Genomic DNA, 461373 nt, shown 5'->3' with positions numbered 1-461373 from the left:
TAAAATATCAATCAGCCGATTAAATCTTTGGCTATCTAACTGATCATTTGCAGCAACACAGACTAAAGTATTTAGTTTCTGCCCGTTTAAATCTAAGGGATGACGTGGTTTTACAATACTAATAGCTGGTTGTTGAACAAAATGATTACTAGAAACAGACCAGATCTGGTCTTGCAATTGAATGACTTGCTCTGGATCTAGAGAACTTAAGAAACCGCATTTTACGAAATTCTGTTTTTTAAGGACTTGAGTTGCTGCCCAAAACAAATCTTCAATATCCTGAGCTTCAATTTCAGTTTGAATTAAATTTTCATGTAGTGTTAAAGATAATGGTTGAGCTTGTAATAGTTCAATAATTTGCTCAGGTTTTGATGCATTTTTTACTTGTTCACTTACATCGTGCATTAACGCTCTAGTTAATATTTGTAATACTTGTAAATGTTCATCGGATTTTGCTGCAATAACAACAGCTAAATAAATCGTATTTTCCCCATCCCATATTATTCCTTCTGGAAAATGGGCTAAACGAATACCAGTTTTTAAAATAAATTCTCGTGACTGAGGAGTCCCATGAGGGATTGCAATTCCCTGACCTAAATAGGTCGCACTTTGCTGTTCACGGTTGATAAGTCCTGTTATATAGTCAGGAGTAACCAACCCATCTTTCACTAATATATCTACTAGACACTGTAATGCATGTTGTTTATCAACAGCATGTTGATTCATATGAATATGTTGAGGCTCTAGTGCTAGCATAATTATCCTTGAACAATTTCTTTGGCTTTAGCTAAAACAGAAAAAAAGAAGCTGTTTGTATTAAAATAGGTTAGTTTAACCGTTTTTAAACAACAGCTTCAGATAAATTACCATAGCAGAACTTTAAAGCTATATCGACGTATTTACGTAAAAAAATGCTCGTTTTTAATACAAAGAAGTGAATGTCGAACATATTTTACTTTCTTGTGATAACTATAAATTTAATAAGATTATTTTATAAAAGAGAAGGGCGTTTTAATAATAAAAAAAACCTCTAAACCGGATTACTGGTATAGAGGCAAAAAGTAAATGATGAATTGAAAATTAGTATTGAATTTCTTGCTCTAAAAGAGGCCAGATCTTTTGATGTGATTTTTTAAACATTAACATGTGTCCGATTGATTTATATCCGAGTTTTAGAGGGTTTAGTTCTAGCATTTTAGTAGATGCATTAGGATATAAACTTAATAACTCTTCAACGTTCTGTTGAGTGGCAATTTCATCGTCACTTGCCCAAATCGAAGTAATCGGGCAGACAATCTCAGTATGAAAGTCATGAAAGACAGTTTTACCAATGGCATTTTTTACATAGCCTGGGTTGCTACAAAATTCTCTCCATTGTTGAGCAACTTTTTTAGGCAAGTTTTCACCCATCCCAATAAATTGAGTAGCGCCATAACCTTTTAAAGTACTAGAAATTGGAAAGATAACCTTAAACATGACAGGTGCCAGAAACTTGGTTTTACCTTTTAGGCCTTTTACGTTGCCAGTAGAACCTGCTATCGCAACAACTTTTGCTACTTTGCGAAAATTAGGCACAATTCCTAACAGTTGCCCACCAGCACTATGGCCAAGAAGAGTAACTTGTTCTGCTTGTGTTTTTTCTAATAAAGCATCAATTGCACAAGGAATATCAAGCGTTCCCCAATCATTAATACTTGCATCACTTTGCTTTAAAGGTCCATGCAATGAGTCTCCAATTCCACGGAAATCAAAACTTAATACTTCATAACCTTGTTGGCTTAACCATGTAGCAAAAGCATGATAAAAATTTTTGGTAATACCCGTAGCTGGGCAAATCAAAACAGGATTTGCCGATTTTTTTGATTGAGCTGGATAAAATTGTGCAGCAAGTTGATAACCATCTTCGCAGGTTATCCAAAATGATTCAAAAGTGTTATCCATAATATTACGTAATGATTAGCTTGTTGATGACTTTAATTTACATGAGTTCTAAAATGATACTTGATTAAAATGTGACTATAAAGTCAGGATTTATGCTATACAGCTCATTAAATTTTAATAAAACGAATAATTGGGAAAAAGATGGATTTACCGAAAGCTGTACAGTTAGCGATTGTGTTTAGTGGCATATTTTTATGGATAGGAATGTTAACAGGGGTATGGAAATATTGGCAAATACGCCGTTCGGAATTGAGTCGTGCACATTATTATGTGGATATTGCTCATCGAAGCAGCTTACTTTACGCAGCTGCTAGCTTAATTCTTGCTGTGCTAAGTTATTTTACTGTTTTAAGCGAAAATATTACTTTGTGGTGTGTGTTAGCAAATCTCTTGTTTTTTAGTTTTTCAATTTTGGTTTATATCGTACATGGGTACTTACAGGATACGACAAATCAATTTAAACAACCCCATCGGTTAGGCCGTTTTAACCTACCTTCATGGTTAATGTCTTTAATGATGATTGCATTGATTATTGCTGAATTATTAGCTACAGCTATTTTAGTTATGGGAACAATTTTTTTATTTTTAGGTATATAAAAATGGATGATTACTCATCCATTTTTTTAATCTTACAATTATTGTTGACTAAGACGTCGTTTAGCTAATTTTCGCATCTTATGATCGACAAAGGCCCACAGACAAAATATGAAAGAAACAACCATCGCATACATAAAGTATTCAGGTTTTAAATTTCCTTTGATCATACCTTGAAACAGTAAAGTCAGCATAAGAGCAAGCGGCGTTACTCCATACACAACTGAATCTTTGCTGTTCAGAGTGTTAATGAAGACTTGTTTGTTGAAATGTAATGATAACATCTCCATCCCTCCTTGTGGTGGTACTAAAACCTAATGTTTTAGTCAAGAATTTGTTTTAAGTTTAATGTTGTACTTCTATTTTTCATACAATTCAATAGCGAATAGCAATTTTTTTGAGCAGTTTTATAAAAACCTCTATATTTATAAAAGCTTAAGGTATTAAAAAAGTAAATATTAAATATTTTTGTATGAAATACTTATTTTTTAGGAAAGAGAAATTATTTAAGTGAAAAGTGTATTAATTTCTCTTTCCTATCATTTTATTTTAGCTATTTTGCTTTTTAAAGAAGGTGTCAATTGCGTGTTGAGCAATTTCTGCATCTTCAAAAGATTGAACACCAGATACACCAATAGCACCTAAAATTTCACCTTCATAAATAATCGGTTTTCCACCTTCTAGCATCCCTTGAGCGCTGGGCATACTTAAAAAACCAAGACGTCCACTTTGCAGAAGTTCTTCGTAAAACTTTGAGGGTCTACCTGATATTGAAGAGCATTTCGCTTTTTCTAAGCATAGATGTGAACTTAAAGGAGAGGCGCCATCTAAACGTTTCATGAGTAATAGAGAGCTTGTTTCATCAACAATCGCAATGCTGACTTTAAAGTTATGTTCAATTGCATATTTTTGAGCTTCTTCCATTAAAAACTCTGCATCTGCTAATGTTAAGTAATATTTAGTTTTCATTGTTGCTCTTCTTTCCTGAGTAAGCTAAAAATTATTTTAGTGTAATTTTACAGTAAAAATCCGTTGAATCTAGAGTGTATTTGTTATTGAAAATTAGTGTGGAAATAAAATGCTGGCTGGGTAAACACAGCATTCTATTCAATATATAAAATCATGTTTGGATAAAACTCGATTTCAAAAAAGCCACTAAATTAAATGTTTTTGAATTTAACTTTGTCGATAATTACGGTAATTACAAGAACAACTAAAGATGGGATCAACCAAGCTAGGTTCTGTTCATTTAATGGTAAATGTTGAAGAAATTCAGGTAAATAATTACTGAAACCTGCCACTTTAAGACCATCAATAATACCGAAAATTAAAGCAACACTCGTTACTGAACCGACAATAAAAGAAGGTTTGTGCCAAAATTTCCAAAAGAAGCTCAGCATAATCACCACAATTGCAGGTGGATAGATTGCACTTAAGACAGGTACTGATATAGCAATTAGTTTAGTTAAGCCTAGGTTCGAAATAATGAAAGAGAAACCAACTAAAATAAATACTAAAAGCTTATATGGTAATTTCGTTAACTGAGCAAAGTACTCACCACACGCACAAGTTAAGCCAATTGCTGTAACCATACATGCTAAAAAGATGAGGCCAGTTAAGAATAATGAACCCATATTTCCAAAAGCATGTTGTACATATGCATGTAAAATTACTGCGCCATTTGCTGCATTTGGTGCTACTTCATGGCTACCTAAACCTAATTTGAATAAGCTTAAATAAACTAAAGTAAGACCAACACCTGAAATGAGACTGGCAATAATTGCATATTTGGTGACTAACTTTTTATCAGTTACACCGCGAGAGTAAATCGCTTGGATAATAACGATACCAAATACAAGTGCACCTAAGGTATCCATGGTGAGATAGCCATTTACGAAACCCTCGGAAACTGGAGATGTGACGTAATGGTTAATCGGAGCAGGTACATAACCCGCAGGAATCATCACTGCTGCAATGCCTAAAATTGCTAAAGCAATAATTTTTAGCGGGGCAAGTACATGTCCTACTGTATCCAAAAGCTTGTTTGGATAGAGTGAAACTACAGTGACAAATGAAAAATAGATTGCACTATAGATTAGAAGACTGCTACTTGAGGTTCCAAAATAAGAGGAAAAACCAATTTCATAAGAAACAGTAGCTGTACGTGGGGTAGCAAATAGAGGTCCAACTGATAAATAACAAACAACAGTTAAAATCAGGCTTGCTACTCGACCTAAGGGAGAACTAATAATTTCAATGGATCCCTGCATGCGAGAGAGTGCCATAATGGTAATTACAGGTAAGCCGACAGCCGTAATCAAAAAGCCTAGAGCAGCTAACCAGACATGTTCACCAGCTTCTTGAGCGACGATGGGAGGAAAGATAATATTGCCAGCACCAATAAAAAGGGCAAAGGTCATAAAACCTAAGGCAATAATATCTCCAGTGCGAAGATGTTGCATAAATTAAAAGTGAATAAAAAAGAAGGAATTTTAGAGCAAAAGCAATCATGTTCAAGCGCTAATTTATGTGAAAAAGCTTTTTTTCGGGTGGTTAAAACGATATATGGTGTTATACGCGATTGTTTGGTTAAAGTATGTGCTTGAAAAGGCATTAAAAGGGCAAAAGAACTTCTTTTTAAGTTCTGACTTTTTATAAAAAATATGTAAGAATAAAAAGATAAATTTTTACTGTGAATGCTGGATATTTGAGCATTTTAGGCTTTTGGTCTGACTTATATTCATCCTAAAATATTTTGAATTACCTTAGGTTTTGTAGGGACGGGCATGTTTCTTGTCTGCGAGGATAGAATTGAATGAGAGCTTCTACTGTTACCATTAAAACTGAACAAGATCTGGAAAAATTAAGAATTTCTGGACGCTTGGCTGCGCAAGTTTTAGAAATGATAGAGGCCTATATTAAACCGGGCGTATCTACTGAGTATTTAGATAACCTCTGTAATGACTATATTGTAAATAATTTAAAAGTTATTCCTGCTAATGTGGGATATCACGGTTTTACAAAAACGATATGCACTTCAGTCAATGAAGTTGTTTGCCATGGAATACCATCGCCGAATAAAATCTTAAAAGATGGCGATATTATTAATATTGATGTCGCAATAATTAAAGATGGTTATTTTGGTGATACGAGCCGCATGTATTTTGTGGGTAATGTAAACCCACAAGCAAAAAAACTTGTTGATACAACTTATGAAGCGATGGTTGCAGGTATTCATACTGTTAAGCCAGGAGCTACATTAGGTGATATTGGTTATGCTATTCAATCGGTTGCTCACCGAGAAGGCTATAGTATTGTTCGAGAATACTGTGGGCATGGGATTGGTAAGGTTTATCATGAACAACCTAATGTTTTGCATTATGGGCAGCGCGGGCAAGGTTTAGTCTTAAAGAAAGGAATGGTTTTTACCATTGAGCCAATGGTGAATGCGGGTAGACCGCAAGTGAAAGAGTTAAATGATGGCTGGACAGTCATTACTCAAGATCTTTCGTTATCTGCTCAATGGGAACATATGGTTGCAGTAACAGATACTGGCTTTGAACTATTAACACCATGGCCCGAAGGTGTGGGAAATTATCCTGCAATTTAAAAAATATAAAAAAAGTTCGATAATTTATCGAACTTTTTTATTTTAAGTAATTTTAACGTTCAGAAAGATGTTCTACTAAATAATCAATAAACACTCTGACAGCAGGCAGCAACCCTCGGCGTGATGGATAAACTGCATGAAATATGCCATGTGGTGCTTTCCATTCTGGTAAGATTGGTAGGAGTTGTCCAGACTTTACGAAATCTTCTGCTGCGCTCTCTGGTAATAAAGCGATGCCACAGTTTTGACTAGCCAATTGCGCTAACATGTGAATATTTGTACCCATTACAGTAGGACTGACTTTGACTTTCTTTTGTTGATTGTCAGGGCCATGCAAAATGAATTGTTGATCAAGATGCTCTTCAGATAAACTTAAAATGCGATGTTCACTAAGTTGTTCTGGATTTTTTATATCACCAAACTCATTTAGATATGCCTGACTTGCGAATAGGCTTTGTTGTATAAGGGCAAACTGTCTAAGAACTAAACTCGGATCATCATCTAGTTTTGAGCGAATACGTAAAGCGATATCAATCCCTTCATTAATGACATCCACTCGACGGTTGCTGACCATAAGTTGCAAACGAATTTCTGGATATTTTTTTAAGAAAGCAGGTAGGATTTTAGGAAGTTGATTTTGAGCAATATCAACAGGCACACTAACCTTTACCACACCTCTAGGTTGAATACTTAAATGATCAACCAAATCATGAGCAGCTTGTGCAGCATTCATCATGACTTGAGCATGTCTATAAATATCCATTCCAATATCTGTAACGGCAAAATGACGAGAGCTACGTTGGATTAAGCGAACGCCTAAGTTTTCTTCTAAGCTGTACACACGACGACTTAATTTTGATTTTGGTATATCCGTTACACGCTCAGCAGCACTAAAGCCACCATGCTCAACAACGAGAGCAAAACAATAAAAATCATCAAGATCAGTGAGCATTAAAATATCCTATTTCTGCAACAACCATGATTTTACATCATTATTTTTGCAACGATAATTCTTATACTAAATTTTTTGTAAGCAGGAGATAAATTCATTATCTAATTGCAGGAGATAAATTTGAAATTATAATGTAATTACGTTGTAATTTTAATGTGTGTGTTTTAATTGGGTTTATGGGTTGTCTATAGAACTATTAAGCAATTTCTTCTACACTATAATTTTTCTCTACTTTTCAAATCTAATGCCTTATCAATTGATAGAACTTAACGATGCCTCTACGAATATTGAGTGCCCATTTTGCAAACAAGCGATAATTGACTGGGCACAAGAACAATACGTTCAGCCCTGTGAACATACTTTATTTATTGCTATGGATTTGGGATTCGAATTTGTTGCAGATCGATTTGAAGAGTGTATGAATCAGAGTGTGGATGAGTTACACGAAGATCCAAATATGAATATTTTTGAAGCTCTAACTACGACACCTTATGAGAATCTGATTGTTTTAAAATCTGATTTAGGTGTGGAGGGTTTATTTCGCTATGTTGGAGTGAGCGATTTTTAAAGTTGAGAGCATAAAAAAGCCAATCTATTGATTGGCTTTTTTATTATTTACGCTTCTGGCGCTGCGCTATATTGTTCAACTAATGGTTTTAATTCACCATTTTGGAACATTTCAAGCATGATATCGCTACCGCCAATAAGTTCGCCATTTACCCAAAGTTGCGGGAATGTAGGCCAATTCGCAATTGCTGGTAAGATTGCACGAATATCCGGATTTTCCAAAATATTTACATATGCAAATGGACGACCAATTTGACTGAGCGCCTCTACAGCACGTGCAGAGAAACCACATTGTGGAAACTGTGGAGTGCCTTTCATGTAAAGTAAAACGGGATGCTTCGCAATTTGATCGCGGATTAACGCTTCAGTATCACGTGCTTGTTCAGTCATAAATAGATCCTCAACTAATCTAGCAGCATTATAGGGGGTGTTTACATCGCTTTGCAAACCACCTGATTACTTAAAGTTGCATTGAATCTTCAATATTTTATTGTATAAACCGAAGTGATAGCGAAAAGCGGACGAAATTTTAGATAAATGATTGATGAGACTTTTCATCAGAGCCAGTTTTTGCTTATATAAACCCTTCTTAAAACCTCATACAGACAGAGTTCGTTATGACTGATATTACCCTAGCTCCAATACAACCTGATCAACCATCACACTTAATGGCTACTTACGGTCGCCAAGCGATCAGTTTTGTACGAGGCCGAGGGGCATATCTATATACTGAAGATGGTACAGAATATCTAGATGCCTTAACTGGTATTGCGGTATGTGGTTTAGGTCATGCGCACCCAGTTATTGCAGAAGCAATTGCTGAACAAGCTGCAACACTTGTGCACACAAGTAATTTATTTGAAATCCCTTGGCAAACTGCCGCTGCTCAGAAGCTTGCTGAGGTTTCTGGCATGGAAGAGATCTTCTTTTCAAACAGTGGTGCTGAGTCAAATGAAGGTGCGATTAAGATTGCTCGTAAATTTGGTACCCAACAAGGTGTACGTTTGCCAAAGATTATCGTGGCAGAGCAATCATTTCATGGTCGTACTTTGGCAACACTTTCAGCAACGGGTAATAAAAAAGTACAAGATGGATTTGCTCCCTTGGTGAATGATTTTATTCGTGTGCCATTTGGTGATGTGGAAGCAATTCAGGAAGCCGCTTTGCAGCATCCAGATATTGTTGCAATTTTGATTGAGCCAATTCAAGGTGAGGGTGGTATTAATACCGCTCCTCAAGGCTTTAGCTATCTTGAGGAAGTTCGCAATATTTGTAATCAGCATAACTGGCTTATGATGCTAGATGAAATTCAAACAGGTAATGGGCGTACTGGTAAATATTTTGCATATCAGCACACCAACATTGTGCCTGATGTCCTTACGACTGCGAAAGGACTCGGAAATGGCTTTCCTGTAGGTGCTGTAATGACACAAGGTAAAGCTGTTGGTTTATTGGGACCTGGTAGTCATGGTTCTACCTATGGCGGTACTGTACTAGGTTCTCGTGTGGTTTACACGGTCATTGATACAATTCAAAAAGAGAATGCTGTAGAAAATGCAGCGGTAGTAGGACACTATATTGTTGATCAACTTCGTGCAAAGTTAGCTGATAAGAATGTTCAAGTGCGTGGTTTTGGTATGATGATTGGTATTCAATTACCTAAAGACTGTGCTGAACTGGTTGCTATTGCTCGTGATCAACATAAGCTTATTATCAACGTTACAGCAGGTTCGGTAGTTCGTCTATTACCGCCTATTAATATGACTCAAGCGCAGGCCGATGACTTGTTAGAGCGTTTAGTTACTTTGATTAATAGCTATCTTTAAGTTTTAGTATAAAAAATGGGCACTTAATGTGCCCATTTTTTATTTCAAAGCATTACCCAGAGATATACTGCTTTAACTGTTCAATTAAGTTTTTCTGATCTTCCATTGCTGCTTTTACCAAGTCACCGATAGAGATAAAACCAACTAATTTTTCATTGTCCAATACTGGTAAATGACGTAAGTGGCGATCTGTCATTAACTGTAAACACTCTTCAACTGTATTGTTTAGACTTACAGTAAGTACTTTAGACGTCATAATTTCAGCGACTGTAGTGCTATATGAAGAACGTTCCATAAGCGTCACTTTTCGCGTGTAGTCACGTTCAGATAAAATTCCGACAACTTTTTCACCTTCAGCTACGACTAATGCACCAATTCCTTTATCAGCCATGATTTTAATGGCTTCAAGGACAGTGGCTTCTGGAGAAATTGTAAAAATATCTTGCTCTGATTTGTTTTTGATTACTTGTGCAACGATTGTCATTTCTTCTATCCCGTGTTTTATCATTTTGTTTTAAATTAGCTTGATTTTATAAAAATGCAAAGACTTGATAGTCATTCAAATACAAGTTTTACATTCAAGCGTTCAAAAAGCATTCTATATAGTGGTTAAGAACCTAAAGAAAACTTTAGGCTTCTTGCCAGTGCGGATGTTTAAAAAAGAAATGATGCATTTGCTGAGTAGATAATTTCAACTTCCTGTGAGAAGAATTAAACAAAGCAGGTGTAACGTTGAGTCGGGTTAATGTTGGCAATAAAGATTCATGAAAATCTTTGGGGGTAATTCTTCTTGGTTTGTAATGTGGCCAATGTTCTTTGGCGTAGCGGTGAGCTTGCAATCCATTGAGCCAGAAAGGAAAAATAAAATCTTCCTGATCTGATTTAATTGCCCAACCTTGATGAAATAATCCCCAAAGAACTCCGCAGTACATCATGGTTCTTAAAATATAAATCTTAATCATCAAGTCTTTTGAAACCGGTTGTAGATTGCTTAAACTATTCATTGTCAATTTAATGGTTCTTAACTTGTCTTGCTTATTATAGAAAAAATAGATGACATTTCAGTTTAAACAGGTATCAAATCGTAAACAAATATTCACAGCTAAAGAAAAGACCACCTGAGCAAAACAAAGCGATTAAGCTTTGGTGAAGCGCAAGAAGAGATAAGGGATGAATTGGTTTATATCGAATTTTTACAGACATAAAAAAACGCCACCTGAGCCATGACTAAAGTGGCGAAGTAAGGCTTTAGATAAATTGACAATTTTAGGTTCTTATAGATATAAAAAAAACGCCACCTAAGTGACGTTTCTTTATGCTTGCATTGTGGCTAACTTTTGCCAATATTGTGCTTTAAGTGAGTCACGTTCAACACGGAAACCTTGATAATACAATTCTGCTAAGAATAGGGCAGCTTTACCGTGCCCAGCGCGAGCAACTTCTTCTAACTGTGTAACTGCATCTTGAAAGTTCATTTGAGAATGAATTGTGTTTACTGCAGTTGCATATACATGTTCTAAATCATGATGAGAGATACGTTGAATCATAGAAAACTCCTTATTGTAATTATGATTACTTTTTTCTAAAGGCCACTGCCTTTAAATTAATTTAACTTAGAATTATTAAACTAATATTACAAATTGATGGATTTGTCAACTATTAGTGCATATCGCTTAGTTCACTATTAGGATACATGATTAAACATTATTCACAAATAATTTTGATTAAAATCAATATGAGAATAAAAGACAAGGAGAATAAAATATGACAAATACAATCGATGGCTTTGTTTTTGATACTCCGCCTAAAGAGGAACAAATCATAGAACTGGCCCATTATCACCGTAAATTATTAGATGAAGCTATTTTCCATGAGGAAATCCATTTAGGGGATTATTGTCTTGCACAGCGCAAAAGGGTATTTGATTTTGCAGGACATTTAGAACCCACCCAAAAAAACTGGTTTTATCAAGTCTATGATGGGGAGCTTCGAAAAATTGCCGATGAAGACGAGTTGCATCCAGCAGATGCAGAAGAAGGGTTAAGTATTTTTGCCATGTTTTTAGTCTTGGTTATTATTGCGGCAATTTTATACTTTTCTGTCATTCGTTCACTAATAAGTTAAGCATACTATCCAGTAAGGTACGATTATTAACCTTACTGGATGTTTGATCTTGTGCTTATGTGCATTGAACCCTACACTACACTAATTCGAGGTAGGTCATGCTCATATTCAAACAAAATTTTCTTAAATTAAAGTCTGAGTTAAAAGTTGATCAATGTTTTAACCTGTTTGTGGTTATTGTCATTGGCTGTATTTTTGTGCTGTCATATTTAGCATTACTTCGGCCTATTAGTCCGGATCAATATCAACGAATTGTACAACTTTCTCATCAGGCGACTTATCCAAGAACTCAAGACATGGCTGAGTTACTTATAGCTCAGTTAGCTCAGTCAGAAATTCATCGAGCTGAGTATTTAAAGTTAATGCATGCTTACCAATTTGAGGGTGCTCATATTAAGCAATATCCGGCACTCGCTCAGGAAGATACGCAGTAATTGGGTTAATCAGGCTAAATCTTGGTTTCCAAAGCTTTTTGAGCACTATTGTGGCAGGCAAAATTTTGAATTTATGCTAAACTTTCTCTTTTTAAACACGCTGTTTTTCAAGGAATCCGCATGGAGCAACAATCGAATATGCAAAATAAATTCTTGATAGATGCTGAGATCGGTGATGACGATGTCACATTACCTAATTTACCTGCTATCGATGTTCCCATCGTTGAATCTCCTGTTAAATCACAAGAAAACATTGAAGTAGCCAAAGTTGAATCGGCTTCAACAGAAACAGCGGTTGAACAACCAAAATCTGGTTTTTTTGGCCGGATGAAAGAAGGTTTAACCAAAACTCGTCGTAATTTCGCTGATGGAATGGTCAATATCCTGATCGGTGGAAAGGAAATTGACGATGAATTACTCGAAGAAGTCGAAGAGCAATTATTGGTTGCAGACATTGGTGTTGAGGCAACTAAAACGATCATTACCAATTTAACAGAGCGTACTGCTCGTGGTGATTTGATCTATTCCCACTCTCTTTATAAAGCTTTACAAGAAGAGTTGGTTGCTTTGTTAGCTCCACGTGTTAAGCCTTTGCATATTGACCCGAACAAATCACCCTATGTGATTTTAATGGTTGGGGTAAATGGTGTTGGTAAAACCACAACTATTGGTAAATTAGCGAAACGTTTGCAAGGTGAAGGTAAAAAAGTGATGTTGGCTGCTGGTGATACATTCCGTGCCGCAGCGACAGAGCAATTACAAATCTGGGGTGAACGTAATGATATCGCAGTTGTAGCCCAAGGTCACGGAGCTGATAGTGCCTCTGTTATTTTTGATGCCTTTGAGAGTGCTCGTGCTAAAGGAATTGATGTATTAATCGCAGATACAGCAGGTCGTTTACATAATAAAAGCAACCTGATGGAAGAACTTAAAAAAGTTAAGCGCGTTATGCAAAAAATTGATGCGACTGCACCTCATGAAATTATGTTAGTCGTAGATGCGGGTACAGGGCAAAACGCGATTAACCAAGTGCAAGAGTTTGACCAGACTGTGGGTTTAACTGGTATTACAATTACCAAGTTAGATGGAACCGCGAAAGGGGGCGTGCTCTTTAATATTGCAAGCCGTACACATGTGCCAATTCGTTTCATTGGCGTCGGTGAAAAAATTGATGATTTAAGACCATTCTCAGCTAAATCATTTGTCGCTGCGCTGTTTGAAACTGATAAATAATTGGTTGTTAGCAATAAAAAGCTTCACTAAATGGTGAAGCTTTTTTATATCTATATCTTTTTTTATTGTTGCGAAAATAAAACGAACTGTCATATTTTTAATGCTGATTATAGAAAATGAGTTCAATACACTGTATTCATTCCCAAACAACGGCCCATGGTCAATCAAATAGGTAGGAAATAACAAAATGTCTACTTTCTTAGATAAAATTAAAAACCGTCGTACTATTTATGCAATTGGTAAAAATGTTGCATTAGATCGCACTAAAATTGAAGAGACAATTCGTGAGGCGGTTAAACATAGCCCTTCAGCTTTTAACTCGCAATCTTCACGTGTGGTGACATTATATGGTGAATCTCATGCTAAATTCTGGAATTTAGTTCGTGAAGCATTACGTAAAATTGTTCCTGCAGAAGCTTTTGCTGGTACAAACACAAAAATTGATAGCTTTGTAGCGGGTGCTGGTACGGTTTTATTTTATGAAGACCAAGCTGTTGTTAAAAATTTACAAGAGCAATTCGAATTATATGCAGATAACTTCCCAGTATGGTCTGAACATTCAAGCGCGATTGCTCAATTTGCAACTTGGACTGCGCTTTCAGAGCTTGGTTTAGGTGCATCTTTACAGCACTATAACCCAATTGTTGATGCTGAAGCAGCTGAAGCGTTTGATGTTCCTGCAACTTGGAAACTACGTGCTCAATTAGTATTTGGTTCAGTTGAAGCGCCAGCAGGCGAAAAAGCATTTATTAATGATGCTGATCGTTTCAAAACTTTCAATTAATTGAAATTTAAAAAAGAGCACCTATTTGGGTGCTCTTTTTTTATGTTTTGAGAATTAATGCAAGGACTAAATAAAACGGAAACTGATGAAATTCAAATATATATTTTAAAAATAATAAATCTGAAAATTAGCCAATAACTGCACTGTCATAAAATAGTCACAATCATATTGCATATTGCTCATGATTTAATAGCTTATCAAATACAGAGAAAGAAACAGATGACTTTAAGATTAGGTGTTGCTGCAATTGGTTTATTACTCAGTGGTTCAGTATTTTCAGCAGTTACAATTACAGCGCCAGAGGAAATTGTAATCCTTGCGGTAAATGGTCAAGAAGTCAATTCTGGGTTATTTCGTTCATCTAAAAATAACTATAAAGTCGATGCGGGTGAGACTAGCTTAAGCGTGCGTTACCAAGAATATTTTGAACATTTAAATGGCGAGCATGACATTGTTAAATCTGGTGTAGTCACAATTCAAACACCTGCATTGCAAGATGGGAAAACTTACAAGCTTTCGATGGTAGATGTCCCTAAAGACTTTGAAAATGCGAAAAAATATGCTGAACAACCAACAGTTGCTTTGTACAGTGCAAATAATGAATTAATTGTGAAACAAACGGGCGCAAACAATGAAGCAAAACCATGGTTTGCAACTGGCTTGTTGGGTAAAGTAACTGACTTTACGACTAAATCATCTAAACCACAGCCTGAAGCAGTGTATGCATCGGCTAAACCTACTTCCGCTCAAGTTATTGTGCCAACTCCAACGTCTATGCCAGTAACAGGGGTAGCACAAACGAATGATCAACGGTTAGTTGAAACTTGGCAGAAAGCCTCAAAAGCTGAGCGTCAAAAATTTATGGCTTGGCTAGCTGAACAATCAAATTAATTTACTATTAATATCTATTAAATTAATTGAAATGAAAAAAGACCTCAAATGAGGTCTTTTTTGTTTAGGTTAGAAACCAGATGTAATAGCCTAAAAGCATGAGAGGCCATGCTATCCATGGACTAAATAACCATTTCCATAACCAGAAGTTGGGTACAAAACCCACTCCATAAATAAAGCCACCAGAAATACCGATCATCACCAACATGAGTTGGCTATGATTGTAGTGTCCGTTAGCATCTAACATGAGTGAAGGGTAAACCAGCAAAATTGCAGCAAGAGGCAATGCCAACAGAAATGAAAGGGCCATTGCGAATGCTTGAACTTTTCGATGATTTGATGCTGTCATTGCTTTTGCCATGATTTATTCCTCATCTAAGTTCTGATGGTGCTCGATATAAAGTGCACTGAGTACACCTGCAAAACATGCCATCAAAATGCCAAGGATCCATGCGAAATACCACATTTGCTTCTCCTTAATACAAGCTATGCGAGTTTGACTCGATGTGTTTGTTGGTAATGACTCCCCACATTTTGTAATAAGACCAACTGGTATAGATCAAAATGAGTGGTACAAAAATGCCAGCAGCTACAGTCATAACGCCTAAAGTAAGGTGGCTTGAGACAGCATCCCACATCGTCAAGCTAGAATTGGGATTAATGCTAGATGGCAATAAGAACGGAAATAGTGCAAAACCTGCGGTTAAAATTGCTCCTACAATCATTAAACTTGTACCAGTGAAACTTAAACCTGCTTTTGCTTTTGAGGATGCAAAAATTGCAATGATTGCGCCTAAGATTGCAAGAACTGGAGCAACTTTAGTAATTGGATAGGTACTGTAATTGTTCATCCAACCAGGGTTGCTATTGGTAACTACCTCTTTTGCTAAAGGGTTGAGTGCAGCATTTGGATCAATTGCTACTGAATAGCTATAACCGGGTATTTGACCAAAATACAACCATGCTCCAATAACAAGAAAACAAGCTAAAAATAGCATTGCCATAATCTGGGTTGCTTTTGCAGAGCGTTGCTTTAAAGCATCGTCTGTACGCAACATGAGCCATGCACCGCCATGGGCACAGAGCATTGAAAGACTGACAATACCGCAAACTAATGCAAACGGATTTAAAAGAGCAAAAAAGCTGCCAGTATATTCAGAGCGTAAAGTGTCATCTAGACCAAAAGGTAAGCCTAGAAACAAATTACCAAAGGCTACACCGAACACAAGCGCTGGTACAGCGCCTCCAATGCATAGGCCCCAATCCCATGAATTACGCCATTTGGTGTTTTCAAGTTTTGAACGATAATCAAAGCCGACTGGTCGTAAGAAAAGGGCGAATAAAACCAGTAATAATGCCCAATACATACCAGAGAAAGCCACAGCATATACCATTGGCCATGCAGCAAATAATGCACCACCTGCTGTAATAAACCAGACCTGATTCCCATCCCAGTGTGGTGCAATCGTGTTGATTGCAGCACGGCGTTCGCTATCGGTTTTTCCAACGAAAGGCATGAGAGCCATAGAACCCATATCGAAGCCATCAGTCAGAGCGAAGCCGATCAGAAGTACGCCAACTAACACCCACCAAATGATTTTTAATAATTCATATTCAATCATGATAAGGCCTCCCCATTAACAGCTGTTTTCGGTTCATGCTTTTCAAAATGATATTTGCCAGTGTGCAGAGAACTTGGCCCTAAACGAGAAAATTTGATCATTAAATACATTTCGATAATTAAAAGCGCTGTATAGAACGCTGCTAAGGCAAGAATCGACCCCCATACATCACCAGTACTTAAACTAGAAGTAGATAGGTGGGTTGGTAAGATTTCACCAATTGACCATGGTTGACGGCCACCTTCAGCTACATACCAACCAGTTTGTGCAGCAATCCAAGGAAGTGGCAGTGCAAACAATGCGTATTTAAGTAACCAAGGTTTGTTTTCAGCATTTCTTTTTGCTACAGCCCAAGTCGCTAAAATGAAAAGTAATAGCATCAAGAAACCAGAGGCAACCATTGCTCGGAAAGAGAAAAATAGTGCTGTAACATTTGGAACAGTATCTTTTACAGCAGCTTTAATATTTTGCTCATTTGCATCAACTACATTTGGTGCATATTTCTTAAGAAGTAGGCCATAACCTAAATCTTTTTGATTTTTTTCAAACGAAGCTAATAACTCTGGTGAGCGATCACCCGCACGTAGTTTTTCAAGTTCAGCATAGGCAAGCATACCGTTGCGAATACGAACTTCGTGCTGCTGCATGAGATCTTTTAGACCAGTAACTTCTTTGGTTGTTGAACGGGTTGCAATTAAACCTAATGCATATGGAATTTTAACTGCATAATCTGTCCGCATTTCTTCATGGTTCGGTATACCAAATAAAGTAAATGGAGCTGGAGCAGGGTGAGTATCCCATTCAGCTTCAATTGCAGCCAGTTTAGTTTTTTGAACATCCCCTAATTCATAGCCAGATTCATCACCGAGTAAAATCACTGAAAGTGTAGATGCAAGACCGAAAATCGCAGCAATTGCAAATGAACGACGAGCGAAAGGAAGATCACGTTTTTTAAGCAAGTAGTAACTTGAGATAGCTAGTACGAAAATCGCACCAGTTACATAGCCTGCTGATACAGTGTGTACAAATTTAACTTGAGCCACAGGGTTAAAGATAAGTGCGCCGAAATCGACTAGTTCCATACGCATCGTTTCAAAGTTGAATGCAGCACCTACAGGGTTTTGCATCCAGCCATTTGCCACTAAAATCCAGAGCGCTGACATGTTAGAACCGAGCGCAACTAACCATGTTACACCTAGATGCTGAACCTTAGTTAAACGGTCCCATCCAAAGAAGAACAAACCAATAAATGTCGACTCAAGGAAGAATGCCATAAGGCCTTCAATTGCTAATGGCGCACCAAAAATATCACCTACATAATGTGAGTAATAAGCCCAGTTCGTTCCAAACTGGAACTCCATGGTTAAGCCAGTTGTTACCCCTAAAGCAAAGTTAATACCAAATAATTTTCCCCAAAATTTAGTCATATCCTTGTAAATTTCTTTACCGGAAATGACATAGGTGGTTTCCATGATGGCAAGGATAAATGCCAAACCTAAAGTTAAAGGGACGAAAAGAAAGTGATACATTGCGGTCATTGCAAATTGAAACCGCGAAAGATCAACCACGCTTTCAGAAATCATCAACGTGTCTCCTTAATGTTGGAAATGTTATCGCCAGCAATATGCTCGGCGACCTGATTGTCAAAATTTTTGGGGATGGTGGGAGCATCAAACCAAATATGTTTAATCGTTAAAAGAAGCACTATTTTTATTATTAAAATAATGGTGATTTCTTTAATTAAACGACTATTAAGATTTTGAAAATTAAGGCTCATTAATTAAACCTCATTTGATATTAATTTTATTATTAATCAAAATATAATAAAAATAAACAATAAATATATTTTAAATGGATATTTAAATAATTAATTTATAAAAAACAAATAGTTAATATTTGAAAAATAATACCATACTAAAATAGTTTGAATTGATTATTAATTCCTACTAAAACACTTGTAAATAAAATTATTAAGTTGATTAAAATGGTTTGTTTTAAATTTAATTCCGACTGAAATGGTTGTATATAATATTTGCTAATTTTATTTCTAACTAAAATGGTCGGGATAATAAATAATTAATTAAAAAAGAAAATAATAAAATAAGGCCGTAATAAAGCCTGAAAAAAAGCAATAATAGATGAGAAGAATTATTAAGAATTAATCGGGTGCGAAAAGATCGTTTGAGATAGAGATTTTTTTGGCTACATAATGGCTTTTATGCACTTTGACAAGAATGACTTGGGAATATAATTCGAGTTCACCATATTCTGGTTCTACTTGAACATAGTGAAGTTGACCAAATTCATCACGTACGCGTGCTTGAGCAGAAAAACCTGGTCTGGCATTACCACTGGAAATAGTCGCTAATCGCCCTAAAAGGTTATAGTTGGTATGTGTAAGCTTCGGCTTAATCACTTGGTCAAGGCAGTGAATCATGAACACAGTAAAAAAGATTGCGATCACAAGTGCTGGGACGATTAAATAAAATGGTGAAATAAAATAATGCTGTATTGCGAAGAAAGAGAGTTGTAAAAAGTAACCTGCATAACTGAAATTGATGAGTAAAAAAACGAAAATTAGAGCTTTAGAAAATTTAACATTAAGTAGTGGTGAGTTAGAAAGCCAATCCGGTGCAATTTTTTTAAGTAACTGACTTGGACGGAGTCCAATATACATACCAATGGTTTCTACCACGCTGAGCAATATCAAAGCCACTACACTTAAGTGAAATGGCATAAGATAATAATTGAAAAAGAAATCAGCCATGGCAGAAACTCTAATGTTTATAGCTTCAGTCTACGATATAGATACCGCCATCTGAATGTACTTTAAGCTCAACTTTATTTAAAAAATCACCTAAACATGGCCCTGAAATACATTCGCCTGTTTCCACAGTAAATAAAGCACCATGAGTAGAGCACTGGATGTATTCTTGGTCTTGATCGAGAAATTGATTTTCTAAATATTCAAGCTCAGTTTGCAAATGAGGGCATAAATTCTGATAAGCATAGAATGCGCCGTCACGTTGCGTAACGAAAATAGTAGTTCCTTGTAAAGTGTCAAAAGCTCTAGCTTCGCGCTCAGGAACTTCTTCCGTCATACAGATCCTTTCCATTTTAAGCACATTCCTTCTGAAAATTTTCAAGAAGTTTAGCATAATCATTTACAGCTAAACGTGGTCCGAATTGAGAGACTACTTCACTCGAAATTAAGATGGCTAACTGAGCCGCAGCATTCAAATCTTGGTGATGGTTTAGGGCATAAAGGAACGCGCCTGCAAATGCATCGCCTGCACCATTTGTATCTACTGCTTCAACATGACGTCCCGCAACATGGAAGTGCTGAGTTGGGTTAGAAACTAATGCACCTTTGGCACTTTGTGTAATGACTACGGTATGATTTTTAAAACGTAATTGAGCAAGAGCATCTTCTACAGATGTTGTATTTGTATACATTAAGGCTTCTTGTTCATTACAAAATAGTAAATCTACGCCATCATCCATAAGTTCTTCCAAGCCTTCACGAGCGTATTGCACCATGGCAGGATCTGAAAGAGAGAGGGCAATTTTTACGCCATTTGCTTTTGCAATTTCTCTTGCTTGTTTTACAGCTTTACGAGCCGTTTCACTTGTAGAAAGATAACCTTCAATATAAAGCCACTTTGCTGTTTTTAATGGTTCAAAGTCGATTTGATCTTGAGAAAGTTCAGCAGTAATACCCAAATAGGTGTGCATCGTGCGTTCAGAGTCAGGGCTAATTAACACCATACATGTGCCAGTTACGCCTTCACTGATCGATTTTGGTGTGGTCTTAATGCCAGCTTCATTTAGACCTTGTAGGTAGATCGCACCTAAATCGTCATGACCAACACGGCAACCATAAAAAGCGCTTCCACCTAATGCACTAAAAGCTACAGTCGTATTTGCTGCAGAACCGCCACTTGCTTGACCTTTGTAGTCTTGATGCTGTTTTAACTCTGCATATAGAGCAGACTGAGTGTCACCATCGGACAACTGCATTGTGCCTTTTTGCAGGCCTTGTTGATTAAGAAAATCATCAGACACTTTAAATTCTTGGTCGATTAATGCATTACCAATTGCAAAAAGATCTACAGTTGCCATATGTGTTGTCACAAATAAAAAAATCAGGTAGCTAAGTTTACACCATTGCTTGGATTTGCTGTAGTTTGTTGAATAAAATTCAGTTAATTCAGAAAGTGACGTTTTTATGTGCACTCTCATTATCGCCATCAGTGAGTTGGAGGGGGTATTCGATGCAGCCATTACTTTATTAAGAAATAGGGTATAGCTAAATAAATAGGCCGCATGGTAATTTTCTAAAAAAATAAGATGATTTTTTAACTCAGGTCTGATTTAACAAGGCCATTGAATTCATATTTTTAATAAATATTATCAATTAATAATGATTCTTGCTAATATTTACAAATACACTGTATTTAATTGAAACTTCGCATGAAATTTTTCGTAGCGAACTTACATGAAGCGTTCTATTTTATTTATTTCATCAGTTGGGGTGATGACAAGCCATGTATATGCCGTAGAGGCAGAGCAACAGGCTGTAACCAACCTTCCAACAATTTCAGTAAAAGCTGAGAAGGAAAAAAGCTTAAAACAAGAAGTGGGACAAGCATCGAGCGCAACTAAAGGACTTATGCAATTAAAAGATGTTCCTCAAATCGTAAATGTGGTGCCTAAACAAGTTTTAAGAGAGCAAACTGTCACCTCAATGCAAGGTGCCTTGCAAAACGTTGCTGGTTTGAGCTTTAGTGTGGGTGATGGGCAGCGTGATCAGGTCATGATTCGTGGTTTTTCTGCTATTACAGATAACTATGTAGATGGTATTCGTGACGATGCCTTGTATTTTCGCGACATGTCGAATGTTGAGCGTATTGAAGTATTAAAAGGGCCTGCTTCTGTATTATATGGACGTGGTTCTGCGGGTGGATTAGTCAATAAAATTAATAAAAAACCAATGGACGAATCTTTGCGTGAGCTGAGTCTTATTGGTGGCACAACAGGTCAACGCCGTGCAGAAGTCGATGTGAATGAAAAAGTAGCAGAGAATGTTAAGGTTCGTTTAACTGGCGCAGTTGAAGATTCAGATGGTTATCGTGATCAGGCCTTTTTAAAACGCCAAGCGGTTGCTCCATCTTTACAATGGGATATTTCAGACAAGACGAAGCTTTTAATTCAGGCTGACTATTTGCATGATGACCGTTTAGCAGATCAAGGTTTTCCGACAGATCCAATTACAGGTAAACCAGTTAAAACAAATCCTAAAACTTTTTATGGTGCATTAAACGGTAAAGAAGTTGGTGATGTTGATACTGAAATCTCAAGCCAAACCATAAGCTTAGACCATGAGTTTAATGATAATTTAAAATATCATGGGGCAGTTCGACACTATAACTATTCATTAGATCGTCAATACAGTGTTGATTCACATCAAAACTTACCAGCTGATAAGATTCAATTGACTCAAAACAAACGCTTACGTAATGAAGATGGCGTGTATGTTCAGCAAGAATTGAGCGCTTTATTTAATACAGGTTTTTTAAAGCACAATACTTTGATTGGTGTCGAGTATAGTAAGCAGCATAAAGATGAAATACTTTGGCAAGGGGCTAAAACAACTACTGATTTGTATAACCCTGAATTAGAGTATTGGGCACCCATCAATACGGGCACAAAAGATGCACGTAATAACAATAGTAACACCTTTGAAAACTATGGCATCTATTTGCAAGACTTAATGACAGTTACAGATCAGCTTAAAGTTTTAGTTGGTTTGCGTTACGACAATTTGTCACAAGATCGTAATGATAAAGTGAAATCTCAAATATTAAATAGAACTGATAACACCTATTCTCCACGAATCGGGGTGGTTTATCAGCCAGTAAGCAATATTTCCCTTTATACTTCTTATAACCGATCTTTCCAGCCATTAGCTGATTCATTTGTTTTATATCAAAATAGTGATGATTTGAGCCCAACAAAAACTGAAAATATTGAGGTCGGTGCAAAATGGGATGTAAATGATCAATTAAATGTGACATTGGCTTTATTTGAAATGAGCCAAACGAATATTCAAAACCAAGATCCAGCAAATCCAAATCAAGCATTGTTAGCAGGTGAGCAAAAAACCAAGGGTGTTGAGCTTTCTTTAACAGGTCAATTGACTGATCAATTGTCAGTATTAGCTGGTTATTCTTATATGGATGGGAAAATTGAAAAATCGGCTATTGGACTGACAGGCAATCATTCTGCGCTTACCCCAAATAACACTGCAAACTTATGGTTGAAATATCAAATTAATGATCATTGGTATGCGGCTGTTGGTGGACGTGGTGAATCTTCACGTTTTAGTGCTCCAGATAACAAGAATGTTTTACCAGGTTATGCTGTTGTAAATGCAGCAGTAGGTTATCAAAGTGAACGTTATGATGTGAACCTGAACTTAAATAATCTATTTGATCGCGATTACTTTGTTTCAGGTCATAGTAACGCAAATGATTCAAACATGATGGGTGATCCATTAAATGCTCAAATTGCGCTTCGTTATCGTTTTTAAGTAAAAGTTTTTTATAAAAGCTCATCAACTTGATGGGCTTTTTTATTTATTGGGTAATATATAAATAGAATTAAAAGCTTTTGTTCTGTTAGGATAAAACATTCATGGCTATGTGCTTGATATCAAAGCCGTGCCAATGAAAACTAATACTCAACAAAAACATAGTATTTTACTTGGCTTTTGTTCGCCAATCTCAAGCTGACTCAGGCTATAATGAGACTTATTCACTTATCCGATATGTTAGGAGATCACATGACTGTAGATGTCACTGAAACCATTTCTCAAACTGTTCACCCTGCGTTTCAGTTGCTACGTCAGCACCATGTAGAAGCATTAGATATTTTAGTGTCTGAATATAAGCATAAAGTTACAGGTGCTGTGCATTATCACTTGGCAACTGACTATGATGAAAATGTATTTCTTGTTGCTTTTAGAACACAACCTATGGACTCTAAAGGCACGGCACATATTTTAGAACATACCGCTTTGTGTGGATCTGAAAAGTTTCCGGTGCGTGATCCGTTCTTTTTAATGATTCGCCGTTCTTTAAATACGTTCATGAACGCATTTACAGCAGCAGATTGGACAGCATATCCATTTGCTACTCAAAACAAAAAAGATTTCCAAAACTTACTTTCTGTTTATCTTGATGCGGCGTTTGCCGCTAATTTGAATCCACTTGATTTTGCTCAAGAAGGTATTCGTATTGAACTTGAAAATGGACAACCTGTTTATAAAGGTGTGGTCTTTAATGAAATGAAGGGTGCCATGAGTGCGCCATCTGACCAACTTTATCACCAGTTGGCTCATCATTTATTTCCTGAAACGACCTACCATTACAATTCAGGTGGCGACCCGAAAGATATTCCTGATTTAACGTATGAGCAGTTAGTTGAGTTTTATAAGACTCATTACCATCCAAGTAATGCTGTATTTATGACTTTCGGGAATCAAACAGCTTATGAGTTACAAGAGCAATTTGAAAAACTAGCTCTAAATAAGTTTTCTGCGGGTACAACTTTATATTCTAAGCCTGAAAAACGTTTAGCTGCGCCAATTGAAGTAACAGAAAATTATGGCGTTGATAGTGATGATTTAAAAGATAAAACTTATCATGTCTTATCTTGGTTATTACCTGAAGCAAACGATGTTAAATTGCGCTTGGGAATGCGTTTAGTTGAAGGAATTTTATTAGAAAATTCAGCTTCACCATTGCGCCATTACCTAGAAACGTGTGGATATGCTCAATCAACCGGTCCATTAATGGGTGTAGACGATAGTAACTTTGAAATGACTTTCTATTGTGGTGTGCAAGGTTCAAATCCTGAACATGCTGAAAGCTTTAGAGATGGTGTTTTAAATATTTTAAGTGATGTCGCTGCCAAACCAATTGATAGCGATTTAGTCGATGCAATTTTACATCAAATTGAATTGCATCAACGTGAAATCAATGGTGATGGTACACCATATGGTTTAAGTCTAATTTTAAATGGCTTAAGCGGTGCGATTCACCACAATGACCCAATTCAAATTTGGGACGTTGACAGCGCAATTGCACAAGTTAAAGAAGAGTTGAAAGACCCAATGTGGTTATCAAATCTGATTCAAACGCATTTGCTAGACAACCCACATCGCGTACAGATGACTCTAGTTCCAGACCCAACTAAGTCTGTAAAAGAGCAAGAGGCAGAAAAAGCACGTTTAGCTGCTATTGGTGAAAAATTAACAGATGCTGATAAGGCTGAAATTATCGCTAATACCAAGGCTTTAGAGGAGCGTCAGGATACTCCAGATAACCTTGAACTATTACCAAAAGTAGGCTTGGAAGATGTACCTGCTGACTTGCATATTGTGCAGGGTCAATTGCGCGAGATTCTTTGCAATCGCATGGATACGCCATTGAATTTGTATCATGCTGGTACGAATGGTATTTACTATCAACAAGTCCTCATCCAAATTCCTGAAGATATTGTAATGTCACCTTATTTCAATTTGCTTTCTATCTTGATGGGCGAAGTGGGCGCAGGTGAATATGATTATCTTGAGCTGCAAAACTTACAAACAGCTGTAAGTGGTGGTTTGGGAATGGGCGCTTCTTTACGTAGTAAAGTCGATGATAAAGATAAAATTAGTGCTTGGTTAACGTTAACAACTAAATCTTTAACTCAAAAAAATGATGCAATTCATTTATTAAAGTTAGCATTTGAACAGCTTCGTTTTGATGAGAAAGAGCGCATTATTGAGTTATTGCAACAACGTAAAACACGTTGGCAGTCTCGTTTGTCTGGCGCAGGTCATAGTTATGCAATGCAAATTGCATCACGTAATATGAGTGCCTTGGCTCAACGTGATTATCAAAACACTGGTTTAGGTGCATTAAATTGGTTGAGTGAGCTTGTTACTAAGATTACTCAAGATGATGCAGCTTATGATGAGCTAATTTCAGAATTAAAGCGTATTCATCGTAAATTATTGCAAGCGCCTAAACAGTTCTTGCTTGTATGTGAAGAACATCAGTCTGAACGTTTGGTTGAAGAAATCCAAAATGTTTGGGATAAATTAAACGTTGATGCAACTGCAACAGAGTTAACTCACGTAGAACAAGCAAATGATAATAAACATGAAGCATGGTTAATTCAGGCAAATGTTCAGTTCTGTGCTTCTGCTTATCAGGCTGTCGATGTATCGCATCCAGATGCGGCTCCCTTAATGGTATTGGCAGCTTATTTACGTAATGGGTTCTTACACAGTGCCATTCGTGAAAAAGGCGGTGCTTATGGTGGCGGAGCAAGTTATGATGGGAATGCATGTTCATTCCGTTTCTATAGTTACCGTGACCCACGTTTAGCAGAAACATTTAAAGACTTTGAAGCGAGTGTGCAATGGTTATTAAATGCGGAACAACAGCCTCATCAGCTTGAAGAAGCGATTCTTGGACTCGTTGCAAGTATGGATAAACCAGGTTCACCAGCGGGTGAGGCGATTACAGCATGTTATGCATTGTTGCATGCAAGAACACCAACTTTCCGCCGTACCTTACGTGAACGCTTGCTGCATGTAACATTAGAGGATTTACAACGTGTTGCTCGTCAATATTTGGTTGAGCAAACTCCTGTAAAATCTGTAGTTGCGCCATTTGCAAAACGCGATGAATTGCAGCAATTAGGTTTTACCATTCAACAAGTTAATTAAAATAAAAATTGGAGATGAACATGGCGTTCAGACAATTTGAACGCACATCTTTACAGCTAAGCATGGGAATCGTGCTTAGCTGTTTATGTGCGTCTGTGACATATGCTGACACCTTGGCACCCGTAACCCCTGCGACAGTAGATGCATGTGTTGCTCTTGCTTCGAATGCCGATCGTCTGGCTTGTTATGACTCTGTATTTAAACCAGCAGCTTTACCAGTTATTCAAGCTGCGGCTGTACCAGAACCTGTTAAAAAAATTGATGCACCTGCTGTTCCACCTGAAACCTTTAAAGAGAAGGTGGTAGATACAGTGAGTAATATCAAAATAATTGGTAAAGCACCAAAACTTGAACCTACTACTTCTTTATTAGATCAACGTTGGGAGTTGTCTGAAAAAAGTAAACTAGGGGTTTGGAATATTCGTGCTTATCAACCGGTCTATTTGCTACCTGTATTCTGGACCAGTGATAAAAATGAGTTCCCACACAGCCCAAACCCCAATAATACGGTGACAGAAGATCAAAATCTGAAATCAACAGAAAGTAAATTCCAACTTTCTCTAAAGACCAAAGCTTGGGAAAATATTTTTGGCAATAATGGTGATTTGTGGGTAGGTTATACACAATCTTCACGTTGGCAGACATTTAATGCTGAAGAGTCTCGTCCTTTCCGCGAAACGAATTATGAACCTGAAGCTAGTTTAATGTTTAGAACCAACTATGAATTACTTGGTCTAGATGGTCGTTTGCTTGGGGTTACTTTAAATCACCAATCAAATGGTCGTTCAGATCCATTATCTCGTAGCTGGAACCGCGTAATCTTTAATGTGGGATTAGAGCGCGGTAACTTTGCTTTAATGCTTCGTCCGTGGGTGCGTATTGAAGAAGACAGCAAAGACGATAATAACCCTGATATGGAAAATTACATCGGTCGTGGTGATTTAACAGCATTTTATAAGTGGAAGGAAAATGACTTCTCTTTAATGTTGCGTCACTCTTTAAAAGGTGGTGATGACTCTCATGGTGCTGTTCAATTTGATTGGGCTTTTCCAATCAGTGGCAAATTGCGTGGACACTTCCAGTTGTTTAATGGTTATGGTGAAAGTTTAATTGACTATAACCATCGAGCAACTTACGCGGGCTTGGGTGTTTCACTCATGAATTGGTACTAAGTTTTTACTTGTAAAAATGCCGCTTTTATAGCGGCATTTTTATTATCCAATTTGAATATTGGCTTGAGGGTGCTTGAGTCGACTTTTTTTCGGAGTGGCAATTAAATAAGCCAGTGTTAATGGGCCGAGTCGCCCAGCAAACATCAGTAAACTTAAAATGAATAAACTACCATTATGTAGCTCCGGCGTGATTCCGCGAGAAAGCCCCACAGTACACGCTGCGGAAACAACCTCAAACAACAAGTTCATAAAGTCTGCTTTAGGCTCTAAAAGCAAAATAATAAAGAATCCCATGAAAATGAGTATGCTCGTAATTGCAGTAACAGCTAAAGCCTTATAGGTCGTTTCGTGTGCGACTGAATGATTAAATATTCGAATTTCATCTGTGCGCCGTAAAAATGAAATAACACTGAGCACTAAAATTACAAAGGTTCCAACTTTGATTCCACCTGCGGTACTAAGCGAGCCACCACCAATAAACATAAGTAACATCATGAGTAAGGAGCTACTGTTGGTCATTGCTCCTGTATCAATGGTATTAAATCCTGACGAGCGTGGAACAGTGGCTTGGAACCAAGCATTTAATGCTTGATCACCGATACTGAGCATTCCTAGGGTATGAGGGTTTTGAGCTTCTAAAGCCCAAATTAAAATAAAGGCAATAATATTAATCACTGTAATAGTGGTAAGAATTAGCTTGCTATTCGGCGTGAGTTTTTTCCATTTTTTATTTTGCTTAATGTCCATGAGAACCAAAAAGCCCAGCCCGCCTAAGGTATAAAGTATGCTAATGGTTATACAAATCAGGTAGTTACTTTGGAAATTTATTAAGCTATTGGAAAATAATGAAAAACCAGCATTGTTAAATGAAGAAATACTATAAAAAACTGCATAATATAGTCCACGTGCAAAGCCGTAACTCGGTGTAAAAGCAGTGGTGAGAATAATTGTGCCGATGAGCTCAAAAATAAGAGTATAAGTCACAACCCCTTTAGCTACAAAAGTAACCTTTGACAGACTTGTTTGTCCGAGACTATCTTGCGCCATCATTTGCTGCTTAAGGCCAACTTTAGGTGACAAACTTAGTGCCGCCAATATGGCAAAAGTCATGAAACCTAAACCACCAGATTGAATGAGCAACAAAATGATAGTTTGCCCGAACAGGGTAAAAGACTCATGAATATTTAAAACAGATAGGCCGGTAATTGTTACTGCCGAGGTTGCGGTAAATAGCGCATCCATCCAGCTCACATGACCCGTATTGGCAAACGGAAGTTTTAGTAATAAAGTGCCAAAAATAATAAAGCCCAGAAACCCCAGCGCTAAGAGTGAAGGAGGGCTTAAATTTAATGTTTTATGGGGCTTGGGATATATAGACATATTCTAGATTTCGTTTCTTATATGAAGCAATTAGAAAGTTTCTTTAACTGCGGTAAATGACCTTCTAAAATAAGAATATCATGAGTTTGCAAGGTGAAATTTTCTTCCGTCTCAAACAAAATTTGCTGCTGTCTTTTTACGAGCAATGTTTTGACCTGTGGTGCTTGCTGCATAATGCCATATAAGTTAATGCCATTAAGTTTTTCAGGAATTTCAATTTTAATAATGTAGTGATCATCGTCTAAGGACATATAACGACTCACCATTGGATAGTTCAGGGCTTGAGCAACGCGTACCCCCATATCTTCTTCAGGATGAATAATTTTATTGATATTGAGATGCGACAAAATGGTGTGATGTGCTTTGGTTTTTGCTTTTACCCAAATCTTGTCCATCCCTAAATTTTTTAAATTCAGGACACATAGGATACTTGCTTCAATATCTTCACCAATTGCGACCACAACTGCATCACAATTTTGAATATTAAGTTCATCGAGTACATGTTCGTCGGTTGCATCGGCAATGACGGCATGAGTTAAAACGTTGGCAAGATTTTCAACATTCTTTTTTACCGTATCAATGCCAATAACATCATGATTTAATTTTGTGAGCTCTTGAGCAACAGTTGCTCCGAAACTCCCTAAGCCAATGACTGCAAACTGTGCCATGTTGGTCCTTGTTTCCTGATTAGATGTTTATTTTTAAGGATATTTTCTTTGAGATAAAGAGAGGCAATGTAAATATGATGGGAATATTAAAATAATTATATGAATAAGCCGACAAATTTGTCGGCTTATTCATCAAAATCCAAGATTATTTCAAGAAACGTTTGTAGCCAACATTATTCGTAATTTCTGCATACGGATAGCTAATCTGCTCAAGAGTTTCAATTAACCCATCAGGATTTTGTTTCGCATCGGTTGCTTGTAAACCGACTAATACACGTCCTTCTGCTGCACCATGATTACGATAATGGAATAGCGTAATATTATGGGTTGGGCCTAAGCGAGTTAAGAAGGTTAAGAGGGCGCCTGGACGTTCAGGAAACTCAACGCGGAACAATCTTTCATCGTCCAGATTTGCATGACCGCCAATTAAATAACGAATGTGTAATTTGGCAACTTCATCATCAGATAGATCATCTACTACATAATTTTGTTGCTTCAATTGTTCTAAAATTTCATGGCGCTCAGCGTCACCACCTTTTAAGCTAATACCAACAAAGACTTGCGCTTCTTCTGTGTTGTTTGCTCGGTAGTTAAACTCGGTAATATTACGACCTTGTAAAGCGCGACAGAAGCCTAAGAATGCACCTTTTTCTTCTGGTAGTGTTACCGCATAAATGGCTTCACGCTGTTCGCCTAACTCGGTACGTTCAGCAATATAACGTAGACGGTCAAAGTTCATGTTGGCACCACATACAATCGACACAATATTTTTATTGCTGATTTTATGTTCGGTAATATATTTTTTGATACCAGCAAGGGCCATCGCACCTGAAGGCTCAACAATGCTGCGATTTTCGTCAAAGGTATCTTTAATTGCCGCACAGATTTCATCTGTATTTACAGTCACAATCGCTGGGTCAACAATAGGACCAGAATTATCAGACTTGCGTAGACGAATAATATCAAATGGCAAAGCACCGATTTGTGCAACAGCTGTACCATCTGCAAACAAGCCTACATGCGGCAAGATTACACGTTCATTTGCTTCTAAGGCTGCTTTTAAGCACGCAGATTCTTCATATTCAACGCCAATAATTTTTACGTGAGGTGCAACTTCACCAAGGTAAGCTGCTACGCCTGAAATAAGGCCACCACCACCTACAGCAACAAACACATATTCTACATCACGCCATTGACGTAATATTTCATTTGCAATGGTACCTTGACCAGCAATGACAAGTTCGTCGTCATAAGGTGGAATAAATACAAGGCCTTCAACTTCGGCACGTTGTTGAGCATATTTATTTGCTATATCAAAACTATCGCCATGTAACACAACTTGACCACCCAAGCGTTTAACTGCTTGAACTTTAATGTCCGGAGTTGTGCTTGGCATAACAATAATCGCTGGAATTCCTAAACGTTGACCTGATAATGCTACGCCTTGAGCATGGTTACCAGCAGATGCACAAATTACCCCGCGTTCGAGTTGTTCTTTAGGTAATTGGCTAATACGGTTATAGGCACCGCGTAATTTAAAAGAAAAAACAGGCTGTAAATCTTCACGTTTAAAACGAATAATATTATTTAATTTTTGACTAATTCGTGGAGCTGCTTCGAGAGGTGTTTCAATTGCAACATCATAAACCGTTGCTTGTAAAATTTGTCGTACCACACGAGACAGCATGTTCATCTTCCCTATAACAGTTTAAAATAGGAAGTTATTGTAGCAAACCCCTGTGCATTTGCGCCGATTATTGGTGCATAAATGTCAAAAAATAGTTGAGTGATGTCATGAGTCTATACGGAACCCAAGATGAAAAGAAACAAGCTGCTGCGAAAGCTGCTTTAAAACACTTACCCAAAGGTGGCATTTTGGGGGTTGGGACTGGAAGTACAGTAAACTTTCTAATTGATTTATTGCCTGAATTGCAATTAGAAGCTGCTGTGGCAAGTTCTCAAGCAACTGCTGATCGCCTTAAAAAATTAGGCATTGAAGTTGTAGATATGAACCATGTAGGTGGTTTAGATGCCTATGTTGATGGTGCAGATGAGATTGACCGTCATATGCATATGATTAAAGGCGGTGGTGCTGCATTAACACGTGAAAAAATTGTAGCTTCAATTGCTAAGAAATTTGTTTGTATTGTTGATGATTCAAAGTGGGTTGATCAACTTGGCCGTGATTTTCCACTCCCAGTAGAAGTTATTCCAATGGCCCGTTCGGCAGTTGCTCGTAAACTAGTGGCTTTAGGTGGTGATCCGGTTTATCGCGAAGGCGTCGTAACAGATAACGGTAATGTGATTTTAGATGTATTTAATCTTAATATTTTAAATGCGATTGATGTAGAAAAAACCATTAATAACATTCCAGGTGTTGTGACTAATGGTATTTTCGCTTTAAACCCAGCAACGATTGCAATTGTTGCAACAAATAACGGTATTGAAGAGCGTACAGCACAGTAATGTCTGTGGAAATGCCAGAAATTAAAATCGTTCGACACGTAAGAGCAAGAAAATTGCGCTTACGTGTCGAGCCTGCTTCAATCCGTCTTACGGTTCCTTTGTTTTGTAGTAAGAAACAAATTCAGCAGTTTTTGGCTCAATCTCAACAATGGTTGACTGAGACGTGGAATAAGCAACAAAATGTTCAATCGGCATCTATTGAAATTCCTTCTGAGATTTATTTTTTTAATAAAGAGCAACCATTTCAGGTCATTGTTCAAAAGCAGCATCGAGTTTTTCAATTCGATTGGGAAAATAACTGTCTATTTATTAAAGACACGCAGCCATATTTGGCATTACAAAGTGCAGTGATTGCATTTGCAAAACAAGAGTTACCCGAGCTTTTAAACGATTTAAGTGAACAAACTCGTCTAAATTACAGCGAATGTTCAATCCGCCGTCCCAAAACTCGTTGGGGAAGTTGCAGTAGTCAGCATAATATTATGCTGCATGCAGGTTTGGTGCTCATGTCACACGAGATTGCTCGCTATGTCGCTATTCATGAGTTAGCGCATACTAAACATTTTGATCATAGCCCTGCATTTTGGGCAGAAGTTGAAAAATACGATCCATATTTTCAAAAACACCGCAGACAACTTAAATCAAATCCATTGCCTGCGTGGTGGTATGTCTCAAATTAACTAAAACTACATTCTAATTGTGGTGTTTGTAAGTTATCTGGTGCTTTTCGGCTATCTAGACCTGCTTTGGCACTCACGATTTTATTTGCTTTAATCGATAATTGTATAAAGTTGTATTGTTGCGTTGAGTTGTTTGGTTCGGCTGAACTTGAGTTGAGTAAATAACTTGAGCTTGCAGCATCTGTTTGCAATAAATTATCTGTACTATCCGCACTTAAAGCAGAGCGATAAGTCTGTGATCCTTTAATAAGTTCGATTTGACCATTCGCACGGAAATTAAGTTGGCAACCTGTTGCAGTGTCTTCATAGTGACCTACTAAATAGTCTGTAGCTGGTAGTTTGGGGTCGGACAGATTAATGCTGGTCAAACCTTGTTTACAAGGATATATAGAACCGTTACAGGTTGCTGTAATACCACTAAAACCTACAGCACGACGATAATCACCAGCCCCATCTATACGGAAAAAGTCAGTTGTATTTCCGATAGGTACGACCCCTGAATATTGTTTCTTATCCAGTAGATTATAACTCGTCTGATCTAAACTCTGGCTATTTGCCAATTTTAAAGTAGCGGCTTTTAAATGGGTTGCAAAATTATCGCGTGTAGCTTTTTGATTAGCTGCGATATCTAACAGTGTATTTTTGACTGGATCAATATTATCTGGAGCAGAATTGAAAATAGGGGAGAAGGATGTTGGATCGCCATGAAGTTTTTTCCCATCTAAAAAACCATCTTTCAAATCGGTTGCTAAACTTTTAACAAGTTCTTGGTATGTGGTTGCTCCGCTATGAATTGTTGACCAATATTGTAAGTAGCCAAAGCTAAGATAGCTATCCACATATGTACTAGGTTTTTTGGTTGAGTACTGCAATGAAGTTAAAGTAGTGACGAGGGAGTTGGCTGGACTTAAACTAGGAATGTCGGCATCTTTGAACGCATTAAGAAGAGATCTATAAACGTCTTGAGAAGCTAAGTCCACATGCAATTGCTCAATGCTGGTTGGGTTAATCGTATCTTGAGGGAGTTGTCCCGAGCGTATAACAGCGCGTTGGTAAATCGCTTCACTGCTTGGACTTATGAATAGAGTTCTGCCACTTACACTGTTCGGTGTAATAAACGCATGATAAATACCAGAGAAATTTTGGTATGTTGAAGTAATTGGATCAAATACTTGAGATGAATTTTGAGTCGTAATTTCTACACGATATAAACGATTCAATTTAGCAGTAGGAATTTTGACATTAAAGCTGTTTAAACTTGCAATTGAAGTATCTAATAAAACAGAGTTCGTGGTGTTGTCATATACTTTTAGTTGGATATTACGCATTTCTACAGGAGATTTAAGAGTAACATCAGTCGTTGCCTCTGGAGTAGGATCAACAGGTGTTGGAGTGCTTGGTGAGTTGCCACTACTACTGCCTCCACCTCCGCAACCTACAAGTAGGGCACTTAAAATTAATGTGCTCAAGCCAAGGTAAGTGTGTAATTTTGTTTCTTTTGATTGATGAAGCATCCTAGCTCTCCGAAATTAAATCTCGTATTTATTTGCTGATATTTGTTTAGTTATGACAGTTCAATAAGTTCTATCTAATTGTCGCTAAAATTAAAAAAATTAAAATTACCAAGCATGAAATGGTTTTGTAAGCTTGGACATCCTGTCATACTACGGCACAAGTATAGATTCAAAAATTGAGGTAATGCACGTGATTTCTGTCGGAATTGTTGGTGGAACGGGTTATACAGGCGTTGAACTATTACGTATTTTATTACGACATCCTAAAGCGCAGGTTCGAGTTCTTACTTCACGTACAGAAGCGGGCAAACCAGTTGCAGATATGTTCCCTAATTTACGTGGACATACTGATCTTCAATTTTCTGATTTAAATATTGATGATTTAAAAAAGTGTGATGTTGTGTTTTTTGCAACTCCTCACGGTGTTGCTATGCAACATGCAAAAGAATTGATTGCGGCTGGCACTAAAGTTATTGATTTGGCTGCTGATTTTCGTTTACAAAATCTTGAGCAGTTTGAGAAATGGTATGGCATGGAACATGCTTGCCCAGACGTTCTGGAAAACTCAGTATATGGTTTAGCTGAACTAAACCGCGAAAAAATTAAACAGGCGCAAGTGATTGGTAACCCTGGTTGCTATCCGACTACCGTTCAATTGGGTTTGGCTCCACTTTTGAAATCAGCGCAAGCATTGATTGAAACAAAAAATATTATTATTGATGCGAAGTCAGGCGTTTCAGGAGCAGGCCGTAAAGCAAGCTTAGGCATGATCTATAGTGAAAATGCTGATAACTTCAAGGCCTATGGGGTTGCGGGTCACCGTCACCACCCAGAAATTGTTGAAGCATTAGAAAATATTGCGGGGCAAAAAGGTGGTTTTGAAGGGCTCTTGTTTGTTCCTCATTTAGTTCCAATGATTCGCGGTATGCTCAGCACAATTTATGTTGATTTGACAGAAGCTGGAAAACAAACGGATATTCAGGCATTGTATGAGCACTTTTATGCAAATGAAAAATTTGTTGATGTGATGCCTGCTAATAGTTCGCCTGAAACACGTAGTGTGCGCGGTGCGAATGAGCTTCGTATTGCTTTATATAAGCCGCAGCCGAATAAGCTTATTATTCTTGCGGTACAAGATAACCTTGTGAAGGGTGCATCTGGTCAAGCTGTACAAAATATGAACCTTATGTTCGGCTTTGATGAAGATGAAGGCTTACAAGGGATTGGTTTATTACCATAAAAAACTCTTTTTTGCTTCACACACATTTAAATTTCGATTTAAATGTGTGTCTTGACTCTGATCTTAAACACTGAGATGACGATGCAAAACTCTGGACAGACGACTTCGGCAGAAAGTTCGTTGCAAAAGAAAAAATTTTTAAATACCAATAAACCTTTGTTTATTGGTGCGGCTATTTTAATGAGTGGTTGTCTTGCGCTCGGCTATACAATTGGGCACCGTCAAGGTCTAACTGTTGTAGGTTACGATGCAGATGCAGAGCAATTGGTTGAAGTGGTGCAAAAGCAAAAAACAGCTTTAGATGCAGTTAATAAAAGCCTGAACGCTGCAGTACAAGAGCGTGATGTTGCTGTAACAAATGCAAATGATCTGTTTGAAGCCCTTAACCAAGCCAATGCTGATAAAACGCAGCAAGAAGGTATGAGTAATATCTACCGTGATATCTTGAGGCAGCGCGGTGGTCTAAGCTTGACGATTCAAAATTTGGCGATTAAACCTCTGCCTGAAAATGCTTATGAATATCAGTTGGATTTAGTACAGGTGAGCCCAAGCAAGCGCCGTGCTTCAGGATCGATTGAGATAAGACTCATTAAAGATACAGAAGTTTTGGTTGTACCACTTGAAGCTAAAAACTTTAACTTTACTGATTTTGAGCGTTTAACAGGTCGTTGGACTATGCCTAAAGGTTTTACACCTCAATTTATTGAGGTACGTTTAACAGGCGGTTCTGATACACCAGTTATTAAACGTTTTAGTTGGCAGCGCGGTAAACCTGTCGAAACATCTTCTGCTTTTGTGGCAGAAATTCCTCAAGCTGAAGCAAATTCACAATAGTAACATCCTATGCGAACAAATAAGCGTCAAACAAACTTAAAAGATATCAAGGCTTCTTTTCAGCAGTCTGGTTATGTCGATTGGCACTTCCATCCACGCTTAAGTGATTCGCAAAACGAAGATCATGATGGAGAGGTTGTTGTACAAACAGCACCTCCTGAACTCAAGCGTCCGCCGTTATATGCAGTCGTCTTAATGAATGACGATTACACGCCAATGGACTTTGTAATTGAAATTTTACAACAATACTTTGCAATGAATCTTGACCAAGCAACTCAAGTAATGCTAACAGTACACTATGAAGGTAAAGGTATTGCTGGGGTATATCCAAGAGACATCGCGGAAACCAAAGCAAACCTTGTTAATAATTACGCTCGATCGCAAGGTCATCCATTACTTTGCCAGATTGAGCCTAAAGCATAAGGGGGTTACATGCTCAGTCGTCAATTAGAAGTATCATTACGTTTGGCTGTTAGCATGGCTCGTCAAAAGAGACATGAGTTTCTTACAGTTGAACACTTATTATTAGCACTACTCGACAACGATTCGGCCGTGAATGCATTAAAAGCATGTGGGGCTGATATAGTTTCTTTACGTAAAGAATTAGAAGAATATGTAGAACAACATACTCCTAAGCTTGGCGAAAATAGCGAGCAGGCGCCTCATCCAACAGAAAGTTTCGACCGCATTTTGCAACGTGCTATTTTCCATGTGCAATCAAGTGGCGGCGATCGTACTGTTGAAGGTGCGGATGTTTTGGTCGCAATGTATTCAGAGCGTGATTCTTTTGCTGTGTATTTGCTTAAACGTCATCAAATCAATCGATTGACATTGACTCAATACTTGTCTCATGGGACACGTAAAGATGAAGTGCAAGTTGAAGAAGAAGTTGAAGATATTGAGGGTGAAACGAGTACGGGCAATGCAGGGCCATTAGAGCTTTATACGCTGAACTTAAATGTTGAAGCGCAAAAAGGCAAAACTGATCCACTTATTGGTCGTGAAAAAGAAATTGAGCGTACAGCGCAAATTCTGTGCCGCCGTCGCAAAAATAATCCATTACTGGTAGGTGATCCGGGCGTTGGTAAAACCTCGATTGCTGAAGGTTTGGCATGGTTAATTGTGAATGGTAAGGCGCCTAAACCTTTGAGTCAGGCTGAAGTTTATAGTTTAGATATTGGTGCATTAGTTGCTGGGACCAAATATCGCGGTGACTTTGAAAAACGTTTAAAACAATTGCTTAATGCTTTGAAGAAAAATCCAAATGCGATTTTATTCATTGATGAAATTCATATGATCATTGGCGCGGGCTCAAGTATGGGCAGCACAATGGATGCTTCGAATCTCATCAAGCCAGCTTTGGCAAATGGTACTTTGCGTTGTATCGGTTCAACGACGTTCCAAGAATATCGTCAGGTTTTTGAAAAAGACCATGCGTTATCACGTCGTTTCCAGAAAATTGATGTCAATGAGCCAAGTATTTCTGAAACAATTGATATTTTACGTGGCTTAAAATCTAAATTTGAAGATTTTCACCACGTACAATATGACGATAAAGCATTGGTATCAGCTGTAGAGCTTTCTGCTAAATTCATTAATGATCGTTTCTTGCCAGATAAGGCAATTGATGTCATTGATGAAGCAGGTGCTCAGCGCCGTTTGAAAGCTGAAAGTGATGATAGCTTGATTACTGTAGAGAATATCGAAGATATCGTTTCTAAGATCGCTCGTATTCCACCAAAAACTGTTTCTAAAGATGATAAGTCAGTGCTTGAAAATCTTGAGCGTGATTTAAAACGTGTTGTGTTTGGTCAGGATGAAGCGATTACAGCGTTAGGCTCGGCAATCAAGTTATCTCGTGCTGGATTGAAATCACCAGATAAGCCAGTAGGTAGTTTTGTTTTTGCTGGCCCAACAGGTGTGGGTAAAACTGAAGTCACTAAACAGCTGGCGAAGTTGTTAGGTGTGGAGCTGGTGCGTTTCGATATGTCTGAATATATGGAACGTCATGCAGTTTCACGTTTGATTGGTGCACCTCCGGGTTATGTGGGTTATGACCAAGGTGGGCTGTTAACTGATGCGATCCATAAGAACCCGCACTGTGTTTTGTTGCTAGATGAAATTGAGAAAGCACATCCTGATGTGTTCAATCTCTTGCTGCAAATCATGGATCATGGTGCTTTAACGGATAACAACGGACGTAAGTCAGACTTTAGAAATGTCATTATTGTCCTGACTACGAATGTGGGAGCAGAAAGTATTTCTCGCGCGAGTATTGGTTTTACTGAACAAGATCATAGTTCTGATAACCAAGAAGCAATGAAACGTGCTTTCTCACCAGAGTTCCGTAACCGTCTAGATAGTGTTATTCAATTCAAGTCATTACCAACAACTGTTATTGAGTCTGTAGTTGATAAATTCTTGACAGAGTTACAAGCGCAACTAGATGACAAACAAGTTGTACTTGATGTCGATCAAAGTGCTCGTGATTGGTTGGCAACAAACGGTTATGACCGCTTGATGGGTGCGCGTCCAATGCAACGCCTCATTCAAGAACACTTGAAGAAACCATTAGCTGAAATGATTTTGTTTGGTGAACTGGCAGATCATGGTGGTAATGTGGCTGTATCAGTGAAAAATGAAGATGGCAAAGCTGTTGGCTTAAAACTTGAAGTGTTTGAAGATCATCATACGGCAGAACCAGCATAACTCATGTTAATTGATAGTCTTGCTATAACCCGAATACTGAGTGTATTCGGGTTATTTATTATTACAGCAATTGCTGAAATTCTGGGTTGTTATTTCCCTTATCTGATTTTAAGAGAAGGTAAGTCGGCTTGGCTGTGGTTACCTACAGTTTTAAGCTTGGCTGTCTTTGTATGGCTACTGACCCTACATCCAGCGGCTTCAGGGCGCATTTATGCTGCATATGGCGGTATTTATATTTTTACTGCGTTAATGTGGCTGCGCTTTGTTGATCAGGTCGGATTAACAAGATGGGATATATTAGGTGGTCTAATAGTGCTTTGTGGAGCTGGCTTAATTATATTACAACCTCAAGGGCTGATTCGTTAAGACAATGAGTGAATCAAATCTTAAGCGTGAAAATAAGAAGTTTTTTTCAAAAAAAAGACTTGTCAAAGCCCTCAACAATGCGTATTTTAGATTTAAGGAACATTTTTTTATATTTGAGATAAAGATGTTAAATCTATCTGTGAACACTAACGCATATTATTATTTTTGGCAATTTAGATAGTTGCCTGAGCGTATTCGGGCATGAGAAAGTTGCCCATCACAGTTAATACCTGATCGGCAACCCCGATCAGGTTTTTTTATGCTTTATCTTTTTTGAATCGAGGAACTTAAAATGAACAACATGACTTATTCATACTTTAGCAACTTTTATTGGTTTTACTTTTGCTTGCCTTTACCAACGAATAGATCCAAAACGCTCAAATAAATGATCGGACTGAATAGATTGCAGTCCCAAGGAAAAACCAATGAATGCCCTAAATACTTTATTGACACAAAGCAATACAAAAGAAACTCCAGTTAGTTTACCTGTCCAGTTAAAAGCAAAATATCCGCTTGCACACTCTTTCGTGCGTCAAATTGCCGAACATCGTCAAACTATTCAAAATATTCTTATCGGCAAAGATCATCGGTTAATGGTAATTACAGGGCCTTGTTCCATTCATGATCCGGTTGCAGTACTTGAATACGCTGAAAGATTGCAAAAATTACAAGAAAAAGTAAAAGATCAAATTTTTATCGTGATGCGTGCATACATTGAAAAACCACGTACAACTGTGGGTTGGAAGGGTTTCATGTATGATCCAAATTTAGATGGTTCATCAAATTTACAACTTGGCTTAGAAAAGTCTCGCGAACTTTACTTACAAATTATTGAAAAGGGTTTGCCAATTGCGAGTGAAATTTTAAGTCCAATGGCAACTGGTTATTTTGATGATTTATTGGCTTGGGGTGCAATTGGCGCTCGTACAAGTGAGTCTCAAATTCATCGTGAAATTTCAAGCCACATGCCATACAGTATTGGTTTCAAGAATGGTACGGATGGTTCAATTCAGATTGCCTTAGATGCGATTCAGTCAGCACAAAATGAACATCAATTTTTAGGAATGAATCAACAAGGCTTACCTTCAGTGATTCAGAGTGCTGGTAATCCCTTACCACACTTGATTTTGCGCGGAGCGAATCATGGGCCAAATTATGATTTAGTTTCAATTCAGGCGATACGAGAAAAACACAAACAAAATCTTCCTGCATTAGTGATTGACTGTAGTCATGGTAATAGCAGTAAAGATCCGTTACGTCAGCCAGAAGTTTTACAGCAAATCGTTGCTGAACGTTTAAAAACACAAGTAAAGGGTGTCATGATTGAAAGTCATTTGGTTGATGGTAGCCAAAAGATTTCTTGTGATATGACTTATGGGCAGTCAGTAACTGATGGTTGCTTGGGATGGGAAAAAACAGAGCGACTTTTGTTAAGTGTTTCAGAGCAATTAAAAGCAAAAGAGTTAGCTCATTCAGCTTAATGACTTACACATTTAAAAAGGGATCTGCGAACAGATCCCTTTATTTTTTAAGAAGCATGTTTTAATTCTGATAAAAATGTTGTGATTTCATAGCCAAATTTTTTCGGCTCGGTCAATAATGGTGTGTGGCCTGAGCGCTCAAAATATATTGCTTTTGCATGCTCGACACTCTGTGCAATAAGTGTCTGCCCAGTTTCTGGATAAAGCGTCGAATTACGACCAATAAAGAAAGTGGTTGGGCACTCTAATTGCTGGATAGCTTCACGATAATCTTCATTGTGATAAAGATAATTTTCCACATACCAAAATAAATAATCTAAACGCTGAATAGGTAATAAATATTTTTGTAGAAACGGTTGTTTTAGCGCTGTTTTAAAAACTAAAGGACTAAATGGATTGCTACTTTGCAAATCAATAAAATCTACCCAAAGGCGAACCAATTCTTGTCGATCTGGAAGTGATAATTCATAAAGATATTTGGCATTTTTGTGCTTTGATAATAATTGATAGATATCATTTAGTAATTGTTTGAACTGAGTATGATGAGAACCAAATAAACCATATTCCCATGTTGAATCTACAGATATTTTGGGTGTTTGGTCGATATGTAAATAAGCTTTTAGTTGCTGTGCGAGATGAGCATGTTTCATACCGTGCATGGCCGTCGTGGCGCCCATCGAATAACCCATCAAGATAAAATTATCGAGTTTTAATTGTTCTATTAAATGAGCGACGTCTTGCCAATGACTTGATATTGCATCTTGCTCAGGGATTGCACAATTTTTTGAACCGCCAAACCCACGCCAATCTGGAATAATAAACTCATAATCTTTACGGTTTGTATAAATAAAAGGTAGCCATTGCCAACTTTGCATACCAAGACCAGATAAAACCAAAACTGGTTCACCACGACCAACACGACGTACAAATAAATTTTCCCGATCGGGCATGGTGTAATATGGCATGGCTATTCTCCGGATACGCTATGTTGGGCAAAGCGTTTTAATTGAGGGATGATTTGTTCCAACCATTTGATCCATTCACTTTCCATCGTAATTCCAAGTTCTAAGATCATTTTATGGATGTATAACACACGGTCATTTAGATCATTGCTGTCTTTAAAATCTTTGTCATAAATACTTTGATAAAGTTTCAGCTTTTCCTGATGTAGACCAAGGTGTCGTAACAGCTCAGGTAATATCTGATTATTGCTCAATTGTGCTTCAGCACGCAATCTAACCATCAAGTCATCACGAAGCTGAGCAGGTTCACTTTGTTGCGTCATCCATGAAGCTAGCTCAATACGTCCTAGTTGTTCAACTTGATAGGTCTTTTTTCGACTATTTTCCATTTCATTTTCTAACGTTGAAACCCAACCTTTTTTGAACATGTTGTTGAGTTCACGATAAATTTGCTGGTGTGTGGCATTCCAGAAAAAGCCCATTGAACGGTCAAAGCGGCGGGCAAGTTCGAACCCTGTGCTTGGTCGTTCAAGCAAGCTGGTCAATAAAACATGAGGAAGTGACATGGCAATCCGTTTGTAAGCAAAAGTAAAGTGTGACTGATGAGATTATGCAACATGTTGCATAAAAGTCAAAATTTGATTATAAATTAATGCAACAAGTTGCATTAGCAAGCTAATTGCTAGCCAAAGGAGAAAATATGTCAGCTTATCCACATTTATTGAAGCCACTTGATTTAGGCTTTACTACTTTAAAAAACCGTGTGCTTATGGGGTCTATGCATATTGGGTTAGAAGAAGCACCGCAGGGATATGAGCGTATGGCAGCATTTTATGCTGAGCGCGCAAAAGGTGATGTTGGATTGATCGTAACTGGCGGTGTTTCTCCAAATGATGATGGTGTTGTATTTAGCCACGGTACCAAGCTCGATACAGTTGAAGAAGCTGAGAAACATAAAGTGATTACCCAAGCTGTGCATGAAGCTGGCGGTAAAATCGCTATGCAGATTTTACATACTGGGCGTTATTCTTATCAGGCAAATAACGTTGCACCTTCAGCAATTCAAGCACCAATTAACCCGATTAAGCCTAAAGCTTTAAGTTCTGCCGAAGTACAACAGACCATTGATGACTTTGCAAACTGCGCCAAACTTGCTCAGTATGCAGGTTATGATGGTGTGGAAATCATGGGCTCTGAAGGTTATTTAATTAATGAGTTTATTGCTGCTCGTACTAACCACCGTGATGATGAATGGGGCGGTAGTTACGAAAACCGTATTCGTTTTCCCATCGAGATTGTAAAACGTACGCGTGCTTTGGTTGGTGAAAATTTTATTATTATTTATCGTCTATCGATGCTTGATTTAGTGGAAGGTGGTTCAAGTTTTGATGAAGTAATTCAGCTTGCAAAAGAAATTGAAAAAGCAGGCGCAACTATTATTAATACAGGCATTGGTTGGCATGAAGCACGTATTCCAACCATTGCAACGAAAGTACCTCGTGCTGCATTTACGTGGGTCACTGAAAAACTCAAAGGTGAAGTATCTATTCCTTTGATTACTTCCAACCGAATTAATACCCCAGAAATGGCTGAGCACGTGTTGGCTTCAGGTCATGCCGATATGGTGTCCATGGCGCGTCCAATGTTAGCTGATGCTGAGTTTGTTTTAAAAGCAAGCCAAGGTCGTAGCGATGAAATTAATACATGTATTGGGTGTAACCAAGCGTGTTTAGATCATATTTTTTCAATGAAAATCGCAACGTGTTTAGTGAATCCTCGCGCATGTTATGAAACTGAACTTATCTTTAAAGAAGCACAGGTTCAAAAGAATATTGCTGTTATTGGTGCGGGTCCGGCAGGTTTAAGTTTTGCAGTATATGCGGCTGATCGCGGGCATAAAGTCAAAGTTTTTGAGGCAAGTCATCAAATTGGTGGTCAGTTTAATATTGCAAAGACTGTTCCTGGAAAAGAAGAGTTTTACGAAACCTTACGCTACTTTGGCCGTCAAATTGAATTGCGACCTAATATTGAGCTTGTATTAAATCATAAAGCAACTTATGAAGAATTGAGCCAAGCAAATTTTGATGAAATTGTGATTGCAACAGGTGTAACTCCTCGTCAATTACAATTTGATGGAATTGATCATCCTAAAGTATTGAGCTACTTACAAGTTCTAAGAGAACGTGTGCCTGTGGGGCAGCGTGTAGCGATTATTGGGGCGGGTGGTATTGGTTTTGATACGGCGGAATATCTTACTCATGAAGGTGAAAGTGGTAGCTTAAACCCAGAAAAGTTCTATGCTGAATGGGGAATTGATACTCAATATGAGCATGTTGGCGGGTTAAAACAGCCAAAAGTTGAAGATTCGGAACGAGAAATTTATTTACTGCAACGTAAAGCTGCTGCTGTAGGGGCTGGTTTAGGTAAAACTACTGGCTGGATTCACCGTACAGGTCTGAAAAATCGTCAAGTCAAAATGCTTGCCGGGGTTCAATACGACAAAGTTGATGATCAAGGTCTTCATATAACAGTAGATGGAAAACCGAGTGTACTTGAAGTTGATCATGTGGTGATTTGTGCGGGCCAAGAATCTTTCACTGCAATGTATGAGCAATTAAAAGAAGACGGAAAAAATGTTCATTTAATTGGTGGAGCTAAAGAAGCCGGAGAGCTAGATGCAAAACGCGCTATACGACAAGGTGCTGAGCTAGCAGCGACACTATAAATCTATATGGGCATTTCTTTGAAAAGGAAATGCCCATAATTTCATTAAGTAAATTAAAGGAAAAATAATAATGGCACTTGAAACAACAAAACAGTCTTTAGAAAAATGGCATCACATGATTCAGGCAGGTAACTTGTCCAATCTAAATGATTTGCTGGCAGATGAAGTCGTTTTCCGTTCTCCTGTTGCCCATAAACCTTATGAAGGAAGGCAAGTCGTTTTCTTCATTCTGAGCAATGTTATTCAGGTATTCCAAGACTTTACTTATCATCGTGAGTTTTATACGGAAGATGGCGAAAATGTGGTACTCGAGTTCAGTGCAAATGTAAGCGGCAAGTCATTAAAAGGTATTGATATGATACGTTTTAATGAGCAAGGCAAAATTATTGATTTTGAGGTAATGATTCGTCCAATGAGTGGGTTAGCTGCACTAGCTGAACAAATGGGTGAAAGAATCACCAAGTTTCAACCGCAATAATTTCAGCAAATAGCCTAAGTAATATTATTGAGGTCATTAGAATGTGGTTAAAACTTTCAACATTAGTCTTATTGCCTGTATTATTTATACAAGGGGCAAAGGTTCGTAAGAATACACCACGTCTATTAGAGGCCATTGGCGAGCGTGAAGGTCTGTGCGGACACGGAAGACCTTTGTCATTGCTTATTTTAGGTGATTCTGCAGCGGCAGGTGTTGGAGTTGAAACACAAAAAGATGCTTTATCTGGCGCAATTATTTCTGAGTTGCAAGATGAGTATTCTTTATGCTGGAAACTTCATGCAAAAACAGGCGATACAACCAAGCAGGTTTTTCAAGCTCTACAGCATTTAGAGCAGCAAAATTATGATGTTGTAGTCACATCTATTGGTGTTAATGATGTGACAAAACTAACCTCAGCAAATCTATGGTTAAAACAACAAAAGCAATTATTTCAGCAAATACAGACGCGTTTTCAACCTAAACTCATTATCGTATCTGGTGTGCCGCCAATGCAACATTTTCCAGCTTTGCCGAATCCATTGGCTTGGTTATTTGGAAAATATGCGGAGCAAATGAATCAGGCATTATATAAATGGTTAGAATCACAAAACCAATTTAGATTCATTCAATATGATATTGAAAGTTTTCAAGCGATGAACTTACCTATGGCAAGTGATGGTTTTCATCCAAGCAAAGAAATTTATGCAATTTGGGGGCAGCAGGTTGCAGCATTAGTGCGGCAATCATTTAACTCATAATCAGAGGTCGTGATTGGATATGGGCATATCTACTTTAAATAAAATTAAAGCTTTCGGTTCAGAATTTTTTGATTCGGTACTAGGTGCTGAACAGCCAAAAGTCTATTATGACCCGCAAGGGAAAATTAAAGATGTTTTGGATAAATTGCCCCAACTTAAGCAAAAATATCGTCCTACGCCATGGTTAAGTAACAATCATGTTCATCTTTTATATTTCGATATTATTAGAAAAAAAACCATCAAGCTTGAATATGACCGTATTGATCAGCTCACCATGAAAGATGGTGGTGTAACTGCGATCGCATGGTATGGCTATAATCTTCCAAAATCTACTCCTACAGTTGTCATCATGCATACCATTACAGGTACACCTGAAAGTATGCGTGAACTGGTGAAAGATTTACATCACTATACGGGGTGGAGAATAGCACTATGCTTACGCCGTGGGCATGCTGGTTTACCAATGCCTGTACCACAGATTTCTCTTTTCGGATCAACAAGTGATCTTAAAGAGCAGCTTACGCATATTCAAAATTTGTTTCCTGAATCAGATTTGTATGCAGTGGGTTCTTCGGCAGGCACAGGATTGCTGGTTCGTTATTTGGGAGAGCAAGGCACTGACACACCATTTAAAGCTGCTTTTGCAATGTGTCCCGGCTATAACACTGAGATTGGCTTTAAAAATGTTCATCCGTTCTATAGCAAAATGATGACCAAAAAGTTATTCAAATATTTTATTCACCCTTATCAAAGTACTTGGAACCAGATTTCTTCTTTAGAAAAAGTTCTTGCAACGACTAGTCTCGAAGAGTTTGAAAAAGAATACTTTGAAATGGCTGGCTTTCAGGATTATCAAAGTTATTGTCAGGCAATTAATCCAATTTATGTATTTGAAAATGTCAAAATTCCATTAATGATTCTTAATGCTGAAGATGATCCAGTATGTTCTATTAAAAATTTAGAACCTTACAAAGAAACGATCCAGCAAATGAGTAATATTGCAGTTGTAACCACTAAAAAGGGAAGTCATTGTGGCTTTTACGAAGGTTGGAAAAGTACCTCTTGGGCTGCGAAATTAATGTCGAATTATTTTATGGTTAATCATAAACAATGACGGTGTTGCTGTAATAAATTAAATAAAGCCCATCTATTGAATGGGCTTTATGATTTTATCAGCTCAAGATAAAAGCAATTTTGGATCTTTCAATCCAATTTTGATTTTGGTACTAGCAACGAGGTCTTTTTCATCTGTTTGGTTAGGGTGGAAATTAAAGCGATAATACTCAAAAAATTTAGGGATTAATGCTCTATATTGTTTATTAGCAAAACTAAAGAAATTACGCCAAGAGTTAAAGTTTAGAAGTTGGCGATCTCGTTTCATAAGAACGAATTGATAAATTGTTGAGAAGCCTGTAATTAAAAATAGACTTAAAGTAAAGACAGTAATGCGAGGGAGATAGGCGCTCAGCCCACTTCCATATAAGTGTTCATAAAGATCAAAGGCGACAGCTTTATGTTCGGTTTCTTCAATGCTGTGCCATAACCATAAATTACGGATCGTTGAGTCTGTCATCAGTTCATTAACAGATTGCATCATGCTCACTACAAGTACCGCGGTATAGTGTTCTAAGCCAACTGTTACGAGCAAATTCCATTTTTTACTAAAAACTTTTTCAATACTTTTTAAAACGATACCAGTTGCTTTTTCTAAAGATTCTGGATCTAAACCATGTTGTTGTGCACTTACATGAAAAGCATGATGCTCTTTAGAATGCATTGCTTCTTGACCAATAAAAGCACTAATTTCGCGATCTAGCATTTCATTTGATTTTGCTTTGGCACGTAACGCTCGAACTGAACGAACAAAATATGATTCACCCTCAGGGAACAATGTAGATAAGCCTGTAAAATAATGGGTAAGAGAGGGTTCATTATTACACCAGTAACGAGGTGTATTTTCAAAATTATAGTCCATACGACGGACTGGAAATGAGGCGGGTACGCGATTTGATACAGTAGTCATTTTAAGCTCCAATCTTCTTTTAATTAAGGTTCCAAAAAGGAACTTGTTAAAAAGCTACATCTCAGCGTGAGTAACGTCAATGCTTTTTCAGGGGGAATAAGTAGATTGTCCTAAATTGATATCTAGGAAAACTTTAAAGACAAATTAGAAAGAGAAAGGTAGAACTGATTATTGAATTGATAATTTTAATAATATTTAAAAAGCCCAAATCAACTGTTCAATTTGGGCATATTCATACGGGAACTTAGTTTTTAAGCGCTGGTGTAGCAGCAGCAATCGCAGCGGCAACAGCATCATCTTCAGTTTGAGATGGCTCAGCTGGTTTGGCTGGTTTTGATTGAACTTTCTCAGGCTTAGGCTCTGGTTTTGGCTCAGGCTTAGGTTCCGGTTTTGGTTTCGGTTGCTCAGAAGCTGTTGTTTGTGAACTTTGATCAGATTGGGCAGGACGAGTTTCACGGCGAATTTCAGTTGTGGTATTCGCTGTTTCTTCGTGATGAACTTCAACTTGCGTTGGTTCCTGCGTTTGAGCTTCTTCAGTTTTAACGCTTTCTAAAGACTCAAATTTTGCAGGTTCAGCAGGCTTAGGTTCTGAAACAGCAGTTTCAACCTTTTCTTGCTCTTCTTCTGGTGTTTCTTTTTTGACACATGCGGTTAACAATAGTCCAGCTGCAATTGCAGCACAGATTAAAAGTTTTTTATTTGCCATTGTCCTAAACAACATTTAATTGAGGAGCTGGCATTATAACAGCAAAAGAGAATGAAAAAATCATGTGAGATGGACCTAATTTTTTATTAAAAATGCTGATAGAATAACCAGTTGTTTAATGATCTTTGAATTGATGCGGTTTGACTTTGCTTTATAGGGGCAGAGTAAAGTAAAATTGCCCAACATTGTAGGCCGATTTCGGCTTGATTGTACGAGAAACTTAATGACCCATTTTATTTTTGTTACTGGTGGTGTGGTTTCATCGCTAGGTAAAGGTATTTCTGCTGCTTCAGTTGCTGCACTTTTGGAAGCCCGTGGCTTAAAAGTCACAATGGTTAAAATGGATCCTTACATTAATGTCGATCCGGGGACAATGAGCCCTTTCCAACATGGTGAAGTTTTTGTCACAGAGGATGGTGCCGAAACTGATCTAGACTTGGGTTATTACGAACGTTTCTTACGTCGTGCGAAAATGACCAAACTGAATAACTTTACCAGTGGCCGTGTATATCAAGATGTTCTAAATAAAGAACGTCGTGGTGACTACTTAGGTGGTACGGTTCAAGTTATTCCACACATTACAGACAACATTAAAGAACGTGTACTTCGCGCAGGTGAAGGTTACGACGTTGCAATTGTTGAGATTGGTGGTACGGTTGGTGATATTGAATCACTTCCATTTATGGAATCAGTCCGTCAGTTAATGGTTGAGCTTGGTCATAAACGTACCATGCTGATGCATTTAACTTTGTTGCCATATATCAAATCTGCGGCTGAGTTAAAAACCAAACCAACTCAACATTCAGTGAAAGAATTACTTTCAATTGGTATTCAGCCAGATATCTTAATCTGCCGTACTGAATATGATGTAGATGTTGATACTAAACGTAAAATTGCATTGTTCACTAACGTGGAAGCGCGTGCCGTTGTGGTATGTAAAGATGCGAAAACGATTTATCAAATTCCACGTACATTTTATGAACAAAACGTTGATGACCTCATTTGTGAACGTTTTGGGTTTAATGATCTTCCAGAAGCAAATCTAGAAGATTGGGACAATGTAGTCGAAGCATTACTTAACCCAGAATACACTTTACGTGTAGCTATGGTTGGTAAATATGTTGAATTACCAGATGCTTATAAATCTGTGAATGAAGCATTGTTACATGCAGGCATCAAAAATCGTGTGAAAGTACAGATTGACTATGTCAATGCTGAAGAACTTGAAAGCCAAGACGTTTCTATTTTGCAAACAGCTGACGCAATCTTAGTCCCAGGTGGCTTTGGTGAGCGTGGTACTGAAGGCAAAATGAAAGCTATTCAATATGCACGTGAAAACAAAATTCCATTCTTGGGCATTTGTTTGGGTATGCAATTGGCTGTAATTGAATATGCACGTCATGTTGCAGCTATGCCAGAAGCATCTTCTACAGAGTTTAACCGTTCTACAAAGTATCCATTGATTGGTTTGATTACCGAATGGTTAGATGAACGCGGCGAGTTACAACAACGCAGCGTAGAGTCTGACTTAGGTGGAACTATGCGTTTAGGTGCACAAAAATCTGAATTGGTTGAAGGCACAAAAACACGTGAAGTCTACGGTAAAGCAGAAATCACTGAACGTCATCGTCACCGTTATGAAATGAATAACCGTTTCATTGAGTCGATTGAACAAGCTGGTATGAAGATTTCAGGCTATTCTTCGGCACAACATTTGGTTGAAACAGTAGAAATTCCTGAACATCCTTGGTTTATTGCTGTACAATTCCACCCGGAATTTACAAGTTCACCACGTGATGGACATCCATTATTTGCTAGTTTTATTGACGCTGCGAAAACACAGCATCAAAAAAGTAAATAATGCGATTTTAAATAAACTGGGAAAGTTTAAATGTCACAATTAAAACCACAAGAAGTTGTACGTTTAGGCGATATACAAATGGCAAATCATTTGCCATTTGTATTATTTGGCGGAATGAACGTACTTGAATCAAAAGATTTAGCTTTCGAAATTGCAGAAACTTATGTTGATATTTGCAAACGCTTAGATATTCCTTATGTATTTAAAGCGAGTTTCGATAAAGCAAATCGTTCTAGTCTGCATTCGTTCCGCGGTCCTGGACTTGAAAAAGGTATTGAATGGTTAGGCGATATTAAAAAACATTTTAATGTGCCTATCATTACCGATGTTCATGAGCCACACCAAGCTGAAGCAGTTGCAGAAGTAGCCGATATTATTCAGTTACCGGCTTTCTTAAGTCGCCAAACTGATCTTGTTGAAGCGATGGCAAAAACACAAGCTATTATTAACATTAAGAAAGCTCAGTTTTTGGCACCTCATGAAATGCGTCATATCCTGAATAAATGTTTAGAAGCAGGAAACGATAAACTTATTCTTTGTGAACGTGGTTCAGCATTTGGCTATAACAATCTTGTTGTAGACATGCTTGGCTTTGACATCATGAAAGAAATGAATGTTCCTGTTTTCTTCGATGTAACACATGCGTTGCAAACTCCTGGCGGTCGTGCTGACTCGGCAGGTGGTCGTCGTGCTCAAATTACAACTTTAGCACGCGCTGGAATGGCAACAGGTTTGGCAGGGCTGTTCTTGGAAGGTCACCCAGACCCAGAACATGCAAAATGCGATGGACCTTGTGCATTACGCATGTCGCAGCTTGAGCCATTCTTGGCACAAATAAAAGAATTGGATACTTTGGTTAAAGGATTCAAAAAGTTAGACACCCATTGAGTTTTTACTCATTTACGCTGCTTTAATCGCAGCTCATATTCATTCAACAGAGGAATTGTTCATGAGCCAAATCGTTGACATCCGTGCACGTGAAATTTTGGACTCTCGTGGTAACCCAACCATCGAAGCAGACGTAATTTTAGAATCTGGGGTTGTTGGTCGTGCATGTGCACCATCTGGTGCTTCAACTGGTTCTCGTGAAGCTTTAGAACTACGTGACGGTGATAAATCACGTTACTTAGGTAAAGGTGTTAAAACTGCGGTTAACAACGTAAACACGATTATCCGTGATGCTTTAGTGGGCAAATCAGTATTTGAACAAAAAGACATCGATAATACGATGATCGAACTTGATGGTACTGAAAACAAAGAAAAGTTGGGTGCAAATGCAACTTTGGCTGTGTCATTAGCTGCTGCACGCGCTGCTGCTGATGAAAAGAAAATTCCTCTTTTCCAATACATCGCTGACTTACGTGGTCAAACGATTTTGACTATGCCTGTACCAATGATGAACATCATCAATGGTGGTTCGCATGCAGACAACAACGTTGATATTCAAGAGTTTATGATTGAGCCTGTAGGCTTTACTTCATTTGCTGAAGCATTACGTGCAGGTGCTGAAATCTTCCACTCTCTAAAATCAGTTTTAAACAAAAAAGGTTTAAATACTGCTGTGGGTGATGAAGGTGGTTTTGCACCAAACTTGCGTTCAAACGAAGAAGCAATCACAGTTATTCTTGAAGCTATTGGTCAAACTGGTTACAAAGCCGGTTCTGATATTATGTTGGCGCTTGACTGTGCATCTTCAGAATTCTACAAAAATGGTCAATATGTTCTTGCGGGTGAAGGCAATAAAGCATTCACAAGCAACCAGTTCTCTGACTATTTAGCAGGCCTTGTAAACCAATATCCAATTATCTCAATTGAAGATGGTTTAGATGAATCAGATTGGGAAGGTTGGTCTTACTTGACATCTATCCTTGGTGACAAAATCCAATTGGTTGGTGATGACCTGTTCGTTACAAACCCTAAGATTTTACAACGTGGTATTAATGAGAAAGTAGGTAACTCTATCTTAATCAAATACAACCAAATTGGTACGTTGACTGAAACTCTAGATGCAATTTACCTTGCTAAAGAAAATGGTTATACAACTGTAATTTCTCACCGTTCTGGCGAAACTGAAGATTCAACTATTGCTGACTTAGCAGTAGGTACAGCGGCTGGTCAAATTAAGACTGGTTCACTTTGCCGTTCTGACCGTGTTTCTAAGTACAACCAATTACTTCGTATTGAAGAGTTGACTAAAGCTGCTTACCGCGGTAAAGCTGAGTTTAAAGGTTTAAACTAATCTTTAAATAAAAAGTTAAAATTAGTTTTTTAACATTTTAAGGCGCTATTTCTCTATTTTTAATAGGAAATAGCACCTTTTTTAATGCTTAAAAGATGAGTTACTTTTTCATTTTCTAGTGATTCTTTTATTACACCTCAAAAAATGCAAAAAACAGGTAACTACAGCATTTTCAAAAACTTCATGTCAGACATTTATAATACTCAATTTTTTTACTATCCTAGGCGACGGGTTTTTAAAGACTTAGCCCAACTATGGTGTTTGCAACGAGAACACTCTTGATCGAGTGTATTTAGAATTTTAGTTTCACCGCATTTCATACATGAATAAAAGCTATCGATTTTAAGTACGTCAGCTTTGCAATAAGCATCAGGGAATAGGGGAAGTCCCCATTTTACTTCTTCATCTTCATAGTACAGTAAGCTAAGGATACCGTCGGACTCCAGTAAAGCGGTTCTCACTTGACCTAAATGTTCAACATTTTGTTGGCGCATCTCTGAGAAAAACTCATCATGTGAATATGATTGTTTCTGGAAGTCTTTGTAGACTAAAAGTCCATCTTTGACCACGCAAAGTGCTTTTCCTTCTAATAGATCTTCAATTTTCTTATGCTTCACCATGGCCCAAGTTACTAGGCGATAGAGAAAAAGAATAACGATAAATACGATAAAAGCATGGGCAATAGGTAAGTCCTTGGTAAACATTGGATCACCAGCAGCCGAGCCTAAACATAAAATAATTGCGAGTTCAAAAAGAGAAAGTTGGCGAACACCACGCTTACCTGATAGTCTTAAAAAACTAATAATAATGATAAACATGAGGAAGCATCGAACCAAAATTTCCAAAATAAAGGTCCATGTGGTGTCACCTATGAAAATATTAAAAAAATCCATTTTTTCTCCTTTTAATAGGTGGATGAAGTCTTTATAAAATTCTTAGCAAATTAAAAATAGAAAAAATATACTTTTTAAGTAGTTATTGGTTAAAAATTCGAACTCTCTGTGATTCTGTATAAATTTCATTTTCAAACTATGTATTAGAATAAACATATAGCGTGGGTTTTAATTGTAGATAAATAGCAAGACAGAATGATTGTTGACGTTGTCAAATAGGATGAAAGTATATTTATTAGAATTTTAGTTTTAAATGTCTTTTTCTTTATTGGCTAGGAATTACGGCACTTTATTCTTCCAATATCTAATATTAATAGATATATGATATGTTTTAATATTTTTTGGATTCTATGAGGAATTTTATATCATGAGAAAGCAATATCATTTTAGAAAAATTGAAAATGATACTTATATTTGGGATGTGGATAATTTAGTAGAGTTAACTAGAGATTTTAAAGTAAAAGAAATTTTACTTTCAGAAATAAAAGAATTAAATGAACCATATTGGTATCCAGATTCTCATCCTACTACTCAAGATATTATTAATCATATGCTACTAATTCAAGAAGCAGATTTGTCTTATCCAATAATAATATGTTCACAGGGTAGAATAATGGATGGTATGCATAGGGTGGGGAAAGCAAAAATTTTAGGTAAGGATAAAATATGTGCTGTACAATTTGATAAAGATCCCCAGCCAGATTATATCAATGTGGATGAAAATGATCTTATCTATGATGATTAATTATTTAGTCTCCATAAATTTTATATTTAGAAATATAAAATTTATTAGAAAGTTTTTCTTTGTTTAGAGTTAATTGTGAAAAATTTATTTAGCTACGAATGATACAGAAGATTTTGCTTATGCTGTTTTATTTTTGATCTAAATTATTTAGGTTCTATTACGAGCGCCAAAATTTTGAGGAGCATGGTGGCTTAAACATCCATTAATATACTTTACTGACAATTCGGGCTATACGGAATGGCATCTAAACGTTTTTGAAAAGCACTGGCATTCAGTATATTTTCATACATTTGTTGATATGTTTTTTTGTGATCTTCAATGTTGTGATAATCAATAATTTCTTGAAGTTTATCTCTATATTCTATATGGCCGGCATGGAACATTGCTGCATAATGTCCCCACAATACATATTGATATCGTACAGCTGCCTTCGGAATTAAATTTATTTCGTTTAAATAGCTATGGGCCGTTTTTTCATAACATTCTTTTATTTCATGAGCATCTTTTTTCATTTTTCTTAAGAAAATGCATTGCATCTCTTGTAGTTGTGAACTATCTGTTTTATTTAGAATTTTTTCGGTAACTATATATGCTCCTTTAAGGCAACCTAAGTGAATAAGTACCTTGCGTTTGGTTTTTAAAATATCTAAATTATTATCGCTAGAGGGAATTTTTTTTAATAAGTTTTTAAATTTTAAATGGGCAGTATCTGGATCTTGTCCAGCTTTTAGTGTGTACACAATATCATTATATTCAAATATATAAGGGGTGGCTGATGTATGTTGTGTCTGATTACTCTCCATATTAAGTATTTTTGAAGGTCTATCATCAGTAGGATTATTACAGGCACTTAAACCTAAGCTTGCTAAAGAAAATGCTAAAATTTTATGCACTACAGTTTATACCTTTATTCTCTTTTATGAGATTTATGAAGAATAATAAAATATAAAAGAAAATACTGTGTAGTTTTTTATTTCTCATGTTCTTGAGCAGTTCCATAGTCAATTTGAATTTGAAAATTGGTTTATATATTTTTGAATCAATAATATAAAGCCCATGGCTGCAGCACCATGACTCAACAAGATGAGTATTCAATCCGTTAGACATCCAAATTTTGATGTGTGGATAGCGATTCTGTGATTTATGCAATATTGATTAGTAAATCATATTAAACAAATAAGAATAATTATTAACTTAAAGTTGATAACAATTATCATTCGTGTTAATTTTTGTGCCGAACTTTTACTACTGTGTAACAAGGAACAAGGTAGTGGAAGGCTAAAAATATGGTTCAGCACATTAGTTATTATGGAATTTTCTTATGTACAATCAGCCCTTTAGAAAAGCATTTAAAGTTCACCCTTTAGTACTTTCTATGGCTTTAACGGTACCTTCATTTGTTTATGCAGAACAACCAACCGAAACAGCCACTTTAGCAACGATAAAAGTACAAGCAGAACAAGAAAATCCGGCTGTTACTGAAGGCTCGGGCAGCTATACAGCAAAAAGTTCAAATACTTCTACAAAACTAAATTTATCTCTTCGTGAAACTCCTCAATCGGTCAAAGTTTTAACCCGTGAATATTTAGATGATCGAAAAATCGATTCCTTTCAAGATTTAATGAATAATATTACGGGTGTTTCAACCTCACGTACTGATGAGCGTCAAAGAGTTTATGCACGTGGTTTTGAGGTGGATTATTACTTAATTGATGGAATACCTAGTACTACAAACTTAGGCACTGGTGATTTAGATTTAGATATTTATGATCGTATCGAAGTAGTAAAGGGTGCCAATGGCCTAACCACAGGTGCTGGAAACCCATCGATGGCACTGAACATGATTCGAAAACATGCAAACTCAAAAGAACTCGCTGGTAATGTCAGCACATCTTTAGGCTCATGGAATTCTTGGAATAGCTCGGCAGATGTTTCCACACCGCTTAATGCAGATGGATCATTGCGTGGCCGTATGTTTGTGAAGCATTCTGATGAAAAATCATTTATGGATTTCTATGAGAAAGAACGGAATGTATTTTATGGTGCAGTTGATTATGACTTGAGTGACAAAACAAGCATGTCACTTGGTGCTACTTATCAAGAGTTACATCGTGATGGTATTCGCTGGGGCGGGACACCGGCTTTTTATACTGATGGGACTCGGACCAATTTTTCTAGGAACTTAACTGTAAGTGCACCTTGGACTTATTGGGATGTAAATACAACGGCAGTATTTGCGAACTTAAAGCAGAATTTATTTAATGACGTTAATTTAAATATTGCTTATACCTTCCGTAAAGAAGATACAGCTTCTATGTTGTTGTATACAGCTGGAAAAGTAGACAAGGCAACCAATACAAGTCCATTAGAAAATCCAAATGATAATCAGAAGAATAAACCTGATTATGTTTCTGTATATGGTGCAAAAGCTGCAAATGAAGAAAATAATATTGATGTTTTTATCAATGCGCCATTTACGCTTTTTAATCGCCCACAAGAAATCATTATTGGTGGATCTTGGAATAAGAATGAGAAAACAAAGGATATTTTTGGTGGATCTAACACAGACCAAGACATTGAAAAATATTTAGGTGGACCACTTAACTATAATGATATGGCTCAAGAGTTGCTTCAACCAGTAGTATTAAATGGTAAAAATGCACTCAATGAAACTACACAAACTGCTGCTTATGTTGCCGGAAAATTTCAAATTCTTGATCCTTTAAAAGTTATTGCTGGGGCACGTTTATCTAACTGGGAATATAAATCTGAAAATGATAAAGGTAACCGTGAATTTAATAATGAATTAGCACCATATGTTGGGGCTATTTATGATTTTGCCCAAGATCATTCTGTCTATGCGAGTTATACAGAAATTTTTAAACCTCAAGAACGTAAAGATATAAATGATCAATATATAGATCCGATTACAGGTAAGAGTTATGAGGCTGGCTTAAAGAGTGAATGGTTTGGAGGGCGTTTAAATACAGCATTATCAGTATTCCGGATCGAGCAGTCTAATTTTGCTGAACTCATACCTGACAGGTTCATTATTCGCAATGGTATACAAACTACAGAGCAGGCCTATCAAGCTGTGGATGGGGTTGAAAGTAAAGGTTTTGAGTTTGAAGCTGATGGCGAGATTAACGACAACTGGGGTATTAACTTTGGTATTGCTAATTTTGAAGCAAAAGATGCAAAAGGCACAAAGGTTAATACGACAAATTCTCGAACAACCTCGAATCTATTTGTTAAGTACAAACTTGATCAATGGAGTGCAGGACTTGGCTTAAATTATAAGAGTAAATACTATACAGGTAGCGGAAGCTCCCGTATTGAGCAGGATGCTTATGTTTTAGCAAGTGCGATGCTTGGCTATCAAGTAGATAAAAATATCAAACTTCAATTTAATATCGATAATATTTTTGATGAGAAATATTATGAGGGTATTGGTGCTAACTCAATGAATTGGGGAACACCACGAAATGCAACGTTGAGTGTTCGTTATAATTTCTGATTTAGACTCTCATAAGCAGTCGATTTATAAGAGCCCTTTAATGAGGGCTTTTCTATATTTACTCAGCATACTTTCATCATAGTTAGACTGGTGTTTAGGTGCATAGATTGATTTATAAGCAATTGTACTTATAAATATTATTTCCCTTTCAAATTTCATTCATTTTTGACAAAATGAAACATGTCACAATGGTCAATTAAAGTAATATGCCCATTAATAATTTTGCTTAAATTTTTGCAGGAATTGCGCATGTTGTTTGTTAATTACTATACAATACAAACTCTTAACGAAAGTTTTTAATTAAAAATCTTAATGATATGTTAGAAGTATTTCGATCCACTTCAAGCAAACTGATATTGCTACTTGTTATTGTTTTAGTAGCTATACTGCAATATCAATTTTGGTTAGGTGAGGGTGGCTATATCCCTCATCAAGCTCTCATGCAACAAATTCAGCAACAAGCTGAGGTAAATGAAGAGCTTAAAGAACGAAACCGTATTTTGGCAGCAGAGGTTTTTGACCTGAAAAATGGTACAGAAGCAATAGAAGAACATGCTCGCCTTGATCTTGGTTTGGTTAAACCTCACGAGACATTTGTTCAAATGAGTACAATCAGTACCCATTACAAGCCTATTTATATTGACCCGAACGCTAAAGTTGATTTGGAAACGAATGAGACACCTGCATCCCCAGATATCCCAGACTAAATTATGGGCAGTTATACCTGCTGCAGGATCAGGAAGTCGATTTTCTAAAACTGAATTGAAGCAGTATCAATATATTCAGGATAGAACTGTTTTAGAACACACTATTCGGCGTATAAGTCAACTTCCGTTAAATGGTTATGTTTTGGCTATTGGTACACAAGATACCTTTGCTCAGACTCTTGCATTTCAAAATATAGATAAGGCGCATTTTTGCACTGGTGGAGCTGAGCGAGTTCATTCAGTATTAAATGCATTAAATCATCTTTTAAATTTTGCCGATGAAAATGATTGGGTCCTTGTACATGATGCAGCTCGACCTTGTGTAACAATTGATTGTTTAAATGCACTTGTGGCAAAGGCAATTGAATCAAATGATAGTGCTATTTTAGCAATTCCTGTTCGTGATACTTTAAAGCAAGTTAAGACAGGCGATCATATTGATAAAACAGTAAGCCGAGACTCATTATGGCAAGCTCAAACCCCTCAAATTACTAAAATTGGTAAACTCAAAAAAGCAATTGAACATGCTTTAGAAAATAACGTCACTATTACAGATGAAGCAAGTGCACTTGAATATATGGGTGAAACTGTACGGGTCGTGATGGGGCGTTCTGATAATATAAAAATTACCTATCCCGATGATTTAGAACTTGCGCGTTTGATTCTCCAATCTCAATCTTAATTCTATTATTTTTTAAATTGCTTGGATGATTAAATCGTCTAAGCAATTTTTTCTACATATCTATTTATAACAACTCATATTCTTTTACATTTATAAGTTTTACGATTTATTCGGATTATACAACTATCTTAGATAATGTTCGATCATCGAACAAAATTCACTTATACCGAACAAAACCATAGTGGGATAACTAGATCAAATTATAAAAATTATCAAGAATGTTTAAAAGGGAAATCTAAGGGAAACACTCGGGATTGAGTGAAATATTTATCTATTCTTCTCGCCTCAGTGTGCCTAACTCTCTTACCTATCTCTTCTTCAATGAGCACAATGGAGTTGTCTAATGATTGACAAAAGTAAGTCCTCACTTAGCGAGGTTCTATCGCAGATTAAAGATGGTGCCACCATCCTGATTGGTGGTTTTGGTACCGCAGGACAACCCGCTGAACTCATTGACGGTCTTATTGAACTCGGTGTTAAAGGCCTAACCATTGTCAGCAACAATGCCGGTAATGGCGATTACGGTCTGGCTAAACTGCTCAAAGCCGGTTCAGTTAAAAAAGTGATTTGTTCTTTCCCACGTCAGTCAGACTCTTATGTGTTTGATGAACTGTATCGTGCTGGAAAAGTAGAGCTTGAAGTGGTACCACAAGGTAATCTGGCTTGCCGTATTCAGGCAGCTGGTATGGGACTTGGGGCTGTGTTTACCCCAACAGGCTTTGGAACACTTTTAGCGGAAGGCAAAGAAACCCGCCAGATCGATGGTAAAGATTACGTACTCGAATATCCAATCAAGGCTGACTTTGCCTTGATTAAAGCCTACAAGGGCGACCGCTGGGGCAATCTGGTTTACCGTAAATCTGCACGTAACTTTGGCCCGATCATGGCCATGGCCGCGGATGTCACCATTGTTCAAGTCTCTGAGGTGGTTGAGCTAGGTGGATTAGATCCAGAGCACATCATCACCCCAGGTATTTTTGTACAGCACGTTGTACAAGTACAGCCCGCACAATAAGCAATAAGGAGAAATAACATGAGCTACCAAAAACTCAGCCGTGACCAGATTGCAAAACGTGTGGCACAGGACATTCCAGATGGTGCATATGTGAATCTAGGTATTGGCTTGCCAACCAAGATTGCGAGCTATTTACCTAACGACAAAGATATTTTCCTTCATTCTGAAAATGGCCTATTGGCATTTGGTCCACCACCAGCGGAAGGTGAAGAAGACCCTGAACTGATCAATGCGGGTAAAGAATTTGTGACCATGCTTGAAGGTGGCAGCTTTTTCCATCATGGCGACTCATTTGCCATGATGCGTGGTGGTCACCTTGATATTGCTGTGCTTGGTGCCTTTCAGGTTGCAGCCAATGGTGACTTGGCGAACTGGCACACTGGTGCGCCAAATGCGATTCCTGCCGTTGGTGGCGCAATGGATTTAGCGGTTGGTGCTAAAAAAGTATTTATCACCACAGATCATGTGACCAAGCAAGGTGAGCCGAAGATTGTGGCTGAGCTCACTTATCCGGTTACGGGTAAGCACTGTGTGGATCGTATTTACACCGACCTGTGTGTGATTGATGTGACCAAAGATGGTTTGAAAGTGATTGAGAAAGTAGAAGGTCTTAGCTTTGAAGAGTTACAGGCTTTGACTGGTGCCACTTTGATTGATGCGACACAAGGGTAAGGAAGTAGGAAATGACATTAAAAAACGCTTATATCATCGATGCCATCCGTACTCCATTCGGTCGTTATGCCGGTGGCCTTGCTCCTGTTCGTACCGATAACCTTGGCGCTGTGCCGATTAAAGCACTCATGCAGCGTAACCCGAATGTAGATTGGGAACAGGTCGATGATGTGATCTATGGCTGTGCTAACCAAGCCGGTGAAGATAACCGCAATGTTGGCCGCATGTCAGCACTGCTTGCAGGTTTACCGTATCAAGTACCAGCAAATACCATTAACCGTTTATGCGGTTCTTCACTCGATGCCATTGCTATTGCTGCCCGTGCCATTAAGGCGGGTGAAGCAAGCTTGGTGATTGCAGGTGGTGTAGAAAGTATGAGCCGTGCACCCTATGTGATGGGTAAGTCAGATAGTGCTTTTGGTCGTAGCCAGAAGATTGAAGACACCACCATGGGCTGGCGTTTCATTAACCCTAAACTTAAAGAATTGTATGGTGTAGACACCATGCCCCAGACTGCCGAGAACGTCGCTGAACAGTTCAACGTAAATCGTGCAGATCAGGACCAGTTTGCCTTGGCGAGCCAACAACGCACCGCAAGCGCGCAAGCCAAAGGCTTTTTTTCTAAAGAAATCGTGGCAGTTGAAATCCCTCAGCGTAAAGGTGATGCTGTTGTGATTGATACCGATGAACAACCACGTGCTTCAACCCTTGAAGGTTTAAGCAAGCTTAAACCAGTTGTTAAAGCAGATGGTAGTGTGACTGCGGGTAATGCTTCGGGCATTAACGATGGTGCAGCCGCATTGCTTATTGCTTCTGATGAGGCAGTTCAAGCTTATAACCTAAAACCGCGTGCCAAGATCATTGCTTCAACAGCAGTGGGTGTGGAACCGCGCATTATGGGTTTTGCTCCTGCACCAGCCATTAAAAAACTACTTAAACAAGCCAACCTAACTTTAGAGCAGATGGATGTGATTGAGCTGAATGAAGCTTTTGCTGCACAGGCTTTGGCAGTGACTCGTGATTTAGGCTTACCTGATGATTCTGACAAGGTCAATCCAAACGGGGGAGCAATTGCTTTGGGTCATCCGTTAGGTGCGTCAGGCGCACGCCTAGTGACCACAGCCTTAAACCAGCTTGAGCAAACAGGCGGACGTTATGCCTTATGTTCAATGTGTATTGGTGTAGGCCAAGGTATCGCTTTGATTATTGAGAGAGTCTAATCATGAGCCAGTTATATGCCAGCTTGTTTTATCAAAAAGACGTCACTGACATCTTTAGTGACTCATCTTTAATCACATATATGATTCAGGTTGAAGTTGCGTTAGCTCAAGCACAGGCAAAAGTTGGCGTGATTCCTCAAAATGCGGCTCATACCATTGCCCAAGTAGCTGAGCAGGCAATAGAAAAGTTTGATTTTCCAGCGTTGGCTGTAGCAACTGGCTTAGCAGGAAATATCGCAATTCCATTTGTAAAGCAACTTACAGCAATTGTTAAAGATGTAGATGAAGATGCTTCACGTTATGTGCATTGGGGCGCAACAAGTCAGGATATTTTAGACACAGCTTGTATTTTGCAATGCCGCGATGCGTTAAACATTGTGGAAGCACAACTTCAACAGTGCTACACCACTGCATTACAACAAGCTAAGCAATATCGCCATCAGGTCATGATTGGGCGTACATGGTTACAGCAAGCTTTGCCAATTACTTTAGGACATAAGCTTGCACGTTGGGCTTCTGCATTTAAACGTGATTTGGATCGTATACAAGCAATCAAACCACGTGTACTCACTGCTCAGTTAGGTGGTGCTGTGGGTTCATTAGCTTCTTTGCAAGATCAAGGTTCACTTGTGGTAAATGCATTTGCTAAGCAGTTGAATCTGACTGTACCCACAAGCACATGGCATGGTGAGCGTGACCGTATTGTAGAAATCGCAAGTGTGCTCGGCATGATTGTTGGTAACACAGGCAAGATGGCTCGTGATTGGTCACTCATGATGCAAACAGAAATTGCTGAATTGTTTGAGCCAACTGCAAAAGGTCGTGGTGGTTCATCGACCATGCCTCATAAGCGTAATCCAGTGGCAGCAGCTTCAGTACTTGCAGCAGCGAATCGTGTACCAGCACTTATGTCTAGCATCTATCAAAGTATGGTGCAGGAACATGAGCGTAGTTTAGGCGCATGGCATGCAGAATGGTTAGCAATCCCTGAAATTTTTCAGCTTTGTGCTGGAGCATTAACTCGTACTGGTGAAGTTTTACAAGGTTTCGAAGTTAATGTTGAGCATATGCAGCAGAACCTTGATTGTACCAACGGGTTGATTATGGCCGAAGCTGTGATGATGGCACTGGCTCCAAGAATTGGACGTTTAAATGCACATCATGTTGTTGAAGCAGCTTGTAAAACAGCCGTGGCTCAAAAGCAGCATTTATCTGAGGTGGTTAGTCAGTTAGATGAAGTAAAAGAACATTTTAGTCAAACAGAAATTTTGGAAATATTTAAAGCAGAAAACTATTTGGGCAACATTCAAGCTCAAATTGATGCTGTTCTGCAAGAAGCACAAGGAGGAGACATAAAGTGAAACAGCTTATAACCAATCGACAAGGTAAACAGCTCGCTGTATATACCGATGGATTAAAAGATGCTCCAGCACTTGTGTTATCTAACTCGTTAGGAACAGATCATGGAATGTGGCAGCCACAAGTAGATGAGCTTAAAAGTCATTTTAATGTCATTACATATGATACACGTGGCCATGGTGAAAGTGATGTAATTAGCGACACCACATTGCAAAACTTAGCAGAAGATGTTGTTGATATTTTAGATGCCTTAAATATTGAAAAAGCTCATTTTTGTGGCATTTCAATGGGTGGAATTACAGGGCTTTGGTTAGGTATTCATTATCCAGAGCGCTTTCACAGCATTACTGTAGCGAACTCGGCAGCTAAAATTGGACAGGCTGATGCTTGGTTGAGTCGTGCAGAATCTGTAGAACAAAATGGTTTAGCTGAATTGGTTAAAACCACGCATACCCGCTGGTTTAGTGAAAAATTCGACTATCAACATAATGTGGTTGCACAAACGACAATTCAAAGTCTCGCAAACACACCCGCACAAGGTTATGCCAATGCATGTCGTGCTTTAGCACATGCTGATTTAAGAGATGAAATTGCACAAATCCAGATTCCGGTATTGCTGGTTGCAGGGACATATGATCCGGTAACTACAGTAGCAGATGCTGAGTTTATGCAGAATGCTATTAAGAACAGCGAAATTGCTAAATTGGAAGCATCTCATCTTTCTAATATTGAACAACCACAAAGATTTACTCAGGAATTGACTAGGTTTATTCAGCAAATCTAATAGCTTAGTGATTTAAAAGGAATTGGCCTTAAGGAGGCAAATATGGCGTCTCAGGATTACGCTGCACCAAACAAAAGTATCGATGCTCAAGCACTGATTAATGATGCTCCACTCAGTAAGTATCAATGGATGATTGCAATCATCTGTTTCTTAATTATTTTTACTGATGGTATCGATACTGCTGCAATGGGTTTTATCGCTCCAGCTTTGGCTCAGGACTGGGGCGTTGACCGTTCTCAGTTAGGCCCAGTGATGAGTGCTGCACTTGGTGGAATGATTATTGGAGCTTTGGTTTCTGGCCCGACAGCTGACCGTTTTGGTCGCAAAATCGTTTTGGCAGTATCAATGCTGATTTTTGGTGGTTTTACCTTGGCATCTGCCTATGCCACAAATCTGGATAGCCTTGTTGTATTGCGCTTTTTGACAGGTATTGGGCTGGGTGCAGCTATGCCAAATGCCACCACATTATTTTCTGAATACTGTCCAACACGCATTCGTTCACTACTGGTGACATGTATGTTCTGTGGCTACAACTTAGGTATGGCAACAGGTGGCTTTATTAGTAGCTGGCTCATTCCGACTTACGGTTGGCACAGTCTATTTTTGCTAGGTGGCTGGTCACCTCTGATCTTAATGATTTTAGTGATTTTCGTTTTACCTGAGTCTTACCGTTTTTTAATTGTTAAAGGTAAAGACCCAGAGAAAGTACGCAAAATTTTAAATCATATTGCGCCAACTCAAGTTAAAGACGTAAGCACTTTTTATGTTCCAGAAGAGAAAACTGAAACGGCTCAAAAGAAAAATGTTTTTGGAATTATGTTTTCTAAACCATATGCGAAAGGAACACTTTTGCTTTGGTTGACCTATTTCATGGGATTGGTTGTTGTTTACTTGCTTACAAGCTGGTTACCAACACTCATGCGTGAAACAGGTGCTTCAATGGAGCGTGCTGCATTTATCGGTGGATTGTTCCAGTTCGGTGGTGTGGTGAGTGCATTATTCATTGGTTGGGCGATGGACAAATTCAACCCGAACCGAGTGATTGCTATTTTCTACTTTGCCGCAGGTCTATTTGCGATTGCTGTGGGTCAAAGCTTAGGAAATTCAACTTTACTTGCTGTATTGGTGCTTTGTGCTGGTATCGCGATTAACGGTGCGCAATCTTCAATGCCAGCTTTAAGTGCACGTTTCTATCCAACCCAATGCCGTGCAACGGGTGTGTCTTGGATGACAGGTATTGGACGTTTCGGTGCAGTATTTGGTGCTTGGATTGGTGCCGTATTACTCGGTAATGATTGGTCGTTTACTGCCATTCTCAGTTTATTACTGATTCCAGCGACTGCTGCGGCTGTTGCTGTATTTGTTAAATCACTTGTTGCGCATACCGATGCAACTTAATGGAGGTCTATCACAATGAATGATGAAGAACGCTATAAACAAGGCATTGAAGTGCGGACTGAAGTTTTAGGTGAAAAACATGTTGGTCGGTCTTTGCAGAACTTAAATGACTTTAACCAAGATTTTCAAAATTTTATTAGCCGTTACGCATGGGGTGAGGTGTGGTCTCGTCCAGGCTTACCACGTCACACACGTAGTTTAGTGACTATCGCAATTTTATTGGCGCTTGGTCGTGAAGATGAACTACGCATGCATTTACGTGCTTGCTTCAACAATGGTGTAACCAAAGAAGATTTAAAAGAGTTGATCTTACATAGCTCACTCTATGCAGGTTTACCTGCTGCAAATGCTGCAATGCATATGGCTGAAGAAGTCTTTAAAGAATTGGGGATAGAAGTAAGCCCAGTTGCAGCGAAAGAACAGGATTAAGGAGATAAAGATGTCACAACATAGCTGGGGTGCTTACGCCCAACGTAATACAGATGATCATCCACCAGCGTATACGCCAGGTTATAAAACAAGTGTATTACGTTCGCCAAAAAATGCATTGATCTCTATTAACGAGACTTTAACTGAAGTCACTGCACCGCATTTTTCTTCAAATCTGTTTGGCCCAAAAGATAACGATTTGATTTTGAACTATGCCAAAGATGGTTTGCCAATTGGTGAGCGTGTCATTGTTCATGGCTATGTTCGTGATCAGTTTGGTCGTCCTGTAAAAAATGCGCTTTTAGAAGTATGGCAAGCCAATGCTTCTGGTCGTTATCGCCATCCAAATGATAAATTTATTGGCGCCATGGACCCTAACTTTGGTGGTTGTGGTCGTACATTAACTGATGAAAATGGTTTTTATATTTTCCGTACCATTAAACCGGGTCCGTACCCATGGCGTAACCGTATTAATGAATGGCGTCCGGCTCATATTCATTTCTCTTTAATTGCTGATGGTTGGGCTCAGCGCCTAATTTCACAGTTTTATTTTGAAGGTGATACGTTAATCGACTCATGTCCGATTTTAAAAACCATTCCTTCTGAAGATCAACGTCGTGCACTAATTGCACTAGAAGATAAAAACAACTTTATCGAAGCTGATAGCCGTTGTTACCGTTTTGACATCACTTTACGTGGACGTCGAGCGACTTACTTCGAAAACGAATTGACTTAATCAGGAGCCTTAGCATGAATAACTGGAATTTTCAGGAATTAAAAGAAACAGCATCTCAAACGGGTGGTCCTTACGTTCACATTGGTTTGTTACCACAACAAGCAAATATCGAAGTTTTTGAAAACAACTTCAATAACCAGCTTGTACAAGACCAGACCCAAGGCCAGCGTATCCGTCTTGAAGGGCAAGTGTTTGACGGGTTGGGTTTACCTCTACGCGATGTGCTTATCGAAATTTGGCAGGCCGATGCAAATGGTATTTACCCAAGTCAGGCTGATACACGTGAGCAAAAAGCTGACCCAGCTTTTCAAGGTTGGGGCCGTACTGGTGCAGACTTTGAAACGGGTATCTGGAGTTTCAATACAATTAAACCGGGCGCTACAGCAGGGCGTAAAGGTTCAACTCAGGCACCTCATATTGCTTTAGTGATTTTCGCTCGTGGTATTAATTTAGGTCTTAATACGCGTGTTTATTTTGAAGATGAAGCAGAAGCAAATGCCAATGACCCGATTTTAAATAGCATTGAATGGGCACCACGTCGTCAAACACTTATTGCAAAGCGTTTTGAAGAAAACGGTGAAGTTGTTTACCGCTTTGATATTCGTATTCAAGGCGATGACGAAACTGTATTTTTTGATATTTAAGAAACACCCAAGGCTACACATGCTCGTCTATGGATGCGTGTAGCCTTTTTAAGGATGAATGATATGAACATGAAAACATTATTAAGCTTAAGTTTGCTTGCACTCCCATTTTTTACAGCACAGGTGAATGCTGAACCTGTCGCTTTGGCTACCCAGACTCAGGCTGCTACTACAGCTGTTAAAACGATTGTTCCGATTACAGCAAAAACAAAAGAACAAGCTTTAGCGCAAGCTCAAGTTATTGCAAATACGGCAGATGCTGATTTGGCAGAGTTTCGTATTGATTTACTCAGTTTTGCTAGTGATACAAAACAAGTCATTGCGTTAGGTCATGAATTGAAAAAGATTTTAGGCAATAAGCCAATGATTGCCACAATTCGTACTAAAAACGAAGGTGGTCAACTTGAAATTAGTGATGTGGATTATGGTAAGACCTATCAGGCTTATTTAAAAAATCCGTTCATGGACTGGTTAGACGTTGAAATGTTCCGTGATCAAAAAGTAGTTTCAGAAATTGTTCAAAAAGCACATCAAAAGAAAGTGTTGGTTGTGATGTCTAATCACGACTTCCAGAAAACACCAAGCCAAGATGAAATTGAAAAACGCTTGTTAAAACAAGATCAGATGGGCGCAGATGTTCTCAAAATTGCAGTAATGCCAAAATCTAAACAAGACGTTTTCACTCTAATGAACGCGACTTTAAAAGTGAGTCAGCAAACCACTAAACCTTTATTGACCATGTCAATGGGGCAGTTAGGGACGATCTCTCGTGTTGCGACAGCCAATATGGGGGGAAGTTATAGCTTTGGCATGATTGGTGAGGCTTCTGCACCAGGGCAAATTGATGTGACCAAGCTCAAACAGATTTTAAAAACCGTTCAACCAACAAACCCATAAATCATAAGGACATGATGAAATGAATACATTACGTTTAACTACTCTTGCATTAGGTTTGATGGTTTCAGGTGTAGCCGCGGCGCAAACTTATGTTGTTGACCGTTATCAGGACGACAGCAACAAAGGTTCTTTACGTTGGGCAATTGAGCAAGCCAATGCGAATTCGACTGAAGCTAGCGACATCTTGATTCAGGCAGTGGGCAAAGCACCTTATGCGATCAAATTAAACAGCGCGCTTCCTGAGATTAAAGCACCGGTCAAAATCATTGGTACCCAGTGGGATAAAACTGGTGAATATATCGCGATTGATGGTTCAAATTATATTAAAGGCGAAGGTGCGAAAGCTTGCCCAGGCGCAAACCCTGAACAGTATGGGACCAATGTGCGTACGATGACTTTACCGGGCTTAGTACTACGCGATGTAAATAACGTCACGTTAAAAGGTCTAGATATTCATCGTTTCTGTATTGGTGTATTGGTTAACCGTTCAAGCAATAACCTTATTCAACATAACCGTATTAGTAATAACTACGGTGGTGCTGGTGTCATGCTTACTGGTGATGATGGGCAAGGTAACCCAACGGCAACCACGACCAATAACAATAAAGTTTTAGACAACATCTTCCAAGACAATGGCGATGGTTTAGAACTAACCCGCGGTGCTGCTTTTAACCTGATTGCAAATAACCATTTTGTTTCAACTAAAGCAAACCCAGAGCCATCACAAGGTATTGAAATTTTGTGGGGTAATGACAATGCCGTAGTCGGTAATAAATTCGAAAACTATTCGGATGGCTTACAGATTAACTGGGGTAAGCGTAACTATATTGCCTACAATGAAATGACCAATAACTCGATTGGTTTTAACATGACTGGCGATGGCAACATTCTCGATAGCAACAGAGTGCATGGTAACCGTATTGGTGTCGCGATTCGTTCGGAAAAAGATGCAAATGCAAAAATTACATTGACTAAAAACCTGATTTGGGACAATGGTAAAGATATTAAGCGCTGTGAAGCAGGTGGTTCATGTGTACCGAATCAGCGTTTAGGTGCAATTGTATTTGCTGTACCTGCACTTGAGCACGAAGGATTTGTAGGTTCTCGTGGTGGTGGTGTAGTTGTTGATCCATCTAAACAACAAAAAACATGTACTCAACCAAATGAACAAGGCTGTAATGCTCAACCTAATCAGGGTATTAAAGCTCCTAAATTAACTGCGAATAAGGGTTCAGTTGCGCTAGAAGTTAATGGTTTACCAAATCAACGTTACCAAGTTGAATTTTTTGGTAATCAAAATGCGGCATCAAAAGAAGCTGAGCAATATTTAGGGGCAATAACAGTTGCTACAGATGCACAAGGAATCGCAAAAGCAAATTGGAAGCCAACTGTAAAAGTTGCCTCAATTACAGCAAATATCACTGATCGTTTTGGTGCAACTTCTGAGCTTGGTTTTACAAGTGTTAAATAACAATAAGGAAAGCGCCTCAAACTGAGGCGCAGCATAGAAATATAGAAATGATAAAAGGGACTTAAAATGCCGAATTTAATGAAACTGAGTGTATTAACAATCGCTGTATTAGGCAGCCAATTTGCGCTTGCGAATGAGCCGTGGTCGCAAGACCGTCAATGGTTACTTGGCGACTGGAATGGTGAACGTCAGCAACTAGAGCAACAAGGTTATAAATTTACAGCTTCTATTATGAGCCAAGCTGCCACAAATTTAGATGGTGGTTACAACGACAGCAATACTTTTGAAAATGCTGCACAACTTTCTTTAGGTGCAAACTTCGACTTAGAAAAAATTGCTGGATGGAAAGATACAACAGCGAGCCTAGTCGTGACTAAACGTGACGGGAATGCATTAACTCTCGAGCGTATTAAAGACCCGCGTTCTAGCCAATTGGGCAATGCCCAAGAGATTTATGGTCGCGGTAAAATCTGGCGTCTGTCTCAGGCATGGGTCAAAAAAGGTTTTGTTGATAACACAGTACAGGTCAAAGTGGGCCGTATGGGTATGTCAGAGGACTTTAATAGTTCTCAATGTGAGTTTCAGAACTTATTGCTTTGCGGTGGGCAGTTAGGAAAATCAATCGGTTCAATTTGGTACAACTCACCAGTCGGTGTTTGGGCTACAAATGTTAAATATCAGTTTGCGCCTGAGTGGACATTGGGATTGGGTGTTTATGAGGTAAATCCAGACAACATTAAAACCGAATCAAATAGTGATGGCTTTAATCTGGATATGAACAACGTGAAGGGTGCAACCATACCGGTTGAGCTTGCATGGAAACCAAAACTTGCTGCTTTTAATGGCTTACCGGGTGAATATAAAGTAGGGGCGTTGTACTCAACCGCAGAAGCGAATGACATTAAAACTGCCGGCAAAGTTCATGATGGGAAACAAAGTTTCTGGATTAATGCTCAGCAACAACTTACCCATAAAGGTGAAGACCCTAAACGTGGTTTATACGTAAGCTTGAACGGTGTTGTAAATGATAAAGCAACCACCTTTGTTCAAAGTACACAACAACTTGCACTTTGGTATAAAGGGCCGTTTGATAGCCGCCCAAATGATTCGATTGGTTTTGGTATTGCCAATTATGTGGTCAATGATCGTGCTAAAGATAAGCAGATCGCAACGAACGAAAGTCGTGGATATTATAGCTATGATGCGATTGCATCTGACTATATTCCAATTCAAGACGACGAACTAAATGTCGAGTTGAACTATACCTATCAATGGTCTCCGGCCGTTATGTTACGTCCAAACATTCAATATATCCATCAACCTGCCGGTGTAAAAGCGGTCGATGATGCTTGGGTAGCTGGTCTTAGCGTGAAAGTCAATTTTTAACAATGTTGATGGCTGGTTAGACATAGTTTAACTGGCCCAAATGCTTGAACTATTGTGTTCAGTATATGTGGAGTAGGATCTATGTCTGAGTCAGATTCTAAGTTTCATATCTTATTCAAAATATGGTGTTTTCTATTAGGCCTAGTTTTATTGGCTACTGGTGTTTTTTACATCGTAGGCGGTGGAAAGCTAGTGTCATTAGGTGGATCTTGGTATTTCCTAGTCGCAGGGCTGTTTATTACCATTTCTGCATTTAGTATTTTTCGTAAAAAGGCACTTGGTGTCTGGATATTCGCGGCCGTTTTTGTTGGCACCGTAATTTGGTCATTTGTTGATGCGGGATGGGAATTTTGGCCGTTATTCTCGCGGTTAATGTTTCCTGCTGGTCTTTTTGCCGCATTGTTATTTACCTTGCCTTCAATTCGACGTTACCAATTTCAAACTAGCTTGGCATCTTCATCTTATGCAGTTGGTGGGTTAGTTGTTGTCGGTATGTTGATTGCACTCTACCAAATGTTCCAACCACATCCAACAGTAGCAAGTTCAGGTGAAAAGCTACCTTTAGTACCAGTTGATCCTGCTAAAAAACAGGTGAATTGGGAAAATTATGGAAATGATGCAGGTGGTAGTCGCTTTGTTGCTCTCGATCAAATTAACCGAGATAACGTTCATAAACTAAAAGAAGCTTGGCGTTTTAGAACAGGCGATTTTACCACGGGTAGTGGTAATGGTGCGGAAGACCAAATGACCCCACTACAAGTTGGGAATAAAGTCTTTTTATGTACACCGCATAATAATATTTTTGCGATCGATGCTGATTCAGGCAAACAGCTCTGGAAAGCTGAGGTGAACTCTAAAGCCGATGCTTGGGAGCGCTGCCGTGGCGTTGCATACTTTGATTCGACTAAGCCACTTGTACAACCAACTTTGGCTGGTGCAAATGCAGTAACCACAGTTGCAACCAATACGGCATGTCCACGCCGTTTATATACAAATACACCTGATGGTCGTTTAATTGCAGTCAATGCAGATAACGGTCAGCGCTGTGCTGATTTTGGTGTAAATGGAACGGTTGATCTGTTAGAAGGTCTAGGAGCTGGAACTAAAGCTCCACGTTTTGAAGTCACTTCTGCACCGACTATTGCGGGTACAACCATTGTAGTGGGTAGCCGTATTGCCGATAACGTAGCAGCAGATATGCCGGGTGGTGTTATCCGCGGTTATGATGTGATTACGGGTAAACTTCGCTGGGCATTTGACGCACGTAATCCAGATCCTAACTATGTTCTTAAACCAGGTGAAACTTATAAACGTAGTTCGGCAAACTCATGGGCTGCAATGTCTTATGATCCGCAAATGAATACGGTGTTCTTACCTATGGGTAGTTCATCTGTCGACATTTGGGGTGGTAACCGTAATCCGTTAGATCATAAGTACAACACTTCTGTTTTGGCACTTGATGCGACAACAGGTAAAGAAAAGTGGGTATATCAAACTGTTCATAATGATTTATGGGACTTTGACTTGCCAATGCAACCGAGCCTAGTCGACTTCCCATTAAAAGATGGTACGACTAAACCTGCTGTTGTCATTGGAACCAAATCAGGCCAATTCTTTGTGCTTGACCGTGTAACTGGTAAACCATTAACTAAAGTGATTGAACAGCCAGTTAAGCCTGCCAATATTCCGGGTGAGCAATACAGTGCAACTCAACCGCGTTCTGTTGAAATGCCTCAAATTGGTAATCAGACTTTAACTGAATCAGATATGTGGGGTGCAACGCCGTTTGATCAGCTCATGTGTCGTATTAACTTTAAGTCAATGCGTTACGAAGGTCTATTTACTGCACCAGGTACTGACGTTTCATTAAGCTTCCCAGGTTCTTTGGGTGGCATGAACTGGGGTAGCATTGCTTTTGATCCGACACATCGCTATATGTTCGTAAACGATATGCGTCTTGGGTTATGGATTCAGTTAATGGAACAGACCCCTGAAGATATTAAGATTCAGGCGAGTGGTGGAGAGAAAGTAAATACGGGTATGGGCGCTGTGCCAATGAAAGGTACACCATATAAAGTGAATAAAAACCGCTTTATGTCGGCTCTTAGCATTCCGTGTCAAAAACCACCATTTGGTACCATGACTGCGATTGATTTAAAAACTCGTCAGATTGCATGGCAAGTACCGCTTGGTACAGTACAGGATACTGGACCTATGGGTATCAAAATGGGCTTAAAAGCACCAATTGGTATGCCAACTATTGGTGGACCAATGGCAACACAAGGCGGATTGGTCTTCTTTGCTGCAACGCAAGATTACTATTTACGTGCTTTTGATTCATCTACAGGTAAAGAACTGTGGAAATCACGTATGCCAGTAGGTAGCCAAGGAACCCCAATCAGCTATGTTTCACCGAAAACAGGTAAACAATATGTGGTTGTTACGGCAGGCGGTGCTCGTCAGTCTCCTGATCATGGTGATTATGTAGTCGCTTATAGTTTGGAACAGTAATTAAATAAGGCAAAAGAGAGCATTTCTCTTTTGCCTTTAACTTTAATATATTTTTTGTATTAAAGCCTGAGGGGAAGTTCTATTATTTTAACTAGATAGCTTTACCAAATAGTAAAAAATTACTTTAACTTATTGCAAAACCTAAAATATTCCTAAGATTGATAATGCTTGAATCCTAGATGTAGCCGAACTGTTAGATATTTTTTCACAATGTTTTACCTATAAATAAATCTTATTTGTTTGTTAAGTTTTGTTTAACTTAAGATGGTGAATTTTAATTAGAAATAAACATTATTAACTTATTACACTTAAAAATCAGGTTTTTTTTGTTGAAAAAATAAGCGTAAATATATATTTATATTATATTTATATAATTTATAGCATTACGTTAGAATGGTGTTGCAGGTTATTACTACCCAGTAATAATTTGTATTTCAGGATTTTAAGCTTTTATTGGCTTAAGGCTCATCGCAAGATGGGCCTTTTTTTATGCGATTTAGATTATGATATTTGATCATCATGAAAATAGCCTAAGTATTATAATGGTATGTGAATTAATGAAAACAATCACAAAAAATAGTCTTTAATGACAAGAAGTGTATGATTTGATAAATTAAAGCCACTTGATAATAATAGGTGATACGATGAGATTTTTGGTTCTTGCAACTTTATCTGGTTTAGCTTTGATGGGTTGTGCTTCTGTTCAGCAAGCACCGAATACACAAGAGACAATTCGTTATGCTTCTAGTCCATGCTTTGGCGCATGCCCAATCTATTCTGTAGAAGTAACACCTACGGGTTTAATTCGCTTTGAAGGCAAGCAATATACTAAAGCTATAGGTGTTAAAGAAATTCAAGGCAGTGTAAAAGACTATCAAAAACTTGCAGATGATTTAAAAACTTATCGCCCACAAACAGGCACACAATCAAAAACTGCGGGTTGTCAGCAAACTGCAACTGATATGTCTAGCTATTACATTTCATGGATTCAACCAAATGGCACGGAAACAAAATTGAGCCATTACACAGGTTGTATGTCTCCTGCGAATAATAGACTGAATAAAGTCATGGAAAAGTTACCTGAACAATTAGGCATTAAAGATCTAATTTAATGATAAAGCCCCAAAATCTTGGGGCTTTTTTTGTTAAGAAGAATTATATACTTGAGAGTTTTGTTTTAAGTATTTCTAAAAGAATCAGCGTATAATACAGATTATAAAAACATATATTGTTTGGGTAAACCTATGTTAAATATTATCCATGCCTTTTTGGGCGGCTTGCTACTAGGCATCGCAACAGTTGGATATTTATATATAAATGGTCGTATAGCTGGAATTAGTGGATTGCTTGCTCAAATCATAAATCCCACTAAAGACACCTTTAAAAGTTCTGCATTCTGGTTCATTGCGGGATTGGTAATTACACCTTTCATATATGGTTATTTTTATCAGGCAGAAATTGAAATTAAAGCCAATACGTTTGCACTTATTTTAGCAGGCGTACTTGTGGGCTTTGGAACACGGTTAGGGGCAGGTTGTACAAGCGGTCATGGTATTTGTGGTATGAGCAGGTTATCAAAACGCTCGATGATAGCGACAGCAGTTTTTATGTTTGCAGGCATGTTAACTGTTTATATCATTCGTCATGTGTTGGGGTAATCCTATGAAAAATATCTTTGCTTTTATATTTGGTAGCTTGTTTTCATTGGGTTTAATGATCTCTGGCATGTCTAATCCTGAAAAAGTTTTAAGTTTTCTAGATATATTTGGACAGTGGGATATCAGCTTAATGTTTGTAATGTTAGGCGCTATTGCTGTGGCATTTATTCCGTTTCAAAAGGCGATCAAAAATCCAAAAACACTTTTTAATGAACAAATTCAATTACCAATGAATACACAGATTGACCAAAGGTTAATTGTTGGTGCTTTTATTTTTGGTATAGGCTGGGGAGTAGCTGGCATATGTCCAGCGCCCGCTTTAACACTTATCGGATTAGGGCATTTTGAAGCACTTTATTTTATTGGCGCAATGTTATTAGGAATGTTGATTTACCGAGTCTTAAATAAAGGAAATTAAACCTATGCAACAACCTCTAGTAAAAGATTTTTTTGATGAAAATACCAATACTTTTAGCTATGTTGTTGCGGATTTGGTTACGCGTCAATGCGCCATTATTGACAGTGTACTTGACTACGATGCAGCTTCGGCGACTACAAAAACGACTAATGCCGATTTAATTATCGATTATGTCTTGGCTCAAAACTTTAAAGTGCAATGGATTTTAGAAACCCACGTACACGCAGACCATATGACCGCGGCCCAATATTTAAAATCTAAATTGGGTGGCACAATTGCCATTAGTCAAAAAATCTCAGTAGTACAAGAAAATTTTTCTACTATCTATAATTTTGACGTTAAAAAATTTAATGAAAATCAGCCTTTTGATTATTTATTTGAAGATCATGAGCATTTTAAAATAGGGGATATAGATGCTTATAACATTCCTACACCTGGGCATACACCTGCTTGCTTAAGCTATGTAATTGCTGATGCTGTTTTTGTGGGTGATACTTTATTTATGCCTGATTATGGTTCGGCTAGATGTGACTTTCCTAAAGGAAGTGCTGCCGCGCTCTATGACTCGGTGCAACAGCTTTATACTCTTCCTGATGAGATGCGTATGTTTTTGTGCCATGACTATAAGCCAGAAGGTCGAGATGAATACATCTGTCAAACAGATATAAAAACTCAAAAGCAAAGCAATATTCATCTAAACCGACAAGTTTCTAAAGAGTCATTCATAAAAATGCGTCAAGAAAGAGATGCAACTTTGGCAATGCCAAAATTAATTCTGCCTTCAATACAAATTAATATGAATGCAGGAAATTTTCCGGAACCTGAAGCGAATGGCATCCTTTATTTAAAAATACCATTTAATTATTTTTAGAAATAGCCTAAGCATATCCATCCAGTCATTACCACTCAACAAAATAGCCTAAGCAAATAATAAAATTTACCCCATAGAAATAGCCTAAGTAAGATTTAAAGAACTTGTCTCAAATCCCGTGAAGTCTCTTGCAATAAAGGCAAAATATGTTGAATTAAATATTCTTCAGTTGTTTTCATGGTTGGAGAAACAATGTTTAAAGCAGCAACGACTTTAAAGTCTTGCCCATAAATAGGTACGGCGAGTGCATGAACGCCTAATTCATGTTCTTCACGTGAATAACACCAATCTTGTTCTCGAATCTCTTGTAGTAACTCTAAAAATTTATCGTTTTCAATATGCGTATATTTGGTTAAACGCTGTAGTGGGTATTTTTGAAGCCAGTCCAATTGTTCTTCTTGGCTTAAATGTGCTAGTAAAATTTTACCCGCCGAGGTCGCATGAGCAGGTAAGCGATTACCCAAGTGTAGGCCGTATGGATTTACACGGTCGGTTTGTTGGTGCGCTGCACTACGCGCAATGGTAATGGCTTCATAACCGTCAAGTACCATCACTGAATAAATAAGAGAGGTTTGGTTAGTTAATAGGTTTAATAAAGGCTGCGATACTTTTGGAAGTTGAGCTGCACCCAAATATGCTCCCGAAAATTTAAGAACTTTTGGAGTTAAATAGTAATAGTGGCCATCTGACTCAAGATAACCTAGATATTCTAAAGTTAATAAATGGCGTCTTGCTGCCGCTCGGGTAAGTCCAGTTTTTTCAGCAGCCATAGAAATGTTTAGACGATGTTGATTGCTACTAAAACTATCTAAAATTGCCATGCCTTTACCGATGCCAGCAATGTAATCTTCATGACGAATAGTTTTCTTGTTGTCCTGATTCTGGATTATTCGTTCATCTTTACTCATGACAGGTCCTTGTACGATGTAGGCGTTAGTAGATCAATTTGCTTTATTGAAAAAGTTTAATAATTTCATGTCGCAAAAATTGATGCCTTAAATTATCCCTTAAATCTTCATGCCAAAACATCCCCATTTTGATATTGGTCATCTCAAATGGGAGTGAATGCAAACGAATTTCCGAACTATAGGATAAATGCTGCAAAATCATTCGAGGCATAGTCAATATTGCATTAGATTGTGCACCTAGCACTTGTAACGCCGTTGAGTAGTTTTGACAGCGCATGAATACATTTCTTGAAATTTTTTGATGTTGGTTTAAATAAATATCTTCAAGTAAAGCACCCGTACGGCGTGACGAAACACCGATGTGTCTACCATTGATATAACTAGATAAATCAATTTCTTTAAGTTGACTGCAAATGACAAATTCGTCTGTTACCAGATGGTCAAAGGTAATTTTTGGAGATAAGTATTGTTCCAAATCAATCACGAAGTCGAGCTGCTGCGTCGCCAAGTCTGTCATAATATGTTTTCGATCTAGCTTCATACTCACAAACTGCAAATCTAAATTAAGATTTTGAAAATGTTGAGCAAGTCTTGGAAGAATAATAGGCTCAATTTCATCGTGCACGGCGATTTTTAAGTTTTTTAAACTGGTTGGGTCAAAGACATGTTTCTGCTGGCTAATATTTTGAATGGTTAAAAGCACTTGCTTCACAGTTGGGTAAATCTGTTCTGCAAAAGGCGTTGCAGACATTCTATTACCTACTCGTATAAATACATCATCTTCAAGTTGCTGGCGTAACCGCTGTAAAGCATGGCTTGCTGCCGATTGCGTAATATTGAGACTGCTTGCAGCATTGGAAATACTTTTTTGCTCATAAATCGCAATAAAAAGCGGATATAAATTGATATCTATTCGATGGAAAAAGCTTAAGTCGAGCCCATGCAGATTATGAATATTATTCATGATGTGTTATTTAATAAAATCATTTCATTCATATTAAGTTTCAAGTTATGGTGATGTAAAGACAAGATAATGATGTAAAGGAAAAAATAATGTTTGAACTTTCAAAAACAGCTCAAGATTTTGTCGAGCGAACAAGAAAATTTATTCAAGAAGAAATAGAACCTGTTGAAGTAAAATTTTGGGAAGAAGTTCATGAGCTAAATCCGGATGGAAACTGGAAAAAATGGCAGTGGCCAGCACTTCTAGAAACGCTGAAATCTAAAGCGAAACAAGCTGGCCTTTGGAATATGTTTTTACCAGATGACAAACTCGGTGCAGGGTTATCAGTTCAAGAATATGCACACATAGCCGAATTGACTGGTCGTAGTTTATTGGCACCCACCGTTTTTAACTGTAATGCACCAGATACGGGAAATATGGAATTGTTATGGCGCTATGGTAGTGAACAGCAAAAACAGCAATGGTTACAGCCGTTATTAGATGGAAAAATTCGCTCGGTTTTTTGTATGACTGAACCAGACGTTGCTTCAAGTGATGCAACAAATATGCAAGCAACTGCACTCATAGAAGGGAATGAAATTGTTTTAAATGGCAAAAAATGGTGGTCTTCTGGTTTAGGTGACCCAAATGCCAAAGTCATTATTTTTATGGCGCATACCCCAGATGAAAGCAAAGACCGTCATCATCAACATTCCATGGTTTTAGTGCCTATTGATACGGCGGGTGTTGAAATTCAGCGTATGTTACCAGTGTTTGGTGAATACGATGCGCCACATGGACATGGTGAAGTTCATTTTAATAATGTTCGAGTGCCTCTTGATAACTTTATTGGTGGTGCAGGTCAAGGTTTTGAAATTGCTCAAGGCCGTTTAGGACCCGGGCGTATTCACCATTGCATGCGCTGTATTGGAGCTGCTGAAAAAGCTTTAGAACTGATGATTGACCGTGGTATGTCTAGAACTGCGTTTGGCAAAGAAATTTTAAAACTCGGTGGGAACCTCGAACGGGTAGCTGATGCACGGGTAGCGATAGATCAAGCTCGGCTTTTAACCTTGTATGCAGCCTATAAAATGGATACTTTAGGGAATATGGCCGCTTTAACAGAAATATCTGCAATTAAAGTGGTCGCTCCAAGTGTTTTAGAAAAAGTAGTCGACATGGCGATTCAGCTACATGGTGGCGCGGGCGTTTCAAGAGATACACCATTAACAGGTTTCTTTGCTCAAGCGCGTAGTTTACGTTTAGCTGATGGTCCAGATGAAGTACATAAAGGCATGATTGCCAAATTAGAGTTAGCAAAACGTGGTTATGGTCGTCATAAGAAAGTATAAGTTTAAAGGAAATTAGAATGTCGGTAATTGATATAGGCGGTGAAGTACGTGAAGGTGAAGAACTTGATATTGGAGCAGTTGAAAGTTGGTTAAAGAACCAAGGTGTTGAGTTGGTTGGCCCAGCAATCGTGACCCAATATACAGGTGGTGCTTCAAATTGGACTTATCGTTTAAAGTATGAAAATACCGATTTAATTTTACGACGTCCTCCAAAAGGAACAAAAGCGAAGTCAGCCCACGATATGGCCCGTGAATATATGGTGCAAAAAAATCTTGCGCCTTATTATCCAGTGCTTCCTAAAATGGTGGCACTTTGTCAGGATGAAACCGTTATTGGCTGTGATTTTTATGTCATGGAACGCATTGAAGGAATTATTCCTCGTGCAAAATTGCCGCCCGAGCTTAGATTTAATGAAGAAGATGTTCATGAGCTTTGTGTAAATGTGCTTGATAAGCTAATCGAGTTACACCAAGTTCCTTATGAAAACACGCCCTTAGCAGAGTTGGGCAAAGGTACAGGATATTGCCGTAGACAAGTTGAAGGTTGGGATAAACGCTATGAAAAAGTCCGCACAATCAACGTTCCTTCATTTAAATATGTTCGAAAATGGCTAAACGATAATATTCCTCAAGATTCCACGACTTGCATTATTCATAACGATTGGCGATTTGATAATGTGATTTTAGATCCAGAACATCCAACTGAAGTGATTGGCGTGTTGGATTGGGAAATGGCAACGCTGGGTGATCCATTAATGGATTTAGGCAGTGCTTTGGCCTATTGGGTTGAGCCCACGGATAATATGATTTTCAGATCGACACGCCGTCAACCTACCCATTTAAAGGGGATGTTCTCTCGTAAAGAAGTTGTTGATTATTACCTGCAAAAAACAGGTCTGAACCCTCAAAATTGGGCTTTTTACGAGGTATTTGGCGTATTCCGTTTAGCAGTGATTGCTCAGCAAATTTACTACCGCTATTACCATAAACAAACCCGAAACCCAGCGTTTAAAGACTTCTGGATCGTCATTCATGCGTTACATATCAGAGCTTTAAAACTTATTGGGCAACAAAAAATTCAAGAATCGGAATTTGCTCAGCAATCTCTACAGAAAATACAGGGTATTTTAAGAAAATGACCACAATTTATCTGGTAAGACATGGACAGGCATCATTTGGGAAAAGTAATTATGATGAGTTGTCTGAAAATGGTGAGGCTCAAGCGACTTTATTAGGTCGTTATTTTAAACAAATATTGAAAGAGCAACCTTATGTTGTGGCCGGAACCATGCAGCGCCACGAGCAAACTGCACAACTCGCATTAAATGAATGCTTTCCAGATGCTGTGATTGATCACAATAGTCTATGGAACGAGTTTAATCATCAGCAGGTTTTTGCACGCTATGAACCACGTTTTGAACAACCGGAATTGTTAAAAGCTGACGTAGCACAAGAACAGAACCCGCGTGCCTATCTTGCCAAAATATTTGAAGGCGCAATTGGACGATGGACTGATGGCGATTTTCATCATGAATATGATGAGTCATGGCCGCATTTTAAAGACAGAGTTGAAACGGCACTACAACAACTTTGTGATGAATTGGCAAAAACCAAACCTCGTTATGCAGTTGTTTTTACCTCTGGTGGTGTGATTTCTGTAGCAATTGGCAAATTACTTGAACTGAGTCCCAATCGAACTTTTGCCTTGAACTGGGCAATTACCAATACAAGTCTCACCACTTTACGTTTAGTTGGAAATGAAGCTCAGGTTTTAAGTTTAAATGAACATCATTTTATAAAAGCTGAGCGTCCAGATTTGCTGACATGGATTTAAAAATAAGGATAAAAGCATGGCAAAGACAATTTTAATTACAGGTGCAAGTTCTGGGTTGGGTGCGGGTATGGCTCATGAATTTGCAGCGAAAGGCTATAACTTGGCGATTTGCGCACGCCGTTTAGACCGATTAGAGGCTTTAAAAACTGAACTTGAAAATGAATATGGCATTCAGGTGATTGCAAAAAGTCTAGATGTCACTCATTACGATCAGGTTTTCGAAGTTTTTCGTGCATTTAAGCAAGAGTTTGGTTATTTGGACCGAATTATTGTTAATGCTGGAGTTGGAAATGGCCGTCGTATTGGTAAAGGCAATTTTGAAATTAACAAAGCCACCGCTGAAACCAACTTTATTTCTGCTTTAGCACAGTGTGAAGCGGCGGTTGAAATTTTTAGAGCGCAAAACGCAGGCCATTTGGTGGTAATGTCATCCATGAGTGCCATGCGTGGATTACCAAAACATTTGTCAACCTATGCAGCAAGTAAAGCTGCGGTTGCTCACTTGGCTGAAGGTATTCGTGCTGAATTACTGGATACGCCAATTAAAGTTTCTACAATTTTCCCGGGTTACATTCGCACTGAAATGAATGAAGGTGCTAAACATTTGCCATTTGAAGTCGATGCTAAAACAGGGTGCAAAGCACTCGTCAAAGCTATCGAAAAACAACCCGTGAAAGCTTATGTACCGCAGTGGCCATGGTTGCCAATGAGTATTGCAATGAAGGTTTTGCCTTTAAGATTGGTCAATAAATTAGGATAAAAAATTACCCCCTAAATTTTAGGGGGTAATTTTTTATTTTTAGAACTTCTTGGTGTAATTGACGAAGAAACGATCTTCACCAAAGTCATTGCCGTATTTTACGTTGTAATCAATCCGAATATATTGAAGGGCAACGCCTTTTAAGAACGGCTGCTGAAACGCATAGTTCAAAATCACATTCGACTCAGTTTCATGATTTTTCTCGCCATTGGCTGCCTTGAAGTCATGGCCATAAACATATTTCACCATCGCATTTAAGCCTGGAACGTAATCTTTAAAGTCGTAGCCATACATCACATGGTAAGACTTTTCGTCTTCTTTAAAGAATCCGGTTGCGTTCCAGTTAATAAAATAGGTTTCAGGTAAGAAGCCATCTGGTAGTGGATAAGCTGATTCACCAATAATTTGTTGATAACCTAAACCAAAGGTATGGTTTTTCACTTTTACAGTTTCAAGTAGGCCGATGTTCTGCGCATCAATATCAAAAGTATTGCCATCATCTTTCGCATTGAAGTATTTAAACTTGGAGGTAAGTGCAAAAGTTGGCTGCTTCCATGTATGCTCAAGTCCGACATAATGCTTGTTATACAGATCTTCTAAATTACCAAAATAGTATTCACCCTTGAGTGATGGCGTAAATTGATAACGCAGGTCAATATAATTTAAGCCATCAGATTCTTTGGTAATTCCATTTGCCGTAAAAGAAAACTTTTTAAAGTCCTCTTCATTTCGTGGCGATACTTTTTCAACTCGACCAATTTCGGCATAAAGCTGATCCGAAAGTTGCGACTTTAAATTGGTTCCCCAATACGAAGTGAGTAACTGACGACTGGCATCGACAGCCGTTACGGGTAAATCCAACCAAAGCTCACCTACACTTAAAAGTGTTTTGTCATAGCCCAGCTTTAAGGTCGCGCCGTATTTTAGATAGTCCGATGCTTGAGATTGCGTTTCTTTATTAAAAGGCAAAACTGTATCGGCGACATGTTTGTCTGAACTTAAACGTACTGCATATTGAACAGAAGCGTCTGCACCAATGGTGATTGGCTTGTCTGCTATTACTAGTGGGGTGTCATGCATTTTCGATTTATAAAATAACGACGCTGCTTGCGACCAGCTACCTGTGTCTTTGAGTACATCGTTATCAAAATTACGATTAATGTAGGCATTTTTTAAAGTGAGTTTCCATTCATCTTCAGTTTGCTGATTCGGGTTTGCAGCCCATGAATTGCCACACATCAATACTAAAGTTGCTATAGCTAAAGTCTGGGGTTTAAAGCAATGTAATAATTCCATAATCCATTTCCAAAATAGATGCGCCAGTCCTAGGCATTACGTATTGTGAAATATTTGTGTAGTACTCCCTAAGTTCTTAAAGGGAGTACTGTTAAATAGCAGGTGATTGCTTCAATTAATTTAATTTTTCAAGCTTCATACTTTCACTAAAGAATTTGCAGCCTTTGAAAAGTAAAATTAAAGCCAGCACACAAGAGAACCCACCGACAATAGATAAAGATGAGCCAACCATTAAAGGATTAGCAAAAACTTTATCTGTAATGATTGCGACCAATGTTGTGCCAATACCAAGCCCAATTAAGTTACTGATCAAAAGGAAGAGAGCTGAAAGGCGTGCTCTAAATTGATTTGGCGCTAACATTTGTAAGGCTGTTGCGGAAATCACCAGAGGGAACGATGCAAAGAACATTGCTGGAATCAATAAGCTAACCGACAACCAAAGCTGATCTGTTTGAGTAAAAAATGAAATTGGAATAATCAGACCAACAATACCAATCACACCTGTAATCATCGGAGCATCTTGGCGTCCTTTTTTGATAAACCAATCATTTAACCAACCTGCACAAAACACCCCTAATGTATTTGCAATTAACAGGATGGTACCGAGCATGTAACCTGTTTCTGTTGGAGCGAGTTGAAACTTTCGGATATAAAATGCGGGTGTCCAACTAGTAAGACTGTAGAGCGCCATAGCATAGAAGGTAAAACCTAAATAGTGACAGGCAAAGGTTTTTAAATGCTTTTTAATAAACTGAAGACATTGTTTAAATTTGACTTGATCAACTTGTCCGTTTTGGTTGAGCTGCTGACCTTTACGTGCTGGGTCTTTAACCGTCAGAATAAATAACAAACCAATAATGATGCCGGGTAAACCTACCACTAAAAAAGCGATTTGCCATGCCTTAAGTGCGCCTAATAAAGGAACTTGAATTAAAGTCACGCCTTTAAGTAAATTAATGACATAACCGCCGACTAAAAAGGCAATACCGCCACCTAAAAATGCTCCAACAGAATAGATACCAACAGCGCGACCGAGTTTGTCCTTACTAAACATGTCGCTAAACATCGAGTAAGCGGCTGGAGATAAAGCAGCTTCGCCTACACCAACAGCCATACGACTTAAGAATAGTTGAACAAAGTTTTTACTTAAACCACAAGTGGCTGTAGCCAAACTCCAGACAATAATGCCGATTGAGATAAGCTTTGGGCGTGAAAAACGGTCGGCAATATAGGCTAAAGGTAAACCCATGACGGCGTAAAACAGTGAAAAGGCAAGGCCATGTAATAGACTAAACTGGGTATCTGAAAGTTGAAGATCGGCTTTGATCGGCTCGATCATAAGTGCCAGAATTTGGCGATCAATGAATGAAAATATATAGGCCAACATACAAAGTATGACCACGTACCATGCATATGCATTGGTTTTCTTTTGTGTCCTTTCAACAGCAATATTACTTTGGTTCATACACTTAATCCTTATGTATAAAACTCTTTTAGAGAAGTTGAATCTCGGCTATCTATGTTTCCTAAAAGATAGTTTGGTGTCCCCCCAATAACTTTTGAAAAATAAATAACCTGTTTGATTGAAGAATTGCCTTACATACAAACTGCATATACAGACAAAGATAGTTAAAGAAGAGGGTTAGAATTCCTATATGATGGAAATATTATTTTCTTTTTATATGTAAAATTCCATTACTTATTAAGTATGTTTGGATACCTAATAGGTATTTAAACAGTCTGAAAATTTAGAAATTATTATGATTTGTAGGAAGAAAATGATGTTCTATGATTTTAAGCTTTTGATAAATATTAATAATTTTTAAAAAAATAAGCAGAAGATCATATCGGTTTTCTGCTTACTCTTTCATGTTTAAAACAAGATGAATAAGAGACCTCAGTTAGCTTGAAGGCATCAGATCAAATAATTTCTTCAACTGGTTATTTAGATTGTGGAGCTCATCTTCTGAAAAAGCATTCAAAATACCAGCCAAGGTCACAACACTAATCTGATTAATCTGTTCAACCAGCTCAACACCTTTAGCCGTCAATTTCACCATTGAGATCCGTTCATCTGAAGTAGAAGAGTAGACTTCAACAATTTCATCTTCAACTAATCGATATACAGCCTTGGTTGCAGTGGTTAATTTTAACGTCGAAAGATTAGCAATATCGGTAATACTTGCTTCTCCAAGGGCATTGGTACTTAAAATAATTTTACGGCGTGTATTGTCGATACCTAGTTTTTTTATTGATTTTTCAATAAGTTGTGAATACTTTCCATTAACTTGGGAAATCCAAAAAAAAGGGAAATTTTGAATACTCGACGGTTCTTTATTAGGAAGAAATTGTTCTAAATGATCAAGCATAGCTAAGCAATAACTTAGGAAAAAAGGGTAATCCTATTATAAACAAAATTTTGTATATTTCCTTGAGTACAAATTATAAAAAATACTTGACAATTCCATTAAATTTTCCCATATTTTAATCAATGGATAAAAATACATGGAAAAGTGAATGAATATTATTAGCCAAAGCGTGCATAAAGGAAATGGCAAGCTCAAGGTGATGGTGAAAGATACAATTGATATTCAGGGTCTAAAAACAATTGCTGGCAGTCGAGCTTTATTAAATGTTGAACCAGCTCAAGATGATGCTGAGGTCGTTAAAAACATCTTAAAAGCAGATTGTGAAATTATTGCAAAAACAAATTTGCACGAATTGGCTTTTGGCATTACTGGCATTAATCACGCTTTTGGTACACCCATTAATCCAAAATATCCTGAACTTATTCCTGGTGGGTCTTCAAGTGGTTCGGCTGCAGCAGTTGCTGCTAAACAAGCTGACTTTACTCTAGGCACTGACACAGGTGGTTCTATTCGTATGCCTGCTGCGTGCTGCGGTGTTTATGGTTTAAAACCGACTTTTGGTTGCGTGAGTAGAAAAGGCGTATATCCGCCGTCAAGTTCTTTAGATTGCGTTGGTCCTTTTGCAAATTCAGTCGAGATGATTGAAAAAGCCATGCAAATTATTGACCCAACTTTCAAGCCTATTGAATGTACTAGCGCACCAAAACTTGCTGTTTTAGATGTAAAAGCAGATGACGTTATTTGGAACTGTATTCATCAAGCGCTTCAAAAAGCGAATCTACAGACCACTTTAGAAAAAGTTGAACATTTTGACGCGGCTTATGACGCAGGCATGCAGATTATTAATTATGAAAATTGGCAAGCTTTTGGTGAGTTAACCAAAACAGGTTTAATTGGTCCTGATGTAAATAATCGCCTGTTAAAAGCTGCTGAAACTACCTTAGAGCAAGTAAAGCAAGCCGAAGTTGTGAAGCAGCAGCTGACTCAAGAACTTGATGCTTTATTAGAAAAATATGATGCATTGATCTTACCGACACTTCCGCAAATTCCACCAAAAGTTGCTGAAGCTGAAAATACAGTCGCTTTTTTGAATCTGACGGCTTTAGTTCGTCCCTTTAATTTATCAGGACATCCCGCCATTTCAGTGCCACTTGAAACCAGTGAAGGTTTACCTGTGGGCTTACAGATCGTATCAAAGCATCAAAAAGATGAGCAATTATGCGCAATAGCTAAATTTTGTGTTGATGCAATGCAATAAATTACAAGGAGTTAGATGATGAATAAGTTATCTAAAATGGAGTTTGCTTCTCAAGACAAAGCAATTGACTTAGATGCTTTGTGTCAAGAAATTCGTGAGCGTGCTTGTACAGGCGAATTCGATAATCAGGCGTATGTGAGCCAAGACATTATCGAAAAACTTAAACAGATTGGTGTTTACCGTGCATTAGTTCCTAAACGTTTTGGCGGTGAAGAATGGTCACCACGACAGTTTTGTGAATTGATCGAAAATTTATCTAAAGCTGATGGTTCAGTGGGCTGGGTGGCAAGTTTCGGTATGAGTCCTGCGTATTTGGGAAGTTTGCCTGAAGATACACTTAAAGAATTGTACCAAAACGGCCCAGATGTGGTGTTTGCCGGAGGTATTTTTCCACCACAACCTGCTGAAATTACCGATGAAGGTGTCGTGGTTCGTGGACGTTGGAAATTTTCAAGCGGCTGTATGGGAGCTGACATTGTTGGGGTAGGAATTTCACCGCTTAAAAACAATGAAATGCAAGGTTTACCACGTATGGCAGTGATGCCTGCAAAAAAAGCCAAAATTGAAATGACATGGGACACCGTTGGCCTAAAAGGTACGGGAAGCCACGATTTGGTAGTCGAAGATGTATTGGTCGAAAAGAAATGGACCTTTGTACGTGGTGAACCTTCAAAACTGAGTGAGCCATTTTTTAAATATCCATCCCTCTCTTTAGCCACTCAAGTGTTAACGGTGGTGGGTATTGGTGTTGCAGCTGCTGCATTAGAAGAATTTGAAAAATTGGCACCCGGTAAAGCATCTATTACAGGTGGGTCAGAAATTGCAAACCGCCCAGTGACTCAATATGAATTTGCTCAGGCAGATGCAGAGTTTCAAGCTGCAAAGTCTTGGTTTTATCAAACCATGGACATTGTCTGGAATGAAATTATTGCTGGACGTGAAGCAACTGCTGAACAAATTAGTGATATGCGTCTGGCATGTACTCATGCAGCGCGAGTTTGCGCCAAAGTCACCCGAAAAATGCAAATGCTCGCGGGCATGACAGCGATTTATACCAATAATCCATTTAGCCGTTTTGTAAACGACACCAACGTGGTGACACAGCATGCCTTTATGGGTGATGCGACTTTACAAAATGCAGGATCAATCAGTTTTGGGTTAAAGCCAACCCCAGGTTATTTATAAGTTTAATTTTTTAAAAGGATATTGAGATGGAAGCTAAAAAATCATTACGTGTTTTGTTTTGCATGGGTATTAACCAAAATTTTTTTGATGCGGAACCTGCTGAAGCAAAAGCGGTTTGGGCAGCGTTTGGTGAAATGTGGAATGGCATTCATGACTTACCGGGTGTGCATGTTTTTGGAAATCTTGATGACGATCAAAGTATGGTGGGCCCAAGTGCTGGCTGGCCTTGGACAACATATTTGCTTGCAGATGTTCCGGATATTGAAACCGTACATGCCGCTTGTAACTTGTTTAGAACTACGGTGGTGGGTGAAGGTCCATACAAACTTTGGAAATATTGCAAAGTTGAAGCTCGTGTTGGGCGTGAATTGATTATCCAACGTTAAGGCGACCACAATGACTGACAAAGTGAATATTGCAGAAATCATAGAGCGGCTAGAACAGTTAGAAGCCCATAACGCTATTCGTAACTGCCTGAACCGTTATATGGAAATCTGTGATGAGCTCAATGCAAATACAGATCTTGATGAGTTAATGAATCTTTTTGATCAAGAGTGTATTTGGGAAGGTATCGGTGAGAAATATGCCAAATCTTTTGGTCGATATGATTCTTGGCAGTCGATTTACGACATGTTTAAAAGCTATACCCAAAAAGAGTCTCACTTTGTCATGAATGCGCACTTTGTAAATTCAGAACAAATTTATGTAAATCAAAACCATGCAAATGCTTCATGGCTTATGTTGCAAACTTCAACGTTTAAAGATGGCCGTAGTCATCTGAATGCAGCAAAGCTCAACGTGAAGTTTCAAAAGCAAGCAGATGGAATATGGAAGATTAAACATTTCCAGACACAGAATATTTTCAGTCGTCCCGTATCGCATTGGCACAGTGAAGCCGAACTGCCAGTACCTTCCCAGGAATGACCCAGGACATATTTAAAAGGACTATTGATATGAACAGTATTATCCCAACGCATAACATTGGCACTGATTACGAAACTTTAGTTAAAAGTGACCGTGCCCATACTTCTCTTTATAAAGATGAACGCATTTTTGATGAAGAAATGGAAAAAATCTTTTATAGCACTTGGGTGTGGGTTGCACATGCCAGTGAAATTCCGGAAGGTGGAAGCTATAAAACCATTAACATCGGTAAACAACCTGTTGTTGCGGTACGTGACCGTAAAAAGAAAGTACATGTGCTTTTAAACCGTTGCCGTCACCGTGCAGCAACCGTATGCGAACATAAAAAAGGAAAAACCAATAGCTTTGTATGTCCGTACCACGGTTGGAGTTATGCACTAGATGGTAGTTTACGCGGTGTACCATCTCCAGAAAGCTACGGTGATTGTTTAGATAAGTCTGAGTTACCACTAGTTAGTCTGCGTGTAGAAGAATATAACGGCATGATCTTCGCTTCATTTAAAGAAGACATTCAACCGCTTGAAGAGTTCCTTGGACCTGCAAAAAAATGGATTGACCTGTTTATGAAACAAGGTGCGGGTTATCCAATTAAAGTGTTGGGTGAACACCGTTTCCGCTTCCCGGGTAACTGGAAAATTCAGCTTGAAAATACCACTGATGCATATCACTTCCCGTTGGTACACAAGTCATTCTTAAGTTCTGTAGATGAAAAAACTGAAGAACTCTTTAACTTCGAAAACCAGCCGGGTTTTGTTGAAGATTTAGGAAATGGTCACAGTGTGATGGTGATGATTCCTGAACTGGTTGATTTAGACGAAGAGCTCATGGAGCGTCCAATTCAAGAACGTTTTGAAGACTTGGCTCAAGCTTTGCGTGAAGAAGGTCATGAAGAATTAGAAGTACGCCGTATTGTGCGTGCAGTTGGCGGTTCTGGCTTTAACTTAAATTTATTCCCAAACATTGCATGTTCAATGGCGTTCTTCCGCGTGTTGCAGCCAATTTCAGTTGCTGAAACAGAAATTCATCACTCGGTGATTACGATGGACGGCGGTCCACAAATTGCCAACCAATATCGCTTACGTTTGCATGAACATTTCCAAGGTCCATTTGGTTTTGGTACACCAGATGACTCTGAAGCTTGGGAACGCGTACAACACGGCGCCAATGCAGGCAATGATTTATGGATCATGTTGAACCGCGGTTTACCGGGTGAAGTCAAAACTGAAGATGGTTTAAAAAGTGATGTCAGTGCTGAAACCGGTATGCGCGCAGCCTATCAGCAGTGGAAAAAGATGATGACGGCTTAAGGAGAGAGCAATGAATATGAATCTGCAATTATTAAATGAAGTCACTGCTTTCATCTGGGCTGAAGCAGACATGTTAGACCACAGTGAATATCGTGAATGGCTCAATTTATGGAATGAAAAAGGCGTTTATATCATTCCGATTGACCCAAACTTAACCGACTACGAAAACAATCTAAATTATGCCTATGACGATAACCATATGCGTACTTTACGTGTAGAGCGTCTTGAAAATGGTGAAGCGATTTCTACAGCGCCGAAAGCAAATACGGTACGTAGTGTTTCTCGTGTACGAGTTATTCAAGACCAAGATAATGAAATAGTTTTACGCTGTGCTCAAAACTTACGTGAGTTCCGTAAAGAAAACCTCAAGCATTACACCGCAGATATTACTTACCATCTAACTCGTGATGCGGCTACAGGTTTTAAGATTAACCGTAAAATCATTAACTTGGTTAACTCAACCGATACCTTAGCCGGTATTAGCTACATTCTTTAGGAGCAGTAACATGAAACAGGTTGTTTTAGTGACAGGGGCTGCTTCAGGACTCGGTAATGTTATTGCTGAATATTTTGCGAGCCAAGGCCATCAAGTGATTTTGTCAGCCAGTACGCTTGAAAAAGCCGAAAACGCTAAGGCACAAAGTCAATATGCACAAAATATGGTTCCCTTGAAATTAGATATTTCTGTCGAAGCAGATTTTCATGCTGCCGTGAAATGGATTGAAGAGAAATTTTCTAAACTTGATGTGTTAATTAACAATGCCACCGTCACCAAAGCAACGCCAGTATTAGAAATTACCGCAGCCGATTTTGATTGGGTGACCCAAGTCAACCAACGCGGTACCTTCCAAGCTTGCCAAATTATTGGTCAATATATGGCTAAAAAGGGTTATGGACGCATCATAAATATGGCGTCTCTAGCAGGACAAAATGGCGGTACTGCAACAGGTGCACACTATGCGGCAACCAAAGGTGCGATTGTGACGTTAACCAAAATCTTTGCTAAAGAGTTTGCGGCAAAAGGCGTTACGGTTAATGCGGTTGCACCGGGACCGATGGAATCACCAATCGTTCATAGCGTGGTGCCAGACGAAAAAATGGAGCAGTTCATCCAGAATATTCCGGTTAAAGCCTTAGGAAGTATGCATTTTATTGCTGAAACTTGTGGCTTGCTTGCGAGTCCAAATGCGGGGTTTGTGACTGGTGCAACATGGGATATTAACGGTGGTTTATTCATGCGTTAAGCCAATAGGCTACGCATGAAAAGGGAGTTGAATCATGACTACACTTTATGATGTTGTCGTTAAAAATCGCCATGTGGAAGGTGGAAATATTGCAGTCATGGAATTTGAATCTGCAACTTCTGCAACATTGCCAAAAGTTGAAGCAGGTGCGCATATTGATGTGCACTTACCGAATGGCATGGTGCGCCAATATTCACTTTGCCAAAATCCAAATGATGAAGGTAAGTTTCGCCTTGGAATTTTACGTGACCCTGAATCACGTGGTGGCTCAATATCCGCTTTTGATGAAATTAAAGATGGCATGCAAATTCAGGTCAGTGAGCCGAAAAATTTATTTCCACTTTTAAAAGCCAAACACAGTGTATTGATTGGTGGTGGAATCGGAATTACACCATTAATCACGATGGCCTATCAACTTGCACACGAAGGCACATCCTTTGAGCTTCACTACTGTGGTGCTAGCCCTGAAAACTGTGCTTTTGTTGATGAAATTAAAAATGGTGAGTTAGCAAAATACACAACCTTCCATTTTAAATCCGAAGGTGCAAGCCACAGAGCGTTTTTTGAATCTGCCATTAAAGATATTGATCTTGAAAGCCATATTTACACCTGTGGTCCAGTCGGTTTTATGGACTGGGTGATTAACCTCGCCACGACTCATGATTTCCCTGAGCAGCAAATCCACAAAGAATATTTCCAAGTTGAAACTGATACTTCAGGAGATTCATTTGAGGTGGTGGCTGAGCGTAGCGGAAAAATCATTATGGTTGAAGCTGGCGAAACCATTTTGCAGGCTTTGGCTAAAGAAGGCATCGACATTGAAATGTCTTGCGAGCAAGGCGTATGCGGAACCTGCATGTGTGATGTGATTGAGGGCGAACCTGACCATCGAGATGTTTATTTTACTGATGAAGAAAAAGCCAGCAATGAGCAAATATTGGTGTGCTGTTCGCGCTCTAAAACACCGAGGTTAGTTTTAGATATCTAATGCTCTCGCGATTTATATGGATGTAAGAGAAGGTTTAGGAGAAAGATGATGAATGTATTACAACAAATAGATGAGTTTACGGTCGATCCACTACAGTTCCGACGAGCATTAGGAAATTTTGCAACAGGCGTTACTATTATTACTGCACAAAATGCACAAGGCGAGAAAGTTGGGGTCACCGCAAATAGTTTTAACTCGGTGTCACTCGATCCACCACTTATTTTGTGGAGTATTGATAAAAAGTCTTCAAGTTTTTCGGTATTTGAAGAAGCGACACATTTTGCCGTCAATATTTTATCGGGTACCCAAATTGAACTGTCTAATAAGTTTTCGAGACGTAATATTGATAAATTTGCAGACACGAACTTTCAACTTGGTGTCGGACGCGCACCAATTTTAGAAAATTGTTCTGCGGTGTTTGAGTGCGAACGTTATCAGGTTATTGAAGGTGGTGACCACTGGATTATTGTTGGTAAAGTGGTTCGATTCCATGATCAAGGCAGAAGTCCGCTGGTTTACCACCAAGGCGCATACTCTTGTGTCATGCCGCATCCAAGCCTTCAAGTGAAACAAACTGAAGAGAATGGCGTAGACCAAACACATTATGGGCACTTATATAATAATGTCTGCTACTTGATGAGTCGTGCTTTTAAAGCTTATCAGACTGACTATATTCCTAAACAAATGGCTTCTGGGTTCCGTACCAGTGAATCACGGCTCTTGCTGGTTTTGGCAAGTGGTACTGCTTCAAGTAAAGAAGATTTACCACGAGATATTGCTATGCCAATGCAAGAGGTAGAAAGATCGGCTGAAATTTTAAAATTTGAAGGATTACTGGTTGATCACGATAATTTATATGCACTGACCGAGAAAGGTAAACAAACGGCACAGTATTTATTTGATATTGCCGATAGCCACCAAAATGAAGTGTTTAAAAAATATTCTGAGGAACAAAAGGATATTTTTATTACCATGCTGCGAGACTTTGCAGGAGTAGCATAAGCCTCATTAAGCTGATAAATTGAATTGATTTATCAGCTTCTTTACATCTAGCTGACTATAATCAAAAGAATTCCAAGGATAAGGAATTTTTGGCACACAATTTGTTTATCAATAAAACATGATTGCAAATAAGCCAAGACAGTGAACTACAGCGAAAGAAAATGTTTCGCGGTGGCACGTGTATAGAGAGGTAAGGGATGAACCAATATGTAAGTGATGCATTGTTGAATTGGACACACCATATCAAGAATGTTTGCGGAAATTTTGAAACAGATTTTGACGGCACCCGTAATTTATTCATTGGGGAAGTTCAATGCTTTTTATTGGGCGATACCGAAATTGCGTTCATTAGAAATAATGCAAATAAGATTGTCCGAAAAGCCGATGAAATCGATCGAGTGAATAATCGTTTTTGTTTTTTGATTTTGCAGTATTCGGGAAAAATGCTGCTCGAGTATAAAAATGAAACGCTAAGCCTGAATGAAGGCGATATTGTGTTGGTAGATCCGGTCGAAACCATTTCGATGTATCCGCAAGGCTTGGTTAGCCAGATTTCAGTGCACTTGTCGCGTGAAAAATTACTTAAAGAAAATATTAGTACTGAATATTTTGGAAAACTGATTACGCAAAATATGAGTGGTTTTTTACTCAAGAATATTTTGAAAAATATGTCTGCTGAGAACATCAAACTTTGGTATGCAACCGAAGATGGTAATGCTTTTGAAGATGCTCTAATTGCTTTAATCAAACCTACAATTAATTATAAAAATATTAATAGCTCAAATAATCTGATGGAAAAAGCTGAGCGCTATATTATAGAAAACTTAGCAAAACCAGATTTAACACCTAAATTAATTGCAGAACATATTGGGGTATCGCTACGTCATCTCTACCGTTTATTTCTTCAAGAAAATTTATCTATTAACAAATATATACAGCTCAAACGCTTAGAAAAAGTCAAAGCAGATTTACTCGATAAAAGAAATAAACAAAGCTCGATTACCCAAATTGCTTTGAAATGGGGCTTTTGGGATGGCGCGCACTTCTCAAAAATATTTAAGAAGACTTATGGTATCTCTCCTAAAGAATTTAGAGAGGGTGTGTCGGCTTAAACCTTTCATCTCTCAATGTCATTTTTAGACAAGTTCTGGGTCATTCCTGAACAAGCTAGCCCTATGTAACTGTGTTGAAATTAAATTCATTAGAGCAGGCTAGATAAGCTTAATAAACATAAAATTATTAAGCTGGTCTAATGAATTTCACTCACAGGAAAGTGCATTTTAACTGTCTGATTCAGATAGTTCAGGGATAGATGAAAAGGATGAAACCAATGCGTAAACAACGATTATTGAATGACATACAAAAAATATTGGCACTTAACTTATCAATAGCTGCTAGCTTTTGGGGATTAAATACTCAAGCTTATGCTCATGGTGGAAAGGCCGAAATGGTGTCACTTTATCAAAACATGAGTGAGCAAGGCGCCAAAGTTGTCAAAGATGATTTTACCAATACCTATATGATTACCAAGGGTTCTATGGTGGTTCGAGCCAAACCCAATTCAGATCAGGTTTTGGTGAATGGCAAACCTTTCAAGCTCAGTGTGCCTTTACTAATTAAAGATGGTAAACCTGTTATTGGAAAAGACTTTTTTAATGAAGTATTCCAGTCTGGTTTAGATCAAACTTTTAAAATTGAAAATACGTTTCATCCTCTTAATAGCTTAAATTCTGACGAAATTAAAAAGACATTTGATGTCATTCACAGCTCGAAATACGCCTATAAAAATATGCGTTTTGCCGAGTTAAAGCTTAAAGAGCCTGAAAAAGCAAAAGTTTGGGATTACTTTATTAATCACAAAGAATTTAAAGACGCTCGAATTGCATCTTTCATTTTATTAAAAGGCAATCAAGCGATTGAAGGTGAAGTTAACCTTAACACTCAGCAAGTCACAAAATGGAATGTACTTAAAGACACTCATGGAATGGTGCTGCTCGATAATTTTGAAGCCGTACAGCGTGTAATTGAGACGAGTAAAGAATATCAAGACGCGTTACGCAAACGTGGCATTAGTGATGTGAAGAAAGTGATTGCTACACCACTAACTGTTGGATATTTTGGCGGTAAAGATGGACTTGATAAACAACTCAATATATTAAAAGTTGTCGCTTACCTAGACACTGGAGATGGTAACTACTGGGCACATCCTATTGAGAACCTAGTTGCTGTAGTCGATTTAGATAAAGAAAAAATTATTAAGATTGAAGAAGGTGCGATCATTCCTGTGCCAATGGCAAATCGACCTTATATGTCGAATAAGCCGGTAGCAAGTAAGCTAAAACCACTCAATATTACTGAACCAGAGGGTAAGAACTTTAGCATTACAGGTCAAACCATACATTGGGGGAACTGGTGTTTACATGTGGCGTTAGATTCTCGTGTTGGCTTACAGCTTTCAACCGTGACCTACAAAGATAAGGGCGTAAAGCGTAAAGTCATGTATGAAGGCAACTTGGGTGGAATGGTGGTTCCATATGGCGACCCTGATATTGGTTGGTATTTCAAATCCTATTTAGACTCTGGCGAATATGGTATGGGAACACTTACCTCATCTATTCTTCCTGGAACAGATGCACCCGACAACGCTGTTTTACTTGATGCTGTGATCGCAGACTATAAAGGCCAGCCACAAGTAATTCCAAATGCCATTGCTGTATTTGAACGTTATGCTGGACCTGAATATAAACATCACGAAATTTTTGGTAATCAAGATGCCAGTGAAGCCCGCCGTGAACTTGTTGTGCGCTGGATTAGTACAGTGGGTAACTACGATTACATGTTTGATTGGGTATTTGCCCAAAATGGTGTAATTGGAATTAATGCGGGTGCAACAGGTATTGAAGCCGTGAAAGGTGTTAAATCACGCACTATGCATGACAGTACTGCAAAAGAAGACACCAAATATGGAACTTTAATTGACCATAATATTGTGGGTACAACGCATCAACACATCTATAACTTCCGTTTAGATATGGATGTAGACGGGGAAAACAACAGCTTTATGCATATGGATCCTGTGGTGAAAGCCAATGACAAAGGCGGTGTTCGTACAAGCTCAATGCAAATTGATAGTAAAGTGATTAGTAATGAGCAAAATGCGGCTGAAAAATTTGATCCATCAACTATTCGCTTACTCACAAACTTCAACAAGGAAAATAAATTAGGTAATCCAGTTTCTTACCAACTTATTCCGTTTGCGGGTGGAACACACCCTGTTGCGAAAGGTGCTAATTTCTCTAAAGATGAATGGTTATTTAAACGTTTGAACTTTATGGATAAGCAAATTTGGGTGACTCAGTACAATCCAGACGAGCGCTATCCTGAAGGTAAATATTCAAACCGTTCGACTCACGATACGGGTTTAGGTCAATTCATTGGCAACAACGAAAATATTGAAAATAAAGACCTCGTGGTTTGGATGACAACTGGTACAACGCATGTGGCACGTGCGGAAGAATGGCCAATCATGCCTACAGAGTGGGTCAATACACTCATCAAACCTTGGAACTTCTTTGACAACACCCCGACTTTAAACTTGGGTGAAGAAGAGCAAAACACGCAGCACGACCATCACTAAAAATGTGCATGAGCCAGAATGGGTAACGAATAAGTTACCCATTCCTGAGCGCTGGTAAGCCGTTCGCAAAAAGGAATTCTGTATGAAAACTCTACTTTCTCAAGTGATGAGAGGGACTCTCTTTGTCTCATTTTTTTCAACTGTTCATGCTGGTGAGCTTGAAATTAAACCGACTTTTGAAGCAACTTTTGGGGCTTTTAGCAGCGGTAAAAGTTACAACGGTGAAAACCTAGATGATGAAAGAATCAATTGGCAAGAAGGCCATCTTAAATATGGTGCGAAAGGACAATACACATTTAAAAACAATCAGCTCTATGCAAGTTTGAGCGGTATAAGCTCAGCAACATTTGGCGATGGTGACGCAGGCCAAAATAGTAATGGCAAAGAGCGCAAAACAGATGTAAATGAATGGATCATTGGCTTTAAAGACGGTACCAATAAAGATGAGTTGACTACTTATGATTTAAGTATTGGTCGACAAAATATCATGATTGGTGATGGTTTTTTCATTGCGGGTGATGCATTAAATCTCGGCAAACCTCCAGCAGATGGCGCCTTAGACCGAGGCGGGGCATATTATCTGGCAGCGCGTCGAAGTTTTGATTTTACCAGTCTGCTTCAATACAAACCGCAAGAGAGTACAACGCTAAAACTGGCTTATTTAAAATCGAATAATAAAGCACAATTTTCACCTGAACTCTTTGTGACTGATCTGATGTATCAGCTTAAAGATAAGGGCGTTGGGTTCACTTACTTAAATGTATTAGACCTTGAAGATACTGAACACGTTTCAGGACGAGAAGACCTTAAAAATTATGCTTTGCGGTTAAATTATCAACCTTTACCAGAGCTACAAGTTAAGTCTGAGTTTGTTATTCAAGATAAAAAAGATAGTCAAGAAAATGCAGGTTACGTAGGGCTGAACTATAACTTTTTATCTTCAAAATATACGCCCTCATTAGGTTACCGTTTTAGCCATTTTTCAGACCAATACGATCCAATGTTTTATGGGAATACGGTCGGTTTTGGCACGTGGTTTCAGGGAGAAGTTGCTGGAAATTATGCTGGCCCATTTAATAAAAATGCAGATATCCATCAAGTCTCTTACATGATGAACTTAAAAGAAAATTTCATGTTAGGTGCTTTGGCCTATAAGTTCAAAACAGTAAATAAGTCTTTAAGTAATGTGGATGGACATGAGCTGGATGTGTTCTCGGTTTGGTCCGTCAATAAAAAACTTAACGTTATTCCGTTGGTTGGATTCTATAAGCCTAAACAGGATAGCCAGAGTGGCGGCACTCAAAACTACGATGACAAAACCAATGTGTATGCACAGTTGATTCTGCAATACATCTATTAATAGATCCTTTTAAATGAATTGAGAGAAATAAAAATGAGTGAAGTTCAGATTTTAGCAAGCGTACAGCAATTTATGGCGCGTCAACATGGACATTTTATTGATGGAAAATTAGTTGCTGCTGAGCATTTAGATAAAGTAGATATTGTAAATCCATCGACTGAACAAGTGGTTGCTCAAATTAGTATTGGTAGTCAACACGATGTTGAAAGTGCCGTGAAAAGTGCTGAACATGCTTTTCAAAATGCTTGGGCTGAAACTACGCCGTATGAACGTGGCGTTAAACTAAACAAGTTGGCAGATTTAATTGAACAATATGGTGAAGAACTTGCTCAGCTTGAGACTTTATCTACTGGAAAACTCATCAATATTTCCCGCCATCTTGAAGTGGCACAATCTGTTATTTTCTTAAGATATTTTGCAGGGTGGGCAACCAAAATTAATGGCCAAACCATGCAACCTTCTATTCCATCAATGCAAGGTGAAAAATATACGGCCTTTACTTTAAGACAGCCGATTGGTGTAGTCGCAGGTATTGTGCCTTGGAATTTTTCACTCATGATCGGTGTTTGGAAAATTGGTTCAGCATTAACAACTGGCTGTACTATTGTGCTTAAACCAAGTGAGTTTGCCAGCTTATCTTTATTACGTTTAGCTGAACTTGCTATTGAGGCAGGTATTCCTGCTGGTGTAATTAATGTGGTTACAGGTAAGGGGGAGACGGGACAATATTTAATTGAGTCACCACTCGTTAAGAAAGTCTCGTTTACAGGTTCAGTACCAACGGGCATTGCGATTGGTAAGCTCGCGATGAGCAGTGATTTAACCCGTGTCAGTCTAGAGTTAGGTGGTAAAAATGCCATAGCCGTTTTGGCTGATGCGAATATCGATGAGATTTTACCAACTTTGTTGCAAGCAACTTTTGTGCATCAAGGTCAAGTTTGCGCATCTCCAGAGCGTTTTTTTGTACACCACACAAAATATGATGAACTGGTCGAAAAGCTATCCAAAGCACTTTCTGGGTTCAAAATTGGGTCAGCGATGGATGAGGGAAGTATGTTTGGGCCACTGTCTAATCAGCCACATTTTCATAAAGTGAAACATTATTTAGATATGGCAAAAGCCAACAACCAGATTATTGCAGGTGGTGAGGTTTTAGATCAGACAGGATATTTTGTACAGCCGACTTTAATTTCCTTTAAAAATACCGATGATCCTTTATTTTCAGAGGAAACTTTTGGACCAGTGGTTGGGGTAATGCCATTCGAAACTGATGAAGAGCTTATTCAATTCATGAATCAGTCGCGTTTTGGTTTAACTGCAAGTATTTGGACAAATGATCTGTCTAAAGCCTTACGTTTAATTCCTAAGATTGAAGCAGGGACCTTGTGGGTGAATATGCATACTTTCTTAGATCCGTCAGTTCCATTTGGCGGGGTGAAAGCTTCAGGAATTGGCAGAGAGTTTTCAGATGCATTTATTGAAGATTACACTGAATTAAAATCGGTCATGATTCGGTATTAAGTTCAAAGATTCTACCAGATATAAAAAAATGGCCGTTATAGGCCATTTTTTTGAATCATTAAATTAACCTAATAAAAAATCTTTTAGGATTTTATTAAAAGCTTCTGGTTGTTCTACATTAGAAATATGAGAAGCATCTATTTCTGCAAGTTTTGATTGCGGAATCTGTTGCTGCATAAATTCACCATCTGCAACTGTAGTTACAGGGTCTTGAGTTCCAGCAATCACTAATACTGGAACTTTGATGTCTTTTAACTGCTCACGGACATCCGCTTTAGCCAAAGCCTCACAACAATTGGCATAACCCATTGCGCTGCCAGCACTTAAGTCGTTACACAGGTTGTTGACGATTGAAGGATGACTTTGGATAAAGGGATCTGTAAACCATCGCGAAGCTGCTGTGGCTGCGATCGATTGTAAACCTTGCTCACGTACTAATTTTGCACGGTCAAGCCATGCCTGTTCTTGTCCAATTTTAGCGGCAGTATTTGCCACAACCACATGACTAAAACGGTCAGGGTAGTGAATTGCCAGCCATTGCCCGGTTAAACCGCCCATTGAAATACCACAAAAAGTAGCTTTAGTAATATTTAGATGATCAAGTAAATGAACAACATCTTGACCTAATTGCTCTACAGTGTATGGGCCGTTAGGCGTAGATGATGAACCGTGACCACGTGTGTCATAGCAGATCACAAAAAATTGATCTTTTAACTCGTTAAACTGTTTTTGCCACATGCCATAATTGGTGCCTAAAGAATTGGAAAACACCAAAGCAGGGGAAGACGGCTTGCCAAAGGTTTGATAATTAATTTGTGCATCGGCAGATTTAAAAGATGGCATTTGTTTCTCCTTAATGTGCTTCAACACGTTCAATAATCAAAGCGATCCCTTGGCCTACACCAATACACATTGAACATAAGGCATAACGACCACCTGTTTTTTCAAGCTGGTTTAAGGCTGTGGTGACTAGGCGTGCACCTGACGCACCTAACGGATGACCCAAAGCAATTGCACCACCATTTGGATTTACCTTGTTGCTATCATCTGGCAAACCTAAATCACGGGTCACTGCCAAAGCTTGTGCAGCAAAAGCTTCGTTAAGCTCAATCACATCCATCTGCTCTAAAGTCAGGTTGGCTTGTTTAAGTAATTTTTTAATGGCTGGCGCCGGAGCAAAACCCATAATACGTGGTTCTACACCCACTGCTGTTGAAGCAATGATCTTGGCACGTGGTTTTAAGTTGTAAGCTTGAACTGCCTCATCAGATGCGATCAGTAATGCTGCTGCACCATCGTTAATGCCCGAAGCATTACCCGCAGTGACTGTGCCATCAGCCTTTACAACTGGTTTAAGCTTGCTTAAACCTTCAAGGGTTGAAGCACGTGGTTGTTCATCGGTATTAATCACAACAGCATCACCCTTACGCTGAGGGATTTCAACTGCCACGATTTCTTTAGAAAAAAAGCCTTTGGCTTGCGCGCTTGCGGTGCGTTGTTGGCTCGCCAAGGCAAACTGGTCCTGATCTGCACGATTCACGTTGAACTGTTCAGCTACGTTCTCGGCAGTCTGGGGCATGGTGTCTACACCATACAATTCTTTAAGTTTAGGGTTAATGAAACGCCAGCCCATGGTGGTGTCTTCAATCTTCTGGCTACGGCCAAAAGCACTGTCAGACTTACCCATCACATAAGGTGCACGGCTCATGCTTTCCACGCCACCTGCAATCACCAAGTTTGCTTCACCTGCTTTAATAGCACGGGCAGCAATGGCAATCGCATCGAGTGAAGAACCACACAAACGGTTAATAGTCGTTGCTGGAACCTGATACGGTAAACCTGCAAGCAGTGCTGACATACGGCCGACATTACGGTTGTCTTCACCGGCTTGGTTAGCACAGCCATAAATCACATCATCGACCTGCTCCCAATCTACATTTGGGTTACGCTGCATGAGTGCTTTAATCGGCAAAGCACCAAGGTCATCGGTACGAACAGGAGCAAGGCCACCGGCATAACGGCCGAATGGAGTACGGATGGCATCGATGATATAAGCGTTTTTCATTCTAACTTTTGTCCTTTACTTCAGGCCTTTTTAGCCATTCTCCGTAAGTATTTCGCGGTGGCGACATGGATGTCGCCTCGTTGCTCAGCACAACAGGGATGTTGTGTCTGAGTAACAAAGGTTTTTGGTTACTTTTTTAAAAAAGTGACACGAATTAGCTGGTGGCATCTGGCTTAAACAGATAAGACTCCATTGAGATGCTTTATAAATTTTCATATCAACGAATACCATCACGGCTGTAATTTACTGTGATATCCGTAAGTCTGTTGTATAAGCGATACCTTACTTTTGAAAGGTCAAAAGTAACAAAAATCTTTGTTGAACAGAGGAGGCTTCCTTGCCTCCCTGTCCAACGGGCGACATCCATGTCGCCTGTCACGATAGTGAATGCTCTGTAATAGATTTTTGCTATGCAAACCTTACCTTTGAGTCGCATCAATCAAAGTTGCACCCGTTAAAGCCTGTAATTCATCAAAGCTAAGACCTTCCACTTTCTCAATCACTTTCAAACCATCTTTGGTCACATCAATCACACAAAGATCGGTGTAAATACGGTCAACACAGTGCTTACCCGTTACTGGATAGCTCAGCTCAGCAACAATCTTAGGCTCACCTTGTTTGGTCACGTGGTCTGTGGTGATAAATACTTTTTTAGCACCCACAGCTAAATCCATCGCACCACCTACCGCAGGAATCGCATTTGGTGCACCAGTGTGCCAGTTCGCCAAGTCACCATTGGCTGCAACCTGAAATGCACCGAGTACCGCAATATCAAGGTGACCACCACGCATCATCGCAAATGAGTCGCCATGGTGGAAAAAGCTGCCACCTTCAAGCATGGTCACAAACTCTTTACCTGCATTAATCAGTTCAGGGTCTTCTTCACCTGCCGCTGGTGGTGGGCCAAAAGCCAATAAACCATTTTCAGAATGAAGGAAAATATCTTTGTCATTAGGTAAATAGCTTGCGATCTTGGTGGGTAAGCCAATACCTAAGTTCACATAGGCACCATCTGGAATGTCTTGTGCCACACGTTTTGCAATCTGGTCACGGCTGAGTTTCTGGTAGCTCATGTTATTTCTCCTTATTGCTTATTGTGCGGGCTGCACTTGAACAACGTGTTGTACAAAAATACCTGGGGTGATGATGTGCTCTGGATCTAATCCACCTAGCTCAACCACCTCAGAGACTTGAACAATGGTGACATCAGCAGCCATAGCCATGATCGGGCCAAAGTTACGTGCAGATTTACGGTAAATCAGATTGCCCCAGCGGTCGCCCTTGTAGGCTTTAATCAAGGCAAAGTCAGCCTTGATTGGATATTCAAGTACGTAGTCTTTACCATCGATCTGGCGGGTTTCTTTACCTTCAGCTAAAAGTGTTCCAAAGCCTGTTGGGGTAAATACAGCGCCAAGTCCCATACCAGCTGCCTGAATACGGCAAGCCAAGTTACCTTGCGGTACGACTTCAAGCTCTACTTTTCCAGCACGGTACAGCTCATCAAACACATAAGAGTCTGACTGACGCGGAAAAGAACAGATGACTTTTTTAACTGAACCAGCCTTAAGCAATTTAGCCAGACCATAATCACCATTACCGGCATTGTTGCTGACAATAGTCAGGTCTTTAACACCGAGTTCAATCAGTCCATCAATGAGTTCAGCGGGTTGTCCTGCGGTACCAAAACCACCAATCAGGATGGTGGCACCATCTTTAATCTGCGATAGAACCTCGCTAAGTGAGGACTTACTTTTGTCAATCATGTGAGAAACCTTAGAGCATGAGGTAACGTGATGTTATTACTACCGCTAAAAATTTATTTAAATTCTTAATGGTAGTAATAAATGGAATAAATTTTGTGAGTCAAAAGCGAACTTTTAACTCACATACACTTTCAATTAAGCGCTAGCGCGACGACGTTCAACTTCAGTTGAAGGAGCAGCAGCGGCATCATTCACAAGTTCGATGTTAAATGTGATGTGTTTGAAAGCGTGATCTAAACCACGGCGTTGAATTTCAGCAGGGTCAGTTACATCAACTGCTGTTGCAACTAAACCGTCACGAGTAGCGAAGGCAAAGTCGTCCCATAAGTACTCATCACCCTCAATGTTGAATTGAGTTGTAAGCTTGCGGAAACCTGGTGCAGAAACGAAATAATGAACGTGAGATGGACGGTTACCATGACGGCCTAACTTGTTAAGAAGGGCCTGAGTTGTACCTTCTGGAGGGCAACCATAACCCACTGGCATTGTGGTTAATGCAACATATTTACCATCAGCATCAGTCAAAATACTACGGCGTAAGTTGAAGTCAGATTGAGACTTATCAAAGAATGAGTAATTACCCAAGCTGTTAGCATGCCATACTTCAACTTTAGCATTTTCAATGATATTGCCATCAGTATCAGTCACAGTACCTTCAATAATTAAGGTATCGATTTTGCCAGATTCAGTTCCGTCATCCATACGCGCAAAACCAACGGTTTCAGGCGCACCAGCTACATAAAGTGGGCCTTCAATGGTACGAGGTGTGCCACCAGTAACGCCTGCTTTTGCATCAGCTTCATCTGCACGTAAGTCAAGGTAGTGCTCTAAACCTAAGCCAGCTGCTAAAAGTCCAAGTTCGTTTGCTTGACCTGCATCGGTAAAATATTCCAGACCTTTCCATACTTCTGAAGGTTGGATGTCTAAATCTTCGATGGCTTGAAATAAATCCCCGAGAAGGCGCACTACAATTTGCTGAACACGTGCATCGACTTCGCCTTTTGCAGTGTCGACATTCATTTGTTTTACAAGCGCATCAATTTGTTGACGGTTCATACTAAAACTCCTTAAGTATGCAATACGGTTTTAGGTGGCAGTGGTGCTGGCATTTTGTTTTGCTAGCAAATTGTTGCTGCCACGTTCCTTGTTACCTTCTGAATAAATATATTTAGTTTTTAAATGTGCTTCAGACTACACACTCAAACTATTTTCTTAAATTACGAATCATCATCACGAACAGATGAAGGGTGACGATTAAGTGCCATCACTTCGATGTTCATGTAAGGATAAAGAGGTAATCCTTGTAAAATGTTGTGCAACTCTTCATTGCTCTCGACATCAAAAATACTGATGTTTGAGTACTGGCCTGTAACTCGCCAGATGTGACGCCATTTACCTTGGCGTTGTAAATCTTGCGAATAAGCTTTTTCAACGGCCTTAATTTCATTTGCTTTGTCGGCTGGCATATCAAGTGGGATATGCACATCCATACGTACATGAAATAACATGGGAAACTCCTTATCCTGTTGCCTTAACGACGTAACTTCTCGACTTTATCTTCATCAATTTCAATGCCTAAGCCGGGAGCCGTTGGCAAGTGCAATTCAAAGTTTTCGTAACGTAGCGGTTCCTTCAAAATTTCTTCGGTAAGTAATAACGGACCAAATAATTCAGTACCGAATGCTAATGTTTCAAAGGTTGCAAATGCATGAGCAGAAGCAATGCTACCTACAGGGCCTTCAAGCATGGTACCGCCATAAAGATCAATTCCAGCCAAACCTGCAACCTTGGCCACTTCACATGCTTCGATCAGACCACCAGATTGTTCAATTTTTACCGCAAATACATCAGCCCCATGGCGTTTTGCAATACGGTATGCGCTGTCTGGCCCAGTTAAAGCTTCATCCGCCATGATTGCGACATCAAAGCGATGTGTTAAACGAGCAAGTGCTTCAGTATTTTGAATAGCACAGGGCTGTTCAATTAAATCAATTCCGCCATCTTGCAGCTGTTGAATACCTTGAATACATTCCAGCTCTGACCATGCACGATTTACATCAACACGTACACTAATATCTGCGCCTAGTGCTTTTTTAATTGCAATCACATGATCAACATCGTGTTGCAAAGGACGAGCACCAATTTTGAGTTTGAACGTGTTATGACGTTTCAACTCAATCATTTTTCGAGCTTCAGCAATATCTTTTTCTGTGTCACCAGACGCGAGCGTCCAAAGTACAGGTAAACTATTACGCAGACGGCCACCTAAAACTTCACTTAACGGCACGCCTAAACGTTTTGCCTGAATATCAAGTAGGGCAGTCTGAATGGCACATTTCGCGAAACGGTTACCATTAATATTTTTACGAATCAGTTTTAGTGTTTGAGCCACATTTAAATCTTTAACTGATGCGAGTAATGGTGCAAAGTAAGTATCAATATTGGCTTTGACACTTTCAGGACTTTCTTCACCATAGTTCAGTCCACCAATGGTGGTCGCTTCACCCCAACCTACAATACCATCCATGGTCGTAATTTTAACGAGCACCAAAGTCTGAGTACGCATTGTAGTCACAGACAGCTGATGAGGACGGATAGTTGGAATATCCACAAGTATGGTTTCTATGGTTCTATACATGAAGTTTCAACTATTTCAAACTTGTTTACATACCATAGAAGAATGTAATAGCCTAAAATAGATATAGAACGGTATTTTAAGATACTAAAAAGGTATATTAATGGAATTAAGACATCTACGTTATTTTGTTACCGTTGTTGAAGAACAAAGTCTGACTAAAGCCGCAGAAAAGCTTTTTATTGCCCAGCCACCTTTAACACGTCAAATCAAAAAACTAGAGGAAGAGTTAGGGATTGATTTGTTTGTGAAGGGCTCTCGTCCATTAAAAGCGACAGAAGCAGGCCTGTTTTTTTACCAACATGCTGTGCAGATTTTAACGCATACTGCTCAAGCGGCTTCTATGGCTAAAAAAATGAAGTTGGTCGATAACATTGTCAAAGTGGGCTATGTCAGCTCACTGCTTTACGGTCGGTTACCGCAGGTCATTTATCTATTTAGACAAAAAAATCCAGATATCCATGTTGAATTGATTGAATGTGGCACACGAGATCAGGTCGAGGCTTTAAAGTTAGGCAAAATCGATTTAGGTTTTGGTCGATTACCTATTAGTGATCCTGCCATTAAGAGACTTTTACTCAGAAAAGAAAAATTAAAATTAGCGATTCATAAAAAGCATCCATTAAGTGAATTTCAAGATTCAGGAATTTACTTATCTCAAATCATTAATGAGACGATTTTTTCTTATCCCACTACACCTAAGCCAAATTTTTCGACCACCATTCAAGCTTTATTTACCAAGTTGGGTTTAATTCCAGCCAAACTGACCGAAGTCCGAGAAATTCATATGGCGCTTGGTTTGGTGGCATCGGGCGAGGGCATTTGTATTATTCCAGAAAGTGCCTGCGACATTGGAATGAAGAATCTAACTTATTTAAATATATTAGACTTAGAAGCCTATAGTCCGATTTCTCTATCCATGCGTAACATGGACCAAAGTTCCTATATTCCTAAAATTCTAGATTGTATTGAAGAGATCTATAGCCAAGAAGAAGTGTCCAGAAATTTGAATTTATAAATTTTTAATACGATTAAAATTGAATTTTCATGTTATTTTAAAACTTTAAACCTATAGGTAATATGTAAAAGGAATTATTGAATGAGAAAAATTTTAGGACTAGCTTCTCTCATTATGTCTACTGGTGTTGTACATGCTGAACAATTAAATGAACAAGAACAAATTTCTCCATACAGTGCAAATGTAACCTTCGCGAGTCAATATATATCACGTGGTTTCCAGCAAACATGGGGTAAGCCAGCTTTACAGATTGGTTTAGATTATGCAAATCCAAATGGATTATTTGTGGGTACTTGGGCATCGAATGTAAGTTCTAACTATCTTAGAGATGCTTCAGTTGAGTGGGATTTTTATGCAGGTTATATAAAAACTTTTGATAAGTTTTCGGCTGGAATGACGGTTTTTTATTACTATTATCCGGGAGCTGAAAGCACGCCTGAAACGGGTAGTACCAGTTATAACTATGGCGAAATTGTGCCTCAAATTGGTTATGGACCTTTAACACTTAAATATTTCATTACCTACACCCCAGATTACGCGGGTTATAACTCCAAGACGATGGGCGGCCCTGAGGGTAAACGTTCAAGAGGAACAACATATCTGGATTTAACTTTTACACAGCCAATAAATGAAACTTGGACTTTTGGTGCTCATTATGGCTATGAAAGAATTAAAAATTTCTCGGAAGCTAATTTTCAGGATGTTAAGGTTGAGCTTATCAAGGATTTAGGCGATGGTTGGAATACAGGATTAGCTTACACCAAAGCTTGGGATAAAAATGGGTTCTATAAGAAGTATAGTAATGGTGAGCCAGATGCACCTATTTCAAATCCGATTGACTCAACATTTACAGTGTCTGTAAAAAAAGTTTTCTAAGTTAAACTTATCAATAATGGTCTGATTAACTACGCTTGAAATGTATCTGTAAACTTTCAAACGTAGTTAAAAACGATTTTCTATTTATTTTTTTTAAATTAATTTAAGGTAGGTAAATGAAGAACTACCTGAGTATCATTAATAATGTCTAAACGTGAAATTATCTAGAGTAATATATATAATTGAAAAACTAAAATATTAGTATTTTTCTAATCTCTAAAAAAATATTGATTAATAAAATTATTATGGATACTTAATATTAATATTCAAAGGCATTTGTGGGCTGATTATAAATAAAAACTATTATATGAAACAAAATAAGTATTGGCATTTAGACGGGGATTTTTCCATTCTTAAACTGTTTTATGTACACGTTCCAGTAGGTAGCTGTCTCGGAAAATACAAGGGATTTGTTGTGTCTAACTTTGCCTGAACTTCGTATTCCGTTTTTATACCTTCAGTAACGCAGTATACGTTCAATTTTGCAGTTTAAGGAAATATTGATGTCGAATTCTGCTGTTGTTGATTCAGTTGCTTTTGCCTTAAGACAAGCTGAACTATCACAAACTGCGATTATTCCTATTCGTACTGAGCTCGGTGGTGAACAGGCAAATGTGGATATCGCTTATGCAGTACAGGAAATCAATACTGTACGTGCACTCTCGGAAGGGCGCCGTTTAGTAGGTCGAAAAATTGGCCTCACTTCTAAAGTGGTACAAGCCCAACTTGGCGTAGATCAACCTGACTTTGGGATGTTATTTGCTGATATGGCATATGGCGATGGTGAACTCATTCCAGCGGGTAAGTTGATTCAGCCAAAAGTTGAAGCTGAAATTGCGCTCGTACTCAAAAAGGATTTAACCCAAGCCCGACATACATATGCAGACATTATTAGTGCAACTGACTATGCCTTACCAGCTATTGAAATAGTCGATAGTCGCATTGAGAACTGGAAAATCTCATTGATTGACACGGTTGCTGACAATGCATCAAGTGCAGCTTTTGTGTTGGGTTCACGTCCAGTACAGCTTAATCAACTTGATTTAGTTAACTGCAAAATGATTATGACTCGTGGTGATGAGGTCGTTTCACAAGGTGTTGGTAAAGCTTGTTTAGCTAATCCATTGAATGCAGCAGTTTGGTTAGCTGATGAAATGGTACGACGCGGACGTCCATTACAAGCAGGAGATATTGTCCTGACTGGGGCATTGGGTCCAATGGTGGTGGCTCATCCTGGGGATGAGTTTAAAGTTGAAATTGAAGGCTTCAATTCAGTTGTTGCATGCTTTGCTGCTGAATAAAGGATAAGGAAATGAAAAAGATAAAATGTGCCTTAATTGGTCCAGGAAATATTGGAACAGATTTGCTGTATAAATTGCAGCGTAGTGAAGTTTTGGAGCCAGTATGGATGGTTGGAATTGATCCTACTTCTGAAGGCTTAGCTCGTGCTGCAACAATGGGTTTAAAAACCACGGCTGAAGGCGTTGATGGTTTATTACCTCATGTACTTGAAGATGATATCAAAATTGCTTTTGATGCAACTTCAGCATATGTACATGCAGAGAACAGTCGCAAGCTCAATGAGCTTGGGGTGTTAATGATTGATTTGACTCCTGCGGCAATTGGTCCATTTTGTGTGCCGCCAGTGAATTTGGAAGCTTTATTAGATGCAGGTGAAGTACCCAATGTAAATATGGTGACCTGTGGTGGGCAAGCAACTATTCCAATGGTCGCGGCAATTTCACGGGTACAAACGGTTAGCTATGCTGAAATCATTGCAACGGTTTCGACTAAATCGGTTGGCCCAGGTACGCGTAAAAATATTGATGAATTTACCCGTACAACTGCTGGAGCAATTGAAAAAGTTGGCGGTGCCAAACAAGGTAAAGCCATCATTATTATTAACCCGGCTGAACCACCACTAATGATGCGTGACACTGTTCATTGTTTAGTTGAAGGAGAGCCTGACCAAGTTGCAATTACGGAATCAGTCAATGCCATGATCAAAGAGGTACAAAAGTACGTACCCGGCTACAAACTGGTGAATGGACCTGTATTTGATGGCAATCGTGTTTCTATGTTTCTTGAAGTAGAAGGCCTAGGCGATTATTTACCGAAATATGCAGGTAATCTTGACATTATGACTGCGGCAGCTGCGCGTACTGCAGAAATGTTTGCAGAACGCGTTTTATCTAATCAAAAAGCTGAAGTTGTTTAAGGAGAAACCGTATGTCTAAGATTATTGTGCATGATATGACGTTACGTGATGGTATGCATCCACAACGTCATCAAACTACAGTTGAGCAAATGATTGCCATTTCAACCGCGTTAGACGAAGCGGGTGTGCCATTAATTGAAGTGACTCATGGTGATGGCTTAGGTGGGAGTTCCGTTAATTACGGTTTCGCTGCTGCAACAGATGAAGAGTATTTATCTGCTGTTGTGCCACGCATGAAAAATGCCAAAGTGTCAGCGTTGTTATTGCCTGGCATTGGAACAGTTGACCATTTAAAAATGGCACATGAGATTGGTGTTTCAACCATTCGTGTTGCAACACACTGTACAGAAGCAGACGTGTCTGAACAGCATATTACTGCTGCACGAAAATTGGGAATGGACACAGTTGGCTTTCTAATGTTGGCACATATGGCATCGCCACAACATTTGCTAGAAGAAGCAAAAAAAATGGTGTCTTACGGCGCTAACTGTATTTATGTCACTGACTCTGCTGGGTACATGTTGCCACAAGATGTTACCGATCGGGTTGGGTTGCTTCGTCAAGAACTTGATAGCAGTATTGAGTTAGGTTTCCATGGTCATCATAACTTGGGTATGGGCGTTGCCAATACCGTTGCTGCGGTTGAAGCTGGTGCAATTCGGGTCGACTTGGCGGCAGCTGGTCTAGGAGCTGGAGCAGGCAATACGCCGCTTGAGTTATTTATTGCAGTTGCAAATCGTATGCAAATAGAAACAGGCGTAGACTTGTTTAAAGTACAGGATATTGCAGAAGATCTTGTGATTCCAATGATGCTAAACCCAATTCGTGCCGATCGTGATGCAGCAACGTTAGGTTATGCAGGTGTATATTCATCTTTCTTGTTGTTTGCAAAACGTGCCGAAGCTAAATATGGCGTCTCTGCACGTGAAATTTTATTAGAGCTTGGTCGCCGTGGTACGGTTGGGGGACAGGAGGATATGATTGAAGATCTTGCCTTGACCATGTCAAAAGCGAAAGTAATGAGCGCATAAGTTTTTTTTAAAATGAAAAAGAGCACTCTACGAGAGTGCTTTTTTACATCTACTGATTTGATCTAGATGAAATAACTTGGATATAAGCGTTATTTTCTATAAATGGATAGACATCATTTTTGATTGGATGAGTTTCTATTTAAATAAAAAAACGATTAGAAAATTAAAAATAGCGAATTAAAATAAAGCTATTTTAATAAAAAATAGATATATAACAAATACTTATTATGGTTTTTAGGAGGTGATTAATCGTTTTTAGTGATCTGTTAAAAATCCTCATTACTGGAAAAGTAACATTTTTTTAAAGCATTGAGTTTAAAAAGAAAAATATCTTAATACTCTAGTCGAATTTTTCATAAAAATAGAGTTGAGCATGATAGGGCTTGGTTTCATGGATTGATTGAAAGGAAGTACGCAATGCGTCGTCAAACGTTATGGATCGCAATGGCTTGCGCAATAGCAACAATAGGGGCTACTGGCACATATGCTGGCTTTGTTGAAGATAGTCAGGTTCAGCTTAAATTTAAAAACTTCTATTTAGATCGTCAGTATGATGACACCCCAGCAAAAAACTGGGGGAGTTGGTCGCAAGCTGTGACACTGGATGCAAAATCGGGCTATGCAGAGTTTGGGGCGTTACAACTCGGTGTTGATGTGTTAGCACAGTACGCTGTGCGTCTGGATGGCCGTGACCGTAATGCCGATTGGGTTCTGCCGTACAGTGGGATTTCTGGTACAGGCACAGGAAAACAAGAGCGCCAGTTTGGAAAAATAGGAGCAACTCTTAAAGCGAAAATCAGCCAAACTGAATTACGAATTGGTGAAATTTTACCTGTAACACCAGTAATTCATTTTGATCCATCACGTCAATTATTGACCACTTATAATGGGGTATGGCTAGAATCAAAAGATATTAAAAACACCAAATTAACGTTAGGTTATTTGGATAGTATCAATGCCCGTTATGAAAATCAGCCAATGGATTTTGGTCTATGGCCTAAAGCATTAAATAATGATGTTAAAACTGATGGGATGTATGTTGCGGGTATAGATTACCAATTAAATAACAACTGGTCTGCAAGTTATTTTTATGGCGATGTGACGAATATCTATCGTCAAAATTACTTGGGTGTGAACTATAAAAACAATTATGACAAGTTAAAAGTCGATTCACACATACGTTTTTTCGACAATGCAGAGTCGGGAGATGCCTTTTATGGTGATATTGATAATCAGGCATTGTCTATAGGCTCAACCTTAACTTATGGCTCACACAGCGTAGGTTTATCTTATCAGCAAATGTTTGGTGACCATGGTAGCAACCCGAGTGCAGCAACTGGCGCACCATATTTCCCATCCCTCGCAGGTTGGGTACCTCAGCCTTATTTGGATAACTGGTCAGTTGCGAGCTTTATCCGTAAAGATGAGAAATCGGTGGGTGTAGCTTATAGCTATGATTTTAGTGATCTTGGCATTAAAGGTTTAAAAACCACTGCAAAATATTGGCATGGCTGGGGCATTGATTCAGCTTATGAATTAAGTGCATTAACAGGCAAAGGCAAAGAAGATGAATTCAACTTTATTCTGAATTACGTAGTGCCAGAAGGGAAGTTAAAAGGCTTGGGTTTTCAGTGGATGTATATCGATGTGAACTTCGACAATATTGCAGGCCAAGCAAGCGATTTGCAGGAACATCGTATTGCAACGACATACACCTATAAATTTTAAATACTTTTAAATATTTATTTAAATAACAAATGGTTATTAATATTTTTTTTGTATCACCTCATCGTAAACAAGTATCAGTTTAGGCGCTGTGAACAGGTAAGATGGGTGAGTAAAACATTTAAAATTTGGCCTACTAAAAGCAGCTTAATCTTGAGTTGAGCTGTATAAATTGTAAGAGGAATGACATGGGCACAGTACAAATCCCCGAATATAAAACAGATCCATTTTTTGGTTTGGAAGACAAATGGATTGAAACAGCAGCAGGCGAGCTTACTCATTATCATGAGCTTGGAGAAGGTACTCCAATTTTATTTTTACATGGTTCGGGTACTGGTGTTTCAGCAGCAGCAAACTGGTGGTTGAACTTACCACAAATTGCTGAGCAGGCACGCTGTATTGCTATTGATTCGATTGGTTATGGACAAACTGTTGTTGCAGAAGGGACTGCTTACGGTATCCGTGCATGGGTAGATCATGCAGTCCGTGTATTAGATGCTTTAGGAATTGAAAAAACCTGGTTAGTAGGTAATTCTTTAGGTGGTTGGTTAGCATTCCAGTTTATATTGGATTACCCAGAGCGTGTACTGGGTATTGTATCAATGGGAACGGGTGGTGCTAAGCAGACGGCAGCACTTAAAGCACATGCTAATCCTGAATTGACAGAAGCTGGTATCCGTAAAACTTTAGAAATGTTTGTGGTCGATAAGTCTTTAGTCACAGATGAATTGGTTAAAGTTCGTTTTGACTCAGCAAAAAATGACTACGCATCAGATCGATTGATGGATGTTGTTGGTGCACGAGACCGTGACCGCTTTGAATTCCCGCTTGATTTTGAAAAGATGAAAGAGATTCAAGTTCCTGTACTACTCATTCATGGTGTGCAAGATGTAGTTATTCCTGTATCTCGTACATGGGATATTTTGAATATTGTACCTTATGCTGATGCTCATATTTTTAGTCAATGTGGTCATTGGTCACAAGTTGAAAGAGCACAAGAATTTAACCAGATTATTAAACAATATTTAGCAGTACACGATGTTAAATAAAATATAAAAAATACAGGAAGGATAAATTATTATTCTTCCTGTATTTAAATTAAAAATTTTGTTTTTTTGCTGAGCCTCGTCATTTTATCTTAGACTTTTGTATTAAATAAGATAAGTTAGATCTGGTTAATATTTAAGTAAAAAACTTTACTTAATAAATCCATGAATTCTTTAACTCCAGAAGATTCTGCGTCTTTGCGATAGCTTACAAATAAATCTAAAAAAGGTAGATCGACATCAAGGGGTCTAGTGACAATATTATTTAAAGTAAGCGGCTCTATATAGCTAGGCAAGATCCCACAACCTAATCCCATTCCTATTGAATTAATATTAAATAAAATATTATGAGCAGTTTGCACAATATTAAATTTAATTTTATGAAGTTCAGCAAAATTAAGAATTGTATTATGTAAAATCGATGACTGTTCTGACGATGGGATAATAAAATCAATATTATTTAAAAGCTTCACTGGAATACGCTCGTACTGAGCAAGTGGGTGATCTCGGGGAAGCAATAGCATTAGAGGTTCACGTAATACAAACTGACTCTGAATCTCATCGTTATTTAAGTTATCTCTCATAAAGGCGATGTCAATTTCACCTTTCTTTAAGGCTTCCATTTGTTCGGTATTATTCATGCTCCGTAATTCAATTTTTAAGTTTGGATTTTGTATGCGTAAACTCGGAAGAACACACGGGAAAACTTTCATTTCTACTACTGGAACAAAACCAATGGTCAGTTGTTGTTTTTTAAATTTTGAAACTTGACGAGCCATTGCAATTGCTTTGTCCGCCTGAGCTAAAGTCAGACGGGCTTGTTCAAGAAATACACTACCTTCTTCAGTGAGTTCAACCTTACGTTTAGTGCGATGTAGTAATGTAACGCCAACCTCATCCTCAAGGTCTTTAATTTGTTGACTTAATGATGGTTGAGCTGTGTAGAGGCGAAGTGCAGCTTTACTAAAGTTGAGTTCTTCAGCCACCATTACAAAGTAGCGTAAATGACGTAATTCCATATCAGTTGTGATCCCAAAATCCTATTATTAACGTTGGATAGTTAATAAAATATGCTAAATGCTTGAAAACCATAAATCCGTTTATAAAACCACTGATCAGTATCAGTCGAACTTAATTTTAATATTTAAAATCTATAATGAATAATTCATAAAAAGTCTAATTTGAAACAAATAAAATATTTCACTTAAAACAGTTAAAAAATCATTATCCATTCAAATTGAATTTTATGTTGTGCGTTTTTGGCGGCAGCAGGAGTGCTTCTCATGAATGGAAAAATTGAAGTGTGTGAAATCGATGCTTTAGTCGATGCACAAAATGGACGTATCTCGCCAACTATCTATACAGATCCACAATTATACGAACTAGAGTTAGAGCGTGTTTTTGGACGTTGTTGGTTATTTCTTTGTCACGAAAGCCAGATTCCAAAATCAGGCGACTTTTTCAATACGTATATGGGTGAGGACCCAATTATTGTTACGCGTCAAAAAGACGGTTCTATTAAAGCATTATTAAATCAATGTCGTCACCGTTCTATGCGGGTTAGCTATGCTGACTGTGGTAATACGCGTGCGTTTACCTGCCCATATCATGGCTGGTCCTATGGTATTGACGGTTCTCTTAAAGATATTCCATTGGAAGGTATCGCTTTTCCACATGGGGCTTGTAAAGAACAATGGGGGTTGCAAGAGGTTCCTCGTGTTGCAAGCTATAAAGGTTTGGTCTTTGGTTGTTGGGCAGATGACACACCCGAATTACTTGATTATATGGGTGATATTGCTTGGTATCTCGATGCAATGATTGACCGCCGTGAAGGTGGTTCGGAAGTCATTGGTGGCATTCATAAATGGGAAATTAACTGCAACTGGAAATTTGCAGCAGAACAGTTTGCTTCTGATCAATACCACGCGCCGTACTCGCATGCCTCTGCAGTACAAGTTTTAGGTGGTAAACCAAATGATGATGCTTCTAAAGCATTAGGAACAGCACAAACGGCACGTCCAGTTTGGGAAACAGCAGAAAGCTGTGTGCAATATGGTCAACGTGGCCATGGTTCAGGTTTCTTTCTGACCGAAAAACCAGATGCTAATTTCTGGGTTGATGGTCAAGTAGCAGATTACTTCCGTGAAACCTATGAAGAAACAAAAGAGCGTTTAGGTGACACTCGTGCTTTACGCTTGGCTGGACATAACACCATGTTCCCAACTTTGTCTTGGCTGAATGGTATGACGACGATGCGCATCTGGCATCCACGTGGACCAGATAAAACCGAAGTTTGGGCTTTCTGTATCACGGACAAAGCAGCGCCGCAGCACATCAAAGAAGCGATGGAGTTGAATGCTTGCCGAGCATTTGGCCCAGCTGGTTTTGCTGAAGCAGATGATGGTGAAAACTGGATTGAGATCCAGAAAGTGTTACGTGGTTATAAAGCGCGAAAAAGCAAACTCATTATGGAAATGGGCCTTGGCAATGAAAAATACCGTGAAGATGGTATTCCAGGTATTACTAACCATGTTTTTTCTGAAACAGCTGCACGTGGCATGTATCGTCATTGGGCAAACCTGTTGATGCATGAAAAATGGGAAGACGTACAACGGGCAGATGAGGCTTATGAGCAAGAGCTTTTGAAAAAAGCGGCTAAAAAGGATGAGAAGGAGCTTGTGAAATGAACCAGATCATTGACTCATTAAAACCACAGCCAGTATGGCGTTCTATTGGATTGGAACTTCACCACGACATTAGTCAGTTTCTATATGCAGAAGCACAGTTGTTAGATGATTGGAAATTCCGAGATTGGTTGGACATCTTAAGCGAAGATATTTTATATACGCTAAAAACGACGACAAATGCGCAAACACGTGATCGTCGTAAATGTATTGCACCACCATCAACATGGATTTATCACGATGACAAATTTGTACTAGAGCGTCGCGTAGCAAAATTAGAAACAGGAATGTCGTGGTCCGAAGAACCGCCATCACGTACTCGTCACTTGATTACTAATATTCGGGTCGAAGCAACTGCGCAAGCAAATGAATATCAAGTTTTTAGTAATTATTTGCTTTATCGCTCGCAAAAAGAAAAAGACGTATTGACCTATGTTGGTAAACGAGTTGATCTGATCCGAAAAGATGATAGCAGTAGTTTAGGTTGGAAAATTGCTAAACGCGATATCACCCTCGATCAAGCGACTTTGATTTCTCACAATATTACGGTGTTTTTCTAATGAATAAGATTTTCGTTTGTCAGATTGATGAGTTGGATGAAGGCGAAGCGCTGAAAGTAGATTGTAATGTAGGTGATATTGCTGCACTTGCAGTGTTCAATTTCAATGGTGAGTTTTTTGCCATGAATGATAAATGCAGTCATGGTAATGCTTCTATGTCAGAAGGTTACTTGGAAGATGATGGCACGGTTGAATGTCCACTTCATGCATCACGTTTTTGTTTGAAAACTGGCGTACCACAATGTGTACCAGCGACTGATCCGATTCAGACATTCTCAGTCGTGATTGAAGATGGTGCACTTTATGTCGAAATGGCAGGAGCGTAATGATGGGATGGTTAGAGGGTGAAGTTGCGCTGATTACTGGTGGTGGTTCGGGACTAGGGCTTGCGTTGGTTGAGCGCTTTTTACAAGAGGGTGCACATGTTGGTGTATTGCAACGTTCACAGTCAAAAGTAGATGAATTGATTGCACGCTATGGTGACAAAATTGTGGCGATTAATGGAGATGTGGCTAATTTTCCGGATAACGTTCGTGCTGTGCAGGCTACAGTAGAACGTTTTGGAAAACTGGACTGTTTTATTGGTAACGCTGGTATTTGGGATCATTATGCCGACATTGTTAACATGAGTGGCGAACAGTTAGATAAAGCCTTTGATGAAATCATGAGTATTAACACGAAAGGTTATTTACTTGGTGCAAAAGCAGCTTTAGATGAGTTACTCAAAACTGAAGGCTCGATGATTTTTACCTTATCTAACTCAGCGTTTTATTCATCTGGTGGTGGTCCAATTTATACCGCATCAAAACATGCTGGTGTGGGTTTGGTGCGTGAACTGGCCTATGAGCTGGCACCGAAAGTGCGTGTGAATGCAGTTGCTCCATCAGGCATGAATGTCAATGTGAAAGGTGCCGCATCCCTTGGGCAGGAAAATCTAGGATTACTTGATGCACGCGATCCCCAAAAAATTGGGCAAGGTATGCCATTGAGATTCTTACCAGAACCAGAAGACATGACTGGTTCTTATGTATTGCTTGCATCACGTCAAAATAACCGTCCATTATCTGGCGTTTTTATAAATGCTGACTGTGGTTTGGGTATTCGTGGCTTACGCCAAGCGAACGCTGGTTTTTTTGATGCTTAATTTTAATCCGATATTAATGGACTAATAAGACAGCTAAAAACTGTCTTATTTCGGAGCTAATCATGACTGTTAAACTTATTTGTGCTTCTCATAGCCCGCTAATGGAATTTGCGTCTCCGGCAGAAAAACAACAAGAACAAACGGTGCGTCATACTTTTGAAAAACTGGCAGCCGAGGTCAAAGCATACGACCCAACTTTAATTATTGCTTTTGGGCCAGATCATTTTAACGGCTTCTTTTATGACCTGATGCCGAGTTTCTGCGTGGGGGTACGTGCGACGGCGGCAGGTGATTGGAATTATGGTCCGGGGGAACTCAATGTGCCAGAAAATACAGCATTGGGTTTAATTCGACGTGTACTTGATGAAGGTGTGGATGTTGCATATTCATATCGTATGCAAGCGGATCATGGCGTAACCCAACCGCTGCATTTTTTATGTGATGGTCAACTTAATCGTTATCCAACCATTCCAATATTTATTAATGGTGCTGCTGCGCCAATGCCTACGACAAAACGAACGATTGCTTTAGGACGAGCGGTTGGGGCTTTCATCAACTCAATTAATCTAGAAAATGAACGTATATTGATTTTGGGTACAGGTGGACTTTCACACGATCCACCAACCCCTCAAATGGGCTCTGCACCCCCAGAAGTTGAAGAGTTTCTCATTGCTGGGCGTAACCCAACTATTGAAGCTCGTAATACACGTCAGGCCAAAATCATTTCAGTGGGACAGCGTTTGGCAGCAGGTGACAAGAGCGTATCTGTTCCACTTAATCCAGAGTGGGACGAACAGTTATTGGAAAAATTCAAAAATGCAGACTTTGCTGCGCTTGAAAATATGACTGAAGATGAAATTCGCCGTGAAGGTGGACGTGGTGGGCAAGAAGTTCGTACATGGATGGCTGCTTTTGCGGCATTAGAAGCTGTTGGCGATTATGAGATGACCTTACATTGCTATGAACCTATCAGTGAATGGATTGCTGGTTTTGGCATTGTATCTGCCGAGCTGAAATAAAGGATAAAACGATGAATATTCAAACTATTGTCATCATCGGTGCTGGACAGGCAGGTGCAAGTGCTATTCTGGAACTACGTAATAATAAATACGACGGTAAAATCATTTTGATTGGAGATGAATCACATCTGCCTTATGAGCGTCCTCCTTTATCTAAAGATATGATTTTAAGGCCTGAACAGACCAAAATTGAAATTTTGTCACAACAAAAATTGAAAGATTTAGGTGTCGAAGCTATTCAAGGCAATGCGGTTGTACGCATTGAGCCTGAACAATATCAAGTGATTTTGAAAAATGGTGAAAGTATTCACTATGACAAGTTATTACTCGCGACAGGTGGGGCTCCTCGTCGTCTTCCAATTTTAGATGCAGTCGGTAAACATGTTTATACCCTGCGAAATTTGGAGGATTCACAAGCCTTGGTTCCAGTCTTTCAAGCAGGGAAGCGCATTTTGCTTGTAGGCGGTGGAGTTATTGGTCTTGAATTAGCATCAAGTGCTCGTTTTAAAGATTGTCAGGTAACCTTAATTGAACAAAGCCCAATGATTATGGGACGTTCACCAGCAATTATTAGCCAATTTTTACTTGATGAACACCGCAATCGAGGGGTAGATATTCACTTAAATGTGCAAATTGCCAATGTCACCTTACGTGGGGAAGAAATAGTCGTAATATTGGAAAGTGGTGAAGAGCTGATTGCCGACGCTGTTGTTTATGGCATTGGGATTGTACCGAATGCTCAATTGGCCATAGATGCTGGTTTAGACGTCGACTTTGCCATTAAAGTGAATGAAAACTGCCAAACTTCGAATCCAGATATTTATGCTGCTGGTGATGTAGCAACTCAGTTGCGTGCAGATGGTAATTATGCCCGTATTGAAACTTGGGAAAATGCCAATAATCAAGCAGGCACTTTTGCTCGTCATGTCATGGGATTAGCGCAACCTAAAGCTAATCCATCATGGTTCTGGACAGATCAATATGATATTAATTTTCAATTCGTTGGCGATATGTCTGCAAAAGAATGGCATATACGAGGCAATATGAATCCGCAAGAAGACAAAAATGTTGGATTTACCTTATTTGGGTTAGACCAAGGTATCGTTGTAGCGGGTATTGCAGTCAATCAGGCGCGTGATGTTAGGCATTTAAAAAAATTGGTTTCTAGTTCTAGCACCTTTGATAAAGAAAAGTTGCTAGATGTGTCTATTGAATTACGCAAATTAATTTAATTAGGATTGTTATACTAAAAGCTTATTTAATATTGAAAATAAAAACCGTCATGATTATATGGCGGTTTTTTTTATGGTTAATCATAAATATTTTTCATGAGTGGATATTATTAATACTTAATTTGAACTTCATTATAATTTTTAGCTATTAATAGATTTTATTTTTGTTGAGTGATTAATATGTTTTTTGGATTTTAAATTTCATTACCAATATGTAAATAATTGAAATATATGTTTATTTTAATTTTATTATAGGTTGTTTCTATAAGACTAAAGTATTTGATTGAAATGTAGTAAATGTTTTTTAATTTTTTTATGAAACTATAGAACTTAAGGCTAATTTAGAAATAAAAGCAGTTAAGAAATGATGGTGAATGATTTTTTAAACTAGTAGAAAAGGATTTTTCTATGGACCGTGCAGGAAATAAGCACTCTATTATTACGATCGTCATTTGTTTTTTAATTGCTGTGATTGAAGGGATTGATATTCAGGCAGCAGGTATCGCTGCTGTAGGTATTCGAGAATCTTTTGGTCTGGATAGCTCTCAACTCGGTATTTTTTTTAGTGTCGGAATATTGGGGTTATTACCCGGTGCATTAATTGGTGGACGTTATGCAGACCGCATTGGCCGTAAGATGGTGTTAATCGGGGCTGTCGCTATTTTTGCAGTATTTACCCTTTGTACCGTTTGGGTGAATAGTTTCTATATGTTGCTGTTAGTACGTTTTTTAGCAGGAGCTGGATTAGGGGCTGCAATGCCAAATTTAATTGCTCTAGTTTCAGAAGCTGTTTCTAGCGAAAATCGTGGGCGTGCTGTCGGTTTGATGTATTGTGGTATGCCAATAGGAGCCATATTGGTGTCATTACTGGCAGCCTACGATGTAAGTGGACATTGGCAAACAATTTTTTATGTTGGTGGAATCGTTCCTCTTCTTGTACTTCCACTTATGATCAAATTTTTACCAGAGTCACGGGAGTTTTTACAAACTAGATTTCAGGATAAATCTATTACACGCATAGAAAGCTCTTTTAAAAATCTATTTAGAAATAACTATGCAGGGCAGACACTATTACTTTGGGCAAGCTATTTTTTTACCTTGATGGTTGTATACATCATGTTGAGTTGGTTGCCATCTCTCTTTATGGAGTTGGGATTCTCTCGTCAACAGGGTAGTTTAGCTCAAGTCTTTTTCCAAATGGGCGCTGCACTAGGCACGGTTGTTTTGGGTATTTTGATTGATCGATGGAATAAAGCTTATGTCATTATATTGATGTACATAGGTATTTTAGCTGGTTTATTTAGTTTAAATGGAGCCGGTAGTCTTACTGCAATGTATGCAGCCGCAGCATTAATGGGAACATTTACAATTGGTGGGCAAGGCGTTTTATATGCATTCGGTAGCATTGTATATCCAACAGAGATTCGGGCAACGGGTGTAGGCAGTGCTGCAGCGGTTGGGCGTATTGGTGCAATGTTAGGACCTGCGATTGCTGGACAATTACTCGCAATGGGAAGCGGTGCTACAGGCGTAATTTCTGCTGCCATCCCTGGAATTATCATTTCAGCATTACTGATGCTTTTGGTGATTCGCAAATTACATCAGGCACAATAATCTGAATACCACAATGAAAAAAGCTCATATTTAGGAGCTTTTTTCATATTTGGCATTATTTGAGTGAAATTTCAAATTTGATCATCCGAATGTTTTAGTAAGTTCATAACTATATCGAGCATATGAGTCGAATTACGGTTTTACTAATCATCTATATTGAGTAAGAAAAATGTATTCAGTTACCAAGGAAAAGCTTTGGAATCGTTCATTTATTCTGTGTGTATTGAACAATCTTTTTTTATTCATTTATTACTATGCATTACTCACAATATTGCCACTATATATTTTAAAAGAATTATCCGGTTCAGTCAGTCAGGCTGGTTTGGCGTTAACCTTATTTTTGGTTTCATCTATTATCACTCGTCCTTTTTCTGGCTTAATTATTGATCGGTTAGGTAAAAAATATGCCTTACGAGGTTCGGCATTATTATTTGCACTTCTGGCATTAAGTTATCTATGGGCAAATCAGTTATGGCTTTTATTGCTTATTCGTTGTGTGCATGGGATCTGGTTTAGCATTTTGACGACAGTAATAGTGCCTATAGTGAATGATTTTATACCTGAGCATAGAAAGGGCGAGGGTATGGGATATTTCGTAATGTCTACGAATCTGGCTATTGTTTTTGGGCCAATGATTGCATTAGCTACGATACGGTACACCAGTTTTTATAATTTATTTGCCTTTTTAGCATTCATTGTTTGTTTAGGTTTAATTTTTTGTTTTCTTATTCCCGTTTCTTCCTTAAAAGATAAGGAGATCATCTCTGCAAAGCGGAGTATTACATTTGACGATATCTTTGAAAAAAGGGTGATGTCTATCGGCGTTATTGCTTTATTTACTGCAATGTCTTATTCAAGCATTATGAGCTTTATTAGTGTCTATAGTGAAACAAAAGGCTTATTAGCGGCGACCAGCATATTTTTTATTATATTTGCCATATCAATGATTATAGTGCGCCCTTGGGTAGGTTATTCTTATGATAAAAGAGGGGCTAATTCCGTGGTTTACCCTTCATTTATCCTTTTTTCAATAGGCTTATTTTTAATTAGTTGGATGCAAACACAGTGGGGCTATTGGTTGGCGGCAGTACTCATAGGAATGGGATACGGATCCCTTTTCCCTATTTTTCAAACCATGGCAATACAATCGGTTGAGAAAAAGAGAATAGGGCATGCTGTTTCAACCTTTTTTACTTTATTTGATTTCGGAATGGCGATTGGTTCAGTTTTGGTAGGATTAATTATTGCCCAAATAGGCTATGAGAAAACTTATCAGTTGTGTGCATTCCTTACGATAATGACTTTAGTTTTATATCGTTGGATATGTAATAAAGATGGAAAGACAATAATTAGGATATGACATGGAATTACGTCACTTACGCTATTTTGTTGCGGTTGCTGAAGAGCTGAATTTTACTAAGGCAGCAATGCGTATGCATACGGTGCAACCTTCTCTTAGTCAGCAGATTAAAGATTTAGAAGAAGAGGTAGGAGTTCAGCTTTTTATACGAAGTAAGCGAAAAGTTGAACTGACCAAAGCAGGAGAAGTCTTTTTTAAAGAAGCTCTAATCATTTTAGAACATACAGAGAAAGCAATTAGTTTGGCTCAACAAACTGCTAAAGTTGAACAAGAACAATTAAATATTGGTTTTGTTCCAGCGGCAGAAATGAAAATCTTCCCCTATATCATGCCCAATATAAGAGCACATTTCCCAGAATTAACAATTGATTTTCATAGCCTTACGGATGATGAACAACTAGTAGCGCTTAGAAAAGGCGAAATAGATATCGCTTTTACTCGCTATGGAACTGATTCAGATGAACTGGTTTCGATTCAGGTATTTCAAGAGCCACTTACCTTAATTATTCCCAAAAATTCGCCAGAGGCTCAGCAGGAACGCATTAGTATAAAAAGTTTTGAACAACATGATTTTGTAATTTGCAATGAAGAGTCGTCGCCAGAACTTTATCGAATTATTCATAACTTCTTTAAAAAAACTAAGCTTAACGTCGCTGTTGTACAGCACTCAACTAATATCTTACTTAACGTTAATTTAGTCGGAATGGAAATTGGTTGGAGCTTGGTACCACAGTATGTGATTCCTCTATTAGGAGATAAAATTATAGTTAAAAAGACGATAGAACCATTACCGATGATAGGTTTATATGTTTCTTATCGAAAAGATCACGTTAATAAAGCTATAGATTTGATTTTAGATGTACTTAAAAAACAATTTTATCTGGACTTTAGTTAATATAAAAAAGCCATTCAAAAGAATGGCTTAAAAAACTTTAGTTAATTAAATGCATTTTTTCAAAAAGTTCTTCACTTATACTATTCACTGTTTGGGGAATAGCAAGACCTGCTATAAAACGGTCAGGTCGTAATATCACCATAGATTGATTTGTTTGACCAAACCAAGTGCGGATTTCACTATCTGCATCACCGATTGTAATGAAATCTGCATTAGAAGTTTGATTGGGTGCATCTAATTGCACGTTAGGGACGACTTGAATAAATTTAATGCCTAATTTAATCCATTTTTTCATAATATTGGGTGAGATGCCCCAAGTTGGATTGACTCCCCAAGCGAGAATGGCAAAGTTATTTCCAATGACATCATCTAATAAAATTTTGTCTTTATTTCCAAACTGGACATGAGGCTGTATGAACATCTTTCCAACTGGTGTATTTTTTCCTGAAAATGGTGCCAATATTCCCTCATTATATTTTGGCATTGGCTTGAAACGCATTTCTAGTAAATAGCGTTTTATGGGTTGTATGTAGTTCAATGCATAAGAAATACTATCGCGAACAACACCTTGCCATTTTTTCGGTGGGGCAAGTACATGACCCGCTAGAACGGATAAATTAATCATTGCTTGCGCGTGGTCTTTCCTTTCTAGTTGATAGCTATCAAGAATTTCAGGGCTTGCCACTTTTTTAATGACCAAAGCCATTTTCCAAGCAAGATTAAATGCATCACGCATACCACTATTGTAACCTTGGCCCTGCCACACAGGCATAATATGTGCAGCATCGCCTGCCAATAAAATACGGTCTACGCGGAAACGATCTGCAATACGTGCATTATGTGTATATACACGTTGGCGTATGACTTCAATATTATCGGTATGAGGTAAAACTTTTCCTAATAGACGATTAATGTTCTCAGGTTTACTCAATTCTTCTTGGGTCTCTCCCGGCATTACCATAAATTCAAAACGTCGGATGCCATGTGGTAAAGCTGCTGATACGTAAGGACGAACTGGATCACAACATAAATATACATGAGGGGTAGCTAATGGATCGTTTGCAAGATCAATAACAATCCATTGGTTAGGTGCTGTTTTTCCTTCAAAATTAATGTTCAGATTACGACGTACAAATGAATTTCCGCCGTCACAAGCAATAAGGTACTGTGCTTGAATAATTTCTTGTTTTTTGTCTTTTGTAGTGAGGTTTAAAGTTACATGTTCTTTGTCTTGAGTAAAACTATTTAAGTGGCGCGAAAAAAATACCTGTGTTGTTGGGTATAAAGTTAAACCTTCGAGTAAAACACGGTCAACTTGAGGTTGGATAAATGCATTACGACGTGGCCAACCAAATTCGCGAGTCATGGGTTGGATATCTGCAAAGCAACGTCCTTTAGGAGTTAAAAAGCGCATTGCATGATTTGGGGTGGTATGGGGTAAAACTTGTTTAATTAATCCTAAAGATTGGATTGTTCTTAATGATTCATCATCAATACCAATGGCTCTTGGATAATCAATAAGCTGATCTAATTGTTCAATAACAGTAACTTGTACACCTTGCTTACTTAAGTAATTTGCAATTGTTAATCCAACAGGTCCTGCCCCTAAAATTGCAACTTCCGTGGTGTGATGTTGAGTTTGATTCACAGTAAATATCCCTTACTATCAAGTTTTCTTATTAATATCAAACTTGAAAGAAGGTTGAATTTAATCAATAGTTTAATAATTGAATTTTAAAAAGCAGGATGTATATTTAATTTTTTTTAATATATTGTATTTAAAAGAGTTTTTATATTCTTGCAATAGTTTTTTTAAATCCAATCATTGTTTTAAATTATAATTGAAGGATGTCGCTTTTAGAGCTAAAAATTTATTCATTATAAAAATAATAAAACTTTTATTATCAATGGTTTGTCTTACTAAAATACAAATATTATAAAATTTTATAATGAGTAACAGTTATACAGTGCCAAATAAGTTGCCATGATGGAAAATAGTATTTCTGTCACAAATCACTCTAAATGGCAGACATAATCAATCACTTCATTTGTCATAATTTTAAATTTACTATTTTCAGGAACTTTAAAAGATTCACCGCTAGAATAAATTGTAGCTTCTGGTTCATCGCCAATTTGAACAGTGCATTTCCCAGAAATAATTTCGATGCGCTCTGGCACATGAGTTTTAAATGTTAAAGCCTTATCTGATGGAAGAATAACTCCTAGAGTCTTTTTTGTTCCATCAGCTAGTTCAATTACATGACTAATAGAATGCCCCTCATAGTAGACATTCGCTTTTTTTGTTATAGAAACAGAATCAAATTGATTTGGCATTTTTTGTATCTCTTTATTGTACTAAATATTATTAAGATAATAATAAAAGTTCCTCTGAATCTTCAAGCTATAAAATTACATTTTAGGTAAGCAATAAAAGTAACTTTTCTCTCAAGTAGATCACTAACGAGAAATTAGTAAATATCAATTAAATGATTCAAAAATAAAAAGCCCAAGGTGAGGGCTTTCTAATCTATGAAATACCTTTAGGGTCTTGAGCAAAAGGTAATCTAAATAAGGCAATTGCACGCAAAATAAACTGATGACTAAAGTCTGGTTGGTAGATTTACTACCTGAGCATCTTCAACGACATCTAGTCGAGGCACCTAGTTCATTTAGCAACTTTGTTAAAGGTCCATCGTTTTTTTAGTTGAACTTTTTTAGAAACTATAAGGTTGAAGTTAACTTGAAATTCAAGGCTTTAATTTTGGTATGTAAAATCTTTGAAATTAAAAAGAAATAAAATAAAAACAATTAAAGATTAAAAAGATACAAAGTTAATTAGAGTCTTCATATAAATTTTATTTTTAAAAGACGATTAAGATGATTGGCCTTAAAGTTAACTTTAAGCTTGATATAAATATTCAAACCTTAATAACTAATCTATAAGCAGATTTTCAGCAGGAGAACAAAGATGGGATATGTAACCACAAAAGATGGCGTAGACATTTTCTATAAAGATTGGGGACCACAAGATGCCCAAGTTTTATTTTTTCATCACGGTTGGCCTTTAAGTTCAGATGATTGGGACACACAACTACTTTTCTTTTTGGGACACGGTTATCGTGTTGTAGCTCATGATAGACGGGGACATGGTCGTTCTAGTCAGGTGTGGGATGGTCATGATATGGACCACTATGCAGACGATGTTGCAGAGGTGGTTAAACATCTCAACATTAAAAATGCAATTCATATTGGTCACTCAACAGGCGGCGGCGAAGTGGTTCACTATATCGCTCGTCATGGTGAAGGAAATGTTGCAAAAGCTGTGCTTGTCAGCGCAGTACCACCATTGATGGTTCAAACTGAAAATAATCCCGAAGGTTTACCAAAAGAAGTTTTTGATGACTTACAAAATCAGGTTCTCACAAACCGTGCGCAATTTTTCCGTGACCTTCCATCTGGGCCGTTCTATGGTTTTAACCGACCAGATGCGAAACCATCTGATGGGATAATTTCCAACTGGTGGCGTCAGGGTATGACAGGCAGTGCAAAAGCGCATTACGATGGTATTGTGGCGTTCTCGCAGACTGACTTTACCGAAGATTTAAAGAAAATCACCATTCCTGTTTTAGTCTTGCATGGTGATGATGACCAGATTGTGCCTTATAAAACCTCTGGGGTGAAATCGGCAGAGTTGCTTCAAAATAGCCAACTTAAAATCTACCCAGGTTTTTCGCATGGCATGTTAACGGTGAACCATGAAATTATTAATGCCGATTTATTAGCCTTTATCCGTGAATAATTAAAAATAAAGACATCAGATTTTGAAAAGAGGCATGGTGAATGCCTCTTTTTTAGTTCATAACTTTACTAAGCACACACTTTCAGTAACAGGTTTCTATGCTTTGATAAATCAATGAACAGAATTATAAATATCAAAAATGAGGTGAAAAGATGTCTAAACGCATATTACATGTCGTGACCAATGTTTCACGTTATAAAGATGTAGATGAACCCACAGGTCTATGGTTAGGTGAACTTACCCACGCCTATGATGAGTTTGAAAAGCAAGGGTATATTCAGGATATTGTGAGCCCGAATGGCGGAAAAACACCTATTGAACCAAAGTCATTGGGTGCGTTGGTTGCCGATAAATCGGTAAAAGCGAGAGAAGATGATCAGGCATTTATGACCTTGCTGGCCAATACACATAAACCGTCAGATATTCAATGGCAAGATTATGACGTGATCTATTACACGGGTGGTCATGGGGTAATGTGGGACTTTTTAGATAATCCTGAACTTCAAGAAATCACCAAAAATATTTATGAAAAAGGCGGTATTGTATCGAGTGTTTGCCATGGCTACTGTGGCTTACTTAATGTAAGGCTTTCCAATGGTAAACGGCTTATAGAAGGGAAGAAGTTAACTGGCTTTGCATGGAGTGAAGAAATTTTAGCAGGGGTAGCAAAAAAGGTGCCTTACAATGCCGAAGAGTTAGCAAAAGAGTATGGCGCAGACTATGAAAAGGCTTTAATTCCATTTGCACCACATGTGGTTCAAGACGGAAATTTAATTACAGGCCAAAATCCATTTTCTGCTAAAAAAACTGCTTTAGAAATTATAGAAGCTTTAGAAAAGACTTAAGTTTTATATATTAAAAATAATCCCCAAAAGAGAAGTCAATCATGACTTACAACTTTTGGGGATTGATCTATTTTGAAAAGCTAACTTTAAGGAACAATAACAAAATCAGGATTTGCTATCGCAAACACAGCATCACGGTCTGCCGCAGGTGGATAAATCCAGACAGTATTAATTTCCTGCTTAATTTTTTTGGCTTCTTCACGAATAAATTGAACCTGACGGTCCCAACCTTCGCTATAAAGAGCGCCCCAAGGGCCTAAATCAACACAAGTCACATACTTCGGTTGACTATATGCATGAAGTGGTAAATCAACCAATTCTGCCGCAGCATTGTAACCCGCCACACGGCCTAGGCTCATGGCATGTTGGCAAGACATCACGTTAAAATTACCTAAATCATCGGTTGGAACTTTTACAGTATCGCCAGTCACAAAAACATTTTTTGCTTCAGGTGCATGTAAATAAGCATCCCCAATCAAACGGCCTAAATTGTCTTTTTCACCTGTTATTTGAGAGGTAAGCGAGTTAGCACGCATGCCAGCAGTCCAAATGACGGTTTCTGTTTCAATTTTTTCGCCATTAGAAAGTGTTACCCCTGATTCATCGAGTGCTGTAACTCGTAGGCCAGCTTTACCTTCAACACCCAGCTCGCTAAGAGCTTCACGAATAACAGCAGCAGCTTGGTCACCCATTGCCGCACCAATTTCTGTAGATGAATCTACTAAAACTACTCGCACATCAGTTTCACCTAAAATACTACGTAGACGTTCAGGCATTTCGGTCACAGTTTCTAGCCCAGTTAAACCTCCACCTGCAACTACAACAGTATTACGTGCTGCATTTGCAGGTTTATTGGCTAAGTTTTTAAGATGTTGATCTAGTTTTTCAGCATCTTCTAGGGTACTTACGCTAAAGCCATATTCTGTAAGGCCCGGTATAGGAGGCATAAAAGTGGTACTTCCGGTTGCCAGAATAAAACGGTCATAGTTTAAGGATTGTTTGTTGCCATCGGTGGTTGAAACTTCGATGCTCTGTTGGTCGACATCAATTTGATTTACCCAACCTGCCAGAAATTTAACCCCAACCACACTTAATAACTCTGAAATATCAGGATTCATGTTTTCTAGTACAGCTTCATAAAGACGAGGGCGAATACCAACATTCGGGCTAGGGGAAACCATCACTACTTCAATATTTTGTTCTTGCGAAGCTAGGTGAATTGCTCTTTGTGCAGCAAGTGCAGCCCATAAACCAGCAAAGCCAGAACCTGCAATAATAATACGCTTACTCATTTGATTATCCTTTTGATCGATTTTTCGGACAACAAATTCCAGCTCATCACAAAATTTAGGGTGAGCGAATCCTTTCTCTGATTGTCCGAAAAATCTGAGAAGGCGTTTAAAACGATTAGGGGAGTTTTAGCTTAGGGTTTGAAGCCCTATCAGTTCATTAGTCGGGGGTATCCCGCGATATTTTGTTTTTCCGCATTTTTGCTGTTCTTCCTTCGATGCGTTCATTGATCCAGCCATTTACATCACTAAAAAATACGTCGGGTGCATAACGGCCAAAACGGTCTGCAATATCACCAAGTGTATGAGCACCTAGCGCATCTCGCATGGCTTTTTCGGCCTGTAGCATGACGGCATGCACTGCACACACACCACTAGTTGCCCAATCTGGCGGGGCATGATTAAAGACCGCACATTTCCCACGGACTTCTTGGCACTCAAAAAGCGGTTTTTCACCTTCGATTGCATTCACGATATCTAAAAAACTGATTTCATGAGCCGGTTTGGCCAGTAAATATCCACCGCGAACACCTTCTTGTGCAACAACAAGGCCTGCCTTTTCAAGTTTAGGAAAAATCTTAGCCATAAAACTCGGAGAGACTCCTTGTAATTCGGCCAGATCCTTACTACTCAAAGGTTTATCTTCATTGTTCACAAGAAAAAGAAGACAGTGAATCGCATACTCGACGCTACTAGTGATATAAGCCATTTAATTTCATAATTGATCAATTACAAACACAGACTAATGTAGTCTGTGTTTTAAGTCAATAATAAAACTAAGACAAAGTTAGTCCTAGTTTTTAATAGGCTCTGTTAAAGTGTGAATTATGAATTTATCTATTTGAATAATTTAAGTTTTAATAAATAAAAAGATTTTAATAATTTATAAAAAAATTTATTTAATTCTCTTGAGCGTAGGAATGTCTAATAGATGTTTAATGAGTTGGTTCACAACTTATAAGTAAGATAGAGGCAAGGGGATAGGCATTTATCATTTATTTATGGAGTCTTTTAAATTATATTTATGTATATTGTTTCAATTAAAATATTGAATAGCTTTATCTGAATAAAAATATTTTTTTACATAGCATGATGAATGAATAAGAGAGTTGTTTTGAAAACTGAATTTATTATTAGATGTATTTATGCACTTTGTCTTATCGGTGCAGGGTTCAACCATTTACAAACAGTTCTAATGCACGGTTTGTTTTGGGACTATAACAATGCACCACTATTTACCTGTATTTATTGGACATCTTTAACGTTTATTGATCCACTTGCAGCAATTCTTCTATTTTATAAACCTCGTATCGGCTTAATTCTAACTTTTCTCATTATATTTAGTGATGTCATTCACAACACTTGGATTACATTAAAAGTGGGCCGAGACTTGCTCAACTATATGTATATTTCCCAATTTTTATTTCTGGTTTTTGTTTTGTGCACAATTAAGTTTCCTTGGAAGGCACATAAGACAAGTTAAAATTTAAAGATTGGAGAGCAAAAGCATTCTTTTACTCTCCAAATAATTTCTTCAAACCTACGAACGCCACCAATAATTTTCGACATTTGGCTCATTCAGATTTAGGATTTCACCCATTTGTGGTGTGCTAATGCCTAAATCTTTTTGCTTAGCCAAACCGATAATACGTTCAAATGGGTCGTCCCACGCATGAAGCGCTAAATCAAAAGTACCGTTATGCACAGGCAACAAATGACGTCCTCTTAAATCGAGATGCGCTTGCAAAGTTTGCTCTGGTTGCATGTGAACATCGGGCCATTCATGATCATAAGCGCCAGTTTCAAGCATTGTAAGATCGAAGGGGCCATATCGATGTCCGATTTCTTTAAAGCCATCAAAATATCCCGTGTCACCGCTAAAAAATACACGTAGATCATTATCAATAATTACCCACGATGCCCACAACGTTGCATTACTGTCACTCAAGCTTCGGCCTGAGAAATGATGTGCAGGGGTGGCAACCAGTTCTAAACCATCAATATGTGTGGTGTCCCACCAGTCGAGTTGTTGAACCTTTTCTGCTCGAACTCCCCATTTAATTAAGGCATCACCCACACCAAGCGGTGTTATGAAATGCTCAACTTTGTCTTTAAGTTGCATGACTGCATGGTAGTCCAAGTGGTCATAGTGGTTATGCGACAAAATCACGCCTTTAATTGGCGGTAGTTCGGCAATGCTGATTGGCGGTTGGTGAAAACGTTTTGGCCCAATCCATTGAAAAGGTGATGCACGCTCCGAAAAAACAGGGTCGGTTAGCCAAAACTCATCGCGCAATTTTAACAATATGGTCGAGTGCCCCAGACGAAAGAGAGAACGGTCAGGCGCACTAAGAAGTTGTTCCTTCGACAAACTTAAAACTGGAATTTGTTTATTTGGAACTGTGTCTTTCGGTTTGTTAAATAGAAACTTCCACATCAACTGAAGCGATTTTCCAAAAGAAGGCTTGTGCTGGTTCGGACGTGTATTTCTAAATTTGCCATCATGCTGTTGTGACGGCATTAAGGGAGAAGGCAAGTCTGTTGTGTTTGAAATAGTCATCTTGTTTTTCCTTTAGTGGAATAAACCTATATGTGCAAATAAGAACTTTAAGAGTACTTATTAATATCTATATAAATGAGTATTTACTCACTCATTAATTGGTTCAAAAATAAGGACGCCGTAGGTCCTTATCTTTTATTTATATTGAAACTGCATGCCAAAATGCTTCAAAACCTGATTTGCGATAACGCTCGGTTTGAGAAGGGTCTTGGGCAATAAAATTCAGTGTGACTTCGGCAAGCGCCCCCAAAATTGAAGCAATAAATAACGGTGGGTAATCACGTAGTGTTCCACTATTAATATGTTCTTGAATATTTTGGGTCAGATCGCAAAAGGTTTGCATACCAATTTGTTTGCTTTGCTCGGTAATTTGCTCAGAGGTTGAAAGCTGTGCCATTACTTTGCGTTTGAGTGGAGCTTCTAAACTCCAGTCCAAATAGCTTTGCCAAATATGGGACATTTGTGTTTGCAAATCGGAGTGATCAGGGTAATTGAGTATCATGACCTGACGTAGTTCAGCCTTTAGGGAAAGATAGAGCTGATTAAGCAACTCTTCTTTGCTACTAAAATAGGTAAATAAAGTGCCTTCTGCCACGCCAGCGACTTTGGCAATTTTTGAGGTAGACGCACGTTCGCCAAGCTCTGCCAATGTTTCTATAGCAGCACTTAAAATTGCATTACGTTTATCTTCACTACGAGGACGAGCCATACACAAATATATTAATTGAGTGATTACTCAATCATACATAAAAATAGCTAGAGTGCAAGAAATGTTTTGTAGAGGAGGTGAAATTTACGAACACATCAATAAGCTCAGAATTTTAAAAAGATTATAGATTTATTTTATATTGTTAAGCTTACATTTAAGGATATTCTTAATTATGTAATTAAATGAAAAACAATAATTAATTAAATATTTTCTAGCCAATTTCACATTGACACCTTAAATATTGCAGATTACCATTTGCGGGCTGGCCTACATTGCCAGTCGGTTTTGACGGACCGATATTTGAACCACATCAGGACTATTTCTTCTGAGGAACAGTCTTGTGTGCACACCTCGTTCCCTCCCGTAGCGGTAGGACGGGAGTGGGACACTTTCGAGTGTGCTGGAGTTCAAACCAGTCCGTCAACCTGCTTCCGTTCTGCCACCATAATTTATAATGTTTCGGCAGAACTCCATACTTAAAGGAGTTGGCTTTGCACATTCATTATTTCTTGGCAGCCTTTGCCAAAAGCTATATCGACACCACTTAACCCATCTTTAAATGGTTTGATGGCCTTTAGGCTTGTCGAACTTTAAATCATTTCGTTTAAAAACTTAGCAACAATAAAACTTGAGATGTGCCAAGCACAGTCTTTATGGCTTTGCTATGCCTTTTTTACCCTTAAAAGGGTCAAGGCTTTTTTATATCTCATTTATATACAACAAAAATTTATTTTATAACGGTAAAACTATGCCACATTCAGATCTTCCATTTCGTGCTTTAAGCGTGCTTCATTCTGCAAGATATCTTTTTAATAAACATGGCTTTCACAATGTCGGGGTAGACCGAATTATTGAAGCAGCAAAAATCCCGAAAGCCACGTTTTATAATTATTTTCACTCAAAAGAACGTCTCATTGAAATGAGCCTGACCTTTCAAAAAGATGGTTTAAAAGAAGAAGTACTTTCAATTATTTATATTCAAAAAGACTTAAGGCTAGTTGAAAAGCTTCGCAAAATATACTTTTTACATGCCGATTTAGAAGGGCTATATCATTTGCCGTTTAAAGCTATTTTTGAAATTGCGAAAACACATCCAAAGGCGTATCAGGTCGTAATTGACTATCGAAACTGGTTGATCAAGGAAATTTATAATCTGCTTTTAACAACCAACGCAAATGCTTCAAAACAAGATGCGCACATGTTTTTGTTTGTGATAGATGGCGCGATGGTTCAGCTTTTAGACCCGAGCAAACCAGATGAACGGGAGAGATTGCTTGAGTATTTTTTGTTGGGGTTGGGGTGAGAGAAAAGCATTTTAATCTATGAATCTAAAATAAAATTTGTTTTCTCAAGTAGTCAATGTAATTTATATTTTTAGAAAATTTAAATAAATGCATCTTTATTAGTCATATATTTTTATCTTCAATCATAAAATTTACAATGAAAGAAAATGTCACATGAAGTAGGTAGCCTTATAATGATAAGTATGTAAATGTAAAAATGAATCATATTAAAGAATGGACAATTAATATGGCTAATCAAAAAAGTGATCTACACCGGCAACAAGAGAGTGATCAAGATCGCCAAAATAAACTGCAAGATCAACAATTCGAGCAAAACCAACAGGATCAACAACAGCAACAAAAACACCAATACCAACACCATATACCAAATCAACAGCGACAACAAAACGTGAAAGATCAGAAAGATATACAGCGGCAAAAAGATCAGCAAAACTGATAAAACTATCGCAAATGTATAAAAAAACCTCAATATCTCATTGAGGTCTTTTTATACGTATTTAAGCCGATTTCTTGTAGCAGAAAGCATCCTATAAATATCATGATTTTTTATTTAAGGAATATTCTTGTCCTCATTGGCATAGTCATTTAAGAATACCAATGAAGAAATAGACTAGAAATTACTTTTGATTTTATAAAGCTACTACGAATGGTCGGGTAATTAAGATCTTTAATGATTTGACCATTCGTAGTGTTTTTTATTTAAATAAATGCTCAAAGTTCAGCAATATTATTTAAAACAACTTTCCCTTTTGCTCGGCCCGTATTTACATATTGGAGCGCTTCTTTAATTTGAATAAAGTCATAGATTTGGTCAACTACGGGTTTAATTTTTCCAGCTTCGACCAATTCGGAAATTTTTGAGAGCTGCTGACCATTTGGCTGCATAAATAGAAATGAATAGGTAACGCCACGTTTTTTTGCTTTATGTCGGATTGACCAGCTTAGAAGCGGGATAACACATTTTAGAAAACGGTTCAGATTAAATGCTTCTGTAGTAGCTTGATCGGGTGGACCTGCAAGACTGATAAGTCGCCCATCACGTTTAAGTACATTGAGTGATTTCTCTAAGGCTTTTCCACCTTGCGTATCTAAAACCACGTCATAGTCTTTAAGTTCTTGCTCAAAATCTGTCGTTTTATAGTCAACAATGATGTCGGCGCCTAGCTCTCTAACCCAACGAGCATTTTTACCACTTGTTGTAGTTGCAACAATAGCCCCTAACGATTTGGCAAGTTGAATTGCGATTGAGCCAACACCACCTGAACCTGCATGAATCAGTACTTTTTGTCCTGGCTGAACTTTTGCCATTTCAACCAGAGCTTGCCATGCTGTTAATGTAACTAAAGGTAAAGAGGCCGCCTGCTCCATAGAAAGATTTTGAGGTTTAAGTGCAAGTGAAGACTGTTGAACCACAGTATATTCAGCAAAAGCACCGTTTAAATCTGTCTTGGCATAGACTTCATCTCCAGCTTTAAACTGAGTAACGTTCGATCCAACTTCTACGACTGTACCTGCAAAATCATTGCCTAATATGAAAGGAAACTTCAGTGGCAGAATTGCTTTAAGTTCACCCTCTAAAACTTTTAAGTCGAGAGGGTTAATACTTGCAGCATGAACTTTAACAAGCACAGCGTCTGCTGTTAGTGGTGGTTGAGATTGTTCATTGAGCTGTACGTCATCAATGTTGCCATAACGGCTAATGTAGGCTGCTTTCATTTGAAACCTCTATTTCTCGAAATTATTTTTAAAGTTTTATAGGCTTGGGTTAGTTCTAAACTTTCAAGCTGCGGTGAATTAATTTGTCAAAGATCTTTGCAGGTGCAAATCGTCTTAACGCTTTTAAGCTTTTTGCAGTTTTTCCTGCTGTGTAGCGTGCTACGACCTGTTGGCTTTGAATGACGGTTAAAATTGTATTGGCAACCACACTTGGGTCATCTGACTTATTAATTGAATTAATCATTTGTTTATGTAGCTTTTCACGCGTTTGATCGTAAAAAGAAATTTTATTGTCTGCTTCGAGTAAGTTTACTCCCAAAGACGTATTGGTGTAAGCAGGTTCAATAAGTGACACACGAATGCCTTGAGATCTTAATTCGTGATCTAAAGATTCAGAGTAACCTTCAAGTGCATGTTTTGATGCAGAGTAAAGTGCGCCAAAAGGCAGAGGTAAAAGCCCAAGAATTGAACTGATATTTAAGATCAATCCTGATTTTTTTTGACGCATATGGGGAATCACTGCACGAGTCATTCGAACCGCACCAAAAAAGTTGGTATCAAAAATAGCCTGTGCTTGTTGCATTGAGCTTTCTTCGGCACCAGCAGGCGCTATTGCAAACCCAGCATTATTAATTAAGACATCAATTTTTCCTTCGGTTGCGATTACTTTCTCAACGGCTTGGGCAACTGAATTGTCTTGATTTACGTCTAACTCAATAAGATGGAATTTGTATTTTGATGAATCTTTTGCTTGTCGGCTTGTGCCATAAACAATAAATCCAGCCTCATGTAAAAGGTTTGCTGTTGCTAAACCAATACCAGAAGATGCGCCTGTAATTAGAACTACTTTGCTGGTCATATCATGTTCCTTACTTAAATTTTGTAGTCAATTAACAAATGAATTTCGACTTGATTTTTTAATCATAATCTAAAAATAAAATAGTTACTACTAAAAAGATAGTGACAATATTTTTTTACATGCGTATAGTGGGTATTAAATCGATACTTACTCTGTTTTTATCTTTTCTCCCTTTGGAAGATCACTCATAAAAAACAGATGAATCAGATCAATGAATTAAATTTGAGGATCAGAGAAATGAATTTTTTATTAAATACAGTTGCTATGAGTTTGACGGCGATATCTATTTTTAGTGCTCCCTTAACTCAGGCAGAGGTTGTGCCATCGGTTTCTTTTAATGAACCATCAATTCAGGCACATAAAGTGTCATCAAGTGCTGTTAGCAATCCGCAAGCAGGGCAACACGCCGAGCAAGATACAAATTGGAAGAATGTACCAACTCAATTTATTAGTGCAGGTGGCGTTAACTTCGCTTACCGAGAATATGGTCAACAAAACGGTGGAACGCCTGTCATTTTCTTAAACCATTTAGCTGCTGTACTAGATAACTGGGATCCACGAATTATTGATGGAATTGCGGCTAAACATCATGTTGTTGTGTTTGATAATCGCGGCGTTGGTGCCTCGACTGGTGAACCAGCAAAGTCAATTGAACAAATGGCAGATGATGCGATTACTTTCATTCAAGCAAAAGGCTTTAAGCAGGTTGATTTATTCGGCTTCTCGATGGGCGGCATGATTTCACAAGAGATTGTGCTAAAACAGCCGAATTTGGTTCGAAAAATGATTTTATCGGGAACTGGCCCTGCGGGTGGTACTGGAATCAGTACAGTCGGGCGAGTTTCTAATTGGGATTTAATTCGTGGAATGGTGACTGGTCAAGACCCTAAGGTTTATCTTTTCTTCACTCGTACAGAAAATGGTAAAGCTTCTGCAAAAGCCTTTATTCAACGTATTAATGAACGTACTGAAAACCGTGATAAAGAAATCACCATTTCTGCCTATCGTGCCCAGCTCAAAGCATTAAAAAAATGGGGAAGTAAAAAACCTGCTGACCTTTCTGTGATTCAACAACCTGTTCTTGTTGCCAACGGTGATCATGACCGAATGGTGCCAACAGTAAATACTTATGATTTAGCAAAGCGTTTACCGAATAGTTCACTTGTAATCTATCCAGATGCAGGTCATGGGGGAATATTTCAGTTTAATGAAGATTTTGTAAAACAATCACTTACATTCTTAGCTAAATAAGAACTTAAATTTAGGACTATGACCATGACAACAATTACACACCAAACAGCCGAGACCCAATTCATTGAAGTAGATGGAGCAAATTTTGCCTATCGTCGATGGGGTAACTCAAATGCAGGGCAACCACCGCTATTTTTTCTTCAGCATTTCCGAGGTGGTTTAGACAATTGGGATCCACTGATTACTGATAGTTTAGCGCAAGGACGTGAAGTCATTTTGTTTAACGGTCGCGGCGTTGCTTCATCTACAGGCCAGCCCCGTACTCGTATTGAAGATATGGCAGACGACGCAGCAGCAGTCATTCGTGCATTAGGCTTAAAGCAGGTTGACCTATTAGGCTTTTCACTGGGCGGGTTTCAGGCACAAGATTTAGTACGTCGCCATCCTGAACTCGTCAGAAAACTAATGCTTTTAGGTACGGGACCAAGAGGTGGCAAACCACGTGGAGATGATCCAGAAGTTGCCGCTTTGGTATTGAAGCATGCAACAACTGCTGTGCCTTCTGAAGAAAACTTCCTCTTTTTATTTTTTGGCCGATCTGAAGCCGCTATTCAGGCGGGGCATGAATTTTGGCAACGTCGCCATGAGCGTAAAAACCAAGATCCAGCAAGCTCAGTTGAAGTCATGCAGGCACAGATAGAAGCCAATATGCATTTTTTACCTAAACTTGATGAACAAGATCCTTTTGCACATTTACGTGAGATTAAACAACCTACTTTCATTTTAAATGGTGTCGATGATGTGATGATTCCAACCATCAATGCATATCACATGGCACTTAACATTCCAAATGCTCAGCTATTTATTTATCCCGATGCAGGACATGGTGCCCAATTTCAGTACCCTGAACGCTTCGTAAAACATGCAATCCAGTTTTTAGATGAATAATGCCCATGAGTTCGGTCCATTCAATTTGATGAATCAAGAAGATAAATATGATGAAATTTAAATTATTGCTGTGGATGCTGACCAAGCTCATGCAGCGTGCTGTAAAAAAGAACCCGAAATGCGCAGCTTATGTGAAAGATAAAAATGTCATCTTTCAGATTCAAACAGCAAGTGGTGAAGGCCGCTATTTCGAAGTGAAAAATGGCAAGATTAACTCTTACTCAGGGATAACCAAGTCACCAAGTTTTACCTTTACGTTTAAAACGGGTAGCAAAGGGTTTGCCGTGTTGTCAGCGAAAGACAGTGTAAACACTTTTTTAACTGCACTTAAAACACAAGACCTTGTCATTACCGGAAATTTTGTGGATGTGATGTGGTTTCAAAGTTTAGTGGACTTTATTCAACCCCATTCAAAACCCTCTTTAACTGTGTGAGATAAGCCATGACTCATCTGCAATTAAAAACGAATCTTTTGAATCAGCCTTTAACTTTACCGAATGGTGTCATCATTCCAAACCGGTTAGCGAAGGCTGCAACCAGTGAAACTTTAGCCAGCTATTCAAATAATCCAAACGAAAAACATGTTCGGCTATACCAGCGTTGGGCCGCATCAGGGATTGGGATGATCATAACTGGCAACATTATGATTGACCGCAAAGCCTTAGGTGAGGCTGGCAATGTGGTGGTTGAGGATGAGCGTGATTTTGCAATTTTACAGAAATGGGCAAAAACCGTGACCGAACAAGGTTCTCAATTGTGGGCACAGTTAAATCATCCGGGAAAACAATCACCGAAAGGATTAAATGTACGTAACATTTCTGCATCGGCAGTGCCATTTGGTGCAGAAATGCAGTCTTTATTTGCAACACCTGATGAAGCAACACACGAAGAGATTTTAGAAATTATTCAGCGTTTTGGTCGTAGCGCTGCGATATGTAAAAAGGCTGGATTTAGTGGAGTCGAGATTCATGCTGCACATGGTTATCTGATTAACCAGTTTTTGTCACCTTTGCACAATTTAAGAAATGACGAGTGGGGTGGTACACCAGAAAAACGTCGCCGTTTCTTGATGGAAGTTTATGCAGAGATCCGAAAACAAGTCGGTAAAGAGTTTCCTATTGCGATTAAGCTTAACTCGGCAGACTTTCAAAAAGGCGGGTTTACCGAGCAAGACTCGTTAGAAACAATTCAGGCATTAGCGAATGCAGGCATTGACCTGATTGAAATATCGGGTGGTACCTACGAATCTGGAGTAGCCAAAGCTCCACAAAAAGCATCGACAATCGCACGCGAAGCTTTCTTTATTGATTTCGCAGAAAAGGTGAGAACACTCGTAAAAACGCCGTTGATGGTAACAGGTGGATTCCGAACTGTAGAAGGTATGGATCAAGCTTTGCAGTCCCATGCCTGTGATGTCATTGGAATTGCAAGACTTATGGCAATTGAACCTGATGTACCCAAATCTTTACTGGCAGGAAAAAATGGTTTTCAGTCAGTGCAACCCATCAAAACTGGCATCAAAAAAATTGATAGTTTGGGGATTATGGAAGTACTTTGGTATACCCAACAACTCAAACGGATTGGTAAAGGTAAAGAGCCGAAACCTAAAGAAAGTGGGTTATGGGCATTTATTAAATCAGTTTTACTCAGTGGTTGGGGAACCTATGCAACCAAACGTAGCCGAGCAAAATAACCAATTTATTTTACATCAGGCCAATAAAAAGCACTCCCATTGAGTGCTTTTTTATATTTATATTATTCGCTTTTTAGGCGAATAGGGCGAGTGCCAATTTCAGCTCCCGTCATTTGGTCTAACACAATAGGTTTGATTTCAGTACCTTGTTCTGCATCAAGGAAAGTCACCATTTTTTCAGGCTGTTCATAAGGTTTGTATTTTCGACCCCATGTGCCAATCACAAATAAAACAGGTAAGAAGTCTTTGCCTGCTTGAGTTAATACATACTCTTCACGCGGTGGGTGTTCAGAATATTGTCTTTTTTCAAGTAAGCCTTCATCTACCAACACAGACAAACGTTTTGTTAGCATTGTAGGTGCAATACCTAAACTTTTACGAAACTGATCAAAACGAGTGAAACCCGCATGAGCATCTCGTAATATCAACATGCTCCACGCATCACCTAGTACTGAAAGGCTTCTGGCGATTGGGCAGACTTCTAGATTGCTATTTTTACTCATATCGAATTAATAAACTCAATAGTAACTACTAAAACAATACTAACACAAAGTAGCGAATTAAGCGAGTTTGAATGCTAAATATACAATAATAACTCTATGTCCCGAGTCAATTTTGAACTATGTCTGCACTAGGCTGACTTTCTAATAACTTGGATAAATTATTTTCAAGCCAAGTAGTTAAATCAAAAAGTCGTTCGGAAGCCTCGCGTCCAAAGTCTGTTAATTGATAATCTACGCGAGGCGGTATTTCTGCATAATCCTGACGTACGATAAAACCATCGTGCTCAAGCGTTTTTAGGGTTTGTGCCAACATCTTTTCACTAATGCCATCAATTAGTTTCTTTAACTCATTAAAACGCAGACGTTGATCTCGAAGTGCAACTAAAATCAAAACACTCCAACGGCTCGTGAGAGTTAATAAAATTTTTCGAGAGGGACAATCTGCTGCAAAAACATATCCTTTCATCGCGTACCACCTTTATTACAAAAGTTTACATTTGTTTCTAAACTTACTTTTAGGTAAGTACTTACTTTTAGTAAGTTAAGGTACTACGATGATTGGAATATATCAACTACATCAGATGGAGATCATCATGCGTATTGCAGTTACTGGTGCATCAGGTCAACTCGGCCAATTGGTTATTTCTCAATTACTCGAACGGACTGACGCAAAAAATATTGTGGCATTAGTCCGCAGCCCTGAAAAAGCAGCAGACTTAAGCGCAAAAGGGGTAGAGGTTCGTGCTTTTGATTATGTTCAAGATGCAGATAAACTTTCAGCACAATTGGCTGGTATTGATAAGCTTTTATTAATCTCGTCAAATGAAATTGGTCAACGTACAGTACAACATCAAAATGTGATTAATGCGGCAAAACTTGCAGACGTAAAATTTATTGTTTACACGAGTTTATTAAATGCAGATACATCACCACTTCTATTAGCACAAGAACATGTTGAAACTGAACAATATTTAAAAAAATCGGATATCCCATATACGCTATTACGTAATAACTGGTACAGCGAAAACTATGCAATGGGACTTACACAAGCAGTTGAGCATGGCAAAATTTTTGGGGCAACCCATCATGGCAAAATTGCTTCTGCTTCACGCTTAGACTATGCGACTGCTGCCGCTGTGGTATTAACGCAAGACGGATATGAAAATAAAGTTTATGAACTAGCGGGTGATACGAGTTATATCCTTGATGATGTAGCAAAATGGGCAAGTGAAATTAGCAAAAAAGAAGTAATTTACCAAGACCTACCAGAAGAGGAATATAAAGCACTCTTGGTACAATTGGGTATACCAGAAGGGTTTGCTGGCATATTGGCAGATTCAGATGAAGGCGTATCTAAAGGCGGCTTGTATAGTGATAGCAAAGATCTACATCAGTTAATTGGTCGTGCCACTACAAGTATGCAAGAGACGATTAAAGAATTCTTATCTTAAGTTAATGCTATAAGCTCTTATCTAAAAACAAAAGGCTTAAATTTTTCCGATTTAGGCCTTTTGTATATTTGAATGAATAAGACTTTCATAAAGTCGGGGTAGACCGAATTATTGAGTCAGCAAATAACAACCAAACCAAATGCTTTAAAGCAAGATGCACACGTTTGTTTGTGATAGTTTAGTTTTTATATTTCTTTCTTTCGGAATTGGATTGGCGTCATTCCAGTCCATTTCTTAAAGGCACGTGTGAAATTTGTGGGCTGGATATAGCCTAGATAAAGCGCAATCTCTTGTATTTCCATATCACTATTGAGTAATAAGTTTTCAGCTTCTTTTTGTTGTGCTTCTTCGAGTAATTGCACATATGAAGAGCCGACTTGGCTTAAGTGGCGCCTCAGTGTTCGACTCGACATATTTAAGCGATTCGCAATTTCATCAAAAGTGGGGTAACCGAGTTGTGGTTTTAAATTTAACTCTGCTTTTACGGTCAGGCATATATCTTTAATTTGTTCGGAAAAGCGGAGTTGCTCAGCTTCACATTGGGCTAAAGCTTGTTTGAAAGCAATCGGATCTGCCATTTTAATAGGTAAATCTAGAAGCTGTTTTTTATACCGAATTTGATTAGTCGGTTGATTAAAATGAATAGTAGGTAAGAGGTGTTGATAAGCTTTGTGATAAGTAGGTTCTGACCAGTCCACCCATAATTCAATATCAGCTAAATCATGTTCTCTTAAAAATTGACCAGCTTGAATCACGCCAATCATCAAACATTCATAAAAAAAACGTCTTAGCGTTTCAGCTTGGGCGGCTTGATTGCTGACAACAGGGTGAGTTTCTTTAATTTCAATAATAGAAAATTCATGATCATCCAGCAGAGCAATACGATAATCTTTTAATCGCATGTTAAAGAATTGCGTTGAAACCTCAATGGCTTGACGTAAATTGGGGCTGCTCATTAAGGCGTATCCCATTGGGCCATGAGCAGTTAAACGCAGTTTTATTCCATATTCATATCCCAAGCCAGAATCTTTTGACAATATTAAGCTTTCCCACGCCAGTTTAGACCATTGCATAGGGGTAATTCGGGCATCTAATTGGTCTAAAAGTGTTAAAGGAATTTTACTTTTTTTCAAAATTTCAAGCGCAGAAAACCCTTTGTCTACCATAATTTCTAATAATAAATGAGCATAAGAAATAGGAATGCTGGCTTTGGATAGCCCATAAGGATCCTTCATATTCTTTTTTTTGTTGTGGCCGAAAATGATTATCAGTATGTCTGATCTACATCTCACGCTCAAGTTAAAACTTCGGAATAATCAATTTATTCTATTTTGAGCAAGAATTATGAGCCTACCTATTCCACGAGCCTCATCTCGCGTTGTGATTACAGGTGCTTCATCGGGCATTGGTGAAGAGTTAGCTAAACAGTTCGCTTTACGAGGCTATTCCTTAGTTTTAGTCGCTCGCCGTGTCGAAAAATTAGAAGTACTGGCTGAAAAACTAAAAGCTGAATATCAAATATCTGTAGATTTATATCCATGTGATTTGGGAGATAGACAAGCTAGAGCTAAGTTTCGTCACTATTTAGAAGGTATTGAGGTTTCCATTCTTTGTAATAACGCAGGTTTTGCGACTTTTGGACGACTTCAAGAGTTAGATGCAAATCGAGAGCGTGAAGAAGTCGAAGTCAATAGTGTGGCAATTCACGACCTGACTTTAGCGGTGTTGCCACAAATGCTCAAACGAAAATCTGGAGCAATACTGATAGTAGGCTCTACTTCTGGTCATCAACCCACTCCGGCAAATGCCACATATGCGGCAACTAAAGCATTTGCAAACTCATTTGCAGAGTCTTTACATAGCGAACTAAGTGGTACAGGGGTGACCTGTACTTTACTTGCTCCGGGTCCTACTAAAACAGGTTTTAATGAAGTTGCTGGAATTACCAAAATTGATGGAGTCGGTGGAAATTTTGTTTGGGTAACGGCTGAAAGAGTAGCTAAAGAAGCGATTCAAGGCATGGATTGCAATCGCCGTATTGTGATTCCCGGTTTTATTGCGCAGGCGCAAACTTTTGGGGGACGTTATACCCCGCGCATCATCTTGCTCCCAATTCTGAAACAAGTATTTTCGAGATTAAAATCATGAGACAACTCATCAATGATTTAAGTGTTCCAGTGGGCTTAGCCAATCTTGGCAATAAGCTTTATCACAATGCTCAGTATTTGACGGCTGTTGTTGAAGTGGATGAAAAAGCGATGGCTCGTTGGTTACCGTCTGGGATGACACTGGTTCAACCTGCAAGAGCTGATTTGTTCTGTGCTTATTTCCCGGAAAACGTCTATACGGGTGCTTACCATGAAGCGGGTTTATTTGTTCATATTAAAGTAGGCAATAAAACAGGGATCTTTTGTCCTTGGATGATTTTAGACGATGACCGCGCCATGATTATTGGACGTGAGTTGCTGGGCTATCCTAAAAAGATGGGTGAGATTAGTTGGGAAAATGACGGCAAACGTATTGTTAGCAATGCTTCACGCCGTGGTACGACACTCATTGAAATGGAAGCTAAGCTTGGTGAAGTCATTGATGATGCACCTCCAATTTTAGGATTACCACATCGTAATATCACAGGTGGATTGGGCCTTGGTCTACCACGTGAGGTTCGATTTACTCCGAAAGAACATCCACTTGAAGTCCGTCGTGTAGAAATGAACTTACGTTTTACGGGTACTGAAAATGATCCTTTACATGATATGGGACTAGGTAAAGTCATTGAGGCTAGATTACATCGAGTTGATTTATCGGGTGGGTTAATTCCTCCAATTCAAGTACCTCGTCTACGTACGCCGTTATTTTTATTGCGCCAATTTAATCCTCGCGTTTTATAACTGGAGAATAAAGATGAATGGGTTCTTTAAGTCAAAACAAACACATGATTTTTCTAAAATCTCGGCTTCAATTGATATTCCTGTAAGAACAATGAATTTTACTTTTTCAGATGAAATTCCTGAGTTCTGGTTTGATAACAATGCCTTGCTTACGATGTTGTTGACTGCATTATCGAGCGCATTTCCAGATGGTGAACGTCAATTTATTCATAGTGTGCGTAATTATCAGGCAAAAATTGAAGATCCTGTTCTGCTTAAACAAGTCCGTGCCTTTATTGGTCAAGAAGCACATCACGGTAAAGAACATGACGTGCTCAATGCTGTCATGCTGAAAAAGGGTTATCCCGTAGACCGAATTTATAAGCGCTTTAAAAAGATGAATCGCTTGATGCAAGAGCAATTCTCTACAGCTCATCAGCTTGCTTGCACGGTATGTATGGAACACCTTACAGCAATTCTAGCTGACTATTTTATTAGTACCGCACCCGAGGATTTAGAGTTGTTTAATACTCATGTCAGAAAAATCTGGGCATGGCATGCGATTGAGGAAACCGAACATAAAGCTGTAGCTTTTGATGTGTATCAGTCTTTGGTTAATAGACCTTATTTCTTACGGCTGGTCATGATAGAAACCACGCTTTCTTTTCTTATCATTACCACCAGAGGAACAACCGAACTGTTACGAGCTTCTGGCAAACAACGAGATTTAAAAGAACTTTATCAAGGTTTTCGTTATTTGTTCGGAAAACAAGGTTTAGTTAGACGGATTGGCAGACATTATCTCGACTTTTTCTCCGCAGATTTTCACCCTTGGCAGCATGACAATCGGGACATGATGAACTTATTAAAAAAGCAATATTTCAATGAAGAGCTGCTGAAATAATCAAAAGTTGATGCTTGTGCAGTACTCACAGAACAAACAATTTTAGGAATAATTATCATGGCACAGTCCACATCTACAAATTCTCCGTTACAGCAACAATTAAAATTGGCATGTGGCATAACCATACCCAACCGTATTGCAAAGTCGGCCATGAGTGAACAATTGGCTGATCGACACGGCTCACCCACCACAGACTTACAGCAACTCTATGCAGCATGGGCAAGGGGTGGAACTGGGTTGTTAGTTACGGGCAATGTGATGATTGACCATCGTGCTTTTGTTGAGCCACGAAATGTCGTTTTGCAAGATGAGCAATTTTTACAAGCCAATAAGTTATGGGCGCAGGCTGCTAAGGCCAATGGCAGCAAAATTATTATGCAGATTAACCATCCGGGTCGTGTTGCGGTTTTGCCACTTTTGAAAAAGCCAATCGCACCGTCAGCAGTCGGGCTTGATTTACCTGCTATGAATATTATTCGTGTTCCACGAGCGATGACTGAAGCAGATATTTTAGAGCAAATTAAACGCTTTGTTACAACCGCAGAGCTTGCTGTTAAAGCAGGGTTTGATGGCGTACAGGTTCATGCCGCACATGGTTATTTACTCTCGCAATTTTTGTCACCACTCTCAAACGTTCGGACAGATGGGTGGGGAGGAAGTCCTGAAAATCGACGCCGTATGTTGATCGAAACGGTTCGAGCTGTACGAGCTGCAATAGGCAAAGACAAAATATTAAGCGTAAAACTCAACTCTGCCGATTTTCAAAAGGGCGGCTTAAGTCAGGAAGAGTCTCTACAAATTGCATTAGCTTTAGAAGCAGAAGGGATCGACCTATTAGAGATTTCAGGCGGGAATTATGAATCTCCTGCACAGTTAGGCTATGCACCAGATCGTTCTGCTCAGCGTGATGCATATTTTATTGACTATGCCACCGCACTTCGTAAACAAAGCAAATTACCACTGATGTTAACAGGTGGGCTGCGAGATGTAGATTTCATGAATCATATTGTTGCCAATGGTACGGTCGATTTGGTTGGATTGGCTCGGCCTTTTGCAGTACAGCCAGATTTAGCAAAACAACTGTTAGCCGGAAAATCGGTATTAAAACCAGCAAAAATTCCAGTCATTGGATACAAACCCGTTGATGCCTATTTGCAACTCGCTTGGCATGCTTCGCAATTTCGCCGTATTAGCAGTGGGCAACAACCCAAAGCGATTAAGGGCTTAGTACGTACATTGATTGCTTTTGGTCCACGTATGGGCTTTAACATTTTGACTCAGGATTAATGCTAAGCGCTTTTGATATATAAGGATTTATTATCATGAATAGTTTAATCAGACAAAACCATGTGATTGTTCCGCGGCGTCCTGTATTTAATTTTACTGAAACGCCAACGCATTGGATTTATGATGATCCAATAGTTTCGCAAATATTAAATTCAATTAACCCGATTACACCTGCACCAGAACGTTGGTTTTGTCAGACGTTTAGAGATGCATTGCCTTACATTCAAGATGAAAAACTTAAAGAGGCAGCAATTGCTTTCATTAAACAAGAGGGCGCTCATAGCTATGGGCACACTCTCGGAACACGGCACATAGAGGCGTTAGGAATTGATTTAAGTCGTTATACCAAGATGACGAATTGGATATTTAATGACATGATTGGCCCAAAACCATTAGGCTATGAATTGAAGCATCCACGCTTAAAGTCGATGTGGCTAACGACCCGATTAGCAATGGTGGCTGCTGCCGAACATCTGACTGGAGTGTTAGGGCATTGGGTTCTTAATGCAGAGGGCCTACAACAAGCACCTGTCGATGTAGAAATGTTACGTCTATTGCAATGGCATGGGGCTGAAGAAGTAGAGCACCGTGAAGTAGCCGATGCAATGTTTAGATATTTTAGCAATAGCAATGTACTTCGGGTTGGGGCGGCAGCTTTCACGTTCCCGCTATTTATTGTTTTGGCTTATATTGCTGTCGAAAATCTAGTAGAACAGGATGCGCAATTACCACATCGTTTTCGTTTCAAAGATTATTTCCGAGCAGCTCGACAAGACCGTGTGCCTAAGGTTGACGATATAATACGTGCCTGTTTGCGGTACTTTAATCCCAATCATAATCCCTTAAATGAGGGATCGACTGAGCAAGCATTGGCATTTTTAAATGACGGCAACTACAAATAGGCCAGTTAACTGGCTGTTGTAAAAGTAAATTGTTAAGCCAATATTTAAGGTTTTTCTTAATTGTGTAATTAAATGAAAAACAATAATTAATTAAATAATTTCTAGCCAATTTCACATTGACACCTTAATTTTTGAAGATTACCATTTGCTGGCTGGCCTACATTGCCAGACGGTTTTGACGGACCGTTATTTCAACCACATCAGGATTATTTCTTCTGAGGAATAGTTTTGTGTGCACACCTCGTTCCCTCCCGTAGCGGTAGGACGGGAGTGGGACACTTTCGAGTGTGCTGGAGTTGAAACCAGTCCGTCAACCCGCTTCCGTTCTGCCACCATAATTTATAATGTTTTGGCAGAACTCCCAAAAGAAGGAGTTGGTCCATGCACATTCATAAATTATTGGCAGTCACTGTCAAAATCTATCTCGACACAACTTAAATCAATTTAAAGCAGTTTGATCGCCATTAGGCTTATCGAACTTTAATTCGTCACGACCAAAAAACTTAGCAACCAATAAAACTTGAGATGTGCCAAGCACAGTCTTTACGGCTTTGCTGTGCCTTTTTTTCTCCCAGAAAAGACAAAGGCTTTTAATCTCTTTTGAAACAACAAGAATTTATAACGGTAAAACCATGCCAACTTTAGAAACATCTTCCAAAAAATTACAGGTAATTCATACCGCAATAGAGCTGTTTAATATCCATGGATTTCACAATACGGGTGTAGATTTGATTGCCAAAGAATCCAAAATTCCTAAAGCCACTTTTTATAACTACTTTCACTCAAAAGAACGCCTCATTGAAAAGTGCATATCTTTTCAAAAAAGCCGACTGAAAGAAGAAGTTCTGGCAATTATTTACTCAAGCCGTTACCGAACCTCAAGCGATAAACTCAAAGAGATTATTGTTTTACATGTCAATTTTAATAGTCTGTACTATCTATTGCTTAAAGCCATTTTTGAAATTAAACAGATTTACTCTCAGGCCTACCACATGGCAATTGAATATAGAAAATGGCTGCTTCGAGAACTTTTTGATTTAGTTTTTAGTTTGGAAAACTGCCCACTAAAACCTGATGCTAATATGGTTTTAAACTTAATTGATGGGTTGATGTTCCAGATTTTAAGCTCAAATCGTTTGGATGAAAGGGATGTGGTGGTGGGGAGGTTTTTTTGAAGAGGAAATTAAATAAAGGTATTATAGATTTAAGGTTGGAATGAATTTATAGTATTGATTATTAGATACAAATCAAAAAAATTATGAGTTATATCGAACTTAATAGAAAATTTTCACAGATATCATCTAATAGTGACTCTCAGGTTACAAATAGTGATTACTCATTAAGTAGGGATTCTGAAGGATTATTAACATGGGAAGATTTATTAGCAAAATATAATAGATGTATAGTTTTGGCAGAAGCTGGGGCAGGAAAAACAGAAGAATTTAAGCAGCAGGCGAAAAAACTTGAAAAGGATGATAAATTATCTTTTTTTATTAGAATAGAAGATATTGATAGTGATTTTATAGAATCATTTGAAGTCGGGGATAGAGACCGTTTTGAAGAATGGTTAACATCTCCTGAAAAAAAAGCTTGGTTTTTCTTAGATTCTGTGGATGAAGCACGTTTAGAAGATCCAAGAGCATTTCAGAAGGCTATAAGTAAATTTGCAAGAAAAATTCAGCCTGCATCAAAAAGATGTAGTATTTATATTTCTAGTAGACCATATAGTTGGCGTTATCAAGAAGATGAAAAAATATTAAAAGATAATTTAATTATTTCTGATTTATTTAATCCTGATTCGAATAAAAATGATCAAAAAAAATTAGAAGAAAATAAAGAAAATATAATTAAAGTAGTCACTTTATCTCCTTTAGGTTATGAGGAAATTGAGAAATTCTGTAATTTAAGGCAAGTTCTAAATATAGATAAATTAATATATAAAATTAAGAAATTTGAGTTATTAGGCTTGGCCGAAAGACCCTTTGATTTAGAAAATATTATAACAAAATGGAAAGATGACGAAGAGGTAGGTTCTCGCTTAGAAATCCTCAAATATAATATTGAACAACGTTTAAAAGATTCTCATACTAAAGACAGACGATCTGTACCTGTAAGTTTAGAAAAGTTATTGGGTGGTGCTCAAAGACTGGCAGCAGCAGTGATACTAACCTCTAAATCTAATATTACAGTTCCTCTCTCTCCACAGGATAAATATACTTTAAATGCATCAGACCTGCTCCCTGATTGGACGGATGATGAGATATATAAATTATTAGAGTCTGGTATCTTTAACGACATTATTTATGGAGCAGTACTATTTAGACATAGAGATATATGTGAGTTTCTGGCAGCCCAATGGTTCTCAAAACAGTTAAATGGCGATAATAGACTGGCAGCAGAAAAACTTTTTTTTAAAGAACAATTTGGAGAAAACATTATAACACCTTCTCTTCGAGGAATTTTACCATGGTTAATTCTTTTAGATGAAAAAATATGCCAAAAAGTAATTAAGTTTCAACCGGAACTAGCCTTTGAAAGTGGTGACCCCTCTCAATTATCTCACAGTATACGCAAACAGTTTTTTTCTGAATATATAAATAGAGTTTCTCATAATTTAGATGATCGTTCTATCAGAGATAATGATTCAATTTCAAAAATTGTCAGTTCTGATTTTGAAGAAGAAGTGTTATTTCTGATACAAAAATATTTTAATAATGAAGATGTTATTTTCTCTTTAGGGAAAATAGTTTGGCAAGGAAAGTTCAGTAAGTGTATTCCATTATTGAAACCTATAGCTCTTGATCAGGCTCGTGATATGTATTCCAGACGAATATCTATTAGGGCTATTATGTCATGTACAAATAGAATAGAAAAAATTGAATTCTGGACAAAATTAAATGAAAATGAAGAAATTTTAAATAGGCAACTAATCGCAGAATTAGTAGAAGGAGTTAAACCAGATAAAGAAATAGTTGATCTACTTATATTTTCATTAAAGAAATCATCAGATTATAAAAAATATGAATTTACTGGTTTAAATGAAGAGTTAGAAAAATTTATAAATAATTGTGATCAAAAATTAAGATATCAACTATTAGTTGGTATTGATAAGTTACTTCCGACAAATGATTTTTATGAGAGAAAAGAGTCCCAAATTTCTAAAAAATATTTATGGCTACTTAAAACAGTATATAAAATAATTGAAAAGTTAGTTGAGTGCCGTAGCCAGCTAGCACTTGAGAATCATGTGCTTGAATTATTAATAAATGTTAGATGGTTGGAATATAATGATGGTTATTTTGATAGGAATGAACAAAATAGGTTGAGATCACTTATTCATGAGTGGAGTGAATTAAATGATAATCTATATTGGCATTCAATAGCATTATTACGGCAGTATGAGCAAAAAAAAATTACTGATGATTGGAAGATTTCTTGTTTTGATCATTTCTGGGAATTTAATATAAAAGATTTTGAGCGGTTGCTATCTTTTATTGATAATAAGTTATTAATGGATGATAAATTAATAGCCCTTAATAGAGTATTTATGGTATATCATCAAAATGATAAACCTGAATGGATGTTGGAAAAAATTAAAATATTATGTTCTATTTACCCAGCCTTATCAATACATTTAGAAAATCTTATTAATCCTATTATAAGTGATAGTCAAAAAAAACATGAAGAAAAAATGCAGAAAACAAGGTTAAAACAGGAAAAAGAAAAATTAAAAAATACAAAGGCTAGATTAAATTGGATTAAATCATTAAAAAATGATCCTGAACGACTTAGTAATTCATCTTATTTTGTAAAAGGTGAATTAACTAATGATTGCTACTGGTTAATGAATGAGTTTATTTATGGAAAGGAATCAACGAATCGTGAAGACTATTCAAATTGGAAAATCTTAATAAGTGAATTCGGGACTCAAGTTGCTTTTGCATATCGTGAAGCAGCTATCAAATTTTGGCGCATCTATAAACCTAAATTACATTCAGAGGAACGTTTGCCAATAAATAGTACTCCTTACACTGTGATTTTTGGTCTAGCTGGTTTACAAATAGAATCAAATGAAAATGAAAATTTCCCTTCAAATTTAAATATTTATGAAATTAAACATGCGCTTAGATATCTTTCTTGGCAGTTAAATGATTTTCCATCATGGTTGGAAAAGTTTTATAAGTTTTTTCCTGATCTCGTCAGTGAGTCTGTAATGAAAGAAGTAGTTTGGGAGCTTGAAACATCTGATCCAGCTCTTGAACATAATCATAGTCATATTCTTCAGAAGATATTCCACCATGCACCTTGGTTATATGTAGATATAGCTCCAAAAATCTTTAATTGGTTAATTAGTAACGATAAATTACTACATAAACAAACTAATAGTTACATATTAAAAATCATACTAAGATCAGATCTTTTAAAAGAAGACCTTAGTAGATTATCTAAAAAGAGAATAAAAATATCTGATTCAGTAGGCGATAAAGCTTGGTGGTTTGCATTATTTGTAGATAGTGAGCCAGAAAATGGAATAAATAATTTGGAAAAATGGCTAAAACAATTGCCATTTAAAGATGCAACTTACGCTGCGCAGGAGTTTATCTGTAATTTAACTGGTAGAAAAGGTTCAGTTAAAGGTAAAACTAAAATTGATCAATTAAAAGAAGTACAACATTTAAAACGACTCTACTCGTTGATGCATGAATATATAAAACCTGATGAGGATATTTTAAGACCTAGTTTAATTGTTTATTCACCTGGCTTAAGAGATGATGCTCAAGATGCAAGAGATCTATTATTTTCATATTTAAAAGATATTCCATGTGCAGAAACTTATTATGCCATTAAAGATTTATCTAAAGAAACTAAAGATCATAACCGTCGAAATTGGTTATTAAAAACAGCTTCTAACATTGCACTATCATGTGGTGATTTAGAACCATGGGAAAGTGAGCAATTGCTGCAATTTGAAATTTTTGGAAATATAAAACCTAAAACACATAAAGAGTTGTTTAGTTTAGCTTTACTTAGAATTTTTGAGCTGAAGGATTGGCTAGAAAATGGAGATGATAGCCAATGGCGTACTTGGCAAAGAGTAGAAGAGGAAACAGAAATGAGAAATCTTATTGCCAGTGAATTAAGGAAAACAGCACAAAATAAATACTCTGTATCTCAAGAAAATGAACTTGCAAATAGTCAACGTACAGATATCAGATTAGAGAATCCGAGAATAAATAGTCCAGTACCGATTGAATTAAAGATTCTGGATAAAAATTGGACGGGACCAGATTTATGTGAAAGACTAAGAAATCAATTAGTAGGAGATTATTTACGTGAAGCTACTTCTGGTTGTGGAGTATTTTTATTAGTTGCTCAGAACACGAATAAAAAATGGATTATAAATGGAAGCAGAGTTGGGTTAAATGAGTTAGAAGAAACTCTTCAAAACTATTGGCATGGTATAGCCTCGCAATGGCCAACTATTGACTCTATAAAAGTAATTGTAATTGATTTAAATAAACGGGGCCTAGTTTCTAATACTTAAAAAGAAAAGAGACCAATAAGACGGTCTCTTTTTACTATCCATGATAGTGATAATGGATTGGTAAATAAATAATACCGAAATTTTAAAATTAATTTTAATCCATTATTTATAAACAAGGATGATCAAAGATTTCCTTGTTCTCTTTTTTCAAAGCTTCTTGCCATTTTGGTTGTTTTTCTTTGAGCCATTTATTTAAATCAGGCTCTTGCTCAATACTATGCTTTGCAGCTTTTACATAATTTGGATTAGTAACGAACTTACCCATTAAACATAAAGTATTTAAAGCAACAGGTCTTACAGACTTTTCAAGTTTGGATTCTGCACTTGCTTGGTCATCATATCTTTTTAATAAACCAAGCTTAAATAAAGCATCATCATACAATTGTTTGGTTAAAGCTGTGGGAGCTTCTTTTGGAGCTAAAGCATAAGTACCGGCATCAAGATTGAATACAGTAGGCAAAAAGGTAGCTTGAATATCTAGTTCTTCTTGTGGGGTTGGTTTAGCACTACAAGCAGTCGTAAAAATAGGCAAAAGGCAAATTAATAAATATTTCTTCATTCTAGAAGATTCCTTCGATTTCATCAGGATACAATCCTTGTGCAGCTAAGGTTTTTAACATAGTAGGATTGTAGTCTTGGTTAAAGTTTTGTCGATACATCTTTCTATTAATTTGTGTAGCATAACCATTTTTTCGCGAAATCATATGTGCCCCAGTCATGATATCGTCAATCCGTAAATCATCGATAGCACCTTTTAGGCCAATTAAATCTTCAATCGCAAAAGATGTTCCAAATCGGGTGGTGAAAGCATTACTCTGGAAAACTGCCATTAATACAGCAGCATCTTTTTGATAGTGTTTTCTTAAATAATGTTGGAACTTTACATACATTCCAGTGTGGAAACCTGTGGAAATTAAAACGTCTTCATTTAGTTTTGCAATGTCATATTCCATGCCAAACCGAACCGCTAATAAAAATTCTAATTTATTCCTTCTTTCTACATATTCCCATTGCTGCACTGACATCATGAAGGTATAAGGCATTGCAATTGGACGATCAAATTGTAAATAGCAGAACGGCTTAGGAACATTACAGCTTTCAACTTTAGAGGGATAACCATCCCAAGCTTTGCTATTAGGGGGAATATTTTTAGTAATTGGTTGATTACCCATATTTTTACTCCAGAGGTGGCATTGGTTCTGAAAGATCTAAGGTCTCGATTTTGACTTGCTCTGGTTTTACACCAGTAATAGCAAGTTCAGTTTTTCCTGCTTTATTAGTTTTACCTTCCACCTGTTCGCCATTTGGAAGAGTAAGAATATATGGAAAATCGGTTAATGGTTTACCTGTATTTGGATCCTTAAATTGGAAAATGACACTATTCTCTTTTTCTATATTCTGAACAAAGCTATCTTTAGTTGTAGAGTTGCCAGATCCGCTTGAACTACCTTGATCACGAACCAATAAACTCTGACTGGGTAAGAAGGTTACGCCACAGCTAGCTTTATCACCTGCCACAATTATTGCCCGACCATTAATAACTACAAGCGGACTACTTGAGAGAGCAGTAACAGTAACTTTGCATTTAGGACAAAAATGATTCATGCCCTCAACATGCGCAGCTTTACCATCAATTAAATATGTACTATCGCCAGTACTTACTATTCCACCGTGGTCGGTAACATTGCCTATAACAATTGCTGGTTTCATTTACGAGCTCCTAAAACAAATAATTATTTTTTATAATCTTTTCTTTGTAATCTTAATTTTGGATTACTACTTTTAAGTTTAGTAAAAGTTTTGGCTTGCCAAGGTTGTAAGAGAAAACTTGTCAACCATCCAGTTCCAAGAACTGCAACAACAATCAAGAAGTAATACCATAGAGCAATAGGTTCACTATTTTGAAATTCTTTTGATAAAAATAAAATTTTTAAAAGTTTATAAGCAATAAAACAATAAATAGACATCCATATCCAAAGTGGAATATATACTACCCAGAAGTTTACCCATTTTTTTACAATGTACCTGTCTCCAGATTTTTCTAAATATTTGTCAATTTTGGAAGAATATAGCCTTTTAGCTCGTTTAGGTTCTTCCCGAGTAAATAAAAACTTTAGGGTAAAAATATCCGATAAATTGCTTTTGAAATAATTGTTCAAAAGTGCTAATTCTTTAAGCAAGTTAGCTTGCAAAGCATACGGTTTATTCTTGATTTGATCTGAGTTTAATAGTTCAAAGTTTATTAGTTCGTTCAAAACTTTAATATCTTCTTCAGTTGTAATTGGATTTGAAAAGAATTTAGAAAAAAACATTGAAAAGAGTTTAAAAAATCCCATCTTCTCTAATAATGGAACAAGCATTGAAAGAATTATAATAAATGCAATTATGATTATACAATATTTCTTAGTTTCTTCATCTAAACCGAGACTATCTAAAATTTCTAAAAAGCTATTTAATTGATTTGACATACCAAAAAATTATTAATATTCGAAATATCCTTATTTTGACAAATGATATAAGGAACAGCAATCGTAAAATGTGATTTAGTTCAAATTTTAAGTATATTTTGTGATATTTTTTTGTTTGATACTCGAAATAAAGAATGTTTAAAGAATTTAATTTTATCTTAAAATTCAATGATGATCATTAATTATTCTTAATATAAATACATAGCGTTAAAGGAAAAAGCTCCCAAAGATGTACGCTTTTTTATTACACATTGCTTAAAATATATACAGAAACCTCGCTAAAACGAGTTGGAAGGCTACAAACGCGAATGATACTTTAAGTTTCACTCTTCCCAATAAGTGAGGTGAGCAATGAAATTGTTAGCTTTGTTCAGTATGGGAGTTGCAGCGAGTTATTGGTATGAAACTATAAAAAATAGCAAGCCAACTCTTCTGAAACCAACTTTTGATGAAATAGTAAAAAACTTTGTATTAGCAGAATTTAAAGCCTAATACATACCGTTAATTTTAATTAAATAAAAAGCTCATCGAATGGTGGGCTTTTTGTACATAGGATATATGTGATTTAGTATAAACGTATTTTCATACTTCTATTCTGTATCTTTTCTATTTAACTCCTCAAACATTTTATATTGTTCTTCAAATATTTTTTCATGGTTCTTCACTGTCTGTAAGTACTTAACACACTCAGGACACTTTTCTAAAATTAATGATTGTTCAAGTCTTATAATTATCTCTTTGTTTAGTGAGTGGGAATTGCTCTTTGCTGCATTTGTAAGTTTTTCGCGAAGTTCTATAGGTAAGCGTAAGCTATATTGAGGCGATATAGGTTCGCTATCATTGATATTTGTCATAGTTATTCCATCCCTGTAATAGATTTTTGTTATAAAGTAAGACTTAAAGATAATTGTAGGACAATTTGAACTAAAAAACAGTACATAGTACTTTTTACTGAATAAAAGATTTCTTAAATGCTGATTTTTTTGAGCTGAATATCTGAAATTGGATGTAAATAAACAAGAGTATTAAATATAGAAATGAATCCCAAGGGGGGGTATGAAAAAAATTCTATTAAATTGCTTAATTATTTTTGGTGTGATTGGGTGTGCAACCAATGAACCTAAAGAAACCCCATTAGAAGTAAAGCCTAAAGATACTTATTGCAATCCTAATGAGGCTCAAAAGCTTATAGGACAGTCTGTTCCTAGTGAGGCAGAGTTAAAGAAAATAACTAATGCAGGTGTTGTGCGGATTTCTCGTAAAGGTGAACCTGTAAGGTCAGACTTACATTATGATCGACTGAGTGTTGTGATTGATAACGAATCGAAGATCATCTATTCAAACTGTAGTTAAGTTGATAAATAAAATCAAAGTATTCAATTAAATTTCATAAGTGCGATAGCATTTTTTTGGGGATATAAATTAATACAGAATGGTCTGTACACTAGGTCTTGCTAAATATCGATTATTGGTGGGGCTTTTAATTTTTTATTTGGTATATTTGAGATTCAACATCTTGAGTAATTATTATGACGATTAGAATTGATTTAGTTCAAGGCAGGACAAGCTATCATGATCGTTATGATAGAAATCCTGATTTACTGTTTATCAGTTTACAGACTTACGAAGATATCTTGCATGACCCAAACACCGATTTAAGCAAAGACTTTAATAATTTTTATGGTTGTGAAGTCATTACAGTGAACTCTTTAAATATTGATTATATATTTTTTGAGAAAACCGATTTGGATGCTGCGCTTGAAAAGTATATAAGCCAAAGAACCCAATTGATAACTATTCCAAAGCATTTGCCTTCACATAGTACATCAGCTCCTACAAACTCCAAACTACGGTCTATTGAAGATGATTTTACTTTAGAAAATTTACAAATTGAAGAGAAGATAATTGTTGCTTACCGGCAGTCTCAAGAAAGTAAAAAATTAGATTTTTAAGAGCCGAAAGGCTCTTTTTTAATGGGAATAATCTAAGTCTTCTATGTCCTATATCTTAATTATAAGTACCAGTATTGAACATGTTTTTGCAGAGAAAGCCTCGCTAAATATCGATTATTGGCGGGGCTTTCTATCTTTTAACTTATGATATATTGGTATCAATTGAATAATTAATAAAGTTAATAAGTATGAAAAGATATATTTTTATAGGGCTCGTGATGAGTGTGCTTTCAGCTTGTTCAAATAATGTATTAAACCCTGAAACTCCTAAACAAGTTCAAGCGCAGCCACCAGAGAAAAAAGTCAAGCCTCCAGTCCTTGGCACAAGTAAAAAATGGGACTCATCTTTTGACTGTGATCCAATTAAAGTTAAAAATTTTATAGGTAAAACTGGCTTAACCGAAAAGCAGGTTCTATCGATGACCAATGCTCGAATTTATCGAAGTGCTTATCCAGGAGAAGCGCTTACTGAAGACTTCCGCCCAGATCGAGTCACTATAGTAATTGATCCAAAAACAAAACGAATAGTAGCTAGTGCGTGTGGCTAACTTAAACAAAAAATAATCGTTCATAATATTTTGTTTTATAAATTGTAATTTTCTAATTTTTCCTTAGAAATATTATATTTAGTAGTGAGTATCACGTGAATACTTAAGGTTATGCAGCTCATTTTTAAAATTTGGTTGGTTTTTATATAAAGAATATATCGTTATATTTTAACCTTATTTCTGATTAGAAGGTAAAAGTGAAAAAAGTATTAGCACTAACAATTTAAATGTCATCATCTTATACATCTGCTGTATCAAATGAAGGATTTGAGCAGGACATCCGTAGTTATTCTTTATTGCATGGCGTTAGCACAGCAGAAGCAAATCAAGCATTGTTTTTAGAAGCTAACCGAGACTCTGCTTTAGATGCTATTGAAGAGGAGTTCAAGGGGCGGATAGCTGGTATTTATGTTGAAAACTCACCTACATATAAAATTGTGGTTAGAGTTAAAGGTTATGGCCAGAATGAGAAACGCAATATATTAGTAGGGAATGCTATTTCAAAAAGCAATTTGCCTATAGAAATTCAATACGGAGCTAAAGAAACAAGAGAAAATGCTAAAGGACAATTAGATAAAGCTGCTAAATTAGCTAGTAAATATTTTTCTAAAGTTCAAACTGTTGGATATGACGAAAAAAGTGGAAATATTTATGTACGTGTAAATGGTAAACAAACAACAGAGAATCAAAGAAAAATAGATAAAATCAAAGCAGCGTGGAACAACCCGAACTTACCTTTGGAAATTAATTTGGTTAACTGGTCTATTAAACCACTATAGTTTGTATAATTAATTTTGCTAAATATCGACAAAACAACATGTTTATAGAATTTAAAGACTTGAAGAAAAAACGGAACATCGCTTTATTAACTGTAATTTTTCTTATTTTTGGTGGGGCATATTTCATTATTAATAATAAGGGAAATATTCAAAGAGTTGAATCAGTGATATATACAGATAAAACGATAAATGAGAAATTTGGAGAAATTAAAAGTTATAGTATCAGTAGTTTTGGATCGGACCATTATTCTATCCCTAAACGACCACTTTACTTTTATAAAGTTGATATAGTTGGCGCGAAGGCTGATGGGGTAGTTAAAATTGATATGAGGAAAGATCAAAAACAGCTTAAATATCTTTATACAATTAAAATTACGGATGAAAGTCCTCATGGTTTTCGTATAAGGATAGGGAAGTATTAATTTATCTTAATTTCAAAATTAAAGAGCAATATATAATAGTTTTTATGTCTATTATAGATAAAGCTGTGTGGCAGTCTACTCATAAAGTTGAGACTATATGTCATGAAGATCGATATTTCGAAAATGGACATTGTAGTAAAATTGATGGAAATATGACTGATAAGCTTTTTAAGAATAAGTAGTTTTTAACCTAAATATGCTTAAAAGCTTATCAGAGTACTAACTGAGATATTAAAGGTTTGTATTATAGAAAGAAGCCAATTTGTCTACTGCTTGATCAACGTGATCAGGTTGATCATACATGGTCATATGTGTTGCATGATCAACAAGGAATAGTTCTTTTTTAGTTTTGGCTAAATCATAGAAATGTTTACTGTGCCACAATGATTCAGCATCACTCCCCGCTATTAATAGTAGTGGCTGCTTAAGTAATTCTTGAATATTCTCGGCTGCATCAAATGCAATAATTTTATCTACACTTGAAAATAACAATTTATTCTGTGAATTTTTATGTTGTCCCCGAGAAGTTCTATAATATTCAGTCGCTTCTCGTAAATCATGTGGTGTATTCGCATCAGGTTTTTCAGGCACATAATTGATATATACAGGTTCTGCACCATTTGCTTCTCGGGTTCGTTGCTGAGCGACTTGATCCAATAATTTTAATTGATCTGATAAAATTCCGTCACCATGCCAGCCTTTACGGAATCCCAAACCAATATCAAAACCACTCACAGTACCCACTGCTTTAATACGATGTTCTGTCATTGCTGCATTAATGCTATATCCACCACCAGCACAAATACCAAGTGCGGCAATACGATTCTTATCAACGAATTTCAATGTCGTGAGATAATCAATACCACTTCGAATATCTTCTATGCGTTCAGTTGGATTCTCTAAAAATCTAGGTTCACCGCCACTTTCACCTTGGTGAGAGGCATCAAATGCTAAGGTGATAAATCCTTTTTTAGCCAGCTTTTGCGCATATAAGCCTGCGGTTTGTTCTTTTACACCACCGCCAGGATGAGTCACAATAATTGTAGGATATTGTTTTTTCTCATTGAAGTTATCTGGTAAATACAAATTACCAGCCATTATGATTTGACCATTTTTGAAAGTTACATGTCGCATATTTTTTTGACTGATTTCTGTGCTGATCTTCGTTTTTATTTCTGCTGCAAGGGTGGCTTGAGCAGTAAAAACCATGGTTCCAAATGTTAGTGTTGAAATTAAAAATCCTTTTTTAACAAGACTGTGTAATTTGAATTTAACAGTTACTAGTCTTGTATTAAGGATATTAGAAATGTCATTTTTCATGTTATGAGCCTTATTCAAAATTAGTCAAAAATTTGGGATAGCTGTTGTTTTAGAGACTCGATATCATTGTTAATCTGTGGATTTTTCATGACATCGAAAAATGAAAATGTTGGTAATATTTCAACACCACAAAATTTGTAGTTTGCTGTGTTGTGAATAAATGCATCATCAACAGATCTACCTTCAAATAATTTTTGATTAGAATCATTAAATGCTTCTTGAGGAGCATTCCATGTTAGGGATAACATGTACTTTTTACCGAAAAGCTTTCCGCCTGTACCGTATTGCTTGGTTGGATCCTGTCGAGTACGTCCATCACCAGTTAAAAAACTTCCCTGTTTCATGCCTTCAGTAAAGACTTCATCAATATATTTTTTATAGATCCATGGAGAGCCAAACCAATACACGGGAGACTGGGTGATGATTAAGTCAGCCCATAAATGTTTATTCACTTCTTCATTGATATCATAGCCTTTTTCAACCTCGGTAAGCTGGATTTCACAATCTAGACTGAGCATTGTTTCTTTAATAATTTCAACTATTGAGCTATTTAATGTGCCAGTAGAAATACCTTCATAGAATTGATGTGTATTAATAATTAATACTTTTTTCATCATATATACCCTAAGTTTTATTTGCCTATTGAGGATATTAGTTTGCACTGGAGACGAAGAATTAGATTGCCAAATTTGCTTTAATTCTTGCCTAATACGATGAGAAGTGGCAAAAGCATAACTAATAAAATTTTAATCTGTTAATCTTAAACAGTATATTGATATCCTGATTTTGTGAGGAGCGGGCTAAAATGAATCGGTCTAGTGTAGATAATTTCCTCCTTTCTTTAGTTGAAGATATTGCTCAAAACGATGGGGACTATCCTACAGAAATTCCAGTATTATCTATTTATCGTCGCAGTACAGTTACTGATCCGATGCCATGTGTATTTGGCTTGGGTTTAGGTGTCACACTACAAGGCAGAAAGCGCGTAACTCTTGGAGAAGATGTCTTTGATTATGGTTCTGGACAAGCACTTATTAATACGATTGATTTACCAGTTGTCTCTTATGTAACACAAGCCACAATAACAGAACCTTATTTAGGATTACGCTTAGATCTGGATGCAAATTTAATTGTACAAATTGCTACGGAAATGAATGCTTCCAGAATTTACAAAGGTGGACCGTCAAGAGCGATGTCTGTTATAGCATTAGATGATGGGTTACTTGATGCCTTAATGCGTTTAATTAAACTTTTAAATGAACCTAACAAAATTCCATTTATTGCACCCTTAATTCAGCGAGAAATTATCATTCGGTTACTGGACGGTGAGCATGGTCCAATGCTCCAACATCTTGCTGCTGTAGGCTCTCCAAGTCAGCAAATTTCTCAAGTAATTGCTTGGATGAAGTTAAACTATACAAATACTATTTTAATAGATGAATTAGCAGCCAAAGCGCATATGAGTTCATCTACTTTTAGACAGCATTTCCGTACTCTTACTGGATTAAGCCCCTTGCAATATTTAAAAAATTTGCGTTTGCAAGATGCACGACATTGGATGCTTTATGAAGATATGGATGCTGGTAGTGCTGCTATACGCGTTGGCTATGAGAGTGTTAGTCAGTTTAATAGGGAATATGCCCGAATGTTTGGGGAACCTCCACTCAGAGATATAAAACGCATGCGCAATCTAAGTAATTGAAATAATATATTTATCTAGCTATTTAAACTAAATAGAAATGAATATTTTTGAATGAACATACTGTAGTAATTTAACTTATCCTTTATCGATAGTTTTTTAACTTAAAGGCAGCTAGTTTCCTGATACAGCTATCGCTGTTTTTAGCACATTATCGATCATGATATTGAGTTCATCATTACTCAAATGACTAAATTGTCCATCAATAATTAAATAGCTTAGACCATGAACCATTCCCCAAGCTAACCTTGCCATGGTTTGACTCTGGGCAGCATCGGCAGGGGCATCAAATGCTGTTGCCGCTGCGTACACCATTCCTGTATAGAATAAATTTGTCATAGATTTTAATTTTTCATCATCTTGAGCGACAGTAAACTGGCTATACATCAGTCTAAATAAAGATGGATTTTTAATAGCAAAATATATGTATTCTTTTCCTGAGTTTAAAAAACCGTCTTTGGGGTGAGTTGCATTATGAATAGCATGCGCCTGAGCTTCTATTAATTCTTCAAATCCATATATAGCTAAAGCTGTCAGTAGTTCTTCCTTATTTGCAAAATGTCTGTAAACCGCATTTGGCGATACACCAATCATGCGGGTCAGTTCTCGCATACTAAAATCAATATCCTGACTAGATTCTAATAATTGTAAGCCATTAATAAGTAAAGCTTCTCTTAAATTACCATGATGATAGCTAGAAGCTGGATTTGTGTTCGATGTTGACACTATACACATCCTCGTGTAGTTTTAATTATGTATACAGTGTATACATTCGTTGATACATACTGGAATTATACAAAAAATTAATCAACAGGTAGGATGTAATCGAATGAACAGGACAAGTATCCGTAATGAAATTGTTAACAATAAGCTGGTTTCTTCCGTAGTAGGGAAGTTTCTGAGTTTCCATCAAAGCCGAGTTCCCTATAGCCCAGATAATCCTTTTCTTGTAGGTCCTTTTGCGCCAGTTACTGAAGAGGTTTTTTCAAGTGATTTGGTTGTGCATGGAGAAATACCATCTTCATTAAATGGCATTTTCTTAAGAATGGGCCCAAATCCATTAGAAGTTGAAAACCCTGCAAACTATAATTGGTTTATGGGCGATGGGATGGTACATGGTCTAAGGTTAAAAGATGGTCAAGCATTATGGTATAAAAATCGATATGTAGGGACGCATCACATACATAAAAAATTAGGGCGAGAGAAAATAAAAGGTGAGCCTCGAGGTCCAGTTGATGTCGCAAATACGAATATTATTGGTCATGCAGGAAAGATCTGGACAATAACAGAATCAGGACCGTTTCCAGTCGCTTTAGATCATGAATTAAATAGCCTTAAATATGGTTTATTCAACAGTAAAGATAATTATCCTTTTACAGCTCATCCTCATGTAGACCCAGATACTAAAGAATTACATGCGATTTGCTATGATGTTTTACTGCCAATGCAAGTCTATTATCAGGTGATTGATCAATCGGGCCAAGTTAAGAAGCGAGTCAGTATCCCTGTTAAGCATGGGCCAATGATGCATGATTGCGGTATGACAAAAACTAAAATGCTAGTTCTGGATTTCCCTGTAACTTTTTCAATCGAGAGAATGTTACAAGGGATGCAATTACCCTATTCATGGAATGAAAAGCACCCTGCGCGAATAGGTGTCTTACCAAAAAATGGTGATGCACAAGATATAAAATGGTTTGATGTAGATCCATGTATTATTTTTCATTCATTTAATGCATATGATCTTGAAAATGGCGATATCATTTTTGATGCTTGTGTTCACACCAAGACCTTTACTGACTCTATTCAGGGACCAGTAGATAAGCAGCTTATCCAGTTTGAAAGATGGACTTTGCAATTTGGTACTCAAACTCTAAAACGGAAAGTAATTTCAAAAATTCCTCAAGAATTTCCTCGTCTAGATGAACGTTTTGTTGGGAAACCCTATCGCTTTGCTTATTCAATTTCTGTTGGAAATGAAGGTGAGCCAGTAGATAATATTAATTTAAAAGCAAATAATTTATTGGTCCATGATTTACTCAAAAGTGAATCCTATAAGCATTCATATGGTGATGATTACTTCACTGGTGAAGTAATTTTTTTACCAAAACAAGCTGAGAGTGAAGAGGGCGATGGTTGGTTAATTTCGTATATCCATGCTTTAGATGGGATAAAGCCAAGTAAAGTAGTAATACTCGATTCTAAAAAAATTGGGCAAGAACCCCAAGCTACTATTGATTTACCTGTAAGAGTGCCTTTGGGTTTTCATGCAAATTGGGTGGACGAATAGAAATAGAACTATTTTTCTGTGCATGTTGTTTACAGGGTGCGCAGTTAATCTGATTTGCAATGTTGAACATGTTTTTGCAGAGAAAGCCTCACTAAATATTGATTATTGGCGGGGCTTTTTACTTTGTGTGTTAAGCTGATCTTTATAATTATATGGATTAGTACAATGTTCATTTGCATTGGTGGTGATTTAGACGGTGAAGTTGTAAATAACCGTGAAGGTACGTACTTAGAAGCCAGTGAAATAGATTCAAGTAAACAATCAACATACAACCGCCAGAGCTATATTATTGGTGAAAACACTTATCGATTTTGGCTGTGTGCGGAGTTGACCTATGCTGAGACAACAAAAATAGCGAATGATTACTTGGCGCAAAAACATCCATACCTTTCATAATTCAGATATTAAAAAATAAGCCCGCCAATTTTGACGGGCTTAATCTATTTAGGGTAAGTCTGCTAAATACGGGTTAACTAAAAACAATTAAAAAAGCCCCCTCATATCTGAGAGACTAGTCATATCAATTTTCTGGGATGAATGGCTGTAATTTCTTAAATAACTAAACAAATCAAATTGATAAAAGTAGTTAATAGTATAATAAATCAGTGCACTAATTTATTCTTTATAGTAGCAGAGCCTCAAAAATAACTTCCAAGGCACTGTTAATAAGAAATTATTTGTTATTAGGATCAGGCTGTTCATTATTCTCAGGCAGATCTTTTACAGTGCCAGGAACTTGTGAAGGCTGAGTTTCAGTAGGTGGTGTTGCTGCAGAATGCTTATTCATTTTAGCTTTGATGACATTGGCGTGGTTAGTTGTATTTTGAGAAAAACTTTTAAAACCCGACATTTTTATCTTCTTATCTTCACTAGGGAGAGCTCATAGTACGCTTTAAAAGCCGTTACATTGCGGTAGTTTTAAGACTTATGTGTGTTGATTTGTCCCAGAAAAGATCTTTATCTCGAGGACTTATTTCATAAATAAAATCAATTATATATAACCTGTTGAGTCTTATCCTTTAAATTTTGAAATTACGTTATCCAACTTTCAAGTAGGGGTACATAAAGCACACATATATAAATTTTCTCAAGGTATGGGATTAATAAAGTTTTAAAAATTAATTCAATCTAGTGTCCTACAAAATATTGATAGTATAAAAATATTGTTGAGCATAATATATATGATTAAATTGGAGCATATTAATGCTAAAAGACATTACAATTATTGATTTCCAAGGTAAAGAAAAAAGAGCGCAGGCAAACTATACAGAAGTAAATACTAATAAAATCAATCATTCATCTAGAGTTCAGAGACCCAAAGTTGAATATATTTTGTTAAAAGGTGAATGTATTTACCCTACTTTAAATTTGGTTTTCAACAGTTCCGATGGCAACAGCTATTATATAGAATAAACATGACCCACTTCGGTGGGTTTTTTAATAGTTGATTTTAATTTGCCGAACGCCTTACGGCACAGGAAGCCCGCTTTGATTTGGTCTTGGCAGTCTGCTACAAGAATGCACTTTAGAAGCATGATGACTGCTCCAATGGTACTGTCAGCTTTAGATGAGCTTAAAGAAAAATGTATTAAATCTAAAGCACATTAAATTTAGTCACCAAGATGAACTAAAAAATTTAGCTATAAAGCTCCTAAACACGATGCTTTTCTTTTGATGGGGTGAAAAATTAAACTGACTTAAAGGTGGTCGTGATATGGTATAAAAGCACCTCCAATAATAAGGATTATATATGTCAGACAATTCAACAAAATGGCTTTGTGTGGGTGGTGTTCTAAGTGGCGAGTGGAGAGAGCAGCAATTAGAAGCTTTTGATGTTGATCCCAATGATTTAAATACTCATAGTTATGAACCAATGAAACTCATTAATCCTGTTACCAAGGCAGAACAGGATTTCTATGTATATACTGAGCTACAAGAACACGCATATGATAGGGCAATAAATTTTGCCTTATCCAAAAATCAATAAGATCAAGAGAGCACTTAGGTGCTCTTTTTTATCTGAAGATATGACCTGTTAAATAATTTATTAATTCCCAATGACTCGCTTCTCAAGCATCTCCATAAAAGTTTTTAAAATAATATTGTGGTTTTTGCCTTTGTGAGTAATTAAGCAAATGGGCGTGCTGTAATGCATTTTTTCCTTTGAAACTGGCTGCATAAAGCCATCTTCAACCCATTTCTTTGCGTAGTGATCGGGTAAAAAACCCAAGAATTTTCCAGTTAAAATTAGGAATGCAATTCCTTCACGGTCACTTGCAGTCGCTTTACAATCTAAAAGCTGGTGCAACTTTGCTGCTTCTGGAGTGATGGCGTAATTGGGAAGTACGGCTTGCCAGGTTTTTAACTCACCTAAATTGAGGTTGCTACATTGGTTGAACAGTGGATGGTTTTTACCGCAATACAAAAATGAACTTTCACTATATAAATCAAAATAATCTAGACCAGACAAAGGGGTAACAAGGGGAATTGCTCCAGCATGTAAACGGTTGTCTAGCACACGGCATTCAATATCTGAAAGCGTGCTCATACTAATGTTAATAATTACTTCAGAATGTTCTTCGGCGAGTTGTGCCAGCGTATTGGTAATATAGCCACTTGGCATGGTCACAAGGTTGTTAATAATACCTATATTAAATTCACCCTTTAGACGATTATGCATCTGATTAACTTTAGAACGAAAATCTTCGATAGAGGCGGTGAGCACTTCTATATATTCTAAAATTTCCCGTCCTTCATCAGTCAATGCAAAGCCTGCGCGTCCACGCTGGCATAGCCGAATGCCCAGACGATTTTCTAAATCACTCATATGCAGACTAATTGCAGAACGGCTAATGCCAAGAATACTTTCGGCAGATGTAAAACTATGACAGTCACAAACTGTTTTAAATATTTTAAGTAATTTGATATCAAAATCAGTCACTTGATTTAATTTTTTGGGTTTCATTTAGTTTTGTTTTTTTAAATCTAAACTCAAGATAATTTGAATTTATCAAAACTATGTCGCTCTGTACACTCAAAAAATAGCCTCAAAACAAGAAGAGTGATTATGTTTGATATCGACAAATTAACTGATGGTGATTCTGCATCGGAAACCGTTCAATCAAATGCTCAGATGAGCTTAAATTATCAAGCGCATTGGATGCCATTTTCTGCAAATCGTAATTTTCATAAAGATCCACGAATGATTGTTGGCGCTAAAGGATCTTATTTAATTGATAGCTCAGGCCGCGAAGTCTACGACTCTTTGTCGGGCCTTTGGACTTGTGGTGCAGGACATACGCTTCCAGAAATTCAACAAGCCGTAAGTACTCAGTTGGCAAAGTTGGATTACTCCCCAGCATTTCAGTTTGGTCATCCTTTGTCATTTCAATTGGCTGAACGAATTATTCAGCATATGCCTGAAAAATTGCAGCATGTGTTTTTTACTGACTCAGGTTCAGAGTCTGCCGATACCGCAATCAAAATGGCTCGTGCCTATTGGCGAATTAAAGGCAAACCAAGCAAAACCAAGTTGATTGGGCGCGCACGTGGCTACCATGGTGTAAACGTTGCAGGGACAAGTCTTGGTGGTATCGGCGGTAACCGTAAAATGTTTGGTCAGCTCATGGATGTAGACCATTTACCGCATACCTTACAGCCAGATTTAAGTTTTACCAAAGGCTGTGCTGAAACAGGTGGTGTAGAGCTTGCCAATGAAATGCTTAAGTTAATTGAGCTACATGATGCATCTAATATTGCCGCAGTCATTGTAGAACCCGTTTCTGGTTCGGCAGGGTGCATTGTACCACCGACTGGTTATTTAAAACGCTTAAGAGAAATCTGTGATCAACACGATATCTTGCTGATTTTTGATGAAGTCATTACTGGTTTTGGGCGGATGGGGAAATGGACAGCTTCAGAATATTTTGATGTCACGCCAGATATTTTAAATTTTGCCAAACAAATTACCAACGGTGCCATTCCACTTGGTGGTGTGGTGGCAAGCCATGAAATTTATGATGCCTTTATGCAGCAAGATTTACCAGAACATGCGGTTGAATTTACCCATGGCTATACCTATTCGGCGCATCCGGTGGCTTGTGCGGCTGCTTTAGCAACACTCGACGTTTTAGAAAAGAAAAATTTAATCCATCAATCAGCTGCTCTAGCTCCAAGCTTTGAAAAACTTTTACATGAGTTAAAAGGTGCTCCAAACATTCTGGATATACGCAACTGCGGGCTGATTGGTGCTGTGCAATTAGCGCCACGTGATGGTGATGCGACGATTCGTGGTTTTGAAATTGGTATGCAACTTTGGAAAGCAGGTTTCTATGTCCGTTTTGGTGGCGACACGCTTCAGTTTGGCCCAATGTTTAATAGCACAGAGGCAGAGTTACAACGACTCATGAATGCCGTGGGCGAGGCAATTTATCAAGTCAAATAACACTGATCGACTTAAAACTTAATTGGACAAGATGAATAGACACAAGGAATAAAGATGAACACTTTAGAGAATTTTGACAGCAACGCGATTGCCAACACAGACACAGATTCAAGTCAGCAAACCGTTAAAGTAGTAGGGCATTTTATTGATGGTGGACTCGTAACCAAAACTACCAAGAAACAACCTGTTTATAACCCTGCGACAGGTGAAAGTAAGAAAGATGTTGCACTTGCAGACGCAGAGCTGGTCAACCAAGTGGTTCAAATTGCAGAGCAGGCTTTTCCAGCATGGCGCGATACACCAGTGATTAAGCGTGCACGTGTGATGTTTAAATTTAAGCAATTACTCGAAGAAAATTCTGACAAGCTTTGCCAGCTGATTGGCGAGGAACACGGAAAAATTTGTCACGATGCAAAAGGTGAATTACAGCGCGGCATTGAAAATGTTGAATATGCATGTGGCGCGCCTGAGTTTTTAAAAGGTGAATATTCGAAAAATGTGGGTCCAGATATTGATTCATGGAGCGAATTTCAACCATTAGGTGTGGTTGCTGGGATTACGCCTTTTAATTTCCCAGCGATGGTTCCGTTGTGGATGTTCCCAATGGCGATTGTTTGCGGTAACTGCTTTATTTTAAAGCCTTCAGAAAAAGCGCCGTCGGCTGCGTTATTTCTAGCGGAGTTATTGAAACAAGCAGGGTTGCCTGATGGTGTTTTTAGCGTTGTAAATGGTGATAAAGACGCTGTTGATGCGTTATTGCATCATCCAAAAATTCAAGCGGTTAGTTTTGTCGGATCAACCCCAATTGCAGAGTACATTTACCGTACAGCAACCGCGAGTGGTAAGCGCTGTCAAGCTTTAGGCGGAGCAAAGAATCATGCGATTATTATGCCTGATGCCGATATTGATAACGTCGTGACTTCTTTGTTAGGTGCGGCATTTGGCTCATCTGGCGAACGTTGTATGGCACTGTCTGTTGCTGTTGCCATTGGTGATGAAGTTGCAGATGTTGTGATTGAAAAATTAAAACAAGAAATGAAGCAATTAAAGTTTGGTCACTATGCAGATGAGCGTAATGACTTCGGACCGCTCATTACGCAAGCACATAAAGATAAAGTTCAAGCTTTTATCCAAAGTGCCGAGCAACAAGGTGCTAAAATTGTTGTGGATGGTCGTGATGCAAAACCCGAAGGTTACGAAAAAGGTTTTTTTGTTGGGCCGACTTTAATTGACCAAGTTTCACCAGATATGACAAGTTACCAGCAAGAAATATTTGGTCCTGTTTTACAGGTCATTCGTGTCCAAACCATGCAAGATGCAATGCAACTGATTAATGACCATGAATATGGTAATGGAACGTGTATTTACACTCGTGATGGCGAAGCTGCACGCTATTTTACTAGCAATATTCAAGTTGGCATGGTTGGGGTCAATGTGCCATTACCTGTACCAGTTGCATATCATAGCTTTGGTGGATGGAAACGTTCATTGTTTGGTGATTTATATGCCTATGGTCCAGATGGTGTGCGTTTTTATACGCGCCGTAAAACCATTACGCAACGTTGGCCTTCGACGCAAGTCCGTGAATCCAAACAATTCGCTATGCCTACACTAAATTGATGAATAAAAGGGAAAACTCTGATTTTCCCTTTTTTGTTTCGTACAAGTTGGAGAAGTACATTTTTAAGACGGTTTTAAAATAAGTTTGTCAATTTGAAGGAATCGAATATGAACAATGATAAAACAACAAAATTAGGTGAAGGACTTTCTAATCGACATGTCACCATGATCAGTATTGGTGGCGTAATTGGTGCAGGTTTATTTGTTGGCTCTTCTGCGGCAATTGCAAAAGCAGGGCCTGCCGCCGTACTCGCTTATATAATTACAAGTATTTTAGTTTTTCTGGTCATGCGCATGCTGGGCGAAATGGCCGTAGCACAACCAGATACAGGTTCATTTTCTACATACGCCCGTAAGGCAATTGGACCTTGGGCTGGGTTTACCATCGGATGGTTATATTGGTGGTTTTGGGTACTGGTTATTCCAATTGAAGCCATTGCTGGGGCTGAAATTTTGCATGCTTGGTTCCCGCAAATTTCTAGTGCCGTTTATGCGTTCGCCTTTATTATTTTATTAAGTTTGGCCAATTTTTTTAGTACCAAAAGTTTTGGTGAGTTTGAGTTTTGGTTTGCACTTATTAAAGTTGTTGCGATTGTAGTGTTCATTGTCATTGGGGCAATGGCTGTATTTGGGATGTGGCCTTTAGCAACAAATGTCAGTGGAGTTGGCAATCTGTTTTCAAATGGTGGTTTTATGCCACACGGAATGGGCGGGGTTTTATCAGCAATTTTAATCTCGGCGTTTTCATTTTTTGGAATCGAAATTCTTTCAATTGCTGCGGCAGAATCTAAAAATCCCGAAGAAAAAATTAAACGTGCGACCAATTTGGTGCTCTACCGAATTATTTTATTCTTTGTTGTTTCTATTTTTCTTGCAGTTGCTTTAGTCGATTGGCGTTCGCCAGACTTACAAAAATTTGGTACCTTCCAGTTTGTATTAATGAGCCTGAATGTTCCTGAAACTAAACTAATTATGGATGCTGTCGTTTTTATTGCAGTTGCAAGCTGTATGAATGCCGCAGTTTACACTTCATCTCGCATGTTATTTGCTTTAGGTACACGTCAGGAAGCACCGAGAGTTGTGACAAAAATTAATGGAGCGGGCGTACCAACTTCGGCTGTGTTTTTATCAACTTTAGTTGGAGTCGTCTGCTGTGCCGTGAACTACATGTTCCCGGGACAAGTCTTTGGGTTCTTGCTCTCAACCACAGGCTCAATTGCATTACTGGTGTATTTGGTGATTGCATTTTCACAATTGCGTTTAAGACATAAATGGGAAAAAGAGGGTACTGGTGTATCTTTTAAAATGTGGTTGTTCCCATGGTTAACTTGGTTTGTGATTTTAGTCATTATGACCGTTTTAGGTTATATGTTCTTATCACCAGCCTATAGTTATGAAACCACTTTATCTTTGGGTGTAACTTTAGTGGTGGTCGTTTGCGGGTTGTTCGTCACGCGAAAGCGTAAAGCAACCAGAGCGGTTGCCATGAATTTAGATTAATTAAAAAAAAGAGACTTTAGGGTCTCTTTTTTCATACTCTAGATATATCAGCAAATGCTTTTATATAGTTCAGTTCAATAAATAAATTCTTTTCTAAACTTTAAATAACATTCTGAACCTTTTGTACTTTTGGTAAAGTTGGTTTTCTTCCCAAATACAACGCAATCATGGCACCCGTAAATGTAAGAATACATAACGGTAAAAGAGAAACAGGAAAGCTGCCAGAATAGTCTTTCACAATGCCCATAATAGAGTTCATGAGTCCAGTACCAATATGTGCGATGGTATTCACCGCTGCGATACCAACAGCAACTAAAGTTGGTGGTAACCGTTCAGAAACCAGTGCCCAAAAAGGACCTTTAATCGCATAATTACCCATCAAAATTAGAGAGAATAGAACTAAGCTCAGTGTTAAAGATGAGGTGAAAATAGTGAGAAGCAAACCAAAACTCGTTACAAACAATGGAATAGCTGTATTTAGGCTCTTATTGCCAGTTTTATCAGCATGTATTCCCCAAATAATCATGAAAACAGCAGCTAAACCAAATGGAATCATATTTAAAAGACCAGTTTGCATAGCAGTCAGATGAAAAGATTTTAATATTTGAGGCATCCATAACGATAAAATGTTGCTGGTTGCTGAGCTTCCCGCATAGATAATCGCGAAGAACCATAAATATTTATTGGTAATAAGAAGCTTGAATTTACTTTTTTTCTGTTCTGCACTGTCTTGTTTTTCAGAATTTAAGAGTTGGTTTTTTTCAAAAGTTAAAGTGCTTGATAGCCATTCTTTTTCTTCTTTATTTAACCATTTCACATTGTTTGCAGTATTCGGTAGCCATACAAGACATAACAGACCAAGGAGAATTGCAGGTAATGCTTCAAAAATTAAAAGGACTTGCCATCCACTTAACCCAAGCAAACCATGTAGGTTCAATAATAAAGCCGACAGAGGTGAACCGATAAAGTTAGATAAAGGAATGGCAACCATAAATATGGCAACAATTCTAGCCATATATCTTTTAGGGAACCATAGCGTTAAATACAGTAACACGCCCGGGAAAAATCCAGCTTCGGCTGCACCGAGTAAAAAACGTGAGATTGCATATGAAGTGGGGCCAGTAATGAAAGCTGTACAGCAACCGACAATTCCCCAAGTAATCATAATTCTGGCAATCCAGATACGTGCACCCAACTTTTCCATTGCCATATTACTTGGTATTTCAAATATGACGTATGCAATAAAGAATAAGGTAGCCCCAAAACCAAAGGCGGTAGCAGTTAAACCAATTTCTTGATTCATAGTTAATGCCGCGAAACCAATATTTACTCTATCAATATAGGCGATGAAATAACAAAGAATCAGGAAGGGAAGAATACGAAAAGAAAGTTTACGGATCGTTGACTTTTCTACTTCCGAGATAGATATATCATTTTTCATACATACTCCTTATGTACGTGAGAAACCAAAAAGCTCGGTAGGATTCTGGTTTAAAATTAAACATCGTTCGTGTTTATCAAATACAATCTGTTTAAAAGCTTTAATTGCATCTTCATAAGTGATTAAAGATTCATGTTGGGTATGCGGCCAATCACTTCCCCAAACGAGTTTGTGTAAAAACCCTTTTTCTTTAAAAATGTTATAGGCCTGCTGGGCTATATTAATATTGTTGGGACTAGCGCCTAAACGGTAGAAGCCGGACACTTTAATCCAGTGCTGCTTTACGTTAACTAAGCTTAAAAACTCCTGATAATCCGGATCATCAATCCCTTTAGCTGGGTCAACCCGACCAAAATGATCAATCACAACATTGAAGTTGTATTCACTTAATTGAGGCAAAAGCTGAACTAGATACTTTGTTGGCGCGTGTAATTCAACTTGCCAATTTAGACGTTCTAGATTTCCTAAAAAACTTTGCCATTCAAAGGTATTTAATGCAGGAAGATTTAGACCAAATAGATTTAAACGAACACCAACAATACCTTGTTCTTTGAGTTGAAATAGCTCATCAAAAGCCGTTGTATGTTGAACAACGGCAATCCCTTTTAAACGGTCAGGGTATTGCTGAATCGCTTGTAACATCGCTTGGTTATTTGTCCCTAAAAAGCTGGGTTGAACCAAAATGCCATGCCTGAAATTGTGTCGATCGAGATGAGAGATAAAACTTTGCACAGTTGCATCATAATCAGGTGCATAACGTGCTGTTTCAATACTGTGATCCTGTGTCGAAAAAACATGTGCATGTGTATCTATACAGTTCATTTTCATCTCACATTACAAATTTTAAAGCGAAAATCGCGATTAAAGCGGCAATAACTCCTACAGGAATTGCTTTAAATAACAGTTGATTAAAGAATTTAGTTTTATCCATATCTGCTGGTGCAGAAGCCATAATGAGGCTACCGCCAGACGAGAAAGGAGAAATAGCTGTCGATTGAGCGCCAACAACAATACAAATGAAGAGCACAAGCGGATTTAGGCCAGATGTAACTGCAAGTGCAGGAACAATTGGGAATAAGGTAGGAGCAACAACGCCTAGAGTGCTTGAAAATACAGACATAATGGCACTGATGAGACATAACAGTACTGGAATGATCCAGACAGGCACATTGTTTGCTAACCATTCAGAAAGTGTTGTAATAATGCCAAGTTTCACACCTAATGCGATGAGCATACCGACACCGCAAATCATGATCAGTGTTCCCCAAGGCACAAGTGCAATCACCTTTTTCTCATCGGCAAGTTTCATGAGTAAACTTATGAGCGAAAAGGTAATAGCAAGGAAGGCAATATCAATTTTGGAGTTTAAAAAGCTGATGGTTTTTGCATCTGGAAAAACAAGGTGCAAAATTGGAAAAACTAAAACAATCGACATCATTAAAATAATAAGAAAGATAGATTGTTTCTGTTTTTTGTCGAATGGTTCAGGCTTTTGATCTTCAATAACAATAGAATTACTTTTTCTATTCCAGAGCGTGTAAATTCCCAATACCGCAATTGGAATTAATAAAGTTAAGACAAAAATTCCACCACTATATGAAAAAGCTGTTTGTGAGCTAATGCCTGTATTTTCCATTAAGCTTCGGAAAATAATGCCACTTTGTGATGTCATAAAATTTGCGCCGGCTAAAGCGCCATAATTTGCAGCCATCCCACCAATAACCATATTCATATTGGTTTTTTTACACAGCAGCAATGTAATCGGCGCCATAAAAGCAAGAACTGTATAAAAACCAGCACCTAGGCCTGCAATAATGGTCGCGGCGAAAAAAATCGCTAAAGGTAAAAATTGTGGAAACTTACGGCATTTATATAAAAGATGGCTGGCAAGCTTCTCTAAAGCGCCATTTGCTAGGGCAAAGTTATAAAACAAAGTGACAGATAAAATAATAAAGAAAATTTTGACAGGCCATAATTCAATAACTTCGGAAGGCTTAAGTCCCATGCCAAAGCAGCCAATCAGGTAGGCAAACGCTATCGTAAAAAATCCAATATTAATTTTTGTTTTATAACCTAAGCCTATCGATATAGCTAAAGCCATTAGCATCAATGCAGTCATATTATCTTCCTTGATAAATATATAAACATCTAAACATATATATGTTTGGTTTTTTGTATTACACAGAACTATGCTAATATTGTCAAATCGATTTCATAATGTTTAACGCAAATGCTTGATGAGACTGCATTTAAAAATTTTAAATTGCCAAGATATGAAAAGGTACGTTGGGAGCTTCAAAAACTACTGATCCAGTCAAAATGGACAGTGGAAGAACCTATTCCAAGTGAACAAGAACTTGCGCAAATGTATAGCGTATCGGTGGGAACCGTAAGAAAAGCCGTAGAAGGGCTAGTCGAAGACGGCCTATTAGTGAAACAGCAAGGAAAAGGAACCTTTCTTAAGCAACCTAATTTTGAAAATTCACTTATCCGTTTTTTTAGATTACGTAATAAAAAAGGCGAGTTCATTCAGCCACAAGGACAAATCAAAAAAGTTGAAGTGTGCGATGCAATACCAGAGGTAAATGCAGAGCTTGGGCTAGGGCTTACCGAAAAGTTGCTTTATATCGAGCGCGTTCGAAAAAACGAAGAAGTCGTTGTTTTAAGTGAAAAAATTTGGCTGCCTGAACGCTTATTTAGAAATCTGGAAGAAATACCAATCACTGAGTTTGGTAATTTACTTTATCCTTTTTATTATCAGCACTGTGGTCAATTTATTTCTTCTGCAACAGAACGGTTAACCTTTGAGAAAAATATCAAAGATAGTTTTTTAAATAATAATCTTGAAGACCCTTTAGTGAAGGTATGCCGTATTGCAAAAAATCTTGAAGGTGTAGCAGTTGAATATCGTGAGTCATTTGGTTTGGCTCATAATTTTCATTACGAAATATCAATTAATTAGTGTTTCAAAATTAACTTCGATATTACGAATTACCTTTAATAAACGCATAAATATAGCTCGATAGAGAAATATCTATCGAGCTATTATAAATGATAAGAATTATAAATTCGGGGCGGTGGTCAAGCAAATATGCGGCCTTAATGTTACTAGTGACTTATTGCTTCAAAGGAATCCAGCCGGGCATGCTTTGAATGATGGTCCATAGCTTCTCTGGGATATTGAGAGCATTTACTTTAGTTGGATCAAGTTCGACAACTATTTCTTGTCCTTCTCTAAGGCTATCAACCCAGTCTGGATTGATAATCAATCCGCGTCCAATCGCAACCATAGACAGTCCAGTATCTAGTGCTTGCTTGGCTTGATCTGGTGTCAGGATACCACCAGCGGCTAAGACAGGCACGCGATTGTCCACTCGATCAAGAATGTGGTTGATGATGGATGACCCAGTTGGATCGTCGATAGGGCGGTCAGTCAACAGGTTAGCCAAAGAGACGTGGATATAATCAATCCCAAGGTCCAACAACTGATCAATAAAAGTAAGAGTTTGATTAATGCGGTATCCTTCATCTCCTGTCTCTTCGGGCGAAAGGCGAACACCGATGGCAAATGGACGGTCAGCATGCTGGGCTACGACGCGCTTGATCTCTGCAATGACTGCTAATGGAAACCGCATGCGGTTTTCCAATGAGCCGCCCCATTCATCACTGCGCGTATTAGTAGCTGGCGACAAGAAGTTTTGCAAAAGAAAACCGTGTGCGCCATGTACTTCTATCCCGTCGAAGCCAGCTTCGATACCGCGTCGTGCTGCCTCGCCGAATGCCTTTATTATTTCCAAGACTTCATTGTCTGCTAGTGCCCGAGGTGTCTGTGATGCCATGAAGGGAGTAGCTTTTGTCATAATTGCGCTCGAGCTCACTACGTCTGCATTGGGAATCAGTTGAGGCAAAGCCTTGTTGCCCGCATGAAATAGCTGAAGAATGGCTGGTGCGCCACCACTTTTTGCAGCATCCGCGAGCCGTTTAAGGCTTGGAATATAACTATCATCAGCAGCAGAAAACTCATGTGTAAACCCGATACCATTGGGTGTAACTTGGGCACAGCCGCTAATGACCAAGCCCACACCTTTAACACGGAGCCGATAATAGGCTTCCTCTTCATCCGAGATTTGAAAATCATCAGTACTAGACCAAGTTGTCATGGGTGACATCACTATACGGTTGCGAAGGGTGATGCCTGAAGCAAGCTTAAGCGGATGGAAGAAATTATTGAGAATAGACATCAAAAAACTCTTAAAAAGGTGTGATGTTTAATGGTGTACATTATAAACCTAGTTTCAATTAGGTACTTTAAGTAGCCTAGGTATCCTCGTGTAAACCATCTCTCCATGCATTTTGTGGCAATTACTCGTTGTGCAGTTATGATGGAATCTTCAATCAAGCTAGCTAAGTAGGAAGGCTGGAACCTTATTGTTCAAGCTTTGAGATTGGTATAAAATTTACACCTAGTACCATATTGGTATGTGGTTGATCGGAGAGATTCATGGAAAATTCGATGTTAGTTATTGAACCGCAGTGCTTTTCATCAAATTGCCCAAGCAGAGTTTTATTTGATCAGATTGCAGATAAGTGGTCGATGATGGTATTAGCCGTTTTAGATGACGGACCACATCGTTTTAATGCGATTAAGCGTCGGCTGGAAGGTGTTACACAAAAGGCTCTAACCCAGTGTCTTCGCCGTTTGGAGCGTAATGGACTTATCTCCCGTCACGTGATTTCATCTCCACTCGCTGTTCAATATGAAATCACGCCTTTGGGTAATACATTGCAGCAACCCTTGCGACAACTGCATGCATGGACAATTGATAAGCTTCCAATGGTTGAAAGCGCTCGAAATGTATTCGATCAGCAAAATTCGGTGTGAATACATTGCCGAACGAGTTCATATCCTAAGAAATAAGCCAATTTTACTATTGAAGAGTTGGCTTAAGTCTATTTCTTGTTCGTATCCACAGAAACTAAAACAGATAAACCAGGACGCAATAATTTAATATCCGGTTGGTTCTCAACAAGTCTGATGCGTAACGGAAGGCGCTGAACAATTTTGGTAAAGTTACCAGTCGCATTCGTTGCAGAAATTGGTGAGAAAAATGCGCCCGTAGATGGTGAAAAGCTATCTACCACACCTTTTAATTCAACGTTATAAGCATCGACATAGACATTAACAGGTTGTCCGATTTTGATTTGTTTTAACTCAATTTCTCGAAAGTTTGCTTCAACGTAAACTTGATTTAAAGGCACAACAACCATTAATGGATTACCAGCGCCAACAAAGTTACCGACGTTGGCAGACTTCTGACCAATCATGCCATCAATAGGTGCTCGAACTTCTGTATAGCTCAGATTCAGTTTTGCTTTATCAAGGGCAGCCTGTGCCTGTTTAAGGGCAGCTTGTTTGGCTTGTACCTGAATCTTGTATTGGTTTAATTGATATTGCGCATCGATTACTTTTTCTTTGCTGCTGTCTAAGTCGGCATATTGTTCAGTCAATGTGGTTTTTGACTGTTGCGTAATTAATCTAGATTCGGCACCAAGTGCCTGTAATTGTTCATAACGGGCGGTATTATCTTTTGTGAGTTTAATTCCAGCTTCTACTTTTCTAAGCTGGGCTTCTGTTTCACGAATAACAGTCGGTTGCCTATCAACTGCCAGCATTGCTTCGCTTAAGTCTGCTTGTGCTTTTGCATAATTCGATTCAGCTTCAGCCAAAGCAGCCTGATAATCACGTGCATCAATGCGTGCTAAAAGTTGTCCTTTTTTTACAGTCTGATGATCTTTAATATAAATTTCTTCAATATTGCCAGACACTTTAGGGGCAATGGTTGAGTACTCTACATCCACACGTGCATCGTCTGTCTCAACAATTGAAGAAGGTAAAAATATAAGTTTTAAAACCCATAAAATGGATGCTAAAACAATAATAAATGCGATAACCATAACCCAATGCTTTTTAAGATATTGCACCTTTGTTAACTTGGGTGGTTCGATGTTGGTGGTATCTTGGGCTTCGAGAGTACTCATAAAGATTTTCCTGAGTTATGACTATTCATTAACTTAATGAGAGCAATACGTGGCGGATAAGTTCTAACGGGCAAAATCAGCATAACGATCAATAAAAACGCAGCCAATCCCGCTAAAAGTAGATATTGATCGCTAATGACTAAAACAGATTGCTGCGCTTGAATCGCAGAATTTAGAGCTGATAAACCACCTGAAACACGTTCTGCGCCATTTTCAGTCAGTACAGGTGGGGTCAGAGGGTTAATAACAGGGCCTTGAATATTTTGGAAAACATGTTGGGCTGTATTTTCAATTAGTCGTGTTGAATGGTATTCACCGCGTACTCGGTTCACCCAATCCAAAATACAAACACCAAGTACACCACTAATGGCACGTGGGGTATTAATCATCGGTGAAGCGTAAATTGCCATGGTTGGATGAACGCTGTTTGTCCCCATCATGAGCAACGAGAGCACTACACAGGTTTGTCCTAAACATGAAATCGCGTGCCAAAAATAAAATTGATCTTGATTCCATGTGGTGTCGAGCTGACTTGCACCTAAACAGCCTGCGATTACTAGAAGCAAACCAAAGCCATGCACATATCGACTATCAACCCAAGCTTGATTTAAAAGCTTAACGACAATGGGAATATAGATAAATTGCAATGCCGCGATTTGTAAACCAATCCACATGGTTTGGGTGGGTTTATAGCCGTGTACAGCACTCAGGTAATTGAGTGGTAATGTACTTGTCGACATCCCAATAATCACAAAGCAAAACAGCGCAAAAATGGCATAAGCAAAATTTCGTATTTCGAGCATTTGCGGTTTAATTAATGGGGATGGAGAACGCCATTCATGTATCAAAAATAACGGTAAGGTGATAGCACTTGTTAAAGCCAATACACAAATTAATTTAGAATGGAACCAATCTAGATGATTGCCATGCAATAACATGGTGCTCAGGCTTGCCAAGCTAACGATGGCTAAAATAGCGCCTGTCCAATCGTAAGTTTTTATTCTTGAATAATTTAAAGGGTCTTGGGGAATACCAAAATACACCAGTGCAGCGCTTAGCGCGCAAAAAGGAATGGTTTGGAAAAATATCATTTTCCAGCCAATCACATCTAAATAAAAGGCAGAAAGCGCAGCACTTAAGTTGGGAAAGAAAGTCGCAGTTAATGCGTAGCAGGCTAGACCCCATAGTCGAATATCTGGCCCCAAAAATCTAAGTGCACATGCCATGAGCAAAGGAATGGTTAAACCATTAGCTAGACCTTGTAAGGCGCGTAATAAATAAAATATTTCGATATTTGGACTAAAAGGAATTAAAACACTAGAGAAGAGGCAAAGCCCTATGGCAAAAAGAAGAACTCTTCGCATAGAAAAAATGACCGCCCAACTGGTGGAAAGTATCATTCCAATAATCATGGCACTGGCATAAATACTGTTGACCCAATAACCGGAGTCAACACTAATTCCCATAGCTCCACGTATGTCGACTAAGGTAATGCTGGTAATTCGGTTATTAAATTCAACAGTCATTGCAGCAAATATTGCACCTGCTAAACCGATGAGTGGCTTTGTATTCATCTTTTACCTTAAATCTTAAACATCAATTCATTGCACGGAGTAGATATTTACTGTACTGTACCGATCGGTACTCTACTCTCTAATTAAATTTCCGTCAATTCTCGATTTTGAACTTTTCGATGAGTTACACTACAAACGAAGTCGCTAAAATTGTTATAAGGTCACTATGTCTGGTTCAACCAAAGCTAATGAAAAAGATCAAAAAATTCTGGATGCAGCAACAAAGTTTTTTTTGATCCACGGCTTTAGTGGTACAACGACAGACATGATTCAAAAAGAGGCAGGTGTTTCAAAAGCAACCATGTATGGTTGTTATAAAAATAAAGAAGTGATGTTTGCTGCCGTGATTGAAAGACAATGTACGAACATGCAAGAGCAAATTATATTAGTCGAGACAAAAGCCGAAAATCTACGTTCTGCTTTAACTGAAATCGGGAAAACCTATCTGCGATTTATATTATCTCCATCTGGTCTTTCATTTTTTAGAGTATGTATTGCAGAAGCAGTCAGGTTTCCAGAGTTATCTGAAAGATTCTTTCAAGTTGGCCCACAGCGACTTGCTAATATTATTGCGGGTTATCTTGAAAAATCAGCCAAAAATGGTGAAATTGAATTAGAGTCTTCTTCAGATATCACAGCGAATATATTTTTAGCATTACTACGAAGTGATGCACATCTTAAGTGTCTTACACATCCTAATTACATCATATCGGATAGTGAAATTAGTTCTTGGGTTGAATATGCAGTTGGTTTATTTATGAAAAATATAAATTATCGCCAGAATTAATTTTTTTAGCTTTATAGGCTGTAAAAGATAAATATTTTTAGCTATGGAGAATATTTATCTTGGCTAAGTAGGTGATGTATATCTCTTTAATATAAAAAAAATAAATATTGCATATAAATATCTTGAATAAATGTTAATTTCCTGTATGCTTAACTTAACTAGAAAAAAGACTTGTAGTAAATCTTCTTTAAGTATCGCAGTTTTAGTCATAATCCTTCGTTTTTTCAGATCTTAAGCTCAATTCGTTATTATTTTTTCAAAGTTATATTTGTCATTTTAAAATGACTCAAATTATTAAAATCAAAGGATATATTATGTCTAATACAAGTAATGGTACAGTAAAGTGGTTTAACGAAACTAAAGGTTTTGGTTTTATTCAACAAGAATCTGGTCCAGATGTATTTGCCCATTTTAAAGAAATTGCTTCTTCTGGCTTCAAAACTTTATATGAAGGTCAGCAAGTAACATTTAATATCGCTCAAGGCCAAAAAGGTCCAAGTGCTGTGAATATTATTCCACAGTAATAAGCGACAAAAAAAAGCCCTGATTATTCAGGGCTTTTTTATTTATTATGAATCAACTTTTAGCTGACGATGAATTAATCTTAATTCTAAATTTTCCAAGCCAACGACCTGATCATTTGAATCAACCAGCTTTAATTTAAGTAAATCATTTGTATTTTTGTGGAAAACTTTAACGACATCTTTATCAGCTTCAATAAAGTTGCTGCCAGATTCAAGCATTGCAAGTAATACAACATTTAAGCTTCTACCTTTTGGCGTGAGTAAATACTCTTTTCGCTCTCTAACGCCGATTTCCTTATAAATAGATAATTCAAATATTTCTAATTGGATAAGATGTTTTAGTCGATTAGATAAAATTTGCTTTGATATGCCTGTATTTTCTAAAAATTCATTAAATTTGGTTACCCCATAAAAAGCTTCTCTTAATAAGAGGATGGTCCACGTGTCATTCAATATTTCAGCAATTTGAAAAATCCCGCACACATCTGCCGAGAATTTATTATTTGGAATAATTTGATTTGACATTCAGTGGGGCTCCAATTAGCATGAGTCTACAATTTAGACCTAGGGTTAATTCAGGTAGCATTATGCCATTTATAAATATACAAACAATAGAAGGCTTACTAGATAAAGAAAGTAAGGCTGAGCTTTTTAAACGAATAGCAGATTTATTTGTAGAGATTGAAGGAAAGGGAAATGCTGCTTTTCGGGAGCATGTCTGGATACGAATTGATGAGTATCCTCCTGAACAGTGGCAATTAGGTCACTTGCGACCAACAAAAGAGATGATTGAAATAATATCTAAAGCTAACTAACTATTATTCTTCCAATGGTGTTCGGTGTAGAAATACCGACATAACAAACCTGAATTATTTTTAGGATAATTCAGGTTATAAAAAATTAATCTGCTAAATGCTTGTCTATTTTTATACGCTCTTTATATCCACCGACGGCGGAACGCCAAAAAAGCGTTTATATTCTCGAGAAAATTGCGACAAACTTTCATAGCCTACTTGCATGCTTGTAGATGAAATATCACATTCTTCAGTGATTAATAAACGCCGTGCTTCGGTCAGTCTCATTCTTTTTTGATATTGTAAGGGGCTCATTGAAGTAATATCACGAAAATGCTGGTGAAAACTTGAAGCGCTCATACCCATTGTGCTTGCAAGCTCTTCAATGCTAAATGATTTTGCAAAATTTGTTTTTAACCATTCAATGGCTTTCACAATTCGATGGCCTGTAGTTCCTGCCGCTACAATTCGTTTAAGTCGGTCACCTTGCGGACTCATTAATAAACGATAAAAAATTTCCTTAATAATAAGGGGAGACAAGATTGGGATGTCTTGTGGTGTGTCTAGTAATTTTAATAACCGTATAAAAGCATCATTCAGTTCCGAATTTACGACCCCAACAGCCATTCCTTTTTTTTCAGTATTTGTATCTTTAAAAGGAATATGGGCTTCAAGCATGATTTGGGCAAGCACATAGGGGTCTAGTCGTAGCACTATTGAAAGATAAGGTTGTTCAACTGAAGCTTCAAGAACTTGAGCAATCACAGGCAGGTCAATTGCAGTAAAAAGGAAATGATTTGAATCATAGGTATAGGCTTCTTCGCTAAGAATCACCTGTTTTTTCCCTTGAGCAATCATACATAGACTGGCATCCATCATACTGCTCGTTGGTTGGGTCAATGTTTCTGCACGAAATAAAGTCAGTCCCATAATAGGCGTTTCGAATGTACCTTTTTCACGGGTCCATTGATCGATAAGTTGAGCCAGTGTTTCATTATTGCCTAGAGACATATTCGTCATTCAGATTGCACCTATTGTCATCTGTGTTTTTATTGTAGGCATTTCAAATAAGAAAAATAGAGAGAATTGCAATAATTCGGAGGATTAGGCAAATCTGTGAGAGGAATAGAACAACACCTTACAGCTTTCATTTTTATACTGATGAATATGGCAAAAAGTCGATTGATTAAAGCCTGTTGATTCATCGTTTCCACAACGTATTCACGGCTTTTCAAAATCTATAGCCACCAATGAAGATCCAGCCAAGAAATCGTCTTTATTTAAACATTAAACATGAGAGAAAAAATATGACAATTGAAGTTTTAGGTTATGCCGCGCTGTCATCAGAAACTCCTTTAGTTCCGTTTAAGTTTGAACGTAGAACCCCACGTGAAGATGATGTTGTCATTCAAATCGAATATTGTGGTGTTTGCCATTCCGATTTACATCAAGCTAAAAACGATTGGGGATTCAGTGCTTATCCAATAGTTCCCGGTCATGAAATTGTAGGTCGTGTCACATCGATCGGTGCCAAAGTCACGAAATATAAGGTCGGTGATTTAGTGGGCATTGGCTGTATGGTCGATTCATGCCGTACTTGTTCTGCTTGTCATTCAGGACTAGAGCAATATTGTGAAGAAGGTAACATCCAGACTTATGGTAGTGTAGATCGTCATGATCAACGACCAACCTATGGTGGATATTCTCAAACAATTACTTGTAGCGAAGATTTTGTATTAAAAGTACCTGAAAATTTGGATGCTCAGGCTGTACCACCGTTACTTTGTGCCGGAATTACCACATGGTCACCACTTCGCCATTGGAATATTGGGAAGGGCAGTAAAGTTGCAGTCGTTGGTTTAGGTGGCTTGGGACATATGGCTATTAAACTTGCAAATGCTCTAGGGGCTGAAGTGACATTATTTACCCGCTCAGCCAACAAAGAACAAGATGCAAAACAACTCGGTGCGCATCACGTGGTGTTATCAACTGATGAAAATCAAATGCAGTCAGTCGTAAATCAGTTTGATTTAATTATTGATACTGTGCCTTATAACCATGATCTTAAGCCTTATATTCCAACTTTAGCTTTAAATGGAACAATTGTGCTGGTTGGATATTTGGGTGAAATTAGCGCAAATTCAGTGCCTATGATTTTAGGTAGAAAATCAATTGCTGGCTCGGTAATTGGTGGAATTAAAGAAACACAAGAGTTACTCGATTTTTGTGGTGAACATAACATCGTTTCTGAGGTAGAGATGATTGATATGCAAAATATTAATGAAGCTTTTGAGCGTATGTTAAAGAGTGATGTGAAATATCGTTTTGTTATTGATATGAAAACATTATCGGAAGATTAATTTGGTTTAATCTGGGCTGTGCATTCTGCCATTAGGGTGCACACCCACATATTGCTCGTTTCTTGCTTAAGTGCGGGTTCAAATAAAAAACGCTAATGATTTGAATGAAATTATGTTATTTTCCGACCTACATTAATGAGAATAAGTTTTCATGTATCGGTTTGGGACCATAATTGGCTTGCTAGCAATATTGCTACAGAACTTTGTGTTCTGGCAAAGCCTATTACCCAATGAAATGCATCAGCAAGCGGTATGTGAGCAAATTGTAGAAGTGATGAATCATTCAAAAATGAGCTCGGAACTACATTCTTCTCATCATCTTAAAAACGATTCAAATAAAAAGCTTCTAGATAAAAGCACTCACCACGACTCAAACATAGGTTGTCATTTTTGTTATTTGTATAGCCATATCGCCACAATTGATGGCTTCAAATTATCTCTGTTTGAAATTGGAGTGACGGTTCGCTTAATTATATTAGCTACCCTCACTTATATATTATTTTATTTACGGCGTTTATTTCTCTCGCCCCAAGGCCGTGCTCCACCTCAACAACTTTGTTTTGCTTAATTGGTTAATGGGTACAGATAAGTCCCTCATTCATTACTAAACAGAGTTTGTCATGTCTAAATTTTTACTCAATCCACTGGCGTGGAGTATTTTGTTTGCTCAATTTTCGATGTCGGCAATGGCGCAAAGCCAAACTGATCAGCAGATTGCTGAGTTAGAGAAAATAACAATTAAGGCTGAAGATGTTGCCGAGACTTCTATTTCTTCAACAGCGTTAACTCAATTTGAGCATAGCTTATTGAGTGTTCCATTTACCAAGTCCCATGTGTCGGAACAAGATATTAAGAACAATAATATTCAGCGGGTGAGTGGTGCATTATCACGAGTGAATGGCGTGGTTTATCAGGATAGTTATGGTGGAGGTTTTTGGGACAATTATTCATTCCGTGGCTTTAGCACCGACCCCAATATGGGAACTAGCTATTTACGTAATGGTCTGAGTTCTTTAAGTGGCATTCATACTCCAAGAGATATGGTCAATGTCCAAGCAATTGATTTCTTAAAAGGTCCAATGGCTGCCATGTATGGGCAAGGTGCTATTGGTGGCATTATGAACATTACAACAAAACAACCCGAGTGGACGAAAAAAAATGAGGCGAGTTTAAGTGGTAGTACCTTAGAAGAATATCGGGCTTCTCTAGACAGTACAGGTGCATTAAGTGATGCCGTGGCTTATAGACTTGGGCTGGCTTATGAAAATAACCAAAGTTTTAGAGATCATGTCGATAGTCAACATTACTTTGTTGCCCCTCAGCTTGCATGGAAAATATCGGATCAAACACAACTCAATCTCGACACTGAGTTTTCCGAACACCAAGGTGTTTTTGATCGTGGTGTCCCGATGGTTAATGGGCAGTTTGTTGTCAACAAAAAGACCTTTTTAGGCGAACCATCGGATGGTGATATTAAGGTTAAAGATCAGATGTATCAGTTACGTTTGAATCATCAATTCAATGAAAACTGGAATAACACGACCGCTCTTAGCTATAACCATGGGGAGCGGGCAGGAACCTCAACTGAAATTTCAAGTATTGCCGCAGATGGACAAACCTCAAACCGTTTTAGACGTTACCGTCAATTTGAAACAGATACATTTCAGCTTCAGTCAATTCTGCGCGGGAAGTTTAATACGGGAGCGGTAAAGCACGAACTTGTTGCAAATGTCGAGGCTGGACACTACACCATAGATCAAATTCAACTGCGTAATGCCGTGGGTACATCAAGCCCGATTAATATTTACAATCCAGTGTATGGGCAAAATATTTTAGCGCTAACTAGAACAACAAAAAATACGAAAGAAACTCAAAATATGTTGGGAGTGAATTTACAAGATCAGCTCTTTTTAAATCCTCAATGGAATGTACTGATTGGGGGACGTTTTAACCGTCTGGAACAACAAATTGATGACTATAAAACAGGTCTTTCAGATCAACAGGACTTTACGCCGTTTAGTCCACGCGTGGGTGTGAACTACCAGCCTACGACAAAACTTTCCTTCTATAGCAACTGGGGTAAATCTTTCGAGTTAAATACGGGACTCAATAAAGACAATCAACTTTATGACCCAGAGAAAACTCAAAGTTGGGAAATTGGAGCCAAATACGAATATCTACCGCAAAGCTGGTTTGGACTGACCTATTTTGACTTAGATAAACAACATCTATTGACTGAAGGTATTACCGATACGTATGTAGATAGTGGTCGTGTACAGAGCCATGGTGTAGAAGTCGAGTTAAAACATCAATTCAATGATCATCTTCGTGTGGGAGCCAATTATACTTTTACAAAGGCATCGGTCATTGAAAGCGAAGTTGATACAAAAGGTGCTCGTCTTAAAAATATTCCGAGACACACCGCAAATTTAAATGCGGACTACCAGTTTGAACTATTGGGAAGAGAAGCTGGTTTGGTAGGAACGATCAACTATTTTGGCAAACGCAGCGCGAACTACATAGATAATGGAACCAGTTTGCCAGAATTTACGGTGGTGAATGTTGGGGGCTATGTACAAGTTCGTCCTGATCTGCGGGCGCAATTGAACGTTGATAACTTGTTCGATAAGGACTATTACGTTTCGAGTTATACCGATGAATGGGTACAACCTGAAGAGCCATTAAAGGCAACTTTATCTTTGACTTGGAACTTTTAATTCAAAAAGGAGTTAGGCAAAGTTTAAGTCTAACTCCTTTTTTAAGATTTATAAATTTATGGCTTAGAAGGAATGTATTTACGCATTGCAAAGATGAATAGCGTAAATAATATGCTAAAACCAAAAATAGGTAAGCTTAGGCCTAATACAATGCTCACCAATATTAATGATAATTTTTGTTGGCCAGTTGCACGCTTCCAAATAAATAAGCTTTGACCAACAAAGTGGGTTGTCATGAGTTTTAAATTTGAGTTTTTAAATGCAGCCTTATATGCATAAATAATCATGATACAAAGTGCAAGCGCATAAAGTGCGAGAACCAACTGATTTATCCAGCCAAATAAAATACCAATATGAGCATCAACTCCCCAACGAGTTAGTTTTGCCACCAGTGAATAGTCTTTAAAAGCAAGTTGATCGAGGACTTTGTGTTGTTCCATATCAATTGCGATGCTATCTGCTTGAGTTGGCCATTTACGCTGAATTTCGGCTACAGTCCAAGCTTGATTTCCACTGGTGGGTGGTTTGATTTGTATTTGTGCCGCCTCAATGCCATGTGCTCTAGCTATTGAAAGAGCGGTATCGTACTCACCTGACACAATATTTAAATTAAGATTTTCACTGTGTGGCATCTCGTGATGTTCATGATGCATCACTGTAGGTAAATTATCTGTTTGAAGAGAAGTTGCTAATGTTGGGGTTTGCCAGTTGAGCCATTGACGAGCAACCCGAATATTATCTCCAGCCCACTCGGACCATGTAAGACCAGTAATGGCAATGAATAATAAGAGCGGAAATAAAATTAAACCAAGCGTGCTATGCCATCTTAATAATTTATTTTTTTGTGTTTGCCTGATTTTTAAATTTTGACGACGTTTCCACCAATTATACAGTCCAGTTAAAGTCAAAATTGCTAACCAACTTGCTGCCAGTTCACTGTAAAAGCGGCCCCATTTGCCAAGTAATAAGTTGCTATGTAATTGGTCGAGCGTAGTTCGAAACGGTAGAACTCCACTGGTCCCATAGACAGCCAGATGACCTTTGGCTTGAAGCGTAAAAGGATCAATGAAAACAGCTTCACTCGTAAAATGATGGATCGGGTCTGAGAAAATGACACGAGTTGTCTGATCAGCGCTTGGGGCTGGTCTAACTTCAATGACCTGCGCGGACTTGGGCATCACTTGCTTTGCGGCTTCAATTTGCTGACTCAGCTTATACTGCGCCTTATTTAGCGGCTCAACATACAGAACATTTTTATAAATCGCTTGTTCAAGTTGAGGTGTAATTGCATAGAGTAAGCCGGTGAATGCTGCGACCAATATAAATGGTGCAATAAAAATACCAGCATAAATATGAATTAAACGGTAAAGACTACGCCAGAAGGATGAATGGGTCAGCATCAGAAGATAATGTCTATCAGGTGTTGGGCGGATTATAACGACTTATTTCTCTTAATGTTGATCGAGCTGTAACTGCTATTAAATTATTTGAATGGCGCTTAGGCAGAGTGTTTAGACTAATAATTAGATAGTTTTTATTACTTGGTAAATTTGGCGCTTTTTTTGCTTAGTATTTAAGATCTTATTTGATAACTCTACAACTTATAATTCAAACTGTTTTGCTTCTTTATTAGTATTAAAAAAACCGCTTATATTAAAATAAGCGGTTTTATTAGAATAAAGTTTTATTGCAGTCCAAAACTAGTGATGGCCTTGTGAAACGCCACTATTCCCATCAGGAAGACTAATTCGAATATTTTGCATCATGCCTTGATCTTCATGATCTAAAATATGGCAGTGCAATACAAAGTCACCGATGTAGCGTTGGTACTTGGTTCGAACAACGACTTTATAACTGGCTCCTTTTACATTTTTAACCCAAATGGTGTCTTTCCATGTACCTTTGAGACCGCGGTATTGTGGGTCGGGTGGAGCCGATTTGTCGTAGTCATCAACGGCATTGATATCGCTGACATCCTTATTGTTAGGGTCTGTGATCGCTACGATCTGAAACGGGTTTACATGAATATGAAAAGGGTGGCTGGCTAATTTAGAAGTGAGTATCCATTCATCAGTTTTACCTAACTCGAGCGTACGGTCAATTCGGTCTGGTTTGTATGGTTTTCCATTCACCTGAAACTGAACTGGATTAGCATTCGTATCAATATTAAATTCTAAAAATTGTCTATTTGATGTTGCTGGTAGGTCCTGATGAGGAACAAAGTGGCTGAGCTTTAGATTTTGTTGTAAATCTTGAAGTACTGCGGGACGCATATCTGGGGCAATATTTCGGTATGCATTATTGCTTAAAGCCGTTGTTAAAGACTGCGTTGCAGAGCTGGCTTTATTGACTTGAACTATACCGAGTAAGTGTTTCTGTGAAAAAGTACGATCCACGTTAGCAGAAGCAGAAGCCGCTTCATCAATTAAACAATAACGACCTTCTTGTGGGAATTGAATTAATGCGTCGTAACGATAACCTGGTTGAAAGACGGTTACTGTTTTGTCCATAACTTGTTTGAGGGTTAGACCGTCGGCTGCGATGATGTGTTGATTCACAATAGGTCCTGTACAACTCTCACTTAATAAGTTCTTTTCACCCATTGGTGTCAAATTGAGTTTGGATGGAATATTTTGCATTTGACGAACGCTCAGGTTGATACTGTCGCGGACACCTGCATGTACCATTCGCCAACGCTCAACTTGTCCTGCAACCGCTTGAGTGATGAAGGGTTGAACTTCTCCATTAATGCTCGTATATCGTCCTGATTTTCCCCAATCGCCAGGGCCAAAACCTTGATAATCTCTAATTTCACCAATTTGATTGTTTTGGCAAATATAGTTGCCATTTTGATCGGTTTCGATTTTTCCGTTAGCATCGTAGCAAGCATATTGGATTTGCTGAAAAACCAACGTTCTTTCTTTAAACCCGTAAGTGAGTAAATCTAAATCACCTGTCTTATTTGGGGTAGGCTGGCGATATCCGCGAATAATTAACGCACCTGCCATGCCACTTGCAACTTGAATAGCAGTTGAACCATGTCGATGTGGATGGTACCAAAATGTTCCAGCTGGATGATCGGGGGGAATGTTGTATTCATATTGGAAATTAACACCCGGATTAATCGAAATTAAAACGTTATCACTATTTCCTGCTGGGTTAATCCATAAACCGTGAGTGTGCATGTTCGTGCCATCAAAACAATGTGGTTTATTCACATCAAAATGATCGCCAGTACAACTTGGGTCTTTAGGAAATTTTTTGTGAGTAATCGGGTCTATATCAAGTTGATTATCTAAATTTGCCCGTACAGTTTCTCCGGGAAATACTTCAATTGTCGGAGCAATATAAGGCGTATTGGGTTGCGTATTTGTACCTTGATAACTACGTAAAAGGACTTCGTCATAACGATTTGTCGCTGGGTTCCAAAGTCTGTTCCTCGTTTTTTTAACTTCCCAAGTAAACAATGCTTCATTTGAAGATTGCATTTGCGGTGCATTTGTTAATGACTTTGTAGGATTCGGTGCAGCAAGTAATGCGACATGATTACGTGCAACAGCCATATCGGGTGGGTCTTCTAATACACGTTCAGCAGAATCATTTGCTGATGCAGACCAACTAAGCAAAGTTAGAGGAGTGCACAATATTAAATGAGCTATTTTCATAATGAATATAGGCCTGAAAAAATCAGGCCTCTCCCTTAAATTATTATTTTGAAGTTTCTAAGCGAACCTGAGAAATACTCAAGCCTTGAGAGCTTACTTTTTCTTTAACTTGATCAAGCGTTAAATCAGTAGCAACAAACTGAACTTCTAAGTCTTCAGCAGGCATGCCTAATTGCTTAACCTGATCACTAACTTGATAAACCAATTGACCAATATGACCTGGGTGCCCGCCGTGGTCATGATCTAACACACCGAAGTAGTTAATTGTGGCAACATAAATTTTTTGGTCAGGTTTATTTTTTGGAGATAGATAAATCTTATAGGTTAGATTTGGATTACCAATCATTTGGACATTATCTAATATTAAATAGGTTTGTCCTGATGAGAGCGTTGTTTGAGTAAGTTGACTTGAGTTCTCTAAGAAACTTGCAGTTTGAGGGGCTAAGGCTACTTTTTGGGTTACACCCATAAGCTTAATGGTTTTATTACTGCTCACTGGTTTATGATTCATTTTAAATAGGTTTGCTTTTTCAGCACCTTTACTACTCATAACTGGTGCTTGAACTTTACAAGCATTTTCATTGGTATATCGAACTGGGATTTTACCAGGGGTGAATACATCAGCAATGGTCATGGTGACTTTGTTGCCGTTTTCATCTGCAAATGTATATCGAGTGTCATACCAACTATCTGGCATACCTAAATTTTTCTTGGCCCACTCAAGTGTAATCGGTTGCCCATTTGCTTTTTTATTTAACCAGCATTGCCATAAGCGATCTATATTTGCATGGTGCATATAAAATACGGGGTCTAAGCCTGCAATAGGTACAAATCCCATATCTGGTAGCACACAGTTTTTACCTACTGCACAGTGCATTACACCATGGGGTTGGGATTGTAACTGGTTAGAGAAATCTTTGAAGTTATCCCATTTAAAGGCTTGAGCAGCGCTGGCATTATCTGGATCTATGGCGCTGATATTTGTATTTAAACCCGGTGTACGGAACTGATCATATAAAGTACCAGCCTGTTTACCGCGGACCAATTGAGGCAGTGCTAAGCCTTGACCATTAGCAGCTTTTTCTTGGTAATAGTCCCAATAGGGAAGTGAATAATCTTGCCCAACATATTTACGTACTGTTCGCTCATAAAAATAAAGCATCATACGGTGCCAAGGTAAGAAATTTAGATTGCCATGTTGGCATGTACCCCAAACTTCATCGGTAAAGCCATCATTTGGGACTGGTGAATTTTGAATATGCTTATAGTAACTATCACATACTGCTTTACTATATACCTGTAAACACTGGGGCATACGGTATTGATTAACATAATAATCTTTGTCTGTTGCATGTGTACCTGTACCAAAATAGCCATGTGTATTGGCCCAGTAATTAAAGCTTGTACGAAACTCCGGTGATAAGGGGGGAGCATTATTATTTGCCCGCATTTTTTCCAAACCTTTTTGTAATGCACTTACTTTGGCTGGATCTTTTGCAAACTCCGTTGCACTCATTCGTAGTGAGTCGGCATGGGTTGTTAAGCTCATGCTAAATAATAGAGTGCCTAAAATATAATAATTTCGCTTCATGATTTTAAATCCTTGTCATGTTTAATGTTCTTATATTTGATTATTTGTAATGTATGAATTTACCCTTGGTTTGGATAATTCTTAACCTAATCTAGCATATAAAATAGTTTTTATTAAAGTTTTATGTTTAATATTAATAATGAAAAAATTTAATTTTAAATCGTGTAATTTTTTAGAAAAACTTAATTATTTAATATATTTTTTTAATGTGGTTCTATTGAGGGTTAAAATAAAAATTTAATTTTAAATCGTGTAATCTGTTTTGTTTTTTTAATTTTATAGTTATGAGGTCTCATTATTTTTCTGGATTAAATTTTTTAAATATTAAAGCTAAAACTTTCTGATTAAATTTAAATATTGAAAAGTAAGTGATTTCAGTTGAATGGTTTAAAGCAAATTCTAAATATTTTGGAAATGACTATTCATTTTTCGAGTTTTAAAAATCACAATCACATGATTATTAAGTTTATTTTGTAATTCTGGCATTTTTATTGCTTAATTACTCTTATCTTCAGCACAACACTTGATTTGACTGCCGTATTACTTATGCTTCAAATATTCTTGCTCTCTTATGGTGTTTTTTCACATGAAAAATGCACTAAATAGATGCATCTTTTTATTTTGCACTATATTTGTGCGTTGGGTGCTGTAATGAAATTTTTGGTTTCAATACTCACTTTACTCATTCTATGTGGATGTTCTTCATCTGAACAAAGTGGAAAAGCTCAAGAAAAGTTAGAGGTCCATTCAATATGTGTGTTTGATAGTACAAATACAAAAGTCTGTGTAGCCAAACCAGCCCAAAGAATTGTGTCTTTGTTTGAGTCGGGCTTAGATGGTCTCTACATGTTAGGGCAAGGTCATAAAGTGATTGGTATACCAGCCGAAGTATACATTCAACCTTTATTGTTTCATGCCTATTCAAAAATAGATCAACGAATTGCCAATAAACAGCTTGCTACACCTTCGCAAGGGGCAAATGCCACTAATATTGAAAGTCTCGTGCTGTTAAAACCAGATTTGGTGATTGTGGGGAGCGGACAAACCCAAACAATTGAACTGTTAAGGCAGTTTGGCATTGCTGTATATGTGATGGAGTCCGGCACCTATCAGCAAGTGAAAGAAGAGCTATCTGAAATTGCTGTACTGAGTGGTGCTCAAAAGCGTGCCCAAGAAATTTTAAGTTTTTCGGATGAAGTTGTGGCAGAAGTCGCAGCTAAAACTGCACGTCAGACAAATAAACAATCGATTTACTATGCATGGTCAGGTGGACGAATTTTTTCTACCTCGGGACGTCAGTCTATTACTAATGACTTTATTGAGCTGGCGGGTGCTTACAACATTGTTCAGACCGATGCAAATCAACCTAATGTGAACCCCGAGACTTTAATTGAATGGAACCCTGACAATATTGTGCTTTGGAATACCAACCCAAAACTGATTTATGAACGAAAAGAATTACAAGGTTTAAGCGCCGTACAAAACCGAAAGGTCTTTAATTTGAGTCCTGCCTTTATATATAACCCGCATACCATCAAAATCATTATTACGGCGATTTATTTGAATCACAGTATTTATCCTGAACAGTCCGATTTACCTGTAAGTGCTTTACAACAGCGTATTTTAACCGAGTTGTATGGTGAGCACCTTGCCAAAGCGTTGGTGCAATGAATATGCAAAAGCTGAAGTATTATTGGTTTTACCCGTTACCAGTCTTGATGATTTTTATCTCGTTGCTCATAGGACCAACTCAAACATTGAGTGCATGGGACTATTTGCGGTGGGGTGTGCAAACGGTCTTCGGTACACCATATTTTGATGCTGAACAATTTAGACTAATGAAAAACATTCTTGTGAATGTCAGACTTCCTAGAATTTTACTGACCTTTATGGTGGGGGCTGCATTAGCAACAGCCGGTAATGGCTTGCAGGCATTGTTTCGTAACCCCTTAGTTGACTCTTATGTACTGGGTATTTCATCTGGCGCGGCGTTTGGTGCAGCCTTGGCACTTTCTTTAAGTTGGCTTTCACCCAATCTATCCGCCTTTATTTTTGGTGTTTGCGCCGTTGCCTTAACGTATTTATTTGCTCATCAAAAACATGAAAGCCAGACGTCTTTAGTGATGGTGATTTTATCGGGCATGATTGTTTCTGGGCTATTTTTGGCAGGACTTACAGTTATTCAATACTTAAGTGATCCATTTAAACTGCAAGCCATTGTGCAATGGACGATGGGTAACTTACATCAGGCTTCTTGGCAAAAAGTTCAATACGCCGTGCTACCGATTTGCATTGGACTTGCTGGACTATTTGCGATGCGTTGGCGCTTAAACTTAATGGCACTCGGTGCCGAAGAAGCACAAGCGGTGGGTGTTAACCCTCGGTGGGAACAGCTTCTTTTAATTGCTCTGGTGACTGTCTGTACGTCAACTTCTGTGGCTGCGGCGGGTATTATTAGTCTATATGGATTGTTTATGCCGCATATTGTGAGAATGTTAGTGGGGCCAGATCATCGATATAGCATTCCTGCCAATATGGTGTTGGGCGGCAGTTTTCTACTCATGATTGATAACTTTTCTCGGGTTTTACTTACTTTTGAAATACCGATTGGTATTTTTACCATGCTACTTGGTGCGCCATTTTTCTTATTATTAATGAAAACACAGAGGACTCATTGGGCATGATTCAAATTGATCAGTTAAATTATGCCTATGGGCATAAGCAGGTTCTCAAAAATATCCATCTGGAGTTTCCTAAAAATCAGTTTTCAGTCATTTTAGGGCGTAATGGCTGCGGAAAATCGACACTTTTTAAGTTGATGGCTGGCTTAGAACCCGTAAAAGATGGATTGATCCGTTACTCAGGAAAGCCATTATCGGACTTTAAAGGTAAAGATCGGGCTGCATTACTTGGCTTTTTACCGCAATTTCACAAGACCGTATTTCCATTTTTGGTTAAAGATGTGGTGATTACTGGGCGTGCTGCTTTTAGCCGATATCGTCCTTCAAAATCAGATTGGGAAAGAGTAGACCAAGCCTTGCTTGATTTAGACATCGAGCATTTGCGTGACCGTCCTTATACCGAGCTATCGGGTGGCGAAAGACAATTGGTCATGATTGCGCGTATTTTAGTGCAAGCGCCGAAAGTCATTTTACTGGATGAGCCAACTAACCATCTTGATGTTTATTATCAGTCTTATTTAATGAAAAAATTGCGTCAGTTGTCGCGGCAAAATTTTACGGTGATAGCGATTATGCATGATCCCAACTTGGCATTTTTATTTGCAGATCATCTATTTTTCATGCGCGAACATGAGGTAGTTAAGCCTGAGTCAAAAACTCGAATCACCGATCCGAAGTTTTTAAAAAGTGTCTATGATGTCGAGTTCCATGAGGCCATGATTCAAGACAAAACCATTGTTATCCCTGATCATTCTTGGCTGTAAAAAATATGACACTTCACTATCAGCTAGCCGACAAATCAGACTATGCATCTGCGGTAGAGTTTGCACTTTATACTAGACAGCTTTTATTCCCAGAAATCTATCATGGGCAAGTTCCTAAAGATTTAAAAAATTTTGGGCAATATTATGTCAATGATCCATTAGGTTGCTTTATTACAGTAAAAGATAAAAACCGTATTATTGGCACCATTGCATATCGGGCGTATGACCATCGTTTTGATCTAAATTTGCCGTCCAATACGGCTGAAGTCGTTAAGTTATTTGTATTGCCTGAATACCGCCGTAATGGCATCGCAACTCAGCTATGCAACATGTTATTTAGTCATGCAAAAAAGAATGGAATTACTACATTGTATTTACATACTCATCCATTTTTGCCAGCGGCTGAAGAGTTTTGGACTCTACAAGGCTTTGAAGTCATTAATCGAGAATGGATCGAGACGTATGACACCATTCACATGAGTAAATCTTTATAGCGTTTCATTCTGAGTATGAAATCTTTTTAGAAAATGGGTAGGCGGATAGCCCATAATTTTATTGAACAAGGATGTTTCATTTTATTAATACAGAAATTGTTCTAGAAAGGACTAGTATTTATAGTCTTTTCAGTTTGTATTAGAATCTAATTATTAATAACTCGTGTTTATTATGTAGGGATTGATAAAAATTTTGATTAATATTAAAGCTAATCAATCCAATTTTTAATTATTTCTTTACCAATTCTATTATATTTTTCAATTTTTATTTTCTTAAAAAGTCCTGACCTATAATAGTCAATTTCTTTAATAATTGTGCTATTGGCATTAATTTTTGTATTCGATATTTTAGGATTTCACAGGTCGAAGGATCAATAGGTGGTTTTTCTTTTAATAGATCACGTAAAATTAATACTATTTTGCTTCTAGCCTCTTCATCAAAAGTTTCATAATCTTTAATTTACTAAATTTGAATGAACTAAACGCTCTACATCCGTTTCTTGGAATTTCAAAATATAAATGGCCTATTTCAATTATGCTGATTACTCAATACTTTGGTGTATGTTTAGGGCTATTAAATCAAGACGTTTCAGCCCTATTAGCACTACGCATGAAATCAACAAACGCACGTAACTTTCCGGGCATGTGTTTGCGATGCGGATAGTAGAGATGAAAAGCGTCATCCAATCCACTGTGCTGCTTCAGTATCTGCCGCAGCATGCCGCTTGCTAACTCTTGCTTCGCAAAATCTTCGAAGACGAAACCGATACCTTGGCCTTGTATTGCAGCATCAAGGGTAGATCTCATTTCGTCAAAAATAAAGCGCCCTTGAACATCGATTTGTACCATTTGACCTTGATCTTCGAACTTCCATTCAAAGAATCTGCCACCTACGGAATAGCGCTGTCGAATGCAATTGTGTTTTAACAGGTCCTCAAGAGTCTTGGGCTCACTCCGCTTGCGGAAGTAATCAGGGGCAGCCACTACAATTCTTTTTTGCCTCGTTCCCAACTGCACAGCGACCATGTCGTTTTGCACCCTCTTACCCATGCGTATGCCGATATCGAAACCAGCGTTGACGATATCGCTCAGTTGATTATCCAGTGAGACCTCGACATTAATCAGCGGGAATTTTTTAAAGAAGGAAGCCAGATGCGGTTCAATAAAGATGCGGTATGCGACGTACGAAGAGTTGAGGCGTACTGTGCCAGATGGTTGATCGGTCGCGAGCAAGACTTGTGACAAGGAATCTCTAATCAGAGCAAGCGCAGGTGCTAATGCTGCGTTCAATGACGCACCAGCCTCGGTCAAACTTACGCTGCGTGTAGTGCGGTTGAATAGCCGAACATTCAGTTGCGTTTCCACACTTTTGATCGTGCGTGATACCGCAGTTGGCGTGACGCCGATTTCTGCAGCGGCGCGAGCGAAGTTCAAATGTCTGGCGGCAGCCTCGAAGGTTAAAAGACCCGGAAGATGCACTGGTGGTGAAGGGAGTAAATCTTCTACACCTTCAGCACGAGTTGGGCTCTGCATTATGACTTTTTTGTTCATACTGTATCTCCACTTATGGTTATTTACGTCATTATCTCCTATCTCCATACTGCTTACATCAATTAATTTCATCACGCAAATCAGTTATCAATAGGAGTCACAATGAAGCTTAATCGCTCATCGACGGATCTTTTTTCACCACTCAAAATAGGTGCGTTATCCCTTGCTAACCGAATTGTTATGGCCCCGTTAACTCGTAGTCGTATGGGACTAGATGGTGTACCAAATGAATTGCATGCTCGCTACTATGCGCAACGTGCCAGTGCAGGTCTGATTATTAGTGAAGCGACTAATATTTCCGCCCAGGCGCGGGGATATGCATTGACGCCGGGTATCTGGACTGAAAAGCAAGTAGCAGGCTGGAAATTAGTCACAGACGCAGTACATGCAGTTGGTGGCCTTATTGTTTGCCAATTGTGGCATGTGGGCCGCTTCTCTCATGTGGATTTGCAGCCGGATGGCGCAGCACCGGTAGCGCCTTCGGCGATTCGAGCAGAAGGCCAAACCTATACTGAAAATGGAATGATGGATGTCTCTATGCCACGAGCACTCGAGACATCCGAAATTTCTGGCATCATCGAACAATATCGACACGCCGCCGCATGCGCAAAACGTGCCGGCTTTGACGGGGTTGAAGTACATTCTGCCAATAGCTACTTGCCGGATCAGTTCCTCCGCGATTCGACCAATCATCGCAACGACGAATATGGCGGTTCCATCGAAAATCGCTGCCGACTCACATTGGAAGTAACTGCAGCCGTGGTCGAAGTCTGGGGCCATGATCGCGTAGGCATTCGCCTTTCTCCAGTGACACCAGATGCCGGTAACACGCCATTAGATAGTCAAGTCATGCAGACATATGGTTACTTGATTGAGCAACTGAATCGCTTTCAACTCGCATACATGCATTTTGTCGAGGGAGCGACAGCCACTTCACGCGTCGTCCCTGAGAACGTAGATCTCGATGCCTTACGCGCGCTTTTCAAAGGATCATACATAGGCAATAACAATTATGACCTAGAACTGGCCATTACCCGTCGCGCTGAAGGCAAGGTCGATGCCGTGGCTTTTGGTCGTCCATTTATTGCAAATCCAGATTTAGTACGTCGTTTGAAAGAGGGAGCTGAACTCGCTATTGCGCCACGTGAAACCTATTACGGCAACGGCGCAAAGGGTTACACCGATTGGCCTACATTAGCTGGGTAAGCCACAGGGCAACTAATCTATGCTGGATAAAACGGCCAGCTTTTTATAACGACTCGAATTAATAATCAGGAGTAAAGTATGAACAAACCTACTTATGTACAAGATTATCAAGCTATCGTTGAGGTACTGAACAAGTACAACGAAGGTTGCAACCAGGCTAAGAGCAGCATCATGAAGCCTGCTTTCAATGAGCAAGCCACGATCTTCGGTGTTGATGGCGACGGCAAGCTGACCGGCGGCCCGATTCAAAACTTGTTCGATGGCATCGACAGCGCATTCCATCCATCTGCTGAAGCTCAAGGAGTGATCGTTAGAGTCGACATCGTAGGCACGGCTGCTAGCGCGCGCATCGACACCAACGACGTCTCCGGCTTTTGCTTTACAGATTTTTTCAATCTGCTGAAAGTCGATGGCAAGTGGACTGTGGTCAGCAAGATCTATCACACTCACGTAGCACCTTGAACACACGTGGCTGATTAGGCTTTTCCCACAATGTCTTGCGCCTTTCTTTGCAGCCGAACGACCAGCTTACTTGCCTGAAAAATGCTGCCTTCCTATTTCAGCTACTTCACTTCGGACAAAAACATCTCGGTTAGCAGCCTTGACGCGTGCACTCACTACAAAGGAAATATCATGAAAACTCTCACCTCTGCTCTGGCCCTTTCAGTCGCGACCCTGTCGGGTGGTAATGCTTTTGCAACCAGTCTGCCCGGCGTTGAACAGAACACGGCAAAATTCTTGCAATCCCTTGAAGGCGGCAAGCTGCTCGAGACCATGACGCCGGCCGAGGCCCGTGCAGTGTTGGTGGGCGCTCAAGCTGGCCCCAAAGTAGCCTTGCCTGCGGCTGACGTCAGCGAGAAGACGATCCACGTCAATGGCAGCGACTTGAAGCTAACCATTGTGCGCCCAGTAGGCAGCAAACAGAAGACCTTACCTGCGTTCATGTATTTCCATGGTGGTGGCTGGGTACTGGGCGATTTTCCAACCCACGAACGGTTGGTGCGTGACCTTGTAGTTGGTTCGGGCACGGTGGCGGTCTTCGTCAATTACTCCCTGTCACCTGAGGCGGGATTCGGCGTCGCCATTGAGCAATCCTATGCCGCGACCAAATGGGTGGCTGAACATGGCAAAGAGATCAACGTTGATGGCAAGCGCCTTGCTGTAGCTGGCAACAGTGCGGGCGGCAACATAGCCGCTGTGGTTGCCTTGATGGCGAATGAGAAGGGCACGCCTGCACTGCGTTCGCAAGTATTACTGAGTCCGGTGACGGATGCAAATTTCGACACGCCGTCGTATAAGCAGTTTGCCAACGGCTACTTCCTGACGAAGGAGTTGATGGTGTGGTTCTGGGACAATTACACGACCGATGCCAATGTACGCAAGCAGATCTACGCTTCACCGCTGCAGGCTACGACTGAACAACTCAAGGGCTTGCCGCCGACGCTGATCCTTACTGCTGAATTCGATATCCTGCGCGATGAAGCTGAAGCTTATGGCCGCAAGCTCGATGATGCTGGCGTGCAAGTGAATACGGTACGCTACAACGGCATGATTCACGATTTTGGACTGTTGAATGTATTCAGCCATCTGCCAGCATCCCGCAGTGCGATGGCACAGGCGTCACAAGAGCTCAAGGCCAATCTGGGTAAGTAATCCCAAAGGCAGGGAACCTACAGCTCATGGCAGAGCTGTGGGATTTCATGACAGAAAACACGTCGTTCACCTGATTGCCTAGCTACACCAGCGAGGTTTCTCGCAATGTTTGCTGTATTTTTGCAGCTACGCATCAATGAGTAATTCTAACTATTATTAAGAGCAACTAAATGAAAATAACTTTTATCAAAACTTTATTTTTCGCGGCAATCATTCTTGGCTTGGGTGCGACTGCTCAAGCAGAAGATCTGCCACGCGGTCAACAAGTTAACAGTGGTAAAACCGTGAGTAAGCCTACGTACGTGCAAGAATACCAAGCGATCACCGAGGTGCTGAACAAGTATATTGAGGGCTGCAAGCAGGCCAAGAGCAGCACCATGAAGCCCGCGTTCAACCAACATGCGACGATGTACAGCGTCGGCGCCGATGGTAAGCTGGCTGGCGGCGCGATTCCAATTCTGTTCGAAGGTATCGACAAGGATTTTCACCCATCTCCTGACGCACAGGCCGCTATAGCCCGCATCGAGATCGTTGGTACGGCGGCCAGCGCTCGCATTGACGCCAATGACATGTCAGGCATCTCTTTCACCGACTTCTTTCATCTGTTGAAGGTCGAAGGTAAGTGGACTGTAGTTAACAAGATTTTCTACACGTATCCAAACCACTAAATCTTGAATTAGTACGCTTAATTCTCAAGCAAATCTAAAAGGAACAATTCATGATCAAGAAGATAAAAGTAGTACCAATCAGTGATTGCACTGTTGTGATTGGTGTTGAGCAAAAATATGTCGATGGTCTTCGCATTGATAGCACCGACGACATTGCAAAGGCATTTCACAAAGATGCTGTGATGTAAGGCTTTACGAATGGTAAATTATTAGGTGAATTAATAAAAAATTTATACGCATTTTCACCACAGGTGGCAGCTGCAGCAGCCTTAAAAGATTTAAAAAATATTTTAAGGCATAACTACTAATCTAATAGTAATATTCTATGTAATGGATATTTTATTCTATCTAGCAGGTTTCCAAAAGAAAATCTCTAAACCAGCGTTGTATAGAATCATGGTGTGTGCGTTCATGCCATGCCATTAATTTATTATAACCACCAACTTCAATCGGTGGTTTTTTGGAAATAATACCTGAATCTTTCTCTAATAAATGATGTGGAGCAACAGCAATCCAATCACTATTTTTAAGAATTTCTGGTAACAATAAAAAGCTTGTAATAGACATTACAACATTTCTCTTTTTCCCAATTTTCTCCAATGCAATATCTGTAGCTCCAGCGAAACCACCTCCATCGTAAGAGACTAATACATGATTGAGAGAGCAAAAAGTATCTATATCAAGCTCTTGATTAGCTAATGGATGATTTTCTCGCATCATACAAACATAGTTTTCTTTATGGATTATCCGTGAACGAAGGTTCAAGGGAACTGTTGGTTCACCCACTATAATAAGGTCAAGTTCTCCATTCATCAGCATAGCTTCGACATTCCGACCATGAATAGACATTAGAGCTATTTTGACTTTTGGTGCAATCTTATTTAAAGCTAATGTAAAAGGTACACCTACACAATGCATACCGTTATCAGTCGCAGCAATTCTGAAAGTTGTTTCTAGTTCCGCTGGATTAAAGATAGGCGGTTGTATTAATTGCTCAATTTCACTTAATATTTTCTTTAAAGGTTCAGCTAAAGCAAGAGCTCTATCTGTTGGAACCATACCATATGATGCCCGAACAAATAATGGATCATCAAAACGATCTCTTAGCCGGTTAAGCATGCTACTAACAGCAGGTTGTGTTAAAGCTAACTTATCAGCTGCACGTGTAACATTCTTTTCATCTAGCAACGCATCTAGTGCTTTAAGTAAATTTAAATCGAGATTATTGATATTAACCATATTTATAGTAAGTATATAGTTTGATAATTATATTTATAACAAAGCATTTCCTAATATGCAAAGCCCTTATCTAAAAGCGCTAGTACTATGATAAAAACACCATCAAAATTTATCGGTGAATGCTCATTACCGATGAGTAAACTTGCATTAGGTACAGTTCAGATTGGTTATGACAGTAGGATCAGCTTTGATCAAGCAAAAGAAATTATAAATGCCGCATATTATGAGGGTATTCGATACTTTGATAGCGCACCGATGTATGGATTTGGACGTGCTGAATATACATTAAGTACTATTCTACGTGAGTTAGAGATCAGAAATAATGTCCTTGTCAGTACCAAAGTTGGACGTGTTTTAAACTCACAAGGCCTTTATTCTAAAAATCCATCCTGGTACTTAAATAATCCTGGTTATTATTATGACTATACCTATGATGGGATAATGTCATCTTTCGAAGACAGCTTAAAACGAACTGGATTAGATCATATCGATTTATTGTTGGTACATGATCTTGGGGAAAAATGGCATGGAGATAAAGCTGAACTATTTTGGAATCAATTTTGTGAAAGTGGCTTTAGAGCTTTAGATGAATTGCGTAGAAATAGGGATGTTTCAGCAGTTGGACTAGGAGTGAACGAAACTGAAATTGTTTTAAAAGTAGCCAAAGAGTTTAAAATTGACTGTGCATTGATTGCTGGTAAATATACCTTATTAGATCATAAAAACTCATATGAAGATTTAAAAAAACTATCCGAATTTAATATAGAAATTTTAGCTGCAGGAATCTTTAACTCAGGTGTACTTGCCTTAGGTAATACTTCACAAGCTAGCTATAATTATAAAAAAGTACCTATTGAAATCCTCTCTAAGATACAGAAAATTCAAGAGATTTGTCTAAAATATAATGTATCTCTTGCTACTGCAGCTTTGCAATTTACTGCAAGCCATCCAACAATTACTTCATTAGTTTTCGGGGCTAAAAGTGATAATGAAGTCATGCAGAATGTTAGTTCTTATACACAGCAAGTTCCCTACGAGTTTTGGAATGAACTGAAATACGAAAATATCATCAGTACTTCTGTCCCATTGCCAGTTTCAGATTGAGCAGTAAATTACCTAGCAATAGTATTAGATATTAATTTGATTAATACAGTTTATATAATTCTATAATTATATTTATTTCTATAGTTGCACTAGTATTTTCATAACAGCTGAACACACATTTTTTTCTAAAGCCGAAAGCTGTTGTGTACGACTGAACTATCATACTGAAGTAGGAAATCCAAGATGTCTAAACCAACTTATGTAACTGAATACAATGCAATTGTTGAAGTATTAAATAAATATAATGAAGGTGGAAAACAAGCTGATAGCAGCATTATGAAACCTGCTTTCAGTGAGCACGCAACTATCTTTGGTGTAGATGCTGACAATAAGCTTATTGGTGGTCCCATCCAAGGGTTATTCGATGTTATTGATCGTGATTTTAGCCCATCACCAAATGCGCAAGGTGTGATCGTAAATATTGATATCGTTGGAACTGCTGCAAGTGCACGTATTGATACTAATGATATTTCAGGATTTTGCTTTACAGACTTCTTTAACTTATTGAAAGTAGACGGTAAGTGGACTGTTGTTAGTAAAATTTATCATACCCATTCAACCAATTAATATTTGGAGTGGGGCATGAATTATTTAGAAAGCAAAGTAATCATTATTACTGGAGCCTCTTCAGGTATTGGCAAAGCTTCTGCCAAAATGTTGGCTGCTGAAGGAGCTAAAGTTATAGCGGTTGCAAGAAATCAAGAACGTCTTAATGAACTAGTTAATGAAGTAACAAAGCATGGTGATCAAATCACAGGCTTTGTAGCAGATGTTACCAACCTTGATGACGCTAAAAAGCTTGCTCAATTTGCTAAAGATACTTACGGCTCTGTTGATATTCTAATTAACAATGCTGGACTTATGCTTTTTTCATATTGGAGCGATTTAGCAATTGATGATTGGAACAAAATGATTGATACCAATATCAAAGGCTATTTGAATGCAATAGCAGGCGTATTACCAATTATGCTTGAGCAAAAGTCTGGACAAATCTTGAATATGGATTCAGTTGCTGGGCATCAAGTAGATCCAGCAGCGGGGATCTATTGTGCAACAAAGTTTTTTGTACAAGCGATGACTGAGTCAATGCGTAAAGATTTGGGTGTTAACCATGGTATCCGAGTTAATACAGTGAGTCCTGGTGTTATTAATACAGGCTGGGCAGACAAAGTCACTGATCCTGAAGGTCGTAAGGCAGCACAAGAGCTCAACAAAATTGCTATAGATCCAGATGATGTAGCACGCGCTGTAGTCTATGCACTTAATCAACCTGAAAATGTCACTGTGAATGATTTAATCATTTCTCCAACGCGTCAAAATTGGTAATCACTATCTATCTTTCGCTTTTCCTATTCTTACAAGATGTGAGGTGGAGAAGCGATGCTTTTTACTCAGGGTTGGATATTAATCACTTCATTAAATCGTAATTATTACGAAGGTGTATTTATGAATATTCTTGTTGTTGGTGCAAATGGCAGAGTGGGTTCTCATTTGGTCAATACATTGGCAAAAATGGGGCATTCAGTTTTTGCAGGAGCCCGCAAGGACTCTTTGAGTTTTACGAATCCTAATATCCACTTTTTTGAATTAGATTTGCTGGCTGATTTGCAAAAGATCATTCAAGGTTTCGAGTCTATAAATATAGATGTTATTTATTTCACTGCAGGTTCTAGAGGAAAAAATCTTCTTCAAGTTGATGCTTTTGGTGCAGTGAAAGTCATGCAGGCTGCGCAAGCTGTGGGGATTCGTCGATTTATACTGTTGAGCTCAGTTTTTGCATTACAACCTGAACGATGGGGTGAGTCATTCTTACAGAACATCACTGATTATAACATTGCAAAATTTTTCGCAGATCACTGGTTAGTTCATCAAAGTAATTTGGATTTTACTATCCTACAACCAGGTGCATTGCAAGAAAATTTAGGTAGTGGTCGAATCAAGATTAATGTCACAGAGCCTCTTAGTAACAGTATTGATAATGTCGTAGAGACACTTGCAAGTATTTTAAGTGCTCCAAATACGATTGGTCAGGTGATTACGATGGCTGATGGCGACATTCCAATTACAGAAGCGCTCAATCAGGTCTCCTCGTGAAGTTTTACGTTTCTGTTTAATGCTTTTTAAAGCAAAGTTTAAGTTAAAAGATTTTTTAAATTGAAGATGAATATGATGAATCCTAAATACTCTCCCTTATTCCAACCGTATACTTTAAATAACGGGGTAACGATAAAAAATCGGTTAGTCGTTGCTCCAATGACACATTTTGCTTCTAATGATGATGGTAGTTTAAGCCATGAAGAACGTGCTTTTATTCAAGGACGTGCAGAAAATTTTGGTTTATTCATTAGTGCTGCAACTTTAGTTTCACCTGAGGGTAAAGCATTTATAGGGCAACCTGAGGCTATTAGCGATAAAGACTTACCTAGTTTAAAAGCAGTTGCTGAATTAATTAAATCTCAAGGTGCAAAAGCAATTTTACAAATTCATCATGGAGGAAAACTCAGCATTGATGAATTGTTAAATGGCGCTGAAAAGGTTGCGCCATCTGAGGATATTCAATCTGGATCACGTGAACTTACTCATTCTGAAATTAATGATTTAATCCGAGCATTTGCTAATGCTGCTGATTTGGCTATTCAAGCGGGTTTCGATGGTGTCGAAATTCATGGTGCCAATGGTTATTTAATTCAGCAGTTTAACTCAGCCCAATCAAACCGTCGAACTGATGAATGGGGTGGCAACATTGAAAAACGTATGCGTTTTTCTTTAGCGATTGTAGATGCTGTACATGCTATCAAAATGAAACATGGATTAAATGATTTCATAATTGGTTATCGGTTTTCACCAGAAGAACCAGACGAACAAGGTTTAACCATGGCTGATACATTTGCCCTAGTTGATGCATTAGTAGAAAAACCGATTCAATATTTGCATGTATCTCTTTGGGATTTTTATAAAAAAGCACGTAGAGGAGCAGATGTCCACTTAACACGTATGCAGCTTTTGCATGAAAGAATTGCAGGTAAATTACCTTTAATTGGTATCGGTAGTTTATTTAGTGCAGATCAGATATTAGAAGCATATCAAACCAAATGGGCTGAATTTATTGCAGTTGGAAAAGCAGTGATGATGAATCCTGATCTTGCAACATTAATTGCGAATGGGCGCGAGAGCGATATTGTTTTAGCAATAGATCCTCATAAAGCAGATCGATATCGTATTCCTAATAATTTGTGGCAACAAAATATGAGCCGCTTATCCTATTTACCCCCACTTAAAGATGATTCTGAGTGGAAAACAGTTGATATTTAAATATTGAGCATAATATGGCAATTCAATCTGTACCTTTAGAAAAAGCGTATCGTTTATTGAACCATGGACCAACTGTGTTGGTGTCTGCAAAACATCAAAGTACTGAAAATGTGATGGCTGCTTCATGGGCTTGTGCTTTGGAGTTTTCTCCAGCGAAAGTCACTGTTGTTCTAGATAAAATGGCTTTTACACGTTCTTTAGTTGAACAAAGTGGATGGTTTGCTTTACAAGTTCCTGTTGTACAGCAAGTTCAAATGGTTGTAGATGTTGGAAGTGAAAGTCTAAAAGACCACCCAAATAAATTGAATGAATTTGGTGTAAGACTATTTTATCAAGATGGTTTTCAAACTCCTTTAGTCGAAGGGTGTGTAGCTTGGCTACTCTGTAAACTAATTCCAGAGCCACACAATCAAGAAGCTCATGATCTTTTCATTGGAGAGGTTGTTAGTGCTTGGGCTGATGATCGTGTCTTTAAAGATGGTCACTGGCAATTTGATGATGTACCGACAGAATTGAAAACTTTACATTATATTGCTGGTGGACAATTTTATGTTATAGGCCAAGGACTTAAGGTAAATAAAGGACCTTAGTCTAGCTTTAATTTTACTGTATTGGGGATTTTCAATGAACCAATACAGTAAATATTTTAATCATGTTAAGTTTAGGGATATGAGAGATATTGAAAATAAAATAAAGAAAGCACCAATTATTTTGTTAAATAAATAAAAGAATTTTGGTTTTTTTATTAGCACTTTAATTTTTTCACCTCCCCAAATGTAGATTAGCATCCAAGAAAATTCACAAATAATAAAAGTAAAAATCAGTATTGAATACTGAGAGAGCAAAGGTGAATTACGATTAATAAATTGAGGGAAAAATGAAATAATAAAAAGTATTGTTTTAGGATTGCAAATAGCTATAAAAAAACCGTTAATAAATAAATTACCATGCGTTTTAAATGATGATATTTTGTCATTATTTAAATTTTTTGAGTTATGATTTAGGTGTTTTATTCCAATTGAAAAAAGATAGATAATTCCAAATACATTAATTAATTTTATAAATATAGTTTGTAAATTACTTAAAAATAAGAGTGTAAGGCAACATGCTGTAATTGATATTAATACTCCTAGTAAACATCCTGCAGTTGATATTAAAGTTTCCTTTAATGTTTGATTAATTCTCGTATTTAATACGAATACCATATTAGGACCTGGTATTACTGATAGGAGAGAAATAGTGGATAGAAACAAGAGCCAAGTATATAAGGTCATAGTGGTTCATTAAATTTTAAATTATAGTTTTTAAATAAAAATATAATAAACAATATTTTTTTATTAAATAGATAAAAAAATATTATATGCATTTATGATTTTAATAATCATTATTGTTTGTTTTAATTTGTTTAATTACAGTAACTTAAGTTACATATAGGAATAATTTGTTAATTTGAGAAAATATTTTTGTTTCTAAATACGCTTTTTTTTATATAGCATTAATTTGTTTAAAGGATGTGAGTAAATAAGATCAAAAAGATTCTTATTATCTTAAATTCCTTCAGGTATAAAGGATTATACGAGTAAAGACAGAATCTAAATTTTTAGATTTTTAACTCGGAAAACCTTTCTATTTTAAATTTTTATTTAAGACAAAAGTCAATTTAATAGAGGTTCCTATGAGTTTAGCACCATTCCATTTGGCTATCCCAGTTTATGATTTGCCTGCTGCAAGAAATTTTTATGGTGAAGTCTTTGGTTTAGAAGAAGGAAGATCTAGTGATCACTGGGTTGATTTTAATTTCTTCGGACATCAATTAGTTATTCATGAACATCCTAAAATGGATTATCAAGAAAAAGTTGTTTCTAATTCTGTGGATGGTCATGATGTACCTGCTCCGCATTTCGGAATCATTCTAAGTTGGGAAGATTGGGAAACTTTAGCTGAAAGATTAAAGTCGTTAGGTACAAAGTTTGTGATTGAACCCTATGTACGTTTCAAAGGTAAAGTTGGCGAACAAGGAACTATGTTTTTATTTGATCCGTGTGGTAATGCGCTTGAATTTAAAGCATTTAAAGATATGACTCAGCTTTTTGCAAAATAAAGTAATGAGGGGTACGAATATTATTTGTATCCCTTTTTTGAGGACATGTGGAAACAAGGATGATTTATGAAAAGTATTTCTTTGGTATGGCAAATATTAATTGGTCTTCTTTTAGGTATTTTAGTCGGGTGGTATTTTAATGTAAATCCAACTCATCAAGTTTGGGTAAGCACTGAGATATTAAAACCGTTAGGCGATATTTTTATTAATATGATGAAAATGGTCGTTGTACCTATTGTATTGTGTTGCATGATCTTAGGCATCGCAGGAGGAGGTGATAATAAGTCTTTTGGAAAAATGGGTGCGGGTTCTCTCCTTTATTTTTTTACAATAACAAGCCTTGCGATTGTTTGGGGCTTATTATTGGCCAACTTTTTTCAACCTGGGGTTGGAACAGATATATCTGGGATGGCACACTCAGCTGTAGTACTACATACAGATACGAACAAAGGCGCTCTACAGATTATAAAAAATATCGTGCCGGAAAACATTGTGGTAGCCCTATATGAAGGCAAACTACTATCAATTCTATTTTTTGCGATTCTTTTTGGTTTAGCATTAAACAAAATTCCTGAAGAAAAAAGCCAACCTGTAATAAGAGTTTTACAGGGAATATCTGATGCATTGTTTAAGCTTGTAAGTTTAGTCATGGCTTATGCACCGATTGGTGTGTTTGGGATGATCGGCGCGACAGTTGCGACTTTTGGCTTCAGTTCTTTATTGCCATTACTGAAATTAATTGGAGTCGTTTATCTAGCCTTAGCTTTATTTGCTATTTTTGTTCTAGGTGCTGTGTGTTTGTATATAAGAGAAAACTTATTTCACCTTATTAAATATTTTAAAGATGAACTCATTCTAGCTTTCTCAACTGGTGCGTCTGCTGCTGTCATGCCGCAATTAATGCAGAAACTCGAAAACTATGGTGTTCCACGCCGTATTGTAAGTTTTGTAGTACCTATGGGATATGCATTTAATTTAGATGGAGCATCAATTTTCCTAGGTGTGGCTACAATTTTCGTCGCTCAATTATATGGAATAGATTTGACTATCTCTCAACAAGCATTATTGGTCGTGACTATGGTGTTAACGTCTAAAGGGGCAGCAGGAGTTCCTGGTTTTGCAATTTTGATTTTATCTGCGACCTTAGCAACAGCTGGTTTACCATTAGAAGGTGTTGCCTTAATTGCTGGTATTTTTAGAATTATTGAAAGTGGTACTACAACATTAAATGTTCTTGGAAATGCTATTGCGCCACTAGTTGTAGCAAAGTGGAAAACTAAGAGGTTAGAGTCTTTTAATACTGTAACTGAAAATTAAAACCAAAGATAAGTATCGCACTAAGAGATACTTATCTATATAAATTTAAGAAGTGTATAATTTCTGCAAGGATTGGTTTTATCATTTAATGGAATGCAGATAGTATGTTTCATGAGCTCAAGACCCTTATAGCAATCAAAAAATATGGTTCATTTAGTGCTACAGGCCATAATGTAGGGCTTACACAAGCAGCTGTCAGTGCACAAATCAAATCTTTAGAATCTTATTTGGGGATTAAGCTTTTTGAAAGAAACGGAAAAACTGTTCAATTTAATAGTGAGGGTTTACGTGTACTTGCGTTAGCTGAACAAGTTTTTGATCTTGTCGAGAAGATGAAACAACCTGAATGTATGGCAGATTTCACAGGTGAGATTAGGATAGGGGCAATTGCTTCAATTCAATCCAATATTTTGCCAGAAATACTTGAAGAACTATTTAAATACTTTCCTAAAGCAAAAATTAAACTCATACCAGGAGTCTCATTTAATTTGTTCCATCAGCTTGGAAAAAATGAGATAGATCTAGCGATTATCATTAAGCCTAATTTTGAAGTTTCCGATGATTATTGTCACTATACTTTAAAAAAAGAGCCTATTCTTCTTATTACCCCAATTGATATTCACGAAAAACACCCTGTTGAAATTTTAAAAAATAATCCGTTTATACGTTATGACTATTCCTCATTTGGGGGGAAGGTTGTAGCAAACTATTTAAATAGAAATCAAATCAAAACAAATGACATTATTGAAGTAGATGAAATTGAAGCAATTATTAGAATGGTAGAAAAAAACTTAGGCGTAGCTTTAATTCCAGATATTGGAATGAATAAATTGAAAGAAAAAAATATCAATATAATTGATTTAAAACAACCAGATCTTTATCGAGAAATTATTATTATTCATAAAAAAAATACTGAAAATTCAATTATATCAAGTATTGTTTCAAAAATAGTCGAAGGTGTGGCTATTCGTGAAAAGTAATTAAGTACATTCATTTGTCAACAATAAAGGATATGGGCTATTGATAGGAAAAGACAAACATCCGACATGAAGTCGGATTTTTTATTGCGTAAACTTAATAGATATAGATTGTAACAATCTCGAAATATGTGTCAAAAATCTCACATCAAATGTCATTCAGCGGGCTTTGAAAAAAGTTTGAAAATTAGACTTGAAATATATAGTGGCTTTATGCCACTATATATTCATCGAAGGTCATCAGACAAAAAGAGGATGATATGGCTATCCAGCTTTTAGATGCGGCAAGAAATGAAATTCCAGTGAAATTCACGCAGTTTTCTGGTGGAGAGCGTCATGTTCAAATTGATGAGGCAACCTTAGGTTCACTATCTGGCACCGTATTGGTTCGTGCACAAATGACCTCAAGTCACGATGTGATGGATTATTTACTACTTGAAAATATCTTGCTGAATCAGGGCTTAACCGTTGACCTAGAAGTTCCGTATTTTCCTTACGCACGTCAGGACCGTATTTGTGCAGTAGGCCAAGCATTTTCACTCGATGTGATGACGAAATTACTCAACATTAATGCAGACAAAAAAGCCGGCAAACAAGGCAAAATCACTGTTTGGGATTGCCACAGTGAAGTAACAACAGCATTACTCGCTGCCAATACTTCTTTTAGCGAAGTTGTAAATGTCAGTTCAGTCGACATCATTGCTAAGAGTGAAGCGCTAAGCACATTATTAAAAGATGAAAAAACAATACTGATTTGCCCAGACAAAGGCGCAAAAGCACGCACACAAATGGTTGCAGACGCTTTTAATCTTGAGCGTAAACAACCCATCACTATTGTTCAGTGTGATAAAAAACGCGACCCAGTGACTGGCAAAATTTTAGGTACACATGTACATGCGACTGATTTATCTGGGCTAACAGCGGTCATTACCGATGACATTTGCGATGGCGGTGCAACCTTTATTGGTATTGCCAAAGAACTCCGTCGCCTCAATTGCAATAAGGTCGTTCTATATGTGACCCACGGTATTTTTAGTAAAGGATTAGAGGTTTTTGATGCGCTGCTTGACCAACTGTTTACTTCAGACAGCTTTCCACAACAACCATCAGACAAAATTTCAGTAATTGCTTTTGCAGCAAAATAAAGAGAATAAAGATGACGATTAAACTTAATCCATTAAACGCTATCGATTTTTATAAAGCTGATCACAGACGTCAGTACCCAGTAGGTACAGAGTACGTGTACGCAAACTTTACGCCGCGTTCATCTCGACTCGCTAAAATGTTACCTGACTTCGACGATAAAGTTGTGGTCTTTGGTCTTCAGGGTTTTATCAAACACTTTTTAATCGATACATGGAATGAAGGCTTTTTCCAACAACCTAAAGACAAAGTGGTAGCTGCTTATAAACGCCGCATGGATACATCATTAGGTGAAGGTGCTGTACCCGTTGATCATATTGAAGCGTTACATGACTTGGGTTATTTACCATTACGCATTAAAGCATTGCCAGAAGGTAGCCGCGTCAATATGCGTGTACCCGTGCTTACCGTAATTAATACCGACTCGCGTTTCTTTTGGTTAACCAACTATATTGAAACTGTGTTAAGTGCTGAGCTTTGGAAAAGCTGCACTACTGCAACGATTGCCTATGAGTACAAACGTTTATTAACCCAATATGCCGTAAAAACTGGTGCACCACTTGATTTTGTACCTGTGCAAGGACACGATTTTAGTAGCCGTGGTATGAGTGGAATTTATGATGCGGCTCAATCGGGTGTCGGGCACTTAACCAGCTTTATTGGAACTGACTCGGTTGCGTCAATTGACTATGCAGAAGAATATTACAATGCAACAGGTGTAATTGGAGTCTCTGTACCAGCGACCGAACACAGTGTGATGTGTATGGGCACAGAAGACAGTGAGCTAGAAACATTTAAGCGTTTAATCTGTGAGCTTTACCCGTCAGGTGTTGTCAGTATTGTGTCTGATACTTGGGACTTTTGGCGAGTGATTACAGAGTTTACAGTGGCTTTAAAACCTGAAATTCTGGCAAGACAACCCAACGCTTTAGGCTTGGCTAAATTGGTTTTCCGTCCAGACTCTGGTGACCCTATCAAAATTATTTGTGGTGACCCAAATGCCGAAGTTGGCAGCCCAGCGTACAAAGGCGCGGTTGAATGTTTATGGGAAGTGTTTGGCGGTACAACGACTGACCAAGGCTATAGAGTGCTTAATGAACGTGTCGGTTTAATTTACGGTGACTCGATTACACTAGACCGTGCACAACGTATTTTGGAAGGGCTAGAAGCCAAAGGTTTTGCTTCAAACAATTTGGTGTTTGGGATCGGCAGCTTTACCTATAATTACTTAACTCGCGATACCTTTGGATTTGCTGTTAAAGCGACTTGGGGACAAGTCAATGGCGTAGGCCGAGAGCTGTTTAAAGACCCAATTACTGACTCAGGTGTAAAAAAATCTGCTAAAGGTCTTTTACGCATCGAAGAAAGTGAAACTGGTTTTACCTTGTTTGATGAGCAAACAGCGGAACAAGAACAAGGCGGAGCACTAAAAACAGTCTTTGAAAATGGTAAACTTGAATATGAGTGTACGTTGGATCAAATTCGTGATCGTTTATCCATCGCATAACTGAGTTTAGATGAGTCGTTACATGGGTATCGGCTCATCGTTTTCATTGAGAGACTGAACGTGACTATTCAAACTGAACAAGAATTCCTTGCCAGTTATGATCGCCGAGATTATGACGCACCTTTACTCACTGTAGATATGGCTATTTTCTCGGTATTTAATGGTCAGTTGCAGGTATTACTCATTAAGCGACCAAACTTTCCAGCCAAAGACCAATGGGCTTTACCGGGCGGTTTTGCCGATTTAACCCATGATCAGGACTTGATGGCCACGGCTTATCGTAAGCTGGTCGAAAAAACGGGGATTGCTTCACCTTATTTGGAACAAGTTGCTTCTGTCGGCAATGCGAAACGTGACCCGCGTGGTTGGGCTGTGACCATTTTGTATTTTGCTTTAATTGATTTTAATGCCTATCAACATCAAGAGTTAGCGGAATACAGCGAATGGGTGCCTGTAGCAAGAGCACAAGATTTCGCTTTGGCGTTTGATCATAATGAATTGCTTAACTTGGCATTGGAGCGTTTAACTAATAAAACCCGCTATACCGCATTGCCAGCCAGTCTAATGCCCGAGTTATTTACGCTAACCGAGCTACAAACCATTTATGAAATTATTCTTGGGCAATCCTTAGATAAAAAAGCGTTTAGACGCCGTATGATAGAAGCGGGTGCAGTTGAAGAAACTAGTCAAAGTAAAATCGTGGGCAAACGACCAGCTCAGCTTTACCGCTATGCACTCGATTCTTTTGATTTTATATTTCCTCGCTCACTCGAATTACCTAGAAATAAAGAGGGTGAAGATAAGCAAAACAATGAGCTTTCTGACTAGCGCATCTTGATGCACTTTTGATTTATAATGCCGCGCTTATGATTGATGTCATGTTTTGATAAGCACTTTGCCTATGTCACACGCTTCTTCCTGCTTCCAACAAAACCAGTTTTTTGTGTTGGTGGAGTATCTCACTTCACTGCATGAGATTTATCCTGTGAAACATGAGTTTGCAGGATATCCGGCTGCAATGACATTGGCAGATCGCGTACATTCAGATCATGATATTGCGCCGCTTGAAGCGAGCAAAACTTACCCTGACTCAATTGATAAAGTCTTACACTTTTCTGGTAAGGCCCGAGACATACAAGACTTTGAGCATTTTTTAGAGCAAGCTAAAGCAGCCAATATTCAAAACTTGTTATTGCTTACAGGCGATAAACTTAAAGAGCATCATAATGGGCGAGATGGGCAGCCTCGCAGTCGATACCTAGAGTCGGTAAACGCCGTGATGGCTGCCAAGCAACATGGCGGTTTTCGTATTGGAGTTGCTTTTAACCCATTTAAATATGTCGAAGCTGAGCGGGATGCACAGTACTTAAAACTGCATAAGAAGATTAAAGCAGGCGCTGACTTTATCATTACCCAGTTGGGCTATGACATTGAAGCCTTAAAGCAAGCCAAATCATTTTTAACGAAGCATGCTTATTCGCAGCAAATACTGGCTTGTGTCATGCCACTGACTTTAGGCCGTGCTAACTTCATGGTAAAGCATAAAGTTGCGGGTATTGTGATTACTCCACACATGCTAAAAGTCTTGGCAGAAGAAAAACAGGCAGGAAATACAGATCGCGTTTATTTACGCTGTGCTTTACAGATTTTGATATGTAAACACTTAGGGTATGCAGGAATTCACTTATCTGCCTGCCATAAGCCTGAAGAGCAAATGTTGCTTGAAAGCTACATTGAGCAATACAGACACCTTAAGCTTGAGGCCTTAGAAGAGCTATGGAATTCACTTTGGCAAGTCACGACAGGCAAAGAGTTTGCGCCTGAAATTGCTCGTTTTTCTCGCCAGCCAACATCTAAACAATTAATTAAATATCGCCAGTTACATGTTATGCATGAGGCGCTGTTTGAATCAAAAATTGCCAAAGGGCTTGGACGCTTTATTTTTAAGGCGTCTTTTTGGGAAAATGCTTTAGTAGCCAAAGCATTACTTAAAACAGAAGTACTGAGTAAACACAGCCTAGTCGGTTGTGAAAGCTGTGGTCAGTGCCGCTTAAGCGATACTTTATATATTTGCCCTGAAACGTGTCCAAAAGGTTTAGCTAATGGGCCTTGTGGCGGTACAACTTTAGACCGCTGTGAATTTGGTGACCGTGAATGCATTCATTCAGTCAAAGCAAGACTTGCAAAAGCGGTTGAACAAACTGAAATATTAAAAGAAAAACTGATCCCAACTGTACCAATTGAAACGAGAGGAACCAGCTCTTGGAAAAACTGGTATTTAGCAACTGAGGCTTAAGTTTTGTATTAACCGTTGATTTGTTGTTGCTAAAAAATCAAATCATATGCTAAAGCACCGCGATAATTTAAAAATAACAATTGTTTGCCTTAATTATGTCCAATCAAAATGATCACCTAGGAGTATACTTAAAGCAAATCTTTTGCGTTAAAAGGAAAGGCTGTCTCAATGAAAAAATTGGTTGCTGTACTTACTGTAATTGTTGGTTTGACTGGATGCGTTTACGACCCTGTTAATTACAACAAAATACACGACCAAGAGTTCCAAGATCACCTCAGGCAAAACGGTTAGTAATAAAAAAACCCACTCAATGAGTGGGTTTTAGTGTTTAAAAAGCCCGACTATCCACTGTATCTGAAATTACTGTGGTATATCCTAGTTAAAGCTCTACATCCACAAGCTGCAAATTTGGTTCTGGCAATTTCTTTACCTTCCCGTGAAACAATTGAGGTCCAAAAAAGTAAACTGTTTCCTAATGGCTCAATTTATTCTTCATTTATACATTTAAATCTGATTTCAGTTTTAGGAAAGTTACCCAAAATATAGGGTGGTTTTGCATCAATAGTTTCTAAGACATTAACGAATTTATTTGTTTTTTGGCATTCTTGATATGCTTCCTTCATTGCTTCTGCTTTAAGTGTTCCCATTCCACTAAACCCAGTAGCAGCTTGTCGTGAGACCATATAAGTATTATTTCCCATAGGAACAATACCTGAATTTGCAGCGCACCCAACAATTAATAAACTACAAATTGTTATTAAAAATTTTTTATTAAAGGAAGTAATAAGCATAAAATTTTGATCCAATAAACAAGTTTTTTAAATTAAACAATTCTTAAGATTACTATTTATTTTTATATGTGACAATTAGTAACCAATTTGTTAGATTGTGTGAACTTTATAAAGCTGGTTAAATCATGAAAAAGAATATTAGTTTACTAATTTTAAGTATTGGCATAGTTGGTTGCGCTTCTCCATCCTACAATTATCAAGCTGTCCCTAAAAATATAAGCAAGCCGCCAATTGGTTCAGTTAATAAAGCATTTGTAGGGGATCAAATGCTTGAACAAGGTATAGTGGTTGATCGTGAAGTTCTAAACGTGCCTGAGAATATTAAAATTAGCTTTGCCTATTCACTTACTCCGGGCATTTACTTAAAAACGGGCCAAAATGAAAAAGGGCAATATTTTCAGCCATTCAACACTGTAAGCGGTGGGGGGATGGTTCAGAAAAACCCTTTAGCTGACCCATTTAAAGTAGTTATGTATGATAATGAAGGTAAGCTTTGTGTAGTAACAATATTTAATGCAAAAAACTGTACTGATAAACATCAAGCTACTATGAAGACTGTAGCAATTGCATCAGATAATTCCTTCCAACAAACATTAATTTATAGTGGAAAATTTGGAAATAAAATTAATGTAGGCTACCGTGAATTTTCAAGTAATCAAGCACGTCCTGCATTCAATAATGATGTTGAATATGATTTAAGCCAATCTAAGCAAATAGGTTATAAAGGCGCTTTATTAGAAGTAATTGATGCTACTAATCAAGATATCACTTACAAAGTTTTGAAGAACTTTAACAAGGTTGATTGAGATGAATGTAGAAAATCAAGGCATGAAAGAAAGTGATGTTTGTAATGCTATTGGATGGGGATTAATTGTTCTAGGTGTTATATCTGGATTTATATTTATCCTTGTGTTTGGTCGAGTTGAAGTACCGAGAACTTATTATGGTACTGAGACTGTATGGTCAGGAATTATGGTTATTACAGGTATTGGGATAATCTTTAATGGTTTTTTAATTGGGTATTTATTCCAAAAGATAGCTAGTATCTTGAGATATCATGAAAATAAGCGAGATTAAAATGTTCCGAATATTTATTATTCTATGTACTGCTTTGGTTTCGGTAAATGTATATGCAGAAAAGAAAATGACAAAAAATGATGCAATAGATGTAATTTGTGGAGGAATTGGTGAGTATGCAAAATCAGTGATGACTTCTAGACAGTTAGGGGAGAATATTGCAAATAATATTGCTGTACTTAATAAACAAAAAAATATGGAAGAGCCAATAAAGTCCTATCATAGGGAAATTATTTATGAAGCCTATAGAGAACCAAAGTGGTCTACAAAAGAGAATCAAGATAATGCTATTACTGAGTTCAGCAACAAGATGTATATGACTTGCGCCGATGCATTTCAAAAAGAATTGGCTGGCTTAGAATAAGGTGGATTGAGGTGAAGAAGATAGTTTTATTAGTTGCCGTAGTGTTGATGCCTAAAATTTGTCTCGCAAATACAAATATAGAGCTTCCTTCCAAGGAAGAGCTTATTAAGATGATTGATAAAAAATACGAAATACAAACAAGGGATAGTAAATGTAAAACTCTTTCTGAATTAGCAAAAGCAATCATGGAAGGGAGACAAAATGGACTGTCTTTTGACTATGTATATAAAACAGCAGATGAAGGAAGTCTTCCTGAAGATATGAAAATGAAGCAACGACAAATAGTTCTTCAGGCATATGAATACCCCCTATATTCTAGCGATGAAGATAAACTTAAAGCGATTGGAAAGTTTCATTTAAAATCTTTCTTGGAATGTAGAAATAGAGGGGTAGAGCAAGATTGGGATTTAAGATGAAAATAGTGACTTTCACATGGGATGGTGTGAGTTGAACCCGCGTCTTTAACTTATAACTAATATTTACCTACCAAATCAAAAAATAGATATGTTATAGAAAGGATGGGATTGGTATTAAGTTCAAAGGAAGCACTTAACCGATCCTCTCAAAATTCGATGGCTTGCGTTAAATAGGTAGACTATGACCGCACTTTTAGAAAAGGATTTCAGCCCGTCTGAGTTTACATTGTTTTCTGAAATATTATGGAAACTTGGCTCAAGAAAAGGGCAATATAATTTACGTGAAAATATCATTGCAGATATTGCCATCTTATTACGGGCTGATTTCGCCGCATCTTACATTTGGGATTCAACACATAACTTATCGAGAGAAGGTGTGATATGGAAAATCGACCCCAAAGCGATGGAGGACTATGAGTGTGTTTGGCAATTTGATGACCCTATTACTGCACAGCTTCATAAACTTCAGAAACCAACATTTGTAAACGAAGTCATGCCTCTTGCTGACCTTAAAAAAACAAGCTATTACAATGAGTTTTTAAAAGCCTATGGTTTGTATCACGGCATAAATATTTATTTTGTCCGAAATGGTATAGATATTGGCGATTTACGCATTTGGCGTGCACAAGACGCCGACATGTTTGGTGAGCGTGAAAAAAGAATATTAAATCTACTTGAACCTTATTTTACCCAAGCCTTACCACTAGATTTATCAACACAATATGGTCTGACTCCACGTGAACAAGAAGTAGTTCGTTTGGTATCTAAAGGTTTGAGTGATAAAGAGGTGGCAAGTTTACTTGGTATTGGCTTTACCACTTTAAGAACTCATCTAAATAATGCCATGAGAAAAATAGGCTGCAATAATCGCACTGAAATGGCTTTATTGATTCAGCATTAAAACAAAGCAATCCTCAATTTTGAGGATACGAATGAATGAGCAATTTGTACTAAGTTCTTAAAATCGCAACTTAAATGGATTTTAAGTCATCATGTCAAATGCAGTTGAAAAAAATAATTGGATTGAATCACAGGGTTTAGTAAATGCTTCAGTTGATGTCATCACTAAATTGATTCATGAAAGAAAAATATCTTGCGAAGAGCTCGTCCATCATTACTTCGCCACTATTGAAAAACAGCAATCTTTAAATGCATTTATTAGCACAGATAAAGCTTCAGCAATTCAACAAGCTCAATATTGGGATAAATATCTGCTTAGTGGAAAGCCATGTCCAGCTTTGATGGGCATTTTAATTGCGGTTAAAGATAATATTCATGTTGAAGGTTTCTCAAATAGTGCAGGCACACCAGCTTTAGCTAATTTTAAGCCTCAAAGCTCTGCACCGATTATTCAAAAGCTCATTGATCACGGCGCGGTCATTGTTGGTAAAACCAATATGCACGAACTAGCCTTTGGCGTAACGGGTTATAATACTGCCATGCACATTGAAGGTGTTGTGGGTACACGAAATGCGGTAAACCCATTACATATTGCTGGCGGGTCTTCTTCAGGTAGTGCTGTGGCTGTTGCCGCAGGAATGGTTCAGATTGCGATTGGTACAGATACTGGCGCTTCTATTAGATTACCGAGTGCTTTAAATGGTTGTGTCGGCTTTCGTCCAACGGTAGGAAGATATTCACAAGAGTGTATTACCCCAATTTCACATACGCGGGATACTGCCGGCCCTATAGCACATACAGTATCTGACATTATCTTAATTGATCAGCTGATTACTCAAGAGCCAAGAAAAAAACCATTACAGCCTCATCAAATTAGACTCGGTATCAATCCATATTTTTGGAATCATTTAGATGAAGATGTTCATCAACAAGCTCATATTGCACTTGGTCTTTTAAAAGATGCGGGAGTCAAAATTGTTACTGTCGATATGACGAATTTAGAACAACTCAATCACGCTATTTCATTTCCGGTGGTCATCTATGAAGGTAAATATGATCTTATTCAATATTTGAAAGATCATCATGTAAATTTGACTATTGAGACTGTAGTTGATCAGATCTCAAGCCCAGATGTTCAGGCAATTTTTAAACAGAATATCCTTCCTCAATTAACTCAAGATCATACGGGTCAACTTGTTCCTGTTTTACCTTTCTATGAAAAAGCCATCAGTGACGCTCGTCCACAATTGCTGGAACTCTATCAAAACACATTTAAAGAGCATAACTTACATGCTTTATTATTCCCGACATCAGCCATCGTTGCACCACTAGTAAACGAGCAAGTCAGTTCAATTGAAAATTTCCAGACACTGATTCGAAATACAGACCCCGGCAGTAATATCGGATTACCTGGACTGAGTTTACCCATTGGAAAGGGAGCGAAATCGAAACTACCAATTGGGTTGGAGATTGATGGTTTACCTCATCAGGATAGTGAAATACTTGCGATTGGCGTGACTTTAGAAGAAATTTTTAGGGTTTTAAATAAGTAAAAAAATAAACTGATAATTCTCTATTTTTTAAATAAAAAAGAGTTAAAAGTAACTCTTTTTTAAGATTAATTTTATTCGTTAATAATGCTTGGTTTCTTAAGGGTGAGTTGGATTTGGTCTGGAAATTTTCATGTTATTCCACTTAATGTAGTTAATCATAAATTTATTAAAGTACGTCTTTAATAAGTTTTGTTTAACTATTTTGATAAATAAGAATATTTATATTTTATGTTTCTATAAATATTATAAAACTTATCGATAACTCTTTTTGAAATTACATATTGCCTTAATTAATTCTACATAAGTACTACAAATTGAATGCTGATTTTTAATATGGGTGCAATGAATTTTCCTGTCAATTAATCACTTTAATAAGAAGAATAATCACCTTAAGTTATTGATTAAAATTAATAACTTAAATTTCTAGATAATGGGTTATAAATAGAAATTTCAAAAAATATAAAATTACATAATTTTTAAACATATTTTTTATAGCATGCAATCTATTGGCGTAAATAGAAAAAATATATGTCAAAACGGTCAATGATATTTAATCGATTTAAGAATCATAATTTGCACCAAATTTTACGCTTTCACGATTCATTGAATAAACCAAGTGAAAAGTTACGTAAAAAAGACGCTAATAGTTTATTGGTGTAAATAAAAAATCGAATATTACAAATAAACGGAATGAATATGGATAACGTAGCTCAGCTAGAAACTGATACTAATTTCCAAAGTCGAAAAAAGATAACTTGGGGTGTTTTTAGTGTCCTGCTGTTATTTTTAGTCGCGGGCATTATATATTATTTTTTTGTATACCGATTTTATCAATCTACTGATAATGCTTATGTGCAAGCTGATGTCACTTGGGTAATGCCAAAGATTTCAGGCGAAGTGATGGAGTTATTAATTAACGATAATCAGTTTGTAAAGAAAGGGGAAACTTTAGCTGTCTTAGACCATCGTGATTACCAAGCTCGTTATGATCAGGCTAGCTCTGTCGTGAGCTTAAAAGAAGCAGCGCTAGGCGTACAACAACAAAATGAAAAGTCTGCCAAGTCTTCCATTACTGAAGCAAATAGTGGCGTTGTTGCGGCACAAGCAGACTTATCTCGCTTAAGAAAAGATTTTGAACGTTATCAAGATTTATTAAAAGATGGGGTAATTACCCGTCAAAACTTTGAAGGGGTTCAATCTCAATATTTAACTGCTCAGGCACAGCTAAGCAAGGCACAAGCCGCCGTAAATGCAGCAGAAGCTCAGTTGGGTAGTTTACAAGCCAGTAGAGCGCAACTTTTGGCTGATATTCAAAGTGCCAATGCAAACTTAAACCTTTACCAAATTGATTTGGCTTCATCAAAAGTGGTGAGCCCAGTCGCAGGGAAAATAGGAAGCCTTGCGATCCAGAAAGGATCACGTGTTTCTCCGCAAACTCGCTTAATGGCGATTATTCCTGAAAATAGTTTGTATGTACAAGCGAACTTCAAAGAAACCCAAATTGAAAAAATGCATATTGGTCAGAAAGTTAAATTAAAACTTGATGCTTACCCAAGCCTGACTTACAGCGGAACAATTGAAAGCTTTTCTCCAGCCTCTGGTGCAACTTTCTCACTCATGCCACCAGACAATGCCACAGGCAACTTTAATAAGGTTGTTCAACGTATTCCTGTACGCATTGCCATAGATTCAAGCCCGCATATTGATCTTATAAAACCCGGAATGTCGGTTAGCGCTACGGTTGACCTAAGAACTTAATAATAAAATTTTTAGGTAATAAGAAATGAATAAGCATATTGACGCTGAGTGGAAGTTTCCCGCAAAGACGGCTTGGGCAATTTTTGCTGCCATGATTTTTGGCAACTTTATGGCGATTCTTGATATTCAGATTGTGGCGAGTTCTTTAAACGAAGTTCAAGCCGGCATGAGTGCAAGTCGCTATGAAGTGACTTGGGTGCAAACGGTTTACTTAATTGCCGAAATTATCGCGATTCCAATGTCGAGTATTGTCTCACGGGTGCTTTCAACACGGGTGTATTACACGATCTGTGCGATTGGCTTCACCATCAGTTCTTTACTTTGTGCGTTGGCATGGAACTTAGAGAGTTTACTGGTTTTCCGTGGCATTCAAGGCTTTATGGGCGGCGGGATGATTCCGACTTCCATGACGGCATTGTACTTACTTTTCCCTGAACCAAAACGCTCATTGCCTTTGGTCATGTTTGGAATGATCAGTACTTTAGGTCCAGCCATTGGCCCAACCATTGGCGGCTGGTTAACCAATAACTTCTCATGGCACTGGATGTTCCTGATTAATATTATTCCGGGCATTATCATTGCCACGGTCATCTACTCAGGTCCAAATATTGACCGTGCGAATCATTCACTCATCAAAAGCATGGACTGGTTTAGCCTCATTGGCATGACGATGTTTTTAGGTGGACTTGAATATTTCCTTGATGAAGGTGCACGGCACGACTGGCTTGCAGACACAGGCGTTCGGATTGCTTTCATGGTCTGTGTTGTGGGCGGCATGATCTTCTTCTCTAGAAGTTTTACCCAACCCAAGCCTTTGCTCGATTTATCTGTATTTAAAAACAAAAACTTTACCTTAAGTGCCATCACAACTTTTGTGATTGGTATGGCACTTTATGGCTTGGGTTACATGATTCCAGTGTTTTTGGGGCAAGTCCGTGAAATGAACAGTAGCCAAATTGGTCACGTCATGATGGTGACAGGTATTGTCATGTTCTGCTTTGCGCCGTTTCTTGCGTGGCTCATTCCCAATTTTGATACCCGCAAAACTGTGTTTATTGGAATGATTCTGGCTGGCTTTGGCGTATGGCTCAATTCTCACCTCAGCATTCACAGCGATTATGACTTTATGTTCTGGCCGCAAATCTATCGTGGCATTGGTCTCATGATCTGTCTGATTGTGGTTTCGCATTTAGCCATGAGTACTTTGCCTCTGAGTAAAGTGGCCGATGCCAGCGGTATTTATAACCTGATGCGCAATATTGGCGGAGCGGTTGGACTGGCGCTGATTAACTCATCATTAGACTGGTTGACTGCGCTACATGTTACCCAGATTAATCAGTCTATGACCCCGCAGAACTGGATCTTTATAGAAAGACTCGATCAGCTCACAGCGCAATATCAGGAAGTCGGCTCAAATGCACAGCAAATTGCGCTCAGTGTGATCTATCGTGACATTCATTTTCAGGCACTTACATCTAGTTTTAATGATTTATTACGCATGCTCGCAATCATCATGTTTGTGACCGCCTTTTTAACCATCTTTATGGATCGGGGGAAGAAAATGAATATGTAGCTATTTAGAAATAAAGGGCAGCTTTCAAAGAATGAAAAACAATAGGGCATATCAAAACGTATCCCTTCATAGAAAAAGAACATTTTTATGAGTTTTCTAATATCGGTAGATGAGATCGGAAAACTCGCAAATTAGAGGTGGAAGGTTAAAGGATTATGATTAATACAACGTATAAACTGATTTCAAAATTGAACCTGAAAAACACGACTTATGGTCAATATTTTGAAAAAGAGCAAATCGATACTGACCGATTAAAAGTGATGTATTCCATTTACGAACAGTATTATGAAAATACGAGATTTTCTATTTTCGTAGATGATTTCCAAAATAAAAGTGGTGCGATCTTAATTTTTGACTCGGAAACAGATGAGATTGTGGGGTTCTCAACCGTTGTTGTGCAGCACTTTTACTTAAATGGTAAAGATTACACCGTGTTATTTAGCGGTGATACGGTCATTTTGAAGAAGTTTTGGGGCACGCGTAGTCTGCAAAGTACCATGCTCAAACTCATGATCAAGCTTCGAATCAAATATCCATTTAACGAACTCTATTGGCTACTCATTTCTAAGGGCTATAAAACCTATCTCTTACTCGCCAATAACTATTATGTGTATTACCCAAATATTAAAGATGAAAATCAGCATCTCTCGGAAGTGGTTGAGCATTACTGTGAGAAATTCTTTGGGGAATACTACGACCGTGAAGCTGGCTTATTAAACTTTGGTGATGACTATCAACCATTAAAAGGTGAAGTCGCACCGATTACTGCCGAAATGAGACAAAAGAACCCAAATATTCATTTCTTTGAGCAAATGAATCCAACATGGAGTGCGGGTACAGAATTACCGTGTATTGGTCGATTAGGCTGGAAAGATCTCGCTCGTTTCCCAGTAAAGCTCATCACTAAACCCACGAGCAAGGGAAAATTTGAAGCCTGTGTAACACATAAAACAAAACGCAGAGAGGCCATCCAATGAAATCTAATGAATGGCTGACCACGGGTTCACATCTTATTTTAAAAAAATGGTGTGATGCATCTGATCGTAATTTTCAAAAACGGTTTAATGCGTTAGAAGCAACACAACGTCAAATTCTGCATTCGATTTTACAGACCTCTACATTTGCTAAAGACAAAAAAGTTCAAAACTATGAGCAGTTTGTAAAATCATTTCCTGCGACACGTTACGGCGCATGGCGAGAAGACATTCAGCGTTATCGTGAACAAAAGTTGTCACTGTCGAGCAGTAAGCTGGTTCGTTTCCAACCAACCAGTGGCTCGAGTGAACAAATCAAGTTTATTCCATACACCAAGCTGTTTTTAGATGAGCTTGACCATGCAATTGCGCCGTGGATGGCAAGTCTATACCGTAAATGCCCACAGCTTAGTTCGGGAACGCATTACTGGTCGGTGTCATGGTTACCTGAAAGTCAGCGTGAAGTTTTAAAAGACAAAAACCTAAATGATGATAGTGCGCTACTGGGTGTAGGTAAGCGAATTTTATCTAAATTTACCCAAGCGGTTCCAAGTAATGTTGCATTTGCAGCCAATGCCGATGATGCACTCTTTGCAACGATTTGCTATTTGGTGGCAAACCGTAACTTAGCCATGATTTCGGTGTGGAGTCCAACTTTTGCGTTGCAATTGCTTGAGCGTTTGGAGTTACTACAACAAGACGTGATTGAAGTTTTACAAAGTGGTTCATGGAGCAATCGTCAGGCTTCATTAAAAGAAGTGACTGCACCGCATAGTCCTGAAAGCGCTCAAGCCTTAATTGATAGTTCAAACGGCGAACAGATCGACTTCAAACAGCTATGGCCTAAGTTAAGTTTAGTGTCGAGTTGGGATACAGCAGGTTCAAAAGCTTGGGCCGAAAAATTAAAAGAGAAATTACCCAGTGTTCAGTTTGAAGGAAAAGGTCTATGGGCGACAGAAGGTGTAGTCACGATTCCCTATAACGACCAATACCCACTGGCGTATCAAAGTCACTTCTATGAATTTGAATATTTAGAGGGTGAAAAACAAGGACAAATCGTTCCATCGTGGCAGCTTAAACAAGGGGATGTGGTGAGTCCACTCATTACCTCGGGTAATGGTTTGCTTCGTTACTGTATGGATGATTGCTTACGCGTGACTGGCTTTATAGAGCAAATCCCGTGTTTTGAGTTCCAAGGCCGCCGTTTTGGTGTAGATCTGGTTGGTGAGAAACTCGCACCTGAAACTGCCCAGCAATTATTGTCGCAGTTAAATGAAACGGAATCTAAAGCGATTTCTTTACTGGCGATTGATACCGAGCAACACGTTAAGCCGTTTTATTGCGTGCTTTTTGAAGGCGAAATTCATCACAGTATTAACAATGAATATATCGACAGTATCTTGCGTCAAAACTTCCATTATGAACTTGCACGAAACTTGGGACAGCTCGACCAACCTCAAATTCGTCAAGCCAATAATGGGTGGAATGCCTACAAAAAATTGGTCATGTTTGATGGCATTATCGAAGGCAATATCAAACCTGAGCCACTCAAAAAAGTCACCCTGAATAGTTTGGAACAACTATGAAAGGGATGAAGCAATTTAATACTCGGTTTTTAACACTTCGACACGCCTTGTATCTTGGCGTGTTGGTTGTGTCGAATACACATGCCATGACTCTAGATGAGGCATTGTCTGCCAGCTTAAGACATGAAAGTCAGCTTGAAGTCAGCCGTTTAAGCGTGAACCAGTCAACCGCTATGCTTGAACAAGCGAAACAGCGTGATGGGCTTAAAGTCAATTTAGTCGGGCAACTTGACTATGAAAGAATAGATACGCCTTCACAAGTGCTGTTTCCCACTGAAGGAAACCGTAAAGGTCGAAGTTTGCAATTGCAGGCGGATTATCCGATTTATACCTCTGGACGGCATCGTTTAGGAATTGATGTTGCCGAAAGCCAGCTCTCTGCACAAAACCAAGGTCTATCAGACCAAAGATCGGAAACTATTTTAAATACCGTCATGGTGTATACCGACGTATTAAAAAAGAAAGCGATTTTAGAACTCAGACAAAAGACTATGGCAAATCTGCAACGGTCTTTATATGAATCGAAGCGCCGTTTTGATGTGGGTATGATTACTCGTGCGGACTTGGCTCAAGTTTTGGCACAAGTTGCCCAAGGCCAAGCCGATATTACACAGGCTCAATCTAACTTGACCGTAAGCGAAGCACAGTTTTATCAAGTGACAGGTGTAACGCCTGAAAACCTTGTTGCGATTAAACAACTACCCGCTATTCCCGGTAACTTAGATGAAATTTTGGCTCAAACCAAAAATCATCCAGCTTTAATGCGTAGCAAATATGAAAAACAGGCTGCCGAGAAACAATATGCTTTAACTAAACGTGAACTTTGGCCTACGGTCATGCTCACCAGCCGTGCCGGAAAGCAAGATGAAGCAAGCTATATTGGCTCCGAAAGTAATAACTATATGGTTGGGGTGCAGTTGAATGTACCGCTATACGATGATGGTTTAAATCGGGCCAATGTCAAAAAAGCACAGGCCGATATAGATTTGGCTAACCAAAAAACGCGAAGTCTTGAACTAGATTTGAATAAGCGTACACGCACGAGCTATGCGCAGCTTCAAACCATTCGACAAAATAAAGAAGCACTGGCAAATGCCATAGAGGCAGCGTCGATTGCCTTTGTCTACACACGTAAAGAGTTTGATGTCGGCACGAAAACGACTTTTGATTTGCTGAATACCGAGCAGAAGCTACTTGATGTACAAACCCAAAAAACAGTGAATGATCAAGACGAAGTCATGTTTGTCTATCAGCTACTCGACCAAATGGGGCGTTTAAATAACTTGGTTCCCGTACAGACCGCACAACAGGTGAATAATGAATAAAACAAATCCACCACTTGCTGAAAATACGCTCATTACCCGAGAAGCAACTTTGGCAGATGATCAGGCTTTAAGAGACTTGATTGCCGTACCCATGACCACCAAAGGGATACAAATTAGCTTTCAGCGTGAACCCAGTTATTTTCAAGCTTCCGACATTGTGTATCGACATAAATTACATGTCGTGATTGAAGACACCGAGAGTCAGAAGCATGTTGCTTGTTATAGCAATGGTCATCGCCCATGTTATGTCGATCGGAACGTTCAAAACTTACGATACGCAGGTGATTTGCGGGTAGACCACAACTATCGTGGTAAATCACTGGTGAAGGTTTTGGCAAAGCATGTAAAACAGACCATGCATGAACCGAACTTTAGCCAAATGATTATTTTTGATGATAACCACGCCGCGCGCGCTGCCATTCAAACGGGCAAAACGGGAATGCCTGATTATTATGATGAAGGGCTCATTGAGACATTAAGTCTGACCGACACGGGCGCAAAAAGAAAAATCACGGCTTTCTTAAAGCAAGCTAATCAGAGTGATCTTCAAGAGATTCGTACATGTGTAGCCGAAGCTAAACATGTGGCAGCCATGAATCAGTTTATTAGCGACATGGCAGAGTTTTATAATTTTATTCCAGCCTATAACTTTGAAGAACTTGCCCAAGGACATCAGTATTTTTCAGGGATAAAGCTCTCGGACTTTTCACTTTATTTTAAAGGTGAAAAACTGGTGGGCATGTTTGGCTTGTGGGATCAGCACAGCATTAAACAAACCAAAATTTTGCATTACAGTTCAGTCATTGGAATTTTCAGACCCGTTTATAACTTGCTAACTCCAATTACTAAAGGCATGCGTTTGCCTAAACTTTGCGACTCTATTCAGTACCATGTGCTACACACCTTAATGTGCCATCCAGAAGATTTGGCTTTGCATCATAAAATGCTCGAAGATGCCTATAACAAATCAAAACAGCAGGGCGTTGGTGTGGTGAGCTTTACGCTTTCACATAAAGACCCGCGCTATCAATTAAACCAGTTTTATAAAGGTGAGCGTTTAACGGGTATGCATGGTTTTATTAGTTATGAAGGCGACCCAAGGCCACATTTTGATAAAAACTTGATTCCATATTTAGAAGTTGGGCGTATTTGATTTAAAGCTTGAAGTGATACTTTGAATGAAGCCCACGGAAGTGGGTTTTGTCATTTTGAAGATGAGAGCTGAAGTTGAAGATCAGTTTATAAAAGAAAATATAGCGATAATTTATAATATAATTATTTAATTTTTAATAGAAAAGTATTTTAATTTTTATTGATGCGTAGTCACTAAACGTACATATAGCGCAACTACTATACAAATCGAAATTTAAGAACATGGTAGTTAAGTGATGAAAAAAAGTTTATTGGGCGGTCTTATTCTGTCTTTGTGTACAACTCCAGCTTTTGCATTAAATATTTTATTGGTTAACGATGACGGTCTAACCAGCAATGTCAAAGCACTCTATGATGAATTAAAAGCAAATGGTCATAGCGTGCTTGTGTCTGTGCCTTGTTCACCACAAAGTGGTCGTGGTGGCGCAATTGTCATGTACAGCTCAACAACCATTTCTGCGGATAATGATAAGCAAATTGCGGCTGAAAACGGTTGTCATAATGGTGCAGCACCAATTGGCGCACCTGCTGCGGGGACTTTTACCAAAGCTGGTTATACCAATGGTGACTGGAATTACACGCACGGTACACCAGTGATGGCAACGGTTTATGGACTAGATGTGGTTGCACCAAAGCGTTGGGGTAAAGCGCCAGACTTAGTTTTATCTGGCCCGAATGAAGGTCAAAATGTCGGAAAAGTCGTTGTGCACTCTGGCACGATTGGTAATGTACAGTTTTCAGCGGGCCGTGGCATTCCGTCTATTGCATTAAGCGCAGATACCAACACGGTAGATGATAAAACTTTAAACAACCCTAACTCTGCAATTGTGGCAAAACAAACCGTAGTGTTATTAAAAGAATTACAAGCTAAGGTAGGCAAGGGCCAATTGTTGCCAAAAGGCATTACCTTAAATGTAAATTTCCCTAAAAATTTAACAACCAGCACACCTTTTGCTTTTTCAAAAATTGGGACGTATGACTTATATAAACTGAAGTTCCAAGTGACGAAAGACAATAAAGGCAACAACCAATTTGGTCTAGGGATTGATGCGGCACCATCGGCGCCAACCGCAGCTCAAATGTCGGATGAAAGCGCCGTCATGCAAAGCAAAATTGCTGTGACTGCAATGCAAGTTGCTTACGACCAGCGACCAGCAGCTCAAGAATGGCTCAAAATTCGTTTAAAAAGCCTATTTAACAAGTAAGGAGAAAGACCATGAAACGTTGTTTGTTGGTTTTACTTCTTGGAATGGGCTTGGCAGCTTGTAATGATGATGACAACAATGACCAAGTCTCGACTGAAAAACCTGCACTTGCTCCGAGCTTAGATGTCGGTACTTATATTATTAGTACCGAAACTGATCAAGAGTTACCTATGGCGGGTAAATACTATTCTGGTGCAGATGGTTCTAAATTATTGGTTTTAGATGATGACGAAAACCGTGCCAAAATTGTGATGAGCTATGACGCAAAAACCAAAGCTTGGCAGAGCAATCAGTCTAATCAAGCGATGACCGTTGAATTAGCACATTATGAAAAAATTGATGATCAAAAACTTTTGATTAATCAATTAGCCGGCACATACGATTTATCTTTTCCAGATGGAACAACGGTAAATGCCGAGGTGAATGCACAAGGTAAGATTGTCTCGAAAGACCCAAATTGTGTGTTTACAGGTGTTATTACTGAAAGTGCATTAGCGAATACGGCGAATTATCAACTTACCGATAATAAGTGTGATGCACTAAAAAATAACTCGAAAGGTTATGTTGTGGTAGATGAAGACTTAGAGCCTATGAGTTTTAGACTTGTATCTGACACGGTTGCATCTAAAGACATTTGGGCTTTTGCACAATCTTAAAAATAAAAAGGCAACGGATTCATTTCGTTGTCTTTTTATTCCAACCTATCTTGTGCTGTTGAAACAATTAACATGGTTTGAAGGTAATAATCTACTCGTGATTGATTATTTTCTTTATGTGAGTTATGCGCATTAAAGGCTGCATCATGAAGTTTCACGATTCGAGCAATCGGATTCAAACTACAACGAATTAAATATTCTTCGCGTGTTTCACTTTCTCGTTTAGTTAATGCATCAACGGCATCACGGACTTCTTTTCCGAATAAACTTTCGATTTTGTCTAGCGTAAGAGGTGTGTCTTCAACGCTATCGTGGAGAAGGGCTGTAATAATATAGACTTCTGAAAATCGGTGCTCAATTAATGAGTTGACCACACCTTTAATATGGTAATCAAAGTAATCATGAGAACCATACTTTTGACCTTGATGAGATTCTTTTGACAATTTCTCTGCGAGTTCAACTTTATTTTGAGTCATTTTTTGCTCTTATCACTTTAAGTATATGACACGGCCTACTTTGTGAGATGGGACGCTTAAATACAATTTTATACTGAATAGCCACTCATAAAAACTCTCTTTAATAACAGTAGTCATTCATTTTTATTTATTCATTCTTAGTTGAGGTGGGCCAATCTAGAAATTAAGTTTTTGAAATTTTAAACTTTAACTTAATGATATAAGGGTAGATTAAAAATATTACTTAAGAATTTCCTTAATTATGTAATTAAATGAAAAACAATAACTAATTAAATATTTTCTAGCCAATTTTACATTGACACTTCAAATATTGGAGATTACCATTTGCGTGCTGGCCTACATTGCCAGTTGGTTTTAGCAGACCATCAGCCAAAGTACACGAAAAAGTCTAACTTTTTTGTGGAAATCCCTGTGTGCCCCTTTTACGGTGGAATGATCTGACCCCATAAAGTTGGACAGTTAATTAAGCAGTTTTTAAAAACTGATTTCTATATTGTACAGGGGATAAACCTTGTAGCTTCACTTTGATTCTCTCATGATTATAATAATGAATGTACTCTTGTATAGCTTTCTCTAATTCATCAATTGATTGAAATTTTTCACCATGAAAGCATTCCGATTTTAATATTCCAAAGAAGCTTTCTATTACAGCATTATCCAAACAATTTCCCTTACGAGACATACTTTGAATTAAACCATGTTGTTTTAGTTGCTGTTGGTAATGAGCCATTTGATATTGCCATCCTTGATCGGAATGGAGAATTGGTTTTTCATGTCGTTTAAGTTTAGCCAAAGCATGAATGAGCATATCTTTTACTAACTCATAATTGAGTTTGCGTTGGATTCGGAATGTAATAATTTCCCCATTAAATAAATCGATAATCGGGGATAGGTAAAGTTTTTCACCGTTCACATTAAATTCCGTTACATCAGTTGCCCATTTCTGATTTGGTCGATTTGCTTTAAATTGCCGTTTTAAAACGTTATCAGCCACTATCCCGACACAACCACTTTTATATGAGCGATATTTTAGTGCTCTGATACGTGATTTAAGTCCCATAGTTTTCATGAGTCGATATACACATTTATGGTTAATCATTATTCCTGTACTTTTCAGAGCAAGAGTAATTCTACGATAGCCATAGCATCCCTTATGCTTATGGTATATGGACTTAATCTGCTGTTTTAACTCAGTATATTTATCATTAGTACGTACAGCTTTCATGTGGTAGAAATAAGTACTACGGGCTATCTTGGCAATACTGAGTAAGAGCTTTAATGGATAAATTTGCCTTAATTCTGAAATAATTTGAACACTGTCTGCAGTACAAATTGAATTTAAGTACGTTGCTTCAGTTTTAAGGCTTTTAGCTTTTTTAAAAAAGCGACCTCTGCGCGTAAAGCTGTAAGCTCATCAATGAGCTCTTGCTGAGACTTGTCTTTATCATCTCTTGTTGGTTTCACTGTTTTAGTTTTATCTTGCTTAGTCATATTGGTATAAGTCCGTTTAGTATTAAACCCAGCAATCCCTTCTTTATGATACAGAGCTAGCCATCTTCTTAAAATTGACGTCCCGCTCAGATTTAACCGTCTTCTTACTTCTCTTACGGGTATCTTATCAAGAAGCATTTGTATTGCATTGATTTTAAATTCTGAAGAATAATAAGTTTTTTGAATTTTAATATTAAGCCCATCAGTACCATGTGCCTTATAGTTTTCAATCCATAACCGAATGGTTTGGAGATCTACATTAAACTCTTTGGAAAGAATTTTATAGCCTTTACTACCATCTAAATAAGCCTGAATTACTTTGAGTTTTAACTCTTTTGAATGCTTTGGAACTGGCATAGGTCACACCTTATAAGTTTAAAAAGTCTAACTTATGGGGTGCAGTTCAGAGTCCACTGATCCAATTTTTTAGACGCACATCATCTTCGAGCTCAAAGTTTCTTGTCGCCATAATAATTTTTATATTGGTATTGGCATATTGGCGTAGTAAAAGAATCTCTTTAACCATTTTAATGCATATATCTAATGCATTTGATGAATGAAGAGCAGTCCAACGAAGAGCATCTAATTGATCGAGCAAAATGATAATTTCTTGTCCCTGTTCATATTTTTCTAAGCAAGCAATAGGCGAATATGGAAATCCTAAATCTTTTCCAAATTGATCGAGATTTTTTTCAGGAACTCGTCTATCTAATCGAATTGGAAGAACAATAGTCCCAGATCGAACAAAATGTTTTTTCAAATCTAATAAGAAAGCACTCTTGCCAACCCCTGCATCAGCTTTAATTATTGTGATTGGGTTATTATTAACAGTATCTAATGTAGTACTGAACTCGGCACGTTGAATGTTTTGTTGTGATATTAAATAAGGCTCGATTGAATGATCAAATTCATCATTTAGCGTTGCTATTACAGCGGATATATGAGGATCACCCGGATAGGTTTTAAAGGAAAAGTGGTGGTCTTCTAAATCTGTTTTAAGAATATGAGATTTAATACGTGTTCTTAGCTTACCGCACTTAACAGGGTAAATTTGAAGGAAATGAACAAGATGACTAGGAGGTTGATAAACTAATTTTTCAGCTATTAGTGTAAATAATGCATTATCCACATCATCTTCATTAAATTGTGTTATTTCAAAACTCTTTAGAAACTGAATAGCTTTGTCTAAATCATCTAAACTTGATGAATCTAGATTTAAACGGTTACATAGTTCATTAAATAATTTTAGCCTATCTGGGCTTATATTTTTAATTTGATATTCAAAAAATTCAGAGCTAGAGTCTGTACTGTTTCTTGCGCTTTCACAAATATCTTCTAGTAATCTAAATCCAATTCTAGATACAACTTTGTAAGATTTAGAGCCAGATAAGATGTGTTGAAAACCTTTTGTTAAAAGTTGTTTGGTTTGAAGTGTGGCAAGTGTCCAAGCATTATCGGAAAGATTTCCAATTTTGCATTGATGATGTTCTCTAGATCCATCCAGATTACCAATAATAACATCTACAGCATCTTCATCTGGACCAACAGGTTCCACTTGTACATAAGAAATTTTCTCATCTAATAATTTTAAGAGTTGATATGCTACCCAAGAGGATTCATAACGATTTCCAATTTTTTCTGTAAAGCCACCTGGTTCTAAAGACACAAACATTCCTCAATTTTTAAAATATTTTTATTATTATAATTTATATATTTTTTTCTAATTTTCCAATAACTAACGTTGATAATATATTGGAAATTCAATATTTTTAAATTTAATAGGTAAAGATCCGAAATTAGTAAATTTTATTCAAATAACTTTGAGAAAAATATGAAAGGCATTGAAATTTTAGAGATAAATGAAATTAGTGATTATGAAGAAGGCTTATCGCTATTGTTAGAAGATTCTGTAAATAACGGAGCTTCAATAGGTTTCTTAGCTCCTATGGAAAAGAACGAAGTCTTAAATTATTGGCGTGAGGTCAACCATAAATTAGCACAAGGTAATAGCCGTCTATGGATTGCCATTCAACAAGGAAAGATTGTAGGTAGTGTTCAATTATCCTTGGTGAATAAAAAGAACGGTGTTCATAGGGCAGAAGTTGAAAAACTCATGGTTCTAACGTCATCAAGAAAACAAGGAATAGCAACTTTACTAATGAATGAGCTAGAAAGTTTTTCAAGAGAAAAGGGTTTGCGCTTACTTGTCTTAGATACACGGGAAGGCGATGTGTCCGAACTTTTATATAGCAAAATTGGGTTTGTTCGTGTGGGTGTAATTCCAAATTTTGCATTAAGTTCAAATGGGAATTATGGCGGCACAGCGATTTATTATAAAAAGCTTGTTTGAAGCTAGAAATAACTATTCAAAAGCCTATCAAACCGCCATGCGATATAGAACATGGCTGACTAATGAATTATATAGTCAGCTTAGTAGAGCACTTAAAATCGATATTTCTTTTTCTTATGCCAAACTATTTTTATATATGATAGAAGGTGCTGTTATTTAGCATTTAAGTTTTTTGGGGGGGTAATGAGAGAGTGGTTGAGGTATTTTTGAGGGGGGAGAAATAATTCAGTGAGTAATTAATTAGATGAGTAAGCTCAGAATAGCCATGAATATACATTTGAACTTTTATTTTTCATATTGAACTATACAGACAGTTCTGTATAATATTGTTTAATGTAAAATGAGGTTATAAGACTTCAGAATGACTATAGAGAAAATTTATGACTGATAATGATCAAAAACCACAGAAAACTTCTGAGAGACTTTTACGCCATATTTTGGAATATGACCCTCAAAAGGTTGATCTAAAATTTATTTTTGATCATGTAAGAAATTATGGTATAGCAGCTACAGTAATGCTTTTAGGCATCTATTTGGCAAAGCACCCTGAAACTTCTATAACTCTTATCCCAAGTTTTGATATTTTATGGGCAATCTTGTTAATATGTATAGGATTCTTGCTAAATATTCTTAACTTAGTACAAGCAATTTTAATTTTAGCTAAACTAAAACTTAATATTGTTATTTATTTTGTTTTTAGTTTCTTATTATTTTTTATTACTAGTAAATTATTTTTTACATCTATTAGACAAGTTATAGGTTATTAATGTATGAAAAGTATTTGCTATGTTGATGCTGAATTAAACATGAGTCGAAAACTATTAACAGAAACTGATTTTTTACAAATAATGTAGAGTCAATTCCTAAAACTTAATATTGATGGTAAAACCTGATTTTAAATTAAAGGAAGAGTCCACCCTATCGAAGGGTGGACTCAAGTGTAAAAATTATAAATCCTTTACTTAATTTTTATATTCAAAGTATTTTCCAAAAATATTTCGCTTCTATTTTTCCATATGTTAGCAGGCACAGGATGCTTGGCATCTTGAATAAGTTCTAAAGTAGTCGGAATACCTTTATTGTCGAGTAATTGATGTAGTTGGACACTTTGATTCGGATCAACAATTGGGTCTTTGGTGCTAACTAATATAAGAGTAGGTGGATAGTGAGACGAAATCGGTAATGATGATCTAGCCGCGGATGCAGTTTCTATGTTTTTTTCAGCAGTAATGGATTCATTTATTTCTTTCATTACATTTGACGGTAGCGTTCTAGTGTTAGAACGCCACTGAGCATACATACCTTTAAAATCATAAAACCCAGATACCAGAATCAAAGCATTTATCTTTCCAGAGTCAGACACGACATTTGCTATAGACGCACCACAACTAATACCAATCACCGCAACTTTATTTGGGTCAACATGAGGTTGTGAGCGAGCAAAATTAATAGCTTGTACAAGATTATTTTGTGAAGCTTTACCACAAAAATCTGATTTACCAGAGGACTCACCATATCCACTCATAGATACAGCAAAACTAAAAAAGTTCTTTTTACTATATTCATTTAACAAGCCTGAGCGTACAAAGGCTTTAGCACCTTGTTTATCCTTCTGAATGCCATGTAAGAAGATAATTGCTGGATACTTTTTATCAGCTAAGAGGTCTGGTTCTTTCCAATAAATCTCAGTTGTTTGATTATTTGCTGTTAAAAGTTGATGCTGTGCTTGCTTGGTATAAATATAAGGAAGAATAGATACACGAAAGAAGACATAGAAGCCAATAACTAAAATCAAAGGAAGAATGTAGCAAAGGGCTATATTCTTTTTCTTATTAGGAAGCATATAGAACTCTATTGTAGTTATTTATGATTGCGAGTGATTTTCTATCTGTTGAAATTTAAAATCAATATATAAATTTATTAATTGTTTTTGCTAAATTGAATACTCAAGACAAGGTTTGGAAAGTTTCTCCGATTGAGAAACTTTCCAATTTATGAATTAAAGATATTTTTGAAAGAACGGAATAATTTTTTCTAAAGCTTGAGCAACAGGTTCAGGTTGGTCATATAAGTCATAATGGCTTGCACCTTTAACCACAAAAAGGTTCTTATCTTTAGAAGCAGCTTTGTTATACAACTCATAACCATCGCGATAAGAACCGAATCCACCTGCTATATCGCCAATCACAATTTGTAAGGGTTGAGTGAGCAAGTGTTCTGCCAAATGAAATGCATCGAACCCAACAGCAGCGGCTAAACCTGAAAAGCGAAGTTTATTTGGTGAACCTTCTGCCTGACCACGAGGGGTTTTGTAGTAATCAATCGCTTCTTTGATATCAATATCATTGATTCCAGCTAGTTCACGCTCTTGCTGTGAGTTTGGAATGTACTGGGTAATAAATGGTTCAGCACCACGCGCTTCGGCAGTACGCTGTGCTGCAATGGCTTCTAAAGTTTTAATAGCAGCTTCTGGTGTCTGGTCACCTTCACGCATTAAACGGCCATAGTTTGCTGCCACAACAGTTGCTACAGCTTTAAAACGGCGTTCAGTCATAGCCGCATTGACAGCATAACCACCGCCTCCACATACACCTAATACACCAATACGGTTTTCATCAACATAACTAAGCGTTGTCAAATAGTCGGCTGCACAGCGGAAATCTTCTACACGTGTTGCAGGGTCTTCAAGAAAGCGAGGTTCGCCACCGCTAGCACCTTGATACGATGCATCAAATGCTAAAGTAATAAAACCAGCTTCAGTGAGTTTTTCACCATAAATTGTGCCAGCAGTTTGTTCTTTACAGCTACTAATTGGGTGGGCACATACAATCGCTGCATATGTTTTGTTTTCATCAAAATCTTTTGGAAAACGAATAGTTGCAGAAACATCGATGTTTTTATTTTTGAAAGTTACAGTTTTCATCATCTTCTCTCCGAAAGAGGAACTAGGTCGATGAAATAAATATAACCGTGGTGATTTATTATGATAATCCACTATAATCAGATAGCACTTATATTGAATACTTATAAATAATGAAAGAAAATTTAAATGATTTGCATACTTTTATGGTCGTTGCTCAAGAGCGAAGCTTTACCCGTGCAGCGGCAAAACTCAGGACGTCACAGTCAGCCATTAGCCAAACACTCCGTAATTTAGAAGATCGAATTGGCATAAAACTATTATCAAGAACAACACGGAGTGTGGCACCTACAGAAGCAGGTGAATATCTACTGAATTTGCTTCAACCTGCAATAGAAGAAATAGAAAATGGCATAAATCAAATTAGTGCTTTAAAAAATGATCCAGCAGGAACATTACGTATTAGTGCAGATGAATATGGAATACAAAGTGTTTTATGGCCAGCAGTTGAAAAAGTCATACAACAATTTCCAAAAATTTCAGTAGAGATCATATCTGATTATGGTCTTATCGATATTGTAGAAGGGCGTTTTGATGCAGGACTTAGAAGAGGTGGTTTGGTTTCTAAAGACATGATCGCTTTACAGGTGAGTGAGCCAATACAAATGCTCACTGTTGCAACCAAAGAGTTTTTAGCTCGTTATGGTCACCCAAAGCATCCAAAAGATTTAGTGGAATACCAGTGTATTAATTTAAGATTACCCACACATGGTGAACTCTATCGTTGGCAATTTACCAAACAAGGTAAAACACAAACAATTACTGTTAATGCTAAAGTTATTTTTACAACCTTATCTCCAGTGCTTCAAGCAGTAAGGAGCGGTGTAGGAATCGCTTATCTACCTATTGATATGGTTCAGCCTTATATTGAAAGTGGTGAGTTAGAAGAAACGCTAAAGGACTGGCGACATAGCTATGAACCTTATCATCTGTATTATCCCCACAGACGTGAGCAAGCACCTTTATTAAATATCTTAATTGATGCATTAAAAGAAAATTTTAATAAAAAATAGCTGCGCATAAGACTTATGATTTGAGCTAATGATTAGGATTTTGCTGCTAGTTAAATAAACACGGATATCTCAAAACATCCGTGTCTTAAAAGACCTAAAATGAATTATGGTTTTTCTCTGCCAAGAGCATGGTCTGTTTAAGCTGTTTACGGTTGAAACCTAAAAATTCAATCACATTTCTAAACAATGCGGGTGCTTTGGCAATTGGTGTATTTATTTTAGGTACAACTGTCATATCTTTACGCCGTTCTATGCTTTCAACTACACCCGAGACAACTTCTTCTATAGATATATATTTCCAAATGCCCGAGTTACCTTTCCACACAGCTTTACCCGCTGGGTCATTTTGAATAGTGTCCATTAATGGGGTTTTAAAAAAAGTTGGATGAAGGCTACCAACGCCAATATTTGAATATTTTAATTCCAGACGAAGGCTATCGCATAAAGCCCAAACACCAGCTTTACTAGAAGTATAGTGAGTGTTTAACGGGGAATGGACGAAAGCTGCCATTGAAGACACAGCCAGTAAATACCCCTTAGTTTGTTTTACATACGGTATAGCTGCGCGGAAAGTACGAAATACTCCTGTAAGATTAATATTAATCGTTCTTTCAAAGGTTTCAGGAGCCATATGTTCTAGTGCTTCGGTTGAAGCTATGCCTGCATTTGCAATCACTACATCAATTTTACCGAAGTGTTTAGCAGCATTTGCCATAGCACTTTCTAGACTTTCCAAGGAACATACATCAGCTACCCAACCTGCGGCAATGCTTTCTCCACCTAGCTGTTTTGCCTGACTTTCAACTTTATTAAGGTCTAAATCTAGTAGTGCTAATTTTGCACCTTTGACCTGTAATGCTTGAGCAATCGCAATGCCAAGGCCACCTGTTGAGCCTGTAATCACCACAACTTTATCTTTTAATTCGTATTTAGCCATTTTTAAACTCCTTGAACTTAAGCTTGAGCTACTGGAACAGTACGTTTAAGAAAGTCGATCTGGTCACTAACGACACACTCAAACGCCTCTCCAACGTAAATTTCAAAATGACCATAGGCGTAGTGTTTAATTTCATGATTGGGTGTATGACTCGCATGACGCAATGTTGTTTTGGAGGGGGCCACAGAGTCGGTATCGCAGATGCAAAACAAGACTGGCGCTTGAACACGTGATGTCTTACGGCCTGGGTAATAGCGTATGATGTCGAGTACAAAACGTGCAGCGACATAGTTTGGAATATTTGAACCTGAAGGCATGAGTGCGAGATAGCCTGAATAAGCGTCAGGTGCATTCATTAATGCTGTGTGTCCTGATGGACCTGCAAGAGGCACCATGACTGGCTTGGCGCCGAGCATTGATCCAATCTTGTCTTTTAAAGCGAGACCCGTGAGCTTAAGAGTAGTTATTGGGTTCATTGCCATGCTGGATGAAAAACCATCAGTGAAAGGGCATTGTGATATAACAGCAGCAAGCCGGTTATCATCAGCAGCTATTGCCAGCACATGGCCTCCACCGAAAGAAGTCCCCCATATAACTACGCGGTTTGGATCAATTTTGTCTAGGCTACGTGCATAGGCAATAGCTGCTTTCCAGTCTTCAAGCTGACTTTTTATGTCTAGTAATTGTCGAGGTTGTCCTTCGCTATCACCAAAATAGCGATAATCAAACACTAAACAAGCATAACCCTCTGCCACAAAGCGCTCTGCAAAAGCTGTTAAACGCATTCTACGAGTACCACCCAGACCGTGCGCCATCACAATAATTGGTGTAGTGGCCTCGGTCGCTGGACGATATAGATAGGCACTGCATTTCATGCCATTTGAATCAAATTGAACATCCAGTGGCGCTTGGGGCACTTTATTTAGACTTTTACCCATCATATTTTTCTCAATATTGGCTATAACGCTATCTTCTGAAAAATAATGAGATAGGGCTTGATAAAAGCTGCCATATTGCTTGACACTTTGCGCCAAAATTTGGATTGAGCAGGTATTTTTAGTCATTTGCTTTTGTTTAAAAGCTTTAAGTACACTAATTGATATTTGGCGCCAAATTAGAACTATACGAGATGAATGGATTGAATAAGCCGTTGTATAGAAGAAGGATTTCTGAAATCTATGTTCAGTTATTATTTGAATATCTGGAAAAACTAGGACATGATCCAGAAAAGGTGCTGGGTGAACCGTGGCCTAAAGCAGATTCAAATCATTTAGAAGGCGTTGATATCGACCATTGGGAAAATCTTCTCATTATTGCTAAAGATTATTTAAATGACCCTTTCATTGGTTTACATGTGGGGCAAACCATTACAGCTCAGCATTTAGGTGTTTTAGGGTCAGTATTTCTTGCCTGTGAAAATCTGGGGGCAGTTTTAGAAAGGTTTGAGCGATATCAGCGGCTTGTTTATGATGTTTATCCTGCCACTGTTCACATTCATACTGAATATGTAGAGCTTTCATGGGATACACAAGGTGATCAAGTCGGTAGCTTAGCGGATGAAACTGGTCGTACCGTTATAGTTCAATTTTGCCGTAACCTCATTAGGGGAAAAGAAAAACTAAAAGAAATACATTTTATTCATGAACAGCCTGAAAATATTAAGCCTTATGAAGATTATTTTGGTTGTCCTGTGCTTTTTGAACAGCCCGTGGCACTTATGCGTTTCGATAAGGAAGTCTTAAGTCTACCGCTTAAAAACTCCGACGCCACCTTAGTTGCCATACTTGAAAAACATGCCGACAAGTTACTGGCAAGCCTGCCACATATTGATGAAATTACAGATCAAGTCCGTAAACAGATTGCTTACTTACTTCATCAAGGCGAACCAACTATTGAACAACTTGCAGAGCGATTAAACTATTCGCGTAGAACCTTACAACGCCGTTTAACCGAGGCAGGTACGAACTTTCGAAAAGAATTAAATATTGTCCGTTACGAATTAGCAAAATCGTATTTAAAAGATCCAAGGCTACAAATTGTAGAAATAGCATTGTTATTGGGATATGCAGAGCACAGCCCATTTACACGGGCTTATAAAGAGTGGTCGGGTAAAACACCGCAACAAGCCCGAGAGGAAATGAATAAATTACTGTAGAGTTTTACTTTGTATAGTCATTAATAGGATGAAAAGCTGCATAGATAGCTGTTATTTCTTAAATATTTTTGTCCGATTAACGGACAAAAATCTCATAAAGCGGTATTTTCTCTATTCTTTTTATATCCTTAAATAAACTTAAAAATTAGTTTATCCATTACCCAATGGAGATTAATTTATGGAAATTTTAAAAACAAAAATTGCAATTATGGGCTCAAGACTAACGGGCCTACCAAACAGTGAAATAGAGATTATAGCGAATAGTGCAAAGCATCGTATTGAACTATTTAAAGGTATGAGTGGTAAGCAAACCGTAGTCGATGGATAGACCTAAGTGCTCACAGACTGTGATGTAAACATATCAACAAGAAGATTGGAAAACGATTATTAGAATTTAAATTATTTTTTGGAGTTAAATATGAGATTTAAAAAAGGATTTTTAGCACTCAGCCTAGGTTTGCTCTTTATAAACTTGGGATGTACAGACAATGATAGTGCTGACAATAATGGTGCTGAAAGTATTTATGTTAATGGAAAAATTTATACCGCTAAAGATAAAGACTCTTTTCAGCAAGCCATCGCCGTTGCCCATGATGGAGCCATTATAAAAGTAGGCAGTAACGAAGAAATTAAAAAAATTGCAGATAGCAAGACACAAGTTTTTGACCTTGATAACAAGGTTTTAATGCCAGGTTTAATTGATAGTCATATTCATGCTTTAGCTTCTGGTGTAGAGGCAGTATTAGCAACTATAGATAGCGGCGATACAACCATAGATATTTCTAAGGTGGAAGCAAAACTTAGACAATCGAGTCTGGATGGTACGGGTGTTGCTGGAGATGTTCTATTTTTAAATGGTCTATCGTCAGAATATTGGGAATTAGCTGACCAACTATCCAATGTATTTAACAATAATGAATGGAAAGATCGCCCAATTGCCTTGGTGGGTAGTGACCACCATACGGCATGGGCAAACCAAGCACTCTTAAAAAAAGCAGGTATAGATGCAAACTTCATTCAGCAATTAACCCCAGAGGATCAGCAAAATATTGCACATAATGAAAAATTTGAGCCCACTGGATTTGTGGTCGATTCAGGCTGGGATATGGTGAGTGATAAAATTCCATCTGTATCACATGATCTGCTTTATAAGGGCTCTAAAGAAGCGATCAAATACTATAACAGTTTAGGCATCACGGCATGGATGGATATTGCTGCAAATGCCAGTCCGAATAAGGGAATTACCAATATTCAAAATACAGAGGAAACATTAGGAATGATTCCAATGTATAAAGAATTATCTCAGAAAGGAGAGTTAACGGCGCGAGTTTCTGGTTTACATGTCATTAACTCAAAAAGTACGCCTCAAGTTTTTAACATCATTGAGTCAATCAATAGTAAATATAAAAACATAGATAACTTTAATTTAATTGGTGTAAAGGTATTTGCGGATGGCGTGTTAGAGTTTCCGGCCCAATCAGCTGCACTACTTGGCCGATATTCTAATAGTAACAAGCAAGGGACTTTGTTATTCGATCCAAATATTTTTAAGTTAGTTGTTGATGAAGCTGACAAGCGAAATATGCTGGTTCATATCCATGCTGTTGGGGATAGAGCTGTACAGGAATCTTTAAATGCAATTGAATATGCTCGTTCAAAACGTCAGAGCAATGTCCCACATAGTATTACTCATCTCCAGCTCGTAGACCCTAAAGACTATAAGCGCTTTAAACAAAACAATGTGATTGCTTCTATGCAACTAGCATGGGCCTACGAAGACAGTTTTAACAAAGAACTGGTAAAACCTTATATTGATGCAGCTTCTTATAAGGGGATGTATCCTGCACATTCGTTGTTGGTTAACGGCGCGACAATTGCAGGCGCAAGCGATGCACCAGTTTCAACCGCTAATCCTTTTGTTGCTATGGCTACTGCAATTACAAGAAAAGGAATTGAAGGAGATATTTTAAACCCAGCGGAAGCGATTGATCGAGATACAGTATTTAAGGCTTATACGATTAATTCGGCTAAGGCACTTTATTTAGATAAAAGCATAGGCACGCTCGAACCGGGCAAAAAAGCCGATATGATTTTAGTAGATAGAGATATTTTTAATGTTTCACCTGAACAGTTGGCTGAAACAAAGGTCGTATGGACTATTTTTAATGGGAAGAAAGTCTATCAACAGTAGTAATCAGGCTATTTAGGTTTTAAAGTGAGCTGGGGAGAAATCAGCTCACCCACTGGACTGCTTTATAAAGCAGTATTTCTAAGTTTTGGTTCATATTACAAATAGAGTAATGTGAAAAAATTTGCTCAAATTTAACATGGTTTAAATAATATTGAGCAAATATATTCACAAAATCTCTTTTTTATAGTATTTTTGAGAAAATATTTGCTCATTTACTTCAATGAAAAAATTAACAATACAAGCACTACTTGATGCGAACTGGTTAGATATAGCAGAACTAAAATTATTAGAGTCTAAACAGGGCTCGGCGAGTGCAAGTGAATTAGAGTATGAATTGGATTATGCAATTCAATATTTAGACAGGCGGGATGAGCACGCCTGTAGTTTATCACTTCCTGTACAAATACTTGTAAAACATGAATCGAGCACATGGTTTGGTTTTTTAGATGATATCGTGCCTTCTGGTGCTGCACGACGTTATTGGGTGAATTATCTAGATTTACAACGTTTAACCCATGCCGAGCAAGATAGTATCTTATTAGAAAAAGGGGGAATTGCTCCTGTTGGTAATTTACGAATTAAAGAGGCGCTTCCTCCTATAAATCCAGAATCAACCTTACATTTACGTTATTTTAGCAAGGAAGATGTTGCTGAGCGTAATATTGATTTTTTGGAATACGCTCAGCAAATGGGTGCCATTAGTGGTGGTGCAACTGGCGCAGGCGGGGAAGCTCCCAAATTACTTATCCGTGTTTCACCCGAACAAAAAGTCTGGATTGATACCTACCAAGAAAATTTTGATCAGCCAGATCAACATTATTTAGTTAAGTTTCCGAGAAATAAACGTAGTGAGATTGATTGTGACATTCTCAGAGCAGAATATTATTACTATCAGGTACTCAATGAATTAGGTTTCAATACGATTGAAACAACACAAATGAAGCTTATTGAAGGTACAAAGTATCCTTCTTTGTGGCTACCAAGGTTTGATACAGAATGGCGTAATCAACAGTGGCATCGCCATGGCTTAGAATCTGTTTACTCGGTATTAAATAAATCTTCTGGCAGTCATCTCAACCATTTTGAAGTAATTGACGATTTATGTAGATTACTGACTCGCATTGATTCAAATTTTGATGCTTCACAATTCATCTGTGAATGGTTACAACGAGACTTACTCAATATTATTTTTGGTAATTCAGATAATCATGGTCGTAATACATCATTTCTAAAAAAATCTGGAAAAATTTCTCTTTCTCCAATTTATGACTTTGCACCTATGAAAGCTGATCCAGAAGTTGTGACCAGATCGATGACTTGGGGAAGTCCGTATGAAGAAGGAGGTGAATACCGTTGGGCTCAAATTACTCAAAAACTTGCGCCTTGGTGTGATCCTGATTTATCTCTAGGCACATTAAAGTCTTTGGCAACTAATCTGCTTGGGCTAAAACAGCGATTAGTTGATAAAGGAGTACCGAAAAAAATTATTGAAATGCCAGCGCTATCATTTGATTACATAGAAGCTAAATTGAAAAGATGGGAACTGCTATGAATATAAAAAATCAGACCCAAGACCGTCAGCAAGTTCTTATCGATTTATATAAACAATATTTATTGAGTGAGATTACGCTGGGACAATTGCTGTCGCATTTGCGAAAGAATGTACTGGGTTTGTCGCAAGAACAATATGCTGCTTTAGTCGGGATAAGTCGTCGAACATTAACGGATATTGAGCAGGACAAAGGTAAACTTACTCAATCAGTGTTAGATAAGGTGTTTAAGCCACTGGGTTTAAAAGCAGGACTTGTACCTACGCATGAACATATTGTTGGCAAAATTATAAAGCCATCCGAGTAAGAAACTAAAGTATTCTTGATCAACATTCATCTAGTCTGGAAGCGCGATGAAATTTTATTGCTGTGAAATTTATAATACACAGCAATAAAGTCAGATTATTACAGTTCTAGATATTTTTTCAAATAGTGACCTGTTAAAGATTTTTCTGCTGAGAGCAGGTTGCCGACTGTTCCAGAGAACACCAATGCACCACCTTTGTCACCAGCCAATGGACCAATATCAATAATCCAATCTGCTTGACTAATAATGTCTAAATTATGTTCAATAACAATGATCGTGTTGCCTTTTTCAACTAAGTTATTTAATAAACCAATCAATTTTTCAGTATCAGAAGGGTGTAAACCTGTACTTGGTTCATCTAACACAAAAATATTATCTGTTTCATTGAGTTGTTTTGTGAGTTTTAATCTTTGACGCTCACCACCGGAGAACGTATTTAAGCGTTGACCAATTGTAATATAATCCAAGCCTAAGCTCACCAGAGCGTTAAATTGCTGCTGTAAAGTTCGATCTTCAAAAAATTGACTTGCTTCTGCAACCGTCATTTTCAGAATTTCAGCAATATTTTTATCTTTATAATGATACTTTAACACCTCAGGGGCATATCCTGAGCCATGACAAAGGTCGCACGTCATTTCAACATCATCTAAAAATGCGAGTTCAATTCTCTCAATACCTGATCCTTTACATTGAGGGCAAGCACCTTCACTATTAAAACTAAAGAGCTTGGCACTCACTTTATTGGCTTTTGCAAATAGTTGACGAATCGGATCAAGCAGGTCTAGATAGGTCAGTAAGTTTGATCGAACACTTGCAGTAATTGCAGATTGATCAATGACTTTTGTTTCCGGATATTGTTGCGGTAAGACTTTACTGATTAATGTACTTTTTCCAGAACCTGCAACTCCTGTAATAACGGTGAGGCAGTTCTTGGGAATGTCCACATCAATATTTTTCAGATTAAATAAATGGGCATTTTTAATTGAAATCCATTCACAACGAATGCGTGGTGTTTTCTTATATACGTTTGGTCTTCTAAAAAACTGGCCTGTTAAACCTGATGAGTTCTTTAGCTCTTCGAAGGTCCCTTGGTAAATAATTTGACCGCCGTGGATACCAGAAAGAGGACCCATATCAATGACATGATCAGCTGTTCTAATAAGATCAGGGTCATGTTCAACCAGTAAAACACTATTTCCTTTATCTCTAATCTTTTGAATGATTTTAATAATATTATCTAAATCTTTTGGGTGAAGACCAATGCTTGGTTCGTCAAAGATGTAGAGCAGGTCAACTAAACTATTACCCAAATGTTTAACCATCTTGATTCGTTGTGACTCACCACCCGATAATGTATTGCTCACACGATTAAGATTTAAATAACTGAGACCAACCAAGTTTAAGTTGCTCAACTTATTAATGATTTCATGCAGAACAGTTTCAAATTTTTCACTTTTTATCGATTCTATAAACTCTAAAAGCATTGATACAGATAGGGCTGTACATTCAGCAATATTTTTACCGTTAATCTTACAAGATAAAGATTTTTGATTAAGTCGTTGTCCTTTACATAAAGAACATTCCTTGGTTGTAATAATCTCCTCAAGTTTATTACGATAACGATTTCTTTCCTGCGCTTCACCTTTTAAAAAGTTACGTTCAAATCGGGTAATCAGTCCTTCATAAAGTGCAGTTTTTCTCCATTTACTTGTTGGATTTAAAGGCTTGTGCTGAGGGGCATGCAAAAACAAGTCCCATTCTTTTTCACTATAATCTTTTAGTTTTTTATCTAAATCGAAATAACCTGAATCTGCATATCGCGTCCAACGCCATGCAGTAGGTTGATAGGTAGGGAAATTAATAGCACCTTCTTCATTTAAGGATTTATCTAAGTCTAATATTTTATAAATATCAATTGTTTGTTCAAGACCAATGCCTTCGCATTGTGGACACATGCCATTGGGATGATTAAAAGAAAAAACATTGGAATATCCAACAAACGGTTCACCCATGCGTGAAAATAATAAGCGAAGATTGGCGTAAATATCTGTAATTGTTGCAACGGTTGAGCGGATGTTACCAGTTAAAGGCTTTTGATTAATAATGACAGGTACATTTAAATTCTCGATTTTATCAACATCAGCGACCCCAAAATGCTGTAAACGATTGCGAACAAAGCTATCTTGAGTTTCATTAATTTGTCTTTGAGCCTCTGCGCCAATAGTCTCAAAAACTAAAGAAGATTTACCTGAACCAGAGACTCCAGTAAAAACAACGATTTCATGTTTAGGGATCTTCAACGAAATATTTTTAAGATTATTTTGTCTGGCTCCATAGATATTTATTGTTCTTTTTGTCATGTGTAATCACTTGAAATTAAAGATTTATGGTAAAGGTAAAATAAAATTTATGAAAAGGATGTATATGTTTCTTAAGTAAATAGTTTAAATATTAAACTGATAAGCGTTTTCATCCCATACTAACCAATGGAATAAGAGGGAAAGATTCACGAGCTTTGTAATCACAAATACGGTGTATAAATCTGTTGTTGTAAGGCTGTAGCTTTAAAAAACTGATAAGGTTATTATACCAAATCAGCTTTTTTTAGGCTTATCAGTGATTACTATAAAATAATATTATCTTGCCTTAGGACCGCTCAAAACTTTTGTTAAAAAAGTGATTTGCTCATCTAACAGTTTTGTTTGCCATGAGCCGCTGTAAAAATCAAAATGATCAATTGGATATTCAAATAATTCAACTTTACCTTTTGCTAATTTAGCAGACTTACGAGCAGCTTCAGGTGGAGCAACTTGATCATTCGTACCAACTTGTACCAGTAAAGGGCAATTTATTTGATGGGCGAAATTAATTGGTCGATTTCTTGCTACCTCCAAAGCTGTACGAGCACATACTTCGTTACGCCATGTTGGGCCTGCCATTGATGTATATGATGTTTCTGCTCCGGGTGTGCTAATCATTGCAGCTGTACCAGGTTGCCCTACGATAGGAATAACATGTGCTTCCTGACCTAACAGTGAACAGGCCAAGTCTTTTAAACCATGTGTAACAGCAACTGTTAATTGTTTAATTCCCCCATAACGTAAGATCTGCGTAAGTGCAGCTAGGCCATCTGTAGCTGGATTCATAGATATTACAGCAGATATTTTGGGGGCTTGAGCCGCTACAACCATCACATGACCACCCGAATAAGATGTTCCCCAAAGTACCATACGGTTTCGATCTACATTGGGTAAGCCTCGTACAGCTGCGATTGCTGCATGATAGTCTTCACGCTGATTCTTATAAGAAACATTCTGTCTTGGAAAACCACCAGATTCTCCAAAACTACGGTAATCAAATATAAATGTATCAAAACCTGCTTTGCTAAAGGACTCTGCAAAATGTATTAACCCTGTATCTTTCGTACCTCCGAAGCCATTTCCCATGATAATGCAGGGGCGCCCTCGAGAGCTTTTGTACTTATCGGATGTGGTCGGGATATACCAAGCCGAACATGTAATTCCTTTACTGGTAAATTTAATATTTTCCATAATGTTTACCTAATATATTTAGTCTCTTATTTAAGCTTTACATATAAATAAGAGACTTTAATTTTGATTGTAGTATTAAGCTTTGATTTTCAATTCATCTGAGTTTGACTCTGGAACAACTGCCAATTTTTTCTTAGGCAACAGAGCAGTGAACTGTAATGATTTATCGAGGACCGGATCTTTAAGAAGTCTTTCTAAATCAAACTCATAATCATGTTGAAATTCCCATGATCCTTCCGTTCCTGCCTTAGGGAATTGAGCTAAACCGCGCTGAACATATCCCGGACTCAAATCAACAAACGGAACTCGCTTCATGTCTTTATTAACAATCACTGGCGTAAATGTTCCATATTTATTTTCATCCATGTAGTCAAGTAGACGGCAGAAGTATTGCCATACTAGATCTACTTTTAATGTCCATGCGATGTTGGTATAACCAAATGCAAAAGCAAAATTTGGGATATCAGACAACATCATAGATTTATAAATGGTGGTATCTGGATAATCGATTTTTTTACCATCAACAGTGAGCTGAATCTTACTAAATGCCAGCATGTTTAAACCTGTTGCAGTAATAATAATATCTGCTTCAAGTTTTTTTCCTGACTTCAGTAAGATTCCATCTTTCGTAAAGCGGTCAATATGATCTGTCACAACCGAAGCTTTACCAGAAGAAATTGCTTTAAACATATCTCCATCTGGTACAACACATAAGCGTTCATCCCATGGATTGTATTTTGGCGAGAAATGAGTTGCGACATCAAAACCTTTAGGCAGTCTGCGTTTTACATCGGCAATTAGTAGGCGGCGCATCACATCTGGAAAACGGCGACTTAATTTATACATTCCTCGGCTGAGTGCAATATTTTTCTTGCGAATAATTTCATAGGCACGCTGAGGCGAGAGAACTTTATTTAAAGCGACCGCAATTGGATCTACCCCTGGCATCGCAATCACATAACTAGGTGATCTTTGAAGCATGGTGATATGTGCAACATCTTTAGCCATAGCAGGGATTAAGGTTACCGCTGTAGCTCCACTACCAATTACGACAATTTTTTTGCCTGAATACTTGAGGTTTTCTGGCCAGTGTTGAGGATGAACGATTTGACCTTTGAAGTCCTCGCTTCCCTGAAACTCAGGCGAATAACCATTATTATAATCGTAGTAACCTGTGCCCATAAGCAGGAAGCGCGAACGTAAGGTGACTAACTCTTTTTTGTCTTTTTGTTTGACTTTAACAGTCCACATGCCTTCACTTGATGAGAATTCTGCACTCGTTACATAGCTGTTAAATTGAATATGTTGATCAATACCATTTTCTATAAGGGTTTCTTGCAAATAATCACAGATCATTTGCGCGCTACCAAAGGTCTTTTTATTGGTCCAAGGCTTAAAACCAAATGCGAAAGACTGCATATCTGAATCTGAACGGATGCCAGGGTAGCGGAACAAGCTCCAAGTACCACCGATTTTTTCTCGACCTTCAAGAATTAAAAAATTCGAATTAGGACGATATTTCTTTAAATGATATGCTGCACTAATACCAGCAATCCCTGCTCCAATGATTAAAACATCAGTAATAGTAACTTGTTCTGATGTACTCATATCTTATTCCTCTCTACAAATTTCAGTAAATTGAGCATCAGCTAGATTTTCTAAGATGATGAATTTATTAATCTTCATTTTCCCTGATCCATGGAACTGATGAACAAACGCCTTACTTAAGCTCAGTATGTTTTCATTTAAGAAGTCCCCGTCATAAAAGGGGGCTGTTCAATATTATTAATTCAATAATTACACAATGTCAATGACACAGTGTAATTATACTTATTTTGTTATTGAGCATTTCTAAATAATTATTTAAATATTTGAAAAGTTTGATTTTAAAAATATATAATTCTGATTGTGTTATTAAGTATAAAAATCTTCTTATTTATTTTCTTTCCAAGAATTTGTTCCACAATAGTGCATTAATGCTTGTCGAATAATTTATTAATATCTACAATGACATCGTGTCAATGAGAAATTGGATAGTATGACAACTACAAGACGTAGACCCAAACACGACCCTAAAGTTTCTGAAAATGAAATATTAAATGCTGCTGAACAGTTTTTAAGTGAACATCCTTTTCGTGAACTCAATGTAGATGAGGTCATGCGCCGAACGGGCTTAAAACGTCCAGCATTTTATGTACATTTCCGAGATAAGCATGACTTGGCCTTACGCCTTGTTGAAAATATTGGGAAAGAATTATTTACTATTGCAGATAGGTGGCTGCAAGGTGATAGTCCTCAAGAAGATTTGCGCCGTACTTTAGTTGGTTTGGTAGAAGTTTACATGCAGCATGGGCGTGTACTACGAGCTTTCGGAGAAGCAGCAGGAGGCGATGAACGGGTGGACAATGCATATCGGAGTTTAGTGCAAGACTTTATTAACGCTGCTGCTCAACATATTAAAGAAGAACAAGAAGCTGGTAGAATTAAGAAAAATTTAGATGTAGAAGAAACAGCAAAAGCACTTATCTGGCTTGAAGAAAGATATCTTTCTGAAGTTTTCGGACGTCCATCAGAAGTTGATCCAAAGGTAGCGATAAGGGTACTTCAAAACATTTGGTTATCGACACTTTATGGTGCTAATTAAAAAAATATTAACTATAAATTTATGAATGTTCAAAAGGAATTGTTCATTCATTTCTATAATTAAAAAATATATGTGTTTAATATTTAATAAAATTTTTTCAATTATTTTTTCAATCTCATTTTCCTTTTTTCTAAACATTCTTATCAGAAGCTAAATTTTCATTTTTAATTACACCGTGTCATTGACACCGTGTAATTGTTGGAGCAATATATATTCAGCTCTACGATTTCGTACGCATTGCGATAAAGCACTCAACATTTTTTCAGGGAAGAAATTATGTCTTGAGTTTGCGATAAGCCTTTTTTTTGAAAAAAAATGAATAGGCGAAAGTATGGGTACGTGGACTGAGCAATATCAAATATCAAAGGAAGGAGCATTAGATGAATAATATTCCACATGCAAATAAGTCATTCTGGTTAGCCCACTCAGGCGAATACATTCCTTCACCACCTCTTAAAGGTAGCATCGATGTAGATGTGGTGATTATTGGAGGAGGGTTTACTGGATTATCTACCGCCTATCACATAAAAAAAGCCGACTCTGCTGCATCAGTGGCTGTTCTTGAAGGCGAATGTGTGGCATTTGGTGCCTCAGGCCGTACTTCTGGTTGGGTTGTGCCAGTTCCAGTACTTGACCCTACCACTGCAAAAGTACTTTATGGAAAAGAAAGATTAACTGAGCTTCAAAATTTCGCATGGAATGGTCTGGACTATGTGCAGGACCTAATCAAACGCGAAAATATGGATAGCGATTTTGAAATGCCCGGTGTGACATTTACGACACTTCGCGGCCATGAAAAAAGATTAGAGCATTTTACTCAATATTGGCACGATCAACCTCGCTCAAAAGACAGTGTCTATATGGATCGAGCTACAGTCAGCCAAGCTCTAAATAGTGATGCATTTTCTGGTGGTTGCCGAATGCCACATTCTGGACAAGTCAACCCTGTAAAGCATTCTCGAGAACTCAAGCGAATAGCTGAAGCTGCGGGCGCACAAATTTTTGAGCAAACGCCAGTACTGGATATAGAAGATAAGGAAAAGTTCTTTATTCTCAAAACCCCAGAAGGTGAGGTTAGAGCTAAACATATTGTATTGGGAACAAATGGTTTTACCCATTTATTGCAACCAGAATTGGGGCTTAAACGCGCACAACTTCCAATGTTTGTATATCAGTTAATTACTGAACCTTTAACTGATGAAGATTGGAAAGCGCTTGGTTGGAAACATCGTGGTCAGTTTTATGACAAAACAACCTATTGTCCTCCAACCTGTAGAACGACTGTAGATGGAAGATTGCAATTTAACCTATGTGATATCTACGTGGGTGAAGGGCGCTCTATGGATGAAGCTCAGAAAGTGCAGTTTTATGATGCCGCTGAGCGAATGTATAAAAAGGTATTTCCTGCATTTCAGAAATTAAAAATTGCTCAACGTTGGAGTGGCGCTTGTTCTATTCCTTTTGACGTAAGGTCTCAAGTGGGCACACTTCATAATGGTCGTATTTCTTATGCCTATGGATACAGTGGTGCGGGCGTAATGATGTCACAAAATTATGGCCGAATTTTAGCTGATCTTGCATTGCAACGTAAAACGGAGCTTACCGAGCATTGGTTTGTTGCCAATGAAGAAAAAGGACATGCCAAATTTAAACGCTTTCCATTAATTCCAGGTCTTATCGCTGCTCTACGTACTTATTTTGAATATGAAAGAGTATCAGCACTTTCTAGGAGACGACGCCTTGGACTCGATTAAACAACATGATGAGGGACGTGTATTTACAGCGTGGGTTGCATTAATTGGTACCGTAATGGCAGCCACCTGTTTACTTTGTTTCCTTGCAGTCACAGGTTTTGATTTGCATCAAATATTTAAACCTGAATTTGCATTAACTTTGTCAGCAAAAGACCAAGCACTTTTCAGAACATCAATGATTTCTGATTGTTTTGGGTTTTATCTTCCTTTTTTGGCTGTGGGCGTATATCTGTGGAGAAAGTTGCGCTCTTCGGGAGGGTTGTTGTCCGATATCGCTATTTTATTCCTTGTGATTTCAACCATGTTAGGTATAGCAGGGGCTGTTTTACAGGCCGCTGTGTTAGGACCGCTTGCTGAAACATATATGTCTGGAAATGAAATGGCTAAACAGACAGCGGGCACTGTGTGGGCCACCATTTCTCAAGGCTCACAAAATGGCTTATGGCCAATGGAAGGACCGACAATCGGTTTCTGGGCAATAGTTAACGGACTACTTCTGAGAAAAAACAAATCTGCATTAGGTTCCCCATTGGTTTTGGTTGGGTTGGGATATGTTGGGTTTGCTGCACTTCTTTTCTCAGGCTTTCCTAAAGCGGCCTTATTCCTTGAACTGTTCTTATTACCAGTACAGGTCGTGTGGCTAAGCCTTTTCGGTTTGGGTTTATTACGAAAATAGATGTAAAGAATTTTAGAGCCATGTTGTGAAATATGGCTCTAAAAATAAAAAACTATCCTAAGGATTTTGGGAAATAACAACGAAAAAGGATATAGGTATGAATGGAATGCCAACTAATAGGACAAATCCGATTTTAATAGGAATGCTTGGCGTATTTGTGAGTAACATTAGTCACGCTTCAGCCTTGGAACAATCAGGCCAATCTATCTTGCCATTTCTAGAAAACGGTAATTATGCAGAAGCGAATTTATTTGCAGTCGATTCATCTGTTTCTGGCATAGTCAACGATAGAGCCGATCTTGTACGAGATCACCAAAGTCGTGATACAGGCGATATTGCAGAAAGTACGCAGTTCTATACAGCTGCTCTAAAGTTACAACTTACAGATCGTTTAAGTTTTGGTGTGCTATACGATCAGCCTTTTAGTGCTGACATTAAATATCCGGCACGTTCTAATAATAGTTATTTTGATAATGACGTTAGCCATCAAGGTACATTCGTAAAAGCCAATACTCAAAATTTAAGTATGATTGTGGGTTACTCACCAGTTGAGCATTTTCAGATTTATGGTGGACCTGTTTATCAAACCGTAAAAGCAAACCTAGGTCTTCGGGGCAATGCCTATACTCAGGCTTTTAATGGCTATAATGCTAAGTTTAAGCAAGAAGGCGAAGTCGGCTGGTTGTTAGGAGGAAGTTATCAATTACCCGATCTTGCATTAAAAGCAGCGATAACCTATCGGTCTAAAATCAAATATAAATTTCAAGTAGATGAAGATATTTATGGTGAACCATTACAACTCGTTGAAAATGAGAAAACCAAATTAGAGACTCCAGCATCATTAAATATTGATTTTCAAACAGGCATTTCTGAACAATCACTTATTTATATGAATTTAAGATGGGTGAATTGGAAAGAGTTTGAAACTCGTCCTCCGCAATATGGCGCTCTATCTGAAATTATAATGAAAGAAGCTACTGGCGGAGCTTACACCCAAGGTTTTAAGCTCGATTCTTATCAGAACGATCAATATAGTACGACTATAGGTCTCGCACATCAATTTACAGAAAAATGGGGTGCTTCAACAGATGTAAGTTGGGATTCAGGCACCGGAGATCCTGCATCAACTATGGGACCAATAAAAGGCTCATGGTCGCTTGGTTTAGGTATTCAATTTAATCCAGCTAAGAACTATTTTATAGCGGGTGGTGTGAAATACTATTGGTTAGGAGATACTAAAACTGAAGATGGAACTTACTACTTGCCAATAGAAGGAATCAAGCCCTTCGCAGAACAGGCAGATTTTAAAGATAATCATGCAATTGCGTATGGTTTGAAATTTGGATATCGGTTTTAAATTTAAATGGAGTAGTTGATTTTAACTACTCTTATTTTAAAGCTTTAATTAATCTTTACTTAAGATTTTCCTTAATTATGTAATTAAATGAAAAACAATAATTAATTAAATAATTTCTAGCCAATTTCACATTGACACCTCAATTTTTGAAGATTACCATTTGCGTGCTGGCCACATTGCCAGTCGGTTTTGACGAACCGTTCTCACACGAGTATCAGAATTATTCCTTCTGAGGGATAGTTCTGTGCAGCTCTTCGTCTCCCTCTCGTAGCGGTAGGACGGGAGAGGGACACCCTCGGGTGTGCTGGCCTCGTGTGACCAGTTCGTCAACCCTCTTTCGTTCTGCCACCATAATTTTAATGTTTGGCAGAACTCCATATATAAAGGAGTTGGCTTTGCACATCCATTATTTCTTGGCAACCTTTGCCAAAAGTTATAACGACACAGCTTAAAATAATTAACGCAGCTTGATCGCCGTAAGGCTTTTCAGGCTTTAGCTTGTTATTACTTAAAACTTAGACAATTAAAACTTGAGATGTGCTGCGCACAGTCTTTATGGCTTTGCTATGCCTTTTTTATCTCATTCATATACAACAATAATTTGACACGGTAAAACTATGCCACATTCAGATCTTCCATTTCGTGCTTTAAGCGTGCTTCATTCTGCAAGATATCTTTTTAATAAATACGGTTTTCACAATGTCGGTGTAGACCGAATTATTGAGTCGGCAAACATCCCTAAAGCCACCTTTTATAACTACTTTCACTCAAAAGAACGTCTTATTGAAATGAGCTTAACTTTTCAAAAAGATGGCCTTAAACATGAGGTCATTTCAATTATCCATGTTCAAAAAGAATTAACACTAGTTGAAAAACTCCGCAAAATTTATTACTTACACGCCGACTTAGATGGGCTTTACCATTTGCCGTTTAAAGCGATTTTTGAAATTGCTAAAACACACCCCAAGGCATATCAGGTGGTAGTTGACTATCGGAACTGGCTGATTAATGAAATCTATAATTTGCTTTTAACAACTAACGCAAATGCTTCAAAGCAAGATGCACACATGTTTTTGTTTGTGATTGATGGGGCAATGGTTCAGCTTTTAGACCCGAACAAACTAGATGAACGGAAGGGATTGCTTGAGTATTTCTTATTACAGTTGCTGTGAACATTTGAACTGTTATTGAAAAGCTTAAGCGCCGTGTTAAGCTGTTGTACATAAAAATTAAATTTCTAATAATTAGTTAATATTGGAGTATTTATGAGCCAAAAAATACTTAACCGATTTGAACAACTTCTAAATGATGGAATTGAACTAAGTTCGTTAACGCATACAGTTCCAACAAGTAATACGAATATAGAATATGAAAGTTTAGGAAAAGAAGGAGACTCGCGATATATAGAATGGAAAATCAAAATCAAGCATCTTTTAAAATTAATTTGTGGAATTAATTCAATACATTATGAAGCTTTTTTAAGTGCTGAAAAATATCAGTTTTATGATACAAATGCTTATGACGATTTATATAATGGTTTTTTAATAACATTCAAACAGATAGTACAAGCTGAAGTTTTTGATAGCGAGCTTGAACAAGCTAAATCACTTTTAGAGAATGGCTATAAAAATGCTGCGGCCGTAATTGCTGGAGTAGTTTTAGAAACGGCAATTAAGGAATTATGCTTAAACAATAACATAGATACAGAACGTAAAAAGTTAACTCAGTTAAATGATGATTTGGCAAAGGTCAGTGTCTACAACAAACTACAGCAAAAGCAAATTACAGCTTTAGCTGATATTAGAAATAATGCTGCTCATGGAAATTATGATCAGTTTACTAGAGAAGATGTGGAAAGAATGATAAGCGATATAGAAAGGTTCTTGTTAAATTACGTTTCATAAGAGATCGATAGGGTTATGTAGATTTAAAAAAACTTAGAGAGTCGCATAAGCTTGTTGAGATGCAAATTTGGCAGCGTTATTTATTATCTTAAATCTAGTAAGCAGATACAGTTGAACAAGCTATAGTTCATCACAGTGAAGGTTGAGTGCCGTAGCAACCACACAGAATAGCAAAGCTATATATGGTGTGGATTTCCAAATCTTCTACTTAACTTATGTTTACCAAAAATCTAGTTCATAATTAAATTTATATTTAATAAAAATAATTTTAATTACTTAGAGTACTAAAATAATACCCTATAAAATATTTGGTTTATAAACCTAGCTATGAATACATATTTGCCTACTAAAAAGGTCTTAAGAATAGACTAAATTTGTCTAGGAGAGTGGTGGTAGTCCACCACTAATTAAAATGTAGAGGCTAGGGTTTTGATAGCTACGATTTCTGTTTGGTTTTTTGGCGTAAGACATACAAATATAAGTTTTCTACTTTTTCACGTGCCCATGGTGTGGTACGTAAGAATCGTAATGATGATTTAACACTTGGATCTATGCAAAAACATCTAATTTCAATTTTACGACTTAAGCCTTCAAATCCACCGTAGTAATCCAATAATTCATCCAAAATGTCAGCAAGTTTTTTGCCATGTAAAGGGTCATTGGAGGCGTTCATAATAGATCAACAATATTTTGGGAGTCCATTATTATAACCTGAGCTAGTTGGAAAATGAGAGGTATTACGGAAACACATCCAGAAGCGTATTAGGTTGTAATTGATTATCGAAACTAGCTGATTTCAGTTTTTAGACCTAAACAAACCAGATAAGCGGAAGAGATCGCTTGAATATTTTTTGATGCAGTTGGTGTGAGTATTTGAAATACTGTATGTATTGTGGTGATGGAAATCTAAAGAATAGCTGTACACATAAATTATATAAGTTTTTAAAAGTATGTATAGCTGTATTTTGATTTTTTTATTAAATTTCAATTGGATACATGGTTGTTTGAATTTTAAATAAGAGCTTAGCAAGCTTAATAACTTTAATGTTTAAAAGGAGGTTTAGAAAAAGAAGTCTATATAGCAGCCAGTAGTAGTCACAAAATACAGCTCGTAAAGGTGATGTGCAGTTCACTAGAGTAAATATAAAAGTGTAATTACAACTTATAGGAAACTACCTAGAGAATTATTCTGGCTAAGATTAGAAATAGGGTTAAGACAGTTTAAGTAGTTAAGAGTGCCACGGCTTAGTAAGTTGCTTGAGCAACAGATGCAGTCGAGCAAGCTTTTAATAATTCAGTGTAATGAAGCATAAACGGCGTAGTAACAACGTAGAGTAGCCAGAGCTTTATATATGGTAGGTTTCCAAATCTTCTGTTTAACATAATATACATTATACGAACAATTATATAATTCTTTATTAAGTCTTTAGTTCTATCAAGCTTTTAGCTACATGTCTTCTTGCTGTTGCCTTACCATCACAGTTGTACGATAAAAAATATTGCTGCAAGTTTAACTGCCTGTGAACATGGCACCATTTTGCTCAAGCCCACGATCGAATTTCTCTGATTGCAAAATTAGATGAATATTCTGTGCCTTTATCTCTAGCACGTGCATCTCTTTGAGTAATTTGTCTTTAAAGATATTATGTACGTTTGTCATGATAAATAGCCTTTATCCGATGCTTATCACGCTGAATTTTCAGGTTCAGAATGAAGATTCTTTAGAATAAATTCGGGTTAATTAAACATATAAGCTATTGATAATAGTGGTTTTAAATATTTAAAATTGCTTAACAAAATGAAACTTATACATAGATAAAAATTAAAAAGCCTGACTAACCTACTAATCAGGCATATTTACAACGATCACTTGTTAAAGTGCAATATCAAACTCTGGTGTAGCTACTGTAGGCTGTAATCGAGTACGTTGCTTTTTAAAGTATGGAAGCACGTGCTCACCAAGTCGATATGATTCTTCAAGATGTGGATAGCCTGCAAGAAAGAACAGCTCTATGCCAATGCTATTATATTCTTGAATACGCTCAATAATCTGTTGGTAGCTTCCCACTAAAGCAACACCTGGTGGCACACCAATATAGCCAAAGCCAGACCAGACATTTGGATGTATAAAGAAGTCGCTGACATTTTTACTACCATCTTTTTCAGCGTATTCTTTTTCGAAGCTCAGTACACGTGCTGAACGTAAACCCGCATGGGCTGCTGCTGCATGTAAGCGTTGCTTTTCAGCAGCTTCATCAAGAAAACGCTGTGCTTCTGCCAACGCTTCTTGTTCAGTACGGCGAGCGATTGTATCTATTGATAAACCAAATTTTATATTTTCACGACCATACTTTTTGGCACGTGAACGTACATCGGCAATCAATGCCGCGATTTCTTCAGGTTTTTCAGCTCTCATTAAATAATAGTCAGCGTGTTTTGCTCCAAATTCGCGAGCAGCTTCCGAAGAACCTGCGGTGCAAATAATAGGAAGGCTCGCTTTATTCAATGGATATTTTAATCCACCACCTTCTGCCGAATAGTACTTTCCTTGATAGTGAAATGAAGGGTTATTCCAATATCCTTTTACAACATCTAGAAACTCTGTAGCACGTGCATAACGTTCGTCATGAGGTAAATCATCACCTACTTGACGTTGAATCACTTCCGAACCGCCATTAATAATATTCCAAACCAGCCGATTACCTGTTGCACGCTGATAAGTTGCCGCAGTTTGCACGGCATTATATGGACTAAAATGATAAGGTTGGAACGCAGTTACAAAGTTAAGTTTTTTAGTTTCTCGAGCAAGTAATGAACATACAGTCCAAGGCTCTTCACCCGTTGGAGCATTCACCATGAGTGCGCCAGCAAACCCATTAATTTCTGCAGCCCGTGCAATCTGACTTAGATAATCAATATAGGTAAAATCATCACCTACGTTATAGTTAGAAACCGCTCCGGTATTTTCAACATTTTCAATATTGGCCCAATCACCGCGATTACGTGGATCACCGGGTAAAAATTCTGTTTCACCATGAAGCGGCAAACGTGTAAAAAATTCAATTCCCATTATTGTCTCCGTAAAGCAAAGCTTAGAATTTTGCAGTGAGAGAAACACCAACTTGACGTGGGTTTCCATAGGTTAAGACATATTGCCCAGCAGGACCATTTGGTCGCCCATGGACTTGATATTCTTCATCTAACAGGTTTTTAACGTAAGCATTAACTTGGTATTTATTATTTGCGCTGTGATACCCAACGTTCGCGTTCCATAAGGTATACGCTTTTTGACTTAAGATTGGGTCAACAGAATAATCCTGGCGGTTTACTAAGAAGAATTCACGGTCACGATAACTTGCATCAGTGCCCACAATGACTCGTGCTCCACTATCAAGATTAAAGGTATATTCACCTCCTAAACCGATGGTGTACTTTGGAGAACGAACCAAGCTGTTACCTGTATTGTCAGCATTTACGACATTGGTTACTGGGTTTTTATCAACAAAGTCTGTGTATTCGCTGTCTAGATATGCCCCTGCAAAACGTAGGCGTAAGTTATCAGTAGCTAAATAATCTAATTCTAATTCGGCACCTTTTACTTCTGCCTTAGGTCCATTTGCTAAAACTGAGGTTACCCCTCCACCCTGTCCTTCGGTCGCAACCAATAAATTTGTTTGAATATCTTTGTAGTCGTAATAGAAAATATTAGCGTTGGCCGTTAAATTGCCTTGTAACAAGCTAGACTTCAACCCTAGCTCATAGCTGTTTAAATATTCAGGGTTAACATCTGCAAGTTGAGTCAGACTACTTGAAAGACCAGTGTTGAAACCTCCTGAACGGAAACCTCGAGCAAAACGGAAGTATGTGTTGATATCAGGAGTAATTTCATATTCTGGCGTAATATCGTAAGTCAGTTCATTCCATCTCTTTTTACGGCTTGTTGAACCATTTGCGTTAGGTGCTGGATTATAGACCGCATTACTGTACCCATCCTTTTGCCACCAACTGCCTTTGGTGTAATCGCCTGAGGTAATTTGAACAAGATTTAGATCAATGTCTTTTTCTTCACTTGTCCAACGTAGACCACCTGTTACTTTAAATTTGTCGGTAAATTTATAGGTACTGTTTCCAAACAAGGCAAAACTTTGTGTAGTCTGATTATAGGTAATGTCCCTAAAAGCTGGTGTTCCGGCCGTTTGAGCTGGAGCGCCATTCGGTAATGTTTTATTTACTCGCGCGCTTACGCCTGTTGAGTCTAAATCTTCATTAAAGAAGTGAAAACCTGCGATCCAACTGAGTCTTTTTTCAGCATCAGAAGAAACACGAAACTCTTGGCTATATTGACGCCACTCATTATCGCTATAGCTTCTTGCTACATCGTAAGGCGTATAGTCACCATCAGAAATAGATTTTTGAGTGGTTTTATCAAACGCTGTAATGGATGTAAAAGTATGACCGCCGCCTAAATCTCCTGTTAAGGTGAGTGAAGCGCCATCATGTTGAATTTTATTACTTTCAGGTAAATCTAAATTTGTATCTCGGCCTTGTGGTCTCTCATAAACACCCCAGTATTTTCCAATACTTAAAGAGCCATTATTACCAAGACCATTATAAGTTTGGCTATGTAGATTGACTAAAGCATTCCAATCATCATTAATTTTTCCTAGTATCTGGAAGCGGAATGATTTTTTATCAACATCTCCGTAGTCTTCTCCACTGGCTAAATTCTTTGCATAACCATCACGGTCTTCTGAATAGAATGCTCCTCGTACTGCAACGTTATCCGATATAGCCCCATTCACGGCGCCTTCAAAAGTACGAAGATTATGGTCGCCTATTCCTATAGTTCCATAACCAGTCGGTTTGTCTGAAAATACGGGTTTCCGTGAAATGTAATTTACTGCACCAGCCGTGGTATTTTTACCGTAAAGCGTGCCTTGTGGACCGCGGAGAACCTCAATACGTTCTAAATCGAATAAATCTCCAGCACCAGCAACAGGCGCATTTAGATAAACCCCATCTGCATAAATACCAACTGGGAAAACTGTAGAGGCTGCAACATCGCCAGTTCCCAGACCGCGAATATACCAGCGTGGACGGCTATCGCCATCTGGGTTTTCAGCTGCTGCATTTGGTGTATAAGTTAAAACATCACCAATAAATGTTGAGCCTTTCGCTGCCAAATCTTTGCCCGAAACTGCTGTAATTGCAGTCGGAACTTTTTGAATGTTTTGTGCACGATATTGTGCAGTAACGATGACATCGCCTAGTTTTTTTACATCTTTAGCATTTACCACTTGAGCTTGTTGCTCAGCAGGAATTGCATCACTATCATCGTTCGCTAAAGCTAACGTCGAAACACTCGCCGTTACTCCCCACATAGCAGTTAAAATACTCTGCCTAATTTTTGTAACCTTAAACATGGTGACTCCATTTAAATAAATCTATTCTTATATTGGCAACTTCTATGCCATTTAATTTATTTTAATAATTTCAAATACTTGATAAAAATTTAAAAATAAAAATGATTTAATACTGCTGATAGATAGACAGTCTGAAACGTATTATTGTTGTTATTTCAACATTCACGATTTAATGTGTTTTATATCCCGTATTAATAATAAAGCCATACAGACGTATGGCTTTTTAAGATTCTTGGAAATAATTGATTGGTTTTAAAATTTATAACTAAACTGACCCTGTACAGTCAGAGGACGCATGGGTTGTAAAAACTCGCTATTCGCTCCTGCCAAACCATTCACAAAATTTCGTTCATTGGTTAGGTTAAGAATGTTAAGACCCACCGTCCATTGTGGCTGGCGATAATAAAGACCTAAGTCCAGATTATAGTTATTCGGTACTTTCACGGTTTGGCTTAGGTTCGTGTACCAGTAGCTTGTCCACCATCCTGATAGGTTGGCCCCAAAACCAGACTGATGTTGGTAATCTACATAAGCACTAGCAGAGTACTTGGGAATTCCAGCTGCATCATAACGTCCAGCTTTACGTTGGTTTAAAGCGTTATTGTCTCCCCAAACCGTAGCATTGTCCGCGTGAAAGCCAAATGGTGAAAAACCAGCAGGTATAATAGAGCTGTATTCAGCATCCAAATAAGTGAAATTGCCCCCAATCGCTATATTTTTTTGTAGTTGCCATCTTAATGATGACTCAATACCTTTTACTTCAAAGCGAGCCATATTGCCATTTGTATCTGGTGATAAATCTCGTTTTTGTTCAAACCCACTTAGGGTTAAAAATAACTGGTCAGTGATAGGTTCATATTTAAATCCTATTTCTTTTAGCTCACTTTGACTGTCAAAAGATAAAGGATTGAGTTGATTTCCTGCGCCCCAAATCAAGAAAGGCCCAAATACTCCCGTATTTAATGCGGTGCTTTTGTCATAGGTAAAATAGAGTGTGCTTTTCGCCGTAGGCTTAATGAACGTACTGAGTTGGTAGCTCAATAGGCTATATTTGTCACTCGATGAATGAATATCTGTTGGAGTTAAAACAAGTGGATTTTCAAGTTTTGCTCTTACAGAACTATGGTTAATTCCTAAGTTAATACCAAATACATCGTTAAAGGTAAAATTTTGCTGAGTGAATATGCTCAACGTATCCCAAAAACCAGAACCCGTATAAACAGCTCCTCCTCCATTTGGTGGGAAGCCACCTTTTTCTGCATATAAACCATTTCCAATTGGGTACATGCGCGGTAAATTTAAATAACCAAAATATTGAGAATATTGTGGTACTCCGGCTTGTCCAATCCAACCTCCTGTTGAACCGCTATTGTTAATTAACCCCAGTAAATCACCAGGGTTCTTCTGCGATGGATCATTGGTTAAATCATAAGGATTAATATTAAAACTATTATTTGCAGCTAAAGACGTAAACTTCTCATGACGATATGTTCCCCCTGTACTGCTTTTATTATTAATTTTTACACCAGCTATTTCAAAATCATAGTCGCCTAAAAACTCTAGTCGGTTATCAATTAACTCATGATCTAAATCTGTAAAGAAGCTTCCAACAGAGTCGCCTAAATCTTTGTTATTTTGATAGAGCGTACTGTTTGCAATAGACCAATGGTCATTTAAATCTTTAATTACTTTTAATTGGGTGCTAAATCGCTTGGCACTATTTTTATCTTCACTACGTCCTGAAACATGATCATCTAGCTTGACCAATTCATTACCGGGGATTGATGGATCATACACCCAACCTTTAATAGTTCCTGCTTGATCGGCAGTTGAGTTCGGTAACGGCGTGGTCTGAACTCCACCAACAGCCACATATTGGTTTTTATCGTTCTTCTGACGAGTTTGCCAACCAATGACTTTAGAGTTTGGTGCACCAGATTCAAATACAGGAGACCAAAAAGTCGAACCGTTTTGAATAATAGGCGTAGCTCTACCTTTGTAATAAAGGCCATTATCAACTGATTGTTGTGATGCTCTATTCCAGCCATGTGTGACATTAAAATCATAATAGTCATCGTAACTGATATTCCAATCTACCCTTAAACGATCATTTGGACGCCAAGCAAGTGCTCCATAAAATGCATTAAAGTTATTTTTCACATTGTCATAATAGTCATCTGTCTTTTGTGCTGTTGCACTCACGCGAAATGCTAATTCTTTTGAAATGGGGGCCGTATGATCAATACTGACAGAGAAATTAGGCTCTGCGCCTTTACCTGAGTAAATGGAACCTACAGTCCCAGAGATATTGGTTTCGGCTTTATTAAAATTAGGCTTTTTGGTCAGGTAGTTAATATATCCGCCAGAACCTGAAGTCGGCGCAAAAATTACACCTGTTGGCCCTGCTACAATATCGGCTCCTTCATAAGCATTGAGATTGGTTGGATGGCGAGTACTGTAAATGCGTTGGCTATCCTGAAAAACTTCCGAGTTCTGTCCACGAATTTGTGGAGCAAAGTTAGCATTTTGTCCCCCGCCTCGCGTAATGCTAGGCGCATATTTGACGAGATCATCCGCACTGCGAATAACATCTTCTCTAAATTGTTGTTCTGATACTTGGGATACTACACGTGGGGTATCCAATACAGAGCTATCCGTTCCATAAATTGAGGTAACTTTGCGTTTGGGAACAACGGTAGTTTTCTTGGTTGCTCCAGTAACGACTACATCGGACAAAGTAATTACATCACTTTCAGAATTACCTGCTTGTTGTGGCGTTTCTTCGGCAAAAACATATAACGGTAAAGTCGCCCCTAATACGCTAAGCGCAATAACTAAAGGTTTTAATTGAAAAGGCTGTCTCATATCACACTCAGTAAAGTAAATTTACAATGCGTTACGCAAAGCCTATGCCAACCAAAAAATAGTCAAATAATTACCCTTAACCATTTGATTCAGTTGTTTTAAATTTCTCATTGTTTACTTATCAGTTCTATTCATGTTTATTTTTTCAACAAAGCTGTTGAAATAGAGACACTCACCAAAAACAATAATTATATAAGCATTTGATAAATATATTAAAATTATATAAAAATATTGGCATTTATTCTGCAATACCTTAGAAGATGAAGATCTAATCAGGTATTTATAATGACAAATCAAACATTTCTGTTATCACGTCGAAAATTTTTAACGCAAAGTCTCACGGCGCTAGGTGGCGTCTCTTTGATGGGCAGTTTATCAGGTTGTGGCCCCTCTCCAGATAATAGTACCGAATCAAAAACTACCTCTTCAGCAATGCCTAAACATGGAGGTGTTATACGCTTGGGTCTAATTGGAGGACAACAATCAGGCAGTCTAGATCCTCATCTTTCAGCATCGGGAAGTGGTATTACAAGAGGTTTCGCTATTTATAATAAGTTATGGGAATGGGATGAAAATATGCTGCCCCGACTTTCTTTAGCGGAGTTTGCCGAACCTAATCATAATGCAAGTGAATGGACAATCCGTTTACGCAAAGGATTAGAATTCCATCACGGTAAAACTATTACCGCAGATGATGTAATCTTTTCAGTTAAACGCCTAACAGACCCTAAACTCGCTTCACCATTTCGTAATTTGGTGCAGTGGATTGACCGAGATCGTATTCAAAAACTAGATGAATACACAGTTCGTATTCCTTTTATTAGTACGATTCCCGGATTTGTTGCACTGCCCGAAACTTGGGTAAACTTTGGAGGAATTGTACCGACCGACTTCGACCCTATTCATAATCCAGTCGGAGCTGGTCCATATAAAGTCAAAGAGTTTATTCCGGGGCAGCGTTCTGTTTTTACCCGTTTTAATAATTACTTTAAAGCAGACAAACCTTATGCAGATAGTTTTGAAGTGATTGATTTTAAAGATCAGGTTTCTCGATTAAATGCTTTATTGGCTGGACAAATTGATGTAGCAAATGCAATTTCCCCTGAATATATTAAAATTTTGGAGCAGGCAAAACACATTCAAACCATACGCTCTGAGACCAATACGCATAATAGTTTTGACTTTAATACTCAACAAGCGCCGTTTAATGACCCTAGAGTGCGTCAGGCATTTCGTTTGATTGCAAATCGAGAGGAATTGGTACAACGAGGTTTAAATGGACAAGGGCGAATTGCCAACGATCTTTATTCGCCGCAAGACCCTGCCTTTCTCAATTTGCCGCAGCGCCAGCAAAATATTGCTGAGGCAAAAAACCTATTAGCGCAAGCAGGTTTTAAAGATGGTTTAAGTGTAGAGCTTGTTACCCCAGTGAGTAGTGCTCAACCTGCATTAATTTTTGCCGAGCAAGCGAAACAAGCCAATGTGAATATTCGAGTTAAACAAGTCGATTTTGCAACGTTTAACGGCCCTGATCGTAATAAGTGGCAGCTTTCGAGTAATGCGACCAATGTAGGCACACCCTATTTATCAACTGCCGTTGTTAATGATGCTCCAATTTCCACGACCAATCGTGTGAACTTTAAAGACCCTGAATATAGCGAATTATTTTTTAAAGCACTGGCTGAGCCTGATTTAGCCAAACGCAAAATCCATTTAGCGCAAGCACAAAAAATTCAACATGAACGTGGTGGAATGCTCATTTGGGGGTTTAGCCATACTATTGATGCGGCAGCTAAAGATATTGGCGGTTTAGCTCCTGAACATACGATTTTTCCGACATGGCGCTTTGAAAAACTCTGGAAAGCTTAAAATACTCATCTGTAAACTCACAATACAAAAAAGCTGCCGAAGCAGCTTTTTTTACGGGGGTAATAATTACTTAGGTACTGTAATCACAGAGAGTTTATCTACTCCTACACGTTCAATACTTGCCAATAATTTTGCGACTGTTCCATAAGGTACAGTCTCATCAGCATTCAAGTTTAAAGCTAATTTAGGGTTACTGCTTTTGCGTGACTTTATTTCTTGTTCAAAGTTCGCAAGTGTCACCTTATCTTTATCAAGGAATATTTCACCTTGTGGATTTACACTAATCACCACAGCTTTATTCTGGTCTGTAGATTGAGTTGGTGCCGCCTTGGGTAAGTTCACTTTCACCGTATTTGTTAACAAAGGAGCTGTCACAATGAATACGATGAGTAATACCAACATGACATCGACTAGCGGCGTAATATTAATTTCACTGACGACATCGTCTTCTTGAGAGGTAGAAATTGCCATTATGCAAACACTCCTTTCTCTTTCACTTCTTTAGCAGAATTATCTTTAAGCGCCGTATTACCAGTCGTACCTTTTTTAGCAGTTGGTAGCTGGAATCCTGCTTTTTGATTTAGACTCACGAAGTCCGTTGCAAAATCATCAAGATCTGCGCCAATTGTTTTTACTTTACGCACAAAGTAGTTATAGGCAAGTACCGCAGGTACAGCAACCGCAATACCAATACCCGTTGCAACCAGTGCCTCTCCAATTGGTCCAGCCACGACATCCATGCTCGCATTACCTGAATGAGCAATGGCTTGTAATGCATGGATAATCCCAAATACTGTACCGAACAGACCAATGAAGGGTGCGTTATTTCCAATAGAAGCCAGTAAAGCCGAGCCTTTTTCTAATTGGCGGCGCTCAGTTAGAACTTGTTTACTTAAATGGCGCTCTAATAAGTCCTGACGACTCCAACTGTTTTGTAAGTCTTGATGTGTCTTTTCATCTGCTTCAATTAATGTTTGAAAACCTGTGTTAGCTACTCGAGCTGCTGGGCCTTCACCAAGTTCAGACTTAGTTACTGCATCTGATAAGTTTTTTGCTTTCCAAAACTCTTCTACAAAAAGCTTACTTTGTTTTGTTGCTCGCTGTGTCTGGACCACTTTAACCACGATCAACACCCAAGTCACAATTGAGAAAGTAACTAATAACCAGATCGTGCCGTCATGGATCAATGAATTAATATCTGACATGAAAATATCCTCTTAATTTAAATTTTATTTCGGTAATTGATAATGAATTGGAACATCGACCCAGCCTTCTACAGGGGTTTTCCCTTTTAGCGCAGGTGAAAATTTCCATTGCTTTACTGTTCTTACGGCAGCACTGTCTAGAAGTTTTTTGCCACTACTTTGCTTGACACTGACTGTATCCGGGCTGCCATTTGCTAATACTTTGACCCGTAAAATGACTGAGCCTTCCCAACCACGTTCTAAAGCTTGTTCAGGGTATTCAGGTGCAGGGTTGCTGAGATATCCGGCATAACCTTTGGCTTCAGTCACAGGTAAATTGTCATCTGACGCTTTTACAGGCTCAGCCACTTTTTTAACCGGTTCTGCGACTACTTCTTTTGTGACCACAGGTTCTGCAACTTTTTGTGGAGTTGGTTCCACCACCGCTTTTGCAACTGGCTTAGGTTGCTCCACACTTTTTTGAACAGGTTTGGGCTGTTCCACTTGTTTAGGAATTGGCTTGGGTTTTTCCACCACAGGTGGAACTTTTGGTTTTTCAGTAATCGGTGGAATTTTGGGTTCAATCACTTTAGGTGGTTCAACCGGTTTTACGATTTCAATCACCACAGGTTCGGGTTTATGAATATCTAACGCTGGTGTCGGTAATTGTTTCGCGATATACCAAATTCCAAGATGTGCTGAAGCAACGGCAATAATTGCAATTAGTACTTTATTTAATTTCTCTGGAGCAGGTTGAATGGCTTCTTGATCATGCCGTGCAAACGGATCTGCAATTTCAGTTGAGGCTGCAACTGTTGCATATTGCTCAAAGAGCAAAGCCCGCTTATGGGGATTAAAGATTTGTTCACGCATAGCAACTTAAACTAAAAATAAAAGATTAAGTAGTAAGTTGCACAAGCCATGCCAAATACTTAAGTTATTATTTTTTATTAATTTAATTTATATTTTTTAAATGTTTGATACAAAAGATGTTGGTTTTCAGACAGTATTATGCTGTTCAAACAACAAGACCCCTTTGATTTCTCAAAGAGGTCTAAGTTTATTATTTTAATTTATATCCTACTAAGGGTAAGACTTCTTCAGCCACTCGATATGCTTCTTCTAAATGTGGATTACTCGCTAAAATAAAATGTCCAACCCCAATATCAATATACTCTTGCAAACGCTCTGCGACCTGTTCATAGCTCCCGACTAAAATACAGTTTGGCCCACCTCTTACATTTGACATTCCCGCCCAAACATTCGGACTTACAAATAAGTCTTCAAAACGATTGCCCTGTGCCAAGGCCTGCTGACGTTTAGCTCCAACAGATTCAGTATCTTTTCGTTCAAATGCATTACCATCAACGGCAATGGTTTCATACATTTGTTTAAGCTCTTGGAATGCTTGTTCTTGAGTAGGTCGTGCCAAAATATCGATACGCATGCCAAATTTAACTTTCCGTTCTGGCGAATTCTGCTCAAAGAAATTTTGGGCCTGTTCGATCACTTTCTTTTGTTGGTCTACAGGCTCCCCCCAAGTTAAATGAATATCGGCATGACGTCCTGCCACTTGTAAAGCAGCGTCACTCGCACCTGCTAACCACAAACGCGGAACGTCATATTGATTCATTGGGTATTTCAGGCCACCCTGTTCAACATGGAAAAACTTTCCATCGTAATTGAAAGGTGCATGGTGCGAATAACCTTTCACAAATTCTAAAAATTCGTTGGTCCGTGCATAGCGTTGATCATGTTCAATAAAGTCCCCATACGCACGTTGCTGTGCGCCACCACCGCCTGAAATTACATTCCACTCTACTCGTCCCTGACTTAAACGCTGCAAACTGGCAGCCATTTGGCTTGCATAGGCTGGATGAATAAACCAAGGCTGAATTGCGATGAGCAAGCGAAGCCTTTTTGTCTCTCTTGCCAGCGCAGACGCTAACACCCATGGCTCTTCAGTATGTGGAAAAGCAGGAATGAGTGCACCGTGAAAACCAACAATATCGGCTGCTTTTGCCACTTGCTGGACATAGTCATAGTAAGCAAATAATTGATCTTCATGTTGTGGTGCAACACGTTGTGGAGATTGAACTGCTGGAGTTAATTGATTCCATTCACCGCGTGTGTGTAATTGATGTGCTCGACGACCATCCCCATGAACAGGGATTCTCCATAAAAACTCAACTGACATAATGAATCTCGATAATTTAAAGATTTGACAATATTTAATTCGTTAAAAGTCTTATGAGCAGGAATCATGCCGTTATTTTTTTAAATTAATTTTTAGCTATACTACTGTTTTATATAAATATTAAAAAATCGAGTTTAAAGGCTGTGTTGATATTTCAACAGTTAAACGCTAAAGAGTGTCCCAATCACAACACAACGGTGGCATTTAGCCTCAATAATAATTCTAAAAAATTATAATTAATTGATTTGTTTAATATAATTTTATTGGCTTGGTTCTTGCTCAATACCCCTATATTTTTTAATTCTTATGATGATATGCGTATTTTTCCACGTCTAGTTTTAGGTTTTAGTTTTTTGGGTCTTGTTGCTTGTGGCGCACAAAAAACCGAAGAGTCCACCCCAAAACAGTCTGAACAGCAACAACTCCGAATTGCAGTCGTTGCCAATGGCACTTCGGGTAGTTTGGACTTTATTGGTGTACCACAACTGATTTCACAAGATCAAATTTTTCTAAAAGCATTAAAGCAAAATCACATTGAATTAAAGTGGGAACCAGTGACGACTGCTGCTGTAGCGACTCTGGTCAATGAAAGTTTTATAAATAATAAAATTGATTTTGCTTTTTATGGAAACCTTCCTGCTGTAGTGCTCAATGCAACAGGCGTTAAAACGCAAATTGTTGTACCCGGAGGTGTGGGTAATAACGTCTACCTTATTGTTCCAGAAAATTCACCTATTAAATCTATTGAGGAATTAAAAGGTAAAAAAATTGCATTACATCGTGGCCGTCCGTGGGAAATTAGCTTTGGACAACTCATACAAAGTAAAGGATTAAGCTTAAAAGACTTTCAAATTGTGAATTTAAACCCGCAAGCTGGGGCCGCTACTTTATCTGCTAAAAGTGTAGATGCCTTTTTTACCTTAAGCGATGCGCTTACTTTGCAAGATCGCCATCTGGGTAAAATTATTTGGTCGTCACAATCTTTACCAGCAGACTGGAAAATGCGTGCTGAACTCTGGGGTAGCAAAAGCTACATTGAGCAACATCCAGACACCACCCAATTACTCGCCGATGCGACAGTACGTGCAATGGACTGGATTGCGCACCATCAAGATGAGTTTCAGCAAAGCCAAACTAAGTTTGGTCAACCGCTTAGTGTGATTCAACGTGAAAGCCAGAACACGGCAAGCACATGGCAACAAGACTGGTCACCTAACTATCAAGTCGATTTTCTGAAACAGCATTATTCAAAAGTCATTGATCACGCTGTGAAAAATCAGCTTATTCAAACACCAATCAAAGCAGATGAACTGTTGAATCCGAAGTTTACCCGTCAAGCGATTCAAAATTTACAGGCAAATCATGCCTCCAATAAGCAGGGAAACTAGACCATGAAAATACTAGTAAAGCCACTTATTGAGCAAAATAACGTTTTATTTAAAACCCCACTCCGTAAGAAATTTTCTTCTAAAAAGGTGTATGGGCTGCTCTCTGTGATTTCACCCTTATTAGTATTACTCATTTGGCAGTTGATCAGTTCTTTACAGATTTTCCCAACCCAAATTTTGGTGCCGCCTAAAACTGTCTGGAATACTTTCATTGCGTTGTTACAAAGTGGTGAGCTTCAAATGCATCTCAAAGATAGTCTTTCTCGTCTGTTTTTGGGATTTTCTATCGCCGCAATCAGTGCAATTGCTTTTGGTATTGCTTATGGAGCAAACACAACGTTCCGTAATTACACCTATATTTTATTCAACGTTCTTTATCAAATTCCAATCTTTGTCCTTATTCCCATTTTTATTTTAGTTTTTGGGATTGGTGAATTATTTAAAATTTTACTGATTATAAAGGCCTGTTTTTTTCCAATAGCGTTAGCAACGGCCGATGCAGTCAAAAATATTCCCAAAAAATATATTGAACTAGGACAAATCTACCAGCTTAAAACACGTGCTTGGCTCAGGCTTATTGTTCTTCCATCCATACTCCCGCCGTTAATTGGTGGGCTACGAATTGCACTTGGTCGTGCATGGTTGATTTTAGTTGCCGTTGAACTACTGGCAGCTGGAACGGGTATTGGGCAAATGATGGAACTAGGGCGTCAAATGTTGCGCTTAGATGTTGTGATGGTTGGTGTGTTTATCACAGGCGTGGTCGGGTTTGGTTTGGATAAAGTTTTACGTTTAGTAGAACACCGCTTTATCTCACCTGCACTCAGTTCGAGGGAGAAATAATGTCTCAGCGTTCATTTACTTTAAAACAGACATGGCAACGGCCAATCATTTTAGTACAAGGCTTGGTACTACCATTATTGTTATTAGGGTTATGGCAATACAACTCAAGCTTAGGTGCCAGTCATGCCTATGCATTTGTTCCCTTGCAAAACATTTATTTCGCATTTATTAAATTGCTGGAAACAGGTGAATTGTGGCTAAACACGTGGGGAAGCCTTAAAAAAGCTGGAATAGGATTCATCTTAGGTTCGATAAGCGGATTAATTTTAGGTACTTTGCTTGCCTATTCAAAAGTTTTAAATGCTCTCGTTTCTCCACTATTTAACAGTATTCGACAAGTACCGTTACTGGGTTTAACACCTTTAATTGCCTTATGGTTTGGTAATGGAGAAGAAGCAAAAATCTTTATTATCGCGCTTGCCTCGTTTTTTCCATTAGTAATCAATACGTTTCAGGGCCTCAGCCACAATGATACAAAATACGAGGAAATCGCACGTATTTATCAATTTTCATTCTGGCGCAAATTTAAAAAAATACGCCTTCCCCAAGCCCTACCCCATATTTTAACCGGTTTAAATTTAGCCGTGCCATTTACTTGGATCACCACGACAGCAAGTGAGTTGCTATTCAATGCGGGTGCCGGACTCGGCAACTTAATGATGAAAGCCGAAATTAATGCCGAAATGGATATTCTGTTGGTTTGCGCGATCACGGTGACTCTGTGTGGAGCTTTCATGACCGCAAGTATTCATCTTATTTCAAAACGCCTGCTGCAATGGCGTACCTAATTTGTCTTTTTAAAAAATATTGTTAGGAATTTATATGTCGTTCTCACTACTTTCTATTAAAAAACTCAATAAATCTTTTCAACGTGATCAAAATACGTTGACCGTTTTAGATGGGATTAACCTCAACATTGAGCAAGGCGAATTTATCTCGATTGTTGGTAGTAGTGGCTGTGGAAAATCAACACTATTACGTCTTATTGCTGGATTAGATCAGGACTATGACGGTGAAATTCTACTAAATCAAACCCAGATAAAAGGCACCGATTTAAAACGTGGTCTTATCTTTCAAGAGCACCGATTACTTCCGTGGCTTACTGTTTTTGAAAATATCCATTTAGCACTTGAAGAGACTCCACTCACCCGTGAAGAGCGAAATTTACGGGTAAATGAGCATATAGAAATTGTCGGGCTGAAGGGTTTTGAAAATGCTTATCCACATGAGCTTTCGGGTGGTATGGCACAACGTGTTGCAATTGCCCGTGGACTCGTCAATAAACCCGATATTTTACTTTTGGATGAGCCTTTTGGTGCTTTAGATGCCATCACACGGAGTCACTTACAAGCTGAACTTCAGCGTATCTGGCAACACGAAAAAATCACCATGATTTTAGTCACCCATGATATTGAAGAAGCTGTCTATCTCGGAGACCGTGTGATTGTAATGTCAGCCCGACCAGGAAAAATTAAAGAAATTATTCAAGTTCCTTTGACACATCCTCGGCATAAAGAAAGTGAACTTCTATTTGGTTTCCGCAATCAGGCACTTAATATGCTAGATCAAACAGCATAACTAATTTGAATATTGATCGATATTAATATGATTTAGAAAAAATATAATATCGTGATATTAATATTATTTACATTTAATTAATATAGGATAGAGAAAATGGGTTTATCTATTTGGCATATTTTACTGTTTGCAGTGATTGTTATTTTATTATTTGGAACTTCAAAGTTAAAAAATCTAGGTAAAGACTTAGGTGGTGCAATTAAAGACTTTAAAGATTCAGTTAATTCTGATGATCAGAAATTATTGCAAAACCAGCAATACAAAGATATTAGTCCAGTTGAATCACATAATGAAAAACAAAATAAAATATGAGTGATTTATTATTATGTTTAATATCAGCTTTGGAGAGTTATTAGCTTTTGCAATTATTGCGCTTATTATTTTAGGACCTGAAAAGCTTCCTCACACGTTAAGATCAGTCCTCCTTAAATACAGAGCAGTTAAGAACCAAATTAGTAAAATTCAAAATGATATTGAAAACGAACTTGACCTGATCGAACTTAAGAGAGTCATGCAAGAAGAGCTGCAAAAAATAAAACAAAATGAAGAGCAGCTCAAACAACAACTCGCTCTCATGCAACAAGAAATTGAAAATGTACAAATATCTGTTTCTATTGAACAAAAAACCAAAGCACGGTGCATCAATGACTATATCTATACCCGTTCACAAGATGAGTTAAAGACACCATTTTTAGCTCATTTTAAAACAGCCAATAAATTCAGTGAGGATCAAGCCGCATGACGGAACATATTGTCAGTGAAAGCCTCACTGAAATGAAATATAGCGAACATTTAAAAGAATTAAGAAAACGGCTGATCTATAGCATTGGTATTGTTTTAGCGATTTTTTTATTATTACTTCCGCTTGCTCAGAAGAACTACCATTTTCTTGCTCATCCTTTAATTTCATTACTTCCTAGCAATTCCTCCATGATTGCAACAGATGTCATGAGTACATTTTTAGCACCCTTTAAACTCAATATTTATTTTGCGATTTTATTAAGTATTCCCTTTATTCTTTATCAATTTTGGCAGTTTGTTGCTCCCGCACTTTATCAAAAAGAAAAAAGGTTCGGTATAGCACTCGTGCTTTCGAGTAACCTTTTATTTTATTTAGGAATTGTGTTTGCCTATACTTTAATTTTGCCACTTGCTTTAAAGTTCTTCGTATTGGCATCGCCTGATAATGTGTTACCCATGACGGATATCAATAGCTATCTGGATTTTTGTTTAAAGCTTTTTCTGGCGTTTGGTCTGGCCTTTCAAATTCCAGTTTTAACTTATATTCTTATTTTTATTGGTCTTATTTCTATCCAACAGCTAGAAGCACATCGCAAACACATCATTGTATTCTTCTTTTTTATTGCAATGTTTATTACCCCTCCTGATGTTTTCAGCATGCTTGCTCTTGCAGTCCCAATGTGGCTGTTATTTGAATTGGGTTTATGGGTCACAAAATTCACAACGCAAAAAAACATCCATTAAAAAATGGATGTTTTTTTTATAAAAAATCATTAAGCGATTTCATTTTCATTCTTATTAGGTAGTAAGTTATATCTCGATAGAAGATTACGTAAAACATTACGAGATAGACCTAACATTTTTGCAGTCTTAACCTGATTATTCCAGCAACTTGAAAATGCAGTATTTACTATTTTATCTTCAATAATATGCCAAGCTTCCCCATCATACTCCTGAAATAAACGCTTTAAGATATTCTCAAACTCTTGAATAAGATCATTATCGGGTAACACGGCGGAACCCGTTTCCTCAGAAAATCTTAAGTGCTCAAGATCAATTGTTTGACCGCCTCTCACTAGCAAAGCATAATGGATATTGTTTTCTAGCTCACGAATGTTGCCGGGCCAGCTATAGTTCAGCAGCGCATTTCTTGCTCTATCACTAATATTGGGTTTAGTGGTAATGAGCTTCTGAGAGTATGAACTTAAGAAGAAATCAACCAAAGGTAAAATATCTCCTTTACGTTCACGCAATGGCAAAATATTAAGCACAACTACATTCAAGCGATAATATAAATCTAGACGGAACTTATTTTCTGCTACAGCCTTACGTAAATCGACGTGCGTCCCCGACAAAATACGGACATTAATTGGGATCGGTTTTCGACCACCCACACGTACCACTTCTTTTTCTTGCAATACCCTTAACAGCTTAACTTGTAAAGATAGTGGTAACTCACCTACCTCATCTAAAAATAAAGTGCCACCATCGGCTGTTTCAAAAATACCAGCTCGTGTTTTGTTTGCACCCGTAAAAGCCCCAGCTTCATAACCAAACAGTTCAGACTCAGCAAGTGTCTCGACTAAAGCACCACAATTGACTGCAAGAAAAGGCTTATTTTTACGATCACTTTTCAAATGAATTTCACGTGCAATTAACTCTTTGCCTGTTCCAGATTCACCTTGAATGATGACGCTGGCAGAGCTTGGAGCAATCGTTTCCACTTGATTTAATAATTTACGGGAGTTTTGATCTGAAAAGATAATTGCTTTTGCTCTTATTGGTTTTACAGGAACACCATTATCAGGCAAAGTAATTACTTTATAATCATTATCTAAAAAGGTCTTCATAATTGCCCCATAAAACTTATGATATAAGCATTCTAAAAGGCTATATTACATTTCAGGGTGTTTTTTAATAAATAATAAATAAAGATATTTAATCCAAAATTCACCTATTTTATTCTAAGAATATTTTCTCTTATAAATTAAAAATCAACACAATTCTTTTTTTGTGATATGTTGCTTCTTAAACACAATGTTGTCTTTTTGATTAAATCCAAACATTAAAATAATTATAAATTACTACAACATTTGATTTATATAGGTATAAAGCTTGGCATTTATTTTGCTCATTCATTTAAAATCCAAAAAATAGGTTTAATAATGAGCATCGAATTTGTAGGTATGGTTTTCCCTAACCAATGGTCTGAAACCAAAGGAACACGTATTGGTCATAAAATTGACCTCGAATATCTACGTTATCATGCACGGGCACATGAATATGCGGGTTTTGATAAAGTCTTAATTGCTAGCGGACCAAGCAGCCCAGACAGTGCACAAATTGCGGCATACCTTGCCCAACATACAGAACGTCTTGGATTTATGATTGCCCATCGTCCTGCACTCCTCACTCCAAATCTTGCTGCACGTTCTTTTGCTACGCTTGACCATACTACTGGTGGTGGGAGAATACGTTTACATGCAATTACTGGAATTACAGCTGAGCCTCAAGAGGGAGATTATATTGTTGATAAAGTTCAGCGCTATGAGCGGACGGGTGAATATCTAGATATCATCCAGAAACTCTGGAAAAGTGATCAACCCATTAGCTATGAAGGTAAATACTTTAAGTTAGATAATGCTTTTTGCCCGCTAAAGCCAGTCAACGGCACAATCCCGATTTCATTCGGTGGCTCATCAGATATTGCTTATGATATTGCAGTCCGCCATGCAGATCTTTATTCACTATGGGGTGAGCCACTAGCTGGAGTAAAAGAGCAAATTACTAAATTGAAGCTCGCAGCAGAAAAAGCCAATAAACCGCAGCCTCCTGTTAGCTTATCTGTACGTCTTATTATTGGCCCAACCGAAGAACTTGCTTGGCAACGAGCAGAACAGATTCTTTCAGACATTCAAAATAATCCTACTTTTCAAAATAACGGCACATTATCTGGACATAAAATCAAAGGTATTGGTTCACAGCGCTTATTAGCAGCAGCCCAGCAAGGTGATCGACATGACCGTGCATTGTGGATGCCAACTGCAACTGCTGTAGGGGCTTATGGCGATACGACTGCCCTAGTTGGTACGCCAGACACCATTATTGCGGCATTACTCGACTATGTAGATTTAGGGGTTACGACTTTTTTAAATCGTGGCTACGATCCTATTTATGATACGGTCGACTATGGTCGTTATATCATCCCCGCTGTACGTGAAGAGGTAGCCAAAAGATTAAAACAAATCGCTTAAACATTTAAAGCATAAAGCCGCTCATTCAATATTTTTAAAGAGCGGCTTTTTAAAATAAAGATTTTCTTCAGTGAGAAAATCTTTATTTCATCTTTTATTGCAAGTCAGGTTTACAAACAGCCTGAATTTTCTCTCCTGCAATCACCTTTTTAGCAAACGGAATTGAATCTTTTAAAGAGGCATTAACAGTTTCGCTATGGCCTAAGCCATGATACAAATGGCCTTCGACAACTGTACCAGCTTTACAAGCATCAGCCACCAGTTTCATTTGAGAACGGGCATCTGGTGTTCGGTCATTTGCCCCTGTTCCAATAAACAATGGGTGACTGATTTTTAATGTAGGATAATAACCGTAATCATTCGACTGTTTCTCTTGCAGCTTTTTATAGCTTGCCGGCGGATTAGGTTTATATGCTTGTGCTGGCGAAAGCCCTGCGGTTTGAATATCTCCCATAAAACTTGTTAAGCAGGCATTTCTTGCTTGTTCAACTAAAGGAGCAGCTTCAGGCGTGAAAATATCTTCTGTTTTAATTTCTGGATATAAACTTTGTGTCACTAAGAAACTATAGATGCCATAAGCCAGTGATGGGCTGACTTCGTAAGGATTTAACTTCAACTGATTTTTTTCAGGCGTCGCTTCAGGATCTTGATATATCACGCCTGTACCAATTGAACCTTTAATATTTAAGTCAGGTGCGTAGGTTGCCGAATAGGAAGAAGCCGCAACAGCCCCAGCGCCTCCTTGAGATTGACCAACAATCACAAACTTATTAGCAAGTGGTAACTTGGTTTTGAGAGCAGCTCTACCACTATCTAAAATACTATAAGCCAGCATTGGGTTATTAATTAACAAATGCGGTCCTGCAACACCTAAACCTTCGTAATCTGTTGCAACGACAGCAAATCCTTCTTTAAGCCAACGATTTAGATATTGTACATCTCGGTATGATCGTCCACTCCAAGACGGCGCACAAGCATCGGCCAAACCGACCGTACCATGTGCCCATAACACCACTGGCCAACCCTCTTTAGGAGGCGTTCCTTTTGGTAAGTGAATACTTCCTGAAACCACAATAGGGGTTTTGCTATCTTTACCACTGGTAGAACTGTAGAGAATTCGGATGGCCTGACTGTCATTTGCCAAACGAATATAAGGATTATGAATAGCTTCTGTTTTTAATAATTTTCCAGCTTGATTTGGAATAACCGATTTCCATGTGTAAAACTCAGAAACTCGGCCATCTCCATATTTATCTTCAGGCGCTGGAGCTTGTTGAGCATTTGCCAAACAACTCGAAGTTAAAACTGTTGTGATTAAAGAAAACTTGCATAACGTTGATAAAAAAGTATGTTGCATTGTCATTTACCTTAAAATTTGTTTCATCATTTTTGATTTAAAATTCGTAACTTACGCGGCCATATAAATACGTTCCAAATGCTCCTTCAGGTGCATTAAAACTATATTTGACGATGTTGCCGACCGAGGAATCTTTGGCTTGATCAGGATGGCTATTAAATAAATTGATCGCGCCTAAATTGAATTTTAGACCTTTCACAAATGCATCCGCTTTGTATCCAATATCCAAATCTGCAATCCACTGAGGGTCAAAGGTTTGGTCTAGTGCAGTATTGGTATTATTTAAAGTGGTCCATTTATCGTAACGGCGGATTGCTGTATTCACGCTCCATGCTTGATTTGACCAAAGTGCGCCAAGCGTTAGCTTTGTCTTTGGTGCAGCGGACTCAATGAGGCTTTGTGTATTTCGTCCTGCAATGCTTGAAACAGGAATTCGCTCACCTTTTGCGGTAATAGAATCTCTTGTTTCCGTAATTTCATTTTTGTTATATGCCAGACCTAGATTCAGATTTAACTTGCCATATTGTTCAAGGTTTAAATCATGCTTAAGCGCGAGCTCTACGCCTTGGGTACGTGTATCTAATAAATTATTGAAGAACGCCACATTGGCAATGTTTGAATACGGTGTATTGGCAAAAGCATTGGTAATTACGCTTCCAGTAATATTGTCTGAAAGCAAAATACGATTTTTAATATCGATTTGATAAAGGTCCAAAGTTGCCGATGTATTGGCAAGAGGCTTCCAAACAAAACCTAAAGAATAATTCGTCGATTTCTCAGGTTTAAGAGAAGTTCCTCCAATGAGTAAAGCCGCCTCACTGCCTGCAACTAAAGTTCTTTGTTGAACATCTTGCCAACCTGAAGGGGTCTGCACTGTTTGTACGCTATAAGCCGAATAGCCCTGCTGTGCCAATGACGGCGCCCTATAGCCTGTATTTACTGAACCACGTACCGTAAATTTAGGTGATACATCATATTTAGCAAATAATTTTCCGTTTGTTGTCGAGCCAAAGTCTGAATATTTTTCACTTCGAACAGCGGCACCCACATTCAAGTTTTTAATAATATCTGCTTCTAAATCTAGATAGACACCGTAAACATCGCGACTAATTTTTCGTTCATCTTGGTCTGTAATTCCAGCATATATCCCCGGAACTCCAACTCCTAAAGTTGTGCTTGGATTGAAATATGGGCCTCGGGTATAGGCAATTGGATCACCAGCATTTTGCTTATATTGCTCCCAACGATATAAAACCCCTGTAGATAACGTGAGTGGGCTTGCTAACCAGTCAATTGCAATATCACGGCTATAGTCTAGCCCTGTATTTAATTGCGCAAAGATATTTTCACCCAAGTCATAGTTTGAAGGAGAATTTGAGCCGTAACTTGGGTTAATACCGTTACCTTGTTCGGTACTCACTTTATTTTGCCCATAGGTCGCATAAAGATCATATTTACCTGACGCTTGCTCTCCCTTTTTAACTCCAACTGTGGTTGCAAAATCATCTACAGTGACTAAGCTTAATGGTGAGCGTCCATCTGGATAACGTTCTTTAAAATAGCTGGATTGATTCAGTACTGTTTTGGTTGTTGGCGGCTCATAAAAGTTTTCCCCTATCGTTTTACGGTGTCCGTAGCTACTAAAGCCATAAAGTGCAACGTCATCCGTCAAAGGTAAATCTAAATTCGCCGTTACATTGATTTGATTTTTTTGTTCTGGTGAACCAAATTTCCATGTTCTATAGGGTGTATTTTGTTCTGTATATTGAGCCTTGGTTGAACCATCATAAAAAGTTCGTGTATCTGGCGCCGTGTTACTTGCAGCTTCACGCTTGCCTAAATCTAATGCAATAGTCAAAGCACCATCGTTAGGTAATGCAAAACCTTTCCAAAGATTAACTTTATGTTGTTCACCATCTCCTTGGATATAACCGCCAGTTTGATAGCTTACTCCACCCCCATGATCTCTTGATTTCAAAATAATATTAACGACACCGGCGATTGCATCTGATCCATATTGTGCAGCAGCACCATCCCGTAAGATTTCTATACGCTCAATCGCACTTACTGGAATTAAACTTAAATCAGTTACCGCCGCACCTCTTCCGCCTGCATAGGCTTGACGGGTGAAATAAGCTGAAGTATGACGACGTTTTCCATTAATTAAAATTAGAGTTTGATCAGCTGATAATCCTCTAAGTGCAATACTTGGCGGAACCGATGCCCCAAACCCACCTGCAGGAGAACTCGGTAAAGTCACCGAAGGAGACAGCCGTGTTAACGCTGCTGCAAGATCAGTTGCACCAGTCTCTTGTAACTCTTTGGCAGTTAAAATATCAACGGGTGCAGGTGCATCGAGAGAACTACTAATGGCTCGTCTAGAACCCGTGACAACAACAGATTGTAATGTGATGACATCCTCTTTCTCTGACAAATTCTTTTGGTCGTTTGCCAAAGCAATTGAAGCAGTAAGTGCACTCAGTGCAAAAAGTGAGGACTGAATAATAAATTGAGAAAAATATGTACGCATATGAGCTTCCTTAACGATCTAGACCGATATAGCAAAGCCAATGCCAATATTTAAATTATTTATTATCAATAACTTAATTAATTAAAATAAAAGAATCATTGTTTAAATTTAAACAATGATTCAAAAAAATGTTTATAAAACTACAGTTTTCAATTTCGAAGATGTTTAGACCAGTTGATTTTGAAGATACGACTGATATAACTGAAAATATGCTGTTTCTTGCTGTATTAACTGTTCATGCGAACCCTCTTCTACAACATGACCGTTTTTGATCACCACAATTTTATCGGCCTCACGAATCGTACTCAGCCGATGTGCAATAACAATACATGTTCGATTTTGGCATAAGCGTCTGAGTGCATATTGTATTTTTTGCTCGGTATAGATATCGATTGCAGAAGTAGCTTCATCTAAGATTAATATTTTAGGATTTGCTAAATATGCACGAACCAAACAAACCAGCTGTCTTTGCCCATGACTTAGGTATTTACCGAGGGTTCCTACTTCAGTGAAATACCCTTGTGGAAGTTGTTGCAAAATCTCATTTGCCCCCAAGTCTTCAATTGCCGCGATAAGCACCTGATCTGAAGCATTAGGTTGAACTAGACGTAAGTTATCTAAAATCGTTCCACTAAATAAAACATTATCTTGTAAAACAATACTCACATGCTGTCTTAAACTGGCAAGACGAATATTTTGGATGGGGTAACGATCTAGAAAAATTCCGCCCTGCTGAGGTTCATAAAACCTCGTTAACAACTGGACAATCGTACTTTTCCCATGTCCTGTTGGCCCTACAATCGCAATTATTTTTCCAGCTTCAATCTCTAAATTAAAATTTTGTAAAACCGGCTTATGGGTATAAGCAAAATGTACCCCTTGAAATCGAATATGACCATTCAACTGCTCAAGCTTCACAGCATTCGGTTGTTCTTGAATTCTAGATTGCGTATCTAAAAGTAAAAATATACGTTGTGCACATGCGGCCCCGTTTGCATAACGTTCAAATAAATCGGTAAGTCCCTGTAAGGGAGCTAAGAATAAAAACACATAGAAAATACTTTCGGCGAACTGACCAATACTAATCATTCCACCACTATAGGCATAACTACCAATCACAATAAATCCGGCTGTGGCTACAGTCGAAAGTAATCCTGTAAAGGGTGCAAACCAACTGGTCCGCTTGCTGCCATAAATAATAGAGTTATTAAAATCTTTTAATAAATCCTGATAACGGGATTGATTTGTTTCGGTGTAATTTAACTGCTGGATGATTTTTGCGCCATTTACAGTTTCAACCAAATGGGCAGTAAATCGACTGCGTTCTTCGGCAACTCTTCCCCAGTGTTTTTGCGATGATTTCTTAAAAAAGGCTGTCATCCCAAATAAGATTGGTAAAGTTGCAAATAAGCACCAGAAAAATGGTGGATAAATATGCCAAAGAAGAACTGAAGCCAGACTACAACGCAAAATCGCTGAAAGTAATTCGGGTGGTCCTTGTATTAAAACAGGCTCTAAAGTATCAACGTCACGATCTGCCCGTGAAATAATTCTGCCGGCTTTAGTACGGTCAAAATAGCCAATGTTTAAACTTTGAATATGCTGGAACAAAGTACGCCTTAAACCATTAATCACTTTCAACGCTGCTCGGCCTGAAAGATATTTTGATACACCTGCTAAAGCAAAACGACAAATCCAACTTAACGTTAAAATGCTAATCGCAATCAATAAAACAGGCTGATTCAATACCATTTTTCCAGCAATTTGCTGAAAGCCCGAATCTAAAATATATTTCACCACCCAAGGCCGAACAAAAACGCTCATCACTTGTAAAATTTCTACTGCAATTAACGCAAGCAGCAAGTAACGGATGGGATAAACCAAAGGAATAAGTTTTTTTAGCATTCCTCTATGGATTGAGGCATTTGCCAAATTTTCTTCGATCTGTAGATCGGCTGATTTTGCAAATGGGCGGAAATTTTTAACACTGGTATTCATGCTTCAAGCTCCTGTTGTGGCAACTCAAAACCCATCAACTCTCGATAGAATGAACAACTTTGTACCAATTTATTATGTGTTCCCTGAGCAATAATTTGCCCTTGATCTATAACAATAATTCGGTCAGATAAAGCAATCGTGGTTTGTTTATTCGAGTTGATAATAATGGTTTTCTTAAAATGATTTCCCATATCAGAAAGCGCTGATAGACGCTGTAAAACCTGTTTTTCTGTGGTCGAATCCAAAGCACTGGTTGAGTCATCTAAGGCTAAAATTGGCGAGTTTTTTAAGATGGAACGAGCCAAAGCAATCCGCTGTTTTTGTCCTCCAGATAAAGTAACGCCTTTATCTCCAATCAAAGTGTCTAATCCATCATCAAGCCGTTGTAATAATTCGGATGCGGAAGCTAAATGTAAAGCGTCTCGCATCTCTTGCTCAGTTGCATCTTGCTTAGCAATTCTTAAGTTATCTGCCAATGTGCCACTGAAAAAGAAATTTTCTTGGGGAATAATCTGAACCAAATGGCGTAATTCAAATAGGCTTAAATCTTTGATATTGATCCATCCCTGTTGCTCAGAACCAATCAGGACTTGCCCTTCTGTTGGGTCAATAAACCGATTAAGTAAATTCATCAAAGTAGTTTTACCTGAGCCAGTTTTACCTACAATAGTGATGATTTCACCTGCACGAAATTCAACATGGCATTGCTTTAAAATAAACTTTTGTGTTGTTTTATCCTGAAAGCTTACATTTTCTAATCTAATATTTAACCCATCACTCCATTGCAACGGCAATGGGTGTGGTTGGTCTTCAATTGCAGACTTTTCATCAAGCATTTGCCATATTCTTGTTGCCGAAGAACGAGCATCAGCAAAAATTTGTAAGACCTGCCCAATACTTTCAATACGAAACACCAATAAATTTGCCATGAGTATCGCAGCTACAAACTGCCCTACCTGCAACTCGTTTTGGCCAATTAAATAAGCACCAAAGCCAATCACCCATAAATAGGAACACGCAATAATCACTTGTGGTATGGGCAAGCGTTTCGCACTTGTGCTTATGGTTTGAATAGAGTGATGAATAAATAGATCTACAGCATGATTAAAACGCTGTAAAAGTTTCTCTTCGAGTTGAAAAGCTTTGACTACCCGAACTCCATTCACACTTTCTGCTAAGGTATCGCTAACTTTTTCGTAGGCGGATGCGACTTGATGATCTAGCACCACCAATTGATTGGTCAGATTAAAGAGGACCCACAGCCCTAGAAAAATAAATAATAAAGGAACTAGTCCGAGCCAAGGATGATACCAACACAAGAGTCCAACGGTTACAGTAACAACCAAGCTCGATTCAAACACTTGTCGCCAAAAATTAATAAGAGCTTCTTTTAATTTATCTGAATCACGGGTTGTTCGAGATAGCACCTCTCCTAACCCATGTTTCCAGTGCCATGAAACATCTAAATGCTGTACTTGGCTAAAGATTCTTTCTCTTAAAATACTTAGTAATTGCTGGCCAATGCTTAAAGCACTTAGCCCTGCCAAATACTGAATAACAGCCCTAATACCAGCAATACTCGTAAGAAGAATGAACCAAAACCATGGGTTTAAAGGATCAGAAATAGCATGCTGAAATAAGGTTTCTCGCTCACTGTGTTTTAAGGTATCAATCGCATGTCCGATTGAATATTGTTGGAGTGCTAACCCTATATTTGCAATCACAAATAAGGTCGCCGTCAATAAGAAACGAAATGGCATAAAACGGTATAAAGCCAAACTTCGTAATAATGGATAATTTTTAAACATAAAAGATAGTAAAAATTTAAGATTCCGTTTTATTGCGAGATTCATGCCAAATTAATGACCTCTAAAAAGATTTTAAACCATTGTTTTATATTAATTTTATAGTTCACTATTTATGGGGGTGTTGATTTTAAAACACTAGCGTAAATGATTTGCTGTAATCGCAACAAAATTTGATATATCAACATCATAAAAAACGATATCAAAAATAATCATTAAATATCAATAAATTAATGAATGGCATCAATTTTGCTTTAAAGCGTAGAAACCACAAAAGGATGTCATGATGACAACACTTCAAACTCAACCATTAAACACACTTTGGTATACACGCTGCCCTGTACCAACAGGCCTAGGTATTTCAATTCAAAAAGGTTGGCTCAAAGAAAAGTTTAATGAGCAACAGATTGAAATTAAATCAATTCGAGAATCAAACTCCAAAGATATTCGTAACTCTCATTTTAACCATACCCTTGCCAACTCAGTTCGACATGGCGGCAGTATTCCTGCAATCTGGGCATATGCATCTGGTCAAAAAACTAAAGTGATTGGCTTATCTTGGGCTGATGAAGTTCAATTATTGTTAACACGCTACGATTCAAACATCAAAACTGTTGTCGACCTAAAAGACAAACGTTTTGGTATTCCACTGAATCAAGATGCAATTATTGATTTCTCTCGCGCACAGGCTATTCGAGGGTTAGAAAATGCCTTAAAAACAGTAAATCTGGAGGTGAGCGATCTTGAGTTGGTTGATTGTTTACGAGCAGATATTTTAGCCGCACAGCAACAACAGCCTGAAGAAAATGATTCTAGTTTTTATGGCAATCGCAACAAAATTAATGCAAGTGCAGAAATCGTGGCATTAATTAAAGGTGATGTTGATGCTATTTTTCTAAAAGGTGCACATGCTGCGCAAATTGCTCATGACTTCGCCCTGCATACCATTATTGATATTGGCTCACATCCAGACCCTATTCTACGCTCCAATAATGGCACACCAAGAACACTCACTGTTGATGAAGATTTTCTAACGCACTATCCAGAGCAAGCGCAATCGATTGTCGATGCTGTTTTACAAGCAGAACAATGGGCCCATGCACACGCTGATGAAACCCATCGTTATCTAGCAAAAGAATGTAATAGTAGTGAGCAATGGGTTCATGCAGCTTATGGGGAAAATGCTCATTTAAAACTGAACACCAACTTTAATGAGACTTCTATTATTGCCTTACAAGACCTGAGTGACTTTCTCTATCGCTGGAACTTTATTCCTGCACAAATTAATGTTCGTGAATGGTTGGCACAAGATATTTCTATTCAAGCTCAAGTGGCTTAACAGTACAAAAAGCAAAAAGGTTGTCTTGATGACAACCTTTTTTATTTTCAGCATCTAAATTCAAGTAACTATAAACTATCGTAGTAGTTGGCATGGGTAATGTTAATCTCTTTAATAACAATTATTTTAACGGAGTCTTATCCAATTTTAGGATTAGCTTTCAGCTGGAGTTACTTTGGTTTCGCCCAAAGTAACCAAAGGCATTGTCATCTGCAAAACCTGTTCTTTTCTTGGATTTATTAAAACCTATCGTAGAAACAGTCTCTTGTTTACACCATGCAGGTTGCAGATGACGTTTCCGAGTATCATATTTACTTTCGAACTCGGATTATTTATTAAATTTAGTCACATTTTCCGCCTGCTTCTTCAGAAGCACTGAATTGTATTCTCCTGGTGGAATATTATTTAAATAATAATTTCCAACATGATATAACCGCCAACGAATTGGGTCGTGAGTGGTATGGGTTCGTGCATTACGCCAGAAACGATCTAGGTTCCATTTGGATAAGGTTGAACTTGCCCCGAGTAATCCAAAAATTTCACTCGAAATTTTTAAAGATGCATGATCAGACTGACTTCGTGTAGTAGCAACCGATAAAATTAGTTCAGTTTGTAAGTCTTCATCTTCTACATTTGCCAAATGCTGTTCAAAAATTTGTGCAGAACGATCTAGTAATGCCTCAGCCGAACGAACCAAAACAGCAAACTCACCAATTTGTTTAATGATATGAGATTCATGGGTAGGCGAATCAACACCACTTTCTACCCAAGGACGAGCATGATGTTGTAAATAATCAATCCCGCCTTGTAATGCTCCTTTGGCAATTCCTGTATCCATTGCAGCATGTAAAATTTGGGGCCAAGTAAGACCCGTACGTAAAACCGTGCCTAAACCGCCTGTATTTCGCTTAGCAATATAACGTTCATCAACAACCACATCTTTAAAATTAACAGTGCCACTGACGCTATTATTTTGGCCCATCGCATCCCAGTCATTGAGCAACTCTACTCCCTGCGTATCTCGATGAATTAAAATTGAGACTGGTCCATCATCACTACCAGCAAATAAAGAAATCCATTCTGCGAGTAAAGAACCCGTAGAATAAAACTTACTGCCGTTTAAAATTAATTGTCCTTCCGCATTTCGTTCTACGCGTGTTTTATGCTGAAACTTATCTTTGCCCCCCACTTCTGCAAGTGCATTGCCCAAACGTTTTCCACTTAATACATCGGCAAGTAATTGATCACGAATTTCATCGTCATAGCCCGTTAAAATTCCTCGAAACATGGTGAAGTGAATCTGCAATAACTGACCTACACCACCATCGGCGGATGAAATAATTTTCACCACATTGACCAACGTTGAAATATTGGCGCCTAAGCCCCCAAATTGCTTGGGTACAATAATCGCGGTTAAACCAGCTTCTGAAATTAAGCGAGCCTGATCATAAGGCACCGTTTTGTTATAACTCGGGTCTCGAGCAAATTGATTCAGTTGATCTGCCACCTCTTTTGCAATATCAAGTGCTTCTTGCTCGCTTTGAATATGTCTTACGCTACCTAATTCTAAAAAATTACGTTGGTTAATATCGTTCATTTTTAACTCCGGAAAATCTGTTTTTTTTATGCGCAAACTTCAAGCACGTTGTTTTTAAACAAGCTTGGCGCATGTGTAAGCAAAGTTTTGGTATATATATGTTGAGGATGACTGAGTACTTGGTCTGTTTCACCGTATTCAACAATATGTCCATTTTTTAATACGGCGACCCGATCGGCGATTGCACGAACAACCCCTAGGTTATGGGTCACAAATAGTAAGGTCACACCTTGCTGCTGAAGGTCTTGTAGCAGTTTTAAAATAGATGCCTGAACTGAAACATCCAAAGCAGAGGTAATCTCATCACAAATCAAAACATCAGGTTGGCACAGTAAAGCTCGCGCGATAGCCACACGTTGTCGCTCCCCACCCGATAAATCTCTAGGATAGAGTTCTTGAACTTGTATAGGCAGAGAGACTTGTTTAAGTACCTGCTTGACTTTTTCTAGGGCTTCTTGTCGAGATGTTCCAAAGAAATGCTGCACGACCTTAATTAATGTCTGACCAATCGTATGCGCTGGATTTAAGGCTTTATAAGGGTTCTGAAAGATATATTGTAGTTTATGTCGCTGCTGCAAATGACGCTGTTGTCCACGCAATGACAAGACTTCATCTGCTAATGTAATTTGTCCATCTGCATTTTCATTCAACCCAGCAATAACACGGGATAGCGTGGTTTTACCCGACCCCGACTCGCCGACCAATGCTAAACATTCGCCTTTTTTTAATTGAAACGAGATATCAAAAAGTGCCTGTTGCTGCCCATACCAAGCATTAATATGTTCAACTTTTAACAGTGCTTCTGTGTCACTTTCTAATTCACGTACCGGATGATCAATCTCTTTAAAATTAATCACACAGACTTCATCTGAATGGTGACAAGCAACAAAATGCGGGTCAAACTCATCTTTTAATTGAGTTAATTCGGGTTGTTTTTGGCGACATATTTCGGTAGCGAAAGTACAACGTGCAGCAAATGCACACCCTGCTGGACGCTCATTTGGTGAAGGAGCATGACCTTCAATTGGAGATAAATATTTACGAATAGCCACATCAGGAATGGCGTTGAGTAAACCTTGTGTATAAGGATGTTTTGGTGTTTCAAATAATTGAGTTAATACTGCATCTTCAGCAATTTGCCCTGAATACAGAACAATCACCCGATCTGCAATGTCTTTTACAACCGTTAAATCATGCGATACATAAATAGCGGCAACGTTATATTCCCGACATAATTTACGAATGATATTCAGCACCAAGGTCTGCGTTGTCACATCTAAGGCAGTGGTTGGCTCATCTAAAACAATCAAACGTGGCTGTAGCAAGAATGCCAAGGCCAATAAAATTCGTTGTTGTTGACCACCAGAAAGCTGATGAGGGTAGCGTTTGAGAAATGGTTCATCATGAGGCAAACCCACTTCATCTAAAATTTTGGCAACCTTTTGGTATTTTTCAGCACTAGATAACTGTGATTGATGGACTTCTAATAATTCAAATAAATGTTGACCAATACTTAATGCTGGGTTGAGTGCCGTTCCAAGATCTTGAGCGACATGACTAATTTTATAGCCACGAACCTGACGTAAAGCATGATCATCTAAACTGAGAATATCTTCATCGTCCAGTTCAATAGTCCCTTGGATAATCTTGGCACCATGTCGTGCATAGCCCAATAAGGCACTTGATAATGTCGTTTTACCCGAACCACTCTCTCCGACTAGCCCTAGAACTTCACCTTCTCGCAAGCTAAATGAAATATTAGAAACGATGTGATTACCGGTGTTTACCAATGCCACAGTTAAGTCTGTTACGGTCAATACTGTATTTTTAAATGTATTTGCCATGTTTATTTTTCCTCAATCCGAGCTGCTGCACGTCCAACGCCCTCTGCCAATACATTCGTTCCGAGTGCAAACAAAGCAATTAAAATGACAGGAGCAAACACGGCCCATGGTTGAACTAATAAACCAGCGCGATTTTCATTAATCATGAGCCCCCAATCTGCTGCTGGAGGTGCCACACCATAACCAAGAAAAGCCAAACCCGATAACATACCCACCGCCCAAGTCAGCATCACACCGAGATGAATCAATAACGGCGTCAACATATTGGGTAAAATTTCACGAAATAAAATATAGGTTTTTGAATAACCAAGAATTCGGGCAGCTTCGATATATTCTTGTTCCACTAAATTAAGTGCAACGCTTCGTGCAAGACGTATAACTCCGGGAATAAAAGCAATTGAAACCGTTAAAACAATCAGCCAAGGTTGCCGCCCTAACATCGAAACAATAAGTAAGACTAAAATAAGATCGGGAAAGGCCATAAAAACATCAGTCAGCCAAGTCACGAACTGATCAATCTTGTTTCGGGCAAAAGCAGCTAATATGCCTAAACTAGAACCAATAATTAATGCGACCAAACTGGCAGCCAGCGTCATCCAGATAATTGAAGCACCGCCAGCAAGTACACGTGACCAAACATCATGACCAATATAGTCATAACCTAAAAATGATTTTCCTTCAGGTGGTCCATAAGTCATGCCGACCAATGCAGTCGGCTCAAATGCAACAAATAACGGTCCAACCAGTGCGAAAATCAAAACTAGAGCTGTGACTACAAATCCAAAACGTACTTGTCTTTCACGAATTAATGTTTGAAAAAAGTTTCTTTTGTACCAATGAAGTGAGCTCATTTCCCACCTCCTTGCTGAATATTCTTTAAAGCATTGCGACGGTCTACAGGTTTTACTGTAATTGGCCGGCCAGACTTCCATAAACGTAATGCCTGACGTCGGCCTGGCGAACGTGCTTTATGTCTTTTTGCAGTTCGTATTTTGGGTGTGAGTAAAGTCGTGATTAAATCTGCAATTAAATTAACAACCACCACACAAATGGTGAGCAATAAAACGATTGCTTGAATGGTCGGGATATCCCTCATTTCGATTGCTGCATTGAGCGCATTACCAATACCGGGGTAACTGAAAACCACCTCAATAATGAGAGCACCACTCAGCAGAACTCGTATGGTCAATGCTGTTCCCTGCACCACTGGCACCAATGCATTTGGTAAAACATGTTTCCAAATAATCCGTCGCTCAGGAATACCACGCAGCCGTGCAGAGGTCACATATTCCGACTCTAGCGCATCAATCATAGAACCACGCACTAAACGCATCAGATATGGAATGAGTGATAAAGCTAAAGTTAAAATTGGTAAAATTAAAAATTCTAGTTGGCTATAAGGCGACTCATTAGGAATCAGCAACGATGCTGCTGGTAATATGTGTAAAACCGATGTTGAAAAAAACATCATTAACCAAATCGCAATCACAAACCCCGGCACTGCTTTAAACAGAATCGAACTGGAGACAATAATCCGATCTAACTTGCTGTCACGGCGGAGCGATAGCCACACACCCAGCACGACTGAAAGCGGTATAGTAATGACAATAACGAGGCTCGTGAGTGCAACTGTATTACCAAAATAATTCTGAACAATCTGCACAACAGGTACATTGGAATCAATCGAGCGTCCAAAATTACCTTGTAACAATTGACTCAACCAATGCCAGTATTGAAGCAATATTGGATCATTCAAGCCTAATTGTTCACGAAGTATTTGAACCGTGGCTTCAGGTGCTTCTGGACCTAAAATGACGCGAGCCGGATCCGATGGGAGTGCCTGTGTGGCAATGAATACAATGAGGCTAATAACAAAAACAACCAATGCCCCTGATACCAAACGTGTCAAAAACCAAGGTAACCACGCAGGAAATTCAAATGACTTGGCAATTGTCGGATGTTGGATTGATGCCTCTATTTTGCTGGATTGAATTGTCATATCGGTTACCCTCTACGCCAAAATTCATCAGTACGCCATGCAGCAAAGCCTGTGCGATCAGGCGTTACACCACCAATTTGGCTCGAATGTGCATCGAGTACATTATTAAAGCCCCAAATGAGTAAACCGCCTTGCTCATGCTGAATATGCTGTGCTTCATGAACAAGAACTTTTCGTTTTTCCAAATCGGGTTGTTGCAATGCCGCATGCACTAGTTCTGTAAAGCGCTCGTTCTTAAAACGAGTTTTATTATTTGCCGCACCCGGCCCATCAATTTGCAAGACTGTTAATAAGAAAGGACGTGAAACGTTCGAGCCTGTACTAAATGCCCAATCTTGTTTTACTGCATCCGCAAAAGTAGCAGCTTCAACCTGTTTAACATTAACGATGACACCTGCCTGAGCAGCATGCTGAGCAAAAACCAATGCCGCATTGCTATCTGGGCCTGTATATAAATCGATAGTTAAATTGTTATTAAAACCAGCTTCTTTGATTAAAGCTTTAGCTTTATTTAAATCTTGCTTACGCTGAGCAATGCTATGGTCATATACGGGATCACTAAATGAATAAAGGTCATTTGCAACTCGCCCTTGACCAGCCAAAGCGCGTTTCACCAAATCGTCTCTATTGGCAATTAGTCGAAAAGCTTGTCGCACTCGTAGGTCATTGAACGGTGCTTTAGACGTATTCATATCAAATGATTGCCAAGCATCTGTTTCAGATGAAACTAGATTCAATCGTTTATTGGCTTGAATTAAAGCAATGTGCTCCGCACTTACACCAGACGCAATATCAATTTGGCCTGATTGCAAGGCAGCAAGACGCCCTGTCTGATCTTTAAAATCAATGATTTCTATTGCATCGGCGTAAGGCTGGTTTTCTTTCCAGTAATTTTCAAAACGAACAAAGCGTGAACGCTGACCCGGTGTAAAACTTTCAAGCTTAAAGGGTCCAGCCCCCACGACATTTTTAACTGGGTCATAATCTGTAGGAACTATGCCTCCCCAGCTCATCCATGCTTCTGGTAAAGCAACCAATCCTTTTCCTTGAGAAAAAGGAATTTCAACCGTGTATTCATCGCGCTTTTTAATTGCATCTCTTTGCAAAGAATAAAGATAGGCTGCAAATGGAGAAGCGAGCTTGGGGTCAGTCAAACGACGTAAAGAGAAAATAACATCATCGGCAGTAATGGTTTTACCGTGGTGAAATTCAAGCCCTTTTTTTAAGCGAATAATCCATTTCGTGCCGTCATTATTTGGTTCAGCAAATTCAGCAAGTGCGAGTTTAGGCTGAATATCTCTGCCCCATTCCCATAACTTTGCATATAAAGGCCAGCCTCTAAACGCACTGGACATACCAATAGGTTTATGTGCATCTAAATTGCCAGCTTGATTACCATTGATCACCCCAATTTTGATAACACCACCTTTTTTCGGCGTATCATTTTGGGCTGTACCAGCAGTAGCACTCTCAGACGATGAGTCTGGTTTAGAGCACCCGACAAGGCTGATTGCAGCAAAAGCGCCAACACCTAATCCAGTCTGTTTAATCAGTTCTCTACGTGTAATTTTATTCATGCCTTCTCCCTTAAACCACGACTTCTTGATTCAAAAGGGAATCAATGGATGAATTTTTATTGAGCTTAGGTAACTCAAAGCCATGATCGAGTTCCAATAATGGGAACAATAAATCTGCTACCCGATAGGCTTCCCCAATTAAAGGGAAACCAGACAAGATAAAGGCTGATACGCCATAGCTTTCGTATTCCTTAATTCGTTTGGCAATATTTTCAGCACTACCGACCAAGGCAGTACCCGCAGCTGGGTTTAAAATATCGAAACCAAATAAAGATGGCCCAGTCCAAACATTAGGATAAATTTCAAAATCTTTAGCTTGAGGTAACACACCTCGACGTAATTGTTCTAAATTTTTTTGAATAGATGGATTGTTACTTTGATAACTCTCAAAAGTTTCATTTGGAGGAAGCTGTCGTTTAACAGCTTCAATTGCATAATTTACATCAATCTTGTCAAGTAACGACTGAGCATATTGCCAAGCCTCTTCTTCTGTTTCCCGAACAATAATTTGCAATCGAGTGCCAAATTCTAAAGTTCTGCCAATTTTTGCTGCCTCAGCTGCAACTTTGCCAAACTTCTCGCCAAGCAACGGCGGTGTATTCGCAAAACTTAAATACACATCTAGTAATTCAACAGAGTGCTGAACGCCTTTCGCTGAAGTTCCTGCTCCCCACAAAGGAACACCTTGTTTTTGAGTGGGGCCACGCCATTTTGACATTGGAGATCCACCTTCTAGGCGTGGGGCAATTTGAATAAACTCCCCTTCAAACCCAGATGTATCACCTACATAGTTTTGCTGAAATGCACTCCAATATTCTTTGCTAAAGTCATAACGCTCATCATGAGTATAGTGAATACCTAAAGCTGCCAAACCTTTATCATTTCCATTAACGACATTAAATAACAAACGCCCTTTAGAAAATGCATCAAAAGTTTGCGCATATTTTGCCAAAACTGCTGGCTGCACTTCTCCAGGATGCTGTGCAACCAGAAATTTTAAACGTTCAGTAAATGGAATTAAACTTGCAGCAACAGCAAGTGTTTCATACTCACTTGTACCCATGAGTGAACCGTAAAAACCAAGTCGATCTGCGGTAATCGCAATCTGTTGTAAGTGTTCATAATCGGTATCCCACCGCCCAGATTCCAACCAAGGATATGGCCCATCTGGAGACGTGAGATACCATAAAAGTTTTACAGCCATAATATTCTCGATCTTTATTTTTTAAATCTTTATCTAATTGAGGGGGAGCAATCCAAGAGATTTTGCTTTTTCAGTCAAACCGCTCATTTTCCATTGCTGATGTAAAACCCCTTGCCCGTATTCTCGGCTACCGCCTACTAACTCTGCGAGAAGCTGAATTTGAGCCCCTTCTTCTAGCAACAAGATAAATTCAGCTGTTTCCTGTAGACCTTGACGACCCCATACGGTTGCACCACCGTTGGCTTCTAAGATGGCCCGATACTCAATATCAATTTTGAGTTGATCTAAAATGAAATCGACTTCTGCCTGACGGCGATCAATGTAAATCGGCAACTCTTTAAATAAATGAAAACGCTGCACAGGCACATAACGAATCGGTAAAGTACGATGGGTTTGAGCCCAAGCACCTAAATTCGGCGCGTGTACATGAGATATTGTGGTGACATCTGCATGCTCGCGAAAAAGCTTGTTATAGCGCCCACCCGCATTTTTTCTCCCCAATAAAACTTCACCATCAATTGTCTCCACAAGCACTTTGCTTTTTTTATCTTTAGACCACGGCCCTGCATAGTTAAAAGTAATTAAGGTATTTTCAGGCCCACGTTCTACAAAATTAACCGTTCCATTTGCTGTGATTGTTCCTGTTTCACGGAATACTTCAAAAGCAAATTCAGCTTTTTCTCGGTTCAATTCGATAAAGTCATTGAGTTCACGAGACAATGGCGTTTGAATAAGTGTTGTCATGATCAAATCCTCTTAAAATTTTTTATTTTGACGGCGCTTTAAAACTTCGAGCAAAGGACGATGATCAACCCATGTTTCAATATCGACATCGCGCTCTAAGAAACCATGCAACCAAAGAAAATCTTTTTGTTGTTTTAAAAGTTCTAAACGCTCTTCATTTAATGATGGATGTAAAGACTTATGAAAATTATTTCGATAGGCTGTCGCTACACTCTCTGCCCCTGCAATCGTTTCATCTTCAAGAATCACCAACACTTCATCTAAATGATCTTGTGCCCAATCCGCCGTATCAAATAACTCTTCAAGAAAATCAACGACAACATCAAAGTGATCTTCTAATAAATCTTCATGGACTGTGATTGGACGAGGCGTTCCGTTATTTACACGAGAAGTCACATCTTCAAATTTATCTAAATCAATCCCAACTTTAAGGCCGCGTTTAGTTGCAGCTTCAACAGCAGAAGCTCCTTTTACATAAACGGCGTCAACTTCACCTGTGATTAATGCATCAAGGCCTGACCAATACGTACTCGCATCACGATTCTCTTTAGGCCCTGCACGCTCAGGTACTTCAATAAAATTGACATCTCGGAAAGTGAGGTTGGCAATTTGTAACGCGCCACGAATACCTTGCAATGACATGGCTCTAAAAATACTACCAGCACGTTTGTCAGCGTATTCTGGTAAAGCAACTTTCGCATTTTTTAAATGCTCTGGCTGACTAATATCTGAATCAGGTCGCACAATAATGACTTGCCACTCATCAATCCAAGTCAATCCAATGAGTCGGCTTGGCGCGCCTTCAGAACGTGCAGCTAATGCAGGTACATTTCCACCTTCTCGGAACAGAGCTGGCAATTGGTGATCAAAATGATGAACCGATAAACCTTTACGCGCATCTTGCAAGACGGCAACATCAATGCCGTGCTTTTCAAATTTTTTAACCAAAGTGCCGCGCTTTAAAGAAATACCTGTTGCTGTGGGTACAGGACATCGAGTAACCCAAATTTCAGACAGGATGTTTTTTACAAATTCTTTAGAATTTTCTTTTTTATCTACTACAAGTGACATACGGATTCCTTAGGATAATTCCACTTTCATCAGTCACATTGAGCAGCTTTTATGCCAATTTAATTTGTTTTTTATTTTCAATAACTTGTGTAAAAACATTGGGGTTGGAAATGTTTATATTTCATCATTTCTCAATGTCAGTGTTGTTTTATCAACACTTACCTCCGACAGATACAACTTACAAAATGCAGAATAATGCAATCAGCCACCCTAGAACTCGTTCTGTTTAAAAGTTGAGTATTTATTGCTGGAGTAGAGCTGAGTCTACAGATGGTATCTTCTGTATTAGATCTTGTAGATAATGCTCTTAGTTACTTTCTTAAGATATTTTTTCTAGAATAAATTTTTCAGCAATCAAATAATATTTATAAAACTCAATTAAAAGATAATTTTCATCAAGTTTAAATATTACTATGTTTTCTATAATTCATATTTCTACTTTATATAATTTGATCTTAAAACGATCGTACACGCTTAAATTGTTGCAAAAACTTTTAAAAACTAAAATTATCTTTTGTGCCTCAATATATTTAAAATGTGTGATGAATTTCAACTTATTGGTGGTGTGATAATTGTATCTAATAAATAAAGTGAATTTATTTTTTAATTTATAAATAAAAGGTTAAATAAATCACATTTTAAATAAAATTAGTATCTTTTTTCTCTGTAATCATCTTGCAATATAAATACTGAAATCACAAAAATAAATTACATATTTATTAAATGTTTAATTATATATTATTAATTCTTTTAATTTTATTCTACTGCTTTGTTTTAATTTATATTATAAATATCAATAACTTGAATTAAAATAAACAATTTTTAAAGTGTTGCAATTATTATGTTTCTTAATATGTTTTTAAAATTCTAACTATTACATTATTTAAAACAGTTAATGTGATTTTCGTCACGTCAAAATTAATATTTTTTCTTCATTTAAACTTAATGATTGTTTTTAAATTAAAAATATTGTATCAAATAGATATAAACTATTTTATAAATAGGCATATAAAATGAAAAATAATATATTTAAACTTCTTATTCTGATGGTGCTTTCCACTTCCCCATTATTTTGTTATGCAAATAACACAATAATGATAAGAGGAAATATTGTTGAAGATACATGTTCAACAGAACATAGCGAGATAGAATGTGTTGAGGTAAATAATTTAAATATTAAACTTGATAGTGAATATTTAAACAAAAGTAGTCTTTCTAACTTAGCTCAACATACTGAGAAAATGGACACTAGCATTGAAAGCATAGGTTCTAATCACAAAGTCGTGGTTATCAACTATCATTAACTTATAGGCATAGTATTTGAGGCTATTCCTACAATAAGCATGATTAAAGAGTGATTTGTCGAACTGATCGCACATTTTGATGATTTAAAGGATGAGTCACTCTTTTTTATAAAAAAATGACTATTTGTATGTTTTCTCTATATACATGTGCATAATTTATTCTATATAATTGTATTGTAAGAATTTAAGCTTCTTTTTCACATAAATTGTTTAATTCTTTTCTATTTACATAGTGTTCTTATGTAACTTGCTTATCTCTGTATCTCTTCTTTTTTAGAAAAAACAAAAATTATTTATAAACAGCTATATAGCCTGTAAAAGGCTGTCTTGAAGCATTTATTTCCAGTGTGATTTAATTTTTATTATGAAAAAATAATGTGATCTAGTTTGCATTTTGTTTAAGAAGTGTTAATATCGCCGCATTACTTTTCAAGATGTCAAACACTGGAAAAGTAAGGAAATAAACTTTTATCCAGACTTTTGAGAAAACACTATGAAAAAACTTGCTTTGATCGCTGCTCTTTCGGTTGTAGGGATTGCGAATGCTCAAGCTGCTGATGGTACAATTACAATTAATGGTTTAGTTACAGACAAAACTTGTGACATCGTTACTCCAGCTGGTAAAGACTTCACAGTTACTCTTCCAACTGTTTCTAAGCAAACTTTAGCTGTTGCTGGGGATGTTGCTGGTCGTACTCCTTTCCAAATTAAATTAGCTAACTGTTCTGAAGGTAAAGTAGCTACTTACTTCGAACCAGGTGCTAACGTTGACTTTAATACTGGTCGTTTACTTAACAAAGACGCTACTGGTGCTAAAAACGTTAACGTTCAACTTTTAGGTAGCAACAACAACTTCATCCCAGTTCTTGCTGCTGGTGCAAACGGTGCTCAAGCTAACTCTCAATGGGTTGACGTAGCTGCAGCTGGTAGCGCTGACCTTAACTACTATGCTGAATACTATGCAACTGGTGCTTCTACAGCTGGTAAAGTAAATACTTCTGTTCAATACACAATTATCTATCAATAATTATTGATAGTGGGGTTTCTATGTCCGCATAGAAACCCTCTTTTTGTGGCGCTTTCCCGAATCTTTCTTGGTTGAGAATTCTGAAATGAAATTGAACAGTTATAATTTTTTGTTAGGTTTAGCATTTGCTTCAACAGTTGTAGCACCTGCTACTCAAGCAGAAATTGTAATCCATGGCACTCGTGTAATTTATCCGTCGGATGCTAGAGAAGTTACGCTACAAGTTAGCAATAACGGTTCAAAACCAGCTCTTGTTCAAGCTTGGCTTGATGAAGGCGACTCAAAAAGCACTCCGGATCAATCAAAAGTTCCTTTTATGATTGCTCCCCCTATTTCTCGTGTTGAAGCTACAAAAAGTCAGACTCTTCGTATTACTGCTTTACCAACTGCTTCTCAGTTAAATCAGAAGCAAGAAACGGTTTTGTGGTTAAATGTTTTGGATATTCCTCCAAGACCAACTTCAAAAACTGAAAATACGACGCCTGATAATTTTCTGCAATTGGCAATTCGTTCACGCATTAAATTCTTCTATCGTCCAGCTTCAATTAAAGATGATGCGAATTTAGCTGCTGATAAGCTTCAATGGGTTAAATCTGGTCAAAATTTAACGGTAAAAAATCCAACTCCTTTTCATATCACAATGACCTCTGTTTACCAAAAGGCAGGTGATAAAAAAGTTGATTTATTACCTCAAGGTTTAATGATTAAACCTTTTTCTGAAGAATCTGTTCAGCTTAAGAATGGCAATCTTCAAGATATGAGTTTTATGAATGTCAATGACTATGGTGGTCGAGTCGAACACCAAATAAAACTTCAGTAATCAGATTTATCTTTTTAATAAATTTAAGCACCTATTATGTGAGTAGGCGGACTTAGCTATGCCAAAAAAAAGGCAAGAATCTTATAAATTATTAAAACGCCATATTTGTTACTACTTGGCTTCTGGTGTTGTCACGATGACAATGCCTGTATTCGTGCACGCTGAAGAAACAGTCGCGAGTGCTCCTGTAGAAGCTGAATTTGATTCTGCTTTTTTAATTGGTGATGCTCAAAAAGTTGATATTTCTCGTTTTAAATATGGTAATCCTGTTTTACCAGGTGAATATAATGTTGACGTTTATGTAAATGGCCAATGGTTTGGCAAACGTCGTATGTTTTTTAAAGCATTAGAATCAAATAAAAATGCTGTAACCTGCTTTACGGGAAATACTCTTGCTGAATATGGTGTAAAACAAGAGATTTTAGCGCAGCATGCTCCTCTTCAAAAAGAAAATAGTAGTTGTTATAAAATTGAAGAATGGGTTGAAAATGCATTTTATGAGTTTGATAACTCTCGTTTACGTGTAGATATCTCGATTCCACAAGTTGCTTTGCAAAAAAATGCGCAAGGCTATGTCGACCCAAGTTTATGGGATCGTGGAATTAATGCTGCTTTTCTATCTTATAACGGTAGTGCTTACAAAACATTTACTCAGTCTAATGATCAAAGCGAAACGACAAACGCGTTTATGGGTGTGACTGCTGGACTAAATTTAGGTGGTTGGCAATTACGTCATAATGGTCAATGGCAATGGCAAGACACTCCTGCCGAAAATCAATCTAAATCAAGTTACGAAGAAACAAGTACATATTTACAGCGAGCATTTCCGAAATATCGTGGTGTTTTAACACTTGGGGATAGCTTTACAAACGGCGAAGTATTTGACTCATATGGTTATCGTGGTATCGATTTCTCAAGTGATGATCGAATGTTGCCAAATAGTATGTTGGGCTATGCTCCGCGTATTCGTGGTAATGCCAAAACCAATGCAAAAATTGAAGTTCGTCAACAAGGTCAACTTATCTATCAAACAACGGTAGCTCCAGGTAACTTTGAAATTAATGACCTTTACCCTACTGGTTTTGGTGGTGAAATTGAAGTTACTGTTATTGAAGCTAACGGTGAAATACAGAAATTTGCCGTGCCTTATGCATCTGTTGTGCAGATGTTACGCCCTGGCATGAACCGTTATTCTTTAACTGTGGGTCAGTTCCGCGATCCAGACATTAATCTCGATCCTTGGGTTGTTCAAGGTAAATACCAACAAGGTATTAATAACTACCTAACAGGCTATACCGGTATACAAGCAACGGAAAATTATGCCGCTGTATTGTTGGGTGCTGCTTTTGCTACACCAATTGGTGCGATTGCACTTGACGTTACACATTCTGAAGCTGAGTTTGAAAACCAGTCCTCACAATCGGGGCAAAGTTTCCGTTTAAGTTATAGTAAGTTAATTACTCCGACCAACACAAACTTAACACTAGCAGCTTATCGTTACTCAACAGAAAACTTCTATAAATTACGTGATGCTCTACAGATCCGTGATTTTGAAGAAAAAGGTATTAATACTTACTCTGCTGGTCGTCAACGTAGTGAATTCCAAATTACCTTAAACCAAGGGTTACCTGAAGGTTGGGGTAACTTCTATGTAGTAGGTTCGTGGGTTGACTATTGGAACCGTAGCGAAAGTACTAAACAATATCAGGTTGGTTACAGTAATAACTTCCATGGCTTAACTTATGGTTTATCTGCAATTAACCGTAAAGTTGAATATGGTTCAACGAATCAAACACACGATACTGAATATTTAATGACATTATCGTTCCCGATTGATTTCAAAAAGAATTCGATTAACGTTAACGTTACTGCTTCTGAAGACAGCCGTACTGTTGGTGCAAGTGGAATGGTTGGAGATCGCTTTAGTTACGGCGCTTCAATGTCGCATCAGGACTATGCGAATCCATCATTTAACGTAAATGGTCGTTATCGTACTAACTATACAACTGTTGGTGGTTCTTATAGTGTGGCTGATTCTTACCAACAAGCGATGGTTAGCTTAACTGGTAGTGTGGTTGCGCATTCAGAAGGTATTTTATTTGGACCTGAGCAAGGCCAAACGATGGTACTTGTGCATGCGCCAGAAGCTGCCGGAGCAAAAGTTAATAATGCCGTTGGTTTAAGCGTGAATAAGGCTGGTTATGCAGTAGTTCCTTATGTAACTCCTTACCGTCTTAATGACATTACCCTTGACCCACAAGAAATGTCGAGCGAAGTAGAACTTGAAGAAACAAGTCAACGTATTGCACCTTTTGCTGGCGCAATTGCTAAAGTAGATTTTGCGACTAAGACAGGTTATGCAGTTTACATTAATAGTAAAACTGCTGATGGCAACAGTTTACCGTTTGCAGCTCAAGTCTTTAATCAGAAAGATGAAGCTGTCGGTATTGTTGCACAAGGTAGTATGATTTACTTACGTACTCCACTTGCTCAAGATCGTCTCTATGTGAAATGGGGCGATGAAAGCAATGAGCGTTGTTCAGTTGAGTACAACATCAGTAATCAGTTGCAAAATAAGCAACAAAGCATGGTAATGACTGAGGCTGTCTGCAAATGAAAAGAATATTATTAACAGGTGCTCTATTTACTGCTGGCCTTGGCATTTATGGCGAGGCTAATGCTGCATGTACCATGGTTAACTATAAAGCAAATGATGTGCTAATGGCGGTGGGCCGTGTCGTTGTGCGTCCTAGTGATCAAGTCGGTGCTATTTTAAGAAAAGCGACTTTTCCTATTACTCGGACTACGACACAAGCCAATAATTGTGATAGCCGAGATGTAGCAGTTGCGGAATTAACTCAAGCTTATCCATTAAGTTCTTTAGGCAATAGCATCTATACCACGAATATTCCCGGCATTGGTATTCGCCTCTATCGTGAAGCAGAGAATAATGCCAATTTTTCTGGTTATTACCCATATCAACGTACTGGCATTTCAGGTAATCGTTACTTAGCAGATGGCTATTTTGTGGTGGAAATTATTAAAATTGCTCCACAAACCGGTTCTGGAACATTAGTACCAGGCAGATATAGTAGTTATTATATCCGTGGTTTTCCAAATCAACCCTTTTTAACAAGTACTGTTAATGCTAATGCGATTACCATTGCGTCATCTTCATGTGAAATCCAAGGTAATATTAACAAAGTTGTACAGCTTCCAACCGTTACAAAGGCTGGCTTCAAAGGTGTTGGTTCTACTCAAGGTGAACAAACCTTTGATATGAACATTCTCTGTAATGGCGGTATCAACCCTACTGGCTACGAAGAGAAAAACCTCATTAGTTTAACTTACGACTTTACACAAGACGGCACAAATAATCAGGTATTGGCAAATACTGCTGCCGCATCTGAAAAAGCAAATGGTGTGGGCGTACAATTACTGTGGAATTATCAAAATAAAAATCAAGTCATCAAAAAAGGTGACAAATTAGCCCTAGGTACATTGTCTTCTAATCAGACACTTCAATATAACATACCGATGACTGCTCGCTACTACCAAACAGCAACAAATGTGACTGCTGGTAAAGTACGTGCAATGGCTACTGTAACTATTGAATATGATTAATCATATTCAATAGTTTATAAACCTAATAATTTCAAATATTTAAAAATTAATAATAAGTTTTACTTTATCAATATTTTCTCAAAATTTAATACTTAACGCGATAGGAATATTTTATGAAAAAAATAGGCATAGTTGCCGTTAGCGCTATTACATTATGTTGGGCAATGTATGAAGTATCTTCTGATAATACGACTACTCTATCTGAGAATGAATCTAGTCAAAAATTAGCATCTAAAAGCATTTCATCAACTACTAAGAATGAAAAATTAATACCTCAAACACTTTTAGCTCAAACTACATCCCTTAATTCTTCTGCCCCAGTCTGCAAATATAATTTTGATGCGACTCAAGAAGATTTCGATCTATGGAATAGTGAACACCCTGATTTTCCTACGAAAATATTTCCATTGATAAATGGTCAAAAATTTGGTTTTAAAGTGGAGCCTAGATTAGAAAGTGAGTATGGCGATTTAGATTATGTAGCTACAAATAAAGCTGGTGTTAATTCGACTAATGAGATTGGAGATTTAACAATACCTAACACAGGTATTATTGCATTTGAAATGGAGCATAAGATTCCAGTATCAGCTCTTGGAAACTCATCACTTGGAAATTCTAGTTATTATTCCTCTGGCATTGGATTTAGTGGTGTAACAAATAATGGTTATACAGTTAGATCCAACTATTGGTTTAATATGGGGAGTTATGATCCAGATTTTGGTGAAAATCCTGCTAGATTACACTATTATGTAGCCTACCGACTTAGTGATAACAGCGGCCCTGACAATCCATACTATAAGGGTCAAAACATGACAAATAGTTCAAATGGATACCAAAGATTAGGTATATATATTAATCAGAACACTAAACAGGTTGGCTTTATTTTAAATGGTGTTGATCAAGGCTATCAATCTACTTTGCCTGCCCCACTTGAGAATATAAGCTTTTCTGCCTCAAGTAGTATAGGAATATATTCTAATCAGTTATTTGGACAAGAGTTGTCTAATGAACTCATTACTGACCGTAATGCGCTACAGTTTAACTACCCGCAGGGCACAACAGACATGTGCGGTAATGCTATTTAAGATATAAAACTATGAAGTGTAAAAAAGGGCTGAATCACAGCCCTTTTTTCTTTTATTTAGAAATGAATGACTGTGCGAATTGATTTACCTTCGTGCATTAAATCAAAAGCGGTATTAATGTCTTGTAAAGGCATGGTATGCGTTACAAAAGGTTCAAGTTGAATCTCACCTTTCATGGCATCTTCAACCATTTTTGGAAGTTGTGAACGGCCTTTTACCCCACCAAACGCAGTACCTAACCATTTACGGCCAGTAACTAGCTGGAATGGACGAGTTGAAATCTCTTGACCTGCACCAGCAACACCAATAATGACTGATTGTCCCCAACCACGATGTGCACACTCTAGAGCCGAGCGCATAACATTGACGTTACCAATACATTCAAATGAATGATCTACGCCCCAGCCTGTCATTTCTACAATGACTTGTTGAATTGGTTTATCGTAATCTTTAGGGTTTAAGAAATCTGTAGCACCAAACTGCTTAGCAAGTTCAAATTTATCTGGGTTTGTATCTACCACAATAATTTGTCCTGCTTTCGCTTGACGTGCACCTTGTACAACAGCCAAACCAATACCGCCTAGGCCAAATACAGCAACAGAATCACCTTCTTGTACTTTAGCAGTGTTATGTACGGCACCAATACCTGTAGTTACGCCACAACCTAGTAAACAAACTTGCTCGTGATTCGCTTCAGGATTGATTTTAGCTAAAGATACTTCAGCAACTACCGTATATTCACTAAAGGTTGAACACCCCATGTAGTGGTAAATCGGTTCGCCATTATAAGAAAAACGCGTGGTTCCATCCGGCATTACACCTTTACCTTGTGTTGCACGTACTGCAACACACAAGTTGGTTTTCCCAGATTTACAAAATAAGCATTCTTTACATTCAGCGGTATAAAGTGGAATAACATGATCACCTGGTTGAACGCTCGTTACGCCCTCACCGACTTCAACCACTACACCTGCACCTTCATGACCTAAAATTGCAGGGAAAACACCTTCTGGGTCATCGCCTGATAGAGTGAAAGCATCGGTATGACATACCCCTGTATGGGTAATTTTTATTAAAACTTCACCAGCTTGAGGTGGTGCAACATCAACTTCAACAATTTCTAAAGGTTTTCCTGGGGCAAAGGCGACAGCTGCACGAGATTTCATCTTTGGGTTTCCTTTAAATCATTCGGTATTTATAGTCGAGCAAAATAGATTATGTAACGCTAATACAAGAGTTTAATTTTGCTTAAATTAAAATTGGCTTTCATGACAATCCATCACAGCATAGCCAGTCAGGTACGTCTAAGCAAGCCTATGTTTCAAAAAGAAGAAAACCTCTTACTTGAAGAGGTTGTCTATCAAATCACTTATCTTATAAACGGTTTATGTTTACTTATAGGTAAATATCTGGTGGATATGGTGTGTTATCACTAATTGGCGAATAAAGCGTATTTTCAACAAAGAAGCCATTTGGAGCTTGAGTGGTATCGATTGTAATGGAATCAAACATGACTTGTGGATATGCCCAGATAAATTGCTTCATCAACCCAAGAGAAACATTATTTTTCATGTCACCAAAAATTCGTTGCCAGATCGGTGTTCGATAAGGTTTGTTTTTATCAAAGCCATAAATATAGGCAATAGATGCATCAGGAACGAATCCTGATAAATAAATGACCTTATTTGCAGGATAGCCCAAACCTTGTATAGGTATTTGAGAAACTGCCTGATGTGCCAAGTCTAAGCGAGCTTCTAATAGCCAATCATAAGCTTCTGTCATCATGTAATCAAAATTAGGATATGAATAGTGCGTGCTTGGATAGTTAATATAAGTTGCTAGTGTCTGAATTGGAGATTGAATAGAAGGAAAGAAAATGAGTGGGCTAACTTTGGCAGTTGAATATTTTGCTTTGATAGCGGTACGAATGTTTTGACAGGTTTGTCCTAATTTATTTCTAAGCCATGTTTTAAACTCATCATAAGGAGTTCCTATTTTATTCATGGCCTCATAAATTGTACCTAAATCTGGTGCATATAAACCTGTATCTGCATTAAAAGCCAGTTTTGTTGGATAGTCATACACACAAGGTAGATTCGTGTCAGTGTTATACCACCACCAAGGTTCACCAATCTGCATGTTTACATCACATCCCCCGACAACCATTGCATCTGCAAACTCAATAAAGACTTTATGTAGATATGCCAAAGCATTTTGGTCACTTAAACTAAAAAAATAACTTGGTGGTTGGTAGCCTGTTTTACCCAAATTGCTATTCCAGTCACGCTGTGCCCAATACTCATTGGCCCCCAAGGAATACATTTCAAAGCTGACCCCAAAGATGGGCTGCATATTGGCGCTATGTAAAGCCTGAGCATATTTCTCATGCCATTTACGGGTACATGAGTTAACAACAGCTTCGCCCGTCACCAACGTATCAGGTATTTGCCATTTATTAATATCGCTTTTCCATTTCATTTCAGGATAATGCGACATTCCACAATAATGGTTAACCAAACCTTGATATCCCAAAGTGACCATATTGTTGACTAGGCGCTGCGGGTTTAAATCGTAATGGTCGTCATAGCTGGTACAGATACCATAATTGTGCTGAGGTACAACAACACGGCTCAAATTTAACTTCGCATTTGTTCCTATGACAACTGAGTTGGTCAGTCGAATATAACCATCTTGGGGCTGACTTAAAGGTGTAGCTGATTGGCCATTATATTGACTGGTAAAACCAGAAAAAGAAATTCTCTGAATATTGGTGACGGGAAAGCTATCTGTCGCAGAAAAACCAGCTTTCACCGTATCCCAATTAATATGGATATGCGCCGTACGAGATGAAGGATTATTTGCATAGTTAAACAAGACGACATATGCAATTTTATCTATGCCATTCTCATTATAGTACACCGTTAAAGTCGGTGTTAAACTCGCATTGTTAAGCACAGGCATCGAAGCCGACAATTCAATATCGAAATCCCAAATTACCCCTGCATAGCTGTATTTAGTTTCATAAGCTAAAAATTTATGATCTTTAGTGTCATAAGAGTCCCATGTAATTCCTACCAAATCATTTGCCATGCGCGACCTAAAAGATGCTTCAAAACCATTTCCATAACTAGTAATGGCAAAAGACATGGTTTGCGGGCCGTCTATTCTCCAATAAATAGGGCTAAATCGATCAATAAGTGTATTTTGAGTGATTGGATGAGGTGATGAATTAGAATTATTTTGCACATTTTGTCGATTAGTTATCATGTCGTCATTCTCTTAATGTATTAAGAAGATTTATATTAAATAATAATTCCTTTTTTATTGTTCAGATAAGTAACAATGACGTTTAAATTATTTACAGTTAATATTTTTTATAAAGCTCAAAATAAACTTAAACAAGAATTCTTAATATTATCCTAAAATATTTTTGCACTGAGGAGATAGTAAATGTCAAATTTTATGCAGCCTCTATATTTTAAGGCATTGTTTGTATTTACTCCTCTTGTATTTGCACTAACAGGTTGTAGTGAAACTTTACATTCCCAAAGAACCATACCAATAAAGACATCTTCAGAAAGTATCGCTTATCCCGAAGTTGATACCGTTTTAGGGGAAAAGTTACAGCCTAATGAGGAAGCAGTAGCCCAGAACATAGCTCAAGTCATTGAAAAGTCAATTCGTGAACAATATACGGCGGGAAATGCTTTACGTGATGCGCATCCTAAAGCACATGGGTGTGTTCGAGCTGAATTTCATGTCTCAAAAAATATGCCTGCTCAGTTTGCTAAAGGCGTTTTTATGCCAGACCAAAGTTATCAAGCATGGATTCGCTTTTCCAATGCTTCTAATGACGCCTCTAGTGCTGACATTGACAAAGATGCACGTGGCATAGCGATAAAACTTTTAGGTGTATCTGGAGAGAAAATTTTAGAAAGTGAAAAGCAAGCAACTACCCAAGATTTTATTATGATTAATCACCCTGTCTTTTTTGCGAATGATGCTAAACGATACCTTTCTTTTATAAATGATGTGAATAGCCATAATATGATTAGAAAACTTCATATTCCATTTGCCTTAGGTTTTAAAGGAACAATGAATGCACTCGGAGCACGTAATTCACAAATTGCAAATCCACTCTATGCGCGTTACTGGTCTATGGTTCCCTATCAGTTAGGCCTGGGTAATGATCGACAAGCGGTTAAATATTCAGTACGTGCTTGCTCAGTGACAGCAAATAATCTACCTAAAAATCCTAGTCATGATTTTTTAAGAGAAGCTTTAAAAAATACTTTACAGCAAACAGATGCCTGTATGGAGTTCCTTATTCAGCCTCGAACTTCAAGTCAAATGTTAGTAGAAGACTCGATGACAGAATGGGATGAGAAAGCGGCTCCTTTTTATCAAGTAGCAACTATTCATATTCCAAAGCAGAATTTTGATACGCTCGAGCAAAATAAGTTCTGTGAAAATCTGTCTTTTACGCCGTGGCATGCCTTACCTGCACATAAGCCACTAGGTGCAGTAAATCGAATGCGTAAAGTCATTTATGAAAATATAAGCAGGATTCGACATGATATGAATTCAGCGTCTAGACAAGAACCTTAAGAACGTTGCCCCTCTCGGCTTAGCATTTAAAGGAGAACCTTACTTATTTAATGACTTCTTTACTGGTGTCTATGGTGATTCGATCAATGAAATCTGCCAGCCATAAAATAAAGTCATCTTCATTTTCATGTTTTGGAATCAAGCTCATATCTACTTGAATGAGTAATTCAATTTGCACGCTAACAACAGCACCTTCGAAGTTCACAAAGTTATATAAAAATTTTAATTCTGTGCCTGAAATGGCTTTTTCAATTTCTATAATTAAATTATTTAGGTTTTTAAAGTAATTTTTTGAATGTTTATTTTTAATATTTTTATTAATTTTCTCTGCTAATAATAAGTATTTTGGCATTTTTATCTCCTTATTAATTATTTATAAAATATAAGTATAAGATTGTAGTTGTAAAAATAAATTTTTAATTTTATTAAGATTGTTGCTGTTTTTTAATTTTAATTGATAAATTATGAATATCATAACTATTTATTGTTTTAATAAAGTGATCTAATTTAAATTTTATTCCGATTAAATTGGTAGGTATTTTAGCAGTCAGCTAAAAATTTATATTTTAAAAGCTCTATATTATTTTAAATATTGAACATTTTAAAAATCGCTATTAAAAAACCGCCCCAGAAGGCGGTTGCTGAATTTACAGCGATATATAGAAGTGTAGTGGACAATCACTTCTATATTTTTTTTAAACTTATTTTTCTTCTTTTATAATTTTAGTAAAGGCATCTGACTTGAAATAATTAATAATCATCTCTCCATCATCAGCTGTAGATGATGACACTTTAGGAAGTTCATCATAGCTAAACTTAAAATCTGGAGGGATAAATTGTGAGATCGGGGGTAGCTTAGCCTCTCCTCCTGTTGTAATTCTTTCAATAAAACCTGCGAGCCAAAGAATATATTCATCTTTATTTTTATGGTTGGGCATGAGGCTCATATCCAACTTAATCGCACACTCTTCTAACGGCTTGGTTAAGCACTCATCAAAATCTATAAAATTATATTTAAGTTTAAACTTGGTTCCTTTAATTTCCTTACGAATTACACCAACCAAATGATTTAAGGTCTCTGCTGAGCTTTCTGAAAATAAATTTTTGTCCTCAATCTTTTTGTACACATTCTCAGCGATGATTAAATATTGTGGCATCTCTATTTTCTCCCTTTTATTGTTTAGCTACTCACTCAGCCTTTTAAGGAAGTATGATAGATATCATGTTTTCTAATGTAATTGTTGTACTGCCAATTGTAATTAATGTGTGTTTGTGAAATCTGAAAGCATAGCTATTCCTAAAAATTAAAGATAACGCAAAGCAAGTCTCTTTTTAGAGAAAATTATTCTAATCAAAAAATATTTTTAGTTCATCTAAAGTTGGAAGCTGGTTATAAGATTCATCTGCCTCTATTGTGTTCGCCCAGTTTGACTTTGAAAACACGCAAAAATTAAGTTTTTTTAGCACAGCAATGTCTTTATCTAATAAGCCTAATGGTATCCACATAAAATGTGTATTTCCAACTAGGTTGGGTACTGGCGATCCACATTTACTACAAAATGAAGATGTGAAACCTGTTTCCTTTTTATAAGTACGAATAAGTTCTAAACCTGATAACCATTTAAATTTGTCTTTGCCGACCAAAGTGGCCGCGTTTGATCCCGTTCCCGATTGTTTTCGGCAGAGACTACAGTGGCAGTGATAGATAGTCTCTATCTCGTTGGTAATTGAAAATTTGACTTCATTACATAGACAAGAACCCATATGACTCATCTCGAGCATCCTTAAAAAATAATATTGAATATAGCATTAGGTTTAAAAAGGTTAAATTTAACTTTATATTTTTAAAAGGCTATGTTTTCTTAGAAATACCTATAAAAATAAGGAATTGCTAGCGTTGAGGCTTGGCACAATGCATTTATAAGGTTTAATATGAATTCTGACATATAAATTGAATATAAGAATGCTCTGATAGGTTTAACTTGGATGCAGATTAAATGCTTACATGATCAATCAGCTATACCAGCATTACAGTACTATAGCTTCAAGTGCTTGGGGCTTTACGGATTTACCCTCTTATACAGATACATACGATCCTAATGAGAATGATACAGTGACGAATAGCTTTAATTGGTTGAATGATGAGCAAGCTACAGAAAAAACAGAACAAGGATTAACTGCTTTTGTGGCATTAGATGATGCCTTTATTAGCATAGCTTCTCGTATGTATCTCATTAGAAATGCAAAAGAAAAAATCGATTTACAATATTATATTTGGACAAACGATTTTGTTGGAAACTTAATGCTGCATGAGTTACTAACGGCGGCAGATCGTGGCGTAAAAATCCGCTTACTCATCGATGATCAAAATGGAGTAAAGCTTGATGGAGTTCTAAGAAGCCTTCTCCACCATCCTAATTTTGAAATTCGATTATTTAATCCATATAAATTTAGATATTTAAGAATTTTAGACTATATTTTTCGTTTCAAAAAAGTAAACCATCGCATGCATAATAAATTAATTATTGCAGATGGAGCGATTGCCGTAACAGGTGGTCGAAATATCAGTAGTGAATATTTTGATGCAAGTAGTAAGTTTCAATTTACTGACTTAGATATTTTATTTTATGGACACACGGTACAGCATGCCCAGACTGTCTTTAATGATTTCTGGCAAAGCGAGCTAAGCCAAGATGCTACTGAGCTTATCGGAACTTGTGCTGTCCACCACTTACAATCGTTACGACAGCACTATCATGATTTAATTCATGAAAGTGAAAATCATACTCAAACCGAAGATAAGCTTTACGATGCTCAAAGCTATTTAAAAGAACTCTTAGAGCACTATCCCATTCAATGGTCAAAAGCGTATTTTGTTGCGGACTCACCTAAAAAAATCTTAGGAGTAGCCTCTAAAGAAGAGATGCTTTATGGGCAAGTCATGAAGATTATGGGTGAACCAAAGCAGCATATAGAATTAGCTTCTGCTTATTTTGTTCCCACACAACAGGGCGCGTATTATTTAAAACAGCTAAAGGTGCAAGGAGTTAAAGTCAGGGTTTTAACCAATTCTTTTGCTGCAAATGATGTGGCGATTGTGCATGCATTTTATAGTCAATATCGAGTCGAAATGCTCAAAAGCGGTGTAGAACTATTTGAGTTTAAGCCATTTTTAGAACGTAGACGTAGAACATGGTATGAGGTTGTGACTGGAAGTGTGATTCCGGCAAAAGGCAAAAATAAATCAAGTTTACATGCCAAGTTCTTTGACGTAGACGGTAAAGTATTTATTGGATCATTTAATTTTGATCCGCGTTCGACTTACTTAAATACTGAAGTGGGTCTTGTTATTGAGTCGAGTCAATTACAGGCTCAAGTTTCGGTGATGCTTGATCAGCATTTACCACAAGTTGCTTATCAGCTTAAGTTAAATAGTGAAGGAAAAATTATTTGGTTAGATTATCAATCTAATGGAAAAGTTATTGAATATGAAAACGACCCCGATACGAGCCTTTTCCAACGCACAATGATTAAAGCTGTTTCATATTTGCCAGTTGAATGGATGATGTAACAGCACTTCAATTTTATTTATAAGATATCAATCTCTTGAAAGAATTTTTGATAAGCCTCTGCTTTTTTCTCTAATGCCAATGGATAAGCTCTAGATGAAGATGGTAAGCGGTATAAATTAATATCTCGCCCTACAAAGCAAGTCGATGTAGAGGTTCCTATAAGTGGTTTTTCAGTGTGCTCTGGTAAAACAGAAATTAAAGTATCAGTCGCTTTATCACCTGTAGTCATGATGGTCTGACATAGAGGAATCTGCTGAAGTAACACAGCAAGATCTGTTGGCGTTACTATTTCAAGAAATTTATCTGCGGCATTCCCCTTCAATCGCTTAATTTGGTAAGCCGTGTCAAAGATTGCAATACCTGTTTCAATCAAGAAATTTCGAATACGTTCTTCATTAAAATTTTTCTGGTTTTCACTTAAAAAGTGGGTTTTATCTTGAAAAAAAATTAAACCGAAAATACGCCACATGTCATTTTGAAAATTTGGATAGTAAAAATCCATCTTCCATTTATTACGCGGTGGTGGAAAGCTACCTAACATGAGTAAACGGGCATTTTCGGGTAAAAATGGTTCAAGTGGATGTGTTTCTATCTCAATTGTCATAAAAAATCAGTATTTACTTAAAAATTCTATAAATAAATTAACCTATTTTCGAGTTAATCACGAGTCAAGAAATGCAATTTCTCTTAATTAAAGCGTTAAGGGAATGCTACTAAGGAGATCATTCTTGAGGAATGCTTATTTTAAAAATGCTATGTGAATGTTGATTGAGATAATCGACCTGACCTTTATGGGCAATGACTAGCGCTTGTACAACTGAAAGACCTAAGCCAGTACCGCCTAACTCTTTATTTCTTGATTGTTCTAATCTAAAGAAAGGATTAAATAAATCTTTGCGATGCTCCGCTGAAATGCCTGGCCCTTCATCTTCTATTTCAAGAATCCAGTTAGATTGGTCTTGTCTTGTTGAAACAAGTAGCTTCCCCGGATTTGCATATCGGGTAGCATTATCAAGTAAAGCAATTAAAACTTGTTCTATACGCCTTTGATCACACTTAACTTCTGATGCTTGAATGTCAAAAATGACTTTAAGGTGAGCTTTTTCTAATTTTTCTTGAAACATGTGCACGACTTTGTGAGCAGTTTCATTAAAAAGAGTCGTTTCGAGGTTAAGTCTAAGCTGTTGGTTTTCAAAAAGGCTTAATGTACGTAAGTCTTCAACTAAATTTGACAGACCTTCAACTTGATTAAGTAAATTTTTAAATAAGATAGGATCTGCTTCAAAAACACCATCAATAATCCCCTGTAACCTGCCCTGCAAAATAGTGACTGGAGTTCGTAACTCATGTGCAATTGCAGCATTCCAGACATGAGCGTTTTCAACTGAGGTTTCGAGCTTTTGAGCCATATCATTAAAATTGTCCATCAACTCTGCAATTTCAGAAGAATGGTGGGTCGGTTTTTCTACTCGTGCAGTTAAATCCCCATGGCTAATTTTTTTTGCTGCATCTGCTAATAGATTAATAGGCACAATAAAACGTTGAGCAAGCTTTATGCCTAAAATAATTGATAATGCTGTGCCAAACAGAAGCACGGCAAATAACCATATGCCATCTAAATAGTGGAAAAACTCATCACTTTCTTTGAGTTTTTCAAGAGAAATAAGACCCACTTCAATTGCAATATAATAGGTGCCGTAGCCTAAAATGAGCGAACTCAGCGTAACACTTAGACTGGTAAAGCTCAGTGCGATAATAAGTTGTTTACTAATGCCCGTTTTATTTTTCATGAGGATTATCCAGCCTATAACCTACTCCACGAACATTAATGAGCATATTGTGTAAGCCCAGATCTTCTATTTTCTTTCGTAGCTTACTAACGTGGCTATCGACCGTGCGTTCTAATGCATCTCGATCTGGTAAGCACTGATTCATCAGTTCAGAGCGGGTAAAAACTTTATGAGGATGAGGCAACATCAACAACAAAATTTTGTACTCAGTCAGCGTTAAATTAAGTGCTTGTTGTTTTTCATCCGAATAAATATAGGCTGTATGAATTTCTGTATTCACTTCAATATTTTTATAAATTAAGTTCCGGTTAGGCGTTTGCTGATTTTGTTGAGTACGTCGTAATACTGCTTGTACACGTGCGACTACTTCATTTGGGTTAAATGGTTTTACCACGAAGTCATCCGCACCAATTCGTAAAGCCATGACTTTATCGATTTCTTGATCTAAAGCAGTCAGCATAATTACAGGTGTAGCTGCTTTTTGCCGAATTTTATTCAGGACTTCCCACCCACTCAATTCGGGCATTTTTATATCCAGAATAACCAGATCAATCGGCTGCGTTGCATGTATTTCAATCGCCTGCTTACCATTCATGGCCCGTACAACACGCATGCTTTCGCGCTTAAGATAATGTTCAATAATATCGCCAATATCATATTCATCTTCTACGACAAGAATAAGCTTATCCTGACAGTTGAACGTAAAGCTTGGCTCGAACATATGAATAAAACGCGAGAAAAATTTGATTTATCATACGCGTATTTTTTGATAAATCTCCACACTTTTTCCACATATTCGTGATTTTCGTTACACACATATCAAAAATAATGTCAGCATCTAGAAGTCCATTAGGTGTTATAAAAGTGCAAAAGCATTTTTTAGTTCCATTCGTTTTATCTTTCAGTCTTGTGTTACATGGTTGTGGGACAGAACAAGCAAGTGATCAAACACAGGTATCTACAGCTAAAGTTACCGTTATTTCAGTTCAACCGCAGCCGATTAATTTTAGCGAAAATTTGCCCGCTCGCGTTCAAGCTTTCAGGACTGCCGAAATTCGCCCTCAAGTTGGTGGCATTATTGAAAAAGTTTTATTTGCTCAAGGTAGTGAAGTTAAAGCTGGACAACCGCTATATAAAATAAACTCAGAGACATTTGAGGCAGATGTAAATAGTAATCGAGCTGGGCTAAATAAAGCAGAAGCGGAAGTAAATCGTTTAAAAATACAACTCGAACGCTATCAGCAACTTTTACCAAGTAACGCAATTAGTAAGCAAGAAGTGAGTAACGCCGAAGCGCAATATCGACAATCGATTGCAGATGTTGCCCAAATGAAAGCTTTGTTGGCTCGCCAAAATCTTAATTTACGGTACGCGACAGTACGAGCACCGATTTCAGGACGTATTGGTAAATCATTTGTGACTGAAGGTGCATTAGTTAGCCAAGGTGATAGCAATACTATGGCTACAATTCAACAAATTGATCGTGTGTATGTCGATGTAAAACAGTCTATTGGTGAATATGAGCGTTTACAGGCAGCTTTACAAAGTGGAGAGCTATCTGCCAACAATCAAAAAGATGTGCAGATTCTAAATAGTTTAGGACAACCCTATAACGTCTCGGCAAAAATGCTTTTTGAAGACATTAATGTTGACCCTGAAACTGGCGATGTCACCATCCGTATTGAAGTAAATAACTCTGAAAGAAAATTACTTCCGGGCATGTATGTGCGCGTCACTATTGAACGTGCTTCGGTTCCTCAGGCTTTACTCGTTCCAGAACAAGCAATTCAGCGCAATATGAACGGCGACCCGCAAGTCTACGTGGTAAATGCCAAAGGTGGTGCAGACGTTCGCCCTGTAGAATTGGGGCAACAATATGAGCAATTTTATCTCATCAATAAAGGGCTTAAAGCAGGCGACAAAGTTGTTGTTGAAGGTATAGAACGTATTCAGCCAAACCAGAAGCTGGCGATTTCCGTATGGAAAGCAGCTTCAGCAGAAAATACGGCGAAGCAAGGAGACACGAAATGATGTCTCAATTCTTTATTCACCGTCCTATTTTTGCATGGGTCATTGCGATTTTTATTATTTTATTTGGTGTACTCAGTATTCCAAAGTTACCCATTGCCCGCTTTCCGAGTGTCGCACCACCTGAAGTCAACATTACAGCAAGTTATCCGGGCGCTACTCCCAAAACTATTAATGATAGCGTCATTACCCTCATTGAACGGGAAATGTCGGGAGTAAAAAACCTACTCTACTATAGTGCGACAACCGATTCATCTGGTACTGCTGAAATTACCGCGACTTTTAAACCCGGTACCGATGTCGATATGGCTCAAGTCGATGTACAGAATAAAATTAAGGCTGTTGAAGCACGATTACCACAAGTCGTCCGCCAACAAGGTTTATCTGTAGAAGCATCTTCATCAGGCTTTTTAATGCTTGTAGGCTTAAATTCACCTAATCACCGCTATTCAGAAGTAGATTTGAGTGACTATCTGGTTCGTAATGTGGTTGAAGAGCTTAAACGTGTTGAAGGTGTTGGAAAAATTCAATCCTTCGGTGCTGAGAAAGCAATGCGGATTTGGGTAGATCCAAACAAGTTAGTCTCTTATGGATTATCAATAAGCGATGTAAACAATGCGATTCGAAATAATAATATTGATATTGCACCGGGTCGGCTTGGCGATAGGCCTTTAATTAACGGTCAACTAATTACCGTACCTTTGTCAGCTCAAGGACAGCTTGAAAATGTTGAGCAGTTCAAAAATATTAGTCTAAAGAGCAACATTAGTGGTGCCAACATTAAGTTGTCGGATGTAGCCGATGTAGAAATGGGCGCTCAGTCATATAACTTTGCCATTTTAGAAAATGGTAAACCTGCAACTGCTGCGGCGGTTCAACTTAGCCCTGGTGCAAATGCGGTAAAAACAGCGGAAGGTGTCAAACAGAAACTCGAAGAATTAAAAGTAAATTTACCCGAAGGTATGCAGTTTAGTGTTCCATACGATACTGCGCCTTTTGTTAAGGTTTCGATAGAAAAAGTAGTTCATACATTAATTGAAGCCATGGTTTTGGTTTTTATTGTGATGTATCTATTTCTTCATAATGTTCGCTATACCTTAATTCCTGCGATTGTGGCTCCAATTGCCCTGCTTGGTACCTTTACCATCATGCTTTTAACAGGTTACTCAATTAATGTGTTAACCATGTTTGGTATGGTGCTTGCGATCGGGATTATTGTCGATGACGCGATTGTGGTCGTTGAGAATGTTGAACGGATTATGGCAACCGAAGGTTTAGCACCTAAAGAAGCAACTTCAAAGGCCATGACCGAAATTACCAGCCCGATTATTGGTATTACTTTGGTGTTGGCAGCAGTGTTTTTACCCATGGCTTTGGCGAGTGGTTCGGTCGGCATTATCTATCGCCAGTTTACTATTACCATGTCGGTTTCAATTTTATTCTCGGCATTTTTAGCACTTACTCTTACACCCGCCCTTTGCGCAACCTTATTAAAACCGATTGATGCACATCATCAAAAGAAAGGATTTTATGCATGGTTTGATCGTAGCTTTGACAAAGTCACAAAAAAATATGAAGTTCTTCTACTTAAAGTCGTTAAACATACTATTCCGACTTTAGTCATTTTTGTGGTGATTACGGGGCTAACTTTTGCAGGAATGAAATATTGGCCAACTGCTTTTATGCCTGAAGAAGATCAGGGCTGGTTTTTGACTTCATTCCAGTTACCATCCGATGCAACAGCTGAACGAACTCAAAAAATCGTCAAAGAATTTGAAGACCATTTAAACGAGCGGTCAGATGTAAAAAGCAATATTTCAATTATGGGCTGGGGATTTAGTGGCGCTGGACAAAACGTAGCACTCGCTTTTACAACCTTAAAAGATTTTAGTGAACGTGATAAATCCACGACCGACTATACTAACTTCATTAATGCAGAAATGGCGAATAGTAAAGAAGGTACAACGATGTCTGTACTTCCTCCTGCCATTGATGAATTAGGTACATCTTCAGGCTTTAGCTTGCGCTTACAAGACAAAGCAAATTTAGGAATGCCTGCCTTAATTTCTGCACAAGAAAAACTTATGGAAATGGCTGCTCAAAACAAAAAGTTTTATATGGTTTATCCTGAAGGTTTACCCGAAGGTGACAATATTAGCTTGAAAATAGACCGTGAGAAGTTAAGTGCTCTAGGTGTAAGTTTTGCTTCAGTTTCAGATATTATTTCGACTTCAATGGGGTCAATGTATATCAATGATTTTCCGAACCAAGGACGAATGCAGCAAGTTATTGTTCAAGCCAATGCAAAATCACGAATGCACTTAAAAGATATTTTAAGTTTGAAGGTTGCGGGCGCAAACGGACAACTGGTTTCTCTATCTGAGGTTGTAACTCCTCAGTGGAATAAGTTGCCTCAGCAATATAATCGCTACAATGGCCGTCCTTCATTAAGTATCGCTGGTGTTCCTAACATGGGTGTATCTTCTGGCGATGCGATGCGAGAAATGGAAAACCTTATTGCTAAGCTTCCTCAAGGAATTGGTTATGAGTGGACAGGTATTTCTTTGCAGGAAAAACAGTCTGAATCTCAAATGGTATTTCTTATTGCTTTATCAATGTTGGTCGTGTTTTTAGTGTTAGCTGCACTTTATGAAAGTTGGTCAATTCCGTTATCAGTTATGCTGGTTGTTCCTTTAGGAATCTTTGGTGCAATTTTAGCTATTATTTTAAGAGAAATACCAAATGATATTTTCTTCAAAATTGGTCTAATTACCATTATTGGCCTATCTGCCAAAAATGCGATCTTAATTGTTGAGTTCGCAAAAATGCTCAAAGAAGAAGGAATGAGTTTAGTTGAAGCAGCCGTTGCAGCAGCGAAATTACGCTTACGCCCAATTCTAATGACTTCCCTTGCCTTTACTTGTGGTGTGATTCCATTGGTGATTGCAAGTGGAGCGAGTTCAGAAACTCAACATGCGCTAGGTACAGGCGTATTTGGAGGGATGATATCTGCGACGATTCTGGCAATCTTTTTTGTCCCAGTATTCTTTATATTTGTGTTGGGAGCAGCAGAAAAATTCTTCTCTAAGAAGAAAATTAGCTCTTAGTTAAATGCATTGAGGCGAAACTTATCTGTGTTTCGCCTCAATAACTTAGAATTATAAAACTGTACTAGAGAAGTAAGAATCGATTAAGAGTTAAGGACTTTAAAGACCTTGCCTGTTCTTGGATGAGCAAAGGTATTATCTTGATCTAAATTAATGACTTTATCCGAAATCACAATTTTAGAAAGTGGCAACCAGTTTTGCTCTATTCCAGCTTCGATAAAGCTTTTCTCATCAATATTTTCATAAATTTGTTCAACCACAATTTCCATACCACACATACTTTTGGCATTTACTTCTTTTAAAATATGGCGCTTTGACATTCTAGTCTCCATTTTTATTATTCGCATCGATAATAATAAAGACTCCTCTGATACAATATGTAAATTTTAATAATGAAAGTGTTTTTTTATTTTAATCATGCTTCTGCAATAATTAAATGAATAGTTGAGTGATTATTTAATTTAAATATTATATTTAAGTTAATCTATCCAAAATAATTATTAATTTTTATTTTTAATAAAAATTAAAGGGTTCATTATCTGAACCCCTTTTTATTTAACTCTAAACTTTTACAGCGTTATCAAGCTGGCCATCATCTTGATTTTTAGCACTGTCTTTACTAATCACTGAGTCAGTATCGCTATCTGTGTTAAAACTCTTACTGTTTTTTTGCTTTTTCTTGTACACACACATCCCAATCGCAATACCTGTTCCCAATACTATAATTGACTTTAACATTTTGCACCTCTTCGATTAACGGAGTATTTTTTGAAAAATCAACTTAAATTAATAGCACATAATTTGTTATTTAACGGCTTTCATTTGCTCCGCTTTTGTAAGGTATTTAATTTTTATGTTAATTGAATAGTGCAATAGTTAAAAAAATAAATTTTGATACAAAGTAAAAAGCCTATTCTGTTTTTGAATAGGCTTTTACTGTATTTCAGGATTAAGCAGTATTATGAATTGCTTTAAAACAATCTTATTATCTTTAAATACACTACAAATGTATTTAATGCTGAACTTTTAGTCAAGATGGGATTGAAGGGTTTTACCAATAATTAGTGGTTATTGTGATGGAAATCACGTTTATATAATTTAGATAAGAAAAAACCCATTTCTACTTCTCATGAAGAAATGGGTAATGTGAAAACCACAAAAGACCTGAAATACTAAATGTTCTTACATTCAGTAAGGTTGAGTTTAGTGAATTTACCGAATGGTTGACAATTAAACCATTTGTATTTTTTTTAGTCATTTCAGCCAATCAAAAAATGCAAATAATTAGTTATGTTCAATACGTTTAGCTCTAAAACTATTCACCCAGAATCCGATAAAGCACGTTTATCCAATTCGTAAAACATAGTTTTTCAATGAGTTCGCTTGAGTAGACTCGCTGTTGCATGTGATGAATAAGTTTATGTAGACCCATAACATCTTCAAGCTCAGTCCCGATGAGTGCACCGTCGAAATCAGAACCAAAACCTACATGTTCTTCACCAAGTCGATCTAACAAATAATCAAGATGGTCTAAAATTACATCTATAGATGTATTTGCATTACGTTGCCCATCTGAGCGTAAAAAAGCAACATCGAAATTCACCCCGACTATACCTTTACTTTCTCGAATAGCTTTAAGCTGCTTGTCAGTTAAATTACGGGCTTGAGGACATAAAGCATGTGCATTAGAGTGTGTGGCTACGATTGGCTGTTGCAATAGATCTACAGTATCCCAAAAAGCCTGTTCATTCATATGGGAAACATCAATCACCATTTTTTTATCAGCACATCGCTTTATAAAGGCTTTGCCGTCTTGGGTAAGACCAGCTCCTGTGTCAGGTGAGTGAGGAAACTTAGCATTTAAACCATGTCCAAAACGACTGGGCCTATTCCAAAGTGGGCCGATACTACGTAGACCTTTATCATAAAATACATCAAGTAAATCGGAGTTTTGCTGTAAAGCTTCTGCACCTTCCATATGCAGCACAATTCCCAGTTTCTGTGTGTCTACACAACCCTGAATATCCTGAACTGATGTGCAAATTTGAATGTCCGTAGAACGTTGCGCGAGTTGGTGTGCTATATCGAGTTGCTCTAAGCAAATCTGTTCAATTTGCTGCTGGATAAAATCAGAAGCATTTTGATCAAAAAGTTTATTGGGATGATGTTGTTGCACATAGCTAAAGGGAGGTAAAAAAATGGCAAACATTCCACCAACAAAGCCAGCTTGCTGGCAGCGTTTTAGGTCAAGATGGCCTGCTAAAAGTTCGTACAGAAAAGCATGTACAGGATCTGCATGATCACTTAGCCATAAACGCGTTAATGCATCATTATGTCCATCAAAAACTGGAATATGGCTAGGCTTCATGGGATTCCCGCTCTTGCTATTTATCTGTAATTGTGTGGACTGGAATATTTTGTTTAGCACTTAAAGATTTAGAATTTCTACTATTCCGAAACACAAGTTGTTGTAGGGAAGCTGCTACATGACTTTCTGTACGTGCTTGCTCAATAATTTGATGATACGGCGATTTCCCACATACAGGATCAGCATTAGCAGCATCGCCGGTCAACATATAGGCCTGACAGCGGCATCCACCAAAATCTCGGTCTTTATCAGGGCAACTGCGGCAGCCCTCTGGCATCCATGCATCGCCACGGAAATGATTAAATCCAGTTGATTTGTACCAGATATCGGACAATGTATGTTCACGGACGTTTGGAAACGAAATTGGTAATTGTCGTGCTGCATGGCAAGGCAGCGCCATACCATCTGGAGCAACTGTAAAGAAGATTTTACCCCAGCCATTCATACAGGCTTTTGGTCTTTCTTCATAATAATCAGGCACTACAAAAATGAGTTTGCAGGGATGATTTTGCGCTTTTAATTTTTCTCGATATTCATTGGTAATGCGTTCGGCACGTGTTAGTTGTTCTTGTGTTGGTAGCAAACCTTGGCGGTTTAAAAAAGCCCAACCGTAAAACTGACAAATTGCTAACTCGACTGTGTCTGCATTGAGCTCTAGGCAAAGTTCAATAATTTGTTCAATCTGGTCAATGTTATGCCGATGAATTACAAAATTGAGCACCATCGGATAATCGTATTTTTTAACCAGTCGGCACATTTCATACTTTTGTTCAAAAGCATGCTTTGAACCTGCCAAGGCATCATTTACCACAGGATCACTAGCTTGAAAGCTCACTTGAATGTGATCTAACCCTGCTTGTTTTAGATTGGCAATGCGTTGTTCGGTGAGTCCCATGCCCGAGGTAATGAGGTTAGTATAAAACCCTTGTTGGTGAGCATGTGCAACCAGCTCTTCTAAATCTTGGCGTACCAGTGGTTCACCACCAGAAAAACCAAGTTGAACGGCACCCATCTGACGTGCCTGATCAAAAACATCGAACCACTCTTGGGTGGTCAGTTCATTTTTATGCTGAGCATAGTCCAATGGGTTTGAGCAATATGGGCATTGTAGCGGACAACGATAAGTGAGTTCCGCTAATAACCATAAAGGTAGTCCAACACCTTCTGTCATACCAAGTCAATCCAGTGCTGCTGCTTTGCGACCAGCATGTAATCTATTACATCCTGATCAATCTCAGCAATATCACCAAATTTTTGCTTTAACTGAGCAATAATTGCGGAAACATTTTGCTGTCCATCAATATATTGTCCGATTGCCCCTGCACTTTCATTTAACTTGATCATGCCTTCAGGATATAAAATCACAAAACCATTTTGAGCTGGCTCGAACTGAAAACGGTAACCTTGTCGCCATGTCGGCACAAGGTTTAAATCAAACTGCTCTTTATTCATTTAAATAGTCCTTTGTGCCAAACCCGTTTGCTAGTCACACTGTGATATGGTGCTTCATTGTGAACATATGCAAGTGTTAAAGCATCTAAAATGCTCCATAAAATATCCAGCTTAAACTGCAATATTTCAAGCATTCGTTCTTGTTGCTCAAGAGTCGTAAATGAATCAAGCGTAATCGTTAAGCCATGTTCAACGTCACGGCGTGCCTGACTTAAACGTGAACGGAAATACTCATAGCCTTTATCATCAATCCATGGGTAGTGCTGTGGCCACGACTCTAGACGTGATTGATGAATTTTCGGGGCGAAAAGTTCAGTTAAAGAACTACTTGCTGCTTCCCGCCATGAAGCACGACGTGCGAAGTTCACATAGGCATCTACAGCAAATCGAACACCTGGTAATACCAGTTCTTCAGAAATCACTTGTTCACGACTCAAGCCCACAGCTTCGGCTAACCCTAACCATGCTTCTCGACCACCGCCATCAGGATATTCACCATCTTGATCGATCATGCGTTGAATCCATTCTTGACGGACGCGTTGGTCTGGGCAATTCGCCATAATGGCTGCATCTTTGAGCGGAATATTAATTTGATAGTAATAGCGGTTTGCAACCCAAGCCTGAATTTGTTGTTGAGTTGCGCGACCTTCATACATCATCACGTGAAATGGATGATAGATATGATAATACTGGCCCTTATCAATAATCGCTTGTTTAAATTGCTCTGTTGTTAAAGCTTCAGGTGTTTGAGTCATGGTTCACCTTAGAGTTCAATCTGCATGCCATCATAGGCAACTTCTACACCATTTGCTTTAAGCTCAGCAAACTGGCTAGAGTTTTCATTTAAAATTGGATTGGTATTGTTAATATGAATAAGTACTTTTTTAGGTGTACTCAGTTGGTTCAAATAAGACAGCGAACCACCTTCGCCACTAATGTATAAATGCCCCATTTCACGACCAGTTTTTTTACCAACCCCTGTTTGTTGCATTTCATCATCTGTCCAGAGCGTTCCATCAATCATGACGCAGTCTGAACTCTGCATAATCTGCATGATTTGATCATCAATTTTTCCAAGACCCGGCGCATAGAACAACTGTTTTTGTGTTTTATGGTCTTTGATAACTAAGGCAATGTTATCGCCGTCATGTGGGTCATTTCGATGTGGTGAATATGGTGGCGCAGCACTTTTAATAATTAAAGGTAAAAATTCTAAATTTTCAAAACTATCAATTTTAAAAGCTTGTTTTGGGTTAATCTCATGATATTGAAGACCACCATTCCAATGTTTGAGCATATTAAAAACTGGAAAGCCGCTCGTTAAATCTTGGTGGACCATTTCTGTACACCACACATTCATTGGGCAACCTTCACGTAAGGTTAAAAGCCCAGTCGTATGGTCTAACTGACTGTCCATTAAAATAACGCTCGTTATTCCTGTATCACGCAATTTACGAGCTGGTTGGGCTGCTTTAAATTCGAAAAGCTGCTGACGAATATCAGGTGATGCGTTTAATAAAATCCAGTCTACGCCGTTTTCTGAAACCGCAATTGATGATTGAGTACGGGGTTTGGCATTAATCGTACCTGTACGGACACCATGACAATTCGGGCAATTACAATTCCACTGCGGGAACCCGCCTCCGGCAGCTGAACCTAAAACATAAATATACATAAAATTAATATCTTATTAGAAAGAGATAAGCCCTAGAACAAGACTAGGGCTTATGACATATTTGGATGAAGCTGATTAACGCGCTTCGAAGTACATTGTAACTTCAAAACCAATGCGTAAATCAGTAAAAGCGGGTTTAGTCCATTGCATAAATTATCTCCGGTTCATATTAATCTTGTGAAATGAATCACTTGATTAAATCTTATATGGCAATTAAAAATTTATTCTAAATAAAAAATTGGGGTTTGTAGACAACCTCTAGCTAAGATATTGTTCGATAATTGTGTTTTTTGTCCAAATTTTAATATTTCGAACATATTTGCTTATTGGACGTTTCATCAAATATTCATACTAAAAGCGTATTTTTTATCCGTCTTAATTGATCAAATGATAAAAAAATGACAAATTTAACAACACTATTTAAAGTAACAACACTTTCTCTGACAATAACGTTATTAGCTGGTTGTAATGACGATGATAATGACACAGCACCCGCCCAAAGAAGCAATCAGACGGTAAATATTTTAGCTTTTAATGACTTTCACGGAAATCTTGAGCCACCTAAGCGTTATGTCGAGGCACCAAATCCAAATGATGCTGCTCAGTCTGTTCGTATTCCTGTGGGTGGGGTGAGTTACTTTGCCGATGCAATTAAAAAACTTAAAGCAGAAAATCCAAATAATGCAGTGGTTTCGGCAGGCGATTTAATTAGTGCTTCCCCACTGACCTCTTCTTTATTTTTAGATGAACCGACCATTGAAGTAATGAATGATATTCAAATTGACTTTAATGCTGTGGGTAATCATGAATTTGACCGCGGCACAGATGAATTACGCCGTTTGCAAAATGGTGGATGTCAGCAATATACAAGTACAGCACCTTGCCAAATTAATAAAAATTTTAGTGGTGCAAAATTTAATTTTCTTGCAGCTAACGTAGCAATGAAAAATGATGCGAGCAAAACGATCTTTCCTGCCTATAAAGTCAAAACTTACGGGGGTATTCCAGTTGCATTTATTGGTTTAACCCTTAAAGCGACGCCAAGTATTGTTTCGGCAGCTGGTATTAAAGACGTTGAATTTCGTGATGAAGCAGATACTGTAAATGCTTTAATTCCTGAGTTACAAAAACAAGGCATTGAAGCAATTGTTGTAGTAGTTCATGAAGGTGCTGCACCAAGTACTAAGTTTAATGAAAAAACATGTGATGGCTTAAGCGGTCCGATTTTGGGAGTTTTAGATAAATTAAATCCGGCGGTTGATATTGTTGTATCTGGACATACGCATCAATCTTATATTTGTGACTATGCTACAAAAAATCCGGCAAAACCGTTCTTGCTTACCTCAGCTGGACAATATGGCACGCTTATTACGGATATCAAGGTTGAGCTTGATGGTAAAACTGGTGATGTGATTAAAAAGGATGCTAAACAAGTTCCTATACAAAGTGAGGCCTATACGTCTGGCACAACCACGGTAAGTCTTACCGATCTCTATCAAAAATTTAGTAAAACACCAAGCATTGAAGCCATTTTAGATAAGTACCGCCAAGCTGTGACAACCATTTCAAGTCGTGTGGTTGGAACTGCAACAGCGGTTGTAAGTCGTACTCAAGTCGAGAGTGGTGAAAGTCCGCTCGGTATTATGATTGCCGATGCTCAGCAAGCGGCTGCCTTAAAAGCAAGTAACCAAGGCTCTGACTTTACACTCATGAACCCAGGTGGTGTACGTGCAGACCTACTGATTAACAGTAGTAACCAGATTACCTTTGGCGATGTGTTTGCGGTTCAACCCTTTGGTAACTCTATTGTGACTTTGAGCTTGACTGGCAAACAGATTAGAGATGTACTTGAACAACAATGGTCTGGTGCAAATGCAAATTCAGCGAGAATTTTACAGCCATCTAAAGAATTCACTTATGAATATGCGGCAAATGCTTCTGTTTCACCGCGAGCAAGTAACATCATAGTTGCTGGTTCACCGTTGGTTGACAGTAAAGTATATCGCGTGACAGTAAATAGTTTCTTGGCAGATGGCGGCGATAACTTTACGGTATTAAAAGAAGGCCAAAACCGTGTAGGTGGTGGTCAAGATATTGATGCTTTGGAAAGCTATGTCGCTAAGAATTCGCCGTTAATTATTCCAGCTACAACTCGAATTAAAGTAATTAAATAATAAGACTCGTCGAATAAAGGACAGCAAAAGCTGTCCTTTATTTTTCTATCTAAGCTTTTTATTCCGTATATAGATTAAGTTCAATACTGCTAATGTCTGCTCCAGTATTTGCAAAAATAATCTCCATAACTTCATGAAGTAATTCATTAACTTTCTCATGCTCAAAGTTAGAGGCTTCTGATGTTTTAAGACAAATCAGATTACAGCTCATTTTATCTTTTCTAATTTTGTAGATACTTTTGCTTTTACCTAAGAATACTCTTTTGATGAGTTTACGATTTTCAAATTCAGATAAAATTCTATAGATCGTTCCTAACGTTATTTTATATTCATTTTTAATTTGAGCATAAATATTGTCTGCGCTTAAACCTTGTGGATTCTGATTTAAGATTTCAAAAACATGTATTCTCGATTTTTTTATCGGTAGTCCGTTTAATAATGATTTTGAAGTTGTCGTCATGATTAATTAGCCTTAATGTTTAGAAGTATAAGATTTATTAAAATTATTTTGTCGATACTTGCTTGAAAATTATGGGTATTTATTAAAAAAAGCAAAGCCTATTCCCCTATGAATAGGCTTTGAGCTTAGCTTTACCTTAGAAACTATAAGTCGCTTTTACAAAGTAATTACGTCCATAGAGTTTCGTATTGAATGATGCATCTTCATTTTCAAGATCAACATCGGTCAGATTTTTTACGCCATAGTCCAATGTTAAACGTGGTGAAAGTGGTGAAGTAAACGTGACATCGTAAGTTGTATAAGCTGGTAACTCTTTACCACTAGACAACATTTGATTACCTACATAGCTTGCACCTAAATTCATACGATAATTTTCAACAATAGCCCATGAAAGTGAACTATTAATTAACCATTCAGGGCGTTCTGTGAGGTCTTTACCTGTTACTTCATTTTTAGCATCTAAATAGGTCGCATTAGCAGTTATACCTAAAGCATCACTAAAGTCATATCCTCCGTTGAGTTCCACACCTTTTAGTTTTGCTTTAGCAACATTGTCCCATTTATATGGATATTTGATTAGATTTGGAGAATTAGGATTAGAAACACGTTCAATTAAGTTCTCAACATCATTTTCAAATACTGTAACACCAGCATTCCAGTTTGGTTTTCGAACGATTAAAGATGCTTCGTAATTCGTACTTTCTTCAGGTTTTAAATTTGGATTTCCTGTAATAAAACAGCTACCACCACATGAAATTAATTCATAATTTGCATCTAACTGATATGGCCCAGGGACTTTGTAGGCTTGTCCAATACCACCTTTAAGAATAACTCCGTCTGCCAGTTGATAAGCTAAATATGCTTTACCAGTTGCTTTACCATCAAAATTGTCAAAATCATCATAACGACCACCTAAAGTTAATGTCAGTGCATCGTTAATGTGGGTATCGTTCTGAACAAATACCCCATAACTTTTTTGTTCAGATCCACCTGATGTATACCCCACAGGGTCTGTCACTTTCTGGTCTTTATAATCCACACCAGCAGTGGTGTTATTCATGAGCCAGTCAAAGTTAGCAAAAGCACGTCCTAGTAAATTTTCTTGCTTATAATTACGACTTTGTGGAGCATTGTATTCACTGTCATAGTCATAAATTTTAGCTGTTTCTTTACCAATATAAGCTTCTGTTTTACCCCAGCTCCATTTCCCTCGATGAGTAATACCAAAATTGGTTCGCTCATCTTCACCTTCTTGAATAGAGGTCGCAGCATCTTGAGTCAGTGGTCGCTTATCTTTGCTATAACCTAAATCTAGATCTAAAGTTTGTTGGTCATTGATATCCCAACTTAAAGTACCATGTACATTCTTAGTGTCTTTTTCTACAAAGTAAGCCCCATTTGAGTCTGGTTTACCATTTCGATACCACGCATCACGGTTATAAGAATCTCCAGCAAGAGAGAAACTGAGATTATCTGTTAAGCCACCAAAGAGATTAAACCCGTAACGAAATTGATCTTTACCATTGCCACGATCTGCTCGATTATATTGCCCAAAGATCGAACCATGAAGCTGCCCATCTTCTGCTTTTTTGGTAATGATATTGATTACCCCACCCATAGCATCAGACCCATATAGAGATGACATCGGCCCACGAATCACTTCAATACGTTCGATACTATTTAAAGGAATAGAACTCCAGTCAAAGTCATTGCCTCGCCACATTGCTCCTAAGGAAGATGTCCGTTTTCCATTAAGTAGGATGAGTGTGTAACTACCAGAGGTATCTTGCATTCCTCGAATAATAATTTTGTCCTGCCCACTATTGTAGTTATAAACCCCAGCTTGTTTTTGTAAAACATCAGCAAGACTAAGTGCTGCACTACGCTCAATCTCTTCACTCGTGATCACACTAATCGATGCGGGTGCTTTATCAACATCTTGTTCTTTTAATGCTGCTGAAACCACAATAGTTTTAAGTTTTTGAACTGGTTCGGTATTGCCCTGCTGTTCACTATCTGTGTTTGCTTGAACTGCGAACGGAAGCAGTGTTGAGATGGCGACCACCAGCGCCTTTTTAGTTAACGTCATTTCTCGGCCCTTGTTTTGGATAATGATTACCATGTGATAATTATTATCATTTATGATGTGCCGAGCATCATATACGCATGACTTTTACTGATCAAGATAAAAATAATTATTAGTTGTATAATGATAATCATTATTGTTTGTGCCGTAAAAAAGCGTTACCATTACACGTTCGTGTGCCTAAAAACCTATTTAAAACAAGCTTAAAGTAGACATAACAATGCTCTCTCGATTTTTTATATATCACCCCATCTTTGTTTCTGTCATTGCAATCACTATTCTTATTTTTGGTTTTTTTGCCACTTTAGCAATGCCTGTTGAACGGTATCCAAACCTTGCTCCGCCCAGTGTCACTGTTGTTGCAAACTACCGTGGTGCAGCTGCTGACACTGTAGAAGAAAGCGTGACCCAAATTTTAGAACAACAAATCAAAGGTCTGGATAATTTGCTTTACTTTACGTCCTATAGTGAATCATCGGGAACGAGTAGCATTGATATTCACTTTAAAATTGGAACAGATATTGATAAAGCACAGTTACAAGTACAAAACCGAATTAATGGTGCGTTAAACCGTTTGCCGGAGGAAGTTCAAAGACAAGGCGTAAACATATGGAAAACCACGGGTGATATGCTGCTTATTGTTGGGCTATATGATGAAAAAGGAAAAGCCAGCAATATTGAATTATCTGATTATATGGTGAATCACTTTGAACAACCTTTAAGCCAGTTACAAGGAATTGGTGAGGTTGATGTTTTTGGTTCGAGTTATGCCATGCGAATTTGGTTAAATCCAAATCAGCTTAGAAATTATCAACTTGTGCCGAGTGATATTGAACAGGCCCTCGAAGATTATAATACCCAAATTGCTGCTGGTTCGATTGGTGCAATGCCTTCCGCTTCCGACCAGAATATTTATGCAAAAGTAAAAGCAGGTTCACGTTTAAAAACAATAGATGATTTTAAGTCGGTAGTGGTTAAAGCAAATATTGATGGAAGCCTTGTTTATTTAAAAGATGTCGCGAGAGTCGAATTAGGTGCAGAAAATTATGAAAGCATTAATACGCTTAATGGTTATCCATCGGCAGGCCTAGGTATTTCTTTAAGTCCTGATGCCAATGCAATTGAGACTTCTGCTCTTATTAAAGAAAAAATGGCTCAGCTTAGCCAACATTTACCAGCCGGATATAAAATTGTCTATCCAAGAGACAATACCCCTTTTATAGAAGAGTCAATTAAGCAGGTCATTATCACTTTGCTTGAAGCGATTGTACTTGTTGTTATTGTGATGTATCTCTTTTTACAAAATTGGCGTGCGACACTGATTCCAACAATTACGGTTCCTATTGTAATTAGTGGCACATTTGTTGTGTTGTATTTGTTTGGAATGAGTATTAACACCCTTACCCTATTTGCACTGGTTTTAGCCATTGGGTTGCTGGTGGATGACACGATTGTCGTGGTCGAAAATGTTGAACGACTTATGCATGAACAACAGTTGAGTGTACGTGAAGCTTGTTTAATGTCGATGCAAGAGATTAGCGGTGCTTTGGTTGGTATTACACTGGTATTAACTGCAGTATTTATTCCAATGGCCTTTTTTAGTGGTTCGACGGGTATGATTTACCGCCAGTTTTCTATTACCTTAGCGGCAGCTATGTTGTTATCGCTATTTGTAGCCATGACCATTACACCAGCAATGTGTGCAGTTTTATTAAAAAAGCACAATAAAAAGCCAAAATGGGGACAAGCACTCGAGCTTGCTCTTCAAAAAGTTAGATCAACTTTTAGTTTTTTATCCATTCGCCTAATTCAGTTCAAAGTCTTTTCCAGTCTATTAGTTGTGGGCATAGCGGTTATTTTATTTATGATTTACCGTGGTTTGCCTACAAGCTTTATTCCCAATGAAGATCAAGGACTACTTGCTGTTCCCTATAGTTTGCATAATAGTGCTTCGATGAGTCAGACCGAAGAAGTTGGAAAGCTCGTCAATAATTATTTTTTTGAACATGAATCCAAAAATATTAATACGGTACTTGTAGTTAATGGACAAAATTTTTCAGGGAGCGGTCCAAATTTAGGCGTGGCGTTTATTTCGCTCAAACATTGGAATGAGCGTAAAGGCGAAGCCAATACCGCAAGCGCTATTCGTGAACGTGCTCAAACTTATTTGCAAAAAAACTTGCCAGCTAAAGTTATGGTAGGAATGCCACCAAGTGTATCTGGTTTGGGACAGTCTGATGCTCTAGAGCTTTGGCTTAGAGATGTAAATGGTCAAGGACGCGATGAATTAATCAAACAATATAAAGCCTTAGAAAAAGAGGCGCGTAACTATTCAGCATTTGAAAATCTAAGTCCCCTTGTGAGTGAAGATAAAGCCGAAGTATTTATTCAACTCGATCAAAATAAGGCAAAAATGCTGGGAATTGATCAGCAAGCGATACGTTCAACTTTATCTACCGCTTGGGGTGGAAACTATGTTGGTGATTTTGTTGAAAGAGGTCGAATTAAAAGAATTATTATGCAAGGTGACTCTGAATTTCGCTCTAAACCTGAAGACTTAGCTTACTGGCATGTGCGAAACAATACAGGAGGGATGCTTTCCCTGGCGCATTTTGCGCAAAGTCAGTGGACTGGTGGACCAGAAGCTTTAACTCGCTTTATGGGACTGGCTGCTATACAACTTGAAGCGAATATCAGTTCGGGCTTTAGTTCAGGACAAGCCATGCAAGAACTTACGGATATGGTTGCTAAACAATCTGGCGTAGACGTTGCTTGGAGTGGCCTCTCGTTACAAGAGCAGCAGTCTAATCGACAGGCTATCTTTTTATATGTCATTTCTATTTTGTTTATTTTCTTATGTTTGGCAGCCTTATATGAAAGCTGGAAAGTCCCATTCATTATTTTATTAGGTCTACCTTTAGGTATTACGGGTACTATTATTTTTGCCAAGATCTTTAACTTACCTAATGATGTTTATTTTCAAATTGCTCTATTAACGGGTATTGGCCTGTCTTGTAAAAATGCAATTCTAATTGTGGAGTTTGCGACTCAAGCACTCAAACAAGGAAAAAGTAAAATCGACGCAGCAAGTGATGCGTTAAAGTTGCGTTTACGCCCAATTTTGATGACATCCCTTGCTTTTGGTGCGGGAGTTATTCCTTTAATTTTTGCGACAGGCGCAGGTGCTGCTAGCCGTTATGAAATTGGCATGAGCGTATTTGGAAGTGTTGTGTTTGGTACCTTACTTGTACCGCTATTTACGGTGTTTTTCTTTGTTATGATTCATAGTGCGCCAAGTTTTCAGTGGTCAATGAGCAAACTTAGGTTTACTCGAACTTTGAAATTTAACGGCCGTATTAAAAAGGACAATACATCCTTTTAAAAGTTAGAATAAAAAAATGGCAGATATTAAATCTGCCATTTTTTTATTCTTTGAATTTAAGCGACTAGCTTATCAATCCACACTTCTAGAGTTGGTTGTTCGGCTAAATCTTCAAAGCTGACCTGTGCACCATAAGCTTGCCATTTACCTACCAGTGTCATGAGGCGAACTGAATCAAGCCCAAGCATGAGTAAATCATCATTTAACTGAATGTCTGATGCAGGAATCTGAAGCTGTTCACTCACTGCCAAGACAATACCTTCTTGGGTTAACGGTGATGCGGCTTGTTCAAGTTCCCAAGCACGAGTGACTTGTTGAGTCGTCATGACTTGCCCACAACGTGTACTTGCATATTTCAAAGCCATATCGTGTTCTTCACGGCTAAAGTCAGCAAGTGCATCTCCACATAAAAATGGTTGAATGTTCAGCATAAATGCCTCTGCTGCGCTCATGAGGCAGCCAATATGAGCATAAACACCACAAATAATGAGCTGATCTCGGTTTGACTCACGCATGAGTTGCTCGAGTGGAGAAAATTTAAATGCGCTATATCGCCATTTTGTTAAAACAGTATCATTTTTTTTAGGCGTAATTTCCGGCAAAATTTGAGTGATTTCCGGATCGTCTTTTAGACCAGTTCCCCAGAAATCAGTTAGTAACTGGCGATGTTCTGGCGTCTGGTTACCAGGCTGGGCTGTATAGACCACAGGGATATTAAACTTGCGTGCAGTTTCAATCAGTTCTTTGGTATTTTTAATCAATTCTGGAATTGGTTCTTGGGTCTGATCATAAAAGTCTAAAAAATATTGCTGCATATCATGCACTAATAAAACAGCGCGGTTGGTATGCAACTGCCAATGTGTTTTATTCGCCGTAAATTCATGCGCTTGTGGCATGCTGTAACTGGCAATCTTTGGAATACTCATCAAATTTTTCCTTTTTTATCTTTAAGCAAGAACATTGGTTTTAGTTTCAAGTTGTTGACGCAATCGTTTTTTGTCGATTTTTCCAAAGGCTGTATATGGAAATTGCTCGATAAATTCCACGCGATCTGGAATTTTGTAGGTCGCAAGTCCATAGTCTTTAAGGTGCTGGCGTACTGACATCGCAAGACGAATTTGACTTGGATCATCGCTTTGAGATTGCCATGCAACAAAGGCACAGCTTTTTTCACCCATGACCTCATCTGGCATAGCAACTAATGCCGCTAAACGAATTTGTGGATGGGTTAGTAGAGCTTGTTCAACTTCTTCGGTCGCAATCTTTTCCCCAGCACGATTAATTTGTTCTTTAGAACGGCCTTCGACAACAATGCAGCCATCTTCACGAATACGAACTAAATCGCCAGTACGATAAAAACCGTCGGGAGTAAAAGAACGCTCATTGTGCTCTGGTGCTTGGTAATAACCGCGAATGGTATATGGGCCTCGTGTAAGCAAATGCCCCACTTGCCCAGCTTCTACTGGTTGATCGTTATCATCTAGTACTAAAATTTCATCATCTTCAGAAATTTTTAAACCTTGTGTATGGATGGTTTGGTCTTTCGTCATATCAAAACGGGTGTAGTTCACAAGCCCTTCAGCCATTCCAAAGACTTGTTGCAGATTGACCTTAAACTCATCAATTAAACGTGAAGCCACTGCATCAGGTAATCGCGCCCCACCAACTTGTAAGCAACGCAATGTCGATAAGATTGGGTCTTGATCTTTTGCAGCTTTATCCATCCAAGGTCGAACTAATGCTGGAACTAGGCAGGCATCCGTAACTCCATGTTTTTCTATTATTGGAAATGCCGTATCAGGACTTGGATCAGTTCCTAAAACAACCGCTCCGCCTGCGTAAAAAATACCTAAAGAACCAGCTGAGCTCATTGAGAAGTTATGTGCCGCAGGTAAAACCATGAGTAAGCGTGATGACTGGTCCAGACAACAGATTTTGGCACTCTCACGAACACTGTAGAGGTAGTCATCATGGGTACGTGGAATCAGTTTAGGAACCCCGGTACTTCCACCAGAAAGTTGTAAAAAAGCAACCTGATCTGCCGTAGTCGGCGAGATGGCTTCATCCAAAATATTGGTTTCTTTAAATAGGTCTTGAATGGCAACAAAGTTACCTGCATTTCCAAGTACAAATACATGTCGTAAGCAAGAAGCTGTTTGCTGAAGCCTTTCGGCAAGCTCTCGGTAGTCAAATTTTTGTGCACCAAAATCAGCACAGAAATAAGCTTTTGCTTGAGTTTGTTTGAAAAAACTGCTGAGTTCTGCATAGCGATGTGCAGGTAAAGACATTATCGGTAGTGCACCAAGCCGAATAAGTGCAAAAAATAAAACGTAAAACTGATAGTGGTTCGGCATTTGTACAACTGCCTTGTCGCCCGCACGTAAGCCGTGTTGATATAAATGGCTGGCACAGCAATCGACTAAATAATCGAATTCAGAGTAAGTAACGGCTTTTTCACCATCATAAATTGCAATATTTTTCTGGTACTTTTGAGCACTTTCACGCAAGAAATCACTCAAGTTTTGCCCAATCCAATAACCTTTTTTACGGTAAATCTCAGCGAACTCTGCTGGATATGGCACGGCACCGTCTAGATAAACTTGTGTTGTCATATGTTTGATCCCTGAATTGGCAATTGGTTTGGTGAAATCTGGAATCCGTCCAGCACAGTACGAAATTTTGCGGCAGTTTCAGCATGTTCAGCTTGCGGACGAGAAGCCTCCACAATGCCTGCACCGGCAAATAAACGCGCAATATTCTGATAAATTCGGGCACAACGGACAGTCACCGACCATTCACCATTACCTTTTTCATCTGCCCACCCCATGGTCCCTGCAAATAATTCACGGTTAAATGGTTCAAGTTGCTGAATTAGTTCTTTGGCAATTGGACTAGGCTCCCCACAAATTGCAGGTGTTGGGTGTAAGCGTTCAATTAAGTCAAAAACATGAATATCAGCTTGCTTAAGTTCACCAGTAATGTGTGATGCTAAGTGCCAAAGGCGTTTGGTACGAATGAGGGATGGTTGCTTCGGTACATGTAATTGCTTACAAAAAGGTGTGAGTTCATCTGCAATCATTTCAATCACAAGTGCATGTTCATGTTGATCTTTTTGTGAGGCAAGCAATGCTCTAGCATTGTTTTGGTCTATGGTCGGATCATCATCACGAGCCAATGTGCCCGCAACGGGTTTACTCCAGATTTTTGTATTTTGCTTTGCAATTAATAGTTCTGGACTTGCACCAACAAACCAACCTTCACTTTGAGGATGCCTTGCGACTGCATAGTTATAACCTTCAGGATTATGTTTGGCTAAATTGAAAAATAAGTCTGAGACTGGAATATTTTGTTCAAATTCAAGTTGTAAAATGCGGGCTAGAACAGCTTTATCCAGTTTCTTTGCCTGCATTTGCTGAACTAGATATTCAACTTGCTGCTGATAATGTTCACCTAATGGGAAATAATCAGCCTTATTTAATCTTAAAGAATTAAGATCTATATCAGATTGTGCATAGAGGACCTTCTGACATATTTTTGCATTTTGCATGAGCATTAAATTGACATCTGCTGCCGAGCAAAACGGCAGTCCGCCCATAATCTTGACGTCTTTATAACCGTCGGTAATCGCTTGCTGTAGTTGAATCCGAGCTTCTTGTAGCCAATCTTTTAAAAGGCTATTTTTAGCGACCTGAATGTCTTGTAATTTCTGATGACTATTGATTGTGTATTCTGGTGTGGTAAAAATAAAACCCGCATCATGTCCACACTTTAGAACCTCTTGAGCAAGTGCAACATGGCTTTCAGTAAAATTTTCTCGTTGGATAAAATACGGATGCTGTGCCGACATCTCGTGACTCCTTATACCGTTATTTTGTTGTAATGAATGTTTAAACGCCTAAAGTGGCTCCCCCATCAACCACAATTTCTTGCATGGTAATTTGTGCTGCCTGATCGGAAAGTAAAAAGCTGACCGTATTTGCAATGTCTTCAGGCTGGGCTAATTTTCGTAAAGGAATGCCTGTCCGGTATTGGCTTAAATCGCCATCAATTACCGCGGGTGGCGGTGTATTGTCCGTCCATAACTGCTGCTGCATTTGAGTTAAAGTTGAGCCAGGTGAAACAATGTTGAGTCGTACCTGATGAGGTGCGATTTCAAGTGCAAGATTACGGCAGTAGTGGCTGAGCGCAGCTTTACTAGTTGCATACATGCCAAGTTGTATCCGTGGCATACGTGAACTATTTGAGCTAATCGTGACAATACTTCCCTGTTTTTTCTCACAAAAATGTTTGGCCAGTTGTTGACTAATCGCAATAGGAGCCATGACATTTACCGCAAAAAGTGTTTCCCAGTCTTCTGTTTTTGCTTCAAGCATAGAACGCATAATCAAGACACCTGCTGCGTTCACTAAACCTGTAATGTTGTGCTTTTCTAAAAGATCGGCAATAAGCTTTTGAGTGGCTTGTTGCTGTGTAATGTCCTGTGAAATGCCTTGCCAACGTAAACATTCATCTGATGTCAGGTTTTTGCTGATTTCCCATTGTTCTGGGTTTTCCTGCTGATCAATACCGATCACTTGATACCCTTGTTGCAATAATTGCTTTGCAATAGCAGCTCCGATACCTCTTGCAGCACCTGTGACTACGATGGTAGAGCTCATGTTCTTACTCCCGTCTGATTTGATCACTAAATTGCGCAACATAATTGCAAATAATTATCATTATTATCAAGAGCGATAAATATCAAACATAAGATTACAATCTAAATTAAGTTATTTATTAACCATATTATCAACCTAAATTATTGTTTTTAATTGATATTAATAAAACTCATCTTTTTTTATTGATTATAATGATAATTGTTTTCATTTACTAATGAGAATCATTCTGATAATTTGACCGCGCTTTCTTGTCGAGATGGACTCAAAATGAAGCCATTTTCTCATCCTTTACATCCACTATTTCAACAATCAAATGTTGGATGTGAAACTTGGTGGAATACCGTTAAAAAATTAGGTACTCCCCTTGTTACTGTGCAAACAAATAATAAAACTTCTTGCACTTTTATTTGGCGCAAACCCAAGCACGAAGGGCGTTGCTTCGTTTATATCGATGTCTATTCTCAAAGCCCATCTATCTATCAAAAGTGGAATCGTTTTAGCCATATAGCTGGGACAGATGTGTACTTTTTTGAAATAGAACTCCCTGTGGCTTGGGCTGGTAGTTATGTTGTAGTTACAGCGAGTGAGGAAGCACCACAAAAAAACTGTGCGGCAACGCGACGCTCATGGTGGCAAACCCAGCTTAAACAGAATGCTCAGATTGATTCATTAAGTCATCAGCAGTTTTACAGCGGACACTTGGCTCGTTACATCAATCAAGTTCAACTCGAAAAGACAAAACAATTACCCACCACCCTTTGCCCTATTACAAAGACATTTCAGTGGTCAAGCGTGTTATGTCAACAAGACTATTTAGTTGATGTTTTTATTAGTGGTCAGGCCGTTCAAAAAACATTACCACTCGTTATTTTTCTTGATGGCCAAGTCTGGAGTCGAGAGCTTTCGATTCTTTCCGAGATTCGAGATTTAACCAATTTAAAAAAGATCCGTCCAGCTGCATACGTATTTATCCATAGTTTAAATAGTCAACAGCGTCGACAAGATTATGGTTGCCATGATGTATTTAGTCAGGCGCTTGTAAACGAATTATTAGAAATTCTTTTAGAACAATATTCATTTATTTCAACAATGAACATTACCTTATGCGGTCAAAGTTTAGGTGGTTTATGCGCTTTGCATAGCGCACTGCTTTTCCCAAAAGTTTTTACATCGCTGATTTTGCAATCTGGATCTTATTGGTGGTCAGATTTTTCTAACAGCGCGTTGGGACGAAACCATACGGGTAACTTTTTAGAACTACTAAATTTATCTCATCCATTACCAAAAACAACTCAAATTTATATCAGTGCAGGCACGTATGAAACCGATATGCGGGACGATGCCCACCAGCTTTATCAACAATTGCAATCATTCAATCAAGTGAGTTTTCGAACTTTTTCAGGCGGCCACGATGCGGTGAACTGGCGTGCTGACTTGCTTAAGGCATTGCAAAAAATTCTTTCACTATAACCATTTGTTTCATCAAGGATAACAATATCATGAGCAACTTACAGGAAAACTATATTAATCCTTTCGATAATGAAAGTTTGTCTTTTCAGGTTTTAAAAAATCAGCAAGGTGAGTTCAGTTTATGGCCGGCCCAACATCAGGTGCCATCAGGTTGGGATGTTCAACATGGTCCAGATACACGGGCTTCGTGTATTGCGTATGTAGAAAAGCACTGGGTTGCGATTAACCCCTTTCAGCAAGCGTAAAGGAGTATTGTCATGAATCAGGCATTAAATAATGAATTTACTTCCGATATTTCACAACCAGCTCGTTTTGAATTGGCCTCTACCCAGCTTGGTATTTTTCTTGCCGATCATTTAAGTTCTATTGAAGATTTATATACGATTGCACACTGCTTAGAGTTACCAAAATCTATTGATATTTCAATATTTAAGCAAGCAATTCAAATGGGGTTAAATGAAGCTGACACTGTGATTGCTTCATATTCATCGGATCCGGCAGAACCATTTATTGAGCTTAATAACCAAGTACAGATTCGAATCGAAGAATTTGATTTTTGCCATTTAACCCCTCAAAAAGCTCAGCAACGCTTATGGGATTGGATGCCATCTGACCGCCAATGCGCTAAATCGCTTAAAGCTGGTGAATCTCAACTCTTCCGTCAAGTACTGTTTACTACACACGACAAAGTGTATTGGTATCAGCGCTATCATCACATCATGCTTGACGGTTTTAGCATGATTAATCTCACAAAACGAATTGTTGACTTATATCAACAATTACAAGCAGGAAAAGACCTTAGCTCTTCACCTTTTATTGATGTTAATGATGTCATCTTAGAGCGTCAGGCTTATGAAAATAGCCATCAATTTAAGATAGACCAAGCTTTTTGGAAGGCTTACTGTGAAGACTTACCAAGTCCTATTAGTCTAAGTACACACCACTTAGCCTCGAAAACAACAGCCCAATTTGTTAAGCATCAGCTGCGTTTTTCTACAGGAATTTTAGAGCAGATTCAGACCTTAGCTGCGCAATCTAAATTAGCTTTGAATGACATGATGATGTCATTGTCATTACATTATATTTACAAAATGACAGATAAAGCCGAGTTGGTTAACGGTATTCCATTTATGCGCCGTTTAGGCTCAAAGGCGATTCGCTCAACATTACCGACAGTAAATGTACTGCCTGTGAAGTTTAATGTTGCTGAAAAAGACAGTTGGATTAGTTTGGCTCAACATGTTCAAAAACAATTACAACAAGTTCGACTACATCAAAAATACGATGCTGAACAAATTTTAAGAGATTTAAACAGTATTGACATTCATGAACGAATGTATGGTCCTATTTTAAACTATAAAGCTTTTGATCAAGACTTGGTGTTAGATGGTGAAAAGGTCAAAACACATCATATCTCAACAGGACCAATTGATGATTTTGAGTTTTCTTTTATTGTTCAAGATCATGAACTCATTATCGAATTACGTGCGGATGCACAGCGTTATACTCAAGATGAGTTACTCATGCATGGTCAACGTATAACGCTGCTATTAGAGCAGACTTTATTACAACCAGAGCATCCATGTAGCAGTTTTAATATTACTACACCACAAGAACTTAGTGCGCTCACAAAAAGTGGCATAGGCCCTCGCGTTAACCATCCTGAACAATATAATAATGTTCTAGATATCTTCTATGAACAAGTTCAAAAGTATCCGGAACGTATTGCAATTATTAGTGGTGAACGTCCGCATCTACAACAACTTAGTTTTTCTGAACTTGCAATTCGGGTGAACCAACTTACCCGTTTTTTACAGGAAAATGGCGCAAAGAAACACACAGTTATTGCTGGTGCTATTCCCCGTTCTATCGATTCAGTTGTTGTGATGCTATCGGTATTAAATTCGGGTGCAAGCTTCTTACCACTCGATTTAGATTACCCAATCGATCGTATGCAAATGATGTGTGAAGATGCCAACCCATTGTTTGTTCTTACAACACAGGCACTTTCAACCCAATTGCCTCAAAATATTCAGCAGTTATATCTTGATAATGAAGACGTCCAAACACAAATTCAGAAGCAAGATGCGCGTGATATTCCTGCCGAAAATCGTAAATTTGATTTCCAAGACGTCGCTTATGTAATTTTTACCTCAGGAAGTACTGGTCGTCCTAAAGGTGTGATGAATACACATGGTTCTTTACTTAACCTGATTTTATCGCATAAACCTACAATTTATTGGCCTGTACTTAATGCTGTAGAGCAGCGTTTTCCTGATCGTCCATTACGCGCAGCACATACACATTCTTTTTCTTTCGACTCATCTTGGTTGCAAGTTTTCTGGATGTTATGGGGACAAGAGCTACATATTTTTGATGAAAACATGCGCCGCGATGCATTTGGCTTAGTTCAGGAAATTCAGCAACGACAAATCGATACATTAGATTTACCGCCGTCTTTTTGCGCGCAAATGATTACCAATGGCTTATTTGCAGATGGTAAGCATCACCCAAGCCTGATTTTAATTGGTGGTGAAGCTGCGCCTTTAGCTTTATGGCAACAGCTTAATGCTCAGCCAGATCTTTTTGCACATAACTTATATGGCCCAACAGAGTATACGGTTGATACTTTCCGTGCAGAATTAAAGCACACATCACGTCCGGTGATTGGTAACCCAATTGGTAATACACAGGCCTATGTGCTTGATCGACATTTACAGCGATGTGCCACTGGTGTGATTGGTGAGCTTTATATTTCTGGCTTTGGTATTGCTAATGGTTATTTAGGTCGTGCTGACCTAAGTGCTGCTCGTTTTGTTGCCAATCCATTTGAACATGGACAGCGCATGTATCGTACAGGTGATTTAGTGCGTTGGAATACGGCTGGCAAGCTTGAGTTTATGGGGCGCTGTGATGACCAGATTAAAATTCGTGGTTATCGGGTTGAAATTGGTGAAGTAGAAAATGCGCTTTCCGTTTTACCAAATATTGAAAGTGTTGTCGTCATTGCAGAGCCAATTAATAACAGCCATCGTTTGCTTGGTTACTGTGTGGTCAAAGACATTGAACTCGATGAAAAAATAAGTGAGCAGTTAAGTCAGCAATATTTAAGTCAGTTACGTCAAAACTTACCTGAATATATGGTGCCTTCAGCCCTCACAGTCATGGCTGAATTTCCCCGAAATGTAAGTGGTAAGGTTGATAAAAAAGCCCTACCGTGTCCGAAGGTTCGCAGTCATGGTCGTATGGCAGAAACACCTGAACAGAAGTTTTTATGTCAGATCGTCGCATCTGTGCTCAAACTAGATACTATTGGGATTGATGACGACTTCTTTATGACAGGTGGTGATAGCATTTCTGCCATCATGGTGTGTACTCAACTACGGCAGCACGGTTACAGCTTAAGACCAAGTGATGTATTCCAATTCAAAACAGTTGCTGCTCTGGTACCCCATCTGACACGTTTAGATGAGCAACAAACGGCCATTTCAAAACCTTTATTTTCAGCAGACCTAGAACAAAAAGTTCAAGAAAAATATGGAAAAAATAGCACGATTTTACCTTTGCTTCCTTTGCAAAAAGGCATGCTGTTCTTATCTCAAGTAGAAAATAAATCGAATTATAATGCCTTTACTCGTCTTAGCTTAAATGGAGACATTGATCCGGTACGTTTGCAGCAAGCGTTGATTACCGTATTAAAACGTCACCCTCAATTAGGTGGACATTTTGATAGCGAATTAGCTGAAGAACCTGTTTTTATCTATTCATTACACCCTACTCAAGCTTGGCCAGTTCAGTTTTGTTCGGTCACTCCCGATTTGCTTGAGCAAACCATTCAAGAGGTATTACAACAACCGATTCACCTTGACCAACCCTATGGTCTGATTAGGGCAACTTTAATTCAACATGCTCCTGAACAATCAGAACTATTGATTATGGTGCATCACCTGCTAACCGATGGCTGGTCAACTCCACTGTTCTTACAAGACTTTATTAAAGCCTATCAGCAAACTAACCAACAACTGCCAGTGCTTGAATATAGTTATGAAACGGTGATTAAAGCTTTATCTGGACGTGACCATGAAACGTCAAAAGTAATATGGCAACGTGATTTAGCTGATTTGCAGCCACTTATTTTATTTAATCAACCACAGCAATTCGTACAGGAAACTTCATATCGTTTAAGTACTGAGTTGGGTGCGAAACTTCAACACAAATTACGCCAACAAGGCATCACACTGAATGTCTTCATGCAAATGATTTGGGCAATGACTTTAAATATTTATGCTCATCGTGAAGACATTGTGTTTGGCACACCTGTTTCTGGGCGTTCAGCGCCAATCAATGGCTTAGAGCAGCAGATTGGATTGTTTTTAAATACGATTCCTGTACGCGTACAGTTGAATATGCAGCAAACACTTTGGGAACAATTAGCTCAGTTACAGCAATTGCATGTTGAACATTTAGAACACGATGGTTTAGGACTGGGTGCAATTCAGCAATTAATGGAGCAAGGCAATCTTTTCGATAGTTTGTTAGTTGTAGAAAACTATCCTGATAACCAATATTTACAGCAAAAACTTGGCGATGCTGCGATTTCAAAGCTCACAAATCGCGGTTATAGCCATTATCCACTTGCCTTGTTGGTCATCCCTGATCATCAAATTGAATTACTACTTGAGCAACGTGGTGTAATTGATCAGCCTGAACATTTCCTACAGCGAATGGTTCAATTTATTGAAATTGCATTAAATGAACCAGAGACTTCTCTAGGTCACTATCGCTTACAACTGGCCGAAGAACGTGAATTAATCCAGAAAACGAATCAAACTCAATATTATGTTCGCCCAACAACATTACAGCAGTTACTCAGAGAGCAAGCTCGAATTACTCCTGAACAAACGGCCTTATGTGATGAAACTCATCAGCTCAGTTTTAGTGAAGTACGTTTTCAAGTTTGTGCTTTAGCACAACAATTGCAACTTGCAGGTGTACAGGCTGGAGATATTGTTGCCGTTGCCCTACCAAGATCGGTCAAACTGAGTATTGCTATTTTAGCGGTGGTTGAAGCAGGTGCAGCGTACTTGCCACTCGATTTGCAACACCCGACTGAACGTATCAAGTTTATGTTGCAAGATGCAAAATCTAAAATTTTGATTGGTGAACAAAAAGATCTAACCGCTATTGCTCAACCATCAATAGCCACCTTTGCTTTCGATCAACTGTTTGATGAAACCAAAGTTGATTTAAGCAGCTATAAAACTACAGTCATTACCCCACAGCATCCAGCATATTTAATTTATACCTCAGGTACAACAGGCCAGCCAAAAGGTGTCATGGTTTCTCACCAAGCCATTGTGAACCGTATTTTATGGATGCAATCAGAGTATCCACTGTCAGCAGCCGATACGATTTTGCAAAAAACGCCATGTACTTTTGACGTTTCTGTATGGGAGTTTTTCTGGTCGTATCTGGTCGGTGCTCGATTAGCTATGGCACCTGTGGATGCACACCGTGACCCGTTGGCATTATTAAATCTCATTCAAAAATATCAGGTAACCACATTACATTTTGTACCATCAATGCTGGCTGTTTTTGAAAATGCTGCTACCGAGATTTTGTCTCTTGCTCAGCGTCAAAGTTTACCAATCCGCCGAGTGTTCTGTAGTGGTGAGGCATTACCAACTGCTTTAGCAAAATCATTTACTGAGCACTTTAGCTGTGAGCTACACAACTTATATGGCCCAACGGAAGCGGCTGTAGATGTGAGTTATATGGATGCAACACAAGTACTAAATCCTGAAGAAAATAGCATTGCGATTGGTTATCCGGTTTGGAATACGCAGCTTTATATTTTAGATCAATACTTACGTCCAGTACCTGTTGGAGTGGACGGTGAGCTTTATTTAGCAGGTCACCAACTCGCCATGGGGTATTTACATCGTGCAGACTTAACAGCAACTCGTTTTGTGGCAAACCCGTTTGTTGCAGGTCAAAGAATGTATCGCACCGGAGATGTTGCTCGTTGGCACGCAGATGGCAGTATTCAATATATAGGCCGTGCAGATGATCAGCTAAAAATACGGGGTCAACGGATTGAGCTTGGTGAAATTGAGCAACAGCTGCGTTTAGCCAGTGGGTTAGATGATGTGATTGTCCACCCTATTGTTTATGAGCAAAATAAAGCAGACGTTCAACTGGTTGCTTACTTGCAAACAGCGACATCTGTTGATTTTGATCAATTGAAAAAACGCTTAGCTAAACAGCTTCCTACATATATGGTGCCTACCCACTATGTATTAGTTGAGAAATTCCCATTAAGTCATAATGGTAAGCTAGATCGTAAAGCACTACCACGACCACAACTTGATACTTCAAACACAGAAAAACAGTACGCCACAACTGGCTTTGAACATGAACTGACACGTATTTTCCAACAAGTTTTAAATACAGAACAAAATATTGGTGTAAATGAAGATTTCTTTGCCATTGGTGGACATTCCATTTTGGTCATGAAGCTTGCAATTGAAATCCGAAAAGTATTTAAGCGGACCATTCCAATTGGTCAGTTAATGAGTCATGTCACGATTCAGCGTTTAGCGGCTTTGCTTCTTACACAAGAACGTTTGGAAGAAGTTGAACAAACTGGTATGCAACCTGTTTTACCAATCCGTTCTGGCTCTGGGCATCCATTATTCTGTTTCTTCCCTGGTTCTGGTTCGGCATGGCAATACACTGTGCTTAATCGTTATCTGCATTCTGACTTACCAATTATCGGGTTGCAGTCACCTCGACCAGATGGCCTATTGGCAAATAGCACTGATATGGATGAGTTGGTTGAAAAACAACTTGAGATTATTCGTAAGCAACAACCGACAGGACCTTATACCTTATTAGGTTATTCACTTGGTGGCACTGTAGCCTATGCGGTTGCAGCAAAGTTAACTGAACAAGGTGAACAGGTTGATTTTCTGGGCTTGTTAGACACTTACCCTGCCGAAATTCATCAGTGGTTAGATTTATCTGTAGAAGAAATGAATGCTGAAGCTGAACAGGAACAACTTCAATTCTTCAATGATATTTTAGCTGATGCAGATACGGTGCTAAACGAAGAAACACGCCGTTTACAAGAGGATATTTTTGCAAACTATCGTGATGCAGTACGTTTACTAAAACCTTATAAAATGCCACGTTTTAACGGTGAGCTACACTTGGTTGTTGCTGAAAAAGATTTACTTCCATATATCCAACCAGAACAACAATGGTCACCTTTAGTTAAAAAGCTCAATATTGTTCGACTAAGTAATGCAGACCATACCGATTTATTATCTCCACAGCAGCTTGAAACCCTTGGCCCAATTTTAAATCGCATGATTTGTCAGGCGCGCGGTTTAGAGGAGCAAATGCCATGAGTTTTAAATCAATATTGACCGATTTCAGTCTTTTAAAACGTAATGCTCATTTTCGACATGTCTTTATTGCCCGCACGTTGTCACTTCTAACCATTGGCATGCTCGTGGTTGCCATTCCCAAACAAGTCTATGACTTAACTGGTAGTTCGTTAAACGTTGCTGTTGCAATGGCCTTTGAAGGCGTTGCCATGTTTATTGGTTTGTTACTCGGTGGTTTGTTGTCAGATCGAAAAGATCGAAAATGGCTCATTTTATTGGCCCGTAGTGTTTGTGGTTTAGGTTTTGCGGGGCTTGCGATCAATGCCATGTTTGAGCACCCTTCGCTCTATGCTATTTATTTTTTATCGGCATGGGACGGCTTCTTTGGTGCACTGGGTGTAACAGCAATGATGTCAATCATGCCTGTGATTGTAGGGCGTGAGAATATTGTACAAGCTCGTGCAATTAGCATGGTATCCGTACGACTTGCTACCGTTATTTCACCAGCAATCGGCGGTATTTTAATTGCGTTCAGTGGTGTAGCAACCGTGTATTGGGTCTCAACGGTGGGTACTTTACTCACTGTGTTTTTATTGATGGGGCTACCTGCTCTTAAGCCACAACATGCAGCTAATGGTGAGAGTCCTCTTCGCCAATTAGTCCAAGGGTTTAAATTCGTTTTTAAAAACAAAGTGGTTGGTAGCACCATTTTAATTGGAACATTGCTTAGCTTTAGCAGTGCTATTCGCATTATTTTTCCGCAAATGGCAGATGAAATCTTTCACGGCGGTGCATTTGAGCTCGGTCTTATGTATTCAGCAGTGCCTTTAGGTTCGACTTTAGGTGCCTTACTCAGTGGCTGGACAACACGGTTACTGCGACCAGGCTTAGTCATGCTCTATACGTGCTTAGGTGTTTTTAGTTGCATGATTATGATTGGGCTTTCACCTTGGTTACTCGTGACCTTGCCAATTTTATGCGTTTTCGGATATTTGATGTCGATTGCAAACTTGCTTCAATACAGCATTGTGCAAGGACATACGCCTGATGAATATTTAGGACGTATTAATGCAATCTGGCTTGCTCAAGATGCTTTGGGAGATTCTATTGCCACAACAACTTTAGGACTTTTAACTCGGTTTTTACCAATATCAGGAAGTATCCTCTTCTTTGGTATATTAAGCTTTGCGGTAGGATTTATGTTCTTATTCAACTCTCAAGATATGCGTGAAACAGGATTCCAAGATCCTAAGTTACAAGAAAATTAAGCCATAATTTAAAAGAAGGCAATTCGTTGCCTTCTTTTGTTTCAAGCAGATATATTCGCTTTAAAAACCCAAGTCAAAATACAGTCTTGTTCCACTTTCCAGCCGCCTTCATAGTGTTCTAAGAGTTGATGTCGATTTCGTATTTCCGGTACAAAAGCTAAAAGTAATTTTTGGTTTTCAAGATCAATATCGACTACCGATGCTTCTAAAAAATCGATGTATTGTTTAGCAATAGGATATACAGCCTTATATAAGCTTTCTTTAACAGAAAAAATTAAGCTCACAAATTGAGAAAAATCAAAAAACTTAGAGGCTTTAACCGTCCATAGTTCAAGTTCAGAAGGCGTTAAAATAAGATGTGTACTCTCTTGAGCAAATTCAGAGCTTACCCAGTGCTCGATATCAATTCCTAAATAACCGGCTTTGTCAGATAGCGCAACGATCAACTTATTTTGTGAATGACTAATACTACCCAAAACATGGGGTGGCCAGACGGGCAAATGTTCGTGCATAGATGTTAGTGGTTGATCTAAATCTAAATGATGCTTTAAAACAGCTTGAGCCAATATCCTTCCACATAAATACTCATGTTGGCGTTTAGGATGCGCTTGAGCAATTTTTTGGGGATGGTCTAATTGTTGGTCTATATGCAAATGCAGTGTTTTTGATAAGTCTAAACCATAACAATAGAACGGCATTTTAAATAAAATTGGTTTAGAAATTTCGAAAATCAACCCACAAAGAGACTCAGGAATATATAAATAATCACTTACAGCATTTGACATCAAATAAAGAATTTTTAACAAGTTATCTCCTATCTTATCGCATGGCAACACATCGATAAATAATTATATTTATCATTTGATAATAATTATTATTTACTTATACTATTGGATAAATTTTCCCCTTAATTTATTTAAAAATATTGATCATGAAACTTATAGGACTTTTTTTGACCCTGTTGGGAGCGGTCAGTGTCTATTGTAGTCATAGCAACCAAAACCTGTTATCTCAACATCTTCCCACCCTATTTAAGTATTTAGGCCTATTGTTTTTAGTCGTTGGATTAATTGCACTCTTTGCCAGCTTACCTAAAGTTGTTGCCACTTTTTGTTGGTTCATGCTTATCATTTTTGCATGGTCATTCCTTCCTTTTATGGCGCTTTTTAAACGGAAACTGGTTTCATGAAAGCTAAAATTCAGTCTCCTATTCAGCCAGACTGGTGGAGTAAAACCTTTGCTGGTGGTGTTCTAGGGTTAAGCCTTGCCATTGCTTTTGGCAACCTGATTGTTTTATTAGGCCAACCTTATGTTGCCATGGATTTATTGGTGCAAGTTGGTATGTGGAGTGTTCCTTGGCTTTGGATGCCTATTATGTTTGGCACCTATTTCTTTGTGACAGGAAAACAAGCAATAGTTTATTTATTTGTTGCCAACGTACTGGCTTATAGCTGTGTGTTTCTAATTCGGGGTTAAACAATGAAAGTACGTTCGGATATCATGAAACTTGCAAAAAGCATGCATACTTGGGTGGGTGTATGTGCTGGGATTTTGCTTTTTATTTGTTTCTTTGCTGGTGGGCTCAGCATGTTTCAGCACCATATTAGTAAGTGGGCCACGCCAACGCAGCAAGTTTTACCTAAAGTCTCACCTGACCAATATAATGAGCTTATTCAGAAAGTACAGGCTGCCTATCCTGCTGCACAAAAGAACTTCACACTGAATTTATCTTCGAATGAATTTCACTATGCGCCCATTACGTGGAGTGAACATGAGCGTGGAGATGGCTTTAATGCTGCTCAGTCCACGTGGATGGCCAGCTTAGATGAAAAAGGTCAGTTAATCGTTGCTCAAGAAAACTTATCTAAAGCAGGTTGGCTGATAGAACAGCTACATGAAACAGCAGGCATACCGGGCATGGCAGGCCACCACGAATTGGGTCTCTATGTGATGGGTGTGGTTTCGATTTTATATTTTCTTGCTCTGCTTTCAGGAGTCATTATACTTTTACCAACATTAGTGAAAGATTACTTTGTCATTCGCCCTGGTAAGAATAAAAAGCGCTTTTGGTTAGATGCCCATAACGTGATTGGAATTACGAGCTTACCGTTCCACATCATTATTAGTATTAGCGTAATTGTCTTTGCTTTTCATGACTTTTTTTATGACGCGATTGGACAACTTGCTCTAAAAGGACAACCTGTTTTTCAACGTTCGCCTCCTGCGCTTATTCAACCAAAACAAACACAAATTGATGTGCAGCAAATATTAGCTCAAGCCAAAAAAGTTGCGCCTGAATATTCAGTTGACTATATCCAGTTCAGTGGCTTAGATAAACCCGAAAAAGCCAATGCACGTATAGCTTTATATAGTTCAGATCAGATGTTACGCGGTGCGAATCAAGACTTTATGCGTATGAATCCGTACGCGATTGAGCACTTTAATCATAAAGGCATTAATACGCAGACAGATGCTGGTAATAAGTTAATCAATGCAATGTTTAGCCTACATTTTGGGAGTTTTGGTGGCACAGGCGTACGGTGGATTTATTTTGTTTTAGGTATTGGCGGAGCTTTCTTATTTTATACAGGCAACATTCTTTGGGTTGAAACTCGTGCACGTAAGCAAAAGCGTGCTGAAGATCCTGTTCCTGTTCAGCGTAAAGATGTAGTGTTCCTTGCGAACTTAACTATTGGTGCATGCTTAGGATGTGTTTTAGCGGTACTGGGCACAATGTTGGCCAGTCGTTGGCTTTTCGCAGCATTCAATATTGAAAGCATGAATCACCTGTTTATGTATGGTTATTATGCAATTTTCCTACTGACTTTGATTTACACCTTTGTTATTGGTTATGCAAAAGCTTTACCTCAACTGCTTTTAACCTTAGTTTTGGTGTTATTTGCGATTCCTCTAACCTCTCTAGTGGCTTATCTAATTCCACAAAGTGGTTTATGGGTTCATGGTGGAGAAATTTTGGTGGTTGATTTCTTGGCTGTCATTTTTGCTTTGGCTTTCTGGCGCTTTTACCAGCAAGCTCAAGATCGCTTGAAAGCTGCTCCACTGGGCAGTTTATGGGCTAGCTAACAACCATAAATCGACAAGACTGAAATAATGTGTGAAATATGAAAAATTATAAAATCCACATTGTTTCGGTCAGTTGTTTAATCTCTTGAATATCATGACTCACATAAATCATGGGAATTTTTATTTCCTGTTTTACTTTTTGAAAAAAAGGAATAATTTCAGCTTTATGTGCGGCATCTAATGCTGATAAAGGCTCATCAAGCAGTAACAGCTTAGGTGAATATAACAATGCTCGACCCAGTGCCACGCGCTGTTTTTCACCACCTGAGAGCTTGATGGGCATACGTTGTAGCAAGTGTTCTAACTTTAATAATTTAATAATGTAATCAGCCTCAAAATGACGTTCTTGTTGGGAAAGATGCTTAAGACCAAATAATAAGTTTTGCTTTACCGTTTTATGCGGAAAAAGCTGAGCATCTTGAAAAACCAGTCCAACATGGCGTTTTTGCGTGCTGAGATTAATTTTTTGATCGGAATCAAACCATGTTTGGTTTTGTATTTTAATGAGTCCACTATGTGGTGTATTTAGCCCCGCAATGGCATGTAATATTGAAGTTTTACCAGAACCAGAGGCACCAAATAAGCCAATAACAGAAGCATCTGACTGGAAACTAGGTTCAATAAGAAATTGACCCATTTGTAGCTGAAAGTGGCAATCAATCAACATAATATTACCGCCCTAAGCGCTTTTTTTGATAACGATGAAACCACTGTGCAAACCATAGGGCTAAAAAAGCCACACTTAAAGATAAGACAATCAGCCTTTGAATCGCAATCTCTGTATCAGGTTGTTGCATTAGACTATACATGGCTAAAGGTAAGGTTCTTGTTTCATCAGAAATATTACCTACAAAAGTAATGGTGGCACCAAACTCACCTAAACTACGACAAAAACATAAAATGGCACCAATTAAAATACCACTACTAGCGAGTGGTAAAGTGACATGAAAAAATGCCCCTAAAGATGATGCACCTAATGTCTTTGCTGCCATTTCTAAACGTTGATCGACTAGCTCAATCGCTAAACGAATTGATTGCACCAAGAGAGGAAAACCCATCACTGCCGAGGCAAGAACTGCCCCTTTCCAGTTAAATGCGAACTCTAATCCTAAAGGTGCTAAGTATTGCCCAATAATGCCGCGGTTTCCAAAGACTTGTAATAGCAAATAACCCGGCACAACTGGAGGCAGTACCAATGGTAAAAACACCAATGTTTCAATGAATGACTTTCCCCAAAACTCTTTACGCGCCAAAACCCATCCTACAAAAATTGCAGGAACAAGGCTGATAATCAGGCAACTTGCTGCAACCTTACAAGAGAGTTGAAGAACGCTGAGCTCTTCTGGGGTTAAAGAAAACATCATGGTTTTGCTGAAGTCAATACACTAAAGCCATATTTTTTTAAAATGACTTTGGCTTGATTGCTTTGTAAAAATTGATAGAACTTTGTTGAGTTCGAATTCTTTTTGACAAGCCCTACTGGATAAATAATTGGCGTGTGAGTATTTTCAGGAAATACACTTACCACAGTTACGTCTTTACTAATGGCAGCATCTGTTGCATAGACAATACCAACCTGACATTCACCACGCGAAACAAAGTTTAGCGCTGCTCGAACATCTTCTGTTTCAACTAATTTTGGCTCAATACGATTCCACCAACCTAAATTGGTAAATGCTTGTTTAGCATATTTGCCTACAGGCACACTTTTGGTATCCCCTGTACAAATCTTCCCTGTAAATGCTTTATTCGGATCGGTAGTTTTATCCAATTTAACCTTTAATAATTGTCCTTTTGGTGTAATCAGTACCAATCGATTACCTAATAAATTTATACGGTCATTTGCTGCAACTAATTTTTTGTTTTGTAGATAATCCATCCACTGTGTATCAGCAGAGATAAATACATCGGCTGGTGCTCCAGCTTCAATTTGTTTAGCTAAGGTTGATGAGCCTGCATATGAAGTCTTAACTTCTACTTTATTCTGTTTTTCGTAAATTTTTTCTAAATCACTCATAGCATTGGTCAAGCTTGCTGCTGCATAAACAGTAACCGATTCGGCCTTTACAGAGAGACTGATTGACAACCCAAGACTTATAATTGAACTGACTATAGCGATTTTTTTTATCTGTACAGGACTTACCATTATTTTTCCTTTTTTATCGATTTATACAGCGATATATATCCTAGAATATAGCGGTATACGTAGATGATGAAAAGCAGAAATCAGTTAAATATAGAGGGCCTAAATGCAGGTAGATGGTGCATTTCTCATTTTAGACTTCATTTTGGTGCAATATGCTGAAAGTGTATCTATCGAGATACCCTATTTTAAAACCTATTTTCTTTCAGTGTCGGTTAATAGCTTGATTAGTTTTATGGTCATCACCATGCCAAGAAGCACATAGCGATGACCATAAAGATCTGTAAACAGATCAGTCGTTTATGCCAGCCACTTTTTTAGATACACAATAAAAAACGCCTATTCCCGACCATCTTTTACGATAGTACAGAATAGACGCCATTGTCTGTGTAACTGAAAATTGCAGCAGTGCTTTTTCAGCGTGCACTTTTTATTAAGCAAAAGCTATACCAAATTAAATGATTTCGTCGCTATGAGATCTTTTAATTTAATTTTTTAAATAGCTACTCATGATTTGATAATCATGTTCTAAGGCTTGGCGAGCATTGATTTCCATTTGTCGGTATTGTTGTAATACTTTCTGGCCCAAAGCTGTGACAGCAGCCCCACCACCATGTGTTCCGCCCGTTTGAGTTTCAACTAAAGCTGTTTCAAAGCACTGATTCATCGTGTCTACCAACTGCCATGCACGGCGGTAGCTCATATTCATAGATTTTGCAGCTTGAGAAATTGAACCAGTTCTCTCAATTGCTTCAAGTAAGTCTGCCTTACCCGGACCAAATGCGATGTTCTGCTCTAAAAGAATTCTAATCTGTAATTTTAAGTTTTGTTCTTTCATAGGCTTAATTCACAAGATTTGATTTTATTCTGGTTAAGATTATATGGAAGTTTAACCAGATAGGACATATACATTTTTAAAATGCGATTACATCTTAAAAATAGTCTTATTAAAAAATCAAAACTGCACAAAGTGGATAAAGATCTGGAAAAAACGGATAGAGGTAAAGACCTAATCGCGGTTCAATCAGTTAAAAGCTGAATGAATAGGATTGAGCAAATGACCTCATCTAATTTAAAACAATGGAATGATTTTGTAGATGGATGTATCGACTTCCGTCCTAAAGATGGCGTATTCCGTATTGCACGCAATATGTTTACCGAGCCTGAACTATTTGATTTGGAAATGGAATTCATTTTTGAAAAGGTTTGGATTTATGCATGCCACGAAAGTGAAATTCCAAACAATCATGATTTCCTCACTGTTCAAATTGGTCGTCAGCCGATTATTGTGAGCCGTGATGGTAAAGGCGAATTACACGCCATGGTCAATGCTTGTGAGCACCGCGGCGCGACATTAACACGCGTTGCTAAAGGTAACCAGTCTACATTTACATGTCCGTTCCACGCATGGTGCTACAAATCAGATGGCCGCTTGGTCAAAGTAAAAGCACCGAGTGAATATTGCGAAGATTTCGATAAATCAAGCCGTGGCTTAAAGCAAGGCCGTATTGCTAGCTATCGTGGATTTGTATTTGTAAGCCTTGATACTCAAGCAACAGATTCACTAGAAGACTTTTTGGGCGATGCAAAACTGTTTCTTGATTTAATGGTTAACCAGTCACCAACGGGTGAACTCGAAGTATTACAAGGCAAGTCATCTTACACCTTTGCAGGTAACTGGAAACTACAAAACGAAAATGGCTTAGATGGCTACCATGTCAGTACTGTTCACTATAACTATGTCTCTACAGTCCAACACCGCCAACAAGTCAATGCATCAAAAGGTGCTGAACTTGATACGCTTGACTATAGCAAGTTAGGTGCGGGTGATTCCGAGACTGATGATGGCTGGTTCAGCTTCAAAAATGGTCATAGTGTGCTGTTTAGTGATATGCCAAATCCAACAGTTCGTCCGGGTTACAGCACAGTTATGCCTTATTTAGTCGAAAAATATGGCGACAAATATGCTGAGTGGGCAATGCATCGTTTAAGAAACTTAAACTTGTACCCTAGCCTATTCTTTATGGATCAAATTAGTTCACAGCTTCGTATTATTCGCCCTGTCGCTTGGAATAAAACTGAAGTCATCAGTCAATGTATTGGTGTTAAAGGTGAATCTGTTGAAGCGCGCCGTAACCGTATTCGCCAGTTTGAAGACTTCTTTAACGTGTCAGGCCTTGGTACACCAGACGATTTAGTCGAATTCCGTGAACAACAAAAAGGTTTTCAGGCACGACTTGAACGCTGGAGCGATATTTCTCGTGGTTGTCAGTCTTGGGAATATGGAGCGACCAAAAACTCACAAGACTTAGGCATTCAACCTGTCATTACTGGCCGTGAGTTTACCCATGAAGGACTCTATGTAAACCAGCATGGACATTGGCAACGTCTAATGCTCGATGGCTTAAACAAGAAAGCATTAAAAATGCAGGATATTACTTTTGAAAACAATGCCCTAATGGATGAGGTGTAACCATGTCACAAGAACTATATTTTGCTGTATCTCAGTTTTTGTACAAAAAAGCAGAACTTTGTGATGCTTATGACTGGGATACCTATTTAGAACTTTACGATGAAGATAGTGAATATCATATTCCGCAATGGATTGATGACCATAACTATGTTCAAGATCCGAATCAGGGCTTGTCTTATATTTATTACGCAGACCGCACTGGACTCGAAGACCGTGTATTCCGTATTCGTACAGGAAAAGCAGCTTCGGCAACGCCATTACCACGCACGTTACACAGCATGAATAACATTCGAGTTAAAACACTTGATGATGGTCTAATTGAAGCAAAAGTTGCATGGCAAACACTGTATAACCGTCAAGGTCTAGAAGGCTGTTTTTACGGACACGCTACTTATCTTTTACGTCAAACAGCAGATGGTTTCCGCATTCGTCGTCAGCACAGCATTTTGCTGAATGACAAGATTGATTCCGTTTTAGACTTCTATCACGTTTAAGGGGAATGAAAATGGGACATTCAGTTGCACTTAACTTTGCCGATGGCAAAACATTTTTCATTTCAGTAAATAACGACGAATTGCTGCTTGATGCAGCAGTTCGCCAAGGAATTAACCTACCGCTAGACTGCCGTGAAGGTGTTTGTGGCACCTGTCAGGGACAGTGTGAAACAGGCATTTATGAACAAGAATATGTTGATGAAGATGCATTAAGTGAACGTGATTTGGCCGAGCGAAAAATGTTAGCTTGCCAGACGCGTGTGAAATCCGATGCAGCTTTTTATTTCGATCATGATTCAGCTATTTGCAATGCTGGCGATACCTTAAAAATTGAAACCAAAGTTACCGCTGTTGAGCTGGTTTCTGAGACAACAGCAATTTTGCATCTTGATGCAAGCAGTCATGCTGAGCAACTTCAGTTTTTGCCGGGACAATATGCTCGTTTGCAAATTCCTGAAACTGAAGATTGGCGTTCTTATTCTTTTGCCAATAGACCGAACGCGACCAATCAATTGCAATTTTTAATTCGTTTATTGCCAGACGGTGTTATGAGCAATTACTTGCGTGATCGCTGTCAGGTTGGACAAACTCTATTCATTGAAGCGCCACTTGGTAGTTTCTATTTACGCGAAGTACAGCGACCATTGGTTTTTGTTGCTGGTGGAACAGGATTATCAGCTTTCTTGGGAATGCTTGATAACTTGGTTGATCAACCAAACTCACCTGCAGTTCAGTTGTATTACGGCGTAAATAGTGAAACCGATTTGTGTGAACAACAGCGTTTACATGCCTACGCAGAACAGCTTCCAAACTTTAGTTATCACCCGATTGTGACTAAAGCAACCGAAGCTTGGCAAGGTAAAGCGGGTTATATTCATGAGCACTTAAATAAAGATCAATTGGCTGAACAGGCTTTTGATATGTATTTATGTGGTCCGCCGCCAATGATTGAAGCCGTAAAAAATTGGTTAGATGAACAAGCTCTGCAAAACTACCGGATCTACAGCGAGAAGTTTTTACAGAGCAATACATCACATTGAAAATATAAATAGCTTAAGTGCAAATAATTTAAAAACCACTAAACCTGAAATGATTCAATATACTCTGTAAAGGGTATATTGAATTTTTATTTAAAAAATTAAAAAACCTTTATATTCAATAGTATAAAATAATAAATTCCGACAAAACAAATTGACCAGTTCGCTTGGATTTGTTATAAATTTTGATAGATCTTAAGGAATAAGATCATGATGAGATTAACTTATAGCACCTTTTATATCCCCCTATCATATTTCTCGAATGTATTAAATTGATGGACAAAATCCGACGTAAAAGTTTGAGAAAATCACATTAATTAGCGGTTAAATTGGTCTGTATTTTGCTTATATCTCATTGTAATTTGTGAGTAACTTAATTTTTTAAGTGCCGTATTTACTTGATGTGCAGCGAAGTTTTAAAGTTTTTGCAACACAAGTAAATACAGGAGTGAGCCAAAAGGGATAAATATGAACCAAGCCAACTCCCCAGAACTCAGTGGACGTCATTTTCAAAATGAGTCTATCTTTACCAATCATAATCTGGTGTTTGATCATCACGATTTAAGCGAAACTTGCCGAAATGTCGGGCAAATTTTTAAACCGCATGATCTTAAAATCTCTCAGCAGAAGCGAGATTTCAGTGCAACCATGCACCATGTTAAAACAGGTGCCCTGTCTATTAGTCGCTTGGAATATGGCGCGGATGTCATTATTGAACCAGATCATCTGGATAACTTTTACTTAATTCAAATTCCAACTCAAGGTTATGCAGAAATCGAGTTTGGTTCACAAAAGTTTATTTCTTATTCTCAAGTTGCGTCTCTTATTTCCCCTCAGCAATCTTTACGTATGCGCTGGCACGCGAACTCCCCGCAGCTCATTCTAAAAGTTTCAAAGGATGATTTTACTTATCATTGTCGTCAGCACATTGCTGATTCAGAAAATAACCTACTCGTTTTTGACCCAAAATTAGACTTTTCTACACAAAGTGGAGCCTATTTTTTACAGCTCGTTAGAACCTTGATGGATGCCTTAGCATGCGAGCAACATCCGCTTCATCATCCTCTAGCCTTTAAACAATTTGAGTCAAACCTGTTTAATGCACTGATTTATGGTCAACCTAATAATGCATTACATAAAATTGATCATTATAAAGAAAAAACGGTCTCTCCTTATTTCGTGAAACGCACAGAAGCCTATATTAAAGAACATTTACATGAACCGCTTAATGTCGAAATTTTGGCCGAGCATGCAGGCGTGAGTGTGAGAACCTTATTTACCGGTTTTAAAAATTATTTGGGGACAACCCCAATGTCTTATCTAAAAGAATTACGTTTTGAACAAGCTCATTTAGAGCTCATGCACAATGAAAATCTATCGGTCACAGACGTTGCATTTAAATGGGGATTTACCCACTTAGGTCGTTTTTCACAAGAATATAAACGCCGTTATGGTGAGTTACCTTCGTCTACTCGCCGTTCTGGTCACAGTGAAGGTTCAGGCTTAATTACTTCAATTTTTTCTTAAAACAAATAGAGAAAAGCCTTTTATATTGATTGATATAAAAGGCTTTTTTTATGACTTAAAAATGATGGACATAACGAACTTGCAGTCGTGTTCCCTCTGGGCGGTTTTCAGCATCTTGCTCAAAATAAGCATTTGCAACCAAGTGATCATTTTTAGAAAAACTATACATCGCACCCGGGCCAATTGCCCAGACTTGCTCACGTCTACCTTTGACTTTTTCACCATCAACTTCAGTATCTGTGACTTGTTTTAGCCAATAGCCATTTAGTCCTAAGCGGAACTGTTCGGTAATGGCATAGTCCGTTGCGAAGTTTGCATGAAATGCTTGCCCAGCCTGCATATCATTTGCTTCTGCAAACGCATAGCTTGGGTCGTCATTTTTAAAGTTATAGAGATAATGTATACGTGTTGAAGCTGTCCACTTTGGATTAAACCAATATGTTGCAGCCCAATAAGGATCAAATGAAACAGCGTTATTACTTGGATTAATATCTTTTTGTTGATCATATTCGCCAGTAGGTAAATTCACCTGAAACTCAAAACGATGTACAAACTTAGGCCCTTGTGCGCCCATGACTGGATCGAACTGAATAAAAGGTCCAATCATAATGTCCCCAAAGCCACTTTGGGCCTTAATAGCAGCATTATTCAAGCCATCATCCATGTCCATTTTGCTGACAAAAGGAATTAAAAAATTCATACCTAGGCTGGCTTTATCTTTTACTCGGACATTCGATAAATAACTAATCTGTTCAACCAGTACTTGATAATTTAAATCTGTTTTAGGTAGACCTAATTTTTGTCCATTGGCATCGACCAGTTTATTGCTATCGTAATTTTGAAAATAGGTTTGAGCATACCAGCCAGGCCCTGCGGGTAAACCGCCATCGAGAAAGCTGGTCATACCTAAGTTTACGGTCGGTAAATCATAGGCATATGTAACCAATGGCAAACCCAACAATGTCCCTGCTAAAAAGCCATGTTTAATTAAAGTGCTTTTCATCTTCTTATTTCCTATAAAAAATCACGACCGGATTGATCGTGATTATGGTGAATTAATGTGCTAATTCTGGATGCTCTGCGGCAATCCGATACTTTCCTGCGTGGAATACCAATGGTTCACCTTGGCGTTGTTGGTACTGTTCAATTTGACCAATAAAAATCAGGTGATCTCCGCCTTCATACTGATTTACATTGCGGCAAACCAAGGTTGCGAGTGCATCGGTCAAAATTGGAACGCCCGCATTGCATTGTTGATGTGAAATGCCTGCGAATTTGTCTTCAGCACCTCGAGCGAAATGTCCGGATAACTGATGATGCTCTTGTGCCAACATGTGAATGGCAAAATATTCAGCTTCTACAAAATCAGACAAACTTGGAGCTGTTTTTGAAAGGCTCCACAAAATTAATGGTGGATCTAAAGACAATGAGGAAAAAGAGTTTGCTGTCATTCCTATTTTCCGACCATCTTTACCACGGGTTGTAATCACTGTAACCCCAGTTGCAAACTGCCCCAGTAAATTACGGATTTCTCTTGGGTTTTCAGCATTAATCGCTTGTAAGCCTTGAGTTTCAATTGTATCCATTTTCATATCTCCCTTTATGCTTTTGGCTTTAAGCCACTTTTGCTGTGGTTTTTGAAGCCAGGAATGCTTGAGCCTGATTTGCATCAAACCACCAAGGAGCAAAAGCGCGTGGGTCATCAAAGTTATTGGCCATAATGGAAGCAATGCTCTGGTTTTGGCTTGCAGCTGCTAATAGCTCAACAACATGCGGTTGTGGAGGTACGAGCAAGCTATTGGTCCAAGCCACTACTTTTTCTGCATAAGCCCAATAGCGCTCAAAGGTTTGAACCATCCATTCTTCGTTAAAGCTTTGATTATCATTGGCTAAAATGGCATCGAAATAGATCTTGCTACATTTGGCAGCGTTGTTTGAGCCTTGACCGGTAATTGGATCATTAACCACTAAGGCATCTGCCATACCAAAAATTTGCTTGCCAGAGGGTAATGTCAAAATTGGTTTGCGTACGGTCGGTGGGAAACGTCCTGCCAAATATCCACCTGCATCGGTTAACTCAACATTTGTGCAACGTTCATATTCCCAAGGCACAAATTTCTTGAGTAAGTCCAAACTACATTGCAGGTGCTGTTCAGGTGTTTTGACATCTTGCCAGCAGTCCATTGGACCATTTGGAATACCTTCAAACACCATAATGTCGCAAGGACCATTTACGGTGAGTGCTGGAAATGAAAAGTATTCACCGACTTCGGGAATAATATTAAAAGTCACACGTGAGTAAGGTGAAATTGGCTTCATGTTTTTGACATAGGTCAATGCCAAAGCGCGCTGTGGTTTATCAAAAACGCTACGTGCATCATCACGCTCAAACTGTTTAACGACTTCACCTTTACCAGCCGCGAGTAATACAAGTTCGTAGTCGTTTGCGAGTTGTTCTAACTCTTCTATACCCACATCCTGAATCACTAATCGACCACCACGGCGTTCAAATTCTTCCATCCAATATGGCATTTTGACGCGTTGATCGACCGATTGAGCGTAGCGCTCAAGACGAGCACTCCATTCAAATGCTTTACCCCCATTTTCAGGATTAACTAAAGCCAGCCCAATGCCTTCTACCGCTGGACATTGTTCTTCCCAAAAATTTAAACCTAAGTCACGTTCAGTTTGTAAAGCGGTATGAAACATACACTGGCTTGACATGACTTTACCTTGACGGATTTCATCGGCAGTTCTGTTGGTGATCATTGTCACGTCGTAGCCTGTATCTAGTAAGCCCAAACCAAGCTGTAAACCAGACTGTCCTGCTCCAACAATTGCAATACGGCGCATAATCTTCTCCATAATTTTCTAAATGTGCTTTTAAAACGCTGAGCTATTCGGCTAAACGAGGAATAGCGGGCTGTGATCCTTCAGGGCCCATCACGGAATATCCACCGTCGACCGCATAATCTGCCCCGGTGACGAAACTCGCAGCGGGTGACAATAAAAACAAAACAACATTGGCGACTTCTTCGGGATGACCCAATCGGCCTAGTAAGTGATAATCGGCTGCCACGCTATCGGCTTTTTCACGGTTATTGCCACTGACTTCTGCAATCACACGAGACCATGTCCAACCCGGTGAAACGGAGTTGACACGAATACCATCGGCAGCAAAATCCATTGCCATGCTTTGTGTGAGTTGACGTATTGCGGCTTTAGACACTGGATATAACCAGCGCCCTGTTTGAGCCACTTTGGCAGAAATGGAAGTAAAGTTAACGATTGAACCTTGCTGCTTTTTTAGGTCATTGTAGAAAGCACGGCTCAATTCAACTGTAGAGACCAAATTAATATCGAGTGCTTGTAACCAGTCCTGACGTGAAGATTTAAAACCGTCATCTAGGTATGTACATGCCAGATTGACCAAGTAGCTCACTTCACCTAAATGTTGGTGAATATCCGCTACAGCTTGTTGAATAGCCGCATCACTGGTTAAATCGGTTTGAATAAACATCACATCATGGTTAAAGCTTTCTGCAATCGCTTTGCCTTTGGCATCAATATCTAAAATAGCGACATGAGCACCTGCACTCACCAAGGCTTGTACAACTGCTTTACCAATGAGTGTTGCACCACCGCTCACCACAGCGACTTTTCCTTTTAAATCTATATTCATTGCAGATCCTCCTTAATTCACTGGCTTGCCTTCACTACTTGACCAAGATGGCATCAAGGTATTTGAAGGAAGATCTTCATCAAGAAGTTTTCGTGCTGTTTCGACACCTGCAACTGGCAAGCCTGTTGGGTCTAATAAACCAATTTGTACCAGCACCGATGCTTGGTCCCAGTAAATATGCTCATGGCACAGCTTTGACCCTCTAAACTGGATCACACCCAACATTGGAATCTCGACATATTTGCCAGTTGGCTTTACACCCGGTAATAACCAGTCAATTTCAGCATCGTGGGTAAAGCTCATAATGAACTCGTCTACCACTTGCGTTGAGCCGACGGTACGAGAGATTGAAGTGATCTTCATATCTTTCGGGTTTTGATGAACAAAATGGTACTGATAAAAACGGGCAAGCTGGCTTTGGCCTACACCACCCGTTAAGGTAGGAATATGGTTGACATACGGTTCTGCGACCATCGTTGCCATAGTTGCTGGCACATCACGTGTATCAAACTCATGACGAATATGCTCTTCCCATAGCGCAACTAGGTCATATTTCGGCCCAATCATTTCATGTAGAGCTGTTACTGTGCGCTCATGAGCAAAACGTGCTGAAGGTTTGTGATAATGATTACTTTTTGGGCGTGCAAAAGCATGGTCGACACCTTCGTAAACAAAGGCTTGTACATTTGAATATTGGCTAGCTGCATCGACAATCGCTTGCCTAGCATCTGGCGGTGTAAATTGGTCTAGTTCGGCAATATGTAAGACCAAACGTCCTTTTACGTTGGCTAACTCATCCAGCGCTTTGTCGATACCTACGCCGTAATAACCTACGGCACATGCCACTTCCGAAAGTCGACAACCTGCCAGATAAGCAAGCTTCCCACCTAAACAATAGCCCACCACACCAAGGCCTGTAGAGGTGTCACATTCTGGTCTAGTCTTTAAAAAAGATAAGCTGTCTTGAATATCTTCAACACCGTGGTTCTCGTCATATTGCTGATAAAGTTCAAAAGCTTTTTGAAAATCTTCTGGTGTATAACTCAGTTCAATATTAGGTGCTACACGCCAAAATAAATCAGGAACTAAAACGGTATAGCCTTCTTCTGCAAGAAAATCTGCCTTTTCCCGCATTGCTGCATTAACCCCAAAAATTTCCTGACAAAGTACTACCCCAGGTCCTTTTCCTGTTTCTGGTGTCGCTAGATACGCACTGAACTGTTTTCCAGATGCAGTTTTAATTTGAACGGTTTGACCAGCCATAGTGTCAACTCCTGACATTGTTATGGCTTTATCTTCTATCCGAATATTTTTTTAGACTGTCCAAAAGCTGCAAGCACTATCCAATCTGTGCGCAATTATGAAAAAAGATAGCAATGGATAAAACATATAAAAGAATAAAGTTAATGAATTTCAATATTTTAATATAAAAAATAAAAATGCTGCTTTTTATCTAATTTGGAAAAAATGGATGAAGATTAGGACTTATTGGATAGTGACTACTGGCTAAAAATAGTTCAATCAAAGTCATGTAATTAGTTTGATTACATAAGAAAAGCTCAGTCATTTTTCTAAATTAAGGCGCTTTATTTATGCATCGACCAAAGCCAATTTATGGACATAACAAAACGTTAATGCTCATCAACATTTTATGTTGTAGTGCATTTTCTAATCAGGCTTATTCAGCGGATGAAGAATGGAAATTTACATTAAAAAATGCATATATAGATAGAAACTATGACAATCCAGATGTAAAAGATACAGGTAGCTGGTCACAATCAGTTTCTCTATTTTACAACTCCAATATGCATGACACGCCGTTAGAAATTGGCGGCACTCCGATTCAAATTGGCGCAAATGCCTCAGCACAATATGCGGTTCGACTAAGTCAAGATAAACACGTTGCAGATACGGTATTACCTTTTGATAAAGCAACTCAGTCCCAAGCACCCGACTATTTAAAATATGGTGCGACATTAAAGTTAGGCTATAACAAGACGCTACTGAGCATTGGTGAATTATGGCTAGATTTACCCGTAACCACTGTAGATGCAAGTCGTCAGCTACTGACCTCTTATTGGGGAACCAACCTTAAGTCTCAATTGAGCGATAAGCTTTTTGCTGAAATTGGCCGTATTGAAAAAGTATCACCACGAAATGAAGAAGATTTTCATCGCTTTTCTTTTACCTCAAAAGGCGTGACTGCCTATTCAGATGGCCTTAACTACATAGACCTGCGCTATCAAATCACTCCTACTTTGAAGGGCGAATATTACTTCGGAAATATGGAGGATTTATATAATAAACATTATGTGGGAATGGACCACATATGGAAGAACTCCAATTTTTCAGTTAATTCAAAATTCAAATATTTCAATGCCAAAGATAATGGAAATCTTTTCGACATCGATGCGCAAAATGTAGGTTTATTAGAAACGCTCAAAGTAAAAAATCACAGCTTTGGTTTAGGTTATCAACAAATTATTGGCGAGTCTGCTTACCCGCTACCTGATGGTTTCTTGCCTGAAACTTATTTCATTAACTGGAACACGACCGGTTTCTTCAAACAAGATGAAAAGTCTTATCACTTCATCTATGGCTATGACTTTAAAGATTATGTATCCGGTTTAAATACCACTTTCAAATATGTATATGGCGATCACTTTAAAACAGCAGATGGCTTAAAAAACAAAGAAAGTGAAGCAAACGTTATTGTCAATTATGCCCTTCAACAACCTTTTCTCAAAGGTTTAGCTCTTCAGTACATCTTCATCAATTACGACGTTAAGCATGGAAATGATTTCTCAGAAAACCGTTTCTTCGTCAATTACAGCAAAAAATTTTAATGAATAAGGAATACCTATGAAAACGATAGATGCAAATTCGGTAATCAACCGCGAAAAATTGTCCCCATTGCAGTGGATGGTTTTTATACTCGGATTTTTTGTCTTCTTCTGTGATGGTCTAGACACAGGAATTATTGGTTTTATTGCTCCAGCTTTACTGGATGATTGGGGTATTACCAAGCCGCAACTTGCTCCGGTGTTAAGTGCTGCCTTAGTCGGCATGTCGATCGGTGCAATCATTTCTGGGCCCCTATCCGATAAGTTTGGACGTAAAGGCGTCATTGTTTTTACAAGTCTTTTATTTTCAATATTTACGATTTTGTGTGGCTTTGCTAATTCAACTCAAGACTTAATGATTTATCGTTTTATTACAGGTGTTGGTTTAGGCGCAGCCATGCCAAACATCAGTACGATTGTCTCGGAATACATGCCTGTAAAACGTAAAGCATTCCTAACAGGTCTTGCTGGCTGTGGTTTTATGTTGGGTATTTCTTGCGGCGGTGTGTTGTCAGCTTATCTATTAGAAAGCTATGGCTGGGCTAAGGTCATTATTATTGGTGGAAGTATTCCGCTAATTTTAGTGGTTGCCTTATTACTTAAATTACCTGAATCAACTCAATACTTAATTACGCGCCAACAACAAGATAAAGCACAACGAATTTTAGAAAATATTCAAGGGCATCCATTCCAAGAACCAGTAAAACTTGTCTTGGCTCAAACAGAAACAGCATCAGAGGAAAATCCGGTTAAAATCGTTTTAGGAAAATACCTTTGGGGTTCAAGCATGCTTTGGCTGTGCTGCTTTACGAGTCTCTTAGTGTTTTATCTTTTAACAAGCTGGATGCCAACAATTTTAAAAACAGCTGGTTTTACGACGCAACAATTTAGTTTAATTGCAGCTATTTTCCCTTTTGGTGGTGTGATTGGTGCAACCATTATGGGTTGGTACATGGATAAACTGAACCCGACCACAGTCATTAAATACTCTTATTTAATTGCTTTTGGGCTATTCATTGTCGCAGGCTTAGTCAGTTCAAATATTTTCTTATTGGGTATTACCATTTTCTTAATTGGTGCATTACTTGCTGGCGCTCAATCTTCTTTACTTCCACTTGCAGCTATTTTCTATCCTGCGGTGTGCCGCGCGGTTGGCGTTTCGTGGATGCATGGTATTGGCCGTATCGGTGCAATTATAGGCGCTTTCTTTGGATCGCTCATTTTCACGTTTAACTTAAGTTTAAGCGGTATTTTCTTTATTCTTGCATTACCGACATTCATTTCATTTATTGCCCTTAGTCTTAAAGTCATTTATGAAAAATCGAAAAGTAAGCAAATATTGAATCTTGAAAATAGTATTTAAAATATAGAGATAAATAAAAAACCTGATTGGGTTAATTCAATCAGGTTTTTTATTGCTTAAAAGATGAAATACTTAAAAAATTTTGCCCTTAGTTTCACTTGGTTTTTCACCAAACTCTTCGCGATATTCTTGAGAAAAACGACTTAAATGATTAAAGCCCCAGTCATAAGCAAGCTTAGAAATAGACACTTTTCTATCAGCGCCAGTTGTACTCAAAATCTTATAAATTTGTTGTAGACGGTACTTTTTCAAATAGGACATTGGGCTTGTACCGTAGTACTGCTGAAACTCATCGTACAATTTTGATTTTGAAACCCCGGCTAAGCGTTGCAAGTCTTCTGCACAGATTTCTTCATGCGCATGTTCAATAATAAAATTCCGCACCTTTCGGATATAAGCTGGCTCATCCTGATGTGAGAGTAACTTTAAGGCTTCAGAGTAGTTGTTTTCTTGAGATAATAGTAAGGCTTTAATTACAAAATTTTCATAGTCTTCAGATAACATCTGCAAACCATAAAAATTGCTATATTGTGATTTTAGCTGTAAAAAATTCTGAATATTTTTCCACCATGCACCAATAAGTTGCTCCGAGTCCAAATGCATTTCTGGATTAAAAATGATGGGTGCATCTATCGGTTTATTCAGTAGATCTGCGAGAACAATTTGCATGCTTCGTTCTGGAATAACCACCTGAAATTTTCGACAATCTTTATCAATAATCAGATCTTGCTGATCGTTATTTGAAACAATAAGCCCTCTGTTTTCATCAGACTGATAATGAGCGCCACGAATGTTGAGAGCTTGTCTTCCTTGTATAGGTAAGCTAATGCTATAAGCTTTTAAATTTGAGATGTTAATGGCAACATTTGCACCATAACTGATTGTGCCAATTGCCATTTTTTTATTAGGCAGCCGCATTCCGTCATAGTGAAAATCGAGAGTGTCTTTGTAAATTGTATCTAGACGGTGTTCACCACAAATCGTGGACATCAAATTCTGCGCAAATTCAGCTTTACGCGAATAATGATTGAGTTCCGTCTGTTGGCTGAGTGATATCATATCCTTTTCACCTAGCTAATAACTTATTGCTAAAAAAAGCAACTTGTATGCCAATTAATATCCTTTAATTGACGAATTTTCCTGAAAAATATCTAATCAAGAAAGAGTGTAAAGATTACTTTCTCATACTCTATTAGATTTTAAAATTGGAAATAAGTTAAATACCTTTAAAGTATAATTTCATACCTTAACAAACTTATTTTATTAGATTTTTATAAGCAACTATAGTAGAGATAAATCATTATTTTGAAAACTAAACTTACATATCTTTTTATTCACAAAAAACCGCCTATTAAAAAATAAGCGGCTTTTATAAAACTCTAAATTATTGTGCGGTATAACCACCATCCATAACCACAGCCTGACCCGTTACCCCACCTGCTTTGTCACTCGCAAGGAAAATTGCATAATCAGCAATTTCTTCAACAGATAACAAACGTTTTTGAGGAACCATTGCCAGAATTACATCTTCAAGTGCACTGTCTAGACTAACATTTCTGGTTTTAGCCAAGTCTGCAATTTGACCGCGAACCAATGGTGTGTCGACATAACCTGGGCATAAGGCATTTACAGTAATACCGTCACGTGCACATTCTAATGCGGCAACTTTTGTCAAACCGATTAAACCATGCTTCGCGCTGTTATAGCCTGCTTTACCTGCAAAGCCAATCAAGCCATTAATTGAAGCCATATTAATAATACGGCCCGATTTTTGAGCTTTCATGATTGGGAAAACATGTTTAATACCAATAAACGAACCAGTAAGCATGACTTGAACTAGCTTTTGAAAAACAGCGGTTGGAAACTCTTCAATAGGTGCAACGTGTTGAAAACCAGCATTATTAATTAAAATATCTACTGTTCCAAAGGTCTGTTGAGTTAACTCAATTGCTTGTTTATAAGCATCTTCGTCAGTTACGTCACATGGTGCAGATAAAGCTTCAAAGCCTTGTCCTGTTAGCAACTTTGCCGTTTCTTGGCACTTTTCAGCATTCATATCAGAAATGACAACTTTTGCACCTTCTTGAGCAAATTTCTTAGCAATCTCTAGACCGATCCCGCTTGCAGAGCCCGTAATAAAGGCTACTTTTCCGTCTAAAAGTTTAGTCATCTATTCACTCCTTAATATTTTTAACTTGTTGGTTTAAACAATACCAGTCACTGTAAAGACCGTAATCACCACAAATACCGCTAACGTTTTAATTACTGTGACTGCAAAAATATCCTTATACGACTGTTTATGGGTTAAACCTGTAACAGCAAGTAAGGTAATGACAGCACCATTATGCGGAAGTGTATCCATACCACCTGATGCCATTGCAACCACACGGTGCATGACTTCTGGTGGAATACCTGCTGCTAAAATCGCGGCGTTATAGTGTTCGGCCATCGCACTTAGAGCGATACTCATGCCACCAGAAGCTGAACCGGTAATACCCGCTAAAACTGTCGTGGTTACCGCACCATTTACCAATGGATTTGTGAAGGTACTGCTCATTGCATGACTAATCAGGGCAAAGCCCGGTAATGACGCAATAATTGCACCGAAACCATATTCAGAAGCTGTATTCATCACTGCTAAAAGTGAGCCACCAATACTGGCATTAATGCCCTCTTTAAAGTTCGTCACTACACGTTGGTAGTCAAATAAAATTGCAGCAATAATTCCGACAATAAGTGCTAAACCAACAGCCCAGATCGCCCCCGTTTTTGCAACATCAACGGTGTAATCGGCTAAACCTACAGTGGCAAAATCAAAGCCGTTTGGATACCACTCTTTAATTGCCTTAGACAAATATTTGTTCATTACCGCAACAAGAATGAGAGGTACAAATGCTAAAAACTGACGAGCTGTACTTCCATTATTTTGCATAGATATATCGGCTTCAGCTTCTTGAGATGGTGTATTGTCTACTCCAAAACCAGAAAAGCCTTCACCCACTTTTGCAGCAGCACGACGGCGCCACTCCAAATAAGCTAAACCTGCACATAAAACAAAAATAGCGCCAATAATCCCTAAAAATGGTGCGGCATAAATATTGGTACCAAAGAATGTGGTTGGAATAACGTTCTGGATTTGCGGTGTACCTGGCAATGCATCCATGGTAAATGTGAATGCACCAAGCGCGATTGTGCCTGGAATTAAACGTTTTGGAATGTTAGCTTGTCTAAAAAGCTGATTGGCAAAAGGATAAATTGCAAATACAGCAACAAATAAGCTGACACCACTATATGTTAAAATTGCACCTAATAACACAACGGTTAAAATCGCTTTTTTTACTCCAATCCATCTCACAATGGTTCGAGCAATAGACTCGGCAATTCCTGACATTTCAACGACTTTACCGAAAATTGCCCCGAGCAAAAATACAAGAAAGTAATCTTTAATAAAGTTCACCATTTTGGGCATAAAAACACCCGAATAAAACGGTAAAACATTGGCTGGGTTAATGAGTAAAACCGCGAGTAAGGCACAAATTGGTGCCATCAGAATGACAGAAAAGCCCTTGTAAGCTGTATACATTAACAGCCCAAGCGAAAGTAGAATTACAAATAATTCCCACATATATTCTTTGCTCCTTAAAGAATAAATATTAGGTTTAAAATTACCAAAAGATATTTAGGTTATCCCAAACCTATAATGATAAAAATCAAAATATCTATGCTTGGTAATAGGTAAATGTGCCTAAAAATAAAATATCACTAAAATATTTAAAAACAATGTAATTTATTTAAATTTTTAATTACCTATAAATTACAAATAGTTGCTCAATCCAATTGGTAAAATTTAATTATTTTAAAATGCTATTATTTTATAAAACTTATTAATTATTGAGTAAATTAAATTAATACCTCTATATTATTTAATAAAGGCAATTAAATAATATATTTTTTAAAATAATTTAATAAATATTTTCGGTGAACTGAGTAATCTATTAGTAAGTAAGAAAAAACCCACTTAATGATGAGTGGGTTCAATTAAAATTTAGCATTGCTTGACGGCCTTAGAGGCAGGCTCGTACGCTTTTATTTCATTCGAGTTAGTCTTAAATTAAAGTCAGATGGAAGTAGGATTCGATATTCTATCTCCGCCTCTGGTTTGACTTCCGTTTCTTGAGAAGTGGCAATATTTGGACACATCCCTCCACCTGTTTCTAATCTAAAAATATAATATTTGGGCTCAAGATAAATAGTAGCTATTTCATTTGAACGAATTGAGAATACTTTCTCGTTATTAACATAAATATCATGACTACAACCAGAACCTAAAAAACCTTTATCTCTTAAAAAAGTAACTTTTGCTTGTTCAGGAGTGTGTTTCTTTAAATAGTTCTGATCGTATACTCTCTCATTAGGTACTGGCTTGGCTGTATTTGAACCAACTGGAGCTGTTGAACACCCACTTAAACCCAGAACTAGTCCTAAAAAAATAATCTTTTTCATGAAATTATCCATTTTAATAGTGAGTAAAATTTAACAGTTCAGAAAACGAAAAACCACCCAAAGGTGGCTTTAAACTTAATGATATTTTAGTAGTGAAGAGTAAAACTTGGTTAGTGTTAAATTTGTAGTATCACTGATCGGATAAGGCTTACCATTGATTATCAGAGGAAAGAATTTTTCTTTTTTAAGAAATTCATCATTGCCCATAAGTGATTCCTGTAAAAATAAAAAACTACCAAAAAAGGAGGTTTAAATAATTTAATAAATCTAAATTTGTTAATACCTTGGCTTATATCTCTTATTACCTCCACTAGTAATACAATAGTGTCCACCTCTTGGTCCTACACAATAGTCAACTACGGCACAAGAACAATCACTGTCATAGTATGTTTTAGATTTTTTAGTTTCTGAATGATGAGATTGTGATTTTAAAGCCTGATAATTATGAGGTTTAGATGTTCTCATCTTTTGTTTAAAACAATCTTCAGTTTCACACAAAAGTTTCTCGGAGATCCATTGAGGTGATGTCGAATTTAAAGAAATACGTACCCAGTTTCCTTTTTTCTCATAAATATTAACTTTCTTACCCCGTCCAAGTTTTGCTACAACATTACCGTTGGGTTTGTCTCTAATATTAAGTGTATTGGTATTGATATATTTTGATTCTATAACCTCGTCAACTGAACTTTGTGCTTCTTCATTGTTTGAGTTATTTCTTGAAGTATTGTCGTTACCTGAACCAAAAATTCCTAATGCTATAACTCCTGCCGTACCCCAGCCTAAAGTTGATTTTTTCATGTTTTACCTTTTATTTTATATTTTCCTTACAGTAACAGAGTGTAAGAAAAAATGAAAATGGCCTATATAATCAATAGTCTAATGGTAATAAATATTAAACCGCCATAAGGCGGTTTAAATTAAATATAGTTTGAGTTTAAATTTTCTCTTGGATGATTTTTTTACAACGTTCTCTTTCTATTTTCGAAAACTTCTCTAGGGATTCATAACTATTAAATTCTTGCTTTACTGGCACTTTGTAAATATTTTTAACTAATTTACGTGCAACCTTTTTCTCATTATTTGTAAGCTTATCAAAGGGAATGTCTTTATTTACTTCATCTTTTGAAAGTCCTGATTGTCGCTGTGTCATCATGATGAACGCCATATCACTAATAATATTGCAATTATCTTCTCTTTCAACTTCGGCTTTAGCATCAAAAGTAAAGAATAGAAAAACCAGTGGTATAATTTTTAGATATTTCATACCCATATTAGTTAACCGTATACCCAATCGTGACAATATACTATTTTTCATCAATAAATTTAATTAACAGATGATCTTTTAAAATTATCATCATTCATACAATAATCTAAACAATCTTTGAGAATACCTACTGCCCTATAAATATATTCAGGCTTTTCTAAAAATACTTGTCCGTTTGCTTGAACCTCTAAGCCAGCTCTCACTAACTCATTTCGACGAGTATCATCCACAGGCACAATAAACTGAATAGTTGGTCTTTTACGGTTCACATCATATCTAAATAACCAACGGTTATTCTTCCCTTGGTACAATACTGAATAGTAACTTTCAGTGTCTTTGCTTTCCAATTCGACCTCTGGAAATAACTCACCAATAATACGGAAAAGATCTTGCTCTTCCTTGGTGGTAATAATTTTTTCATTGTCTGGATTAACAATTAAATCTGGTTCAACAATCTTTGTTGTTTCTTCCTCTACAGTTTTGGGTTCTACTGGCTGAGCAGTAATAATAGTTGGTGATGATAAACCTTTGACTACAGTATCACTAATGGCCTGTTCTACAGCTTGTTTGACAAAAGGTTGTATTGACTCTAAAAACTTAGTATTTAATTGACGAGGAATATTTGCTTGTTGAGCAACATAACGAACAAAATCAATATCGACTTCATTAATACTTTTCTTAATAACCGTTTTAAACTGCTGAATATACTGATTTTCTTCTGCAAAAAAGCGTAGCTTTTCAGCATGAAAATTATCATGTTTAAATTCTGCAAGCTGTACTAACTCTTCAGCCTTATTCTTCGTAAAATCTACAACTAAAAATGGTTTTTCATCCATTACATTTGTATTAATTAGATCTGTAAAGAATCGCCATTCACGTCCATTTGTAATGGCACCAATAGTTACACCTAAACTACTATTAAAATAGCGAGATAATTGTGGAGCATGATTAGTTAAATTTGCAGAATATGATTTTGCTTCAATAAACATGACTGGTTGCCCATTACAATACAAAGCATAGTCAACTCTCTCAGTTGCTTTTACACCAGGAAAATCAGCAGCAAACTCTGCCAGAACTTTTGTAGGATCGTATGGGCTAAATCCCAAAATATCTAATAGAGGTAAGATTAATGCCTGTTTAGTTGTCTCTTCCGTCGCACAATGTGCTCCTACACGTTTTACATGATCGATATGATTTTTAAGACTTGCTATAAAGTTATCCATTATTTTCCCTAATCGTTGTTATGTAAGTTATTCATCCATATTAGCGAATATGTTTCATTTTTCAACAATTAAACAACACTATTTATAAATTAACTATTTGCTAAATTTAATGAGGAACGAACATGATTTAACAAAAAAAGCCCTCTTTAGAGGGCTTATATTTTTAAATAGAAAAAACTACTCTAATTCAGATCCTATCATTGATTAAATTTGATATTGATCAGCTTTAAGATTTGGTTGATCGACAAGCAATTCAATAAAAGATGGAATTGATGTAGTGTTAAGCAAATACGGGTTAAACTCATCGACATGATGATGAAAAAAGAAATCTTTTATTTTCGTATTTATAGGAGCAAATTTCATACTCCAATGCTTAAACAACCGCTGTTCGGACGGCTCCGAAAAAATGATTTCACAATTCTGATGTCGCGAATCTTTCAAAATTGAATTATAAAATAGTGATTCAACTTGTTCTTTCTCGCCTTCCAAATACTGCAAGAAATATCCATTACCATAGTAAAGTACTCCCGTAATATCATTATAAGAGTTGAATTTGACTGCTTCTGTGAGGATATCAATTAAATCTTGTTTTACTTGACTATGTTCACTATTGGTTTTACTTGCATACATAAACCCTATTAAACTCATAGCGATAACTCGAGATAGATGTCAGCTAGGCATTCTGACATTTACGCCTACTGCTTACAACCGAACCTATTTAAAACCTTGTATTTCAAGAGTAAAGATTATTATCATTTTGAAAATGACAAACTTTAACAACCAGAAATCTTTTGTAAATTAAAGCCAACTAACAAACTCACAAGAAAGTATCAATTTCAGTAAAATTGAAAATTGTCTTTAATTTGTGGATGTCTAATGGAGAACCATGAAATTATTCTTCAAGACGAACATCATAAACAACTTAAGATTGTCAAAGTTCAGGATGTGCGTTTTGATGTAAATACGCTTAACAATAGTCATCAATGGTTATGGGTATTTGATCATAGTTCAGAGTTTTTCCCATTTGAGTTGTGGGATCAGCTCGACAATGCAACTGTTCATCAAAAGATAAAACTGGGTGATCAAGTTTTTAAAATTATTAAGATTTTGACAAAGAAAACTAAAGTCAGGCCCTCATGACATATGGCTGTACGAATAAGATAGAAACTGGGGAAATGGTAATTCTACAAGGTTTTTAAATCACTACACGATGAGCAATCCAATCATAGAAAAATTGTTCTTGGCAATGAGTTTGTTGATTTTCTTCAGCTATAAAAAACCCACTCATTGAGTGGGTTTGATCAATCAGAATTTGAGATTAAATAGCTTCTATGACGATATACTTTCCTTCATAGAAGACGCCTTCGGTACTTGTTTCTTTTAATTTGCAATAAATCGCAATTGGATGTGTCAGTTTTTTATTTTCGTCACTAGGAACATGTGTAATTCCAGATAAAAAATTTGAATTATCATTTTCTAAACTCCACGAGGCACCTCTGTCTTTATGCCATTTGCTATTTGGATATTTAGAATCTAGCCATTCAATACATTGCTTCATTGTTGAAAACTTTTTTGTTTCCTCTTTTTCAATTTTCGATGCTGCACTTACCGAGGCTCCAAATGTTAAGAATAAAGCTCCAATTAAAGTTTTTCTCATAAAATTACCCTTTATTATTAATAATTAAAATTTAAGAGCTTAGGGTATAAAAAAACCACCCTTAGGTGGATTAGTTTTTGGGAAGAGTTTTGTTAATTTCACTACTGGCAGTTTCTTGAGGTTTTAATAAGTTAAAACTTTCATAGTTCGCTAAAATACAAAAAAGAAGAGCGGCTAGCAAAATTAGGGTTATCTTATTCATTTCATTTTACCTTAGAGATTTTATTTTTTTAATCCCGCAATGGTACATGAAAATACTGTCAAAACCTTAATTGTTAATAATCTACCACAATTTATTACAAAAGCTATTTGGAATACTTAATTACTTTTCTAAATCACTTGATGGAAATGCAACTGGCGAATAAACAACGATGACAAGATGGGACTCTTATGCCAACTTTACTTTCTTCTGAGTAATAAAACCACTGAGGGTTTATGAAGGTAGTTATCTATAATTCTTTGGCACACTTCAATGACGTTGCCTTTAAGTCATTATCGGCTTTGTAGACCATATTTGAAGTGGATGCACTTAACGTTATTCTAGATTCGAGTATATCTTTGTTTAGAAGCTTCACTTCTAGAGCCATACCATTTTGAATGTAAATCATATTATTTGCATATTTAACTTTGTTGAATACAACATGCTCATTAGTATCGTCACAAAGTATTCCATTGCCATCTGAATCAAGTTTTATTGTTGATATGCTTGGGCCGATCGAAATCGTCCATATACCTGACACTGAAGGTATGGAAGGTTGTACTTCACTAAATTTATTATTAATCATTTGAGTAGCAGGAGTTACACACCCACCAAATAAAACCACCACTCCTAATAAAATTATCTTTTTCATGAAATTATCCATTTTAATAATGAGTAAAATTTAACAGTTCAGAAAATGAAAAACCACCCGAAGGTGGTCTAAGTAATTTATTTAGTATTTATTGCTCTTACATTTCAGTTTTTAAAGTAGGCATTGGCGGTAAAAAATCTGGTTTTATCAGCTGATTCGTATCATAGAGCTCTAAACTCACAGGACCTGCGGCATATGGAGCCAATTCGTAAAGCTGAAAATCAAAGGTTACCCCACCCGACTGGTTGATATAAAAATTTTCACTTACTTTAAAGTCCTCTTTGCTAATAAAGGGCTGCATATCATTTTCTTGGCACCAATATTCGTACTGTTTCCATAAAGCATCTTTAAGCGCATTCATTTTTCCATTCACTACAATATCTTTTAATCCAATGCGCTTTTTGCTTTTCAAGTCAAAAACATAATCTTCAAAAGTTGCTATACCATGTGCTCCGCCAGAATATTCTGAGCTAACTTTTGAAATTTGCACATATTGACCAAACTGTCCATTAAAGCGATAAACCACACTATCTGACCAGTTATTAAGCCCCTCAGCTTGTGTTTGATTTAACTGCTTTTGCTGTTCTGATGCAGGAGTAAGAGCATCTGCATAATTTTTACGGATTTCCTTATCGATTACTTGATCAATCCAGTCAATATTACTTTTAAGTGCAATCGCTTCTTTAGAAGTACATACAATACCCTCGACATCTGGATTAGACCCACAAATTTTGGGTTGTTCAAACTTCACGAGAAAACTGTGCGCTATTATTGCAGGAATTTGATTTTCTTTTGTTTGGGGTTGTTCGGTCGTTTTTATAGTTGAAGCATTTTCTGTTTTTTCTACAGGTTTTTCTTCAGCTTTTTTCACACAGCCACTTAATATGAGTGGCACCAGTACTAAACCAAGAATAGTTTTATTCATTAATTTTACCCTTACATAATCTCATTTATCTTTTAAATTAAGTTTTAATGAATTTAAAATTCACAAATATTTTAATTGAATTAAGACCAGCTTTATATTGAGATATAGTTTTTTGAAAAACAGTATTTATTTAATCTTTGTTATTCAATAGAATACTCTTATAAAGTCTTGATAAGAAAACAAAATATGATGTGGATTAAATTTGTATTGTACCCTCTGGGCATGTTTCTACTGTGGCAAATCATTTTTATAATCGAACAACTCTCTTTAGAATATCTTAATGTGCCACAAGTCCTTGTAGCCATACTTTCATTGATCATAAATTGCGGTATGCAAATTTTGATTGGATATAAAATCCCTCAATTAGCACCAAAATATAAATTTGTAGCAAGTGTTACATACATCATCATCTTCACCTTTTTATTAGCAATTTATTCAACAACTATTTTATTAGAGGGTTTAAAAGTTGCGCCTCAAGTAATTTGGTTAGGTCATTTATTTTTCCATGGAGTTGGGATGGCTCTATACTTTGCAAACAACAAAGATGAATTTTGTTGGGAAAATTTACTAAAGTAGTTGAGTCGCTTGTCTGCTCATTCCTTTTTCTTAAATTTTTGTCAAAAAACATCTTATTAGACAAATTTTCGTATAAATTACAGCACTAGGCTGGAACTGTAATCTAAAGGAACGAAATGACGCTTAAACAACTAAAAGCTTTTTTGGCCCTTGCTCGTACCCTTAACTATGCCAATGCCTCTTTAGATTTACATCTTAGCCAGTCCGCTTTAAGCCTCACTATCAAAAGTCTAGAAGAAGAATTAGGTGGAAAACTATTTAACCGTAATACACGCCGTGTTGAACTTACTCAGGAAGGTAAATCACTTATTCCCTATGCAAAAAAATTAATTGCCAATTGGGATGAAATGGAAAATGATGTTAAACAAAGGTTTAAGCTTAATCGTGGAACCTTAAGTATTGCCTCTATGCCATTTGTGACTCATGCAATTTTGCCTCAAGTCATTCATGAGTTTTTGAGCCTCCACCCAAACCTTAACTTTTCAATTCATGATATTCCTAATGAAACCATCATCGAAAAAGTACAGGATGGTATTTTTGAGCTTGGTATTTGCTTTGAACCAGATCTCACCGAAGGCTTAGAGTTTAAACCGCTTTTTGAAGAAGATTTTTTAGCTCTATTACCAAAGACTCATCCCCTTGCACAGGCTTCGTCAATTACTTGGCAACAGCTTTGTTCTAATCCATTTGTCACTTTGCAAAAACCTTCAATTGTTCGTTATTTGGTTGAGCAAAATTGTTTACGAAATAATATAACTCTTGATTTGAAAGTTGAATGTCATCAAATTTCATCACTTTCAAGTTTTGTTGCTTATGGAATTGGGGTAAGTGCAATTCCAAGACATTTTGCGTCTCACATTGATAAAGAACACAATGTATTAATTGAGCTACAAGACGAAGCTATTCATAAAACAGTTGGAATTGTCTATAAAAAGAACTTTGAAATTTCAAATATTTCAGCTCAATTTATTGAGGCATTACTTCAATATAAATTTTAAAAAATTAAATACTGTATTTTAGGATGAGCTAAGCTTACGTCTAAGGTGAATTTCTTAATTATTATAAATTTCAATGCTATGAAATACTTTTTTTAAGATTTTTTGCTTTTGTACTTCTTATCTTTTGTTGTTAATTTGATGCGATTCATTGATTATACTTATTAATCCTTTTAAAAAATTAACTTCTATAACATAAAACTAGATGCTAAAACTAAAACCACTAAGGGATATAGGATAACAATAGAATGAATAAAGTTTATGCCAATGCAGAGGCAGCACTGAAAGATGTGATTGCAGATAATCAAACACTTGCCGTTGGCGGTTTTGGTTTATGCGGAATTCCTGAAAAACTGATTGTTGCAGTTAAACAAAGTGGTGTAACTGGTCTCACTTGTATTTCTAATAACGCAGGTGTAGATGATTTTGGCTTAGGTATTTTGCTACAAACCAAACAGATTAAAAAAATGATCTCTTCTTATGTTGGAGAAAACAAAGAATTTGAGCGTCAGTATTTAAATGGTGAACTTGATGTAGAGCTCACCCCACAAGGTACTTTAGCTGAAAAGTTACGTGCTGGTGGTGCTGGAATTCCCGCATTTTATACTCAAACTGGCGTAGGTACACTGATTGCTGAAGGTAAAGAAGAACGTACCTTTAAAGGCAAAAACTATATTTTAGAAGAATCTTTAACAGCCGATGTAGCTCTTGTTAAAGCATATAAAGCCGATAAAGCGGGTAATTTAGTTTTCCGTAAAACTGCTCAGAACTTTAACCCTGAATGTGCAATGGCTGGAAAAATTACAATTGCTGAAGTTGAACAGGTTGTTGAAATTGGTGAATTGGATCCGGATGAAATCCATTTGGCGGGTATCTATGTAAATCGCATTGTACTTAATGCATCACCTGAAAAACGCATTGAGCATAAAACTTTAAGCACGGAGGCAGTATAAAATGGCTTGGTCACGCAATGAAATGGCACAACGTGCTGCAAAAGAACTTGAAGATGGTTTTTATGTCAATTTGGGTATTGGCTTACCTACCCTAGTTGCCAACTATATTCCTGAAAATATTAATGTTTGGCTTCAGTCTGAGAACGGTTTATTGGGTATTGGCGAGTTTCCGACTGAAGAAACTGTTGATGCCGACTTAATTAATGCTGGCAAACAAACGGTTACTGCTCGCCCTGGCGCTGCTTTTTTCTCAAGCTCAGCGTCATTTGCTATGATCCGTGGCGGCCATGTAAACATTGCAATTTTAGGTGCAATGGAAGTTTCCGAAAATGGTGACTTGGCTAACTGGATGATCCCAGGCAAGAAAGTAAAAGGTATGGGCGGCGCAATGGATTTGGTTGTTGGTGTTCAAAAAGTTGTAGTTCTTATGGAACATTGTGCAAAAGACGGTACGCCAAAAATTGTGAAAAACTGTAGTTTACCTTTAACCGGTAAAGGCGTGGTTCACCGCGTAATTACTGACTTAGGTGTAATGGACATTACCCCACAAGGTGTTGAACTGATTGAACTTGCTAAAGATGTCACTCTAGAACAGATTCAAGCTGTTACAGGCGTCGAATTCTATAAAACCTTAGTTGCTTAAATTTTAATTTTTAATTAGCCAGACAAGACTTAAGCTAGAAAGTGAGCTTAAGTCTTAGCCCTTTTAAGCACCGGATGTGCTGTCAACGAATAAGAACGAGAAGGATTTTTTCAGCTATGGAAAAACAGCAAGGAATTTTTGAAAGATTTGCCCTTCGGATTAGTGATTGGTCTGAAAAGTGGTTTCCAGATTCATATATTTTTGCACTACTCGGCGTCATTATTGTCTCTATTGCCGCTTTGGGTATTGGTGCTCCAATCCAAGATGTAGCGACGTCATTTGGTAATGGTTTTTGGAGTCTTATTCCATTTACTTTGCAAATGACCATGCTAATTATTGTGGGTTATGTCGTTTCCGTATCTAAGCCCGTAAAATTCCTGATTCAAAAAATGGCGCGTATTCCAAATTCTGGACGTGGTGCTATTGTTTTGGTTGCGACCGTCAGCTTGTTAATTTCGCTGGTCAATTGGGCGGTAAGTACCATCCTTACTGCGCTTCTAGTGATCGCATTGGCAAAACGTAAAGAACTCAATATGGATTATCGTGCTGCCGCCGCCGCTGCGATTATTGGTATGGGTGCAACTTGGGCGTTGGGAATTAGTTCGTCAGCAGCACAACTTCAAGCGAATAAAAGTAGTTTGCCTGAGTCGATTTATAATTTGACTGGTGTTATTCCATTTACAGAAACGATCTTTCTTTGGCAATCAATTGCGATGACCATTATTTTGGTGATTGTTTCAATCGCAATCGCGTATTGGTCAGCTCCCAAAGGTGATAACGTTAAAACGATTGATCGTTTTAATGTGCAATTTGAAGAAGAAAAGCCACATGAAGAGAAATCTACCCGTCCGGGTGACTGGTTAGAAAACTCGCCTATTTTAACGATTATTGTGGTGGCTTTAGGTTTAATCTGGATGTTTTTTGAATTTTCAAAAAGTAATCCTATCATTGCCATTTCAAGTCTAAACACCTACAACTTTGTCTTTTTAATGCTAGGTCTAGCATTACATGGAACGCCACGAAACTTTTTAAATGCTGTTGCAAAGGCAGTTCCAGCTGTATCAGGAATCTTAATTCAATTCCCTCTGTACGGAAGTATCGCGTTTATTATGACGCAAGCTTTAAATAGCCAAGATTTATCACTGTCGCATTATGTTGCCGAGTTTTTCGTCTCTATCGCTTCAAAAGAAACCTTTGCGATTGTGATGGGAATTTACTCTGCCATTCTCGGATTCTTTGTACCTTCTGGCGGTGGAAAATGGATCATTGAAGCCCCATATGTCATGCAAGCAGCAAATGATTTAAAAGTTCATTTAGGATGGTCTGTACAAATTTATAACGCAGCTGAAGCTTTACCAAATTTAATCAATCCATTCTTCATGCTTCCAATGTTAGGCATTTTAAAACTAAAAGCAAAAGATGTGATTGGTTTTACAGTTACTCAGCTCGTCGTGCATTTTCCTTTAGTTTTATTTTTATTGTGGTTCTTTGGAAGAACGCTTAGTTACACCCCACCTACTTTTTAATTTAATGGCGCCTTTAGTTTCGGCTAGAGGCAAATTTAGCAAATACATCAATAAGAGATATTAAGATGAGTTCAATTGTTATAGTTTCAGGTAGTCGTACTGCAATGGGCGGTTTTCAGGGCAGTTTATCTTCTTTAACAGCTCCAGAGCTTGGTGCTGCAGTAATCCGTGAATCGATTAAACGTGCAGGTGTTGCGCCAGACCAAGTAGATGAAGTTATTTTTGGTTGCGTATTAAGTGCAGGTATAGGCCAAGGTCCCGCTCGTCAGGCTATGCGTAAAGCTGGCGTGCCCGATCATGTAGGTGCAGTTACCATTAATAAACTGTGTGGCTCTGCCATGAAAGCAGTGTTAATGGCATCAGACACCTTAAAAGCTGGCAGTGCCAACATTATTGTTGCGGGTGGTATGGAATCTATGACCAATGCGCCTTATATTTTGCCGAAAGCTCGCGGTGGTTACCGTATGGGACATGGCGAAATTAAAGACCACATGTTTTTAGATGGTCTTGAAGATGCTGAAACTGGCCGATTAATGGGTTCTTTTGCTCAAGACATGGCAAATACCAAAGGCTTTACACGTGAGCAAATGGATAATTTCGCGATTTCTTCACTTAAAAAAGCGCAAACTGCGATTACAGAAGGTTACTTCAAGGAAGAAATTGTTCCTGTTGAAGTAAAAACACGTAAAGGTGTTGAAATTGTTGATCAAGATGAACAACCATTAAAAGCGAATCTTGAAAAGATCCCAACTTTACGCCCTGCTTTTAGTAAAGACGGTACAATTACAGCGGCTAACTCAAGCTCAATTTCTGATGGTGCTGCTGCATTAGTACTCACCACTGAAGAATATGCTCAGTCTCATGGTTTAAATACTTTAGCAAAAATTGTGGCGACTTCTAGTCATTCACAGCATCCAAGCGAGTTTACAATTGCTCCAATTAGTGCGATTCAAAAAGTACTTGAGCGTGCTGGTTGGTCTGTTGACGAAGTAGATGCTTGGGAAATTAATGAAGCTTTTGCAATGGTCGCAATGGCGCCAATTCATGAGCTCGGCATTGATGAAGCAAAAGTCAACGTACATGGCGGTGCTTGTGCTTTAGGACATCCAATTGGCGCAACTGGTTCAAGAATTATCCTTTCTCTTATCTATGCTTTAAAACGCCTCGGTAAAAAGAAAGGTGTTGCTGCGTTATGTATTGGTGGCGGTGAAGCTACAGCTGTCGCAATTGAAATCTAAAAATTAATTCACACAGAAGATGTAGGAGTTTTTCTTACATCTTCTTTTTTAGACTTTAAAAAGTTCATAACAGGTTTGGCGGAACCATTTATGGCTACTTTTATGATGACAAGACATATGCCAATGTTGTTTAACATCATAAGTTGGGAAGTCGAGAGGTGCTGGTAAAATCTGTAAATTTTCTCTGACCAATAAGACTTGGCTCAAATAATACGGTACGGTTGCAATCGCATCTGTTTCTTGAACGACTAAACCCACCCCTAGATAACTTGGTAAGCGGATTAGAATATTTCTATCCAATCCTTTGTTCTGTAATTCATTTTTAATGTGGTAGTGACCGATTCCTGCGTCAATATCGATATGATATTCCCGCATATAATCATCTAAAGTAAAATTATTTGGGTCTAAACGAGGATGGCTCTTAGAGCTAATCACCACATAATGTTGTTTAAAAAACTTTTGTTGATAAAAGCCCTCTTCTAATTGAGGTAAAAAGCCAATTGCGAGGTCAATTTCACCATTTGCCATTTGATAGCTAGTTTCTGGTGTAATCGGCCGAATATTCAAACGAATTAAAGGAGCTTTCTCTTTTAAATAGTTTGTTAATTGCGGCAATAAGACCAGATGAGATACATCGGTCATCGCAATAGTAAAAAGTTGATCCGAAGTAAGTGGGTCAAAGTTCACACTAAAGTTATTAATACTTTCAACTTTATCAATCACTTCACTAATGAGCGGAAAGATTTCTTTAGCTAATTCGGTCGGAATCATTTCATTCCCAACACGAATAAAAAGCGGGTCATTGAAATGCTGACGGATTTTGTTCAGTCCATTACTAACACTCGGTTGTGTAAGACCAATAGCATCAGCAGCCATTGAAACGCTTTTAAACCGATAAATATGATAAAAAATATTTAGTAATCTACTATCTAGATCAAACAAAATTGTCTCCGTCTGGATCAAATAATCCATTCAAAAGGAATGAAAGCAGGTACAGCATATATAAAAATGCTCACTAGATTTCTGAATTATTGATATATGGTCTAAATTAACAAAGAATCTAGACCATGAGCAATGCTTTATAAAGCCTTTCATCATAAAGACAAAGGTATGGGCGCTTTAATTGATTACTTTGTATATAACTTTGCTGAATACAGCCCATAATTATAAATTTTAATCAGGCTGAGTTTGGAAGCCCTTCCAGATTTGTTGGACTGCTTTGTTATCACTCAAATTATTTTTAAAAATGTAAATATCTTGAGGAAGACAATATTCATGATGATCCAACATGACCAGTTTTCCGTTAGCAAGATCTTCCTCTACATTAATTTTTGGAATCCATGCCACACCTAGACCTTGTAAGACAAGCTCCTTCAAATTAGTAGCATTATCAGTCTCGTATAAGGTTTTATAAATTAGTTTACCTTCGATCAGTTGGTCCACTAATTTTCGCAAATACGCATGTTTACTGTAAGCAAGCAATGAAAAATTATTCTGAATTGTATGCTTAGGCGTATGGTCGGCTTCGGTAGCTGATACAGGAACAATCTCTGTTTCCGCAATCTTGATTCCGCTTAAAATATCATCACCAACACGATTAATATGAGATCGGTCTGCATAACAAATCATAAAATCGCAGGCACCTTCTTTTAAAAGAGATAAACCCTCACCACTATTGGTCGCTACAATTTCGATTTTTAGATCACGCATAAACGTTGGGAATTTTTTCAAAAAAGTCGTTAAAAAACCAGAAGCTAATGAATGAACAACACAAAAACGAATAGTAGATTCGGTTTCATTTTTAATATTTTTAATCAGCTTAGCGGTCTCTTCCACCTGCTTTTCAATATTTTTAGACATAACCAACATAATTCGCCCGATGTCTGTAAATTCAATATTATTTTTATTATTTCTAATAATAACTTCAGCTCCTATCATCTCTTCTAATTGCTGAATTCTACGCGTAAAAGCAGATTGACTAATAAATCGCTTTTCGGCTGCCTTTGAAATAGAACGCTCACGCTCTAATGTCAAAAGATCTTCTACCCAACGTACTTCTAAGTTCATTTTATGCATTCCCTTTTTATATTTATGTCCTTAATTTGTCTTGTTGGGAAGCTGGATAAATAGCTGAATAGATGAATGAAAAATATAAAACATGGGAGTACCTGCAAAAATGCGATGGAAGAATGGCAAAGCCAAACGATAAAAAGTATGTATTTAATAATTCTGACATAGAAAAGAGTGTAAGAGAATAAAAGACTTTGATTTAACTCATCAACTCATACAAATATAAAATTATTGCGATAAAAATTATTTTAAATCAATAATTAAATTAAACATAACCTAAGTAAATGAACACTTAAATCTTAATAAAAAATAAAAATAATCTTATGTTTTCATCATGTTTTTAATTTTGATAAAAAAAAGTCCGTACCTTGGGGAAGAATACGGACTGTAAAACTAAAATGTTACTATTTTGATTATTTCAGGATTTAAGCTTTCTGACCTAATAAAATCATTCAAATCAGAAGATATATTTGCAGTATAATTCAACTAAATAAACCTGACTATTCTACTAAAGTATCTATCCGAGATTGAGCTGAAACAAATTTCTAATATTCACCAATGAGATAATATAGCTTTCTTGAAATTTCAACCATCATATTAGAAGTATATTGAGTGATTTCAAAAACTTGCTTTTTCTGTGGGTTAAACACCATATTATCTTTTTCATCGCTAAAAAAGATATAAGTGGTGTATTTGTCCATTTGATGGATATGCTCTTTTAAGCTTACTTTTTCCCCAGAATTGGGATCATAGGCGATAAACTTCATTCTCATGAATTTTGTCTCTATACATACAGTCTTTTACCTAAAGTTTAATAAAATTTAGATAAAACAATATTTTGATGGATAATGTAAAATAGTTAGGCTGAGTAACCGTGACTATTTATAAGATATTGCTACGATACTATTTGCCTTGTTTACAGAAGTTTCCGCAGAAGCAATAGATTGCTCGGCTTCTTTAAGCAGACGAGAAGTTTTTGACTCTCTCTTCTCTTCACCCTGAAAAAGTACATAGTATGTAAAACTACCCAAAATAATTAATGCAGCTGTGACTTTTAACATAAACTTAAAACTAAGATTTTTTTGTATTATAGTGCTTTTTATGTGAAATGCATCACATTTTTATATAAATTTGTTAGATAAGCTACACTCTTTATGCTATTAGCCTCGTTAATTTACTTGATATTTCATTTAAATTAATGAGTATAGAATTTTGCCTTCAATTATTTTTTAATTATATGACCATTTTGGTCATCAGAGAATTTTTGCATATTAAATTTATCTAAACAGTAAACTGTTAATTTAAAAATAAAATTTAGATTTAATTAGTACGGGAAAAAGAATTTTTTATTTTTAGATTTGGAAAAGAAGAAAACTGATATGCAAAAAATGCATAATTAACTTGATAAATGCATTAGAAGTGAAGCATTTCGAAATCTAATATGAATTATCTACTCTACTAATTCGAAGTTTAATGATGAACGCTGAAATTACCACCCGTATTGAGAAGGATCTTATTGGTTATAGAGAAATCAACAATAATGATTATTACGGAGTTCAAACATTACGTGCTCTAGAAAACTTTAACTTAACACAAAGCAAAGTGGGAAATTTCCCTCATTTAATTAAAGCATTAGCAATGGTAAAACTTGCTTGTGCTGAAGCGAATCATAATCTTAAAAGCTTAGATCAAACTAAATTTGAAGCAATTGAATACAGTTGTAATCAACTTATTCGTGGTAATTTTCACGATCAATTCCCGATCGATATGTTGCAAGGTGGTGCTGGCACTTCAACCAACATGAATGCAAATGAAGTATTGGCGAATGTTGCTTTAGAATATATGGGACATGCAAAAGGCCAATATCAATATTTACATCCAAATAACGACATTAACATGTCACAGTCTACAAATGACGTGTACCCTACTGCAATTCGTTTAGGCTTATTATTAAATTTAGACGAATTGAATCTCCCTTTTAATAACTTAATTTTAAGTTTCCGTAACAAGTCTCAAGAATTTGCTCACATCTTAAAAATGGGTCGTACTCAGTTGCAAGATGCTGTACCAATGACATTGGGTCAAGAGTTTGGAGCTTTTGCAGTAACCTTACAAAAAGACCTTGAGCAAATTAATACGCTTATTCCAAATGTTTTAGCTTACATGAACCTTGGTGGCACAGCGATTGGTACGGGCATTACCACTGAATATAGTTACCGTGAACTTGCGATTCAAGCGCTTGAAAAAATTTCTGGTAAGAAAATTAAGTCTGCTCCAGATCTAATTGAAGCAACTTCAGATATGGGTGACTTTGTTCTTTTATCTGGTTTATTAAAGCGTACCGCAACTAAACTTTCTAAAATTGCTAACGACTTGCGTTTACTTTCAAGTGGTCCACGTACTGGTATCAATGAAATTAATTTAGAAGCACGTCAACCTGGTAGTTCCATCATGCCGGGTAAAGTAAATCCAGTTATTCCTGAAGCAATGAACCTTGCTTGCTTCCAGATTATTGCAAATGATTTGGCTGTAACTTTAGCTGCTGAAGCTGGTCAACTACAGTTGAATGCAATGGAACCACTTATTGCATTCAAACTATTTGAATCGATGGATTTGCTTGGTAACGCGATGGCAATGTTCCAAAGTAAATGTATTGATACGATTACAGCGAACCCTGAGCATTGCAAAGCTTTAGTTGAAAACTCAATTGGGATTGTGACTGCACTTAACCCATATTTAGGTTATGAAACTACAACTCGTATTGCTAAAACTGCAAACGAAACTGGGCAAAGCGTATTGGCTTTAGTTCAGAACGAAGGCTTATTATCGGCACAAGTGCTTGATGATATCTTGTCGATTAATAATATGGTTAAACCAAAAATGTCGGCTTAATTCCTGAAATAAAAAAGGAGCTTTTATAAGCTCCTTTTTTATTTGTGTTATAAATTTTAAAAATTAAAAGTTGTAGAGAATTGAGCTGTACGAGGATTACCCAAGAATAGATAGTCATCCCCCATGAATGGACCAACGTCACGCCAATATTTCTTATTAAATAAGTTGTCAATATTGAATCTAAACGTCGTGTCATGCCCAGCAAAATTTGTTTTATAGGCTGCACCAATATTAAAGACGCTATATCCACCTACTTTTGCAGTTCCCTCTTTATTTGCATATTTACTGCTGCTGTATTGCATGCCGCTTAGCAGTCTTAACCCTTCAACTGAAGGTATTTTATAAGATAACTGAGCAGTTGCCCGTATTTTTGGTACATTTTGAGTTTGGTGGCCTTTATAACTATCACTATCAACATCAACAAGGCGAGATTTGGTATAGGTAACGCCAGAGCTTACGTCAACTGTATCGGTTAAAGCGCCAGTTAAACCTAACTCAATACCTTGGTTGCGTTGTTCACCTTGTTCAACAAAATCGAAAGATCCATCGGCATTGACTTTACTGTATTGATTATCCTGTTTTAAATCAAAGATAGCAGCTGTTAGTAAGAAATTTTGAACTTGTTGCTTAACACCAACTTCAAATTGTTCAGAGTTTCTAGGTGCTAAAATTTCAAGAGCATTATTAGCAAACCAAGGTGCTTCACCACCGTCCGATAAACCTTTGGCATATGAAGCATACAAATTAGTCGTAACACTTGGACTATACATAAGTGCTAATTGCGGTAAAAACTTATTTAGGTCTGTATCTCGGCTTTGTTGTCCATCTGAATTATAAGCCTGTTCATCAAGGTGAATAAGTTTTCCACCCAGTAAAGTTGACCATTGCTCGTTAAATTGAACTCGGTCAGATATCATGAAAGCAGTCTGATCACTTTCTAGAGCTTTGTAACGATCGCCTAAGCTTTCTGATGATGGGATGTAGTCAATCGTATCTTGATAAATATTGCCTGTTCCTACCGCTACATTAAGAGGTGTATGGTGCTTTAAGGTCTTATAAGTACGTTGTAGTTCCAAAGCAACCTGATGTTGAATGTTGGCAGTGTTGAATTGTCCGTTTAGCCCAGCAGCAAATTGATTAGTAATACGTGTGTCATCTGGGCTACGGAAATCGTAAATATCGTAATTACCGTGTTTATCAAAAGTATTGCCTAAACCAGTAACTTCACAATTATCGTTATAACATCCCCATGGGAAAGCACTATTATCATCAATCACAACACGGCTTTGCGATGCACTTAAGCTACCATTCCACTGATCGTTAAAGGCATATTGATATTTCAAGCTTGCATTTACGCTGTTATTTACAACAGGTTTGCTCCAAGACTGATAACCCAACAAACGGTCTTCATCAACATTTGTTGGCACTTGTCCATCAAACAGTTGATACCCCGGAACAGAGCGTTGGCTTTGATGCTGAGCTTCAATATCAAACAGTAGTTTAGAGCGATTATTAATTTTCCAATCTAAAGCAACTGAACCAAACTCACGTTTACCGTTTGCGTGGTCAACATTCGGGTGAATACTTTCATGGGCTAAATTAATTCGATATCCAAATTTATCATTCAAAAAGCCGCCTACATCCGTTGCAAGTGTATAACCACCTTCTGAGTTTGCATCGACGGTTACACTCTTAACATCGGCAGGTCGTTTGGTTACATAGTTGACAACACCACCTGGAGTCGACATTCCACTTTGAATTGCAGAAATCCCTTTTAAAATTTCTACTCGCTCTTTGTTTTCTAAAGCAACGTTTTGTTCACCACGAATGTTATGGCCGTTAATAAGATAACTTGAACCTAAATCGAGCGAAAAGCCACGAGCTACGAAATTAGGGTAATAACCAATTGCAGCATAGCCATCTCCTAACGATGAATCATTCTTAACAACATCAGTCAGTGTTTTTGCGTGCTGATCGGCCATGCGTTCAGATGTAATTGTTGTGATAGATGCAGGAATCTTTTTTATATCGCCTGTTTGAAAACCAGATAAATCAACTTTTTTTGAGGAATATAAATCGTTAGTGTTTTGGGTAGCATTCACGGTAATTGTAGGTAGTTGAGAAACCTCCGCCTCATTTGCATAGACAACAGACGTCATCAGTGCAATAGATGATGCTAATGCTGTTTTAGAACATGTAATGAAGTGAAGATTTAACGAGTGTCTGTCCATTGAATAACTACCTGCCCATACCGTGCATAATATAAGTATGCTAAAAGTCGGAGATCTTCCATATTTTTTAGCCTCGAAAGAATACAGTGACACATATAGAGAAACAACAAATTATGTAATTTTCAGATCAAGTAAATTTTATGTAATAAAGCGTCATCATTATATAAATTTCATTTATTTTCTTTGAAATTGGTACTATAACTTTTTAAGTATTACCAAATAGTCAAAATAAAACTAAGCTCAAAATAAGCTTAAAACCAAGGAGGAATACAATAAAGAATATGGTTGATAAACTACATGTTTGATTTTAAATAAAGTTTATGGTGCATGATCTTCTAACCAAATTAAGGAAATGTTCGATAATCGATAAAAATATCTTTAAATCGAACAAAAGATCATACAATCACTAGAATGGAAATTTAAAATTATAAAAAATGCATGGAGAGGAATTCTAAGGTAAGTACTCAGGATTGAGTGATATTTAAAAACTCATGCTATTTCCTGTTCAGTACACCTAAAAATTTCTATTTTTTTCTGCTAACTGACGGAATATATATGACATACACTAAGGAAGAAAAACGTAGCAGAATACGCGGTATTGTTGGTGCGGCCTCTGGTAACCTTGTTGAATGGTTTGACTTTTATATCTATGCAGTCTTTGCTGCCTATTTTACACAAGCCCTAACTGCACCCGACATGGATAGTTCGACCAAAGCTATTTATGTCTGGGGTGTATTTGCTGCAAGTTTTTTCATGCGTCCTATTGGTAGTTGGATATTCGGGCGCATTGCAGATCGACATGGTCGAAAAAAATCAATGGTCATTTCTATTTGCTTAATGGCATTGAGTTCCTTCTTATTTGCGGCCTTACCTACCTACGATCAAGTCGGATTATTTGCCCCATTTCTATTACTGGTAGTACGCTTACTTCAAGGTTTATCTGTAGGTGGTGAATATGGCGCCGTAGCAACCTACATGAGTGAATTAGGCTTAAAAGGTCAACGTGGTTTTTACTCCTCTTTTCAATACGTCACACTCTCTGGTGGTCAATTACTGGCAAGTTTGCTCGGCGTAATTTTATTAGCATTTTTAAGTGAGCAACAATTACATGATGGCGGATGGCGTATTCCGTTTGTAATTGGTGGTTTTGCTGCAATTTTATCTTTACTTGCTCGTAGTCGTTTGGAAGAAACCCTTTCTCATCAAGATAGTGAACGTGAAGAATCTGGTAGCTTAAGAGAACTCTTTAAAAAACATTGGAAAACCTTTTTATTGGTGGTTGGTTATACCTCTGCGGGTTCATTAACTTTTTATGTTGAAACTGTTTATTCAAAAACCTATTTAACTAACTTAGGTATGGATGGAAAAACCGTTGGTTATATTATGACCTTCGCGTTATTTGTCTATATGTGTGCTCAACCTGTATTTGGTTCAATTTCCGACCGCATTGGGCGACGTTCTTCAATGCTGGCATTTAGCTTATTATCTGCAATTTTTATCTATCCAATTATGGCGATTGGAATGCCTAATTATATAGATTCACCGATTATCATTACCTTGCTACTCATTTTTATGATGATGATCTTGAGCTTCTATACATCAATTAGTGGCTTAGTCAAAGCAGAGATGTTCCCTCCTCATGTGCGTGCACTAGGTGTAGGCTTCTCTTATGCGATAGGTAATGCCATTTTTGGTGGATCGGCACCTTCAGTTGCACTACAGTTTAAAGCTGCTGGAATTGAAAACACCTTCTTCATCTATGTCATTGTTATGCTTATTATCTGTTTCTTGTGTAGCCTTGCGCTGCCGAAAAAACCAGATTATTTAGAACATGATCACTAAAAAATAAAATATAGATATTCTTCTAGAGATTTTTTAGAAGAATATCTTTTTAAAATAATAAGAAATTCACTTTTGTTCTGTATCTTATAGCTGCATAGCACATCTAACCTATTCGATTAATTATAAATTGCTAGTTTGATGTTTATGATCTGAATAAATCAATTTTTGATGGGATAAAAAATGGAAAATGAAAAATCCCCTTTGCCTGAAAGCATTAATCAAGTTACCTTCTGGCAAGCCTTTTTATTTTGGCTCAAGCTTGGTTTTATTAGTTTTGGAGGGCCGGCTGGACAAATCGCAGTCATGCATCAAGAACTGGTTGAACAAAAGCGCTGGATTTCTGAGAAAAGATTTTTGCATGCCCTGAACTACTGCATGTTATTACCTGGTCCTGAAGCACAGCAATTAGCAACCTATATTGGTTGGCTTATGCATAGAACGGCTGGTGGGCTAGTCGCAGGTATTTTATTTGTATTACCCTCCTTATTTATTTTAATTGGATTGTCTTGGGTTTATATAAAATTTGGAGATGTTCCCGTTATCGCAGGCATTTTCTACGGGATTAAACCTGCCGTAACCGCAATTGTTTTCCATGCAACTTACCGTATAGGTAGTCGCTCACTTAAAAATAAGTTTTTATGGGGAGTTGCCGTTGCTGCTTTCTTTGCCATTTTTGTTTTAAAACTTCCTTTCCCTCTTATTGTTTTATCGGCAGGTATTGCAGGCTATTTAACGAGTAAGAAATACCCCGAACTATTTTCTTCAGCAGGTGGCCATAAAGCTAGTCAAAAAGATTATGGTCGAGCATTTATTGATGATGATACCCCGACACCAGAGCATGCTAAATTTCACTGGTTAGGCTTACTAAAACTCGTTTTAATTGCCATCGGCTTATGGTTATTACCCATCTTAGCTTTAGGTTCATATTTTGGATGGCACCATTCTTATACTCAAATGGCATGGTTTTTTACTAAAGCAGCTTTACTTACTTTTGGTGGTGCATACGCCGTTTTACCTTATGTGTATCAAGGTGCGGTTAATAACTTTGGGTGGCTTTCACCTACTCAAATGATTGATGGACTCGCTTTAGGTGAAACCACACCGGGTCCACTGATTATGGTTGTTGCTTTTGTTGGTTTTTTAGGAGGTGTAAATCATGCACTATTTGGTCCAGAACATCTATTTTTTGCTGGAGCACTCGGTGCTGTCATTGTCACTTGGTTTACTTTTCTCTTTTCATTTGTATTTATTTTTGCTGGTGCGCCCATCATTGAATCTACACATAATGAAATTAAGTTTACGGCGCCACTCACTGCGATTACCGCGGCTGTGGTCGGTGTGATTTTAAATCTGGCATTATTTTTTAGTTACCATGTTTTGTGGCCACAAGGTTTTTCTGGTCACTTTGATGTTGTTGCGGCTTTAATTACCATTGCAGCATTTATTGCTTTGTTCCGCTTTGAAATTAATGTGTTATACGTAATTTTTACATCTGCTCTTATTGGCTTGTTGGTTTATCTTTTATAGAAAATTAACCATGAGTCCTTTAACGCAACTGTGAAGGACTCATGCCATAAAACTGTTTAAAACGATGGCTCAAATGGCTTGCTGAACTAAAGCCACATACCAATGCAATGTCTTGTAAAGAAAAGTGTGAAGACTGAATTAGTCCTTTTGCCTTAGTTAAACGTCTTTGCATGACATATTGGTGAGGTGCCATATTCATGGATTGTTTAAACATATGGGCAAAATGATATTCGCTTAAATTCACGACATTTGCCAAATCTGACAAAGTCAGAGCTTGATCGAGATGATCTTCAATCCATTCTTGAATATATTTGAGCTTATGAGGTGCAAGCCCGCCTTTAATAGCAGGCTGTTGCCACTTAACATTACTATATCTTCGAATTAAATGATTTAGCAATAAACTGGCAGTGGTACTCATTTGTAAATGGTTTGATGAATCTTTCCAATCACAATCCAGCAAGAAGAACTGATAAAGCGCTCGAATCCGTTCGTCGTCATTAAAGACAACTTCATTTAGTTCAATTTGATTAGGCTCTTTGTCCCATATTTTTTCAGCAACATCACGCAAATGTTGGTCGGTATAATACAAGTGAACGAATTTGAGCCCACCTCGTATATCCCAAGTCGACTCCTGATGTTCAGGTAATAAACAAAAACGACCCGGCCCACCGCCATTTTTCCAGCCCACTGGTGTTTTTTGATAGCTTTCATAGCCATCTTGAATATAGAGACTCAAAGTATGATGGTCGCTACAGACACTTACACGATCTTGCTGATTAGACCAAAATGCAAGTTGCATATTTTCATCAAGCACCACAGTTTCGTGAAGCTTGGCTTTAGATTGCTGTAGCTGTTCTAAAGTTTGATAGGCCATGCAAAATTAAAACGAATATCATTGAGCTTAAGTTAACCATATTCAGCAAAATTGAGCTAGTTCAGTTATATAAAAAACGCAAGATCTTGCATGTATAACACAAGAATATATACGTGAAAAATGAAGCATTCCTAGATACTTAAGTTTGGTAATCGAGGATGAAGTTATGAATATTTTACTCTATGTTGCGGTGGTGTTGATTTGGGGGACAACATGGATTGGAATTGCCATTCAAAGTCACTATGCAACACCAGTCGTCGCAATTTTATGGCGTTTTGCCATTTCAGCCTTATTGCTTTGGGTTGTTTTACTATTTTCAGGAAAATTACAACGAATTGCTTTAAAAGATCACTTGTTCTGTATGCTGCAAGGGCTTTGTGTTTTCGGCCTAAACTTTATTTGTTTTTATACCGCAGTTAAATATGTAAATAGCGGTTTAGAGTCCGTTATTTTCTCAATGGCTGTTTTCTTTAATGCCGTTAATGCGCTTATCTTTTTTAAGCAAAAACCTTCACCAAATTTTGCCCCAGCTGCACTTTTAGGACTTGGTGGTATTGTTTTACTCTTTTGGCATGACCTCATTAATAGCCAGTTTAATGCGCAGTTATTGATGGGTATTGGGCTATGTGCAATAGGAACTTACGGTTTTTCTTTAGGGAATATGATTAGTGTTAGACACCAGAAGCGTGGCTTAAATATTTTTTCAACCAATTGTTATGCCATGACCTATGGTGCATTGGTAATGTTAAGTCTAGCTTTATTTACTGGCAAAGATTTAATGCCTCCTATGAATTTTCCATTTTTAAGTTCGGTACTTTATTTAGCTGTATTTGGCACGGTAATTGGCTTCTCTGCTTATTTTTCATTGGTTGGGCGAATTGGCGCTTCAAAAGCAGCATATAGCACCTTACTTTTCCCTTTAGTCGCGCTTTCTGTTTCTACCTTCTTTGAAGGATATGTATGGACCCTAAACGCTCTATTCGGAATTTTATTGATCTTACTCGGCAACTACTTAATGTTTAGTAAGTTTGAAATTGGAAAAAAGTTATTTAATACTCAAAAAAGTTGTGAGAAGCAGGCCTAAAAGCCTGCTTTTTTTATAAATCATGATTAATTTTAGCAGCCCGTTTTTAGTATCAACTCGAAATCTTTTAAAGCTGCGGCTGCTGTGGCTAAAGGCGCAGATGCTCCTCCACTTACAACAAGTTCCCCCATTTCTTGCGTTAGCACCCGAATGCATTTATTTGAACCTTGAAGATGGGCAAAAGGATGATTTGCTGGAACTAATCGTAATTCAACACCTGTTTGAATTTGCTGATTTTCAATATGAATAAAACCCACCAGACGAGGAATTAGATCTTCTTTTTTCCAATCACGAATATGATGGGCAGTAACATGGCTGATTCCTTGCCTTGGAATATCTTGAATTTTTATATCAGCTCTCAAAACGGTATTTGCCAATATCGTAATTTTAGCAGCGGTATCCCATCCATCTACATCAAAAGAACTATTAGGTTCTGCAATACCTTTTGTTTGGGCTTTTTCAAGAGATTCTGCAAACGCACATTCATGTTGCAACATATCATTTAAAATAAAATTTGTGGTTCCAGTAAAAACACCTTCTATTTCTAAAATCTGACAGCCAGCCAAGTTATATTCAAACAAATCAACTGTCGGTAAAGCCGCAGCCGTTGCGCCGCTAAAAAATAATTTTTTATTGTGTTGATGCGCCAAGTTAATTAATTTTTTTCCTTCTACTACTAAAGCACCTTTAGATACTGCTATCGCATTCATGTTATGTGTTAGAGCATAATTTAAATAAAATATGCCTTTGCCTCCTGTCACATAATCACTTGGCCCAGTCTCAATAATGACATCCGCTTGTACTTGTTCTAAAAACTTTTGTTCAGTGAGGCCTGCTTGATATTGAGTTTTATCTAGCCACTTGGCAGCTTGCAAACCGTCTTGGTCGATTAAGCCTGATGATGAATTACATACCCCCACTAAACGGGCATCAATTTGATATTTTTGTTTATAGTATGTCGATCGATTTAAAAGAAGCTCTGCAATTTGTTGCCCAATCCGCCCAAAACCACAAATTGCTACGTTAATTCGCTTCATATCGTTTTCTCAAAAATTTAAATGGTTTAAATAAAAAATTTCCAAAGTTAATGTTAAGGCTTCATTTGGAAACTTTGTATTTATAAAGGTAAGTTAAAATACTATATCACTTAGATATTTGTGAGATTAACAATCTTAACTACCATATAAATTGCGACAGCAAAAACCATTAAAGCAAAGACTTTTTGTACAATTGCAGCCGGAATAAAACGAATGGCTCGGCGGCCTAACAACATACCGAATGCACATGCGAGTGCAAACGCACTGGTAATGCCTACTGGATAGTGAAAACCCTCTGCAATATGCATCACAATACTTATTCCACTAATGAGAAAAATAATCATAAGAGAGGTGGCAACAATACTATGCATGTCGAGATTAGTGACTTTTCTAAGAGCTGGCACAATTACAAAGCCACCACCAACCCCTAACATTCCCGTTAAAAGCCCAGCAATAATCCCGATGCTCGCAAGAACGCTTCCCGTTTTAAAATTCCAGATGAAACGCCCAGTACTTGGGTTGACCTGACACGGCGGGTTGTGGAAATCCGAAACTCGGTTACTGATGAGTCGATAGCCCACTGTAAACATAACTAAGCTAAACATGAGCATGAGCCAAACAGGAGAAATGGTGTTGGCTATTAAAATTCCGATATGTGCCATAGGTGCGCCAATAATGGCAATCCAGATTGCAGCACGATAACGGACCATCTTTTTAAATAGCCCTTCAATCGTTCCAATCAGTGTAGATAGCACAACCGCCAATAACCCAATCGGTGCTGCTTGAGCCACGCTCCAACCTTGACTGCTCATTAGTGCAGGTACAGCAAGAATGCCACCACCCGCTCCTGTAAGACCAAGTAAAAAGCCAATCACAATGCCTTCAACGACAAGTAATAACATATCAAAAGCCTAAAATTGCATATACATCATTTGCAGTAGACTGCTAGTTAATGTGGAAGTAGTTTCACGTCTTCTTGCGAAGCTTTAGCCGCTTCTCAGGGTAAAGCGTTGCTTTACTTATCCTCTTCCACTCGAACATAGTTCTCGTCTTGCGCTCGTACAAAGCGTTGCTTTGCTTAACCTCTTCCACTCGAACATAGTTCTCGTCTTGCACTCGTACAAAGCGTTGCTTTGCTTAACCTCGCTCAGGTTTGACCATCCATTCGCGGCCTTTGAGCATGCCTTGCCAATAAATCGGTGGCAAAATTTGCTCTTTGAGCAACCATGCCAAACGAGATGGTTTTTGCCCATCAATCACCCATTTTGGAAAACTTGGAAGTAGCTTGCCACCGTAGCCAAACTCAGCCAGAACGATTTTCCCACGCTCTACAGTCAGTGGACACGAGCCATAGCCGTTATATTCACAAAAGTTCTGCTCACCTTTTAGTTTCGCAAGAACATTCACAGCGACAATTGGAGCTTGTGCCCGTGCTGCCGCAGCAGTTTTGGCATTAGGTGCATTCATCACGTCGCCTAAAGCAAAAATATTGGTATGCTCGGTATGTTGTAAAGTTTGCGGGTTAACGTTCACCCAGCCTGCTTCATCTGTGAGAGTACTGGCACGAATGAAATCAGGAGCTTGTTGCGGTGGAACAACATGCAACATATCAAAATCGGTTTCGACCAGTTCCGCATTTTCATCGTTCACTACCTTAAACCATGCTTTTTTTGCTGGTCCATCTACTTTGATAAGTTGATGGTTAAAATGCAGTTCAGAATCGTACTTTTCAACATATTGCATCAGTGCAGGCACATATTCTTTCACACCAAATAAAACACCGCCGCTGTTATAAAAATGGATAGAAATATCTTTAATTTTGCCGTGCTTTAACCAGTAGTCGGCTGAAAGATACATTGCTTTTTGAGGAGCACCCGCACATTTAATCGGCATAGGTGGTTGGGTAAAGATCGCCTTTCCACCGTTTAGTTGTTGTACCAGTTCCCATGTATACGGCGCTAAGTCATATCGATAGTTAGAGGTCACCCCATTTTTACCAAGGGTTTCAACTAAACCTTCAATCCCATGCCAATTCAGTTTTAAACCGGGACATACCACCAACGCTTTATATTGAATCGGTTGGCATCCTTCCAAAATAACCTGATTGTGCTCAGGGTCGAATCCTGCAACAGCAGCTTTCATCCATTTAACTTTGGATGGAATCACACTTGCCATTGAGCGTGCTGTTACTTGCGGCTTAAAAATACCAGCCCCTACCATGGTCCAGCCGGGTTGATAATAATGCGTATCTGCTGGATCAATAATGACAATATCTAAGTTCGGTTCACGGCATAAGAGACTAGACGCTACAGAAATTCCAGCTGCACCAGCCCCCACAATCACAACGCTATAGCAAGGAATCGTTGCTGGTTCATGATCACGTTTTAAAATACGTGGCACTAAGCCTTTCAAGTTAAAACCAAGTTTGTTACCTGTTTCGACTAAAAGGGCTGCATCTTTTGGGTCAACTTCGGCCAAGGCCCATAAACTCATGGCACGCATGCCAGAGCGGCAATACGCTAAAACAGGCTTCTGAGTATTGTGGTAAAACTGCTTAAACTCGGTAACTTGCTGTTCGGTAATTTTGCCACTTGTCACTGGTTGATAAATTACATTTAGCCCATGTCGCTGAGCTGCTTCTTCAATTTCAATCACATTCGGCTGATCCGGACCTTCTCCATCTGGACGGTTACAGATCAGAGTTTTTATCCCCTGATCTGCAATTTTTGCGACTTCATCAGCAGTGATTTGACCAGCAACATAAAAATCTTGATTAATTCGTTTGAGTTCCATATTGCCACCTTAAGATTGCGAAGTTGAGCCACAGGCTTGATTAGCTGGTAATGCTTTATCGATCTGTTTTGGATATGGCAGATTTAAATCATTCATTAATTTAATAAAATCTTCACGGGAGCGTTTTTGGCCTAAACGTGAGTTATATAAACGTTCATTAGCAATAGTCGAAGATAGACGTCCTTTATAATCATGTCCCGGATAAACAATTGTATCGTCAGGCAAACTGAAAAGTTGTTTATGAATACTGTCATAGAGCGTTCCAGCATTACCCGCTTGGAAGTCAGTTCGACCACAGCCGTCAATTAATAATGCATCCCCAGTGAAAACCATGTTTCCAACCAAATAACTCGTACAAGCATTGGTATGACCTGGTGTATAGCGCGCTTCAATACTAAGGTTGCCCAATTTAAGCGTGCAACCATCTGTGATTAAAATATCTCCACAATTTACACCTGAATTTCGGTGTAAAACTGATTTGCAATGAAAACGTTCACGCAGCAAATTCGCAGCCGTAATATGGTCTGCATGAACATGCGTGTCTAAGGTATAGATGAGTGTAAATTGATGCTGCTCTAATTCTTTTGTATAAATCTCTATATCTGATGCAACCGGGTCAATTAAAACAGCCTCAAATGTTTCTTCACATGCAAGCATATATGTATAAGTCGAACTTTCTTGCTCAAAAAACTGTTTAAAGAACATGGTTTATATCCCCAATAATTTATTTCTTTCCATATTTTGCAAATAAGATGCCAATTATTTGAAATTAAATAATAAATATAAAAATCAAATATTTAAAACAACAAGCAAAATTAAAGTTATAAAATAAATTCAGCTTGATGTTCCTTTGAAACTCAAGTATGTTTCAATGAAACGATTGTGAAACACAGACAATGGCAAAGTTAAATTTTGAGTCAGAACAAGATTTTTTTATTTTATTTGAACAATTAAAAGCTTTATTCCCAAATGCGAGTCTGTTTTTAGCAGACACGACGACTCAAGCAATTCACTATAAATTTAATACAGATGACATTTCTGTTGAGAGTATGGCAGCGCTTACTCAAGACCATCACAATCAATATCTCGAAATTAATACTCCTAAAATGAGAAAGCGATTCATCTATCAGGAAAATGATATTTACATCGCAGAGCATCGCATTATCGGAAAATTGCATATTCTACAACCCGTTAGCATAGAGAATGATATTGCTGATCAAGTAGAGCTAACAGAACAATTGCAAGACTTGGCTAAAGTTTTCAATAGTTGTTCACCAGAAATGGCCCGTATGTTTTCAATTATTCAAAGGGTGGCAATTACTGAGTTTCCAGTACTCGTCCGAGGCGAATCTGGTAGTGGTAAAGAACTGGTGGCAAAGGCTATTCATGATTATAGCCAACGTAAAAATAAGATCTTTGTTGCCATTAACTGTGCTGCTCTAAATGCCAATATTCTAGAAAGCGAACTATTTGGGCATGTTAAAGGCGCTTTTACTGGAGCAATTCGCGATCATAAAGGCGTGTTTGAACGTGCCGCGGGCGGAACCCTTTTTCTTGATGAAATTGCCGAGATTCCTTTAGAGCTACAAGCTAAATTATTACGGATACTAGAGACAGGTGAATTTACACCGGTCGGTGGTGAAAAACCTATTCAGGCCAATGTGCGCATTATTACAGCAACGCACAAAGCTTTACGTGAGGAAGCTAAGGCTGGGCGTTTCCGTCACGATCTACTCTACCGTTTACGCGTGATTCCAATTTTTATACCGCCTCTTAGAGAACGTAAAGTCGATATTCCACTCATTGTCGATCAGATTTTAAAAGAAAGCTCCACGCAACTGGACACAATGCCTCATCAAGTCAATCAAAAAGCCATGCAAGTTTTGCTTAACTATGATTGGCCGGGGAATGTTCGTGAGCTTAAAAACACATTGCTTTATGCTTTAACAATGGCAAATGGTAAAGATGAAATTGAAGTCGAAGACTTACCGAATGAGCTCTTAAATGCAGAGGATTACGTTAAATTACCCGAGACAAATACGGAACTTAATCCTGAAAATGTGCAAGCAGCTTTAGAAAAATATAATCATAACCTGAATATGGTGGCTAATATTTTTGGAATTAGCCGCACTACGCTTTGGCGATATAGACAAAAACATAAGCTTTAGGTAGGTATTTATCTGATCTAAGGCGTATCATACTGCACTTGGTTAGGTCCGTTAGTTCAAAGGCTTTCTATGATTGTTCGCGATAAAAACAGCGTTTTTAAACTCTTATTTGCTTGGAAAGGAACAGTTCTACCTAAAGTTTTGCCCGCATTGAGTTTTGTTGTTCTTATTTCAGCATGTGTAGTCTGGCTTTCTTATTATCATTGGATTCAAATTCCTACCGTTCCCGCAATTGGATTTACCATCTTTGGTGTGATTCTTTCAATTTGTACCGGTTTTAGAAATAACGCGTGTTATGACCGTTGGTGGGAAGGACGCAAGTTATGGGGTGCTTTAATTGCAAATGCAAGGCATATTGTCAGAGATAGTCATGTTCTATCAAACGAGCAACGCGAGCATTTAATTCATCAAGTCTTAATTTTTAGTAATTTATTGCGCGACCGTTTGCGCCAACAAACAGCAGAGCCAACGAAATTTCTTGAACATGCTTATTTAAATAACTCTTCACTCGATTATTTAAATGAGCATATTAACGCGCCTCAGTTTGTACTCGAAAATATTCAAAAAGATTTAGTCAAAGCTTTAAAAGATGGCGAAATTAGTGACATTATCTACAGCACATTGACACGTCATATTGTTGAGCTAGGTAATATTCAAGCCGGTTGTGACCGAATTGCTGGTACACCTTTGCCCTATTCATATTCAGTACTTTTACATCGCGCTGTTTACTGTTTCTGTTTCATATTGCCTTTTAGTCTTGAAGCAGCTTTAGGTATTTGGACACCACTTATTGTGGGCTTAATTGCCTACATGTTTTTAGGGTTAGATGCCTTAAGTGCCCAAATTGAAGAACCTTTTGGTTTACAAGAAAATGATTTACCGCTCGATTCAATTGTACGTTTGATTGAACGAGAGTCTTTAAGCTCTTTAGGGCAGCCACTGCCCCCTATTATTGAAGCCCAAAATAACAATTTACTTTAATAAAAAAGAGCGAATTATCGCTCTTTTTTATTGGTTTAGATGTCTACTTATGGCTGTACGATAATCTTAACGGCGGACTCATTGTTATGAATTAAGGTTTCAAAACCTTGTGAAATCAAATCATCAAGTTGAATACGCTGGGTAATAAAAGGTTCCAGATTTATTTTACCTTCTTCAACCAGCTTAATTGTTTCCTGATGGTCATTGACATAGGCAATTGTACCTCGTACATCCAGCTCTTTCATCACTACACTATGCACATTAATTGATGCTGGATGGCTCCAGATCGAAACAATGACTATCACACCTGTTGGTTTCACTGCCGCAACCAAAGTATCTAGAACTTTGTTAACGCTACTACATTCAAATGCAACATCGATGCCACCACCATTGGTGATTTTCATGACCTCAGAAACCACATCAACTTCTGATGGATCTAAAATATAATCTGCGACTCCCGACTCTTTGGCTTTTTCTTTACGTTTTGCACTCAACTCGGTAATGATGACGGTAAGCCCTTTTGCTTTTAAAATTGCCGAAAGTAGTAAACCAATTGGCCCTGCACCACCAACCAGAGCAATATCACCAGCCTTCGCACCACTGCGGACATAAGCATGATGACCAACCGATAACGGTTCAATTAATGCAGCTTGATCAAGTGGAATTTTATTAGAGATTGGGTGTACCCAACGGCGTTTAACCGCAATTTTTTCCGATAGACCTCCGCCACGACCACCTAAACCAATAAAATTCATATTTTTTGAAAGATGATAATTATCTCCCGGCCCAGTCGGAACATCATCGGCCACAATATAAGGCTCTACCACGACATGCTGGCCAATTTCAATATCATCAACACCCTCACCTACTGCATATACAACACCAGAAAACTCATGTCCCATGGTGATTGGCGCAGATTCGCCTGAAATAGGATGAGGATGTCCACACGGTGGAATAAAAATCGGTCCTTCCATAAATTCATGCAAATCTGTACCACAAATTCCACACCAAGCAACCTTAATGCCTACAGTGCCGGGAGTGACTTCTGGTTCTGGGATATCTTCAATACGGATATCGCCTCTGTCATAAAAACGCGCTGCTTTCATTATTATCTCCCTCAAATCAGGATGTTGTTTTAACGATAGACAATTCCGCCGTCCGTTAAAATCGATTGACCCGTAATGTAATCTGAATCTTCGCTTGCCAGAAAAGCAACTAATGCAGCGACATCCTCTGGCGTTTGGGCTCTACCTAAAGCAATGCCTTCTACATATTTTTTATAGGTCTCACCTATAGCCGCACCAGTAATTTCAGCAAACCGTTTATCAATTTCAACCCACATGTCGGTTCCAACAATTCCGGGACAATAGCCGTTTACCGTAATACCGTGACTTGCATATTCTTTTGCGGCGGCTTGGGTAAGCGCACGCACTGCAAACTTGGTAGCAGAATAAACACCTAGCAAAGCAAACCCGTCGTGGCCTGCAATTGAGCAAGCATTAATGATTTTGCCTTTATGTTGGCGTTGCTTAAATTTTGCAGCAGCAGCCTGTATGCCCCACAGTACACCGCCAATATTGATATCAACGATTTTGTGGAATTCATCGGGTGTCGTATCTGCAATAGCCTGAACCTGAGCAATTCCAGCATTATTAATCATGATGTCAAAGCCACCAAGTGTCTGGTCAGCATGATTTATAGCGGCATACACTTGTTCGCGGTCACTGACATCGGCAATAAACGTACTGGCATTTACGCCTAGAGCTTGAATCTCTTGCTGCACAGCATTGAGTCGATCTTGTTTCATATCGACCAATGCAATGTGTACACCCTCTTGCGCCAAGCGCAGGGCAATCCCACGGCCAATGCCTTGAGCTGCCCCTGTCACTAACGCGACTTTATTTTTTAATCCCTTAACCATTTTCAACTCCTGTAAATGTAGAATTTCTACATATGAATCGCTCGTTGCATTGAAGCCAAAATGGATTCATGCATGGCTTCTGATAAAGTTGGATGTGGGAAAATCACCTGAGCTAGACTTTCATCAGTCGCTTCTAGATATTTAGCAATTGCGAAACCTTGAATTTGCTCGGTCACTTCATGGCCCACCATGTGTGCACCAAGTAATTCACCCGTTTCTGCATGTATGACAGTTTTAACGAAACCTGACGCATCTCCAATTGCTAAAGCTTTGCCATTCGCAGTTAAAGAAAACTTGCCGATTCGTACGGGTAAGTTCTGAGCTTTTGCTGCGCTTTCAGTCAGACCAATGCTAGCCACTTGTGGATGAGTAAAAATACAACCCGGAATTTGGCTACGGTCGAGTGAATGCACGTTTGCCACACCAGCAATTTTTTCAACACATATCATGGCTTCATGGCTTGCTTTATGGGCAAGGCACGGTGCTCCAGCAACATCACCAATGGCATAAAGCCCTACTACGTTAGTTTTACAATAATCGTCAATTGCCACAAAACCTTGCGGGTTCAGTTCTACACCTAAACGTTCCAGTCCTAGTCCCGCAGTATTAGGCTGTACACCAATTGCCGAAAGCACACGGTCAAAAACGACTGTTTGAACATCATTTGCCGTTTCAATTACACAGTGAACTTGCCCATTTTCAATTTGAATACTTTGAACAACAGCATCCGTTAGAACCTTCATTCCTTTTTGTTCAAATTGTTTTCTGACGTATTGAGCAACTTCTGCATCTTCGGTCGGTAGAATCTGCTTAGCTAAATCAATAAGTGTGACCTGACACCCTAAGTCTTGATAGAGGCTGGCAAACTCACTACCAATTGCACCCGAGCCAACGACGAGTAAGCTTTTTGGCAGTTCTTCTGGAATAAGCGCCTCTTTATAACTCCAGACATAAGTTCCATCGACAGGAAGTTGAGGAATATGTCGGGCTTTAGCACCGGTTGCCAAAATAATATGTGATGCACTTAAAGCCTGACTTTTACCTTGAGCATCGGTCACTTCAATTTTTTCTTTCGCTGTAAGTTGAGCGCGACCATTAAACACAGTCACCAGATTCTTTTTAAGCAAGTAATCAATGCCTTGTACCAACTGTGCCGAAACTTGGCGGCTATGTTGCACAAGCTTTTGAATATCAAAATCGAGTTGAGATACCTGAAAACCAAACTGTGCTGCATTTTTAAATTGAGTTGCCAACTCTGCGCCAGCCAATAGAGCTTTGGTTGGAATACACCCCCAATTCAGACATATTCCGCCCAAATGCTGCTCTTCTACAATTGCGGTTTTTAGCCCGAGCTGGGCTGCACGAATTGCAGCCACATATCCACCCGGTCCCGCACCAATCACAATCAAATCGAATTGAGTTTCTGACATGCGGGTTCTCCTACACCAAAATTAAAGCTGGGTTTTCAACAAACTGCTTAAAGCTGGCCAAGAACTTTGCACCTACAGCACCGTCAATGACTCGGTGATCACATGACAATGTTGCTGTGACAATCTCACGAACCACTACATTGCCATTTTCAACAACAGCACGAGATTCAGAAGCACCTAATGCCATAATTGCACCTTGCGGTGGATTAATAATGGCATCGAACTGTTTAATGCCTAACATTCCTAAATTTGAAATGCTAAAGCTGCCGCCCTGAAACTCATCAGGTTGTAACTTGCCAGTCTTGGCACGCGTTGCCAAATCACGCATGTCATCGGAAATCTGTGCTAAAGACTTCTGATTTGCTGCTTTTACAATGGGTGTAATTAAACCGTTTGGAATCGCTACAGCCACCGAAATATCCGCTTGAGAAAACTGTAAAATTGATTGAGTCGCCTCATCAAATTGAACATTCACTTCAGGTACTTTAATCAGCGCCGCTGCCGCTGCCTTAATTAGCATGTCATTAATAGAAAGTTTCACATGTGGAACAGTCTCATTAATCTGCTTACGTAAATTTTGAAGTGCTTCTACGTTTAGATCGACTACAAGACGGAAATGTGGCGCATTACGTTTTGCCGCTTGCAAGCGTGAGGCAATCGCTTTACGCATACCATTCATCGCGACTGTGATGATTGTCGATTGTGGTTGAGCAACAGCACACTGTGTAGACTGTTCACTTCCCACCGTTGGGTTGTCATGGTTGTAAACCGCTTCAACATCTTCTTTGCAAACGCGGCCTCTGGTACCTGAAACACGGCAATCATTGAGATTAATACCCCATTGTTTTGCCAAACGGCGTGCAACAGGTGTTGCCAAAACACGGCTATCATCGGCAGTAGATTTAACTACTTTAGCTTGATATTGCTGCTTAACATCAGGCCACTGGCCTCCAGCAGCTTGCACAGCTTTTTGAATGTCTTGAACACTAATACGTCCTTCACGACCAGAACCCGTCACTCTTGCCAAATTAACATTATGCTTTTCAGCAAGTTTCAAGGCATGCGGAGTTGCAAAAAGCTCATCAGATGTTTGATAGCCTTGTAATGACTCAGGTACGGCGTAGTCACCTTTAGCTGCTTTTACTGGAGCTGAAGTACTTGCTGCGACAGTCTTTGGTTGTTCCGCTTTTTCAACAGCAGGTGCAGATGTTTCCGATTTACTTTGTTCTGAAGATGTTTCAGGTGCTTTAGCTGCTGAACCACTTAATGATGCAATAAACTTCTCAATTTCTGCATCAGAAACTTGGCTTTCAGCACACACAGCAATAAGACCACCTACAGGTAAAGTATCACCGTCTTTTGCTAAGATTTTACGCAGTGTTCCCGCAAAAGGAGCTTCTAATACATTGACGATTTTTGTGGTTTCAATTTCACAAATTTCATCGCCCTTATTAAAGCTATCGCCTTCTTTAATCAACCATTGGGCAATCGTGCCTTCTTCCATGGATAATCCCCATTTCGGGATCTCCAGCGTTTTAATTTCGCTCATCCTAAGCCTCCAATGTTTTTCGCACAGCTTGCTCAATACGCTCTACACTTGGAATCCATTCTTTTTCTAAAACTGGAGAGAATGGAACAGGTGTATGTGGTGGCGTTACGAGTTCAACAGGTGCTTTCAAATAATGGAAACCTTTCTGTGCAACCAATGCAGCAACATCATGACCGAAACCACAGCGTGCCGCTGATTCATCCACAATCACAACACGCCCTGTCGATGCCACGGACTCTAAAATTCCTTCTTCATCAAGAGGCGAAATTGTTCGAGGGTCTACTACTTCAACCGAAATACCATCTTTTGCTAGCTTATCTGCTACTTCATTAGCGCGGTGTACCATCAAACCTAAAGCAATAATGGTCACGTCCGTACCTTCTCGGGTGTAATTCGCTACCCCAAAAGGAATGGTATAGGCTTCATCAGGAACGTCACCTTTAATGTCATAGAGCATTTTGTGCTCACAGAACACGACAGGGTCATCATCTCGAATTGCTTGAATTAAAAGTCCTTTCACATCATATGGACTTGATGGAACCACAACTTTTAAGCCCGGAACCGCAGCAAATACGTTATACGGTGACTGAGAATGTTGAGCTGCTGCAGAAAAACCCGCACCAATCATACCGCGTACAACCATTGGCGCTTTTGCTTTTCCACCAAACATATAACGGAATTTGGCGGCTTGGTTATAGAGCATGTCATGACACACGCCATAAAAATCCATAAACATTAGATCGGCAACAGGACGTAAACCAGTTGCAGCAGCGCCAGCTGCCATACCAATAATTGCAGATTCGGTAATTGGTGTATCAATAACACGTTCCGAACCAAACTCTGTCCACAAACCTTTAGTTACACCCAGCACACCACCGAAACCTTCAAGCTGGTTATCTTCGGTATTTTTACCACCATGTCCACCGCGCACATCTTCCCCCACCACAAACACAGTTGGGTCACGACGCATTTCTGATTCAATGGCTTCTTTAATTGCATTACGAAAACTTTTATTTGGCATCTTTACTATTCCTTTAGTAAGAGACATAGACGTCGGTAAGGAGTTGTTCTGGTTTTGGATATGCCGCAGCACGAGCTTTAGCAACTGCATCATCAACGTTTGCCTTAGACACTGCATCAATCTCGTCTAATTTAGCTTCATCAATTTTGCCTTTAACTTTTTCTCGGAAAATTTTCAAAGGGTCTTTATTTTCTTTAACAAAGTCGACTTCTTCTTTTGAGCGAATGAGCCCTGGGTCACCTTCAAAATGTCCATAAAAACGGTTAGTAATCGTTTCAATAACACTTGGCCCTTCACCACGGCGTGCACGTTCAATGGCAGTTTGGGCCGCTTCATATACAGCAAAGAAATCGGTACCATCGACCTTAACTGCTGGCAAACCAAAACCTGCCGCACGCCCAGCAATGTCTTTACTACCTACCGCGTAGTCATGACCTGTACCCTCACCAAACCCATTATTCTCAAAGACAAAAATCACAGGAAGTTTAAGTACGACAGCCATGTTCATCGCTTCGAAAGTAAGGCCCTGATTTGAACCACCATCACCTGTAAAAGAAAGCCCAACACCGCCTGTCTTTAATGTTTTAGCTGTTAGTGCAGCACCAATTGCCAAAGGAGGTCCACCACCCACAATCCCGTTGGCGCCAAGCATGCCTTTGTCTAAATCGGCAATATGCATAGAGCCGCCTTTTCCTCGGCACAGCCCATCATCTTTACCGAAAATTTCCAGCATCATGCCGTGAATGTCACAGCCTTTTGCAATACAGTGTCCATGGCCACGATGGGTTGAAGTGATGTAGTCTTTATCTGTTAAATTCTCACAAATACCGACTGCTACAGCCTCTTCACCACTATATAAGTGAATAAAGCCGGGAATATCACCATTGGTATTTTCTTCGTGAAGTCGATCTTCAAATTCACGAATATCACGCATGCTTTTATATGCTGCGAGTAATTGCTCTTCCGTTAATTGCATATCCTTTTCCTTTATTATCTTGATTTTAAAAATCAACCAAGTTTCAAGCGAAAATACTAATTCGCTATAAATACTTAAACTTAAATTCAATAATTGATCTATTAGACTAAAAAGTTTTTATTTAAAATATTTCCAATTAAATTATTAAATTCAAAAACTTAACAACTCAAAATAAATTTAAAAAAATTTTATAATTTTCATTAGCTTGCAAAACAAACCTTTAACCAACCTTTGTTGTTTTATAATACTCGCCACACCCTGTGTTTATAATTAATTGTGACTTATTAAGGAAATTTAAATTAGTCTTTAAATTAAATAGGCAGGAGTTTAAGTAAGTTTTAAATAAAATGGAATTATTAATATGGATTTTAAAAGACAAGTGGAAACTGGTATTAAATTACGGGGATCTGATAAAGTCGCCCGTATTCCAATTAAGGTTTTACCAACAGAAGAGTTGCCAACTAAACCTGAGTGGATTAGAGCAAAAATTACAGATTTTGAAGAAATTAAACGTATAAAAAACCTTTTACGCCAGCAAAAATTACATAGCGTTTGCGAAGAAGCGGCATGCCCAAATTTACCGGAATGCTTTGGTGGAGGTACAGCAACGTTTATGATTATGGGTGATATCTGCACCAGACGTTGTCCATTCTGTGATGTCGCTCATGGTCGCCCAAAACCCCTAGATGAAGATGAACCTAAACATTTGGCAGAAACAGTAGCAAACTTAAACTTAAAATATGTAGTGATTACCTCTGTAGACCGTGATGATCTACATGATGGTGGTGCTGCTCATTTTGTAAAGTGCATTGAAGAGATCAGAAAACGCTGCCCAGAAACTTTGATTGAAATTTTGGTACCCGATTTTCGCGGTCGTTTGGAGATAGCTCTTTCGACTTTGAGCTTATCTCCTCCCGATGTTTTTAATCACAATATCGAAACTGTTCCTCGTTTATATAAGGCAATGCGTCCAGGCTCAGACTATCAACATTCATTGGAACTACTAAAACGCTTTAAAGCATATTGTCCCGATATCAAAACCAAGTCTGGTTTAATGGTTGGATTGGGAGAAATTGAAGCAGAAGTGCTTGCTCTACTGAACGACTTAAAAGATTATCAGGTAGATCTTATTACTATTGGACAATACTTACAGCCTTCAAAGTCACATGCACCTATTCATCGGTTTGTAAATTTACAAGAATTTGAAAGATACACGCGACATGGTAAACGATTAGGTTTTAAAAATATTTGGAGTGCGCCGATGGTCCGCTCTAGCTACTTTGCTGATCGACAATATTTTGGAGAAGAAGTACCAAAGCCTTTCAGCCGACAAGATGTCTTATCTTAAAGATCATGTAATTAACAAAACTTATCCAATAGACTAATGGTCAAGACTTATAAAAGTATTTAAGGTAAGGAGATAACGAGGAAATAGTCACAATAAAAAAGTTATAACGGTTGAACGGCTACGGATACGCCATTTCAATGATAAAGGAATTTCGATATGGATATGTCAGAACAATTATCATCGCCTTTTATAGATACTACGCCGTCTTTATTTCGGTCAGAAAAGTCATCTCATTCTCAACAATTAGGAAAAAAGCCATCTGTTGACCTTGAAGCAGCACCTATATTTGACCTAACCGAAGAATGGGAACATTCATTATTCGGACGTTCTATTCATGAGTGTCACCGAAACTTAATGCACATTGCCGAAGATGCCGATATGGCAATTGGTGTAACCGACCCACATGGCACTCTACTTTGGACATGGAGCAGTCATCCAATGCGTTCTTCGGCAGAGCAAGTTCATTTTGTTGAAGGTGGTCAGTGGTCTACTCAAGCAGTGGGGCAAAATGCAATTGGTTTAGCATTAAATACTCATTCAGCTAACTGCGTTTACTCACACGAAAACCAAATGAATAGTGTAAGAGATTGGGTCTGCTATGCAGCGCCGATTACCGATGCAAACACAGGCCAGTTTTATGGGATTATGAATTTATCGACTAAATATCAAAAGCATAACTCGTTAGGTCTTTTAGCCGTTGAGAGATGTGCGGACATTGTTAAACAAGCAATTCAGCTTCACCAAAAAAATATTTTATACATTAAGGCCTTTGGAACTCCAAAAGTTCAATATAACCAACGCAGCCTTACTTTAACTCAACGTCAAATTGAGATTCTGTGTATTCTGACACTGTGCCCTGAAGGAATTAATCTTGAAGAGCTTCACTATTCTTTATATGGCGATCGGCCTGTAAGTACGACCACTTTAAAAGCAGAACTATCTCAACTCAGAAACTTAATTCCCGATGTGATCGAGTCTCGTCCTTACCGACTGAACTGTGAAATTCAATGTGATTTTTTAATGGCGGAGCAAGCATTAAATTTGGGTTTCACCTCGACAACACTAACGCTTTATAGAGGGAGTTTTTTAGCTAAATCGGAAAGTCCATTTTTGTGTGCATGGAGAGACTGTTTTGATGCTCGCTTAAGTCATGTGATTTATCAGATTGAAGATGTTGATCAATTATTACGAGTCGTAAGCCGTGTTCCTGACCGTGTAGACGCTGTTGAGCGTTTGCTTGAATTATTGCCTGAAGATACGCCTTATCGAACCAAACTGTTAAAGCTACTCGAATAAAATAAAAGGGAGAATATCCATACGATATCCTCCCTTTTTCAAGATAAGATCAAGCAGAGGCTTGAAGCTGTACCCTATAACAATCATCTAAGGCTAATTCATAATAACGCAGCCCTTCTTCAGCAGCATGAAATGCTTTTTGCTGCCAGTCGGGACGATCATTACATAAACGCTTAATCAGCTCCATGGCTTCATAAGGATGAAGATCATCATAGTGAGCATGCGCACGCAACCAAGCTAAAGAACGTTTATCAATCGTTACTTCAGGATGATCAGTATAGGTATGAATACCCTTATAGACCTGAATCGACCAATCCCCAGTTGCCCACTCAATTGCCAGATTTGTTGCAGCAAGGCACTCTGCTAAATTACCACGATGACTCATATTCCATAAGAAATGGTTCACCGCATTCATCGCAGCTGGCGGTCGTACATAATCAAGCTCATCAACAGTTAAGCCAAAACCTCCAGCCCAGTCGCGATACCATTTTAAGTGTCGCTCTTCTACCTTAATATTCTGGATTAACCAATCTCGTGCTTCTGTAACGCCAGGTTCAGAAAACCCCGTTGCTTTGCCTAACGCCCCTGCCATATATGACGGGAAGTGCGCTACTAATGGATAGAAATTAAGTAAAGCATAACGGAAACTATCTAGGCTCAATCCCCCATTGGCCATTTCCGAAAAAAACGGATGTTTACTCACCCGTTCTTTCGCTGGTAGCAGGTCATCCCAGAACTGCTGTGACCATCCATTATGCGGTGTAATTTCTAAATGCATTCCATATTGATTTAGAGCAGTCATTGCTAATTTTCCTATTTATATGACAGCAATCATCTGTATTTCACGGTATAAGTCTATCCGAAAATGATAAAGATACAATCGTTAATCGACCATTTGTAACTTTTTTCGATGGATTGTGAATCTTTAGATAATTGTTACGCTAATCATTGAAATGTCGTGATTTTTATCACATTTAACTTAGATAAAAATCATTACTTTTTTAAAAAAACTGTATTATTATTTTGAATAAATCACACATTATATAATCAATATTTTTAGATGGAACTTTACTAAAATAAGTCTCATTTTATGACAACTTCCAATATAGTGAGCATTAATTATGAAGTTGCAGGGTTCCAATATATTGGGACAGGAACAAATAGATTTATTAACCACACGAGGATTAAATTTCGTATGGTTTCCAAAGCAGCTTGAAACGATTTATCGTTTTCAATACCAAAATGGTGCTGCCTATGAGTTCCGCTATAGAGCGCCTATTATTTTAATATTATATATATTTTTAAGCTTTGGTATATATCAAGTTTTACCAACTGAGCAAGTTTTACCCTGGTTTAGCTATTATTCTTGGGTAGGTATAATCATTCTTATCGCCTGGATTTTATCATTTATTAAAAAATTAAATCAGTATTTTGATTATTATGTAGGAGTCGGTTCAGCTTTAGCTGTGGCAATTACCTTTATTTTAATCAACGTCATTGAGAATGGCCAAGATAATGTTCTTTTTCATGCAGCAATGATGTATGCGATTGTGATTATCTATGGTGCGGTAGGTATGCGCTTTTATACCTCCATATTTGCTGGTTGGATGGGCGGGCTTGTTGGAATTTTGGCAAGTAATTACTTAAATGGGGTGATCGACTGGACCTTCTTGAACCGGACTTACACCTTCAGTAGTTTTTTAGGAATGACCCTTGCCTATGCAACTGACCGTCAACATAGAGAAAACTATTTACAAAACTGCATGATTGAGCTGAATCGCATTGAACTGATGCAGCAAGCACAGCAATTATCTTTACTTTCACAACAAGACGCACTCACCGGTTTAGCCAATCGACGCTATCTAGATGAAACACTTGATAATGAATGGCGCCGTGCTTTACGACATGAAATGCCCCTGACCATCATGATGGTCGATATCGACTATTTTAAAGCATACAACGACACTTTAGGACATCTAAAGGGAGATGAATGCTTAAAAGAAATCGCAATTGCTATTTCTTCTATTGCTGCACGCAGTGGTGATTTAGTTGCCCGTTATGGCGGCGAAGAATTTTTACTCTTATTCCCAATGACAAATGCTCAGCAAGCCTTGATCCAAGTTGAACGTTTAATGAATGCTATTGATAAAATTGCAATTAAACACCCATGTAGTGATGTTTCACCACATGTCACCATTAGTGTTGGAGTCGCAACCACAATTCCACGTCTAAACGATTCAATTTCTGCTTTTGTAGCTCGTGCTGACCATGCTTTGTATAAAGCAAAAACCAATGGGCGTAATCAATATAAGATTGCTGTAAACGAAGAACAAATTGTAGATTTAACTTAAAGTCAGACTTCTATTCAAAATGACTGTTGACTAATTATTATCTCTCTTAACTTCTTTTATAGCTCCTTTCCCAATTAAAATGACTCGAAATAAACAATTAGCTTTTCCATCCGTGGTAAAGCTAAAATGTAATTTAGAAACAGTACGTACCAAAACCTCTTTTATTTAAGTTTAAACCATCTGTTAAAAATGACTTATATAAACTTAATAAATTTAGCGACTTTCAATACATCAACATCCTGTTTTTATATAATGAACATTACTAGATTCAGATAATCTAATATAGAAAAAATTCCATTTAATTAGAGCTCGCCTTTCAACCTCTTCCAAAATTTAATTAAAAAATAAAATAGTGAATTTTGTTCTATTCTTTGCGGTACTGTGGAGATAGCTTCAGTTGAAAATGGTAAAATCGAAACAATATTCTCATGTATTGTTTCATAATTTGGATACGCTTCTTTTTTTATTATTTCTATAATTTTTTGTATTTCATCAATAGATAAATTCAAAAATCTCTTAATTTCTTGGGCTGTTTTTGACTCAATAGATAATAAAGCACAAACTCTAGTGACATTAACAATCTGCTCTGCATGAATGTTTTTAAAGTTTGGATAACAGACAAGCTTGTAAAGAATTTTTGTCTCTAAATGATCTTTAGGCACTATATTCTCATTATTTATTATACGTTCTTGATGACTTATTTTAAAATATTCATTTTTCTCAATATCTTGTAAAATATTGAGAAGTTCCTGATATCTTATCGGTCTCTTCAAACCATACTGATAGCCCTTTAAAAGCTCAGGATTATTACTTAATACGATCTTAATTTTTTTTGGAATAAGAATATTCGTATAACCACTATCTAAATCAATAATATGTATATCAGGATTGTCTTCACTATATATCCAATTCCCCACAAGATGAGATGACAAAGATAAGTCATGAATAACTTTTATCATTGCCTCTAAATTTTTAGGCAATAGCCTATCCTTTGACATACAGCCAATTCTATATGTACACTGATTCATTGATATTTCCCCAATTTCAATGATGACTTTGAAAATTCTTTGTTTAAAGTAATAAAAATTTAAATATGTAATAAACTTATATAAAAGCAATTTGAGTAAATTAACTTTCAGTGATAAATATAGATATCGGGTTTAGTAAAAAATTAACAAGATCTAATTGCCAAATTCTACAGATGAATATACTCAAAAATAATTCGCAGAATATTATATTTATATAAATATTATAAGACAAGAAAATAATTTAAAATTTAATCAAACTCAATGGAATAAAAATTTAAAACCCCACATTTAATTTAAATATGGGGTTTTATTTACTTTAGTCAAAAATTATGACTATGGTTCGATTGGAGCAAGTGGTGGAATAACATCTGCATTTTGTGCGCGATGGCGTAAGAAGTGATCCATCAAAACAATTGCTAACATTGCTTCAGCGATTGGAGTTGCTCGAACACCTACGCAAGGATCATGACGGCCTTTAGTCAACACATCTGTATCTTCACGATTTAAATTAATCGTTTTACCTAGTGTCGTAATGCTTGCTGTTGGTTTTAGTGCAATAGCAACTCGAATGGTCTGACCACTTGAGATACCGCCCAAAATACCACCTGCATGATTCGCTAAAAAGCCATTACTGGTCATTTCATCACGTGTTTCATGACCAAACTGTCCAGCAACTGCAAAGCCATCACCAATTTCAACACCTTTAACCGCATTAATACTCATCATCGCGTGAGCAATGTCAGCATCTAAACGGTCAAAAACAGGTTCGCCCCAACCCACAGGAACTTTTTCAGCTAAAATTTCTAGCTTTGCGCCGCAGCTTGTTCCTTGTTCACGCAAAGAAGTCACCAAAGCTTCAAAACGCGAAACAGCATCGACATCACCACAGAAAAATGGATTATTTGCAACTTCATTCCAATCCAGTTTTTCGGCAACTTCATTACCAATTTGTGTCACATGACCACGAATCAAAACGCCAAATTTTTCTGCTAAATATTTTTTAGCAATTGCACCTGCTGCAACACGCATAGCAGTTTCACGAGCACTTGAACGGCCACCGCCACGATAGTCACGGAAACCGTATTTTTGCGTATATGTATAGTCGGCATGGCCAGGTCTAAAAGTTTGGGCAATATTGCCATAATCTTTCGATTTTTGGTCAGTATTACGAATCAATAAACCAATTGGTGTACCAGTGGTTTTACCCTCAAATACACCTGAAATAATTTCAACTTGATCAGGCTCTTTGCGTTGAGTCGCAAATTTTGATGTACCCGGCTTACGACGGTCTAGATCTTTTTGTAGATCTTCTTCGGTTAACGCAAGGCCCGGTGGCACACCATCAACAATTGCCATTAAGCCAACGCCATGAGACTCACCACAAGTAGTTACACGAAAGAGTTGTCCAATACTATTCCCTGCCATATGCCCAACTCCTTATATTTGCTCTTCAAATAGTTTTCTATAACGGCGACACTGTTCAGCAGTCAAAGCAAAAATACCTGAACCACCTTTTTGGAAAGTGAGCCAGTTAAAATCAATCGTATTAAAGTTCTGACGCATTGACCATTCAGAATTACCTACTTCAATGACAATGAGGCCATCTTCAGTTAAGTAATCTGCCGCTTGTGCAAGCATTTTACGAACTAAGTCTAAACCATCTTGGCCCGCTGCCAATGCAAGTTCAGGTTCATGTAAAAATTCTTCTGGTAAGTCGGCCATATCTTCAGCATCAACGTACGGTGGATTACTTACAATCAAATCATACTGATTTTCAGCTGGAATCTTGGCGAATAGATCCGACTCAAGCAATGCAACTTGATATTGCTTATTGTGGTGCTCAGTATTAATTGAAGCAACTTCTAAAGCTTCTTTAGAGATATCAGTTGCATCTATTTCAGCGTCTGGATAAGCATAAGCCAAAGCGACTGCAATACATCCAGAACCTGTACACATATCTAAAATACGGTGCGGAGTTTTAGGCTTTGCATTTTCTGGCAAATTATTGAGAGCTTCGCGCATTTGACCATTTTCATCTAAACAATATGGTGCAAAACGTTGCTCAATTAATTCTGCAATTGGTGAACGTGGAATCAATACACGCTCATCTACATAGAATGGTTTATTAAAGAAATAAGCAAGGTTTAATAAATAAGATGTTGGAATACGGTCATTGATACGGCGTTCCAATAAGCTTAAAAACTCTGCTTTCTCGCTTGGTAATAACTTCGCATCTAGAATTTCTGCGTCTGCTGACCATTCAAGAGATAAGGTTTGTAAAACTAATGCAGAGCTTTCTGCAAAATAATCTTCAGTACCTTGTCCTAAATGTGCATCATGTTGACGTAATGCTGATACCCCAAAACGAATAAAATCTCGAATTGTTGATAAATTTTCAGCCGCTTCCTGTAAATTTTCAGGGCTAATCGTCGGTCGCTCCACTTAGGCGTCTCCAAAGGCAAATTTTGCAAAGTGACTATTCTACTGAGTGAGGTACAGCAAAGCAACGCTTTGCCTTGTGAACCGGAGTTTTACATGCCTATCTCGAACAATCACACGTTAAAATCAGAATACTTTGTTTTAATTATAAAATGATGAACTTTAATTAAACTTTAATTTAGATATTCAAAATAAAAAGCGGCCCTTAAATGATGGACCGCTTCTAAAGTTTAATGAGTTTTAAAGCTTAAGCTTTTCAGCGACATAATCAGAATCTTTATCTCCACGCCCAGATAGATTCACTACAATCATGGTTTCTTCCGCTAATTGGGGAGCTTCACGGATTGCCCATGCGACAGCATGTGAACTTTCAAGCGCAGGAACAATACCTTCAACACGAGATAGTGTCATAAAAGCATCTAAGCACTCTTGGTCAGTTGCAGTGCTATATTCAACACGACCTAAATCTTTTAAAAAACTGTGTTGTGGGCCAACACCTGGGTAGTCAAGTCCTGAAGCAATAGAATGTACTGGTAAAGGCTCACCATCCTCATTTTCAAGGACATAACAGGCCATACCATGAATTTGACTTGGCTTACCTAAAGTTAATGTTGCTGAATGCATATTGGTGTCTAAACCATGTCCAGCTGGTTCAACTCCTACTAGCTTTACATCGGGATCATTTAAGAATGCGGTAAATGCGCCTATTGCATTTGAACCGCCGCCAACGCATGCCACAACATAATCCGGATTTTTTCCAAATCGCTGGTGCGTTTGTTCTTTAATTTCAGTACCAATAATCGATTGAAAATCACGAACCATTTTAGGGAATGGATGTGGCCCCACAACAGAACCAATCGCATAGATAAAGTTTTTTGGGTCTTTTAAATATTCTTCAAATGCACTATCTACAGCATCTTTTAATGTTGCTGTACCACGTGTTACTGCCACCAAATGAGCACCCAAAATTTTCATTTTGACTACATTTGGATGTTCTTTTTCAATATCTACTTGCCCCATGTGAATTTCACATGGAATCCCAACTAAAGCGCAAGCTGTTGCCAAAGCAACCCCATGCTGACCAGCACCCGTTTCAGCAATTACTTTCTTTTTGCCCATATACTTGGCAAGTAAAGCTTCACCTAAACAGTGATTGATTTTATGTGCACCCGTATGATTTAAGTCTTCACGCTTTAAATAAATTTGTGCACCGCCTAACTGTTCAGAAAGACGCTTCGCATGAAATAAAGGACTTGGACGGCCTACATAATTCGTAAATAGATCTGCCAATTCATTTTTAAATTCAGGGGTATGGCGAATCTCTTCATAAGCAACATTAATCTCATCCATTGCCTCTTTTAAATGTGGAGGAATGAACTGTCCGCCATATTCACCAAAAAATCCTTGTTCATTCGGCAAAGCAATACCGTTAATTTGATGTTGCATGTCATCTCTCTTTTTAAATTATTAAAGTTATTAAGCTTATCGAGAAAGGTAGCGAGTCATATCTTCAATGCCCTTTAGCGTCATTGGATACATATGATTTTCAAAAATTTCTTTAATCCAGCCAATGGTTTGAGTGTAATGCCAATACCCTTCAGTTTCAGGATTTAACCAAGCTGTTTTATCGAAATGTTGACGTAAGCGGCGTAACCAAATCTCACCTGTCTCATCATTCATATATTCAACCGAGCCACCCACCGATTTCAGCTCATACGGTGCCATACTGGCATCCCCCACTACAATTACACGATAGTCGCGTCCATAAGTGTGAAAGAGATCCCATGTGTTCATACGGGTAGCTGTGCGGCGATGATTATCTTTCCAAACATAGTCATAGAGACAGTTATGGAAATAAAAGTACTCAAGTGTCTTAAACTCAGTTTTAGCGGCACTAAAGAGTTTCTCGCATTGGGCAATATGAGCATCCATAGAACCGCCTACATCGAACAACATAAGTACTTTTATTCGATTTCGACGCTCTGGTACCATTTGAACATCAAGAATACCTTGCTTGGCTGTTTCACGGATTGTACCGTCAACATCCAACTCTTCAGCTGCACCTTGACGCGCAAATTTACGCAAACGGCGCAAAGCAATTTGCATCTGACGAGTACCAAGAACTTGGTCGTCATCTAGATTTTGATATTTACGCTGTTCCCATACTTTTACCGCCGAACGTTTACGACCCGGCCCACCAATCCGCACTCCCTCAGGATGATCACCAAAAGCCCCAAAAGGTGAAGTACCACCTGTACCCACCATGCGGTTGCCGCCTTGATGTTTCTTATGCTGTTCGCGTAACCGCTCTTCCAGCATTTTCATCAGTTCTTCTAAGGAACCAGCTTTTTGGAGTTCTGCTCTTTGTTCAGGAGTTAAATGTTTTTCTAGAAGCTCTAAATCGAACCAGTCTTTTGGTAGTTTATGAACTTGCTTAAGTAACTCATCCAGATCAAAGGTTTCGATACCGTCAAAGTAGTCTTTTATGGCACGGTCAAACTTGTCAAAAAAGCGTTCATCTTTAACTAAAATAGTTTTAGCAAGTTGATAGAACTCTTCTTGATTGGCAAAAACTAAACCTTCACTTACAGCGCGGTTTAAGTCAATAAGCTCACGAGTTGTAACTGGAACACCGTATTTACGTAGGGTGTAAAATAACCGCACAAACATGGGTTATTCCCTCCTTTAACGTCGAGACATGAAAGCCAAACGTTCGAGGAGTTGCACATCCTGCTCGTTTTTGATCAGCGCACCATATAAAGGTGGAATAGCTTTAGATGTATCTCGATTACGCAATACATCTTCAGGCATATCATCTGCCATGAGTAAGCTTAACCAATCAATTAACTCAGATGTTGATGGTGGTTTCTTCAAATTAGGAATTTCACGTAATTTAAAGAAAACCTGTAAAGCTTCGTTGACGAGTGTTGCAGAAATATTCGGGAAATGAACATCGATAATTTCTCGCATGGTCACTTCATCTGGAAACTCAATGTAATGAAAGAAACAACGACGCAAGAAAGCATCTGGTAACTCTTTTTCATTATTCGATGTAATAATTACAATTGGGCGTTGTGTTGCCGTAATGGTTTCACTTGTTTCATAAACATAAAAAGACATTTTATCGAGTTCATGCAACAAGTCATTTGGAAACTCAATATCGGCTTTGTCAATTTCATCAATTAACAAGACACAACGCTCTTCACTGGTGAAAGCTTCCCACAATTTACCGGGTTTAATATAGTTCTTAATATCGTAAACACGGTCATCACCTAACTGGCTGTCTCGTAAACGAGAAACAGCATCATATTCATACAACCCTTGCTGTGCTTTGGTTGTCGATTTGATATGCCAAGTAATGAGTTTTAAGCCCAAACTTTCTGCTACTTGTTCAGCAAGTAAAGTTTTACCCGTACCAGGTTCACCTTTAACCAGTAAAGGCTTTTGTAAGGCACGGGCTGCTTTTACAGCGAGCTTAAGACTGTCAGTCGCGATATATTGATCTGTACCGGTAAAATGTTGGGTATCAGCAGACATGTGAAGACCTTATTTTTCTATTTCAATGGTTAGATGGAACGCATGCTTTTGTTTGTTGAATATTTTGACCAACAATAGCCAATAACCAAACCTAGACCAACTACAAACAGAATTAAAGATAAATTTGACCAGATTAGAGGGCTATCTTTGGTTAAAACACCAAAAAGTAGTCCAAAAATAGCAGGTGCTACCGATGCATTTGGACCTTCAGACACGGTTGGTGTGACTAAAATAGCAAATACAATAAGCCAGCTAATCGCACCAAAAGTTGTAGGAAGACGGCGCATTAATCGCCACCAACACCACAAAGCAATAATAGCGCCGATTCCATAAGCTGTTAAAGCAATAGCATCTTCAGGAATAAAATCCAAAAAAGAGAATAATTGATTCATTATTCCAGTTTGATTTTCACGCACCACGTAAGCCCTCTGGTTCAACCGCATTCGGGTTAATTAACCCTTCTGGTGGCATCTGAATAAAGAAGCCCTTTGTTTGTAATGAGTCTAAAACATGTAAAACATTAGCACGCGCCAATTTACGTGTTGGAGCTAACTCTAAATGCATGACAAACGTTGCACGGCCAAACGCTTGTAAAACAGCTTCAGGAACATTTTCAAACGGATCAGCTTGTTCCGCATCGTCAGGATAGTTTGGACGAGCAATATAAATGTACATTTCATCTTTTTTGCTCGATCTATAAATATCACAGTGCATTTCAAATCAACTCTTGAACTAAGGACAGCATACATGAAAAAAAACGACTCACCCACGCAGGTTTGTTTACGCATCAGTCGTTTTTTTAATTCTTGGGAAATATTAACCCACAACGTTGATTAAGGTCGATAATAACTTTGTTCTAAACAAAAGCCAGCTTTCATAAAAAATAAGTAAATATATGATTTAAAACATTAAATATAATTATTCATTTTAATAAAATAAAAACAATTTTAGAAAAAAAATAAGAAATCGTTCGTTACTAAGTACTTTTTGTGATCTGTTTTTAATAGTTTTACCCTTTAATACTATGAAATTTATCATATTAAAATTAGCTATTACCTTTTAAAATTCACATTTAAGTAAAACTTCTAACCACTTAATAAACATTAGCAGACATTACTTAACTGGTTTAAATTCTCAATATGTTTCAATAATAAGTATCTTAATAATAGATGTGGAGGATGAACTTATGCCTCGTGGCGATAAAACAGCTTACACAGCAAAGCAAAAACGTCAGGCTAAACATATTGTTGAGAGTGAAGTAGACAGAGGTCATTCTCAAGAAGAAGCTGAACGAATCGCATGGTCTACCGTCAATAAACAAGATGGCGGCGGTAAGAAAAAGTCCCACTAATACAAACTTTAAATACTTCTTTAGCTCAAGCTAAAGAAGTATTTTTACCAAACAAGTTAATGATATTTAGATATTTAAAAGACTCGAGAACTCTTTATATAGTTATCAGTTACTTGATTTAGGGCATTCAAAATAGCACCATCATCTTGACTTAACAGAGCTTCATTGAGGCATTCCATGTAGCCTATGAGCGTAGTCTTAGAAACGTTGGCAAATTCAGTTGTAACTGCTTCATCTTCATATAAAATCACGTAGCTACGTGCAAAACCATAGATCAAATAGACTGCTGCTTTTTCTTTTGTATTTTTAGATTCTTTAAGAGACTGTTCACAAGCATTTTTTAAATCTTTAAATGCATCTGTACCAGTAGATTGATTTTTGAAAGATAAAAGTATTGTTTGGAAGTTCATATCCATATTCCACTCAAAAAGTAAAGCTACAGAAGATGGTAGAACCTGTCAAATAAAATCATGATTAACATACGTTTAAATGTAAATAAATTTATCTTCTTTTTTAATACGATATAAAAGACCGCCTTTAAAAGAGCGGTCTAATAAAAAATCGATATTTAAAAGCTTATTTCTATCGTTATGGTAGTACCAGAGTGTTCGATATTAGTTGATACATTGAAGCCTCTACCCCTAAGTTCCTCTTCTACTTGTGTGAGGTGATCAGGACTTACAGCATCAATCGGAAACAGGAACGTTGCTTTTCGCTTCCCTGCTTTAGAATCAGTTTCAGTGCCTGTTAAAATTTTTTCCAGCATGGCCTCTTGATTGATTTTAAAATTTTTAGCATTTTGACGCGCTTGTTCAGCACTAAAGTTATTAAGCATATTTATCTCTCTAATTATTAATTTATCTAATTTTATAGCATAAAAGCTTATATAGTTTTGGTGTTGTGTAGTTAATTCCAATCAGAAATATAAGCTTATTGATTAAATAATCTTTCTATCCATTCAATAAATTTTCTGGCATTTCTATTTTTAAAATCTTCTTTATTTGGAATGTAATAGCACAACTCAGATTGAACTGATTTAGTCTTAAGAGGTTGTATAAGATTCGCTTTAATAAATCTCTGGGCAAGTGTATAAGAACAAAACACGAGTCCATTGGCCGCTAATGCCTCATGTATTCCAAAAATTTCCTGATCAAACTTCTTAATTGTTATTTGCATTCGGTCCCATCCATTCAGCTCAAGCCAAGTTTCTAGTGGCGGACTTGGTAATGCTTTATTTTTCCATTCTGTGGTGAATAACGTTATTGGCTCATTAGAATGTTCTAGTAGATCAAGTTTAGATGCACCAAATACATTAAAAGACTCATATTTAAGAATATCGTTAGAAGGTACTAAAGATACATCACCATATCGAATAGGTAATGTATATAAGTGACTTTCTAACGCTTCACCTGTAGAAAATTCAACTGAGATATCAGGATGTAATTGATAAAATTCATTTATTGAGGGAATTAACAACATTGCTGCCAATGAGGATGTGGTAGCTACTCTGAGTATATTTCCATTTACTGTTATTTCATCTAGCGCATCTTCAATTTTACGAAATCCTTCAGAAATCGCTACTGCTAGCCTATCACCTGTCGTTGTAAGCGTTATTTTTCTTACCTGTCGATGAAATAAATCAACATTTAACCTGCTTTCAAGATTGGCAATATGATGTGAAATTGCAGTCGGTGTTAGCGAAAGCTCTTCAGCAGCCAATTTAAAACTGCCTAGTCGAGCAGCTGATTCAAATGCCCTAAGTGCTTGCAATGAGACTTGCATGCTTTCTCCTGAATCACAGTTATAGGTGATTTAAAATCATCTATAGCTGTAATTTTCTCGTTTGTCTACTTCTCATTTAAAACTCAGAATAAATTAACTCCTAACCCTTATGGAATTTATGATGAGCAAAATGTTACATATAGATGCCAGCGTACGAGCTGCAATTAACCCCAATCCAAATCATAATTCTATTTCAAAAAATATTGCCAGCCGATTGGTCAGTTTATGGAAAAATAAAAGGCCTATGGATGAGTATATTTATCGGGACCTAGGAATGAATCCGCCTCCATTTATTACTCAGGACTGGATTGATGCTGTATTCACACCTGAAAATAAAAGAACACAAACTCAATGTGATGTCTTATCAATATCCGATCAGTTAATAGCGGAGGTTTCGAGTTCAGATATCATTCTAATTTCTTCTCCTATGTACAATTACGGTATGCCTGCTCAACTAAAAGCATGGTTTGACCAAATTATTCGAATTAATAAGACATTTGATTTTGACCTTTCTCGAGGAGACTTCCCTTTACAACCTCTTTTATCTGGAAAAATTTTAATCATTATCACGTCTAGTGGAGAGTTTGGTTTTGAGAAAGATGGAATTCGTCACGACATGAATCATCTTGTACCTCACCTGCGTACACTCAGTAAATATTTAGGTGTAGAGGAAATTTATGAAATTGCCTCAGAATATCAAGAGTTTGGAGATGAACGACATATAAAGTCATTAGAAAATGCTTTTCAAAAAGCTGAAGAACTTGTAGCTAAACTTGCTGGTTCATTCACAAAAAAGCCGCAGAAGATTAATACTTAATTTTTAAAATTTAATAACCTACTGGCATTTTAACTGAGCTATACCATTAAAAAATAAAAAGCCGACCCAATTGGGTCGGCTTTCTTATTTCTGCACTGAAACAAACTTATAGTTATATATTATTCATATTGAAATTGTTTTTCTTGTCTCCAAGAATATACAGACCTGTATGTTTAATCAATTGAATTTTTCTCATTGAATCGGTTAATTTAATTCATTATCATTTTTACAAATTAAAACCCATCCAATTCATCACTTTACTAGCTTTTTAAAATAAGTTAATTGTTTAATATAACTAATATAATTATTTATTTTATTAACTATTGCCGTAAAATATCTATTATTTTAAATAAAAACTACTCAATTTAAACTTTAAGCCATTCACTATCCTTAATTAAAAAAGCCCATCACGAAGATGAGCCTTTTAAATTTTAACTATCAACTCATTTTAAATTGATAGACTTTCTTTTTCTTCTTGAAATAAATGAATTAATGGTTGAGTTAATAACTCATAACGCCAACCCAAAAGATAATCAGGTAAATCTTGTTCATCCCCTTGAGAAAGAACATGTTGATGAATTGCGTTTAGCCATTTTTTTCTCAGTAATACTTCTTTAGGAATAGATGTTTCACTTATTGCATGGGCTAGTACCATATCCATTTTATTTAAAGTTTCTTTAGATGTTACTTTAAAAGGTTTGGCAATTCTTGCTGGCCATTCACTTTCATTAGGTAAATCTTTAAGTAATTCTAGAATCGTTTTTCCATATTCACGAACTACATTTGGGCGAATATCTTTAACTTGCGAGAGTTGAAAACTATTACGTGGATTCTTTTCAACCATATCAATCATGGTTGAGTTTCTAAGAATAAAACTACGTGGCTGGTTCGTCGCTTTAACAATGTAATCACGCCATTCACTTAAATTTTGCAATTGCATCAATTGACGGCGCGAATGACGATAATTACCAACATCGGTATAGAGTAACTCTTTAGGCGTTTCACTAATAATTTCTTTAGTTAAACTACTACAATCTTCAAGAACATAGTCATAAAGCCCTTTCTGCTTAAGTTGTTCTTGAATATGATGAGCTAACTTCATTATATATAGAACATCATTGGCTGCATAACAGAGTTGCTGAGGCGATAAAGGCCGAGCCAACCAATCGGATCTTGTTTGATCTTTTTCAATGTCAATATCGAGACAAAGCTTTAAAGCGCCTTGGTAACTCACTTGTAGTCCGTGACCTAAGAAAGAAAGGCCCACTTGAGTATCAAACACATTAAGCAAATCTTCTTGATCAGCGTAATGATAGATTAAATCGATGTCTTCCCCACATGCATGAAAAATGTTCTGCTGTGCGAGAAATATTTTTTTCCAAAACTGACTTAGATCTAATGAAACACCATCCAACAGATAGACATTACCATTTACATTGACTTGGCATACCCCAAGTTTAGGCCAGAGTGTGTCAACCTTAATAAATTCTGTATCAAGTCCATATATCGAACATTGATCCATTTTTTGAAGAACATCAACCAATTCGGTTTGCTGTTGGATAAACTGAAACATGCTTTCTCAAGTAAATGCAAAGAGTGCTTAGAACTCTGGTATATATAACATAGAAGTAGGAAATTACCACTTAAACCTTTATGAATACTCTATTTTTGAACAATTTTTCGAAAATAGATAATTTTTTGATCTTTTATTTATACTTTTAAAGTTAACTCCAAATATTCATTCTTTAAAATCTCTAAGATCTTTTTCATTCTTATGTGCTTTCATATTTTATTTAAAAGATCTTTTGTAATTAAAGACAAAATAATATTTGCCTTTAATAGCTAAATTAATAAATTTAATTCAATTTTATATCGCATCAATGAAATAAGCATCGGAATGCTTATTTCATTCTCATACGGTTATGAACTGCCTGACTTAAGGTATGGCTATCTACATACTCAAGTTCACCACCTTGCGGTACACCTTGAGCAATACGCGTCATGTGTATAGGTAAGTGCTTAGTCGCCTCTACCAAATAATGAGCGGTTGCCTGCCCCTCTACAGTCGCATTAGTTGCCAAAATCACTTCTTCAATAGTGCCTTGACTTAAGCGCTGAATCAGATAAGGAATACCAATTTCTTCTGGACCAATACCATCCAAAGGAGAAAGATGTCCCCCTAAAACATGGTATTTACCTCGAAAACTACCACTTTGCTCAATCGCCATTACATCTGCTGGTGATTCAACTACACACAATAGTTGATCTTCTCGCTCAGTTGAGGCACAAATATCACAAATTTCATTTTCAGTTAGAGAATGGCAAACGCTGCACTCATGAATATAACTTGAAGCCTCATGTAAAGCATGAGCTAATGCGAACGCACCTTCTCGATTTTTCATCAAAAGATGTAATGCCATACGTTGAGCCGATTTCGGACCAACGCTAGGCAATATACGTAAAGCTTGAACGAGTTGTTCAAATCTATCACTAAACACAGAACTTCCTTAGAACATGCCCGCTAAGCCAGGTGGCAAGCCCATACCAGAATTCGCTTTTTGCATTTTTTCTTCTGAAATAACTTCTGCTTGACGCACAGCATCATTTACCGCTGCAGCAATCAAATCTTCAATCATATCTGGTTCATCTTGAAGTAATTCAGGGTTAATTTCGATACGTTTTACAAGATAGCGACCATTCATGGTTACTTTAACCAAACCACCACCAGCTTCTGCTTGGACTTCAGTTTGGGCAAGCTCTTCTTTCGCCTTTTTTATATTTGTTTCCATATCTTTTTGCATGCGCTGCGCTTGCTGCATGAGCATATTGATATTCATAACTTTACTCCGTATCTCTATCAAATCTTTAAAGTATTATTGGTTATCTGGTAATACTTTATAAAAACTTAATCTCATTGAACCAACCCTTGTGATTAAAATCCATACAGATTAGTGCATTGAACTCAAATTAATCCGTAATTCTGACACAATAGACTAATGTTTTCTATCAGTATCTCTCGCTCTATTTCACATAGCTACATGAGTAACATGCTCATATTTAGGTACACTTCCTAAATATTTAGATGACATATGTTAAAGTCTTATAAAAACTCATAGCACTATTGAGATGCCTGTAACCCTTTATCAATTGTTTTATATTCACTTAAAGGGACTTTCTTAAAAGAAGTATTTGCTTCTTGGATAGATTTATCTGCTTCTTGCACCGACTTCTCTGCATTGTTAATCAATAAGGTTGTTTCATTCACTGGGTTCTGATTCGGTTTGGTCAGCAATTTGTATCCAACTACCCCGATTACCCCCACTACAACGACAATAGCAATAGGCTTAAGCATTTTTAAAACTCGCATTTCTTTTAATTAAATTTAAAGTCTTTATACCTTGTGCTCTTAGCCATCATTTAAACAAAAATGTAGGTTTTTTATTGCAATTCTGAAATTTGAGTAACATTTAAATATAAAAAACCATCTCGATTAAAGAGATGGTTTGATAAACAAAACAACAAAAGAGAATTATTTCGATCGAGATAATTAGATTAAATCCAGACCACGTGAGATATCACGGATAATATCATTAATATCTTCTAAGCCTACCGATACACGTATTAAACCCTCTTGGATGCCCGCCGCAGCTTTAGCTTCAGCAGAAAGTTTGCCATGTGTAGTCGTTGCAGGATGTGTAATTGTTGACTTCACATCACCTAAGTTGCCAGTAATTGAAATAAACTTAGTATTATCAATAACTTTCCAAGCACCTTCACGTTCGCCTTTAACAACAAATGAAACGATCCCGCCAAAACCATTTTGCTGTTTAGCAGCAAGTTCATGACCTTCATGACTTGGCAAACCAGCGTAGTAAACTTTTTCTACTTTTTCATGAGTAGATAACCATTCTGCAAGAATTTGAGCACTCTCGCAGTGTGCTTTCATACGCAAACGTAAAGTCTCTAAACCTTTTAAGAAGACCCAAGCATTAAATGGACTCATTGATGGGCCAAGCGTACGGACAACACCAAAAACCTCTTCTAACAACTGATGATTACCGACAACAGCACCGCCTAACGCGCGTCCTTGACCATCTAAATATTTAGTTGCCGAGTAAATGACAAGATCTGCACCAAATTTTAATGGTTGCTGCAAAACAGGCGTACAGAAACTGTTATCAACCGCAAGTAATGCACCATTCGCATGGGCAATATCTGCAAGCGCTTGAATATCTGCGATCTCAGCTAAAGGATTAGACGGTGACTCAACAAATAAAAGTTTAGTTTCTGGACGTACTGCCTTTTTCCAATCGTCTAAATCACATAAATCGACAAATGTAATATCTACACCAAACTTGGCAATATATTTTTCAAATAAGGCAACAACTGAACCAAAAACTGCTCTTGAGCAAATAACATGATCACCCGCTTTTAGATACGCCATAGTAACTGACAAAATCGCGCCCATTCCAGAGCTTGTCGCAACAGCACGTTCAGCACCATCTAAAGCTGCTAAACGTTTTTCGAACATCGATACAGTCGGATTGGTAAAACGAGAATAGATATTTCCTTGAACTTGACCAGAAAATTTTGCTGCAGCTTCTTCTGCATTTTCATATACAAAAGATGATGTCAAAAAAATCGGTTCGCCATGCTCACCTTCAAAACTACGAGTATGTCCGGTACGAATGGCTAAGGTATCAAGTTGGTATTCTAAATCATCAGACTGGTTCATTAAATGTTCGCCTTTACTGGTCATGTACTAAAAACTATCATCATTTTGAGTGTCTAATGTATTTAAGGTCAAGGTAAACCTTAAAATTATCGCTTAGACTTTATTCAATCTTTAGTAAATAGTTGGTAAAGCAAGATGAAACGCTTAAAGTCCCTTGTCTCTGAACAAAGTCAAATGAAGCATCTTTCTGCCCGACTATTTCACCCAAAAACATTGGTTCTGTCACAAAGCACTCCCTATGAAGTCATTGGAGAGTTCAATCAAACCCGTATTCGCTATTACGCAGCAACACAAAAAAGATTTAAAGAGCCTTTAGTATTTATTGCTCCACTCGCCATAAATATGGCGATATATGATTTATATCCTTATCGCTCTCTTATTAAATATTTCCAAAATGCTGGTTTCGATGTCTATTTGGTCGATTGGGGAAGTTTAAAGTTTAAAGATAGACATCTTAACTTTTTATCATTTATTGAAGATTTCATTCCTAAAGCGATAGAAATTGTCCGCACACATTCAGGAAGTGAACAAATCTCACTCCATGGATGGAGTATGGCTGGCATATTCGTCACTTTATATACTGCGCTTAACCAACCTAACTATATTAAAAACCTGATTGTTCTTGGTAGTCCAATAGATAGTTATGCATCTGGCTATATTGGCAAACTCTACCGAAACATGAATCATCTTATTGGTCGTAACAAAAAAATTCAGGACCGTATTTATTCTGGATTACCAAAACGTCTGATTCATAGTCCCGGAATTTTAAATTCATTAGGCTTTAAAATTCTTGATCCTAAAGGCTGGTTTGATGGGCATATTCAATTGCTAAAAAATCTTGATGACCTGCAATTTGTACAAGAGCATGCAACCTTAAGTAGCTTTTTAAATAATATGATTGATTACCCAGGTGGGATTAATCAGGACATGTTGTTTAATGTCTGGCTGCAAAACCCACTAAAACGTGGCTTTATTCAATTAAAAGATAAGAAAATCGAATTAAAAAATATAGATTGCTCTCTCTTAGTTGGCGCGGGTCGTAGTGATCAGTTGGTGACTGCTGATGCTGCTTCTCCATTAAGTCAATTGACAAGCAGTCAAGATGTCACGTTTACTCTCATCCCCGGCGGTCATTTAGGCCTAATGTCGAGTCAGGCCAGTGCTCTGGAGTTTTGGCCACGACTGGCAAAATGGCTGACCGAACGTTCAACACAAATTTAAGGACAAGGTCATGAGTCAATCTGTTGCATTTATTGGTTTGGGTGCAATGGGCTACCGTATGGCAGCACATTTACCGAAACACTTCGATACTGTCTATGTATGGAATCGAAATTTCGAAAAAGCCAAACAACATGCGATAGCATATGGCACAAAGGCTGCCTCATTAGAGCAAGCGGTACAAGCAGATATTATCTTTTCATGTTTACCGACAAGCACTGATGTAGAAGTACTTATTAATAATGTACAAATTAAATCTGGGGCAATCTGGATAGACTGTACAAGTGGGGTTCCTGACTCTGCTCGCGCATTAGCAAGCTCATTAAAACAATTGAATGTTGATTTTCTTGATGCTCCAGTAAGCGGTCAAACAGTAGGTGCTGAAAATGCAACTTTAACTGTAATGGTCGGTGGTGATGTAGCTGCTTTCAATCGCGCATTACCGGCACTGCAAGCAGTAGGTAAATTAATTAAACATGTTGGTGAGTCGGGCTCAGGATTTGCCGTAAAAGCCGTTAATAATATGTTACTCGCAGTCAACCTTTGGTCTGTTGCAGAAGGCTTCAGTGCACTCAAAGCACATGGTGTAAGCTTGAACGAAGCATTAGAGTGCATTAATGCCTCAAGTGGTAAAAGTTTGGTAACAGAAACTATATTCCCGCAGCGTGTATTGAGTCGTGAATTTCCAGTGACCTTTGGTTTACCGCTTCTGGCCAAAGATACAGGAATTGCTTTAGATTTAGTCCATCAAGCTAAGCTTCCTGCTCCAGTTTTGTCATTAACACAAAGTTTAATCCACGCTGCTCATTTAACTGCTGAAGACAATAGTGACTTCTCTGCGGCTGTTAAAATGTATGAAGCATGGACCAAGATTACATTGGAATAGATTTAATCTTTTAGATGGCAGCTTATTAAAGATGCTTAATTTTAATAAGCTGCATAATGAATATTAAAAAGACTTAAAAAAAAACCCATTTCAATTTTAGAAATGGGTTACAAAAACAAAAAACTATCAAACGCAGCAATTAAGGATCACATAATAGAAGCTAAAACATGTAAAATCAATACATCTTTCAGTTGAATTGTAAACTAAGATCAATTTTGGCTTATTTATATTTTAGATATCAAAAGAAAAAGCCCATTTCCGTCTAAATTAAAATGGGCTTTGTGAATTCCACTTAATCCTAAAATACAAAAATGTGATAATTATCACGCTTTGTATTTTTATAATGTCATTGATATATTTGTTTTTCATTGACCCAATTTCAAACTTAAGCCGTCTATTTAGCAAATGAAAAAGCTATAAAATCTCATCTTTCCCTACAATTTTTTATATATTATCAATCGAACCAAAAGTATATTTTTCTCTCATTAATAACAGTTAAAGTAAATTAAAACGAGAATCAAATTCTAAAAAAATATATATAATTTTTCTTAAGTTTATGTTTTTATTTGATTTTTATAAATAGTTGATATATAAAGTTTTTATTTATATTGTGAACAAATTATCAACCAAAATGACACTTGAGTAATTAATAGTCATTGAAATATTGGTAATAAACCTTATATTGAGTACAGGTTCATACCTTTAACTGAGGAAACGCTCATGAATAAATTTATGGTTGCAGTCTTTACTGGCATGGTGAGCATTGCTGGTTTAAATGTTCAAGCTGCAACGCCTGAGCAAGAATGTCAGAAATTGCAAGACGATTATAATTTGATTTATGCATCAAAAGGCTTTTGTTTTAAAGATCCTGATGCAAAAGAAAAATATGGTAATGAAAACTGTCATACGACAAAACCAAAGTTTTCTGACAAAGAGCAACAACGTCTTGATGCTATTAAAGAGCGTCAGAAAGAATTGAAATGTAAATAATTTTTAAAGGAATAATACATGGCATACGATGATCAAAATATCTTCGCAAAAATTTTACGTGATGAACTTCCAGCGATAAAAATCTATGAAGATGATCAAGTTCTAGCTTTTATGGATATTATGCCTCAAGCCGATGGTCATACATTAGTTATTCCAAAAACACCTGCTGTAACGCTCCTTGATTTACCTCCAGAAGCAGCCGCATATACCATACAAATTGTTCAGAAAATTGCGAAAGCAATGGAAAAAGCCCTCAATTTAGAAGGTATTGTCTTGATGCAACTTTCTGGAGCAGCGGCAGGACAAACTGTTCCGCATGTTCATTTTCACCTTATTCCTACAAATGTGCATCAACTTGGACGCCATGCTGTAGAGTTAGGAGATCAAGAAAAAATTAAAGGATTAGCTGAGAAAATTAAAGCAGCTCTTTGATTTTAATTCATTAAAGCGGAGTTTTGACTCCGCTTTTTTTCGTCTAAAAACTATAAAAAATTAAAATAATTAATTTATTTCTAAATTTTAACCGTCATAAAACTGTCATTTATTTTTCACGCCCCTGTCACAAAGTTTGCCGATACTGCTTAGCAAGTTGGTGAGCTTTTGTAACTTTTTGTACATAAGTCAACTACAAAATAAATAGTTAACTAGGCATACGCCATTTTTAAAAACTTTTTGGAGAAATCTCAATGAAGAAATTGCTACTCGCTGCCGCAGTTGCAACTTTGAGCATAAACGCGGTGCAAGCAGCGCCAACTTTGTATGGCAAACTGAATGTTTCTATTAACCAAGTTGACAATAAAAATTTCGATGGAAAAAGTGACGTTACTGAAGTTAACTCAAACTCTTCTCGCATTGGGGTAAAAGGCGAAGAGAAATTAACTGACAAGCTATCTGCTGTTTATTTAGCTGAATGGGCAATTTCTACTGATGGTTCAGGTTCTGATACTGATCTTAGCGCTCGTAACCGTTTTATCGGTTTAAAAACTGAAGGCGTGGGTACATTAAAAGTAGGTAAGTACGATTCTTACTTTAAAACCGCTGCTGGTGGTAACCAAGACATCTTTAATGACGATACACGTTTAGATATTACCAACATCATGTACGGCGAAAACCGCTTAGACAACGTGGTTGGTTTTGAATTAGACCCTAAATTATTAGCTGGTTTAACATTCAATATCATGGCTCAAACTGGCGAAAGCACCTCAGATAGCAAACAAGGTGAAACTGGTAAAGACAGCAAAAACGACAGCTTTGACTCTGTGTCAACTGCGCTTGGTTATGAAAACAAAGACCTTGGCTTAGCAGTGGCTGCTGCTGGTGACTTCGGTATTAAAGGTAAATATGCTGCTTACGGTCTGAAAGATGTTTATACAGATGCTTACCGTGTAACGGGTTCTTATGACATCGCAAAATCAGGCTTTGTTGTAGGTGCTTTATGGCAACATGCTGAACCTACTGATGACCTGACTGCATATGGTCAAACATATAAATCAGATGGTGCAGTTGACAAAGCTGGTAAAGCTTACCGCGGTTTAGAAGAAGAAGCTTATGCTGTTACAGCGGCGTATAAAATTCCAAATACTAAACTTAAAGTGAAAGCTGAATACGCTTCTGCTGAAACACAAGTAAGTGGTCAAGCAGATCGTAAAATTGACTTGTACGGTTTAGGTCTTGATTATCAAATCAACAAGCAAGCTCGTTTCTACGGTATTGTTGCTCAACAAAAACGCGACTGGTTGAATGATGATGACAAGCAAACTGTTGTAGGTACAGGTATCGAATATAACTTCTAATTAGTTATCTTTGATTCATATCTAAAATAAAAGGGCTAATGCCCTTTTATTTTATTGTTCAGATTTAAAAAGCCGATATTTTTATACCGGCTTTTTTTACTTTGTAGCTTACTTTAAGAAACCACTTACAAGATTCATAACATTTTGAATGTCTTGGTTTGCTTCTTGATGATCGGTACTGTCACCCTGAGGTGTTAATGAGTCAATGACTTGAGGTAAGACTGACGCAATTGCACCGTAAACTTGCTCTTTTGGAGCTTGAGCTTGCGCAGCAACCTGCTCAATGTCAGCTGGATTAAATAAACTCTGCAATTGTTGAGTAGGAACCTCACTATTGCTTTGATTTGGATCAACCCAGCTTTGAACTTGGTTACCTAAACCCGCACCTTTTAACTTTTCTAAAGCTGCCTGCAAACCACCTTGTTGCTGAACCCAACCTAAAATTAAAGGCACAACCGCAATTAATAAACTTTGTACACCACCACCTGCTTGAGGTGCATTATTATTGCCAGTCACTTGACCCAATACAGAACCGAATACTCCACCAAGGCCCCCTTGAGCGCCAGAAGAAGTATTACCACCCATTTGTCCAAGTACTGAACCTAAAATTCCGCCCAAACCGCCTTGACCTGATGCTTGCTGGTTCCCACCTAAAGCCTGCTGAGCCAAAACTTCAACAATGCTGCTTAAATTTGTCATGTGTAACTCTTATGTATGGTTTATACATGAGCATACGCGGATTCTTGTTCAGACAGCAAAAACCAAATTGTTAAATTTTGAAAGAGATTTAATGCTCTTTTACCAACGGAATCTATTCCAGTTTTCTGGGTTTGCCCAAAACTTTGAATTAAACCAATCTGGAACATGTTTATAGGTCAATATATTAAATTGCCATAAAGCAAAATCACTATCATGCGAAGTCTTATCAATCAGTTGTGTGAAGCCTAGGGAACGTAATAACTGTTCATCACTTCGTTTGCTCACCACAACAATTCGTTTTGCTAATAAATCTCGTAGCTTTACTAATAATTGTGATTTTTGAATATCACTGATGTTATGCATTTCATCAGTATCAAATAATACAAAACCCAAATCATAACGCTGAGTAAAAGGCAGACTTAAAAGCTCAGTTACGCTAAAATAGTGCCATTGAATTGCGTGATTCTGGTCAATTTTTTGGCCAATACAAAGTGCAGTATGAATGGGCTGTTCTTTTGATAAATCGTCTAGCATAGAAGCGATGACATTTTGTTCAGCCATGACTGCAACCCTTAATTGAAAGATGTGAGTTTAAACTTTATGGAACTACAAGGCATTTGCCATAAAATGCATGCAGGCCTAAAAGATGCTAGTGTAACTGATCAACAGACAACCAAGGCAAATGTTGAATACAAATTTGTATTAGATCGTTCAGAAATTGATCTTCCTTTTAATTTAGGACAAGAACTAGAAATCGAATGGACAGGTAATATTTATTGCACCTCTTGTGGCACTAAAACACCAAAATCTTATTCTCAAGGTCACTGCTTTAAATGTTTTAAAACGAAAGCGGAATGTGACCTCTGCATTATGAAACCAGAAACATGCCATTACCACTTAGGTACATGTCGTGAAGATGACTTTGCCCACAATGTTTGTTTCCAGCCTCATATTGTGTATTTGGCAAATTCGAGCGCTTTGAAAGTTGGCATTACCCGCGTTAGTCATATGCCAGGTCGTTGGTTAGATCAAGGTGCAACTCAGGCCTTACCAATTATGAAAGTTGGATCACGTCGTTTATCTGGTCAGCTTGAAACAATGTTTGGTTCTTTAGTTGCTGACAAAACTGATTGGCGTAAACTCCTTAAGGGAGAAGCTGAACCTCTAAAACTAACTGAGCAACGTGATCAGTTAATCGAAGAGTTTGCACCTAAAATTCAAACGATTCGTGAGGAATTTAGCCAAAATCTTGAATTTAACGAAACGGTTGAATTATTAGAAGATGAGCTACCACGTGAGTTTGTTTACCCTGTTGAGCAGTACCCTGAAAAGATTAAGTCATTAAATTTGGATAAAACTCCAAAAATTCGCGGTGTATTACAGGGCATTAAAGGTCAATATTTAATTTTTGATATTGGTGTTATTAACATCCGTAAATATACAGGTTACCAACTGATTATACGTGCCTAAGTAAGTTTTAAAGCCCCTAAAATGGGGCTTTTTCATTAACATGATTAAGATAATCTTTTCCTAAATAGCCAAGCAGCTAAGGGTAAAGTTACTACTCCAAGTATGATCATTGGAATAAAGTTGAATTTGACTTGTGCAAAGCTCGTACCTTCCAAATAAACCCGTTGTACCAAGTTAATTCCAAACCTTAAAGGGTTTGCGTAAGTTGCTATTTGTAGTACTTTCGGCATGTTTTCTACTGGTGTAAGTAAACCTGAAAGCAACATCAAAGGCATAATCAATAAAAATGTAAAAAGCATGGCTTGTTGCATATTTAAAGATAAGGCCGAAATTGATAGGCCCACTCCGACTACAGCTATGTTAAAACTCAATAAACCAAAATAAAGCAGTCCAATAGAGCCATTCATAGGAATTTTAAACCAGAATAAAATGATCAATAAAATAATGGTTGATTGCATCAAGCCTACAAAAATTGGCGGCAAGGCCTTACCAATCATAATTTGTAATGGTGTATACGGCGTAACTAATAACTGATCGAATGTACCCTGCTCTCGTTCACGTGCTACAGATAAAGCAGATAGAAGCAATGTCTGCATCATACTTAAAGCCGCAATTAATGAAGGCATTAAGCTCCATCGAGACTCTTGATTTGGATTGTACCATGTTCTTGTTTCAAGACTAATCGGTAAGGCTGAGTTAAATTTTTGCTGATTAAACTGACCAATAATTTTATTTAGATATGAACCAGCCACAACAGCAGTTGATGAGTTTCTGCCATCAACAATGACCTGTATAGGAGAGCTTTGGTTATTATTTAATTTGCTCTCGAAGTCTGAAGGAATCGTAATCACGACCAATGCCTGACGACTATCAATTACCTGTTTGATTTGATCTGTATATTGAAGTGTTGCAATCCGCTTAAAAATACCAGGGCCATCGAGCTTTGAGATTAGTTCATGCGAAACTTGCCCATTACTCTGATCTAAAATTGCATAATCCACACGGTTAACATCATAAGTTGCAGCATAACCAAACAAAAGTGCCTGCATCAGGGCTGGTACAAATAGAATAACTCTGTTTGCAGGGTCACTAAAAATGGTTAAGAATTCTTTTTTAACTAAAAAACTTAAGTGTTTTAGCCAAGCGATTAGTTGCTGCCACATAACTTTATCTCAACCGTTTTTTTAGTGAAAAATTCACGGCACATATCAAAACGACGATATATCCCACTAAAAAACCACATTCTTTAAGCCATAACTTCCAATCATCACCTCCCATAAATAAAGTTTTAATTAAAATCATAAAGTGTGTAGCTGGAAGTAACTGGCTAATAATTTGCACGACCAGAGGTAAATTACGTGTATCGAAAACAAATCCTGACAGCATAAGTGCGGGCATAAAACTTGCCAATAAAGCAATTTGACTCGCCTGAAACTGGCTTTGAGCAAAGCCTGATATGGTTAAACCAAGTAATAACGAAACAATTAAATATAAAAATGAAGCTGATAAAATTGAGAATAATGAACCACGCATGGGTACTTCAAAAATAAAATACGCAGCAATGATACAGATCACGATATCAATCATCCCGACCACAACATAGGGAATGAGCTTTGCTAATACAATTTCAAATGGCCGTACAGGCGTCACAAATAAGGCCTCTAGTGTTCCCCGTTCCCTTTCACGGGCAATTAGTAACCCCGTTAAAAATGCACCGATTAAAGTTAAAATTAATACCATTAAGCCTGAGACTAAAAACCAAGTACTGTTAGCAGATTCGTTAAACCATATTCGTTGTTCAATATTAACGGCGCTTGAAGTTGCTAATATTGGACTACGGTCAACTTGTATAGACGGCGCGGTAGCCAAAGCACCTGTGACATATCCTTCCAAAGCTGTTGCTATGGTGGTAGACGTACCATTTAATAACAGTTGAGCCTTTGCGTTACCTTGTTGTGCCTGACTCGATAAATCTGAAGGGAAATGCAAAATGGCATCAATCTCGCCATCTCGAATGGCCTGCTCTGCTTCAGGCAAATTATGAAATTGCTGACTCGTTAAATATTGTGAGCCATTTAAACCCGCTAAAACCTGATTGATCTGTGGTGAAGATTGATCAACTACAACACCAACTCGTGCCTGATTTAAGTCAAAGGAAAGTCCATAGCCAAATAGTAAAATTAAGATGATAGGCAGAACCAGACCAATCCCGAGGCTGCTTTTATCACGAATGAGCTGTTTAGTTTCTTTACGAACTAGCGCTGTCAATCGATTCCAAAATGCAAAACTCATTGTAGCCCCCTTAAACAGCATGCCTTAAAGCACGTGCTTGCTCCACAATTGCTATAAAAGCCTCATTCATATCACTGATATATCTATCTTTACTTGCTAATTCGCGTACTTGTTGGGGTGAACCTAAGGCTAACAACTTTCCTGCATCTTGTATGGCAATCCGGTCACAATATTCCGCTTCTTCCATAAAGTGCGTAGTGATAATGATGGTAATACCCTGATTCGCGAGCTCACCAATGCTGTACCAAAATGAACGCCGTGCAAGTGGATCAATGCCACTAGTGGGTTCATCTAAAAATAAAATTTCCGGTTCATGTAATAGTGCAGCAGTCATAGATAAACGTTGTTTATAGCCACCCGGTAAATCACCACTTTTAATATGAGTTTTTAAATCGTATTGCTGTAACGCTTTATCAATTTGTTGTTTTAGCTTTTCGCCCGATAAGCCATAGGCTCCACCAAAAAATTTGAGATTCTCTAAAACAGTTAAATTACTATAAAGTGCAAATTTCTGAGAGACATAACCTACGTTAGCCCTAGCTTCAGCTCGAGCTGTGCGTAAATTTTTACCAGCAACTTCCAAATATCCACTACTTGCTGGCAACAATCCACACAGCATTCGAAATGTCGTTGTTTTCCCAGCTCCATTAGGCCCAAGTAATCCAAAGATTTCACCGCGCTGTACATCAAATGAAGTGTTAGCGACAGCAGTAAAATCTCCAAAAGTTCTGACTAAATCTTTGACCACAATGATAGGTTGGTCTGATTCCAACTCATGATTTTGCAGTGAATCAAAAGCTCGTTCAGAAATAGATATTTGTTTTCGTTGCTTTTGATTCTGTTGTAATAACATCATAAAAGCATCTTCAAGTTCAGGTTCTCGTGTATTTGCTATTAGACCCTGAGGTAAAGCACCGGCTGATAATTCTTTCTGACGACTAATAAAACGTACTTGTTCACCTTTTGGAACAGCATCAATAATCTCTAGATGATTATCAAGTAATTGGGCTTGTACAGTCCGCGCCTTAATATTTGCAGGAGGTTCTACTTGCCATGTTTGCCCACGTGCTATTTCTTTTAATTGCTCTGGAGAGCCCTGCTTTAAAATTTTCCCCTCGTGCATGATATAAACTTGTGCACATTTTTCTGCTTCATCCATATAAGCAGTACTTATAATTACACTTAGGTTTTCTTCCTGAACAAGCTGTTCAATAATGATCCATAAGTCCCGTCTTGATAAAGGGTCTACACCAACACTAGGCTCATCAAGCAATAGTAACTCTGGGGGACGAACTAAAGTACATGCTAGCCCTAGTTTTTGTTTCATTCCGCCAGAAAGTTGACCCGCTAAACGTTGCGTAAATTGAGCAAGGTCTGTTATTTCCAATAAACGTTTAAATCGTTGATGACGAATTTCTTTTGGAACATCGTGTAAATCGGCATATAAATCAAGATTTTCTTGTACGCTTAAATCTTCATATAGTCCAAAGCGTTGCGGCATATAGCTAATACGGTCTTGTACAGCTTGTGGATTTTTACTCACGTCAATTCCAAGTACATTTAATGAACCCGAAGTGGCTTTATATAATCCTGCCATTAATCGTAATAAAGTTGTTTTCCCCGAACCATCTGGACCTACTAAAGCGGTAAGTTCTCCTTTATTGATTTGCATGTTTAAATGATCAATTGCAGTAATATCTGCTGCCTTTTTACTCTCAGCTTTAAAAATCATGACCAAATCATGCACATAAACCACTGTATTTTCATCGGTCATGGGCATTCTCACTTGAAGCAAATGGAACTTTCACAGTAACTGGTTGCCCCATTTTTAATTGATCATTCGGATCATTTACATACACTCGGACTTCATAAACCAGAGTTGTTCTAATCTCTTCGGTCTGCACTGTTTTAGGGGTGAACTCTGCAACTGAAGATATATAACCAATTTTTCCATGAATAGGCTGATTAGGATAAGAATCACGAATGACTTGGGCAGTATCTCCCATCTTAATGGAACTGAGATCTTGTTCATTGACATATACACGTACCCATTTCGGATCGGTCAGTGTCAATGTATAAACGGCCTTTTGAGCAGTTGTCATATCGCCAATTTCTTGTAGACGTGCTCGGACCACTGCATTTACAGGAGATTTTAGTTCAGTCTGGGTAAGGTTATAGTTAATTAAATCTAAATTAGCCTGAGCGACTTCATATTGTGCTTTGGTCGCTTCACGATCTTCTTGTCTAGCGCCTTTAATTAATAATTCTAAATTGGCCTGTCTTTCCCGTACCACTGCTTGAGCACTTTGCTGATTACTTTTGGCATAGTCTAACTCTTGTTGGCTAATTGCCCGACCATCTGTGCTACTCATCAAAATTTGTAACCGTTGTAAGTTTTTATCCGTTTTATCTAACTCTGCTTGAGCAGAAGCCAATTGTGCTTTTGCTTGGGTAATTTCTTCAGGACGAGCTCCGACCTCTTGTTTAATAATTGCCTCTTGTTGCGCTTTGAGCTGTGCTTGCGCCTGCTTTGCCTGAATTTGTAATGCATTGGTATTAAGAGTAGCAAGTAACTGGCCTGCTTGAACTTTATCACCCTCTTGGACCATGAGTTTTTGAATACGGCCAGACTGTTCAAATGCAAGCGAAACTTGGCGAATATCAACATTTCCATGCAAAGTTAAAAAACTATCTGATTGTTCTTTATCATTATATTTCCAAGCCCAAAAGCCGATTAGAGCCACAGCTATAATAACCAAAACACCGGCAATCACTTTTTTATTCATCTTATTGGCCTTTTTATTAAATTCAAATTTTCGTAGTTTAAATTCAATTTAAATTTAAATTACCTTACTCTTTGAATAAAAGATATACTTTTATGGTGAATTAAAATTAGGTTTAAACATGTCCAGATCTAGACGAAGTGATGGTGATTTAACCAAGTCTAAAATTATTGAGGCTGCGGGACCTTTGATAGCCCAATATGGTTTTGCAAAGACAGCAAACAAAGCAATTGCCAAAGCAGCAAATGTCGATTTAGCTGCGATTAATTATCACTTTGATGGTCGAGATGGTTTATATCAAGCAGTTTTATTGGAAGCTCACGCACACTATCTGGATGAAAACTACCTGCTAAAACTTGTTGAAAGCACTCACTCTCCAGAAGAAAAATTAAACTTATTACTTGAGACTTTATTGCATAAATTAACTGAAAAAGATGTCTGGCATGGCAAAGTCTTTATTCGTGAACTGTTTTCACCTTCAGAGCATTTATTAAGTTTTATTGAATTTGCAGGAATGCGAAAATTTTTTCTTATTCGTAAGTTGATTAGCCAAGTGGCTGGTTTAGATGAAAATGATCCGGCTGTTTTACCCTGCATTTTAAGTGTTATGACACCCTGCATGATGCTCATTATTGCCGGACCGAATGCTCAAGCACCCGAGCCTCTTAAGAATATAGCCCAGATGCCCTTACACGATTTAGTTGAACATTTTAAGAAATTTTCATTGGCTGGGTTAAAAGCAATTAGCCAATCAAATCTTAAAAATTAGCTATTCAAACATTGCAAAATTACCTGTACCGGATCTTCTGTATTTCCAGAAATAAGCTGTTTATGCATGGTTAGATGTTGCATCACTTGAATTTGTGCTGTTTCAACATTCATTAGTTTTTCTATTTCAGCTGCTAAATTTTCTGGTGTTGCATCTGCCTGAATCAACTCTTCAATTACTTTCTTACCAGCAATGATATTTGGCAAAGAGTAGTAAGGAATTTTGACCAAAAACTTAGCAATTAAATAAGTTAACCAATGCAACTTATAAAAAGTGACCATAGGTCTATGCATTAACATTGCTTCTAATGTCGCTGTTCCAGAAGCTAAAGCAATGATGTCACTTGCATTCATGACCATACGACCAACTTTTGATTCAGCGTCTGTATTTTCTAAAATATGAATTGCAGCTTTTAAATGAGGTGCTAATTGTTCAACACCCTGCTCAATCTGTTGTTTACGTGCATCGTTAATTGCAGGAATCAAAAATTGAATATCTGGATATTTGGTATGCAAAATATTGGCAGCGCCCAGCAACATAGGTAAAAGTCGCTCTACTTCACCTTTTCGGCTACCTGGCAACAAAGCAATATGTTTCTGATTTTCATCAATACCTAATTGTTGTTTAGCAATTTGAATTGGATTTTCAAGTGGTAATTGTTTAGCCAATGGATGACCTACAAATGCCGCTGGAACTTCATATCGCTCATAGAAGACTTTTTCAAAAGGAAATAAACAAAGTACTAAATCTATACTCTGTTTAATGCCATGAACACGCCCCTGACGCCATGCCCAAACCGAAGGGCTCACATATTGAACTGTTTTTATCGGGAGATTCTTTTCTTTAATACTTTTTGAAAGTCTGAGGTTAAAATCTGGTGCATCAATACCAATAAAAATATCAACGGGATTTTGAGTCCATTGACTGATTAGACCATCCCGCACGGCGAATAATTTTTTTAAGTCTTTTAATACCTCAACAATCCCCATCACAGACAGAGTTTCCATCGGGTAATAACTCTTAAAACCCTCAGCAATCATTTGAGGTCCACCAATTCCCTCAAATTCAGCATCGATTCCTTGTTCTCGAAAACTACGCATGAGCTTAACGCCAAGCGTATCTCCTGAAACTTCCCCAACTACAATGCCTATTTTAAGTTTTCGGTTTGCCAAGGCGATTTACCCAAGAATTTGAAATAATGCATTCTAGCATAGAGGTTTATCAATCTTGAACTTGATCGATACGTACTCATGAAAAGTAGCCAAAGGGCTTGGCTATCTAAAATTACATTCACTTACTATCTTTTAATCTAAATTAACAATGCAATTTGAATTGTAGCTTACATTTACAAACAATAAAATAAATGAGAATTATTTACATTATCTTTACTCTTATGAATATCCCACCTCGACCATTTAAGCTTACCATAGTCGCCTGCGCGATTTGTTATGCGAACCTATCTCATGCTCAAGACTCAGAGGTACAAGCTTTACAGACGATCCAAGTTAAAGCATCAAATGCTGAGCAGTCTTCTGAACAAACCAAAGCATATAATGTTAAGAACTCGAGTAGCGCAACCAAGCTTAATATTGAGGCTAAAGAAACCCCTCAAACTATTAATGTCGTTACTCGTCAGCAAATTGAAGATTTCGGGCTTACTAGTACTCGAGATATTTTAAGTAATACTCCCGGTGTCACTGTAACTGGATTAGAAACAAACCGAACAACTTATACTGCTCGTGGTTTTGATATTTCAAACATTTTGGTTGATGGAATCGGTATCCCTCAAGTTGACAGCTATAATTATAATAATAGTGATGCAGACAGTTATTTCTACGATCGTGTTGAAATTGTCAAAGGTGCTGATGCCTTAACAAATGCTCTTGGCGATCCTGGCGCTACAATTAACTATATCCGTAAACGCCCCACCAAAGAATTTCAAGCAAATGCTGGGGTGAGCTATGGTTCATGGGATACACAACGTTATGAAGCGGATATCTCTGGTTCTCTTACACAAGATGGAAGAGTACGAGGACGTCTTGTAGGTTATGAGAAAGTAGGAGATTCTTATCTAGACCGCTATTCAGAAGAAAAAAATGGATTTCAAGGAATTTTAGAAGCTGACGTTACAGACACCACAAATGTTTCAGCAGGATATTCGAAAACTCGTCAATACGCTAATGGTTCTCAATGGGGTGCTCTACCCTTGGTTAACTCCAAAGGTGAACCAATAAGTTATTCTCGTAACTATAATTATGCACCGTCATGGACATACTACGATTGGGAAATAGATAATTATTTTGCCAATATTGAACAAAAATTATGGGGAGACTGGAAGTTAAGATTAGGCTATAACCTTAAGAAATCAGATGTTAAAGATAAAATGCTTTATCTCAATGGATTTCCTTCTGCTACTGACAATACATCTGGTATTTCACTATTACCAGAGATTTATAATCAAAAATTTAAAGAAACTACTGCTAATGCAGACATTCAAGGTACTTTTAATTTATTAGGGCAGCAACACGAAGCAAATATTGGTTATAACTGGTCAAAATATAGTGCTCAAAGTGTTTATTCGTATGGCAGTAGTTTAGGTGTTATTACCACAGACTTACCAAGCTGGACTCCTGAAGAACCGACTTGGGGAGACTTTACCTATGCTGACCCAGAAGAAAGAACCATGAAGTCCGTTTACGGTGCGACTCGTCTTCACTTAGGTGAGGATCTAAAATTTATCTTAGGTGCCAACTACACTGAAATCGACACTTTAGAATATAAAAAGAATAAAGTTTCTCCATATGCAGGTATTACATATAACTTTACTCCTGAATACACAGGTTATATGAGTTACACCTCTATTTTTAGACCACAAACTGTTATTGATCTTTCTACTAAACAAACAGCTGTACCAGTAGAGGGTGAAAGCTATGAATTAGGTGTAAAAAGCGCTTGGTTAGATGGAGCTTTAACAGGAAATATCGCCATCTTTAGAACAGATGAAGATAATTTTGCACTAGATCCATTATGGGATCCGCTTTATAACAAATACTCATCTCCAATCGGAACGATTAGATCGCAAGGTGTTGAGGTAGGATTAACTGGAAAATTAACTGATAACTTAGATTTAGTTTTTGGTTTTTCAACATTTAGTCTAAAAAATATGGAAACGGGTGAAAGAGGCAGACCTAATATCCCGACTCAAACGCTTAACGTTTTGGCATCTTATACTGTTCCACAGATTCCAAAGTTAAAAGTCGGTGCAAGCATTAAATGGCAAGATGATATATATGACACCTCTTACTCAACTGTAAAACAAGATGCATATGCATTGCTTAACGTTATGGCCAGTTATGATTTAAACGAACATGTACTGTTCCAAGTGAATGGAAACAATCTGACAAATGAAAAATATTTGACAGGTTTATCTGGTGGCCAAGGTTACTATGGAGCTCCAGCCAACTATACAGTTGCTGTAAAGTTTAAATATTAATATCGTAGCCAATCCCAATTTAGGGATTGGCTTTTCTTATTATTCTTTGTTTATGTGTCATTAAAGATGTCCAAAACTGTAAATCTCCCTGTGTCATATCGCATAAAAGTTTTCTATCGATTCTTGCTGGTTTTCGGTATGGGTTTTGCCTGTATGACGTATTTAAGTCTTGGACTCACTGGAATTTTCCTTTTGACCTTAGACAAAGCTGAAGCCATCTATCTCGCAGCATTTATAGCAATTCTATTTTATGTAGTGTTCGTGATTATAGGTTTTTGCATTCAATCACTTTTGAAACTCACTGGGCTATCAGTCGTTCTATGTGCCCTTTTCTTTTTTGCAACGCGTATGGTGGGTTATGCATAAAGGTATACGCCAATCTATGGCATGGCTACATTCGTGGACTGGCTTAATTTTCGGATGGCTCGTGTTTGCCATTTTCTTAATGGGAAGTTTGTCCTATTACCGCCACGAAATTAATTTATGGATGCAGCCTCCACTTGCGCAATATGAAGTAAAGCAAGATATTGCTATTAAAACAGCCTATCAATACTTACAAGAACATGTTCCTGACGCCAAATCTTGGTATTTAAATATTGCAACACCTGAGAGTCCAGTAAACACCATGTATTGGGAAAAACCAGACGGCGGTTATGGAAATGCAACTCTAGATGCAAACACTGGTCAAGAACTTAAACTTTCGGCAACTCTAGGCGGCGACTTTTTTTACCGATTCCACTACCAACTTTTTGGTATTCCAATATTCATCGGGCGATTAATAGTATGTCTTGCCGCATTTATTATGTTGATTGCCTTGGTTTCAGGCATCATTACCCATAAAAAAATATTCACCGACTTTTTTACTTTGCGTACATTTAAGTCTCAGCGTTCATGGTTAGACTTTCATAATATTTCTTCGGTGATTGCCCTGCCTTTCTTTTTAACCATTACATTTACAGGCTTAGCTATTTTCTTTTATTTATATCTGCCTTGGGGAATGCAAAAGCTCTATCCTGAAAATCCATATCAATATTTTACCGAAATACGTACAAAGAATGTGCTTGAGAACCAATCGATACAGCCAGCTCAGAACTTATCTATCGAAAAGTTATTAAACCAAGTGCAACAACGTTGGGGAAATCAAACTTTATCGACAATTAGTGTAAAAAATCCAAATACCAATCAGGCGCAAATTACCTTTATTCAAAATGAAGATCATTCAATTACCCGGAATCAGGCTCAAATTACATTGAATGCTTCAACAGGCAAAGTCTTAGCAGACACACGTAATAATAGTGCTATTGCAACACTGAATGCGGGAGTTTATGGTCTACACATGGCAACATTTGCCCAACCTTTACTTCGCTTAGGTTTGTTCTTCTCTGGCATTTTAGGTTGTGTCATGATTGCCTCTGGTTTGCTACTCTGGAGCCTTAAACGCCAAATTCAAAATAAGAACAGTAAGTTTCACTTTGGACACTATTTAGTTGACCGTTTAAATGTCGCAACTTTTGTAGGACTGCCGTGTGCAACTGTCGCCTATTTAAGTGCGAATCGATTATTTACAGTCACTTCAACCACGATCAACTATGAAATTTATAGTTTTTTCTTAGTTTGGCTAATCAGCTTAATCATTGCTTTAGTCACTAAAAAACAATATTTATGGCGAACTCAACTGAGTATTTTTATTCTGCTTTGTATGGCGCTTCCAATCTTAAATTTAATTTATTTGCTCAAGCATGATTATGTTGAAAGCTTCAACAATTATTGGGTCTTTGCACGTATAGATGTATTTTTGTGGATATTTGCAGGCTTAGCGATTTTTATATTCTGCAAAATTCAACCTATTCAGCATAAAGCTGTAGAAAAAATCCAAAAGAAGCTGAATAAATTAAATACTGAGGTGAGCTCATGATCTTTATAGCTTTCATCTTAATTTTATTAGGAATGTATTTGTTGTTTATGGCGAGTGAAAAATATCGATCGCCAAAATCAACAGGCCATTTCAAATCATTAGCTCAAAAATATTACCAATACTTTAAGATAGCTGCATTCATATTGTTTGTTTTATGCGCATATATTCTGATTCGACATTATAATTTTTCAATTGGTTTTGTCAGTTGGTGGATATTTGCAACGCCGTTAACTTTTGGTCTCATCCTTCTACTTAACCCATTAAAACCATCAAAATAATCTTAGATCCTAATAATTTGATGAAAAATAACTCAAGCTAAGCAATATTTTGATTGCTTAGCTTTTTTTTGCATAAGTAAATCATTATTCATGACAACTGTTTATCTCTAAAAGGAATAAGATATGGGCGTTTCGTGATAAGTGGCGATAAAGATGTCTGGTGCTTTTGAATTTATCTTAGCGGGTATGTTAGTTGGTTTCTGTGTAGGGATTACAGGAGTTGGTGGTGGGTCATTAATGACACCAATTTTAATTAGTCTTTTTAGAATTGAACCGCATATCGCAATTGGTACCGATTTACTTTATGCCGCAATCTCAAAGTTCTGTGGCTCAATGGTTCATGCTAAGAAACTCAACATTGTCTGGCCAATTGTTTTATGGCTTGCAGTGGGTAGTATTCCAGCATCTTTCGCTACCACTTGGGTACTTGAACACTATTTAAGTCAGTCAACTCACTATAAAGCTGTGTTAACCATGGTTTTAGGTTTTATGCTAACACTGACTGGTGTTTCAATTATCTTTCGTTCACGTATTGAAAAATTCTTTAATCGTTTTAGAAATAAAGAAACCGTACAAACAGAAAATGAGCAATTGGCTATTCACCATAAACGCCTCTACATCATCCTCATGGGTATTATTTTAGGCGTATTCGTAACGCTTTCATCTGTCGGCGCTGGTGCATTTGGCATTATGGCACTCGTGATCATGTTCCCTAACTTGCCAATGATTCGAATTATTGGTTCAGATGTGGTACATGCGGTATTGCTTACTTTAGTGGCCGGCCTTGGACACATGAGTGCTGGTAACGTCGACTTTACGCTTCTTATGTGGTTATTGGTGGGTTCGATTCCAGCAATTATTGTAGGTACGCTTATTAGTTCTCGCATGCCTGAACGTTTAATCCGAAAAATTTTAGGGATTACCCTATTTGCTCTCGGTGTTAATTTTATGGTTAACCCGGTCAAAGCAAAACCAAAAGCCCCTGTGGTACAACAACAAGCCGTGATTGCTGAAAAAACAAGCAATCCAACTGAAAGATAGCAAAATCAATAAGATTTTTCCAAACTGAAATACCATGAGATGTAGGATTTTCATAATTATTTCATGGTATATTCAGTACACAAAACAACCTTTAGTATGATCGAACCAGTGACAGCAATGAATACAAATTCAAAATCCGTTTCCAAGCCCGATATCGACGACGTTAATATTAAAAGCATTCAAACTCTTGTAACACCAGCTGAGCTTAAATCAGAGTTGCCTTTATCTGATGTTGCTTCACAAACCGTTCTAAAAGGTCGCGAAACTATTCGTAATATCTTAGATGGTTCAGATAAACGTTTGTTTGTCGTTATTGGTCCTTGCTCTATTCACGACCCGAAAGCTGCTCACGAATATGCCGATCGCTTAAAAGTGCTAAGCGAAAAAGTTAAAGATTCATTGTATTTAGTTATGCGTGTTTATTTTGAAAAACCACGTACGACAATTGGTTGGAAAGGTCTAATCAATGACCCTGATATGAATGACTCATTTAACATCGAAAAAGGTTTACGTATTGGTCGTAAACTCTTGCTTGAGTTAAATGAAAAAGGTTTGCCATGTGCAACTGAAGCACTTGACCCTAACTCTCCACAATACTACCAAGACTTAATTTCATGGTCTGCAATTGGTGCACGTACAACCGAGAGCCAAACTCACCGTGAAATGTCTTCTGGTCTATCATCACCAGTTGGTTTTAAAAATGGTACAGACGGCGGTTTAACTGTTGCCACCAATGCCATGCAGTCTGTTAAATATGGTCATAGCTTCTTAGGCCTTAACGAAGACGGTCAAGTTTCAATTATTAATACAAATGGTAACCCTTATGCACACGTTGTATTACGTGGTGGTAATGGTAAGCCTAACTATGATGCTGGCTCTGTTGAAGAAGCAGAAAATGCTTTAGCGAAAGCAAAAGTTAGCAATAAAATCATGATTGATGCGAGTCACGCGAACTCAAATAAAGACCCGTACTTACAGCCACTTGTTCTTAAAAATATTACTGAACAAATTTTAGATGGTAATAAGTCAATTGTTGGTCTTATGGTTGAAAGTCACTTAAAAGGCGGCCGCCAAGATATTCCTGAAAACCTTTGTGACCTAGAATATGGTAAATCAGTGACTGATGGCTGTATTGACTGGGAAACCACTGAAAAAACATTACTTGAAATGCATGATGCTTTAAAAGACGTTTTACCAAATCGTTAATTCATCTTTTTAAGAATATCGATTAAGCCCTCATTTTTGAGGGCTTTTTATTTTAATGAAATTTCTAGATAAGCCGGAATAGTGTTTAAAAGTTTTATTATTTATAAATAAAAATAGCTTACGATAAAAGCAAAAAGCAGCACAGTTTCGCTAAGCTCAATCGCAGCCCCTACAGTGTCCCCTGTAATACCATCAATACGTTTTATAAACAGATGTCTTAAATAAACAAGGCTCATTAAAAAGCCAATCACGGCGATTAGACCTTGCCATCTCCAATATAAAGGTAGCAGCAAAACTAACCCAGTTATTAACCAAGACGCTGTTTTGGGTAAATGATCAGTCAGAGAACGGCCTAAACCTTTTTCTCGAACATATGGCGTAGTTAAAAACAAAATTGATGGCACAAGGCGCCCAAGTGCAGGAAGCAATATTAAAAATAGCGTTTGATGTTGTTCAATCAGTACATAGACCAGTGCGAACTTAAGCAGACATATAAGAACTAAACTCAGTACTCCAATTGGGCCACAACTTGGATCCTTCATAATTTGTAAAGTACGTAACTTGTCTCCAAAACCACCTACCCACGCATCTGCCGTATCTGCCAGCCCATCTAAATGCAAACCGCCTGTTAGCCAAATCCATAAAGTCATTATGATGGCGGCAAGTAGAAGAATTGGTAATTTTGCGAACAAACATGTAATAAAAAAAAGGATGCCACCAATAATGAGTCCAACCAATGGATAAAACAAAATAGCTCGACCATTTTGTTGCGCCGTAGGCATTGTTTTTAACTCGATCGGCAGAACAGTTAAAAATTGCAATGCGATCCAAAATGGTGTCATGTCCAAATCTCTAACTGATCTATATTTAAAAAACAGTTTGAATTATGAAGAAATAAAAATGGGAATAGCAATCCCTATTCCCATTAAAGACTTCAGAAAACTGAAAATCTATTGTATTTGATAGCACTGTTTCAATTTTATGTAGTCATAGTAGAAACTGGTTGGGCTATAGCGCGCATAGTTACATGCAGACTTAAACAAAGTTTCTTTTTCGTTATAAAGCATTTTTACCAAAGTATTGCCTTGGCTATTTTGATAAATATCCCACTGTAAATTAGCAGCCATAGGTGAAACCAATTCTCCACGCCATGAGCTGGTTGAGTAATTATACGTCTGGCGAAGTGGTAAAGGCTGCATCATATTATGTAAGTCTAGGCTGGTGGCCAGAGGAATAATAATTTCAGCATGGGCAAAACGTAAAACCGCTTTGTAAGGTTGGGCTTTATTCACAACAGCATCAACTTGTTGGAACATATCTTGTTTTAAGCCTTGTGCAATTTCACTCGTGACCAGATTTGACTCTGTGAAACTTGGGCCTTTTTCGTAAAAATCATTGGCATCATTAAATTCAGCATAGAATTCTGCGGCTTCAACAGGCATATACTTATCAAAATCGATACCTTTTAGCTCATCTTTCATACCACCAGAAATCGAATAGAGCTCATACACATAAGCTGCTGCATCAACTGCACTAGCGATAGTGTTTTTACCCTTACCTTTTTCCGTAATTTGCTCACCTTTCGGCGAAGTTACGGTAAAAGACCCTGTATTACTAAAGCTATAACCCGCTGTACCCAATTTTTTAATAAAGTCTGCTTTAAAAATCGGGTTGAGTACAGTCTGAGCAGTTTTTTCAGCTTGGGTATTTTTTGATAACTCATCTAACTTTTGGGCTAAATCATTATTATTTTCTTCAAAATCTTGATAGGCCTGACTTGCATCATAAATTTTCTGCTGACTAGCACTGAGTGGCTGTGTTAAGTCTTCATCTGCATTCAAGCTATGGAAATAAAGTTTAAAACGATCTACCCCGCCATCTTCAACACTTGGAACGCTTTCACTCGACAAATTGGTATAAGAGACTGGAACAATTTTATCTTTGAGCTGCGATTGTTGTTTAATTAATTCAGCCGTAAAAAATTTAGCACTATCTACCGCACGATCGACACCTGAACTTTGTACTGATATGGAGGCTTGCGGATTTAAAAGATTTGGTAAGCGTTGTAATAATCGATCTGCAATACCACGATGTTCTAAAATGCCCGTCATAGTTTCGTTTCCATAACCAAACTGGCGAATTCCCTCAACACCGTAACCTAACAGAATATTGGCTTTCATCATGGCCTCTAGGTCAGCACCTAATTGCTCACCTAACGGCGTTAAGGCATTTTCTGCTTTTGCCTGCTTCCATAAATTATAAAGTGCTAAATCATATTTGAGGCTTGATAAACCTCTTGAACCATGACGTGCAACTAATTCTGTAAAAACTGGCTGGAACCCATTTGGTGCCTGTTCATAGCTTTTTAAATCTTGTTGTGGTTGGTAAGGCGTTTTGGTTTGATAATACTTTGATTGGATTGTAGGTGGTGTCGTTGGTTGATCATCTTGATCGTCATTATTATTACAAGCTACAAGCAGCAATGACGAAGCAAGCATCGTCGTTTTAAATAAAATATTCATAAGTCTGATAAGTGATTAATAAGAAATGCCCATAGCATAATTTTTAGCAATGACAGTACGATTACATAACGTCAAATATCTTTATAAAAATAATAACTTACAAGTGTATAAAAATATAAATTTGCTATCTCAGCATAAAAGTTAATTGACCATCCATTTCAGAAAATTCGAGGGAATATAATTTCCCAAGCTCCGCTGGCATTTTAAGTAAGTCATCTAAAGGTTGTTGCTTGGCTAAACAAGCCAATAGCTTAATGACACCGCCATGGGTAACAACTAAAGCATGTTGCCAGTTTTGTTTTTGCATATTTTCAAGCAAATCTTGAAAACCTTTCAGGACTCGCATTTGAAATTGCATTAATGTTTCTGCCCCAGGCGGGCAATATTGACTCGGTTTTTGCCAAAAATTTGCTAGTAATTCTGGTGAAGTTTCATAAATTTGCTGAGTTGAAATGCCTTCCCAGTCTCCAAAGAACATTTCTTTTAAATCATGATTTAAAAGCAAAGGCAGTTCAGTTGTTTTAGCAAGTTGCTCTGCAAAACATGCACAGCGTTTTAACGAAGAACTTACAATGACATCCCATATCTGGTTTGTGTCTTGCTCAATGGTTGACTGCATTTGCTGCCAACCTTTTGGTGTTAGGTCATCATCTAAATGGCCACGTAAAGTATGGCTAAACTGACTTTCTCCATGTCTGAGTAAATCAATTTTCAATTTACTCAATTTTGTCTCCACTTACAGCAGCTTGAGAAAAGGTAGCCATTTGGTTGTGTAATACACATGCCATTTTAACTAATGCCAAAGCAGCTGCTGCTCCACTACCTTCACCTAAACGCAAATTCATCTTTAAAATTGGCTCAGCATTGAGTTCTTGCAAAATGCGATGGTGGCCATATTCCGCTGATTGATGACCAAATAACATCCAGTCACGCACTTTAGGATTCATTCGTACTGCACATAAAGCAGCTACCGAACTAATAAAGCCATCCACAATTACAGGTAAGCCAATTTGAGCACATCGAATGTAAGCACCGGTTATCGCCGCAATTTCCAAGCCGCCTACAGCACTTAGGGTTTTAAACGCATCCCCAATCACATGTTGGTAGTGACGCTCTATTGCCTGTTCAATCACTTCAATTTTATGTCTTAACTGATCGGCACCAATTCCTGTACCAACACCAGTTAATTGCTCAGCCGTATCATTTAATAAAAGACATGCTAAGGCAGAAGCAGAACAGGTATT

430 protein-coding genes and 3 pseudogenes (2 of these 433 running past the window's edge) are annotated in these 461373 nt (G+C 37.9%); 235 read left to right on the top strand and 198 right to left on the bottom strand.

The annotated features are described in order from the left end of the window. Both ptsP and ACPF64_RS14910 read right to left on the bottom strand, forming a co-directional pair. On the bottom strand, window positions 1-756 hold the 5' end (the start) of the coding sequence (gene ptsP / locus ACPF64_RS14915) for a phosphoenolpyruvate--protein phosphotransferase (RefSeq protein WP_416658048.1). The gene continues 2100 nt to the left of window position 1, outside the view; only the first 756 of its 2856 coding nucleotides appear in the window; its start codon is at window positions 754-756; the stop codon falls past the left edge of the window. Window positions 757-1080: 324 nt separating this feature from the next. Beyond that, the gene (locus ACPF64_RS14910) at window positions 1081-1941 is read right to left on the bottom strand and encodes an alpha/beta fold hydrolase (protein ID WP_426454218.1); all 861 of its coding nucleotides are present in this window, start codon (window positions 1939-1941) and stop codon (window positions 1081-1083) included. 141 nt (window positions 1942-2082) lie between these two features. On the opposite strand from ACPF64_RS14910, the gene ACPF64_RS14905 reads away from it, so the two are divergent. Beyond that, complete coding sequence (locus tag ACPF64_RS14905) at window positions 2083-2538, top strand: hypothetical protein (RefSeq protein ID WP_426454216.1); 456 nt, start codon at window positions 2083-2085, stop codon at window positions 2536-2538. Between the two features lie 38 nt (window positions 2539-2576). Here the strand turns inward: ACPF64_RS14905 and ACPF64_RS14900 are convergent, their stop codons facing one another. The 3 genes from ACPF64_RS14900 to brnQ all read right to left on the bottom strand — a co-directional run bounded on the left by ACPF64_RS14900 (window position 2577) and on the right by brnQ (window position 4997). Then, a complete protein-coding gene (locus ACPF64_RS14900; RefSeq protein WP_004643085.1) occupies window positions 2577-2819 on the bottom strand; it encodes a hypothetical protein in 243 nt (80 codons plus the stop codon). Window positions 2820-3084: 265 nt separating this feature from the next. After that, a complete protein-coding gene (locus ACPF64_RS14895) occupies window positions 3085-3504 on the bottom strand; it encodes a GlcG/HbpS family heme-binding protein (RefSeq protein WP_080027261.1) in 420 nt (139 codons plus the stop codon). 191 nt (window positions 3505-3695) lie between these two features. Further along, a complete protein-coding gene (gene brnQ / locus ACPF64_RS14890; protein WP_426454214.1) occupies window positions 3696-4997 on the bottom strand; it encodes a branched-chain amino acid transport system II carrier protein in 1302 nt (433 codons plus the stop codon). A 353-nt stretch (window positions 4998-5350) separates the two neighbouring features. Here brnQ and map point away from each other — a divergent pair, with 353 nt between their 5' ends. Beyond that, window positions 5351-6145, top strand: a complete 795-nt coding sequence (gene map, locus ACPF64_RS14885; protein ID WP_017392243.1) for a type I methionyl aminopeptidase — start codon at window positions 5351-5353, stop codon at window positions 6143-6145. A 52-nt stretch (window positions 6146-6197) separates the two neighbouring features. On the opposite strand, the gene ACPF64_RS14880 is transcribed toward map, so the two are convergent. Then, the gene (locus ACPF64_RS14880; protein ID WP_198079280.1) at window positions 6198-7097 is read right to left on the bottom strand and encodes a LysR family transcriptional regulator; all 900 of its coding nucleotides are present in this window, start codon (window positions 7095-7097) and stop codon (window positions 6198-6200) included. Between the two features lie 244 nt (window positions 7098-7341). Between ACPF64_RS14880 and ACPF64_RS14875 the strand changes: the two genes are divergently transcribed. After that, on the top strand, window positions 7342-7665 hold the full coding sequence (locus ACPF64_RS14875; protein WP_005040058.1) for a hypothetical protein: 324 nt from the start codon (window positions 7342-7344) through the stop codon (window positions 7663-7665). Window positions 7666-7712: 47 nt separating this feature from the next. Here ACPF64_RS14875 and grxD read toward each other — a convergent pair whose 3' ends face one another. Then, entirely contained in the window at window positions 7713-8054 is a 342-nt protein-coding gene (gene grxD / locus ACPF64_RS14870) for a Grx4 family monothiol glutaredoxin (RefSeq protein WP_004643080.1), read from the bottom strand. Between the two features lie 227 nt (window positions 8055-8281). On the opposite strand from grxD, the gene ACPF64_RS14865 reads away from it, so the two are divergent. Continuing rightward, on the top strand, window positions 8282-9490 hold the full coding sequence (locus tag ACPF64_RS14865) for an aspartate aminotransferase family protein (RefSeq protein ID WP_416658045.1): 1209 nt from the start codon (window positions 8282-8284) through the stop codon (window positions 9488-9490). 52 nt (window positions 9491-9542) lie between these two features. Here ACPF64_RS14865 and ACPF64_RS14860 read toward each other — a convergent pair whose 3' ends face one another. From ACPF64_RS14860 to ACPF64_RS14850, 3 genes are all read right to left on the bottom strand, one after another. Beyond that, on the bottom strand, window positions 9543-9974 hold the full coding sequence (locus tag ACPF64_RS14860) for a CBS domain-containing protein (protein WP_004791938.1): 432 nt from the start codon (window positions 9972-9974) through the stop codon (window positions 9543-9545). Window positions 9975-10119: 145 nt separating this feature from the next. Then, window positions 10120-10494: a DUF2750 domain-containing protein gene (locus tag ACPF64_RS14855; RefSeq protein WP_003652112.1), complete on the bottom strand. Its 375-nt coding sequence runs from the start codon at window positions 10492-10494 to the stop codon at window positions 10120-10122. Between the two features lie 309 nt (window positions 10495-10803). Continuing rightward, on the bottom strand, window positions 10804-11037 hold the full coding sequence (locus ACPF64_RS14850) for a hypothetical protein (RefSeq protein ID WP_003652111.1): 234 nt from the start codon (window positions 11035-11037) through the stop codon (window positions 10804-10806). 217 nt (window positions 11038-11254) lie between these two features. Here ACPF64_RS14850 and ACPF64_RS14845 point away from each other — a divergent pair, with 217 nt between their 5' ends. The 5 genes from ACPF64_RS14845 (at window position 11255) to ACPF64_RS14825 (ending at window position 14956) form a co-directional block, all read left to right on the top strand. Next, on the top strand, window positions 11255-11614 hold the full coding sequence (locus ACPF64_RS14845) for a hypothetical protein (RefSeq protein ID WP_003652110.1): 360 nt from the start codon (window positions 11255-11257) through the stop codon (window positions 11612-11614). A gap of 98 nt (window positions 11615-11712) precedes the next feature. Next, window positions 11713-12048: a hypothetical protein gene (locus ACPF64_RS14840; protein WP_426454209.1), complete on the top strand. Its 336-nt coding sequence runs from the start codon at window positions 11713-11715 to the stop codon at window positions 12046-12048. A gap of 120 nt (window positions 12049-12168) precedes the next feature. Next, window positions 12169-13281 (top strand): signal recognition particle-docking protein FtsY, encoded by a 1113-nt coding sequence (gene ftsY, locus ACPF64_RS14835; protein WP_005040068.1) that lies wholly within the window; start codon window positions 12169-12171, stop codon window positions 13279-13281. Window positions 13282-13468: 187 nt separating this feature from the next. Then, window positions 13469-14065 (top strand): nitroreductase family protein, encoded by a 597-nt coding sequence (locus tag ACPF64_RS14830; protein WP_004643073.1) that lies wholly within the window; start codon window positions 13469-13471, stop codon window positions 14063-14065. Between the two features lie 219 nt (window positions 14066-14284). After that, the gene (locus ACPF64_RS14825) at window positions 14285-14956 is read left to right on the top strand and encodes a DUF2057 family protein (protein ID WP_426454206.1); all 672 of its coding nucleotides are present in this window, start codon (window positions 14285-14287) and stop codon (window positions 14954-14956) included. A gap of 64 nt (window positions 14957-15020) precedes the next feature. Here the strand turns inward: ACPF64_RS14825 and ACPF64_RS14820 are convergent, their stop codons facing one another. From ACPF64_RS14820 to ACPF64_RS14785, 8 genes are all read right to left on the bottom strand, one after another. Further along, entirely contained in the window at window positions 15021-15320 is a 300-nt protein-coding gene (locus ACPF64_RS14820; RefSeq protein ID WP_128814366.1) for a cyd operon YbgE family protein, read from the bottom strand. Further along, window positions 15321-15422 (bottom strand): cytochrome bd-I oxidase subunit CydX, encoded by a 102-nt coding sequence (gene cydX / locus ACPF64_RS14815; RefSeq protein ID WP_000270276.1) that lies wholly within the window; start codon window positions 15420-15422, stop codon window positions 15321-15323. Between the two features lie 10 nt (window positions 15423-15432). Then, entirely contained in the window at window positions 15433-16578 is a 1146-nt protein-coding gene (gene cydB, locus ACPF64_RS14810; RefSeq protein ID WP_426454204.1) for a cytochrome d ubiquinol oxidase subunit II, read from the bottom strand. Next, window positions 16575-18161, bottom strand: a complete 1587-nt coding sequence (locus tag ACPF64_RS14805; RefSeq protein WP_426454202.1) for a cytochrome ubiquinol oxidase subunit I — start codon at window positions 18159-18161, stop codon at window positions 16575-16577. Before ACPF64_RS14805 ends, cydB begins: the two co-directional genes overlap by 4 nt. Then, window positions 18161-18355 carry a cytochrome oxidase putative small subunit CydP gene (gene cydP, locus ACPF64_RS14800; RefSeq protein ID WP_003652097.1) on the bottom strand — a complete coding sequence of 65 codons (195 nt, stop codon included), beginning with the start codon at window positions 18353-18355 and terminating at the stop codon, window positions 18161-18163. Before cydP ends, ACPF64_RS14805 begins: the two co-directional genes overlap by 1 nt. Before the next feature lie 381 nt (window positions 18356-18736). Continuing rightward, on the bottom strand, window positions 18737-19345 hold the full coding sequence (locus tag ACPF64_RS14795; RefSeq protein ID WP_003652096.1) for an OB-fold-containig protein: 609 nt from the start codon (window positions 19343-19345) through the stop codon (window positions 18737-18739). A gap of 25 nt (window positions 19346-19370) precedes the next feature. Further along, window positions 19371-19679 carry a Rieske (2Fe-2S) protein gene (locus ACPF64_RS14790; RefSeq protein WP_003652095.1) on the bottom strand — a complete coding sequence of 103 codons (309 nt, stop codon included), beginning with the start codon at window positions 19677-19679 and terminating at the stop codon, window positions 19371-19373. A 16-nt stretch (window positions 19680-19695) separates the two neighbouring features. Then, window positions 19696-20700 carry an adenosine kinase gene (locus ACPF64_RS14785; protein WP_205469103.1) on the bottom strand — a complete coding sequence of 335 codons (1005 nt, stop codon included), beginning with the start codon at window positions 20698-20700 and terminating at the stop codon, window positions 19696-19698. 376 nt (window positions 20701-21076) lie between these two features. On the opposite strand from ACPF64_RS14785, the gene ACPF64_RS14780 reads away from it, so the two are divergent. From ACPF64_RS14780 to ACPF64_RS14770, 3 genes are all read left to right on the top strand, one after another. Continuing rightward, the gene (locus ACPF64_RS14780; RefSeq protein WP_426454199.1) at window positions 21077-23170 is read left to right on the top strand and encodes a TonB-dependent receptor; all 2094 of its coding nucleotides are present in this window, start codon (window positions 21077-21079) and stop codon (window positions 23168-23170) included. Between the two features lie 252 nt (window positions 23171-23422). Then, window positions 23423-26362 carry an insulinase family protein gene (locus ACPF64_RS14775; RefSeq protein WP_426454197.1) on the top strand — a complete coding sequence of 980 codons (2940 nt, stop codon included), beginning with the start codon at window positions 23423-23425 and terminating at the stop codon, window positions 26360-26362. Between the two features lie 20 nt (window positions 26363-26382). After that, window positions 26383-27534 (top strand): phospholipase A, encoded by a 1152-nt coding sequence (locus ACPF64_RS14770; protein WP_132069490.1) that lies wholly within the window; start codon window positions 26383-26385, stop codon window positions 27532-27534. A 42-nt stretch (window positions 27535-27576) separates the two neighbouring features. Here ACPF64_RS14770 and ACPF64_RS14765 read toward each other — a convergent pair whose 3' ends face one another. From ACPF64_RS14765 to ilvA, 3 genes are all read right to left on the bottom strand, one after another. Beyond that, the gene (locus ACPF64_RS14765) at window positions 27577-28914 is read right to left on the bottom strand and encodes a TrkH family potassium uptake protein (RefSeq protein WP_426454195.1); all 1338 of its coding nucleotides are present in this window, start codon (window positions 28912-28914) and stop codon (window positions 27577-27579) included. A 17-nt stretch (window positions 28915-28931) separates the two neighbouring features. After that, window positions 28932-29582: a potassium channel family protein gene (locus tag ACPF64_RS14760; protein WP_080027248.1), complete on the bottom strand. Its 651-nt coding sequence runs from the start codon at window positions 29580-29582 to the stop codon at window positions 28932-28934. A 145-nt stretch (window positions 29583-29727) separates the two neighbouring features. Next, window positions 29728-31275: a threonine ammonia-lyase, biosynthetic gene (gene ilvA / locus ACPF64_RS14755; RefSeq protein ID WP_171061263.1), complete on the bottom strand. Its 1548-nt coding sequence runs from the start codon at window positions 31273-31275 to the stop codon at window positions 29728-29730. 101 nt (window positions 31276-31376) lie between these two features. Between ilvA and rpiA the strand changes: the two genes are divergently transcribed. Both rpiA and ACPF64_RS14745 read left to right on the top strand, forming a co-directional pair. After that, complete coding sequence (rpiA, locus tag ACPF64_RS14750) at window positions 31377-32048, top strand: ribose-5-phosphate isomerase RpiA (RefSeq protein WP_426454192.1); 672 nt, start codon at window positions 31377-31379, stop codon at window positions 32046-32048. Next, complete coding sequence (locus ACPF64_RS14745; RefSeq protein ID WP_426454190.1) at window positions 32048-32728, top strand: SprT family zinc-dependent metalloprotease; 681 nt, start codon at window positions 32048-32050, stop codon at window positions 32726-32728. The genes rpiA and ACPF64_RS14745 overlap by 1 nt, the downstream gene beginning before the upstream one ends. Here the strand turns inward: ACPF64_RS14745 and ACPF64_RS14740 are convergent. Further along, window positions 32725-34242: a hypothetical protein gene (locus ACPF64_RS14740; protein WP_426454188.1), complete on the bottom strand. Its 1518-nt coding sequence runs from the start codon at window positions 34240-34242 to the stop codon at window positions 32725-32727. The two genes, ACPF64_RS14745 and ACPF64_RS14740, sit on opposite strands and share 4 nt — an antisense overlap. Before the next feature lie 184 nt (window positions 34243-34426). Between ACPF64_RS14740 and argC the strand changes: the two genes are divergently transcribed. From argC to ACPF64_RS14710, 6 genes are all read left to right on the top strand, one after another. Beyond that, window positions 34427-35482 carry an N-acetyl-gamma-glutamyl-phosphate reductase gene (argC, locus tag ACPF64_RS14735; RefSeq protein ID WP_017388248.1) on the top strand — a complete coding sequence of 352 codons (1056 nt, stop codon included), beginning with the start codon at window positions 34427-34429 and terminating at the stop codon, window positions 35480-35482. A gap of 75 nt (window positions 35483-35557) precedes the next feature. After that, the gene (locus ACPF64_RS14730; RefSeq protein ID WP_080027243.1) at window positions 35558-36316 is read left to right on the top strand and encodes a DUF6776 family protein; all 759 of its coding nucleotides are present in this window, start codon (window positions 35558-35560) and stop codon (window positions 36314-36316) included. A 9-nt stretch (window positions 36317-36325) separates the two neighbouring features. Continuing rightward, a complete protein-coding gene (gene clpS, locus ACPF64_RS14725) occupies window positions 36326-36739 on the top strand; it encodes an ATP-dependent Clp protease adapter ClpS (RefSeq protein ID WP_002121129.1) in 414 nt (137 codons plus the stop codon). 9 nt (window positions 36740-36748) lie between these two features. Continuing rightward, the gene (gene clpA, locus ACPF64_RS14720) at window positions 36749-39025 is read left to right on the top strand and encodes an ATP-dependent Clp protease ATP-binding subunit ClpA (protein ID WP_003652076.1); all 2277 of its coding nucleotides are present in this window, start codon (window positions 36749-36751) and stop codon (window positions 39023-39025) included. Between the two features lie 3 nt (window positions 39026-39028). Beyond that, complete coding sequence (locus tag ACPF64_RS14715) at window positions 39029-39391, top strand: YnfA family protein (protein WP_003652074.1); 363 nt, start codon at window positions 39029-39031, stop codon at window positions 39389-39391. A 425-nt stretch (window positions 39392-39816) separates the two neighbouring features. Then, a complete protein-coding gene (locus ACPF64_RS14710) occupies window positions 39817-40872 on the top strand; it encodes a 3-deoxy-7-phosphoheptulonate synthase (protein ID WP_426454184.1) in 1056 nt (351 codons plus the stop codon). 47 nt (window positions 40873-40919) lie between these two features. On the opposite strand, the gene ACPF64_RS14705 is transcribed toward ACPF64_RS14710, so the two are convergent. Continuing rightward, window positions 40920-41837 (bottom strand): alpha/beta fold hydrolase, encoded by a 918-nt coding sequence (locus ACPF64_RS14705; RefSeq protein WP_426454182.1) that lies wholly within the window; start codon window positions 41835-41837, stop codon window positions 40920-40922. Between the two features lie 2 nt (window positions 41838-41839). Beyond that, window positions 41840-42400 carry a PadR family transcriptional regulator gene (locus ACPF64_RS14700; RefSeq protein ID WP_426454180.1) on the bottom strand — a complete coding sequence of 187 codons (561 nt, stop codon included), beginning with the start codon at window positions 42398-42400 and terminating at the stop codon, window positions 41840-41842. 134 nt (window positions 42401-42534) lie between these two features. Between ACPF64_RS14700 and ACPF64_RS14695 the strand changes: the two genes are divergently transcribed. From ACPF64_RS14695 to ACPF64_RS14680, 4 genes are all read left to right on the top strand, one after another. After that, window positions 42535-44559 (top strand): FAD-dependent oxidoreductase, encoded by a 2025-nt coding sequence (locus tag ACPF64_RS14695; protein WP_426454178.1) that lies wholly within the window; start codon window positions 42535-42537, stop codon window positions 44557-44559. Between the two features lie 70 nt (window positions 44560-44629). Continuing rightward, window positions 44630-45037, top strand: a complete 408-nt coding sequence (locus ACPF64_RS14690) for a nuclear transport factor 2 family protein (protein WP_426454176.1) — start codon at window positions 44630-44632, stop codon at window positions 45035-45037. Window positions 45038-45078: 41 nt separating this feature from the next. Continuing rightward, a complete protein-coding gene (locus tag ACPF64_RS14685) occupies window positions 45079-45795 on the top strand; it encodes an SGNH/GDSL hydrolase family protein (protein ID WP_003652064.1) in 717 nt (238 codons plus the stop codon). 19 nt (window positions 45796-45814) lie between these two features. After that, complete coding sequence (locus ACPF64_RS14680; protein ID WP_426454174.1) at window positions 45815-46909, top strand: alpha/beta fold hydrolase; 1095 nt, start codon at window positions 45815-45817, stop codon at window positions 46907-46909. Between the two features lie 63 nt (window positions 46910-46972). Here ACPF64_RS14680 and ACPF64_RS14675 read toward each other — a convergent pair whose 3' ends face one another. After that, on the bottom strand, window positions 46973-47818 hold the full coding sequence (locus ACPF64_RS14675) for a metal-dependent hydrolase (protein ID WP_426454172.1): 846 nt from the start codon (window positions 47816-47818) through the stop codon (window positions 46973-46975). 244 nt (window positions 47819-48062) lie between these two features. Further along, on the bottom strand, window positions 48063-48524 hold the full coding sequence (locus ACPF64_RS14670) for an internalin (RefSeq protein WP_426454170.1): 462 nt from the start codon (window positions 48522-48524) through the stop codon (window positions 48063-48065). Between the two features lie 223 nt (window positions 48525-48747). Here ACPF64_RS14670 and ACPF64_RS14665 point away from each other — a divergent pair, with 223 nt between their 5' ends. The 3 genes from ACPF64_RS14665 (at window position 48748) to eno (ending at window position 52624) form a co-directional block, all read left to right on the top strand. Then, on the top strand, window positions 48748-50385 hold the full coding sequence (locus ACPF64_RS14665) for a CTP synthase (RefSeq protein WP_004643040.1): 1638 nt from the start codon (window positions 48748-48750) through the stop codon (window positions 50383-50385). A gap of 30 nt (window positions 50386-50415) precedes the next feature. Then, window positions 50416-51273, top strand: a complete 858-nt coding sequence (kdsA, locus tag ACPF64_RS14660; RefSeq protein WP_003652054.1) for a 3-deoxy-8-phosphooctulonate synthase — start codon at window positions 50416-50418, stop codon at window positions 51271-51273. Window positions 51274-51334: 61 nt separating this feature from the next. Beyond that, the gene (gene eno / locus ACPF64_RS14655) at window positions 51335-52624 is read left to right on the top strand and encodes a phosphopyruvate hydratase (RefSeq protein WP_017392264.1); all 1290 of its coding nucleotides are present in this window, start codon (window positions 51335-51337) and stop codon (window positions 52622-52624) included. 215 nt (window positions 52625-52839) lie between these two features. On the opposite strand, the gene ACPF64_RS14650 is transcribed toward eno, so the two are convergent. After that, entirely contained in the window at window positions 52840-53517 is a 678-nt protein-coding gene (locus ACPF64_RS14650) for a DUF421 domain-containing protein (RefSeq protein WP_281830624.1), read from the bottom strand. Between the two features lie 367 nt (window positions 53518-53884). On the opposite strand from ACPF64_RS14650, the gene ACPF64_RS14645 reads away from it, so the two are divergent. Further along, a complete protein-coding gene (locus tag ACPF64_RS14645; protein WP_045431246.1) occupies window positions 53885-54262 on the top strand; it encodes a hypothetical protein in 378 nt (125 codons plus the stop codon). A gap of 212 nt (window positions 54263-54474) precedes the next feature. Here the strand turns inward: ACPF64_RS14645 and ACPF64_RS14640 are convergent, their stop codons facing one another. Continuing rightward, window positions 54475-55155, bottom strand: coding sequence for a hypothetical protein (locus ACPF64_RS14640; RefSeq protein WP_426454166.1), 681 nt, complete (start codon window positions 55153-55155; stop codon window positions 54475-54477). A gap of 428 nt (window positions 55156-55583) precedes the next feature. Between ACPF64_RS14640 and ACPF64_RS14635 the strand changes: the two genes are divergently transcribed. The 20 genes from ACPF64_RS14635 (at window position 55584) to ACPF64_RS14540 (ending at window position 76637) form a co-directional block, all read left to right on the top strand. Then, entirely contained in the window at window positions 55584-57779 is a 2196-nt protein-coding gene (locus tag ACPF64_RS14635) for a TonB-dependent siderophore receptor (RefSeq protein WP_426454164.1), read from the top strand. 317 nt (window positions 57780-58096) lie between these two features. Then, entirely contained in the window at window positions 58097-58486 is a 390-nt protein-coding gene (ftsB, locus tag ACPF64_RS14630; RefSeq protein WP_004643028.1) for a cell division protein FtsB, read from the top strand. Further along, the gene (gene ispD / locus ACPF64_RS14625; RefSeq protein WP_416658020.1) at window positions 58452-59168 is read left to right on the top strand and encodes a 2-C-methyl-D-erythritol 4-phosphate cytidylyltransferase; all 717 of its coding nucleotides are present in this window, start codon (window positions 58452-58454) and stop codon (window positions 59166-59168) included. Before ftsB ends, ispD begins: the two co-directional genes overlap by 35 nt. Window positions 59169-59511: 343 nt before the next feature. Next, window positions 59512-60183, top strand: a complete 672-nt coding sequence (locus tag ACPF64_RS14620) for a 3-oxoacid CoA-transferase subunit A (RefSeq protein ID WP_045431259.1) — start codon at window positions 59512-59514, stop codon at window positions 60181-60183. Window positions 60184-60201: 18 nt separating this feature from the next. After that, a complete protein-coding gene (locus ACPF64_RS14615; protein ID WP_231765091.1) occupies window positions 60202-60855 on the top strand; it encodes a 3-oxoacid CoA-transferase subunit B in 654 nt (217 codons plus the stop codon). Window positions 60856-60866: 11 nt separating this feature from the next. Next, window positions 60867-62075 (top strand): 3-oxoadipyl-CoA thiolase, encoded by a 1209-nt coding sequence (pcaF, locus tag ACPF64_RS14610; protein ID WP_426454160.1) that lies wholly within the window; start codon window positions 60867-60869, stop codon window positions 62073-62075. A gap of 2 nt (window positions 62076-62077) precedes the next feature. Further along, complete coding sequence (gene pcaB / locus ACPF64_RS14605; protein WP_426454158.1) at window positions 62078-63436, top strand: 3-carboxy-cis,cis-muconate cycloisomerase; 1359 nt, start codon at window positions 62078-62080, stop codon at window positions 63434-63436. Beyond that, complete coding sequence (gene pcaD / locus ACPF64_RS14600; RefSeq protein WP_231763170.1) at window positions 63433-64218, top strand: 3-oxoadipate enol-lactonase; 786 nt, start codon at window positions 63433-63435, stop codon at window positions 64216-64218. Before pcaB ends, pcaD (ACPF64_RS14600) begins: the two co-directional genes overlap by 4 nt. 42 nt (window positions 64219-64260) lie before the next feature. Further along, on the top strand, window positions 64261-65616 hold the full coding sequence (locus ACPF64_RS14595; RefSeq protein WP_005040146.1) for an MFS transporter: 1356 nt from the start codon (window positions 64261-64263) through the stop codon (window positions 65614-65616). Window positions 65617-65631: 15 nt separating this feature from the next. Then, complete coding sequence (pcaC, locus tag ACPF64_RS14590; RefSeq protein ID WP_005040148.1) at window positions 65632-66045, top strand: 4-carboxymuconolactone decarboxylase; 414 nt, start codon at window positions 65632-65634, stop codon at window positions 66043-66045. A 10-nt stretch (window positions 66046-66055) separates the two neighbouring features. Continuing rightward, complete coding sequence (pcaH, locus tag ACPF64_RS14585; RefSeq protein ID WP_003652026.1) at window positions 66056-66781, top strand: protocatechuate 3,4-dioxygenase subunit beta; 726 nt, start codon at window positions 66056-66058, stop codon at window positions 66779-66781. Window positions 66782-66795: 14 nt separating this feature from the next. Beyond that, the gene (gene pcaG / locus ACPF64_RS14580; protein ID WP_003652024.1) at window positions 66796-67425 is read left to right on the top strand and encodes a protocatechuate 3,4-dioxygenase subunit alpha; all 630 of its coding nucleotides are present in this window, start codon (window positions 66796-66798) and stop codon (window positions 67423-67425) included. A 69-nt stretch (window positions 67426-67494) separates the two neighbouring features. Continuing rightward, window positions 67495-68322 carry a type I 3-dehydroquinate dehydratase gene (gene aroD, locus ACPF64_RS14575; RefSeq protein ID WP_080758406.1) on the top strand — a complete coding sequence of 276 codons (828 nt, stop codon included), beginning with the start codon at window positions 67495-67497 and terminating at the stop codon, window positions 68320-68322. Between the two features lie 19 nt (window positions 68323-68341). Next, a complete protein-coding gene (locus ACPF64_RS14570) occupies window positions 68342-69793 on the top strand; it encodes a right-handed parallel beta-helix repeat-containing protein (RefSeq protein WP_426454154.1) in 1452 nt (483 codons plus the stop codon). A gap of 66 nt (window positions 69794-69859) precedes the next feature. Continuing rightward, window positions 69860-71179: a carbohydrate porin gene (locus ACPF64_RS14565; protein ID WP_017388287.1), complete on the top strand. Its 1320-nt coding sequence runs from the start codon at window positions 69860-69862 to the stop codon at window positions 71177-71179. Between the two features lie 81 nt (window positions 71180-71260). Then, a complete protein-coding gene (locus ACPF64_RS14560; RefSeq protein ID WP_426454152.1) occupies window positions 71261-73690 on the top strand; it encodes a glucose/quinate/shikimate family membrane-bound PQQ-dependent dehydrogenase in 2430 nt (809 codons plus the stop codon). A gap of 653 nt (window positions 73691-74343) precedes the next feature. After that, window positions 74344-74802: a DUF6438 domain-containing protein gene (locus tag ACPF64_RS14555; protein ID WP_081407642.1), complete on the top strand. Its 459-nt coding sequence runs from the start codon at window positions 74344-74346 to the stop codon at window positions 74800-74802. A 132-nt stretch (window positions 74803-74934) separates the two neighbouring features. Continuing rightward, window positions 74935-75348, top strand: a complete 414-nt coding sequence (locus ACPF64_RS14550) for a YeeE/YedE family protein (protein ID WP_080027223.1) — start codon at window positions 74935-74937, stop codon at window positions 75346-75348. 4 nt (window positions 75349-75352) lie between these two features. Further along, window positions 75353-75766 carry a DUF6691 family protein gene (locus ACPF64_RS14545; protein WP_426454150.1) on the top strand — a complete coding sequence of 138 codons (414 nt, stop codon included), beginning with the start codon at window positions 75353-75355 and terminating at the stop codon, window positions 75764-75766. A gap of 4 nt (window positions 75767-75770) precedes the next feature. Next, a complete protein-coding gene (locus ACPF64_RS14540) occupies window positions 75771-76637 on the top strand; it encodes an MBL fold metallo-hydrolase (protein ID WP_426454148.1) in 867 nt (288 codons plus the stop codon). Between the two features lie 95 nt (window positions 76638-76732). Here the strand turns inward: ACPF64_RS14540 and pcaU are convergent, their stop codons facing one another. Together pcaU and ACPF64_RS14530 are read right to left on the bottom strand one after the other, a co-directional pair. Then, complete coding sequence (gene pcaU / locus ACPF64_RS14535) at window positions 76733-77545, bottom strand: IclR family transcriptional regulator PcaU (RefSeq protein ID WP_003652006.1); 813 nt, start codon at window positions 77543-77545, stop codon at window positions 76733-76735. Window positions 77546-77588: 43 nt separating this feature from the next. After that, window positions 77589-78509, bottom strand: coding sequence for a LysR family transcriptional regulator (locus ACPF64_RS14530; RefSeq protein ID WP_426454145.1), 921 nt, complete (start codon window positions 78507-78509; stop codon window positions 77589-77591). 89 nt (window positions 78510-78598) lie between these two features. Between ACPF64_RS14530 and ACPF64_RS14525 the strand changes: the two genes are divergently transcribed. Genes ACPF64_RS14525 through ACPF64_RS14510 form a run of 4 tightly spaced genes read left to right on the top strand, consistent with a single transcriptional unit; the run spans window position 78599 to window position 82434 of the window. After that, window positions 78599-79840: an acyl-CoA dehydrogenase family protein gene (locus tag ACPF64_RS14525; RefSeq protein WP_426454143.1), complete on the top strand. Its 1242-nt coding sequence runs from the start codon at window positions 78599-78601 to the stop codon at window positions 79838-79840. Between the two features lie 17 nt (window positions 79841-79857). Then, a complete protein-coding gene (locus ACPF64_RS14520) occupies window positions 79858-80979 on the top strand; it encodes a phosphotransferase family protein (RefSeq protein WP_426454141.1) in 1122 nt (373 codons plus the stop codon). Beyond that, a complete protein-coding gene (locus tag ACPF64_RS14515) occupies window positions 80976-81674 on the top strand; it encodes a histidine phosphatase family protein (protein WP_311073884.1) in 699 nt (232 codons plus the stop codon). Before ACPF64_RS14520 ends, ACPF64_RS14515 begins: the two co-directional genes overlap by 4 nt. Window positions 81675-81690: 16 nt before the next feature. Continuing rightward, window positions 81691-82434 carry an SDR family oxidoreductase gene (locus tag ACPF64_RS14510; RefSeq protein ID WP_426454139.1) on the top strand — a complete coding sequence of 248 codons (744 nt, stop codon included), beginning with the start codon at window positions 81691-81693 and terminating at the stop codon, window positions 82432-82434. 39 nt (window positions 82435-82473) lie between these two features. Here ACPF64_RS14510 and ACPF64_RS14505 read toward each other — a convergent pair whose 3' ends face one another. The 3 genes from ACPF64_RS14505 to ACPF64_RS14495 form a co-directional block, all read right to left on the bottom strand. Then, a complete protein-coding gene (locus ACPF64_RS14505) occupies window positions 82474-83730 on the bottom strand; it encodes an OprD family outer membrane porin (protein WP_426454137.1) in 1257 nt (418 codons plus the stop codon). Between the two features lie 115 nt (window positions 83731-83845). Beyond that, a complete protein-coding gene (locus ACPF64_RS14500; protein ID WP_426454135.1) occupies window positions 83846-85195 on the bottom strand; it encodes a spinster family MFS transporter in 1350 nt (449 codons plus the stop codon). Between the two features lie 436 nt (window positions 85196-85631). After that, window positions 85632-86099: a MarR family winged helix-turn-helix transcriptional regulator gene (locus ACPF64_RS14495; protein WP_004642999.1), complete on the bottom strand. Its 468-nt coding sequence runs from the start codon at window positions 86097-86099 to the stop codon at window positions 85632-85634. A gap of 148 nt (window positions 86100-86247) precedes the next feature. Here ACPF64_RS14495 and ACPF64_RS14490 point away from each other — a divergent pair, with 148 nt between their 5' ends. From ACPF64_RS14490 to ACPF64_RS14430, 13 genes are all read left to right on the top strand, one after another. Then, window positions 86248-87357, top strand: a complete 1110-nt coding sequence (locus ACPF64_RS14490; protein ID WP_426454132.1) for an amidase — start codon at window positions 86248-86250, stop codon at window positions 87355-87357. A gap of 36 nt (window positions 87358-87393) precedes the next feature. Further along, window positions 87394-88542 carry an acyl-CoA dehydrogenase family protein gene (locus tag ACPF64_RS14485; protein WP_426456154.1) on the top strand — a complete coding sequence of 383 codons (1149 nt, stop codon included), beginning with the start codon at window positions 87394-87396 and terminating at the stop codon, window positions 88540-88542. Window positions 88543-88568: 26 nt separating this feature from the next. Continuing rightward, window positions 88569-88928, top strand: coding sequence for a hypothetical protein (locus ACPF64_RS14480; protein ID WP_000387554.1), 360 nt, complete (start codon window positions 88569-88571; stop codon window positions 88926-88928). Window positions 88929-88938: 10 nt separating this feature from the next. Further along, window positions 88939-89466, top strand: coding sequence for a nuclear transport factor 2 family protein (locus ACPF64_RS14475; protein ID WP_426454130.1), 528 nt, complete (start codon window positions 88939-88941; stop codon window positions 89464-89466). A 29-nt stretch (window positions 89467-89495) separates the two neighbouring features. Beyond that, window positions 89496-90773 carry an aromatic ring-hydroxylating oxygenase subunit alpha gene (locus ACPF64_RS14470; RefSeq protein WP_151743700.1) on the top strand — a complete coding sequence of 426 codons (1278 nt, stop codon included), beginning with the start codon at window positions 89496-89498 and terminating at the stop codon, window positions 90771-90773. A 10-nt stretch (window positions 90774-90783) separates the two neighbouring features. Continuing rightward, entirely contained in the window at window positions 90784-91269 is a 486-nt protein-coding gene (locus ACPF64_RS14465) for an aromatic-ring-hydroxylating dioxygenase subunit beta (protein ID WP_004792056.1), read from the top strand. 10 nt (window positions 91270-91279) lie between these two features. Then, window positions 91280-92017 carry an SDR family NAD(P)-dependent oxidoreductase gene (locus ACPF64_RS14460; protein ID WP_426454127.1) on the top strand — a complete coding sequence of 246 codons (738 nt, stop codon included), beginning with the start codon at window positions 91280-91282 and terminating at the stop codon, window positions 92015-92017. A 34-nt stretch (window positions 92018-92051) separates the two neighbouring features. After that, a complete protein-coding gene (locus ACPF64_RS14455; protein WP_426454125.1) occupies window positions 92052-93005 on the top strand; it encodes a PDR/VanB family oxidoreductase in 954 nt (317 codons plus the stop codon). 45 nt (window positions 93006-93050) lie between these two features. Beyond that, the gene (locus ACPF64_RS14450) at window positions 93051-94007 is read left to right on the top strand and encodes a p-hydroxyphenylacetate 3-hydroxylase reductase component (RefSeq protein ID WP_426454123.1); all 957 of its coding nucleotides are present in this window, start codon (window positions 93051-93053) and stop codon (window positions 94005-94007) included. A gap of 197 nt (window positions 94008-94204) precedes the next feature. Then, complete coding sequence (gene feaR, locus ACPF64_RS14445; protein WP_005046790.1) at window positions 94205-95119, top strand: transcriptional regulator FeaR; 915 nt, start codon at window positions 94205-94207, stop codon at window positions 95117-95119. A gap of 209 nt (window positions 95120-95328) precedes the next feature. Continuing rightward, entirely contained in the window at window positions 95329-97644 is a 2316-nt protein-coding gene (tynA, locus tag ACPF64_RS14440; RefSeq protein WP_426454121.1) for a primary-amine oxidase, read from the top strand. 82 nt (window positions 97645-97726) lie between these two features. Beyond that, entirely contained in the window at window positions 97727-99004 is a 1278-nt protein-coding gene (locus ACPF64_RS14435) for a hypothetical protein (RefSeq protein WP_426454119.1), read from the top strand. Window positions 99005-99037: 33 nt separating this feature from the next. Then, window positions 99038-100525: an NAD-dependent phenylacetaldehyde dehydrogenase gene (locus tag ACPF64_RS14430; RefSeq protein WP_426454117.1), complete on the top strand. Its 1488-nt coding sequence runs from the start codon at window positions 99038-99040 to the stop codon at window positions 100523-100525. A 63-nt stretch (window positions 100526-100588) separates the two neighbouring features. Here ACPF64_RS14430 and pcaD (ACPF64_RS14425) read toward each other — a convergent pair whose 3' ends face one another. The 7 genes from pcaD (ACPF64_RS14425) to ACPF64_RS14395 form a co-directional block, all read right to left on the bottom strand. Next, on the bottom strand, window positions 100589-101368 hold the full coding sequence (gene pcaD / locus ACPF64_RS14425; RefSeq protein ID WP_426454115.1) for a 3-oxoadipate enol-lactonase: 780 nt from the start codon (window positions 101366-101368) through the stop codon (window positions 100589-100591). 10 nt (window positions 101369-101378) lie between these two features. Then, entirely contained in the window at window positions 101379-102590 is a 1212-nt protein-coding gene (gene pcaF / locus ACPF64_RS14420; RefSeq protein ID WP_426454113.1) for a 3-oxoadipyl-CoA thiolase, read from the bottom strand. Between the two features lie 419 nt (window positions 102591-103009). Further along, window positions 103010-103663, bottom strand: a complete 654-nt coding sequence (locus ACPF64_RS14415) for a 3-oxoacid CoA-transferase subunit B (RefSeq protein WP_307009422.1) — start codon at window positions 103661-103663, stop codon at window positions 103010-103012. Between the two features lie 18 nt (window positions 103664-103681). Beyond that, a complete protein-coding gene (locus tag ACPF64_RS14410; RefSeq protein WP_426454110.1) occupies window positions 103682-104353 on the bottom strand; it encodes a 3-oxoacid CoA-transferase subunit A in 672 nt (223 codons plus the stop codon). A gap of 135 nt (window positions 104354-104488) precedes the next feature. After that, on the bottom strand, window positions 104489-105409 hold the full coding sequence (gene catA, locus ACPF64_RS14405; protein ID WP_426454108.1) for a catechol 1,2-dioxygenase: 921 nt from the start codon (window positions 105407-105409) through the stop codon (window positions 104489-104491). Window positions 105410-105570: 161 nt separating this feature from the next. Continuing rightward, entirely contained in the window at window positions 105571-105861 is a 291-nt protein-coding gene (catC, locus tag ACPF64_RS14400; RefSeq protein WP_003651954.1) for a muconolactone Delta-isomerase, read from the bottom strand. Window positions 105862-105884: 23 nt separating this feature from the next. Continuing rightward, a complete protein-coding gene (locus ACPF64_RS14395) occupies window positions 105885-106991 on the bottom strand; it encodes a muconate/chloromuconate family cycloisomerase (RefSeq protein ID WP_426454106.1) in 1107 nt (368 codons plus the stop codon). 100 nt (window positions 106992-107091) lie between these two features. On the opposite strand from ACPF64_RS14395, the gene ACPF64_RS14390 reads away from it, so the two are divergent. From ACPF64_RS14390 to ACPF64_RS14360, 7 genes are all read left to right on the top strand, one after another. Next, window positions 107092-108006 (top strand): LysR family transcriptional regulator, encoded by a 915-nt coding sequence (locus ACPF64_RS14390; RefSeq protein WP_005040228.1) that lies wholly within the window; start codon window positions 107092-107094, stop codon window positions 108004-108006. Between the two features lie 81 nt (window positions 108007-108087). After that, window positions 108088-108882, top strand: a complete 795-nt coding sequence (locus ACPF64_RS14385) for a TorF family putative porin (RefSeq protein ID WP_080027203.1) — start codon at window positions 108088-108090, stop codon at window positions 108880-108882. Between the two features lie 503 nt (window positions 108883-109385). Next, window positions 109386-110183 carry a fumarylacetoacetate hydrolase family protein gene (locus tag ACPF64_RS14380; protein ID WP_045431567.1) on the top strand — a complete coding sequence of 266 codons (798 nt, stop codon included), beginning with the start codon at window positions 109386-109388 and terminating at the stop codon, window positions 110181-110183. A gap of 11 nt (window positions 110184-110194) precedes the next feature. After that, window positions 110195-111100 carry an acetaldehyde dehydrogenase (acetylating) gene (locus ACPF64_RS14375; RefSeq protein ID WP_005046818.1) on the top strand — a complete coding sequence of 302 codons (906 nt, stop codon included), beginning with the start codon at window positions 110195-110197 and terminating at the stop codon, window positions 111098-111100. Between the two features lie 11 nt (window positions 111101-111111). Then, on the top strand, window positions 111112-112131 hold the full coding sequence (dmpG, locus tag ACPF64_RS14370; protein WP_416663127.1) for a 4-hydroxy-2-oxovalerate aldolase: 1020 nt from the start codon (window positions 111112-111114) through the stop codon (window positions 112129-112131). 417 nt (window positions 112132-112548) lie between these two features. Further along, a complete protein-coding gene (locus ACPF64_RS14365) occupies window positions 112549-113859 on the top strand; it encodes an OprD family outer membrane porin (RefSeq protein ID WP_426454102.1) in 1311 nt (436 codons plus the stop codon). 185 nt (window positions 113860-114044) lie between these two features. Then, window positions 114045-114905, top strand: a complete 861-nt coding sequence (locus ACPF64_RS14360; RefSeq protein ID WP_005046825.1) for an alpha/beta fold hydrolase — start codon at window positions 114045-114047, stop codon at window positions 114903-114905. Window positions 114906-115021: 116 nt separating this feature from the next. Here ACPF64_RS14360 and hcaR read toward each other — a convergent pair whose 3' ends face one another. Continuing rightward, window positions 115022-115921: a DNA-binding transcriptional regulator HcaR gene (hcaR, locus tag ACPF64_RS14355; RefSeq protein WP_005046827.1), complete on the bottom strand. Its 900-nt coding sequence runs from the start codon at window positions 115919-115921 to the stop codon at window positions 115022-115024. 264 nt (window positions 115922-116185) lie between these two features. Here hcaR and hcaE point away from each other — a divergent pair, with 264 nt between their 5' ends. The 9 genes from hcaE (at window position 116186) to ACPF64_RS14310 (ending at window position 125410) form a co-directional block, all read left to right on the top strand. Beyond that, a complete protein-coding gene (gene hcaE, locus ACPF64_RS14350; RefSeq protein ID WP_045431584.1) occupies window positions 116186-117589 on the top strand; it encodes a 3-phenylpropionate/cinnamic acid dioxygenase subunit alpha in 1404 nt (467 codons plus the stop codon). Continuing rightward, complete coding sequence (hcaF, locus tag ACPF64_RS14345; RefSeq protein ID WP_045125554.1) at window positions 117586-118146, top strand: 3-phenylpropionate/cinnamic acid dioxygenase subunit beta; 561 nt, start codon at window positions 117586-117588, stop codon at window positions 118144-118146. The genes hcaE and hcaF overlap by 4 nt, the downstream gene beginning before the upstream one ends. Then, the gene (gene hcaC / locus ACPF64_RS14340) at window positions 118146-118472 is read left to right on the top strand and encodes a 3-phenylpropionate/cinnamic acid dioxygenase ferredoxin subunit (protein ID WP_005046830.1); all 327 of its coding nucleotides are present in this window, start codon (window positions 118146-118148) and stop codon (window positions 118470-118472) included. Before hcaF ends, hcaC begins: the two co-directional genes overlap by 1 nt. A gap of 2 nt (window positions 118473-118474) precedes the next feature. After that, window positions 118475-119290, top strand: coding sequence for a 3-phenylpropionate-dihydrodiol/cinnamic acid-dihydrodiol dehydrogenase (gene hcaB / locus ACPF64_RS14335; protein ID WP_426456153.1), 816 nt, complete (start codon window positions 118475-118477; stop codon window positions 119288-119290). 62 nt (window positions 119291-119352) lie between these two features. Continuing rightward, window positions 119353-120309 (top strand): 3-carboxyethylcatechol 2,3-dioxygenase, encoded by a 957-nt coding sequence (locus ACPF64_RS14330; RefSeq protein WP_198079221.1) that lies wholly within the window; start codon window positions 119353-119355, stop codon window positions 120307-120309. Window positions 120310-120320: 11 nt separating this feature from the next. Next, window positions 120321-121541, top strand: coding sequence for a 3-phenylpropionate/cinnamic acid dioxygenase ferredoxin--NAD(+) reductase subunit (gene hcaD / locus ACPF64_RS14325; RefSeq protein WP_426454097.1), 1221 nt, complete (start codon window positions 120321-120323; stop codon window positions 121539-121541). Window positions 121542-121949: 408 nt separating this feature from the next. Then, window positions 121950-123155 carry a 3-(3-hydroxy-phenyl)propionate transporter MhpT gene (gene mhpT / locus ACPF64_RS14320; protein ID WP_151743718.1) on the top strand — a complete coding sequence of 402 codons (1206 nt, stop codon included), beginning with the start codon at window positions 121950-121952 and terminating at the stop codon, window positions 123153-123155. A 169-nt stretch (window positions 123156-123324) separates the two neighbouring features. Further along, window positions 123325-124515 carry an MFS transporter gene (locus ACPF64_RS14315; RefSeq protein ID WP_426454095.1) on the top strand — a complete coding sequence of 397 codons (1191 nt, stop codon included), beginning with the start codon at window positions 123325-123327 and terminating at the stop codon, window positions 124513-124515. Between the two features lies 1 nt (window position 124516). After that, window positions 124517-125410 carry a LysR substrate-binding domain-containing protein gene (locus ACPF64_RS14310; RefSeq protein ID WP_209830865.1) on the top strand — a complete coding sequence of 298 codons (894 nt, stop codon included), beginning with the start codon at window positions 124517-124519 and terminating at the stop codon, window positions 125408-125410. Between the two features lie 37 nt (window positions 125411-125447). On the opposite strand, the gene ACPF64_RS14305 is transcribed toward ACPF64_RS14310, so the two are convergent. Together ACPF64_RS14305 and ACPF64_RS14300 are read right to left on the bottom strand one after the other, a co-directional pair. Further along, on the bottom strand, window positions 125448-127058 hold the full coding sequence (locus tag ACPF64_RS14305) for a bifunctional 3-(3-hydroxy-phenyl)propionate/3-hydroxycinnamic acid hydroxylase (RefSeq protein ID WP_426454092.1): 1611 nt from the start codon (window positions 127056-127058) through the stop codon (window positions 125448-125450). A 365-nt stretch (window positions 127059-127423) separates the two neighbouring features. Beyond that, entirely contained in the window at window positions 127424-127744 is a 321-nt protein-coding gene (locus ACPF64_RS14300) for a pyrimidine/purine nucleoside phosphorylase (protein WP_231763214.1), read from the bottom strand. 634 nt (window positions 127745-128378) lie between these two features. Here ACPF64_RS14300 and ACPF64_RS14295 point away from each other — a divergent pair. Next, on the top strand, window positions 128379-129209 hold the full coding sequence (locus ACPF64_RS14295; RefSeq protein ID WP_426454090.1) for an alpha/beta fold hydrolase: 831 nt from the start codon (window positions 128379-128381) through the stop codon (window positions 129207-129209). A gap of 152 nt (window positions 129210-129361) precedes the next feature. Beyond that, window positions 129362-130054, top strand: coding sequence for a type 1 glutamine amidotransferase domain-containing protein (locus tag ACPF64_RS14290; protein ID WP_426454088.1), 693 nt, complete (start codon window positions 129362-129364; stop codon window positions 130052-130054). An 86-nt stretch (window positions 130055-130140) separates the two neighbouring features. Here the strand turns inward: ACPF64_RS14290 and ACPF64_RS14285 are convergent, their stop codons facing one another. Next, the gene (locus ACPF64_RS14285; protein ID WP_426454086.1) at window positions 130141-131346 is read right to left on the bottom strand and encodes an NAD(P)/FAD-dependent oxidoreductase; all 1206 of its coding nucleotides are present in this window, start codon (window positions 131344-131346) and stop codon (window positions 130141-130143) included. Between the two features lie 157 nt (window positions 131347-131503). Next, the gene (locus ACPF64_RS14280; RefSeq protein WP_005040253.1) at window positions 131504-132052 is read right to left on the bottom strand and encodes an RrF2 family transcriptional regulator; all 549 of its coding nucleotides are present in this window, start codon (window positions 132050-132052) and stop codon (window positions 131504-131506) included. A 405-nt stretch (window positions 132053-132457) separates the two neighbouring features. Here ACPF64_RS14280 and ACPF64_RS14275 point away from each other — a divergent pair, with 405 nt between their 5' ends. Further along, window positions 132458-132826 carry a hypothetical protein gene (locus tag ACPF64_RS14275; RefSeq protein ID WP_426456152.1) on the top strand — a complete coding sequence of 123 codons (369 nt, stop codon included), beginning with the start codon at window positions 132458-132460 and terminating at the stop codon, window positions 132824-132826. A 57-nt stretch (window positions 132827-132883) separates the two neighbouring features. Here the strand turns inward: ACPF64_RS14275 and ACPF64_RS14270 are convergent, their stop codons facing one another. Next, on the bottom strand, window positions 132884-133903 hold the full coding sequence (locus ACPF64_RS14270) for an MBL fold metallo-hydrolase (RefSeq protein ID WP_426454083.1): 1020 nt from the start codon (window positions 133901-133903) through the stop codon (window positions 132884-132886). Window positions 133904-134042: 139 nt separating this feature from the next. Continuing rightward, entirely contained in the window at window positions 134043-134612 is a 570-nt protein-coding gene (locus tag ACPF64_RS14265; RefSeq protein WP_205469143.1) for a TetR/AcrR family transcriptional regulator, read from the bottom strand. 748 nt (window positions 134613-135360) lie between these two features. On the opposite strand from ACPF64_RS14265, the gene ACPF64_RS14260 reads away from it, so the two are divergent. Both ACPF64_RS14260 and ACPF64_RS14255 read left to right on the top strand, forming a co-directional pair. Continuing rightward, entirely contained in the window at window positions 135361-135915 is a 555-nt protein-coding gene (locus ACPF64_RS14260) for a TetR/AcrR family transcriptional regulator (RefSeq protein ID WP_426454081.1), read from the top strand. A gap of 227 nt (window positions 135916-136142) precedes the next feature. Beyond that, window positions 136143-136352 (top strand): hypothetical protein, encoded by a 210-nt coding sequence (locus ACPF64_RS14255; protein WP_127492039.1) that lies wholly within the window; start codon window positions 136143-136145, stop codon window positions 136350-136352. A gap of 275 nt (window positions 136353-136627) precedes the next feature. On the opposite strand, the gene ACPF64_RS14250 is transcribed toward ACPF64_RS14255, so the two are convergent. Together ACPF64_RS14250 and ACPF64_RS14245 are read right to left on the bottom strand one after the other, a co-directional pair. Then, window positions 136628-137632, bottom strand: a complete 1005-nt coding sequence (locus tag ACPF64_RS14250; protein WP_426454078.1) for an NADP-dependent oxidoreductase — start codon at window positions 137630-137632, stop codon at window positions 136628-136630. A gap of 55 nt (window positions 137633-137687) precedes the next feature. After that, complete coding sequence (locus ACPF64_RS14245) at window positions 137688-138491, bottom strand: oxidoreductase (protein ID WP_426454076.1); 804 nt, start codon at window positions 138489-138491, stop codon at window positions 137688-137690. Window positions 138492-138728: 237 nt separating this feature from the next. Here ACPF64_RS14245 and ACPF64_RS14240 point away from each other — a divergent pair, with 237 nt between their 5' ends. Genes ACPF64_RS14240 through ACPF64_RS14225 form a run of 4 tightly spaced genes read left to right on the top strand, consistent with a single transcriptional unit; the run spans window position 138729 to window position 142323 of the window. Beyond that, the gene (locus tag ACPF64_RS14240) at window positions 138729-139742 is read left to right on the top strand and encodes an alpha/beta fold hydrolase (RefSeq protein ID WP_426454074.1); all 1014 of its coding nucleotides are present in this window, start codon (window positions 138729-138731) and stop codon (window positions 139740-139742) included. A gap of 24 nt (window positions 139743-139766) precedes the next feature. Continuing rightward, window positions 139767-140630, top strand: coding sequence for an alpha/beta fold hydrolase (locus ACPF64_RS14235; RefSeq protein ID WP_426454072.1), 864 nt, complete (start codon window positions 139767-139769; stop codon window positions 140628-140630). A gap of 47 nt (window positions 140631-140677) precedes the next feature. Next, window positions 140678-141064, top strand: coding sequence for a helicase (locus ACPF64_RS14230; protein ID WP_426454070.1), 387 nt, complete (start codon window positions 140678-140680; stop codon window positions 141062-141064). An 8-nt stretch (window positions 141065-141072) separates the two neighbouring features. Continuing rightward, a complete protein-coding gene (locus ACPF64_RS14225) occupies window positions 141073-142323 on the top strand; it encodes an NADH:flavin oxidoreductase/NADH oxidase family protein (protein WP_056480368.1) in 1251 nt (416 codons plus the stop codon). 62 nt (window positions 142324-142385) lie between these two features. On the opposite strand, the gene ACPF64_RS14220 is transcribed toward ACPF64_RS14225, so the two are convergent. Together ACPF64_RS14220 and ACPF64_RS14215 are read right to left on the bottom strand one after the other, a co-directional pair. Further along, on the bottom strand, window positions 142386-142826 hold the full coding sequence (locus ACPF64_RS14220; RefSeq protein WP_426454068.1) for a winged helix-turn-helix transcriptional regulator: 441 nt from the start codon (window positions 142824-142826) through the stop codon (window positions 142386-142388). 106 nt (window positions 142827-142932) lie between these two features. Then, window positions 142933-143292, bottom strand: a complete 360-nt coding sequence (locus tag ACPF64_RS14215; protein WP_017390878.1) for a winged helix-turn-helix transcriptional regulator — start codon at window positions 143290-143292, stop codon at window positions 142933-142935. 127 nt (window positions 143293-143419) lie between these two features. On the opposite strand from ACPF64_RS14215, the gene ACPF64_RS14210 reads away from it, so the two are divergent. Beyond that, window positions 143420-144277 carry an SDR family oxidoreductase gene (locus ACPF64_RS14210; protein ID WP_426454065.1) on the top strand — a complete coding sequence of 286 codons (858 nt, stop codon included), beginning with the start codon at window positions 143420-143422 and terminating at the stop codon, window positions 144275-144277. A gap of 185 nt (window positions 144278-144462) precedes the next feature. Here the strand turns inward: ACPF64_RS14210 and ACPF64_RS14205 are convergent, their stop codons facing one another. Beyond that, window positions 144463-145512 (bottom strand): AraC family transcriptional regulator ligand-binding domain-containing protein, encoded by a 1050-nt coding sequence (locus ACPF64_RS14205; RefSeq protein ID WP_426454063.1) that lies wholly within the window; start codon window positions 145510-145512, stop codon window positions 144463-144465. 109 nt (window positions 145513-145621) lie between these two features. Between ACPF64_RS14205 and ACPF64_RS14200 the strand changes: the two genes are divergently transcribed. The 7 genes from ACPF64_RS14200 (at window position 145622) to ACPF64_RS14170 (ending at window position 155785) form a co-directional block, all read left to right on the top strand. Further along, complete coding sequence (locus ACPF64_RS14200) at window positions 145622-146425, top strand: SDR family NAD(P)-dependent oxidoreductase (protein ID WP_426454061.1); 804 nt, start codon at window positions 145622-145624, stop codon at window positions 146423-146425. After that, window positions 146422-147168: an acetoacetate decarboxylase family protein gene (locus ACPF64_RS14195; protein ID WP_426454059.1), complete on the top strand. Its 747-nt coding sequence runs from the start codon at window positions 146422-146424 to the stop codon at window positions 147166-147168. The genes ACPF64_RS14200 and ACPF64_RS14195 overlap by 4 nt, the downstream gene beginning before the upstream one ends. Before the next feature lie 13 nt (window positions 147169-147181). After that, the gene (locus tag ACPF64_RS14190; RefSeq protein WP_426454057.1) at window positions 147182-148051 is read left to right on the top strand and encodes a metal-dependent hydrolase; all 870 of its coding nucleotides are present in this window, start codon (window positions 147182-147184) and stop codon (window positions 148049-148051) included. A gap of 57 nt (window positions 148052-148108) precedes the next feature. Next, window positions 148109-149338 (top strand): NADH:flavin oxidoreductase/NADH oxidase family protein, encoded by a 1230-nt coding sequence (locus ACPF64_RS14185; protein ID WP_426454055.1) that lies wholly within the window; start codon window positions 148109-148111, stop codon window positions 149336-149338. 35 nt (window positions 149339-149373) lie between these two features. Beyond that, window positions 149374-150240, top strand: a complete 867-nt coding sequence (locus ACPF64_RS14180) for a metal-dependent hydrolase (protein ID WP_426454053.1) — start codon at window positions 149374-149376, stop codon at window positions 150238-150240. A 632-nt stretch (window positions 150241-150872) separates the two neighbouring features. After that, entirely contained in the window at window positions 150873-151415 is a 543-nt protein-coding gene (locus tag ACPF64_RS14175; protein WP_426454051.1) for a TetR/AcrR family transcriptional regulator, read from the top strand. A gap of 83 nt (window positions 151416-151498) precedes the next feature. Further along, the gene (locus tag ACPF64_RS14170) at window positions 151499-155785 is read left to right on the top strand and encodes an NACHT domain-containing protein (RefSeq protein ID WP_426454049.1); all 4287 of its coding nucleotides are present in this window, start codon (window positions 151499-151501) and stop codon (window positions 155783-155785) included. 106 nt (window positions 155786-155891) lie between these two features. On the opposite strand, the gene ACPF64_RS14165 is transcribed toward ACPF64_RS14170, so the two are convergent. The 4 genes from ACPF64_RS14165 to ACPF64_RS14150 are packed head-to-tail and all read right to left on the bottom strand — an operon-like array spanning window position 155892 to window position 158253. Next, window positions 155892-156344, bottom strand: a complete 453-nt coding sequence (locus tag ACPF64_RS14165) for a hypothetical protein (protein ID WP_426454047.1) — start codon at window positions 156342-156344, stop codon at window positions 155892-155894. A 1-nt stretch (window position 156345) separates the two neighbouring features. Beyond that, entirely contained in the window at window positions 156346-156957 is a 612-nt protein-coding gene (locus ACPF64_RS14160) for a hypothetical protein (protein ID WP_426454045.1), read from the bottom strand. A 4-nt stretch (window positions 156958-156961) separates the two neighbouring features. Beyond that, window positions 156962-157495 carry a PAAR domain-containing protein gene (locus ACPF64_RS14155; protein ID WP_426454043.1) on the bottom strand — a complete coding sequence of 178 codons (534 nt, stop codon included), beginning with the start codon at window positions 157493-157495 and terminating at the stop codon, window positions 156962-156964. Window positions 157496-157518: 23 nt separating this feature from the next. Continuing rightward, window positions 157519-158253 (bottom strand): hypothetical protein, encoded by a 735-nt coding sequence (locus tag ACPF64_RS14150; RefSeq protein WP_426454041.1) that lies wholly within the window; start codon window positions 158251-158253, stop codon window positions 157519-157521. A gap of 351 nt (window positions 158254-158604) precedes the next feature. Here ACPF64_RS14150 and ACPF64_RS14145 point away from each other — a divergent pair, with 351 nt between their 5' ends. Continuing rightward, window positions 158605-158745 (top strand): hypothetical protein, encoded by a 141-nt coding sequence (locus tag ACPF64_RS14145; RefSeq protein ID WP_270902532.1) that lies wholly within the window; start codon window positions 158605-158607, stop codon window positions 158743-158745. Between the two features lie 98 nt (window positions 158746-158843). Here the strand turns inward: ACPF64_RS14145 and ACPF64_RS14140 are convergent, their stop codons facing one another. After that, window positions 158844-159107 carry an Arc family DNA-binding protein gene (locus ACPF64_RS14140; RefSeq protein ID WP_004642927.1) on the bottom strand — a complete coding sequence of 88 codons (264 nt, stop codon included), beginning with the start codon at window positions 159105-159107 and terminating at the stop codon, window positions 158844-158846. 202 nt (window positions 159108-159309) lie between these two features. On the opposite strand from ACPF64_RS14140, the gene ACPF64_RS14135 reads away from it, so the two are divergent. From ACPF64_RS14135 to ACPF64_RS14115, 5 genes are all read left to right on the top strand, one after another. Next, window positions 159310-159606 (top strand): hypothetical protein, encoded by a 297-nt coding sequence (locus tag ACPF64_RS14135; protein ID WP_426454039.1) that lies wholly within the window; start codon window positions 159310-159312, stop codon window positions 159604-159606. A gap of 176 nt (window positions 159607-159782) precedes the next feature. Continuing rightward, a complete protein-coding gene (locus tag ACPF64_RS14130; protein ID WP_205469182.1) occupies window positions 159783-160205 on the top strand; it encodes a hypothetical protein in 423 nt (140 codons plus the stop codon). Between the two features lie 188 nt (window positions 160206-160393). Next, complete coding sequence (locus tag ACPF64_RS14125; RefSeq protein WP_426454037.1) at window positions 160394-160753, top strand: I78 family peptidase inhibitor; 360 nt, start codon at window positions 160394-160396, stop codon at window positions 160751-160753. Window positions 160754-160980: 227 nt separating this feature from the next. After that, entirely contained in the window at window positions 160981-161532 is a 552-nt protein-coding gene (locus ACPF64_RS14120; RefSeq protein WP_426454035.1) for a hypothetical protein, read from the top strand. Window positions 161533-161570: 38 nt separating this feature from the next. Beyond that, the gene (locus ACPF64_RS14115) at window positions 161571-161954 is read left to right on the top strand and encodes a hypothetical protein (protein WP_347020032.1); all 384 of its coding nucleotides are present in this window, start codon (window positions 161571-161573) and stop codon (window positions 161952-161954) included. A 231-nt stretch (window positions 161955-162185) separates the two neighbouring features. Here the strand turns inward: ACPF64_RS14115 and ACPF64_RS14110 are convergent, their stop codons facing one another. Further along, window positions 162186-163274, bottom strand: coding sequence for an alpha/beta hydrolase (locus tag ACPF64_RS14110; protein WP_426454033.1), 1089 nt, complete (start codon window positions 163272-163274; stop codon window positions 162186-162188). Between the two features lie 20 nt (window positions 163275-163294). Next, window positions 163295-163891 (bottom strand): NAD(P)H-dependent oxidoreductase, encoded by a 597-nt coding sequence (locus tag ACPF64_RS14105; RefSeq protein WP_228267565.1) that lies wholly within the window; start codon window positions 163889-163891, stop codon window positions 163295-163297. Window positions 163892-164079: 188 nt separating this feature from the next. On the opposite strand from ACPF64_RS14105, the gene ACPF64_RS14100 reads away from it, so the two are divergent. Further along, entirely contained in the window at window positions 164080-164976 is an 897-nt protein-coding gene (locus ACPF64_RS14100) for an AraC family transcriptional regulator N-terminal domain-containing protein (RefSeq protein ID WP_426454030.1), read from the top strand. 111 nt (window positions 164977-165087) lie between these two features. On the opposite strand, the gene ACPF64_RS14095 is transcribed toward ACPF64_RS14100, so the two are convergent. Beyond that, complete coding sequence (locus ACPF64_RS14095; protein WP_426454028.1) at window positions 165088-165708, bottom strand: TetR/AcrR family transcriptional regulator; 621 nt, start codon at window positions 165706-165708, stop codon at window positions 165088-165090. A 94-nt stretch (window positions 165709-165802) separates the two neighbouring features. Here ACPF64_RS14095 and ACPF64_RS14090 point away from each other — a divergent pair, with 94 nt between their 5' ends. Both ACPF64_RS14090 and ACPF64_RS14085 read left to right on the top strand, forming a co-directional pair. Continuing rightward, a complete protein-coding gene (locus ACPF64_RS14090) occupies window positions 165803-167263 on the top strand; it encodes a carotenoid oxygenase family protein (protein WP_426454026.1) in 1461 nt (486 codons plus the stop codon). Between the two features lie 165 nt (window positions 167264-167428). After that, window positions 167429-167659: a hypothetical protein gene (locus tag ACPF64_RS14085; protein WP_205469186.1), complete on the top strand. Its 231-nt coding sequence runs from the start codon at window positions 167429-167431 to the stop codon at window positions 167657-167659. Window positions 167660-167936: 277 nt separating this feature from the next. Here ACPF64_RS14085 and ACPF64_RS14080 read toward each other — a convergent pair whose 3' ends face one another. Beyond that, a complete protein-coding gene (locus ACPF64_RS14080; protein WP_004643166.1) occupies window positions 167937-168113 on the bottom strand; it encodes a hypothetical protein in 177 nt (58 codons plus the stop codon). 353 nt (window positions 168114-168466) lie between these two features. Here ACPF64_RS14080 and ACPF64_RS14075 point away from each other — a divergent pair, with 353 nt between their 5' ends. Together ACPF64_RS14075 and ACPF64_RS14070 are read left to right on the top strand one after the other, a co-directional pair. Then, complete coding sequence (locus tag ACPF64_RS14075) at window positions 168467-168676, top strand: hypothetical protein (protein WP_004643165.1); 210 nt, start codon at window positions 168467-168469, stop codon at window positions 168674-168676. A gap of 337 nt (window positions 168677-169013) precedes the next feature. After that, on the top strand, window positions 169014-169250 hold the full coding sequence (locus ACPF64_RS14070) for a hypothetical protein (RefSeq protein WP_045431740.1): 237 nt from the start codon (window positions 169014-169016) through the stop codon (window positions 169248-169250). Window positions 169251-169310: 60 nt separating this feature from the next. Here ACPF64_RS14070 and ACPF64_RS14065 read toward each other — a convergent pair whose 3' ends face one another. Then, window positions 169311-170228, bottom strand: coding sequence for a LysR family transcriptional regulator (locus tag ACPF64_RS14065; RefSeq protein WP_426454023.1), 918 nt, complete (start codon window positions 170226-170228; stop codon window positions 169311-169313). Window positions 170229-170324: 96 nt separating this feature from the next. Here ACPF64_RS14065 and ACPF64_RS14060 point away from each other — a divergent pair, with 96 nt between their 5' ends. From ACPF64_RS14060 to ACPF64_RS14050, 3 genes are all read left to right on the top strand, one after another. Then, window positions 170325-171707, top strand: a complete 1383-nt coding sequence (locus ACPF64_RS14060) for an aspartate aminotransferase family protein (RefSeq protein WP_127491958.1) — start codon at window positions 170325-170327, stop codon at window positions 171705-171707. A 54-nt stretch (window positions 171708-171761) separates the two neighbouring features. Beyond that, a complete protein-coding gene (locus ACPF64_RS14055) occupies window positions 171762-173327 on the top strand; it encodes a CoA-acylating methylmalonate-semialdehyde dehydrogenase (RefSeq protein WP_426454020.1) in 1566 nt (521 codons plus the stop codon). Window positions 173328-173435: 108 nt separating this feature from the next. Next, entirely contained in the window at window positions 173436-174827 is a 1392-nt protein-coding gene (locus ACPF64_RS14050) for an amino acid permease (RefSeq protein WP_426454018.1), read from the top strand. Window positions 174828-174927: 100 nt separating this feature from the next. On the opposite strand, the gene ACPF64_RS14045 is transcribed toward ACPF64_RS14050, so the two are convergent. From ACPF64_RS14045 to ACPF64_RS14035, 3 genes are read right to left on the bottom strand one after another with little or no spacing between them, the layout of a single operon-like run. Continuing rightward, window positions 174928-176268, bottom strand: coding sequence for an MFS transporter (locus tag ACPF64_RS14045; RefSeq protein WP_017390825.1), 1341 nt, complete (start codon window positions 176266-176268; stop codon window positions 174928-174930). A 9-nt stretch (window positions 176269-176277) separates the two neighbouring features. After that, the gene (locus tag ACPF64_RS14040) at window positions 176278-177090 is read right to left on the bottom strand and encodes an amidohydrolase family protein (protein ID WP_426454016.1); all 813 of its coding nucleotides are present in this window, start codon (window positions 177088-177090) and stop codon (window positions 176278-176280) included. Between the two features lie 7 nt (window positions 177091-177097). Further along, window positions 177098-178387 carry an SLC13 family permease gene (locus tag ACPF64_RS14035; RefSeq protein ID WP_151744943.1) on the bottom strand — a complete coding sequence of 430 codons (1290 nt, stop codon included), beginning with the start codon at window positions 178385-178387 and terminating at the stop codon, window positions 177098-177100. A gap of 111 nt (window positions 178388-178498) precedes the next feature. Here ACPF64_RS14035 and ACPF64_RS14030 point away from each other — a divergent pair, with 111 nt between their 5' ends. Next, the gene (locus tag ACPF64_RS14030; protein ID WP_426454013.1) at window positions 178499-179230 is read left to right on the top strand and encodes a GntR family transcriptional regulator; all 732 of its coding nucleotides are present in this window, start codon (window positions 178499-178501) and stop codon (window positions 179228-179230) included. Window positions 179231-179384: 154 nt separating this feature from the next. Here the strand turns inward: ACPF64_RS14030 and ACPF64_RS14025 are convergent, their stop codons facing one another. Continuing rightward, window positions 179385-180509, bottom strand: coding sequence for an NADH-dependent flavin oxidoreductase (locus ACPF64_RS14025; protein WP_426454012.1), 1125 nt, complete (start codon window positions 180507-180509; stop codon window positions 179385-179387). Window positions 180510-180769: 260 nt separating this feature from the next. Between ACPF64_RS14025 and ACPF64_RS14020 the strand changes: the two genes are divergently transcribed. Then, entirely contained in the window at window positions 180770-181150 is a 381-nt protein-coding gene (locus ACPF64_RS14020; RefSeq protein ID WP_004642892.1) for a winged helix-turn-helix transcriptional regulator, read from the top strand. A 68-nt stretch (window positions 181151-181218) separates the two neighbouring features. Here ACPF64_RS14020 and ACPF64_RS14015 read toward each other — a convergent pair whose 3' ends face one another. Both ACPF64_RS14015 and ACPF64_RS14010 read right to left on the bottom strand, forming a co-directional pair. After that, window positions 181219-182307, bottom strand: coding sequence for an HlyD family secretion protein (locus ACPF64_RS14015; RefSeq protein ID WP_426454009.1), 1089 nt, complete (start codon window positions 182305-182307; stop codon window positions 181219-181221). Continuing rightward, a complete protein-coding gene (locus tag ACPF64_RS14010; protein ID WP_426454007.1) occupies window positions 182304-183881 on the bottom strand; it encodes an MFS transporter in 1578 nt (525 codons plus the stop codon). The genes ACPF64_RS14015 and ACPF64_RS14010 overlap by 4 nt, the downstream gene beginning before the upstream one ends. Window positions 183882-184047: 166 nt before the next feature. On the opposite strand from ACPF64_RS14010, the gene ACPF64_RS14005 reads away from it, so the two are divergent. Next, the gene (locus tag ACPF64_RS14005) at window positions 184048-184668 is read left to right on the top strand and encodes a TetR/AcrR family transcriptional regulator (RefSeq protein WP_426454005.1); all 621 of its coding nucleotides are present in this window, start codon (window positions 184048-184050) and stop codon (window positions 184666-184668) included. A gap of 314 nt (window positions 184669-184982) precedes the next feature. After that, window positions 184983-185192: a cold-shock protein gene (locus ACPF64_RS14000; protein WP_005040451.1), complete on the top strand. Its 210-nt coding sequence runs from the start codon at window positions 184983-184985 to the stop codon at window positions 185190-185192. A gap of 45 nt (window positions 185193-185237) precedes the next feature. On the opposite strand, the gene ACPF64_RS13995 is transcribed toward ACPF64_RS14000, so the two are convergent. Continuing rightward, window positions 185238-185717 carry a winged helix-turn-helix transcriptional regulator gene (locus tag ACPF64_RS13995; protein ID WP_426454002.1) on the bottom strand — a complete coding sequence of 160 codons (480 nt, stop codon included), beginning with the start codon at window positions 185715-185717 and terminating at the stop codon, window positions 185238-185240. A 62-nt stretch (window positions 185718-185779) separates the two neighbouring features. Here ACPF64_RS13995 and ACPF64_RS13990 point away from each other — a divergent pair, with 62 nt between their 5' ends. Then, window positions 185780-186007 carry a tautomerase family protein gene (locus tag ACPF64_RS13990; protein ID WP_004642882.1) on the top strand — a complete coding sequence of 76 codons (228 nt, stop codon included), beginning with the start codon at window positions 185780-185782 and terminating at the stop codon, window positions 186005-186007. A gap of 111 nt (window positions 186008-186118) precedes the next feature. Here the strand turns inward: ACPF64_RS13990 and ACPF64_RS13985 are convergent, their stop codons facing one another. Then, window positions 186119-187006, bottom strand: a complete 888-nt coding sequence (locus tag ACPF64_RS13985; RefSeq protein ID WP_045431791.1) for an AraC family transcriptional regulator — start codon at window positions 187004-187006, stop codon at window positions 186119-186121. Between the two features lie 287 nt (window positions 187007-187293). On the opposite strand from ACPF64_RS13985, the gene ACPF64_RS13980 reads away from it, so the two are divergent. Beyond that, on the top strand, window positions 187294-188346 hold the full coding sequence (locus ACPF64_RS13980) for an NAD(P)-dependent alcohol dehydrogenase (RefSeq protein ID WP_416657906.1): 1053 nt from the start codon (window positions 187294-187296) through the stop codon (window positions 188344-188346). A gap of 620 nt (window positions 188347-188966) precedes the next feature. After that, a complete protein-coding gene (locus ACPF64_RS13975) occupies window positions 188967-191063 on the top strand; it encodes a TonB-dependent receptor (RefSeq protein WP_426453999.1) in 2097 nt (698 codons plus the stop codon). Window positions 191064-191119: 56 nt separating this feature from the next. On the opposite strand, the gene ACPF64_RS13970 is transcribed toward ACPF64_RS13975, so the two are convergent. From ACPF64_RS13970 to ACPF64_RS13960, 3 genes are all read right to left on the bottom strand, one after another. Beyond that, window positions 191120-192463, bottom strand: coding sequence for a PepSY-associated TM helix domain-containing protein (locus ACPF64_RS13970; RefSeq protein WP_426453997.1), 1344 nt, complete (start codon window positions 192461-192463; stop codon window positions 191120-191122). 300 nt (window positions 192464-192763) lie between these two features. After that, window positions 192764-194728 (bottom strand): multicopper oxidase family protein, encoded by a 1965-nt coding sequence (locus ACPF64_RS13965; protein WP_426453995.1) that lies wholly within the window; start codon window positions 194726-194728, stop codon window positions 192764-192766. 43 nt (window positions 194729-194771) lie between these two features. Further along, window positions 194772-196319, bottom strand: a complete 1548-nt coding sequence (locus tag ACPF64_RS13960) for a tyrosinase family protein (RefSeq protein WP_426453993.1) — start codon at window positions 196317-196319, stop codon at window positions 194772-194774. A 651-nt stretch (window positions 196320-196970) separates the two neighbouring features. On the opposite strand from ACPF64_RS13960, the gene ACPF64_RS13955 reads away from it, so the two are divergent. From ACPF64_RS13955 to ACPF64_RS13940, 4 genes are read left to right on the top strand one after another with little or no spacing between them, the layout of a single operon-like run. Continuing rightward, window positions 196971-197990 (top strand): ABC transporter substrate-binding protein, encoded by a 1020-nt coding sequence (locus ACPF64_RS13955; RefSeq protein WP_426453991.1) that lies wholly within the window; start codon window positions 196971-196973, stop codon window positions 197988-197990. 2 nt (window positions 197991-197992) lie between these two features. After that, on the top strand, window positions 197993-199003 hold the full coding sequence (locus tag ACPF64_RS13950) for a FecCD family ABC transporter permease (protein ID WP_426453989.1): 1011 nt from the start codon (window positions 197993-197995) through the stop codon (window positions 199001-199003). Beyond that, complete coding sequence (locus ACPF64_RS13945) at window positions 199000-199764, top strand: ABC transporter ATP-binding protein (protein WP_426453987.1); 765 nt, start codon at window positions 199000-199002, stop codon at window positions 199762-199764. The genes ACPF64_RS13950 and ACPF64_RS13945 overlap by 4 nt, the downstream gene beginning before the upstream one ends. A gap of 5 nt (window positions 199765-199769) precedes the next feature. Continuing rightward, entirely contained in the window at window positions 199770-200258 is a 489-nt protein-coding gene (locus tag ACPF64_RS13940; protein ID WP_426453985.1) for a GNAT family N-acetyltransferase, read from the top strand. A 579-nt stretch (window positions 200259-200837) separates the two neighbouring features. Here the strand turns inward: ACPF64_RS13940 and ACPF64_RS13935 are convergent. Continuing rightward, window positions 200838-201809: a LysR family transcriptional regulator gene (locus ACPF64_RS13935; protein ID WP_192835562.1), complete on the bottom strand. Its 972-nt coding sequence runs from the start codon at window positions 201807-201809 to the stop codon at window positions 200838-200840. Window positions 201810-201911: 102 nt separating this feature from the next. Between ACPF64_RS13935 and ACPF64_RS13930 the strand changes: the two genes are divergently transcribed. From ACPF64_RS13930 to ACPF64_RS13910, 5 genes are all read left to right on the top strand, one after another. After that, window positions 201912-203015 carry an alkene reductase gene (locus ACPF64_RS13930; RefSeq protein WP_426453983.1) on the top strand — a complete coding sequence of 368 codons (1104 nt, stop codon included), beginning with the start codon at window positions 201912-201914 and terminating at the stop codon, window positions 203013-203015. 78 nt (window positions 203016-203093) lie between these two features. Continuing rightward, window positions 203094-203477, top strand: a complete 384-nt coding sequence (locus tag ACPF64_RS13925; RefSeq protein ID WP_426453981.1) for a nuclear transport factor 2 family protein — start codon at window positions 203094-203096, stop codon at window positions 203475-203477. A gap of 171 nt (window positions 203478-203648) precedes the next feature. Further along, entirely contained in the window at window positions 203649-204668 is a 1020-nt protein-coding gene (locus tag ACPF64_RS13920; RefSeq protein ID WP_426453979.1) for an alpha/beta hydrolase, read from the top strand. A 170-nt stretch (window positions 204669-204838) separates the two neighbouring features. Next, window positions 204839-205336 (top strand): nuclear transport factor 2 family protein, encoded by a 498-nt coding sequence (locus tag ACPF64_RS13915; protein ID WP_426453977.1) that lies wholly within the window; start codon window positions 204839-204841, stop codon window positions 205334-205336. Window positions 205337-205386: 50 nt separating this feature from the next. After that, window positions 205387-205524 carry a hypothetical protein gene (locus tag ACPF64_RS13910; protein WP_171493681.1) on the top strand — a complete coding sequence of 46 codons (138 nt, stop codon included), beginning with the start codon at window positions 205387-205389 and terminating at the stop codon, window positions 205522-205524. A 160-nt stretch (window positions 205525-205684) separates the two neighbouring features. On the opposite strand, the gene ACPF64_RS13905 is transcribed toward ACPF64_RS13910, so the two are convergent. After that, the gene (locus ACPF64_RS13905) at window positions 205685-206575 is read right to left on the bottom strand and encodes a LysR family transcriptional regulator (RefSeq protein ID WP_005040483.1); all 891 of its coding nucleotides are present in this window, start codon (window positions 206573-206575) and stop codon (window positions 205685-205687) included. Between the two features lie 87 nt (window positions 206576-206662). Here ACPF64_RS13905 and ACPF64_RS13900 point away from each other — a divergent pair, with 87 nt between their 5' ends. The 6 genes from ACPF64_RS13900 (at window position 206663) to ACPF64_RS13875 (ending at window position 211581) form a co-directional block, all read left to right on the top strand. Beyond that, the gene (locus ACPF64_RS13900; protein ID WP_426453974.1) at window positions 206663-207679 is read left to right on the top strand and encodes an aldo/keto reductase; all 1017 of its coding nucleotides are present in this window, start codon (window positions 206663-206665) and stop codon (window positions 207677-207679) included. A 183-nt stretch (window positions 207680-207862) separates the two neighbouring features. Beyond that, window positions 207863-208246 (top strand): nuclear transport factor 2 family protein, encoded by a 384-nt coding sequence (locus ACPF64_RS13895; protein WP_080027130.1) that lies wholly within the window; start codon window positions 207863-207865, stop codon window positions 208244-208246. A gap of 15 nt (window positions 208247-208261) precedes the next feature. Further along, window positions 208262-209005, top strand: coding sequence for an SDR family oxidoreductase (locus ACPF64_RS13890; protein ID WP_003650516.1), 744 nt, complete (start codon window positions 208262-208264; stop codon window positions 209003-209005). Window positions 209006-209059: 54 nt separating this feature from the next. Further along, window positions 209060-209773 carry an SDR family oxidoreductase gene (locus ACPF64_RS13885; RefSeq protein ID WP_228134932.1) on the top strand — a complete coding sequence of 238 codons (714 nt, stop codon included), beginning with the start codon at window positions 209060-209062 and terminating at the stop codon, window positions 209771-209773. Between the two features lie 72 nt (window positions 209774-209845). Further along, the gene (locus tag ACPF64_RS13880; RefSeq protein ID WP_426453971.1) at window positions 209846-210991 is read left to right on the top strand and encodes an NADH-dependent flavin oxidoreductase; all 1146 of its coding nucleotides are present in this window, start codon (window positions 209846-209848) and stop codon (window positions 210989-210991) included. A gap of 14 nt (window positions 210992-211005) precedes the next feature. Further along, window positions 211006-211581, top strand: coding sequence for a flavin reductase family protein (locus ACPF64_RS13875; protein WP_151744968.1), 576 nt, complete (start codon window positions 211006-211008; stop codon window positions 211579-211581). A gap of 60 nt (window positions 211582-211641) precedes the next feature. Here ACPF64_RS13875 and ACPF64_RS13870 read toward each other — a convergent pair whose 3' ends face one another. Continuing rightward, window positions 211642-212196, bottom strand: coding sequence for a LysE family translocator (locus tag ACPF64_RS13870; RefSeq protein WP_426453968.1), 555 nt, complete (start codon window positions 212194-212196; stop codon window positions 211642-211644). Window positions 212197-212666: 470 nt separating this feature from the next. Here ACPF64_RS13870 and ACPF64_RS13865 point away from each other — a divergent pair, with 470 nt between their 5' ends. From ACPF64_RS13865 to ACPF64_RS13835, 7 genes are all read left to right on the top strand, one after another. After that, entirely contained in the window at window positions 212667-213092 is a 426-nt protein-coding gene (locus tag ACPF64_RS13865) for a VOC family protein (protein WP_003650523.1), read from the top strand. Window positions 213093-213158: 66 nt separating this feature from the next. Continuing rightward, entirely contained in the window at window positions 213159-214409 is a 1251-nt protein-coding gene (locus ACPF64_RS13860; RefSeq protein WP_080027127.1) for a cation:dicarboxylate symporter family transporter, read from the top strand. Between the two features lie 104 nt (window positions 214410-214513). Then, window positions 214514-215389, top strand: a complete 876-nt coding sequence (locus tag ACPF64_RS13855; RefSeq protein WP_005047016.1) for a LysR family transcriptional regulator — start codon at window positions 214514-214516, stop codon at window positions 215387-215389. Window positions 215390-215646: 257 nt separating this feature from the next. Then, window positions 215647-216531, top strand: a complete 885-nt coding sequence (locus ACPF64_RS13850; RefSeq protein ID WP_426453965.1) for a phosphoribosyltransferase family protein — start codon at window positions 215647-215649, stop codon at window positions 216529-216531. Between the two features lie 11 nt (window positions 216532-216542). Continuing rightward, window positions 216543-218036: a nicotinate phosphoribosyltransferase gene (locus ACPF64_RS13845; protein WP_426453963.1), complete on the top strand. Its 1494-nt coding sequence runs from the start codon at window positions 216543-216545 to the stop codon at window positions 218034-218036. Window positions 218037-218096: 60 nt separating this feature from the next. Next, window positions 218097-218864 (top strand): ADPR responsive transcriptional repressor NtrR, encoded by a 768-nt coding sequence (gene ntrR / locus ACPF64_RS13840; RefSeq protein WP_426453961.1) that lies wholly within the window; start codon window positions 218097-218099, stop codon window positions 218862-218864. 73 nt (window positions 218865-218937) lie between these two features. After that, entirely contained in the window at window positions 218938-220332 is a 1395-nt protein-coding gene (locus tag ACPF64_RS13835) for a methylenetetrahydrofolate reductase C-terminal domain-containing protein (protein ID WP_426453959.1), read from the top strand. A 485-nt stretch (window positions 220333-220817) separates the two neighbouring features. On the opposite strand, the gene ACPF64_RS13830 is transcribed toward ACPF64_RS13835, so the two are convergent. Beyond that, window positions 220818-221123, bottom strand: a complete 306-nt coding sequence (locus ACPF64_RS13830; RefSeq protein WP_005040508.1) for a hypothetical protein — start codon at window positions 221121-221123, stop codon at window positions 220818-220820. 125 nt (window positions 221124-221248) lie between these two features. Between ACPF64_RS13830 and ACPF64_RS13825 the strand changes: the two genes are divergently transcribed. From ACPF64_RS13825 to ACPF64_RS13760, 14 genes are all read left to right on the top strand, one after another. After that, complete coding sequence (locus ACPF64_RS13825) at window positions 221249-221929, top strand: hypothetical protein (protein ID WP_426453956.1); 681 nt, start codon at window positions 221249-221251, stop codon at window positions 221927-221929. 1 nt (window position 221930) lies between these two features. Next, entirely contained in the window at window positions 221931-222200 is a 270-nt protein-coding gene (locus tag ACPF64_RS13820; RefSeq protein ID WP_005040512.1) for a hypothetical protein, read from the top strand. Beyond that, window positions 222181-222564, top strand: a complete 384-nt coding sequence (locus tag ACPF64_RS13815; RefSeq protein ID WP_035364283.1) for a hypothetical protein — start codon at window positions 222181-222183, stop codon at window positions 222562-222564. Before ACPF64_RS13820 ends, ACPF64_RS13815 begins: the two co-directional genes overlap by 20 nt. A gap of 11 nt (window positions 222565-222575) precedes the next feature. Further along, window positions 222576-222980, top strand: a complete 405-nt coding sequence (locus tag ACPF64_RS13810) for a hypothetical protein (RefSeq protein WP_035364285.1) — start codon at window positions 222576-222578, stop codon at window positions 222978-222980. Window positions 222981-223161: 181 nt separating this feature from the next. Further along, window positions 223162-223881 (top strand): helix-turn-helix domain-containing protein, encoded by a 720-nt coding sequence (locus ACPF64_RS13805; protein ID WP_426453953.1) that lies wholly within the window; start codon window positions 223162-223164, stop codon window positions 223879-223881. A 91-nt stretch (window positions 223882-223972) separates the two neighbouring features. Further along, on the top strand, window positions 223973-225433 hold the full coding sequence (iaaH, locus tag ACPF64_RS13800; RefSeq protein ID WP_426453951.1) for an indoleacetamide hydrolase: 1461 nt from the start codon (window positions 223973-223975) through the stop codon (window positions 225431-225433). Between the two features lie 696 nt (window positions 225434-226129). Continuing rightward, on the top strand, window positions 226130-227191 hold the full coding sequence (locus ACPF64_RS13795; protein WP_003651829.1) for an HlyD family secretion protein: 1062 nt from the start codon (window positions 226130-226132) through the stop codon (window positions 227189-227191). A gap of 25 nt (window positions 227192-227216) precedes the next feature. Next, a complete protein-coding gene (locus ACPF64_RS13790) occupies window positions 227217-228764 on the top strand; it encodes a DHA2 family efflux MFS transporter permease subunit (protein WP_426453948.1) in 1548 nt (515 codons plus the stop codon). A 188-nt stretch (window positions 228765-228952) separates the two neighbouring features. Beyond that, window positions 228953-229741: a hypothetical protein gene (locus tag ACPF64_RS13785; RefSeq protein ID WP_426456151.1), complete on the top strand. Its 789-nt coding sequence runs from the start codon at window positions 228953-228955 to the stop codon at window positions 229739-229741. Next, entirely contained in the window at window positions 229738-231324 is a 1587-nt protein-coding gene (locus ACPF64_RS13780) for a GH3 family domain-containing protein (RefSeq protein WP_426453946.1), read from the top strand. The genes ACPF64_RS13785 and ACPF64_RS13780 overlap by 4 nt, the downstream gene beginning before the upstream one ends. Continuing rightward, entirely contained in the window at window positions 231321-232649 is a 1329-nt protein-coding gene (locus ACPF64_RS13775) for a TolC family protein (RefSeq protein ID WP_426453944.1), read from the top strand. The genes ACPF64_RS13780 and ACPF64_RS13775 overlap by 4 nt, the downstream gene beginning before the upstream one ends. Continuing rightward, complete coding sequence (locus tag ACPF64_RS13770) at window positions 232642-233802, top strand: hypothetical protein (protein WP_426453942.1); 1161 nt, start codon at window positions 232642-232644, stop codon at window positions 233800-233802. The genes ACPF64_RS13775 and ACPF64_RS13770 overlap by 8 nt, the downstream gene beginning before the upstream one ends. 232 nt (window positions 233803-234034) lie before the next feature. Further along, window positions 234035-235006, top strand: a complete 972-nt coding sequence (locus ACPF64_RS13765; RefSeq protein WP_426453940.1) for a 5'/3'-nucleotidase SurE — start codon at window positions 234035-234037, stop codon at window positions 235004-235006. An 11-nt stretch (window positions 235007-235017) separates the two neighbouring features. Further along, on the top strand, window positions 235018-235662 hold the full coding sequence (locus ACPF64_RS13760; RefSeq protein WP_426453938.1) for a hypothetical protein: 645 nt from the start codon (window positions 235018-235020) through the stop codon (window positions 235660-235662). Window positions 235663-235697: 35 nt separating this feature from the next. On the opposite strand, the gene ACPF64_RS13755 is transcribed toward ACPF64_RS13760, so the two are convergent. From ACPF64_RS13755 to ACPF64_RS13740, 4 genes are all read right to left on the bottom strand, one after another. After that, complete coding sequence (locus ACPF64_RS13755; protein WP_426453936.1) at window positions 235698-236138, bottom strand: HD domain-containing protein; 441 nt, start codon at window positions 236136-236138, stop codon at window positions 235698-235700. 463 nt (window positions 236139-236601) lie between these two features. After that, window positions 236602-237471, bottom strand: coding sequence for an IS3 family transposase (locus ACPF64_RS13750; RefSeq protein ID WP_426456114.1), 870 nt, complete (start codon window positions 237469-237471; stop codon window positions 236602-236604). A gap of 5 nt (window positions 237472-237476) precedes the next feature. Continuing rightward, on the bottom strand, window positions 237477-237986 hold the full coding sequence (locus ACPF64_RS13745) for a helix-turn-helix domain-containing protein (protein WP_270902241.1): 510 nt from the start codon (window positions 237984-237986) through the stop codon (window positions 237477-237479). A gap of 46 nt (window positions 237987-238032) precedes the next feature. Beyond that, window positions 238033-239295, bottom strand: a complete 1263-nt coding sequence (locus ACPF64_RS13740; protein WP_426453934.1) for a hypothetical protein — start codon at window positions 239293-239295, stop codon at window positions 238033-238035. A gap of 165 nt (window positions 239296-239460) precedes the next feature. Here ACPF64_RS13740 and ACPF64_RS13735 point away from each other — a divergent pair, with 165 nt between their 5' ends. The 3 genes and pseudogenes from ACPF64_RS13735 (at window position 239461) to ACPF64_RS13725 (ending at window position 240746) form a co-directional block, all read left to right on the top strand. Then, window positions 239461-239979, top strand: coding sequence for a GNAT family N-acetyltransferase (locus ACPF64_RS13735; RefSeq protein ID WP_426453932.1), 519 nt, complete (start codon window positions 239461-239463; stop codon window positions 239977-239979). Continuing rightward, window positions 239960-240136: pseudogene (locus ACPF64_RS13730) on the top strand (TetR/AcrR family transcriptional regulator); the annotation flags it as partial. The gene ACPF64_RS13735 and the pseudogene ACPF64_RS13730, both read left to right, overlap by 20 nt. 223 nt (window positions 240137-240359) lie before the next feature. Then, complete coding sequence (locus ACPF64_RS13725; RefSeq protein ID WP_426453930.1) at window positions 240360-240746, top strand: hypothetical protein; 387 nt, start codon at window positions 240360-240362, stop codon at window positions 240744-240746. Between the two features lie 191 nt (window positions 240747-240937). On the opposite strand, the gene ACPF64_RS13720 is transcribed toward ACPF64_RS13725, so the two are convergent. Beyond that, complete coding sequence (locus ACPF64_RS13720) at window positions 240938-241822, bottom strand: alpha/beta hydrolase family protein (RefSeq protein WP_426453928.1); 885 nt, start codon at window positions 241820-241822, stop codon at window positions 240938-240940. A gap of 156 nt (window positions 241823-241978) precedes the next feature. Further along, window positions 241979-242902: an alpha/beta hydrolase gene (locus ACPF64_RS13715; RefSeq protein WP_426456150.1), complete on the bottom strand. Its 924-nt coding sequence runs from the start codon at window positions 242900-242902 to the stop codon at window positions 241979-241981. A 110-nt stretch (window positions 242903-243012) separates the two neighbouring features. Between ACPF64_RS13715 and ACPF64_RS13710 the strand changes: the two genes are divergently transcribed. Next, the gene (locus tag ACPF64_RS13710) at window positions 243013-243912 is read left to right on the top strand and encodes a LysR family transcriptional regulator (RefSeq protein WP_192833262.1); all 900 of its coding nucleotides are present in this window, start codon (window positions 243013-243015) and stop codon (window positions 243910-243912) included. 94 nt (window positions 243913-244006) lie between these two features. Here the strand turns inward: ACPF64_RS13710 and ACPF64_RS13705 are convergent, their stop codons facing one another. Beyond that, window positions 244007-244849: an SDR family NAD(P)-dependent oxidoreductase gene (locus tag ACPF64_RS13705; RefSeq protein ID WP_426453926.1), complete on the bottom strand. Its 843-nt coding sequence runs from the start codon at window positions 244847-244849 to the stop codon at window positions 244007-244009. Window positions 244850-244866: 17 nt separating this feature from the next. Beyond that, a complete protein-coding gene (locus ACPF64_RS13700) occupies window positions 244867-245787 on the bottom strand; it encodes an alpha/beta hydrolase (protein ID WP_426456149.1) in 921 nt (306 codons plus the stop codon). Between the two features lie 191 nt (window positions 245788-245978). Between ACPF64_RS13700 and ACPF64_RS13695 the strand changes: the two genes are divergently transcribed. The 5 genes from ACPF64_RS13695 (at window position 245979) to ACPF64_RS13675 (ending at window position 251052) form a co-directional block, all read left to right on the top strand. Continuing rightward, window positions 245979-247004: an AraC family transcriptional regulator gene (locus ACPF64_RS13695; protein ID WP_426453923.1), complete on the top strand. Its 1026-nt coding sequence runs from the start codon at window positions 245979-245981 to the stop codon at window positions 247002-247004. A gap of 178 nt (window positions 247005-247182) precedes the next feature. Further along, a complete protein-coding gene (locus ACPF64_RS13690) occupies window positions 247183-247332 on the top strand; it encodes a hypothetical protein (protein WP_426453921.1) in 150 nt (49 codons plus the stop codon). A 90-nt stretch (window positions 247333-247422) separates the two neighbouring features. Further along, the gene (locus ACPF64_RS13685; protein WP_426453919.1) at window positions 247423-249195 is read left to right on the top strand and encodes an amidohydrolase; all 1773 of its coding nucleotides are present in this window, start codon (window positions 247423-247425) and stop codon (window positions 249193-249195) included. Window positions 249196-249415: 220 nt separating this feature from the next. After that, window positions 249416-250747 carry a type II toxin-antitoxin system HipA family toxin gene (locus tag ACPF64_RS13680; protein ID WP_426453917.1) on the top strand — a complete coding sequence of 444 codons (1332 nt, stop codon included), beginning with the start codon at window positions 249416-249418 and terminating at the stop codon, window positions 250745-250747. Beyond that, window positions 250744-251052, top strand: coding sequence for a helix-turn-helix domain-containing protein (locus tag ACPF64_RS13675; protein WP_005040627.1), 309 nt, complete (start codon window positions 250744-250746; stop codon window positions 251050-251052). Before ACPF64_RS13680 ends, ACPF64_RS13675 begins: the two co-directional genes overlap by 4 nt. Before the next feature lie 98 nt (window positions 251053-251150). Here ACPF64_RS13675 and ACPF64_RS13670 read toward each other — a convergent pair whose 3' ends face one another. The 3 genes from ACPF64_RS13670 to ACPF64_RS13660 form a co-directional block, all read right to left on the bottom strand. Continuing rightward, window positions 251151-253412, bottom strand: coding sequence for an ATP-binding cassette domain-containing protein (locus ACPF64_RS13670; RefSeq protein ID WP_426453914.1), 2262 nt, complete (start codon window positions 253410-253412; stop codon window positions 251151-251153). A gap of 276 nt (window positions 253413-253688) precedes the next feature. Continuing rightward, entirely contained in the window at window positions 253689-254603 is a 915-nt protein-coding gene (locus ACPF64_RS13665; protein ID WP_426453912.1) for an alpha/beta hydrolase, read from the bottom strand. 75 nt (window positions 254604-254678) lie between these two features. Further along, window positions 254679-256211: a flavin-containing monooxygenase gene (locus ACPF64_RS13660; protein WP_426453910.1), complete on the bottom strand. Its 1533-nt coding sequence runs from the start codon at window positions 256209-256211 to the stop codon at window positions 254679-254681. A gap of 430 nt (window positions 256212-256641) precedes the next feature. On the opposite strand from ACPF64_RS13660, the gene ACPF64_RS13655 reads away from it, so the two are divergent. The 6 genes from ACPF64_RS13655 to ACPF64_RS13630 all read left to right on the top strand — a co-directional run bounded on the left by ACPF64_RS13655 (window position 256642) and on the right by ACPF64_RS13630 (window position 262938). Continuing rightward, on the top strand, window positions 256642-257247 hold the full coding sequence (locus tag ACPF64_RS13655) for a TetR/AcrR family transcriptional regulator (RefSeq protein WP_005040635.1): 606 nt from the start codon (window positions 256642-256644) through the stop codon (window positions 257245-257247). A 380-nt stretch (window positions 257248-257627) separates the two neighbouring features. Further along, entirely contained in the window at window positions 257628-259001 is a 1374-nt protein-coding gene (locus ACPF64_RS13650) for an NAD(P)/FAD-dependent oxidoreductase (protein WP_426453907.1), read from the top strand. Next, window positions 258988-259677 carry a DUF4386 domain-containing protein gene (locus ACPF64_RS13645; protein ID WP_426453905.1) on the top strand — a complete coding sequence of 230 codons (690 nt, stop codon included), beginning with the start codon at window positions 258988-258990 and terminating at the stop codon, window positions 259675-259677. The genes ACPF64_RS13650 and ACPF64_RS13645 overlap by 14 nt, the downstream gene beginning before the upstream one ends. A 97-nt stretch (window positions 259678-259774) precedes the next feature. Further along, window positions 259775-261034 (top strand): outer membrane protein transport protein, encoded by a 1260-nt coding sequence (locus tag ACPF64_RS13640; protein WP_017390746.1) that lies wholly within the window; start codon window positions 259775-259777, stop codon window positions 261032-261034. A 617-nt stretch (window positions 261035-261651) separates the two neighbouring features. Beyond that, window positions 261652-262206, top strand: a complete 555-nt coding sequence (locus tag ACPF64_RS13635; RefSeq protein ID WP_017390745.1) for a TetR/AcrR family transcriptional regulator — start codon at window positions 261652-261654, stop codon at window positions 262204-262206. A gap of 93 nt (window positions 262207-262299) precedes the next feature. Continuing rightward, window positions 262300-262938 carry a HEPN domain-containing protein gene (locus tag ACPF64_RS13630; protein ID WP_017390744.1) on the top strand — a complete coding sequence of 213 codons (639 nt, stop codon included), beginning with the start codon at window positions 262300-262302 and terminating at the stop codon, window positions 262936-262938. A gap of 436 nt (window positions 262939-263374) precedes the next feature. On the opposite strand, the gene ACPF64_RS13625 is transcribed toward ACPF64_RS13630, so the two are convergent. The 5 genes from ACPF64_RS13625 to ACPF64_RS13605 all read right to left on the bottom strand — a co-directional run bounded on the left by ACPF64_RS13625 (window position 263375) and on the right by ACPF64_RS13605 (window position 271226). Continuing rightward, entirely contained in the window at window positions 263375-263611 is a 237-nt protein-coding gene (locus tag ACPF64_RS13625; protein ID WP_017390743.1) for a VF530 family DNA-binding protein, read from the bottom strand. Window positions 263612-264448: 837 nt separating this feature from the next. Then, window positions 264449-264598, bottom strand: coding sequence for a hypothetical protein (locus tag ACPF64_RS13620; protein WP_005040649.1), 150 nt, complete (start codon window positions 264596-264598; stop codon window positions 264449-264451). 213 nt (window positions 264599-264811) lie between these two features. Beyond that, on the bottom strand, window positions 264812-266008 hold the full coding sequence (locus ACPF64_RS13615; protein ID WP_426453901.1) for an LLM class flavin-dependent oxidoreductase: 1197 nt from the start codon (window positions 266006-266008) through the stop codon (window positions 264812-264814). Between the two features lie 22 nt (window positions 266009-266030). Next, window positions 266031-268361: a TonB-dependent receptor gene (locus ACPF64_RS13610; RefSeq protein ID WP_426453899.1), complete on the bottom strand. Its 2331-nt coding sequence runs from the start codon at window positions 268359-268361 to the stop codon at window positions 266031-266033. Window positions 268362-268613: 252 nt separating this feature from the next. After that, window positions 268614-271226 carry a TonB-dependent receptor gene (locus ACPF64_RS13605; protein ID WP_426453896.1) on the bottom strand — a complete coding sequence of 871 codons (2613 nt, stop codon included), beginning with the start codon at window positions 271224-271226 and terminating at the stop codon, window positions 268614-268616. 285 nt (window positions 271227-271511) lie between these two features. On the opposite strand from ACPF64_RS13605, the gene ACPF64_RS13600 reads away from it, so the two are divergent. Further along, complete coding sequence (locus tag ACPF64_RS13600) at window positions 271512-273095, top strand: ABC transporter substrate-binding protein (protein ID WP_426453894.1); 1584 nt, start codon at window positions 271512-271514, stop codon at window positions 273093-273095. 66 nt (window positions 273096-273161) lie between these two features. Here ACPF64_RS13600 and ACPF64_RS13595 read toward each other — a convergent pair whose 3' ends face one another. The 4 genes from ACPF64_RS13595 to ACPF64_RS13580 all read right to left on the bottom strand — a co-directional run bounded on the left by ACPF64_RS13595 (window position 273162) and on the right by ACPF64_RS13580 (window position 276476). Beyond that, window positions 273162-273566, bottom strand: a complete 405-nt coding sequence (locus tag ACPF64_RS13595; RefSeq protein WP_001018517.1) for an ExbD/TolR family protein — start codon at window positions 273564-273566, stop codon at window positions 273162-273164. Further along, a complete protein-coding gene (locus ACPF64_RS13590) occupies window positions 273566-274300 on the bottom strand; it encodes a MotA/TolQ/ExbB proton channel family protein (protein ID WP_426453891.1) in 735 nt (244 codons plus the stop codon). Before ACPF64_RS13590 ends, ACPF64_RS13595 begins: the two co-directional genes overlap by 1 nt. A gap of 24 nt (window positions 274301-274324) precedes the next feature. Next, window positions 274325-275152 (bottom strand): TonB family protein, encoded by an 828-nt coding sequence (locus ACPF64_RS13585; RefSeq protein ID WP_426453889.1) that lies wholly within the window; start codon window positions 275150-275152, stop codon window positions 274325-274327. A gap of 190 nt (window positions 275153-275342) precedes the next feature. Then, window positions 275343-276476 (bottom strand): LLM class flavin-dependent oxidoreductase, encoded by a 1134-nt coding sequence (locus tag ACPF64_RS13580; protein ID WP_426453887.1) that lies wholly within the window; start codon window positions 276474-276476, stop codon window positions 275343-275345. A gap of 314 nt (window positions 276477-276790) precedes the next feature. Between ACPF64_RS13580 and ACPF64_RS13575 the strand changes: the two genes are divergently transcribed. The 7 genes from ACPF64_RS13575 to tatC all read left to right on the top strand — a co-directional run bounded on the left by ACPF64_RS13575 (window position 276791) and on the right by tatC (window position 281770). Next, on the top strand, window positions 276791-277864 hold the full coding sequence (locus ACPF64_RS13575) for an ABC transporter substrate-binding protein (protein ID WP_426453885.1): 1074 nt from the start codon (window positions 276791-276793) through the stop codon (window positions 277862-277864). A 3-nt stretch (window positions 277865-277867) separates the two neighbouring features. Then, window positions 277868-278707 carry an ABC transporter permease gene (locus ACPF64_RS13570; RefSeq protein WP_426453883.1) on the top strand — a complete coding sequence of 280 codons (840 nt, stop codon included), beginning with the start codon at window positions 277868-277870 and terminating at the stop codon, window positions 278705-278707. Next, window positions 278707-279495 carry an ABC transporter permease gene (locus ACPF64_RS13565; RefSeq protein WP_426453881.1) on the top strand — a complete coding sequence of 263 codons (789 nt, stop codon included), beginning with the start codon at window positions 278707-278709 and terminating at the stop codon, window positions 279493-279495. The genes ACPF64_RS13570 and ACPF64_RS13565 overlap by 1 nt, the downstream gene beginning before the upstream one ends. Before the next feature lie 19 nt (window positions 279496-279514). Continuing rightward, on the top strand, window positions 279515-280285 hold the full coding sequence (locus tag ACPF64_RS13560) for an ABC transporter ATP-binding protein (protein WP_426453879.1): 771 nt from the start codon (window positions 279515-279517) through the stop codon (window positions 280283-280285). 96 nt (window positions 280286-280381) lie between these two features. Then, the gene (locus ACPF64_RS13555; RefSeq protein ID WP_005040670.1) at window positions 280382-280597 is read left to right on the top strand and encodes a Sec-independent protein translocase subunit TatA; all 216 of its coding nucleotides are present in this window, start codon (window positions 280382-280384) and stop codon (window positions 280595-280597) included. 13 nt (window positions 280598-280610) lie between these two features. Beyond that, window positions 280611-281027 (top strand): Sec-independent protein translocase protein TatB, encoded by a 417-nt coding sequence (tatB, locus tag ACPF64_RS13550; protein WP_426453876.1) that lies wholly within the window; start codon window positions 280611-280613, stop codon window positions 281025-281027. After that, window positions 281024-281770: a twin-arginine translocase subunit TatC gene (gene tatC, locus ACPF64_RS13545; RefSeq protein WP_426453874.1), complete on the top strand. Its 747-nt coding sequence runs from the start codon at window positions 281024-281026 to the stop codon at window positions 281768-281770. Before tatB ends, tatC begins: the two co-directional genes overlap by 4 nt. A 29-nt stretch (window positions 281771-281799) precedes the next feature. Here the strand turns inward: tatC and ACPF64_RS13540 are convergent, their stop codons facing one another. Beyond that, the gene (locus ACPF64_RS13540; protein ID WP_426453872.1) at window positions 281800-282876 is read right to left on the bottom strand and encodes a sigma-54 interaction domain-containing protein; all 1077 of its coding nucleotides are present in this window, start codon (window positions 282874-282876) and stop codon (window positions 281800-281802) included. Between the two features lie 315 nt (window positions 282877-283191). On the opposite strand from ACPF64_RS13540, the gene ACPF64_RS13535 reads away from it, so the two are divergent. Beyond that, entirely contained in the window at window positions 283192-284280 is a 1089-nt protein-coding gene (locus tag ACPF64_RS13535) for an LLM class flavin-dependent oxidoreductase (RefSeq protein ID WP_426453870.1), read from the top strand. Window positions 284281-284374: 94 nt separating this feature from the next. On the opposite strand, the gene ACPF64_RS13530 is transcribed toward ACPF64_RS13535, so the two are convergent. From ACPF64_RS13530 to ACPF64_RS13515, 4 genes are all read right to left on the bottom strand, one after another. Beyond that, window positions 284375-285637, bottom strand: a complete 1263-nt coding sequence (locus ACPF64_RS13530; RefSeq protein WP_426453868.1) for a lipase family protein — start codon at window positions 285635-285637, stop codon at window positions 284375-284377. A gap of 37 nt (window positions 285638-285674) precedes the next feature. Further along, complete coding sequence (locus tag ACPF64_RS13525) at window positions 285675-288167, bottom strand: TonB-dependent receptor plug domain-containing protein (protein ID WP_426453866.1); 2493 nt, start codon at window positions 288165-288167, stop codon at window positions 285675-285677. Between the two features lie 165 nt (window positions 288168-288332). Beyond that, window positions 288333-290165 (bottom strand): ABC transporter ATP-binding protein, encoded by a 1833-nt coding sequence (locus tag ACPF64_RS13520; RefSeq protein ID WP_426453864.1) that lies wholly within the window; start codon window positions 290163-290165, stop codon window positions 288333-288335. Further along, a complete protein-coding gene (locus tag ACPF64_RS13515) occupies window positions 290162-291973 on the bottom strand; it encodes an ABC transporter ATP-binding protein (protein WP_426453861.1) in 1812 nt (603 codons plus the stop codon). The genes ACPF64_RS13520 and ACPF64_RS13515 overlap by 4 nt, the downstream gene beginning before the upstream one ends. A gap of 283 nt (window positions 291974-292256) precedes the next feature. Between ACPF64_RS13515 and ACPF64_RS13510 the strand changes: the two genes are divergently transcribed. Then, window positions 292257-293309 carry an ABC transporter substrate-binding protein gene (locus ACPF64_RS13510; protein WP_426456148.1) on the top strand — a complete coding sequence of 351 codons (1053 nt, stop codon included), beginning with the start codon at window positions 292257-292259 and terminating at the stop codon, window positions 293307-293309. Between the two features lie 328 nt (window positions 293310-293637). Here the strand turns inward: ACPF64_RS13510 and ACPF64_RS13505 are convergent, their stop codons facing one another. Genes ACPF64_RS13505 through ACPF64_RS13470 form a run of 8 tightly spaced genes read right to left on the bottom strand, consistent with a single transcriptional unit; the run spans window position 293638 to window position 303345 of the window. Further along, window positions 293638-294906: an acyl-CoA dehydrogenase family protein gene (locus tag ACPF64_RS13505; RefSeq protein WP_426453859.1), complete on the bottom strand. Its 1269-nt coding sequence runs from the start codon at window positions 294904-294906 to the stop codon at window positions 293638-293640. Window positions 294907-294932: 26 nt separating this feature from the next. Further along, the gene (locus ACPF64_RS13500; RefSeq protein ID WP_426453857.1) at window positions 294933-296750 is read right to left on the bottom strand and encodes an ABC transporter ATP-binding protein; all 1818 of its coding nucleotides are present in this window, start codon (window positions 296748-296750) and stop codon (window positions 294933-294935) included. Between the two features lie 2 nt (window positions 296751-296752). Continuing rightward, a complete protein-coding gene (locus ACPF64_RS13495; RefSeq protein WP_426453855.1) occupies window positions 296753-297601 on the bottom strand; it encodes an ABC transporter permease in 849 nt (282 codons plus the stop codon). Continuing rightward, window positions 297598-298749: an ABC transporter permease gene (locus ACPF64_RS13490; RefSeq protein ID WP_426453853.1), complete on the bottom strand. Its 1152-nt coding sequence runs from the start codon at window positions 298747-298749 to the stop codon at window positions 297598-297600. Before ACPF64_RS13490 ends, ACPF64_RS13495 begins: the two co-directional genes overlap by 4 nt. A 5-nt stretch (window positions 298750-298754) precedes the next feature. Beyond that, window positions 298755-300326, bottom strand: coding sequence for an ABC transporter substrate-binding protein (locus ACPF64_RS13485; protein WP_426453851.1), 1572 nt, complete (start codon window positions 300324-300326; stop codon window positions 298755-298757). A 10-nt stretch (window positions 300327-300336) separates the two neighbouring features. Beyond that, a complete protein-coding gene (locus ACPF64_RS13480; RefSeq protein ID WP_426453849.1) occupies window positions 300337-301530 on the bottom strand; it encodes an LLM class flavin-dependent oxidoreductase in 1194 nt (397 codons plus the stop codon). Window positions 301531-301563: 33 nt separating this feature from the next. Next, window positions 301564-302274, bottom strand: a complete 711-nt coding sequence (locus ACPF64_RS13475) for a class II aldolase/adducin family protein (protein WP_426453847.1) — start codon at window positions 302272-302274, stop codon at window positions 301564-301566. A 12-nt stretch (window positions 302275-302286) separates the two neighbouring features. Continuing rightward, on the bottom strand, window positions 302287-303345 hold the full coding sequence (locus ACPF64_RS13470; protein ID WP_426453845.1) for an ABC transporter substrate-binding protein: 1059 nt from the start codon (window positions 303343-303345) through the stop codon (window positions 302287-302289). Window positions 303346-304358: 1013 nt separating this feature from the next. Between ACPF64_RS13470 and ACPF64_RS13465 the strand changes: the two genes are divergently transcribed. From ACPF64_RS13465 to ACPF64_RS13440, 6 genes are all read left to right on the top strand, one after another. Then, window positions 304359-304649: a hypothetical protein gene (locus tag ACPF64_RS13465; RefSeq protein ID WP_045432360.1), complete on the top strand. Its 291-nt coding sequence runs from the start codon at window positions 304359-304361 to the stop codon at window positions 304647-304649. A 493-nt stretch (window positions 304650-305142) separates the two neighbouring features. Then, complete coding sequence (locus ACPF64_RS13460) at window positions 305143-305676, top strand: fimbrial protein (protein ID WP_000731817.1); 534 nt, start codon at window positions 305143-305145, stop codon at window positions 305674-305676. An 85-nt stretch (window positions 305677-305761) separates the two neighbouring features. Then, on the top strand, window positions 305762-306496 hold the full coding sequence (locus ACPF64_RS13455) for a fimbrial biogenesis chaperone (RefSeq protein ID WP_045432364.1): 735 nt from the start codon (window positions 305762-305764) through the stop codon (window positions 306494-306496). A 58-nt stretch (window positions 306497-306554) separates the two neighbouring features. Next, on the top strand, window positions 306555-309113 hold the full coding sequence (locus ACPF64_RS13450) for a fimbria/pilus outer membrane usher protein (RefSeq protein WP_426453842.1): 2559 nt from the start codon (window positions 306555-306557) through the stop codon (window positions 309111-309113). Next, window positions 309110-310120, top strand: a complete 1011-nt coding sequence (locus tag ACPF64_RS13445) for a fimbrial protein (RefSeq protein ID WP_426453840.1) — start codon at window positions 309110-309112, stop codon at window positions 310118-310120. Before ACPF64_RS13450 ends, ACPF64_RS13445 begins: the two co-directional genes overlap by 4 nt. A 113-nt stretch (window positions 310121-310233) precedes the next feature. After that, window positions 310234-311205: a DUF4882 family protein gene (locus ACPF64_RS13440; RefSeq protein WP_426453838.1), complete on the top strand. Its 972-nt coding sequence runs from the start codon at window positions 310234-310236 to the stop codon at window positions 311203-311205. Window positions 311206-311261: 56 nt separating this feature from the next. On the opposite strand, the gene ACPF64_RS13435 is transcribed toward ACPF64_RS13440, so the two are convergent. Both ACPF64_RS13435 and ACPF64_RS13430 read right to left on the bottom strand, forming a co-directional pair. Next, complete coding sequence (locus ACPF64_RS13435; protein ID WP_003651772.1) at window positions 311262-312371, bottom strand: S-(hydroxymethyl)glutathione dehydrogenase/class III alcohol dehydrogenase; 1110 nt, start codon at window positions 312369-312371, stop codon at window positions 311262-311264. A gap of 229 nt (window positions 312372-312600) precedes the next feature. Beyond that, window positions 312601-314472, bottom strand: coding sequence for a non-contractile tail sheath protein (locus ACPF64_RS13430; protein ID WP_426453836.1), 1872 nt, complete (start codon window positions 314470-314472; stop codon window positions 312601-312603). Between the two features lie 183 nt (window positions 314473-314655). Between ACPF64_RS13430 and ACPF64_RS13425 the strand changes: the two genes are divergently transcribed. Beyond that, window positions 314656-315813, top strand: a complete 1158-nt coding sequence (locus tag ACPF64_RS13425) for a catalase family protein (RefSeq protein WP_426453834.1) — start codon at window positions 314656-314658, stop codon at window positions 315811-315813. Between the two features lie 43 nt (window positions 315814-315856). Here ACPF64_RS13425 and ACPF64_RS13420 read toward each other — a convergent pair whose 3' ends face one another. The 3 genes from ACPF64_RS13420 to ACPF64_RS13410 form a co-directional block, all read right to left on the bottom strand. Next, the gene (locus ACPF64_RS13420; protein ID WP_426453832.1) at window positions 315857-316165 is read right to left on the bottom strand and encodes a hypothetical protein; all 309 of its coding nucleotides are present in this window, start codon (window positions 316163-316165) and stop codon (window positions 315857-315859) included. Window positions 316166-316514: 349 nt separating this feature from the next. Beyond that, complete coding sequence (locus tag ACPF64_RS13415; RefSeq protein WP_426453830.1) at window positions 316515-316970, bottom strand: hypothetical protein; 456 nt, start codon at window positions 316968-316970, stop codon at window positions 316515-316517. A gap of 190 nt (window positions 316971-317160) precedes the next feature. Further along, window positions 317161-317595 carry a GFA family protein gene (locus ACPF64_RS13410; protein WP_080632070.1) on the bottom strand — a complete coding sequence of 145 codons (435 nt, stop codon included), beginning with the start codon at window positions 317593-317595 and terminating at the stop codon, window positions 317161-317163. Window positions 317596-317818: 223 nt separating this feature from the next. Here ACPF64_RS13410 and ACPF64_RS13405 point away from each other — a divergent pair, with 223 nt between their 5' ends. Further along, window positions 317819-319384, top strand: coding sequence for a phospholipase D family protein (locus ACPF64_RS13405; RefSeq protein WP_426453827.1), 1566 nt, complete (start codon window positions 317819-317821; stop codon window positions 319382-319384). 17 nt (window positions 319385-319401) lie between these two features. Here ACPF64_RS13405 and ACPF64_RS13400 read toward each other — a convergent pair whose 3' ends face one another. The 3 genes from ACPF64_RS13400 to adeR form a co-directional block, all read right to left on the bottom strand. Further along, the gene (locus ACPF64_RS13400; protein WP_426453825.1) at window positions 319402-319989 is read right to left on the bottom strand and encodes a uracil-DNA glycosylase family protein; all 588 of its coding nucleotides are present in this window, start codon (window positions 319987-319989) and stop codon (window positions 319402-319404) included. A 118-nt stretch (window positions 319990-320107) separates the two neighbouring features. Then, window positions 320108-321175, bottom strand: coding sequence for a two-component sensor histidine kinase AdeS (adeS, locus tag ACPF64_RS13395; RefSeq protein ID WP_426453823.1), 1068 nt, complete (start codon window positions 321173-321175; stop codon window positions 320108-320110). Beyond that, window positions 321165-321896 (bottom strand): efflux system response regulator transcription factor AdeR, encoded by a 732-nt coding sequence (gene adeR, locus ACPF64_RS13390; protein WP_426453821.1) that lies wholly within the window; start codon window positions 321894-321896, stop codon window positions 321165-321167. Before adeR ends, adeS begins: the two co-directional genes overlap by 11 nt. Window positions 321897-322039: 143 nt before the next feature. Between adeR and ACPF64_RS13385 the strand changes: the two genes are divergently transcribed. Both ACPF64_RS13385 and ACPF64_RS13380 read left to right on the top strand, forming a co-directional pair. Continuing rightward, complete coding sequence (locus tag ACPF64_RS13385; protein ID WP_426453819.1) at window positions 322040-323206, top strand: efflux RND transporter periplasmic adaptor subunit; 1167 nt, start codon at window positions 322040-322042, stop codon at window positions 323204-323206. Next, a complete protein-coding gene (locus ACPF64_RS13380; protein WP_426453817.1) occupies window positions 323203-326310 on the top strand; it encodes an AdeB/AdeJ family multidrug efflux RND transporter permease subunit in 3108 nt (1035 codons plus the stop codon). Before ACPF64_RS13385 ends, ACPF64_RS13380 begins: the two co-directional genes overlap by 4 nt. 83 nt (window positions 326311-326393) lie before the next feature. Here the strand turns inward: ACPF64_RS13380 and ACPF64_RS13375 are convergent, their stop codons facing one another. From ACPF64_RS13375 to pqqA, 8 genes are all read right to left on the bottom strand, one after another. Then, on the bottom strand, window positions 326394-326630 hold the full coding sequence (locus ACPF64_RS13375) for a hypothetical protein (protein ID WP_161282161.1): 237 nt from the start codon (window positions 326628-326630) through the stop codon (window positions 326394-326396). A 241-nt stretch (window positions 326631-326871) separates the two neighbouring features. Further along, complete coding sequence (locus tag ACPF64_RS13370; RefSeq protein ID WP_003651752.1) at window positions 326872-327048, bottom strand: hypothetical protein; 177 nt, start codon at window positions 327046-327048, stop codon at window positions 326872-326874. Window positions 327049-327625: 577 nt separating this feature from the next. Then, window positions 327626-328678: a dipeptidase gene (locus ACPF64_RS13365; RefSeq protein ID WP_426453814.1), complete on the bottom strand. Its 1053-nt coding sequence runs from the start codon at window positions 328676-328678 to the stop codon at window positions 327626-327628. A 16-nt stretch (window positions 328679-328694) separates the two neighbouring features. After that, window positions 328695-329849 (bottom strand): pyrroloquinoline quinone biosynthesis protein PqqE, encoded by a 1155-nt coding sequence (gene pqqE / locus ACPF64_RS13360; RefSeq protein WP_426453812.1) that lies wholly within the window; start codon window positions 329847-329849, stop codon window positions 328695-328697. Next, window positions 329846-330130, bottom strand: coding sequence for a pyrroloquinoline quinone biosynthesis peptide chaperone PqqD (gene pqqD / locus ACPF64_RS13355; RefSeq protein ID WP_003651748.1), 285 nt, complete (start codon window positions 330128-330130; stop codon window positions 329846-329848). Before pqqD ends, pqqE begins: the two co-directional genes overlap by 4 nt. Continuing rightward, window positions 330127-330885 carry a pyrroloquinoline-quinone synthase PqqC gene (gene pqqC, locus ACPF64_RS13350; protein WP_426453810.1) on the bottom strand — a complete coding sequence of 253 codons (759 nt, stop codon included), beginning with the start codon at window positions 330883-330885 and terminating at the stop codon, window positions 330127-330129. Before pqqC ends, pqqD begins: the two co-directional genes overlap by 4 nt. An 8-nt stretch (window positions 330886-330893) precedes the next feature. Then, on the bottom strand, window positions 330894-331805 hold the full coding sequence (gene pqqB / locus ACPF64_RS13345) for a pyrroloquinoline quinone biosynthesis protein PqqB (protein ID WP_209830781.1): 912 nt from the start codon (window positions 331803-331805) through the stop codon (window positions 330894-330896). A 75-nt stretch (window positions 331806-331880) separates the two neighbouring features. Beyond that, window positions 331881-331955: a pyrroloquinoline quinone precursor peptide PqqA gene (gene pqqA, locus ACPF64_RS13340; RefSeq protein WP_001982218.1), complete on the bottom strand. Its 75-nt coding sequence runs from the start codon at window positions 331953-331955 to the stop codon at window positions 331881-331883. A 248-nt stretch (window positions 331956-332203) separates the two neighbouring features. On the opposite strand from pqqA, the gene ACPF64_RS13335 reads away from it, so the two are divergent. After that, on the top strand, window positions 332204-333979 hold the full coding sequence (locus ACPF64_RS13335; RefSeq protein ID WP_426453807.1) for a bifunctional metallophosphatase/5'-nucleotidase: 1776 nt from the start codon (window positions 332204-332206) through the stop codon (window positions 333977-333979). A gap of 58 nt (window positions 333980-334037) precedes the next feature. Here ACPF64_RS13335 and ACPF64_RS13330 read toward each other — a convergent pair whose 3' ends face one another. Then, a complete protein-coding gene (locus ACPF64_RS13330; protein WP_004642804.1) occupies window positions 334038-334439 on the bottom strand; it encodes a transcriptional repressor in 402 nt (133 codons plus the stop codon). Between the two features lie 136 nt (window positions 334440-334575). Further along, complete coding sequence (locus ACPF64_RS13325) at window positions 334576-336528, bottom strand: TonB-dependent receptor plug domain-containing protein (protein WP_426453804.1); 1953 nt, start codon at window positions 336526-336528, stop codon at window positions 334576-334578. Window positions 336529-336745: 217 nt separating this feature from the next. Between ACPF64_RS13325 and ACPF64_RS13320 the strand changes: the two genes are divergently transcribed. Then, complete coding sequence (locus tag ACPF64_RS13320; protein ID WP_426453802.1) at window positions 336746-339907, top strand: multidrug efflux RND transporter permease subunit; 3162 nt, start codon at window positions 336746-336748, stop codon at window positions 339905-339907. A gap of 56 nt (window positions 339908-339963) precedes the next feature. Here ACPF64_RS13320 and ACPF64_RS13315 read toward each other — a convergent pair whose 3' ends face one another. The 5 genes and pseudogenes from ACPF64_RS13315 to ACPF64_RS13295 form a co-directional block, all read right to left on the bottom strand. After that, the gene (locus tag ACPF64_RS13315) at window positions 339964-340152 is read right to left on the bottom strand and encodes a phosphopantetheine-binding protein (RefSeq protein ID WP_235823111.1); all 189 of its coding nucleotides are present in this window, start codon (window positions 340150-340152) and stop codon (window positions 339964-339966) included. 30 nt (window positions 340153-340182) lie between these two features. Continuing rightward, window positions 340183-340833: pseudogene (locus ACPF64_RS13310) on the bottom strand (isochorismatase family protein); the annotation flags it as partial. Window positions 340834-340854: 21 nt separating this feature from the next. Further along, window positions 340855-342519, bottom strand: coding sequence for a (2,3-dihydroxybenzoyl)adenylate synthase (locus ACPF64_RS13305; RefSeq protein ID WP_426453800.1), 1665 nt, complete (start codon window positions 342517-342519; stop codon window positions 340855-340857). Then, on the bottom strand, window positions 342516-343754 hold the full coding sequence (locus tag ACPF64_RS13300) for an isochorismate synthase (RefSeq protein WP_426453798.1): 1239 nt from the start codon (window positions 343752-343754) through the stop codon (window positions 342516-342518). The genes ACPF64_RS13305 and ACPF64_RS13300 overlap by 4 nt, the downstream gene beginning before the upstream one ends. A 40-nt stretch (window positions 343755-343794) precedes the next feature. Continuing rightward, on the bottom strand, window positions 343795-344565 hold the full coding sequence (locus ACPF64_RS13295; RefSeq protein WP_045432415.1) for an SDR family oxidoreductase: 771 nt from the start codon (window positions 344563-344565) through the stop codon (window positions 343795-343797). A 267-nt stretch (window positions 344566-344832) separates the two neighbouring features. Between ACPF64_RS13295 and fes the strand changes: the two genes are divergently transcribed. Genes fes through entS form a run of 4 tightly spaced genes read left to right on the top strand, consistent with a single transcriptional unit; the run spans window position 344833 to window position 354694 of the window. Beyond that, on the top strand, window positions 344833-346035 hold the full coding sequence (fes, locus tag ACPF64_RS13290; RefSeq protein WP_426453795.1) for an enterochelin esterase: 1203 nt from the start codon (window positions 344833-344835) through the stop codon (window positions 346033-346035). 29 nt (window positions 346036-346064) lie between these two features. Continuing rightward, window positions 346065-346280 carry an MbtH family protein gene (locus ACPF64_RS13285; protein ID WP_003651732.1) on the top strand — a complete coding sequence of 72 codons (216 nt, stop codon included), beginning with the start codon at window positions 346065-346067 and terminating at the stop codon, window positions 346278-346280. A 12-nt stretch (window positions 346281-346292) separates the two neighbouring features. Further along, window positions 346293-353447 (top strand): amino acid adenylation domain-containing protein, encoded by a 7155-nt coding sequence (locus ACPF64_RS13280; protein ID WP_426453792.1) that lies wholly within the window; start codon window positions 346293-346295, stop codon window positions 353445-353447. Next, window positions 353444-354694 carry an enterobactin transporter EntS gene (gene entS, locus ACPF64_RS13275; RefSeq protein WP_426453790.1) on the top strand — a complete coding sequence of 417 codons (1251 nt, stop codon included), beginning with the start codon at window positions 353444-353446 and terminating at the stop codon, window positions 354692-354694. The genes ACPF64_RS13280 and entS overlap by 4 nt, the downstream gene beginning before the upstream one ends. Before the next feature lie 41 nt (window positions 354695-354735). On the opposite strand, the gene ACPF64_RS13270 is transcribed toward entS, so the two are convergent. After that, window positions 354736-355479, bottom strand: a complete 744-nt coding sequence (locus ACPF64_RS13270) for a 4'-phosphopantetheinyl transferase family protein (protein WP_426456147.1) — start codon at window positions 355477-355479, stop codon at window positions 354736-354738. A 400-nt stretch (window positions 355480-355879) separates the two neighbouring features. On the opposite strand from ACPF64_RS13270, the gene ACPF64_RS13265 reads away from it, so the two are divergent. After that, window positions 355880-356170 carry a hypothetical protein gene (locus ACPF64_RS13265; RefSeq protein ID WP_426453788.1) on the top strand — a complete coding sequence of 97 codons (291 nt, stop codon included), beginning with the start codon at window positions 355880-355882 and terminating at the stop codon, window positions 356168-356170. 3 nt (window positions 356171-356173) lie between these two features. Next, window positions 356174-357778: a PepSY-associated TM helix domain-containing protein gene (locus ACPF64_RS13260; protein ID WP_426453787.1), complete on the top strand. Its 1605-nt coding sequence runs from the start codon at window positions 356174-356176 to the stop codon at window positions 357776-357778. Window positions 357779-357824: 46 nt separating this feature from the next. Here ACPF64_RS13260 and ACPF64_RS13255 read toward each other — a convergent pair whose 3' ends face one another. The 4 genes from ACPF64_RS13255 to ACPF64_RS13240 form a co-directional block, all read right to left on the bottom strand. Beyond that, on the bottom strand, window positions 357825-358445 hold the full coding sequence (locus ACPF64_RS13255) for an ATP-binding cassette domain-containing protein (protein ID WP_426453785.1): 621 nt from the start codon (window positions 358443-358445) through the stop codon (window positions 357825-357827). Between the two features lie 4 nt (window positions 358446-358449). Continuing rightward, entirely contained in the window at window positions 358450-359142 is a 693-nt protein-coding gene (gene modB, locus ACPF64_RS13250) for a molybdate ABC transporter permease subunit (RefSeq protein ID WP_426453784.1), read from the bottom strand. Next, a complete protein-coding gene (gene modA, locus ACPF64_RS13245) occupies window positions 359139-359924 on the bottom strand; it encodes a molybdate ABC transporter substrate-binding protein (protein ID WP_426453782.1) in 786 nt (261 codons plus the stop codon). The genes modB and modA overlap by 4 nt, the downstream gene beginning before the upstream one ends. Window positions 359925-360408: 484 nt before the next feature. Beyond that, the gene (locus ACPF64_RS13240) at window positions 360409-360759 is read right to left on the bottom strand and encodes a winged helix-turn-helix domain-containing protein (protein ID WP_426453780.1); all 351 of its coding nucleotides are present in this window, start codon (window positions 360757-360759) and stop codon (window positions 360409-360411) included. A 219-nt stretch (window positions 360760-360978) separates the two neighbouring features. Here ACPF64_RS13240 and antA point away from each other — a divergent pair, with 219 nt between their 5' ends. From antA to ACPF64_RS13220, 4 genes are all read left to right on the top strand, one after another. Continuing rightward, window positions 360979-362394 carry an anthranilate 1,2-dioxygenase large subunit gene (gene antA, locus ACPF64_RS13235; protein ID WP_426453778.1) on the top strand — a complete coding sequence of 472 codons (1416 nt, stop codon included), beginning with the start codon at window positions 360979-360981 and terminating at the stop codon, window positions 362392-362394. A 2-nt stretch (window positions 362395-362396) separates the two neighbouring features. Continuing rightward, window positions 362397-362888, top strand: coding sequence for an anthranilate 1,2-dioxygenase small subunit (gene antB, locus ACPF64_RS13230; RefSeq protein ID WP_426453776.1), 492 nt, complete (start codon window positions 362397-362399; stop codon window positions 362886-362888). 5 nt (window positions 362889-362893) lie between these two features. Next, window positions 362894-363928 carry an anthranilate 1,2-dioxygenase electron transfer component AntC gene (antC, locus tag ACPF64_RS13225; RefSeq protein WP_132069917.1) on the top strand — a complete coding sequence of 345 codons (1035 nt, stop codon included), beginning with the start codon at window positions 362894-362896 and terminating at the stop codon, window positions 363926-363928. Window positions 363929-364393: 465 nt separating this feature from the next. Beyond that, window positions 364394-365452 carry an AraC family transcriptional regulator gene (locus tag ACPF64_RS13220; protein ID WP_426453774.1) on the top strand — a complete coding sequence of 353 codons (1059 nt, stop codon included), beginning with the start codon at window positions 364394-364396 and terminating at the stop codon, window positions 365450-365452. 55 nt (window positions 365453-365507) lie between these two features. Here ACPF64_RS13220 and ACPF64_RS13215 read toward each other — a convergent pair whose 3' ends face one another. From ACPF64_RS13215 to ACPF64_RS13195, 5 genes are read right to left on the bottom strand one after another with little or no spacing between them, the layout of a single operon-like run. Continuing rightward, complete coding sequence (locus ACPF64_RS13215; protein ID WP_426453772.1) at window positions 365508-366455, bottom strand: SphA family protein; 948 nt, start codon at window positions 366453-366455, stop codon at window positions 365508-365510. A gap of 52 nt (window positions 366456-366507) precedes the next feature. Next, window positions 366508-367038 carry a flavin reductase family protein gene (locus ACPF64_RS13210; protein ID WP_005047189.1) on the bottom strand — a complete coding sequence of 177 codons (531 nt, stop codon included), beginning with the start codon at window positions 367036-367038 and terminating at the stop codon, window positions 366508-366510. Between the two features lie 28 nt (window positions 367039-367066). Then, window positions 367067-368305 carry a styrene monooxygenase/indole monooxygenase family protein gene (locus ACPF64_RS13205; RefSeq protein WP_426453769.1) on the bottom strand — a complete coding sequence of 413 codons (1239 nt, stop codon included), beginning with the start codon at window positions 368303-368305 and terminating at the stop codon, window positions 367067-367069. Between the two features lie 43 nt (window positions 368306-368348). Next, complete coding sequence (locus ACPF64_RS13200) at window positions 368349-369134, bottom strand: SDR family oxidoreductase (protein WP_005047192.1); 786 nt, start codon at window positions 369132-369134, stop codon at window positions 368349-368351. 12 nt (window positions 369135-369146) lie between these two features. Further along, window positions 369147-370397, bottom strand: a complete 1251-nt coding sequence (locus ACPF64_RS13195) for a dienelactone hydrolase family protein (RefSeq protein ID WP_426453767.1) — start codon at window positions 370395-370397, stop codon at window positions 369147-369149. Window positions 370398-370726: 329 nt separating this feature from the next. Here ACPF64_RS13195 and ACPF64_RS13190 point away from each other — a divergent pair, with 329 nt between their 5' ends. Then, window positions 370727-371980 (top strand): OprD family outer membrane porin, encoded by a 1254-nt coding sequence (locus tag ACPF64_RS13190; protein WP_426453765.1) that lies wholly within the window; start codon window positions 370727-370729, stop codon window positions 371978-371980. Window positions 371981-371996: 16 nt separating this feature from the next. Next, window positions 371997-373340, top strand: a complete 1344-nt coding sequence (locus ACPF64_RS13185; RefSeq protein WP_426453763.1) for an MFS transporter — start codon at window positions 371997-371999, stop codon at window positions 373338-373340. Window positions 373341-373412: 72 nt separating this feature from the next. On the opposite strand, the gene ACPF64_RS13180 is transcribed toward ACPF64_RS13185, so the two are convergent. The 8 genes from ACPF64_RS13180 to ACPF64_RS13145 all read right to left on the bottom strand — a co-directional run bounded on the left by ACPF64_RS13180 (window position 373413) and on the right by ACPF64_RS13145 (window position 380978). Next, window positions 373413-374399 carry an AraC family transcriptional regulator gene (locus ACPF64_RS13180; RefSeq protein WP_005040816.1) on the bottom strand — a complete coding sequence of 329 codons (987 nt, stop codon included), beginning with the start codon at window positions 374397-374399 and terminating at the stop codon, window positions 373413-373415. Between the two features lie 325 nt (window positions 374400-374724). Next, complete coding sequence (locus ACPF64_RS13175) at window positions 374725-375510, bottom strand: 3-hydroxybutyrate dehydrogenase (RefSeq protein ID WP_263613698.1); 786 nt, start codon at window positions 375508-375510, stop codon at window positions 374725-374727. A gap of 33 nt (window positions 375511-375543) precedes the next feature. Beyond that, a complete protein-coding gene (locus ACPF64_RS13170; protein WP_426453760.1) occupies window positions 375544-376965 on the bottom strand; it encodes a GntP family permease in 1422 nt (473 codons plus the stop codon). 461 nt (window positions 376966-377426) lie between these two features. Then, entirely contained in the window at window positions 377427-377843 is a 417-nt protein-coding gene (locus ACPF64_RS13165; protein ID WP_426453758.1) for a hypothetical protein, read from the bottom strand. A gap of 276 nt (window positions 377844-378119) precedes the next feature. Further along, window positions 378120-378641 carry an SH3 domain-containing protein gene (locus ACPF64_RS13160; protein WP_209830753.1) on the bottom strand — a complete coding sequence of 174 codons (522 nt, stop codon included), beginning with the start codon at window positions 378639-378641 and terminating at the stop codon, window positions 378120-378122. A gap of 136 nt (window positions 378642-378777) precedes the next feature. Further along, a complete protein-coding gene (locus tag ACPF64_RS13155) occupies window positions 378778-379113 on the bottom strand; it encodes a hypothetical protein (RefSeq protein WP_426453755.1) in 336 nt (111 codons plus the stop codon). A gap of 53 nt (window positions 379114-379166) precedes the next feature. Beyond that, on the bottom strand, window positions 379167-380330 hold the full coding sequence (locus ACPF64_RS13150; RefSeq protein WP_426453753.1) for a type I restriction endonuclease: 1164 nt from the start codon (window positions 380328-380330) through the stop codon (window positions 379167-379169). A 204-nt stretch (window positions 380331-380534) separates the two neighbouring features. Further along, window positions 380535-380978, bottom strand: coding sequence for a BLUF domain-containing protein (locus tag ACPF64_RS13145; RefSeq protein WP_198496392.1), 444 nt, complete (start codon window positions 380976-380978; stop codon window positions 380535-380537). 228 nt (window positions 380979-381206) lie between these two features. Between ACPF64_RS13145 and ACPF64_RS13140 the strand changes: the two genes are divergently transcribed. Beyond that, the gene (locus ACPF64_RS13140; protein ID WP_151744251.1) at window positions 381207-381470 is read left to right on the top strand and encodes a hypothetical protein; all 264 of its coding nucleotides are present in this window, start codon (window positions 381207-381209) and stop codon (window positions 381468-381470) included. Between the two features lie 178 nt (window positions 381471-381648). Here ACPF64_RS13140 and ACPF64_RS13135 read toward each other — a convergent pair whose 3' ends face one another. The 3 genes from ACPF64_RS13135 to ACPF64_RS13125 form a co-directional block, all read right to left on the bottom strand. Beyond that, on the bottom strand, window positions 381649-381987 hold the full coding sequence (locus ACPF64_RS13135; RefSeq protein ID WP_045432469.1) for a hypothetical protein: 339 nt from the start codon (window positions 381985-381987) through the stop codon (window positions 381649-381651). A 449-nt stretch (window positions 381988-382436) separates the two neighbouring features. Then, a complete protein-coding gene (locus ACPF64_RS13130; protein WP_426453750.1) occupies window positions 382437-382838 on the bottom strand; it encodes a J517_1871 family lipoprotein in 402 nt (133 codons plus the stop codon). A 97-nt stretch (window positions 382839-382935) separates the two neighbouring features. Further along, entirely contained in the window at window positions 382936-383763 is an 828-nt protein-coding gene (locus ACPF64_RS13125) for an RsiV family protein (RefSeq protein ID WP_426453748.1), read from the bottom strand. 186 nt (window positions 383764-383949) lie between these two features. Here ACPF64_RS13125 and ACPF64_RS13120 point away from each other — a divergent pair, with 186 nt between their 5' ends. The 6 genes from ACPF64_RS13120 to ACPF64_RS13095 all read left to right on the top strand — a co-directional run bounded on the left by ACPF64_RS13120 (window position 383950) and on the right by ACPF64_RS13095 (window position 389694). Further along, entirely contained in the window at window positions 383950-384339 is a 390-nt protein-coding gene (locus ACPF64_RS13120; protein WP_426453746.1) for a hypothetical protein, read from the top strand. A gap of 116 nt (window positions 384340-384455) precedes the next feature. Further along, window positions 384456-385337 carry a LysR family transcriptional regulator gene (locus ACPF64_RS13115; RefSeq protein ID WP_080027022.1) on the top strand — a complete coding sequence of 294 codons (882 nt, stop codon included), beginning with the start codon at window positions 384456-384458 and terminating at the stop codon, window positions 385335-385337. Between the two features lie 245 nt (window positions 385338-385582). Beyond that, window positions 385583-386287 carry a CoA transferase subunit A gene (locus ACPF64_RS13110; protein WP_017389585.1) on the top strand — a complete coding sequence of 235 codons (705 nt, stop codon included), beginning with the start codon at window positions 385583-385585 and terminating at the stop codon, window positions 386285-386287. A 1-nt stretch (window position 386288) separates the two neighbouring features. Next, window positions 386289-386930, top strand: coding sequence for a 3-oxoacid CoA-transferase subunit B (locus ACPF64_RS13105; RefSeq protein ID WP_004642758.1), 642 nt, complete (start codon window positions 386289-386291; stop codon window positions 386928-386930). Window positions 386931-387046: 116 nt separating this feature from the next. Beyond that, the gene (locus ACPF64_RS13100) at window positions 387047-388456 is read left to right on the top strand and encodes a short-chain fatty acid transporter (RefSeq protein ID WP_426453743.1); all 1410 of its coding nucleotides are present in this window, start codon (window positions 387047-387049) and stop codon (window positions 388454-388456) included. Between the two features lie 65 nt (window positions 388457-388521). Continuing rightward, window positions 388522-389694, top strand: coding sequence for a thiolase family protein (locus ACPF64_RS13095; RefSeq protein ID WP_347018304.1), 1173 nt, complete (start codon window positions 388522-388524; stop codon window positions 389692-389694). Between the two features lie 48 nt (window positions 389695-389742). Here ACPF64_RS13095 and ACPF64_RS13090 read toward each other — a convergent pair whose 3' ends face one another. From ACPF64_RS13090 to ACPF64_RS13075, 4 genes are all read right to left on the bottom strand, one after another. After that, entirely contained in the window at window positions 389743-390636 is an 894-nt protein-coding gene (locus tag ACPF64_RS13090) for a LysR family transcriptional regulator (RefSeq protein WP_003651675.1), read from the bottom strand. Between the two features lie 231 nt (window positions 390637-390867). Further along, the gene (locus ACPF64_RS13085; RefSeq protein WP_004642755.1) at window positions 390868-391761 is read right to left on the bottom strand and encodes a LysR substrate-binding domain-containing protein; all 894 of its coding nucleotides are present in this window, start codon (window positions 391759-391761) and stop codon (window positions 390868-390870) included. Window positions 391762-392309: 548 nt separating this feature from the next. Further along, window positions 392310-392531 carry a hypothetical protein gene (locus ACPF64_RS13080; protein ID WP_080028261.1) on the bottom strand — a complete coding sequence of 74 codons (222 nt, stop codon included), beginning with the start codon at window positions 392529-392531 and terminating at the stop codon, window positions 392310-392312. A gap of 111 nt (window positions 392532-392642) precedes the next feature. Further along, window positions 392643-392825: a hypothetical protein gene (locus ACPF64_RS13075; protein WP_004642753.1), complete on the bottom strand. Its 183-nt coding sequence runs from the start codon at window positions 392823-392825 to the stop codon at window positions 392643-392645. Between the two features lie 412 nt (window positions 392826-393237). Here ACPF64_RS13075 and ACPF64_RS13070 point away from each other — a divergent pair, with 412 nt between their 5' ends. Beyond that, window positions 393238-394656, top strand: a complete 1419-nt coding sequence (locus tag ACPF64_RS13070) for an aspartate ammonia-lyase (RefSeq protein ID WP_081407550.1) — start codon at window positions 393238-393240, stop codon at window positions 394654-394656. A 56-nt stretch (window positions 394657-394712) separates the two neighbouring features. Here the strand turns inward: ACPF64_RS13070 and ACPF64_RS13065 are convergent. Continuing rightward, window positions 394713-396915 (bottom strand): annotated as a pseudogene (locus tag ACPF64_RS13065) (TonB-dependent siderophore receptor). A gap of 527 nt (window positions 396916-397442) precedes the next feature. Here ACPF64_RS13065 and ACPF64_RS13060 point away from each other — a divergent pair. Both ACPF64_RS13060 and chrA read left to right on the top strand, forming a co-directional pair. Next, on the top strand, window positions 397443-398729 hold the full coding sequence (locus tag ACPF64_RS13060) for an MFS transporter (protein ID WP_426453739.1): 1287 nt from the start codon (window positions 397443-397445) through the stop codon (window positions 398727-398729). Window positions 398730-398909: 180 nt separating this feature from the next. Beyond that, complete coding sequence (gene chrA / locus ACPF64_RS13055; RefSeq protein ID WP_426453737.1) at window positions 398910-400256, top strand: chromate efflux transporter; 1347 nt, start codon at window positions 398910-398912, stop codon at window positions 400254-400256. Between the two features lie 19 nt (window positions 400257-400275). On the opposite strand, the gene ACPF64_RS13050 is transcribed toward chrA, so the two are convergent. After that, on the bottom strand, window positions 400276-401130 hold the full coding sequence (locus ACPF64_RS13050; RefSeq protein ID WP_005040880.1) for a helix-turn-helix domain-containing protein: 855 nt from the start codon (window positions 401128-401130) through the stop codon (window positions 400276-400278). A 166-nt stretch (window positions 401131-401296) separates the two neighbouring features. Between ACPF64_RS13050 and ACPF64_RS13045 the strand changes: the two genes are divergently transcribed. After that, window positions 401297-402214: a DMT family transporter gene (locus ACPF64_RS13045; protein WP_426453734.1), complete on the top strand. Its 918-nt coding sequence runs from the start codon at window positions 401297-401299 to the stop codon at window positions 402212-402214. A gap of 32 nt (window positions 402215-402246) precedes the next feature. Here the strand turns inward: ACPF64_RS13045 and ACPF64_RS13040 are convergent, their stop codons facing one another. The 4 genes from ACPF64_RS13040 to ACPF64_RS13025 all read right to left on the bottom strand — a co-directional run bounded on the left by ACPF64_RS13040 (window position 402247) and on the right by ACPF64_RS13025 (window position 406749). Continuing rightward, on the bottom strand, window positions 402247-403251 hold the full coding sequence (locus ACPF64_RS13040) for a homoserine dehydrogenase (protein ID WP_426453732.1): 1005 nt from the start codon (window positions 403249-403251) through the stop codon (window positions 402247-402249). 110 nt (window positions 403252-403361) lie between these two features. Further along, window positions 403362-404153, bottom strand: a complete 792-nt coding sequence (locus ACPF64_RS13035; RefSeq protein ID WP_426453730.1) for a sulfite exporter TauE/SafE family protein — start codon at window positions 404151-404153, stop codon at window positions 403362-403364. A 235-nt stretch (window positions 404154-404388) separates the two neighbouring features. Then, complete coding sequence (locus ACPF64_RS13030) at window positions 404389-406044, bottom strand: TIGR01244 family sulfur transferase (protein WP_426453728.1); 1656 nt, start codon at window positions 406042-406044, stop codon at window positions 404389-404391. A gap of 9 nt (window positions 406045-406053) precedes the next feature. Further along, window positions 406054-406749 carry an MBL fold metallo-hydrolase gene (locus ACPF64_RS13025; protein WP_003651648.1) on the bottom strand — a complete coding sequence of 232 codons (696 nt, stop codon included), beginning with the start codon at window positions 406747-406749 and terminating at the stop codon, window positions 406054-406056. Between the two features lie 191 nt (window positions 406750-406940). Here ACPF64_RS13025 and ACPF64_RS13020 point away from each other — a divergent pair, with 191 nt between their 5' ends. Both ACPF64_RS13020 and ACPF64_RS13015 read left to right on the top strand, forming a co-directional pair. Beyond that, the gene (locus ACPF64_RS13020; protein ID WP_426453725.1) at window positions 406941-408212 is read left to right on the top strand and encodes a sigma-54 interaction domain-containing protein; all 1272 of its coding nucleotides are present in this window, start codon (window positions 406941-406943) and stop codon (window positions 408210-408212) included. Window positions 408213-408281: 69 nt separating this feature from the next. Next, entirely contained in the window at window positions 408282-409193 is a 912-nt protein-coding gene (locus tag ACPF64_RS13015; protein WP_045432537.1) for a bestrophin family protein, read from the top strand. 47 nt (window positions 409194-409240) lie between these two features. On the opposite strand, the gene ACPF64_RS13010 is transcribed toward ACPF64_RS13015, so the two are convergent. From ACPF64_RS13010 to ACPF64_RS12985, 6 genes are read right to left on the bottom strand one after another with little or no spacing between them, the layout of a single operon-like run. After that, complete coding sequence (locus tag ACPF64_RS13010; protein ID WP_426453723.1) at window positions 409241-410299, bottom strand: 2,3-butanediol dehydrogenase; 1059 nt, start codon at window positions 410297-410299, stop codon at window positions 409241-409243. A 29-nt stretch (window positions 410300-410328) separates the two neighbouring features. Next, window positions 410329-411114: an acetoin reductase gene (locus ACPF64_RS13005; protein WP_426453721.1), complete on the bottom strand. Its 786-nt coding sequence runs from the start codon at window positions 411112-411114 to the stop codon at window positions 410329-410331. 26 nt (window positions 411115-411140) lie between these two features. Further along, complete coding sequence (gene lpdA / locus ACPF64_RS13000; protein ID WP_426453719.1) at window positions 411141-412544, bottom strand: dihydrolipoyl dehydrogenase; 1404 nt, start codon at window positions 412542-412544, stop codon at window positions 411141-411143. A 10-nt stretch (window positions 412545-412554) separates the two neighbouring features. After that, on the bottom strand, window positions 412555-414093 hold the full coding sequence (locus ACPF64_RS12995; protein ID WP_426453717.1) for a 2-oxo acid dehydrogenase subunit E2: 1539 nt from the start codon (window positions 414091-414093) through the stop codon (window positions 412555-412557). A 1-nt stretch (window position 414094) separates the two neighbouring features. Next, the gene (locus ACPF64_RS12990) at window positions 414095-415114 is read right to left on the bottom strand and encodes an alpha-ketoacid dehydrogenase subunit beta (RefSeq protein WP_005047350.1); all 1020 of its coding nucleotides are present in this window, start codon (window positions 415112-415114) and stop codon (window positions 414095-414097) included. A 13-nt stretch (window positions 415115-415127) separates the two neighbouring features. Beyond that, window positions 415128-416090: a thiamine pyrophosphate-dependent dehydrogenase E1 component subunit alpha gene (locus ACPF64_RS12985; RefSeq protein WP_004642729.1), complete on the bottom strand. Its 963-nt coding sequence runs from the start codon at window positions 416088-416090 to the stop codon at window positions 415128-415130. Window positions 416091-416451: 361 nt separating this feature from the next. Between ACPF64_RS12985 and lipA the strand changes: the two genes are divergently transcribed. Continuing rightward, a complete protein-coding gene (lipA, locus tag ACPF64_RS12980; RefSeq protein WP_426453714.1) occupies window positions 416452-417438 on the top strand; it encodes a lipoyl synthase in 987 nt (328 codons plus the stop codon). A 156-nt stretch (window positions 417439-417594) separates the two neighbouring features. Next, a complete protein-coding gene (locus tag ACPF64_RS12975; RefSeq protein ID WP_419295617.1) occupies window positions 417595-418734 on the top strand; it encodes a transcriptional regulator in 1140 nt (379 codons plus the stop codon). A gap of 49 nt (window positions 418735-418783) precedes the next feature. Here the strand turns inward: ACPF64_RS12975 and ACPF64_RS12970 are convergent, their stop codons facing one another. Beyond that, complete coding sequence (locus tag ACPF64_RS12970) at window positions 418784-419536, bottom strand: TenA family transcriptional regulator (protein ID WP_426453711.1); 753 nt, start codon at window positions 419534-419536, stop codon at window positions 418784-418786. A 319-nt stretch (window positions 419537-419855) separates the two neighbouring features. Between ACPF64_RS12970 and ACPF64_RS12965 the strand changes: the two genes are divergently transcribed. Further along, on the top strand, window positions 419856-421085 hold the full coding sequence (locus ACPF64_RS12965) for a GGDEF domain-containing protein (protein WP_426453709.1): 1230 nt from the start codon (window positions 419856-419858) through the stop codon (window positions 421083-421085). A gap of 302 nt (window positions 421086-421387) precedes the next feature. Here ACPF64_RS12965 and ACPF64_RS12960 read toward each other — a convergent pair whose 3' ends face one another. The 8 genes from ACPF64_RS12960 to ACPF64_RS12925 form a co-directional block, all read right to left on the bottom strand. After that, window positions 421388-422113, bottom strand: coding sequence for a hypothetical protein (locus ACPF64_RS12960; RefSeq protein ID WP_026056108.1), 726 nt, complete (start codon window positions 422111-422113; stop codon window positions 421388-421390). A gap of 333 nt (window positions 422114-422446) precedes the next feature. Further along, the gene (aroC, locus tag ACPF64_RS12955) at window positions 422447-423538 is read right to left on the bottom strand and encodes a chorismate synthase (protein ID WP_426453706.1); all 1092 of its coding nucleotides are present in this window, start codon (window positions 423536-423538) and stop codon (window positions 422447-422449) included. Window positions 423539-423550: 12 nt separating this feature from the next. Then, complete coding sequence (gene prmB, locus ACPF64_RS12950) at window positions 423551-424555, bottom strand: 50S ribosomal protein L3 N(5)-glutamine methyltransferase (protein WP_003651622.1); 1005 nt, start codon at window positions 424553-424555, stop codon at window positions 423551-423553. A 237-nt stretch (window positions 424556-424792) separates the two neighbouring features. After that, window positions 424793-425998 carry a tryptophan synthase subunit beta gene (trpB, locus tag ACPF64_RS12945; protein ID WP_151744274.1) on the bottom strand — a complete coding sequence of 402 codons (1206 nt, stop codon included), beginning with the start codon at window positions 425996-425998 and terminating at the stop codon, window positions 424793-424795. A gap of 36 nt (window positions 425999-426034) precedes the next feature. Continuing rightward, window positions 426035-427222, bottom strand: coding sequence for a vWA domain-containing protein (locus ACPF64_RS12940; protein ID WP_426453703.1), 1188 nt, complete (start codon window positions 427220-427222; stop codon window positions 426035-426037). A 15-nt stretch (window positions 427223-427237) separates the two neighbouring features. Continuing rightward, a complete protein-coding gene (locus tag ACPF64_RS12935) occupies window positions 427238-428089 on the bottom strand; it encodes an AAA family ATPase (protein ID WP_004642719.1) in 852 nt (283 codons plus the stop codon). Window positions 428090-428118: 29 nt separating this feature from the next. Then, window positions 428119-428505, bottom strand: coding sequence for a hypothetical protein (locus ACPF64_RS12930; RefSeq protein ID WP_003651617.1), 387 nt, complete (start codon window positions 428503-428505; stop codon window positions 428119-428121). Next, window positions 428498-428758: a YcgL domain-containing protein gene (locus ACPF64_RS12925; RefSeq protein WP_009393366.1), complete on the bottom strand. Its 261-nt coding sequence runs from the start codon at window positions 428756-428758 to the stop codon at window positions 428498-428500. The genes ACPF64_RS12930 and ACPF64_RS12925 overlap by 8 nt, the downstream gene beginning before the upstream one ends. A 517-nt stretch (window positions 428759-429275) precedes the next feature. Between ACPF64_RS12925 and ACPF64_RS12920 the strand changes: the two genes are divergently transcribed. Further along, window positions 429276-429440, top strand: coding sequence for a hypothetical protein (locus tag ACPF64_RS12920; RefSeq protein ID WP_002113596.1), 165 nt, complete (start codon window positions 429276-429278; stop codon window positions 429438-429440). A gap of 74 nt (window positions 429441-429514) precedes the next feature. On the opposite strand, the gene ACPF64_RS12915 is transcribed toward ACPF64_RS12920, so the two are convergent. The 3 genes from ACPF64_RS12915 to ACPF64_RS12905 all read right to left on the bottom strand — a co-directional run bounded on the left by ACPF64_RS12915 (window position 429515) and on the right by ACPF64_RS12905 (window position 431222). Continuing rightward, window positions 429515-429850 carry a hypothetical protein gene (locus tag ACPF64_RS12915; RefSeq protein ID WP_080632587.1) on the bottom strand — a complete coding sequence of 112 codons (336 nt, stop codon included), beginning with the start codon at window positions 429848-429850 and terminating at the stop codon, window positions 429515-429517. A gap of 158 nt (window positions 429851-430008) precedes the next feature. Then, window positions 430009-430275 (bottom strand): hypothetical protein, encoded by a 267-nt coding sequence (locus ACPF64_RS12910; protein WP_004642715.1) that lies wholly within the window; start codon window positions 430273-430275, stop codon window positions 430009-430011. Window positions 430276-430370: 95 nt separating this feature from the next. After that, the gene (locus ACPF64_RS12905) at window positions 430371-431222 is read right to left on the bottom strand and encodes a LysR family transcriptional regulator (RefSeq protein ID WP_426453699.1); all 852 of its coding nucleotides are present in this window, start codon (window positions 431220-431222) and stop codon (window positions 430371-430373) included. A 118-nt stretch (window positions 431223-431340) separates the two neighbouring features. Here ACPF64_RS12905 and ACPF64_RS12900 point away from each other — a divergent pair, with 118 nt between their 5' ends. Continuing rightward, window positions 431341-432039, top strand: a complete 699-nt coding sequence (locus ACPF64_RS12900) for an FMN-dependent NADH-azoreductase (RefSeq protein ID WP_426453697.1) — start codon at window positions 431341-431343, stop codon at window positions 432037-432039. A 448-nt stretch (window positions 432040-432487) separates the two neighbouring features. Here the strand turns inward: ACPF64_RS12900 and ACPF64_RS12895 are convergent, their stop codons facing one another. The 5 genes from ACPF64_RS12895 to ACPF64_RS12875 all read right to left on the bottom strand — a co-directional run bounded on the left by ACPF64_RS12895 (window position 432488) and on the right by ACPF64_RS12875 (window position 436774). Next, the gene (locus tag ACPF64_RS12895) at window positions 432488-433612 is read right to left on the bottom strand and encodes a ribonuclease D (RefSeq protein WP_426453695.1); all 1125 of its coding nucleotides are present in this window, start codon (window positions 433610-433612) and stop codon (window positions 432488-432490) included. Window positions 433613-433940: 328 nt separating this feature from the next. Continuing rightward, a complete protein-coding gene (recR, locus tag ACPF64_RS12890; RefSeq protein ID WP_017390620.1) occupies window positions 433941-434537 on the bottom strand; it encodes a recombination mediator RecR in 597 nt (198 codons plus the stop codon). A 9-nt stretch (window positions 434538-434546) separates the two neighbouring features. Then, window positions 434547-434876, bottom strand: coding sequence for a YbaB/EbfC family nucleoid-associated protein (locus tag ACPF64_RS12885; RefSeq protein WP_004642711.1), 330 nt, complete (start codon window positions 434874-434876; stop codon window positions 434547-434549). 281 nt (window positions 434877-435157) lie between these two features. Then, window positions 435158-435391 carry a hypothetical protein gene (locus tag ACPF64_RS12880; RefSeq protein ID WP_005040939.1) on the bottom strand — a complete coding sequence of 78 codons (234 nt, stop codon included), beginning with the start codon at window positions 435389-435391 and terminating at the stop codon, window positions 435158-435160. Window positions 435392-435586: 195 nt separating this feature from the next. Then, window positions 435587-436774, bottom strand: coding sequence for an O-succinylhomoserine sulfhydrylase (locus ACPF64_RS12875; RefSeq protein ID WP_347018331.1), 1188 nt, complete (start codon window positions 436772-436774; stop codon window positions 435587-435589). A 135-nt stretch (window positions 436775-436909) separates the two neighbouring features. On the opposite strand from ACPF64_RS12875, the gene ACPF64_RS12870 reads away from it, so the two are divergent. The 5 genes from ACPF64_RS12870 to ACPF64_RS12850 all read left to right on the top strand — a co-directional run bounded on the left by ACPF64_RS12870 (window position 436910) and on the right by ACPF64_RS12850 (window position 441661). Further along, window positions 436910-437995 carry an alpha/beta fold hydrolase gene (locus ACPF64_RS12870; protein ID WP_426453691.1) on the top strand — a complete coding sequence of 362 codons (1086 nt, stop codon included), beginning with the start codon at window positions 436910-436912 and terminating at the stop codon, window positions 437993-437995. A gap of 10 nt (window positions 437996-438005) precedes the next feature. Beyond that, window positions 438006-438878, top strand: a complete 873-nt coding sequence (locus tag ACPF64_RS12865; protein ID WP_426453689.1) for an NAD(P)-dependent oxidoreductase — start codon at window positions 438006-438008, stop codon at window positions 438876-438878. 720 nt (window positions 438879-439598) lie between these two features. Further along, window positions 439599-439868 (top strand): YARHG domain-containing protein, encoded by a 270-nt coding sequence (locus tag ACPF64_RS12860; protein WP_003651599.1) that lies wholly within the window; start codon window positions 439599-439601, stop codon window positions 439866-439868. Between the two features lie 18 nt (window positions 439869-439886). Further along, on the top strand, window positions 439887-440300 hold the full coding sequence (locus tag ACPF64_RS12855; RefSeq protein WP_004642705.1) for an HIT family protein: 414 nt from the start codon (window positions 439887-439889) through the stop codon (window positions 440298-440300). 254 nt (window positions 440301-440554) lie between these two features. Beyond that, window positions 440555-441661 carry a porin gene (locus ACPF64_RS12850; protein WP_045432597.1) on the top strand — a complete coding sequence of 369 codons (1107 nt, stop codon included), beginning with the start codon at window positions 440555-440557 and terminating at the stop codon, window positions 441659-441661. Window positions 441662-441769: 108 nt separating this feature from the next. Here the strand turns inward: ACPF64_RS12850 and ACPF64_RS12845 are convergent, their stop codons facing one another. Both ACPF64_RS12845 and ACPF64_RS12840 read right to left on the bottom strand, forming a co-directional pair. Continuing rightward, entirely contained in the window at window positions 441770-442360 is a 591-nt protein-coding gene (locus ACPF64_RS12845; RefSeq protein WP_426453686.1) for a YidB family protein, read from the bottom strand. A gap of 99 nt (window positions 442361-442459) precedes the next feature. After that, window positions 442460-442921 (bottom strand): DUF6231 family protein, encoded by a 462-nt coding sequence (locus ACPF64_RS12840; protein WP_426453684.1) that lies wholly within the window; start codon window positions 442919-442921, stop codon window positions 442460-442462. 39 nt (window positions 442922-442960) lie between these two features. On the opposite strand from ACPF64_RS12840, the gene ACPF64_RS12835 reads away from it, so the two are divergent. Further along, window positions 442961-443830 carry a DUF2797 domain-containing protein gene (locus tag ACPF64_RS12835; protein ID WP_198078578.1) on the top strand — a complete coding sequence of 290 codons (870 nt, stop codon included), beginning with the start codon at window positions 442961-442963 and terminating at the stop codon, window positions 443828-443830. 44 nt (window positions 443831-443874) lie between these two features. Here the strand turns inward: ACPF64_RS12835 and ACPF64_RS12830 are convergent, their stop codons facing one another. From ACPF64_RS12830 to ACPF64_RS12815, 4 genes are read right to left on the bottom strand one after another with little or no spacing between them, the layout of a single operon-like run. Next, on the bottom strand, window positions 443875-444993 hold the full coding sequence (locus ACPF64_RS12830; protein WP_426453682.1) for an ABC transporter permease: 1119 nt from the start codon (window positions 444991-444993) through the stop codon (window positions 443875-443877). Window positions 444994-444997: 4 nt separating this feature from the next. Continuing rightward, a complete protein-coding gene (locus ACPF64_RS12825) occupies window positions 444998-446122 on the bottom strand; it encodes an ABC transporter permease (protein WP_426453680.1) in 1125 nt (374 codons plus the stop codon). 10 nt (window positions 446123-446132) lie between these two features. After that, complete coding sequence (locus tag ACPF64_RS12820; RefSeq protein WP_426453678.1) at window positions 446133-447896, bottom strand: ATP-binding cassette domain-containing protein; 1764 nt, start codon at window positions 447894-447896, stop codon at window positions 446133-446135. Next, entirely contained in the window at window positions 447886-448908 is a 1023-nt protein-coding gene (locus ACPF64_RS12815; protein ID WP_426453676.1) for an HlyD family efflux transporter periplasmic adaptor subunit, read from the bottom strand. Before ACPF64_RS12815 ends, ACPF64_RS12820 begins: the two co-directional genes overlap by 11 nt. Window positions 448909-449026: 118 nt before the next feature. On the opposite strand from ACPF64_RS12815, the gene ACPF64_RS12810 reads away from it, so the two are divergent. Further along, window positions 449027-449674 (top strand): CerR family C-terminal domain-containing protein, encoded by a 648-nt coding sequence (locus ACPF64_RS12810; RefSeq protein WP_424610348.1) that lies wholly within the window; start codon window positions 449027-449029, stop codon window positions 449672-449674. Here the strand turns inward: ACPF64_RS12810 and lpxB are convergent. Next, on the bottom strand, window positions 449671-450846 hold the full coding sequence (lpxB, locus tag ACPF64_RS12805) for a lipid-A-disaccharide synthase (RefSeq protein ID WP_426453673.1): 1176 nt from the start codon (window positions 450844-450846) through the stop codon (window positions 449671-449673). The genes ACPF64_RS12810 and lpxB overlap by 4 nt on opposite strands. Window positions 450847-451067: 221 nt before the next feature. Here lpxB and ACPF64_RS12800 point away from each other — a divergent pair, with 221 nt between their 5' ends. From ACPF64_RS12800 to ACPF64_RS12775, 6 genes are all read left to right on the top strand, one after another. Next, on the top strand, window positions 451068-453167 hold the full coding sequence (locus ACPF64_RS12800) for a TonB-dependent siderophore receptor (protein ID WP_426453671.1): 2100 nt from the start codon (window positions 451068-451070) through the stop codon (window positions 453165-453167). 66 nt (window positions 453168-453233) lie between these two features. Further along, window positions 453234-453533, top strand: coding sequence for a hypothetical protein (locus ACPF64_RS12795; protein ID WP_426453669.1), 300 nt, complete (start codon window positions 453234-453236; stop codon window positions 453531-453533). Further along, entirely contained in the window at window positions 453526-455082 is a 1557-nt protein-coding gene (locus ACPF64_RS12790) for a PepSY-associated TM helix domain-containing protein (RefSeq protein WP_426453667.1), read from the top strand. Before ACPF64_RS12795 ends, ACPF64_RS12790 begins: the two co-directional genes overlap by 8 nt. Next, a complete protein-coding gene (locus ACPF64_RS12785; RefSeq protein ID WP_231761215.1) occupies window positions 455079-455360 on the top strand; it encodes a DUF1634 domain-containing protein in 282 nt (93 codons plus the stop codon). Before ACPF64_RS12790 ends, ACPF64_RS12785 begins: the two co-directional genes overlap by 4 nt. Window positions 455361-455513: 153 nt before the next feature. After that, complete coding sequence (locus ACPF64_RS12780) at window positions 455514-456401, top strand: sulfite exporter TauE/SafE family protein (RefSeq protein WP_270902393.1); 888 nt, start codon at window positions 455514-455516, stop codon at window positions 456399-456401. Between the two features lie 117 nt (window positions 456402-456518). Beyond that, window positions 456519-457607, top strand: a complete 1089-nt coding sequence (locus ACPF64_RS12775; RefSeq protein ID WP_426453664.1) for a 3-deoxy-7-phosphoheptulonate synthase — start codon at window positions 456519-456521, stop codon at window positions 457605-457607. 101 nt (window positions 457608-457708) lie between these two features. On the opposite strand, the gene ACPF64_RS12770 is transcribed toward ACPF64_RS12775, so the two are convergent. The 4 genes from ACPF64_RS12770 to cobT all read right to left on the bottom strand — a co-directional run. Then, window positions 457709-458449, bottom strand: a complete 741-nt coding sequence (locus ACPF64_RS12770) for an adenosylcobinamide-GDP ribazoletransferase (protein ID WP_426453662.1) — start codon at window positions 458447-458449, stop codon at window positions 457709-457711. Window positions 458450-458557: 108 nt separating this feature from the next. Further along, window positions 458558-460129, bottom strand: coding sequence for a histidine phosphatase family protein (locus ACPF64_RS12765; protein WP_426453660.1), 1572 nt, complete (start codon window positions 460127-460129; stop codon window positions 458558-458560). A 124-nt stretch (window positions 460130-460253) separates the two neighbouring features. Further along, complete coding sequence (locus ACPF64_RS12760; protein WP_426453658.1) at window positions 460254-460853, bottom strand: histidine phosphatase family protein; 600 nt, start codon at window positions 460851-460853, stop codon at window positions 460254-460256. After that, window positions 460846-461373 carry the final stretch of a nicotinate-nucleotide--dimethylbenzimidazole phosphoribosyltransferase gene (cobT, locus tag ACPF64_RS12755; protein WP_426453656.1) on the bottom strand. It continues 528 nt past the right edge of the window, so 528 of the gene's 1056 nt are visible here — the last part of the coding sequence; its start codon lies beyond the right edge, outside the window; the stop codon is at window positions 460846-460848. The genes ACPF64_RS12760 and cobT overlap by 8 nt, the downstream gene beginning before the upstream one ends.

Origin of the sequence: Acinetobacter sp. KB005 (assembly GCF_049949095.1) — a bacterium.
Taxonomy (GTDB): domain Bacteria; phylum Pseudomonadota; class Gammaproteobacteria; order Pseudomonadales; family Moraxellaceae; genus Acinetobacter; species Acinetobacter calcoaceticus.
This window is presented reverse-complemented; position numbering and strand designations above follow the sequence as displayed.

Coding starts and splice junctions, on each gene's coding strand:
- ACPF64_RS13830 (WP_005040508.1), bottom strand. CDS start 221,123: ATGCTTATTACTTCCTTTAATAAAAAATTTTTAATAACAATTTGTAGT.
- ACPF64_RS14130 (WP_205469182.1), top strand. CDS start 159,783: ATGACGATTAGAATTGATTTAGTTCAAGGCAGGACAAGCTATCATGAT.
- ACPF64_RS13515 (WP_426453861.1), bottom strand. CDS start 291,973: ATGTTTAAAAATTATCCATTATTACGAAGTTTGGCTTTATACCGTTTT.
- ACPF64_RS13865 (WP_003650523.1), top strand. CDS start 212,667: ATGAGTTTAGCACCATTCCATTTGGCTATCCCAGTTTATGATTTGCCT.
- ACPF64_RS13940 (WP_426453985.1), top strand. CDS start 199,770: ATGACACTTCACTATCAGCTAGCCGACAAATCAGACTATGCATCTGCG.
- ACPF64_RS14310 (WP_209830865.1), top strand. CDS start 124,517: ATGGAATTACGTCACTTACGCTATTTTGTTGCGGTTGCTGAAGAGCTG.
- ACPF64_RS14165 (WP_426454047.1), bottom strand. CDS start 156,344: ATGAAGAAATATTTATTAATTTGCCTTTTGCCTATTTTTACGACTGCT.
- ACPF64_RS14490 (WP_426454132.1), top strand. CDS start 86,248: ATGAATATTATTAGCCAAAGCGTGCATAAAGGAAATGGCAAGCTCAAG.
- ACPF64_RS13495 (WP_426453855.1), bottom strand. CDS start 297,601: ATGAGCTCACTTCATTGGTACAAAAGAAACTTTTTTCAAACATTAATT.
- clpS (WP_002121129.1), top strand. CDS start 36,326: ATGCGAACAAATAAGCGTCAAACAAACTTAAAAGATATCAAGGCTTCT.
- ACPF64_RS12910 (WP_004642715.1), bottom strand. CDS start 430,275: ATGCTTAATAACTTTAGTGCTGAACAAGCGCGTCAAAATGCTAAAAAT.
- ACPF64_RS13525 (WP_426453866.1), bottom strand. CDS start 288,167: ATGCGTACATATTTTTCTCAATTTATTATTCAGTCCTCACTTTTTGCA.
- ACPF64_RS14035 (WP_151744943.1), bottom strand. CDS start 178,387: ATGACTGCATTGATGCTAATGGCTTTAGCTATATCGATAGGCTTAGGT.
- ACPF64_RS14500 (WP_426454135.1), bottom strand. CDS start 85,195: ATGAACCAAAGTAATATTGCTGTTGAAAGGACACAAAAGAAAACCAAT.
- ACPF64_RS12920 (WP_002113596.1), top strand. CDS start 429,276: ATGCCTCGTGGCGATAAAACAGCTTACACAGCAAAGCAAAAACGTCAG.
- ACPF64_RS13610 (WP_426453899.1), bottom strand. CDS start 268,361: ATGTTTAAGGTTACAAAAATTAGGCAGAGTATTTTAACTGCTATGTGG.
- ACPF64_RS14880 (WP_198079280.1), bottom strand. CDS start 7,097: ATGCTCACTGATCTTGATGATTTTTATTGTTTTGCTCTCGTTGTTGAG.
- ACPF64_RS14850 (WP_003652111.1), bottom strand. CDS start 11,037: ATGATTCAACGTATCTCTCATCATGATTTAGAACATGTATATGCAACT.
- lpdA (WP_426453719.1), bottom strand. CDS start 412,544: ATGTCAGAAACTCAATTCGATTTGATTGTGATTGGTGCGGGACCGGGT.
- ACPF64_RS12845 (WP_426453686.1), bottom strand. CDS start 442,360: ATGACAAATTTAAGCAGCATTGTTGAAGTTTTGGCTCAGCAGGCTTTA.
- ACPF64_RS14125 (WP_426454037.1), top strand. CDS start 160,394: ATGAAAAGATATATTTTTATAGGGCTCGTGATGAGTGTGCTTTCAGCT.
- ACPF64_RS14470 (WP_151743700.1), top strand. CDS start 89,496: ATGAACAGTATTATCCCAACGCATAACATTGGCACTGATTACGAAACT.
- cydX (WP_000270276.1), bottom strand. CDS start 15,422: ATGTGGTATTTCGCATGGATCCTTGGCATTTTGATGGCATGTTTTGCA.
- ACPF64_RS13795 (WP_003651829.1), top strand. CDS start 226,130: ATGGATAACGTAGCTCAGCTAGAAACTGATACTAATTTCCAAAGTCGA.
- ACPF64_RS14265 (WP_205469143.1), bottom strand. CDS start 134,612: ATGGCTCGTCCTCGTAGTGAAGATAAACGTAATGCAATTTTAAGTGCT.
- ACPF64_RS13110 (WP_017389585.1), top strand. CDS start 385,583: ATGAATAAAGTTTATGCCAATGCAGAGGCAGCACTGAAAGATGTGATT.
- ACPF64_RS14215 (WP_017390878.1), bottom strand. CDS start 143,292: ATGAAAGGATATGTTTTTGCAGCAGATTGTCCCTCTCGAAAAATTTTA.
- ACPF64_RS13185 (WP_426453763.1), top strand. CDS start 371,997: ATGAAAACGATAGATGCAAATTCGGTAATCAACCGCGAAAAATTGTCC.
- ACPF64_RS13485 (WP_426453851.1), bottom strand. CDS start 300,326: ATGAATAAAATTACACGTAGAGAACTGATTAAACAGACTGGATTAGGT.
- ACPF64_RS13950 (WP_426453989.1), top strand. CDS start 197,993: ATGCAAAAGCTGAAGTATTATTGGTTTTACCCGTTACCAGTCTTGATG.
- ACPF64_RS12900 (WP_426453697.1), top strand. CDS start 431,341: ATGATGAGCAAAATGTTACATATAGATGCCAGCGTACGAGCTGCAATT.
- ACPF64_RS14200 (WP_426454061.1), top strand. CDS start 145,622: ATGAGCCTACCTATTCCACGAGCCTCATCTCGCGTTGTGATTACAGGT.
- ACPF64_RS14295 (WP_426454090.1), top strand. CDS start 128,379: ATGGGATATGTAACCACAAAAGATGGCGTAGACATTTTCTATAAAGAT.
- ACPF64_RS13325 (WP_426453804.1), bottom strand. CDS start 336,528: ATGACGTTAACTAAAAAGGCGCTGGTGGTCGCCATCTCAACACTGCTT.
- ACPF64_RS13605 (WP_426453896.1), bottom strand. CDS start 271,226: ATGAGACAGCCTTTTCAATTAAAACCTTTAGTTATTGCGCTTAGCGTA.
- ACPF64_RS13990 (WP_004642882.1), top strand. CDS start 185,780: ATGCCATTTATAAATATACAAACAATAGAAGGCTTACTAGATAAAGAA.
- ACPF64_RS14430 (WP_426454117.1), top strand. CDS start 99,038: ATGAGTGAAGTTCAGATTTTAGCAAGCGTACAGCAATTTATGGCGCGT.
- ACPF64_RS13365 (WP_426453814.1), bottom strand. CDS start 328,678: ATGAAGCCTAGCCATATTCCAGTTTTTGATGGACATAATGATGCATTA.
- ACPF64_RS14840 (WP_426454209.1), top strand. CDS start 11,713: ATGCTCATATTCAAACAAAATTTTCTTAAATTAAAGTCTGAGTTAAAA.
- ACPF64_RS14565 (WP_017388287.1), top strand. CDS start 69,860: ATGCCGAATTTAATGAAACTGAGTGTATTAACAATCGCTGTATTAGGC.
- brnQ (WP_426454214.1), bottom strand. CDS start 4,997: ATGCAACATCTTCGCACTGGAGATATTATTGCCTTAGGTTTTATGACC.
- ACPF64_RS12880 (WP_005040939.1), bottom strand. CDS start 435,391: ATGCTTAAGCCTATTGCTATTGTCGTTGTAGTGGGGGTAATCGGGGTA.
- ACPF64_RS13010 (WP_426453723.1), bottom strand. CDS start 410,299: ATGAAAGCAGCGCGTTTTTATGACAGAGGCGATATCCGTATTGAAGAT.
- ACPF64_RS14760 (WP_080027248.1), bottom strand. CDS start 29,582: ATGGCACAGTTTGCAGTCATTGGCTTAGGGAGTTTCGGAGCAACTGTT.
- ACPF64_RS12885 (WP_004642711.1), bottom strand. CDS start 434,876: ATGAATATCAATATGCTCATGCAGCAAGCGCAGCGCATGCAAAAAGAT.
- ACPF64_RS13255 (WP_426453785.1), bottom strand. CDS start 358,445: ATGTTGATTGATTGCCACTTTCAGCTACAAATGGGTCAATTTCTTATT.
- ACPF64_RS13925 (WP_426453981.1), top strand. CDS start 203,094: ATGAACAAACCTACTTATGTACAAGATTATCAAGCTATCGTTGAGGTA.
- ACPF64_RS13935 (WP_192835562.1), bottom strand. CDS start 201,809: ATGAACAAAAAAGTCATAATGCAGAGCCCAACTCGTGCTGAAGGTGTA.
- ACPF64_RS13460 (WP_000731817.1), top strand. CDS start 305,143: ATGAAAAAACTTGCTTTGATCGCTGCTCTTTCGGTTGTAGGGATTGCG.
- ACPF64_RS13045 (WP_426453734.1), top strand. CDS start 401,297: ATGAATATTTTACTCTATGTTGCGGTGGTGTTGATTTGGGGGACAACA.
- ACPF64_RS13885 (WP_228134932.1), top strand. CDS start 209,060: ATGCTTTTTACTCAGGGTTGGATATTAATCACTTCATTAAATCGTAAT.
- ACPF64_RS13975 (WP_426453999.1), top strand. CDS start 188,967: ATGTCTAAATTTTTACTCAATCCACTGGCGTGGAGTATTTTGTTTGCT.
- ACPF64_RS14300 (WP_231763214.1), bottom strand. CDS start 127,744: ATGCCAAATCAATTTGATTCTGTTTCTATAACAAAAAAAGCGAATGTC.
- ACPF64_RS14185 (WP_426454055.1), top strand. CDS start 148,109: ATGGCACAGTCCACATCTACAAATTCTCCGTTACAGCAACAATTAAAA.
- ACPF64_RS14700 (WP_426454180.1), bottom strand. CDS start 42,400: ATGTCACTTCCTCATGTTTTATTGACCAGCTTGCTTGAACGACCAAGC.
- ACPF64_RS13595 (WP_001018517.1), bottom strand. CDS start 273,566: ATGGCAATTTCTACCTCTCAAGAAGACGATGTCGTCAGTGAAATTAAT.
- ACPF64_RS13985 (WP_045431791.1), bottom strand. CDS start 187,006: ATGACGAATATGTCTCTAGGCAATAATGAAACACTGGCTCAACTTATC.
- ACPF64_RS13790 (WP_426453948.1), top strand. CDS start 227,217: ATGAATAAGCATATTGACGCTGAGTGGAAGTTTCCCGCAAAGACGGCT.
- catC (WP_003651954.1), bottom strand. CDS start 105,861: ATGTTATTTCATGTACGTATGGATGTGCATATCCCACTTGATATGCCA.
- ACPF64_RS13615 (WP_426453901.1), bottom strand. CDS start 266,008: ATGGGAATTGAATTTTTTACACGTTTGCCGCTTCATGGTGAAACAGAA.
- ACPF64_RS14570 (WP_426454154.1), top strand. CDS start 68,342: ATGAATACATTACGTTTAACTACTCTTGCATTAGGTTTGATGGTTTCA.
- ACPF64_RS14240 (WP_426454074.1), top strand. CDS start 138,729: ATGAATTTTTTATTAAATACAGTTGCTATGAGTTTGACGGCGATATCT.
- ACPF64_RS14365 (WP_426454102.1), top strand. CDS start 112,549: ATGCGTCGTCAAACGTTATGGATCGCAATGGCTTGCGCAATAGCAACA.
- ACPF64_RS14475 (WP_426454130.1), top strand. CDS start 88,939: ATGACTGACAAAGTGAATATTGCAGAAATCATAGAGCGGCTAGAACAG.
- ACPF64_RS12820 (WP_426453678.1), bottom strand. CDS start 447,896: ATGACCGATGAAAATACAGTGGTTTATGTGCATGATTTGGTCATGATT.
- ACPF64_RS14520 (WP_426454141.1), top strand. CDS start 79,858: ATGTCGGTAATTGATATAGGCGGTGAAGTACGTGAAGGTGAAGAACTT.
- ACPF64_RS14195 (WP_426454059.1), top strand. CDS start 146,422: ATGAGACAACTCATCAATGATTTAAGTGTTCCAGTGGGCTTAGCCAAT.
- ACPF64_RS14155 (WP_426454043.1), bottom strand. CDS start 157,495: ATGAAACCAGCAATTGTTATAGGCAATGTTACCGACCACGGTGGAATA.
- cydP (WP_003652097.1), bottom strand. CDS start 18,355: ATGAGCCTTAATTTTCAAAATCTTAATAGTCGTTTAATTAAAGAAATC.
- ACPF64_RS12860 (WP_003651599.1), top strand. CDS start 439,599: ATGAATAAATTTATGGTTGCAGTCTTTACTGGCATGGTGAGCATTGCT.
- ACPF64_RS13555 (WP_005040670.1), top strand. CDS start 280,382: ATGGGTTTATCTATTTGGCATATTTTACTGTTTGCAGTGATTGTTATT.
- pcaB (WP_426454158.1), top strand. CDS start 62,078: ATGAGCCAGTTATATGCCAGCTTGTTTTATCAAAAAGACGTCACTGAC.
- ACPF64_RS12970 (WP_426453711.1), bottom strand. CDS start 419,536: ATGACTGCTCTAAATCAATATGGAATGCATTTAGAAATTACACCGCAT.
- ACPF64_RS13530 (WP_426453868.1), bottom strand. CDS start 285,637: ATGCAACATACTTTTTTATCAACGTTATGCAAGTTTTCTTTAATCACA.
- adeR (WP_426453821.1), bottom strand. CDS start 321,896: ATGTTCGAGCCAAGCTTTACGTTCAACTGTCAGGATAAGCTTATTCTT.
- ACPF64_RS14680 (WP_426454174.1), top strand. CDS start 45,815: ATGGGCATATCTACTTTAAATAAAATTAAAGCTTTCGGTTCAGAATTT.
- pcaG (WP_003652024.1), top strand. CDS start 66,796: ATGAATAACTGGAATTTTCAGGAATTAAAAGAAACAGCATCTCAAACG.
- ACPF64_RS13880 (WP_426453971.1), top strand. CDS start 209,846: ATGATGAATCCTAAATACTCTCCCTTATTCCAACCGTATACTTTAAAT.
- ACPF64_RS14635 (WP_426454164.1), top strand. CDS start 55,584: ATGTACAATCAGCCCTTTAGAAAAGCATTTAAAGTTCACCCTTTAGTA.
- hcaB (WP_426456153.1), top strand. CDS start 118,475: ATGGGATGGTTAGAGGGTGAAGTTGCGCTGATTACTGGTGGTGGTTCG.
- ACPF64_RS14645 (WP_045431246.1), top strand. CDS start 53,885: ATGAGAAAGCAATATCATTTTAGAAAAATTGAAAATGATACTTATATT.
- ACPF64_RS14375 (WP_005046818.1), top strand. CDS start 110,195: ATGAAAAAGATAAAATGTGCCTTAATTGGTCCAGGAAATATTGGAACA.
- ACPF64_RS14285 (WP_426454086.1), bottom strand. CDS start 131,346: ATGAGTAAGCGTATTATTATTGCAGGTTCTGGCTTTGCTGGTTTATGG.
- ACPF64_RS13190 (WP_426453765.1), top strand. CDS start 370,727: ATGCATCGACCAAAGCCAATTTATGGACATAACAAAACGTTAATGCTC.
- ACPF64_RS12815 (WP_426453676.1), bottom strand. CDS start 448,908: ATGAATAAAAAAGTGATTGCCGGTGTTTTGGTTATTATAGCTGTGGCT.
- ACPF64_RS12770 (WP_426453662.1), bottom strand. CDS start 458,449: ATGACACCATTTTGGATCGCATTGCAATTTTTAACTGTTCTGCCGATC.
- ACPF64_RS13085 (WP_004642755.1), bottom strand. CDS start 391,761: ATGAACTTAGAAGTACGTTGGGTAGAAGATCTTTTGACATTAGAGCGT.
- ACPF64_RS14090 (WP_426454026.1), top strand. CDS start 165,803: ATGAACAGGACAAGTATCCGTAATGAAATTGTTAACAATAAGCTGGTT.
- ACPF64_RS13375 (WP_161282161.1), bottom strand. CDS start 326,630: ATGTCAAAGCGCCATATTTTAAAAGAAGTAAATGCCAAAAGTATGTGT.
- ACPF64_RS13130 (WP_426453750.1), bottom strand. CDS start 382,838: ATGAAAAAGATAATTTTATTAGGAGTGGTGGTTTTATTTGGTGGGTGT.
- ACPF64_RS14865 (WP_416658045.1), top strand. CDS start 8,282: ATGACTGATATTACCCTAGCTCCAATACAACCTGATCAACCATCACAC.
- ACPF64_RS14385 (WP_080027203.1), top strand. CDS start 108,088: ATGAGAAAAATTTTAGGACTAGCTTCTCTCATTATGTCTACTGGTGTT.
- feaR (WP_005046790.1), top strand. CDS start 94,205: ATGAACCAATATGTAAGTGATGCATTGTTGAATTGGACACACCATATC.
- ACPF64_RS13910 (WP_171493681.1), top strand. CDS start 205,387: ATGATCAAGAAGATAAAAGTAGTACCAATCAGTGATTGCACTGTTGTG.
- ACPF64_RS13030 (WP_426453728.1), bottom strand. CDS start 406,044: ATGGAACTCAAACGAATTAATCAAGATTTTTATGTTGCTGGTCAAATC.
- ACPF64_RS13580 (WP_426453887.1), bottom strand. CDS start 276,476: ATGTCAGTTGAGTTTTTATGGAGAATCCCTGTTCATGGGGATGGTCGT.
- eno (WP_017392264.1), top strand. CDS start 51,335: ATGAGCCAAATCGTTGACATCCGTGCACGTGAAATTTTGGACTCTCGT.
- ACPF64_RS13025 (WP_003651648.1), bottom strand. CDS start 406,749: ATGTTCTTTAAACAGTTTTTTGAGCAAGAAAGTTCGACTTATACATAT.
- ACPF64_RS13425 (WP_426453834.1), top strand. CDS start 314,656: ATGTCAAATTTTATGCAGCCTCTATATTTTAAGGCATTGTTTGTATTT.
- pcaD (WP_426454115.1), bottom strand. CDS start 101,368: ATGCCATCTTTTAAATCTGCCGATGCACAAATTAATTATCAAACCTTT.
- ACPF64_RS12795 (WP_426453669.1), top strand. CDS start 453,234: ATGTCCAAAACTGTAAATCTCCCTGTGTCATATCGCATAAAAGTTTTC.
- ACPF64_RS13780 (WP_426453946.1), top strand. CDS start 229,738: ATGAAATCTAATGAATGGCTGACCACGGGTTCACATCTTATTTTAAAA.
- ACPF64_RS14530 (WP_426454145.1), bottom strand. CDS start 78,509: ATGAATAATATTCATAATCTGCATGGGCTCGACTTAAGCTTTTTCCAT.
- ACPF64_RS14170 (WP_426454049.1), top strand. CDS start 151,499: ATGAGTTATATCGAACTTAATAGAAAATTTTCACAGATATCATCTAAT.
- ACPF64_RS13970 (WP_426453997.1), bottom strand. CDS start 192,463: ATGCTGACCCATTCATCCTTCTGGCGTAGTCTTTACCGTTTAATTCAT.
- ACPF64_RS13585 (WP_426453889.1), bottom strand. CDS start 275,152: ATGCGTGAACAAATCTTTAATCCCCATAAGCGGGCTTTGCTCTTTGAG.
- ACPF64_RS14545 (WP_426454150.1), top strand. CDS start 75,353: ATGAAAAATATCTTTGCTTTTATATTTGGTAGCTTGTTTTCATTGGGT.
- ACPF64_RS14105 (WP_228267565.1), bottom strand. CDS start 163,891: ATGATGAAAAAAGTATTAATTATTAATACACATCAATTCTATGAAGGT.
- ACPF64_RS13655 (WP_005040635.1), top strand. CDS start 256,642: ATGACAACTACAAGACGTAGACCCAAACACGACCCTAAAGTTTCTGAA.
- ACPF64_RS13060 (WP_426453739.1), top strand. CDS start 397,443: ATGACATACACTAAGGAAGAAAAACGTAGCAGAATACGCGGTATTGTT.
- ACPF64_RS14050 (WP_426454018.1), top strand. CDS start 173,436: ATGAACAATGATAAAACAACAAAATTAGGTGAAGGACTTTCTAATCGA.
- ACPF64_RS13070 (WP_081407550.1), top strand. CDS start 393,238: ATGATGAACGCTGAAATTACCACCCGTATTGAGAAGGATCTTATTGGT.
- ACPF64_RS13420 (WP_426453832.1), bottom strand. CDS start 316,165: ATGCCAAAATACTTATTATTAGCAGAGAAAATTAATAAAAATATTAAA.
- ACPF64_RS12825 (WP_426453680.1), bottom strand. CDS start 446,122: ATGAGTTTTGCATTTTGGAATCGATTGACAGCGCTAGTTCGTAAAGAA.
- ACPF64_RS14390 (WP_005040228.1), top strand. CDS start 107,092: ATGGAATTAAGACATCTACGTTATTTTGTTACCGTTGTTGAAGAACAA.
- ACPF64_RS13870 (WP_426453968.1), bottom strand. CDS start 212,196: ATGGTATTCGTATTAAATACGAGAATTAATCAAACATTAAAGGAAACT.
- ACPF64_RS13005 (WP_426453721.1), bottom strand. CDS start 411,114: ATGGTTAAGGGATTAAAAAATAAAGTCGCGTTAGTGACAGGGGCAGCT.
- ACPF64_RS14030 (WP_426454013.1), top strand. CDS start 178,499: ATGCTTGATGAGACTGCATTTAAAAATTTTAAATTGCCAAGATATGAA.
- ACPF64_RS13775 (WP_426453944.1), top strand. CDS start 231,321: ATGAAAGGGATGAAGCAATTTAATACTCGGTTTTTAACACTTCGACAC.
- ACPF64_RS12915 (WP_080632587.1), bottom strand. CDS start 429,850: ATGAACTTCCAAACAATACTTTTATCTTTCAAAAATCAATCTACTGGT.
- ACPF64_RS13335 (WP_426453807.1), top strand. CDS start 332,204: ATGACAAATTTAACAACACTATTTAAAGTAACAACACTTTCTCTGACA.
- ACPF64_RS12870 (WP_426453691.1), top strand. CDS start 436,910: ATGAAACGCTTAAAGTCCCTTGTCTCTGAACAAAGTCAAATGAAGCAT.
- ACPF64_RS13905 (WP_005040483.1), bottom strand. CDS start 206,575: ATGGTTAATATCAATAATCTCGATTTAAATTTACTTAAAGCACTAGAT.
- ACPF64_RS13210 (WP_005047189.1), bottom strand. CDS start 367,038: ATGGATACAATTGAAACTCAAGGCTTACAAGCGATTAATGCTGAAAAC.
- rpiA (WP_426454192.1), top strand. CDS start 31,377: ATGAGTCTATACGGAACCCAAGATGAAAAGAAACAAGCTGCTGCGAAA.
- ACPF64_RS13850 (WP_426453965.1), top strand. CDS start 215,647: ATGGCTATCCAGCTTTTAGATGCGGCAAGAAATGAAATTCCAGTGAAA.
- ACPF64_RS13815 (WP_035364283.1), top strand. CDS start 222,181: ATGAAAATAAGCGAGATTAAAATGTTCCGAATATTTATTATTCTATGT.
- pqqE (WP_426453812.1), bottom strand. CDS start 329,849: ATGACAGAAGGTGTTGGACTACCTTTATGGTTATTAGCGGAACTCACT.
- ACPF64_RS14080 (WP_004643166.1), bottom strand. CDS start 168,113: ATGTCGGGTTTTAAAAGTTTTTCTCAAAATACAACTAACCACGCCAAT.
- ACPF64_RS13680 (WP_426453917.1), top strand. CDS start 249,416: ATGAAAAAATTAACAATACAAGCACTACTTGATGCGAACTGGTTAGAT.
- ACPF64_RS12765 (WP_426453660.1), bottom strand. CDS start 460,129: ATGAATATTTTATTTAAAACGACGATGCTTGCTTCGTCATTGCTGCTT.
- ACPF64_RS13305 (WP_426453800.1), bottom strand. CDS start 342,519: ATGACAACACAAGTTTATCTAGACGGTGCCGTGCCATATCCAGCAGAG.
- ACPF64_RS14250 (WP_426454078.1), bottom strand. CDS start 137,632: ATGAAAGCAGCCTACATTAGCCGTTATGGCAACATTGATGACGTACAG.
- antA (WP_426453778.1), top strand. CDS start 360,979: ATGACCTCATCTAATTTAAAACAATGGAATGATTTTGTAGATGGATGT.
- ACPF64_RS13195 (WP_426453767.1), bottom strand. CDS start 370,397: ATGGCTGGTCAAACCGTTCAAATTAAAACTGCATCTGGAAAACAGTTC.
- ACPF64_RS13960 (WP_426453993.1), bottom strand. CDS start 196,319: ATGAAGCGAAATTATTATATTTTAGGCACTCTATTATTTAGCATGAGC.
- ACPF64_RS13965 (WP_426453995.1), bottom strand. CDS start 194,728: ATGAAAATAGCTCATTTAATATTGTGCACTCCTCTAACTTTGCTTAGT.
- ACPF64_RS13150 (WP_426453753.1), bottom strand. CDS start 380,330: ATGGATAACTTTATAGCAAGTCTTAAAAATCATATCGATCATGTAAAA.
- ACPF64_RS12855 (WP_004642705.1), top strand. CDS start 439,887: ATGGCATACGATGATCAAAATATCTTCGCAAAAATTTTACGTGATGAA.
- ACPF64_RS12865 (WP_426453689.1), top strand. CDS start 438,006: ATGAGTCAATCTGTTGCATTTATTGGTTTGGGTGCAATGGGCTACCGT.
- ACPF64_RS14075 (WP_004643165.1), top strand. CDS start 168,467: ATGCTAAAAGACATTACAATTATTGATTTCCAAGGTAAAGAAAAAAGA.
- ACPF64_RS14270 (WP_426454083.1), bottom strand. CDS start 133,903: ATGACTATTTCAAACACAACAGACTTGCCTTCTCCCTTAATGCCGTCA.
- ACPF64_RS13630 (WP_017390744.1), top strand. CDS start 262,300: ATGAGCCAAAAAATACTTAACCGATTTGAACAACTTCTAAATGATGGA.
- ACPF64_RS13260 (WP_426453787.1), top strand. CDS start 356,174: ATGAAAGTACGTTCGGATATCATGAAACTTGCAAAAAGCATGCATACT.
- ACPF64_RS12775 (WP_426453664.1), top strand. CDS start 456,519: ATGAATACAAATTCAAAATCCGTTTCCAAGCCCGATATCGACGACGTT.
- ACPF64_RS14040 (WP_426454016.1), bottom strand. CDS start 177,090: ATGAACTGTATAGATACACATGCACATGTTTTTTCGACACAGGATCAC.
- ACPF64_RS12935 (WP_004642719.1), bottom strand. CDS start 428,089: ATGTCTGCTGATACCCAACATTTTACCGGTACAGATCAATATATCGCG.
- ACPF64_RS13835 (WP_426453959.1), top strand. CDS start 218,938: ATGTCACACGCTTCTTCCTGCTTCCAACAAAACCAGTTTTTTGTGTTG.
- ACPF64_RS13265 (WP_426453788.1), top strand. CDS start 355,880: ATGAAAGCTAAAATTCAGTCTCCTATTCAGCCAGACTGGTGGAGTAAA.
- ACPF64_RS13700 (WP_426456149.1), bottom strand. CDS start 245,787: ATGGGTAAAAGTCTAAATAAAGTGCCCCAAGCGCCACTGGATGTTCAA.
- ACPF64_RS13875 (WP_151744968.1), top strand. CDS start 211,006: ATGGCAATTCAATCTGTACCTTTAGAAAAAGCGTATCGTTTATTGAAC.
- ACPF64_RS14485 (WP_426456154.1), top strand. CDS start 87,394: ATGGAGTTTGCTTCTCAAGACAAAGCAATTGACTTAGATGCTTTGTGT.
- ACPF64_RS13915 (WP_426453977.1), top strand. CDS start 204,839: ATGAAAATAACTTTTATCAAAACTTTATTTTTCGCGGCAATCATTCTT.
- hcaC (WP_005046830.1), top strand. CDS start 118,146: ATGAATAAGATTTTCGTTTGTCAGATTGATGAGTTGGATGAAGGCGAA.
- ACPF64_RS12810 (WP_424610348.1), top strand. CDS start 449,027: ATGTCCAGATCTAGACGAAGTGATGGTGATTTAACCAAGTCTAAAATT.
- ACPF64_RS14515 (WP_311073884.1), top strand. CDS start 80,976: ATGACCACAATTTATCTGGTAAGACATGGACAGGCATCATTTGGGAAA.
- ACPF64_RS13080 (WP_080028261.1), bottom strand. CDS start 392,531: ATGAAGTTTATCGCCTATGATCCCAATTCTGGGGAAAAAGTAAGCTTA.
- ACPF64_RS14015 (WP_426454009.1), bottom strand. CDS start 182,307: ATGAGTACTCTCGAAGCCCAAGATACCACCAACATCGAACCACCCAAG.
- ACPF64_RS13480 (WP_426453849.1), bottom strand. CDS start 301,530: ATGGCTGTAAAACTTTTATGGTATCTCACGTCTCCAGATGGGCCATAT.
- ACPF64_RS14860 (WP_004791938.1), bottom strand. CDS start 9,974: ATGACAATCGTTGCACAAGTAATCAAAAACAAATCAGAGCAAGATATT.
- aroD (WP_080758406.1), top strand. CDS start 67,495: ATGAAAACATTATTAAGCTTAAGTTTGCTTGCACTCCCATTTTTTACA.
- ACPF64_RS13020 (WP_426453725.1), top strand. CDS start 406,941: ATGGCAAAGTTAAATTTTGAGTCAGAACAAGATTTTTTTATTTTATTT.
- ACPF64_RS14765 (WP_426454195.1), bottom strand. CDS start 28,914: ATGTCTATATATCCCAAGCCCCATAAAACATTAAATTTAAGCCCTCCT.
- ACPF64_RS13170 (WP_426453760.1), bottom strand. CDS start 376,965: ATGTGGGAATTATTTGTAATTCTACTTTCGCTTGGGCTGTTAATGTAT.
- ACPF64_RS12975 (WP_419295617.1), top strand. CDS start 417,595: ATGGATATGTCAGAACAATTATCATCGCCTTTTATAGATACTACGCCG.
- ACPF64_RS13155 (WP_426453755.1), bottom strand. CDS start 379,113: ATGGGTATGAAATATCTAAAAATTATACCACTGGTTTTTCTATTCTTT.
- ACPF64_RS13475 (WP_426453847.1), bottom strand. CDS start 302,274: ATGACAACACTTATTCAAACGCCATTGTCTCGTGAACTCAATGACTTT.
- pcaF (WP_426454113.1), bottom strand. CDS start 102,590: ATGAAAAACGCTTATATCATCGATGCCATCCGTACTCCATTCGGCCGT.
- ACPF64_RS13140 (WP_151744251.1), top strand. CDS start 381,207: ATGGAGAACCATGAAATTATTCTTCAAGACGAACATCATAAACAACTT.
- ilvA (WP_171061263.1), bottom strand. CDS start 31,275: ATGAACATGCTGTCTCGTGTGGTACGACAAATTTTACAAGCAACGGTT.
- ACPF64_RS14615 (WP_231765091.1), top strand. CDS start 60,202: ATGAGCTACCAAAAACTCAGCCGTGACCAGATTGCAAAACGTGTGGCA.
- antB (WP_426453776.1), top strand. CDS start 362,397: ATGTCACAAGAACTATATTTTGCTGTATCTCAGTTTTTGTACAAAAAA.
- ACPF64_RS14070 (WP_045431740.1), top strand. CDS start 169,014: ATGTCAGACAATTCAACAAAATGGCTTTGTGTGGGTGGTGTTCTAAGT.
- pcaF (WP_426454160.1), top strand. CDS start 60,867: ATGACATTAAAAAACGCTTATATCATCGATGCCATCCGTACTCCATTC.
- ACPF64_RS13180 (WP_005040816.1), bottom strand. CDS start 374,399: ATGATATCACTCAGCCAACAGACGGAACTCAATCATTATTCGCGTAAA.
- ACPF64_RS12835 (WP_198078578.1), top strand. CDS start 442,961: ATGGAACTACAAGGCATTTGCCATAAAATGCATGCAGGCCTAAAAGAT.
- ACPF64_RS14540 (WP_426454148.1), top strand. CDS start 75,771: ATGCAACAACCTCTAGTAAAAGATTTTTTTGATGAAAATACCAATACT.
- ACPF64_RS14225 (WP_056480368.1), top strand. CDS start 141,073: ATGACTCATCTGCAATTAAAAACGAATCTTTTGAATCAGCCTTTAACT.
- ACPF64_RS14845 (WP_003652110.1), top strand. CDS start 11,255: ATGACAAATACAATCGATGGCTTTGTTTTTGATACTCCGCCTAAAGAG.
- ACPF64_RS12780 (WP_270902393.1), top strand. CDS start 455,514: ATGTCTGGTGCTTTTGAATTTATCTTAGCGGGTATGTTAGTTGGTTTC.
- ACPF64_RS14745 (WP_426454190.1), top strand. CDS start 32,048: ATGTCTGTGGAAATGCCAGAAATTAAAATCGTTCGACACGTAAGAGCA.
- ACPF64_RS14360 (WP_005046825.1), top strand. CDS start 114,045: ATGGGCACAGTACAAATCCCCGAATATAAAACAGATCCATTTTTTGGT.
- tynA (WP_426454121.1), top strand. CDS start 95,329: ATGAAACCAATGCGTAAACAACGATTATTGAATGACATACAAAAAATA.
- ACPF64_RS12990 (WP_005047350.1), bottom strand. CDS start 415,114: ATGCCAAATAAAAGTTTTCGTAATGCAATTAAAGAAGCCATTGAATCA.
- ACPF64_RS14740 (WP_426454188.1), bottom strand. CDS start 34,242: ATGCTTCATCAATCAAAAGAAACAAAATTACACACTTACCTTGGCTTG.
- ACPF64_RS14020 (WP_004642892.1), top strand. CDS start 180,770: ATGGAAAATTCGATGTTAGTTATTGAACCGCAGTGCTTTTCATCAAAT.
- ACPF64_RS14730 (WP_080027243.1), top strand. CDS start 35,558: ATGACGATGCAAAACTCTGGACAGACGACTTCGGCAGAAAGTTCGTTG.
- ACPF64_RS14140 (WP_004642927.1), bottom strand. CDS start 159,107: ATGACAAATATCAATGATAGCGAACCTATATCGCCTCAATATAGCTTA.
- ACPF64_RS13720 (WP_426453928.1), bottom strand. CDS start 241,822: ATGCTTCCTAATAAGAAAAAGAATATAGCCCTTTGCTACATTCTTCCT.
- ACPF64_RS14025 (WP_426454012.1), bottom strand. CDS start 180,509: ATGTCTATTCTCAATAATTTCTTCCATCCGCTTAAGCTTGCTTCAGGC.
- ACPF64_RS13105 (WP_004642758.1), top strand. CDS start 386,289: ATGGCTTGGTCACGCAATGAAATGGCACAACGTGCTGCAAAAGAACTT.
- ACPF64_RS12940 (WP_426453703.1), bottom strand. CDS start 427,222: ATGTTTGTGCGGTTATTTTACACCCTACGTAAATACGGTGTTCCAGTT.
- ACPF64_RS14315 (WP_426454095.1), top strand. CDS start 123,325: ATGTATTCAGTTACCAAGGAAAAGCTTTGGAATCGTTCATTTATTCTG.
- ACPF64_RS13670 (WP_426453914.1), bottom strand. CDS start 253,412: ATGACAAAAAGAACAATAAATATCTATGGAGCCAGACAAAATAATCTT.
- ACPF64_RS14910 (WP_426454218.1), bottom strand. CDS start 1,941: ATGGATAACACTTTTGAATCATTTTGGATAACCTGCGAAGATGGTTAT.
- ACPF64_RS14715 (WP_003652074.1), top strand. CDS start 39,029: ATGTTAATTGATAGTCTTGCTATAACCCGAATACTGAGTGTATTCGGG.
- ACPF64_RS14505 (WP_426454137.1), bottom strand. CDS start 83,730: ATGGAATTATTACATTGCTTTAAACCCCAGACTTTAGCTATAGCAACT.
- grxD (WP_004643080.1), bottom strand. CDS start 8,054: ATGACTGAACAAGCACGTGATACTGAAGCGTTAATCCGCGATCAAATT.
- ACPF64_RS14175 (WP_426454051.1), top strand. CDS start 150,873: ATGCCAACTTTAGAAACATCTTCCAAAAAATTACAGGTAATTCATACC.
- ACPF64_RS14260 (WP_426454081.1), top strand. CDS start 135,361: ATGCCACATTCAGATCTTCCATTTCGTGCTTTAAGCGTGCTTCATTCT.
- ACPF64_RS13440 (WP_426453838.1), top strand. CDS start 310,234: ATGAAAAAAATAGGCATAGTTGCCGTTAGCGCTATTACATTATGTTGG.
- ACPF64_RS13995 (WP_426454002.1), bottom strand. CDS start 185,717: ATGTCAAATCAAATTATTCCAAATAATAAATTCTCGGCAGATGTGTGC.
- ACPF64_RS13370 (WP_003651752.1), bottom strand. CDS start 327,048: ATGTTAAAGTCAATTATAGTATTGGGAACAGGTATTGCGATTGGGATG.
- ACPF64_RS13100 (WP_426453743.1), top strand. CDS start 387,047: ATGGAAAAACAGCAAGGAATTTTTGAAAGATTTGCCCTTCGGATTAGT.
- ACPF64_RS13920 (WP_426453979.1), top strand. CDS start 203,649: ATGAAAACTCTCACCTCTGCTCTGGCCCTTTCAGTCGCGACCCTGTCG.
- ACPF64_RS13115 (WP_080027022.1), top strand. CDS start 384,456: ATGACGCTTAAACAACTAAAAGCTTTTTTGGCCCTTGCTCGTACCCTT.
- ACPF64_RS13510 (WP_426456148.1), top strand. CDS start 292,257: ATGACAACACTTCAAACTCAACCATTAAACACACTTTGGTATACACGC.
- ACPF64_RS13675 (WP_005040627.1), top strand. CDS start 250,744: ATGAATATAAAAAATCAGACCCAAGACCGTCAGCAAGTTCTTATCGAT.
- ACPF64_RS13665 (WP_426453912.1), bottom strand. CDS start 254,603: ATGGAAAATATTAAATTTACCAGTAAAGGAATTACATGTTCGGCTTGG.
- hcaD (WP_426454097.1), top strand. CDS start 120,321: ATGAATATTCAAACTATTGTCATCATCGGTGCTGGACAGGCAGGTGCA.
- ACPF64_RS14895 (WP_080027261.1), bottom strand. CDS start 3,504: ATGAAAACTAAATATTACTTAACATTAGCAGATGCAGAGTTTTTAATG.
- ACPF64_RS14805 (WP_426454202.1), bottom strand. CDS start 18,161: ATGATTTCTGAAAGCGTGGTTGATCTTTCGCGGTTTCAATTTGCAATG.
- ACPF64_RS13465 (WP_045432360.1), top strand. CDS start 304,359: ATGAAAAATAATATATTTAAACTTCTTATTCTGATGGTGCTTTCCACT.
- ACPF64_RS13890 (WP_003650516.1), top strand. CDS start 208,262: ATGAATTATTTAGAAAGCAAAGTAATCATTATTACTGGAGCCTCTTCA.
- ACPF64_RS14235 (WP_426454072.1), top strand. CDS start 139,767: ATGACAACAATTACACACCAAACAGCCGAGACCCAATTCATTGAAGTA.
- ACPF64_RS13715 (WP_426456150.1), bottom strand. CDS start 242,902: ATGAAAACTGTAACTTTCAAAAATAAAAACATCGATGTTTCTGCAACT.
- ACPF64_RS13625 (WP_017390743.1), bottom strand. CDS start 263,611: ATGAACGCCTCCAATGACCCTTTACATGGCAAAAAACTTGCTGACATT.
- ACPF64_RS13520 (WP_426453864.1), bottom strand. CDS start 290,165: ATGAATACCAGTGTTAAAAATTTCCGCCCATTTGCAAAATCAGCCGAT.
- ACPF64_RS14875 (WP_005040058.1), top strand. CDS start 7,342: ATGCCTTATCAATTGATAGAACTTAACGATGCCTCTACGAATATTGAG.
- ACPF64_RS14005 (WP_426454005.1), top strand. CDS start 184,048: ATGTCTGGTTCAACCAAAGCTAATGAAAAAGATCAAAAAATTCTGGAT.
- ACPF64_RS12875 (WP_347018331.1), bottom strand. CDS start 436,774: ATGAACCAGTCTGATGATTTAGAATACCAACTTGATACCTTAGCCATT.
- argC (WP_017388248.1), top strand. CDS start 34,427: ATGCACGTGATTTCTGTCGGAATTGTTGGTGGAACGGGTTATACAGGC.
- hcaE (WP_045431584.1), top strand. CDS start 116,186: ATGAATGGAAAAATTGAAGTGTGTGAAATCGATGCTTTAGTCGATGCA.
- ACPF64_RS13295 (WP_045432415.1), bottom strand. CDS start 344,565: ATGAGCTCTACCATCGTAGTCACAGGTGCTGCAAGAGGTATCGGAGCT.
- ACPF64_RS14695 (WP_426454178.1), top strand. CDS start 42,535: ATGTCAGCTTATCCACATTTATTGAAGCCACTTGATTTAGGCTTTACT.
- ACPF64_RS14900 (WP_004643085.1), bottom strand. CDS start 2,819: ATGTTATCATTACATTTCAACAAACAAGTCTTCATTAACACTCTGAAC.
- modA (WP_426453782.1), bottom strand. CDS start 359,924: ATGGTAAGTCCTGTACAGATAAAAAAAATCGCTATAGTCAGTTCAATT.
- hcaF (WP_045125554.1), top strand. CDS start 117,586: ATGAACCAGATCATTGACTCATTAAAACCACAGCCAGTATGGCGTTCT.
- ACPF64_RS13145 (WP_198496392.1), bottom strand. CDS start 380,978: ATGAGTTTAATAGGGTTTATGTATGCAAGTAAAACCAATAGTGAACAT.
- mhpT (WP_151743718.1), top strand. CDS start 121,950: ATGGACCGTGCAGGAAATAAGCACTCTATTATTACGATCGTCATTTGT.
- ACPF64_RS14455 (WP_426454125.1), top strand. CDS start 92,052: ATGACTACACTTTATGATGTTGTCGTTAAAAATCGCCATGTGGAAGGT.
- ACPF64_RS13660 (WP_426453910.1), bottom strand. CDS start 256,211: ATGAGTACATCAGAACAAGTTACTATTACTGATGTTTTAATCATTGGA.
- ACPF64_RS14825 (WP_426454206.1), top strand. CDS start 14,285: ATGACTTTAAGATTAGGTGTTGCTGCAATTGGTTTATTACTCAGTGGT.
- ACPF64_RS12960 (WP_026056108.1), bottom strand. CDS start 422,113: ATGAATCAGTGTACATATAGAATTGGCTGTATGTCAAAGGATAGGCTA.
- ACPF64_RS14330 (WP_198079221.1), top strand. CDS start 119,353: ATGACTGTTAAACTTATTTGTGCTTCTCATAGCCCGCTAATGGAATTT.
- ACPF64_RS14115 (WP_347020032.1), top strand. CDS start 161,571: ATGTTTATAGAATTTAAAGACTTGAAGAAAAAACGGAACATCGCTTTA.
- ACPF64_RS14205 (WP_426454063.1), bottom strand. CDS start 145,512: ATGAAGGATCCTTATGGGCTATCCAAAGCCAGCATTCCTATTTCTTAT.
- ACPF64_RS13745 (WP_270902241.1), bottom strand. CDS start 237,986: ATGCCAGTTCCAAAGCATTCAAAAGAGTTAAAACTCAAAGTAATTCAG.
- ACPF64_RS14055 (WP_426454020.1), top strand. CDS start 171,762: ATGAACACTTTAGAGAATTTTGACAGCAACGCGATTGCCAACACAGAC.
- pcaC (WP_005040148.1), top strand. CDS start 65,632: ATGAATGATGAAGAACGCTATAAACAAGGCATTGAAGTGCGGACTGAA.
- ACPF64_RS14770 (WP_132069490.1), top strand. CDS start 26,383: ATGGCGTTCAGACAATTTGAACGCACATCTTTACAGCTAAGCATGGGA.
- pcaH (WP_003652026.1), top strand. CDS start 66,056: ATGTCACAACATAGCTGGGGTGCTTACGCCCAACGTAATACAGATGAT.
- ACPF64_RS14495 (WP_004642999.1), bottom strand. CDS start 86,099: ATGCTTGATCATTTAGAACAATTTCTTCCTAATAAAGAACCGTCGAGT.
- ACPF64_RS13710 (WP_192833262.1), top strand. CDS start 243,013: ATGAAAGAAAATTTAAATGATTTGCATACTTTTATGGTCGTTGCTCAA.
- tatC (WP_426453874.1), top strand. CDS start 281,024: ATGACGGAACATATTGTCAGTGAAAGCCTCACTGAAATGAAATATAGC.
- ACPF64_RS13735 (WP_426453932.1), top strand. CDS start 239,461: ATGAAAGGCATTGAAATTTTAGAGATAAATGAAATTAGTGATTATGAA.
- ACPF64_RS13400 (WP_426453825.1), bottom strand. CDS start 319,989: ATGACAATTGAGATAGAAACACATCCACTTGAACCATTTTTACCCGAA.
- ACPF64_RS13945 (WP_426453987.1), top strand. CDS start 199,000: ATGATTCAAATTGATCAGTTAAATTATGCCTATGGGCATAAGCAGGTT.
- ACPF64_RS13300 (WP_426453798.1), bottom strand. CDS start 343,754: ATGTCGGCACAGCATCCGTATTTTATCCAACGAGAAAATTTTACTGAA.
- ACPF64_RS12995 (WP_426453717.1), bottom strand. CDS start 414,093: ATGAGCGAAATTAAAACGCTGGAGATCCCGAAATGGGGATTATCCATG.
- ACPF64_RS13165 (WP_426453758.1), bottom strand. CDS start 377,843: ATGAAAAAGATTATTTTTTTAGGACTAGTTCTGGGTTTAAGTGGGTGT.
- ACPF64_RS12790 (WP_426453667.1), top strand. CDS start 453,526: ATGCATAAAGGTATACGCCAATCTATGGCATGGCTACATTCGTGGACT.
- ACPF64_RS13690 (WP_426453921.1), top strand. CDS start 247,183: ATGGAAATTTTAAAAACAAAAATTGCAATTATGGGCTCAAGACTAACG.
- ACPF64_RS13565 (WP_426453881.1), top strand. CDS start 278,707: ATGTCTCAGCGTTCATTTACTTTAAAACAGACATGGCAACGGCCAATC.
- ACPF64_RS13455 (WP_045432364.1), top strand. CDS start 305,762: ATGAAATTGAACAGTTATAATTTTTTGTTAGGTTTAGCATTTGCTTCA.
- ACPF64_RS14220 (WP_426454068.1), bottom strand. CDS start 142,826: ATGAGTAAAAATAGCAATCTAGAAGTCTGCCCAATCGCCAGAAGCCTT.
- catA (WP_426454108.1), bottom strand. CDS start 105,409: ATGAACCGTCAACAAATTGATGCGCTTGTAAAACAAATGAATGTCGAC.
- ftsB (WP_004643028.1), top strand. CDS start 58,097: ATGTTAGAAGTATTTCGATCCACTTCAAGCAAACTGATATTGCTACTT.
- ACPF64_RS13035 (WP_426453730.1), bottom strand. CDS start 404,153: ATGTTATTACTTGTCGTTGAAGGCATTGTGATTGGCTTTTTACTTGGT.
- ACPF64_RS13285 (WP_003651732.1), top strand. CDS start 346,065: ATGAGCAACTTACAGGAAAACTATATTAATCCTTTCGATAATGAAAGT.
- ACPF64_RS13505 (WP_426453859.1), bottom strand. CDS start 294,906: ATGAACGATATTAACCAACGTAATTTTTTAGAATTAGGTAGCGTAAGA.
- ACPF64_RS13320 (WP_426453802.1), top strand. CDS start 336,746: ATGCTCTCTCGATTTTTTATATATCACCCCATCTTTGTTTCTGTCATT.
- ACPF64_RS14065 (WP_426454023.1), bottom strand. CDS start 170,228: ATGAAACCCAAAAAATTAAATCAAGTGACTGATTTTGATATCAAATTA.
- ACPF64_RS13805 (WP_426453953.1), top strand. CDS start 223,162: ATGACCGCACTTTTAGAAAAGGATTTCAGCCCGTCTGAGTTTACATTG.
- ACPF64_RS14150 (WP_426454041.1), bottom strand. CDS start 158,253: ATGTCAAATCAATTAAATAGCTTTTTAGAAATTTTAGATAGTCTCGGT.
- ACPF64_RS14435 (WP_426454119.1), top strand. CDS start 97,727: ATGAAAACTCTACTTTCTCAAGTGATGAGAGGGACTCTCTTTGTCTCA.
- tatB (WP_426453876.1), top strand. CDS start 280,611: ATGTTTAATATCAGCTTTGGAGAGTTATTAGCTTTTGCAATTATTGCG.
- ACPF64_RS13755 (WP_426453936.1), bottom strand. CDS start 236,138: ATGACTCAAAATAAAGTTGAACTCGCAGAGAAATTGTCAAAAGAATCT.
- ACPF64_RS13900 (WP_426453974.1), top strand. CDS start 206,663: ATGATAAAAACACCATCAAAATTTATCGGTGAATGCTCATTACCGATG.
- ACPF64_RS12965 (WP_426453709.1), top strand. CDS start 419,856: ATGAAGTTGCAGGGTTCCAATATATTGGGACAGGAACAAATAGATTTA.
- ACPF64_RS14045 (WP_017390825.1), bottom strand. CDS start 176,268: ATGAAAAATGATATATCTATCTCGGAAGTAGAAAAGTCAACGATCCGT.
- ACPF64_RS13330 (WP_004642804.1), bottom strand. CDS start 334,439: ATGACGACAACTTCAAAATCATTATTAAACGGACTACCGATAAAAAAA.
- ACPF64_RS14675 (WP_426454172.1), bottom strand. CDS start 47,818: ATGACTACTGTATCAAATCGCGTACCCGCCTCATTTCCAGTCCGTCGT.
- modB (WP_426453784.1), bottom strand. CDS start 359,142: ATGATGTTTTCTTTAACCCCAGAAGAGCTCAGCGTTCTTCAACTCTCT.
- ACPF64_RS13570 (WP_426453883.1), top strand. CDS start 277,868: ATGAAAATACTAGTAAAGCCACTTATTGAGCAAAATAACGTTTTATTT.
- ACPF64_RS12785 (WP_231761215.1), top strand. CDS start 455,079: ATGATCTTTATAGCTTTCATCTTAATTTTATTAGGAATGTATTTGTTG.
- ACPF64_RS14280 (WP_005040253.1), bottom strand. CDS start 132,052: ATGGCTTATATCACTAGTAGCGTCGAGTATGCGATTCACTGTCTTCTT.
- ACPF64_RS14830 (WP_004643073.1), top strand. CDS start 13,469: ATGTCTACTTTCTTAGATAAAATTAAAAACCGTCGTACTATTTATGCA.
- ACPF64_RS14595 (WP_005040146.1), top strand. CDS start 64,261: ATGGCGTCTCAGGATTACGCTGCACCAAACAAAAGTATCGATGCTCAA.
- ACPF64_RS13540 (WP_426453872.1), bottom strand. CDS start 282,876: ATGAAGACCTTTTTAGATAATGATTATAAAGTAATTACTTTGCCTGAT.
- ACPF64_RS14145 (WP_270902532.1), top strand. CDS start 158,605: ATGAAATTGTTAGCTTTGTTCAGTATGGGAGTTGCAGCGAGTTATTGG.
- ACPF64_RS14510 (WP_426454139.1), top strand. CDS start 81,691: ATGGCAAAGACAATTTTAATTACAGGTGCAAGTTCTGGGTTGGGTGCG.
- ACPF64_RS14550 (WP_080027223.1), top strand. CDS start 74,935: ATGTTAAATATTATCCATGCCTTTTTGGGCGGCTTGCTACTAGGCATC.
- ACPF64_RS12985 (WP_004642729.1), bottom strand. CDS start 416,090: ATGCAATTAACGGAAGAGCAATTACTCGCAGCATATAAAAGCATGCGT.
- trpB (WP_151744274.1), bottom strand. CDS start 425,998: ATGCAACATCAAATTAACGGTATTGCTTTGCCGAATGAACAAGGATTT.
- ACPF64_RS14210 (WP_426454065.1), top strand. CDS start 143,420: ATGCGTATTGCAGTTACTGGTGCATCAGGTCAACTCGGCCAATTGGTT.
- ACPF64_RS14790 (WP_003652095.1), bottom strand. CDS start 19,679: ATGACGGAAGAAGTTCCTGAGCGCGAAGCTAGAGCTTTTGACACTTTA.
- hcaR (WP_005046827.1), bottom strand. CDS start 115,921: ATGGAATTACGTCATTTACGCTACTTTGTAATGGTGGCTGAAGAACTC.
- ACPF64_RS13895 (WP_080027130.1), top strand. CDS start 207,863: ATGTCTAAACCAACTTATGTAACTGAATACAATGCAATTGTTGAAGTA.
- ACPF64_RS13450 (WP_426453842.1), top strand. CDS start 306,555: ATGCCAAAAAAAAGGCAAGAATCTTATAAATTATTAAAACGCCATATT.
- ACPF64_RS13240 (WP_426453780.1), bottom strand. CDS start 360,759: ATGAAAGAACAAAACTTAAAATTACAGATTAGAATTCTTTTAGAGCAG.
- ACPF64_RS14780 (WP_426454199.1), top strand. CDS start 21,077: ATGAAGCGTTCTATTTTATTTATTTCATCAGTTGGGGTGATGACAAGC.
- chrA (WP_426453737.1), top strand. CDS start 398,910: ATGGAAAATGAAAAATCCCCTTTGCCTGAAAGCATTAATCAAGTTACC.
- aroC (WP_426453706.1), bottom strand. CDS start 423,538: ATGGCAGGGAATAGTATTGGACAACTCTTTCGTGTAACTACTTGTGGT.
- ACPF64_RS14100 (WP_426454030.1), top strand. CDS start 164,080: ATGAATCGGTCTAGTGTAGATAATTTCCTCCTTTCTTTAGTTGAAGAT.
- ACPF64_RS14395 (WP_426454106.1), bottom strand. CDS start 106,991: ATGTATAGAACCATAGAAACCATACTTGTGGATATTCCAACTATCCGT.
- pqqC (WP_426453810.1), bottom strand. CDS start 330,885: ATGACTCAAACACCTGAAGCTTTAACAACAGAGCAATTTAAACAAGCG.
- ACPF64_RS14525 (WP_426454143.1), top strand. CDS start 78,599: ATGTTTGAACTTTCAAAAACAGCTCAAGATTTTGTCGAGCGAACAAGA.
- ACPF64_RS13535 (WP_426453870.1), top strand. CDS start 283,192: ATGAGCATCGAATTTGTAGGTATGGTTTTCCCTAACCAATGGTCTGAA.
- iaaH (WP_426453951.1), top strand. CDS start 223,973: ATGTCAAATGCAGTTGAAAAAAATAATTGGATTGAATCACAGGGTTTA.
- ACPF64_RS13955 (WP_426453991.1), top strand. CDS start 196,971: ATGAAATTTTTGGTTTCAATACTCACTTTACTCATTCTATGTGGATGT.
- ACPF64_RS13650 (WP_426453907.1), top strand. CDS start 257,628: ATGAATAATATTCCACATGCAAATAAGTCATTCTGGTTAGCCCACTCA.
- ACPF64_RS13635 (WP_017390745.1), top strand. CDS start 261,652: ATGCCACATTCAGATCTTCCATTTCGTGCTTTAAGCGTGCTTCATTCT.
- ACPF64_RS14460 (WP_426454127.1), top strand. CDS start 91,280: ATGAAACAGGTTGTTTTAGTGACAGGGGCTGCTTCAGGACTCGGTAAT.
- ACPF64_RS13685 (WP_426453919.1), top strand. CDS start 247,423: ATGAGATTTAAAAAAGGATTTTTAGCACTCAGCCTAGGTTTGCTCTTT.
- ACPF64_RS13770 (WP_426453942.1), top strand. CDS start 232,642: ATGAATAAAACAAATCCACCACTTGCTGAAAATACGCTCATTACCCGA.
- pcaU (WP_003652006.1), bottom strand. CDS start 77,545: ATGAGTAAAGATGAACGAATAATCCAGAATCAGGACAACAAGAAAACT.
- ACPF64_RS13215 (WP_426453772.1), bottom strand. CDS start 366,455: ATGAAAAGCACTTTAATTAAACATGGCTTTTTAGCAGGGACATTGTTG.
- ACPF64_RS13600 (WP_426453894.1), top strand. CDS start 271,512: ATGACAAATCAAACATTTCTGTTATCACGTCGAAAATTTTTAACGCAA.
- ACPF64_RS13490 (WP_426453853.1), bottom strand. CDS start 298,749: ATGACAATTCAATCCAGCAAAATAGAGGCATCAATCCAACATCCGACA.
- ACPF64_RS12840 (WP_426453684.1), bottom strand. CDS start 442,921: ATGGCTGAACAAAATGTCATCGCTTCTATGCTAGACGATTTATCAAAA.
- cydB (WP_426454204.1), bottom strand. CDS start 16,578: ATGATTGAATATGAATTATTAAAAATCATTTGGTGGGTGTTAGTTGGC.
- adeS (WP_426453823.1), bottom strand. CDS start 321,175: ATGAAAAATAAAACGGGCATTAGTAAACAACTTATTATCGCACTGAGC.
- ACPF64_RS13725 (WP_426453930.1), top strand. CDS start 240,360: ATGACTGATAATGATCAAAAACCACAGAAAACTTCTGAGAGACTTTTA.
- ACPF64_RS14255 (WP_127492039.1), top strand. CDS start 136,143: ATGGCTAATCAAAAAAGTGATCTACACCGGCAACAAGAGAGTGATCAA.
- ACPF64_RS13590 (WP_426453891.1), bottom strand. CDS start 274,300: ATGTCAGATATTAATTCATTGATCCATGACGGCACGATCTGGTTATTA.
- pqqB (WP_209830781.1), bottom strand. CDS start 331,805: ATGTATATTTATGTTTTAGGTTCAGCTGCCGGAGGCGGGTTCCCGCAG.
- ACPF64_RS14230 (WP_426454070.1), top strand. CDS start 140,678: ATGATGAAATTTAAATTATTGCTGTGGATGCTGACCAAGCTCATGCAG.
- ACPF64_RS13930 (WP_426453983.1), top strand. CDS start 201,912: ATGAAGCTTAATCGCTCATCGACGGATCTTTTTTCACCACTCAAAATA.
- ACPF64_RS13855 (WP_005047016.1), top strand. CDS start 214,514: ATGTTTCATGAGCTCAAGACCCTTATAGCAATCAAAAAATATGGTTCA.
- ACPF64_RS12895 (WP_426453695.1), bottom strand. CDS start 433,612: ATGTTTCAGTTTATCCAACAGCAAACCGAATTGGTTGATGTTCTTCAA.
- ACPF64_RS12850 (WP_045432597.1), top strand. CDS start 440,555: ATGAAGAAATTGCTACTCGCTGCCGCAGTTGCAACTTTGAGCATAAAC.
- kdsA (WP_003652054.1), top strand. CDS start 50,416: ATGTCACAATTAAAACCACAAGAAGTTGTACGTTTAGGCGATATACAA.
- ACPF64_RS12830 (WP_426453682.1), bottom strand. CDS start 444,993: ATGTGGCAGCAACTAATCGCTTGGCTAAAACACTTAAGTTTTTTAGTT.
- ACPF64_RS13175 (WP_263613698.1), bottom strand. CDS start 375,510: ATGACTAAACTTTTAGACGGAAAAGTAGCCTTTATTACGGGCTCTGCA.
- ACPF64_RS14000 (WP_005040451.1), top strand. CDS start 184,983: ATGTCTAATACAAGTAATGGTACAGTAAAGTGGTTTAACGAAACTAAA.
- ACPF64_RS13040 (WP_426453732.1), bottom strand. CDS start 403,251: ATGAAGCGAATTAACGTAGCAATTTGTGGTTTTGGGCGGATTGGGCAA.
- ACPF64_RS14415 (WP_307009422.1), bottom strand. CDS start 103,663: ATGAGCTACCAGAAACTCAGCCGTGACCAGATTGCAAAACGTGTGGCA.
- map (WP_017392243.1), top strand. CDS start 5,351: ATGAGAGCTTCTACTGTTACCATTAAAACTGAACAAGATCTGGAAAAA.
- ACPF64_RS14245 (WP_426454076.1), bottom strand. CDS start 138,491: ATGACCAGCAAAGTAGTTCTAATTACAGGCGCATCTTCTGGTATTGGT.
- ACPF64_RS13575 (WP_426453885.1), top strand. CDS start 276,791: ATGCGTATTTTTCCACGTCTAGTTTTAGGTTTTAGTTTTTTGGGTCTT.
- ACPF64_RS13620 (WP_005040649.1), bottom strand. CDS start 264,598: ATGACAAACGTACATAATATCTTTAAAGACAAATTACTCAAAGAGATG.
- ftsY (WP_005040068.1), top strand. CDS start 12,169: ATGGAGCAACAATCGAATATGCAAAATAAATTCTTGATAGATGCTGAG.
- ACPF64_RS14775 (WP_426454197.1), top strand. CDS start 23,423: ATGACTGTAGATGTCACTGAAACCATTTCTCAAACTGTTCACCCTGCG.
- ACPF64_RS14480 (WP_000387554.1), top strand. CDS start 88,569: ATGGAAGCTAAAAAATCATTACGTGTTTTGTTTTGCATGGGTATTAAC.
- ACPF64_RS14095 (WP_426454028.1), bottom strand. CDS start 165,708: ATGTGTATAGTGTCAACATCGAACACAAATCCAGCTTCTAGCTATCAT.
- ACPF64_RS14380 (WP_045431567.1), top strand. CDS start 109,386: ATGTCGAATTCTGCTGTTGTTGATTCAGTTGCTTTTGCCTTAAGACAA.
- ACPF64_RS14665 (WP_004643040.1), top strand. CDS start 48,748: ATGACCCATTTTATTTTTGTTACTGGTGGTGTGGTTTCATCGCTAGGT.
- ACPF64_RS14670 (WP_426454170.1), bottom strand. CDS start 48,524: ATGGCAAATAAAAAACTTTTAATCTGTGCTGCAATTGCAGCTGGACTA.
- ACPF64_RS13430 (WP_426453836.1), bottom strand. CDS start 314,472: ATGATAACTAATCGACAAAATGTGCAAAATAATTCTAATTCATCACCT.
- clpA (WP_003652076.1), top strand. CDS start 36,749: ATGCTCAGTCGTCAATTAGAAGTATCATTACGTTTGGCTGTTAGCATG.
- ACPF64_RS14135 (WP_426454039.1), top strand. CDS start 159,310: ATGAAAAAAATTCTATTAAATTGCTTAATTATTTTTGGTGTGATTGGG.
- ACPF64_RS13640 (WP_017390746.1), top strand. CDS start 259,775: ATGAATGGAATGCCAACTAATAGGACAAATCCGATTTTAATAGGAATG.
- ACPF64_RS14690 (WP_426454176.1), top strand. CDS start 44,630: ATGGCACTTGAAACAACAAAACAGTCTTTAGAAAAATGGCATCACATG.
- ACPF64_RS13135 (WP_045432469.1), bottom strand. CDS start 381,987: ATGAGAAAAACTTTAATTGGAGCTTTATTCTTAACATTTGGAGCCTCG.
- ACPF64_RS13845 (WP_426453963.1), top strand. CDS start 216,543: ATGACGATTAAACTTAATCCATTAAACGCTATCGATTTTTATAAAGCT.
- ACPF64_RS14180 (WP_426454053.1), top strand. CDS start 149,374: ATGAATAGTTTAATCAGACAAAACCATGTGATTGTTCCGCGGCGTCCT.
- ACPF64_RS14855 (WP_003652112.1), bottom strand. CDS start 10,494: ATGAATAGTTTAAGCAATCTACAACCGGTTTCAAAAGACTTGATGATT.
- pqqD (WP_003651748.1), bottom strand. CDS start 330,130: ATGAATAAAGAGCAGTTTGATTTAAACCTTGTGCCGACATGGCGACAA.
- ACPF64_RS13820 (WP_005040512.1), top strand. CDS start 221,931: ATGAATGTAGAAAATCAAGGCATGAAAGAAAGTGATGTTTGTAATGCT.
- ACPF64_RS13220 (WP_426453774.1), top strand. CDS start 364,394: ATGAACCAAGCCAACTCCCCAGAACTCAGTGGACGTCATTTTCAAAAT.
- ACPF64_RS14465 (WP_004792056.1), top strand. CDS start 90,784: ATGAATATGAATCTGCAATTATTAAATGAAGTCACTGCTTTCATCTGG.
- ACPF64_RS14010 (WP_426454007.1), bottom strand. CDS start 183,881: ATGAATACAAAGCCACTCATCGGTTTAGCAGGTGCAATATTTGCTGCA.
- ACPF64_RS13445 (WP_426453840.1), top strand. CDS start 309,110: ATGAAAAGAATATTATTAACAGGTGCTCTATTTACTGCTGGCCTTGGC.
- antC (WP_132069917.1), top strand. CDS start 362,894: ATGAAAATGGGACATTCAGTTGCACTTAACTTTGCCGATGGCAAAACA.
- ACPF64_RS13860 (WP_080027127.1), top strand. CDS start 213,159: ATGAAAAGTATTTCTTTGGTATGGCAAATATTAATTGGTCTTCTTTTA.
- ACPF64_RS13500 (WP_426453857.1), bottom strand. CDS start 296,750: ATGGCAAATACATTTAAAAATACAGTATTGACCGTAACAGACTTAACT.
- ACPF64_RS14905 (WP_426454216.1), top strand. CDS start 2,083: ATGGATTTACCGAAAGCTGTACAGTTAGCGATTGTGTTTAGTGGCATA.
- ACPF64_RS14410 (WP_426454110.1), bottom strand. CDS start 104,353: ATGATTGACAAAAGTAAGTCCTCACTTAGCGAGGTTCTATCGCAGATT.
- ACPF64_RS13205 (WP_426453769.1), bottom strand. CDS start 368,305: ATGCGCCGTATTGCAATTGTTGGAGCAGGACAGTCTGGTTTACAGCTT.
- ACPF64_RS13825 (WP_426453956.1), top strand. CDS start 221,249: ATGAAAAAGAATATTAGTTTACTAATTTTAAGTATTGGCATAGTTGGT.
- ACPF64_RS14160 (WP_426454045.1), bottom strand. CDS start 156,957: ATGGGTAATCAACCAATTACTAAAAATATTCCCCCTAATAGCAAAGCT.
- ACPF64_RS13120 (WP_426453746.1), top strand. CDS start 383,950: ATGATGTGGATTAAATTTGTATTGTACCCTCTGGGCATGTTTCTACTG.
- ACPF64_RS13270 (WP_426456147.1), bottom strand. CDS start 355,479: ATGTCAAATGCTGTAAGTGATTATTTATATATTCCTGAGTCTCTTTGT.
- ACPF64_RS13160 (WP_209830753.1), bottom strand. CDS start 378,641: ATGAAAAAATCAACTTTAGGCTGGGGTACGGCAGGAGTTATAGCATTA.
- ACPF64_RS13125 (WP_426453748.1), bottom strand. CDS start 383,763: ATGAATAAAACTATTCTTGGTTTAGTACTGGTGCCACTCATATTAAGT.
- ACPF64_RS14085 (WP_205469186.1), top strand. CDS start 167,429: ATGTTCATTTGCATTGGTGGTGATTTAGACGGTGAAGTTGTAAATAAC.
- ACPF64_RS14705 (WP_426454182.1), bottom strand. CDS start 41,837: ATGCCATATTACACCATGCCCGATCGGGAAAATTTATTTGTACGTCGT.
- ACPF64_RS13050 (WP_005040880.1), bottom strand. CDS start 401,130: ATGGCCTATCAAACTTTAGAACAGCTACAGCAATCTAAAGCCAAGCTT.
- ACPF64_RS12905 (WP_426453699.1), bottom strand. CDS start 431,222: ATGCAAGTCTCATTGCAAGCACTTAGGGCATTTGAATCAGCTGCTCGA.
- ACPF64_RS13980 (WP_416657906.1), top strand. CDS start 187,294: ATGACAATTGAAGTTTTAGGTTATGCCGCGCTGTCATCAGAAACTCCT.
- ACPF64_RS13705 (WP_426453926.1), bottom strand. CDS start 244,849: ATGGCTAAATACGAATTAAAAGATAAAGTTGTGGTGATTACAGGCTCA.
- ACPF64_RS13380 (WP_426453817.1), top strand. CDS start 323,203: ATGATGTCTCAATTCTTTATTCACCGTCCTATTTTTGCATGGGTCATT.
- ACPF64_RS13470 (WP_426453845.1), bottom strand. CDS start 303,345: ATGTCACTTGTAGTAGATAAAAAAGAAAATTCTAAAGAATTTGTAAAA.
- ACPF64_RS13075 (WP_004642753.1), bottom strand. CDS start 392,825: ATGTTAAAAGTCACAGCTGCATTAATTATTTTGGGTAGTTTTACATAC.
- ACPF64_RS14450 (WP_426454123.1), top strand. CDS start 93,051: ATGATGAATGTATTACAACAAATAGATGAGTTTACGGTCGATCCACTA.
- ACPF64_RS13405 (WP_426453827.1), top strand. CDS start 317,819: ATGATCAATCAGCTATACCAGCATTACAGTACTATAGCTTCAAGTGCT.
- ACPF64_RS14560 (WP_426454152.1), top strand. CDS start 71,261: ATGTCTGAGTCAGATTCTAAGTTTCATATCTTATTCAAAATATGGTGT.
- ACPF64_RS14190 (WP_426454057.1), top strand. CDS start 147,182: ATGAATGGGTTCTTTAAGTCAAAACAAACACATGATTTTTCTAAAATC.
- ACPF64_RS14290 (WP_426454088.1), top strand. CDS start 129,362: ATGTCTAAACGCATATTACATGTCGTGACCAATGTTTCACGTTATAAA.
- ACPF64_RS13200 (WP_005047192.1), bottom strand. CDS start 369,134: ATGAATATAGATTTAAAAGGAAAAGTCGCTGTGGTGAGCGGTGGTGCA.
- ACPF64_RS14795 (WP_003652096.1), bottom strand. CDS start 19,345: ATGGCTGATTTCTTTTTCAATTATTATCTTATGCCATTTCACTTAAGT.
- ACPF64_RS14710 (WP_426454184.1), top strand. CDS start 39,817: ATGAATGCCCTAAATACTTTATTGACACAAAGCAATACAAAAGAAACT.
- entS (WP_426453790.1), top strand. CDS start 353,444: ATGAGTTTTAAATCAATATTGACCGATTTCAGTCTTTTAAAACGTAAT.
- ACPF64_RS13095 (WP_347018304.1), top strand. CDS start 388,522: ATGAGTTCAATTGTTATAGTTTCAGGTAGTCGTACTGCAATGGGCGGT.
- ACPF64_RS13280 (WP_426453792.1), top strand. CDS start 346,293: ATGAATCAGGCATTAAATAATGAATTTACTTCCGATATTTCACAACCA.
- ACPF64_RS13415 (WP_426453830.1), bottom strand. CDS start 316,970: ATGCCACAATATTTAATCATCGCTGAGAATGTGTACAAAAAGATTGAG.
- dmpG (WP_416663127.1), top strand. CDS start 111,112: ATGTCTAAGATTATTGTGCATGATATGACGTTACGTGATGGTATGCAT.
- ACPF64_RS14110 (WP_426454033.1), bottom strand. CDS start 163,274: ATGAAAAATGACATTTCTAATATCCTTAATACAAGACTAGTAACTGTT.
- ACPF64_RS13015 (WP_045432537.1), top strand. CDS start 408,282: ATGATTGTTCGCGATAAAAACAGCGTTTTTAAACTCTTATTTGCTTGG.
- ACPF64_RS14120 (WP_426454035.1), top strand. CDS start 160,981: ATGTCATCATCTTATACATCTGCTGTATCAAATGAAGGATTTGAGCAG.
- ACPF64_RS14620 (WP_045431259.1), top strand. CDS start 59,512: ATGATTGACAAAAGTAAGTCCTCACTTAGCGAGGTTCTATCGCAGATT.
- ispD (WP_416658020.1), top strand. CDS start 58,452: ATGAGACACCTGCATCCCCAGATATCCCAGACTAAATTATGGGCAGTT.
- ACPF64_RS14650 (WP_281830624.1), bottom strand. CDS start 53,517: ATGGATTTTTTTAATATTTTCATAGGTGACACCACATGGACCTTTATT.
- ACPF64_RS13760 (WP_426453938.1), top strand. CDS start 235,018: ATGAAACGTTGTTTGTTGGTTTTACTTCTTGGAATGGGCTTGGCAGCT.
- ACPF64_RS13695 (WP_426453923.1), top strand. CDS start 245,979: ATGAATGGATTGAATAAGCCGTTGTATAGAAGAAGGATTTCTGAAATC.
- ACPF64_RS12800 (WP_426453671.1), top strand. CDS start 451,068: ATGAATATCCCACCTCGACCATTTAAGCTTACCATAGTCGCCTGCGCG.
- lipA (WP_426453714.1), top strand. CDS start 416,452: ATGGATTTTAAAAGACAAGTGGAAACTGGTATTAAATTACGGGGATCT.
- ACPF64_RS13435 (WP_003651772.1), bottom strand. CDS start 312,371: ATGAAATCTCGTGCAGCTGTCGCCTTTGCCCCAGGAAAACCTTTAGAA.
- ACPF64_RS14785 (WP_205469103.1), bottom strand. CDS start 20,700: ATGGCAACTGTAGATCTTTTTGCAATTGGTAATGCATTAATCGACCAA.
- ACPF64_RS13410 (WP_080632070.1), bottom strand. CDS start 317,595: ATGCTCGAGATGAGTCATATGGGTTCTTGTCTATGTAATGAAGTCAAA.
- ACPF64_RS14685 (WP_003652064.1), top strand. CDS start 45,079: ATGTGGTTAAAACTTTCAACATTAGTCTTATTGCCTGTATTATTTATA.
- fes (WP_426453795.1), top strand. CDS start 344,833: ATGAAGCCATTTTCTCATCCTTTACATCCACTATTTCAACAATCAAAT.